Genomic DNA, 461,373 nt, shown 5'->3' with positions numbered 1-461,373 from the left:
GCCGCCGCCCACGACCAGCAGGTCGCAGTGCTCGGCGCCGGTCAGGGCGGGCTCCGGGTGAGGCCTGCCGGGGTCGTCCAGCCAGTACGGGACCGGCTGGGCGTCGGAAAGCGCCCTGGTCCACCGATTGCCACGGCTCATGGCGCTTGGGGCCATGATTTCAACTCCCTACGGTGCTTTCTCGCTCATGCCTTCTGCTTGGTGCGGCGATTGCCGACGACCATCGAGACCAGAACGAGCAGTACGGCGATGACGAACATGGCCGTACCGATGACATTGATCTGGACGGGCGTTCCGCGCTGCGCCGAGCCCCAGACGAACATGGGGAACGTGACGGTGGAGCCCGCGTTGAAATTGGTGATGATGAAGTCGTCGAAGGACAGCGCGAAGGCCAGCAGGGCGCCTGCGGCGATGCCGGGTGCCGCGAGCGGCAGGGTCACCCTGAGGAACGTCTGGAGCGGGCCGGCGTAGAGGTCCTGCGCGGCCTGCTCCAGCCTCGGGTCCATCGACATGACCCGGGCCTTGACGGCCGTCACGACGAAACTGAGGCAGAACATGATGTGCGCGATCAGGATCGTCCAGAATCCCAGCCGGACGCCCATGTTGAGGAACAGCGTGAGCAGCGAGGCGGCCATGACGACCTCGGGCATCGCCATCGGCATGAAGATCAGCGAGTTGATCGCGCCGCGCGCCCGGAAGCGGTAGCGGACCAGCGCGAAGGCGATCATCGTGCCGAGGGCGGTGGCGCCCAGCGTCGCCCACAGGGCGATCTGGAGGCTGAGGGTGAGCGCGTCGCACATCCCCGCGACACCGCAGGGATCGGTCCAGGCGTCGGTGGAGAACTCCTGCCAGGCGTAGTTGAAGCGGCCCTTCGGATTGTTGAAGGAGAAGACCGTCACGACGACGTTCGGCAGCAGCAGATAGCCGAGCGTGATGAGTCCCGCGATGACGACGAGGTGGCGCTTGAGCCAGTTGACGAAGGCCATTTAAACCAGATCCTCCGTGCCGGACTTGCGGATGTACAGCGACACCATGACGAGGATCGCGAACATCAGGATGAAGGAGAGCGCGGCCGCCGTCGGATAGTCGAGGATCCGCAGGAACTGCGTCTGGATGACATTGCCGATCATCCGGGTGTCGGTGGACCCGAGCAGGTCCGCGTTGACGTAGTCACCGGCGGCCGGGATGAAGGTGAGCAGCGTGCCGGAGACGACGCCCGGCATGGACAGCGGGAACGTGACCCGGCGGAAGGTGGTGGACGGCCGCGCGTACAGGTCGCCCGCCGCCTCGTGCAGCCGCGGGTCGATCCGCTCCAGCGACGTGTACAGCGGAAGGATCATGAACGGCAGGAAGTTGTACGTCAGACCGCACACCACCGCCAGCGGGGTGGCCAGCACACGGTCCCCGGCGGTAAGGCCGAGCCAGCTGGTCACGTCCAGGACGTGCAGCGAGTTCAGCGCGCCGACCACCGGGCCGCCGTCGGCGAGGATCGTCTTCCAGGCCAGGGTGCGGATCAGGAAGCTGGTGAAGAACGGCGCGATCACCAGGATCATGATCAGGTTGCGCCAGCGGCCCGCCCGGAAGGCGATCAGGTACGCCAGCGGGTAGCCGAGGAGCAGGCACAGGAGCGTGGCCGAGCCCGCGTACAGCACCGAGCGCAGGAACTGCGGGTAGTAGTCGGTCAGCGCGTTCCAGTACGTCGCGAAGTGCCAGGTGACCTCGTAGCCGTCCTCCAGAGAGCCCGTCTGCACGGACGTGGAGGCCTGGTAGACCATCGGCAGCGCGAAGAACACCACCAGCCAGGCCAGGCCGGGCAGCAGCAGGAGGTACGGCGTCCAGCGGCCCCGCCTGCGCGGGGGCTTGTTCTGCTCGGGGACCGGCGCCAGAGGCGGCGCCTCGGTGACCGTCGCCATCAGACCGCCTCTTCCTCGGTGCCCGCGTCGATGTTCTGGGCGGCGTCCAGCGCGAACGTGTGGGCGGGGCTCCAGTGCAGCACGACGTCGGCGCCGGGGACGAGCCGGGCGTCGCGGTCCACGTTCTGCACGTACACGGCGAGCTCGGGGCAGACCGGGCTGTCGACGACGTACTGCGTGGAGACACCGATGAACGACGCGTCGGCGATCCGGCCGGTCACGCGGTTGCGCCCGTCCGGGATCTCGCCCGCGTCGTCGGCGTGCGTGAGGGAGATCTTCTCCGGACGCACACCGACCAGCAGCTTGCCGCCGGTCTCGGTGGGCGCGGTGCAGCGCTCCGCGGGCAGCACCAGCTTGCCGCCGCCCGCCTTGAGCACCAGGTCGTCGCCGCTGCGGGCGTCCACCTCGGCCTCGATGAGGTTGGAGGTGCCCAGGAAGTTCGCGACGAACGTCGTCCGGGGGTTCTCGTACAGGTCGGCGGGGGCGCCGAGCTGCTCGACCCGGCCGGCGTTCATCACCGCGACCGCGTCGGCCATCGTCATGGCCTCCTCCTGGTCGTGGGTGACGTGCACGAAGGTGATGCCGACCTCGGTCTGGATGCGCTTGAGCTCCAGCTGCATCTGGCGGCGCAGCTTGAGGTCGAGGGCGCCCAGCGGCTCGTCGAGGAGCAGCACCTTGGGGTGGTTGATCAGCGCGCGGGCGACCGCGACCCGCTGCTGCTGGCCGCCGGAGAGCTGGTGCGGCCGCTTGCGTGCCTGCTCGCCGAGCTGGACCAGCTCCAGCATCTCCTCGACCGGCTTCTTCACGCTGCGGATGCCGCGCCGGCGCAGGCCGAAGGCGACGTTCTCGAAGATGTCGAGGTGCGGGAAGAGGGCGTAGGACTGGAACACGGTGTTGACCGGGCGCTTGTGCGGCGGCAGGTGCGTGACGTCCTGGTCGCCGAGGAAGACGGTGCCGCTGCTGGGTTCCTCCAGGCCCGCGATCATGCGCAGGGTGGTGGTCTTGCCGCAGCCGGAGGCGCCGAGCAGGGCGAAGAAGGAGCCCTGCGGGACGGTCAGGTCGAGCGGCTGCACGGCGGTGAAGGAGCCGTACGTCTTGCTGATGCCGGTGAGACGGACGTCGCCGGTGTTGTCGTTCCTGGTGGTCACGTCGGTCACGCCCCCGTCAGCTTGGCGAACTTCTGTTCGAATTCGGTCTCTTCGTCCGCGCTCAGCGAGCGGAACGCGCGGGACTTCGCGGCCATCGCCTCGTCGGGGATGATCAGCGGGTTGTCCGCCGCGTCCTCGTCGAGCTTCGCCAGCTCGTCCTTCACTCCGTCCACCGGGCAGACGTAGTTGATGTAGGCGGCGAGCTCGGCGGCCGGCTGCGGCTCGTAGTAGTAGTCGATGAGCCGCTCGGCGTTCTCCTTGTGCCGGGCCCTGTTGGGGATGAGCAGGTTGTCGGTCGACGTCATGTATCCGCTGTCGGGGATGATGAAGTCGATGTCGGGGCTGTCCGCCTTGAGCTGCACCACGTCGCCCGCCCAGGCGACGCACGCGGCGAAGTTGCCGCTGGTCAGGTCGGAGGTGTAGTCGTTGCCGGTGAAGCGGCGGATCTGGCCCTTGTCGACGGCCTTCTGCAGACGGGCGATGGCCGCGTCGTAGTCGTCCGCTGCGAAGGCGCCCGGGTCCTTGCCCATGTCGAGCATGGTCATGCCGACGGTGTCGCGCATCTCCGACAAGAAGCCGACGCGTCCCTTGAGCCTGGGGTTGTCGAGCAGGTCGGACACCGAGGTGACCTCGATGCCGTCCAGCGCCTTGCGGTTGAACGCGATGACGGTCGAGATGCCCTGCCACACGTAGGAGTAGGCGCGGCCCGGGTCCCAGTCGGGGGCCCGGAACTGGGCGGACAGGTTGGCGTACGCATGCGGCAGGTTGGACTGGTCGAGCTTCTGCACCCAGCCGAGGCGGATCAGGCGGGCCGCGAGCCAGTCGGTGAGCACGATGAGGTCGCGCCCGGTGTCCTGGCCGGCGGCGAGCTGGGGTTTGATCTTGCCGAAGAACTCGACGTTGTCGTTGATGTCCTCGCTGTACCTGACCTTGATGCCGGTCCGTTCGGTGAACGCGTCGAGCGTGGGGTGGCGCCGCTCGCTGTCGTCGACGTCCATGTACTCGGTCCAGTTGGAGAAGCTGACGCTCTTCTCCTTCGCCGAGCGGTCATCGGCGGACTCGCCGCCCTGCGTCCTGCCCGCCGGCGGGATGCCGCAGGCGCTCAGGGCGCCCAGACCGCCCACTGCGAACGCGCCGCCCGCGGAGGCGCGCAGCAGGGAACGGCGGGTCAGGGAGGCCCTGCCGTTGCGGAAGCTGCGCCGCATGGCGGCCACCTGGGCCGGGGAGAGGCGGTCGGGCTCGTAGTGCTCCATGCGCTTGCTGCCCTTTCGGGAGGTCGGTCGGCTGCTGGTCAGGCGGCCTGTGCGGCTATCGGTCCCCGAAGATCGTGCGGTGCCAGTCCTTCGCGGCGACCGCGGTGTTGTCGAACATGACGTGCTTGATCTGCGTGTACTCCTCGAACGAGTACGTCGACATGTCCTTGCCGAAGCCGGACTGCCGGTATCCGCCGTGCGGCATCTCGCTGATGATCGGAATGTGGTCGTTCACCCACACGCACCCCGCCTTGAGCTCGCGGGTGGCACGGTTCGCGCGGAACACGTCGCGGGTCCACGCGGACGCGGCCAGCCCGTAGGGCGTGTCGTTGGCGAGCGCGAGGCCCTCGTCGTCGGTGTCGAAGGGCAGGGCGACGAGGACCGGGCCGAAGATCTCCGACTGGACGATCTCGCTGTCCTGGGCGGCATCGGCGACCAGCGTCGGACGGTAGTAGGCGCCCTTGGCCAGTTCCCCGCCGGGCGGCCCGCCGCCGGTCACCACGCGCGCGGAGGCCCGGGCCCGGTCGACGAAGGCGGCGACCCGGTCGCGCTGCGCGTGGGAGACGAGCGGGCCGAGGTCGGTGCCGGGCGCGAAGGGATCGCCCAGCCGCACCGTCTCCATCAGGGCGGCGGTCCGCTCCACGAACGCGTCGTACAGCGGCCGCTGCACGTAGGCGCGCGTGGCGGCGGTGCAGTCCTGCCCGGTGTTGATGAGCGCGCCGGCGACGGCGCCGTTGGCCGCGGCCTCCAGGTCGGCGTCGTCGAACACCAGGAACGGGGCCTTTCCGCCCAGCTCCAGGTGGATCCGCTTGACCGTCTCGGTCGCCAGGGCCGCGACCCGCTTGCCGACCGGTGTGGAGCCGGTGAAGGACGTCATCGCCACGTCCGGGTGGCCCACCAGGTGCTCGCCGGCCACCTGGCCGGTGCCGGTGACGATGTTGACCACGCCGTCGGGCAGACCGGCCTCGGTGCAGGCCTGCGCGAACAGCAGCGAGGTCAGCGGGGTGAGCTCGGCGGGCTTCAGCACGATCGTGTTCCCCGCGGCGATCGCCGGAAGGATCTTCCAGGCGGCCATCTGCAGCGGGTAGTTCCACGGCGCGATCGAGCCCACCACGCCGATCGGCTCGCGGCGCACGTACGAGGTGTGGTCGCCGGAGTACTCCCCTGCCGACTGGCCCTGGAGGTGCCGGGCGGCGCCGGCGAAGAAGGCCGCGTTGTCGATCGTGCCCGGCACGTCGAACTCGCGGGTCAGCTTCAGCGGCTTGCCGCACTGGAGGGACTCGGCGCGGGCGAAGTCCTCGGCCCGCTCGGCGATCACCCGGGCCAGCCGGTGCAACGCGTCGGAGCGCTCACCCGGGGTGGCCCCGGCCCAGGCCGGGAAGGCCGCGCGGGCGGCGGCCACGGCGGCGTCCACGTCGGCGGGTCCGGCCAGCTCGAAGGTGAGGACCTCCTCGCCGGTGGCCGGGTCCGTCACCGTGTGGCTGCGGCCCGAGGTGCCTGTGGTGAGGCGGCCCGCGATGTACTGCGCCCCGGCCCGGAAGCGGTCCTGCGCGGGGAATCGTTCCGGGGTGGCGTTGCCCGGGTTGTGCATGTCGCTCTCCTCCGCCTTCGCCCCGCTGTCCACGGGGGCGGGTGGCGTAGCTCCAGCTCGATTTGAGTGCCGATCCTGACAGAGGGATGGCCCTCCAACAAGGGATTCCGTTGTTGCCTTTTGGTTACGCGACGGAATCTGTCGACCAGGTGTCGAGTCGTCGAGAGAAACCCGGGACGGACTGTCCGTGGTGTGTGCGACAGTCGCGTGCATGGGAGAGATCGATTCTCGGGATGCCCTGATCAGGGAGATCCGCGCGGGGGCGAGGATCAGGTATCTGCACTTCTGGGGCCACCGGCCCCGGCCCGACGGCCGTGTCGGCGCGAGCTGCCTGAGTCAGTGGTGGCCGTCGCCTTTCACAGTAGACGGCCGGGTGTATCCGACTGCCGAGCACTGGATGATGGCGGCCAAGGCGAGGCTCTTCGAGGACGCCGAGGCCGAGCGGCAGGTGCTCGCCGCGGGGCATCCCTCACTGGCGAAGAAGGCCGGACGGCTGGTGCGGGGGTTCAGCGAGGAGGTCTGGGCGCGCGAGCGGTTCCGGATCGTGGTCGAGGGCAGCGTGCACAAGTTCGCCGCACACCCCGCCCTGCGGGACTACCTGCTGGGCACGGCCGTCGTTCCCGTCGGCGCGGGTGGCAGGGTCCTGGTCGAGGCGAGCCCCATGGACCGGGTGTGGGGCATCGGCCTCACGGCGGACGACGAGCGGGCCTGCGACCCGCAGCGCTGGCGGGGTACGAACCTGCTCGGGTTCGCCCTGATGCAGGCGCGGCACCGCCTCCGTTCCGGAGCGTGAGACGCGGCGGGGCGGGGGCCGGGCCGCCCCGGACCGGCACCGTGATGTGACCGGCCGCCGCTGAGGAGAGTGGACTGCTGAGGAGAGTGGACTGCTGAGGAAGCGGGCTGCTGTGGCCCTCCCCGTTCCGCACCCTCGCCCCCGGACCCTGCGCGAGATCGCCGAGCGGACCGAGGCGTCCACCGGGCCGGGAGCCGAGATCGTCGGCGGCAGGCTCGTGGTGTCCCCTGCCCCGCGTGGACAGCACGCGGACACCATCCGCCGGCTGGCCGCGCAGTGCGCACCGCGACTGCGCGGAGGACGCGCCCCGCAAGAGATGTCGTCGGCGGACGTGCCGGACGCCCGGACGACGCGCCGCCCCGGATCCCGACGGTCCTGCCCGCGGAGCGGGACGGGGGCGACTCGTGGCTCCTCGACCCCGCGGACGCCGCCTCGGCCGCCGAGGCGATCTCGCAGTCGGAGAAGCGGGGGACGTCACCGGCAGGAACGGCAGGTGCCCCCACGCCGGGGTCGCCGTCCTGCTGGTTCTCGATCCCGTACCGGCCGGTGGGCGCTGCACTCGTACCCCGGGGACGGCGGGCACCGGAGAAGGCGGGCACCGGAGAAGGCGGGCACCCGGGAAGGCTCGGCGGTGGGTGCGGAGCGGCCGTCGGGCGTCCCGCTCCGCTGCCGTCATCGATCGACACCGGTGGGTGCCGCGCTACGGCTCCCGACCGCCTCTGCCCACGGGGCCCGGCCGGACCCGATGTGTCCTGCCGGCCGGCGCGGCACCGCCCCGCGCTCCCGCGGCAGCGTCCGGCCGGCGGGGCGACAGGGCGACAGGGCGACAGGGCGACAGGGCAAGGAGAGGTGGCGCAGGGGCGGCGGGCGAACGGGCGGGCCCCGATCCGCGCCGGGTGGCGGCACCGTGTCCCGGGCGGCCGCTCGGGCGGGTCGGGCCGCTACGGGCCCATGAACAGCAGCACGCCGAATCCCGCGCCGAGCACGATGCCGACCGAGCCGCAGATGATGCCGGCCAGCGCCTGGCCGGCGTTGGTGGCCTCACCGCGCCGGGCCCTGCCGCGGCCGATGGCGCCGAGAACCACCGCGAGGACCCCGACCAGCAGGCTGAGCGGTCCCAGGCAGAAGAGGACGTCCGAGATGATCCCGAGAACGAGTGCCGCCGTCCCCGCGCCGTTGGTGGGCGCGGCCGGATACGGGCCGGGCCAGCCGTGGTGGCCGGGGGCGGCCGGGTGGCCGTAGCCGGGCGCGCCGGCCGGGTACGCGTAGCCGGACGGGGCGCCGGGGTAGGCGTACGCCGGCTGTCCCGGCCCTCCGGGCGCGAGGTGCGGCGGCAGCGAACCGCCGGCGCCGGGCGGCGCGAACGGGTCGCCGGCAGGTGCCGAGGAGTACGGCGTCCCCGGCACACCGTGCCCACCGGAGGTTCCGGGCGGGGCGAAGGGGTAGGAGCCGCCCTGGACGCCGGGCGCCGGCGGCGCCGGGGCCCCAGGCGCCGCGAAGGGGTCCGCCCCGGCGGGGGCCGGGCCCTCGGGGACAGGCGGCGGGAATCCGCCCGGCACCGGGGCCGACGGACCGGTCCAGGGCGTGGACGGCGGGGTGTCGCCCGCGGCGGGAAGGGAGGCGGCCGTCTGCCCGTCGTGCACGGTCGGGTTCACCACGGGCAGCGCCCCGGACGCGATGGTGCGGCCCGGCCCGGGCGGGGCGTCGTCGGCGGGCGGCGCCCAGAGCCGGTCCGCGGAGCCGGCGGACGGTGACGACGGCTGCGCCTCGCACCGGGGCTCCGGCGGTACGCGTTCCCCCTTGCCCGGCGACGCCTGCGGAGCCGCATCGCCCTTGCCGAGCGGCACGCGCGCTCCGGACCCGCCCGGGGACGGGGGGACCGCCGTGTCCGGAGGAGGCGTCGCCCCGTGCGCGGACCGCTGCTCCGGCGCGGCGGGCGGCTCCCTGTCGTCGGACATGCGCGGGTTCCCCTCTGTCGGCTGCCCGGTCATGCTACGGCCCCGGTCGGCGCCCCGGCCGTCCGGCCTACGATGACCCCGAGTCACGATCAGCCGATCATCCGCGTTCCGAGCCCACCGGCGGGGACGCCGTTCCGGGGAGGAACCCTTGACCGACCGCCTCACCGCGCCCGTCGCCGCACCGGGCGCCCGCGACCTGCACGCCTTCATCGCCGGACTGCCCAAGGCCGAACTGCATGTGCACCACGTGGGCTCCGCCTCCCCCCGGATCGTCTCCGCGCTGGCCGCGCGCCACCCGGACTCCCGGGTGCCCACGGATCCCGAGGCCCTCGCCGACTACTTCACCTTCACGGACTTCGCCCACTTCATCGAGGTGTACCTGTCCGTCGTGGATCTGGTCCGCACCCCGGAGGACGTCCGGCTGCTGACGTACGAAGTGGGCCGCGAACTGGCGCGACAGCAGGTGCGCTACGCCGAGCTGACCATCACGCCGTACTCGTCCACCCGGCGCGGCATCGACGCACGGGCGTTCATGGACGCGATCGAGGACGCCCGCAAGGCCGCCGAGGCCGAGTTCGGGACGGTGCTGCGCTGGTGCTTCGACATCCCCGGCGAGGCCGGGCTGGAGGCTGCCGAGGAGACCGTGCGGCTGGCCACGGACGACCGGCTGCGCCCGGAGGGTCTGGTCTCCTTCGGCCTGGGCGGGCCCGAGATCGGCGTACCGCGGCCGCAGTTCAAGCCGTACTTCGACCGGGCCGTCGCGGCGGGCCTGCATTCCGTGCCGCACGCCGGAGAGACCACCGGCCCGGAGACGGTGTGGGACGCGCTGACCTGTCTTGGCGCCGAGCGGATCGGGCACGGCACCAGTGCCGCCCGCGACGAGAGGCTGCTGCTGCACCTCGCCGAGAACCGGATCGCGCTGGAGGTGTGCCCCACGTCCAACATCGCCACCCGGGCGGTCGCCTCCCTCGACGAGCACCCCATCAGGGAGTTCGTACGGGCCGGGGTGCTGGTGACGGTCAACTCCGACGATCCGCCGATGTTCGGCACCGACCTCGACAGCGAGTTCGCCGTCGTCGCCCGGCTGCTGGAGCTCGACGAGCACGGCGTGGCCGGGCTGGCGAAGAACGCCGTCGAGGCGTCCTTCCTCGACGCGGCGGGCAAGGCGCGGCTGGCCGCCGAGATCGACACGTACACCGCGGCATGGCTGGCGCCCTGACAGCGCATCACACTGGGCCCATGCAGAACGTGACCGCCGTCGCCCACCGCGGCGCCCCCTACCGCTTCCGCGAGAACACGCTCGAGTCGCTGCGCGCCGCGCTCGGCCTGGGCGCGGACGCGGTCGAGATCGACGTACGCCTGACCCGGGACCGGGTGCCGGTGCTGCTGCACGACGAGACGCTGAAGCGGCTGTGGGAGGTGGACCGGCCGCTGAGCGCACTGTCCGCCGAGGAGGTGCGCGGGCTGACGGACGGCGCGGTGCCGACGCTGGCGGAGGCACTGGCGGCGACCGAGGGGCACCGGGTGATGGTCGACCTGCCGGGCACGCGCGACGTGCGGACCGCGCGCCGGGTGGTCGACGAAGTCCGCGCGGTGGGGGCGGGCGAGCGGGTGTACTACTGCGCCGACGCGTACGCGATGCTCGCGGTGCGGGCCGCCGACCCGGCCGCCGAGATCGCCCTGACGTGGACGACGCAGGCGCCACCGCGGCCTGTGCTGCTGGCGGAGGTGCGGCCGCGCTGGCTCAACTACCGCTGGAGCCTGGTCACCCGGGAACTCACCGAGCGGGTGCACCACGACGGCTGCCTGCTGTCGGCGTGGACCCCGGACACCCGACGCAGCATGCGCCGGCTGATCGGCCTGGGCGTCGACTCGATCACGACCAACCGCGTCGACGTGCTGGACGGGCTGCGCGGGCATCCGTAGCCGGCGCGGCGGGCCGGTGCCGAGGGCGAGACCGTCGGAACCGGAGAGAGCCGACGGAGCCCACAAGGGCCGAGGGGGGCCGACGGGGGCCGACGGGTAGTCACCACTGCGGCAGGGCCGACCGTACCGGGATACGGGGCGCCGTGGCCCGGTCCGGAGCCGGGGTCGGGCGGGGGCCGGGGCGCGGGCGGCCTGGCTGGTGGACACGGGGACTGCGCCCGGGTGCGCAGACCGGAGGGACGACGGGCACTCGGCGGCGCCGGCGGCCGGCTGCGCCACGGGCCGGGGCGCGAGGCCGTCGGCCGGGCCCGGCCGCGCCGCACCCATGGACGGGCAACGGAACCGGCCCGGCCGGCCGGACACCCGGGACGAGCCGGCCGGGCAGCCGACGGAGGTGGCCGGAAGGCCGGACGCGGCGCAAGGCCTGACGCGGCGGAAGGCAGGCGGGCCGGCGAGCCGGGCGTCCGCGGCTCCGGAGCGGCCCGCCGGCCGCTCAGGCCACGGCGGGTGCCGCACGTCCCTCGTCGCCCGGAGCGGCCCGGTCCGCCGTGAGCCGCTCCAGGTGCTTGATCCTCCGGCGTACGGCGTACAGCGGGATCACGCCGAGGACGCCGAAGGACATGTCGATGACGCTCCACCAGAAGGGGATCTGGCGGATCGGCCCGCAGATCAGGGCGAGCGGGATGATCCCTGCGCAGGCGATCATCCCGAACTCCACGACCCACACGTTGCGGACGGGGTCCCGGAAGACCCCGTAGAAGGCGACGGCGATGACGAGGTGGGCGAAGGCGAGCCAGTCGGTGCCGTAGAGCAGGAAGGGATAGTCGGTGTCGGCGGTGTCCAGCCCGCGGCGCACCCGCTCGATCCAGTCCGTCAGCCCCGGCAGCCGGTCCTGTACGGGCAGCGCGTGCAACAGATCCTCGGTCCAGCGCAGTTCGTGGACCAGCGGGAAGGCCGTGGCGCCGCTGAGCACCAGGCAGACGACGAAGACGGCCAGCCAGACACGGATGCCCTTGAGCAGGGCTGCTCTGTCCTTCATGGCGCTCAGCGTACGCTTGAATTGAACGCGTTCAAAAATGAGTGGGGGACCCCGATCCGGCTCCCGTGCGGCCCAGTTGTCAGGCGGCTGCCCGGAAGCGGCGCAGCAGCAGGGAGTTGGCGACGACGAAGACGGAGGAGAACGCCATGGCCGCGCCGGCCAGCATCGGGTTGAGCAGCCCGGCCGCGGCGAGCGGCAGCGCGGCGACGTTGTAGGCGAAGGCCCAGAACAGGTTGGACCGGATGGTGCCGAGAGTGCGGCGGGCGAGCCGGATCGCGTCCGCCGCGACGCGCAGGTCGCCGCGGACGAGGGTGAGGTCGCCGGCCTCGATCGCGGCGTCGGTGCCGGTGCCCAGGGCCAGCCCGAGGTCGGCTCGGGCGAGCGCGGCCGCGTCGTTGACGCCGTCGCCGACCATCGCGACGGAGCGGCCCTCCGCCTGGAGGCGCTTGACGACGTCCACCTTGTCCTGCGGCAGAACCTCGGCGATCACGTGCTCGGGCGCGATGCCGACCTCCCCGGCGACCGCGCGGGCGACCGCGGCGTTGTCCCCGGTGAGGAGCATGGGGGTGAGACCCAGGGCACGCAGCCGCGCGACGGCCTCCCGGCTGGTGTCCTTGACGGCGTCGGCGACCTCCAGCACGGCGCGGGCCCGGCCGTCCCACGCGACGACGACGGCGGTGCGGCCCCCCGTCTCGGCGTCGGCACGGGCGCGCTCCAGTTCCGGCGGCAGCACGACGGCCGACTCCGTCAGGAGCTGTGCTCGGCCGACGAGGACGGTGCGGCCCTCGACGACCCCCCGCACGCCGAGGCCGGCGAGGTTGGTGAACTCCTCCGGCGCGGGAAGGGCACCGAGCCGTTCGAGCGCACCGGCGGCGACGGCGCGGGCGACGGGGTGCTCGGAGGCGTGCTCCAGCGCGCCCGCGAGGCGCAGGACGTCCTTCTCGTCGGCGTCCTGGGCGGTGCGCACGGCCAGCAGCGTCATCCGGCCGGTGGTGACGGTGCCGGTCTTGTCCAGGACCACGGTGTCGGCCCTGCGGGTGTTCTCCAGCACCTCCGGCCCCTTGATCAGGATGCCGAGCTGGGCACCCCGCCCGGTACCCACGAGCAGTGCGGTGGGGGTGGCCAGGCCCAGGGCGCACGGGCAGGCGATGATCAGTACGGCGACAGCGGCGGTGAACGCCGCGGTCGGGCCCGCTCCCGAGGCGAGCCAGAAGCCGAGGGTGGCGACCGCGAGCACGATCACGACCGGCACGAACACCGCCGAGATCCGGTCGGCCAGCCGCTGGGCGGCGGCCTTGCCGTTCTGCGCATCCTCCACCAGCCGGGCTATCCGGGCGAGCTGGGTGTCGGCGCCGACCCGGGTGGCCTCCACGACCAGCCGCCCGCCGGTGTTCAGCGTGGCCCCGGTGACGGCGTCCCCGGCCGCCACCTCGACCGGCACCGACTCACCGGTGAGCATCGAGGCGTCGACGGCGGAGGAGCCCTCGACCACGGTGCCGTCGGTGGCGACCTTCTCGCCGGGCCGCACCAGGAACCGGTCTCCGGCGCGCAGCTCACCCACCGGAACGAGATCCTCGCGGCCGTCGCGCAGGACGGTGACCTCCTTGGCCCCGAGTTCCATCAGCGCGCGCAGCGCGGCGCCCGCCCGGCGCTTCGAGCGGGCCTCGAAGTACCGGCCCGCCAGGATGAAGGCGGTCACTCCGGCGGCGGTCTCCAGATAGATGTTGCCCGAACCGTCGGTGCGGGAGACGGTCAGCTCGAAGGGGTGCGTCATACCGGGCATCCCGGCCGTGCCGAAGAACAGCGCCCACAGCGACCACAGGAACGCCGCCGCGGTCCCCAGCGAGATCAGCGTGTCCATGGTCGCGGCGCCGTGGCGGGCGTTGGTCCAGGCCGCCCGGTGGAACGGCCACGCCGCATAGGTCACCACAGGTGCCGCCAGGGTCAGGGACAGCCACTGCCAGTACGTGAACTGCAGGGCCGGCACCATGGCCATCGCGATCACGGGCACCGCCAGGGCCACGGCCGTCACGAGCCGCTGCCGCAACGTGTCCGGTTCGTCGGGCCCGCCGGGCCCCTCGGCGCCGTCGCGCCCGTCGGCAGCCCGTCCGCCGGTGGTTCCGGCCGAGACCGCCGGGCGCGGTTCCCGCGCGGTGTACCCGGTGGCCTCCACCGTCGCGATCAGCTCGGCCACGGTCACCGCACCGGTGTACGTCACCTGCGCCTTCTCGGTCGCGTAGTTGACCGCCGCGGTCACGCCGTCCATGCGGTTGAGCTTCTTCTCGACGCGCGCGGCGCACGAGGCGCAGGTCATGCCGCCGATGGCGAGCTCGACGCGGCCGGCGCCGGTGGCCTGGGGAGCCGTGGTGGACATGAGCCGTCCTCCTGGAAGGGTCCTTCGATTCATACCCCTGGGGGGTATCTCTCGCTGCCATGTATACCCCCCTAAGGTATGGGAGGCAAGCTCGTCCCCTCACCGCGGCCCCCGCCCTGACTCAGACGGCCGGGGCGCGAGAGACGCCGACAGGCTGTTCGCCCGTGCCGGCCCGAAGGAGAAGGTGCACGACCTCAGCGGGCGGCAGCCCCCGCGGCAGCCCGCGCGGCGGGGCGAGGCCGGGACCGCGTCCGGGCCGTCCCGCCCGCCGCTCCGCACCCCCGTCTGTGCGTCGTCCGCGACCATCCGCCCGGGGCGGGTGGGGCTCGGCGCTCGCGGACACCCCCGGCCTGCTGCCGACCCGGATCGGGGCGCAGCGGCTGCGGCGCGGTGCGGTCACCGGCGGCGGAGGGGCCGGCGGGGCGGCGACGGCGGCGGGGAGGGCGGCGGGGAGGGCGGCGGGGAGGGCGGGAGCACGGAGGCGCCGGGGACCACGCCAGAGGCACGGAGGGCGCCGGGGACGACGCCGGGGACGCGGAGGCCGGCGGGGCGGGGCGGCCGACGGGGCGGGGCGGCCGACGGGGCGGGGCGGCCGGCGGGCGTCACAGCCCGGCGATCACGTTCCAGCGCCCGCCGAGTTCCGCGCGCTCGTCGGAGGTGATGTCCCGTGCGATGGCCAGCCGGGCGCGCATGGCGGAGTCCGGGAAGATCAGCGGGTTCTCCGCCAGGGCCGCGGTCTCCTCGTCCTTGGCGGAGGCGAGCACGTCCTGGGCGGCTGGCACGGGACAGACGTAGTTCACCCAGGCGGCCAGTTCCGCGGCGACCTCGGGGTCGTAGTAGTAGTCGACGAGCCGCTCGGCGTTCGCCTTGTGCTCCGCGCGGTTGGGGATCATCAGCGACTCCGACCACAGCTCCGCCCCCTCCTCGGGGACGACGAACCGGATGTCCGGGTCGTCGGCCTGGAGCTGGATCACGTCGCCGGAGTAGGCCTGGCAGGCCAGGACGTCACCGCTGGCGAGGTCCTTGATGTAGTCGTTGCCGGTGAACCGGCGGATCTGGCCACGGCGCACCTGCCGCTCCACCGTGTCGCACATGCGGTGGAAGTCGTCGGAGGTCCAGCGCGTGATGTCCACCCCGTCGCCCTGCATCAGCAGCGCGAACGCCTCGTCCAGGCCGGACAGCAGCGTGACCCGGCCCCTGAGGTCGTCCGCCCACAGGTCGGAGACGCGCCGGATCTCACGTCCCAGTGCCCGCCGGTTGTAGGCGAGGCCGGTGATGCCGGACTGCCAGGGCACGCTGAACCTGCGCCCCGGGTCGAAGGCCGGTGAGAGCAGCTGCGGGTCGAGCCGGCGGCTGACGTTGGGCTGGCGGGAGCGGTCCATGCGCTGCACCCAGCCCAGCCGGACGAACCGGGCGCACATCCAGTCGCTGACGACGATCAGGTCGCGGCCCGTGGACTGGTGGTTCATCAGTGCGGGGCCGACCTTGCCGAAGAACTCGTCGTTGTCGTTGATCTCCTCGACGTAGTCGACGGAGATGCCGGTCTTCTGCCGGAAGGCGTCCAGGGTGGGTCTGCTGGTCTCGTCATCGTCGTCCGTGTCGATGTACAGCGGCCAGTTCGCCCAGGTCAGCCGGTGGTCTGTGGCCGACCTGTCGCGTACGGCACGGTCACCCGCGGCGACGTAGGCGGACGGCACGCCGCAGCCCGAGGCCCCGAGCAGGGTGCCGGCACCGAGAGCACGCAGCAGGGAACGGCGCGAGGGGGACGAGATCTTGGGGGACACGTCCGAAGGATGCCGGGTCCCGCCGAGCCGGAACAATCGACGTCCCGTCGAGCGCAGCCGGAAACACCCGACACCCTGTCGAGAGCCGGAAGCCGCGGGTGGCGTGCGGTGCACCGTCCGCGGGCCGCACCCTGACGCCCCGCCCTCCGGCTCCGCGCCTGCGGAACGCCCCGGACTCGGGCACCGTACGGCCGCGGGGGCCGGACCGGCGGGCGTCCCGGGACCGTACTCCCCGCTCCGGGACCGCACCGGCCGCCCCGGGCAGGCCGCCCGCTCCGGTACCCCTACGGCGGCACGGCGCCGGGCACCGCGGCGACGGGGCCGGTGCGGCACCGCGGCGACGGGGCGGTGCGGCACGCACCTCCGCGCGCCGCGGCACCGGGCGGTTCGCAGCGCGGGCAGCGCACGGCACGGCCCCGGACGAAGCTCACCTCGTCCGGGGCCGTGTGGTGCGGCGGGATGCCGCGGGATGCGGCGGAATGCCGCGGGGTGCCGCGGGGTGCTTACGCGTCCAGCGACGTCATCACGTGCTTGATGCGGGTGTAGTCGTCGAAGCCGTAGGCCGACAGGTCCTTGCCGTAGCCGGACTTCTTGAAACCGCCGTGCGGCATCTCGGCGACCAGCGGGATGTGGGTGTTGATCCAGACACAGCCGAAGTCGAGCTTCTTGGACATGCGCATGGCACGGCCATGGTCCTTGGTCCACACGGAGGACGCGAGGGCGTACTCCACGCCGTTGGCGTACGCGACGGCCTGGTCCTCGTCGGCGAAGGACTGGACGGTGATGACCGGGCCGAAGACCTCGTGCTGGACGATCTCGTCGTCCTGCCGCAGGCCGGAGACGACGGTCGGGGCGTAGAAGAAGCCCTTGTCGCCGACCCGGTGACCGCCCGCCTCGACCTTGGCGTGCGCGGGCAGCCGCTCGATGAAGCCGCTGACCTGCTTCAGCTGGTTGGGGTTGTTGAGCGGGCCGTACAGGACGTCCTCGTCGTCCGGCTGCCCCGTCTTCGTGTCGGCGGCGGCCTTGGCGAGAGCGGCGACGAACTCGTCGTGGATGGACTCCTGGACCAGGACGCGGGTGGCCGCGGTGCAGTCCTGGCCGGCGTTGAAGTAGCCCGCCGTCGCGATGTCCTCGACGGCCTTGGCGATGTCGGTGTCCTCGAAGACGACGACCGGAGCCTTGCCGCCCAGCTCCAGGTGGACCCGCTTGAGGTCCTTGGACGCCGACTCGGCGACGGACATGCCCGCGCGGACCGAGCCGGTGATGGAGGCCATCGCGGGGGTCGGGTGCTCGACCATGGCGCGGCCGGTGTCGCGGTCGCCGCAGATGACGTTGAAGACGCCCTTGGGCAGGATCGAACCGATGATGTCGGCCATCAGGACCGTGGAGGCGGGGGTGGTGTCCGACGGCTTCAGCACGACGGTGTTGCCCGCGGCGAGGGCCGGGGCGAACTTCCACACCGCCATCATCATCGGGTAGTTCCACGGCGCGACCTGCGCGCAGACGCCGACCGGCTCACGGCGCACGATGGAGGTCAGGCCCTCCATGTACTCGCCGGCGCTGCGCCCCTCGAGCATGCGGGCGGCGCCCGCGAAGAAGCGGATCTGGTCGACCATCGGCGGGATCTCCTCCGACCGGGTCAGGCCGGTCGGCTTGCCGGTGTTCTCGACCTCGGCCGCGATCAGTTCCTCGGCGCGCTCCTCGAACGCGTCCGCGATCTTCAGCAGGGCCTTCTGACGCTCGGCCGGGGTGGTGTCGCGCCAGGCCGGGAACGCCGCGGCGGCGGCCGCCATGGCGGCGTCGACGTCGGCCGGCCCGGACAGCGGTGCGGTGGCGTACGCCTCGCCGGTGGCGGGGTTCACCACATCGGTGGTCCGTCCGTCGGCGGCGTCCCGGAACTCTCCGTCGATGTAGTTGCGCAGACGACGCAGCTCGGTGGTCACTGACGGCCCTCCTGTCGGATGTCCATTCCTTGAGATGCCCACCCTAATCGCTCATCTCACGGTTTCAACACCCCCCACCCGTCGGTATCTGCGAAATCCGCACAGCTGGATCTCGTAAACAACGGATTTCATCGATCTGGCCTTGCGAAACTGTCGAGTCCTCGTGCAGAGTGAGCCCGTGGCCAGTCGAAGCGCAGACCAGAGGGACTCCCGCGAGCCCAGGAACGGCACCCCCCAGCTGGATGCCGTCTCCCTCGCCATCATCGAACAGCTCCAGGAGGACGGCCGTCGGCCCTACGCCGCCATCGGCAAGGCCGTGGGCCTCTCCGAGGCGGCCGTGCGCCAGCGCGTCCAGAAACTGCTCGATCAGGGCGTGATGCAGATCGTCGCCGTGACGGACCCGCTCACCGTGGGCTTCCGCCGGCAGGCGATGGTCGGCATCAACGTCGAGGGCGACGTCGAGGCGATCGCGGACGCGCTCACGGCCATGTCGGAAGTCGAGTACGTGGTGATGACCGCGGGCTCGTTCGACATCCTCGCCGAGATCGTCTGCGAGGACGACGACCACCTGCTGGACGTCATCAACAAACGCATCCGGGCCCTGTCCGGTGTGCGCTCCACCGAGAGCTTCGTCTACCTGAAGCTCAAGAAGCAGACCTACATGTGGGGAACCCGATAACCGTGAGGACCCGATAACCGTGAGCACCAAGGACCTCAGCCGTACCGCGTACGACCACCTGTGGATGCACTTCACCCGCATGTCGTCCTACGAGAACTCCCCCGTCCCGACCATCGTCCGCGGTGAGGGCACCTACATCTACGACGACAAGGGCAAGCGCTACCTCGACGGTCTCGCCGGCCTGTTCGTCGTCCAGGCCGGCCACGGCCGCACCGAACTCGCCGAGACGGCGTTCAAGCAGGCGCAGGAGCTCGCCTTCTTCCCGGTGTGGTCCTACGCCCACCCCAAGGCCGTCGAGCTCGCCGAGCGCCTCGCGGGCCACGCGCCGGGGGACCTGAACAAGGTCTTCTTCACCACCGGCGGCGGCGAGGCCGTGGAGACCGCGTGGAAGCTCGCCAAGCAGTACTTCAAGCTGGTCGGCAAGCCCACCAAGCACAAGGTCATCTCCCGCGCGGTCGCCTACCACGGCACCCCGCAGGGCGCCCTGTCCATCACCGGTCTGCCGGGGCTGAAGGCGCCGTTCGAGCCGCTCGTGCCGGGCGCGCACAAGGTGCCGAACACCAACATCTACCGCGCCCCGATCTTCGGCGACGACCCCGAGGCCTTCGGCCGCTGGGCCGCCGACCAGATCGAGCAGCAGATCCTCTTCGAGGGCCCGGACACCGTCGCCGCGGTCTTCCTGGAGCCCGTGCAGAACGCCGGCGGCTGCTTCCCGCCCCCGCCCGGCTACTTCCGGCGCGTGCGCGAGATCTGCGACCAGTACGACGTGCTGCTCGTCTCCGATGAGGTCATCTGCGCCTTCGGCCGCCTCGGCACCATGTTCGCCTGCGACAAGTTCGGCTACGTCCCGGACATGATCACCTGCGCCAAGGGCATGACCTCGGGCTACTCCCCCATCGGCGCCTGCATCGTCTCCGACCGCCTCGCCGAGCCGTTCTACAAGGGCGACAACACCTTCCTGCACGGCTACACCTTCGGCGGCCACCCCGTCTCCGCCGCGGTCGGCCTCGCCAACCTCGACCTCTTCGAGCGCGAGAACCTCAACCAGCACGTGCTCGACAACGAGGGCGCCTTCCTGTCCACGCTGCAGAAGCTGCACGACCTGCCGATCGTCGGCGACGTCCGGGGCAACGGCTTCTTCTACGGCATCGAACTCGTCAAGGACAAGGCCACGAAGGAGTCCTTCAACGACGAGGAGACCGAGCGCGTCCTGTACGGGTTCCTCTCCAAGGCCCTCTTCGACAACGGCCTGTACTGCCGCGCCGACGACCGCGGCGACCCGGTCATCCAGCTCGCCCCGCCGCTGATCTCCAACCAGGAGACCTTCGACGAGATCGAGCAGATCCTGCGCGCCACCCTGACGGAGGCGTGGACGAAGCTCTGATCGCCGGCAGGACGTTCGGCGGGAGCCTCGTGGGAAACTCCTGCCGACCTCCGCCGGACCTTCCGCCCGATCGTCTGCAAGAAGGATCAGATCCGGCCCCGGTGCCGCCCTTTCGAGTGAGAAAGGGCAGCCCGGGGCCGCGTGCTGTCCGGCCCCGCCCGGCCGCCTGCCTAGCGTGCCCAGTGACCGATCGGCCCCGCCTTCGTTCCCCCGCACGGGGGATGAGGCACGGGAACTACGGATCAGAACGAAGGTGTACGCCCATGGAGGCCCCGCCGGACAACGACGTGCTCTGGGCACGGTCCCTGCACTACCAGCACAGCGACGGCTCACCGGCCCTGAACGGCGTCTCGGTCGGCGTGCGCGAGGGCGAGATCCTGGCGGTCGGCGGGCCCCGCGGCAGCGGCAAGACGACCCTGCTGGCCTGTCTGTCCGGACTCGTGCCCGCCCGCCGCGGAGAGGTCTGGTTCAACAGCGTCCCCGTGCACACCATGGGCCCGCCGGCCCGCGAGCGGCTGCGCCGCGACCGCTTCGGCTGGATCGACCCGTCGCCGGTCCTGGTCCCCGAGCTGAACGTCTGGGAGAACGCGGCACTGCCGCTGATGCTGCGCGGCACCGGCCGGCGCCAGGCCAAGACGACCGCGCTGGAGTGGCTGGACCGGCTCGACGTCGGCGAGGCCGCACGGCGACGCCCGCACCAGCTCAGCCACGCCGAACGGCAGCGCGTCTGCATCGCCCGCGCCCTCGCCCCCGCTCCCTCGGTCCTGTTCGCCGACGAGCCCACGGCGCCGCTGCACCGCGCCGACCGCGCCCATGTCCTGCGCACCCTGACCACGGCGGCCCGCTCGCACGGCATCACCGTGGTTCTGGCCACCCACGACGCGGACACGGCGGCCCTGGCCGACCGCACCGTGACTTTGCTGGACGGGCGCCGGGTGCACACCGTGCACCTGCCCCCGATGGCGGAGGCGGAGGGCCGGGCCGCGTGCTCACTCTCCGCCTGACCCGCGGCGCCCGCCCCGCCGTCCAGTTCCGCCGCCTGCTGGTGGCGGCCGCCTCGGCGGGCACCGGCTTCCTGCTGCTGTGCGCCCTCGGCCACGCCCTCACCCACTCCGGCACCACGGCCGCCTCGGTGCTGCGCCTCGCCTGGTGCATGGCGCCGCTGTCCGCCACCGTGTACTTCGCCGTGGCCGTCGCCCGTACCGACCCCGGCACCCGTCCCCGTGCGGGGCTGGCCGCGATCGGGCTGGGACCGGCCCGCATGATGGCCGTCTCCGCGACGACGACAGCGCTGTCGACGCTCCTCGGTTCGATGCTGGCCCTGCTGTTCTTCCTCCACCTCCGCGGCGACCTCACCGGCATGCCCTTCGACGGCGACGCCGCCGACGCGCTGGCCGCCGGTCGGCCGCTGCCCCTGCCCGCCGCTCTCACCCTCCTGGCCCTCGTCCCGGTCGTCGCCTCGGCGGCGGTGGCGGCATCCCTCCGGCCCCGCGGGCCGCGCCGGTCCGACGCACCGCGTCTGCTCGGCCGCTTCGGCGCCCACGGCAGCGGGGCGAGGGAGACCTTCGGCTCCTACGCCCGCTTCGGTGCCCGCCGCCCCGCCGGCGCCCGCACCCCCGCCGTGTCCGGGGCCGGGGCCGGGCCCGCGCCGGACGACGCCGCAGCGGACGGCCCGGCCGCCCCGTCGGACGCCGGGCCGGCGCCGGACGGCACCCACGCCCCGGCCCCCTGGCAGCCGGACGCCGCGGCCGGACCCCGCACCGGCACCCAGCCCCGCCCCACCGCCCTGCCCTGGGGCATCGCCACCCTCGCGGCAGGTCTCACGGTGGAGGCCTACGCCCGCCGTACCGCGCCCGCCGACGGACTCCCCCTGCCCGGCGGCCTCACCGGCAACTCCGGCGGGGTCCTGCTGGGGTGGGCTCTGACCGCGATCGGCCTCGCCCTGGCCGGGCCCGGCCTCACCCACCTGTCCGGCCGCCTCCTGCAGTCCGTGCGCCCCGGTGCACTGCGCCTGCTCGCCGGACGCGGCCTGATGGAGGAGGCCACCCGCGTCGGCCGCCCCCTCGGGGTGCTGTGCGCCGTCGTCTCCGCCGTCTACGCGATGGGCACCCTGTACGACCCGGCCGGCAACGCCGTCGGCCCGCTCACCGTGCTCGGCACCGTCCTGGTGGCCGGCTGCGCTCTCGCCACTCTGGTCACCGCCGCGGTGGAGGCCCGTCAGACCCGCGCCGGTACCACCGCCGCCCTGGTCCGGCTGGGCGCACCCGCGACGACCCTGCGCACGGCGGCGGCCCTGCGCGCCGGGGCGCTGCTGGCCGTGTTCGGCCCGCTGACCCTGCTGGTCGCGGAGTTGGCGGCCCGGCCCCTCACCGGCTGAACGAACCGGACACAACTCGTCCCGGCAGGAGCGATGAGTTCTCGGCCGCCCTCCGGTCTACCTCCACGAACGGCACAACCTCGACGGGAGAGACCCCATGTACCAGCAGATGATCTTCGTGAACCTGCCCGTGAACGACCTGGACGCCGCCAAGAAGTTCTTCACCGAGCTGGGCTACTCGATCAACCCCCGGTTCAGCGACGAGAACGCCGCCTCCGTCGTGATCAGCGACACCATCGTGGCGATGCTGCTCACCAAGCCGTTCTACGCCACCTTCACCGACAAGGAGATCGCCGACGCCACCCGGACCAGCGAGGTGCTGATCGCGCTGAGCGCCGAGAGCCGCGAACAGGTCGACGCGCTCGTCGACAGGGCCGTGGCGGCCGGCGGCACCGCCTCGCCGAGGGTCCAGGACATGGGCTTCATGTACGGGCGCGCCTTCGACGACCTGGACGGCCACACCTGGGAGGTCATCTGGATGGACCCGGCGGCCGCCGAGGGCTGAGCCCGTCCGCCCGGCTCCCCCTGACGACGCCGGGGGCGTCCGACACCTGAACGCGGGAGACTCCGCAGCCGGGTGGGGACGCCCCCGGCGTCGGTGCCCGCCCTGTGAGCGCGGGAGGCACGGCAGGCGGACGCAGGACGCCTCCGGAGGGCGCCTGCCCCTGCGCTCCGGGGAGGGGCGACGCCGTGGCATGCGGGCGCGGGACACCGGAGCGGCCTCACGGCGGACCTCTCGGCAGCCGGGCGGCACGCCGAAGGGGTGCGCGGCGAGCCCGGCAGCGGCGCCGAGCGGATGCGCGGCCCCCGCGACGGGCGCACGGACGGATGGCGGACGCCCCCTAGCATGGGCGGGTGCAGACGATGCCCGCCCATGCGGCCCACCACAACGACCGCGAGATAGAGACCCTGGAGGAGTTCGACGCGACCGTCACCGCGCGCGGCAGTCTGGCCGGATTCCGCGTCCAGGCCGTCGATCTGACGGACCGCACGCGCGAACTGCTCACCACCGACACCGCAGGCGCCGTCTTCCTCGGCTGCCCGATGCGCGAGAACGCGGCAGGGAAGATACGCACCGACGGCGCGCTGGTCTTCCCGCCGATGCCCGACCTGCCCTTCAACCCCTACCGTGGCCTGCTGTACACGCCCGACGAGTTGTTCGCCTCCCTCGGCGACGGCTACGAGGCCACCCCCGACGCCCGGTGCTACGCCTGGTTCCAGCGGACGAAGGCGGACGGCGACATCCTCTCCTCCGTCCTTCGCGCCCTCCACGACGACTCCGTGTCGGACGCCCTCGAGGAACTCCTGCGCGGTGCCCGCGTGGTCGGCGTCATGGGCGGGCACGCGATGGCCCGCGGCACCGCGGAGTACGCCGGCGCGGCCCGTCTCGGCCGCGACCTGGCCCGGTCCGGCCTCGTCGTCGCCACCGGCGGAGGGCCCGGCGCGATGGAGGCGGCGAACCTCGGCGCGTATGCCGCCCCGCACCCGGACGGAATGCTGACGGAGGCCCTCGAACTGCTCACCAAGGCACCGGGTTTCACACCGTCGGTCACCGACTGGGCCTCGGTCGCCTTCGACGTGCGGGCCCGCTGGCCGAGGGGCGGCCCCTCCCTCGGCATCCCGACCTGGTTCTACGGCCACGAACCGCCCAACCCGTTCGCCGAGCACATCGCCAAGTACTTCGCCAACGCCACACGTGAGGACGGACTGCTGGCCCGTTCCAACGCGGGCGTGATCTTTCTGCCCGGCGCCGCCGGAACCGTCCAGGAGATCTTCGACAACGCGACCCCGAACTACTACGAGTCGCGCGGCGAACCGACTCCCATGGTGCTCGTGGACAAGGAGCACTGGACGGAGCGGCTGCCGGCCTGGCCACTGCTGCGGTCGCTCGCCCGTGACCGCTCGATGGACGCGCGGATCGCCCTGGTCGACCGGATCGATGAAGCGCCGGAGGCGTTGAAACGCCTGGCCGGTTAATAAGCAGGCAAAAGCAACCCGCTTGACGTGCACACGCATTGACAGTACTGATGAAGCGCTTATAAACCTGTGTTTCTCATGGGGGAGTTGAAGCGTCCCCTCCGCGGTGTGCGTTCCACTCCCCGGTAGACGACCCCCCTCAATAGCACATCGATTAAGGACAAACGTGTCCCTATCCCGCCGCAACGCACACCGTTCCGTGCGCGCCCTCGGTGTCGCCGCCGCCTCCGCAGCCCTCGCGCTCGGTGTCGCGGGCAACGCACTGGCCTGCAACATCACCGAGTTCTCCGCCGCCGCCACGTGTGACGGAGACAAGGGCGTCATCACCGTCACGGACAAGGACCCGGCCGGCGTTCCCGCCACCATCTCGGTCTACCTGGAGAACAACGGCGCCGACGAGCGCCTCGTGGGCACCCAGGAGGTGAAGGGGTCCCGCGAAGGAACCACCATCACCTTCGCCGAGGACTGGAAGCCGAACGCGGAGTACCGCATCCACGTCGTCGCCGACCGCTTCGTCGACGAGGACATCGAGCCGAACCTGGTGACCCCGTCCACGCCCTGCAAGACGGACGACACCCCCACCCCGACGGACACGCCGACCGACACGCCGTCGGAGACGCCGTCGGAGACTCCCTCCGAGAGCGCCCCGCCGTCGGAGTCGGCCACCCCGACCCCGTCCACCTCGGAGAGCGAGAGCGAGCCGCCGGCGAACAACGCACCCACCCCGGACGCCGGCAAGTCGAACCTGGCCGAGACCGGCGCGAACTCGAACACCGGCCTGATCGCCGGCGTCGCCGCCGCACTGGTCGTGGTCGGCGGCGGCGCGGTCTTCTTCGGCCTGCGCCGACGGAGCTCCAGCAACCGCTGACGCCTCGCGTCCGCGCACCGGCACACAGGGCGGGTCATCGCCGGGTCTCTCGAAGGTGGCCCGCCCCAGCCGGAACTCCGGCACTCCACGCTCCCGCGGTGCTTCCGGCGCGGAACCGCCCCATGGAAGCCGCCGGGAGAACGCGAGCAGCACCGAGGCGAGCGAAGCGCGCGGCGCGACCGTCACCTGGCTGCGCCCCGGACGGCCGTCGGACCGGACGGTCCGACGAACCACTCGGCTTTCAGCCCGGCAGGGCGTCGGTGGCGTGCGACTGGACCGAGCCTCCGGGCACCGGCGGCCGGGCCGGTCGTACCCGCCGCCTCCGCCGGACCGTGCCGGCCGTGCCTCGACCCCGCCCACCGCGTCCTCGGCGGCGGCCTCGCAGCGCAGCCGGGGAGCGGGACACCCCGCAGGCCCCGAGTGCTCCGCCGAGCCGGTCCGATCATCCCGGCGCCCGTTCGGGGCGCGGAGCGACGTGTTGGCCCCGAAGCGCGGACCGGACCTGCTCCCCGTCTCAGACCGCCTGCGGGACGGGCCCTCGACGCTCCGCACAGGAGCGCCTCCCCGAGCCGACGCCCGGGCGGACAACCCAGGCGTCCGGAGCCGACGCCGGGAGCCGCCCCTCCGAGCGGGCTCCCCCGATCGCCGCTCCTTCACCCCAGCACGACGACCTCCGCCTCGTCGAAGGCCACGGCCACCTCGTCCCCCACCGCGGGCGCCTGGCGCAACGCGCACGCCGCCTCCAGCGGGGGCCCGTCCGCCGGACGCAGTCGCACGGCGACGTGGGTGCCCTTGAAGGTGCGCGCGGTCACCTTGCAGCGCAGCCCCTCCGCCGCCGGGACCCACCGCACCCCGGCCGGCCGTACGAGCACCGCCCGTGTGCCCTGCGGCGAGCCTTCCGGCACCGGCAGCTTGCCCCACGGCGTGTCCGCGGCCTGCCCGGTCACCGTCGCCCGGACCACGTTGTCGAAGCCGAGGAAGCGCGCCACGAACTCGTCCACGGGCCGCTGCCACACCTCCAGCGGCGTACCGGACTGGGCGATGCGCCCGTCACGCATCACCACGACCCGGTCGGCGAGCGCGAACGCCTCGCCCTGGTCGTGCGTGACGGCCAGCACGGTCGTACCCAGTCGGCCGAACAGCTCGCGCAGTTCGACGACGAGCCGTTCCCGCAGCGACCGGTCGAGCTGGCCGAGCGGCTCGTCCAGCATCAGCAGCCGCGGACTGGGGGCGAGCGCTCGGGCCAGCGCCACCCGCTGCTGCTCGCCGCCGGACAGCGCGGCCACCGCCCGGCCGGCGGCTCCGGGAAGCCCGACGAGGTCGAGCAGTTCCCGTACGCGGGCGCGCTGCCGCTCCTTGGAGGCGCCGTGCATCCGCGGCCCGAAGGCCACGTTGCCGCCGACGTCCCGCTGCGGGAAGAGCTGATGGTCCTGGAACATCAGGCCCACGTCCCGCCGGTGCGCGGGCACGCCCGCCTGGTCACGGCCGTCGAGCAGCACGCGCCCGGCGTCGAGCGGCTGCAGTCCCGCCACGGAACGCAGCAGGGTCGACTTGCCGCTGCCGCTCGGCCCCAGCACGCACACGATCTCGTGCTCGGCGACCTCCAGGTCGACTCCGTCGAGCACCGGCCGCCCACCGAACCGCACCGTGGCGTCCCGGACACCCAGCAGCATCAGAACTCCCCCGTCCGGTCGGGGCCCCGCAGTCGCTCCAAGGTCAGCAGGGCCACCGCGCACACCACCATCAGAATCGTCGAAAGGGCCATGGCCTGGCCGTAGTTGAGGTCACCGGGCCGAGCCAGCAGTTTCGCCACGGCGACCGGCAGGGTCGGGTTGTCGGCCCGGGCGATGAACACGGTCGCCCCGAACTCACCGAGGGAGACGGCGAAGGCGAAGCCCGCGGCGACCAACAGCGCCCGCCGTACCATCGGCAGGTCCACCTCCCGCCACACCCGCCACGGCGACGCCCCGAGCACCGCTGCCGCCTCCCGCAGCCGGGCGTCCACGGCACGCAGCACCGGCAGCATGATCCGCACGACGAAGGGCACGCCCACCAGTGCCTGCGCCAACGGCACCAGCAACCAGGAGGAGCGCAGATCGAGCGGCGGCTCGTCGAGGGCGATCAGGAAACCGAAGCCGACGGTCACCGCCGACACGCCGAGCGGCAGCATCAGCAGGGCGTCGAAACCGCGCACCAGCCGCCCGGCGTCCCGCCGCGCCAGCGCGGCCGCGGCGGCGCCGCCGATCAGCAGGGCGACGGCCGTGGCGACGGCCGCGTACGAGAGCGAGGTGCCGATCGCGTCGATCGGTGGCACCAGGAAGGCGCCGCCGTCCGAGGACGTCAGCGCCCGGTAGTAGCCGAGGTCGGGGGCGGCGAGCGACCGCTGCACCAGCACGCCGAGCGGCAGCACCAGGAGCACGGCGACCGTTGCGAGGACTCCGGCGAGCAGGACCCACTGGCCGGCACCGCGAGGCCGACGCGCGGTCACTGCGGCGTCCACCAACCGCAGCGCCGTCTCGCGCCGCCGTACCGTCCAGGCGTGCACGGCGAGGATCGCACCGACCGCCGCGAACTGCACCAGGGTGAGCACGGCGGCGGTGGTCAGGTCGAAGATCTGCGTGGTCTGCCGGTAGATCTCGACCTCCAGTGTGGAGAAGGTCGGCCCGCCGAGGATCTGCACCACGCCGAACGAGGTGAACGTGAACAGGAAGACCATCAGGGCCGCGGCGGCGACGGCCGGCCCCAGCGCGGGCAGCGTGACCGTGCGCCACGCCGTCAGCCGTGAGGCGCCCAGCATCCGCGCCGCCTCCTCCTGCCGTGGATCGAGCTGTGCCCACAGCCCGCCGACGGTGCGGACGACGACGGCGTAGTTGAAGAAGACGTGGGCGAGCAGGATCGCCCACACCGTGGTGTCCAGCCGGACGCCCCAGAGGCCGTCGAGCAGTCCGCCGCGGCCCACGACGGCGAGGAACGCGGTACCGACGACGACGGTGGGCAGCACGAACGGCACCGTCACCACCGCCCGCAGCACCTGCTTGCCGGGGAAGGAGAAGCGGGCGAAGACGAAGGCCGCGGGCAGCGCGATCAGCAGGGTGAGCGCGGTGGAGGCGAGTGCCTGCCAGGTGGTGAACCACAGCACATGCCGGATGCCCGGGTCGGCGAGCACCTGGCCGAGCCGGCCGAACCGCCAGTCGCCGTCCACGTGCAGGCCGCGCTCGACGATCGCAGCGACCGGATAGGCGAAGAACAGCCCGAAGAACGCGACGGGCAGGGCCATGAGCCCCAGCCGCGCCGCGTTCCCGGTGCGCCGCGCAGGGGCTACTTCAGGACGAGCGAGGTCCATGACGCGACCCAGTCATCGCGGTGGTCGGCGATCTTCGCGGGCTCCATGGTCTGGGGGTCCTCCGCGGCGGGGCCGTACTCGGTGAACTCTGCGGGCACACTCGCGCCCTCGACGACCGGGTAGACGAACATGTTCAGCGGCATGTCCTCCTGGAACCGCTCCGAGATCAGGAAGTCGATCAGCGCCTTGCCGCCCTCGGGGTTCCGGGCGTTGTCGAGCAGGCCCGCGAACTCGATCTGGCGGAAGCACGTGCCCTGGGCGACCCCGGTGGGCGCGGTGTCCGGCTTGGGATCGGCGAAGATCACTTCGGCGGGCGGCGAGGAGGCGTAGGAGACCACGAGCGGCCGGTCGGCCTTCGCCGCGCGGCCGCCGGCCGAGCCGGAGAACTCCTCGTTGTACGCCTGCTCCCAGCCGTCGACCACCTTCACGCCGTTCGCCCTGAGCTTCTTCCAGTACGCCGCCCAGCCGTCGTCGCCGTAGCGGGCGGCGGTGCCGAGCAGGAAGCCGAGTCCGGGCGAGGACGTGGCGGCGTTCTCGGTGACAAGGAGGTTCTTGTACTCGGGCTTGACCAGGTCGTCCAGTGTGGCCGGCGGTGTGAGGTCGTGGTCCTCGAAGTACTGCTTGTCGTAGTTGACGCAGATGTCGCCGTAGTCGACGGGCGTGACCCGGTGCTGGTCGGCGTCGAGCTGGTAGCCGGCTCCCACCCTGTCCAGGCCCTGCGCCTCGTACGGCTGGAACAGGCCGTTGTCGAGGGCGCGGGACAGCAGGGTGTTGTCGACGCCGAAGAACACGTCGCCCTGCGGGTTGTCCTTGGTGAGGAGGGCCTTGTTGACGGCCTGGCCGGCGTCGCCGTCCTCCAGGACCTTGACCTGGTAGCCGGACTCCTTCTCGAAGGCGGCGAGGACATCGTCGGAGACGGCCCACGAGCTGTGGCTGACGAGGGTGACGGTCTTGGAGCCCCGGCCGGTGGACGCGGAGTCCGTGTCGGACGAACCGCACGCGGACAGGGTGATCAGGCCGAGGCCGACGGCCGCGGCGGCGAATGTCTTGGTGTGCACTGGATTCCTCCTGGGACGGTCCCAGAAGAGACGCGGCCCTGCCCGGGTCCTCTGGGGTCCCGGGCAGGGCGCAACAGCTTGAGTGGTGACCGAACTTCCTACCCAGAATGACCTGGGCGAGGTTCAGAGGGTCTGCGGCCCGGTTGCCGCACTCTCAGCGCTGTGGCGCTCCCCTGTCGGAATATGAAGATGTGAGGACGTGGTCGAACGCTGCCAGGTTACCGCTCGGTGGCGGCGAGCTGGCCACAGGCCCCGTCGATCTCCTGACCGCGGGTGTCGCGGATGGTCACCGGGACACCGTGGGCGGCGACGGCCTCCACGAACGCCTTCTCGTCCTCGGGCCGCGAGGCGGTCCACTTGGATCCGGGCGTCGGGTTCAGCGGGATCAGGTTGACGTGGACCGGCTTGCCGCGGAGCAGCCGGCCCAGGCGGTCCCCCCGCCAGGCCTGGTCGTTGATGTCGCGGATCAGCGCGTACTCGATCGACAGCCGCCGCCCGGACCTCTCCGTGTACGCGAACCCGGCGTCGAGCACCTCGCGCACCTTCCAGCGTGTGTTCACCGGGACGAGGGTGTCGCGCAGCTCGTCGTCCGGGGCGTGCAGGGAGATCGCGAGCCGACACTTGAAGCCTTCGTCGGCGAACCGGTGGATCGCCGGGACGAGCCCGACGGTGGACACCGTGATGCCGCGCTGGGACAGTCCGAGCCCGTCCGGCGCGGGATCGGTGAGCGCGCGGACGGCGCCGACGACCCGCTTGTAGTTGGCGAGGGGCTCGCCCATGCCCATGAAGACGATGTTGGAGAGCCGGGCGGGCCCGCCGGGCACGTCCCCGTCCCGCAGTGCACGCATCCCGTCGACGATCTGGTGGACGATCTCCGCCGTGGACAGGTTGCGGTCCAGTCCTGCCTGCCCGGTGGCGCAGAACGGACAGTTCATCCCGCAGCCGGCCTGAGAGCTGATGCACATGGTCACCCGGTCCGGGTAGCGCATCAGCACGGACTCGACGAGGGTGCCGTCGAACAGCCGCCACAGCGTCTTGCGGGTGGTGCCCTGGTCCGTCGACAGATGCCGTACGACGGTCATCAGGTCCGGGAACAGCGCCTCGCGCAGCTTCTCGCGGGAGCCCGCGGGGATGTCGGTCCACTCCTGCGGGTCGTGCGCGTACCGGGCGAAGTAGTGCTGCGAAAGCTGCTTGGCGCGGAACGGCTTCTCCCCGGCCTCGGCCACCGCGTCGCGGCGTTCGGCGGGCGTGAGGTCGGCGAGATGCCGCGGCGGCCTCTTGACCCCGCGCGGCGCGACGAAGGTGAGTTCTCCGGGGGCTGGGCGTGCCACGGTCGGACTGCTCCTCAGGACGGGCGGGACCTGGTTTCCCCCGCGCAGGAGCACGGGCGTACGGCGGGACGGTGCCGGAGCCAGGAGACCTCATGGGACAACCCCCGCGCGGGGCGGGGACGGCGGAAGGGCCCGCGGCCGGGCCGCGAGCCCTTCCAGAGTACCTGCTCCCCGTCAACCCCTGTGGGGCACGACAGACAGCTCACACGGGTACGGCTGAAGGAACGATCAGCCCGAGCCGACGAACAGCACCAGCAGCAGCCACACCACCGGCGCGGTGGGCAGCAGTGAGTCCAGGCGGTCCATGATGCCGCCGTGCCCCGGCAGCAGGGTGCCCATGTCCTTGATGCCGAGGTCCCGCTTGATCATGGACTCGCCCAGGTCGCCCAGCGTGGCGCTGGCCGCGACCGCGAGCCCGAGCAGCAGGCCCTGCCACCACCTGCCGTCGTCGACCAGGAACTCCATGCAGAGTGCGCCGGCGGCCATGGCGAACGAGACCGCTCCGAACAGCCCCTCGCGCGTCTTGCCGGGGCTGATGCGCGGGGCGAGCTTGTGCTTGCCGAACCGCCAGCCGACGGCGTACGCCCCGGTGTCGCTGACCACCGTCAGCAGCAGAAAGGTCAGCACCCGCCAGGGCCCGTCGTCGGCGGTCAGCATCAGGACGACGAACGTGGCCAGGAAAGGCACGTAGAACGCTGCGAAGACCCCCGCGGTGACGTCCTTCAGGTACCCCTCGGGGCGTTCCGTCATCCTCCAGACGAGAACGGCGAGCGAGGTGAGCGCCATCGCGACCCACGCGCCCTCGGCGCCCCGTGCGTACCCGGCGACGACCATGGCCGCGCCGCCCAGCGCGAGCGGGACGAGCGGTGCCCTGATGCCCTTGCGCTCCTGAAGCCTGCTGGTCAGCTCCCAGAGGCCGACGACCACGGCGACGGCGACGACACCGACGAACACGGCCTTGACGACGAACAGCGACGCCACGATCACCGCGCCGAGTCCGACGCCGACTCCTATGGCCGCGCCCAGGTCCCGGCCCGCGCTCTTCTTCTGCGGTGCGGGCGCCGGCTGCGGGGCGTCGGGCATGGGCTCCGGATTCTGCGGTGCGGCCCCGGTGGGCAGCACCTGCGGCAGGTCGTACGGCCGCGCTTGCGGCGTTTCGTCGCGGAACAGGGGGCCGCTCAGCCGAGCGGCCCCCCGGACGTCATCCTGGTCGTCGCCGTACTCGGGTGCGTCGGGATCGCTGGGCACGATGGGCATGGGGCGAGTGTGCTGCGCCTCAGGCGCATCGTACGCGGGACCCGCCGGGGCAGCCTCTCGGACATACCCCTGGCCAGGACCCTGATCGGACGGCCCCCAGTACCCGGCTCGTGGCGGCGCCCCCCAGGAAGAGTCGTTCATCAGACCTCGAGCAGCTCCGCTTCCTTGTGCTTCAGGAGCTCGTCCACCTGGGCGACGTACTTGGCGGTGGTGTCGTCGAGCTCCTTCTCCGCACGGCGGCCCTCGTCCTCACCGACCTCGCCGTCCTTGATCAGCTTGTCGATGGCGTCCTTGGCCTTGCGGCGCACGGAGCGGATGGACACCTTGGCGTCCTCGCCCTTGCCCTTGGCGACCTTGATGTACTCGCGGCGCCGTTCCTCGGTGAGCTCGGGGAACGTCACCCGGATGATGTTGCCGTCGTTGCTCGGGTTGACGCCCAGGTCGGAGTCGCGGATCGCCTGCTCGATGTTGCGCAGCGCGCTCTTGTCGAACGGGGTCACCACCGCCATGCGCGGTTCCGGCACGGAGAACGAGGCCAGCTGGTTGATCGGCGTCGGCGCGCCGTAGTAGTCAGCCACGATCTTGTTGAACATCGCCGGGTGCGCACGGCCGGTGCGGATCGCGGCGAAGTCCTCCTTGGCGACCACGACGGCCTTCTCCATCTTCTCCTCGGCCTCGAGGAGGGTCTCTTCGATCACCACTTGCTCCTGCGTGTCTTGAGTAAGGCCCGGCTGCGGGTCCCCTTCGGGTGGCGGCCGGCTGCGTCGCGTCTTCTTCCTGCACGGTTCCCGACCGGTAGGACATTGTCCATCCCCCGGCCGGGCTGCGGGTGCATCTCCGGTCAGGCCCGGCTGCCCTGGTCACCCACCAGCGTGCCGATCTTCTCACCCTTGACGGCGCGAGCGATATTGCCTTCGGCCAGAAGCTCGAAGACGAGGATCGGGAGCTTGTTGTCGCGGCACAGCGTGATGGCCGTGGCGTCCGCGACCTTCAGGTCGCGCGTGATGACCTCGCCGTAGCCGAGGGCGTCGAACTTCACGGCGTCCGGGTTGGCCTTGGGGTCGGAGTCGTAGACCCCGTCGACACCGTTCTTGCCCATCAGGAGCGCCTCGGCGTCGATCTCCAGGGCACGCTGCGCGGCAGTGGTGTCGGTGGAGAAGTAGGGCATGCCCATACCGGCGCCGAAGATGACCACGCGGCCCTTCTCCAGATGGCGCACGGCGCGCAGCGGAATGTACGGCTCGGCGACCTGGCCCATCGTGATGGCGGTCTGCACCCGGCTGTCGATGCCCTCCTTCTCCAGGAAGTCCTGGAGGGCGAGGCAGTTCATCACGGTGCCGAGCATGCCCATGTAGTCCGACCGGGCCCGGTCCATGCCGCGCTGCTGGAGCTCGGCGCCGCGGAAGAAGTTGCCGCCGCCGATGACGACGGCGATCTGGGCGCCGTCGCGCACGACGGCGGCGATCTCCCGGGCGATCTTGTGCACCACGTCGGGGTCCACGCCGAGGCCCCCGCCGCCGGAGAAGGCCTCTCCGGACAGCTTCAGCAGATACCGTCCGGGCACTTTGCCGTCGTCGCTCTTCTGGGCCTTGGTGGTCATGGACATCCCGCCTCTTTCACGTGGTGCACATACGAAGAAGGCCATTGCCGTTTGGGGTGCTTCCCATGCTCGGCAATGGCCTCCTCGTCAGATCTGCTGTCGTCCGTCACACGCGCGGGTGCCGGCGTCCGCGGACGACTGCGGTCGACCCTAGCGGTAGGCCGCCCCGGGTCGCGCGTGGGTCCCGGTAGGGACTCAGATGCCGACCTTGATGCGCGTGAAGCGCTTCAGGGTGACACCGGCCTCGTCCAGGACCTTCTGGACCGACTTCTTGTTGTCGAGCGCGTAGGGCTGGCCGAGCAGCGTCGCGTCCTTGAAGAAGCCGTTGACGCGACCCTCGACGATCTTGGCGATCGCGGCTTCGGGCTTGCCCTCGGCACGGGTGGTCTCCTCGGCGATGCGGCGCTCGGACTCGACGACCTCGGCCGGCACGTCCTCCTTGGAGAGGAACTTCGGCGCGAAGGCGGCGATGTGCTGGGCGATGCCCTTGGCGACGTCCGCGTTCGGCTTGTCGAGCTCGACCAGGACACCGATCTGCGGGGGCAGGTCGGGCATCGTGCGGTGCATGTAGGCCAGCACGAAGCCGTCGGCGTACTGCGCGAAGCGGTCCAGGACGATCTTCTCGCCCAGGTTGGCGTTGGCCTCGTCGACGAACGCCTGGACGGTCTTGCCGGCCTCGATCTCGGAGGCGAGCAGGGCCTCGAGGTCGGCCGGGGAGGTCTTGGCGACGTGTTCGGCGATCTGGCGGGCGACGGCCTGGAACCTGTCGCCCTTGGCGACGAAGTCCGTCTCGCACTTCAGCTCGACGAGGACGCCGGAGGAGTTGTCGTCGGCGATGATCGAGACCACGGCGCCGTTCTCGGCGGAGCGGCCCTCGCGCTTGGCGACGCCCTTCTGGCCCTTGATGCGCAGCGCCTCGACGGCCTTCTCGACGTTGCCGTCGGCCTCGTCCAGCGCCTTCTTGCAGTCCATCATGCCGGCGCCGGTGAGCTCACGAAGCTTCTTGACGTCGGCGGCGGTGTAGTTCGCCATGAGTCTGTGAGTCTTTCTCGAAGTCTGGAAGATCTCGAAGATCTACGGAGTCTGCGTTCCGGTGGTAGCCGGGTCCGGCGACGTTCCGCTGATCCACGGGTGAACGGCGGGGGCGGACTTCACCGCGCAAGCGGTGCTCGGTGCAGCACCGCCCCCGCCGTCACTGACGCTGACGGGTCAGGCCTGCTCGGCGTCCGCGGCGGGAGCCTCGGTGGCGGGAGCCTCGGCAGCCGGGGCGGCGTCCTTGGTCTCGACAGCCTCGCCAGCCTCGGCGGCGGGGGCGGTCTCGGCCTTCTTCTCGCCCTCCAGCAGGTCGCGCTCCCACTCGGCGAGCGGCTCACCCGCGGCCTTCTCACCCTTGTCGCCGGTGGCGACGCCGGAGCGGGCGATGAGGCCCTCGGCGACGGCGTCGGCGATCACACGGGTGAGCAGGGTGACGGAGCGGATGGCGTCGTCGTTGCCCGGGATCTTGTAGTCGACCTCGTCGGGGTCGCAGTTGGTGTCCAGGATGGCGACGACCGGGATGTTGAGCTTCCGGGCCTCGCCGACCGCGATGTGCTCCTTCTTGGTGTCCACGATCCAGACGGCGCTGGGCACCTTCTGCATCTCGCGGATACCGCCGAGGGTCTTCTCCAGCTTGGCCTTCTCGCGGGAGAGGACCAGGAGCTCCTTCTTAGTCAGACCGGAGGACGCGACGTCCTCGAAGTCGATCTGCTCCAGCTCCTTCAGGCGCTGCAGACGCTTGTACACGGTCGAGAAGTTGGTGAGCATGCCGCCCAGCCAGCGCTGGTTGACGTAGGGCATGCCGACGCGGGTGGCCTGCTCGGCGATGGCCTCCTGCGCCTGCTTCTTCGTACCGACGAACATGACCGTGCCGCCGTGGGCGACGGTCTCCTTGACGAACTCGTAGGCGCGGTCGATGTACGACAGCGACTGGAGCAGGTCGATGATGTAGATGCCGTTGCGCTCGGTGAAGATGAAGCGCTTCATCTTCGGGTTCCAGCGACGGGTCTGGTGACCGAAGTGGACGCCGCTCTCCAGCAGCTCCCGCATCGTGACGACGGCCATGGCCGTTCTCCTCGTGTTTCTCGGTTGTGCCGCGGGTGCCGGACGGCGCCCACGCCTGACGCTCCCGATGCGCCTGCCGCGAAGGACCGAGGGGCGCGTGACACCGGCGGTCTGACCGCCGACGTCGGGGCGTGCGAAGTCGACCCGGTGGCCCGGGTCGCCATTCAGAAGTGTACGGGACCGGAAAGGCACCGGGTGACGCCGTTGTCCACAAGCGGCCGCCGGTCCACAGGCCCCTGCGGCCCGGGAGGACCTGCGGGAGGGTCGCCGCATGCCTACGAAACGATTCGTTCGGCCTGCCCGGACCGTACTGGTGGGACTGGGACTGATGCTGCTGCTCGGCTCGGTCTTCACCACGCTGGGCGCAGCCGCCGAGACCGACCCGCCCGCTGCCGTCCCCGCCCCGCCCGACGAGGCCGGCCCGCCGTCCCCGGCCGCCCCCGGCCCGCCCCCCACGGCCCGCCCGCCCGCGCCGGCGGCCGCCGCGAGCGCGCCCACCGAAGCCGATCCGCCTCTCACCGCCCCCGGCGCGCCCCCCGAGGACGCGCCTCCCCCCACCGCCCCGGACACGCCCGCAGGCACCCGGCCGGCCCTCACCGCCCCGAGGGCGCCGGCCGGGGACGGACCGGCCCGGTCCGTCCGCCCACCTGCTGCGACAAGGCCCCCGGCCGCCCTGCCGACACCGTCCGGCGACCCTCCTCCCCGGCTCGCCCGGGTCTGGCCGGTGGGGCGGCGCCCCCCGGTACTGCGCGGCTGGGAACCCCCGGCGACTCCCTACGGTCCCGGGCACCGCGGTGTGGATCTCGCGGCGGCGCCGGGGGCACCGGTACGGGCGGTGGCGCCGGGCCGGGTGTTCTTCGCGGGACCGGTGGCGGGCCGCGGGGTGGTGTCGCTGGAGCTTACGGGCTCGGGAGATCCGCCCGTCCGCACGACGTACGAACCGGTCCGCGCGACGGTGCGCCGCGGCGACGTGGTCGCGGCGGGCGACGTGGTCGGGACGGTGGAGCCGGCGGGGTGGCACTGCGGGCAGCCGTGCGTGCACTGGGGTCTGCGGCGCGGACCCGTGTACCTCGATCCACTGAGCCTGCTCCCGGCGTGGCTGCTGCGGGCCGGGCCGTCGCGGCTGCTGCCGCTCGCATGGTCCAGGGGCCCCTCCGCCGCCGCCCGGGCAAGCGGGGCGGTCCCGGCGGCACCGGCCCCGGCGGGCGGCGGGCGGGTGGAGGCGTGCTGCCGTGCCGACCGGTCCGGGCTGGTGAGGACGGGCGTACGGTCACGCGGATACCGCCGACCGGGCAGCGGGCCGCAACGGGGCAGGCTCCTCGCGGCACGCCGGGGCACGTCACCGCGCCGGCTCCTCCGGGCAGGCCGGGCCCGGCCGAGGCTCCGCGGCGGCGCTGCCCGAGGACGGGGACCGGGCGGGACCGGCATGGCGGGGCTCAGCCCTGCACGCCCCGCAGAGCCATCGCGACGGCCGCGTCCACGATCACTCGGGGCTCCTCGGCGGCGCCCAGTTCCAGTCGGCGGACGGCCGCGTCGACCACTCCCTGGAGGAGCATGGCCGCAAGGCGGGGTTCCTCGTGACCGAGCTCGGCCAGCGCCGAGACGATCAGGGCGATGAGTCCCCCGTGCGCGGCCCGGATCTTCTCGCGGGCACCGGCGTCCAACTCGCGGGCCGAGATCGCCACGACGGCGCGATGCCGCCGGTCCCCCACCAGTTCCAGCTGGGCCCGCACATAGGCCTCGACCCTGTCCTGAGGCGTCGTACGGCGCTGCATCGCCGCGGAGACCTCGGCGGCCCATACGGGGAAGTCGACCTCGCACAGCTCCTCGACGACGGCGGCCCGCGAACGAAAGTACTCGTACACGGACGACCGCGCCAGTCCGGTGCGCTCGGCCAGGGCCGGGAAGGTCAGCGCCTCCGTCCCGCCTTCGGACAACAGGGACCGAGCCGCGTCCAGCAGGGCGGCTCTCTGCATCGACCGGTGCTCGGCCACGGAGGCCGCTCGAATCCTTGGCACGTCAACCACTGTACGGACGGAGCGCCCCTGGGCGGGAGCACCCCGACCGGGAGGCCGGTCAGCGGCCGAAGCCCGCCAGCTTCGCGCGCAGCTGCAGCACGGACTTGGTGTGGATCTGGCTGACTCTGCTCTCGGTCACGCCCAGCACGTTCCCGATCTCGGCGAGAGTGAGGCCCTCGTAGTAGTACAGCGTGACGACGGTCTTCTCCCGGTCGGGCAGCGTGTTGATCGCCCGGGCGAGGAAGCGGCGCAGTTCTCGGTCCTCGGCCACCTCGACCGGGTTGTCGGCGGCCGTGTCCTCCAGCGTGTCCATGAAGCTGAGCCCGTCACCGTCCTCCCCGCCGACGTGCAGCAGCTCCTCCAGGGCGACCACGTTGGCCAGTGACAACTGGCTGAACACGGCGTGCAGTTCGTCCACGGCGATGCCCAGTTCGGCAGCCACCTCGCCCTCCGAGGGAGTGCGCCGCAGCCGGGCTTCCAGGGTGGCGTAGGCCCGCTCGACGTTGCGTGCCTTCTGCCGCACGGAACGGGGGATCCAGTCCAGCGCCCGCAGCTCGTCGATCATCGCGCCGCGGATCCGGGTGATCGCGTACGTCTCGAACTTGATCTCCCGGCCGATGTCGAACTTCTCGATCGCGTCGATGAGCCCGAAGACACCGGAGGACACGAAGTCGGCCTGTTCGACGTTGGGTGGCAGGCCGACGCTCACCCGGCCGGCCACGTATTTCACGAGCGGCGAGTAGTGCAGGATGAGCTGCTCGCGCAGCCGCTCGTCTCCGGTCGCCTTGTAGGACCGCCACAGTTCGTCGAGCGTCGAGGGAGCGGGCGGCCGCACGCCGCCACCGTCGCGGGCGGCTGGGGGGATCGCCGCCCGGTCGGACCCGGAGGTGTGCTGGGGCATTCGTCGCCTTGAGCCGTTCTGCCGTGAAGCTTGCGATGCGGGACTGTCTGGGTGAGCTGTCACTCTGGTGGGGAGTTGGCGGGCTGTGTCGGGAACTTCGTGAGCGTAGCGTGACTGGGGTGTCGCGGTGTGCGAAGGAGCGGCCCGCCGGGGGTGCAGATACGTTCCGCTGGCCGCTCCGGCAGGGCCGGGCAGCCACGCCCCGACACCGTTGGAACACGTCAACTCGGCGTTCTCCCAAGGGGAGTACGACTTCCCCCGGACGGACGAACAGGCTCCGTCAGTTCGGCGGCCGACCGCCGCGAACGGAGATCACCGCCTGGCGTGTCAACTTCCAGCCGTCGCCGTGGCGTTCGACGTATCCGAGAGCCCTCAGTTCGTACAGTCTCGCGATCGCGTCGTCCTGCGTCGTCTGCGCGCCGCGGGCGATCTCACCGACGGGGGCGGGCCGGCCCGCGGGCAGGGCGGCAAGGACCCGCACCGCGGCCGGAGGCAGCAGGTCGCGGGGCAGCACGGGGCCGCGCCGCTCGGGCGCGAGCTGTCCCATGGCGCCGACCAGTTCGACGATCTCGGCAGCGTCGGTGACCAGCACCGCCTCCGCACGCAGGAGTTCGTGCACTCCCGCGGACAGCGCGCTGGTGGCCGGTCCGGGCACGGCCATGGTGTGCCTGCCGAGCCGCTGCGCGGCACGCGCGGTGACCAGCGAGCCGCTGCGACGGGCCGCCTCCACGACCACGGTCCCCCGGGTCAGTGCGGCGATGACCCGGTTGCGCAGGACGAACCGGCTCGGGGTCGGGTGCTCGCCGGGCGGCAACTCACCGATCACCAGGCCCTGTTCCGCGATCCGGTTGATCAACTCGGTGTGTCCGCGCGGATAGGGCCGGTCGACGCCGCAGGCCAGGACGGCGGCGGTGGCACCGCCCGCGCCGAGGGCGCCGCGATGTGCGGCGCCGTCGACTCCGTAGGCGCCGCCGGAGACGACGACCCAGCCGTGCTCGGCGAGACCGGCGGCCAGGTCGGCGGCCATGTGCGCGCCGTACGCGGTGCAGGCGCGGGCGCCGACCACCGCGACCGATCGGAGTGCCCACATCCGCAGGCTGGGCCGCCCCCGCACCCACAGCCCGAGAGGTCGGGCGTCCCCGAGGTCGTCCAGCTGCGCCGGCCACTCGGACGTGCCGGGGCACACGAACCTGGCCCCGGCGCGCGCTGCGGCCGCGAGGTCCCGCTCGGGGTCGGCGTCCCGTGCCCGCGCGAGCAGTCCGCTCCAGCGGCTCGCACCGACGCCCGGCAGGGCCGTCCCGCCGTCCGTGAGCCGTGCGGCCACCTCCGCCACGCCGAACTCCCGCACCCACCGCCCGGCCACCGCGTCCCCGGGCTCCATGACCCGGGTGAGCAGGACCCTGCCGAGCAGGTCGTCGCCCGATGCGCCGCTCATGCCGGTGCCCCGATGACCATCGGGACACCCCGCGGAACACCGGTGCGCAGTTGGAGCGCGAGCGCGACGTCCATCGCGTCGGGCCGGTCGTGACCGACGAGGTCCGCGACGGTCCAGGCGACCCGCAGCACGCGGTCGAGGCCACGCGCGGTCAGCGCGCCCCGTTCGAGCCCGCGCTCCGCCTCGTCCAGGGCGCCGGCCGCGGGGTGGAAGCGACTGCGCAGTTCGCGGCCTGGCACCTCGCCGTTGGTGTGCCAGGGGGTGTCGGCGAGCCGGGCGGCGGTCCGCTCACGGGCCTGCCGCACCCGGTCGGCGACCACGGCCGTGGACTCGCCCCGGGCATCACGGTGGGTGAGCTGGGCCCGGGTGACGCGGTCCACCTCGACCCGCAGGTCGACCCGGTCCAGCAGCGGCCCGGACAGCCGGGCCTGGTAGCGGCGGACCACCGCGGGCGGGCACTCGCACGGGTCGCCCGCCCCGGTGAACCGCCCGCAGGGACAGGGGTTGGCGGCGAGGACCATCAGGAACCTGGCAGGGAAGCGTACGACGCCCGAGCTGCGCGCGATGACCACATGGCCGGCCTCCAGGGGCTGGCGCAGCGCGTCCAGCGCCCGGCTGCCGAACTCCGGTGTCTCGTCCAGGAAGAGGACCCCACGATGGGAGAGCGACACGGCGCCCGGACGGGCGACGCCCTGGCCGCCGCCGACCAGCGCCTGCATGGTGGCCGAGTGGTGCGGGGCGCAGTAGGGGGCCGCGTCGATGAGCGGCTTGCCCGGCGGCAGCAGCCCGGCCACCGAGTGCACGGCGGTGACCTCAAGGGACTCCTGGCGGGTGAGGGGAGGCAGAACGCCCGGCAGCCGCTCGGCGAGCATGGTCTTGCCCGCTCCCGGCGGGCCCTCCAGGAAGAGGTGGTGGCCGCCGGCCGCGGCGACCTCCACGGCGGTGCGGGCCGAGAACTGGCCCACCACGTCGGCCAGGTCGTGGCCGGCCTCCTGGTGCGGCCCGCCCGCACCGGTGGCGGCGGCGGTGCCGGGGACCCGCAGTCCGGCGAGCAGCGGGCCGGCGCGGCCCTGCACGTCGGGATCCTCCTCGGGCACGGGCTCGTCGGCGAGAACGGCGATGAGCTGCCGCAGGCTGCGCACCCCGAGAACGGACACGCCGGGCACGAGGGAGGCCTCGGCGGCGGCGCACTCCGGCACGACGACCTGTTCGCAGCCCGCGTCGGCGGCGGCGAGCACGGCCGGGAGGATGCCCCTGACCGGGCGCACCCGTCCGTCCAGGCCGAGCTCGCCGATCATCACGATGTCGGCGAGCACACGGGGGTCGATGCGCTCGGCCGCGCCCAGCACCGCGCTGGCGACGGCCAGGTCGAAGCCGCTGCCGGCCTTCGGAACGGATGCCGGGCTCAGGCCCACGGTCAGCTTCTTCTGCGGCCACGCGGTCCCGGAGTTGACCACGGCGGCCCGTACCCGGTCGCGGCTCTCGGTGAGACTCTTGTCGGGCAGTCCGACGAGGGTGAACGCGGCCACGCCGGGCTCGAGGTCGGCCTGGACCTCGACGACCACGCCTTCGACGCCCACCAGGGCGACCGCGCAGGTGCGCGCGAATCCCATCAGGCCACCCCCCGCACGTGTTCCACGACGGGTGCGCCGCGCCGGGGCAGGAGCACGCCGACCACGTCGATGCGTACGCCGCCGGGCGGGGCTCCGCCATGGGCCTGGATCCAGCGTTCGGCCAGGTCGCGCAGGCGTGCGGCCTTGTCCGGGGTGACCGCCGCCATCGGGTGCTGGTACCGGCCGTCACGGCGGGTCTTGACCTCGCAGACGACCAGGACGTCCCCGTCCCGTCCGACGATGTCGATCTCGCCCGTCCTGCCGCAGCGCCAGTTGCGGGCCAGGACCGTCATACCGGTCTCGGACAGTCGCCGCGCGGCGACCGCCTCGCCGTACCGGCCGAGGGCGCTGCGCGCCTTCCCGGCACGCCACGCCCGCTGCGCGGCCGGCACTTCGCCCGCGCCCCGCGCCTCGCCCGCGCTCTGTACGATTCCCGCGCTTCGTGTGTTCCCGGCGCCCGGTGTGTTCCCCGTGCCTGGCATCTTCCCCGTGCCCGGCGTGTTCCCCAGGCCCGGCGTGCTTCCCGTGCCCGGCGTGTCTCCCGTGCCCGGCGTGTCTCCCGTGCTCATGTCGGCACCACCTCCGGCGCCAACGATCACGCGAGACCCACCCCAGAGTGGATCTTGGTGGACGAGCGCACGACTGTGGAGAACCGCGTCACCCGCTCGGGTGAGGAGTCATGCCCGTCGCCCCGGGCCGCGTCAGCTGCCCGGCAGCTCCAGATCGCTCTTGTTGAGCTCCTCGATGTTCACGTCCTTGAACGTGAGGACGCGCACCTGCTTGACGAACCGGGCCGGCCGGTACATGTCCCAGACCCAGGCATCCGCCATGGACACCTCGAAGAAGACCTCACCCTGGACCGAGTGCACCTGCATCTCGTAGTCGTTGGTCAGGTAGAAGCGCCGCTCCGTCTCGATCACGTACTTGAACAGACCGACGACGTCGCGGTACTCGCGATAGAGCTTGAGCTCCATCTCGGTCTCGTACTTCTCGAGGTCCTCGGCGCTCATGGCATGTTCCCCTTCAGCCGTGCGATCCACCCATTGTGCGCCAGTCCCGGGAACCTCTAGACGATTTCCGTGTCAAGGGTGACCGGGCGAGCCGGGGGACCGTCGTCGAGCAGCGTGCGCAGCAGCCCGGCGAGTCTGGTCGGATACACGGTCTCATGCGTCCGGGAGAGTTCCTCACAGGCCCACCACCGCGTACCGGCGACGCTGGCGCGTTCCAGCTCGGTCAGCGCTGTCGGGCGGGCCGCGGTCTGCGCCGTACGGGCCAGGTAGTACCACTCGTCCTGGTCCCAGCGGCGCCCGGCGAACGGGAAGGAGCACCTGCGCCGCCACAGCACCGGTCCGAGTTCGACCCGCGTGATCCCGGTCTCCTCGGCGAGTTCCCGCAGCGCGGCCTGCGCGCGTGTCTCGTCGCCCTCCACTCCTCCGCCCGGCGTGAACCACCAGTCGTCGGCCGGATCATCCGGTTCGTGGCCGTGCAGCAGCAGGACCCGGTCCCGCGGGTCGAGCAGCACCACCCGGGCGACCCGGCGCAGTCCGCCGTCGTAGGAGTCCCGCGGCTCGCTCCTCGTCTCAGCGGACACCGGCGCTCCCGGCGCGCCGGGAGCGGGCCGCACCCGCCCACCTGGCGACCGGCCCGTAGGCGGCGCCCGCCAGGACCAGCGCGGCCCCGCCGACGATCATGCCGACGAGCAGCCGGAACGGCCCTGGCCGGGACACCTCGGCGCCGAGGGCCTCGAAGCCGGACGGGCGAGGCAGGAGGCCGTCCATCGGCCAGACGACGGCATCGACCCGTCCGGTGACCGCGGAGCGGGCGACGGTACCGCCGGCGGCGTCCTGAAGGTGTGCGGTGGAGTCGAGCGATCCGGCGCGTTCGTCGCCGAGCAGGAACAGCCGCCCCTCGGGCACGGTCACGGTCGTGAACCCGATGCTCTCCGCCGGCTGTCCCTCGGGCAGATACGGTTCGTCGATCTGCTGGCCGTTGACCGTCAGCCGGCCCTGTGTGCAGCAGGCGACGGTGTCCCCGCCGACGGCGACGACGCGCTTGACCACGGGAACGTTGGCCCAGGTGGTGTCCTTGAAGACCACGACGTCGCCGCGGCGTACGTCGTCGCCGTCCACCCGCTGCGCCAGCACCCGGTCGCCCGCGTCGATGGTGGGGCTCATGGAACGGGTGGGCACCGTGTACGGCCGGTAGACCACGGCTCCCCAGCCGAAGCCGGCGAGGAACAGCACCATGCCCAGCGCCACCGCCAGCCCGGAGAGGATGTGCCCGGCCCGGCCCCGCACCCGGCCCGGGCCCGTGCCGCCGCGTCGCGAGGCCGTGTCTGTCGCGCTCTCACCCATGGGTCCGCACCCTACCCGGCGGTACGGAAGCGGTCAGCCCCCGGTGCGCGACCGGGATCGCGCATCGAAGGGCTGCACGTCCGACGCGCGCACCGGGCCGTCGCCGTGTGGCGGCGTCACCTGCGGCGGCGTCGCCACACGGCGACGGGCAGCACGCCTGCCACGGCCAGAGCCTGCGGGGCACCGGGCAGGGCCGGGCCCGCCGAGGCCTGACGGCCGACCTGGTCGAACGTGTCCGGCACCGGCAGGGTGCCCCAGCGGTTGACCGGCCAGGCCCGCACGACGGCCCGTCCGACGACCTTGTCGACCGGCACCATGCCGTGGTGGGCGTCCGCCTGGTTGTAGCGCGAGTCGCGGGAGTTCTGCCGGTGGTCGCCCATGACCCAGATGAAGCCCTCGGGGATCGTCACCTTGAAGCGGCCGCCCTGGTCGTCGTCGCTGCAGGGCGTGTTGCCCGGGTAGACGTAGGGCTCGTCCAGGGCCTGGCCGTTGACCTTCAGGGGGCCCGTTCCGGTGCATTCGAGGGTGTCGCCGCCGACGCCGACGACCCGCTTGATGAGGTCCTTCTCCTCGGCGGAGGGCATCAGGCCGATCCAGCTGAGGACCGTCTGGAGGGCGTTGGGGTCCGGAGTGGGCTCGCCGGCCAGCCAGTTGTCCGGGTCGTGGAACACCACGACCTCTCCGCGCTCGGGCTCGGAGCCGAACCAGGGGGTGAGCTTGTCGACGAGCACCCGGTCACCCTGCTGGAGGGTGTTCTGCATCGAGTCGGAGGGGATCGAGAAGGCCTGGACCAGGAAGGTCTTGATCAGCAGCGCGAGCACGAGCGCCACCACGATCAGGATCGGCAGCTCCTTCCAGAAGGACCGCTGCTTCTTCGCCGGTTCGGTGGGCTCGGGGCCCTCCTGCGTCTCGTCCGTCACTGCGCCGTCCTCGGTCGCACGGGCGTCACTCCCGGAGTCCGCGACGCCGTCCGCGGGCCGGCCGGTCGCTTCCTCGGGCCGTCCGCGGTGTTCCTCGCCGTCGTGTCCGGACCGTGAGCCCACCGCCACATCCCCCACGCCAACTCCTTACTCTGTGCCGCCGTCTGCGCCTGATCCGCTGCAGGCCCACCACTCCCATAACGAGCGGGAGTTCCGCAGGGCCCGGGAGCGGGGTCGCCACGTCCGGATCGTCGGAGGCAACCCTATGCGACGGCCGGGGGGCCGCGGTCGACCCGGGCTCCGCGTCGGGCACGGCGACGTAGGTGTCCGGCTCGTTCAGGGTGGTCCAGTGGTCGACGGGCCAGCCGATGACGACCGCGCGCCCCACCACCTCGTCGACGGACACCGTGCCGCCGTAGTCGGTGTCCTGGTGCGCCCGTGAGTCCGCTGAGTTGTCCCGGTGGTCGCCCATCACCCACAGGCGCCCCTGCGGCACCGTGATGTCGAACGTCGATTCGGAGGGTACGTTTCCGGGATGCAGGTAGTCGGTCTCGTTCAGCGGCATGCCGTTGACGGTGACGTGGCCCTGCGTGTCGCAGCAGACCACATGGTCGCCGCCGACCCCGACGACGCGCTTGATCAGGTCCTTCTCGTCGTCCGACGGCAGCAGGCCGATGAAGGTCAGTGCTTCCTTGACCTGCTTGACGACGATCGGGTCGTCCTTCTTCTGGTTGGGCTGTTCACTGTTGAGCCAGCCGCCGGGGTCCCGGAAGACGACGACGTCACCGCGCTCCGGCTCGGAGCCGAACCACGGGGTCAGTTTGTCGACCAGCACCCGGTCGCCGATCTGGATGGTCTGCTCCATGGAGCCGGACGGGATCACGAAGGCCTGGACGAGGAACGTCTTCAGCACGAGGGCTATCAGCACCGCCACACCGACCAGCAGCGGGATCTCCTTGACCGCGGAGCGCTGGCGGCGCCGCTTGACCCTGCGCTGGAGCTTGCGCCGCTCGGCCCGCGTGCGTCCGCTCGACGGGCGGGAGGTACGGCGCGTCCCGGTGGGCAGCAGTTCCTCGGCGGCCGTGCCGCCCGCTCCGCGCGACCTGCCCCGGTTACCCACGGCCACCGCCGGCGCCGCGCCCAGGACCACCCGAGCCGGCCGGACCATCGGCGTCGCGGGAACCGGCGGAGCCGGTGGCCGCGACGGACGCGGCCGGACCGCCGACGGCGACCGAGCCCGCCGGGCCGACGCCCGTACCCGTACCCGAACCCGAACCCGCTGCCGCGGCCACACCGCCGGCATCGCCCCGGTCGCCCGCCGGCACGCCCGCGTACGCCTCGGGCCGGTGCAGCAGGGCCGCGTGCCCGAGCGGCCAGACCACGGCCTCGGCCCGTCCGATCACCGCGCCGACGGGCACCATTCCGCCCCCTGGCGAGCCGAGGCGGTCACGGGAGTCGCTGGAGGCGCTGCGGTGGTCACCGAGGAGGAACAGGCGGCCGTCCGGGACGACCGCCTCGAAGGGCACCGAGGACGGGCTGTCACCGGGGTACAGGAAGGTCGACTCGTCGACCGGCCGGCCGTTCACCTCGATCCTGCCCTCCTTGTCGCAGCAGACCACGCGGTCTCCTCCCACGCCCACGACGCGCTTGACGTAGTCCGCGCCCCCGAAGTACCCCGTGCCGTCGAAGACGACGACGTCTCCCCGCTCCGGCTCCGCACCGAAACGGTACGCCAACTTATTTACGACGACGCGGTCCCCGACTCTCAGCCCCTGCTCCATGGACCCGCTGGGAATCTGGAACGGCTGCGCCACGAACAGGTTGACGAGCAGCAGGAACACCAGGCAGACCAGCAGGGTCAGGGTGTACGCGCCGCCGGGCAGCCACGGCGTGATCCGGGACACCAACGCGAAGCGCGACCGCCCCTTCCGCCCCGGTGTCGCGGGACGGGGGGAGCGGTCGCGCTCCGTCGGCTGTGCTTCGGTGTCCATCGGGGCCCGATGCTATCCGGCCCCGGAGCGAACTCCGACGCGAGATCAGTTCTCGCGCTTCTCCTTGATCTTCGCCGCCTTGCCGCGCAGGTCGCGCAGGTAGTACAGCTTGGCGCGGCGCACGTCACCGCGGGTGACGAGCTCGATCTTCTCCACGATCGGGGTGTGCACCGGGAAGGTGCGCTCGACGCCGACGGAGAAGGAGACCTTGCGGACCGTGAAGGTCTCGCGCACGCCGGAACCCTGGCGACGGATCACCACGCCCTTGAACTGCTGCACACGGGAGCGGTTGCCCTCGATGACGCGGACGTGGACGTTGACGGTGTCGCCCGGACGGAAGGCCGGGACGTCGCTGCGCAGCGACGCGGCGTCGACGGAGTCGAGCAGGTGAGACATTTCGTCTGCTTTCCTCGCTGATGCCACAGGTCATCAACGGTAACTAGGTGTTCTGACGGTAGCGCCGTGTACGTCGGAGCGGGCGTCGTGTCCCCCTGTGGCAGGGGCGCACGCCGGACGGCACACAACAGCGGCCTATTCTTCCACGTCCTGGACGCGCCGCCAAAATCGGCCGTACGGCTCGCCGTCGGGGTCGGGCGCCCAGCCGAGGATGGACAGCATCTCCCGGTCCTTCTTGTCGAAGGTCTTCGGGTCGCAGCGCTCGATCAGGTCGGGCCGGTGGGCCGTGGTGCGCCGCAGGGCCTCGTCGCGGCGCCAGCGGGCGATCTTCCCGTGGTGCCCGCTGAGCAGTACGTCGGGGATGTCGCGGCCGCGCCACCGGGGCGGCTTGGTGTAGACGGGGCCTTCCAGGAGGCTCGCCATCGCTCCGGGTGCGAAGGAGTCGTCCCGATGGGACTCGGCGTTGCCCAGCACGCCGGGCAGCAGCCGCGCCACGGCCTCCGTGATGACCAGGACGGCCGCCTCGCCGCCCGCGAGGACGTAGTCGCCGATGGACACCTCGTAGACGGGCATCCGGGTGGCGTACTCGTCGATCACGCGCCGGTCGATGCCCTCGTAGCGGGCCGGCGCGAAGACCAGCCAGGGCCGCTCGGAGAGCTCCACGGCCAGTTCCTGGGTGAAGGGGCGGCCGCTGGGCGTGGGCACGACGAGGGCGGGTGCCGCGGAGCCGGACTCGTAGCCGTCGGCGAGCACGGTGTCGAGGGCGTCGCCCCAGGGCTCGGTCTTCATGACCATGCCCGGGCCACCGCCGTAGGGTGTGTCGTCGACCGTGTTGTGCCGGTCGTAGGTCCAGGAGCGCAGGTCGTGCAGGCGCACGTCGAGACGGCCGCGCGCGCGTGCCTTCCCGACCAGGGAGACGTTCAGCGGCTCCAGGTACGCGGGGAAGATCGTGACGACGTCGAGCCGCATCAGGTGTCGTCCCGGCCGGAGGCGGTCTCGGCGCGGTCGTCGATCAGGCCGGGGGGCGGGTCGACGACGGCCCGCTGCTCCTCCAGGTCGATCTCGGTGACGATCTCCTGCACGAAGGGGATCATCACCTCGCTGCCGTCCTCCCGCTCGACGATGAGGAGGTCCTGGGAGGGCAGATGTGAGATCTCGGTGATACGGCCCACCGCGACGCCGTCCCGGGTCACCACGTCCAGGTCGATCAGCTGGTGGTCGTAGTACTCGTCCTCCTCCTCGGGCAACTCGTCCGGGTCGACCGCGGCGATGAGCAGGATGTTGCGCAGCGCCTCGGCGGCGGTGCGGTCGGTCACGCCCTCGAACCGCAGGAGGAGGCGGCCGCTGTGCACGCGGCCGGTGGCGATGGTGAGCGGCCCGGCGGAGGCCGGGTCGGTGGCCAGGACGGCGCCCGGCGCGAGCCGCAGCTCGGGCTCGTCGGTGCGTACCTCGACGGTGACCTCGCCCTTGATGCCGTGGGCGCGGCCGATCCGTGCGACTACCAGCTGCACGAGTAGAGATCTCCTGTCATACGACTGCGGGCCGGGGACGGCCCAGTGGCCCTCCCCGGCCCGAGCCGGTTGCGTTGAAGCGTCAGCGGACGTGGTCCACGTCGACGAGGTCGACGCGGACACCGCGGCCACCGATGGCGCCCACGACGGTGCGCAGAGCGCGTGCGGTGCGGCCGTTGCGGCCGATCACCTTGCCGAGGTCGTCCGGGTGGACCCGCACCTCGAGCACTCGCCCGCGACGCAGGTTGCGCGCGGCGACCTGCACATCGTCAGGGTTGTCGACGATGCCCTTCACGAGGTGCTCAAGCGCCTCTTCGAGCATGCTGCTCAGGCCTCGGTCGACTCAGACGCCGACGACTCGGTGGCCGCCTCGTCCTTCTTCTCGGCCTTCTTCTTCTGGGTGATGGCCTCACCCTTGCCCTCGTCGTCGCCGCCCAGGGCGTCGAACGACGGGCGGGTCTTCTTGGGCTCGGCGACGAGCAGCGGAGCCGGGGCGGGCTCGCCCTTGAACTTCTGCCAGTCGCCGGTCTTCTTCAGGATGGCGAGGACGGGCTCGGTCGGCTGCGCGCCGACACCCAGCCAGTACGCCACGCGCTCGGCGTCCACCTCGATGACCGACGGGTTGTAGGTCGGGTGGTACTTGCCGATCTCCTCGATCGCACGGCCGTCACGGCGAGTGCGGGAGTCGGCGACGACGATGCGGTAGTGAGGCGAACGGATCTTGCCCAGACGCTTCAGCTTGATCTTGACTGCCACGGGAGCGGGTTCTCCTGGATTTGACGTGGTGGGGCACAACGGGATGCCGCGTGGGGCTGCGGTACCCGAGTGGCCCGATGGACGCGTCAGCCGGAGGAGAGAGGGGTCCTGTACGACTGTCGAGTACAGCTAGCCATTGTGCCACACCCTGCACGCCCCGCTGACCGGGGCCCGGCTGCTCCTCTCCCCCGCCCCGGAGCAGCGCCACACCCGGACCCCGCTCCGCCCCGGAACAGCTCCGCGCCACCCGCCGGGCCGCGGGGACCGCACGGCCCGCGCACACGGGCGCGCGACCGCGCCGGCTCGGGAGCGGGCCTTCGGACGGACAGGCCCCGGCGCACACGGCGGTCCGGGACGCGGGTACACCGGCATCTGCACCGGCTTCTGCACCGGCTTCCAGGCATGCCGGCCCGCCGCGAGGATGCCCACACCCGGCCCCGTCCCGAGCGCATGAGCGCATGAGCGCATGCCAGGGTGCCGCGTGGGCTCCTGCCACACGCGGCACCCCGCATCACCCGCGGGACCGGCAGCCACGAGATGCCGGTACGCGATGTCAGGCCGCGCCCGCGACCTCGGGAATCCGGAACGGCTTTCCGCAGCCCCCGCAGACGATCGGCGCCTGGGCCAGGACCGACGGAACGACCCGGACGTTGCGTCCGCAGTCGCACACCGCCTTGACCCGGACACCGCCACCGGACGAGCCGTGCCGGGCGGCCGGACCGCGGAACGAACGGGCGCTGTCGGCCGAGGTCGCGGCCAGATGGGCTTTGAGCGCCCGTTGGAGGCGCTCGATCGTGGGCCGGTAGCGGCGCTTCGCCTCGGGGTTGAGCGAGACCAGTGAGAAGCCGCTGCTCGGGTGCGGCTCGTCGGGATGGTCCAGGCCCAGTTCCTCGGCGATCGCAAGGAATCTGCGGTTGTGGTACCGGCCGGCCCGCGAGGTGTCACGCACCCCGCGGGCCGCCGCGATGCCGTGCACGGCCTCGTGCAGCAACCGTTCGAAGGAGAGCTCGTGACCGCAAGCGGACGACGACTCCCCGATCAGGGACTCGGGCGCGGCAAGGTCCGGCAGCTCTGGGTGGTACCGCTGAATGTCGGCCCACGCCTGTGCCAGTTCCGCTGCGAGAACAGGTGGTGTCTGTGTCGTGCTCACGTAATGACAACGAGCCAGGCCCCCGCTGTGTTCCTATTCCGGGGCATCCCAAATAATTTGCACGTACCCGTCAGTTGCGGCTGATGCGCCGCGACGAGGATGGGTGCGCTGATCTGCGGAGAAGCCTCGCACCTCGTGGCAAGGCGGTGCGTAGTGACCCCCGAGCATCTCCTACGCACCCGCTACGCACACACGCGTAGCACGGTCGCGCCGGGCGGAGGGCCGGCGTCGGCGACGGCGCAAGACGCGTTTCGGCCGCCTCGCGGGCATCCCTCTCTGCGCCCGTGACGGCGGCGACGTTACCGGGTGCTCCCGCAGCCGCGTCCGCCGCTGCCGCCGACGGCCCGTCAGCAACCTCTGGAGAGCGGGTGGATCGGCCTCGCCGAGCGCCCACCGTACCGGTCCGCGTTGCCGGAATGTGAATTCTCGCCACATGGGCGACGGGCCCCGAAGCGGGGCCCCTGGACCCCTGGACGGCACAGCGAGCCGGGAGTTACCTGGCATACGGGGGGCGCGGGCACGGCACCGGGGGGCCAGGGACTCGGCACGGCATCACCTCTCAGCGGATTGGGGCGCTTTCCATGACACCTACGCTCGTGCGGCAGCACCGGCCTCACGCGGGACCTCATCCCCGCGTGGATCCGAGGGCACGCGCGCGTGACTGGTCGGAGATCCAGGAGCGGATGCTCGTGCCGCTCTACGAGGCCGTGTACGAGCGGCTCGACGTGGGCCCGGCGACCCGGCTGCTGGGCCTGGGCTGCGGGAGCGGGCTCGCCCTGCTGATGGCGGTCTCACGGGGTGCGGCGGTCACCGGCGCGGACGCCGCCGCGCCCGAACGGCTGGCGCTCGCCCGCGAACGGCTCCTCCCCGCAGACCGGGGCCCGCAGCCGCGCGGGGACGTCCGGATCGTTCCGGGCGCCCTGCCCCGCCCGGCCGCGCCGCAGTCCGCCCCGTACACCCTGGTGACCGCGTTCGAGCCGGTGGGCTGCGCGGACGGTGACGCGGAGGCGCTCGCGGAACTGCTCGCGGCGGCCGTGCCGCTCGCCGCACACCGCGCGGCGGTGGTGCTCACGGGCTGGGGCCCGCCGGAGCGCTGCGCCACGTCGGCGGTGCTGCGGACGGTCCTGGGCCCGGCCGGCCCGCCGCGCGGCGCGGGCGGCTGGCACCCCGCCCGGCGCGACGACCTGGAGGACGTGGCCCGGCACGCCGGACTGGACCCGGACGGCTCGGGCCGCGTCGCCTGTCCGTTCGGATACGCCGACCTCGGCAGTGCGGTGCGCGGTCTGCTGTCGACGGGCCTGCTCGACGAGGCCGTCGTCGACCGCGAGCAGGTCGACAAGGAGCTGGCCGAGGCGCTGCTCCCGTACCGGCGCGAGGACGGCACGGTGTGGATGCCCAACGTGTTCCGCTACCTGATCACCCGCGTCCCCTAGGACGGCTGGAAGCGACCGCTCCTACGCGGCGCGTCCCGGCGGGAGCCACCGCTCCCGCGACGCCGCGGGAGCCCGACGCCGCGGCGCCGCCGGCGGGCGTACGACGCCGCCGGTCAGGTGTCCGTCTCCTTCGTCAGCCGGGTGATCCCGGCGACCCGGTAGGCGTCCGCCTCGTCCAGCGTCTCCTGCTCCAGGAGGGCCTCGGCCAGGGCGTCGAGCCGGCCTCGGTGGTCGCGAAGCTTGTGGCAGGCCTCCTCGTAGCACGCGTCGACGATCCGGCGCATCTCGCCGTCGATGGCGTCGAGCGTCTGGGGAGCGGCCGCGAGACCGTACGCCTGCTGGGCGTCGCTCGGCAGCGCGGACAGGCGGCCCACGCGCTCGCTCATGCCCCAGCGGGCGACCATGCCGCGCGCGATACCGGTGACCTGCTCCAGGTCGTTCTCGGCGCCGGTGGTCACGACGCCGAACACGACGTGCTCCGCCGCCATGCCGCCGAGCGCGCCGATGATCCGCCCTCGCAGGTACTCCTCGGTGTAGGCGTACTTGTCCGACTCCGGGGTCGACAGCGTGACGCCGAGCGCCCTGCCGCGCGGCACGATGGTGACCTTGCGGACCGGGTCGGCGCCCGGCTGGAGCATGCCGAGCAGGGCGTGCCCGCTCTCGTGGTAGGCCGTCCGGCGGCGCTCCTCCAGCGGCATGACCAGCGCCCGCTCGGCGCCGAGCTGCACCTTCTCCAGCGCCTGCGACAGGTCGGACCGGGTCACCCGGTCCTGCTGGCGCTTGACGGCGATCAGGGCGGCCTCGTTGGCGAGGTTGGCCAGCTCCGCGCCGGTCATGCCGGGGGTGGTCCGGGCGACCTGGCCGAGGTCGACGTCGTCGGCGAGCGGGATCTCGCGGGTGTGGATCTCCAGGATCGCCCGGCGGCCGTCGCGGTCGGGCGGGGAGACGTTGACGACCCGGTCGAAGCGGCCGGGGCGGGTCAGGGCCGGGTCGAGGACGTCCGCACGGTTGGTGGCGGCGATGACCACCACGCCCTCGGAGCCGGTGAAGCCGTCCATCTCGGTGAGGATCTGGTTCAGCGTCTGCTCGCGCTCGTCGTGGCCGCCGACGCCCGCGCCGCCGCCGCGGGCCCGGCCGATGGTGTCGATCTCGTCGATGAAGATGATCGACGGGGCCACCTTCCGGGCCTCGGCGAACAGCTCCCTCACCCGGGAGGCGCCGACGCCGACGATCATCTCGATGAACCCCGAGGCCGACGCCGAGAAGAACGGCACCCCCGCCTCGCCCGCGACCGCTCGCGCCAGCAGCGTCTTACCGGTGCCGGGCGGTCCCGCCAGCAGCACGCCACGGGGCATCTTGGCGCCCATGCGGCGGTAGGAGTCCGGATTCCTCAGGAAGTCGACGACGTCGTTGAGCTCGCCCTCGACCTCGTCGATGCCGGCCACGTCGGCGAACGTGGTGCGCCGCTCCCCCGGTACCAGTTCGACGGGCTTGGGCGGTGTCTTCCGTCCGAAGACGCCGCCCGCGCCGCCCATGCCCTGGCTCATCCGCCGCGCGATGAAGACCCAGAGGAGGACCAGCAGCAGCATGGGCGCCAGGGAGATCAGCAGGTTGGCCAGAAAGCTGCGCTCCTGGACCACGGGCTCCGCGGTGACCGTGACCTTGTTCCTGGTGAGGTCCTCCCACAGCTGGTCGTCCGCGAAGGACGGGCGTTGTGTCTTGAACGTGGTGTAGGTGCCGTCCCCGCCGGGCTTGTCCCGCTTCTCCTTCAGCTCACCCTGGATCGCGTCGCCCTTGGAGTAGATCTTGCTGACGTTGCCCGCGTCGACCTGCCTGGTGAACTCCGTGTAGGAGACCGTCGGCTCGTCGCCGCCGTTGAAGAACGACAGGACGACGTTGGCGAGCAGATACACGACCAACGCCGTGACGACCAGCTTCCACCAGCCGGCCCGCGGCCCGCGCCCGCCCGGCGGCGGCTTCTGCGGCTCCTCGGGGGTGCCCTCGGTGCGCCACGGCTGGTCGGGGGCCTTGCGCGACGGCGCCGGGTTGGTCATACCGGGACGTTACGACAGGAAAGCCGCACCGGCATACGCGCGGGCGGCGCCGGAGGCACGCCCCGGCCCCCGTACCGTCCCGGGGCCGTTGCGCGTACGGCCCCCGAGGCGCGCGGCCCGCCCCAAGGGCGTCGGCCGCGCAGACAACGGCCGCGAGGGCGCCCTCCGGCGGAGAGCACCCTCGCGCGACGTACGGCGGCGACGGCCGCGACGCGGGCCCGGCGGGAGGAACCCGCGGGGGTCCCGACGCCCGGCAGGCGACCGGTACGGTCAGCCCATGAACTTCTTGAACTCGTCCGGCAGCTCGAAGTCCTGCCCCGCCTGCTGACCCGGCACGCCGAAGGCACCGCCCTGGGCGGCGGCCGCACGCCGGGCGGCCTCCTCCTGTTCCTGCTGCTTGCGCTTCATCGGGTTGCCGGAGCGCTGCTTGCCCTTGGCCTTCTTCGGCTGCTTCTTGCCGCGCCCGGGGCCGCCGCCCATGCCGGGCATGCCCGGCATCCCCGGCATCCCGCCGCCCTGAGCCATCCGGGACATCATCTTGCGGGCCTCGAAGAACCGCTCGACCAGGTTCTTCACCGCACTGACCTCGACGCCGGAACCACGGGCGATGCGCGCGCGGCGCGAGCCGTTGATGATCGTCGGCTCCTGGCGCTCGGCCGGGGTCATCGACTTGATGATGGCGGCCGTGCGGTCGACGTCGCGCTCGTCGATGTTGTTGATCTGGTCCTTGATCTGGCCCATGCCCGGGAGCATGCCGAGCAGCTTGGAGATGGAGCCCATCTTCCTGACCTGCTCCATCTGGGCCAGGAAGTCGTCCAGGGTGAAGTCCTGGCCCTTCTTCGACGCCAGCTTGGAGGCCATCTTGGCGGCCTCTTCCTGGCTGAACGTCTTCTCGGCCTGCTCGATGAGGGTGAGCAGGTCACCCATGTCGAGGATGCGGGAGGCCATCCGGTCCGGGTGGAAGGCGTCGAACTCGTCGAGCTTCTCGCCGTTCGACGCGAACATGATCGGCTTGCCGGTGACCTCGCGGATCGACAGGGCGGCACCACCGCGGGCGTCACCGTCGAGCTTGGAGAGGACCACGCCGTCGAAGCCGACACCGTCGCGGAAGGCCTCGGCGGTGTTGACCGCGTCCTGGCCGATCATCGCGTCGACGACGAAGAGGATCTCGTCGGGGCTGATGGCGTCACGGATGTCGGCGGCCTGCTGCATCATCTCCTGGTCGATGCCCAGGCGGCCTGCGGTGTCGACGACGACGATGTCGTGGACGCGGGACTTGGCGAAGCCGATCGAGTCCTTGGCGACCTTGACGGGGTCGCCGACGCCGTTGCCCGGTTCGGGTGCGTAGACCGCGACACCGGCGCGCTCGGCGACGACGCTGAGCTGGTTCACGGCGTTGGGCCGCTGGAGGTCGCAGGCGACGAGCAGCGGGGAGTGACCCTGCTCCTTCAGCCACCGGCCGAGCTTGCCCGCGAGCGTGGTCTTGCCGGCGCCCTGGAGGCCGGCCAGCATGATCACGGTGGGGGGCTGCTTGGCGAACCGCAGGCGCCGCGTCTCGCCGCCGAGGATGGTGACCAGTTCCTCGTTGACGATCTTGAGGACCTGCTGGGCGGGGTTGAGCGCGCGGGAGACCTCGGCCCCCAGCGCCCGCTCCTTGATGTTCTTGATGAAGGTGCGGACTACCGGCAGGGCCACGTCCGCTTCCAACAACGCGATACGGATCTCGCGTGCCGTGGCGTCGATGTCCGCCTCGCTGAGGCGCCCCTTGCCGCGGAGATTCTTGAACGTCGCGCTGAGGCGGTCGGAGAGGGTATCGAACACGGTGGCGTCGGTCCTCGGAGTCGGAGCGGTCAGGGTCGCCCTCCAGGGTATCTGGCCCGGCGGGACATTCGTCCCCGCCCGCCGCATCCGCCCGCCGCATCCACCGGCCGCATCCACCGGCCGCGCGGCCGGTCCGCGGGAACGGGTCCACGCGCGGGGCCGGCACACGGCGCCGTCCGAGGCCGCCCCGCACCGCCGCGCCAGGGGATAGCGCACGCACCCCGGGGCCGTACCGCACCGGCCCCGGGGTGCCCGTCCCCCGGCGCGGCCGGTCCGCGGGAACGGGTCCGCGGCGCGGTGGCCTCGCCCCCGGGTCCGGCCGCAGGCGCTCCCGCGGCCGCGCGGGGCCGGCACACGGCGCCGTCCGAGGCCGCCCCGCACCGCCGCGCCAGGGGATAGCGCACGCACCCCGGGGCCGTACCGCACCGGCCCCGCCCGCCCGCTCCCCGGGTGCCCTTCCCGTCCCGCACCGTCACGGGACCGGCGCGCGTCCGTGGGCGCGCCCACGGACGCGCGTGCACCCACGGAGCCCGCAGGACGCCACGGGTGAGCGTCGCCACACCTCGCCCGCGCCGCCGGGGCCCGTCGGGCCGCTCGGCGTCGGCGGCCCGCCCCCGCCCCTGCCGCGCCGCACCCCGCCCCGCCCCGCCACGCCACGCCACGCCACGCCACGCCACGGACAGCCGTACCGGCCGCAAGCCGCCCGGCAGAGGACGTACGCGGCAGCGGGGCCCGCGGCGCGTCCGCCTCACCCCCGCAGCGTCTCCTCCAGCTTCCGCGCCACGGCGGCGGCTTCCTCGGCCGGCAGCGGCGCTCCGTCGTCGCCGGTGACGTAGAAGGCGTCGACCGCGTTCGCGCCGAGGGTGGAGACGTGGGCGCTGCGGACCCGCACCGCCGCGTCCTCCAGGGCGCGTCCGATGCGGAAGAGGAGCCCGGGGGCGTCCTGGGCGCGCACCTCGATCACCGTGGCGTGGCGGGAGGCGGCCGGGTCGACGGCGACGCGCGGCGGCGGGGCGAGCAGCCCGCGGCGCCGGGGGTAGGCGGCGTCGCGCTCGGCGAGCCGCGCCGCGACGTCCAGGGTGCCGTCGAGGGCGCGGACGAGGTCGGCACGGAGCCGGGCGGCCTGCGGCAGGGAGCCGTACTCGGCGGCGACGCGCCAGTTCAGCACGAGGACCGAGCCCTCCACGCCGGAGGGCAGGTCCTGGGCGCACAGCTCGGCTGTGCGGACGGTCAGGCGGTGCATGGCGAGGACACCTGCCGCGGCGGGCAGCACGCCCGGCTGGTCGGGTACGGCGATCAGCAGTTCCACGCCGAGCGGCTCGCTCCCTCCCGGGGTCTCCTCGGCGGGCGGCTCGGTCTGCGCGCGCAACGCGAGCACGGGACCGCCGGTGCGGAAGGCCTCGACGGCGAGCCGTTCCTGTTCGGCGCTGGGTGCGGGCGGCTCGGGTTCGCCGGAGCCGTGTCCGGCGAGCACGGCCGCGACGCGCCGCACGAGGTCGGCGACGAGCGAGCCGCGCCAGGCGGACCAGGCGGCGGGGCCGGTGGCCAGGGCGTCGGCCTCGGTGAGGGCGTGCAGCAGCTCCAGGGTGCTCTGGGTGCCGACGGCCTCGGCGACGGCCTGGACGGTGGCCGGGTCGTCCAGGTCGCGCCGGGTGGCGGTCTCGACGAGCAGCAGGTGGTGGCGTACGAGGGTGGCGAGGACGGCGACGTCCGCGGCGTCGAAGCCGATCCGGGCGGCCACGTCGCGGGCGATGATCTCGCCGGCGACGGAGTGGTCGCCGGGCCAGCCCTTGCCGATGTCGTGCAGCAGTGCGCCGACGAGCAGCAGGTCGGGGCGGCTGACCCGGCGGGTGAACTCGGAGGCGCGGACCGCGGTCTCGATGAGGTGGCGGTCGACGGTCCACACGTGGACGGCGTTGCGCTGGGGGCGGCAGCGCACCCGCTCCCAGTCGGGCAGGATGCGGGTGATCAGCCCTTCGGCCTCCAGGGCTTCCCAGACCTCGACGGTGGGGCGCCCGGAGCCGAGCAGCGTCACCAGCTGCTCGCGCGCCTCGGCGGGCCAGGGCGCGGGCAGCGGCCGGACGGTGGCGGCGAGGCGCCGTACGGCGTGCAGGGAGAGCGGGAGCCCGGCCTGGGCGGCGGAGGCGGCCGCGCGCAGCGGGAGCACGGGGTCTCGTTCGGGGCGTGCGGCGCGGGCGAGCACGACCTCGCCGTCCTGCTCGACGACGCCCTCGGCGAGCGGCGACCGTTCGGGGGCGGGTTTGCCGCCGCCGAGCATGGCGCGCAGCCGGGGCCTAACGGACCGGGCGCGCAGCACGCGTCCGACCTCGCGCCAGGTGACGTCGCTGGCGTAGGAGATGACGCGGGCGGCCTCGTACACCTGGCGGAGGAGGGTGTCGGCGTCCAGGAGGCCGAGTTCCGCGGCGACCTGGTCCTGCTCCTGGAGGGCGAGGCGGTCGGTGGCCCGGCCGGTGGTGAGGTGGAGGGCGTCGCGCACGTCGAGGAGGCGGCGGCGGGCGGCGTCGAGGCCTTCGCGGGGGGCGTCGGCGAGCCAGGAGGCGGCGACGGCGCGCAGCACGGTGGCGTCGCGCAGCCCGCCCCGGGCCTCCTTGAGGTCGGGTTCCAGCAGGTACTGGAGCTCGCCCTGGCGGTCGGCGCGTTCGGCGCAGAGTTCCTGGAGCTCGGTCAGGCGGCGGGGGGCCTGGTTGCGCCAGTCGGCGAGGACGGTGGTGCGCAGCGCGGCGGTGAGACCGAGGTCGCCGGCGACGTGGCGGGCGTCGAGGAGGCCGAGCTGGACCTTGAGGTCCTCGCCCGCGGTGCGGCGGGCCTCGGCCGGGGTGCGCACGGAGTGGTCCAGGGCGAGACCGAGGTCCCAGACCGGGTACCAGATGCGGTCGGCGAGGGCGGCCACCGCGGCGCCGTCGGCGCCGTCGTGCAGCAGGAGCAGGTCGAGGTCGCTGCGGGGGGAGAGTTCGCCGCGGCCGTATCCGCCGACGGCGACGAGGGCGGTGCCGCGCAGTCCTGTGTCGCCCACGGCGCGGACCGCGGCGGTGAACAGGCCGGCCAGCCAGTCGTCGGTGAGCTCGGCGAGGGCGGTGCGGCGCGGCGGCCCGGTCCGCGTCCCCTCCGTGAGGAGACGCAGCCGGGCCGCCGCGTAGCCGCTGGGTCCCGAGTCCTCTTCTTTCGTGTGCACGTCGGTGCTCGTCACCCAGCGACTCCTGTTCTTCTGTGTCAGAGCGCGTCCGGGCCGCGCTCGCCGGTGCGGACCCGTACGGTCGTCTCGACCGGGACGGACCAGACCTTGCCGTCACCGATCTTGCCGGTGCGGGCGGCCTTGACGATGACGTCGATGAGCTGGTCCGCGTCGTCGTCCTCGGCCAGCACCTCGATGCGGATCTTGGGAACGAGGTCGACGGTGTACTCGGCGCCCCGGTAGACCTCGGTGTGGCCGCGCTGCCGACCGTAGCCGCTGGCTTCGGTGACGGTCAGGCCGTGTACGCCGAACGCCTGAAGGGCTTCCTTGATCTCGTCGAGCCGGTGGGGCTTGACGACGGCGGTGATGAGCTTCATGCGTCCACCTTCTTGCTTGCGGCCTCGGTGACGGGGGCGGCGGCGGTCCGGGAGGCTCCGCCGCCGGCACCGCTGAAGTCGTATGCGGTCTCGGCGTGTGCGGCCTGGTCGATGCCGCTGGTCTCGTCGTCCTCGGAGGCACGGAAGCCGATGGTCTTCTGCAGGGCGAAGGCGATGATCCAGGTGACCACGAAGGTGTAGCCCATCACCGAGAAGGCACCGATGGCCTGGGAGAGGAACTGGTCGACACCGCCGGCGCCGCCGATGGCGAGGAAGCCGACCATCAGGGTGCCGAGGACACCGCCGACGAGGTGGACGCCGACGACGTCGAGGGAGTCGTCGTAGCCGAGCTTGTACTTGAGGCTGACGGCCCAGGAGCAGACGGCGCCCGCGACGACGCCGATGAGGAGGGCGCCGAAGATGTTGACGTTGCCGCCGGAGGGGGTGATGGCGACGAGGCCGGCGACGGCACCGGAGCAGGCGCCGAGCGTGGTGAACGCTCCGTGGCGGATGCGCTCGTAGACGAGCCAGCCGAGCATGGCGGCGCCGGTGGCGACCTGCGTGTTGATGGCCATCTGGGCGGTGGTGCCGTCGACGCCCAGTTCGGAGCCGGCGTTGAAGCCGAACCAGCCGAACCACAGCAGCGCGGTGCCGAGCAGCACCAGCGGCATGTTGTGCGGGCGCATCGGGTCCTTCTTGAAGCCGACACGCTTGCCGACGACCAGGATCGCGGCGAGGGCGGCGATACCGGCGTTGATGTGGACCGCCGTACCGCCGGCGAAGTCGATCACGGCCGGGTCGAGCTGGGAGAGCCAGCCGCCGCCCCAGACCCAGTGGGCGACGGGGAAGTAGACCACGGTGACCCACAGGCCGATGAAGATCATCCAGGCGCCGAACTTGACGCGGTCGGCGAGGGCACCGCTTATCAGGGCCGCGGTGATCACGGCGAAGAGCATCTGGAACAGCGAGAAGGAGAACAACGAGATGTCGTTGCCGGTGAAGCTCTCCATGGTGCTGTCGGCGTCGACGCCCTTGAGGCCGATCATGTCCAGGTTGCCGATGAAGCCGCCCGAGTCACCGCTGAAGGCGAGGGAGTGGCCGTAGAGCACCCACAGGACGGTGACGATGCCCAGGGAGATGAAGGACATCATCAGCATGTTGAGGACGCTCTTGGCGCGGACCATGCCGCCGTAGAAGAGCGCGAGTCCGGGCGTCATCAACATGACGAGCGCTGCGCTGATCAGTACGAATCCGGTATCTGTGCCGTTCAAGCCGGTATCTCCTCGTCGTGGATACGGCCCCGTGCGGGCGAAGCCTGGGCGGGATGGAGGGGTGGGCCGGTTATGGGCAAGGAGATTGGCGCAGCGCGGTTTCGGTGGGCGCCCCTCGTTGTTTCGCGCCGGTGACGAAGGCGCCGGGTGTGTTACGCCTGGGTGAATCGGCGGATCTGGGCGCGCGGGATCGTTATCGTGGCGCAACCTTCGGTGGAGGAACACCGCCGGGGGAAAGAGACCGGCCGCGGTCGGCCTTCCGAATGACTGGCATGGGGGAGCCGAGTCGGGCAGTTCGGGAAGGCCGGCCGCGGCCGGGGTCGGGGGGCGGTGGCGTCGTCGCTCAGACGGCCTCTGCCGCGCTCTCGGGCAGTTCGACGGAGAGCCGGTCGGTGAGGTGGAGGACCTCGGCGAGGTCCCCGAAGTCGCGTACGGCGGCGTCGACCGTCTTTCGGATACGGGTGTTCACGCGCTCGGAACGCACCTTCTTGGCGATCTGCATGGCCTCCGCGGCCAGTACGGTGCTCTGCTCGGGCTCCCGCTGGAGGAGGTGCACGGTGGCCATGCCGATGAGGTTGAGCGCGTAGGACCGCTGGTGCTCGGCGTCCTCGGCGAACAGTTCCACGGCCCGCTGCATCAGGGGCTCGGCCAGGGAGGCGTAGGTGGGGCTGCGGCCCGCGACATAGGCGAGGTCGCGGAAGGAGTGGGAGTTCTCGCCGTGCAGCTCGGCCTCGGAGAAGAAGCGGATCCAGTCGGGGTCGGGCTCGTCCCACTCGTCGGCGTCGGAGAAGGTGTCCTCGGCCATCCGTACGGCCCGCTTGCACTTGCCGGGCTGCCCCATGTTGGCGTAGGCGCGGGCCTCCATCGCATACAGCATGGCCTGGGTGCGCGGGCTCGCGCAGTCGCGGCTGCCGTACTGGGCGAGGTGGATCAGTTCCAGGGCGTCGTCGGGGCGCCCGAGGTGGATCATCTGGCGGCTCATGCTGGACAGGACGTACGAGCCGAGCGGCCGGTCCCCGGCCTCCTTCGCGGCGTGCAGCGCGAGGACGAAGTACTTCTGCGCGGTGGGCTGGAGACCGATGTCGTACGACATCCAGCCGGCCAGTTCGGCGAGTTCGGCGGCGACCTTGAACAGCCGGCGGGTGGTGGCCTCGGGCTGCGACTCCTGGAGCAGGTCGGTGACCTCGTGGAGCTGGCCGACGACGGCCTTGCGGCGCAGTCCGCCGCCGCACTGGGCGTCCCACTGGCGGAACATCGCGGTGGTGGACTCCAGCAGGTCCAGTTCGGGCCGGGACAGCGCGCCGCGGGCCCGGGTGGCCGGTCCGCCGGAGTCCGCCCGGGGTGCGGGGCCCGGTGCGACGGGGACGAGCCAGCGCTGCATGGGCTCGATGAGGGCGGGGCCCGCGGAGAGGGTGAGCGACGTGCCCAGGAAGCCGCGCCGGGCCAGCATCAGGTCGCTGCGGGAGAACTCGCTGAGGAGGGCCACCGTCTGCGGGCCGGTCCAGGGCAGGTCGACGCCGGAGGCGGCGGGTGTCGGGCGGGCGGCACGCAGACCGAGGTCCTCGACGGAGACGACGCATCCGAACCGCTCGGAGAACAGCTCCGACAGGATGCGGGGGATCGGCTCGCGGGGGTTCTCGCCGTCGAGCCAGCGACGCACCCGGGAGGTGTCGGTGGAGATGTGGTTGGCACCCAACTGGCGTGCCCGACGGTTCACCTGACGTGCCAGCTCTCCCTTCGACCAGCCGCTGCGCACGAACCACGAACCGAGCAGATCGTTGGGGCGCTTCTCAGCGTTCGTCCCGCTTCCGCCGTTGCCGCCCACTGGAGCGCCCCCATCCCTGAAGACCGCGAAGACCGCTTGCCGCCGCCTTGCGTCAAGCCCTATCAGAATGCCCGTTGTCCGGGCCGCCCGTCCCCGGGTTCTCACCCTTCGAACGGGAAAGCGAGTTGCCTCCGGCATACCCACAAGCGCATGTGCCGCAAGTTCTCGTGCACTCAAAGTAATCCTACGATCACCCCTCCAGCCACGGCGATCCGTGAAACGCCACCATTCGCCACCCCTTCGTATGAACTCCCTTCGGCCTTCTCACGATTCACTTGACATGGGACAACCGGGAGTGAGTGGAGAGGTGCACAAAGGGGCGCGCGCCGCCAGGTGCACCACCCGGGGCGCACGAAGGCGCCGCTCGCAGTCGCGGCGTGCGCCGTTCGCCGATCGCCCGGCGGTCTCGTAACCACCGGCGCGTCGGACCCGTTGGAGGGGGCATGGGCTTCACGATCGGCAGTAGCCGGGGCATTCGCGACATCCGGTCCGGCTCGCGGCGCCGCACGCGCTCGTCGGACTGCACCGCCGTGGCCGAGTACACCGGCCTGTGGGGCTGGGACGTCGTGCCCGGCGCCCGCGCCGCCGGGGGCGTCTGCTCCTGCGGCCGGAGCGGCTGCCGCGCCCCCGGAGCGCACCCGCTGGACTTCGCGAGCGCCGTGCCGGCCGGGGCGACGCTGGACGCGGTCACCGAGGCGTGGTCGGAGTTCCCCGGGGCCGCGCTGATGCTGCCGGTCGGGCGGGCGTTCGACGTCGTCGAGGTCGCCGAGGCGACGGGCCGGCGGGCGCTGGTCCGGCTGGAGCGGATGGGCCTGCCGCTCGGCCCGGTCGCGGTGACACCCGAGGGCCGCGCCCACTTCTTCGTGGCACCGGGTGCCGCGGCCGAGCTGCCCGCGCTGCTGTACCGCATGGGCTGGGACGACCCGGGCCTGGACCTGCGCGCCCTCGGCCCCGGCTGCTTCATCACCGCCCCGCCCTCCGAGCGGGCCGGAATCGGCCCGGTGACCTGGCTGCGCGCTCCGTGCCCGGACTCGGCGACCCGTCCGCCGCAGGCACGGCTGCTGCTGGGGACGCTGGCCTACGTGGCCCACCGGTCGCGCGCCTGACGTACGGCGGACCGGGCGCGGGCGTCCCGACGCCCGCCGGACCGGCACGCGGCCCTGGCGGGGCGGTCACAGGCCCCTTGCAGGGCGGGCCGGTGGCTCCTGCCGGCCTCCCCCGCGGCCCCGCCACGGCGAAGCGCCCGCCCCGCTGCGGGGACGGGCGCTTGTCGCGCACAGGTCGGCGGGCGGGGCGTCACTCTCCGATGAGGGCGTCGACGAAGGCCTCCGGCTCGAAGGGGGCGAGATCGTCCGGCCCCTCGCCGAGACCGACGAGCTTGACCGGCACGCCCAGCTCGCGCTGCACGGCGATGACGATGCCGCCCTTGGCGGTGCCGTCGAGCTTGGTGAGGGCGATGCCGGTGATGTCCACGACCTCGGCGAAGACGCGGGCCTGCACCAGGCCGTTCTGGCCGGTCGTGGCGTCGAGCACGAGCAGCACCTCGTCGAGCGGGGCGTGCTTCTCCACGACGCGCTTGACCTTGCCGAGCTCGTCCATGAGGCCGGTCTTGGTGTGCAGGCGGCCGGCCGTGTCGATGAGGACCACGTCGACGCCCATCTCCCTGCCCTCCTTCACCGCGTCGAAGGCGACGGAGGCGGGGTCGCCGCCCTCCGGCCCGCGCACCGTGTAGGCGCCGACGCGCTCGCCCCAGGTCTGGAGCTGGTCGGCGGCAGCGGCCCGGAAGGTGTCGGCGGCACCGAGCACGACCGTGCGCCCGTCGGCGACCAGGACGCGGGCCAGCTTGCCGGTGGTGGTGGTCTTCCCGGTGCCGTTCACACCGACGACCATCACGATGCCGGGCCTGCGCTCCTCGGGCTCGGTGCGCACGCCGCGGTCGGCGTCGGTGCCGACCAGCTTCAGCAGCTCCTCGCGGAGCAGTCCGCGCAGCTCCGCCGGCGTACGGGTGCCGAGCACCTTGACGCGTTCACGCAGCCGCTCGACCAGTTCCTGGGTGGGCTGCACGCCGACGTCGGCGGTCAGCAGGGTGTCCTCGATCTCCTCCCACGTGTCCTCGTCGAGGTGCTCGCGCGACAGCAGCGCGAGCAGCCCCTTGCCGAGGGCGTTCTGGGAGCGCGACAGGCGGGCGCGCAGCCTGACCAGGCGTCCCGCGGTGGGCTCCGGGACCTCGATCTCGGTCGGCGGGAGCTCTTCGGCGACGGGGGGCTCCGCGACCGCGGACGGTGCGCCGCCGCCCGGCAGGTCCACCTCCTCGATGGTCCGGCGGGGTTCGTCCCGCGGCGTCTCGGCCTCGTCGCCGACGTGCGGCTCGGCCGGAGGGGCGGTGATGTCGGGCGCGGCGGGCGGCGGCGGGGGCAGCGGCTTCCGGCGCCGGCTGCCGATGACGAGCCCGCCGATCGCGCCGAGCACGACCACGGCGATGACTACAGCAAGGATGACGGTTTCCATAACCCGTCCAGTATCGGCCATGGGTCCGGCCGAACCCGGCTTGTACGTTCCTCCGACCCGCGGGCGCGGTGCGGGACGGACGCCCCGCAGGCCGGGACGGACCGCCACCTGGGGCGGGACGGAGCGCCCCGCGGGACGGGACGGAGCGCCCCGCGGGACGGGACGGAGCGCCACCCGGGGCGGGACGCACGCCCCCACGGGACGACGGGACGGCGTACGGTCCGGGCCGGCACCGCCGCGCGGGGCGCCGCGCAGCCCCGCGAGCGGGGGCGTGCGTCGCATCCCTGGCCATCTGACATGTCGTCAGCTACGGTCCGGGGGCGAGCCGCCCGGCGAAGGGACTGCCATGCCCGTCACGGTCGTACGCCTCAACCTGGTCGGTCCCGGCGCCGGCCCCGGTGCGCTCGCGGCCCGCTACCGCGCGGCCGTGGAGATGGCCTCGTACGCCGACGGCCACGGCGTCACCACCGTGCAGACGGAGGAGCACCACGGCGTCCCGGACAACTGGCTGCCCTCGCCGTTCGCCTTCGCGGGCGCGCTGCTGGGGGCGACGAGGCGTCTGGTGGTGACGGTGTCGGCGGCGATCGGCCCGCTGTACGACCCGCTGCGGCTGGCGGAGGACATCGCGGTGCTGGACCTGGTCGGCGGCGGCCGGCTGGCGACGGTCGCCGGGATCGGCTACCGGCCCGAGGAGTACGCGATGTTCGGCGTGGACTTCGCGCGACGCGGCGCGCTGCAGGACGAGCTGCTGCGGACTCTGCTGCGGGCCTGGACCGGGGAGGAGTTCGCGTACCGGGGCCGGAGCGTGCGCGTCACCCCGCGCCCCTTCACCCGGCCGCATCCGCTGCTGCTGGTCGGCGGCTCCTCGAAGCCGGCCGCCCGCCGGGCCGCGCGGCTGGGGCTGCCGTTCTTCCCGAGCGCGCACCTGCCGGAACTCCAGGCGTACTACAACGAGCGGCTGGCCGAGTACGGCACCGAGGGCTGGACGGTGATGCCGGCGGCCGAGACGCCGCTGCTCCACGTGTCGGAGGACCCGGACCGCACCTGGGCCGAGCACGGCGGACACTTCCTGCACGAGGCCCGCGCCTACGCGTCCTGGCAGCCGGACGGGGCCCGCTCGGCGGTGCGCTCGGCGGCGTCGACCGTCGCCGAGCTGCGCGCGGAGGGCGTCTACCGGGTACTCACGCCGGACGCGTGTGCGGCGCTGCGCCTGGACACCTATGTGCTGCATCCGCTGGTGGGCGGGATGCCGCTGGAGGAGGGGTGGCGGGGGCTGCGCCTGTTCTGCGAGCGCGTGCTGCCCCGGCTCGGCGGATGAGCCGGGGCAGCACGCGTCACGGTGACGAGGACGTCACGGTGACGGGGAGAGGGGCAGCGGGGACTTGGCCCTTCTCCCCGGGTCCGGGGGTCGCTCAGCCCATCTCCTCCAGGGCCTTGCCCTTGGTCTCCTTGACGAACCTCAGGACGAAGGGGATCGAGAGCGCGGCGAACGCCGTGTAGATCACGTAGGTCGCGGACAGGTTCCGGTCGGCCAGGGACGGGAAGCTCGCGGTGATCGCCCAGTTGGCCATCCACTGCGCGGCCGCGGCCACGCCCAGGGCGGCGGCGCGGATCCGGTTCGGGAACATCTCGCCGAGCATGACCCAGACCACCACACCCCAGGACAGGGCGAAGAAGAGGACGAAGACGTGCGCGGCGACCAGGGCGACCCAGCCCTGCGTGGCGGGCAGCCTGCCGTCGACCAGGTCGTAGGAGAAGGCCCAGGCCTCCAGCGCCAGGCCGATCGCCATACCGACGGAGCCGACGAGGGCGAGCGGCCTGCGGCCGAGGCGGTCCACGAAGATCATCGCGATCACGGTGCCGACGATGTTGATGATCGACGTCGTGAAGGAGTAGAAGAACGAGTCCGTCGGGTCCACGCCGACCGACTGCCACAGCGTCGAGGAGTAGTAGAACGCGACGTTGATGCCGACGAACTGCTGGAAGACCGAGAGTCCGATGCCGACCCAGACGATCGGCTTGAAGAAGAAGGAGCCGCCGAGCAGGTCCCTGAAGGCGGACCGGTGCTCGCTCTTCATGGCGTGCTCGATCTCCGCCACCCGGGCGTCGAGGTCGATGCCGCCCTCGACCTCGGCGAGGACCTCGCGGGCGCGTTCGCGCCGGCCGACGGAGAGCAGGAAGCGCGGGGACTCGGGGATGGCGAAGGAGAGCATGCCGTACAGGACGGCCGGGACCACCATGACGCCGAGCATGACCTGCCAGGCCTCCAGGCCCATCAGCTCGCCGCGCTGGTCGCCGCCGGCGGCGTTGAGCAGGCCCCAGTTCACCAGCTGGGAGACGGCGATGCCGACGACGATCGCGGCCTGCTGGAAGGAGCCGAGCCGGCCGCGGTACGCGGGCGGTGCGACCTCGGCGATGTAGGCCGGGCCGATCACGGAGGCCATGCCGATGGCGAAGCCGCCGACCACGCGCCACAGGGCGAGGTCCCACAGCGCGAACGGCAGCGCCGAGCCGACGGCACTCACGGTGAACAGGGCGGCGGCGATCTGCATGCAGCGGATCCGGCCGATGCGGTCGGCGATGCGCCCGGCGGTGGCGGCGCCGATCGCGCAGCCGACGAGGGCGATGGCGATGACCTGGGCCAGCGCGGCCGAGCCGATGTCGTAGCGGTCCCGGACGGCCTCCACGGCACCGTTGATCACGGAGCTGTCGTAGCCGAACAGGAAGCCGCCCATCGCGGCGGCGGCCGCGATGAAGACGACATGCCCGAGATGGTCGGGTTGGGTCCCGGAACCCTTCCTGGACGCCTGCGCTGTGCTGGTCACGATCAACTCCTCGGGCCGCCATCGGCACCGTCGCCGGGTGGGGTGCGCCTCGACAGGTGCGGGCTTCCCGTGGCACACGGACACACATCGCTCACACCTGAAGATGAAATCAACGTTGCAGAGACTATGCCTTCAAGTTTCGAAGTCAATAGGGGGTCACTGTGAAACTAGAGACAGAAACCCGTCCCAGCGGGGGACTCCGTGTTCACTTCTTGAAGAGAAGGGGTCGATCTCAGCGCGAGACGCCCCTCAGCGCAGACGCTGGGAGATGACCTTCGAGACACCGTCGCCCTGCATGGACACGCCGTACAGCGCGTCGGCGACCTCCATCGTGCGCTTCTGATGGGTGATCACGATCAGCTGGGAGGCCTCCTGCAGCTCCTGCATGATCCGGATCAGCCGCTGGAGGTTGGTGTCGTCCAGTGCGGCCTCGACCTCGTCCATCACGTAGAACGGGCTGGGGCGGGCCTTGAAGATCGACACCAGCAGCGCGACGGCCGTCAGCGAGCGCTCGCCGCCCGACAGCAGGCTCAGCCGCTTGACCTTCTTGCCCGGCGGACGCGCCTCGACGTCGACGCCCGTGCTGAGCATGTTGTCGGGATCGGTCAGCACCAGACGGCCCTCACCGCCCGGGAACAGCCGGCCGAACACCCCCTCGAACTCCCGCGCGGTGTCCCGGTAGGCCTCGGTGAAGACCTGCTCGACACGCTCGTCGACCTCCCTGACGACCTGGAGGAGATCGGCACGGGTCTTCTTGAGGTCCTCCAGCTGCTCGCTGAGGAACTTGTGGCGTTCCTCCAGCGCCGCGAACTCCTCCAGGGCCAGCGGATTCACCTTCCCCAGCTGCTGGTACGCCCGTTCGGCCGCCCTGAGCCGCCTCTCCTGCTCGGCCCGCGCGAACGGCCGGGGCCGGTTGCGCGGATCCTCCGGGTCCTCGGGCAGCACCTCGCCCTCCGCGGGCGGGGACGGCGGCACCGGCTGCTGCGGGCCGTACTCGGAGACCAGCCCCGCCGGCTCCACCCCCAGCTCCTCCAGCGCCCGGGTCTCCAGCTGCTCGATCCGCAGCCGCTTCTCCGCACCGAGCACCTCGCCGCGGTGCACCGAGTCGGTCAGCTTGTCCAGCTCGGCCTTCAGGTCGCGCCCGATGCCGCGGGCCGCGGCGAGCTCCTGCTCGCGCCGCGCCTTGGCGGTCTCGGCCGCGGCGCGCTCGCGCTCCGCGCGCTCCAGCGACACCTCGACGTGCTCCAGCAGAGTGCGGGCTCCCGCGGCGACCGCCTCGGCGACCGCCGCTTCGTGCCGCAGCCGTGCCCGTCGCCGCTCGGCCCGTGCACGCGCCTCACGCTCCGCGCGCGCGGCCCGGTCCAGGGAGTCCGCGCGGCCGGCCAGTGCCTTGACGCGCTCCTCGTGGGTACGGACCTGGAGGCGGGCCTCCATCTCGGTCTGGCGGGCGTTCGCCCCGTCGGCGGCCAGCCGGTCCCGGACCGAGGGATCGGGCTCGTCCGCGCCGTCCTCCCCGAGCAGCGCGCTCTCCTCGGCCACGGCCTGCCGCTCCGCCAGTTCCTCGACCTCCTGCAGGGCCCGTTCCAGAGCGTCCTCGGCCCGTGCGGCGGCGGCACTGCTGCGCTCGGCCTCGCCCGCCGCGCCCCGGGCCTGGCCGGCGAGCCGCCCGAGCTGCTGTGCGACGGCCGACTTCTCCCGGTCCCCGGCCCGGCGGCGCTCCCCCAGCTCCTCGACCAGTGCGGCGGCCTCCGCGCGCCGCTGCGCGGCGGTTCGCTGCTCCTCGGCGAGGCTCTCGCACCGGGTCGCCAGTTCCTCCAGCTCGGCGGCGGCCTCGTCGACCGACGCCTGCACCTCCAGCAGGCTCGGCGCCCCCGCCGAACCCCCATGGGCGAAGTGCGCCCCGAGCAGGTCGCCTTCGGCCGTCACCGCGGTCAGGCGGGGGTGGGCGTAGACCAGTTCCTCGGCCTCCTCCAGGGTGCCGACGACGACGATGCCGCGCAGCAGGCGGCGCACGGCGGGCATCAGTTCGGCCGGACCGCGGACGAAACGGTCGGCCGCCGGCGCCGGGAGCTCGGCCTCCTCCCGCGTGCCCTCGGATCCGCCCCGGCCGGCCCCGCCGCGGGCGCGCTCCGGTGCCGCAGGGCCGGACCCGGCGGCCGCGCCGTGTGGACCGGGGCCGCACGGCCCGCCCGGCGTCGTGGCGGCACCACCGGAACCGGGAACACCGGGGGCACCGGGAACACCGGGGGCACCGGGGGCACCGTCGGACTCGGCGGCGCCGTGGGCCCCGGCGGTGCCGTCGGACCCGGTGGCGGCCTCGCGGCCGGAGGCGTCCGGTCCGCCCGGCGGGTCCGGCTCGGGCGCTCCGGTGAGCAGCAGGGCCGCACGCCCCGCGTCCTGCTTGCGCAGCAGGCGGATCGCCTCGGCGGCGGAGGCGGGCGTGGTGACGGCGACGGCGTCGGCCGCGGCGCCCAGCGCGGCGGCCAGGGCACTCTCGTGGCCCGGCGTGATGGTGAGCAGTTCCGCGGCCGGGCCCAGCAGGCCGGTGAGCCGGTCCCGCGCCCCGAGCAGCGCGCCGGAACCGTCCTTGCGGCGCAGCCCGAGGGCGAGGGCTTCGTGGCGGGCCTGGGTGGCGGCGCGGCGGCGCTCGGCGGCGGTGGCCGCCTCCCGGGCGGCGGCCAGCGCGGCCTCGGCCCCGGCGAGCCGCCGCCTGGCGTCGTCGTGGCGCTCGGCGAGCCGGACGTCGCCCGCGTCGAGGCCGTCGACCTCGGCCTGGAGTGCCTCGTACTCCTCCTGCGCGGCGACGGCCCGCTCCTGGGCCTCGTCGCGGGCGAGGGCCAGCCGGTCGATCTCGGCCTGCGCGGAGGCGGCGCGCGAGCGGGCGGCGTTGACCTGTCCGGCGAGGCGGGCGCGGGCCTCGCGCCGGTCGGCGACGGCGCGGGCCGCGTCCTTCAGCCGTCGCTCCTCGGCCGCCAGCTCACGCTCCAGGTCGGCGCGGTGCGCGACGGTGTCGTCCAGAGCCCGCTGCGCCGCCTCCAGGGCGGCCTCCAGCTCGGCCTCCTGCTCCCGGACACGGGCGGCTTCGCGCTCCATGTCCTCGGGGTCACGACCGCGCCGTTCCTCGGGCGGGACGGAGGTGGCGCTCTTGACCCGGGCGTCGGCCAGCGAGACGGTGCCGCGCACCCGTTCGGCCAGCTGCGACAGCTCGTACCAGGTCTGCTGGGCGCGCTGCAGACGCGGGGAGAGCCGGCGGACCTCGTCCTCCAGCGCGGCCTCGCGCTGCACGGCGCGGCGCAGCTCCTGCTCGGCCGCCTCCTTGCGTTCCTTCAGCGCGGCCTCGTCGGCGACCTCGGCCCGGAGCGCCTCGCGCAGCCGGACCAGGTCGTCGGCGAGCAGGCGCAGCCGGGCGTCCCGCAGGTCCGCCTGGATGACCGCGGCCCGCCGGGCGACCGCCGCCTGCCGGCCGAGTGGCTTGAGCTGGCGGCGCAGTTCGTCCGTGAGGTCCTGCACCCGGGCGAGGTTGGCCCGCATCGCGTCCAGCTTGCGCAGGGCCTTCTCCTTGCGCTTGCGGTGCTTCAGCACACCCGCGGCCTCCTCGATGAAGGCGCGGCGTCCCGTCGGGTCGGCGTGCAGGACGGAGTCGAGCTGGCCCTGGCCGACGATGACGTGCATCTCACGGCCGATGCCGGAGTCGGAGAGCAGTTCCTGGATGTCGAGCAGGCGGCAGGTGTCGCCGTTGATCTGGTACTCGCTGCCGCCGTTGCGGAACATGATCCGCGTGATGGTGACCTCGGCGTACTCGATGGGCAGTGCCCCGTCGGAGTTGTCGATGGTCAGCGACACCTCGGCGCGGCCGAGTGGGGGACGCCCGGTGGTGCCGGCGAAGATGACGTCCTCCATCTTGCCGCCGCGCAGCGACTTCGCGCCCTGCTCCCCCATCACCCAGCTGAGGGCGTCCACGACGTTGGACTTGCCCGATCCGTTGGGGCCCACGACGCAGGTGATGCCCGGTTCGAACCGGAGCGTGGTCGCCGAGGCGAACGACTTGAAGCCGCGGAGGGTCAGGGCCTTGAGGTGCACGGCGCTGGACTCTACCTTCCGGGGCCCGCCCCCTCCATGAACGCGCGGTTTCGCGGGTGAACGCGAGGGGCACACCAGACGTTGAAGAGGGTGAAACACTGCACGGGGGAAACCAGGCCGCCCGGAGGAAGGGGCACCCGGGGGGCGTCCGAGGGGAGGCACCCCGAGGAAAGAAAGAAGGGACGCCGAAGCGTCCCTTGCAAACTCTGACAACTGAAGCGGTTGATACGGGCAGCCCAACCACTGCGTGTCATGTACTGCGATGCAGTGATCAGGTGAGCGCAGGCTCCGCCTGGTGTGCGTCGATGCTCTCCATGATCTCGTGGTGAGAAGCGGCAGCCGTCAGCGCGTCGTTCTCCGCCTGGATCCGTACGAGCTCCGATTCCAGGTCCTGTACACGCTGCTGGAGCCGTCGCATCTCGGCGAGGAGTCGCGGGTCGGAGCCGCCGACGTAACCGAGAAGCGCCTTTGCCATGATGGATGGGCCTCCACACTGAGTGACCGACCGAAGCGGTGTGGGTCGTGAGGGATTCGCACCCGCGGTGCTTGGCAGGCGCACGAGCGACACTGCCGTATTCCATGCCAAACAGCTAAGGTGCGCGGGGCTTTCAGCGTCTCACCAAAAAGTTTGACGGTCAACACGATCACGCCCCGTATCGAGGGGCGGCCCGGAGTCGACGGCCGGAAAGCCACGGCGTGGCGGGCCCTCCGGGGGCCGGGGCGTGGCGATCATCTTGGCGTGCGGAGTCCGCCGGGGCAAGGGGTTCTTGTCAATCACCAGGAGGTTCTCCCTCCCGAGGGCCCCGGACGGAATCCCCCACGGCGCCCGCCGGAACGCCGGGCCCCGCCCGTCACCGGATGGCGAAGCCGTCGTAGCCACCCCGGGGTGTGTCCCAGATCTCGGTCACCCCGTCCACACGTCCGGGCGTGTCGTCTCCCCGGAGCCAGTCGAGGAGCCCCTCGCAGCCGGCCCGCGCTCCCTCTGCGACCACCTGCACACGGCCGTCGTCCAGGTTGAGGGCGAAACCGCTCAGTCCGCCGATCTCCAACGCCTTGGCCCGCGTGAACCAGCGGAAACCCACACCTTGGACGCGTCCGCGCACCCAGGCGACCATTCGCACATCGTCGCTCATGACCGCAACCTAACCGGCCATTGTCCCGGTGGACACTTCCGCCCCCACCGCCATGCGGTACCGTCCCCACCCAACGCATCTCAGAGGAAACTCACTCGATCGAGTGAGCTGCGTTGGCCGTGGGGGACGAGTCGACCGCGCAATCTCAAGATCTTCAGGTGCCCGAGGGGCCCGAGGATCCTGACGGACCTCATGACCGAGGAAGGCCAGAACATGGGACGCCACCGCCGCTCCGCCGCCGGCCGCGCCACGCAGGGCCATGCCACCGGGAGCACCTCGCAGAGCGGTTCCGCCGCAGGCCGCACCCCGCGACAGTCCTCCGCAGGCGGTCACGGCGCGCCGGGCATCGCGCCCTATCTGAACCCCGAGGCGTATGCCGAGGTGTACGCGAGAAGCACGGCGTACCTCTACGCCACCGAAGCAATCGACGCAATCGACGCAATCGACGCAGCCTATGCGCCCGGTGCGGCCTTCCACGCGACGGACGCGACCGCGGCCGGCCCCGCCACCCCCGGGTGGGCGCCGCCGCGGTCCTCCGGGCACGGCGGCGCCGGCACCGCCGTCCTTCCGGTCCCGCCCTCCTCCGGCGAGGCTCTCGTCCCGCGACAGGCGGGCGGTCGCCGCGCCTCCACGCACCGGGGCTCCCGGAAGAAGGCCCCCGCGCCGGTGCGTTCCGGTCTGCTCGGGGTGTCCGCGGCGGTCGCACTCGGCGCGGTCGCGGTCACCACCGGCCTGGTGCCGGGCGTCGACACCTACCGGCTCGGCGGCAGCAGCCCCGACCAGGTGGAGTCCGCGCCCCGGCCCGGCAACCTGGAGACCCAGCAGGGCGGTACGTCCGGCCCCGCCGCCGGTGACCGGTCAGGGCAGCCCCCTGCGGCCCCGGGCGGCAGCCGCACGCCGGCCTCCGCCGGCCCGTCCGCGTCCGCCTCGCCGTCACCGGCCGGGACTCCGACCGCGACGGAGCCGGGACCGTCATCGGAGTCGGCGCCGGAGAGCGCTCCGGCCACCCCCTCCGAGGAGTCGGCCGCACCCGCGGCGCCGGCACCGGGCCCGTCCGGGACGCCCACGAGGACGCCGACCGCGCCGGCCCGCGAGGTGACGGTGTCCGCGGAGGCGGCCGCCGAGGCGGAGGTGCTGCGCCTGGTCAACGTGGAGCGGCGGAGCGCCGGCTGCACGCCGCTGGCCGCGAACAGCGCGCTGGCCGCGCTGGCCCGCGACTTCAGCGAGGACATGGCCGGGCGCGGCTTCTTCGACCACACCGACCCGGACGGCGCCAGCCCCTGGGACCGTGCCGACCTGAGCGGCGTCAGCGGCCTCGGCGGCGAGAACATAGCCCGCGGCCAGGCCGACGCCGCGGCCGTCATGGAAGCCTGGATGAACAGCCCCGGCCACCGGGCCAACATCCTGAACTGCGACTTCAAGACCCTGGGCGTAGGCGTCCACTACGCCGACGGCGGCCCGTGGTGGACCCAGGACTTCGGCTACTGAGGAACCCGCAGGTCAGCGACCTATGAGGTCCCCTGGGCCGTGTCGGGGCCGTCGTCCGCCACGGCGCCGCGCCCGTGGACCGCGTCCGCGGCGGCCCGAGTGCGGGTCGCGGTGGTCGGCATCTCAGGTGGGTGCAGGTCCGCAGGGTGAGGCCCGGATCACGGTGTCCGAGGTACTCGCTCGGGGCCTCGATGCTCTCCCCGGCGTCCAGCAGGACCGACGCGTAGAAGTGCCGCAGCGCGTGCCGTTGTCCCGCCCCGAAGACTCACCGGCAACCCGAAGGGCGGGGCGTCACTGCCGGTCGTTGAAGCGGTTGCGGTTGAGGGGAAGGCCCTCAGGGCTGTGGAAGATCAGCTCTTCCCGTGACGGCGGGCCGTCCAGGGTCCGCCAGGGCAAGGTCACCTCATCAAGCCCCGGCTGCGCTCCGCTCCGCCGGGCGAGCTCCCGGCTCCGCTGGGGCGCCGCTCCTGCCTCCGGCCCGCTCCGCCCGCGCTGCGCCGACGCGCGCCCACGTGTGGATAGGGTCGGTGGCCATGAGTCGATCACCGCACAGCGCGGCCCGCGGTCAAGACAATGCCTCCGGCGGGGGATCGGCCGGCACCGGGATGGAGGGGGCGCCGACTGCGGGCCCGTAGTGGCGTGCGCGGGGTGCTCCCATCCCGTCCACCGTCGCCCCAGGCAGAGCCGAGCAGACGCGGCCCATGGCATCCAGGTCGTTCGTGCGCTGGCGCGCTCCACCTGGACGCCTGAACCACGCTCGCCCCACGATGCGTGGGTCGGCGGCGGACGGGATGGGAGCCGTGGAGAGCGGTGGGTTGAGCAGGACGGAGTCGGCACGCAGCTTGATGGTGAATACGCCCGATGACCTGTCGTATCGTTCCTCGGCATCGTGTGAACAAGGGGAGGGGCCATGAGCAGAGCCATTGGGCGAAGGCACCTGGCAGTTATGGCTTTGGTGACCATCGGCATGACGGCTTGTGGCGGTCAGCGTGGTGGAGACGCCCCGACGACGAAGACGACTGCCAGCCGGGACTCGGCACAGAATGCGCGTGTGTTGTCTCAGCAGCAGCTTGAAGACGCCGTCGTGGACGCGCATGACCTTCCCGGGGTTCAGGTGGAAGAGATTGGGGCGGGCACGAGCGGCGTCGGCAGTGGCGTCATTCATGCCGCACGCCGTACCGACACCGACCCTTCCTTGTGCACGCCGGTCAGTGCTGCAGTCGACGGGGCCAGCGGTTACACCCCGGTCGGCAGCGTGCAGCGCATCGCAGGCAGGAAGGGCCACTCTGCGATCCTCACCCTGGTGTCGTACCGCTCAGCGGACGCCGCTCAGGCGATCAACGATCTTCGCACGGCCTTGAAGTCCTGCAAGGGGTACACAGCAGGCCCCATGAAGGCGACCTACGAAGACATCGAAGCCACCGACGGCCCACCGAAGGGCGACGACGGGATCGCCTTCCAGCTCAAGCTGGTCATCGAACCCGGTGCGGATGAGTTGAAGCTCCCCGTGAGCGTGATCGTCATACGCCAAGGTTCCACGCTGGCGATCTACAAGGCGACTTCCGACGGTCCCGCAACGTCGGCGAGCATCCCAAGCGATCTCGTCAGTGCCCAATCGAAGGCGCTGGACACCGTCGTCCAAGCCACTCCGTAGTCCTGCCCTGTCCGACAGCTAATCCGCAGGTCACAGCATTGGCCGCGCCGGAGGCCGCAGGCCGGCGAGGCACTGCCTCATTCTTCGGCTACTGACCCGGCCCCCGTCCCCGAGGGGTGCATCGGTCATCGGTGCCTTCGAGGGCCGGGGTGTCCGCGGGGTGGCGCTGTACGCTCGACGGCATGACGGTCCCGTCCCAGGACGTCCGCTACGACGTCTTCGCCAAGGCCTGCCCCTCGCGCCGCACGCTGGAGCATGTCACCGGCCGCTGGGGCGCGCTCACGCTGGGCGCGCTGTCGGAGGGCTCGCTGCGCTTCGGTGAGCTGCGCCGGAGGGTGGACGGGGTCAGCGAGAAGATGCTGGCCCAGACGCTGCACGCGCTGGAGCGCGACGGGCTGGTCCACCGTGCGGCCCAGCCGGTGGTCCCGCCCCGGGTGGACTACGCGCTGACTCCGCTGGGCCGGGAGGTCGCGTCGCGGCTGCTGGGGCTGATCCAGTGCGTGGAGGGGCGGATGGACGAGGTCGTGGCCGCCCGGGAGCGCTACGACGCCAGCCGCGGCGGCCGCTGACAGCGCGGGCAGAAGTAGCTGGACCGGTTCATCCACGGCCGTCGCCGCATCGGTGTGCCGCACCGCTTGCAGGGCAGCCCCTCACGGCCGTACGCGTCGAGCGAGCGGTCGAAGTAGCCGGACTCCCCGTTGACGTTGACGTAGAGGCTGTCGAAGCTGGTGCCGCCGACGGAGAGGGCGGCGTTCATCACGTCCCGGACGTGACCGAGGAGTCCGAGGGTGCGGGGGCGGGTGAGGCCCGCGGTCGGGCGGTCGTAGTGCAGGCGGGAGCGCCAGAGCGCCTCGTCGGCGTAGATGTTGCCGACGCCGCTGATCAGGGACTGGTCCAGCAGGGCCCGCTTGACGGTGGTCCGCTTGCGGCGCAGTGCCCGGTGGAAGGCCTCGTCGTCGAACAGCGGGTCGAGGGGGTCGCGGGCGATGTGGCCGATGACGTCGGGCAGGCCGTCCTCGGTGGTGTCGTGCAGCGAGAGCCCGCCGAAGGTGCGCTGGTCGACGAAGCGGAGTTCGGTGCCGAGGCCGTCGGCGAACCGGACGCGGATGCGCAGGTGCCTCTCGTCGGGCGCCTCGTGCGGCTGGACCAGGAGCTGGCCGCTCATACCGAGGTGGGCGAGGACCGCCTGGCCGGTGTCCTCCAGCGGCAGCCACAGGTACTTGCCGCGACGGCACGGTACGCCGACGCGGTGGCCCTTGAGACGGTGGGCGAAGTCGTCGGGACCGGCCGTGTGGCGGCGTACGGCGCGCGGGTGCAGCACCTCGGCGTCGGCCACGGCCCGGTGGGCGACCCAGCGTTCCAGGCCGCGGCGGACGACCTCGACCTCGGGCAACTCGGGCATGGCTCCCCCGGTGTCTCGCGGGTGGACGGGCCGAGCGCCCGCATCCCCGGGGAGTGCGGGCGCTCGGCGCGTGGTGTGTGGTTCAGGCGGAGGCCTTCGGAGCGTCGGCGCCGCCGTCGGCCGTCGCCCGGGCGGCGGCCTCGGCCCGCTCGTCGGCGTCGGCCCGGATGGCCCGCCAGGCGGACTCCGCGGCCTGCTGCTCCGCCTCCTTCTTGCTGCGGCCGGTGCCGGTGCCGTACGAGACGCCTCCGACGCGGGCAGCAGCAGTGAAGGTCTTCTCGTGGTCGGGGCCGGTCTCCGTGACCAGGTACTCGGGCACGCCGAGGCCTTCGGTCGCGGTGAGCTCCTGGAGGGAGGTCTTCCAGTCCAGGCCGGCTCCGAGGTTGGAGGACTTCTCGATCAGCGGGTCGAACAGGCGGTGCACCAGCTCCGCCGCCGAGTCCAGGCCCTGGTCGAGGTAGACCGCGCCGATCACCGCTTCGAGGGTGTCGGCGAGGATGGACGCCTTGTCCCGGCCACCCGTGCCCTCTTCACCGCGGCCGAGCCGGATGAAGGAGCCGAGGTCGAGCGTGCGTCCCACGTCCGCCAGCGCGCGCGAGTTGACCACCGCGGCCCGCAGTTTGGCCAGCTGGCCTTCAGGCAGGTCGGGGTGGGTGCGGTACAGCGTGTCCGTGACGACGAGGCCGAGCACGGAGTCCCCGAGGAACTCCAGCCGCTCGTTCGTCGGCAGACCGCCGTTCTCGTACGCGTAGGAACGGTGGGTCAGCGCTCGCACCAGAAGGGCGGACTCGACCTGGTAGCCGAGCCGCCCTTCCAGAAGCGTGTGGGACGAGGCCTGGTGGTCCGCTGCGTTCTTCTTCGGCGTGGACACAGTGCCTCTCACCAGCCGCTCAGACCGCGAGGACCTGGCGCTTGTTGTAGGTGCCGCAAGACGGGCACGCGATGTGCTGCTGCTTGGGCTCGTGGCAGCGCTCGCACGCGACCAGGGTGGGGACCGCAGCCTTCCACTGCGACCGGCGGTGGCGCGTGTTGCTGCGCGACATCTTCCGCTTCGGAACAGCCACGGCTACTTCTCCTGCTTCTCGTCGGCGCGTGCTGAGGGAAGCGCGCCGCCGCTCATCTCGTCCTTATCGCCGGCTTCGACTGAATCGGCGAATCCCTGCAGTGCCGCCCAACGGATGTCGACGGCGTCGTGGTGGTGGTCCGGGTCGTCCGCGAGGCGTGCTCCGCAGTCGGAGCACAGCCCCGGGCAGTCGTCCCGGCACACCGGCTGCATCGGCAGTGCGAGCACCACCGCATCGCGCAGCACGGTTTCGAGGTCGAACAGGCCGTCCTCGATGAAGAGGGTGTCCTCGTCCTCCTCGGCATCCGCGGCGGTGTCGTCGGCCGGGGCTTTCGCCCGGCCCCGCTCGTCGGCCTCGGGGTACGAGAACATCTCCTGGAACTCCGCTTCGACGTCGAGCTGAAGCGGCTCCAGACACCTTACGCACTCCCCCTGGGCCCGTGCACGGGCGGTGCCTGTGACGAGCACCCCTTCCATGACCGACTCCAGGCGGAGGTCGAGCTCCACCGGGGCGCCTTCCGGCACTCCGATGACTCCCCCGATCCCGAGGTCCTTGGGGGCGTCGATCGTGCGGGTCAGCCGCTGCAGCGCGCCAGGACGCCGCCCCAGCTCGTGCGTGTCGAACACGAGGGGGTTGCGGTGGTCGAGGCGGGCTTTGGAGGCCATTCCTGCTATCGATCTTCCAGCTCAGAGGGACGCCGCCCCTGATGTGTCCGGGCAGCGTGGATCGCGGACGTACGCGCGACCGAACAGCCAGGATACTGGACCTTTCGCTGTCGGCCCAATCCGGTGGTCGGGTCTACTGCCCCCGGCCCTGCTCGTACGCCCTGAGCTGTTCGGCGCTGATCATGCTGGTGTCGAAGAGGCTGGTCTCGTCGAGCGCGTAGCCCTGCTGGGGCTGCTGGGACTCGTAGCCCTGCTGAGGCTGCTGAGCCTGCTGAGGCTGCTGAGCCTGCTGGGGCTGCTGGTGCTCGTAGCCCTGCTGGGGCTCGTAGGCGGGCTGCTCGGAGCCGTAGGCCGGGTAGGCGGCGTACGGGTCGGCCTGGGCGGCCTGCTGGTAGCCGTACGGGTCCTGCTGCGGGTAGCCGGCGTAGGCGTCGCTCTGCTGCTGGTAGCCGTAGGCCGGCTGGGGCTGGGGCTCGTACCCGGGGCGTGCGGGCTGCCCGGCCGGGCCGTCCTGCTCGGCGAGGGCGGCGAGATCGGCGAGGTAGTCGGCGTCGCTGGAGTGCTGGAGGGTGCTGGTGTCGTCGGCGAGCGCGCCGAGGTCGTCGGTGGCGATCCGGCCGTGCAGCTTCTGCCGGCCACGGCCGACGGCCTGCAGGGTCTTGGCGAGGACCGCCTCGAAGGCGCCCAGTTTGGTGTCGACGTAGGCGTCGGCGTCGCGGCGCAGCGTCTCGGGGTCGTGGCTGCGCTCGGGGGCGTCGTCCTCCTCGGCGTCCGCCGCGTCCTCGGGGTGCGCGTAGCCGTGCTCCCCGGAGGCCGGCCCGGTGCCGAGGAGCTTCTCGCGCCCGCGGCCGACGGAGCCGAGCGTCTTGGTGAGGACGACCTCGAAGTTGGCCAGCTTGGAGTCGACGTAGTCGTCGGCCTCGGCGCGGATCTCGTCGGCCTCCTGGCGGGCCTCGGCGAGGATGCGGTCGGCCTCGGCCTGGGAGCGGCGGGCGATCTCCGTGTCGGAGACCAGGGAGCCGCGCTGGGCGTGGGCGTGCTCGATGATCCGCTCGGCCTCCTGGCGGGCCCGCTCGACCATCTGCTCGCGCCCGCCGATCAGTTCCTGGGCCTGGGCGAGGGAGTCGGGCAGCGCGGCCCGCACCTCGTCGAGCATCGAGAGCAGGTCGGCGCGGTTGACCACGCACGAGGCCGACATGGGCATCGACCGGGCACTGGAGACCGCGGCGACGATCTCGTCGAGCTTCTTCTGCACGTCCACCGTGTGCTCGCCACTCTCTACAGCTGTGTTGGAGACGGACGGGACGACTGTAGCCCCATCACGTGTCGCGCAGGCGCCTGTTCAGGGCCTCCAGGACGAGCGGGGGTACCAGGTGGGAGACGTCGCCGCCCCAGGTCGCGACCTCCTTGACCAGGGAGGAGGACAGGAAGCTGTAGGTGGGGTTGGTGGGCACGAACAGGGTCTCCACACCGGACAGCCCGTTGTTCATCTGCGCCATCTGGAGCTCGTAGTCGAAGTCGCTGACGGCCCGCAGACCCTTGACGATGGCGGGGATGTCGCGCTGCTTGCAGAAGTCCACGAGGAGACCGTGGAAGGCCTCGACCCGGACGTTCCCGTACTCGGCGGTGACCTGGCGGATCAGGTCGATCCGCTCCTCGATCTCGAACAGGCCCTTCTTGGCCTTGTTGATCATCACCGCGACGTACACCTCGTCATAGAGGCGGGAGGCACGGGAGATGATGTCGAGGTGTCCGTTGGTGATCGGGTCGAACGACCCGGGACAGACGGCGCGGCGCACTGGTGATCCCTCGCTCTCCGGTCCGGTCATCGTGCGTCTTCGCACGTAGAGGCGGCGCGACCGTACCAAAACGTGCCCTCGCCGTAGCGGCGGGCCCGTAGCGGCTCGAAGCCCTGCGGCCAACGGAATTCGCCCCCTCTGGTGCTGCGCTCCACGGTGACGAGCGCATCCGGCGTGAGCCAGCCCTCCGAGCGGAGTGTGAGGAGAATCTCCCGAAGATCGTCGTCCGTCACGGCGTACGGCGGGTCGAGGAAGACGATCTCGTACGGCTGCGGGGGCGGGGTTCTGACGACCTGTTCGGCCTTGCCGGACCTGACCTCGGCGCCGGGGAGGCCGAGGGCGCGGACGTTCTCCCGGACGACGCGGGCCGCCCGCGCGTCGGCCTCCACCAGGAGGGTGTGGCCCGCGCCGCGGGAGAGCGCCTCCAGGCCGACCGCGCCGGAGCCGGCGTACAGGTCGAGGACACGCTCGCCGTCGAGCGGGCCGCCGAGGAGGGACTGCCAGGTGGAGAAGAGACCCTCGCGTGCGCGGTCTGAGGTCGGGCGGGTGCCGGTGCCGGGCGGGACGGCCAGGCGGCGGCCGCCGGCCGCGCCGGCGATTACGCGGGTCATCTTCGGTCCTCGGTGGTGGATGGCTGTGGGTTCAGTGTGGCGGGTCGCGCGGCTCCCCGCGCCCGTGCGGCGCCTCGGCCGCGCCGCCGCGCCGCTGCGCCGCGGCCGGCGCCGGGCGGACCGGGACATCGGCGGGCTCGCCCGGGCGGTCCCGCGGCGGGGGCTCCGGGGTCGGGCCGGTGCGGCGCGCGGGCGCTCACCCCTTGTCCAGGTACTGCTCGCGCTCGGCGTCCAGCAGCGCCTCCAGCGCCGTCCGCAGCGCGGGCAGACCGGTCAGCTCCGGGTCGGCGGCGACCACCGCGGCGGCCTCCTCGCGCGCCTCGGCGATGATCTCCTCGTCCTCGATGACGGCGAGGACCCGCAGGGAGGATCGGGCCCCGGACTGCGCCTGGCCGAGGACGTCGCCCTCACGGCGCTGTTCGAGGTCGATACGGGAGAGCTCGAAGCCGTCGAGGGTGGCGGCGACCGCGGCGAGGCGGGCACGCGCCGGGGCGGCCTCGGGCATCTCGGTGACCAGCAGGCACAGGCCGGGCGCGGAGCCCCGGCCGACGCGGCCGCGCAGCTGGTGGAGCTGGGAGACGCCGAACCGGTCCGCGTCCATGATCACCATGGCGGTGGCGTTGGGGACGTTGACGCCGACCTCGATGACGGTCGTGGCGACGAGGACGTCGGTGTCGCCCGCGGCGAAGCGGCGCATCACCGCGTCCTTGTCGTCGGGGTGCATCCTGCCGTGCAGCACCTCCACCCGCAGGCCCTGCAGCGGGCCCGCGGCCAGTTGGCCGGCCACGTCGAGCACGGCCAGCGGCGGCCGCTTCGCGGCGTCCTCCCCGGCGGCGGGGCCCGCCTTGCCCGGGCCGCCGTCCGGCTCGTCGGCGTCGTCGCCGATGCGCGGGCAGACCACGTACGCCTGATGGCCGGCGGCCGCCTCCTCGCGCACCCGCTCCCAGGCGCGGGCGAGGAAGTGCGGCTTGTCGGCTGCGGGGACGACATGGCTGGCGATCGGGGAGCGTCCGGCCGGCAACTGGTCGAGGACCGAGGTGTCCAGGTCACCGAAGACGGTCATGGCGACCGTGCGCGGGATCGGCGTGGCCGTCATCACCAGAAGGTGCGGCGTCCGCCTCTCCCCCGGGGAGTCGCCCTTGCCGCGCAGGGCGTCGCGCTGCTCGACGCCGAAGCGGTGCTGCTCGTCGACGACGACCAGCCCCAGGTCGTGGAAGCGGACCCGGTCCTCGATCAGCGCGTGGGTGCCGATCACGATCCCGGCATCCCCGGACACCAGGTCCAGCAGGGCCTGCCGACGGGCGGCCGCCCCCATGGAGCCGGTCAGCAGGACCACCCGGGTGGCGTGCTCGGCACCGCCCAGCATCCCGCCCTCGGCCAGGTCGCCCATCATCTCGACGACGGACCGGTGATGCTGCTGGGCCAGCACCTCGGTGGGGGCGAGGAGAGCTGCCTGGCCGCCCGCGTCGACCACGGCGAGCATGGCGCGCAGCGCCACCATGGTGTTGTGCGTCACGGTGAAGTGGTCGGTGACGTAGGCGCGGTCCGGGTGGGCGACGCTGATGCACTGCACCGGCTTGCGCCCCACGTGCTCGACGGCTTCGATGCGGCGCCGGAGGCCGTCCGGTGCGGCCCGCGGGCGCAGGAGCCGGGCCTTGCCGGGCAGCCGGAACGGCGGGTGGCCGGGCGGCAGCTCCACACCGGTCACTCCGGCTCCGTCGGCCGTGGCCCGGACTCGGGCGCTGCCGCCCAGCGACCGCACCAGCCAGGCGACGTCCCCGGCCAGCCGGAGCGACGCCGACCGCAGCGAGACGCCGGTGCCGCCGAGGGCGCTGCCTGCGGTGTCGGCGGCGCCGTCAGCGGTGTCGGCGGCGCCGCCGGTGTGGACCGTGCCGCCGGTGTCCAGGAGCCCCTGGAGCAGTGCGTGCCGGTTCTTCACCGAGGTGTGCTTGTACCGCTCGGGCACGAACACGCCGTGGGCCGGCACGCCCCGCAGACCGAGATCGTGAAGGGCCTCACCGACGGGGTCCCGCTCCGCGGCCGCGGGCCGCGCCGCGCCCGGCACGGCGCCGTACCGCGGCCCGGCCGCCGGTGCCCCGCCGCCCGGGCGGGCGATGCCGGGCGCGACCGCCGCGACCGCCGCGCCCGCCTCGGCCTCTGCGACCGCCGCGGCCTCTACGGCCTCTACGGCCTCTACGGCCTCTACGGCCTCTACAGCCTCTACGGCCTCCCCGGCTGAAGACCACGCCGGCCCGTCGGGAAGCCGGCCGCCGGCCAGCAGGGCGCCGAGCGCATAGGGGTCCAGCGGCAGGGGCGGGGCGCCCCCCAGGTCGACGGGGACGGCGACGGGGACCGACCACTTCGGGGAGCCGTCGGGCGCGACGAGATCGCCCCGGATCTCCCTGGTGGTCATGACGCGGTCGGGGCCGTCGGGCCGCCCCGCCCGGCCCGCGCCGACGATCCAGAGGTGCTCGTCGTCGCACTCCACGGAGCTGCCGTCGGACAGCACCAGGCGCCAGACGTCCCGCTCGCCCTGGGGGAAGACGCCGTCGACGGGCGCGGTCCCCCCGCTCGGCACCACGACCTCGTCGCCGGGACCGATGTCCCCCATGCGCCGGAAGCCGGACGGCGTGAGCACCAGCGCGTCCAGGGGCTGGGCCTTGCCGGAGCCCACTTCGCCCTGGAGCAGGCGGTGCATGGGGTGCTCGGCGGCGAGGTCGCGGAAGATCTCCCCGGAGACCCGCTGCTGGCCCTCGGTGAGGGTGAACGGCAGGCGGTCGTCGAAGGCGGCCAGGAGGCCGTCCGGCTTCGCTCTGCGGGCGGCCGCCGGAAGCAGGGTGTCGGCGTGCCGGCGCCGGGCCAGGGCGACCTGCAGGACGAAGGCCTCGTCCCACTTCAGACGGGCTCGGGCGGCCTCCAGGTCGGCCCTCGTCCGGGGGCGGTGGATCTTGAGCAGGGCCTCCGGGAGGGAGACCAGCCCGCGGCCCTCGCGGAGGCTGTCGGGAAGCGGGTCGGCGGCCTCCAGGGCGCTGGGCAGGACGGTCTGGACGGCCTTGCCGATCTTCCAGGACTCCAGCTTGGCGGTGGCGGGGTAGAGCGGGATCAGGGCGCCGGCCCAGCTCTCCACCGTCTCCTCGCCCTCCTCGCCGTCGCCGCGCAGCAGCTCGTAGGCCGGGTGCGCGAGCTGGAGCCTGCGGTTGAAGACGGAGACCTTGCCCGCGAACATCGCGCGTGTGCCCGGGAGCAGCTCCTTGTGCGGTTTGTGCACACCGTTGCCGAAGAACACCAGCTGGAGGCGGCCGCTGCCGTCGGTGATCGTCACTTCCAGGCGCTGCCCCTTTCCGCGCGGGGCCCTCGCGGAGGCGAAGCTGTGCAGCCGGGCGTCGGCCACCTGGGCGACCACGGTGACGTGCTCGTCCATGGGGAGGTCGGCCAGGTGGGTCAGCTGGCCGCGCTCCTCGTACCGGCGCGGGTAGTGGTGCAGGAGGTCGCCGACGGTGTGCAGGCCGAGGTGCTCGGCCATCACCTTCGCGGTGGCGGGGCCGAGCACCTTCTTCAGTGGTTCGTCCAGTGCGGGCACGAGATCCATTGCACACCACGGCACCGACAACGCCGCACACGCCGCGGGAAACCTCTGGCCGGACGGCTCGTCACGGCTCGCGGGCGGCGGCCGCGCGGCCCCGCGCGGGGAGCGGCCCGAGCACTGCGTGCGTCCCCGGCGCGGCGGGCGGCCGCGGCCTGGCGGGCGGCCGCCGGCCGGGCCGGCCGACGGCTCCGCCGGGATGCGGCAGGCCCGTCGTGGCCGGGGGCGGCGTCACTCCACGCCGATGAGCAGCAGGGCGCCCTGCCGACCGCCCCGGTAGACCACCGTGTCGACGGCGAGGTAGGCCTCCCGCACCCGCGCGTCCAGGCGGTCGGCGATGTCGTCGGGCGCGCCGTCACCGAGGACCAGGGTGACCAGTTCGCCGCCGGCCGCGAGCATGCGGTCCAGGACGGCCCGAGCGGTGTCGGCCGTGTCGGAGCCGATCACCGCGACGTCGCCGTCGATCAGCCCGAGCACGTCCCCGGCCTGGCAGATCCCCGCGGTGGTCCAGGACTCGTGCTCGGCGACGGTGACCTCGGCGTAGCGGGTCGCGCCCGCCGCCGAGGTCATGGCCACGACGTCCTCGTCGAAGCGGCGGTCCGGCTCGTGCACGGCGAGCGCGGCGATGCCCTGCACCGCGGACCGCGTCGGGATGAGCGCCACCCTGATGCCCTCCGCCCGGGCCTGTTCGGCGGCCGCCGCGGCGGTGTGGCGCAGTTCGGCGTCGTTGGGCAGCAGGACCACCTCGCGCGCGTGGGCGCGCCGTACGGCCTGCACGAGCTCTCCGCTGGCGGGCGGCTCCCCGGGCCGGGCGAGCACGGTGGTGGCGCCGGCCTCGCCGTACAGTCCGGCCAGTCCCGCGCCGGGTACGACGGCGACGACGGCGCGCTCGGCACGCTCGCGGGGCGGGCGCTCCTCGCGCGTGGTGTGGACGTCGCCGAGCCCGAAGTGGGTGATGCGGATGCGGTAGGGCCGCCCGGCCTCCACGCCCGCCTCGACGGCGGCACCGGCGTCGTCGACGTGCACATGGACGTTCCACAGTCCGTCGCCGCCGACCACGACCAGTGAGTCCCCCAGCAGGTCCAGCCGCTGCCGCAGCCGCTCCACGGCCGCGTCGCCGGCCTCCAGCAGGTAGATCACCTCGAAGGCGGGCCCGTCGTCGGCCCCACCGCCGTCCGCGCAGGACGCGCCCTCGGCAGCCGGCCCGCCGAGGGCGGACGGCCCGCCCTCGGCGGGGGCGGCCGCGCCGCCGGGCACCACGCCTCGCGCGGACGGCGCGGCCTCGGTGGACAGCACGCTCGCGCCGGACGCCGCGCCCGCGGCGGGCGTCGTCGCCGGTCCGGCGCCGGGGGCCTGTCCGGTGAGCGTCTCCGTGAGCGCGCCGAGCACGGCCACGAGGCCGCGCCCGCCGGCGTCCACCACTCCGGCCCGCGCCAGGACCGCGAGCTGGGCCGGCGTCGCGGCGAGTGCGGCGCGGGCGCCCTCGTAGGCCGCGCGGGCCACCCGGCGGCAGTCACCCCCGGCCTCCCCGGCCGCGCTCTCGGCCGCGTCCGCGGCCGCGGAGGCGACGGTCAGCACGGTCCCCTCGACGGGGTGGGCGACGGCCCGGCGGGCGGAGTCGGCGGCGTGCCGCAGAGCCCGTCCGAGCCCCGGCCCGTCGGTCCGGGGTGCCGCATCGTCCTCGTCCTCGGCGAGCACCTGGGCCATGCCGCGCAGCAGCTGGGCCAGGATGGTGCCGGAGTTCCCGCGCGCCCCGATGAGCGCGCCGTGCGCCATCGCGTGCAGGGCGTCACCGAGCGAGGGGCTCGCCGGGTTCTCACGGCCGGCGGCGTGCCCGTCGAAGACGGCCTCGACCGCCGCGGCGGCGGACTCGACGGTCAGGTAGAGGTTCGTCCCGGTGTCCCCGTCCGCGACGGGGTACACGTTGATCGCGTCGATCTCCTCGCGCGCGTGCCCCAGCGCTCGCAGCGCCAGGCCGCACCAGGTGCGCACCGCGGGAGCATCGAGGAATGTCTGCGGCCCCTGCGCCACCTGCGCCTCCCTGGGATGCTGGACGTGGACGCAGCGTAGACCCCCGGCCGGTCCAGGCCTGCTGAGGGCTGCGGCCGGGCCCCTGAGCTGCCATGGTAGTTTCGTTGTACGGACGCAGTCGTTGTATGCTGCTCCGGTTGCCCGATCCACATCGGGCTCTCCCCCTGGCAACGCCACTCAGATCCCTGATCCTGATCCCGGCATGCCGGGATCAACCGTAAGTGCATCTGAAGTCTTTGGAGTGACCCGTGGCTGCCAACTGCGACGTCTGCGGCAAGGGGCCGGGCTTCGGCAACAACATCTCGCACTCGCACCGCCGTACGCCCCGCCGCTGGAACCCGAACATCCAGCGTGTGCGTACCGTGGTCGGCGGGACGCCGAAGCGCGTGAACGCCTGCACCTCGTGCATCAAGGCCGGCAAGGTCTCGCGCTGACGCTCAGCTGAGCGCGCGGCCACGCCGGTTCGCTGCACCGAGCCGGTCCACCTCCGGGTGGGCCGGCTTTCTGCCGTTCCCGGACGGCCGGCGACGGTGGCCGTTCCCCCGTATCCGGGCGGCCTCCGTCCCGGGTCCGTACGGCGGGTCCGTACGCCGTGTCCGTACGGCGGGTCCGTCGAGTCCGCACCGGCCTGCGCCGCCGTGCCCGGACGGTGGCTCCCACAGCCCCGTACGGCACGTGCCACCGTCTCAGCACGGCGCCGGGCCCACCGCTTCGCGCGGCGGCAGCCGCCGCGGTGCGGCGGACGCCGGCCGCGGCGGCGGCCGCCGTCGCCCGGCCGCACCGCCGCGCGGGGCGTCCGCCGCCGCCCCACGGCGCCCACCGCGTGCTCCGTACGTGGTCGGCGTGGCTCAGGCCCTGAAGCGCCAGCCGTGGTCCACCGGGCCGATACCGGAGCCGAGGGGGAATCCGGCGGCGATGGCACCCGTGACATAGGTCTTGGCCGCCGCGACCGCGTCCGGCACGTCCTGCCCCTTCGCCAGACCCGACGCGATCGCCGAGGCGAGCGTGCAGCCCGTGCCGTGGGTGTGCCGGTTGTCGTACCGGGGCGCCCGCAGCCAGTGCTCCGCCGAGCCGTCGGTGAGCAGGTCCACCGCCTGGTCCGCCGCCCGGTCCACCGCCCGCTCCGTGCCCGTCCGGCCGTCGCGGGCACGGCCGGGGCCCGTCGGCAGGTGCCCGCCCTTGATCAGGGCCCAGCGCGGCCCGAACTCCAGCACGGCCGCGGCGGCCCGGCGCAGATCGTCCTCCGACGTGACGCGCACGCCGGTGAGTTGGGCCACCTCGTCGAGGTTGGGGGTGGCCACGGTGGCCGCCGGCAGCAGCAGGGTGCGGACGGCGTCCAGTGCGGAGGCGGCCAGCAGCGGGTCGCCGTGCTTGGAGACGCCGACCGGGTCCACCACGGCCGGCGCGTCCGTCCCGGCGATCAACTCGGCGACGGCCTCGACCAGTCCGGCCGAGGCGAGCATGCCGGTCTTCACGGCCTGGACGCCGATGTCGTCGACGACGCTGCGGTACTGGGCCCGCACCGCCTCCACCGGCAGCTCCCAGGCTCCCTGCACGCCGAGCGAGTTCTGCGCGGTCACCGCGGTGAGCACGCTCATCCCGTGCACGCCGTGCGCGAGCATCGTCTTCAGGTCCGCCTGGACGCCGGCACCGCCGCCGGAGTCGGAGCCGGCCACCGTGAGCACGCGGGGGATCACGACTCGGCGTCCCCGAAGTGGTCCCAGCCGCCCTGGCGGGTCCACGGCGCCCCGTCGACGGTCACCTGCGGCAGCGCGGACGGGTTGAGCACCTCGCCGATGACCTTCCAGCGGGCGGGCAGCTTCACGTCCGGCGGGAACGTCGCCACGATCGCGTGGTCCTCTCCCCCGGTGAGCACCCACTGCATGGGGTCGACGCCGACGGCCTGGCCGATGTCGTTCATCTGGGTGGGGATGTCGATCGCGCCGGAACGGATGTCGATGCGGACCTTGCTGGCCTCGGCGATGTGCCCGAGGTCGGCGATCAGGCCGTCGCTCACGTCGCACATCGCGGTCGCGCCGAGCCCCGCCGCCGCCGGGCCCGCGTGGTACGGCGGTTCGGGGCGCCGGTGGGCCTCCACGAAGGCGCGCGGCGAACGGAAGCCGCGGGAGAGCACCGCGTAGCCGGCGGCGGACCAGCCGAGCCAGCCGGTGACCGCGACGAGGTCGCCGGGCTGGGCACCGGCCCGGGTGACGGGCTCCTGGTTGCGCAGGTCGCCCAGCGCGGTGATCGACACGGTGATCGTGTCTCCGCGCACGACGTCCCCGCCCACCACGGAGGCCCCCGCGACCTGGCACTCGTCGCGCAGGCCGTCCATCAGCTCGCTCGGCCAGGTGACCGCGAGTTCGGCGGGGACGACGAGGCCGAGCAGCAGGGCGGTCGGCACGGCGCCCATGGCGGCGATGTCCGCGAGGTTCTGGGCGGCCGCCTTGCGGCCCACGTCGTAGGCGGTGGACCAGTCGCGGCGGAAGTGGCGGCCCTCCAGGAGGATGTCGGTGCTGGCGACGACCCTGCGGTCGGGTGCGGCCACCACCGCCGCGTCGTCTCCGGGACCGACGCGGACCGCCGGGGTGGTGGTGAGTCGGGAGGTGAGCTCCCTGATGAGCCCGAACTCGCCGAGCTCGCCGACAGTGCCCTTCATCGGCCTATCGCCCCTTCTGTCCCTGTACAGGCCCGGTCGCGAGCCATCCGTGTCCTCGCTACGGTCGAGTCGACCGTCGTGTTCCGTCCCGCCCGCACTCCGGCGCGCCGCCTCGGGTACCCGCAGGTCTCCCCGCGACGAGCGGCGACGCGATACCGTGGCGTTCCTTTTCCCCACATGATCCTCGTGGCCGCCCTGGAGGTTCCGTGGTACAGGCGTACATCCTGATCCAGACGGAGGTCGGCAAGGCGTCGACCGTCGCCGAGACCATCAGCAAGATTCCTGGTGTCATCCAGGCCGAGGACGTGACGGGTCCGTACGACGTCATCGTGCGCGCCCAGTCCGACACCGTCGACGACCTGGGTCGCATGGTGGTCGCCAAAGTCCAGCAAGTGGACGGCATCACCCGCACCCTGACCTGCCCGGTCGTCCATCTGTAGCCCCCGTCTACCCTTGGCTGGTGCGCTCTTTCCGTCACCGGCCGATCGGTCTGCCGGCACTCGCCCTGCTGCTGGCCGCCGCGGGCTGCTCCCCGGGGGGCGGCAGCGCGTCCGCGGCGGTTCCCAGCCCGGACGCGAAGGCCGCCGGGCTGTGCCGGGACCTGGACGAGGTGCTGCCGGCCGAGGTGGGCGGCGAGCGCCGGGCCGATCCCGAGCCGGCGTCGGTGCTGACCGCGGGCTGGGGGGACGACCCGGCGATCATACTGCGGTGCGGGGTGCCGCGGCCCCCGAAGATGGTCTCCCCCGAGGTGGCCGAGGGACGTGACCCGGACGCGGTGCCGGGCGGGGTGGAGGGGGTCGACTGGCTGATGGAGAAGCGGGATGCGGGCGCGTACCGCTTCACCACCGCCAACCGGGAGGCCTACGTCGAGGTCACCGTGGCCCGCGGCGTGGACAGCGCGCCCGTCCTGGTCGACCTGGCACCCGCGGTGCGCGGGGCCGTCCCGGAGCGCACCGCCTACTGAGGGCGCTCCGGCCGGCGCGGCGCACCGGCGGGCGGCCCGGCGCGGGCCCCCCGGCCGGCGGGCGGTCCGGCTCCTCCCGGGCTCTTCGCGCCGGTCGGTACCGGCCCGCGGCCTGCCGGCGGTCCGGCCGGGGGCCCCGTGACCGACGGCTGGTTCAGCGCAGGCCCGTCGGCCGGCGCAGCGCGGCCTGGATCAGCCGGTCCACCAGTTCCGGGTACGCGACCCCGGACGCCTGCCACATCTGCGGGTACATCGAGATGGGCGTGAAGCCGGGCATCGTGTTGATCTCGTTGATGACGAACCCGCCGTCCGGGGTGAGGAAGAAGTCCGCACGGACCAGTCCCTCGCACGAGGCGGCCTCGAAGGCGTCCACCGCGAGGCGCCGCACCTCGGCGGTCTCCTCGGGGGTGAGGGGGGCGGGGACGACGCCGGGCGTGGAGTCGATGTACTTGGCGTCGAAGTCGTAGTACGCGTGGGCGTCCGGCGGGGGGATCTCGGCGGGCACCGACGCCCGGGGGCCGTCCTCGAACTCCAGGACGCCGCACTCGATCTCGCGGCCCCGTACGGCGGCCTCGACGAGGATCTTGGGGTCGTGGCGCTGTGCCTCGGCGATCGCCTCGTCCAGGCCGGAGAGGTCGTCGACCTTGGTGATGCCGATCGACGAGCCCGCCCGCGCGGGCTTCACGAACAGCGGCCAGCCGTGCTCGCCGGCGAAGTCGACGATCTTCTTGCGGGCGGCTGCCTCGTCCTGCGCCCACTCGCGGGGGCGGATCACGGTGTACGGGCCGACCGTGAGGCCGAAGGAGGTGAAGACGCGCTTCATGTACTCCTTGTCCTGGCCGACGGCGGAGGAGAGCACGCCCGAGCCGACGTAGGGGACGCCGGAGAGCTCCAGGAGGCCCTGGAGGGTGCCGTCCTCGCCGTAGGGGCCGTGCAGGACGGGGAAGACCACGTCGACGTCACCGAGGGCCTTGGGCACCGACCCGGGCTCGCTGTAGACGACTTCGCGGCTGGCGGGGTCGACGGGCAGCACGACGGCGCCCTCGCCGGACTCGGCCAGTTCGTCGACGCTCGGGGTGCGGCGGTCGGTGATCGCCATGCGCTCGGGTTCGTCGGCGGTCAGCGCCCACCGGCCGTCCCGGGTGATGCCGATCGGCAGGACCTCGTACCGGGTGCGGTCGATCGCCTTGAGGACGGCGCCGGCGGTGACCACGGAGATCCCGTGCTCGGAGCTGCGCCCGCCGAACACGACGGCCACCCGCGGCTTGCGGGGAGCCCGCTCGGGGGTCTGGGGGAGGTTCTCGGTGCTCATATCGCGTTGAGCGTACCCGCTGGTACCGCCTTCGTCAGTGCCGCCGGGCGGGCGGGCGCCCGGCGTCGCACGGACGGGTCGCCCGCCGCCGCACCGGCCCGTCGCGCGGACGGCCGCGAGGCGGCCGGTGCGCAGGGGTGCGGCCGGTGCGCAGGGGTGCGGCCGGTGCGGCGGCACGGCCCGGGACCGCCGCCTCACCGGGAACCGGCGCCCCGACGCGGCCGTGGGAACGCCCGCCCACCGCGCGGACGGTGCCGCGGGGCCGCGGCGGGTAGGCGCCACCAGGCGCGGCCGCGCCGCACGGCACGGTCGGCCGCGCGGGGCGGCCGGTGCCCCGTGCGGGCGACGCGTGGGCGTGCGGGCGAGGGGTGGGCGTGCGGGTGAGGGGTGGCCGCAGGGGCGACGGATGGCCGTGCGGCCGGTCCGGCACGGGCGGCGGGCGGCCTCCCCCCGCACGGCCGGCCGGGCCGGGCTCAGCGGCGCTCGGCCTTGGCGCTGCGCGACATGAGTTCCTTGAGGGCGACCACCGGCGGCTTGCCCTCGTGGACGATGCCGACGACCGTCTCGGTGATGGGCATGTCGACGCCGTGCCGGCGGGCCAGATCGAGCACGGACTCGCAGGACTTCACGCCCTCGGCGGTCTGCCGGGTCACCGCGATGGTCTCCTGGAGGGTCATGCCCTTGCCGAGGTTGGTGCCGAAGGTGTGGTTGCGGGACAGCGGCGAGGAGCAGGTGGCCACCAGGTCGCCCAGGCCGGCGAGCCCGGAGAAGGTGAGCGGGTCGGCGCCCATGGCGAGGCCCAGCCGGGTGGTCTCGGCGAGGCCGCGGGTGATCAGCGAGCCCTTGGCGTTGTCCCCGAGGCCCATGCCGTCGGCGATGCCCACGGCGAGCCCGATGACGTTCTTCACCGCACCGCCCAGCTCGCAGCCGACCACGTCGGTGTTGGTGTACGGGCGGAAGTAGGGGGTGTGGCAGGCGGCCTGGAGCCGCCGGGCGACGGCCTCGTCGGCGCACGCGACCACGGACGCGGCGGGCATCCGCGCGGCGATCTCCCGGGCCAGGTTGGGACCGGTGACGACGGCGATGCGCTCCGGGCCCACCTTGGTCACGTCGTCGACGACCTCGCTCATCCGCATCGTGGTGCCGAGTTCGACGCCCTTCATGAGGGAGACGAGCACCGTGCCGGGGGCCAGCAGCGGCGTCCACGCGGCGAGGTTCTGCCGCAGGGTCTGCGAGGGCACGGACAGCACGGTGAAGTCGGCGCCGGCGGCGGCCTCGGCGGGGTCCGTGGTGGCCCGCACGTGCGACGGGAGGTCCACACCCGGCAGGTAGTCCGGGTTGGTCCCGGTGGAGTTGATCGCCTCGACGACCTCGGGCCGCCGGGCCCACAGGGTGACCTCGCAGCCCGCGTCGGCGAGCACCGCGCCGAAGGCGGTGCCCCACGAACCGGCGCTGAGGACCGCCGCCTTGACCGGCGCTGCCGCCTCGCTCACGTGCCCTGCCCTTCCGCCTGCCGGTCCTGGTTCTGCGCCTGGGTGCGGCGCCGCTGCTCGATCCGCTCGCGCCGCGGGTCGTAGGGCGTGTCCGGTGCCTTCTCGCCGCGGATCTCCTCCAGCAGCCGGGTGATCGCGGACATGATCTCCTCGGTGGCCTCCTTGAGCAGGTCCGCGGTCATCTCCCGGTCGTAGAACCGGGAGAGGTCCACCGGCGGTCCGGCCAGCACGCGGTGCGTCTTGCGGGGCAGCAGCCGGGGCTTCTTGGCGTAGGGCGGCAGCAGTTCGTTGCAGCCCCACTGGGCCACGGGGAGCACCGGGCACTTCGTCTGCAGGGCGACCCGGGCGGCGCCCGTCTTGCCGGTCATGGGCCAGCCGTCGGGGTCGCGGGTGAGGGTGCCCTCGGGGTAGAAGGCGACGCACTCGCCGCGCTCCACCGCGTCGATGGCGGCACGGAAGGCGCTCAGGGCGTCGGTGCTCTCGCGGTAGACCGGGATCTGCCCGGTGCCGCGCATCGCGGCACCGACCAGCCCCTTCTTGAAAAGGCCGCTCTTCGCGAGGAATCGCGGCACCCGTCCCGTGTTGTACTGATAGTGGGCGTATCCGAGGGGGTCGACGTGCGAATTGTGGTTCACCACGGTGATGAATCCGCCCTCGGCCGGAATGTTCTCCATTCCACGCCAGTCCCGCTTGAGCAGAACCACCAGCGGCGGTTTGCAGATCACCGCGGCGAAGCGGTACCAGAAGCCGATTCTGCGGCGCGGCACGCGAGCACCTTCCTCTAGGGCCTGGGGGGCCGCACAAGTGTCGCCCCAGGTCGCCGGTCTGTCGAGAACACCGTACGCCCCGTCGGCCGGAGCACCGGATGGGCCGGGTGACAATGACCGGGACTAGAGAGGGACACACACGCGTGCAGTGGACGTTGGTCATTCCCCTGAAACCCCTGGCGCAGGCCAAGAGCCGGCTCTCGGACACCGCCGGGGACGGGGTGCGGCCGGGGCTCGCGCTCGCGTTCGCGCAGGACACGGTGGCGGCCGCGCTGGCGTGTACGGCGGTGCGGGGTGTGGCAGTCGTCACGGACGACCGTCTGGCGGCACGGGAGCTGGCCCTGCTGGGGGCGCGCATCGTGCCCGACGAGCCGCAGGGGGGCCTGAACGCCGCGCTGGCGCACGCGGGGACGGTCGTGCGCTCTTCGCGCCCCGAAAGCCCGCTGGCGGCCCTCAACGCGGATCTGCCGGCGCTTCGCCCGGTGGAATTGGAGCGGGTCCTGGACGCGGCGGCGGAATTCCCGCGCGCTTTCCTGGCGGACGCCGCGGGAATCGGTACGACGCTTCTCTCGGCGGTTCCGGGCCGGGATCTGCTTCCGGCGTTCGGCCCCGGTTCGCGGGCCCGGCACCGCGCCTCGGGCGCCGCGGAACTCGCGCCACGCGGGGTGGAGTCCGTACGTCAGGACGTGGACACGGGGGTCGACCTGCGGGCGGCTCTGGCCCTGGGGGTGGGTCCCCGGACGGCCGCGGCGGCCGCGCGGCTGCCGGCCCCCGGGCAGTAGGCTGCGGCCATGCAGGCGACCGCGTACACGTACGACGCCGAGACGCGCAGCGGACAGGTGCTGCTCGACGACGGCACCCCCGTCCCGTTCGGCACGGCCGCGTTCGACGCGGGCGGACTGCGGCTGCTGCGCCCGGGTCAGCGGGTACGGATCGAGACGGAGGGCGAGGGCGCGTCCCGCCGGATCACTCTGATCACCCTGATCACCCTGCAGACTCCCTGATTCCTTCGGGCCACCCCGGCGGCGACCGCCGGAGCCCCGGCCGCGCGCCGCCCTCGGGACCGGACGGCGCCCCGCTCGGCCCGGAGCAGCGCCGGGTCCGTGAGGTCGGAGCGGTTGCGGGCCTCCGCCCCGGGCACCCGCCGCTCTCCCCCTCGCGCGGCGCTACGCCGCGGCCGCGGAAGCCGGGGCGAGCCGGCCGGCCCTTCCGGCCGGAGCACCGGACGGGCTCTTCACGCGTCCCGCACCGTACGGGCCGCGGACACCGCTCCGTGCGGCGCCGTGCGACGCGCTCCGTGCGAGGTCCCGCCCGGGGCCCCCCGCGACGACCTGCGGCGCCCACGGAGCGCTGGGCACGGTGCCCGCCCGGCCTTCGGGACAGGAGCGGAACCGGCGGAGACCGGGCGACAGGGCGACAGGGCGACAGGGCGACAGGGCGACAGGGCGACAGGGCGCAGCAGACCGCACGCGGCATGCCGCAGGCCGCGCCTGCCGGGATCCCGCGGCATCGGAACCAGAGCCGGGGCTTCCTCCCCTGCGGCCGGCTCCCGGCGCGGTGAACACCCGGTTCACACGGCATGCACGAGGCCTTCCGCCGGAGGTCGCGCCCCCGGCGGTGCGGTGCCGGGGGCGGGGAGGGGCGGGAGCGGCCGGGAACGCCGCGGGCCGGGCTCCCGTGGGAGTCCGGCCCGGCGCGTGCGTGCCCTGTGCCGCCGCCTACTTGCGGGCGGTGGTCTTCTTGGCGGTGGTCTTGCGCGCGGTCGACTTCTTCGCGGGCGCCTTCTTGGCGGTGGCCTTCTTCGCCGGAGCCTTCTTGGCGGTGGCCTTCTTCGCCGTGGCGGTGGCCTTCTTGGCGGTGGTCTTCTTCGCCGCCGTCGCGGTCTTCTTGGCGGTGGTCTTCTTCGCCGGAGCCTTCTTCGCCACGGTCTTCTTGGCGGTCGTCTTCTTGGCGGCGGCCTTCTTCGCCGCGGCCTTCTTGGCGGTCGTCTTCTTGGCGGCGGCCTTCTTCACCGTCGCGGCGGCGCCGCCGGTGAGGCTGCCCTTGGGAGCCTTCTTCACGGCGACCTCGCCGCCACGCGGCAGCTTCTTCGAGCCGCTGACCAGGTCCTTGAAGCCCTGACCTGCGCGGAAGCGCGGGACGGAGGTCTTCTTGACCCGAACCCGCTCGCCCGTCTGGGGATTGCGGGCGTAGCGGGCGGGACGCTCGACCTTCTCGAACGACCCGAAGCCGGTGACCGAGACCCGGTCGCCGGCGACGACTGCGCGGACGATGGCGTCCAGGACCGCGTCGACAGCATCGGCGGCCTGCTGGCGGCCGCCCATCTTGTCGGCAATCGCTTCTACGAGCTGCGCCTTGTTCACGTCTTCCCCTTCGGAGACATCGCCAGAACGAAAGTGTTCAAGCTTTTTCGCACGTTAGGCAGATATATACCGCAAATCAAACACGAAACGGGCTTATCACCCTTGTGCCGCAACGGACTCGGCCGCACCTGGCGTGCTCAGCGGTTCTCTTCGGGCAGTCGACCCTCGTCGAGGTCCGCGGTGAACCGCTCCAGGCGCCTTGCCGCATCGGCGAGATCGTGCTTGGCCGCGGCCGTAATGACCAGCAGCTTCCGGGTCAGCGCCATCCGTACGCCCTCCGGGACTTGCAGTGCGCGCACTCTTGTGTGCGCTTCCTTGAGTTGGTCCGCGACCGCCGCATAGAGCTCAAGTTGGCCGTCGTGTTCCATGCACAGATTGTGCCATCTGGGGCGAGTTGTCGCCTGCCCGGGGGGCAACTCGTGCCCTGCCGGGCGGCTCGAACTCCTCGTGCGAGCGCGGTCCGACAGCTCGTGTACCCCGGCAATCAGGCCCGTAACCAGCGAAGTTGACCGGGCGGGCGGCGGTGCGCACGGCCGTACGGGTGTGAAAACAGCCGTACCCCCGATCGGGGTGATCGGGGGTACGGCGGGGGCTGCGGGTGGCCTGAATTCGACCCCGCGGAGGGGGTGCGCGTCAGACCTGGAGGGTGCGGGGCTTGTGGGCGGGGCGCTCCGCCTCGTACGCGGCGATGTCGCCCTCGTTCTGGAGGGTGAGGGAGATGTCGTCCAGACCGTTCAGCAGCCGCCAGCGGGAGTTCTCGTCCAGCTCGAAGGGGGCGGTGAGGTCTTGGGCGCGCACCTCGCGGTTCTCCAGGTCGACCGTGATCCCGACCGAGGGGTCGCGCTCGGTCAGCTCCCACAGCGCGTCCACGGTCGACTGCTCCAGAACCACCGTGAGCAGGCCGTTCTTGAGCGAGTTACCGCGGAAGATGTCGGCGAAGCGGGCCGAGATCACGGCCTTGAAGCCGTAGTTCTGCAGGGCCCAGACGGCGTGCTCGCGCGAGGAGCCGGTACCGAAGTCGGGTCCGGCGACCAGTACGGTCGCGCCCTGCCGCTCGGGCCGGTTGAGGACGAACTCGGGGTCCTTGCGCCAGGCCTCGAACAGTCCGTCCTCGAAGCCGTCCCGGGTCACCTTCTTGAGCCAGTGAGCAGGGATGATCTGGTCGGTGTCGACGTTGGAGCGGCGCAGCGGGACGGCCCGCCCGGTGTGCGTGGTGAATGCTTCCATGGCTGATCAGACTCCAGCGGGCGTACGAGCGTCGGACAGGTCGGCCGGGGCGGCCAGGTGGCCCAGGACCGCCGTGGCGGCCGCGACCTGCGGCGACACCAGGTGGGTGCGGCCGCCCTTGCCCTGCCGGCCCTCGAAGTTGCGGTTGGAGGTGGAGGCCGAGCGCTCGCCGGGGGCGAGCTGGTCGGGGTTCATACCCAGGCACATCGAGCAGCCCGCGTGCCGCCACTCGGCGCCGGCCTCCTTGAAGACGACGTCCAGTCCCTCGGAGACGGCCTGCAGCCCCACCCGCGCGGAGCCGGGGACGACCAGCATCCGTACGCCGTCGGCGACTTTGCGGCCGCGGAGGATATCGGCGGCGGCGCGCAGGTCCTCGATGCGGCCGTTGGTGCAGGAGCCTACGAAGACGGTGTCCACCTTGATGGAACGCAGCGGCTGGCCGGCGTCCAACCCCATGTACTCCAGGGCCTTTTCGGCGGCCAGTCGCTCCGAAGCGTCTTCGTACGAAGCCGGGTCGGGGACGGACGCCGAAAGCGGGGCGCCCTGCCCCGGGTTGGTGCCCCAGGTGACGAACGGGGACAGCTCGGCGGCCTCGATGACGACCTCGGCGTCGAACCGGGCGTCCTCGTCGGTGCGCAGCGTCTTCCAGTAGGCGACGGCGGCGTCCCAGTCGGCGCCCTCGGGGGCGTGCGGGCGGCCCTGGAGGTAGGCGAAGGTGGTCTCGTCGGGGGCGATCATGCCCGCGCGGGCGCCGGCCTCGATCGACATGTTGCAGATGGTCATGCGGGCCTCCATCGAGAGCTTCTCGATGGCCTCGCCGCGGTACTCCAGGACGTACCCCTGGCCACCGCCGGTGCCGATCCGGGCGATGATCGCGAGGATCAGATCCTTGGCGGTGACGCCCTCGGGCAGCTCCCCGTTGACCGTGATCGCCATGGTGCGGGGGCGGGCCATCGGCAGCGTCTGGGTGGCCAGCACATGCTCGACCTGCGAGGTGCCGATACCGAACGCCAGCGCGCCGAAGGCGCCGTGTGTGGAGGTGTGGGAGTCGCCGCAGACGACGGTGGTGCCGGGCTGGGTCAGGCCCAGCTGGGGTCCCACCACGTGGACGACGCCCTGCTCCACGTCGCCCAGCGGGTGCAGGCGGACACCGAACTCGGCGCAGTTCTTGCGCAGCGTCTCCAGCTGGGCGCGGGAGACCGGGTCCGCGATGGGCTTGTCGATGTCGAGGGTCGGGGTGTTGTGGTCCTCGGTGGCGATGGTCAGGTCGAGCCGGCGCACGCCGCGGCCGCTCTTGCGGAGGCCGTCGAAGGCCTGCGGGCTGGTCACCTCGTGCAGCAGGTGCAGATCGATGTAGAGGAGGTCGGGCTCGCCCTCGGCGCGCCGGACGACATGGTCGTCCCAGACCTTCTCCGCGAGTGTCCTACCCATCGCTTTCCCTCCGGCCGGCCTTGGTGCGCCGGCCCAACTAGAGATCCTGGGAGACGGCGCCCGCAGCCCTGAACCGGGCGCCCGCCGCCGGGCCCGGTCGGTCTGCGGGCCGCTGTGCGTCCCAGGGTCGCGCGTTCTCTGGAAAATTGAACTTGCGTTTCACAGAGTGAGACGCGAGTATCGTTGCATGGACAACAGTAGCGGCGTCGGCGTTCTGGACAAGGCGGCCATCGTCCTGAGCGCTCTGGAGTCCGGTCCGGCCACCCTCGCGGGTCTGGTCGCGGCCACCGGACTGGCACGACCCACGGCCCACCGCCTGGCCGTGGCTCTGGAACACCACCGCATGGTGGCACGCGACATGCAGGGACGATTCATCCTCGGCCCGCGCCTGGCGGAGCTGGCCGCGGCCGCGGGCGAGGACCGGCTGCTCGCCACGGCGGGTCCGGTGCTCACCCACCTCAGGGACGTCACGGGCGAGAGCGCGCAGCTCTACCGGCGCCAGGGCGACATGCGCATCTGCGTCGCCGCGGCGGAGCGGCTGTCCGGACTGCGGGACACCGTCCCGGTGGGCTCCACGCTCACGATGAAGGCGGGCTCCTCGGCGCAGATCCTCATGGCCTGGGAGGAGCCCGAGCGGCTGCACCGCGGACTGCAGGGCGCCCGGTTCACGGCGACGGCCCTGTCGGGCGTGCGGCGCCGCGGCTGGGCCCAGTCGATCGGCGAGCGCGAGCCGGGCGTCGCGTCGGTCTCCGCGCCCGTCCGGGGCCCTTCCAACCGCGTGGTGGCGGCGGTCTCCGTCTCCGGCCCGATCGAGCGGCTCACCCGCCACCCCGGACGGATGCACGCCCAGGCCGTCATCGACGCGGCGGCCCGCCTGTCGGAGGCTCTGCGCCGCTCGGGCTGAGCGGGCCCGCCCCGCCGGGGCCGACGACCCCATCCCGCCGTCGCGGGCGCAGCGGCCTCAACGCCGCGGCAGCTGCGCCCCGACGGCGGCGGACGTTCCCGGCCCCCTGCGGACGGCCGCTCGCCGCGGGGCCCGGCCTTGCGGACTCCCTGCCGGGGAGTCCCCGTCCCGGCCCTCGCGGGCTCCCCCTCGCGGACTCCCCGTCGCGGGTTCCCCTCGCGGGCCCCGGGGTGCTTCTCCCGCGCGCGGCGCCGACTCTCCCGGCCCGCCCCAGGGGGCTTCCGGCCCGGTGCAGGCCCCTCTGTCCGCGGACCGCCCTCCGGTCCGGTTCCGGCCCGCGGACAGCCCGTGTCGGGGACGGCCCCGTCGGGCGCGCCTCACGGCGTCGTCCGGGGACCGGAACCACCCTGGGACCGGTGGGCGAACCGGTCCGCGGCGTACCGACCGCGGGCCTCCAGCGGGATCTGCCCGTGCGCGGCCGCCAGCCCGAAGGGCGGCATGTCGCCGTAGACCGCCTCGTAGGAGCCCTCCGGCACGATGTACGCCTCGTGCCAGATCCCCACGTGGCCGCGCACCCTGCCGCCCCGCTCCATCGCGTTGACGCGGCCCCACACGGTGTGGTGGAACCCCTCTGGCGCGCTCGCGTAGGCGTAGAGCTTCTCCTTGGACTCCCAGTACTGGACCACGTAGTACGTCCGGGGCGAGGCGGTCAGCAGCACGCGGGAGAGCAGTCCGCGGGCCGGGTCCCGTCTCAGCTCCGCGAGCATCCTGAGCATCGCCGACGCGACGGGCAGCCACTGGTGCACCGCCCAGAACCGGTTGATCCGCATCCCGATGAGCAGGACCACCACGTCCCCCCGGGCGTCGGCGGTGGTACGCCGCGCCTTCCGGCCGCTTACCTTCTCCGTGTCAGCCATGCTTGGATAGTGCCGCTACCCAAAGAAAGGCGCAAGACATGCGGCTGGCCGAGCTGAGCGAGCGCAGCGGTGTGTCCACCGCGACGATCAAGTACTACCTGCGCGAGGGCCTGTTGCCGCCGGGCCGGCAGGTCAACGCGACGACGGCGGAGTACGACGGGGCGCACCTGCGCCGGCTGCGGCTGGTGCGGGCACTGATCCAGGTGGGCCGGGTGCCGGTGGCCGGAGCCCGTGAGGTGCTGCGGCACGTCGACGACGCGTCGCTGGGCCGCACGGTCCGCCTGGGCGCGGCCCTGTGGGAGCTGCCGCACGGCCCCGAGCCGGACGAGCGGGACCCCGCCACGGGTACGGCGCGCGGCGAGGTGGACCGGCTGCTGGGCGTGCTCGGCTGGGAGGCGGCCCGCGAGCTGGGGCCGCTCTCCCCCGTGCACCGCTCGCTGGTGGCGCTGGTGGCCGAGCTGATCCGGCTCGGCTACCCCTGCGACGCCGAACTCCTCGCGCCGTACGCGGCGTTGATGCACGAGGCGGCCAGGCGCGATCTGGACCGGGTGGAGTCGTACGCGTCGCAGACGGAGCAGGTGGAGGTGGCGGTGGCGTCGGCGGTGCTGTTCGAGCCGGTGCTGAGGGCGCTGCACCGGCTGGCGCAGGAGGAGGAGTCGGCGCGACGGTACGGGATCACCTGAACCGGACGGCGGGGCAGGACCGCGAAGACAGAAGACGACGGGGAGTCGTCCGGACCGCTGGGCGGGGCCGGACGGCAAGAGGCCCACCGCCGAAGCGGTGGGCCTCCGTCCCTGGTACCCCCGACCGGATTCGAACCGGCGCTACCGCCTTGAGAGGGCGGCGTGCTAGGCCGCTACACAACGGGGGCACGGACACTGCGTCTCCGCAGGTCCAAGCTGGTCTACCTGGACTCGAACCAAGACTAACTGAACCAGAATCAGTCGTGCTGCCAATTACACCATAGACCAATGTGGTTTAGACCAGTCAGTACCCCCGACCGGATTCGAACCGGCGCTACCGCCTTGAGAGGGCGGCGTGCTAGGCCGCTACACAACGGGGGCCCTGGCGATCCTGCATCGAGGTCGGCGGGAGCTACCCGGCCATCCTCGCGGGAAGGATCTGTACCCCCGACCGGATTCGAACCGGCGCTACTGCCTTGAGAGGGCAGCGTGCTAGGCCGCTACACAACGGGGGCGTTGCAGATAAGCTCTGCGAGCTGGCCTACCTGGACTCGAACCAAGACTAACTGAACCAGAATCAGTCGTGCTGCCAATTACACCATAGGCCACTGGAACTCAAGCCCCTGCGGGGCTCTTGTTCTAGCGTGCTCCTCGGGGCTCCGGCCTGCCGGCCCGCTCCCCTCGGCGCAGGAAGAACATTACCCGAAGGTGTCCGGGGCTCCAAAACGGGTATCCGCGCCGAGCACGGTCGGGAGTTCGGCGAGGCTGCTGATCCGGTGTCCGCCCCGGGGCCCGCCGTCGCCGGCCGGACCGCCGGGGCGGTCGATCCACACGGACAGCAGTCCCGCGTCGGCGGCGCCGCGCCCGTCGATCTCCGGGTGGTCGCCGACGTAGGCGACCTGGTGCGGAGGCAGTGACAGCGCTTCGCAGACCGCGAGGAACGCGCCGGCCTCGGGCTTGGAGACGCCCAGCTCCGCGGCGCACAGGATGGTCTCGAACCGGTCGTGGACCCCGAGCACCCGCAGCTTGCGGTCCTGCACGAGGAGGCTGGAATTGGACAGGACACCGTGCCGGTAGCGGGCGGCGAGGGCGTCCAGGGCCGGTACGGCGTCGGGGAACAGCGCCCAGGCGGACTCGTAGTGGGTCACGTAGCGCTCGAACCAGTCGTCCGCCTCGGCGTCCGTGAGCTCCTGGCCGAGGAAGACCCGCACCCGGTCGCGGCGCTGCCCCTGGAACGTCGTCTCCCCCGCCGCGAACCGCTCCCACTGCGTGTCGGTGATCCGCCGCCACCGGTCCAGCGCCGGGCCGGCACCCCCGTACGTCTCCAGCAGCCCCTCGGCGGCGAGGTGGGCGCGCATACCCTCGCGGTCCGCGCCGGAATAGTCGAACAGCGTGTCGTCCACGTCCCAGACCACGGCCCGGATGCCCATGCCCCGACCGTATCCCGGAAGCCCTCCGGCCGGGGCGGATACGGGCCAGGAGGCGCGGCCGGATCCCGCGCCCCCTGCCTCCGGCGCCCGGAGACCCGGCGCCCGGAGGTACGCAGCCCCGGGAGCGCGGATCCCCGGATCCCCGGATCCCCGGATCCCCGGATCCCCGGAGACGGAGACACCGGCGGCGGCACCCGCCGGGGGCGGCGGACGCGGGTACCGCCCCCCGCGTGCGCAGCCTCGCCTACACCTACGCCTGCGCCTGCGCCGCCAGCTTCGCCAGGGCCGCGTCGACGCGGGCGAGCGCGGCGTCCTTGCCGAGGACCTCCAGGGACTCGAAGAGCGGCAGGCCGACGGTGCGGCCGGTGACGGCGACCCGGACCGGGGCCTGCGCCTTGCCGAGCTTGAGGCCGTGAGCCTCGCCGGCCGCGAGGACCGCCTCCTTCAGCGACTCGGGCGAGGTCCAGTCCGCTGCCGCGAGCTTCTCGCGCGCGGTGCGCAGGAGCGCGTCGGCGCCCTCCTTCATCGCCTTCGCCCAGGACGCCTCGTCGAGGACCGGCTCCGGCAGGAACAGGAAGTCGACGTTGTCGGTGATCTCCGACAGGACCTTGAGCCGGGTCTGGGCGTGGGGGGCGATCGCCTGCCACTTCGCCTCGTCGAAGTCCTCCGGGGCCCAGGGGGCGAACGGGGCCTTCAGCCAGGGTGCGCAGCGCTCCGCGAAGTCCTTCGCGTCCAGCATGCGGATGTGGTCACCGTTGATCGACTCGCACTTCTTGAGGTCGAAGCGGGCCGGGTTGGGGTTGACGTCCGCGACGTCGAAGGCCGCGACCATCTCCTCGACGGAGAAGACGTCCCTGTCGGCCGAGAGCGACCAGCCGAGCAGGGACAGGTAGTTGAGGAGCCCTTCGGGCAGGAAGCCCTGCTCGCGGTAGAGGTTGAGGCTGGCCTGCGGGTCGCGCTTGGAGAGCTTCTTGTTGCCCTCGCCCATCACGTACGGCAGATGGCCGAACTCGGGGACGCTCCGGGCGACGCCCACCGCGATGAGCGCCTTGTACAGGGCGATCTGGCGGGGGGTGGAGGAGAGCAGGTCCTCGCCGCGCAGGACGTGGGTGATCTCCATCAGGGCGTCGTCGACGGGGTTGACCAGGGTGTAGAGGGGTGCGCCGTTGGCGCGGACGATGCCGTAGTCGGGGACGTTCTCCGGAGTGAAGGTCAGCTCTCCGCGGACCAGGTCGGTGAAGGTGATCGTCTCGTCGGGCATGCGGAAGCGGACGATGGGGGCGCGGCCCTCGGCCCGGTACTCCGCGACCTGCCCGGCGCTCAGCTCGCGGCAGTGGCCGTCGTAGCCGGACGGCCGGCCGGCGGCGCGGGCGGCCTCGCGGCGGGTGTCCAGCTCGTCCTGGGAGCAGTAGCAGTGGTAGGCGTGGCCGCCGTCCAGGAGCTTCTGGGCGACGTCCCGGTAGAGGTCCATGCGCTGGGACTGGCGGTAGGGCGCGTGGGGGCCGCCGGCCTCGGGGCCCTCGTCCCAGTCGAAGCCCAGCCAGCGCATCGCGTCGAGCAGCTGCCGGTAGGACTCCTCGGAGTCGCGGGCGGCGTCGGTGTCCTCGATGCGGAAGACCAGGGTGCCGCCGTGGTGCCGGGCGAACGCCCAGTTGAACAGGGCGGTGCGGACCAGGCCCACGTGCGGGTTACCGGTGGGTGACGGACAGAACCGTACTCGGACGGCGGAGGCGGGTGCGCTAGCCACGCTTGACAACCTTGTTGGTGAGAGTGCCGATGCCTTCGATGGTGACGGCGACCTCGTCGCCGACAGCCAGGGGGCCGACCCCTGCCGGGGTGCCCGTGAGGATGACGTCGCCGGGCAGCAGCGTCATGGCCTCGGTGATGTTGACGATCAGATCCTCGACGGAGTGGATCATCTCGCTGGTGCGGCCGAGCTGGCGCTGCAGGCCGTTGACCGTGAGCTGGATGGTGAGGTCGCCCGGGTCGAGGTCGGTCTCCACCCAGGGGCCGAGCGGGCAGGAGGTGTCGAAGCCCTTGGCCCGCGCCCACTGCTTCTCGCGGCGCTGGACGTCCCGGGCGGTGACGTCGTTCGCGCAGGTGTAGCCGAAGATCACGTCCTTGACCCGGTCGCGCGGGACCTCGCGGCACAGCCGTCCGATGACGACGGCGAGCTCGGCCTCGTGCTGGAGGTCCTCGGTGAAGGACGGGTACTGGACGGCGTCGCCGGGGCCGATCACCGAGGTGGCGGGCTTGAAGAAGGCGAACGGTGCGTCCGGCACCTCGTTGCCCAGCTCGCGGGCGTGCTCCGGGTAGTTGCGGCCGAAGGCCACGACCTTGTTGGGGAGCACCGGCGGCAGCAGCCGGACCTTGCTCAGCGGCACCTTCGTCCCGGAGAGCTCGAAGTCCGTGAACGGGATGCCCTTGATGATGTCGAGGACGAGCTCGTCCTGCTTGTCGCCCTCGACCGCGCCGAAGGCGACGTTCCCGTCGATGGAGAACCTGGCGATGCGCACGGGTGGTGTGGCCCCTTGACTGAAGCGGCTGGAGTCTGACGCCCCAGGCTAACGCGCCGGACGGTGGCCGCCGCGCCCCGTCCGCAGCGGCGTCGCCGGCCGGCCCGGGGGGTGCCCCGTAGAGGGCCGGCCGGTCCCGGCTGCCGCACGGCGGTGGCCGGCGGAGGCGGACGAGTGAGGCGCCGCGGGGCGGCGGGGGCGCCCGGGGACGAGCCGGACGTCTGGCGAGCGGCTGGCGAGCGGCCTCGGGAACGGCTGGGGAGCGGAGGAACAGGCCCCGGGGACGAGTGGGGTGTTCCGGAGCGGTGCGGGACGGCGGGGAACGCGCGAGGGCGCCGCGGACCACCGGAGATCCGCCGCGCCCTCGGTGCCGGGGCCGAACGCTTCGGGCCCCGCGTGCGTACTACTCTGCGGAGGCGCCGACCGCGACCGGCAGCTCCATCAGCACGGTCCGCCGGGGGTTGGCGGTCCGGTCCGGGAGGTCGGCGGAGTGCTCCGGCTGCACGGGGGCGCCGAGGTCGACGGCGTCCTCGAGGTGGGCCAGCGTCGTGCGCCGCGGGTTGGCGGTGGTGCGGAACATCGTCCTCGTCTCCACGGTTGCTTGTCAGATGGTTGCTTGTTGTAAAGCGCCAGGCTAAACATCCGATTCCCTGCGCAACGCGGGGAGACCCGGTGATCGCCGTGTGAGTTTCCTCACGAAGCGAGCCCCAAACCGGTCAATTCAGGCTTGCACCTGATGCCTACAAAACGGGCATCGCCCACCTGAAGCTGCCATTCCGCTCCTGATCATCGCGACTGGGACACGCGGCACGCCCCGTCGAATGGTTCCCTTATGTCCGATATCTGGGCTGCGTAGGTGCACGTCTCGTGATGTGACCCTTACGTCCTGTCACAGATGTCACAGCCTGACCAACGGGCCTTGTTGGAGATCCGGCACTGTGCTGGAATTCCACGGACCGCCGCGGGATCGAGCCGGCGCACGAAGGGCGCAGAACAGCGCTGAGTGGCGGCGAGAAGGGGGGAGCCGGCGCCGGTCCATCACGACCATCCGGGGACGTATTCAGGGCGTCCCCGACGATGCCGACACCGTTCTTCCGTTCACTCGGAAGAGCGCCTGGTCCAGAGGTTGCGACGCTAGTGCAGGGACGTTTCAAGAGGGATGGCAGCGCTTCGGCGGAGCCGGAGCCGCATGGCGGGACGGGCCCCAAGGCCGTCGGCTCCTCGCCCCAGCACGCCCAGAACCCGGGCCCCACCCCGCCCGACGCGGCCGACCGCGGCGCACGCCCCGGTGCGTCTCCGGCCCAGGGCGTACCCGCCCCGGCCGTGAAGCCGCCGCAGGGCCCCACCGGCCCCGGTCCGCGAATAGCGCTGCGCAACTGGCGCATCTCGACCCGTCTGGTGTCGCTGCTGGCGCTCCCGGTGGTCGCGGCGACGACCCTGGGCGCGCTGCGCATCAACCAGTCGATGGACGACATACAGCAGCTGGACAACATGCGGCTGCTGACGGACATGACCAAGCAGGCCACCGAGCTGGCCGCCGCCCTCCAGGAGGAGCGCGACAAGTCGGCCGGCCCGCTGGCGCACAACTCCTCCGCCAACGACCTGACGATCAAGGGCTACCGGACCAAGACGGACCGGGCCATGACGAACTTCGTCGACGCCTCGGAGAAGATCGACGCCGCCGCCAAGGACGGCAACCTCCAGGGCGTCCGCGACACCCTCGTCGGCCTGGTCGGTGAACTCGGCAACGTCGCCAAGATCCGCGCCAAGGCGTACCAGAGCGAGGACAACTCCACCCAGACGGTGGAGGCCTACCACCGCCTGATCACGCACCTGCTGGACCTCTCCCAGGACATGGCCGAGGCCACCAGCAACCCGGAGATGATCAAGCGGACGCGCGCGCTGTCGGCCTTCTCCTCCGCCAAGGAGTACGCGTCGATCCAGCGCGCCGTGCTGGCCGCCGCTCTCCCGGCGAACACCAAGACCAGCGGCGACCTCTCCGAGAACGACCGCCTCTACGCCCAGTCGGCGCTGGAGAGCGAGGACTCCGAACTCGCGAGCTTCCGCAGCATCTACGGCGACGAGAGCGCGGCCGAACTGCTCAAGCCGATCGAAGAGGGCAACGCGACCATCAAGGACGCCGACCTCTACGCGGGCCGCGCCTTCGACCGGCCCGACGGTCTGGGCGGTCTGCCCCGCCGCTCCTACCTGGACTGGGTGGACGACGCGTCCACCAAGATCCAGCAGATGCGCAACATCGAGACCTCGCTCCTGGACGACATGGAGCAGAAGGCCCGCGAGCTGCGCAGCGAGTCGGAGCGCGAGGCGATCATCTCCGGTGCGCTGATCCTGCTGGTGCTGGGCGTCTCCCTCGTGGGCGCCTTCGTCGTGGCCCGCTCCATGATCCGCTCACTGCGCAGGCTCCAGGAGACGGCCACCAAGGTCGCCCAGGACCGCCTGCCCGAGCTGGTCAAGCAGCTCTCCGAGTCCGACCCGCAGGACGTGGACACGTCCGTGGAGTCGGTCGGTGTGCACTCCCGGGACGAGATCGGCCAGGTGGCCGCGGCCTTCGACGACGTGCACCGCGAGGCGGTCCGCCTCGCCGCCGAGCAGGCCCTGCTGCGGGGCAACGTCAACGCGATGTTCACCAACCTCTCGCGCCGCTCCCAGGGTCTGATCCAGCGCCAGCTGTCGCTGATCTCCGAGCTGGAGTCCCGCGAGGCGGACCCGGACCAGCTGGCCTCGCTGTTCAAGCTGGACCACCTCGCCACGCGTATGCGCCGTAACGGTGAGAACCTGCTCGTCCTCGCGGGTGAGGAGCCCGGCCGCCGCTGGACCCGCCCGGTGCCGCTGGTCGACGTGCTCCGCGCCGCCGCCTCCGAGGTGGAGCAGTACGAGCGCATCGAACTGGCCGCCGTGCCGACCACCCAGGTCGCCGGCCGCGTCGTCAACGACCTCGTGCACCTGCTCGCCGAGCTGCTGGAGAACGCGACGTCGTTCTCCTCGCCGCAGACCAAGGTGAAGGTCACCGGTCACGCGCTGCCCGACGGCCGCGTGCTGATCGAGATCCACGACACCGGTATCGGTCTGTCCCCGGAGGACCTCGCCGCGATCAACGAGCGGCTCGCCTCGCCGCCCACCGTGGACGTCTCGGTCTCCCGCCGCATGGGCCTCTTCGTGGTCGGCCGGCTGTCGCAGCGCCACGGCATCCGCATCCAGCTGCGCCCGTCCGACTCCGGCGGCACCACCGCGCTCGTCATGCTCCCCGTCGACGTGGCCCAGGGCGGCAAGAAGCCGCAGGGCAAGCCCGGCCAGGGCGCTGGCGGCGGCCCGGCCGCGGCGCAGGCGGCCGCCGGCGCGGCCGCGGCCCGGCGCCAGAACGGCGCCCTCGGGGCCGGAGCGCCCGCCGCCGGCGGCGGTCTGCTCGGTGGCGGCCAGGGGCCGCGCGCCGCGCTGCCCGGCCGGGACGGCGCGTCCGCGGGTTCCCAGGGCGGCGCCCCGAACGGCCCCGGCGCGGGTGGTCCGGGCGGTGCACGCGGGCCTCAGGGTCCGGGCGGCTCCCAGGGGCCCGGCGGCCCGGCACAGGCCCCCGCCGGCCGTCCGGGCCGGCCCGCCGCGGCCGGAGCCTTCGGCCAGGTGCCCGGCGGCCAGAACCAGGCACCGGGCCAGGGGCAGGACGCCTTCGGCGGCTCCCGCGGACCGGTGCCCCCGCAGCGCGGCAACTCCGGCGCCGAGCAGGGCGGCTTCCGCGGCCGGCGGACCCAGCTGCCGCCGCGCGACGCGGCCCGGCCCGAACTGCCCGGCGGCCCGCAGCAGCCCCAGCAGCCCCAGCAGCCGTGGAACGACGACACGCGTTCGCATGCCTCGATGGACGCCCCGCGCGGCCACGAGGAACCGGACCTCACCGCGACGGGCCCGATGCCGCGCGTGGACGACCGTCACGGAGCGGACGCCACCGCGGAGATGCCGGCGCTCCCCCGGAACACCGACCAGTTCGCCCAGCCGGACCGGAACGGCTCCCGGGACACCGGCCAGTTCCCCCGCCCGGACGGTTACGGCAGGCCGCAGCAGCAGTCCTCGCCGCAGCAGCAGCGCTACGAGAGCAACGAGGGCAACGACGGCGCCGACGGCTACGACGGCTACGACGGTTCCTCCACCGGCCAGTTCCCGGCCCCGCAGCAGGGCTACGACGGCTACGACGGCGGCTCCACCGGCCAGTTCCCGGCCGCCGGCGGCTACGACAACGGCTCCACGGGCCGGTTCGAGCGGCAGCAGCCGGGCGGCGCGGGCTTCGGGTCCGCACGCCCCTCCGGTCAGCAGCGCCCGCAGGCGCAGCGGCCCGCCCGCCAGGAGCCGGAGGCGCTGCCGCCGGCCCCGACCCCCGGGGACGGCCGTACGCCGCTGTACGACACGCTGGAGACCAACTGGTTCCGTCAGGAGCGCCAGGCGGACGCGGCGCAGGCTCCGGCCTCGCCGCAGCAGCCCGAGGCCGCTCCCGCACCGCAGCGTCCCGACACCGGGGCCTGGCGCAGCTCACCGAACGACGACCTCGTCCGGCAGGCGGAGCGCGTCCGGCAGCCGGCCGCGGGCGGCATCACCACGTCCGGCCTTCCGCGCCGGGTTCCCCGGGCGAACCTCGTCCCGGGTACGGCTCAGCAGCAGGAGCACCAGACCGGTCCGCAGGTCTCGCGCGCCCCGGACGACGTGCGCGGCCGGCTGACCAATCTCCGCCGGGGCATCGCCCAGGGCCGGCAGGCCGGCAACGGCCAGACCGGCAGCTTTCCCAGCCCCACTCACCAGCAGGAGCGTTAGTTGAGCCAGATGAGCCAGGCGGCACAGAACCTCAACTGGTTGATCACCAACTTCGTGGACAACACCCCCGGGGTGTCGCACACGGTCGTGGTGTCGGCCGACGGCCTCCTTCTGGCCATGTCGGAGGGGTTCCCGCGTGACCGCGCCGACCAGCTCGCCGCCGTCGCGTCGGGGCTGACCTCGCTGACCGCCGGGGCCTCCCGGATCTTCGAGGGCGGCACCGTGGCCCAGACGGTCGTCGAGATGGAGCGGGGATTCCTCTTCCTCATGTCCATCTCCGACGGCTCGTCGCTCGCCGTGCTCGCGCACCCCGAGTGCGACATCGGCCTGGTCGGCTACGAGATGGCCCTGCTCGTCGACCGGGCGGGTGCGGTGCTCACGCCGGATCTGCGCGCCGAACTCCAGGGAAGTCTGCTGCACTAGACCCGACCGGATCCACCCGCCCCACCCCATCACCGTTCGGCCGACACGATCCCCCCACCGGCCCCGCACAGACGGCACGACCGACCGAGACTTGCTGTCCCGCCCGGAGGATTCATGACCCCGCCCACCGCCTCTCATGATCCGTACGCAGAAGATCCGTACGGGGACGAGGGCGACCAGCCGCTGGTCCGGCCGTACGCCATGACCGGCGGCCGGACCCGGCCGCGCTACCAGCTCGCCATCGAGGCGCTGATCAGCACCACGGCCGACCCGGCAGCGCTCATGGGGCTCCTTCCCGAGCACCAGCGCATCTGCCATCTGTGCCGTGAGGTGAAGTCGGTCGCGGAGGTCTCGGCCCTGCTGTCCATGCCGCTCGGTGTGGCCCGGATCCTCGTGGCCGACCTCGCCGAGGCCGGCCTGGTCGCCATTCACCAGCCGGGCGGCGACGAAGCCACCGGCGCTCCGGACGTGACACTGCTCGAAAGGGTGCTCAGTGGACTTCGCAAGCTCTAGCGCCGGGCCGGTCTCCGCCGGGCGGTCCACCACCTCCGCGAAGATCGTGGTGGCGGGCGGCTTCGGCGTGGGCAAGACCACGTTCGTCGGCGCCGTCTCGGAGATCAACCCGCTGCGCACCGAGGCCGTCATGACGTCCGCGTCCGCGGGCATCGACGACCTCACCCACACCGGGGACAAGACGACCACCACGGTCGCCATGGACTTCGGCCGCATCACCCTGGACCAGGACCTGATCCTGTACCTGTTCGGCACCCCCGGCCAGGACCGCTTCTGGTTCATGTGGGACGACCTGGTGCGCGGCGCGATCGGCGCGGTCGTCCTGGTCGACACCCGCCGCCTCGCCGACTGCTTCCCCGCCGTCGACTACTTCGAGAACAGCGGCCTGCCGTTCGTGGTGGCGCTGAACGGCTTCGACGGCCATCAGCCGTACAACCCGGAGGAGGTGCGCGAGGCGCTGCAGATCGGCCCCGACACCCCCATCATCACCACCGACGCCCGGCACCGCGCGGACGCCAAGTCCGCGCTGATCACGCTGGTCGAGCACGCCCTGATGGCCCGCCTGCGGTAGGCGGCAAATCGGCGGCGCCGCAGGGCAGTTGCCAGGAGCGTACGGAGCCGGCTGTGTCCTTTGACACGGCCGGCTCCGGTGTTCATAACGTTTCGGCAGAGGAATCGGGTGGTACCGCCACGCGTCGCGGTCGGCCCGTCTCGCTATGCGCACGAAAGCCCCGTCTTTTGCCGGAGGTCTCTCTGTATGACCGTTTTATCTGGCCCTTACAAGATCGGGATCCAGCCTGCTCCCATGTTTGGTGGACAACCGGTTGACGTGCTGGAATGCCTGAACTGCCCAGTAGTCAGGACCGTACTCCATGGTCGATGACGAACCGGGCTCTGAGAGACTGCGGCACAACGTTGGTGCCGACCGCCGAGAGGTTGTTGGTCGAGTGAGGCGAAGCAAGAACGGTCCCGAGCCGCCTGCCCGGGGCAACTTCACCCCGCCGCCGCGCGGTGCTGCACCCGCACCCGTGTCCGGTCCGGAGCCCGCGGCCGCACGCTCCGAGAGCGGCGGCCGGCTCTCCCCGCGCAACTGGCGTGTGCCGACCCGGCTGAACGCGATCCTGCTCATACCCGTGCTGGTCGGCCTCGTCATGGGCGGCTTCCAGGTGAAGAGCTCGATCGACACCTGGCAGGACGCCGAGGACGCCGAGAAGGTCGCCCTCCTGGTCCGGGCCGCCGACGAGTACAGCCGGGCCCTGCTCGACGAGCGCGACCTGAGCGCCCCCGACCTGCTGGCCGGCAAGGGCGAGACCGACGAGGTCGAGCGGCTGCGCGCCGCCACCGACGCGGCCAAGGGCACGTTCGACGAGGCGGCGCAGAACGTCCCCAGGACCGAGGCGCTCGAGCGCCGTATGCAGCTGTTCCGCTCCAACGAGAGCAAGCTGGACGGGCTGCGCAAGTCGGCCTACACCACCGCGATGGACCCGGTGAAGACCGAGGAGGGCTACGTCACCGTCCAGCACGGTCTGACGGAGTTCGCCAACGAGCTGACCCTGGGGTCCGGCAACGTCACGAGCTACGGCCGTACCGTCTACGCCGTCTCCCTCGCCAAGGCCGCGGCCTCGCTCCAGCGCTCGATCGGCATCCACCTGCTGGTCCGCCCCAGCGAGAAGGAGACCGTGGCCCAGCAGCAGCGGGTCTCCCTGGTCTCCTACCGCTACCTCGAGGGCATCGCGGTCAACGAGTTCGTCTCCGGCGCCACGGAGGCCGAGGTCGGCCGGCTCGACGAGGTCATGGCCGGACAGCGCAAGGCCGTCGGCGACAACGGCACCGCCGTGGACGCCGGCGAGGGCTCCTCCACGCAGGGCGGCGCCTACACCGCCATGCCCGCCGCCGACCGCATGGTCGAGGGCATCGCCTCGGGTCTGTTCACCACCGACCAGCTCGCCCAGAAGGGCGTGACCGTCAAGGCCTGGCTGGGTGCCTCCACGGCGAAGTACCAGGGCTACAACACGGTCGAGACCGAGCTCGTGGACAAGGCGGTGGAAGAGGCCCAGGCCGTCGCCGACGACGCCAAGCAGGACGCCTTCATCACCGGCGGCATCGTCGTGATCGCGCTGCTCGCCGCGTTCATCCTGGCCGGCATGGTCGCCCGCCAGATGAGCCGCTCGATGCGCCAGCTGCGCAACGCCGCCTTCGGTATCGCCGAGCAGCGCCTGCCGATGCTGGTCGACCAGCTCTCCCGGACCGATCCGGGCCGCGTCGACACCCGGGTGGCACCCATCCCGATCAAGTCGACCGACGAGATCGGCGAGGTCGCCCGCGCCTTCGACCAGGTGCACCGCGAGGCCGTCCGGCTCGCCGCCGAGCAGGCCCTGCTGCGGGGCAACATCAACGCGATCTTCACCAACCTCTCGCGCCGCAACCAGTCGCTGATCGAGGGCCAGCTGACCCTGATCACCGACCTGGAGAACAACGAGGCCGACCCGGACCAGCTGGAGAACCTCTTCCGGCTGGACCACCTGGCCACCCGCATGCGCCGCAACGGCGAGAACCTCCTGGTCCTCGCCGGCGAGGAGCCCGGCCGCCGCTGGGACCAGCCGGTCCCGCTGGTGGACGTGCTGCGCGCCGCCTCCTCGGAGGTGGAGCAGTACGAGCGCATCGAGCTGTCCGGCGTGCCCGAGGCCGAGATCCACGGCCGCGCGGTCACCGACCTCGTGCACCTGCTGGCCGAGCTGCTGGAGAACGCCACCACGTTCTCCTCCCCGCAGACCAAGGTCCGCGTCACCGCGACCCGTCTCCCCGACGGCCGCGTCATGATCGAGATCCACGACAAGGGCATCGGCCTGACCGCCGAGGACTTCGCGGACATCAACCACAAGCTGGCCAACCCGCCGACCGTGGACGCCGCGATCTCCCAGCGCATGGGCCTGTTCGTGGTCGGCCGGCTGTCCGACCGGCACGGTATCCGGGTCCAGCTGCGCCCCTCGGGCGAGCAGGCCGGCACCACCTCGCTGGTCATGCTGCCGGACGCGATCACGCACGGCGGCGGGGGCGGCGAACAGCCGCTGGACCGCGACGAGTTCACCGTCTCGCAGATCATCCCGGAGCAGCAGTTCCAGGGCGAGGACTTCGGCCACCAGCAGCCGATGCGCACGGCCGCCGAACTCGGCTTCGACGACAGCCGCTACATCGAGGTCCCGGACGACATCCGCGACCTGGACCCGGTGGGCCGTTCGCTGATGCGGGAGGAGCGCCGGGCGGCCCTGGAGGCGCAGACGCACGGACCGGACTCCGGCCCGGACGCCGCGGGGGCACCCGCCTACGACGAGTTCGCCGGTCCCTCCTACGGCAACGGCCAGGGCGGCTACCCGGACGAGTCCGAGGGCTACGCCCCGCAGGCGTCGTACGACGCACCCCAGCAGACGCCGTACGACGGACAGCAGCAGCCTGCGTACGACGACCAGTACTACGCGCCGAACGGCGGCCGGCAGCAGGGCGAGCCCTTCCCGTCTCCCGACGGCTACCCCGAGTCGGGCTATCCGGAGTCCCACCAGGAGGAGTCCGCGTCGCCCGCGACCGCTGCGACGGACGGCTACCCGGGATACGAGGAGCAGTCCTACCAGGCCGAGTGGCCGCAGCAGGACGACTACCGCAACGGCTACCCGGACCAGTACGCTCCGCAAGCGGAATCTGCTCAGCCCGCTGACGCAGGTGAGCGGGACGGCGTAGGCTTCGACCGTCCGGAACCGGCTTCCGACACCGGACACTCGCTCACCGACTCCGGGCTCCCGCGCCGCGGGTCCACCGGAGGCGGCGCCACCGGCGCCGGCTCCACCGGATTCAACGGATTCAGCGGTGGCGGCTCGAACAGCGCGCGGCCCGAGGGCCGTCAGGCTCCGGCGTCCGCGCCGGACACCAGCGGCAACGGCAGCGACGGCGGCAACGGCGGTGACGGCAGTGGCAGCGACTGGCGCTCGGCGAACGACGAGCGCTGGCAGCAGGCCGCGCAGCTGCGGAAGCCCAAGGCGGGCGGAGTGACCTCCTCCGGCCTGCCGCGGCGGGTACCCAAGGCCAATCTGGTCGAGGGCACCGCCACATCGACCCCGCAGGGCGGCCCACAGGTCTCCCGTGCCCCCGAGGACGTCCGGGGCAGGTTGAGCAACCTGCGCCGGGGCGTCCAGCGGGGACGCAGCGCAGGAAGTGAAACGAACGGCCAGGGCTTCGGTCCTGACAGCACCTACAACCAGGAGCGTTAGTGTGAGCCCGATGAGCCAGGCGGCACAGAACCTGAACTGGTTGATCACCAACTTCGTGGACAACACCCCCGGGGTGTCCCACACCGTGGTGGTCTCCGCCGACGGACTCCTTCTGGCGATGTCCGAAGGCTTCCCCCGCGACCGCGCCGACCAGCTCGCGGCCGTCGCGTCCGGTCTGACCTCGCTGACCGCCGGTGCCTCGCGCATCTTCGAGGGCGGCAGCGTGAACCAGACGGTTGTGGAGATGGAGCGGGGATTCCTCTTCATCATGTCCATCTCCGACGGTTCTTCGCTCGCGGTACTTGCCCACCCGGAAGCGGACATCGGCCTCATCGGCTACGAAATGGCCCTTCTGGTGGACCGGGCGGGTACGGTTCTGACGCCCGATCTGCGGGCGGAGCTCCAGGGCAGCCTTCTCAACTGACAGACGATCAGTACGTTTTCGCCTCCCGAGACCGTAAAGTTTCGGGACGCGGCTCCACAGGGATGGGTGCCCGGCACAGTCGGAGGAGGAGAAAGTGGCTACACCCCCAGGCGGTTCATCTGGCAGTTGGTCGTACGACCCTGCCCAGGGACACCAGGACGGTTCCCAGAACCGGTACAACTTCCCCTCCGCGCCGGGCCACCGGCAGCCGTACGCTCCGCAGGGCCCCGGGTCCTCGCCGTACGACCAGCGCCAGGCACCGCGCATCCAGCCCGTGCAGCCGCAGCGACGCGCCCCCGAGTCGGCGCCCGCCGGGGCGTCGAACAACCCCCTGGTGCGCCCGTACGCCATGACGGGCGGCCGCACCAGGCCTCGCTACCAGCTCGCCATCGAGGCGCTGGTGCACACCACCGCATCTCCGCACCAGATGCAGGGGCAGCTGCCCGAGCATCAGCGGATCTGCAACCTGTGCCGGGAGATCAAGTCCGTGGCCGAGATCTCGGCCCTGCTCACGATCCCTCTCGGCGTGGCCAGGATCCTCGTCGCCGACTTGGCGGAGGCGGGCCTGGTCGCCATCCATCAGCCCGGCGGCGCCGAGAACGCCGGCGGCCAGCCAGACGTGACACTGCTCGAAAGGGTGCTCAGTGGACTTCGCAAGCTCTAGCGGCGGGGCGATTTCTGGGAGTCGTTCCACCACCTCCGCGAAGATCGTGGTGGCGGGCGGCTTCGGCGTGGGCAAGACCACGTTCGTCGGCGCCGTCTCGGAGATCAACCCGCTGCGCACCGAGGCCGTCATGACGTCCGCGTCCGCGGGCATCGACGACCTCACCCACACCGGGGACAAGACGACCACCACGGTCGCCATGGACTTCGGCCGCATCACCCTGGACCAGGACCTGATCCTGTACCTGTTCGGCACCCCCGGCCAGGACCGCTTCTGGTTCATGTGGGACGACCTGGTGCGCGGCGCGATCGGCGCGATCGTCCTGGTCGACACCCGCCGCCTCGCCGACTGCTTCCCCGCCGTCGACTACTTCGAGAACAGCGGCCTGCCCTTCGTCATCGCCCTCAACGGCTTCGACGGCAACCAGCCGTACAACCCCGACGAGGTGCGCGAGGCGCTGCAGATCGGCCCCGACACCCCCATCATCACCACCGACGCCCGGCACCGCGCGGACGCCAAGTCCGCGCTGATCACGCTGGTCGAGCACGCCCTGATGGCCCGCCTGCGGTAGTCCCCGCAGCCCCGGTCCGTCCGCCCGCGGCCCCGTCCCTCCCGGTGAGGGACGGGGCCGCGGGCGTTGGCGTGCCGAGGCGTCCGCGGGGCCGCCCGGTCCGTCCTGCGTGCGGGGTGGGACCGCGGAGCGCGCGGCGCTGTGTGCGTGCGTGGTGCTGTGTGTGCGCGTGGTGCTGTGTGTGCGTGGTGCGTACGGGGCGGTGGGCGCGGTGGGTGGGCTGGCGCGTGGTGTGCGTCGGGTGCGTCGGGTGCGTTGTCCGCGCGTTGTCCGTGGTGCGCTTCGTGCGCGGTGCGCTTCGTGCGCGGTGCGCTTCGTGCGCGGTGCGCTTCGTGCGCGGTGCGTTTCGTACGCGGTGCGCTTCGTACGCGGTGCTTCGTACGCGGTGCGGGTGCTCGTCCGTGAGCGGGGGCCGCGTCGTGGCGGGAGGGCGCCGCTGGTGCGGGAACGGCGACGGCCCCGCTCTCCCGGTGCGGGAGGACGGGGCCGGACGGGCCGGGCGGGTCAGCGCCAGCTGTGCGGGGCGCGGAAGCCCGGCTCGCGCTCCAGGCGGCGCCAGCCGGCCCGGGCGCGGCCCTGGTGGGCCTGGGCGGAGCTCGGCTGGGCGGCGGCGCGGGCCAGCAGGATCGCCGTCAGGGCGGCGACCTCCTCGGGCTCGGCGTGGCCCTTCTCGACGCGGATGTCGGGCAGGTTCATGTCTCTCAGTCTCCGTGGATGAGGTTTCCGCGGCGGTACGGCGAAAGGTCCGCCGGGTTACTGCGGGGGGTTGCCGTGTTTGCGGGAGGGCAGGTCGGCGTGTTTGGTGCGGAGCATGGCCAGGGAGCGGATGAGGGTCTCGCGGGTTTCGGCGGGGTCGATGACGTCGTCGACGAGGCCGCGTTCGGCCGCGTAGTAGGGGTGCATGAGTTCGGCCTTGTACTCCTTGACCATGCGGGCGCGCATGGCGTCGGGGTCCTCGGCGTCGGCGATCTGGCGGCGGAAGATGACGTTGGCGGCGCCTTCGGCGCCCATCACGGCGATCTCGTTGGTGGGCCAGGCGTAGGTGAGGTCGGCGCCGATGGACTGGCTGTCCATGACGATGTAGGCGCCGCCGTAGGCCTTGCGCAGGATGAGGGAGATCCGCGGGACGGTGGCGTTGCAGTAGGCGTAGAGGAGTTTGGCGCCGTGGCGGATGATGCCGCCGTGTTCCTGGTCGACGCCGGGCAGGAAGCCGGGCACGTCGAGCAGGGTGAGGATCGGGATGTTGAAGGCGTCGCACATCTGCACGAAGCGGGCGGCCTTCTCGGAGGCCTCGATGTCGAGCACGCCGGCCAGGCTCTGCGGCTGGTTGGCGACGATGCCGACGACCTGGCCGTCCAGGCGGGCCAGCGCGCAGACGATGTTGCGGGCCCAGCGCTCGTGGACCTCCAGGTACTCGCCGTCGTCGACGATCTCCTCGATCACCTTCGTCATGTCGTACGGCCGGTTCCCGTCCGCCGGCACCAGGTCGAGCAGGACCTCGCTGCGGCGCTCCGGGGCGTCCGTGGACTCCACGCGCGGCGGGTTCTCGCGGTTGTTCTGGGGGAGGAGGGAGAGGAGGTAGCGGACCTCGGCGATGCAGGTCTCCTCGTCGTCGTAGGCGAAGTGGCACACCCCGCTGGTCTCGGCGTGCACGTCCGCACCGCCGAGCCCGTTCTGCGTGATCTCCTCGCCCGTGACCGCCTTGACCACGTCCGGACCGGTGATGAACATCTGCGAGGTCTCCCGCACCATGAACACGAAGTCCGTCAGCGCCGGACTGTAGGCGGCCCCGCCCGCACACGGACCCAGCATCACCGAGATCTGCGGGATCACCCCCGACGCCCTGGTGTTGCGCTGGAAGATGCCCCCGTAGCCGGCCAGGGCACTGACACCCTCCTGGATACGGGCACCGGCACCGTCGTTCAGCGACACCAGCGGCGCACCCGCCGCGATCGCCATGTCCATGATCTTATGGATCTTCGCCGCATGCGCCTCACCCAGCGCACCCCCGAAGATCCGGAAGTCGTGCGCGTACACGAAGACCGTCCGGCCCTCCACCGACCCCCAGCCGGTGACCACACCGTCCGTGTACGGCCTCTTCGTCTCCAGCCCGAACCCCTGCGCCCGGTGCCGGCGCAACTGCTCGACCTCCTGGAAGGACCCCGGATCCAGCAGCAGCCCGATCCGCTCCCGGGCGGTCAGCTTGCCCTTGGCGTGCTGCGCGGCCGTCGCCTTCCCACCCGGACCCGCCACCGCCTGCGCACGAATCCCGTGCAACTCGGCGACACGTCCGCGTGCGTCGGTGGGCTCACCCGTCGTCTCTTCCAAAACGGTCATGTAGCGACCATACGAAGTCCACCAAGGAATGCGGGCCGTCGACTCCGTACAGTCTCCGGACCGTTTTCCTAGTAGCACTGAACAGAACCCGGGGGGCATGCAGGCTTTCCGACTGCCCAGAGGGCGTCGACGCTGTAGAGGTTCCACAAAGTCGTTGCACCACGAGCGCAGGTCTTCACCGTAGGCCATTCGCGCGCCACCGATGACCACGGGGGACCGGACGGCGGCCCGCCCGATGATGAAGTTGAACTTTGAACGGAATAGGTCTACGGTCGTGGGTGTTGAGCTCGTTGAAAGTTCAACCGAATCGCCGCCGTGGCTCGCCCTCAGAGCCGCGGTCCGTCCCCCAAGGAGCAGATCATGGGCATCTTCGGCCGCAAGGACAGCACCGCCGGGACCATCGCCGCCTCCGGCGCCGTGAACCCGGACCTCGCCGCGCTGACCGGCGAGTACACCATCGACGCCGCGCACACCACGATCGGCTTCGTCGCCCGGCACGCGATGGTGACGAACGTGAAGGGCACGTTCCTCGACTTCTCCGGTTCGCTGACCCTGGACGGCTCCGACCCGGCCGCCTCCTCCGCCTCCATCGACGTCAAGATGGACAGCATCGACACCGGCAACGCGGACCGCGACGGCCACCTCAAGAGCGCCGACTTCTTCAAGACCGACGAGCACCCGACGATGACGTTCCGCTCCACCAAGGCCGAGCCCCTGGGCGGCGACGACTACCGCATCACCGGTGACCTGTCGATCCTGGGCGTCACCCGGCCGATCTCGATCGACCTGGAGTTCAACGGCGCCGCGACGGACCCGTTCGGCAACGAGCGCATCGGGTTCGAGGGCAGGGCCGAGATCCTGCGCTCCGAGTGGGGCCTGACCTGGAACGCCGCGCTGGAGACCGGCGGCGTCCTGGTCTCCGACAAGATCAAGCTCAACTTCGACGTCTCCGCGATCAGGAACGCCTGACGCCGCGCCGGGGCCGTACTGGCCCTCGGCTCCGTGAACCCGAGCGCGCCCGTCTTCCGCTGCCGCAGCCGGAGGCGGGCGCTCGGGCGCTCGCGACTTCTCGCGGCCCGGTGGCTTCGCCGCTTCGCCTGGTGGCGGCATCGCGTTCGCCTGATGGCGGCCTCGCAGCGCGGCTCGGCGTTCCGCTGCGTCGCGGAGGGGAGCACCCGGGGTGCCGGGTGTTCGCGGGCCTCGTGCCCCGCTGCGAGCGGCCCCTGCGGGCCGGACCGTGGTCCGGTGCCGGGTCTGAAGCCTCCGGGCCTGAAGCCCCGGGGTCAGAAGCCGCCGCCGAAGTCCCCTCCGCCGAAGCCTCCGCCGTCGAACCCGCCGCCGAAGCCCCCACCGAAGTCACCCGGGTCGAAGTCCGCGCCGGAGATGTCGCCGCCCGCGTACCCGCCCGCGCCGAAGTCCCCGTAGCCCGAGCCGTAGTCCGCGGCGTACGACGGTGTGGCCATGGCGCTGCCCAGCAGGGTGCCCACCAGCAGGCCGGGCAGGATGCCGCCGCCGAAGTAGCCACCGGCCCACGGTCCGTAGGCGGGCCCCGCCTCCCAGTAGGGGCGACGCCCGGAGACCGTGTCCACCTCGCGGACCATCGGCTCCGCGCCGTCGGCGAGCCGGGCCCGGTCGGCGGCGCAGACCGGGACCTCACGGGTCGCGCCCGCTGCCGGCGTCCACTCCACGTCCGCCACCGAGGGGCCGTGGCGCGGGTCGAAGAAGCAGGGCGGCCTCCGCTCGGGCAGCGGAGTGCCTTCCCGGCGGGCGGCCAGCCGGGCCAGAGCGAACCGGCCCTCCTCCAGGGCCTGGGTCACCGGGCGTACGTCCTCCGGCGCTTCCGCCCGGCCCATGAGGGCCTTGGCCTGTTCATAGGCGTCCAGGGCCTGCTCGTAGTCCGTGCGCATCGCGTCGTCGGCGCCCGGTTCGGCGGGATGGAAGTCCAGACGGTCGAGTTCCTCGCCGAAGGCGGTGATGTCCTCGTCGACCACCACCCGCAGCTTCTCCAGGGCCTCGCGCCGGGTCGCCTCGTGGCGGCGCCGGCTGCGGCGGGTCAGCGCGTAGGCTCCGGCCCCGCCCGCCACCAGCACCGTGCCCAGGGTGACCAGCGTGGCGGCCGAGACCCCGCCCGTGTCACCGGCACCGCTCCAGCTCGCCGGGGCGGAGCCGCCCATGTTGGCGACGGCCCGGTCGGTGAACTCGTTCAGCTGGACGGCCGGGTCCTCCTCGCCCTGGACGCTGGCGACGAGGTTCTGCACGGCGGTCCGGGACATCACCGAGGAGTCGGCGCGCGCGTCGAAACGGTCGCCGAGCCGGATGGCGTAGAGGCCGGTGATCCCGGTCGCCGTCCGCAGCTCGCTGAAGAGGTTCTCCGTGGGCTGGTCGGCCGGCAGCACCGCGACGAGGACCGGCTTGTCGGCTCCCTCGATCTTCTGGCGCAGGGCGTCCGCGTCGGAGTCCGGCAGCAGGTCCCCGGCCGAAGGGTCGACGTAGACCGGGCTCTGGCGCAGACCGTCGGCGATCTTCGACACATCCGTCGCCGCGCCCGCGGGTCCGGCGGCTGCCGCCAGCAGCGTCAGGACGGCTAGCACCAGTGCGACGAGCAGACCGGCAGGCCCTCGGGCCGATGATGCGACCTTCATATCATCGAAAGTACCCGAAGGGTGACAAGCCAGTCATGCCCCTCAGCAATCTCGCCTCTCTCGACAGTCTCGTCTCTCTCGACGGTCTCGTCTCTCTCGTCCCTCTGGCCTCTTTGGCCCCTTTCATCTCTCTGGTCTCTCTGGTCTCTCTGAGTCTCTTTGAACTCTCTCTTCCCTCCCTTCTCTCTCTTCTCTCCCATCCCTCCCGTCCTTGTCGCCCCTGTTGCCTTCGGCGGTCCTTTCTGCCCTGGTCGGTGGTCCCTTCTGCCCTGGTCGGTCCTGTCGCTCTCGCCGTCGGCTCCCGGCGGTCATCGCGCGGCCGTGGCCCCGGCGTCCTGCCTGTGCCGGGACCACGGTCGCTCGGGTCGTGCTCCGGGAGGGGTCAGCCGGCCCGGTAGGCGGTCGTCAGTTTCGCCACGGCCGCGCCGTAGCGTCCCGTCAGCGCCAGGTGCTCCGCCTCCGCGAACGGCTTCGCCGCCGCAGCCGTCATCCGGCCTTCCATCCTGTGCTGCACGATCAGCCGCGCCCTGGCGACCAGCGCACGGCCCGGCCCCTCGGCCCCGGCCCGTTCGGCCAGGTTCGCCGCCGCACCCAGCACCCTCAGCGTCACCGTGCCGCCACGCGGCACCCCGCTGAGCGTGGTCAGGCCCCAGCCGTAGGGGAACTGCGGGTCGTAGGAGCCGTCCCCGACGTTGATCGGCAGCTGCGCCTGCGACCTGGGCCAGGTCACGGGCAGTTGCCCGGTGAACGGGCGCCTCCCGTAGAGCACGTCCGCCACGCCCGCGCCCTCGGTGCCCGGCAGCCAGGACGCCACCAGCGCGTCGATCGCGCCCAGCCGGTCGGCGACCAGCTGCGGACGCCCCGACACCACCAGCACCGCGCACTTCATCGCCGCGCACACCCGGTCCACCGTCGCCCGGTCGGCCGCGGACAGCTCCAGGTCGTGGCCGTTGCCCACGTCGCCGACGCCCTCGGCGTACGGGGTCTCCCCGACGACGACCACGCCCACGTCGTGTCCGGCCGTCGGCACGGAGGCGTCCGCGGAGTACGTGACGTCACCACCCGCCGCACGCAGACCCTCCAGGATCGTCGTGCCGCGCGTGATGTCGCCGGAGGAGCCCTGCCAGGTGAGGGTCCAGCCGCCGGTCTGGTTGCCGATGTCGTCGGCGTTCGACCCGGCGACGTACACCTTCTGCCCGCGGTTCAGCGGCAGCAGGCCGCCGTCGTTCTTCAGCAGCACCTGCGACTTCGCCGCCGCCTCCCGGGCGACCGCCCGGTGCCTCGCCGAGCCGATGGCCGCCGCGCCGGAGGTGTCCGCGTACGGCTTCTCGAACAGCCCCAGGCGGAACTTCTGGGTCAGGATGCGGGAGACCGCGTCGTCGATCCGCGCCTGCGGCACACGGCCCGCCGTCACCTCGTCGATCAGCGTCGCGCGGAACGCCTTGTAGTCGTACGGCACCATGATCATGTCCAGGCCGGCGTTGACCGCGGTGCGCACGTCGGACGCGCGGTCACCGGGGATCTGGTCGATGCCGTTCCAGTCGCTGATCACGAATCCGTCGAAGCCCATACGGCCCTTGAGAACACCGTTGATCATGTCGGCCCGCGCATGCATCCGCACCGGGCCCCGGCCGTCACCGAGCACGTCGAGCGACGAGTACGACGGCATCACCGCGCCCACACCCCGCTCGACCGCGCCCCGGTACGGGGACAGGTGCACCGCCTCCAGTTCCTCGCGGGTGACCTCGGTGATCCCCTGGTCGATCGTGTACGTGCCCGTGGTGGAGGAGCCGAAGGTGGTGCCACCGTCCCCCACGAAGTGCTTCGCGGTGGCCAGCACCTTGTCGCCGCGGTCCAGGTCCTTGCCGCTGCGCCGGCCCTGGAGCCCCTGGATGATCGTCTCCATCGACTCGACCAGCGCGGGATCCTCGCCGAACGACTCGTAGGAGCGGCCCCAGCGCTCGTCGCGGGTCACGCACAGACAGGGCGCGAAGTCCCAGGGCACGCCGGTGGCCCGGACCTCGGCCGCGGTCACCTCTCCGGTCCTGCGGGTGAGTCTCGGATCCCGGGCTGCGCCCAGGCCGATGTTGTGGGGCATCACCGTGGCACCGGCCAGGTTGTTGTGGCCGTGCACCGCGTCCACCCCGTAGATCAGCGGGATCTGGAAGCGCGTCGCCTGCGCCCGCAGCTGGAACCCGTCGACCATCCTCGCCCACGCCTGCGCCGTGTTCGGGGTGGGCGTGGAGCCGCCGCCGGAGAGCAGCGAGCCGAGGCCCTGCGCCGCGACGTCGCCCGGCTGCGCCATCGCGCCGCGCTCCGCCTGGGTCATCTGGCCGGCCTTCTCCGCGAGGGACATCCGGGAGACCAGGTCGGCGACGCGCCTGTGCACCGGCAGCCCGGAGTCCAGGTACGGCAGCCCGTGCGCGTCGATCACCACCTGCGGGTCCTCCGCCGGGGCCGTCGCCCCGGTGACCGTCAGCCGGAGCGGGACCGTCTCCGCGTGCTCGGCGGTCCGGTCCTTCCGTGTCGGCACCGCGATCGTGCGGACCGCTCCGGCCGTACTGCCCGCCGGGAAGGTGACCGTGCCCCGCACCGCCGTGTAGTCCTCACCGGGCGTCGCCGTGCCTCCGGTGGTCTCGTAGCTGACCGTGACCGGCTCGTCGGTCGGGGCGTCGCCCGTCGTGCCGAGGCTGAGCCGCACCCTCGCCGTGGTGCCCTCCTCCACCGGCAGCACGGCGGCGGTCGTGACCGACACCCGCCTCGACTGGTCCGCCCTGCCGTAGAGTTCGACGGCGTCCAGGGCGAACTCGCCCCGGACACCGGCCGGGAGCGTGACGGCGTAGCCCCACATCTCCGTCAGGCCGAGCACCTGGTCGATGCCGCCGACCGGCTGGTAGTCCGTGCGATACGTGAACCGGGTGAAGGGCAGCTCGATCTGCTTCCAGCCGGAGAAGTCGTCCTCGAAGGACGTCGTCCACAGCTCGGACGCCTCGCCGTGGGCCCCGCCGTCCTTGAGCTCCACGGCGATGCGGCTGCCGCTGTCCCGGCCTTCCCACCACAGGCGGATGCCGCGGTGGGCCGACCAGTCGTGGGCCGGTTCGGCCGCGGCGAAGTCATGGGTGAAGCCGCCCCAGCCGCTGATGTCGTAGGTGCCGGCGAGGACCTTCCCGCCCTCGGGGGCGTCGGGGCGGTCCGCCAGCCGCAGGGCCGGATGGTCGTCGGCGTCGCTGCCCCAGGTGAAGATGCCGTCCGCGGGCTGCTCGGCGAACGGCACCTCGCCTTCGAAGCGGTCGACGGCCACCGGGGCGGGGTCGTCCGCGGCACGGGCCACCTGAGTGGCCACGGGCAGCAGACCGGTGAGCAGAGTGGCGCAGGCGAGCAGGGCGGTTCTTCGCATGGAACGATCCCTCGACTCTCGTCTGGGCGTGCCCGCGCTGCAGACACACCTGGCGCTGGGGGCTCTGGGCTCTGGGCTCTGGGCTCTGGGCTCTGGGCTCTGGGCTCTGGGCTCTGGGCTCTGGGCTCTGGGCTCTGGGCTCTGGGCTGCTGAGTGTCGGGCCGGCCGCTGTGCGGGGCCGGGGCCGGGGGGGAGAGAGCTTGGACATCAGGCCTTAGATCAGGGCGTGAGTTAACTCGGTGTCGCTGCCCTCGTCAAGACTTCACGTCAGAACCGGTACGTGCGCAACTCCTGTCCGGGTCTGGGGTGTTGTCACTTCGAGACATGAACGGGCACGCCCTTGACGTACCGCGCCGCCGTCATGTGCTCACCGGTCGTATGCCGCTCTCCCCTCCCCCGGATCCGAAGCGCGGCACACCAGGGAAGGTCCGTCCGGCTGCTGCCGGCCGGACTGCTGACCCCTGGGCCGACCCGCCGGGCTCGTACGGCCCGGGGCCCGGCGTGGACACCGCCGCCGGCCCGGGCCTCGACGTCACCGGCCGCTCCTCCGCGGACGGGGCGCGGGCACGGGTCCGCGCGTGCACCGGGGGTGCCGGCCAGAAGTGGGTGCTGCCGTGGTCGTGCGGGGAGACCGGCGTCGTCGTGGTGGCTGCGGTGAACGCGGCGGCTGTGGCCGGGGTCGTGGTGCCTGCGGCGGCCTGCCCGGGTTCGGTGGGGTGCGGTGGCGCCCCCCGTGGTGCTCTGGGTCGGGGCCGCGCCGGGGGGTGTCCGTCCTCGGTCCGGCGCGACGGGTGCCCTGTGCGGGGCCCGGGGTGTCCGCCGGACGCTGCGGGCGGGCACCCCCCGGCACGTCCCCTTCCCGCCGTGGGCGGCTCCCCCGCCGCCGGGCAGCCGGCCCTTCGTGTCGCGGTGGCTCCCGCCGCCGCCCTGGTGGCTCCCGCCGCCGGGCAGCCGGCCCCTTCGTCGTGCGGGGCCCGGGGTGTCCGCCGGACGCTGCGGGCGGGCACCCCCCGGCACGTCCCCTTCCCGCCGTGGGCGGCTCCCCCGCCGCCGGGCAGCCGGCCCCTTCGTGCCGTGGTGGTCGCCGCCGGCCGGGTCCGTCGTCGGTGGCTTCCCGTGTTCGGGGGCATCGCCGCGCCTCCCGTACGGAGCCGGGGTGGCGGCTACTCCGCAGGGCGGACGCCTGCGCGGAGGAGGCCGTAGGTGTAGGCGTCCTCCAGGGCCTGCCAGGACGCCGCGATGACGTTCTCCGCCACGCCCACCGTGGACCACTCCCCCGTGCCGTCGGACGTCGAGATGAGGACCCTGGTGGTGGACTGGGTGCCGTGGACGCCTTCCAGGATGCGGACCTTGTAGTCGACGAGGTCGAGGCGGGCGAGCTGGGGGTAGATCTTCTCCAGGGCCACCCGCAGGGCCCGGTCCAGGGCGTTGACGGGGCCGTTGCCCTCTGCCGTGGCCACGATGCGCTCGCCCTTGGCCCAGAGCTTGACCGTGGCCTCGTTGGCGTGGCTGCCGTCGGGGCGGTCCTCGGCGATGGCGCGCCAGGACTCGACCCGGAAGTAGCGCAGGGGGCTGCCCTGGACCTCGGTGCGCAGCAGGAGTTCGAAGCTGGCGTCGGCCGCCTCGTAGGTGTAGCCCTGCAGTTCGCGTTCCTTGACGCGCTCGACCACGCGGCCGACCAGTTCGCGGTCGTCGCCCAGGTCGACGCCCAGTTCCTTGCCCTTGAGCTCGACCGAGGCGCGGCCCGCCATGTCCGAGACCAGCATGCGCATGGTGTTGCCGACCTGCTCCGGGTCGATGTGCTGGTACAGGTCGGGGTCGACCTTGATGGCGGAGGCGTGCAGGCCCGCCTTGTGGGCGAACGCGGACAGGCCCACGTAGGGCTGGTGGGTGGAGGGGGTGAGGTTGACGACCTCGGCGATGGCGTGGGAGATCCTCGTCATCTCGCGCAGCCGGCCCTCCGGCAGGACCTTCTTGCCGTACTTGAGTTCCAGGGCGGCCACCACCGGGAACAGGTTGGCGTTGCCGACGCGCTCGCCGTAGCCGTTCGCCGTGCACTGCACGTGGGTCGCGCCCGCGTCGACGGCGGCGAGGGTGTTGGCCACCGCGCAGCCGGTGTCGTCCTGGGCGTGGATGCCGAGGCGCGCCCCGGTGTCGGCGAGCACGGTCGCCACCACGGCCTGGATCTGGGCGGGGAGCATCCCGCCGTTGGTGTCGCACAGCACGACGACGTCCGCGCCGGCCTCGGACGCGGCGCGGACCACCCGCTTCGCGTACTGCGGGTTGGCGCGGTAGCCGTCGAAGAAGTGCTCGCAGTCCACGAAGACCCTGCGGCCCCGCGAGCGCAGGTAGGAGACGGTGTCCCGGATCATCTCCAGGTTCTCCTCCAGCGTGGTGCGCAGGGCCAGTTCCACATGCCGGTCGTGGGACTTCGCGACGAGGGTGACGACCGGGGCCTCCGATGCCAGCAGGGCGTTGACCTGCGGGTCCTGTGAGGCCTTCGTGCCGGCTCGGCGAGTGGCGCCGAAGGCCACCAGCTGGGCGTGCCGGAAGTCGATCTCCTGCCGGGCGCGGGCGAAGAACTCGGTGTCACGCGGGTTGGCGCCCGGCCAGCCGCCCTCGATGAAGCCCACGCCGAACTCGTCCAGGTGCCGTGCGATGGCCAGCTTGTCGGCGACGGTGAGGTTGATGCCCTCCCGCTGGGCGCCGTCGCGCAGGGTGGTGTCGAAGACGTGGAACGAGTCGTCGAGCTCGCTGGTTTCCGTCTCGGTCATGGTCTCAAGGCTCCTGTTGTGGGTCTTCGGTCTTACCGGAATGACCGGCTCCACCGTCCCCATGGTCCCTCGCGCTCCCGTTCCCCGGCTGCGGGTGGGCCAGAAAAGCGAAAAACCCCTCGCGGGTGCGAGAGGTCTGCGCGCGGGTCGAGGACGACGGTGTCCGCTCGTACCTGGTCGTACGGAGCGGTCACTGCGGACCGGCGCGCCTGCTGCCAATCATCGTGGCGAACGAGAGCACGGGGGCAGTCTGGCACAGAGCGGGCGCCGTCGACCGGGGTGTCTCAGTATGCGAACCCCCGGCGCTCCTCAGATGAGCAGGGTGTCGGCGAGGTACTCCTCGACGTGGGCCAGGATCATGTCCCGGTCCGTGCCGCGCAGGCCGATGACCACATGGACGGCGAACCCGTCCAGCAGGGCGCGCAGCCGGGCGGCGAAGCGGTCGGCGTCGACGGCGCGGAACTCGCCCCGGGAGACGCCCTCGGCGACCAGGGCGACCAGGTCGCGGTGCCACACCCCTTCGATGGCGGCCTGGCGGTCCCGGGCGTCGTCGTCGGCGTTCTGCGAGCGGTTCCAGACCTCCAGCCAGAGCGTCCAGTGCGGGTCGCGGTGCCCGTCGGGGACGTACAGGTCGACATAGGCGTCCAGGCGCTCCCGCGCGGTGGCCGCGCGGGCGAGCAGACGGCGCCGCTCCTCGCCGAGCCTGCTCTCGCTCCACTCCAGGGTCTGCAGCAGCAGTTCGTCCTTGGAGCGGAAGTAGTACAGGAGGTGGCCGCTGCTCATGCCGACCTCGCGGCCGAGCGCCGCCATGGTCAGCTGCTCCAGACCGCGCTCGGCGATCATCTGCATGGCGGCGGCCAGGACCTCCTCACGGGGCGGTGCGTTCCTCCGCGCGCGAGCCGCACCGGCCATCCGTGACTCCCTCTAGCTCTTCGGCTGCTGTTGTGTGATGCAGTGGATGCCTCCCCCGCCCGCGAAGATCGTACGTGCGTCCACCGGGGTCACCGTCCGGTCGGGGAAGAGCCGGCGGAAGATGCCCGCCGCGACCTCGTCGTGGGGGTCGTCGAAGGCGCAGAGCACGACCCCGCCGTTGCAGAGATAGTGGTTGATGTAGGAGTAGTCGGCCCAGTCTCCCTCCTCGTCCCGCAGGACGGTGGGTGCGGGGACCTCGACGACCTCCAGGGGACGCCCCAGGGCGTCCCTCTCGCCGCGCAGGATCTCCAGGTAGGTCCGGGAGCGGGCGTGGTCCGGGTGCGCCGGGTCCTGCTGGCTGTGCACGAGCACGGTGCCCGGCCGGGCGAAGGCGGCGACGATGTCGACATGGCCCTGGGTGCCGTACCGGCCGTAGTCCCCGGCCAGGCCGTGCGGCAGCCAGATCGCCTTGCTCGTGCCGAGCCGGGCGTGGATCTCCGCCTCCACCTGCTCCCGGGTCCAGCCGGGGTTGCGGCCCGCGCCGAGCTGGACGGTGTCGGTGAGCAGCACCGTGCCCTCGCCGTCGACGTGCAGCGCGCCCCCTTCGTTGACCAGCGGGCTGCTCAGCACCGGCACCCCGGCGAGGTCCGCGACCTGGCCGGCGATCTTCGAGTCGTGCTCCCAGCGGGCCCACTCCTGGCCGCCCCAGCCGTTGAACACCCAGTCCACCGCGGCGAGCCGGCCCAGCTCGTCCGTCACGAACGTGGGGCCGATGTCCCGCATCCACGCGTCGTCCAGCTCCCGCTCGGCCAGGTCGACGTCCGGGCCGAGCAGCTCGCGGGCGGTGGCACCCTGGCCGGGACCGTGCACGACCGTCACCGGCTCGAAGCGGCGCACCGCGCGGGCCACGCGGGCCCAGGCGGTGCGGGCCTCGGCCAGTCCGGCGTCGTCGGTGAAGGTCTCGTTGGGGCCCGGCCAGGCCATCCAGGTGCGCTCGTGCGGGGCCCACTCGGGGGGCATGCGGTACGTCATCAGCGGTCCTCGGGACGTCGGGGGCGGTCGGGGGAGGCGGTGCCGCCCGGCGGTGCGGGGCGCGGCGCCCCCACGGCTGCGCAGCGCGGCGGCCGGTCACGTTCCGTGCGGGGCGGTCTCATGACGTGGGCGCCTCCTTGTGGTTCATCAATTAGAGCATCACTCTAAACATGAGATTCCCACGCCGGAAGCATTGACGGGTCGGCTGCGCGAACGTCACATTGAACGGCACTCAAACTGTTGTTGGTGACTGATCAAGGCTCAAGGGAGACCAGCCATGCCGGTGGAACAGCGCGGAGTCGACACCATCCCCGACGAGGAGCGCACCAGTGGTCCGCGCGACCTCGTCTCGATCCTCCTCGGATCGAACCTCTGCCTCGGAGTGATCGTCTTCGGCTGGCTGCCGCCGTCGTTCGGGCTCGGCTGGTGGGCGTCGGTCACCTCGATCGTGGCCGGAACCCTCGTCGGCACCGCCCTCACCGCACCGCTCGCCCTGATCTCGCTGCGCACCGCCACCAACCTGTCGACCTCCTCCGGCGCCCAGTTCGGCGTCCGCGGCCGACTGGTCGGCTCGGTCGTCGGCCTGCTGCTCGCCCTCGGCTACACCGCGCTGACGGTCTGGATCGGCGGCGACGTGACGCTCGGCGTCCTGGGCCGGATGACCGGCCTGCCCCAGGGGGACGCCGCCCACGCCCTGGTCTACGGGCTGCTGGCCGCGGCGACCGTCGCCGGCGCGGTCTACGGCTACCGGGTGCTGCTCGCCATGTCCCGCATCCTCGCGGTCGGCATGACGGCCCTGCTGGTCCTGGGTGTCATCGCCTACGCCCCGGACTTCACCACGAGCGCGCTGCCCGGGACCGGCGGCTACCTCCTCGGCGGGTTCTGGCCGACCTGGCTGCTGGCCGCGGTCGCCGCCGGCCTGTCCGGGCCGGTCGCCTTCATCACCCTGCTCGGCGACTACACCCGCTACATCTCCCCCGCCCGCCACTCCTCGCGCACCGTCCTGCGCGCCACCTGGCTCGGCCTCGTCCTCGGCCTGCTGGTGCCGCAGCTGTTCGGCACCTTCACCTCGTACGCCGCCCGCGCCGCACTCGACTACGCCGGGCCGCTCGCCGACGCCGCGCCCGGCTGGTACCTGCTGCCGCTGCTGCTCGCCGCCACCGCCGGCTCGGTCGGCAACGCCGGACTCATGCTCTACTCGATGGGCCTCGACCTCGACGCCATCCTGCCCCGGCTGTCCCGCGCCCGCGCCACCTGCGCGGTCGCCGTCGTGGCCACGCTCTGCGTCTTCGCCGGACACTTCGCCTGGGCCGCCCAGTCGGCGATGACGTCCTTCGTGCTGCTGCTCACCGCCATCGGCACCCCGTGGGCCGTCATCACCCTCATCGGCTTCGTGCGCTGCGGCGGCGTCTACGACGCGGACGCCCTCCAGGTCTTCAACCGCCGGGCGCGGGGCGGGCTCTACTGGTACCGGGGCGGCTGGAACATCGCCGCCACGGCGTCCTGGGCGCTGGGCGCCGTCACCGGTGTGCTGGCCGTGTCCCTCCCGTCGTACGAGGGCCCTCTCCTCGCCCTGACCGGCGGGGTGGACTGCAGCTTCCTCCTGTCCGGCCTGGTGGGAGGCCTGGCCTACGCCCTGTCGGCCCGGCGCCCCCGGACGGCACCCCCCGCAGTGGCCGCGGTCCGCGCCGCGCTGGAGGACGAGGCCGTCGTCTGAACGCCGGGGGCGCGGGGCACCGCGCGACAGGCCAGGACACACCCGCACGGCCGGGCCCACGGCGCCCCGGGCCGCACCACGGGCCCGACCACGCCCGGGGCGCAGGGAGCACCCGAGGGCACGCGGGACCGCCGGAGGGCAGGCCCACCGGGGCGGGGCTCACCGCGCAGGGCCCCGCCCGCGGGATGCCGCCGGCCGGCGTCCCGTGGGTCCTCAGCCCAGCGGGTGCATCCAGCCGTGCCGGTCCTCGGCCGTGCCGCGCTGGATGTCCAGCAGAGCCCGGCGCAGCCGCAGGGTCACCTCCCCCGGCTCACCCCCGCTCTGCAGCCACTGCGCACCCTCGGTCTTCACCGTGCCGACCGGCGTGATCACGGCGGCGGTGCCGCAGGCGAACACCTCGGTGAGGCTCCCGTTCTCGCTGTCGGTCCGCCACTGCTCCAGGGACACCCGGCCCTCCTCCGCCTCGTAGCCGAGGTCGCGGGCGACGGTGAGCAGGGAGTCGCGGGTGACGCCCTCCAGGATGGAACCGGTCAGCGAGGGCGTCACGATCCGGTCGCCGTAGACGAAGTACAGGTTCATGCCGCCGAGTTCCTCGACCCACGTGTGCTCGACCGCGTCGAGGTAGCAGACCTGGTCGCAGCCCTTGGCCGCGGCCTCGGCCTGCGCGAGCAGGGACGCCGCGTAGTTGCCGCCGGTCTTGGCGTCGCCCATGCCGCCCGGGACGGCGCGCACGCGGTCCTGGGAGACCCAGATCGAGACGGGCTTGACGCCGCCGGGGAAGTACGCGCCCGCCGGGGAGGCGATGACCAGGAAGAGGTACTCGTTGGCGGGCTTGACGCCCAGCCCGACCTCGGTCGCGATCATGAAGGGGCGCAGATAGAGGGACTCCTCCCCGCCGTGCGCGGGCACCCAGGCCCGGTCCTGGCGGACGAGGGCGTCACAGGCCTCGATGAAGGTCTCCACCGGCAGCTCGGGCATGCCGAGGCGGCGGGCGGAGGACCGGAACCGCTGCGCGTTCTTCTCGGGGCGGAAGGTGGCGACGGACCCGTCGGGGCGGCGGTAGGCCTTGAGCCCCTCGAAGATCTCCTGCGCGTAGTGCAGCACGGTGGTGGCCGGGTCGAGGGAGATCGGCGCGTACGGCACGAGCTGCCCGTCGTGCCAGCCGCGGCCTTCGGTCCACTTGATCGTCACCATGTGGTCGGTGAAGTGGCGGCCGAACCCGGGGTTGGCCAGGATCGCCTCGCGCTCCGCGGTGGACAGCGGATGGGCCGAGGGCTTCAGCTCGATCGTGGGCGTCGTCATGAGTGGTTGTCCTTCACCGGTTGTAGTGACGGGCCGCACTCACGCTCGTACCCCCGTTTCCGGTCGGTACTAGGACGTCCGAGCTTCACCTCATTCCGCGGCCCCGCGTTCGATTATCGCGCGTGGGGCCTCGGGGAGGAAAACGGCGTACGTGCGGCCCAGGGTTGATGGTGGCACCCGGCGGGGACATGCGAAAGCCGCCGGGTGCGGATGCGACCCGGCGGCTTCGAGGAGTGGTCGGGTCCCGCGTCAGCCGGCTACTCGCGCGGCGAGCGCGTCGCCGATCTCCGCGGTGCTGCGGGCCGGCTCGCCGACGCGGCCGGCCAGGTCGGCGGCGACGGCCTCCTCGATGCGGCCCGCCTCGGCGTCGAGGCCGAGGTGGCGCAGCAGGAGGGCGACGGAGAGCACCGTGGCGGTGGGGTCGGCCTTGCCCTGGCCGGCGATGTCCGGGGCGGAGCCGTGGACCGGCTCGAACATGGACGGGAACGCGCCGGAGGGGTTGATGTTCCCGGAGGCGGCCACGCCGATGCCGCCGGAGACGGCCGCCGCGAGGTCGGTGACGATGTCGCCGAAGAGGTTGTCGGTGACGATGACGTCGAACCGCTCCGGCTGCGTGACCAGGTAGATGGTCGCCGCGTCGACGTGCATGTACTCGGTGGTGACCTCGGGGAACTCCGCGGCGACCCGGTTGAACACGTCCGTCCACAGGTGGCCGGCGAAGGTCAGCACGTTGTTCTTGTGGATCAGCGCCAGCTTCTTGCGGGGGCGGGCCTGGGCCCGGGCGAACGCGTCGCGCACCACACGTTCCACACCGAAGGCGGTGTTCACCGACACCTCGGTGGCCACCTCGTGCTCGGTGCCCTTGCGGATGGTGCCGCCGTTGCCGGTGTACGGGCCCTCGGTGCCCTCGCGGACGACGACGAAGTCGATCTCCGGCTGGCCGGCGAGCGGGGTGGCGACACCGGGCAGCAGCCGGGACGGCCGCAGGTTGACGTGGTGGTCGAAGGCGAAGCGCAGCTTGAGCAGGAAGCCGCGCTCCAGGACGCCGGACGGCACCGACGGGTCGCCGATCGCCCCGAGCAGGATCGCGTCGTGCTGCTTGAGGGCGTCGAGGTCGGCGTCGGTGAGCGTCTCACCGGTGGCGTGGTAGCGCCGGGCGCCGAAGTCGTACTCCTTCGTCTCCAGCTTCACGTCCTCCGGGAGGACGGCGGCGAGGACCTTCAGGCCTTCGGCCACCACCTCCTGGCCGATGCCGTCACCGGGGATCACTGCGAGATCGATGCTGCGAGACATGGCGGCAATCTACCCCTCGTCCCATGCAATGACACGGACCGTCCGCGATATGGACAGCCGGCCGGCGGCCGGGCGGACGGCACCCGGGACCGCGGTCCGCCGTCGCCGCCGGCACCGTCTCCGGTCGGCGCGGACGGCGCCGTACGCCGCCCGGCCTCATCCCGTCGAGCCGAGTTCACCCCGATGTGGGCGCGCTGTCGCACATCGCTGGGAACTTCTCGGACATGGCCGCATCTTCCACGGAGAGGTCCGACGAGCCGTCGGTGCCCGACTTCGGCATACCCGAACCGCTGGCCGCGCGGATGAGCATGGCGGAGCAGCACGAGTACCTGCGCGCCCGCCTGTCGAGGCGCCGCACCCTGGTGACCGCGGGGGCGGTGGCGAGCGGGCTGCTCGCCGGGTGCACGGCCGCACCGCACCGCACCGGCCGGCCGGCGGCCGGCTCGCTGCGTCCGGCGGCGGCCACCTCGGCGGCCCCCGGCGCGGCCGTGGTCCCGTTCGGCCGGCATCTGTCGTTCGGCGCGGACCCTCGCACCCGGATGCGGGTCTCGTGGCAGGTACCCGTCGCGGTGAAGAACCCGTACCTGCGGCTCGGCGCCCGCCCCGACGCGCTCGGGCAGCGGATCGGGGCCGAGTTGCGCCCGCTGCACACGCCGGGCGTGGAGGGCGTACGGCCGGAGCTGGAGCAGTACTACGTGCACGCCGCGCTGGACGGGCTGCTGCCGGACACGACGTACTACTACGGGGTGGGGCACGAGGGCCGGGACCCGGCCGAGCCGGGCCGGGCCGGTGAGGTCGCCTCCTTCCGGACCGCCCCCGTGCGCGCCGCCTCGTTCGTCTTCACCGCCTTCGGCGACCAGGGGGTGGGAGACGCGGCCGCCGCCGTCTCCCGCCGGCTGCTGCGCGAGCGGCCCGCCTTCCACCTGCACGCCGGTGACATCTGCTACGCGGACGTCAACGGCCGCGGCTCGATGGCGGACGGCTACGACGCCGCGTTCTGGGACCGGTTCTTCCGGCAGAACGAGCCGGTCGCCCGGTCGGTGCCCTGGATGGTGACGACCGGCAACCACGACATGGAGGCCTGGTACTCCCCCGACGGCTACGGCGGCCAGCTCGCCCGCTTCTCGCTGCCCGACAGCGGCTTCGACCCGCGCGGGGCGCCCGGCGTGTACGCGTTCACCTACGGCAATGTGGGCGTGGTGGCGCTGGACGCCAACGACGTGTCCTACGAGATCCCCGCCAACTTCGGTTACACGGAGGGCCGGCAGACGGCCTGGCTGGCGCGCACCCTGCGGACGCTGCGGGCGGCGGACGGCATCGACTTCGTGGTGGTCTACTTCCACCACTGCGCCTACTCCACCTCGGCGCACGCCTCCGACGGCGGGGTGCGGGCGGCGTGGCTGCCGCTGTTCGCGCAGGCCCGGGTCGACCTGGTGATCAACGGGCACAACCACGTCTACGAGCGCACCGACGCCGTCAAGGACGGCGCGGTCGGCCGCCGGGTGCCGGTCGGCGGGTCCACGGACCCGGCCCGGGACGGCACGGTGTACGTCACCGCCGGCGGGGGCGGCCGCGCCACGTACGGCTTCGCGGCAGGCGCGCAGGACAGCTACGAGGGCCACGTGCGCGACGCCGAGTCCGTCGAGACGTACAGCTGGACCCGGTCGAGGCAGCCCAGGGCGGAGACGGTGGACTGGTCCCGGGTGCGCTACCAGGGCTTCTCCTACCTCTCCGTGGAGGCGGTGAGCGGTCCGGCGCCGCGGTTGAAGGTGTCGGCGCGGACGCACACGGGCCGGCGGATCGACCACTTCGAGGTGCGGCGCGGGCGCTGACGGCCCGCCGGGCCCGGCATGCCCTCCTGCCGCCCGCCGCGCGCCGGGCGGGCGCGGGGGTGGCGCGGTGCCCCAGCGACCGGAGGGGCTGCCGGGAGACCGGCCTCAGTGGCCGGTGGCGCCGCCGTTGTCGCGGCGGTCGAGGGCGCGCTGGAGAGCCGCGGCGGCCTGCTTGCGGTCGGTCTCGCTGGTGCGGGACGTGTGGCGGACGCGGCGGCGGACGGTCGGCTCGGCCATGGCAGATCGACTCCTTCGGGAAATCCGGAGTGCACACGAGGGGGGTGGTGAGAAGAGCGGGACTCCCCCGCTGCCGAGGGGTGCGGAAGGCGTCCCGGCGCGGAGTGGGGAGGAGGGGCCGCAGGGGTTGCCTGCACGGGGCCCGGCTCACGACCGTCATGCGCCTGATCCGGCGCGACGTTCGGCTTCTACAAAGCTACGGGAGGACCTCGCTTCTGTCTCCACAATTACTCGGACTTCCTACTATCTGAGACGGCGGGCCCCGGCCGCCCGGCCCGGCGCGCCGCACGTCCCGGCGGACCGCCGCCCCGGCGCAGCCTCTCCGCAGCCGGTCCGAGGCCGGTCCGAGGCCGGTCCGAGGCCGGTCCGAGGCCGGTCCGAGGCCGCCGGGCCGGGCCCGGCGCGGCCGGCCCCGCCCGGGGGCCGGTGCGCGCATCGCCCACACGGCTGATCCTCCGGTCGGGGCCGGGCACCGGGAGACCGGGAGGGGAACGGTGAAGGGCATGGACGACACGGAGATGGTGTTTCTCGAGGGCGGCCCGGACGATCTGCCCGAACGGGTGGTGCCCGTTCCGCAGCCGGGGCCCGATGTGAAGGTCGAGCTGCGGGGCGGGTACGAGCACTTCCGGCCGACCACACGCAGCGCCGCCACGCCGCGGGGCCGGCTGCCCGTCTACGAGTGGTGGGAGCGCACCGAGATGCCGGGCTGAGGGCGGGCCGGGCCGGCCGGGGTGCGGGGCCGGGTGTGACGCCGCCCCCGGTCCGGAGGGGGGATCCGGAGCGGGGGCGGGGTGAGGGGGCGGGCACGCCCTGCGGGTGCCGCGCGGGTGGGGGTCAGCCCATGTGCGGGTAGGCGTAGTCGGTCGGCGGGACCAGCGTCTCCTTGATGGCGCGGGTCAGGGTCCAGCGCATCAGGTTCTGCGGGGCGCCGGCCTTGTCGTTGGTGCCGGAGGCGCGGCCGCCGCCGAAGGGCTGCTGGCCGACGACGGCACCGGTCGACTTGTCGTTGATGTAGAAGTTGCCCGCGGCGTAGCGCAGCTTCTCCATCGTGTACGCGGCCGCGGCACGGTCGCCGGAGACGACCGAGCCGGTCAGGGCGTAGTCCGACACCGACTCCATCTGGGTCAGCATCTCGTCGTACTTGTCGTCCTCGTAGACGTGCACGGCGAGGATCGGACCGAAGTACTCGGTGGTGAACACCTCGTTCTCCGGGTCGGTGCACTCGATGACGGTCGGACGGACGAAGTAGCCGACCGAGTCGTCGTAGGAGCCGCCCGCGACGACCGTGCACGCCGGGTCGGACTCGGCGCGGTCGATGGCGGCCTTGTTCTTGGCGAAGGCACGCTCGTCGATGACGGCGCCGATGAAGTTCGACAGGTCGGTGACGTCGCCCATGGTGAGGTAGTCGACCTCGGCGGCGAACTCCTCCCTGAAGCCGTCGTTCCAGATCGACGCGGGGATGTACGCGCGGGAGGTGGCCGAGCACTTCTGGCCCTGGTACTCGAAGGCGCCGCGGGTCAGGGCGGTCTTGAGGATCGCGCGGTCGGCCGAGGGGTGGGCGACGACGAAGTCCTTGCCGCCGGTCTCGCCGACCAGGCGCGGGTAGGAGCGGTACTTCTCGATGTTGGCGCCGACCGTCTTCCACAGGTACTGGAAGGTCCGGGTGGAGCCGGTGAAGTGGATGCCGGCCAGGTCGCGGTGGTTGAGGGCGACCTCGGAGACGGCGACGCCGTCGCCGGTGACCAGGTTGATGACGCCCTTGGGCAGGCCCGCCTCCTCCAGCAGCCGCATCAGCAGCACGGCGGCGTGGGTCTGGGTCGGGGACGGCTTCCAGACGACCACGTTGCCCATCAGGGCCGGCGCGGTGGGCAGGTTGCCCGCGATGGCCGTGAAGTTGAACGGCGTGATCGCGTAGACGAAGCCCTCCAGCGGACGGTGGTCCAGGCGGTTCCACACGCCCGGGGAGTTCGCCGGGGGCTGCTCGGCGAGGATCTGGCGGGCGTAGGCCACGTTGAAGCGCCAGAAGTCGATGAGCTCGCAGGGGGTGTCGATCTCGGCCTGCTGGGCGGTCTTGGACTGGCCGAGCATGGTCGAGGCGGCCAGCGTCTCGCGCCAGGGGCCGGCCAGCAGCTCGGCCGCGCGCAGGATGATCGCGGCGCGGTCGTCGAAGGACATCGCGCGCCAGGCCGGGGCGGCCGCGAGGGCGGCGTCGACGGCGTCCTGCGCGTCCTGCCGGGTGGCGTTGCGGTACGTGCCGAGCACGGCCTTGTGGTTGTGCGGCTGGACGACCTGGAAGGCCTCGCCGCCGCCCATCCGCTGCTCACCGCCGATGGTGCAGGGCAGGTCGATCGGGGTGTCGGCCAGCTCCTTGAGCTTGGTCTCCAGGCGCGCGCGCTCGGGAGAGCCGGGCGCATAGCCGTGCACCGGCTCGTTGACGGGGGTGGGGACCTGGGTCACAGCGTCCATGAGATCCGTAACTCCTTGTACGTGAGCGGGTGTTCGGGCTCAGCCCTTGCTGACCATAGACCGGAGGAAGAACCGCAGGTTCGCCGGCTTCTCGGCGAGGCGGCGCATGAAGTAGCCGTACCAGTCGGTGCCGTAGGCCGTGTAGACGCGCATGCGGTGGCCCTCGGCGGCCAGGCGGAGGTGTTCGTCGCCGCGGATGCCGTAGAGCATCTGGAACTCGTACTCGTCGAGCTTCCGCCCGGCCTTGCGTGCGAGTTCCTGGCTGATGGAGATCAGGCGCGGGTCGTGGGACCCGACCATCGGGTAGCCCTCGCCCTCCATCAGGATCCGCAGGACGCGTACGTACGCCTTGTCGATCTCGTGCCGGCTCTGGTACGCGACCTCGGCGGGTTCCTTGTAGGCGCCCTTGACCAGGCGGACGCGGCTGCCGTTCGCGGCGAGGCGGCGGGCGTCGGCCTCGGTGCGGAAGAGGTAGGCCTGGATGACGCATCCGGTCTGCGGGAAGTCCTCGCGCAGCGCGTCGTGGATGGCGAACATCGAGTCCAGGGTGGTGTGGTCCTCGGCGTCCAGGGTGACGGTCGTGCCGATGGCGGCGGCCGCCTCGACGACGGGCCGGACGTTGCCGAGCGCCAGCTCGTGTCCGCCGGGCAGCGCCTGGCCGAACATCGACAGTTTCACGGACATCTCGACGCGCTCGCCGAGCTCCAGGCCCTTCAGGCGCTCGATGAGCCCCAGGTAGGCGTCCCGGGCGGCGGCGGCCTGCTCCGGGGTGGTGATGTCCTCGCCGACCACGTCCATGGTCAGTTCGAGGCCCCTGGCCGTGAGGCCCTCGACGATCGGGACGATGTCGTCGACGGTCTCGCCGGGGATGAACCGGTCCACCACCTGCTTGGTGACCGGGGCCGCCGAGATCAGGCGTCGCATCCGGTCGCTGCGCGACGCGGCGAGAATCACGGGACCCAGCACGGGGCACCTCCACAGAAACAGGTGAAACAGGCCGTCGTCCGACGACTCGGGTACGGCACGGAGAACCACCGTGAAACCTAAGGATCCCTCCGATCGTGGGCTATCGACAGCTGTCACGCATCCGTGCCGCAGATCTCAGACAGATGTATGAAACGGGCTCGGGCATGGGGCAGAATGCCCGGATGACACCGGATGCCGCACCGTTCAAGAGCACGGGTGACTACCAGGAGCTCGTCGACGAGATCTCCGAGCTGCTGGGCGCCCCCGCGACACTGGAGAACCGGGACTTCGAGCTGATCGCGTTCGGGGCCTACGACAGCGAGGACGACCTCGACCCGTCGGCCCTGGACCCGGTGCGCACCCGTTCGATCCTGACCCGGCGCTCCACGGCGGCGGTGCGGGAGTGGTTCGAGGGGTTCGGCATCACGCGGGCGTCCGGGCCGGTGCGCATCCCGCCGACCCCGGAGGCGGGGGTGCACCGGGGCCGCACCTGCCTGCCGGTGCGCCACCGGGGCGTGGTGCTGGGCTATGTGTGGCTGCTGGACACCGATCCGGGCCCCACCGACGCCCAGCTGGCCGCGGCCATGCAGGTGACCGCCCGGATCGGGGCGCTGCTCGCCGACGAGGCGCAGCACGGGGCGGACCTGACCCGGGAGTTCCGGGCGGTGCTCACCGCGGAACGGGGCTGGCAGCAGGACATGGCGGTGGCGGCCCTGCGGACCGCGCTGGGACCGCGCGGCGAGGGCCCGCACACGGTGCTCTGCGTGGCGCCGTGGCCGTCCGCCGACCCGGACGACGCGCCGTCCGCCCGCGCCGTACCGCATGCGACGGCGCGGTGCACCCTGCCGTGGGGCCCGGCCGCGCACTGCCTGGCCGTGCTGGTGCGGCTGCGCTCCACGGACGTCCACGCGCCGGCACTGGCGGCGGCCGCGCGGCTGCTGCCGGAGGGGTCCGGCGCGGCGGCGGGGCTGGGTGAGCCGCGCGGTGCCCTGTCGGGTCTGGCGGCGGCCTGGCTGGAGGCGTCCGCGGCGGCGCGCGCGGTCCTGGCGGAGCCCCGCCTCGGGCCGGTCGCCGAGTGGTCCGCCATCGGGCCCTACCGGCTGCTGACCGCGCTGCCCGCCGACTCCGCCCGCGACCCCGCGGTGGCGCCGCTGCTCTCGGGCGCGCACCGGGAGCTGGCCCGGACCGCCGAGACCTTCCTGGACAACTCCGGGCAGGCCGCCCGCACCGCCGCGGCGCTGGGCATCCACCGGCAGACCCTGTACTACCGGCTGTCCCGGGTCGAGCAGCTCACGGGCCTGGACCTGGACGACGGGGAGGACCGGCTGCTGTTGCACATGGTGCTCAAGGGGGCGCGGTTGTAGCGGGAAGCGGGCACTCGCGTAGCGCGCAGCGGGGGGAGGCGTCGGGTGCGGCGCCCGCCGCAGGGACCCACCAGGTACGGCGCGCAACGGGCGCAACGGGCAGGGACACGTCGCACACGGCGCGCAGCGGGCAGGGACACCCCGGAGACGACGCCCGCCGCAGAGACCCGCCAGGAACGGCGCGCAACGGGGGGACGCGTCGGGTGCGGCGCGTGTCGGCGGGGCACGGCGGCGGGGCGCGGCGGGGCACGGCGGCGGGGCGGCGGGGCACGGCGGCGGGGCGGCGGGGCGGCGGGGCGCGTACCGGTGGAGTGTCCGCGGCGGTCCGCCGCGCCCCGTCGCGGCGGGGCACGGCGCGGCCCTGGCCCTGCCCCGCCGCGCCCGGCGTCCGGCCCGGCCCTCGGGCCCGCTCCCGGAACGGCCGGACGCCGGCCGGTCCGGGAGGGGTTCCCGGACCGGCCGGCGTTCAGGTGTGTGTCGCGGGGTCCCGGGCCCGGCGCTCAGGCCAGGTTCACCGAACGGGCCGACGTCGCGCCGATCTCCTCGGACACCTCGGCCAGCACCGCGACCGGGACCGTGTCGTCCACGGTCAGCACGGCCAGCGCCTCACCGCCGACCGCCGCGCGGGCGACCTGCATGCCGGCGATGTTGATGCCCGCCTCGCCGAGGATGCGGCCGACGGTGCCGACGACGCCCGGCCGGTCCTCGTAGCGCAGGACGACCATGTGGTCGGCGAGGGCGAGGTCCACGTCGTACTCGCCGACGGCGACGATCTTCTGGAGGTGCTTCGGGCCGGCCAGCGTGCCCGAGACCGAGACCTCCTCGCCGGTGCCGAGGGTGCCGCGCACGGTGACGACGTTGCGGTGGTCGGGGGACTCCGAGCTGGTCGTCAGGCGGACCTCCACGCCGCGCTCCTGCGCGAACAGCGGGGCGTTGACGTAGGAGACGGTCTCGTCGACGACGTCCTCGAAGACGCCCTTGAGCGCGGACAGCTCCAGCACCTTCACGTCGTGCTGGGTGATCTCGCCGTACACCTCGACGTCGAGGCGGACCGCGACCTCGCCCGCCAGCGCGGTGAAGATGCGGCCGAGGCGCTCGGCGAGCGGCAGGCCCGGCTTGACGTCCTCGGCGATGACCCCGCCCTGCACGTTGACCGCGTCCGGCACCAGCTCGCCGGCGAGCGCGAGGCGCACCGAGCGGGCGACGGCGATGCCCGCCTTCTCCTGGGCCTCGTCGGTGGAGGCGCCGAGGTGCGGGGTGGCCACGACCTGGTCGAACTCGAACAGCGGCGAGTCGGTGCAGGGCTCCTTCGCGTACACGTCGAGGCCGGCGCCGGCGACCCGGCCCTCCTTGAGGGCGGCGTACAGCGCCTGCTCGTCGACGATGCCGCCGCGGGCGGCGTTGACGACGCGGACCCCGGGCTTGACCTTGCGCAGCGCCTCGTCGCCGATCAGACCGAGCGTCTCGGGCGTCTTGGGCAGGTGCACGGTGATGAAGTCGGAGACCTCGAGGAGCTCGTCGAGGGAGAGCACCTTGACGCCCATCTGCGCGGCGCGCGCGGGCTGGACGTAGGGGTCGTAGGCGACGACCTTCATGCCGAACGCGGACATCCGCTGGGCGACCAGTGCCCCGATGCGGCCGAGGCCGACCACGCCGAGGGTCTTCTCGGCGAGCTCCACGCCCGTGTACTTGCTGCGCTTCCACTCGCCGTTCTTCAGCGCGGCGTTGGCCTGCGGGATGTTGCGGGCGGTGGCGAGGATCAGACCGCAGGCGAGCTCGGCGGCGGTCACGATGTTGGAGGTCGGGGCGTTGACGACCATCACGCCGGCCTTCGTGGCGGCGGACACGTCCACGTTGTCCAGGCCGACGCCGGCTCGCGCGACGACCTTGAGCTTCTTCGCGGCGGCGATCGCCTCCGCGTCGACCTTGGTGGCCGAGCGGATCAGGATCGCGTCGACCTCGGCGATGGCCGGGAGCAACTCGGCGCGGTCGGCGCCGTTGCAGTGGCGGATCTCGAAGTCCGGACCAAGCGCGTCCACGGTCGCGGGCGACAGCTCTTCAGCGATGAGTACGACAGGTTTCGAGCTCACGTGAGTCCTCACAAGTCCAATGCGTGCGGACGGCCGTCCCGACGGCCGCAGGCGGAGGAGGGGGGAAGCGGCTCCGCGGGTATCCCCCGGGGTCGCTTGGCCGCGTGGAAGACGCACGACGCTGTGGGCCTGACGCGTATGTTGTGCAGCAGTCTAGTGGCGGCGCGTGGCACGCACTCCGCCTCTGCGGAAGGATCACCCGTCCGTGGCCGGACGGGCTGGACGACGGGGCCGGAGCGCCTGGCTCCGGCCCGTCGTCCTGAGGCTCAGGCCTCCTCGTCGACCCAGCTCATCAGCTTGCGCAGCTGCTTGCCGGTGGTCTCCAGCAGGTGCTCGGAGTCCTGGTTCTTGTACTCGTTGTACTTCTTCAGGCCGCCGTGGTACTCGTCCATCCAGTTGCGGGCGAAGGTGCCGTCCTGGATCTCCGCGAGGACCTGCTTCATCTCGGCCTTGGTGGCGTCGGTGATGACGCGCGGGCCGGTGACGTAGTCGCCCCACTCGGCGGTCTCGGAGACGGACCAGCGCATCTTCTCCAGGCCGCCCTCGTACATGAGGTCGACGATCAGCTTCAGCTCGTGCAGGCACTCGAAGTAGGCGATCTCCGGCTGGTAGCCCGCCTCGACGAGGGTCTCGAAACCGGCCTTGACCAGGGCGGAGGTGCCGCCGCACAGCACGGCCTGCTCACCGAAGAGGTCGGTCTCGGTCTCCTCGGTGAAGGTCGTCTTGATGACACCGGCCCGGGTGCCGCCGATGGCCTTGGCGTACGACAGGGCGAGCGGGAAGGCGCCGCCGGTGGCGTCCTGCTCGACGGCGGCGATCGCCGGGACGCCGCGGCCCTCCTCGTACTGGCGGCGGACCAGGTGACCGGGGCCCTTCGGGGCGACCAGGGCGACGTCCACGCCGGCCGGGGGCTTGATGAAGCCGAACCGGATGTTGAAGCCGTGCGCGAAGAACAGCGCGTCGCCGTCGTTGAGGTGCGGCGCGATGGACTCCTCGTAGACCTGGGCCTGGATCGGGTCCGGGATGAGGATCATGATGACGTCGGCCTCGGCGGCGGCCTCGGCGGGCGTCACCACGCGCAGGCCCTGCTCCTCGGCCTTGGCCTTGGACCTGGAGCCCTCGTGCAGGCCGACCCGCACGTCGACGCCGGAGTCGCGCAGCGACAGGGCGTGGGCGTGGCCCTGGGAGCCGTACCCGATGACCGCGACCTTGCGGCCCTGGATGATGGACAGGTCGGCGTCGGCGTCGTAGAACAGCTCGGCCACTTTGGGTTCTCTCCTTGAGTGCAGGTGTCGCGTCCCACCGTATGACGGGGGAGGGAGGGGAAGTCGCGGGGTCTCGGCATACGGGCGGCCGCGTGTCGGCGGCCGCCCGCGGCCGGGGTCAGGCGGAGCGGTCCAGTGCGCGCAGGGACCGGTCGGTGATCGAGCGGGAGCCGCGGCCGATGGCGATCGTGCCGGACTGCACCAGTTCCTTGACGCCGAAGGGCTCCAGCATCTTCAGCATGGCCTCCAGCTTGTCGCTGGAGCCGGTGGCCTCGATGGTGACGGCCTCCGGGGAGACGTCGACGGTCTTGGCGCGGAACAGCTGGACGATCTCGACGATCTGGGAGCGCGTCTCGTTGTCGGCGCGCACCTTCACCAGAACGAGTTCACGCTGGACGGCCTGGGCGGGCTCCAGCTCGACGATCTTCAGCACGTTGACGAGCTTGTTGAGCTGCTTGGTGACCTGCTCCAGCGGCAGGTCCTCGACGTTCACCACGATGGTGATGCGGGAGATGTCGGGGTGTTCGGTGATGCCGACGGCGAGGGAGTCGATGTTGAAGCCGCGACGGGAGAACAGGGCGGCGATCCTCGCCAGGATGCCCGGGGTGTTCTCCACCAGGACGGAGAGCGTGTGCTTGGACATGATCGGAACTCGGCTCTCTCTCAGTCGTCTTCGTTGTCGCCGAAGTCGGGGCGGACGTCCCGGGCGGCCATGATCTCGTCGTTGGAGGTGCCGGCGGCGACCATGGGCCACACCATGGCGTCCTCGTGGACGATGAAGTCGACGACGACCGGACGGTCGTTGACCGAGTTCGCCTCCTCGATCGCCTTGTCCAGGTCCTCCGGCGACTCGCAGCGGATGGCGTAGCAGCCCATGGCCTCCGACAGCTTCACGAAGTCGGGGACGCGGGTGCCGCGGGCCTCGGGGTTGACGTCGTCCGGGCCGGAGTGCAGGACCGTGTTGGAGTAGCGCTGGTTGTAGAACAGGGTCTGCCACTGGCGGACCATCCCGAGGGCGCCGTTGTTGATGACGGCGACCTTGATGGGGATGTTGTTCAGGGCGCAGGTGGTCAGTTCCTGGTTGGTCATCTGGAAGCAGCCGTCGCCGTCGATCGCCCAGACGGCTCGGTCGGGTGCGCCGGCCTTGGCTCCCATGGCGGCCGGGACGGCGTAGCCCATGGTTCCGGCGCCGCCGGAGTTCAGCCAGGTGGCGGGCTGCTCGTAGCGGATGAAGTGCGCGGCCCACATCTGGTGCTGGCCGACGCCCGCCGCGAAGATCGTTCCCTCCGGGGCGAGTCGACCGATGCGCTCGATGACCGCCTGCGGGGACAGGGAGCCGTCGTCGGGCTGGTCGTAGCCGAGCGGGTAGGTGTCGCGCCAGCGGCCGAGGTCCTTCCACCAGGCGCTGTAGTCGCCGCGGTGGCCCTCGCTGTGCTCCTTCTGCACGGCCTGGACCAGGTCGGCGATGACCTCGCGGGCGTCGCCCACGATCGGCACGTCGGCGGCGCGGTTCTTGCCGATCTCGGCCGGGTCGATGTCGGCGTGGACGATCTTGGCGTACGGGGCGAAGCTGTCCAGCTTGCCGGTGACGCGGTCGTCGAAGCGGGCTCCGAGGGCGACGATCAGGTCGGCCTTCTGCAGCGCGGTGACGGCGGTGACCGCACCGTGCATGCCCGGCATTCCCACGTGCAGCGGGTGGCTGTCGGGGAACGCGCCGAGCGCCATCAGGGTGGTGGTGACGGGCGCTCCGGTGAGTTCGGCGAGGACCTTCAGCTCGGCGGTGGCCTGCGCCTTGAGCACGCCGCCGCCGACGTAGAGGACGGGCCGCCGGGCGGAGGTGATCAGCTTGGCCGCCTCGCGGATCTGCTTGGCGTGCGGCTTGGTCACCGGACGGTATCCGGGCAGCTCCATGGCGGGCGGCCAGGAGAAGACGGTCCTCGCCTGGAGGGCGTCCTTGGAGATGTCGACCAGGACCGGGCCGGGGCGGCCGGTGGAGGCGATGTGGAAGGCCTGCGCGATCACCCGGGGGATGTCCTCGGCCCTGGTGACGAGGAAGTTGTGCTTGGTGATCGGCATGGTGATGCCGACGATGTCCGCCTCCTGGAAGGCGTCCGTGCCGATCGCCTTCGAGGCGACCTGACCGGTGATCGCGACCAGCGGGACGGAGTCCATGTGGGCGTCGGCGATCGGGGTGACCAGGTTGGTGGCGCCGGGGCCGCTGGTCGCCATGCAGACGCCGACCTTGCCGGTGGCCTGCGCGTAGCCGGTGGCCGCGTGGCCGGCGCCCTGCTCGTGGCGGACCAGGACGTGGCGGACGCGCCGGGAGTCCATCAGCGGGTCGTACGCCGGAAGGATCGCACCGCCGGGAATGCCGAATACCGTGTCGGCGCCGACCTCCTCGAGGGAGCGGATGAGGGACTGCGCACCCGTGACGTGCTCGGGCGCGGACTGCTGTCCTCCGGATCGGGGCCGCGGCTGCGGATGGCGGGCCCCGGTGGCCTGCTCGGTCATCGGCATTCTCTTCTCGATGCTGAGGGTTGGTGCGAGGGTTTTTCTCGGGTTTTGGTGCAGAGTGCGGCTGTTGTACGGCCTGTCCTGTGCAACAAAAAACCCCTCGTGCCGTAAGGCAAGCGAGGGGAGCGCGCCGGGTGGGTTCACTGGGAGTTCCGGGTCCGTCCGGACGTCACCAGCTTCAGCCGACGCGCTTTCCAAGTACGAGAATTCGGGTGCGCATGGCCTGACCTTCCCTCCGGCGCGCACCTGGTGTCAAGTGGGTGGGACGGGAGTCTCATTATGTGAGCGAAGGGGTGTCCCGCCTGAGAAAATCGTGGTCACGCCCTCATAGCCGCGCCCGCCCCCGCCGGCGAACGCGGGTTCCGCCGGGGCGTGCGGGACCGGATATTGGCCGGATGTGAGCGCTCGGCGCAGCCGGTACTCGTCCAGCGGTCCCGTGAAGGCCATGCCCTGCCCGTGGGTGCAGCCCATCGCGCGCAGGGCGACGGCCTGCTCCGGCAGGTCGACCCCGTCGGCCACGGACTCCAGTCCCAGGTCGCCGGCGATCCGCAGCAGCCCACCGGTGATCTTGTGCAGCCGGGCGGACTCGACGACGCCGTCGACGAGGTGCCGGTCGAGCTTCAGAATGTCGACCGGCAGCCTCCGCAGGGCGGTGATGGCCGCGAAGCCGCCCGCGAAGCCGTCGAGCGCGATCCGCACGCCGAGCCGTCTGAGCGCGGCCAGACGGCGCTCCAGTTCGTCCAGGGGGAGCGCGGGACCGGGGTCGGACAGTTCGATCACGAGCGCGCCGGAGGGCAGCCCGTGCCGGGTCAGCAGCGCCTCGACGGAGCCGGGCGGCAGCGAACGGTCCAGCAGCCGGCGCGCGCTGGTGCGCACCACCACGGGTACCGAGCGCCCGCCCGCGGCGCGCTCGGCGGCCTGTTCGACGGCCTCGTGGAGCACCCAGCGGCCGAGCTCGGCGGTCTTCTCGCTGTCCTCGGCGACCCGCAGGAACTCGGCCGGAGTGAAGAGCACGCCCTGCGAGGACCGCCAGCGCGCCTGGGCGGCGACCGAGCTGATCCTGCCGTCCGCGAGGCACACCACCGGCTGGTGCAGCAGGGTGAACTCACCGTCGTGCAGCGCGGCCCGCAGCCGGGTCGCCAGTTCCGCCCTGCGGACGACGTCCTGCTGCATCTGCGGCTTGTACAGCTCCACCCGGCCCTTGCCGGCCGACTTGGCCCGGTACATGGCGAGGTCGGCGTTGCGCAGGAGTTCGCCCGCGCCGAGACCGGGCTCGGCGAAGGAGACACCGATGGAGGCGGCGACCCGGACATCGTTGCCGTCGATGGGGTACGGCTGGGACAGGGTCATCCGGAGCCGGTCGGCGAGTTCCAGGATGTGCCGTTCGCGGGCGGTGCGGTCGCGGCCGCCGTCCCCGACGATCAGGGCGGCGAACTCGTCTCCGCCGAGCCGGGCCGCGGTGTCGGACTGCCGGACCGACTCGTGGAGTCTGCGTGCGGCCTGGACGAGCAGCGCGTCCCCGGCCTGGTGGCCGATGGTGTCGTTGACGGCCTTGAAGCCGTCGAGGTCGATGAAGAGCACCGCCGTGCCGCGGTCGGTGGAACGGCGGCCGGACAGGGCCTGCTGCACGCGCCGGGTGAACAGGGCGCGGTTGGGCAGGTCGGTGAGCGGGTCGTGCTCGGCGTTGTGCTGGAGCTGCGCCTGGAGGCGGACGCGTTCGGTCACGTCCCGGCTGTTGAAGATGAGGCCGCCGTGGTGGCGGTTGACGGTGGACTCCACGTTGAGCCAGCCGCCGTCGCCGGACCGGAAGCGGCACTCGATGCGGGTGGTGGGTTCGTCGGGCGGGCGGGCGGCGAGGAAGCGGCGCACCTCGTGCACCACGCAGCCCAGGTCCTCGGGGTGGATCAGTTCGGCGAGTTCGGTGCCGACCAGTTCCTCCGGCGGGCGTCCGTAGACCCCGGCGGCGGCCGGGGAGACGTAGCGCAGCACACCGCTGGGCGCGGCGATCATGATGACGTCGCTGGAGCCCTGCACCAGGGAGCGGAAGTGGTTCTCGGCCTGCGCCAGTTCCTGGGTGAGGGTGATGTTGTCGAGCAGCATGATGCCCTGCCGGACGACCAGCGCGAGCACGACGGTGCCGGCGGTGAGCAGCACGAAACGGTCCACCCGGCGGCCGTTGAGCACGTTGTACAGGATGCCGAGCGTGCACACGGCGGCGGCCAGGTAGGGGGTGAGGGCCGCCAGCGATCCGGTGATCGGGCGGGCGGCGGCGTACCGGACGGGGGCGTGGTGCGCCCGGTTGAGGTGCTGGGCGGCGCCGCGCTGTCCGGGCCGGTGCTCGTGCACCACCCGGGTGTGCGGCTCCGCCTCCGGGTGCCCGGCGCGGGGCGCGGCCCAGGGGGCGTAGGCGAGCAGCAGGGAACCCGCGAACCAGCCGGCGTCCAGCAGTTGCCCGGAGTGGTAGGTGTTGTGCAGCAGCGGTGAGGTGAACAGCGCGTCGCACATGACGGTCAGGGCGAGGGCGCCGATCGCGGTGTTGATCGCGGAGCGGTGGGTGCCGGAGCGCCGGAAGTGCAGCGCGAGCACCATGCTCACCAGCGCGATGTCGAGCAGCGGGTAGGCCAGCGACAGCGCGGCGTGCGGTACGCCGGCGGCGTCGGTGCGGGCGGTCTGGGCGAGCGCGAGGCTCCAGGACAGGGTGAGCAGGGAGCCCGCGATCAGCCAGGCGTCCAGCCCCAGGCAGACCCAGCCCGCTCTGGTCACCGGCCGCTTGGCGAGGACGAGGAGTCCTACGACGGCGGGTGGGGCGAAGCACAGGAAGAACAGGTCGGCATAGCTGGGGCTCGGCACGGGACGGTCCAGCACCACCTCGTACCAGCCCCAGACCAGGTTCCCCAGGGCCGCCATCGCCGAGGAGAGCGCGAACAGCAGCCAGGCGGGCCGGAAGCAGACCCGGCGGTTGCGGGCGTAGACGAAGCAGGAGGCGGCCGCCGCGGCCGCGGCGGCGCTCAGCCCGAAGTCGCCCATGATCAGGGCGGCTTGGTCGGAACCCCAGCCCAGCGCGGAGCCGACGGCGTATCCCGCGCAGGCCAGGGCCAGGCCGAGCTGACGGGCCGGGCGTGTGCCGCCGCCGGCCGGCGGCCCGCCGGGCGCTCCCGGTCCCGGAGCGGCCCGGCCGGTGCGCATGGCAGGCCCGGCGTGCACGGCACGCCCGGCGTGCACGGCGGAGCCGGTGCGCGGCGTGGCATCCGCACCGTCGGCGGTGCCGGGGGGAGCGGCGGCATCCGCACGGCCGGTGGCGTCGGAGCGGGCGGCGGGCCCGGTGCGGGCGGCGGCCTCCGGGTGCGCGGCGGGCCCGGTGCGGGCGGCGGCCTCCGGGTGCGCGGCCGCCCCGGCGGACGCGTCCGGCGCGCCGGGTTCCACGGCTCCCGTGCGCGTGGCCGGTTCCGCGCCGACGGCGGCGTCGGTGACCTCGGTGCGCGCGGCCGGTACGGCGAGGCCTGCGGGCTCGCCGACCTCGGTGCGCGCGGCCGGAATGGCCGGCCCGGCGGGCTCGGTGCGCCCGGCGGGCTCGCCGGGCGCCGTGGACGGGTGGGCTCGCCGTGCCCCGTCCGGCGCGGTCGTGGGGGGCGGCGAGTTCACCGGTCGCTCCCGGTCCGTGCCGTGCCCTGCGGACAGCGGCGGGACGGACGGGTCCGCCTCCTGCGGCCGCCGGGGCCGACGAGCGTGAGGTGCAGGGTGTGTCCGGTGCGGCAGCCGCGCCGGTGTGCGGCTGGGCGCCGGAACCGCCGTCGGCGGCCTCGCCGCGTCGGATCGTTCGTCCATAGGCCGTGCATCGCCCGTCGCCCCCCTCGCAGTCCGAAGTGTCCGTCCCCCGCGCCGATCGGTGTGCGGCGCAGCCCCTGTCGGGACGATACACCAGTATCGTCACTCAGGGACATAGCTTCTCTACGCTCCGTGACGATAAACGTCAATGCGGGTACCGACCGCGTCCAGGGGACCGCGGAGGGTACGCGCGGCGGGCTACCCGGTGGTCGCGCCCGTCGTGAGGATCACGTTCGCGAGCGGCTCCCGGTTCACGAACCGGCGCAGCTGGTCCGCGACGAGCCGCTTGGCACGCGGCAGGAACGCCGAGGTGGGGCCGCCCACATGGGGGCTGATGAGCACGCCCGGCGCCTGCCACAGCGGGTGTTGCGCGGGCAGCGGTTCGGGGTCGACGACGTCCAGCGCCGCGGTGATCCGGCCGCTCTCCAGTTCGGCGAGGAGCGCGGCGGTGTCGACGACGCCGCCGCGGGCGACGTTGACCAGCAGGGCTCCGTCCTTCATCCGGGCCAGGAAGTCCTTGTCGGCCAGGCCCCGGGTGCTGCCGGTGAGGGGCGTGGAGAGCACGACGACGTCGGCGTCCGGGAGCAGCGAGGGCAGTTCGGTGAACGGGTGCACCGGACCGCGCTCCGTGGTGCGCGCGGAGCGCGCGACGCGCACCACCCGCGCGGGCTCGAACCCGGTGAGCCGGTCCTCGATCGCTGAGCCGATCGAGCCGTACCCCACGATGAGCACGTTCCGGTCGGCCAGCGAGGGCCGGAATCCGCCCCGCCATTCCCCGCGGTCCTGGGCGCGGACGAAGTCGGGGATGCCGCGCAGGGAGCTGAGGATGAGCGCGAGGGCGAGCTCGGACGTACTGGCCTCGTGCACTCCGCGCGCGTTGCACAGGCGTACGCCGGGGCGCAGGTCCTTCAGGCCGGGTTCGACGTGGTCGATGCCGGCCGACAGCGTCTGGACCACCTCCACCGACGTCATGGCGGGCAGCGGGCGGACGCCGAGGCCCACGGGCTTCATGTAGGGCACGACGTAGAAGACGCAGTCGGCCGGGTCGGCGGGGAAGTCCTCGCCGCCGTCCCAGAAGCGGTAGTCCGGACCTTCGGGAAGGCCGTCGATCCGGTCCGGCGGGATGGGCAGCCACACGTCAGCAGTCATGGTCAGGAGGCTATGCCAGGGACGGCCGGGTGCAGAGGTTAGGTTGGGGAGCCGAGAGAGGGAGGGTTGCGGCCAGGTGGAGCGCAGGACGATCGGCGCGGGGTCACTTCCGGTGGGGGCCGTAGGGCTCGGGTGCATGCCCATGAGCTGGGCGTACAGCACGTCGCGGCAGCGCGGCGAGGAGTCGCTGAGGGCGGTGCACGGGGCCCTGGACGCGGGTTCGACCCTGCTGGACACGGCCGACATGTACGGGCCGTTCACCAACGAGCTGCTGCTGGGGCGGGTGTTGAAGGAGCGCCGGGCCGACGCGTTCGTGTCGACCAAGGTCGGTCTGCTGGCCGGGGAGCAGCACGTCGTCGCCAACGGCCGCCCCGGGTACGTGAGACGGGCCTGCGACGCGTCCCTGCGCCGGCTGCAGACGGATGTGATCGACCTCTACCAGCTGCACCGCGCCGACCCCGAGGTGCCGGTGGAGGAGACCTGGGGCGCGATGGCGGAGCTGGTGCGGGCCGGCAAGGTCCGGGCGCTGGGGCTGTGCGCGGTCGGGGTGCACGGCGGCCGCCGCTCCGGTGCCCGGCTGTACGACGCGACGGTCCGGCAGCTGGAGCGGGTCCAGCAGGTCTTCCCGGTGAGCGCGGTCGAGGCGGAGCTGTCGGTGTGGTCGCCGGAGGCGCTGCGGACGCTGCTGCCGTGGTGCGCGGCGCGCGGCGTCGGCTTCCTGGCGGCGATGCCGCTGGGCAACGGGTTCCTCACCGGCACCCTCACGCCCGGGGAGGGCTTCGAACCGGACGACATGCGGGCCAGGCATCCCCGGTTCACCGCCGAGATGATGGCCGCGAACCAGCCGATCGTCGCCGGTCTGCGGCGGGTGGCCGGCCGGCACGGCGGCACGGTCACGGCCGCCCAGGTCGCCCTGGCGTGGGTGCTGTCCCAGGGGCCGCACGTGGTGCCGGTGCCGGGGGCCAAGCGCGCGCGGTGGGTGACGGAGAACGCCGCCGCGGCCGGGCTGCGGCTCACTCCGCAGGACCTGGCGGAGCTGGCGGGGCTGCCGCCGGCGCGGGGCTCCTGGGACTGACGGGGCGGGACGGGCCGGTTCGGGGGCTCGTTCCGGCCGGTCGCGCGACGGTCCGGCCGGCTGGAAACGCGCGGTCCGGCGTGCCGGGAACGGGGCTCGTGACCGGGCGGGGAGGGGCGCGGGGCGGGCGGCGGCGCGCCACCTGGGCCGGCCTGGATGGCACCCCCGCGAGGTTGCGGCCGGGGCTGGGGCCTTGGACCGGAGCCCGGACGGCTCGCGCGGCCGGGTCCCCGACGGGCTTCGGGCGAGGGCCGGACGGCGAGAGCCGGTGGCGGGGGCCGCCGGGTGGCGGGGGCCGGGCAGGCGCGGAAGGATTCAGAAGTGCCCGGGGGAACGGTGCGCGGGGAGCGGCAACGGTGGGCGGGAACGGGTGAGCGGGAACGGTGAGCGGGGAACGGTGAACGTACGGGACGCGGGCGGTGTAAGAGAAGGGGAGGCCACTGCGTCGAAGGGACCATGATCGTGCAACGTCGAGTGGTGAACGCCGTGCTGGCGGCGACCGCGCTCCTGGCGGCGGCCGGCTGCTCCGCCGACGGGGGCGGGGACGAGCCGGGGCGCGGCCCGGACGCCGCGGTGTCCTCCGGCTCCCCCTCGCCCGGGACCGGCGCGGACGGGACCCCGCCGCCCGCCAGGGGCTCGGTGAAGGTGGTCCGCACCGTCGCCGAGGGCCTGGACTCGCCGTGGGGCCTGGCCCCGCTGCCGGACGGCGGGCTGCTGGTCTCCTCACGCGACGAGGGCACGATCGTCCGCGTCGACGACCGGACGGGCCGCACCACCGAGCTGGGCGAGGTCGCCGGGGTGGCCCCGGAGGGCGAGGGCGGCCTGCTCGGGATCGCACTCTCCCCCGACTTCGCCTCGGACCACATGGTCTACGCCTACTTCACCTCCGCGTCCGACAACCGGATCGTCCGCATGCTGTACGACCGGGACCGGCCGGCCGGACAGCAACTGGGCGCGCCCGACACGGTGTTCCGGGGTATACCCAAGGGTGTCGTCCACAACGGCGGCCGGCTGGCCTTCGGCCCGGACAGGATGCTGTACGTGGGGACGGGCGAGACCGGCGACCGGGGACTGGCCCAGGACAGGGAGTCGCCGGGCGGCAAGATCCTGCGGCTGACGCCCGAGGGGGAGCCTGCCCCCGGCAACCCCTTCCCGGACTCCCCGGTCTACTCCTACGGCCACCGCAATGTGCAGGGCCTCGCCTGGGACACCCGGCAGCGGCTGTTCGCCTCGGAGTTCGGCCAGAACACCTGGGACGAGCTCAACGCGATCCGGCCGGGCGGAAACTACGGCTGGCCGGAGGTCGAGGGCCGGCCCGAGGGCGGCGAGGGCGGTGACTTCACCGGTCCGCTGGCCCAGTGGCGCACGGACGAGGCCTCCCCCAGCGGCCTCGCCTACGCCCGGGGCTCCCTGTGGATGGCGGGCCTGCGCGGCGAACGCCTGTGGCGCATCCCGCTCGACGGCACCCGGGCGTCCGCCGACCCGCAGCCGTTCCTGGTGGGCGAGTACGGGCGGCTTCGTACGGTCGTCTCCGCGGGCGGCGGGACGTTGTGGCTGGTGACCAGCGAGACCGACGGCCGGGGCTCGCCCGAGAAGGGCGACGACCGCATCCTGGAGCTGGAGGTCACCTGAGCGCTCCGCCGGAAGCGCCGCGGCACCGCGCCAGGACGCCGCTGGGCCGCGGCACCGCCGTGGCCGGACGGGCGCTCCCCCACGCCCCTTCGGGGCGCTGCCGAACCGCGGCGGACCCCGTCCGGCCTTCCTGTCCCGGTCACGGCGCCGGTGCCGCGGCAGGCTGCGTCCGCCCGTCGGGGAGCGGCGTCGGGTACGTGCTCCCGGCGGGCCGGCCGGAAGCCCTCGTACGGGACGGCGCATTCCAGGGCTCCAGGACGGTGCGGCGCGCGTGCGTGCCGGGCACCGCGACGGGGCGAGCGTCGCCTTCCGCGGCGCTAGGGCGTGTTTCGAGAGTCCCGCCTGCCTGGCGGCGTCTGGCACGCACGCTCGCCGCGTTGTCGGGCTCGCCCCGATACATCCAGTATCGGGGCGACCCTCCGCCTTGCGATCGCACGCACCAGACGCCGCCAGACCTGCCCTTCGGGCAGACGACGCTACTTTCGAAACACGCCCTAGCGAGGGTCGTCCCGGGCGGGCCCGTCCGCCGGGTCCCCTCCCCCGCGCGGGGCGGGGTCCTGGGAGCCGGACGCCTGCGCCTCGGGGGCGGCCGGGGCGGGGGCCCGTATGACGGCCTTGCCGGAGGTGAGGTCGATGGGACCGCGCCCGGGGTCGTTGTCCCCCACGTCCTCACGCGTCAGCTCCAGCCGCTTCTGCTCGTCCCGGGTGTGCTTGCGGCCCGGGGCGAAGAGTTCCTCGAACGGGTTGAACATCGCTTTCCCTCCCGCGCGGTCGGCCGGCCCCCTGCGGGCATTTCGGCCGTCTCTCTCATCGTCGCGCCGGAGCGGCACCTTCCGCGCCCGGGGCGAACAGTCCCAGCCGATGCGCCACCGCGGCCGCCTCGCCGCGGCCCGCGACGCCGAGCTTGCCCAGGATGTTGGACACGTGCACGCTCGCCGTCTTCGGGGAGATGAACAGTTCCTCGGCGATCTGGCGGTTGGTGCGGCCGTCCGAGACCAGGCGCAGCACGTCCCGCTCGCGGCCGGTCAGACCGAGGGCCTCGACCGGGTCGCCCGGCTCCGTGGCGGTCCTGGCCCGGGGCGCGGCGCGTTCCAGGCCGAGCCGGGCGCGCTGGGCGAGGCGGGTGACCCTCCCGGTCAGCGGGGCGGCGCCGAGGTTCCGGGCGGCGGCGAGCGCGAGGCGCAGCAGGTCGGCGGCGCGGTCCCGGTCGTCGTCGCCGGGCGCGCCGCCGGTGCGGGTGGCGTGTGGGGTCCGGGTACCGGTGGCGAGGAGGGTCTCGGCGAGACGGAGCCGGGTCCGGGCGAGGTCGTAGGGGCGTTCGAGCTGCTCGAAGGCGGCGACGACACCGGACCAGTCGTCCGGGTCGGCGAGCCCCCGGGCGAGCCGGAGTTCGGCGCGCAGCCACGCGTCGTGGGCCTGCCAGTTGGGGGTGCCGGTGGGGAGCTGCCCGGCGGCGCACGCGATGCGGTCCAGTGTCTCCTCCCGGCCCTCGCGCGGGCCCGGGCCGTCGGTCTCGGCGCCGGCCGCCACGAGCAGCAGGGGCCAGGCGTGACGCTGGAGGCCGGGCGGGAACCCGGTGTCGAGGATGCGGCGCAGTTCGGCGCGGGCGTCGGCCGGCCGGCCCTCCGCCACGGCGAGGCCCAGGGTGAGCGCGGCCAGCGGGAGCCACTGCTGCGGCATGGGGGTGTGCGGGCCGAAGTGCCGCTGAGCGGAGCGGAGATGCCGGTGGGCGTCGGCGAGGCCGCCGCGGCCGAGGGCGATCTGGCCGAGGATCAGCGCGGCCAGGCCCTGCGGCTTGACGCTGCTGCCGCGTTCGAGTGTGGTCGCGGCGGCCTCCGTCGCCTCGTCCCAGCGGCCGAGGGCGTACAGCGCCTCGGCGAGGTTCGCCCACACCCAGGCCTCGGAGTGCAGCAGTCCGAACTTGCGGGTGAAGGCGGCCCCTTCGCGCAGGATCGGCACGGCCTCCCGGGAGCGGCCGACCGCGTCGAGTTCGGTGGGCAGGTTGACGTAGGCGCGGCCCGCGACATGTGCGGCACCCTCGCGCAGGGCGAGTTCCTTGATCTCGGTCAGCTCCGCGAGCCCGGCCGCGGTGTCCCCGGCGTCCACCGTGAGGACACCCAGGGTGAGCCGGGCGTTGAGCTCGATCTCACGGGCGCCCACCATACGGGCGTACTCCACGGCGCGTTCCGCGGCGGCGAGGGCGTCGGGGCCCGGCTTGTAGAGCATCGACCAGTTCGCGACGCCGGCCAGGATCTCGGCGTGCACCTCGGACGGCGGCAGGCCGCGCACCAGCTCCTGGGCCGTGGCCAGTTCGTCCCAGCCGTCGCCGCGGGCCCGTGCCTGGACGAGGCGGGAGCGCTGGACCCAGAACCAGGCGGCGCGCAGCGGGTCGGGCTCGTCGTCGAGCAGCCGCAGCGCCCGCTTGGTGATCTTCAGGGCGCGTTCGCGTTCGCCGCAGAAGCGTCCCGCGAGGGCGGCCTCGGCCATCAGGTCGAGGAAGCCCAGCGGAGCCGTGGCCGGGTCGCAGCCGCAGTAGGCGTCGGAGTAGTCGGCCAGGCGCAGCGCGGCGCGGGTGTCCTCGGGTGCCGTGTCCCACAGCTCCATGGCGCGTTCCAGCAGCCGCAGTTGTTCCGCGTAGGCGTGCCGGCGGCGGGCGGAGGCGGAGGCGGCGAGGACGGCGGGCAGGGCCTTGGCGGCGTCGTGCGCCTGGTACCAGTAGCTGGCCAGACGGGTCACCCGCTCGGCGGCCGGGACGAGGTTCGGCTCGGCCTCCAGGGCTTCGGCGTAGCGGCGGTTGAGGCGGGAGCGTTCGCCGGGCAGCAGGTCGTCGCCGACGGCCTCACGGACCAGGGAGTGGCGGAAGCGGTAGCCGTCGCCGTCGTGGGTGGGGGTGAGGATGCTGGCGTGCACGGCCGCGCGCAGGGCTTCGATCAGGTCGTCCTCGCCGAGCCGGGCGACGGCTGCGAGCAGCCGGTGCTCGACGGTGGAGCCGCCCTCGGCGACGACCCGGACGACCCGCTGGGCACGGTCGGGCAGCCGCTCGACGCGGACCAGCAGCAGGTCGCGCAGGGAGTCGGTGAGGCCGGTGGCACAGCCCTCGTGGGCGGCGACGGCGAGTTCCTCCACGAAGAAGGCGTTGCCGTCGGAGCGCTCGAAGATCGCGTCGACCTGGGCGGGGGCGGGTTCGGCCGCGAGGATGCCGGCGAGCTGGCAGCCGACCTCCGCGTGGCTGAACCGGCCGAGTTCGAGGCGGCGTACGGTGCGCAGCCGGTCGAGTTCGGCGAGCAGCGGGCGCAGCGGGTGGCGGCGGTGGATGTCGTCGGAGCGGTAGGTGGCCAGGACGACGATGCGGCCGGTGCGCAGGGTGCGGAAGAGATAGGCGAGCAGGTGGCGGGTGGAGGCGTCCGCCCAGTGCAGGTCCTCCAGGGCGAGAACGACGGTCCGGTCGGCGGCGGCGCGTTCCAGCAGGCGGGCGGTGAGTTCGAAGAGGCGGGCCATGCCCTCCTCGTCGTGCCGGCCGGCACCCGTGTCCCCGCCCAGCTCGGGCAGCAGGCGCGCCAGTTCGTCCTCCTGGCCGGCCGCGGCGGCGGCCAGTTCGTCCGGCAGCGCGCCGCGCAGGGCGCGCAGGGCGCTGGAGAACGGCGCGAAGGGCAGCCCGTCGGCGCCGATCTCGACACAGCCGCCGACGGCGACGACGGCCCCGGCGCGGGCGGCCGCACCGGTGAACTCCTCCACGAGGCGGGTCTTGCCGACGCCCGCCTCGCCGCCGACGAGGAACGCCTGCGGCTCGCCCGCGCGGGCGCGGACGAGCGCACGGTGCAGCGTGTCCAGTTCTTCGGTGCGGCCTACGAACACGGGACTGACGGACCTGGTCTCCACGCGTGCGAGCATCGCACGGACGGGCGAGCCCGCGGGAGGCGTTTCCCCCGGTTCCGCGATCTCGGCCGGTCGCCGCGCCGTGGTCACGCGGGACGGGCGGGGCGCCACCGCCCGGACCGGCTGCTGTGCGGCTCGGCGGCGGCGGGCCGGACGCCCGCCGCGGCCTGCTCGACGGCGGCCGCGCGACGGCGGCGGAGGGCCTCGCGGGCCAGCCGCTCCCGGTCGGCCCGGCGGATCAGCTCGGCGGAGCGGAGCTGAAGGATCTCGTACGTGTGCATGTCTGCTCCCCGGTGACGGCCCTCGGGGCCGGTGACGGGCCGGGCGGGCACGGACTCCGCCACTGCGGAGCGCCGGCTCCTCGGCATCGCTCTCTGCGATGCCTCCACTGTCGTCGCCCAGGGGGGTGCGCCACATCGGGAGAGTTCCGCATCTCCGCGGGCCGCGGGGGGCCTTAGACGCGTATGCCGGGGCCCGGTGTACGGGTAAGGGCCTTACCCGGACACCGGGCCCCGGACAGGACACCGGGCCCCGGCCGCGGGCTGCGGTTCCGTGTCAGCCGGTGGCGGGCAGGCCGAGCAGCACGTCGGTGTACTTCAGGACGGCCAGCAGCAGCCCGGTCACGCCGAGAGCGACGCCGGCCCACGCCACCGACCTGATCCAGGGCGCCTGCGGCGGTCCGGGCTCGCCGAACGCGGGCCGGGCCAGCACCGCGACGCCGGTGACGAGCGCGGCGAGCGCGAACAGGCCGGCCCACAGGGCGGTGGCGTGCCAGGCGTCGCCGTAGCCCTGCTCGACCATCTCGGCCACGCTGGAGGACGAGGACGTCCGCAGCTGCCCGATGAGCGACTGGCGGGCGGAGGCGACGGTGCCGATCCAGCCGCCGGTGAGCGAGACCAGTCCGAGCGCCGCCGCCACGACGGCCCCGGCGCCCTGACCGACCCCGGAGGGACCGGCCGTGCGGGACGCCGCCCCGTCGGAGGCCCCGGACGGGGCGACCGGACCGGACAGGTCGGACGCATCGGACGTGTCGGACGCTCCGGACGGGTCGGACAGGTCGGACGCATCGGACGCGTCGGACAGGTCGGCGGCATCAGCACCCCCGGAGGCCGGCGCGGCCCCGGCGGCCCCGACGGTGCCGTCAGCTTCAGCAGCCCCGGCGGCCCCGGTGGTGCCGTCAGTCTCCGCGGCCCCGGGCACCGCACCGGCCTCGGCCGCACCTGACGGCCCGCCGCTCCCGGCAGCCCCGGCGTCCCCGACTCCCCCGGTACTCCCGGCGCCCCCGACGTCACCGGCACCCCCGGTACTCCCGACGTCACCGGTACGACCGGTGCCCCTGGTGTCCCCTGCCTCCGTGGTGTCCCCGGTCTCGTCCACAGTCCTCGTTCCCATGCCCGGCACCGTACGGACGGAGTCTGAGAAGCCCCTTAACGGGGCATCCCGTCGGAGATCACCCCGTGTCGCCCGGCACCGTCCCAGGCGCCGCGCGTCACCCGGGGGCGGGCCCGTCCTGCGCGCGTGCGGCCCGCCACTCGGGGGCGAGGACCGACCAGACCTCCAGGTCGTGCCGTACGCCGTGGTGGAGGTGGCTCTCGCGGCGGACGCCCTCGCGGGTCATGCCCAGCCGACGGGCCACGTTGAGGCTGGGCGTGTTGCCGGCGGCGGCGACCCATTCGACACGGTGGACGCCGCGGGCCTCGACGACGTGGTCGATGAGCACCCTCATCGCGCGCGTGACCAGGCCGCGCCCGGCCGCGGCGGGCTCCAGCCAGCAGCCGACCTCGCAGTTGCCCTGCTCGGCGTCGAAGTTGAGGGTGAGCACCCCGCCGACGAGCCTGCCGTCCAGCCACAGGCCGTGCAGGGAGGCGGTGTCGGCCGCGCGCCAGTCGGCGTACCGCTGGAGCGTCTCGCGGGCGGAGGGCACGTCCGTGGCCCGCGACCCGAACGGCACGAACCGGTTGATGTACTCACGGCCGCGGTCCAGGTGGGCGAGGAACTCCTCGGCGTGCCAGGGCTCCAGGGGGCGCAGTTCGGCCCCGTCGTCACCCAGCGATATCGCGTACATCCCGCTCCCGCTCCTTCTCGAACTCGCGTGCAACATCCGCGAGCTTCTCATGCGCGGCGCGGCATTCGGGCGGTTCGATGCTGATCCGCGGCAGCCGGCGGTCCACGCGGCGCGGCAGCCACCAGTTGGCGCCTCCGAGCAGATGCATCAGGGCGGGCACCAGCAGCGTGCGCAGGACGAAGGCGTCGAGGGCGACGGCGGCGGCGAGCGCGATGCCGAACATCGCGATCACGCGGTCGCCGCTGAGCACGAAGGCGAGGAAGACCGAGATCATGATGACGGCCGCGGAGTTGATCACCCGGCTGGTCTCGGCGAGGCCCACCCGGACGGCGCGCCGGTTGTCGCCGGTCTCCAGCCACTCCTCGTACATCCGGCTGACCAGGAAGACCTGGTAGTCCATGGAGAGCCCGAACAGCACCGAGACCATGATCACGGGCAGGAAGGGTTCGATGGGGCCCGCCCGGCCGAGGCCGAGCAGTTCACCGCCCCAGCCCCACTGGAAGATCGCGACGACGACGCCGAAGGCGGCGGCGACGGCGGCGACGTTCATGGCGGCGGCCTTGAGCGGGATGCCGATGGACCGGAACGCCAGCAGGAGCAGCACGCAGCCCAGGCCGATCACGACGCCGACGAACAGCGGGAGCTTGCCGACGATCACATCCGCGAAGTCGTCGTAGCCGGCCGTGACGCCGCCGACGGACAGGTCCAGGGAGGTGCCGGACTCGGCGCGCGGCAGCACGTCGGTGCGCAGCCGCTCGACGAGATCGCTGGTCCGCCCGGACTGCGGAGAGGACTCCGGTACGACGGTGAGGTACGCGGTGTCACCGCCGCTGTTGTAGGTGACCGGGGTCACACCGGCGACTCCCCCGGTGTCGCGCAGGGTGCTGTCGAGGTTGTCCAGGGCGAGCCGGTCCTCGGCGCCGTGCACCTCGCTGACCAGGGTGAGCGGGCCGTTGACGCCGGGGCCGAAGCCGTCGGCGAGCAGGTCGTAGGCCTGCCGGGTGGTCGAGGACTGGGGGTTGTTGCCCTGGTCGGAGGTGCCCAGGCGGAGCGAGAGGGCGGGGAGCGCGAGCAGGGCCATCACGACGAGGGCGAGCGCGCCGAGCTTCTTGGGGTGCCGTTCGACGAAGGCGGACCAGCGGGCGGCGAGGCCGGTGGGCACCTCGGGCTCGGGCCCGTGCTCGACCAGGCGGCGCCGCTCGCGGCGGCTGAGCGCCCGCAGCCCGATGAAGGACAGCAGCGCCGGCAGCAGGGTCACGGAGGCCGCGACGGTGAGGACGACGGTGAGCGAGGCGGCGACGGCGACGCCGTTGAGGAAGTTCAGCCGCAGGATGAGCATGCCGAGGAGGGCTATGCAGACGGTCGCACCCGCGAACACCACGGCGCGCCCGGTGGTGGCGACGGCGTTGGTGGCGGCCTCGGTGACGCTCAGCCCACGCTTCAGGCCTCGTCGGTGCCGGGTGACGATGAACAGGGCGTAGTCGATGCCGACACCGAGTCCGATCAGCATGCCCAGCATGGGTGCGAAGTCGGCCACGGTCATCGCGTGCCCGAGCAGCTCGATGCCGAAGTAGGCGGTGCCCACACCCACCAGGGCGGTGGCGATGGGCAGCAGGGAGGCCGCGAGGGAGCCGAAGGCGAGGAACAGCACGACGGCGGCCACGACGACGCCGACGATCTCGGCCAGGTGCCCGCCGGAGGACTCGGTGAGCGCGATGGCGTTGCCGCCGAGCTCGACCTGGAGCCCGTCGGCCTCGGCGGCCTTCGCGGTGTCCACCACGGCGGTGACCTGACCGGCGTCCAGCTTCTCCGCCGGGTTCTGGAAGGCGACGGTGGCGTAGGCGGTGCTGCCGTCGGCGCTGATCCGGTCCGCGCCGTGTCCGTCGTAGGGGCCGGTGACGGAGGCCACGCCGGGCAGTTCGGCGATCTCGTCCAGGGTCCGCGTCATGGTCTGCTCGACGTCGGTGGAGCGGACGCCGCCGGAGTCGGCGTGCCAGACCACGGTGTCGCTGTCACCGCCGAGGCCGGGGAAGCCCTCCCGGAGCAGCTGGGTGGCACGGCCGGACTCGGTGCCGGGGACCTCGTAGTTGTTGGAGTACGCCGAGCCGGCGGCCGTGGCCGCCGCGGTCACGCCGCCGAAGGCGAGGAGCCACAGCAGGACGGCGACAAGGCGGTGCCGGACACACCAGCGTGCAAGAGCTGCCAAGAACCTGCTCCCTGAATCGACCGTCTGTGAGCCTTTGACCTGGATCAGTCCTCTATGGACCGAACAGCCCGCAAAGAGCGCATGAGCAATGCCCCGTCACTCTTACAGGCCGAAATGATCGTTTGGTGGGTTCGTGGGCTTATTCACAGGTGTGGGAGAGACGTCGCAGGACACCCGGAACGACTCCGCCGCCGGAGCCGCCGCCCGGGACCGTCGCCCGGGCTGCCGCCCCTGGACCGTCGCCGGTGCCGCCCCTGGACCGTCGCCCGGGTGGGGCCCGGGCTGTCGCCGGGGCTGCCGCCCGGACCGCCGCCGGGACCGTCCGGCCGTCCCGGCCGCCCTCCGGCGTGCCCCCGCCCGCGCCACGCTCGCCCGCGCCCCCGCCCGTCGTCGGACGTCTCGCGCCCCTCCGGACCCGGTGCGCGCCTCGGCGCCCCTTCACGCCCCCTTCGCGCACCCCTCCGGGCGACCGGAGACGCGCCGCACGTGCGCGCCACGAGATCCGCGCGCCCCGGCGCCGGACGACGCCGCACACCGGCACGCCGCACGGGCCCCGCGCCGTCGCCGCCGGGCCGGGCGGCCCTCGCCGCACCCGCTCCGCGGGGACGCCGCACGGGCGCCCCGGGGACGCCGCGCCGCACGGAGGCGCACACCGCGAGAAGGCCCCGAGGACATCGGTCCCCGGAGCCTTCTCGCGGTGTGCGGGCCGGTCTCAGCCCTCGCTGACGCCCAGCTTCTGAAGGATCAGCTCCTTGACGCGGGCGGCGTCGGCCTGGCCCCGGGTCGCCTTCATGACGGCGCCGACCAGCGCGCCGGCCGCGGCGACCTTGCCGCCGCGGATCTTGTCCGCGATGCCGGGGTTGCCGGCGATGGCCTCGTCGACGGCCGTGCCCAGCGCCGAGTCGTCCGAGACGACCTTCAGGCCGCGCCGGTCGACGACCTCGTCCGGGGTGCCCTCGCCCGCGAGGACGCCCTCGATGACCTGGCGGGCCAGCTTGTCGTTCAGGTCACCGGAGGACACCAGCGCGGTGACCCGGGCGACCTGGGCCGGCGTGATGGCCAGCTCGTCCAGGCCGGTGCCCGCCTCGTTGGCGCTGCGCGCCAGCTCGCCCATCCACCACTTGCGGGCGGCGGCGGCGTCGGCACCGGCCTCGATCGTGGCGACGATCGGGTCCAGGGCGCCGGCGTTGAGGATCGCCTGCATGTCGGTGGCCGAGACGCCCCACTCGGCCAGCAGCCGGGTACGGCGGGCCAGCGGCAGCTCGGGCAGGGCCTCGCGGAGTTCCTCGACCCACGCGCGGGGCGGGGCGACCGGGACGAGGTCGGGCTCCGGGAAGTACCGGTAGTCCTCGGCCTCCTCCTTCACCCGGCCGGAGGTGGTGGACCCGGTGTCCTCGTGGAAGTGGCGGGTCTCCTGAATGATGGTGCCGCCGGAGGAGAGCACGGCCGCGTGCCGCTGGATCTCGAAGCGGGCCGCGCGCTCCACGGACCGCAGCGAGTTGACGTTCTTCGTCTCGGACCGGGTGCCGAACGTCTCGCTGCCCCGGGGCATCAGCGACAGGTTGACGTCGCAGCGCATCTGGCCCATCTCCATGCGGGCCTCGGACACACCGAGCGCACGGATGAGTTCGCGCAGCTCACGGACGTAGGCCTTGGCGACCTCCGGGGCGCGCTCGCCCGCCCCGGTGATCGGCTTGGTGACGATCTCGATGAGCGGGATGCCGGCACGGTTGTAGTCCAGCAGCGAGTGGGACGCGCCGTGGATGCGGCCGGTGGCGCCGCCGACGTGCGTCGACTTGCCGGTGTCCTCCTCCATGTGGGCGCGCTCGATCTCCACGCGGAAGACCTCGCCGTCCTCCAGCGCCACGTCGAGGTAGCCGTCGAAGGCGATCGGCTCGTCGTACTGGGAGGTCTGGAAGTTCTTCGGCATGTCCGGATAGAAGTAGTTCTTCCGGGCGAAGCGGCACCACTCGGCGATGTCGCAGTTCAGCGCGAGCCCGATCTTGATCGCGGACTCGACGCCGGTCGCGTTGACGACCGGCAGCGCGCCGGGCAGGCCGAGGCAGACCGGGCAGGTCTGGGTGTTGGGTTCGGCACCGAGCGCGGTGGAGCAGCCGCAGAACATCTTGGTGGCGGTGCCGAGTTCGACATGGACCTCAAGGCCCATGACGGGGTCGTACGACGCCAGCGCGTCCTCGTACGACACCAGGTCGGTCGTGGTGGTCACGGTGAAACTTCCCTCTCAGCCCAGCAGGACGTCGTCGTCGCCCAGCCGCTTCAGCTCGCGGTAGAGGATGGCGAGGCCGGTGGCGATCGCGGCACCGGACACGGCGGCGTCGATCAGCCGCAGCATGTCGCTCTCCGCGCGCGCCTTCCTGACCTGCTTGGCGACGGTGACCGCGCCGAACGCGGTGGTGGCCATGGACAGATACAGACCGGACTTGGACTTCTTGAAGCCCTTGGCCTTGGACAGTGCACTCACAGCGACGGAGCCTCCTCCAGGAGCGGGTGCCCCCACCTTTCCACGAACGCGGCCTCGACGGCGGCTCCCACCTTGTACAGGCGGTCGTCCTGCATCGCGGGGGCGATGATCTGCAGGCCGACGGGGAGGTTGTCCTCCGGGGCGAGGCCGCAGGGCAGCGACATGGCCGCGTTGCCCGCGAGGTTGGTCGGGATGGTGCACAGGTCGGCGAGGTACATCGCCATCGGGTCGTCGGCGCGCTCGCCGATCGCGAAGGCGGTGGTCGGCGTCGTCGGCGAGACGATCACGTCGACCTGCTCGAAGGCCTTCTCGAAGTCGCGCGTGATGAGCGTGCGGACCTTCTGGGCGCTGCCGTAGTAGGCGTCGTAGTAGCCGCTGGACAGGGCGTACGTGCCGAGCATGATCCGGCGCTTGACCTCCGGGCCGAAGCCCTCCTCGCGGGTGAGGGAGGTGACCTCCTCCGCCGAGTGCGTGCCGTCGTCGCCGGTGCGCAGGCCGTAGCGCAGGCCGTCGAAGCGGGCCAGGTTGGAGGAGCACTCGGACGGCGCGATGAGGTAGTACGCCGACAGGGCGAGGTCGAAGGACGGGCAGTCCAGCTCGACGATCTCGGCGCCCAGCTCCCGCAGCAGCCCGACGGACTCGTCGAAGCGCTGGATGACGCCGGCCTGGTAGCCCTCGCCGCGGAACTGCTTGACCACGCCGACGCGCATGCCCGCGACGCCGCCGTTGCGGGCGGCCTCGACGACGGGCGGGACCGGGGCGTCGACGGACGTGGAGTCCATCGGGTCGTGTCCGGCGATCACCTCGTGCAGCAGTGCCGCGTCCAGGACCGTACGGGCGCAGGGGCCGCCCTGGTCGAGGGAGGAGGAGAAGGCGACCATGCCGTAGCGGGAGACCGCGCCGTACGTCGGCTTCACGCCGACCGTGCCGGTGACGGCGGCGGGCTGGCGGATCGAGCCGCCGGTGTCGGTGCCGATGGCCAGCGGCGCCTGGTACGCGGCGAGGGCGGCGCTGGAGCCGCCGCCGGAGCCGCCGGGGATGCGGGTGAGGTCCCAGGGGTTGCCGGTGGGGCCGTAGGCGCTGTTCTCGGTGGAGGACCCCATGGCGAACTCGTCCATGTTGGTCTTTCCGAGGATGACCACGTCGGCGTCCTTCAGGCGCCGGGTGAGCGTGGCGTCGTACGGCGGGATCCAGCCTTCGAGGATCTTGGAGCCGACGGTCGTCGGAATGCCCTCGGTGGTGAAGATGTCCTTCAGCGCGAGCGGCACACCGGCCAGCGGACCGAGCTTCTCGCCGCGCTCGCGCTTGGCGTCGACGGCGCGGGCCTGCGCGAGGGCGCCCTCGCGGTCGACGTGCAGGAAGGCGTGCACCTTCTCGTCGACGGCCTCGATACGGGCCAGGTGGGCCTCGGTGACCTCGACGGCGGTGAGCTCGCCGGAGGCGATCCGCCCGGCGATCTCGGCCGCGGTGAGCTTGATGATGTCCGTCATGGGATCAGTCCTCCCCCAGGATCTGCGGCACCTTGAAACGCTGCTGCTCCTGGGCCGGGGCGCCGGAGAGCGCCTGCTCGGGGGTGAGCGACGGACGCACCTGGTCCGGGCGCATGACATTGGTCAGCGGGAGCGGGTGCGAGGTCGGCGGTACGTCTTGGTCGGCGACCTCGCTGACGCGGGCGACCGCGCCGATGATGTCGTCCAGCTGGCCGGCGAAGTGATCGAGCTCTTCGGGCTTCAGCTCCAGACGCGCCAGCCGGGCGAGGTGGGCGACCTCCTCGCGCGTGATGCCAGGCATGCAGCGTTCCTCTGGGGTGAGTGTGGGTGGGCCTTGAGGACCTCATCCTATGGGGCGGCCGCCCGTGCCACGGAAACGGTTTGCCCCGGACCGGGACCGGTACCGTTCCGGGAACCGCCCGGGAACCGCCCGGGAGCCGCGCGGACCGGCCCGGCGCGGCGCGGGCGGCGCTCCCGGCGGACCGGTCGGCGAGTGCCGGGACGTCAACCCGTGCCCGTCCGCGTCACTCCGCGGCCGGGGGGAGGCACCGGCCCGGCGTGGGGGCGGCCGGGCTGTTCCGGCGGCCTACTCGGCGGCCGGGAGGGCGGCCCGGGGCCGCTGCCAGCCCCGGGCGCCGCGGGCGCGCAGCCAGGCCGTGGTCTCGTCGGGCGGCATCGCGGCGGCGACCAGCCAGCCCTGTACGGCGTCGCAGCGCAGGTCCCGCAGGCGTTCCCAGGTCTCGTCGTCCTCGACCCCCTCGGCGACGACGAGCAGGCCCAGCGAGTGGGCGAGGTCGACGGTGCAGCGGACGATCTCGGCGTCCTCGGTGTCGACGGCGAGGCGGGCGACGAAGGAACGGTCGATCTTGAGTTCGCTGACCGGCAGCCGGCGCAGGTGCACCAGGGAGGAGTAGCCGGTGCCGAAGTCGTCGAGGGACATCTTCACGCCGTGCCCGGTCAGCCCGGCGAGGGTGTCGGCGGCGCGCTGCGGGTCCTCCAGCAGGACGTGCTCGGTGATCTCCAGCTGGAGGGCGCCCGCGGGCACCCCGTGCCGGGCCAGACGGGCGGCGACGGACCCGGCGAAGCCGGGGGTGTGCACGTCGCGGGGGGAGACGTTGACGGCGACGGGCACGAACAGGCCCTGGGCGCGCCAGGCGGCGACCTGGCCGAGCGCGGTCTCCAGCACGTACTCGGTGAGGTGGGGCATGAGTCCGGAGGACTCGGCGATGGCGATGAACTCGTCCGGCGGCACCTTGCCCCGCTCCGGGTGCACCCAGCGCACCAGGGCCTCCAGACCGGCCACCTGTCCGTCGAAGCGGACCTTGGGCTGGTAGTGCAGCTGCACCTCGTGCGCGTCCAGGGCGCGGCGCAGGTCGGCCAGCAGGCCGAGGCGGTCGGGGGTGTTGGAGTCGCGCTTGGACTCGTACACCTCGACGCCGGTGCGGTCCCGTTTGGCCTGGTACATCGCCACGTCGGCGCGGCGCAGCAGGCCCTCGGCGTCGAGGGCGTGGTCGGGGAAGACGGCCACTCCGGCGCTGGCCTCCAGGACGAGGGTGAGGCCGTCGAGGTCGAGCGGGGAGCTGAGGGCGGCGACGATGCCGCGGGCGACACGGGTCGCGGACGTGGTGGAGTCGGCGACGGGCAGTAAGACGGCGAACTCGTCGCCGCCGAGCCGGGCCGCCTCGGCGCCTCTGGGGAGGGCGAGCCGCAGCCGGTCGGCGGTCTGCAGCAGCAGCCGGTCGCCGGCGAGGTGGCCGAGGGTGTCGTTGACCGAGCGGAAGCGGTCGAGGTCGATCAGCATCAGGGCGGCGCGGGCGCCGATGCGGTCGGCGTCGTCCAGGGCGGTCCAGATGCGCTCCAGCAGCCACTGCCGGTTGGGCAGCCCGGTCAGCGGGTCGCGCAGCTGCTCCTCGGCGCGGGCGCGGGCCATCCACAGGGTGGAGTCGAGGGCGATGAGGGGGATCGCGAACAGCGGCAGCAGCACCGGCTTGGCGAGGGCGACCACGCAGACCAGCGGGGCTATGCCGAGCAGCGCGACGGCGACCAGGCCCTGCCGGACGAGGGCGGTGCGGACGACGGTGGGCAGCCCGGCGGAGCGGGGCGCGTGCAGGTACCAGAGCAGGGTGCGGGAGACGGCGAGGTAGGCCACGGCGGCCAGCACCACGGCCGGGGCGGTGCCGAGGTTCCAGGTGCCGGGGTTCCAGGGGCTCTCCACGGACGGTACCCGGCCGAAGAACGCCAGCACGAGGGCGCCGGCGCCGATGCCGAGGATGTCCACGGCGCCGTGCTGCACGGCCTGCCGCCAGCGGTGCCGGCGGGCCGCGCCGACCAGGACGACGACGGTGAGGCTGACCAGGCCGGCCGGCACCCAGCCGTACAGCAGCAGGACGGCGAGGGTGAGGGCGGCGCCGGAGCCGGTGCCGCCCCACCAGCGGGCGCGGCCGAGCATCACCAGGTGGCCGACGATGAGCCCGGTGAGCAGGGCCAGCGCCCAGCCGGACGGGCCGGGCGGGAACAGGGCGTGGCTGCCGGTGAAGGCGCGGTAGAACCCGGCGCCGAGGACGAACCCGGCGGCCGCGACGACCGCCGCGGGCAGCGCGGGCCAGGCCGGATGCCGTTCGGCGCCCTCGCCGGGCTGCCCGGGCAGCCCGGCGAGGGCGGGGAGGCCGGCGGCGGTCGCGGGCAGGGGCTGCCCGGTGGTGAGGGGGCCCGGGTGCACCGTGCCGCTCCCGGGCGGCCCGCCGTGCGCGCCGCCGTCCGCGGGCCGGACGCCCTGCGGGCCGGGTGCGAAGAGGCCGGTGCCGAGCGGACCGGGGCGGAGCGGGTCACCGCGGCGGGGTTCCGCGCGGGAGTCCGCGTGACGCTGGTCCGCACGGTGCTGCTCCGCACGGTGCTGCTCCGCACGGTGTTGCTCCGCGCGGTGTTGCTCCGTGCCCTGCTGGTCCGCGCGGTACTGGTCCGCGCGGTGCTGTGGGTCCGTGCCGCACCGGCCGGCGGCGCGGACCACGGCGCCGGGGCGGCAGCGGGATGCCAGGGATGCCCGGCCCGCGCGCCAGACGCCGGCGAGCCGGCGCAGCCGTGAGCCCGAGGCGGCGCTCTCGGTCGGTTCCATTCCGTCCCTCTCACAGCCGGCGGTGCTCACGCCCCGCGGCCCGATGGCCCCACGTCCCGCGGGCGGCACCGGGTCGGAAAACCCCTTCCCGCTGCTGTACGGGCGCAGGGGAATGCACCGACCGCGGCCGGGCCCGGCAGGTGCACCCCTCAACAGTAGGCCGCCGAAGGCTTCCTCGGGCAGCGGTCGTCGACGGTTGCCCGAATGCGCCCGGGCCACCCGTATGCATCTGATATGCGCCGATCGGGTGGCCTTCAACCGCTACTCCTCGGTCGGAAGCGCGGCTTCCGCGGCGGCCTGGGGGCCTTGTGCGAGCAGGATGCCGAAGCCGTCCTCGTTCAGCACCGGAACCTTCAGCTGCATCGCCTTGTCGTATTTGGATCCCGGGTTGTCACCCACCACGACGAACGAGGTCTTCTTCGACACCGAACCGGTCACCTTGGCACCTCTGCTCTGCAGGGCCTCCTTGGCGCCGTCGCGGGTGAAGCGTTCCAGGGTGCCGGTCACGACGACGGTGAGGCCCTCCAGCGGGCGGGGCCCCTCGTCCTCGCCGGTGCCCTCGTCCTCCATCCGCACGCCGGCGGCCTTCCACTTGCGCAGGATCTCCTGGTGCCAGTCCTCGGCGAACCACTCCTTGACGGCCTCGGCCACGATGTCGCCCACGCCGTCGACGGCGGTGAGCTCCTCCTCGGTGGCCGCCTCGATGCGGTCGACGGAGCGGAAGGCGCGCGCGAGGGCCTCGGCGGCGACCGGCCCGACGTGCCGGATGGACAGGCCGGTGAGCACCCGTGCCAGCGGCCGCTCCTTGGCCGCGGCGATGTTCTCCAGCATGGCGACCGCGTTCTTGCGTGCCTCGCCCTGCTGGTTGGCGAAGACGGTGGCGGTCTTCTCCTCGCCGGTCTTCGGGTCGCGCTTGGGCAGTCCGCTGTCCTGGTCGAGGACGTAGGCCCGGATGGGCAGCAGCTGCTCGACGGTGAGGTCGAACAGGTCGCCCTCGTCCTTCAGCGGCGGCTCGGCCGGCTCCAGCGGCCGGGTCAGGGCGGCCGCCGCGACATAGCCGAAGTGCTCGATGTCCAGGCACTTGCGGCCGGCCAGGTAGAACAGCCGCTCGCGCAGCTGGGCGGGGCAGCTGCGGGCGTTGGGGCAGCGCAGGTCGACGTCGCCCTCCTTCATGGCCCGCAGCGCGGTGCCGCACTCCGGGCACTGCGCGGGCATCACGAACTCCCGCTCGGTGCCGTCGCGCAGGTCGACGACCGGGCCGAGGATCTCCGGGATGACGTCCCCGGCCTTGCGCAGCACCACGGTGTCGCCGATGAGCACGCCCTTGGCCTTGACCACGTCCTGGTTGTGCAGGGTCGCGAACTCGACCTCGGAGCCGGCCACGGTGACCGGTTCGACCTGCGCGTAGGGCGTGACCCGGCCGGTGCGGCCGACACCGACGCGGATGTCGACGAGCCGGGTGTTGACCTCCTCCGGCGGGTACTTGAAGGCGATCGCCCAGCGGGGCGCGCGGGAGGTCGAGCCGAGCCGGCCCTGCAGGGGGATCTCGTCGAGCTTCACGACGACGCCGTCGATCTCGTGCTCCACCGAGTGGCGGTTCTCGCCGTAGTACGCGATGAACCGCCGCACCCCGTCGAGGTCGTCGACCACCCTGTTGTGCGCGGAGGTGGGCAGGCCCCAGCCCTTGAGCAGGGCGTAGACCTCGGACAGGCGGGCGGGGCCTTCGAAGCCCTCCAGGGCGCCGATGCCGTGGACCACCATGTGCAGCGGGCGGGTGGCGGTGACCCTGGGGTCCTTCTGGCGCAGCGAACCGGCGGCCGCGTTGCGCGGGTTGGCGAACGGCTTGTCGCCGGCCTCGATCAGGCGGGCGTTGAGCGCGGCGAACTCCCTCATCGGGAAGTAGACCTCGCCGCGGATCTCCACCAGGTCCGGGACGCGGTCGCCGTGCAGCCGGTCCGGGATCTCGCCGATGGTGCGGACGTTGGGCGTGATGTCCTCGCCGGTCCGGCCGTCGCCGCGGGTCGCCGCGCGGGTGAGCCGGCCGTGCTCGTAGGTGAGGTTGACGGCGAGACCGTCGACCTTCAGCTCGCACAGGAAGTGGTGGTCGCTGGTGGCGACGTCCTTGTGGACGCGCTCGGCCCAGGCGGCCAGGCCCGGGTCGTCGAAGGCGTTGTCGAGGGAGAGCATGCGCTGGGCGTGCTCCACGGAGGTGAACTCCGTCTCGTAGGCCCCGGCGACCTTCTGGGTCGGCGAGTCGGGCGTGCGCAGTGCGGGGTTCTCCTCCTCCAGCGCCTCCAGGGCGCGCAGCAGCCTGTCGAACTCCGCGTCGCTGACGACGGGCGCGTCCTTCACGTAGTACCGGAAGCGGTGCTCCTCGATCTGCTCAGCGAGCTGCGCGTGCTGCTCCCGCGCCGCCGCGGGCACCGTCGTCTCCGCCTGACTGTCGCCGGCCACCGTGTCGTCCTCCCGTTACTCAGGGTTGTCCGCGAGGGATCTCGCCGCCCGGACGCAGTGGGCGAGGGCCCGGCGGGCGTACTCGGGGGAGGCACCCGCCAGGCCGCAGGCCGGGGTGAGGGTGACCGCCTCCGCGAGGAGTCCTGGTCGCAGCCCCAGCCTGCGCCACAGCGTCCTGACCCCCATGACGCTACCGGCAGGGTCTGACAACGGGCCGCCGGTGGCCGGCACGACACCGGCGAAGAGGCGGGTGCCCGCCTCCACGGCCTCTCCGATCACCTCGTCGTCACGCTCGGTGAGCAGGGAGAAGTCGAACGAGACGGCGGCCGCGCCCGCCCGGCGCAGCAGTGCGAACGGCACGTCGGGCGCACACGAGTGGACGACGGCCGGACCCTGCTCGTGCGCCCCGAGGACCTCCCGCAGCGCGGCTTCGGCATCCTGCCGGTCCACGGCACGGTGGGTGCGGTAGCCGCTGGCGGTCCGCACCTGCCCGCGCAGCACGGCGGTCAGGGACGGCTCGTCGAGCTGGAGCACGAGCCGCGCGCCCGGCACCCGCCGGCGGACCTCGGCCAGGTGCAGGCGCAGACCCTCCGCGAGGGAGCCGGCGAGGTCGCGGCAGGCGCCGGGGTCCGAGAGCGCGGCCTCGCCGTTCCTGAGCTCCAGGTTCGCGGCCAGCGTCCAGGGGCCGACCGCCTGCACCTTGAGCAGGCCGGTGTGGTCCTGGGTGAACTCCTCCAGCGCGTCGAGGTCCTCGCCGAGCCAGGAGCGGGCCCGCCTGGTGTCCCGGCCCGGCCGGTCGCCGATGCGCCAGCCGCTGGGCTCCACGCGCGCGTACATCTCCACGAGCATCCCCGCGGTCCGGCCGATCATGTCCGCGCCGGGTCCGCGGGCGGGGAGTTCGGCGAGGAAGGGGAAGTCCTCGAAGGAGCCGGTGGCGGTCCTGGCGGCCTCCCGGGCGTCCCCTCCGGGCAGGGAGCCGACGCCGGTCGCGGGCGCGAAGCTGAAGTGTTCCATCACACGTCGAAGCCTATGCAGGCGCGGGTGCGGGCCGCGCGGGCGGTCCGCACCGCGGCGCCGCACCCCGCGCCGGCGGCCGCGCCCGTCCCCCGGCCACGGCCGCGCTCCCCTGCATCCGCACATCGGCGCCCGGCCCGAGCGCCGGGGGTGCCGGGAGTGCCGGTGCTCCGCGCCCCGGACGCCGCCCGGGTACGCCCCGCTCCGCGGCTGGGGGGCTCCGCGCCCGTGCCGCCCGCCGGTGTACGACCCCGCCCCGCCGCCCGTACCGCGGCCCCGCGGGCGCCGGTCCCGGCAGGCGGCACGGCCGCCGGTCCCGGCAGGCGGCCGCCCCGCTCAGCGGCCCGGCCGGACCGTCAGGTCGTTGACCTCCGCGTCGCGCGGCAGGTCGAGGGCCATGAGGATCGTCGTGGCGACGGACTCGGGGTCGATCCACCGTGCGGCGTCGTACTCCTTGCCCTCCTGCTGGTGCACCTTGGCCTGCATGGGGCCGGCGGTGCGGCCGGGGTAGACGGAGGTGACGCGGACACCGTTCGCGTGCTCCTCGTGGCGCAGGGAGTCGGCGAGGGCCTTCAGCCCGTGCTTGGAGGCGGCGTAGGCCGACCAGTCGGCGTGCGCGTTCAGACCGGCGCCGGAGTTGACGAACAGCACGTGACCGCGGGCGGTGCGCAGCTGGGGCAGGAAGTGACGGGTCAGCTCGGCCGGCGAGACGAGGTTGACGTTGAGCTGGTGGCGCCAGGACTTCGGGGTGAGGTCGCCGACCGGGCCGAGGTCGACGACACCCGCGATGTGCAGCAGGGAGTCGACCCGGTCGGGCAGCGTCTGGTGGGAGAAGGCCCAGCTGAGCCGGTCGGGGTCGGCGAGGTCGCCCACCAGGGTCGTCGCGCCGGGGAACGCGGCCGCCAGCTCCTTGGCGCGGCCGGCGTCGCGCGCGTGGAGCACGAGCGCGTCCCCGCGCGCGTGCAGGCGGCGGGCGACGGCCGCGCCGATGCCGGAACCGGCCCCGGTGATCACATGAGTAGCCATGGCCGCCATGCTCGCACCACCGGGCGCCACGCCGGACCGCCGGGCGGGCGGGTGCGTCGGCCGGCTCCCCGGCCGACGCGGTCCGGCGGGCCCGCCCGGTTCACGGGCGGGACAGCGCCGCCGGGCGGGTGGTGGCGGCGATGGTGGCGGAGCCGACCACACGCGTGCCGTCGTAGAGGACGATCGCCTGGCCCGGGGCGACACCGCGGACCGGCTCGGTGAAGGTCACCCGCAGTTCCCCGCCGGTGAGTTCGGCGGTGACCTCGGTCTCGCCGCCGTGGGCGCGCAGCTGGGCGGTGTAGGTGCCGGGACCGGTGGGTGCGGCGCCGCACCAGCGGGGCTTCACGGCGGTGAGGCCGTCCACGTCGAGGGAGGCGGCCGGGCCGACGGTGACCGTGTTGTCGACGGGGGAGATGTCGAGGACGTAGCGCGGCTTGCCGTCGGGGGCCGGGGTGCCGATGCGCAGACCCTTGCGCTGGCCGATGGTGAAGCCGTACGCGCCCTCGTGGGTGCCGAGCCTGCGGCCGTCCTCGTCGACGATGTCGCCCTCCGTCCTGCCGAGGCGGCGGGCGAGGAAGCCCTGGGTGTCGCCGTCGGCGATGAAGCAGATGTCGTGCGAGTCGGGCTTCCTCGCGACGGCGAGCCCGCGGCGCTCGGCCTCGGCGCGGATCTCGTCCTTGGTGGTCACCGTGTCGCCGAGCGGGAACAGCGCGTGCGCGAGCTGCCGGTCGTCCAGGACGCCGAGCACGTAGGACTGGTCCTTGGCGAGGTCGGAGGCGCGGTGCAGCTCGCGGGTGCCGTCGCCGGTGACGACGACCTTGGCGTAGTGGCCGGTGCACACGGCGTCGAAGCCGAGGGCGAGTGCCTTGTCCAGCAGGGCCGCGAACTTGATCTTCTCGTTGCAGCGCAGGCACGGGTTGGGGGTACGGCCCGCCTCGTACTCGGCGACGAAGTCCTCGACCACGTCCTCGCGGAAGCGGTCGGCGAGGTCCCAGACGTAGAAGGGGATGCCGATGACGTCGGCGGCCCGGCGGGCGTCGCGGGAGTCCTCGACGGTGCAGCAGCCGCGCGCGCCCGTGCGGAAGGACTGCGGGTTCGCGGAGAGGGCGAGGTGGACGCCGGTCACGTCGTGGCCCGCCTCGGCCGCGCGGGCGGCGGCGACGGCGGAGTCGACGCCGCCGGACATGGCGGCGAGGACGCGGAGGGGGCGGGTGCGCTGCGGGGTGTCAGTCATAGCCCCTCCAGGGTACGGGGGCGCGGGAACCGGGGCCCGCGGATATCCGTTGTGGGACACATGGGACGGACTGCGGGGGACGCTTCGGGGGCCGGCGCCGGTGACTCGGGCCGGCGGATCGGGCGGCGGGCGGTGCTCGCCGGGGGGCTGGTCGCCGCGGCGGGCGCCGCGGTGCTCGCCCGCGACGGCCTGCACCTGCCGTGGTGGCGGGTGCAGGGCGTGCGCGGGCCGCGTACGGAGGGGGAGGTCGACTTCGCGGGCGCCCGCTGGACGCCGGCGTCCCCGGCCAACTTCCGCTGGGCGGACCGGCCGGACGACTACGGCATCGACCTGGTGGTCGTGCATGTCACCCAGGGCAGTTTCGCGAGCGCGGTGCGGGTGTTCCAGGACCCCTGGCACGGCGCCGCCGCGCACTACGTGGTCCGGGACGACGGCCATGTCACGCAGATGATCCGCGAGCTGGACGTGGCGTTCCATGCGGGCAACCGGGAGTACAACGAGCGCAGTGTGGGCATCGAGCACGCCGGTTTCGTGGAGGACCCGGCGTCGTTCACGGACGCGATGTACGCGTCGTCGGCGCGGCTCACCGCACGCATATGCGCGCGCTACGGCATACCCGTCGACCGGGACCACATCATCGGGCATGTGGAGGTGCCGGGCACGGACCACACCGATCCGGGTCCGCACTGGGACTGGGACCGCTACCTGGGACTCGTCCGGCGCGCCCGTACCGCCCCGTCCCCGTCGGCCCCGGCGGGGACGGCCACCGCCGCCCCCGAGCGGTCCGGCCCGGCCTCCGCCGCGGCCGCCGGCTGACCGGGCCGGGCCGGCCGGTTCACGTCAGCCCGGCCGCGCGCGCCCGCTCGACGACGGGGCCGATGGCGCCGGCGAGGGCGTCGACGTCGGCGGCGGTGGAGGTGTGGCCGAGGGAGAAGCGCAGGGTGCCGCGGGCCAGGTCCGGGTCGGTGCCGGTGGCGAGCAGGACGTGGCTGGGCTGGGCGACTCCGGCGGTGCAGGCGGAGCCGGTGGAGCACTCGATGCCCTGCGCGTCCAGCAGCAGGAGCAGCGAGTCGCCCTCGCAGCCGGGAAAGGTGAAGTGGGCGTTGGCGGGCAGGCGTCCGGCGGGGTCGGGGTCGCCGCCGAGGACGGCGTCGGGCACGGCGGCGCGGACGGCGGCGACGAGGTCGTCGCGCAGGGCGCCGATCTCGTGGGCGAACCGGTCGCGGTGTTCGGCGGCGAGACGGCCGGCGACCGCGAAGGAGGCGATGGCGGGCACGTCGAGGGTGCCGGAGCGGACGTGGCGTTCCTGCCCGCCGCCGTGCAGCACGGGCACGGGGCTGTACTCGCGGCCGAGGAGCAGCGCGCCGATGCCGTACGGCCCGCCGATCTTGTGGCCGGAGACGGTCATGGCGGCGAGGCCGGAGGCGGCGAAGTCGACCGGCAGCTGACCGAAGGCCTGGACGGCGTCGGCGTGCAGCGGGATGCCGTACTCGGCTGCCACGTCGGCCAGTTCGCGGACCGGCATCACGGTGCCGATCTCGTTGTTGGCCCACATGACGGTGGCGAACGCGACGTCGTCCGGGCCGGCGGCGATGGCCTCGCGCAGGGCGTCGGGGTGGACGCGGCCGTGCGCGTCGACCGGGAGGTACTCGACGCGGGCGCCCTCGTGGTCGCCGAGCCAGTGCACGGCGTCGAGGACGGCGTGGTGCTCGACGGGGCTGGCCAGCACCCGGGTGCGGGCCGGGTCGGCGGCGCGGCGCGCCCAGTACAGGCCCTTCACCGCGAGGTTGTCGGCCTCGGTGCCGCCCGAGGTGAAGACGACCTCGCTGGGGCGGGCACCCAGGGCCTCCGCGAGGGTCTCGCGGGCTTCCTCGACGGTGCGGCGGGCCCGGCGGCCGGAGGCGTGGAGCGAGGAGGCGTTCCCGGTCACGCCCAGGTGGGCGGTCAGGGCCTCCGCCGCCTCCGGGAGCATCGGGGTGGTCGCGGCGTGGTCGAGGTAAGCCATGGTGACGCCGATTCTACGGGGCGCCCCCGGCGGCACCGCGTGCGGTGCCGCCGGGACCGGCCGTGCGGGCGCCTCGGCGGGTGCGGGACGCTCCCGGCCTCCCGGGGGGTGGTCAGAAGCTCCAGGACACGGTGTGGTCGGCGTGCACGATCAGGGCCAGCACCACCAGGTCGGCGACGCCGAGGCCGAGGCCGAGCAGGGCCCGGCCGGGCCGGCGGGTGCCGCGCCACAGGGCGACGGCGGCCAGGGTGATGGCGATCGGGCCGAGGAACAGGTTGAGGACGAGCAGGCCCGTCAGCCCGAGGACGAAGGACGCGACGGCCATGCCGTCGGTGTCGCGGACGGTGGTCCGGCCGGCGGCCGGTGCGGTCAGTTGCATGGTGGGCTCCCGGCGGTTCAGCGGGTGGGCGTGTGCCGGCGGCGGGCGTGCCGCTCGCGCAGGGCGAAGACGCCGAGCCAGGCGGCGATGGCGGTGGCCGCGACGAGGGTGACGGAGAGCGGTGCGTGGGCGACGGTGCCCAGCACGACACCGAGCAGCAGGAGCGCGGCGACGAGGAACAACATGGGATCGAATCCCCCTCCGGAACGCTTCGGGGGCAGGGCCCGCGAAGCTTCGGTGAACGGTTGTAGTTACAGTTGTTCACTGACTACCGAGTCTAACCCACCGACCGACTTCCCAATTCCAGAGAACAGTTGTTAACTGCATGGCATGAGTCACACCCTCGGCATCCGCCAGGCCCAGAAGCAGAAGACCCGTCAGGCCCTGCTGGACGCAGCGCTGGAGCTGCTGGAGGAGCAGAGCCTGAGCAGCCTGGGACTGCGGGAGGTCACCCGGGCGGTGGGCGTCGCGCCGACCGCCTTCTACCGGCACTTCCGCTCCACCGCCGACCTCGGTGTGGCCCTGGTCGAGGAGGCGCTGGGCAGCCTCCACCCGATGATCCGCACGACGGTCGCCGCGAACGGGGACAGCGAGCAGCGCATCACCCGCGCGGTGGAGTTGATCGCCGGGCATGTGGAGGCGCACCCCGCGCACGTACGGTTCATCGCGCGGGAGCGGCACGGCGGCGTGCAGCCGGTACGGGACGCGATCCGCGAGCAACTCGTCCGCTTCGCCCGGGAGGTGAAGGCCGAACTCGCCGGGGATCCGGAGTCCGCGGGCTGGAACGACGACGACCTGCTGATGCTGGCCGGTCTCTACGTCGACCAGATGCTCGGCACGGCCTCACTCTTCCTGGAGGCCCGCGGGGAAGCGGAACGCGCCCGGGTGGCCCGGGTGGCAACCCGCCGGCTCCGCCTGATCACCAAGGGCCGCACGCACTGGCTCGACTGACCGCCGCAAGCACGCGGACCCCGCCCGCCCGGGGAACACGGCGCACCGCGCCCCCCCGGGGCGCGGGGAACCGCGCGACCGGCCACCGCCGCACCGCACCCCGGCCCACGACCGGACGAACCTCCGGCAAGGACGAATACCCCGCAAAGGGCGCGGCGCGCTGCGCAGGCCCAGGCACGCGGGGAACCGCGCGACCGGCCACCGCCGCACCGCGCCCGAACCTGACGGCGCAGCCCACGCCCTCTCCGGCGGAGCGCCTGCTCAGCCCCGCAGCACCCGGGCCAGCTGCCGCGACTGAGCCACCAGCCGCCCCGCGCTGTCCCAGACCTCGGCGTCCTCCTCCAGGAAGCCCCCCGCGTGGTTCCGGGTCGCGATCGACACCCGCACCGGCCCGGGAGCAGGCCGGCACCGCACATGAACGGTGAGTTCCACCGTGGGCACCCACCCCTGCACGCCGAGGTCGAACGCCGTCGGCGGCAACGCGTCCACCGAGAGCAGCAGCGCGAGCGGGTCGATGTCCCGGCCGTCGGCCAGCCCGAACCAGGCCCGCATCTCCCCCTTGCCGGAGGGCTGCCCGAGCGCCCACCCGATCGTGGCCGGGTCCAGCTTGAGCATCAGCCGGTCGGCGATGGGCTGGTCGTCGGAGCCGGGCGCCGGCCCGTCCGCGGGTCCGAGGCACTGCGCCATGGGCGGGAACTCCGGCGGCGTCGCGGTGGTGCGCACCTCGTCGGGGAGGGCGTCCAGGTCGCCGTAGGAGGCGAGGACGCGGATCCGCTCGACCTCGTGGCCGTCGTCGTCGCGCTGGAGGAGCGAGGCCTGTCCGGTCGACAGCGTGCGGCCGGTGCGGACCGTCTCGGTGCGCACCACGGCCGGGCCGGGCCGGGAGGCGCTCAGATAGTGGGCCGAGACGGTGAAGGGGTCGCCGTGCGGCAGGGTGTCCGCGAGTGCGCGGCCCAGAACCGCCAGCAGGTAGCCCCCGTTGACGGCGCCGAAGATCGTCCAGCCGGGCGAGAGGAAGGTGTCGTACACACCCGGCTCCCGCTGCGTGGTCGCGGTGTCTCGGTCGAACTCGCTGTCGCCGATGGTCGCCTGGATTGCCTGAGCCATGCGAGTACCGTACAACAGCAAACTACTAAGCGGTAGCTTTTTCGATAGGGGCCGCAGACGGCCGGACCGGCGCCGGCCGGTGCCGCGGCCCTAGGTGTATCGCCCCGGGAGGTTGTGGACGGGTGATGGAGGTCTCGGCTGGGACTGCTTGAACGGGTGAGGGCCTTCCGGGTTCGGTGTGGATTGCGACGTCTACACCGACCAGAAAGGCCCTCGTGCCCCACCGTAATGCACCCCTGACCGAGACCGGACGCCTGCGCCTGGCCCGCTGTGTGGTCGAGGACGGCTGGCCGCTGCGGCGGGCCGCCGAGCGGTTCCAGGTCTCGCCCACCACCGCCCAGCGGTGGGCCGCCCGCTACCGGGCCCTGGGCGAGGCCGGAATGGCCGACCACTCCTCCCGCCCGCACCACAGCCCCCGGCGGACGCCGACCCGCACCGAACGCCGGATCATCAAGATCCGGCTCCTGCGCCGGTGGGGACCGGCCCGCATCGCGCACCTGCTGGACCTGGTGCCCTCCACCGTCCACCGGGTCCTGACCCGCTACGGCCTGGCCCGCCTCACGCACCTGGACCGGGCCACCGGCCGGAACATACGCCGCTACGAACGCGAACGTCCCGGCGAACTGGTGCACGTGGACATCAAGAAGCCCGGCAACATCCCCGACGGCGGCGGCCACAAGACCCTGGGCCGCCAGGCCGGCCGCAAGAACCGCCGGAACGCCGGCTACAGCTACATCCACACCGCCGTCGACGACCACTCCCGCCTCGCCTACAGCGAGATCCTCACCGACGAGAAGAAAGAAACCGCCACCGCCTTCTGGACCCGGGCCCACGCCTACTTCACCGGCGTCGGGATCACCGTCGAGCGCGTCCTGACCGACAACGGCTCCTGCTACAAGTCCCACGCCTGGCGCGACACGCTGACAGCGGCCGGGATCACCCACAAACGAACCCGGCCCTACCGGCCCCAGACCAACGGCAAGGTCGAACGCCTCAACCGCACCCTGCTCGACGAATGGGCCTACGCCCGCCCCTACCGCTCAGAACAGGAACGACGCGACGCCTTCCCCCAGTGGCTGCACACCTACAATCACCACCGCGGACACACCGCGCTGAAGGGCAAACCACCCGCCAGCCGCGTCCCCAACCTCACAGGGCAATACACCTAGGGCGTGTTTCGAAAGTAGCGTCGTCTGCCCGAAGGGCAGGCCTGGCGGCGTCTGGTGCGTGCGATCGCAAGGCGGAGGGTCGCCCCGATACTGGATGTATCGGGGCGAGCCCGACAACGCGGCGAGCGTGCGTGCCAGACGCCGCCAGGCAGGCGGGACTTTCGAAACACGCCCTAGATCTCGTCGGCCTCGGCCTCCCGCACCGTGGACCTCCGGTTCCACGCCCTCGGCGCCCTCCAGTTGAACCGCATCGCCAGCAGTCGCACCGCGAACGCGGTCACCGCGGCCAGCGCGGAGGTGAAGGGCGACAGCGCGTCGAACCGGATGCAGAGCACCACGATGCCCGCGCCGACCATCGCCGGCACCGCGTAGAGGTCGCGGTCCCAGCGCAGCAGGGAGGGCACCTCGTTGGCGAGCACGTCGCGCAGCACGCCGCCGCCGACCGCGGTGGCCAGGCCGAGGGCCGCGGAGGAGGTGAGGTTGAGCCCGTACTCGAACGCCTTGGTCGTGCCGGTGACGGCGAACAGGCCGAGCCCGGCCGCGTCGAAGACGTTGACCCCGGCCTGGATGCGCTCCACCTCGGGGTGCAGGAAGAACACGAGGAGGGCGGCCAGCAGGGGCGTGATGAAGTAGCCGAGGTCGGTGAACGCCGCCGGGGGCACGGCGCCGATGACCAGGTCGCGGAAGAGCCCGCCGCCGAGCGCGGTGACCTCGGCGAGCACGGCGATGCCGAAGACGTCGAAGTTCTTGCGCACGGCCAGCAGCGCGCCCGAGATGGCGAACACGAAGATGCCGATCAGATCCAGCGTGTGCTGGACGGACGGGCTGAAGATTTGCTCAAGCACCCTTACATTTTTACCTACGAACCAGCCCCTGCCTTGCAATGCAAGGCAGGGGCGCGCTCCGGGTTACTGCTCCTCGGCCTTCGCCGCACCCTTGTCGGCGCTGCCGGCCTCCCCGGCGCCGGTCCCGGAAGCGCCGGTCTCCGGCTCCGCCTCGGCCGCCGTCGACTCCGGCACCGAGACAGCGTCCGGCTCCGACACCGACACCGGCTCCGGCTCCGGCTCCGGCTCCGACACCAGCCTCGCCGCCTCCTCCGCGGCGCCCAGCAGGACGGTGTCCTGCGGCTGCTGGTCCTCGAAGTCCTCCGGGTGGTGGCAGGCCACGCGCTGGCCGGGCCGCAGCTCCAGCAGCGGTGGCTCGGTCGTGCGGCAGACCTCGGTGGCCTTCCAGCACCGGGTGTGGAAGCGGCAGCCGCTGGGCGGCGAGATCGGCGAGGGGACGTCGCCCCTGAGCAGGATGCGCTCGCTCCCGGCGCTCCTGCGCTTGGGGTCCGGGATCGGCACCGCCGACATCAGCGCCTTGGTGTACGGGTGCATCGGCGCCGTGTACAGCAGGTCGCGGTCGGCCAGCTCCACGATCTTGCCGAGGTACATCACCGCGATCCGGTCCGAGACGTGCCGGACCACCGACAGGTCGTGCGCGATGATCACGTAGGTCAGGCCCAGCTCCTGCTGGAGGTCGTCCAGCAGGTTGACGACCTGCGCCTGGATCGACACGTCCAGCGCGGACACCGGCTCGTCCGCGACGACCAGCTTCGGGTTCAGGGCGAGGGCGCGGGCGATGCCGATGCGCTGGCGCTGGCCGCCGGAGAACTCGTGCGGGTAGCGGTTGTAGTGCTCCGGGCTCAGCCCCACCAGCTCCAGCAGCCGCTGGACCTCCTTCTTCACCCCGCCCTCGGGCTCGACCCGCTGGAGCCGGAAGGGCGCCGAGACGATGGAGCCGATGGTGTGCCGGGGGTTCAGGGAGCCGTAGGGGTCCTGGAAGATCATCTGGATGTCCCGGCGCAGCGGGCGCATCCCGGCGGTGCTCAGGCGGGTGATGTCCTTGCCGTCGAAGCGGATGGTGCCGCCGGTCGGGTCCTGGAGCCGGGTGATGACCCGCCCCATCGTGGACTTGCCGCAGCCCGACTCGCCGACCACGCCGAGGGTCTCGCCGCGGCGCACCTCGAAGTCGATCCCGTCGACGGCCCTGACCGAGGCGACCTGCCGCTTCAGCAGACCCTTGCGGATCGGGAAGTGCTTGGTGAGCCCCTCGACCCGCAGCAGCACCTCGCGCTCGCCCAGGGCCTGCCGCCGCTCCCCGGGAGCCTTCTGCTGTGCCGGGACCGTGACGGCGTCCGTCTTCTTCGTCTCACTCACAGCTTCGGCGCAATCTCTTCGGTCCAGATCCGGGTGCGGTCCTCGGGCGAGAGGTGGCAGGCGGACCAGTGGCCGCCCTCGACCGGCCGCAGCTCCGGGCGGACGGTGCGGGTGGCGTTGTCCTTGGGCACGTCCGCGTACGGGCAGCGGGGGTGGAACGCGCAGCCGGAGGGCACGTTGATGAGGCTCGGCGGCTGCCCCTTGACCGGGACGAGCCGGTCGGTGGTCTCCCGGTCGATCCGGGGCATCGAGCCGAGCAGCCCCCAGGTGTAGGGGTGCTGCGGCCGCTCGAAGACGTCCTCGACGGAGCCGCGTTCCACGCACCGGCCGCCGTACATCACGAGGACGTCGTCGGCGATCTCGGCGACGACGCCGAGGTCGTGGGTGATGATGACGACCGCGGAGCCGAACTCCTTCTGCAGGTCGCGGATGAGGTCGAGGATCTGCGCCTGGACGGTGACGTCGAGGGCGGTGGTCGGCTCGTCCGCGATGAGCAGCTCGGGGTTGTTGACCAGCGCCATGGCGATCATCGCGCGCTGGCGCATACCGCCGGAGAACTCGTGCGGGTAGGCGGCGACGCGCTTGTGCGGTTCGGGGATGCCGACCCGGTCGAGCATCTCCACCGCGCGCAGCCGGGCGGCCTTGCGGCTGACGCCGTGGTGGACGCGGTAGGCCTCCACGATCTGGCTGCCGACCGTGTAGTACGGGTGCATCGCGGACAGCGGGTCCTGGAAGATCATCGCCATCTCGCGGCCCCGCAGCCGGCGCACCTCGTCGGGGTCGGCGGAGACCAGCTCCTTGCCGTCCAGCCAGATCTCGCCGGACATCCGGACGTTCTTGCCGCGGGAGCCGAGCCGGTGCAGCCCCATGACCGCCAGGGAGGTGACCGACTTCCCGGAGCCGGACTCGCCGACGATGCTGAGGGTTCTGCCCTTCTCCAGCTGGAAGCTGAGCCCGTCGACGGACTTGACCAGGCCGTCGTCGGTGGGGAAGTGCACCCTGAGGTCGCGCACGTCGAGGAAGGCGGTCGTCTCCGGCGCGGCGGGGGCGGGCTCGCCCACGGCGGCGCCGGTCTTGGAGAGTTCGGTCACGAGAGCCTCACCCGCGGGTCGGCGGCCGCGTACAGCAGGTCCACCAGGAAGTTTGCGAACACGACGAAGGTTGCGGCGAGCAGGGTGACCCCGAGGATCGGGGGCAGGTCGTTGTCCTGGATGGACTTGACCGCGTACTCGCCGATGCCGTGCAGGGAGAACACCGTCTCGGTGATGACGGCACCGCCGAGGAGCAGGCCGAGGTCCATGCCGAACACCGTGATGATCGGGGTCAGGACGGCGCGCAGGCCGTGCTTGACGACGACGTTGCGCTCGCGCAGGCCCTTGGCGCGGGCGGTGCGGATGTAGTCCTCGCTCATCGTCTCCAGCATGCCGGAGCGGGTCAGCCGCGCGTAGATGGCGGAGTAGAGCAGGGCGAGCGAGCACCAGGCGGGGAACAGGGTGTTGGCCCACTGGGACGGGTTCTCGGTGAACGGCACGTAGGTGCGGCCGAAGATGGGCCACTGGTAGGTGAACAGCAGCAGCGCCAGCTGGCCCGTGAAGAACATCGGCAGGGAGACGCCGGAGAGGGCGACGCCCATGAAGAGGCGGTCGAGGACCGAGCCGGGCTTGAGCGCGGAGATGACACCGGCGGTGACACCGGACACCAGCCACAGCACCGCGGCACCGGCGGCCAGCGACAGCGTCACCGGCAGGCGGGAGGTGAGCTGCGGCCAGACCTCCACGTGGGTCTTGAAGGAGTAGCCGAAGCACGGCGCGTCGCAGTGCACGGTGGTGGGGCCGAGGTCATAGGTGGCGCCGGCCACGATCCCCTTGATGAAGTGCCAGAACTGGGCGTAGACGGGCTGGTCCAGTCCCAGGTTGTGCTTGACCGCGGCGATGTCGGCGGGCGACGGGTTCTTCCCGATGTACTGCTGGGCGAGCTGGTCGGCGGTCTGGCCGGCGAGCCGCGGCAGCAGGAAGAAGATGCCGAAGGTGACCGCGGCGACGACGAGCAGCAGGATCACCGCTGCGATCGTCCGGCGGATGATGTACGAGATCACGGGGACCGGCGCTGGTGCCCGCGGGCCTCTCGGCCCGCGGGCACCAATGCCTTCACCTGCCTTCCGGGGCTACTTCTTGGTCGTACCGATGTTGAGGTAGTCGTACTGACCGCTCCAGGCCGCGTTGGAGACCAGGTTGGTGAAGTTCGCCGGGCGGTACAGCAGGACCTTGAAGTAGGTCAGCGGGACGAGGGCCGCCTCCTCCATCGTCTTGTTGTCGATCTCGCCGTACAGGGCGTCGCGCTGCGCCTTGTCCTCGGTGGCGATCGCCGTCTCCAGCTTGGAGTTGATCTCGTCGTTGTCCAGCTGGGACAGGTTGGTGTTGCCGGACTCGCCGATCGCGTCGCCGTGCAGGATCTGCTGCAGGAAGCCGTAGCCGGACGGCCAGTCGGCACCCCACTGCATCATCATCAGGCCGATGTTCTGCTTCTCGTCGAACTTCGGCACACCCACGGAGTCGGTGAAGTACTTGCCCGACGGGTACTGCTTGAGGGTGGCGTCGATGCCGGCCTTCTTCAGCGAGCTGATGATGGCGGTGGCGGCGTCGATCTCCTGCGGGCGGTCGCTGCGCGCGGAGATGTTGGTGGAGATGGACGTCTTGCCGCAGGCCTTCAGCTGCTCCTTGGCCTTGGCGGCGTCGCCCTTGCCGCCGTCGGTGGCGTACAGGTCGGACTTGGCGTAGCCCGGGATGTCCGGCGGCAGGACGGTGGTGGCGATGTCGCCGCGGATCGGGCCGCCCTCGGCGGTCTGCACGGAGACCTTGTCGATGGCGTACTGGACGGCCTTGCGGCAGGCGACGTTGTCGAACGGCGCGAGCTTGGTGTTGATCGCCATGTAGACGAGGCGGCCGCCGTAGGTGTTGTCGGTGTTGGCCTTCAGGGAGGGGTCGTTGACGACCTTCGCCTGGGTGGCGGCCTGGACACCGGTGCCGCCGAGGTCGATGGCCCGGCCGGCCATGACGTCCTGGTCGATGGTCTCGGCGTTGACCTTGAGCTTGACGACGATCTGGTCGGGGTACTGCTTGCGCAGCGGGTCGGTCTTCGGGTCCCAGTTCTCGTTGCGGACGAGGACGACCTGCTTGCCCTCCTCGTAGCTCTGGAACTTGTAGGAGCCGGAGGACACGATCTTCTTGACGTAGTCGACGCCGGTGTCCTTCGCCTTCGGCACGGGGGCCGTCTGCGGGGTGGCGACGAGGTAGTCGAACTCCTGGAACGCGCGGTTCAGGTGGAAGACGATCGTGGAGTCGTCGGGCGTCTCGATGGACGCCAGGCCCTTGTCGCTCTTGTCCTTGTAGGGGCCCTTGTACTTGTCGCCGCCCTCCAGGAACTGCTGGAAGTAGTTGGGGCCGAGCGAGAGCACGTCGCGGGCGAAGTTGGAGCGCTCGACGGCGTACTTGACGTCCTTCGAGGTGATCGGCGTGCCGTCCTCGTACTTCAGGCCGGCGCGCAGCTTGTACGTCCAGGTCTTGCCGCCGTCGCTGGGCTCGCCGGCGCTCTCGGCGAGGTCCGGGACGAGTTCGTTGCCCTTCTCGCCCGGACCGGGCTTGAAGGTCATCAGCGGGCGGGCGTAGAGCCGGCTGAAGTTGTACATGTACGCGTAGTACGTGTTGCCCGGGTCGAAGGAGTCCGGCACGTCCGAGTACTCGTAGGTGACCGTGCCGCCCTCCTGCGTGGAGGCGTTGACGACGGCCTTGGTCGCGGCGTTGGCGCCAGCGGACTTGCCCGATTCGTCGTCCTTGTTGTCATCGGCCTTGCTGCAGCCTGAAAGGACCAGGCTGACACTGCCGATAGCCGCGAGCGCGGCAAGCGCTGACCTTCGCATGATGGTCTGCTTCCCCTCCATTGTCGGAAACTTGTTGAGCTCTCGGCGCGGCGGCATGTCAGCGGCTGCGCGGGTCGAGGGCGTCACGGAGACCGTCACCGAGCAGGTTGAACGCCAGGACGGTGACGAAGATGGCGAGGCCGGGCACGATCATGAACTGCGGATCGACCTGGTAGAAGTTGACGGCCTCCTTCAGCATCCCGCCCCATGAGGCCTGCGGGGGCTGGATGCCGACGCCGAGGAAGCTCAGGCTCGCCTCGAACAGGATGTTGGTCGGGATGAGCAGCGTCGAGTAGACGATGATCGGGCCGACCAGGTTCGGCAGCAGTTCCCGGAACAGGATGTACGGACCCCTGGCGCCCATGCCGCGGGAGGCGTCGACGAACTCACGCTCCCGCAGGGCCAGGGTCTGACCGCGCACGATCCGTCCCAGGTACGGCCAGTTGAAGAACCCGATGATGAAGATCAGCACGCTGATGTGGAGCGGCAGTCCCTCGAGACCGAAGGCACCGCCCTGCAGCGTCGCGGAGATGGCGATGGCGAACAGCAGCAGCGGGAAGGCGAGGAAGGTGTCCATCAGCCGGCTGATGACCGTGTCCACCCGTCCGCCGTAGTAGCCGGCCATCACACCGAGGATGGTGCCGATGGTGTTCGACAGCAGCGTGGCACCGAAGGCGACGACCAGGGAGACCCAGGACCCCTCCAGGATGCGGGTCGCGATGTCGCGCCCGAACTTCGGCTCCACACCGAGCGGGTGGTCCCAGCTCATGCCGCCCATGCCGCCCGTGGGCAGCGAGGTGTTCGGGTCGATCAGGTCCTGGTTGAACGCGTTCGGGTCGAGACCGAAGAGGCTCTGGATCGGACGCGAGAGGACCGCGAGGGTGATCAGGGCGATCACGACGATCCCGCCGGCCACCGCGACGCGGTCCTTCTTGAAGCGGGACCAGGCGATCTGCCCCAGGGAACGCCCCTCGATCCGCCCCTTGTCGACACCGGCGAGCACAGTCTCCGGCTGCGCCTCGGCCGCCGACCCGGTGGTCCCGATCGGTGCGGTCACGGTGACCTGACCTCTCTCGCCGGTGGTGACCGGCCTTGTGTCCGCCGCTGTGGGCGGCTCGTTCGCTTGTCTGCACAAAGGTGGGCACGGTCGATGCCGGCACCTGTCCAACTCATCCCTTGTCGGCACCTATTGAGCACTCGGTCAAAGGATCGATCGGCGTCTTGAGAGGTGAGTCTTCAACGCACTCTTGATCACGCGCCAGGCCTGTCCGCGAAAGGATGCGCAACCGTGACACCCATCGGGGAATTCCGCTATCCGAACCCCTGATGCCGCGTTACGGTGAGCGACGCCCTGCCCGGTGGATGCGCCGGGCACGCCGACAGCACGTCATGCCGACCGCTGAGCTGCGGCGTTGCCGGTGGGAGCGGGCTCGGGCGGAGAAGACGGAGCCGGCGGAGGGGCTCCGGCGGGCCGCGCCCCGGAGCGACGGCCTCCGCGGAGGCGGCCTCTCCGGAGGGGCCGGGCCCGCAGAGGCGGCCTCCGCGGAGGGGCGGGCTCGGACGGCGTGGGCTCGGGGGCGCGGGCTCGGACGGCGTGGGCTCGGGGGCGCGGGCTCGGACGGCGTGGGCTCGGGGGCGCGGGCCGCGCCGGAGCACCGTGGCTCAGAACCCGCCGTGCACCGGCGGGTAGCCGTACCCGGCCGCGGGGGCGGGCGCGGCGTGCGCCTCGCGGTCGTAGAACGGCCGGGCCCCGGTCCGCATCCACATCGCGACCGGGCAGTACTCGTCGGACATGGCCACCGTGGACACCGGCAGCCCGTCGGGGACGGCGCCCACGGACTGCTGCATCATCGCGCGCACCGAGTCCACGGCGGGCGGGGAGGTGTCGTACAGGTCCAGCCCGATGGCGAGGTAGGGGGCACCGAGCGCGGGCTGCACCCAGGCGCGGCGCAGGGTGCGCACGGCGGGGGTGCGGTGGGCGTTCTGTGCGAGCAGCGCGTAGAACTGGGGGATCTCGACGGCGGGTTCGGTCAGCCGCAGCGGGCCGGCCGGCTGCCGGTCGAGTCCGGTGGCGATGCGGCGCAGGTCGAGCCAGGGCACCCCGACACCGCCGCCGGGGGCGTGCGGGTTGAGCCAGAGGCCGTAGTGCTCGGGGTAGAGGGTGCGGGCGACGTCGAGGGCGTCGACGACCTCGTAGCTGCGGTTCCAGCCGCTGGCCGACAGCTCCTGCGCGGAGGTCACACAGGGGGCGTAGGAGTGGCCGTCCACGTGCATGTCGCCGTACTGGGCGTCCGGGGAACCGGCCTGGCCGCGCCACAGCAGCATCCAGATCTGGCCGGAGGCGGGGGTCGCGAGGGCACGCAGGAACTCCTCGTAGGCGTCGTAACGCCCCGGGGTCACCTGGCGCAGCGTGTGCTCGACCGTGCCGGTCGCGGCGGTGCCGCTCGCGCTCACTTGTGTTTCCGCCCCTTCTTCCTCGACCGGGTCATGAAACCAGGTTATGTCGTTCGGGGGGAGGATCGGGGAGGGCTCGGGAGGGATCTGTGACGCGGCCGCAACGACGGCGCTGCAGCCCGTCGCCCCCGCCGCACCGGACCCGCCGGTTCCCCGCCGCCCCGCCGGTCACGTCCTGTCGCCCCCGTCCCGTCCACCGGTCACGGCCCGCCCCCTCGGTCCCGCCGCCCCGCGGTCCCCTCGCTCCCGCCCGCCGCGCCGCCCCGGCGGGCCGTGTCACGCCCCGGGGCGGCGGCGCACCGCCCCTGCTTCCGGTTCTGCTCCCGGCCCCGGCTCGGTCCGGTCCTGTTTCCGGTCCCGGCTCACTTCTGGAAGAACGGGCGCACCTCGGTGCTCATCCACTCCCCCACCGGGTCCTGCGCCACGTCCAGCAGGACCAGGTTGACCGGCCAGGGCACGGGGACCTCGGCCAGGGCACGGCCGAGGGCCTCGCTGGGGGCGGTGAGCGGCTCCTCGTCCAGTCGGGCCAGCTCCACGCCGACGAACAGCACGGGCTCGGCCGTCTCGATCGCGGCCAGGCAGCGCCGGGCCGAGCGGACCACGCCGGTGGCGTCGAACGCGGCGGCGGCCGCGGTGAGGAAGTCGACGGGGTCCTGCTGCCAGTCGGGCTCGAAGAGGCGGACCCGGCCGCCGCCGGCGGTACCGTCCAGCGGGGTGTGCCCGGCCCGGCACAGCTCCGCGACGGCGGGCGGCGGCAGCGGGACACCGACCACGCCGCCGGGGTTGAGCACGACACCCGCGTGCGGGGGCAGTCCGCGGGCGAACTCCACGGCAGGGGCGACGGCGTACGCCATGGCGGGCCCGGCGCCGAGCCGGAACTGCTCCTCGGAGCTGAAGACGGGCACGTACGCCTGGCCGTCGAGCTCCAGGGTGGGCAGGTCCAGCGAGGTGCTGTCCGGGCCTCCGCCGGCCGGCAGGGGCACCCAGACGAAGCTGCGGGCGAGCACCTCGACGATGCGCGGGCCCGCCGACGGGACGCCGAGGGAGGCGGAGAGCACCTCCTCCAGTTCGTTGCCGGGCCATCCTCCGTGCGGATGGGGGTGTGCCTGCGCCGGGAAGTCCATCTGCCGCCTACCGCCTGCCGTGGTGCTGCCATGGTGCTGCCGTGGTCCTGCCGTGGTCCTGCTGAAGTCCTGCTGTGGCTGAAAAGGCTAACGCGTGCCGGTCGCGGCCCGTTCGGGCCGCCCGGCCCGCCGGAGCCGGACGCCGGAGGGGGCCGGACGGCGGAAGCGGGGCCGGACGCCGGAGGGGGCCGGACGCCGCGGGACCGGACGGTGAAGGCGGGACCGGACGACGAAGGCGGAGCAGCCCGGCGGCGGGCATCCGCCCGGGGAAGCGGAGGCATCCGCCCGGGGAAGCGGAGGCATCCGCCCGGGGAAGTGGAGGCGGCCGCGCGGGAAGGCGGACGGAGCCGCCCGCCGGCAGGCGGCCGCCCGACAGGGCGCGGACGCCCGGTCCGCCGGACCGCCCCGCCGCTCAGCCGCCCCGCCGCCCCGCCGCTCAGCCGCCCCGCCGCCCCGCCGCTCAGCTGCTCAGCCGGTGAACCCGATCCGGCGCAGTGCGTCGGCGGCGTCGCGGTCGAGGAGGACCGCCGAACCGCAGCCGGCCGGGAGTTCACCGGACTCCACGCGGCGCAGCAGCCGGGCGAAGGCGCCGCGGTGGCGCCGGAAGGCGTAGCGGGAGACGCCCCGGCCGCGGGCCCGCTGCCCGGCCAGGGCGTGGCCGGGTGCGACGTCGAGGAGCAGCAGGTGGAGGGTGCCGCCGCGGCGGCGGGCGGCGCGGGACAGCCAGCCGCGCACCCACGACTGGGTGCCGCAGTCGTGCACGACGACGCCCCGTCCCTCGCCGAGGGCGCGGCGCAGGGCGGCGTAGTGGGCGAGGCGGACCAGGGGGCGGTAGAGGGCGTAGGGCAGGAGGCGGGGGGCGCGGGCGTCGAAGCGGTCGCGGGTGTCCTGGGAGTCGATGCGCGACCCGGGCACGGCGCGGCGCATCAGGGTGGACTTGCCGCTGCCGGGCAGCCCGGTGACGACGACGAGGTCGTGCGGGCCGAACAGCAGGGCGTGCGGGCTGCGGCCGGCCCGCTCGCGCAGGTCGCGGACGACGGGGGCGGGCCGCGCGGGGCAGGCGTCGCGGGGCGGGGCGAGGCGCTGGGCGGGCAGCGCGAGGGCCGGGCTCGTGGCGTACGGCGTGGTCCTGTTCACCGTGTTCGTCCTCCCCTGGGGCGGGTCGCGGGACCCTTGCCCATCGAGTGTAAAGAGACGGTAATGCGGCGGCCTAGGGATTTCGTGTGCGTACTGCCACAGGCCGGTTACAGATGCGGCCCTGCCGTACCGGGCGGATGCGTGCAATGATGGGCGCGCCTAACTGCATACCGGCCGTTTGAATCCGCGCGGGAGAGTCCCCAGCCTGGCTGGGGCGCCGAAGGAGCAAGTCCCTCCCTTGAATCTCTCAGGCCCCGTTACCGCGCGGGCGAGGCACATCTGAAAAGCGGGCCGCTGCCGGCAGTGGTCCCACCCAAGGTGCAAGCCGTGATCCCTCCGTCCGCCGCCGCACGCGTGTGTACGGACGGTCATGGCGAACCTCTCAGGTTCCGATGACAGATGGGGAGGAACGACCTCGCCTGTCATGTTCTTGGGTTCTTGGGAGACGACCGACCGATGAGCAGTACTGAACTCCGCCACACGGCGCTCGATGCCCTGCATCGTTCGCTGGGCGCGACGATGACCGACTTCGCCGGCTGGGACATGCCGCTGCGCTACGGCTCCGAGCGCGACGAGCACGTGGCCGTGCGCACCAGGGCCGGCCTGTTCGACCTCTCGCACATGGGCGAGATCACCGTGACCGGCCCGCAGGCGGCCGCTCTGCTGGACTTCGCCCTGGTCGGCAACATCGGCGGGGTGGGTGTGGGCCGGGCCCGCTACACCATGATCTGCCGGGCCGACGGCGGCATCCTGGACGACCTGATCGTGTACCGGCTGGGCGAGAGCGAGTACATGGTCGTCGCCAACGCCTCCAACGCCCAGGTGGTGCTGGACGCGCTGGCCGAGCGCGCGGCCGGCTTCGACGCCGAGGTCCGCGACGACCGCGACGCGTACGCACTGCTCGCCGTACAGGGCCCGGAGTCTCCCGGCATCCTGAAGTCGCTGACGGACGCCGACCTGGACAACCTCAAGTACTACGCCGGCCTGCCCGGCACGGTCGCGGGTGTGCCGGCGCTGATCGCGCGCACCGGCTACACGGGGGAGGACGGCTTCGAGCTGTTCGTGCGGCCGGAGCACGCCGTCGAGCTGTGGCAGGCACTGACGAAGGCCGGCGAGGGCGTCGGGCTGATCCCCTGCGGCCTGTCCTGCCGGGACACGCTGCGCCTGGAGGCGGGCATGCCGCTGTACGGGCACGAGCTGACCACGTCGCTGACCCCGTTCGACGCCGGGCTCGGGCGGGTGGTGAAGTTCGAGAAGGAGGGCGACTTCGTCGGCCGCGAGGCGCTGACCGGGGCCGCCGAGCGCGCCGCGGCGAACCCGCCGCGGGTGCTGGTCGGCCTCGTCGCCGAGGGCCGCCGGGTACCGCGCGCCGGATATCCGGTGGTCGCGGACGGCCGGGTGATCGGTGAGGTCACCTCCGGCGCCCCCTCCCCCACCCTGGGCAAGCCGATCGCCATGGCGTACGTCGACGCGGCGCACGCGGCGCCGGGCACCGAGGGTGTCGGTGTGGACATCCGGGGCAGCCACGAGCCGTACGAGGTCGTGGCGCTGCCCTTCTACAAGCGTCGCAAGTGACACCGTCGTAGCGCCGCAGAGCCGGCGTCGGGCACGTTCACGCCGCTCACGCAGGTCTCTCTGCGGTCCCCCCTGCCCCGGCAGGCGGTCCCCCCTGCATCAGCACCACCTCGCGTACAGGAGAATCCAGGCCATGAGCAACCCCCAGCAGCTGCGCTACAGCAAGGAGCACGAGTGGCTGTCGGCCGCCGAGGACGGCGTGTCGACGGTCGGCATCACGGAGCACGCCGCGAACGCGCTCGGTGACGTCGTCTACGTCCAGCTCCCCGAGGTCGGTGACACGGTGACCGCGGGCGAGTCCTGCGGCGAGCTGGAGTCGACCAAGTCGGTCAGCGAGCTGTACTCCCCGGTCACCGGCGAGATCACCGAGGTCAACCAGGACGTGGTGGACGACCCGTCGCTGGTGAACACGGCCCCGTTCGAGGGCGGCTGGCTGTACAGGGTGCGCGTGGAGGGCGAGCAGGACGAGCTGCTGTCCGCCGACGAGTACACCGCCTACACCGCCGGCTGAGGAGACCCATGTCCGTCCTGAACACCCCCCTGCACGAGCTCGACCCGGAGATCGCCGCGGCGGTCGACGCCGAGCTGGTCCGTCAGCAGTCCACGCTGGAGATGATCGCCTCGGAGAACTTCGCTCCGCTGGCGGTCATGGAGGCGCAGGGCTCGGTCCTGACCAACAAGTACGCCGAGGGCTACCCGGGCCGCCGCTACTACGGCGGCTGTGAGCACGTCGACGTCTCCGAGCAGATCGCGATCGACCGGGTCAAGGAGCTGTTCGGCGCCGAGTACGCCAACGTGCAGCCGCACTCCGGCGCCTCCGCGAACCAGGCCGCGCTGTTCGCGATGGCCCAGCCCGGCGACACGATCCTCGGTCTGGACCTGGCGCACGGCGGCCACCTGACGCACGGCATGCGGCTGAACTTCTCCGGCAAGCAGTTCAACGTGGTGGCGTACCACGTGGACGTGGAGACCGGCCTGGTCGACATGGCGGAGGTGGAGCGCCTCGCCAAGGAGCACCGCCCCAAGGTGATCATCGCCGGCTGGTCGGCGTACCCGCGTCAGCTGGACTTCGCGGAGTTCCGCCGGATCGCCGACGAGGTCGAGGCGTACCTGTGGGTCGACATGGCGCACTTCGCCGGCCTGGTGGCGGCGGGGCTGCACCCGAACCCGGTCGAGCACGCCGACATCGTCACCTCCACCACGCACAAGACGCTCGGCGGGCCGCGCGGCGGCATCATCCTGGCCAGGCAGGCGTTCGCCAAGAAGCTGAACTCGTCCGTCTTCCCGGGCTTCCAGGGCGGCCCCCTGGAGCACGTGATCGCGGCGAAGGCGGTCTCCTTCAAGGTGGCGGCGTCCGAGGACTTCGCCGAGCGGCAGCGTCGTACCGTGGAGGGTGCGCGCCTCCTCGCCGAGCGGCTGACCGCTCCGGACGCCCGGGAGGCGGGGATCAACGTCCTGTCCGGCGGTACGGACGTGCACCTGATCCTCGTCGACCTGCGCGAGTCGGAGCTGGACGGCCAGCAGGCCGAGGACCGCCTGCACGAGGTCGGCATCACGGTCAACCGCAACGCGGTCCCCGACGACCCGCGGCCGCCGATGGTGACCTCCGGTCTGCGGATCGGTACGCCCGCGCTCGCGACCCGCGGCTTCACGGCCGAGGACTTCGCCGAGGTCGCGGACGTGATCGCCGAGACGCTCAAGGCTCCGTCGCCCTTCGAGGAGGCGGACGTGGCTCCGCTCAGGGCCCGGGTGGCGGCGCTCGCCGGCAAGCACCCGCTGTACCCCGGCCTGAACAAGTAAGTCCCCGGCGGGGCACCCGGCGGATCCCGGGTGCCCCCGCCATCCCTTTGGAGGAGTGACCGTGGCCATCTCGGTCTTCGACCTGTTCTCGATCGGCATCGGCCCGTCCAGCTCCCACACGGTCGGCCCGATGCGTGCCGCGCGCATGTTCGCGCGCCGCCTGCGCAACGAGGAGCTGCTGCCGGCCGTCGCGTCGGTGCGCTGCGAGCTGTACGGCTCGCTGGGTGCGACCGGCCACGGCCACGGCACCCCGAAGGCGGTGCTGCTGGGGCTGGAGGGCGACTCGCCGCGCACGGTGGACGTGGAGAACGCCGACGAGCGGGTCGAGACGATCAGGGCGCAGGGCCGGATACGGCTCCTCGGCGAGCACGAGATCCCCTTCGCCTTCGACGACGACCTGGTCCTGCACCGCCGCAAGGCACTCCCCTACCACGCCAACGGCATGACGCTGTGGGCGCACGACGCGAGCGGCGCGGAGCTGCTCTCCAAGACGTACTACTCGGTCGGCGGCGGCTTCGTCGTGGACGAGGACGCCGTCGGCGCCGACCGCATCAAGCTCGACGACACGGTCCTGAAGTACCCCTTCCGCACGGGCGACGAGCTGCTGCGCCTGACCCGCGAGACCGGCCTGTCGATCTCCGCGCTGATGCTGGAGAACGAGCGGGCCTGGCGCACCGAGGAGGAGATCCGGGCCGGACTCCTCGACATCTGGCAGGTCATGCGGGCGTGCGTGTCGCGCGGCATGTCCCGCGAGGGCATCCTGCCGGGCGGCCTGAAGGTGCGGCGGCGGGCCGCGACGACCGCGCGCAAGCTGCGCTCCGAGGGCGACCCGCAGGCCCTCGCCATGGAGTGGATCACCCTCTACGCGATGGCGGTGAACGAGGAGAACGCGGCCGGCGGCCGGGTCGTCACCGCCCCCACCAACGGCGCGGCCGGCATCATCCCCGCAGTGCTGCACTACTACATCAACTTCGTGCCCGGCGCCGACGAGGACGGCGTGGTCCGCTTCCTCCTCGCCGCGGGCGCGATCGGCATGCTGTTCAAGGAGAACGCCTCCATCTCCGGCGCCGAGGTCGGCTGCCAGGGCGAGGTCGGCTCCGCCTGCTCGATGGCCGCGGGCGCCCTCGCCGAGGTACTCGGCGGCAGCCCCGAGCAGGTGGAGAACGCGGCCGAGATCGGCATGGAGCACAACCTCGGCCTCACCTGCGACCCGGTCGGCGGCCTGGTGCAGATCCCCTGCATCGAGCGCAACGGCATGGCCGCGGTCAAGGCCGTCACCGCCGCCCGCATGGCGATGCGCGGCGACGGCTCCCACAAGGTGTCCCTGGACAAGGTCATCAAGACGATGAAGGACACCGGCGCCGACATGTCCGTCAAATACAAGGAGACCGCCCGCGGCGGCCTCGCGGTGAACATCATCGAGTGCTAGGCGAATGGGCCCTGACCAGCGCGTTCGTGTCTCTCGGCGCTGTCGGGGCCTTCCCTGTCTGCCCGGCGGAAAACCCCTGGATTCTCCCTGGAAGGGACGCGGAAGTCCCTGAAGGGCCCCTGGAATGCGCCTGCCGTGCCTGCACCTCGACGAGGTCTGCCCGCGCCGGAAGCTGACCACGTTGCCTGATGGTGCGGCGAACGGCTCCCGCACGTGTCGGCGGCTTGTGCAGGTCACGCCCCGGGCAGAGAGCTCGCATGGAAGCCGCGCTGGCGGCTCAGCCGAGGTAGGGATAGGTGCCGGCGAGGTAGTCCCCGATTTGCCGGCGCATGCTGGGGTGGATGTCGTAGCGGTCCAGGTCGGCCGGCTGGACGAAGCGAACGCCGTCGGCCTCGTCGTTGATCGTGGGCGCTCCGCCGACGGGACGGCCGATGTAGGTGTTCTCGTACTGCTGGCGGATCTCGCCGTCGGTGTAGGCGACGATGTGGTTCGGGTTGGTGTAGACGCCGAGGAAGCCGGTGATCTCCGCGATCATGCCGGTCTCCTCCAGGCACTCGCGTACGGCGCACTCGGCTGCGGTCTCGCCGATGTCCTGGGCTCCGCCGGGGAGGGCCCACTGGCCGGTGTCGCGGCGGCGCTGGAGGAGGATGGCGCCGGTCTCGTCGACGACGAGAAGGTTGCTGGCCGGGATGAGGGTGTTCGCCTTCGGGGCGGTGGGGTCGTTGTAGTACTCAGTCCTGCCCATGGTCGGCGGTCCTCTCCTGGTCGGGTGCCCATGGCCGCGCGGCGGCCCAGACGGCGTCGAAGCTCTGAGCGTAGTTGTCGAACCACCCTGTGCCGTCTGCCCTCTTGAGGTGGAGGAGGGGGTTGGCGCTGGCGGGTTGTCCCCAGATGTGGGGGTTGACGAGCAGGTTGTCGTCGTAGCGGAACATGGACGTGTAGAGGGCGGTGTCATGGAGCCGTACGGCGCACCCGGCCTCGCCCGGCAGCGGACGGTAGTACGTCAGTGAGGCGCGGATCTTGGCGGCGAGGGTGTCGCCGATTCCCTCCTCGCGGCCCCGGATGGCGACTGCCTGCCCGTCCGGATCGCCGAAGCACAGGCGCACCCGCACTCCCTCGGCGGCACGTTCGGAGAGCATCTTGGCGACGTGAGGGTTGGACTGGGCGAAGAAGGTGCCGGAGAAGACGAGGACGCCGGTCTCGTGCCGAGCCTCTCGCAGCAGCGCGAGCCAGACGTCCCGGGGCACGCTGGCCCGGTTCTGGTAGGTGCCGACCAGTTCCGTGCCTAACCCGTCCCGCGGCCCGCCGGGGCGCTTGGACGGCTCGGGCCACAGGAAGGTCTCTTCCACGCGCAGGTGTCGCGCGACGCGGAAGCGGTGCCGGGCATGGGGAATCCGCCCGCCCAGCCACCGGCTCACCGTCTTGGGATCTACCTCGCAGATTTGGGCCAGCGAGTCGGGCGAGACGCCGCGCTGGCCGAGCACAGTGCGCAGTCGGTCGTTCACAGCAGATATCGAATCGGCGCACCGCGTGATCGCGCAAGGACGTTTGGGGACTCGGTGGCTGAAGCGGAACCTCGCCGACTTCCTACTCTGGCGGCATGGAGCTCTTCGTCCTGTGGGACATCGACCACACCCTCATCGAGAACGCGGGGGTGAGCAAGGAGATCTACGCCGCTGCCTTCTCGGCACTCTCGGGACGCGAGCCCACGGAGGCGGCGCGTACTGAGGGTCGTACGGATCGGCTGATCATGCGCAACATGTTCGTCCGCGAAGGGCTGCCCGTACCTGCCTGGCACTTCATCGAGACGGCGCTCGCGCAGGCGGGGGAAGCGCGCCTGGAGGAGTTGCGCAGGCGCGGGACTGCCCTGCCCGGTGTCCATGAGGCGCTGAAGGCCGCCTCCGCTCAAGGCGGTTGGGTCTCCTCCGTTCTCACCGGCAACATCGCCGCCAACGCTCGTGTGAAGGTGTCCGCGTTCGGCCTCGAATCGCTGCTGGATCTACCGGTGGGCGCCTACGGAGCGGACGCTGAGCTCCGTCCCCATCTGGTCGCTGTCGCCCGCGAGCGCGCGCAGCGGCTGCATGGTGTTCCGGCTGACGTCTCCACCGTCCTCGTGGGGGACACTCCGCGCGACGTGGAAGCGGCTCTGACCACGGGCTCCGGGATCCTCGCCGTCGCCTCCGGCATCCACACTCCGGAGGAACTGACCGCCGCCGGCGCTGCCGACGTCCTGCCCGACCTGTCGGACACGAAGCGCGTCCTCAGCATCCTGGAGTCCTTCGAAGGCCGCTGAAAACGTCCCAGGACGTCCTCGGACCGTCCCTGAACGCGGTGCCGAGGTCCCCGGGCAGAAGGCCACTATCGGGTTCCCAACAGGCAGTCAGCCGAAGGAGCCGATGTGATCGGGGAAGTCACCGGGATCAGGAAGATCCGAATGCTGTACCTGCAGCTGCTCTACCGCTGCAACTTCACGTGCCTGCACTGCTTCCACGGCGAGCGGCTCCAGTACGCCGACGCCTTCACCGCCGAGGAAGCCGCAAGCCTCCTCACTCTGATGCGGGACGAGTACGGTACGGAGACCGTGACCCTGCTCGGCGGGGAGCCGTTCGTCCACCGGGACCTCGCGCAGGTCGTCCGCCACGCGAAGGAGGAGCTGGGCCAGCGCGTCGGGATCTGCACCAACGGGTACCGGATCGAGCGCCGCCTGACCGAGATCGCTCCGTACTTGGACCTGCTCAGGGTCTCGTTGGAGGGCGTCGGATCGACCAACGACGGCATCCGCAGGCAGGGCAGTTACCAGAGCGCCCTGAACTCGCTCAGTCTGGCGCGGGACCTCGGCGTATCGACGGGCGCGACCATGACCGTCACCTCGCGGAACATCGATGAGGTCCTCCCTCTCGTAAGAGTCTTGGCGCAGCTCGGGGTCCGGCAACTCAAGCTCCACCACCTGCGGCCGGTCGGCAACGCCGCCGACCACCCCGAGCTGCTGGTCACCGCTCCCTCCGCCTACGGCCGGCTGCGCGAAGAGCTCGCCGCGGCCGACCTGCCCCTGGAGGTGATCGTCGACGAGGACCTCTCCGAACACGGCGCCCCGCAGGCGTGCGCACCGTCCGACGGTCCTCGCGAGATCGACCGCATCGAGGCCGACCCGCGCGGTGCGCTGACCATGTCCTGCAAGGCCGTGGGCAAGGACTCGCACGCCTTCTGGTACGAGAAGGCGGCAGGACGCATCGTCCACAAGCCCTCCTCTGCCGACGAGCTCACTCTCGCGGTGCCGGACGTGGTGTACGGCCGTGCCTGATCACCCGCGCTTCGAGAGCCTGGAGGGATTACGCGGCACCGGTAAGTCAACCCTGGCGCCGATGCTCGCCGCCGCTCGGCAAGCCGTCCTCGTCGCCACCGTCCCGCCCCTCTACCAGCCGCTCAGACGTGCGGTGGACGAGCGGACGAACGTCGAGGCGCGGATGTGCCTGTACCTTTCCGCTCTGTTCACCGCGGCCGAAGAGATCCAGCACCATCTCGACGCCGGCGTCCCGGTCGTTGTCGAGAGCTACTTCGCCCGGTGCCTCGCCACCCATCGGGCCCTGGGCGCCCGGCTCGGCATCACCCTGCCGAGCTGGCTGCCGAAACCCGTCACGTACCACCTCGTCTGCGACGACGACGAACGACAGCGTCGCCTCGGTGGGCGGAACAAGCCGGCATCGCGGTGGGACGCACTGGTCGAGACCGTCCCGGACCGGGTGACGGACGCCTATGCCTCGTTCCCGATGCACCGTGTCGACACCACCGGGCGCAGCCCTGACGAGGTCCTCCGCGTGATCACGGACACCGATACGCAAGGAGCGCACTCCCATGCAGACACAGAGCCTGTGGGAGCACACCCTCACCTTTTTCCCGCAGTTCCTCGCCACGTTGCGGGAACGCGTCGCCCATGACGCCACCGTCGCGGTTGTCGGCGCGAGCGACGGCAAGTTCGTCCTGCCCCTCGCCGCCGCCGGCTACCACGTCGTCGCCATCGAACGCGACGCGGTCGCCCTCCACGGGGGCGACGTCCACCTCCCGGGTGACAGCCAGGCACACGCGTTGGGCCTGATCGATCGACTGAAGCTCGAAGAACTCCACGAACGCGTAGAGCTCGTTGAGGACGACTTCCTCGACGGCGAACCCCTGGGCCTGCAGTGCGAGGCGGTCTGGACGAGCTGCTCGTGGCACTACAGTGCCAACCACCACCGCCCGCTCGTCGAGTTCGTCGACCGCATGCAGCGCCTGGTCCGCCCGGGCGGTGTGTTCGGCGCGGAGTTCATGATGCCCGTCGAAAGACGCCACCACATGATCGAGCACTACACCTCTCCCGAGCGCCTTCGCCACCACTTCCTCGGCGACTGGGAGGTCCTGCTCACCCTGCGCACCAACGAGTTCACCGAGCGGCCCCACGTCGGTCAACTGCACGACCACACCCACCGCATGGGCCTGCTCATGGCGGCCCGGACGTCCCCCCTCACCGACCACTTCTGAGAGAAGGACCCATGAAGCACGAGTACGAGGCGAAGTTCCTGGCCGTCGACGCCGCCGGCCTCCAGGCCAAGCTGACTGCCCTCGGCGCCGTTCAAGCGTTCCCCCGCACCCTCCTCACCCGCAAGATCTTCGAGAACGACTCCCTGGACGGCGGGGCCTGGATTCGGCTGCGTGACGAGGGCACCCGCTCGACGCTCACGCTCAAGCAGGTCACCGACGCCACGACGATCGACGGCACCAAGGAGATCGAGACCGAGGTCACCGACGTGCACGCCATGGCCGACATCCTGCGCCGGGTCGGCCTCACCGAGGTGCGCTACCAGGAGAACTACCGCGAGGAGTGGCGCCTGGGCGAGGTCGCCTTCGACTTCGACACCTGGCCCGACCTTCCCACCTTCCTGGAGATCGAGGGACCCGACGAGGCGTCGGTGCGGCAGGCCGCCGCGCTGCTGGACCTCGACTACTCCGAGGCCCGCTTCGGCAGCGTCGACGAGATCTACAAGAGCGAGGCCGGCCGCGACATCCTCGCCGAACCCACCCTCCTGTTCTCCGACGCCGAGAAGCAGGAGGACACTTCTCCTACGACCCAGGGCCGTTGATCGCGGAGGCGGACGAGCAATGCTGACGGAAGTCGCCTTACAGCACAGGGTGATCCCCGGGATCGCCGAGTTCGCCCGCGGAGGACTGCCTGCACCGGCGGCCACCGACGACGGCAACGAATGGGTCGACGGATTCTGCTGGCTCTACTGCGGGCAGCGGTGGACGCGCGTCCTGTGGATCGGCCCCGCCAGAGTCGCCGGCGCCCAGGCGCCGATGTACGCGTGCGCTGCCTGCGGCGCCGACGACCCCAGCCAGCGGCAGGCCATGTCCGAGGGAGCGTGGCCGGCACTCGGTCACAACGCCCATGGCGAGAAGGCCAGCGGCATTGAGGCGTCCCGCACGGCCGACGCCCCACCGGACTGAGCCACCACCCTGCCGAGCTTCCGGCGCCGTGACCCGGCCGAGCTCCATGCCGGGTCCCAACCGGCGGGACTCACGGAGTGGGATGCCGAGAGGCCGGGCTCCGGGGGAGCACGGCCTCTCGGGTGGTGACGTGGCGCCTACCAGTAGGCGCGCGTGACCTGGTCAGGCAGTCGCCCCTGCCGCTCCCTCTCCTGGAAGATCACCGATGCCGCCATCAGGAAAGCGTGGCGGAGTTTCTGGTCCGGGTCGGGGTTTTCCACATTCCCGACGTTTTTGTCGAGGAGCATGTCGCCCAGGGTTGTTCCCTCCGCTGTGCAGGGGCGGGCGACTGATTCCTCCGGGTCGATCATGATGTTCCCGGCGGCCCCTTCTGCGGTTTCCCAGGCGTAGACGGATCCCGCTTCGAGAGAAGCGATCTTCCTACACGTCAGTGATGCTGTCACGGGGATTTCCACCAGTTCGCTCGCGCCACGGATTCGATCATCGGAATCCTATACCGTCCGCTGCGGGCGCATGTTCGTCCCAGGTGTGGCCAGCGTCCAGGGTCGCCTGGTGGGCGCGGCGATAGTTCTGGTCGCCGTGCTGACGCATCCAGTTCGACTCGTACAGTTCATGCGCAAGCAAATCGAAATCGCTGGGGTGCGGATTTCCGTTCTGGAGGCGTTCCCAGGCCCTGGCGATACGCGGATTGGCATCGAATCGCAGCATTCCCGCGTCGAGCTGATGCGATTCGACGAACAGGTGGTTGTAGATCTGATTGATGTCGGCCGCGGAATAGCCGTGCGACGCTGCGGTCTGCGCCACCCGGTCGAGCTGGGCGTCGGCGCGGATCGCGTGATAGGCGTGGTCCGCCCATTCCAGCTCGAAGTCCATCTCGCTGCGCGGCCGGCGGAAGGCCGAACCGCCGGACTGCAGCTCCCGCTCCGTGGCCACCGCGGCCCGCCGCCACCCCGTCAGCCCGCCGACCCCGGTGAGGACCAGCTGCTGGGCGAGTTCGTCGGCGGTCTCCGCGTACAGATCGGCGAGCGCGTCGCAGCCCTGCTGCCGGAGCATGTACTCGGCTCGGTAGAGCCGGTAGGCGGGTCGGACGGGAAGGTACTTGTCGATGAACGCGCCCGCGCCGCCGTTCTCGCCGGTGAACGCGTCCTGAAGGTCCCCGAGGAAGACGAACGGCGACTTGGCGACGTCGACGAAGGCGTCCCCGAAGATGCCGAGCGCCTCGCCGAAGCTGTCGACCCGGTCGTTGTTGGGGTCGTCGGGGGTCAGACCGCTGGGGTCGGTGAGTACGCTGGGCACGTTGTCGGCGTAGGCGTACGCGGAGACGTACGGCGTCGACAGGTCCCGGGCGGCCGGATCGGATCGTGTGAAGCGGCCGGTGGCGGTGTCGTACTGGCGGGCGTGCAGGTCGAGATGGCCGGTGCTGGTCTCGTACCGGGCACCGGTGTACGACGGGGTACTCGCGGGCGCGCCGCTGGTAGTGGTGTTCAGGACGCGGGTGCCGAACGAGTCGTAGGCCCAGCGCTGGTAGAGGGTCCCGGTGCTGCCGGCGACGTCGACCGGGGAGCCCTGGGTGTCATGGTGGTAGTAGAAGAGCGCCCCTGCGCCGGTCTTGGTGGCGGTGGGCTGGCCGAGCGGGTCGTAGCGGTAGGACTGCTTGATGGCCCAGGCGCTGTCGTACTCGGTGGCCAGGATCGGCAGCGGCGCGTTGGGGTCCCACTGGGTGCGGTGGGTGACCACGCCGTCCTTGAGGGTGGCGACCTGGTTGCCGCTCGCGTCGTGGTCGTAGGTGTAGGCGGTGCCCCCGACCGTGGCGGCGGAGATCTGCCCCGCCAGGTCGTAGGTGTAGGTGTCGGCGCCCGCCTTGGTCCGGTTGCCCGCGGCGTCGTGGCCGTAGGCGGTGGTCGTGGTGCCGGTGGTGGTCGAGGTGAGCTGGTCGGCCGCGTCGTAGGCGTAGCCCGTCGAGGTGGTGCCCAGGGTGGAGGTCAGCCGGTTGCCGACCTTGTCGTAGGTGTAGGACGTGGTGCGGCCGGCGCCGCAGCCGGTGACCCAGGGCTGCGGCGCGCAGCCGGAGGCGAGCCGGCCGGCCGCGTCATAGGTGAGGTCGTAGCCGCCGGTGCCGACGCCGGCCCGGGTGACGTCGACGCGCGAGGGCAGGCCCGCCGCGGACAGTGTCAGCGCCGTCCTGGTGACAGTGGCGCCCGCCTTGGTGGTGGTCACCGCGGTGACCCGGCCCGCCCGGTCGTACGTGCGGTCCTCGGTCTCGGTGTTGGGCAGGGCCGACGTGGTCAGGTTGCCCGCCGGGTCCCAGGTGTACGTGGTGGTCTTGCCGTCGGCCGCCATCGTCGCGGTGCGGCCGTCGGCGTCGTACGTGTACGTGATCGTGCTGCCGTCGGAGTACGTGCGGGTCAGCATCTGCCCGGCGGCGTCATAGGTGTAGGCGAAGCCGCGCGTCTTGGTCAGGTTGCCGACCGCGTCGTAGACGAAGTCCTCGGAGATCTTGGAGTTCGCGCGGGCGGTCAGCTGCCCGGCGTCGTCGTAGCCGAAGGTCGCGTCGGGGGTGGCATCCGAGTAGTCGATCTCGGTGAGCAGACCGCGCGGGTCGTAGGTGTACCCGGTGGTGCCGCGTGGCGTGGTCTTCCCGGTGACGTTGCCCTCCGCGTCGTACGCGTAGGTCGTCTTCCGTTCCAGCGGGTCGGTGACCGAGGTGAGGCGGTGCACCGCGTCGTAGCCGTACGCGGTGACGTGGCCGTTCGCGTCGGTGCGCTCGGTGAGGTTGCCGAGCTTGTCGTAACCGTAGGCGGTCACCGCGTCGTCGGGGGCGGTGACCCTGGTCAGCCGGTCCAGGTCGTCGTAGCCGTAGGAGGTGGTGCGCCCGTCGGCGTCCTTGCGCTCGACGACCCTGCCGAGGGGGTCGTAGGCGGTGCTGGTCACCCCGCCGAGCGGGTCGGTGACCTGGGTGGGATTGCCCGCCGGGTCGTATCCGTACGTCGTCGTGTACTGGGCGGGGTCGGCGCCGGTGGCATTGCCGCGCGGGTCGACCGCGGTGGCCCGGCGGCCGTCGCCGTCGTAGGTCCAGCTCGACGTGTGGCCGAGGGGGGAGGTTCGGCTGAGCAGATTGCCGTCGGCGTCGTAGGCGTAGGTCGTGGTCCTGCCCAGCTGGTCGGTGCTGCTGCTGAGGCGGTTGTTCTTGTCGTAGCCGGCGGTGGTCGTCCTGCCCGCGGCGTCGGTGGTCCTGGTGACGTTGTCGTCGGCGTCGTAGGTGTAGCCGGTGGTGTGGCCCAGCGGGTCGGTGACCACGAGCGGCCGGTTGATCGCGTCGTAGGTCGTCTTCGTCGTCGCGCCGGTGGGACCGGTGGTCTCGGTGAGGTTGCCGGCCGCGTCGTACACGTAGGACGTGGTGTAGGCGGCCGGGTCGGCACCGGAGACGTTCCCGCGCGCCGAGACACTGCTGAGCAGCCGGCCCGCCTTGTCGTACGTGTAGGTGGTCCGGCCGCCGGCCGCGTCGGTCTCGGAGGCGAGCCGTCCGCTCGCGTCGTAGGTGCGGGTGAGGGACCTGCCTGCCGGGTCGGTGGTCCGGGTCAGGTTTCCTGCGTCGTCGTAGCCGAGCGTGGCGGCGTCGCCCGCCGGGTTGCGCACCGACGTCAACTGCTCGGCGCCGTTGTACTCGTAGGTCGTTGTACGGCCCAGGGCGTCCGTGGCCGAGCGGAGCAGACCGCGGCCGTCATAGGTGTACTTCGTGGTGTAGGCGGCCGGGTCGGCGCCGGAGACGTTCCCGCGCGGGTCCGTCCTGGTCAGGACGCGGCCTGCCTTGTCGTACGTGAACGTCGTCTTCCTGCCCAGCGGCGTGGTGACCGACGTCCGGTTGCCCGCGGTGTCGTACCCGTAGGCGGTGACCTTGCCGCGCGGGCTCGTCACGGTCTCCAGTGAGCCGAGCGCGGTGTACGTGTAGACGGTCTTGCCGCCCGTCGGGTCCGTCGTCGACGTCAGCCGGTTCGCGGTGTACGCGTACGTCGTCCTGTTGCCGCGGCCGTCGGTGTGGCTGGTGAGGTTGCCCGCGGTGTCGTAGCCCCAGCTCTCCTGGTAGCCGAGTGCGGCCGGTGCGGTGCGGGTGAGCATCCGCCCCGCGGTGTCGTACGTCATCTCCGTGGTGTTGCCGCGCTGGTCGGTGATGGCGACGGGGCGAAGCCGACGGTCGTAGTCGTAGGTGATGCGCTTGCCGTACGGGTCGATCGTCTCCATCAGGACGTTGCCGGCGTAGACGTCGGTCCACACGCCGCCGTCGGGCGCGGTGGTGTGCGACTCGCTCTTGCCGTCCCAGGTGAACGTGGTGGTCCTGCCGTTCGGGTCGGTCTGGGACTTGATACGGCCCGCGCTGTCGTAGACGTTGCTGACCTCGCCGCCCGCCGGGTCGGTGTAGGACGACAGCCGCTTGTCCGTGTCGTACGTGTACGAGGACGTCCTGCCGGCCGGGTCGGTGACCGAGGTCAGCAGGCCGTCGGTGTAGCTGTACGAGACCGATGTGCCGTCCGGCAGGCCCACCTTGGACAGCAGTCCGTCGGCGTCGGGTGTGAAGGAGGTGGTGCGGCCGGCGGCGTCCTTGACGGAGGCGAGCTTGCCCGACGCGTACGTCAGGCTCAGGCCCTTGCCCGCCGCGCCGGCCACGGAGGTCAGCAGTCCGGCGCTGTCGAAGGTCCGCACCGTGTGGTCCGGGGTGGTGACCGTGTACGTACTCGTCCCCTTGACCAGCTTGGCCGTCGTGCCTGCCGGGGCGGTGTACGTGCCGTCGCTCGCCTGTGTGAACACGAACGACGCCCCGTCGCCCGTCCGGTACGTCGCCTTCCCCGTCGCGAGGGTCAGCCGCGCGTCGAACGGCGTCGCCCAGCCGCGCCCCAGCAGACCGGTGGCGGTCGAGTCCGACCGATAGGTGCGCTCCAGGGTCAGCGGCACACCGGGGCCGGTCAGAGAGGCGTCGGTGAGCTGCTCGTAGAACATGCCGGTCGCCGTGTTGACCGGGTCGGCGCGGTGGGCCTGGGCGTAACAGGTGCAGATGCCCGCCGCCGCGCCGGGGATGCCGGGCGTGTAGAAGGCCTCCACCAGCGGGGAGACGGTGCCGCCCGGGCTCGAGCCGTCGGCGTTGTTCAGGAAGACCCAGGCGTAGTACTTCCTGCCGTCCTCCAGGATTTCGCCCGGTTCACTGCCGGCCCACCAGAAGCACTGGTCGGTGGGGTAGGAGTTGCTCGACCACCAGTCGTAGCACCAGGCACCGGTGTCCGGGGTGTCCCCGCTGGGGTCGTCGGTGGACTTCTTGATCTCCTGCTGAACGACGGGGGAGCCCGCCTCGTCCAGGACGTACAGCCACATCCCGCTGTATGTCGATCCCCGCCGCGGCAGCTTCACCTGCCCGCCGATCGACAGCATGCCGGGGTACGCGGTCGCCCAGGCCGACACCCAGGCCGGGTTCTCGGGCGCGGCGGCGAGGCGCTGCGCGGTTGTGCCCTGCTCGGCGGCGGGACCGCGCTCGATGCGCTCCGTGTCCGGCCGGCTGTGGGCGGTGCCCTTGGCTGTCCGCTCCGGCGCGTTCATGTAGCCCCGCATGGGCGACAGTTCGTGCCGGTCCTTCGCGACCTGCTTGCGGCGCTCGGCCAGCGTCATCGCCCCTGGCGGATCGGGCAGGTCCTCGGCCGTACGCGCTTCGACCTGGGCGACACCCGCCGCGGCACTGCCCGGCCGGTCCCAGGGCGCCGCCCAGGACGGGGCGGCAGCCGCTGTCACGAGGAGAACGAAGGCCACGAAGGCCGTGACAACTCTTCGCGCTTGTGCGCGCATGGCGAATCACCTGTGAGGCAGCAGTGAGCAGAGACTCGGTGATGTTGATCCACAAAGCGTCCGCAGTAACGCGCGGTACGAAGTACGGCTGGATCGCGTCGGCGAGGCTGAAGTGGTGAGAGGGGAAGCGCCCTGGTCACGGGCGGCGGGCGAAGGCTGGGCGGGTGCTCAGGTTGGCTTGGGCGCGGCGATGCGGGCGAACCGGGACAGCGGAACGCGCCGTCGCCGGTGGAGGACGGGGCGGAGGCCGACCCTCGAACGGCCACGGCGGCCTCGGTCGCGAGGCCGCCGCGGATGGCGGCGAGAGGCCGGCCCGGGTCCCGGTGCGGGCGACCACCCCACCCCGGTCAGGGCCCTGCTGGTCCCGGACGAACCGCGAAGTCGCCCACTGACGACGATCTTGAAACGACGTGCAGACAGGCACCGACTGCCGGCGCGCCTCGAACGAGGGCGACGGGCAGGACAAGGCCGCCTGGCTCAGGGTGAAGCGCGCCGAGGAGCAGACCGCGTCGAAAGCCTGGTCCGAGCAGTACCGGATGCCTCCGCCGGAGGGGACCGAGCGGGCGGTTCCCCGGGGGCGTGCGCTGCCGTCACCAGACCCCGAGGACCAGCTCATGTTGTGCCGCCCGGGCATCCGCGTCGTGAGAGTCTGACGCTGCGGTGCGGGGCGGAGAGCCGGCGACGACGGAAGGGACCGGTGTCAGGGGCATGGAGAGCTTGCGGAGGATTCTCGACGCGGCCGCGCGGGGCGACTTCCCGCCGTGCGACGGGGGCACCACGGTGGTGCCGCAGCCGTCACCGCGGGACGCCGGTGTCATCGCGTTCACCGGGCACTCGGTCGTGTTCACCGACGAGGACCCGCGCTGGGTGGCCGGGACGCTGCGCGCGCTGGACTGCGACCCGCTCGCCGCGGCGATGAACCCGCGTTTCCTGACGGCGCTGCTGGAGCGCACGGACCGCGTCACGGAGTGCGTCGACGCGCTGCTGGCGGGCTCCCCGCTGCCCGGCGAACCGTCGCTGCCGCTGAAGGAGATCGGCGATCCGGGGCACCCGCGGGTCGCCTACGCCCGCACGCGCCGCGACGACGTACGCGTGTGGGAGGCGGAGGGCGGGGTGCTGGTGACGGGCCGGGGGGTGGCCGGGCGGCTGGAGGTGTCCGTCGAGGTCGACGAGGACGCCCGCCACCGGGGGGTGGGGCGTGAACTCGTCCTCGCCGCCCGGCAGCTGGCCGACGAGACGGTGTGGGCTCAGGTCGCGCCGGGGAACGCCCGCAGTGTGCGGGCGTTCCAGGCAGCCGGCTACCGGCCGGTGGGCTCGGAGGCGCTGCTGCGCGCACGGCCCGGAGCCGCTGCCCCGGCTTCGGGGGCGGGGACGGCCGTACGGCAGGAGGGTCAGCGGAAGATGCCCGTGTGGCCGAGGGAGTAGCGGCCGGGCTGGGGGTACACCGCCAGGCCGTGCGGTCCGCTGCCCACCTTGATGCGGGCGAGCTGTTCGCCGGTGCGGGTGTCGATGGCGTACACCTCGGCGTCGTAGCGCCCCGACAGCCACAGGACCTTGCCGTCGGCGGAGACACCGCCCATGTCGGGGCTGCCGCCGTCGGGCAGGTGCCACTTCTTGGTCAGCTTGTTCTGGGTGAAGTCGAACACCGAGACGGTGCCCTCGCCCCGGTTGGACACGTACATCTCGCGGGAGTCGCGGCCGACGTACAGGCCGTGGCAGCCCTTGCCGGTGGGCAGCAGGGTCGGTTCGGTGAACTTGTCGCCGTCCAGCACCCACATGCCGTGGGCCATCATGTCCGCGATGTAGAACCGCTTGCCGTCCGGGGAGATCTTCACGTCCTGGGGCATGGCCCCCTCGAAGGGGAGCTTCTGCTGCGCGACGACCTTCATCTTCTCGGTGTCGACCTTCAGCAGTTCGCCGCTGAACTCGCAGGAGACGATGAAGTAGCGGCCGTCCAGGGAGAAGTCCGCGTGGTTGACGCCGTAGCAGGTGACCGGTTCGGTCTTGACCCGCTCCATGGTGTGCGGGTCGCGGAAGACCAGCTCCCGGTCGAGGGAGGCCATCACGACGGCGTGTTTGCCGTTCGGCGTGAAGTACAGGTTGTACGGGTCGTGGACCTCGACCGGCTTGCCGGCCTTCCCCGTCTTCGGGTCGATCGGGGTGAGCGTGTGGCCGCGGTTGTTGTTGACCCAGAGGGTCTTCATGTCCCAGGAGGGCACGACGTGCTGCGGCTGCCGCCCCACGGGGATCGTCTCGATGATCTCGTACGTCTTCGGGTCGATCACCGAGACGGTGTCCGACTCGGTGTTCGGCACGTAGACCCGGGACGGGAAGTCCTTCACGACCGGGGAGAGCCGGTTCGGCCGGTCCGCCGCGTACACGTCCTTCGGGTCGAGCACGGGCGGCATCCCCGGCAGACCGTTGATCTGAGGCTTCTTGGGCGGCGCGGGAACGGCCGCGGTCTGGGTCGCGCGGCTGCGGTCCGCGTCGTCGCGGCTCTCGGTGCCGCACGCGGCGACGGCGGCGAGTCCGAGGAGGCAGGTCGCGGTGAGGGCGCGGCGGGTGCGGAGAGCACCGGGGGCGCGGAGGGTCCGGGGGGTGCTGGGGGTCCGGGGGGTGCGGGGGGCGGGGTGCGGGCGGTTTGGGCGCATCAGCTGAGCAGCTCCGTGGTGGTGACGGCGTGCAGGGCGCGGCGGTCGAGTTCTTCGAGGACGGCAGGGAGGGCGGCGACGGTGTCGGCGTAGCCGAAGTGCAGGCTCACCACGGAGCCCGGACGGATCGCGCCGAGGACGGTGCGGACGACGGCGGGGCCGCCCGGACCGGTGTAGTCGAGCGAGTCGACGTCGTACGACAGCACGTGCGGGTAGCCCGTGCGGCGGGCCAGGGCCTCCACCCGGGGCGAGGCGCGGGCCGTCCGGGAGGGCCGGAACCACGCCCCGATCGAGCCGGTGAGCCTGCGCAGGCGCGCGGCGCACGCGCTGATCTCGGCGAGGGCCTCGGCCTCCGGCAGCGCGTTGATGTCCAGGTGGCGCTGGGTGTGGTTGCCGAGTTCGTGTCCGCCGTCCAGGACGCGGCGGGCCAGCTCGGGGTGCTCGTCCAGCCAGCTGCCGACGGCGAGGACGGTGAGGCGGGCTCCGTGCCGCTCCGCTTCCGTGAGCAGGGCCCGGGCGGTGGCCGGGTCGCCGCTGCCGTGGAAGGTGAGGGCTACGCGGGGGTGGGTGCGGGGGCCGTGGGTGATCTGGGAGGGCTGGGTGGGGTAGCGGCGTGGGCCGGGGGCCGGGGCGGGGTGCGACGGGTGAGCGGGGCTCTGGGAGGGGGTGGAGGGCTTGGCGGGTGGGGTGGGGGTTCCCGGGGTGCTGGTGGTGGAGCAGGAGGTGGCCAGGGCGCCGCCGGCGAGGAGGGCTGCGGTGCGGAGGGTTGCGCGGCGGTCGGTGGGGGTGGTCACGGGGACCATTTAACGGAGGGGTGGGGGGAAATCCGGGGATTAGCCCGTTCGACGGTCTGGCCCCCTGGAGGTGGGGAGTGGGTACGGGGTGGGGTTCGCGCGATTCCCCGCGCCCCCGAAAGGCCGGAACCGCCCGTGCAAGCATGCGGATGTGGGGTGGGGTTCGCGCAGTTCCCGCGCCCCCGAGGAGCCGGGAGCGCCCGTGGGATCGTGCGGGCGCGGGGTGGGGTTCGCGCAGTTCCCGCGCCCCCGAGGGGCCGGGAGCGCCCGTGGGATCGTGCAAGTACGGGGTGGGGCTCGCGCAGTTCCCGCGCCCCCGAGGGGCCGGGAGCGCCCGTGGGATCGTGCGGGCGCGGGGGTCAGCGGTCTGTGAGTCTTATTTCGAACCAGGTGGTCTTGCCGCGGGGTAAGAGGTCGACTCCCCAGCGGTCGGAGAGCTTGTCGACGAGGAAGAGGCCTCGTCCGCTGGTGTCCAGCTCCTGGACCGGCATCAGGCAGGGCAGTCCACGGGAGGGGTCGCGCACCTCGATGCGGATCCAGCCGCGGCGCCGGAGCATGCGGAGCCCGAAGGCCCTGGCCCCGGTGTGCCGTACGGCGTTGCCCACCAGCTCCGACACGAGCAGCACCGCGTCCTCGGTGATCCTGTGGTTGAGTCCCCAGTGCCGCAGCACCACGACCTGGGTCAGACGGCGGGCGGTGGCGGCCGACTCGGGAAGGGAGGTGAGAAGCACTTCCTTCTCGGTCGGGTTGCCGTGCAACCCGAGCGCTCTGAGCGCTCGTTCGTCCTCCACCGCCGGCGACCAGCGCGCCGCCGTCGCACGGCCGTGTCCCCGCGGCTGCTCGATGCCCTCCAGCCCCGCCATGCCCCCATCATGGACGGCCGGCACGCCCCGCGGGGCCGTTCCAGCGGAATACGCCCCCCGGTACCGCCCGCCGCCGGGGTTCCGGACGGCATATGCCTTGGGCACTTCAGGGCCCGTCTCGGCTCGTCCGACCTGCGAAGACGGCTCATCGAACGGCACGGGACGGGCTCCCCCGACGCAACAGGCTTAAGGGTCCTTTAAGGCTGTCATAAACCGTCCCATCGGGGGACCCGGATCAGACATTCCGTCAATTGCAAGGGGCCGAACCGGATTCACTCCGCCGTCAGAGGAACTTCGCCTTCCCCGGACCCTCCTCCACGAAGCTGCGCATTCCCCGCTCGCGGTCCTCGGTCGCGAACAGACCCGCGAACCAGTTCCGTTCCACGGCCAGCCCCGTGTCGATGTCGGACTCCAGGCCCACGTCCACCGACTCCTTCGCCGCGCGCAGCGCGAGCGCCGGTCCCTGGGCCAGCTTCGCCGCCCAGGCGTGCGCCTCGGTGTAGACGTCGGCCTGCGGCACCACCCGGTCCACGAGCCCCAGCGTCAGGGCCTCGTCGGCCCTGATCATGCGCCCGGTGAAGATGAGGTCCTTCGCCCGGGACGGGCCGATCAGACGGGACAGCCGCTGGGTGCCGCCCGCGCCCGGGATCAGGCCGAGCAGGATCTCCGGCTGGCCGAGCTTGGCGTTGTCGGCGGCGATGCGGTAGTCGGCGCACAGCGCCAGTTCGCAGCCGCCGCCGAGCGCGTACCCGGTGACGGCGGCGACGACCGGCTTGGGGATGCGCGCCACCGCGGTGAAGGAGTCCTGGAGGGCACGGGACCGTTTGACCATCGCGGCGTGGTCCATGGCCTGCATCTCCTTGATGTCCGCACCCGCGGCGAACACCTTCTCGCCGCCGTACAGGACGACCGCGCGCACGTCGTCGCGGCCCGCGGCCTCCTCGGCGAGCTCCTTCAGCCGGTCCTGTGTGGCCACGTCCAGCGCGTTCATCGGCGGGCGGTCGAGGCGCAGCGTACCGACGCCCTCGGCAACTTCGAGATTCACGGTCATGGGAGGCAGGTTAACGAAGACTAACGGCCGGGGATCCGGTGCGCTCGGTCACATCGCTCACGACGGGACCGGATCGGTCCCCGACGGGCGGGCACCCTCCGGTTCGATGCGGCGGACCCGGCCCCGTGCCCGGGTCCGGGCACGGGGCCGGGCGACGGGGCCGGGCGACGGGGCCGGGCGACGGGGCACGGGCACCCTTCACGGACCGCGGTCCTACCGTGTCCACTCCGCCCACGACATGTTCCAGCCGTTGAGGCCGTTGGACGGGTCGACCACCGGGTCGGTGGAGTTCTTCACCTCGACCACGTCGCCGACGATCGACTGGGAGAAGAACCAGGCGGCTTCGACGTCCTTGTCCCAGCCGCCGCGCACATCGCGCAGGCCGATGCACCCGTGGCTGGCGTTGTAGTTGCCGAAGGCGCCGCCGCCCCAGTAGTTGCCGTGCACGAAGGTGCCGGAGGTGGTCAGGCGCATGGCGTGCGGCACGTCCTTGATGTCGTACTCGCCGTCGTAGCCGACCGTGTCGCCGTTCATCCGGGTCACGGTGAACTTCTCGCTGATGACCATCCTGCCGTTCCAGGTGGCGTACCCGGGCTTGCCGGTGGTCACGGGGAGGGTCTTGTAGAGCTTGCCGTCCCGCATGACCTTCATGGTGTGCCGGGCGGCGTCGACGACCGACACCTGGGCGCGGCCGATGGTGAAGGACACGGTCTTGGACTGCTCGCCGTAGACGCCGTCGCGGCCCTCGACGCCGTCGAGGTTCAGCTCGACGGTGACCCTGGTGCCCGGCTGCCAGTACTTCTCGGGCCGGAAGTCGAGCCGGTCGTTGCCGAACCAGTGGCCCTGGACGTCGACGGCCGGTTCGGTGCGGATCCTGACGGCGTTCTCGACGTCCTCGGGGTGGGTGATGCCCCGGGTGAAGCGGATCGAGAACGGCATGCCGACGCCGACGGTGGAGCCGTCCTCGGGGGTGAACGTGCCGATGAAGGTGTCGGCCGGGGTCAGTGTGGTGAAACCGGAGTCCTCGGCCGCCTCGCGCCCCTCGGAGTCCTCGGCGACCGCGTGCACCCGGTACTCGGTCGCGGCGGACAGATGCGTGCCCGGTGTCCAGGCGGTGCCGTCGGCGGAGATCGCGCCCTCGACGCGCCGGCCGCTGCCGTCCTCGACGACGACCTCGGTCAGCCTGCCGCCCGAGGCGCCGACCTTGAGCTCCCCGCTGGTGTCGACGTCCGTGGCGCCGCTCTCGGGCGCGATGGTGACGACGGCCCGCGACTGCCCGGTCGCGGCGGCCGCCGCGTTGCGTCCCTTGCCGCCGCCGGGCGCCTCGTCCTTCGGGGGCGCGGCTCCCCCGCCGCTGCAGGCGGTCACGGCCAGCAGCAACACCCCGGCGCACACGGCGCCCGGCGTTCGCCCCCGGGTGTGAACCGACGCCCCCCGTATCGGTCGCACCTTCACGTCGTACTCCCCTCCCCCTGGGCCCGAGCGGGCCCGCGTCCGCGTGTCCCGTGCACACGTCGGCGCATATTAACCAGCGGGTCAGGAGCATCCGGGTCGCGTGATGGTCACCGTTCGGTCCCAAACGGCCCGGTGCCGGCGGCTCGTCCGGCGGGGAGGAGGGGGAAGCCCCCTGGAAAGCGGGAGCCGGAGCGGGAGCCGGAGCGGCAGCGGAAGCGAAAGCGGGAGCCGGAGCGGCAGCGGGAGCCGGAACCGGAGCGGCAGCCGGAACCGGAGCGGGAGCCGGAGCGGCAGCGGGAGCCGGAACCGGAGCGGCAGCCGGAACCGGAGCGGGAGCCGGAGCGGCCGGGCAGGCACCGGGGCCGGGGGAGCGGCCGGGGTGGATCAGGTACGGGGACGGCCGGGACGGACCGGTACCGAGACGGCCGCGACGGACCCGGTACCGAGACGGCCGGGGCGGATTCCGTACGGGGACGGTCCGGGCGGCCTCCCCGGGCGCCCCCCGCCGTGCCCCGGCCCGGCCCCGCGACCGCCCCGTGTCTCAGCCGCCCACCGCGCTGCCCGCCTTCCACTCGCGCCATCCCATGTTCCAGCCACCGAGGCCGTTGTCGGGGGCGACCTTCTTGTCCTTGCTGCGGACGACCTCGACGACGTCCCCGACGAGGCTGCGGTCGAAGAACCAGCCCGCCGGGGTCTCCCCGCCGCCGCCCTGCACGTCGCGCAGCCCGACGCAGCCGTGACTGACGTTGGTGCTGCCGAAGACGGAGTCGTCCGCCCAGTAGTTGCCGTGCAGGAAGGTGCCGGACTCGGTCAGCCGCATGGCGTGCGGCACGTCGGGGATGTCGTACTCGCCCTTGCCGTCCTTCTTCGTGAAGCCGACCGTGGCGCCGTTCATCCGGGTCACCTCGAACATCTCGGTGATCACCATCTTGCCGTTGTACGTGGTGGTCTTCGGGGCGCCCGCGGTGATCGGCACGGTCGCCAGCAGCGCGCCGTCGCGCCGCACCTCCATGGTGTGGCGGGCCGCGTCCACGACCGAGACCTGGCTGCGGCCGACGGTGAAGCCGAGGGTCTTGTGCTGGAGTCCGTAGACGCCGGGCGCGCCCTCCACGTCGCGCAGCCGCAGTTCCACGGTGACCTCGGTGCCGGGTTTCCAGTACTGCTCGGGCCGGAAGTCGAGCCGGGCGGTGCCGAACCAGTGCGGGCGGATCTCCACCGGCGGGCTCGCGGTCACCCGCACGGCCCGCTCCACCGCGGCCCGGTCGGTGATCTCCCGGTTGAACTCCACGGAGACGATCATTCCGGTGCCGACCGTGGCCCGGTCCTCGGGGCTGACGTACCCGATGAACCGCTCCTCGGGGACGTGGGTGGTGAAGGTGGTGTGCCGGGCGGAGCGGCGGCCGTGGCCGTCCAGGGCGACCACGTCGACGCTGTACCTGGCGGCCAGCGCGAGCCGGGCGGCGGCCGGCCGCCAGCTCAGCCCGTCCGCGGAGATCCGGCCGGGCACCTCCGACTCCTGCGCGTCCTGCGACACCACCACCTTCACCGACTCCAGCCGCCCGTCCGGCACCCGCACCGACAGCGGCGCGTCGGGCCGTACGGCCGTACTGCCGTCCCGCGGGGTGACGCGGATGGCGTCCTCGGGGGCCCGGGGCTTGCCGAACATGCCGTCCAGCCCGCCGCCGCCCGTGCAGCCGGCCGCCCCGGCCAGCAGTCCCGCCCATGTCAGTACGGCGGCCAGTGCGGCCCCCGCGCGCCGTGCGCGCCCTTGTGCATGCCTCACATGGGTGCCCAACGACGCGCCCCGCCCCGGGGAAACGTGAGTGCGACCCGAGCGGTGGGCAGAACAGGGGAAAGGGACGACACGAGCCGAGGCGAGGGCGTGGGCCGGCGCGCCCTTTTCCGTGTCGCGCCACGAGCCGCGGGAGGCCGACAGGTGTCGAGCGCAGCCGAGCAGGAGACGGTGGCCGTCCAGGACGGGCGGGCGGCGGCCGTCGTCGAGGGGGCCCCCGCCAGGCGCGGGTCCCCGGTCCCCGCCGTGCCCGTGTGGCCGGGGTCGTCCACCCCGCTGGGCGCCCGGTTCCGGGCCGGTCCCGGCCGGGTGGCGGGCACCAACTTCGCGTTGTGGGCCGGCGGCGCCGAGGCCGTCGAGCTGTGCCTGTTCGACGAGGAGGGCCGGGAGACCCGGGCCCGGCTGACGGAGCTGACGCACGAGATCTGGCACGGCTTCGTGCCGGGAGTGCTGCCCGGCCAGCGCTACGGCTACCGGGTGCACGGCCGCTGGGACCCCTGGACCGGCGCCCGCTGGAACCCGGCCAAGCTGCTCCTCGACCCGTACGCCCGCGCGGTGGACGGCGACTTCGGGCCCGGCGGGCTGGCGCCCGAACTGTACGGGCACGTCCGCGACTGGCCGCAGCAGCACGTCGCCGACACCGTCCGCGACGACCGCGACTCCGCCGCGTACGTCCCCAAGGGCGTCGTCGTCCATGATGACGACGACTGGGCGGACGACCGCCGGCCGAAGACCCCGTGGGCGGACTCGGTGATCTACGAGCTGCACGTGCGCGGCTTCACCCGGCTGCACCCCGGCGTGCCGCCCGAGCTGCGCGGCACCTACGCCGGGCTGGCGCACCCGGCGGCGGTCGAGCACCTGACCCGTCTCGGCGTCACGGCGGTGGAGCTGCTGCCCGTGCACCAGTTCGCCCACGAGGACCATCTGCTGCGCCGGGGCCTGCGCAACTACTGGGGCTACAACTCCGTCGGCTACTTCGCCCCGCACGCCGCCTACGCCGCCTCCGGCACCGCCGGGCAGCAGGTCGGCGAGTTCAAGCGGATGGTGCGGGCACTGCACGCGGCCGGCATCGAGGTCATCCTGGACGTGGTGTACAACCACACCGCCGAGGCGGGCGAGCTGGGTCCGACGCTGTCGCTGAAGGGCATCGACAACCGCGGCTACTACCGGCTGCAGCAGGACGCCCGCCGGTACGCCGACTACACCGGCTGCGGCAACACCCTGCACGTGGTCCAGCCGCAGGTGCTGCGGCTCGTCACCGACTCCCTGCGCTACTGGGTGACGGAGATGGGGGTGGACGGCTTCCGCTTCGACCTGGCGGCCGCGCTGGCCCGCTCGATGCACGACGTCGACATGCTGTCCCCGTTCCTCGCGGTGATCGCGCAGGACCCGGTGCTGCGGCGGGTGAAGCTGATCGCCGAGCCGTGGGACGTCGGCTCCGGCGGCTACCGGGTCGGCGGGTTCCCGCCGCTGTGGACGGAGTGGAACGACCGCTACCGCGACGCCGTACGGGACTTCTGGCGGGGCGCGCTGCCCGACGTGCGCGATCTCGGCTACCGGCTCTCCGGGTCCAGCGACCTGTACGCCTGGGGCGGCCGCCGCCCCTACGCCTCGGTCAACTTCGTCACCGCGCACGACGGTTTCACGCTGCGGGACCTCGTGTCGTACGAGCGCAAGCACAACGAGGCCAACGGCGAGGACAACCGGGACGGCACCGACGACAACCGCTCCGTCAACTGCGGCGCCGAGGGCGACACCGACGACGAGGAGGTGCGCGCGCTGCGGCGGCGTCAGCTGCGGAACCTGCTGTCCACGCTGCTGCTGTCCACGGGCGTGCCGATGCTGGTCGCAGGGGACGAGCTGGGGCGCACCCAGCACGGCAACAACAACGCCTACTGCCAGGACAACGAGACCGGCTGGGTGGACTGGTCGCTGCTCGCGGACCCCGGCTGGAAGGCGCTGTACGAGCTGACGTGCCGGCTGATCGCACTGCGCCACCGCCATCCGGTGCTGCGCCGGCGGGCGTTCTTCTCGGGGCGGCCGCACTCGGCGGACGGGCTGCGGGACCTGGCCTGGTTCACCGGCCGGGGCACCGAGATGACGGAGGGGGACTGGTACGCGCCCGCGGCCACGCTGGCCATGTACCTGTCCGGCCGGGACATCCCGGGCCGCGACGAGCGGGGCGTGCCGGTCCTCGACGACAGCTTCCTCGCGGTCCTGCACGCCGGCGACCGCCCGGCGCCGTTCGTGCTGCCGGGCCCGCCGTGGGCGGAGCACTACGAACTCGTCGTCGACACCTCCCGGGAGGAGCAGGACGCGGCCCCCGGGGTGATGCACCGGGCGGGTGAGCCGGTCACCGTCCCCGCGCGGTCGGTGCTGCTGCTGAAGGCGCGCTGACCGCCCCGGAGGGGATGCCCCGGGCGGGGCCGGCCCCGCCCCCGAACCGACACCGGGCGGACGCGGAGCGGAAACCGAGCGGGCCCCGAACAGGCGGGGAGCAGGCGGGGAGCAGGCACCGGACCGGGGCCCGGAGGACGGGCCCGGGGGACGGGGCGGGAGAACGGCGCCGGAGAACGGGGCACAGGCCGGGTCGTGGGCCGGGTCGTGGGCCGGGTCGTGGGCCGGGTCGTGGGCCGGGTCGTGGGCCGGGTCGTGGGCCGGGTCGTGGGCCGGGTCGTAGGACCGACGGCCGAGGGCGGCCGGGCCGAAACTCGGTAGGCAGTGTCAGTGGTGAACCGTAGGCTCGCTGCTGATGTCCACGACACGTGCAACCTCCCAGGACCGCTCCACCGTCCGCAGCCTGCTGCGTCTGTGGCCGTACGTCCGGCCCGTCCGCGTCCGGCTGTTCACGGCCGCGTTCGTCGCGGTGACCGCCTCCTGCGTGGGACTCGTCATCCCGCTGGTGCTGAAGTGGGTGGTGGACGGGCCCGTCGCCGGCCGCGACCCGGCGGGCGTGTGGCTGGGCGCGCTGTACCTGCTGCTGCTCGGGATCGCCGAGGCCCTGCTGTTCGGCTTCCGGCGGTGGCTGGTGGCGAGGCCGCTGTCGGGGGTGGAGGCGGCGATGCGGGCCGACCTCTACCGGCATCTCCAGCGCCTGCCGGTGTCCTTCCACGACCGGTGGGCCTCGGGCCAGCTGCTGTCGCGCGGCACCACCGACCTGATGCTGCTGCGCATGTTCCTCGCGTTCCCGCTGACCTTCCTCCTGGTCAACGGGGTGACGATCCTGGTCGGCGTGATCATCATGCTGGCCCAGGACCTCGTCCTCGGCCTGGTCATCCTGATCCCGACCGTGCCCGTGATCGTCACCTGCGTCGTCTTCGAGAAGCGCTACGCCCTGGTGGCCCGGCGCGCCCAGGACCAGGTCGGCGACCTGACCACGGTGGTGGAGGAGAGCGTCCTCGGCGTCCGCATCGTCAAGGGCTTCGGCCGGCACCGCAGCCAGGCCCGCGCCTTCCGCGACCTGTCCCGCACCCTGCGCGGCACCGAACTGCACAAGGCCCGGCTGCTGGCGACGATCTGGGCGGTCATCGTCACCCTGCCGGAGCTGGCCATCGGCGCCGCGCTGGTGCTGGGCACCGTACGGGTCGCGGACGGCGGGCTGTCCGCGGGCACGCTGGTGGCGTTCCTGTCCACGGCGCTGGCCCTGCGCTGGCCCGTCGACTCCATCGGCTTCCTGCTCGCGATGAGCCAGGAGGCGGCGACCGCCACCGAACGGTACTTCGAGGTGATGGACGCTCGGCCGGAGGACGCCGGCGGAACCGCGACCGCGCCCCCCGCCGGGACCCGGGGCACGCGCTCCGCCGGGCGCCCCCCTTCCGGGCACCGGGCCGGGCACCCGGCCGGGCCCGCCGGGAACGACGGACTCCGCTTCCACGGGGTGACGTTCCGCTACCCCGACGCCCCCGCCGGGGCGCCGCCCGTCCTGGACCGGGTGGACCTGCACATCAGACCCGGCGAGTCGATGGCCCTGGTCGGCGCCACCGGCAGCGGCAAGACCACGCTCACCGCCCTCGTCCCCCGCCTGCACGAGCTCACCGGCGGCCGGATCACCGTCGACGGCGTGGACATCACCGCCCTGCCCCGGCAGGAGTTGCGCGCGCTGATCTCGGTCGCGTTCGAGGAGCCCACCCTGTTCTCGGCGAGCGTCGGCGAGAACGTGCTGATGGGCGCGGGCGAGGACGCCGGGCACGAGGACCTCGCGCGGGCCCTCGGCATCGCCCAGGCGGACTTCGCGCACGCCCTCCCCCAGGGCACCGACACCCAGGTCGGCGAGCAGGGGCTGAGCCTCTCCGGGGGGCAGCGGCAGCGGCTCGCCCTGGCACGGGCGGTGGTCGGCCGGCCGCGCTACCTGGTCCTGGACGACCCCCTGTCGGCGCTGGACGTGCACACGGAGGCCGCGGTGGAGGCCGCGCTGCGCCGGGTCCTCACCGACACCACGGCCCTGATCGTCGCCCACCGGCCGTCCACGGTACTGCTCGCCGACCGGGTCGCCCTGCTCTCCGGCGGGCGGGTCACCGCCGTCGGCACCCACCACGAACTGCTGCGCGGCAACGCCGAGTACGCGCACCTGATGTCCGGAGCGGACGAGGAGGCCCAGGTATGACGGTGACCGCCGCCGGCACCGGGACGCGGGAGCCCGCCGAGGAGGACCCCGGCCGGCCCGGCGGCCCCGGCGGTTCCGGCGACCCCGGCGGCCCCGGCGACCCCTTCGACAGCGACACCCTGCCCGCCCCGCCGGGTGCGGTCGGCGCCCTGCTGCGTTCGCTGCTCGTGCCCCTGAAGGGCAGGGTCGCGCTGACGGTGCTGCTCCTGCTGCTCCAGCAGGCCGCGGTCCAGGCGGGCCCGCTGCTGGTGGCGTACGCCATCGACGAGGCCGTGCCCGCCTTCCGCGCGGACGACCGGGGTCCGCTGGTCGTGGTGGCGGTGGGCGGTGCGCTGAGCGCGCTGGCCTCGGGCGTGCTGCAGTACGCGTTCATCGTCGCCTCCGCGCGGGTCAGCCAGGACGTGCTGCTGGACCTGCGCGGCCGGATCTTCCGTCACGCGCAGGCGCTCAGCGTCGACTTCCACGAGCGGTACACCTCGGGCCGGCTGATCTCCCGCTCCACCACGGACGTGGAGTCGCTGCGCGAGCTGCTGGACGAGGGCCTGCAGGAACTCGTGACGGTGGTGCTGTCGTTCGTCTACATCTCCGCGCTGCTGCTCTGGCTGGACCTGGGGCTGGGCGCGGTCGCGGTGGCGTCGTTCGGGCCGCTGTACGCGCTGGTGCGGCTGTACCAGCGGCGGGCGGCCCGGGTGTACGAGGAGCGTTCGACCGCGATCGCGCGGCTGATCGTGAAGTTCGTGGAGACGATGAACGGCATCCGCCCGGTGCGCGCCTTCCGCCGCGAGGCGGTCAACGACGCGGGCTTCCGGGTGCTGAACGGGCACCACGAGCGCACCAACGGGGACGCGCTGCTGGAGATGGCCCGCTATGTGGTCGGCTCCCGGCTGGTGGCGAACACGGCCGTGGCCCTGATCGTGCTGTGGGGTGCCTGGCGGGTGGCCGACGGCTCGCTGGCGCTCGGGGTGCTGGCGGCCTCGGTGCTGTACCTGCGACGGCTGTACGACCCGATCGACCGGCTCGGCATGTTCCTCAACTCCTACCAGTCGGCGGCCGCCTCGCTGACGAAGATCGCCGGGCTGCTGGCGCAGACGCCGACGGTGCCGGAGCCGGCCGAGCCCCGGGAGCTGCCCGCGCGGCGGAGCGGCCTGCCCGGCCGCGAGGTGGTGTTCGACGGGGTCCGGTTCGCCTACCGCACCGGCGGCGAGGTGCTGCCCCGCTTCGACCTGACCCTGCCGGCCGGACAGACCGTCGCCGTGGTCGGTTCGACCGGCGCGGGCAAGTCGACGCTGGCGAAGCTGCTCGCCCGGTTCTACGACCCGACCGACGGGCGGGTCCTGCTGGACGGCGTGGACCTGCGCGACCTGGCCGTGCCCGAACTGCGGCGCGGGGTGGTGATGGTGACCCAGGAGGCGTTCCTGTTCTCCGGCACGGTCGCCGAGAACATCGCGATCGGCCGCCCGGACGCGACCCGCGAGGAGATCGAGCGGGCGGCGAAGGCGATCGGCGCGCACGACTTCATCGGCTCCCTGCCCGACGGCTACGACACCGACGTCCGCAAGCGCGGCGGCCGGATCTCCGCGGGCCAGCGCCAGCTGGTGTCCTTCGCACGGGCGCTGCTGGCCGACCCGGCGGTACTGATCCTGGACGAGGCCACCAGCTCACTGGACATCCCCGGGGAGCGGGCGGTGCAGCGCGCGATGGCGACGGTGCTGAAGGGCCGTACGGCGGTGGTGATCGCACACCGGCTGTCCACGGTGGAGATCGCCGACCGGGTGCTGGTGATGGACGGCGGCCGGATCGTGGAGGACGGTACGCCCGCCGAGCTCGTCGCCGGCACCGGCCGGTTCGCCGCACTGCACCGCGCGTGGCGCGACAGTCTCGTATGACACGGCCGTCACGACGGCCCGGAGCGCGACGGCCCGGTACGACGGGACGGGCGGGGGCCGGACCGGCCGGGCGGACGTCCGCGGCCCGGCCGGCCGGGCGGATGTCCGCTGCCGGACCGGCCGCGGTGGCGTCCGGGGTGGGACCACGGCGGGTGCCGGTCGACGCCCACGCGGACCCGGGTGAGCCCGACCGCCGCAGCGCGGCCCGCTACCTGTGGTGGCTGGTGGCCTGCCAGCCCGGCCGTTCGGTGGCCGGGGCGGTGCTCGCCAGCGTGTGGATGGTGGGGCTGGCCGCGACGCCGTACCTGATGGCGCGGGCGGTCGACGAGGGCCTGGCGGCCGGCGACCGCGGGGCGCTCGCCGGATGGTGCGCGGCCCTGGTCGGGGTGGGCGCGGTGAACGCCTGGCTCGGGATGCTGCGGCACCGCACCATGACCCGGATGCGGATGGACGCCCACTTCCGCACCGTGAAGGTCCTCGTCGACCACGCGGTGCGGCTCGGTGCCGCGCTGTCGCGGCGGACCGGGGCCGGCGAGGTGGTCACCATCGGCGTGGGCGACGTACAGACCGTCGCCACGTCGCTGACGGCGGTGGGGCCGGGGCTCGGGGCGCTGGTCGCCGTCGCCGCGGTGGCGGCCCTGCTGCTGTCGGTGTCCGGGCCGCTGGCCGTGGTGGTGCTGCTCGGGGTGCCGGTGCTGGCGCTGCTGGTGGGACCGCTGATGCGGCGTCTGCAGGGCCGGGAGTCCGGCTACCGCGAGCGGCAGGGCGCGCTGACCGCCCGGATCGCCGACCTCGCGGGCGGCCTGCGGGTGCTGGGCGGCCTCGGTGGCAAGGACCTGTTCGCGGCCGCCTTCCGGCGCGACTCGGCGCGGCTGCGGGAGCAGGGCTACCGGGTGGGTGCGGTGACCAGCTGGCTGGAGGGGCTCGGGGCGGGTCTGCCGGTGCTGTTCCTGGCGGTGGTGACGTGGCTCGGGGCGCGGCTGGCGGTGCGCGGCGAGATCTCGGTGGGCGACCTGGTGTCCGTCTACGGCTATGTGGCGGCCCTGATGTGGCCGGTGGCGTTCCTGGTGGAGTGCGGCGGGCAGATCAGCCGTGCCCTGGTGGCCGCGGACCGGGTGGCGGGATTCCTGCGCCTGGAGCCGGACGCCCCGTCGGGCACGGCCGTCGCCCCCGCGGGGCCGTCCGTGCTGGCCGACCCCGCGTCGGGCGTGACCGTGCGGCCCGGCGGTCTCACGGCCCTGGCGTCGGCCCACCCGGCCGATGCCGCCGGTGTCCTCGAACGCCTGGGCCGCTACACGCCGTCGTCGGTCACCTGGGGCGGCGTGCCGCTGGCCGAGGTGCCCCTGCCGGCGGTCCGCTCGCGCATCCTGCTCGCCGACCCCGAGGCGGACCTCTTCACCGGGCCGCTCGCCGACGTGCTCGGCGCGCAGCGGCCGCCGGGGCGGCCGGGGCGCGGTACGTCGCCGCGGGCCGCGGGCCCCGGCGCCCCGGACATGGCGGGGGGCACGGCGAGGGGGGCGTGGGCGGCGTCGCGCCGCGGCACGGGAGTCCCGCGCGGAGCCGGAGCCGCGCCGCGCGAGGCCGCAGGCCCGTGGCACGGCGCCGCGGGTGCGCCGCGCGGCAGGGCGGGCGCGGGCGGGCCGGACGGGTCCGCGCGGGCGCCCGTGCCCGGTCCGCGGGACGCGGCGGACCGGTGGACGACGGAGGCCGACGTGGACCGGGCGCTGTACGCGGCCGCCGCGGACGACGTCGTGCACGCCCTGCCCGACGGCCTCGGCTCGCTGATCGACCCGCAGGGCCGCAACCTCTCCGGCGGCCAGCGCCAGCGGGTGCGCCTGGCGCGTGCCCTGCTGGCCGATCCGGAGGTGCTGCTGGCCGCGGAGCCCACCTCGGCGCTGGACGCGCACACCGAGGAGCGGGTCGCCGAGCGGCTGAGGGACGCCCGCCGGGGCCGTACCACCGTGGTGACGAGTACGTCGCCGCTGGTGCTCGGCCGGGCCGACACCGTGCACTACCTGGCCGACGGCAGGGTCGTGGCCACCGGGACGCACACCGAACTGCTGGAGGGCGAGCCGGGGTACCGGGCGCTGGTGGCGAGGAGCGACGAGGAGGCCGTGGGATGAGCGCAGGGCAGCTTCCGGTGGCCGGGCCGGCCGAGGTGCGCCGGGCTGCGCTGCGGCTGGTCCGGGCGGACGGGCGGGCCTTCGCCGCCGTGCTGGCCCTGAACGCGGCGGCGGCCGCGGCCGGGACCGCGGGGCCCTGGCTGGTGGGGCGGATCGTGGACGAGGTGCGGGGCGGCGCGGGAGTGGCGGTCGTGGACCGGCTGGCGCTCGGCATCCTGCTGTGCGCGCTGGCCCAGCTGCTGCTGGCGCGCTGGGCCCGCCTCGTGGGGCACCGGTTCGGGGAGCGGACCCTGGCCCGGGTGCGGGAGGAGTTCGTGGACCGGGCCCTGGCCCTGCCGGTGTCGGCGGTGGAGCGGGCCGGCACCGGGGACCTCACCGCGCGCGGCACCGCCGATGTCGCCGCGGTCGGCACGACGCTCCGCGACGTGGGTCCGGACCTGCTGGTCAGCACCGTGCAGGCGGTGTTCGTGCTCGGCGCGCTGTTCGCCGTCGACCCGGTGCTCGGCGCGGCGGGGCTGCTGTGCCTGGTGCCGGTGCACGGGGTGCTGCGCTGGTATCTGCGGCGGGCGCGGGACGGCTACCTGGCGGAGGGCGCGGCCGTTTCGCGGGTCGCGGAGATCCTCGGCGCGACGGCGTCCGGGGCGCGCACGGTGGAGGCGTTCGGGCTGGGCGCGCGGCGGACGGCGGCGAGCCGGGAGGCGCTGGAGGAGCTGCGGCGGGCCCGCGAGCGGACCCTGTTCCTGCGCTCGGTGTTCTTCCCGGCGGTGGAGGTGACGTACGTGCTGCCGGTGGCGGGCGTGCTGCTGCTGGGCGGGGTGCTGCACGCGCGGGGCGCGGTGAGCCTGGGTGCGGTCGTGGCGGCGGCGCTGTACCTGTACCGGTTCGCCGATCCGCTGGACCAGATCCTGATGCGGATGGAGCAACTTCAGGCCAGCGGCGCCTCGTTCGCACGGGTCGAGGGACTGGCCGCCGGGGCGCCGGGGGCGTTGGGGCCCGAGCCGCCGGAACCGGCGCACGACCGGATCGACGTGACCGGGGTGCGCTTCTGGTACGACCACGGCGGCGAGGTCCTGTGCGGGGTGGACCTGAGCGTGCGCCCCGGGGAGCGGCTGGCGGTGGTGGGTCCGTCCGGGGCGGGCAAGACGACCTTGTGCCGGCTGCTGGCGGGGGTCGACGCACCGGGCGAGGGCGCGGTCACGGTGGGCGGGGTGCCGGTGGCCTCGCTCGGCCCGGAGCGCCTGCGCCGGCAGGTCGTGCTGGTCACCCAGGAGCACCATGTGTTCCTCGGCACCGTCCGGGACAACCTGCGCCTGGCTGATCCGGGCGCCGGGGACGAGGAGTTGTGGCAGGCGCTGGCCGTGGTCGGGGCCGACGGATGGGTGCGCGCCCTGCCGGACGGCCTGGACACGGAGGTGGGAGCCGGAGCAGGCGCGGGTCCGGGCGCCGGGGGCGTCCGGGTGGACGGGGCCCGGGCGCAGCAACTGGCCCTGGCCCGGGTGGTTCTCGCCGATCCGCACACGCTGGTCCTCGACGAGGCGACGGCCCTGCTGGACCCGGCGACGGCCCGGCACGCCGAGCGGGCGCTGGCGGCGGTGCTGCGGGGGCGCACGGTCATCGCGATCGCGCACCGGCTGCACACCGCGCACGACGCCGACCGGGTGGCGGTGATGGAGGACGGGCGGATCGCCGAACTGGGCACGCATGAGGAGTTGCTGACCGCGGACGGGCCCTATGCGCGGCTCTGGCGGACCTGGCACGACGAGGGATCCCTTCCCCGGCGGGGCGCCGTCGGGGCGCCTGCTCCCGATTGATCCGGATATCGGACGGCCATTCCCGGCCAGCGGACGATTTCCAGCCAACCTTTTGACGCGCTCCTGACAGGAGCCTGGGTCTCCTGCCACTCTTCCCAAGGTCACCCCACAGCAACCCCACGTCCAGACGGACTCCCGCTGTGGGTGATGAGGCAGCTCTGACGCACGTGGTATCCGCACCGCACCGTTCTGCCCGGTCGGCCCACCCGCCGCCCGGTCTCCCCCGGCCGCGCGACCCGCGGCCCGCAGAAGGAGTCAGTGTTGAGCAGCAGTTCCGCCCACAGACGCACCTCCCACACCCGTAAGGCCGCGGCCGTCGCCCTCGTCGGCGTCTCCGCGCTCCTGGCCGCCGCCGTCCAGGTGGGCGCGGCCGCCGCGGCACCCCAGGCCGCCCCGGCTCTCGGCAAGGTCGACCCGGGCGCCCTTCCGGCCAAGCTCAGCGCCTCGCAGCGGGCCGAGCTGATGCGGGAGGCCGACTCCGGCCGGGCGGACACCGCCCGCGCACTCGGCCTCGGCGCCAAGGAGAAGCTGGTCGTCCGCGACGTGGTCCAGGACCGCGACGGCACGGTCCACACCCGCTACGAGCGCACCTACGGCGGTCTCCCCGTCCTCGGCGGCGACATGATCGTCTCCACCGCGAAGGACGGCACCCGCGAGGGCGTCGTGAAGGCGACGCGGGCCGCCATCAAGGTCGCCTCGGTCACCCCGTCGGTCACCTCGGGCCACGCCGAGAAGCAGGCGCTGAGCGCCGCCAAGGCCGAGCGCGCCAAGAGCCCGGACGTCAACAAGGCGCCGCGCAAGGTGATCTGGGCCGCGACCGGCAAGCCGGCCCTCGCCTACGAGACGGTCGTCGGCGGCTTCCAGCACGACGGCACCCCGCAGGAGCTGCACGTCGTCACCGACGCCACCTCCGGGGCCAAGCTGTTCGAGTGGGAGGCCGTCGAGACCGGCACCGGCAACACCGTCTACAGCGGCACCGTCCCGCTGACCACGACCCAGTCGGGGTCGACGTACAACCTCACCGACGGCGCGCGCGGCGGCCACAAGACGTACAACCTCAACCACGGTTCGTCCGGCACCGGCACGCTGTTCTCCGGCTCCGACGACGTCTGGGGCAACGGCAGCCCGTCGAACCTGGAGTCGGCCGGCGCCGACGCCCACTACGGCGCGGCGATGACCTGGGACTACTACAAGAACGTGCACGGCCGCAACGGCATCCGCGGTGACGGCGTCGGCGCGTACTCCCGGGTCCACTACGGCAACAACTACGTCAACGCCTTCTGGTCGGACAGCTGCTTCTGCATGACCTACGGCGACGGCTCGGGCAACTCCAAGCCGCTCACCTCCCTCGACGTGGCCGGCCACGAGATGACCCACGGTCTGACCGCAGCCACCGCGAAGCTGGTCTACAGCGGCGAGTCCGGTGGTCTGAACGAGGCCACGTCCGACATCCTCGGCACGTCGGTCGAGTTCTACGCCAACAACTCCAGCGACGTCGGTGACTACCTCATCGGCGAGAAGATCGACATCAACGGCAACGGCACGCCGCTGCGCTACATGGACAAGCCGAGCAAGGACGGCGCGTCGAAGGACAACTGGTACTCCGGTATCGGCAACATCGACGTGCACTACTCCTCCGGCCCCGCGAACCACTTCTTCTACCTGCTCAGCGAGGGCAGCGGCACCAAGGTCATCAACGGTGTCACCTACAACTCGCCCACCGCGGACGGCCTTCCGGTGACCGGCATCGGCCGCGCCAAGGCGGAGCAGATCTGGTTCAAGGCGCTCACCACCAAGTTCAGCTCGAACACCAACTACGCGGGCGCCCGCACCGGCACCCTGGCCGTGGCCGGTGAGCTGTACGGCACCACCAGCACCGAGTACAAGGCGGTGCAGGACGCGTGGGCGGCCGTCGCGGTCGGCTCGCGTTCCGGTGGCGGCGGTGGCGGCACGTCGTTCGAGAACACCAGCGACGTGTCCATCCCGGACTACGGCTCGGCGGTCACCTCGTCGATCACCGTCTCCGGCGTCAGCGGCAACGCGCCCTCCAACCTCCAGGTCGGCGTGGACATCATCCACACCTGGCGCGGTGACCTGGTCATCGACCTGGTCGCCCCCGACGGCTCGACGTACCGGCTGAAGGACTTCAGCGCCTGGGACTCGGCCGACAACGTCCAGGAGACCTACACGGTCAACGCCTCCAGCGAGGTCGCCAACGGCACCTGGAAGCTGCGGGTCCAGGACCAGGCGCGGTACGACACCGGCTACATCAACAGCTGGAGCCTGACCTTCCCGTAGGCCCGTAGGCCCGCAGGCCCGTAGGCCCGTGAGCTCATGAGCCCGTGAGCGCACGAGCACGCGAGCCCGTGAGCCCGTGAGCCCGTACGAGGGGAGCGCGCCGATCCGGCGAGCACTCCCCGCGTCCGCCCCGGTGGCCGGTCCACCGGGGCGGACGCGTGTGCCCCGCCGGCCGGGACGTGGCACGGACGCCCCGGCCCGGCCGGCGCCCGGGTCACCGCATCAGCACTCCCGCCGCCTCCACCAGTTCCTCCGACGGCAGGGCCACCAGCCCCAGTTCGGCGCCGGAGGCGAGCAGCGGGTGTGTGGGCAGCACCCGCACCGTGTAGCCGAAGGGCCCGGTCCGGTTGAGTGCGAGGGGGCCCTCGTAGGACCAGCGGCCCTCCAGGTCGGGGCCGCCGCCGACCGGCTTCAGGGCCGTCGACGAGGCGTCGGTCAGACTGTCCCCGCCGTCCACCCGGCCCGACACCGCCTGCACCTCCACGTCGTCCGGAGCGAGCTCGCCGAGGCGCACCCGGACCCGGAGGGTGAGGGTGGAGCCCAGTTCGGCGGTGTCCGTCGACGCGGACGTCTCCACGTGGTCCACCGCGACGGCCGGCCAGGCCTGGCGCACCCGGCGCTTCCACCCGGCCAGGTCGCTCGCCGAACCGGCGTCCATCGCGCGGTGGGCGTGCGCGGCCGGCAGGTACAGCCGCTCCACGTACTCCCGCACCATGCGGCCGGCCAGCACCTTCGGCCCGAGCAGGGTGAGGGTCTGGCGGACCATCTCGATCCACCGCTCCGGCAGCCCGGCCCGGCCGCGCTCGTAGAAGCGCGGGGTGATGCGCTGCTCCAGCAGGTCGTACAGGGCGGCCGCCTCGATGTCGTCCCGGCGGTCGGGGGCGGTGGCGGCGCCGTCCGCGGTGGGGATCGCCCAGCCGAAGTCGGGCTGGAACCACTCGTCCCACCAGCCGTCCAGGACGGACAGGTTGAGGCAGCCGTTGAGGGCGGCCTTCATCCCGCTCGTGCCGCACGCCTCCAGCGGGCGCAGCGGGTTGTTCAGCCAGATGTCGCAGCCGGGGTAGAGCTTCTGCGCCATCGCCATGCCGTAGTCGGGCAGGAAGACGATGCGGTGGCGGACCTTCGGGTCGTCGGCGAACCGCACCAGCTCCTGGATCAGCCGCTTGCCGCCCTCGTCCGCCGGGTGGGCCTTGCCCGCGACGACGATCTGCACCGGCCGCTCGGGGTGCAGCAGCAGCTCCGTGAGCCGCTCCTGGTCGCGCAGCATCAGCGTCAGCCGCTTGTACGAGGGGACGCGCCGGGCGAAGCCGATGGTGAGCACGTCCGGGTCGAGGACCTGGTCGATCCAGGAGAGCTCCGCGGTGCCCGCGCCGCGCTGCCGCCAGGAGGCGCGCAGCCGGGCCCGCACCTCGGTGACGAGCTGCTCGCGCAGGCTGCGGCGCAGCTCCCAGACGTCCTGGTCGGGAATGTCCGCGACGGCGTCCCAGCGCTCGGAGCCGCCCACCGTGAGGGCGTCCTCGGTGCGCTGCGCGCCGGCCCGCCGGGCACCGAGCCGCAGCACCTCGGGGGCGACCCAGGTGGGGGCGTGCACACCGTTGGTGACGGAGGTGATGGGCACCTCGTCGGCGTCGAAGCCGGGCCACAGGCCGGAGAACATCTCCCGGCTGACGTTGCCGTGCAGTAGGGAGACCCCGTTGGCGCGCTGCGCGAGGCGCAGGCCCATCACGGCCATGTTGAACAGGGCGGGCTCACCGCCCGGATAGGTCTCCATACCGAGCCGCAGCACGCGCTCGACGTCGATGCGCGGGAGTTCGGCGTCGGGCCCGAAGTGGCGGGCGACCAGCGTGCGGTCGAAGCGGTCGATGCCGGCGGGGACGGGGGTGTGGGTGGTGAAGACGGTGCCGGCCCGTGCCGCCTCCAGGGCGGAGTCGAAGTCGAGGCCCCGGTCGCACAGCTCGGCGATACGCTCCAGCCCGAGGAACCCGGCGTGCCCCTCGTTGGTGTGGAACACCTCCGGTTCGGGGTGACCGGTCAGCCGGCAGTACGTGCGCACCGCCCGGACCCCTCCTATGCCGAGCAGCATCTCCTGCAGCAGCCGGTGCTCGCTGCCGCCGCCGTAGAGCCGGTCGGTGACGCCGCGTCCGGCCGTGTCGTTCTCCTCGACGTCCGAGTCCAACAGCAGCAGCGGGACCCGGCCGACCTGGGCGAGCCAGATCCGGGCGTGCAGCGCCCGCCCGCCGGGCAGGGCGAGGGAGAGCCGCGCGGGTGTCCCGTCGGACTCCTCCAGGAGGGCCAGCGGCAGCTCGTTGGGGTCGAGGACGGGATAGTGCTCCTGCTGCCAGCCGTCCCGGGACAGGGTCTGCCGGAAGTAGCCGTGCCGGTACAGCAGGCCGACCCCGATCAGCGGCACGCCCAGGTCGCTGGCGGACTTCAGGTGGTCGCCGGCCAGGATGCCGAGGCCGCCCGAGTACTGGGGCAGGGCGGCCGTGATGCCGAACTCGGGCGAGAAGTAGGCGACGGCGGCCGGCAGCCCGGCGGGCTGCGCCTGGTACCAGCGGTCGCCGTGGACGTAGTCGGCGAGTTCGTCGACGGCCGCGGTCAGGCGGCGCAGGAAGCGGCGGTCCCCGGCCAGTTCGGCGAGCCGCTGCGGCGGCACCCCGCCCAGCAGCCGTACGGGGTCGCCGTCCGACGCGGCCCACCGCTCGGGGTCCACCGACTGGAACAGGTCACGGGTCTCGGCGTGCCAGGACCAGCGCAGATTGCGCGCCAGCTCGCTCAGGGGGCGGAGGGGTTCGGGGAGAACGGGTCGGACGGTGAATCGACGGATCGCCTTCACATTCCACCTCGGCGCGATAGCGGATGGGACGGCACGGTGGTGTGCGTCCCAACGTCCCTCATGACGTTACCGGCGCCGGTGCCGACCTCGCTGGACCTCCCGCCGACGACCTCTTCCGCCGGTTGGGCCGGATCTGCACCCCGGCTGTCCCGGCACCCCCGCGACCGGCCCTGACACCGCCTCCGGCCGGGCCGCCCGCCCGCGGCCGTCCTCTCCGGCCCGCGGCCCGAGCTCTCCGGTGCGGCCGGACGGGCCCAAGGGACGGAGGCGGGGTCCGGGGCGCGGGAAGGGGCCGGGGAAGGGAGACGGGAGACGGGAGAGGGGAGACGGGAGACGGAGGAAGGGAGACTGGGGAAGGGGGCAGGGGGAAGAGGGAAGGGCCGAGCGGCGGAATCCGGCCGGATCGGGGGCGGCCGGGCGCCGGACCGGGGGCGGATCCGCGCCGCGGCCCGGCCGGGGGCCGCGGGGACGGCCGGGCGGCGCGGCGCCACCTGGGACGGCACGGGGCTGCACGGGGCGGCACGGGGCGGCACCGGGCGGCCCACCGGGGGCGGCCCGTGCACGGTCGCGGGGTGCCGCCGACACCCCGCATGACCTGTTCGCCTACGGCGTGTCGATCAGATCCGAGCGGTGCAGCGACGAGACTGTGCCCGTGACTCTCACCGGTACGTCCATGGCCGTTCCGCGCGCGGCCGGATCCGCGGCGGTGCTCCTTTCCGGACATCCGCTGGCCTCACCCGTACGGGCCGCGAACCGCGCGCCCGGAGCGACGGCATCCGGCAGGATGTCCGGAAGGGGACCGGGCCCGCGGAACGCACTGCGGTGCCATCGGCGCCGGTGACGGAGGTGTGGCAGGACCGGCCCCGTTCACCCGGAACGGGGCCGGTCTTGTGCCATGACGAACGCATGAGTAGTTAACACAGTGCCGGATTGCCCACCCGAATAGGGTGGGAAGGCTCCTGCGGTACGCCTCACCGGTTCCGTCGCAGGAACACCAGCAGGTACACCAGCAGGACCACTCCCCCAGCCATCCGCCCACCCACGTTGACGCGGACAGGAGCGGTGATGCCCGCCAAGCACCACACGTCGGCAGTACCGACGCCCAGTACCGAACCGACCCCCGGACGATCGTCGCCCGCGCGCAGACAGACCGCGCGGCCGCCCGCCGCGGGCCGGCCCGCGGCCCGCAAGACCCCCTCGGCCGCGGCCGGTACGACCGGTACGGCCGTCGGGCGCATCCCCGTCCTCGACGTGCGGCCGGTGGTGCAGCACGGCCGCCGGCCCGCCAAGGCGGTCACCGGCGAGGAGTTCGAGGTCTCGGCGACCGTGTTCCGGGAGGGCCATGACGCCGTGGCGGCGAACGTGGTGCTGACCGACCCGAAGGGCCGGCCGGGCCCGTTCACCCGGATGCGTGAACTGGCGCCCGGCACCGACCGCTTCGGCGCCACGGTCAGCGCGGACCGGCCCGGCCACTGGACCTACCACGTGGAGGCGTGGGGCGACCCGGTCGCCACCTGGCGGCACCACGCGGGGATCAAGATCCCGGCGGGGATCGACACCCGGCTGGTCCTGGAGGAGGGCGCGCGGCTGCACGAGCGGGCCGCCGCGGCCGCCCCGAGAAACGGCGGGTTCCGCAAGGTCCTGCTGGCCGTCGCGAAGACGCTGCGCGACGACCGGCTGCCGGTGGCGTCGCGGCTGGCGGCGGCGCTGACGCCGGAGGTGGACCGGGTGCTGGCGGCGCATCCGCTGCGGGACCTGGTCACCGCCTCACCGGCGATGCCGCTGCTGGTGGAACGCGAACGCGCCCTGTACGGCTCCTGGTACGAGTTCTTCCCCCGCTCCGAAGGCACCCCCGAACAGCCCCACGGCACCTTCCGCACCGCCGAACGCCGCCTGGCCGCCATCGCCGCCATGGGCTTCGACGTCGTCTACCTCCCCCCCGTCCACCCCATCGGCACCACCCACCGCAAGGGCCGCAACAACACCCTCACCCCCGCCCCCGACGACGTCGGCGTGCCCTGGGCGATCGGCTCCCCCGAAGGCGGCCACGACGCCGTCCACCCCGCACTGGGCACCGAGGACGACTTCGCCCGCTTCGTCGCCCGCGCCGCGGAACTCGGCCTGGAGACGGCCCTCGACCTCGCCCTGCAGTGCTCCCCCGACCACCCCTGGGTCGGCAAACACCCCGAGTGGTTCCACCACCGCCCCGACGGCTCCATCGCCCACGCCGAGAACCCCCCCAAGAAGTACCAGGACATCTACCCCCTGGCCTTCGACACCGACTTCGACGGACTGCTCGCCGAGACCCTGCGCGTCCTGCGCCACTGGATGCGCCTGGGCGTGCGGATCTTCCGCGTCGACAACCCCCACACCAAACCGCTCGTCTTCTGGGAACGGCTCCTCGCCGACATCGGCCGCACCGACCCCGACGTGATCTTCCTGGCCGAGGCCTTCACCCGCCCCGCCATGATGCACGCCCTCGCCCAGGCCGGCTTCCAGCAGTCCTACACCTACTTCACCTGGCGCAACACCAGACAGGAACTCACCGAGTACCTCACCGAGCTGACCGGCGAGGCCGCCTCCTACATGCGCCCGAACCTGTTCGTGAACACCCCCGACATCCTGCACGCCTACCTCCAGCACGGCGGCCGCCCCGCCTTCGAGGTCCGCGCCGTGCTCGCCGCGACCCTCTCCCCCGCCTGGGGCGTCTACTCCGGCTACGAACTGTGCGAGAACACCCCCCTGCGCGAGGGCAGCGAGGAGTACCTCGACTCCGAGAAGTACCAACTGCGCCCCCGCGACTGGGACACCGCCGAACGCGAGGGCCGCACCATCACCCCGCTGATCACCCGCCTCAACGCCCTGCGCCGCAAGCACCCCGCCCTGCGACGCCTGCGCAACCTGCACTTCCACCACGCCGACCAGGACGCGGTGATCGCCTACTCGAAGCGGAGCGGGTCGAACACGGTTCTGGTGGTCGCCAACCTCGACCCGCACCACACCCAGGAGGCCACGGTCTCGTTGGACATGCCGCAACTCGGCCTGGACTGGCACGAGTCCGTGCCGGTGTGCGACGAGCTCACCGGCGACACCTATCACTGGGGCAGGGCCAACTACGTGCGCCTGGGACCCGGCGCGGCACATGTGCTGCACGTCGGCCGGGCGGCCGGGGACGACTCCCCGGAGCAGCACGGCGGAGCCCTGCGACCGTCCAACCCGCAGATCGGAGGGTCACCCATAAAATGATCGTCAACGAGCCTGTCCCGGACACCTTCGAGGACACTCCCGCCAAGGACCGGGACCCGCAGTGGTTCAAGCGGGCGGTCTTCTACGAAGTCCTGGTGCGCTCCTTCCAGGACAGCAACGGCGACGGTGTCGGCGACCTGAAGGGCCTGACCGCCAAGCTCGACTACCTGCAGTGGCTGGGCGTCGACTGCCTCTGGCTGCCGCCGTTCTTCCGGTCCCCGCTCCGCGACGGCGGCTACGACGTCTCCGACTACACCGCCGTACTGCCCGAGTTCGGCGACCTCGCCGACTTCGTCGAGTTCGTCGACGCCGCCCACCAGCGCGGCATGCGCGTCATCATCGACTTCGTCATGAACCACACCAGCGACCAGCACCCGTGGTTCCAGGAGTCCCGCAAGGACCCCGACGGCCCCTACGGCGACTACTACATGTGGGCCGACGACGACAAGCAGTACGACGACGCCCGGATCATCTTCGTCGACACCGAGGCCTCCAACTGGACCTTCGACCCGGTACGCAAGCAGTACTTCTTCCACCGGTTCTTCTCCCACCAGCCCGACCTCAACTACGAGAACCCGGTGGTGCAGGAGGAGGTGCTGTCGGCACTGAAGTTCTGGCTGGACCTCGGCATCGACGGCTTCCGCCTGGACGCGGTGCCCTACCTCTACGCCGAGGAGGGCACCAACTGCGAAAACCTTCCGGCAACGCACGCCTTCCTCAAACGGGTCCGCCGGGAGATCGACGCCCACTACCCGGACACGGTGCTGCTGGCGGAGGCCAACCAGTGGCCGGAGGACGTCGTCGACTACTTCGGCGAGTTCCGCGGCGGCGGCGACGAGTGCCACATGGCCTTCCACTTCCCGGTCATGCCGCGCATCTTCATGGCGGTGCGCCGCGAGTCCCGCTATCCGGTCTCCGAGATCCTCGCCAAGACGCCCGCCATCCCCTCGGGCTGCCAGTGGGGCATCTTCCTGCGCAACCACGACGAGCTGACCCTGGAGATGGTCACCGACGAGGAGCGCGACTACATGTACGCCGAGTACGCCAAGGACCCGCGCATGCGGGCCAACATCGGCATCCGCCGCCGCCTCGCACCCCTGCTGGACAACGACCGCAACCAGATCGAGCTGTTCACCGCCCTGCTGCTGTCCCTGCCCGGCTCACCGATCCTCTACTACGGCGACGAGATCGGCATGGGCGACAACATCTGGCTCGGCGACCGCGACGCCGTCCGCACCCCCATGCAGTGGACACCCGACCGCAACGCCGGCTTCTCCACCGCCGACCCCGGCCGCCTGTTCCTGCCGACCATCATGGACCCGGTCTACGGCTACCAGGTCACCAACGTCGAGGCGTCCATGTCGTCGCCCTCCTCGCTGCTGCACTGGACCCGCCGCATGATCGAGATCCGCAAGCAGAACCCCGCCTTCGGCCTCGGCAGCTACACCGAACTGCAGTCCTCGAACCCGGCCGTACTGGCCTTCCTGCGCGAGCACGGCGACGACCTGGTGCTGTGCGTCCACAACTTCTCCCGCTTCCCCCAGCCGACCGAGCTGGACCTGCGGAGCTTCTCCGGGCGACACCCGGTGGAGCTGATCGGCGGGGTGCGCTTCCCCGCCATCGGCGAACTGCCGTACCTGCTCACCCTGGCGGGCCACGGCTTCTACTGGTTCCGGCTGCGCAAGGACGCGGGGCCGGGACCGGCCGGACACCCCCTGGTGCCGTGACCGGCGGGGCCCGCCGCCGCATCCGCCGCGCCGCACGGCGCGAGGCGGACGACGGGCCCGGAACCCCTGAGCGGGGCGGTTTCCCCCGTCCCGCCCGGGGCACGCATCAGTAACACCCCGCCCATCGCGTGAGCCGAGGGGGCCGGACCTCCCCTTGAGGCGCAGCGCACCTGGGGAAAGGACGCACGCCATGTCGGAAGCCGTCACCCGCCCCGTTCTCTCCGCCGCCGGGCTGCTCGCGTCGCTCGACCCCCTGTTGCGCGGCTGGCTGCCCCGGCAACGCTGGTTCGCGGGCAAGGGGCGTCCGGTCGCCGGGTTCTCCCCGGTGGCGGTCACCGGGCTGCTGCCCGCCGGCGGCCCGCTGGACCTGTATCACCTGCTCGTACGCGTCGACCAGCCGTCGCCGTCGGGCGGCCCGGCCGGGCCGGGCGACTGCTACCAGTTACTGGTGGGCGTGCGCGACGCGCTGCCGCCACGGCTGGCACCCGCGCTGATCGGCCATGTCCGCGGCGGCCCGCTCGCCGGGCGCACCGTCTACGACGCCCTGTACGACCGGCGCCCCGCCGAGATCCTCCTGGAGGCGCTGCGCACCCGCGCCCGGATCGGCGCCCTGCGGTTCGAGGGGCCCGAGGACGAGGGGCCCGAGGACGGTGGGCCCGAGGACGGTGCGGACGCGTCCCGGGGCCCGGGACGGCCGCAGGCGCCGACGGTGCCCGGTGTGCAACGGGGCCTCCGGGGCCCCGGGAGCCCGGAGGGGTTCGGGTACCCCGGCGGACCGGCGGACGTCCCCGCAGACGGTCCCGGCGCGGTGATCCGGCCCGGACTCGTCCCGCGGCTGGTCACCGCCGAGCAGTCCAACTCCTCGGTCGTCTATGGAGATACGTTCATTCTGAAGGTGCTGCGGCGGGTCGTGCCCGGTGTCAACCCCGACCTGGAACTGCCGCTGGCCCTGGCCCGGGAGGGCTGCGACCGGGTGCCCGCGCCGACGGCGTGGATACGGGCGCAGCCGGCCGACGCCCCGTACGTCCTCGGCGTACTGCAGCCGTATGTGCAGGGTGCGGAGGACGGCTGGGAGCTGGCGCTGGACCGGCTGGCCAAGGGCGAGGACTTCACCGCCGAGGCGCGCGCGCTGGGCCGGGCCACCGCCGAGGTGCACACGGCCCTGGCCCGCGCGCTGCCGACCGTCACCCTCGGCCGCGCCCAGCTGGAGCCGCTGATCGCCGGGATGCGGGAGCGGCTTCAGGCGGCGGCGCAGGCGGTGCCCGCACTGCGCCCGCACGCACCCGCACTGCACACCGCCTTCGACGCGCTGGCCGCGCTCGCCGCGCAGGGCCGTACCTGGACCGCCCAGCGTGTCCACGGCGACCTGCACCTCGGTCAGTGCCTGCGGACGCCGTCCGGCGCGTGGTCGCTGATCGACTTCGAGGGCGAGCCCGCACGGCCGCTGGCCGAACGGCGCATGCCCCAGCCGGCCGTGCGCGACGTCGCGGGAATGCTGCGCTCCTTCGACTACGCCGCGCACTCCGCCGGTTCGCCCGCGCCGGGCTGGGCGGGGGCCTGCCGGGACGCCTTCTGCACCGGGTACGCGGAGGCGTCCGGGGCCGATCCACGGTGCGAACCGGTGCTTTTGCGTGCCTATGAGACGGACAAGGCGGTTTACGAAGTGGTCTACGAGGCCCGGCATCGCCCCGACTGGCTCGCGGTCCCGCTGTCGGCGGTCCGCCGTCTCGCCTCACCCCACCCGTCCTGACCTCACCCCACACCCCCGATTCGCTCCCAGGAGGCTCAGCTCGTGACCCCCAGCTCCCCGTCCAGCGGCCCGCAGCAGAACGACACGGCCGCCGGGGCGGCCGAGGAGAAGATCCCGGCGCAGCAGGCCGCCCCCGCGCACCCGCCGGCCCCGGCGGCCCAGACGGCCCGGACGGAGGAGGCCGCGCCGGGCAGGACGGCGGCTCCGGCCGGGAAGGCGGCGGACGGACAGCCGGCGGACGGGCGGGCCGCGCCGAGGAAGGCCGCGGCGGCGAAGGAGGCCGCACCCGCCACGCCCGGCAGGACGACGACCGGGAGGACGACAACGGGGAAGACGACAACGGGGAAGACGACAACGGGGAAGACGACAACGGGGAGGACCACAGCGGGGAAGACGACAGCCGGACGGACCACGGCCGAGGGGACCGCCGCGAAGAAGGCCACGGCGGCGCCCCGGCAGACGGCGGCCGGACGGGGAACGGCGAAGAAGGCGGCAGCGGAGCAGCCGGGGGCGAAGAAGGCCGCGGCGAAGCGGACCACGGCCAAGAACTCCGCCGCCAAGAACCCCACGGCCAAGAACTCCGCCGCCAAGAACTCCGCGGCCAAGAACCCCACGACCAAGAAGTCCGCCGCCAAGGACTCCACGGCCAGGAAGGCGACTGCGCCGCGGAAGGCGCCGGCTGCGAGGAAGTCCCCCGCCCGGACCACGGCGACGTCCGCGGCGGCCGGGACGACGGCCGGCACCACCTCCGGGGCGGCCTCGGGAACGACCGCCGCGGCGGACTCCGCACCCACCTCCGGAGCCGCCTGCGAAACCGCCTCCGAAGCGAGGACGACCGCCGCCGGGACCCCCGCGAAGGCCACCGCGTGCACCACCGTGCCGGCGGCCCCGGTCACTCCCCCGGAGGCCACCCGCGCCGTCGCCCCCGCACCCGCACCGCCCCTCGACCCCGCGGACCGCGAGCGGCTGCTCTCCGGCACCCACCACGACCCTCACGCGCTCCTCGGCGTGCACCGGCACCCGGACGGTGTCGTCTTCCGCGCCCTGCGGCCGTACGCCCTCGGCGTCACCGTCGTCACCGCCGACGGCGTGCGGGCCGCCCTGCACGACGACGGGGACGGCCTCTTCTCCGGACTGCTGCCGCTGACGGAGGTGCCCGGCTACCGGCTTCAGGTGGCCTACGAGGGGACGGTCCGGGAGGCCGAGGACGCGTACCGCTTCCTGCCGGCGCTCGGGGAGCTGGATCTGCACCTGATCCGGGAGGGCCGGCACGAGCAGCTGTGGAAGGCGCTGGGCGCCGAGCCGATGACGCACGACGGGGTGACGGGCACCCGCTTCTCGGTGTGGGCGCCCAACGCACGGGGTGTGCGGGTGGCGGGCTCCTTCAACCACTGGGACGGCACCGGCCACCCGATGCGCTCGCTGGGCGGCTCGGGGGTGTGGGAGCTGTTCCTGCCGGAGGTCGGCGAGGGCGACCTGTACAAGTTCGAGATCACCCGGCCGGACGGTTCGCGCTCGCTGCGCGCGGACCCGCTGGCCCGCCGGACGGAGGCGCCGCCCGACACGGCGTCGGTCGTGCACGTCCCGCGCCACGAGTGGGGCGACGCCGAGTGGCTGGCCCGCCGGGGCGCGGTGCCGGTGCACGAGGCACCGTTCTCGGTGTACGAGGTGCATCTGCCGTCCTGGCGGCCGGGGCTGACCTACCGTCAGCTCGCCGAGCAGCTCCCGGCGTACGTGCGGGACCTCGGTTTCACGCACGTGGAGCTGATGCCGGTCGCCGAGCACCCCTTCGGCGGCTCCTGGGGCTACCAGGTCACCGGCTTCTACGCGCCGACGGCCCGGCTCGGCACACCGGACGACTTCCGCCACCTGGTGGACCGGCTGCACCAGGCGGGGATCGGCGTGCTGATGGACTGGGTGCCGGCGCACTTCCCGCGCGACGACTGGGCCCTCGCCGAGTTCGACGGCCGCCCGCTGTACGAGCACGAGGACCCGCGGCGCTCGGCGCACCCCGACTGGGGCACGCTGGAGTTCGACTACGGCCGCACCGAGGTGCGCAACTTCCTGGTGGCGAACGCCGTCTACTGGTGCGAGGAGTTCCACATCGACGGCCTGCGGGTGGACGCGGTCGCCTCGATGCTCTACCTGGACTACTCGCGGGAGCCGGGCCAGTGGGTGCCGAACGAGCACGGCGGCCGGGAGAACCCGGACGCGGTGGCGTTCCTGCAGGAGATGAACGCGACGGTGTACCGCAGGGCGCCGGGCGTGGTCACGATCGCCGAGGAGTCCACGGCCTGGGACGGCGTCACCCGGGCCACCCACCACCAGGGCCCGAGCGGGTTCGGCGGTCTGGGGTTCGGGCTGAAGTGGAACATGGGCTGGATGCACGACTCGCTGCAGTACATGCAGCACGAGCCGGTGCACCGCAAGTACCACCACCACGAGATGACCTTCTCGATGATCTACGCCTACAGCGAGAACTACGTGCTGCCGGTCTCCCACGACGAGGTCGTGCACGGCAAACGGGCGCTGGTCTCCAAGATGCCCGGCGACTGGTGGCAGCAGCGCGCCGACCACCGCGCCTACCTCGCCTTCATGTGGGCCCACCCCGGCAAACAACTCCTCTTCATGGGACAGGAGTTCGCCCAGGGCGCGGAGTGGTCGGAGCCGGACGGCCCGGACTGGTGGCTGCTCGACCCCGCCTACGGCGCCGAACCCGACCACCGCGGCGTGCGCGACCTCGTCCGCGACCTCAACACCGTCTACCGCTCGGTGCCCGCGCTGTGGCAGCGCGACACCGACCCGGCCGGCTTCCAGTGGATCACCGCCGACGCCGCCGACGACAACGTCTTCGCGTTCCTGCGGCTGGACGCCGCCGGCACCCCGCTGCTGTCGGTCAGCAACTTCTCCCCCGTCGTCCGCCACGACTACCCCCTCGGCGTCCCCGCCGGCGTCCCCGCCTGGCAGGAGGTCCTCAACACCGACGCCGCCCGCTACGGCGGCTCCGGCGTCACCACGGCACCCGGCCCCGTCACACCCGGGCCCCGCCCCGCACACGGCCGCCCGGCCGGCATCCGGCTGACCCTCCCCCCGCTGGCCACCGTCTGGCTCCGCCCGGCCTGAGCGCCGCGGCCGCGGCCGGAGGCCCCGGACGCGAGGCCTTCCGGCCGGACCCGCCCCCGGATCGGGGCGCCGGGCCCTGCCGGGGCGGGGCGGGTCGGCACCGGCTGTTGCCCTGACGTCGGCGTCAGGGCTTACGTTCGTGGCATGCGCATCGGCGAGCTGGCCGCGCGGGCCGGGACGACGGCCCGGACGCTGCGGTACTACGAGTCGCGCGGGCTGCTGCCCGCGCGACGCGGCGACAACGGACACCGGACGTACGACGAGGGCGACCTGAAGCTGCTCCGGCAGATCCGGACGCTCCGGGACTTCGGGTTCGACCTGGAGGAGACACGCCCGTTCGTGGAGTGTCTGCGGGCCGGTCATCCGGAGGGTGACGCCTGTCCGGCGTCCCTCGCGGTGTACCGCAGGAAGCTGGACGAGCTGGACGCGCTCATCGAGGAGCTGCGGGCCGTGCGGGCGGAGATCGGTGTACGGCTGGCCGGTGCCGGAGGGCAGGAACCGCAGTGCGAACTGGGAGGGCAGGAACGGTGATCGGTACAGCGGATGTGACCGTGGTGACGGACGGGGACTTCGCGGCGGAGGTGATCGAGTCGAAGCTGCCGGTGCTGGTGGAGTTCACCGCCGACTGGTGCGGGCCGTGCCGGCAGATGGGGCCGGTGCTCGGCGCGCTGGCGGACGAGCTGGGGGACCGGCTGAAGATCGTGCAGCTGGACGTGGACACCAACCCGGAGACGACGCGGGCGTACCGCGTGCTGTCGATGCCGACGTTCGTGGTGTTCCGCGAGGGGGAGCCGGTGCGGTCGATGGTGGGCGCCCGCGCCAAGCGGCGGCTGCTGGAGGAACTCGGCGACGTGCTCTGAGACTCGCGCCGCGCCGCACCCGGCGAAGGACGTTGCGAGGGACATCGCCAGGGACGTCGCCAGGGACACCGGCGAGCACATGAGAAATCCCCCGGGCAATTGCGCCCGGGGGATTTCTCTGCGTATATTCAGGAGTTCGCGACTTCACATGAATGGAGTCGCAATGAAGTTCGTTAGGCACAGTATATCGGCGCGGGAGTGGAATTGTCAAACAGCGTGGCGAACGGCTCGGAAAACAACGGCGAAATGCGCGCTGAGCAGGAATTCATCGACGGCCTGTACGCGCGTGTCGACGAGCTGCGGCGCGAGGCGGAGGGGTCCGTCGAGGACGCCCTGCGGCAGGGCGACAAGCCGATGCAGGCGCGTCTGGAGCGGGACATCCTGGTCGCGGAGCGGTCGGGTCTGCTGGCCGCGCTGAACGCGGTGGACGGCTCCCTGTGCTTCGGCCGGATCGACCTCACCGGCGGCACCGGCCATCACATCGGGCGGATCGGCCTGCGCCGCGACGACGCCGAGCGCACGCCGGTCCTGATCGACTGGCGTGCCGACGTGGCCCGGCCGTTCTACCTGGCCACCGGGCACACTCCGATGGGACTGCGCCGGCGCCGCCACATCTCCACCGACGGCCGCCGGGTCACCGCCCTGCACGACGAGTTCCTCGACGTGACCGACCGGGAGCGGACCGGCCACGAGGACCCCGCCGGGGACGCGGTACTGCTGGCTGCGCTGAACTCCGCCCGCACCGGCCGGATGAGCGACATCGTGCAGACCATCCAGGCGGAGCAGGACGAGATCATCCGCGCTCCGCACCGCGGGGTGCTGGTGGTAGAGGGCGGGCCGGGCACCGGCAAGACCGCGGTGGCCCTGCACCGGGCCGCGTACCTGCTCTACGAGCACCGCGAGCTGCTCGCCCGCCGGGCCGTGCTGATCGTCGGCCCCAACCCGGCGTTCCTCGGCTACATCGGCGAGGTGCTGCCCTCGCTCGGTGAGACCGGGGTGCTCCTGGCCACGGTCGGCGAGCTGTTCCCGGGGGTGCGGGCGACGGCGGCCGACACCCGGGCCGCGGCCGCGGTGAAGGGGCGCGCGGACATGGCGGACGTCCTCGCCGACGTCGTACGCGACTGGCAGTCCCTGCCGGACCCGGTGATCGCGGTGGCGCACGACCGCGAGGTGCTGATGCTCGACGACGGCCTGGTGCGGGTGGCCCGCGAGAAGACGCGCGCGGCGATGCTGCCGCACAACGCGGCCCGCGAGCACTTCGAGGGCCACATCCTGAACACGCTCACCGAGCTGTACGCGGAGCGGGTCGGCACCGACCCCTACGACGGGTCGAGTCTGCTCGACGCGAGCGACCTCACCCAGATCCGCGACGAACTCGCCGAGAACCCCGAGGTCTGGGCGGCCGTCGACCAGCTGTGGCCGCGGCTGACCCCGCAGCGCCTGGTCGCCGACTTCCTCGCGGACCCCACGGGACACGTCGGCGACGAGGACGCGGAGGCGATCCGGCGCCCGGTCACCCGGGCATGGAGCACGGCGGACGTGCCGCTGCTGGACGAGGCCGCCGAGCTCCTGGGCGAGGACGACCGCGTGGTGCGGGCGCGGGCGGACCGGGAGCGGGCGACGCAGGTGGCCTACGCGCAGGGCGTGCTGGACGTGTCCTACGCGTCCCGGACGTACGAGTTCGAGGACCGCGACGACGACGACAGCGAGGTTCTCTCGGCCCACGACATCATCGACGCCGAGCGGTTCGCCGAACGGCAGGAGGAGGACGACCACCGCAGCGCCGCCGAGCGCGCGGCGGCCGACCGGACGTGGGCGTTCGGGCACATCGTCGTCGACGAGGCGCAGGAGCTGTCCCCGATGGCCTGGCGCATGCTGATGCGGCGCAGCCCGACGCGTTCGATGACCCTGGTGGGCGACCCGGCGCAGACGGCGGAGGCGGCGGCCGCCGGGTCCTGGCAGGACATCCTCGGCCCCTACGTCGAGGACCGCTGGCAGCACACCCGGCTGGGCGTCAACTACCGCACCCCGGCGGAGATCATGGAGCTGGCGGCCGCGGTCGTCCGCGCCGAGCACCCGGACTTCGAGCCGCCTCGCTCGGTACGGTCCACCGGCGTCCGGCCGTGGATCCGCGCGACCGACGACCTGCCGGGCTCGGTGGCCGGGGCCGTGGCGGACCTGACTCCCGCCGAGGGCCGCCTGGCCGTGATCGCCCCGCGCCATCTGCACCGCCGCCTGGCCGCCCGTCTGGACGGCGTCACGGCCGGCACCGAACCCGACCTGACCCGCAACGTGGTCCTCCTGGACCCCCGCCAGTCGAAGGGCCTGGAGTTCGACTCGGTCCTGGTCGTGGAGCCCGCCCTCTGCACCACCAGCGACCTCTACGTGGCCCTCACCCGAGCCACCCAGCACCTGGGCATCCTCCACACCACCCGCCTCCCCGACCCCCTCCGTCCCTTCACCCCCTGAGCCCCCGGCCGGCCCCGGACTCCCCGCACCCCACCCCCAGGGGCGCGGGGACCCGCGCGACCCACCACAACGGCCCCGCACAAGCCCCCCAGGGGCGCGGGGAACCGCGCGACCCACCACAACGAACCCGCACAAGACACCCCAGGGGCGCGGGGAACCGCGCGACCAGCCACAACGGCGCCGCACCACCCCACGAACCACACCACCAAAGGGGCGCGGGGAACCGCGCGACCAGCCACGACGGCGCCGCACAGCCCCACCGGCACGGTGACCGCAACCCGGCGGGGCGGCCCGGCACCACCCGAACACCGCCCCTCCCGCGAGGACCCCTCACCCCCGAGTGGCCACGCCCTCCAGCGAAGGCACCTCCCCCTCCCGCGAGGGCCTCTCACCCTCCCGCGAGGCCCCCGCTCCGGCGGAGCTCCCTCCACCCGCCCCCCGCCGGCCAGGCAACAGCACGGCCACCAGCAGCGTCCCCACCCCGAGAACGACCGCCCCGACCAGGCTGGTGTGCGCCACGGCCTCGGCGAAGGACGCCCCGACGGCGTCCGCCATCTGCCGCGCCCCCTCGGCAAGCTGCTCCGCCTGCCCCTTCAGCTGAGCCGCCTGCTGCGGATCCGCGGCCTGACCGGCCTGACCGGCCAGCGCCCGGGCCTGTTCCCCGATGCCCCGCGCCACCGCGTACCCCGCTCCCACGGAGTCCTGCGCGGAGGCGAGCGCGTCCGCGGGCAGCGCGCTGCCGCGGGTCGCGTCACCGAGGTGGTCGGAGTACGAGGTGGCCAGCAGCGAGCCGAGGATCGCGATGCCCAGCGACCCGCCCAGCTCCAGGGACGTGTCGTTCACCGCGCCGCCGACGCCCAGCTCGGACTCGGGGAAGGCCCCCATGATCGCGTCGGTGCAGGGCGAGAGCGCCAGACCGATGGCGAGGCCCAGCACGACCAGGGGCGCGACGAGGTCGCCGTAGGCGGAGCCGGCGTCCACGCGGGTGAGCAGCGCGAGCGCGGCGGTGCCGCCGACCATGCCCGCGGTGACGGTGAGCTTCATGCCGACGCGCGGGGTGAGGTAGCCGGTCAGCGCCGAGCCGACGAAGACCGCGCCGGCCAGCGGCAGCATGCGCAGACCGGTGTCCAGGGCGTTGTAGCCGAGCACGAACTGGAGGTGCTGGGTGAGGTAGTAGAAGGCGCCGAAGACGGCGAGGAAGAACAGGGCGACGGCAAGGTTGGAGCCGGCGAAGCGGCGGTGCGCGAACCGGCGCACGTCCAGGACGGGGCGCGGGTGGCGCAGCTCCCACAGCACGAAGGCGACCAGCCCACCACCGGCCGCGACGGCCGCACCGATCGCCTTGGGGCCCCAGCCGAAGTGCGGACCCTCGATGATCATGTAGACGAGCGCGGCGATCCAGAGCACCGACAGCAGGCCGCCGACGTAGTCGATCCGGTCGTGGTGCGCGGCCCGGGAGGGCGGGACCAGCGCGAACGCGGCGACCAGGGCGACCGCCGCCACCGGCACGTTGATCAGGAACGTGGACGCCCAGCCGTGCCGCTCCAGCAGGGCCCCGGCGACCAGCGGGCCGGCCGCGATGGCGAGGCCGGCGGTGGCGGTCCACAGGGTGATGGCCTTGGCGCGTTCGGCGCGCGGGAAGGTCGCGGCGAGCAGCGAGAGGGTCGCGGGCATGATCAGCGCGGCTCCGACGCCCATGACCGCGCGGGCCGCGATGACCGTGGCGGCACTGTCGGCGAGGGAGCCGAAGACGGCGCCGCCGCCGAAGACGACGAGCCCGAGGGCGAGGGCGCCCCGGCGGCTGTACTTGTCGCCGATCGCGCCGAGCAGGAGCATCAGCGCGGCATAGGGGACGGTGTAGCCGTCGATGACCCATTGGAGGTCGGCGCTGGACAGGCCCAGGTCCTGGGTCATGTCGGGGGCGGCGACGGTGAGGGCGGTGTTCGCCATCACGATGATCAGCAGGCTCAGGCAGAGCACCAGCAGGGCCCACCAGCGTCGGCGGTAGGGGCCCTCCATCCGTTCGACCGGTTCCTTCAGGACGAGTGGCATGGCGGGAGTGGCCTTCCTCGGGTGGTACGCCGCCGGCACGCGGCGGGCGGCATCGCGACTTGCACAGACATGTGCAATTGCTCAACACTGTGCAATGTACGACCACTGCACAGCGCTGTGCAAATTGGAGGGTGTGCAGAATGGCTCCCATGACCACGGGCACCACCAGCCGCGCCGACGCCAACCGGCGCCGCATCCTCGACGTCGCCTTCGCGGAGCTGCTGCGCGACCCCGACGCGTCCATGGACCAGATCGCCCGCGCCGCGGGGGTCGTACGACGGACCGTGTACGGCCACTTCCCCAGCCGGGAGGCGCTGATCTCCACGCTGCTCGACGAGGCGGTCGAGACGGTGGACGCGGTCCGGGGCACGGCCCACGCGGGCGTGACGGACCCCGTGGAGGTGGTGGCCCGGACGACCCTCGCGGTCTGGGAGATCGCCGACCGCTACCGTCTGCTGTTCGCGCTGGCCCAGCACACGGTCACCCTGCAGGGCATCCGCGAGCGCCTCGCCCACGTCCGTCAGAGCTGCGTGGCCGACCTCCAGCAGGGCCTGGACGAGGGCGCGTTCGTCTCCCCGCTGCCGGCTCCCGCGCTCGCCTACGTGTACGAGCAGACGATCTTCGCGCTCATGGAGGCCGTGAACGACGGCCTGCTCGGCCCGCACGAGGCCGGCCGCGCGGCCGCCGTCACCGTACTGACCGCCGCGGGCGTCCCCGCCGCCCGCGCGGACGCCCTCGTGTCCGAACTGGCCGGCTGAGGCCACACTCCACGCACCCGCCTGCCGCGCCGAGCGCCGCGCACCACTCTCCGCTCCGCCCGCCCCGGGCCGCACACCGCAGAACCGGGACACCGGACGCCCGGCCCCGGTTCAGGCGGGGCCGGACGTCCGGCGGGTGCGGGGGTACTCGCGTACCGGGACTCGGCGCGTACCCGGGTACGGCGGAGCCGGTCGGCTCCGTCTGCGGCCGGTGCGGGGGCGCGGCGCGCACCGGCGCGCACCGGCGCGCACCGGCGAGAGAGGCGTGGGGCGGCTCAGGCCGCGCCCGGCTGCTCAGGCCGTGGCCGACAGCTCAGCCCCGGCCGGCTGCTCAGGCCGTGGCCGGCTGCTCCCGTTGCCCGGGCAGTTCCGCGGGGCTCTGCGGGGCCTTCTCGTCCAGCAGGGTCGTCTCGTCGAACGGCAGCCGGCCGGCCAGCACCTCGGCGGCGCGCTCCCGGTCGATCTCCTTGGTCCAGGTGCCGACCAGCACCGTGGCGACCGCGTTGCCCGCGAAGTTGGTCAGGGCGCGGGCCTCGCTCATGAAGCGGTCGATGCCGACGACGAGGCCGATGCCGTCCACCAGGGCCGGCTTGTGCGACTGGAGGCCGCCGGCCAGCGTGGCGAGGCCGGCGCCGGTGACACCGGCCGCGCCCTTGGACGCGACCAGCAGGAACAGCAGCAGCGGGATCTGCTCCCCGACCGACATCGGCGTGCCCATGGCGTCGGCGATGAACAGCGAGGCCATGGTCATGTAGATCATGGTGCCGTCGAGGTTGAACGAGTAGCCGGTCGGGACGGTGATGCCGACCACGGGCCGGCTGACGCCGAGGTGCTCCATCTTGGCGATCAGCCGCGGCAGCGCGGACTCCGACGAGGACGTCGACAGGATGAGCAGGAACTCCCGGCCCAGGTACCGGAACAGGGTGAGGACGTTCAGCCCGGCGACGATCCGCAGCAGCGCGCCGAGCACCACGAACACGAACAGGAAGCAGGTCACGTAGAAGCCGAGCATCAGCACGGCGAGGCTCTTGAGCGCGTCCAGTCCGGCCGAGCCGGTGACGGCGGCGATGGCGCCGAACGCGCCCACGGGGGCGGCCCACATCACCATGGCCAGGATGCGGAACACCAGCCGCTGCAGGTGCTCGATCCCGCGCAGCACGGGCCGCCCGGCGCCGCCCATGGCCTGCAGCGCGAACCCGGTCAGCAGCGCGACCAGCAGGGTCTGGAGCACCTCGCCCTCGGTGAACGCGGAGACCAGGGTGGCCGGGATGACCCCGAGCAGGAACGCGGTGGTGTCCTTGGCCTCGGCGGAGACCTGCGCCTGCCCGGTCTCCTTGACCGCGTCGGTGACCGCGAGGCCGGTGCCCGGCTCCAGGACGTTGCCGACGATCAGGCCGATGGCGAGCGCCACCAGCGACATCGCGAGGAAGTAGCCGAGGGCGATCCCGCCGACCGCGCCGACCTTGGCGGCCTTGCGGACCGATCCGATGCCCAGCACGATCGTGCAGAAGATGATCGGCGAGATCATCATCTTGATCAGGCTCACGAACCCGGTGCCGAGCGGTTTGAGCTCGACCGCGAAGTCGGGGGCGAGCAGCCCCACCGCGATCCCCAGGGCGACCGCGAGGATCACCGCGATGTAGAGGTAGTGGGTGCGGTCCCGTCTCACTGCGGGTGCCGTTTCGGGGGTGTCGGGGGTACTGGCGGCCACGGCTGCCCTCCTTGACGTCGTCGTCGGCATCACCGGCGTGCGGCTCACGTCCGGGGTGTGGGGGTGCCGCGACTATCTCCCGGACTGTGAGGCGGGTCACCCTTGTGTTCATTGAGTTCGCGGAGCCGCACGGAGGCCGCGGAAGGCCGTGCGGTGGCGAGGACTCGCACGGGGGCCGCGGGGTTCACGCCTCGGTTTCGTGTGGGGCCGGCGGGTGGGCCCCGCGGCGGGTGCGAGGCACACTGACGGGATGCGTCCCCGCCTCCCCAGACCCCGGAGCCTGGCCGGGCAGCTCTTCGCCGTGCAGGCCGTGCTGCTCGCGGTCGTCGTCGCCGGATACGCGCTGTTCAGCTACCTCAGCGACCGGGACCAGGCCGAGGAGGCGGCCGGCCGGCAGGCCATGGCGGTGGCCCGTACGGTGGCCGACGCGCCCTCGGTGCGGGCGGCGATCCGCACCGCCGACCCCAGTGCGCGGCTCCAGCCGTACGCGCTGGCGGTGACGCGCGACGCCGACGTCGACTTCGTCACGATCATGGACCCGGACGGTGTGCGCTGGACCCATCCGGACCCGCGGCGGATAGGCGGCCGGTTCCTCGGCCACACCGCGGCCGCACGGGAGGGCCGCTCCCTGACCGAGACCTACACCGGCACCCTCGGCCCGTCCGTGCGGGCCGTCACCCCGGTCGTCGACGGCGGCCGGGTGGTCGGCCTGGTCAGCGCGGGCATCAAGGTCGAGGCGATCAGCCGGCGGGTCTCGGACCAGCTGACCGCCCTGCTGGGCGTGGCGGCCGGGGCGCTGGCGCTGGGCGCGGTCGGCAGCTACGTCGTCAACGCCCGGCTGCGCCGGCACACCCACGGGATGAACGCCGCCGAGCTCAGCCGGATGCACGACTACCACCACGCCGCGCTGCACGCGGTGCGCGAGGGCCTGCTGATGCTGGACGGGCAGTTCCGGGTGGCGCTGATCAACGACGGGGGGCGTGAGCTGCTCGGGGTGTCCGAGGAGGCGATCGGCCGGTCGGTGGCGGAACTCGGACTGCCCACGTCCCTGACCGGGGCGCTGCTCGCGTCCGAGCCGCGCGTGGACGAGGTGCACCTGACGGCGGACCGGGTGCTGGTCGTCAACACCTCCCCGGTGTCGGGCGGCGAGCGGCGCGGCACGGTGGTGACGCTGCGGGACGTCACCGAGCTGCAGGCGCTGACCGGCGAGCTGGACTCGGTGCGCGGCTTCACCGAGGCGCTGCGCTCGCAGGCGCACGAGGCGGCCAACCGGCTGCACACCGTCGTGTCGCTGATCGAGCTGGGCCGGGCGCAGGAGGCCGTGGAGTTCGCCACCGCCGAGCTGGAACTCGCCCAGGCGCTGACCGACCAGGTCGTCGCGGCCGTCGGCGAGCCGGTGCTGGCCGCCCTGCTGCTGGGCAAGACCGCGCAGGCCAACGAGCGCGGCGTCGAGCTGGTGGTGGCACGGCACGGCGGTCTGGCGGACGGTCCGCTGCCGGAGGCGCTGCCCGCGCGGGACCTGGTGACGATCCTGGGGAACCTGATCGACAACGCGGTGGACGCCGCCCAGGGCAGTGCCGGAGCACGGGTCACGGTGGCGGTGCACACGGAAGGCTCCTCGGCGTGGGTGCTGCGGGTCACGGACACCGGCGAGGGCGTGGACGCCGCGCACTGCGAACTCCTCTTCCAGCGCGGCTACTCCACCAAGCCGGCCGGGCCGGGCGGCCGGGGCCTCGGGCTCGCGCTGGTCCGGCAGGCCGTGCACCGCCACGAGGGGACCCTGACCGTCACCGGGGCGGCGGGCGGCGGGGCGTCGTTCGAGGTACGGCTGCCGCTGCGGACGGCGGCGGTGTCCGGGGGCCGGGCATGAGCGCGGCCGGCGCCGGAGGCCGGAGGCCGGGCACGGACGCGGACGGAACCGGTGGGCCCGGGCGGCCGGGCACGGGCGGGACGGAGCCCGTGCGCGTCCTGGTGGTCGAGGACGACCCGGTGGCCGCCGACGCGCACATGCTGTACGTCGGCCGGGTGCCGGGGTTCGTCGCGGTGGGCAAGGCGCACACGGGCGCGGAGGCCCGGCGGGCGCTGGAGCGCACCCCGGTCGACCTGCTCCTGCTGGACCTGCACCTGCCCGACGTGCACGGGCTGCACCTGGCGCGCTCGCTACGGGCGGCCGGGTACCACGCGGACGTCGTCGCGGTGACCTCGGCGCGGGATCTGGCCGTGGTGCGGGAGGGGGTGTCGCTGGGGGTCGTGCAGTACGTGCTCAAGCCGTTCACCTTCGCGACCCTGCGCGACCGGCTGGTCCGCTACGCCGAGTTCCGCGGCGCCGCCGGAGAGGCCAGCGGCCAGGACGAGGTCGACCGCGCCCTCGCCGCCCTGCGCGCCCCCGCACCCGCCGCGCTGCCGAAGGGGCTGAGCGCGCCGACCCTGGAGCGGGTGACGGCCGCTCTGCGCGAGGCCGGGCAGGGGCTGACGGCCGCGCGCGTCGCCGAGGCGGTGGGCATCTCCCGGATCACCGCCCGCCGCTATCTGGAGCACCTGGTGGAGGCGGGACGCGCCGAACGGAGCCCCCTGTACGGGCAGGTGGGGCGGCCGGAGCTGGTCTATCGGTGGGTTCGGGGGGTGGGGAGGGGGATCGGTCGTGGGTGAGGACGAGGGCAGCGGCTTTGGCGCGGGCTTTCGTGGCTTCGTCCGGGGCGTCGGCGCGGGAGTAGGCGTCGGCGGCCCGGAGGTAGTCTGCGCGTGCCTCGGGCCAGCGGTCGGCGCCGCTGTGGACGAGGCCCGTGTTGCCGAGGACCTGAGCCTCGCGGTAGTGATCGTCGAACTCCCGGTAGATCGCGAGAGCCCTGGCGAACGCCTCGGCCATCTCTCCCGGCCGGCCGGCCCCCCAAAGAGCGAGGCCGAGGTTGTTCCACGCGCTGGCTTCGCGGTGGCGGTCGCCCACCGCCCGGTACAGATCACGGGCACGGGTATGGAGGTCGACCGCCTCCTCCATCCGACCGGCTCCCCAGAGGGCGACGCCGAGGCCGGTCCATGCGGTGGCCTCGCGATGGCGGTCTCCCTGCACCTTGAACAGGTCACGGGCATGGGAATGGGCATCGACCGCATCCCCCGCCCGGCCCGCCTCTCGCAGGGCGACGCCGAGGCAGTCCCACGCGGTGGCCTCGCCGCGATGGTCCTCCTGCGCCTTGAACAGGTCACGGGCACGGGTATGGACATCGACCGCCTCCTCCACCCGGCCCGCGTTCCGCAGGCTCAGGCCGAGGTTGTTCCACATGTCCGCCTCGGCCGGCCCGACTGGTGAAGTGACGGTGTTCCGACCCTGCGCTATTCCCAATGCCCCGCACGGATTGAGGGAACCCACAGGGCCCCGCGCACCCGGCACCGCGTGCACGCCAGGAGACACTGCAGCGGGGTTCATATCAGTCCTGTGACGTCCCACAACGCAAGCTGCGACCCCACCCCTTGGTCGAGTAGTCGAGTCGCCGCTCAGCCGGTGCGCACAGGGGTTGCCCGCTGAAACCGGGCGCAACGTGCTGGCGACACCGCGCGAACCGCCACCTCACTCGAATAGCCGACATATGCGGAAATGATGCACCTTTCCCGCTACGCTCCTGAGTACGTCTCGACAAAGCAGCCATGCGGAAGGAAACCGGCGATGGTGGATCAGAGCAACAAACGGCAGGGTGACGTCGAGGTCAACCTCACCAAGGACGGGGCGCGGATGTCCTTCACGCTGGACGTGGACGCCGTCAATAGGTGTCTCGAGAAGGACGGCACACTCACCATCCGCTTCGAAGAATGCGGTTCAACGAGGCTGACCGACCTGCCCAACTGTATGGTCACCGAGAACTGAGGTCGACGGGAAGCACGCCGTGACGGCACCTTTTTCCCCGGTCGGGCCGACGAAACTCGGCCTTGCCTATAGCAGTTACGTAGAACCGTTCCTGGCAGACCACCCTGGAAAGGTCGACTACGTCGAAGTTCCCTTCGAGCTTGTCCATTACGACCGCAGGCCGCTCGGACTTCCCGAGGATATGCCACTGCTCCTCCACTGCGCCTCGCTGTCCCTCGCTGGGGATGTGCCACCCACAGCAGAGATCGTGGACTCGGTCGCGGCGTGGGTGAACAAGACTGGTGTTCCCTGGCTGAGCGAGCACATGGCGTTTGTCACCTCCGGGTCATCCGCGAGCTTTGACGGGTCAGCAGCGCCGTCGTACGACGTCGGCTATTCCGTTAATCCGCCGTTGAACGCGGAAACCGCACAACGGGTGATCAGCGCCGTAGACAGATACCGGCATCGGTTCGGCGTACCGCTGCTTCTGGAAAACCCGCCGATCTACTTCGCGCCGCCCGGCACCACGATGACGCCTAAGGAGTTCGCCAACCTGGTATGTGCTAACTGTCCGGCACGGTTGCTCGTTGATGTGGCCCACTTTTACCTCAGCTGCCGCAACCTCGGGCTCGATCCGGTGAGCGAACTGCTGGGGCTTCCGCTCGACCGGATCGATCAGCTCCATATCTCCGGAGTGAGCCAGCGGGACGGCGCCTGGTGGGACGACCACACTGTGCGCGCCCTCGACGAGGTCCACGACCTACTCTCGCTGGTGCTGTGCAGCACCCCAGTCGCGGCGATCACTCTCGAGTACAACTGGTCAGGCAACTTCCCGATCTCGGCCCTGCTCGGCGAGATCGAGCGGGTACGCGGCAGCCTGACCGCGGCCGGGGTGACCGCATGACGACAGCAGCGGTTCAGTTGTTCCTGGCGCGATGTGTCGTCGATCCGCCGTTCCTTGAGCTGGCCCACAACGATCTCCAGGGCGCTCTGTCCGGGTTGGACCTCACCAGCCAGGAGCGGCAGGAGTTCCTGAACCTGGACCTGAATCGGGTGCGCACCTTCGCGGGCTTCGTCACCAAGGTGCAGAACAACACGCTGTGGCAGATGTTTCCGTACACCCGGCTGTTGGTGGACCACTACGGTCTCGACCTCGAACTGTTCTCCGCCTACCAGGCCCAGCATCAGTGCGACCGGGCTAACCAGGTCGACCGCACCGACCGCACGCGGCACTTCGCCGCATTCTTCCCCGGTTGGCTGGCCTCGATCGGCGCCACGCGCTACCGCGGCCTACTCGACCTGTTCCAACACGAGCACTTCCGGTTCGAACAACAGGTCGGACTGCAGGCCGCGGTGCCGGACCAGGGACGTCCCGTCGACCTGGCCCTCCTCGACCGGGACGCGCGCAATCTAGACCTCCTAGTGCCTCAGATCCGGGGTCTGCTGCTCATCGAGTCCTTTCACTACGACCCAGCCCACATCATCCAGGCCCTGGAGACGGATCGGCAGGCACTGGCCGATCTGACGCCGCTGCCACGCCTGCTTGCCTACTGGGGCGACCGAGACTCGCTGCAGCTCCGCATCTTCGAGGTCGATGTGCACCTGCGCGACCTGCTCTGCGGTGTCGACGGCGGGCACACTCTTGGGCAGCTGCTTCCCGCTGGCGCCCCACTGCGGTCGGCCCTGCGAACTGTCGTACGCCGGATGACCGAGGTCGGTGTGCTCACCTTCCACGAAGGGGGCTAACGGCTATGCGGATCGTCTTCTGCGACAACGTGCTCATCGACCAGGCCCGTCCCGACGCACCGTTCGACCTGCAGCCACATCTCGGGCTCCTGTCGCTGTCAGCCGTGGCCCGCAAGCACGGGCACACCGCGACGGTATTCGATCCGAGTCTGGCGCTGCACCGCCGGCAGCTTCGCCTCGACGAGACGTTCTACCGCGAACTCGCGTGGGCGCTGCTCGATGAGGAGCCCGAGGCGCTCGGCCTCACGACGCTGGGCTGCAACCTCATCTGCACCGCAAAGGTCGCCGGTCATGTCAAGCGGCAACGGCCCCATCTGCCGATCCTGCTGGGCGGTCCGCACGCCACGATCCTGCATCGCGAGCTGCTGCGGCAATTCGATGCCTTCGACCTCGTTGTACGCGGCGAAGCCGAGGCGGTGCTGCCCGCCCTGCTCAACCGCTCCTGCGCTGAAGACCTGTCGGGTACATCCGGGCTGAGCTACCGGGTGGGCGACGAGGTCGTGTCAACCGCGGACACCCCGCAGTTCGGAGACCTCGACGCGCTGCCCTTTCCGGCCTACGATCTCTACCCCATCGCAGAGCTCGGCCTGCGCTCGCTGCGGGTGGAGGCCGGGCGCGGATGCCCGTTCAGCTGCACCTTCTGCTCGACCGCGTCGTTCTTCGGCCGCCGCTACCGACTGAAGTCGTCCGAGCGGCTGGTGTGTGAGCTCGACCGCCTACACCACACTTACGGGATCAGTGACTTCGCGCTCACCCACGACATGTTCACGGCCAACAAGCACAAGGTGCGCCAATTCTGCGAGACCGTGGCCGACCGTGGCTACACCTGGTCCTGCTCGGCCCGCATGGATTGCGTCGACAGCGACCTGCTGGCCACCATGTACGACTCCGGCTGCCGTGCGATCTACTACGGCGTCGAGACGGGCTCCGCTCGGATGCAGAAGATCAGCCGCAAGCATCTCGATCTCGGCTTGGTCCACCCGACCCTCGACCTCACCAACGATCTAGGCATGAAATCGACCGTTTCCCTGATCACGGGGTATCCCGAGGAGACGAGCGAGGATCAGGATGCCACTCTCGACCTGCTCGGCGAGTGCATGAGGCGCTCACCAGACCTGGTCAACCTGCAACTGCATCTGTTGACTCCCGAGCCCGGCACTGCGCTGCACAACGTGTACGGCGCGAACCTCGCCTACGACGGCCACATCAGCGACTTCAACTTCCCCACGCTCGAACCCGATGACAGCCGGCTGATGAGCGACCACCCGCAGCTGTTCATGAACCACCACTACTACCCGACCGCCCTGCCCCGGTCCCAACACCTGTTCGTCGACCGGGCCTTCCCGCTGCTGTACGCCCTGGGACACTCGTTGCTGCACCGTATGCTCCACGACTTTGACGGGCGGCTGAGCTCGCTGGTCCGTGAGCTGCACGCGTTCGCCGAGGCCGCGTCGGCACCCCTTCCCGACGGCCCACTGCTCATCGACTTCGTACGCCACACGTGGGGAGCGGCGCACCCGATCTGCTCCGCGGTCCGCTTCCTTGTGATGGGTGAAGGGCTGCGCGCAAAGACGATGACCAAGCCTGTAGACGAGGCCGACAGGGCAATCCCGTCGTGCCGGCTCAGCCCGTCGGCCGGGCTGCTGCGCGACATGCACGACGTGCCGTCGCTGCTGGCCGGCCTGCAGGCGGATCAGGCGGCGTCAGCCGTCGCTTCCACTGTGCCGGACCGCAACCTTCTGCTGTTCGTCGACGCGGCGCAGCCGGATCGCGTCCGGTCGTTCGTCGTCGACGGCATTGCCCTCGAATTCGTGGCCTGGCTTGCCGCGCCCCGATCCGGCGGGGAGCTGTCGCGCTGGGTCTCTCGCCACGACGACCAGCACGGGAGCCTGCGATCGTTCGCCAGCGACTTGTCCCGCCTCGGCGTACTACTCGACACGACAGAGCCCCCGCGGGCCTCGCAACCTGATAGGAGCCCGGTGTGAATCCATTCGTGCAGCCTCGGCCCAAGGCGTCGGTACTCGATGTGATTGAAGGCTATTACCTGGCCAGCACCCTCAACCACCTGCACCGGGTCGGGCTGCTCGAGCAGTTGCGCGGCGGATGCACAGTGGAGCGACTCGGCTTCCGTTTCGGCTACACGCCGGACCTGCTCGCGGCGCTGCTGGAGTTCCTGGTGCAGCGCACCGACCTCCTCACCCGCTCCGGTGACGAGTACAGGCTTGCGGAGACCTTCGCTGACGAGTACTTCCTGGGCTTCCAGTTGGACAAGTTCATCGGCGGCTACGGTCCGGCCATCACCAGCCTCGAGGAGAGCCTTAGCCGGGAAGACCGCGGCTGCTCGCTGGTGAATCGGGTCGTGGAGTCCGAGGCGTATGGCCGTTTCGGTCCACCTCCCAACCCCGTCGTGCTCGCCATCATGCAGACCCTGACCTCTCGGGCGATGCTCGACATCGGGTGCGGGCCAGCAACCACGCTCACAGCCCTGGCGGAACGTGATGTTGCATTCCGGGGCTGGGGCGTGGATGTGGTCGAGTCGATGTGCGACGCGGCGCGTGCCCGCGTCAGCCGGTTCGGCTTCGAAGACCGAATCAAGATCATTAACGGCGACGGCCGCGACCTCGCCGCGGTGCTGCCAGCCGACCTGCGAGAGCAAGTGGAGGTCGTCCACTGCAAGTCGGTAGTCAACGAGTTCTTCGGTGACGGGGACAGCGGGGCCGTGACCTTTCTGCGCAGCCTCAGCACGCTGTTCCCCGAGCGACTGCTGCTCAACGTGGACTACTACGGCAAGCTCGGCCGTGTTGACGTCATCCCGTCGCAGTATCGGCACACAGTGGTCCACGACGTTATTCAGGCACTCACTGGCCAGGGCGTTCCGCCTGAGCGCAAGGAGGAGTGGCTGCCGATCTACGAAGCCGCAGGAGTGCAGCTGGAACATGCCTTCGAGGGCGACGACTCCGGCATCGAGTGGTTCGTCCACGCCGTGCGGCTCTGACACCGAACAGCTCTCAATTGGTCCCGAGTCTCTTAGGTGGCCTGTACGGCTTCGAGGTATTCCGCCCAACTGTTCTGGGCGAGTCGGGCCCAGCCGTGGGCGGTGCTGGGGTGGATGCCGAAGAGGTCGCTGATCACGATGGGCGGCATGTCTGCCACGGCTTCGAGCATGGCGGTGTTCCGGGCGGTGATCACTGAGACGTCGTGTTGCCTCAGTAACCCGTGGAGATGGCTCTCACTGATCGGTCTGCCGGGGAAGTGCCCGGGGAACAGGTAGGCCGGGCCGCTCGTCTGCGGGGGCTTGAGCATGCAGCGGCCCATCGGGCGCGCCTCGATCTGCCGCTCGATGAGACGGGCCAACTTGGGTGGGAGTAGGACGGGGTTGCGGTCGATGGTGAGGTATGAGCTCTCTCCCTCGCGGTGGAACCGGTCGCAGGTCAGCTGGGCGGCGCGGGGGATCGTGAGAGCGTAGAGCCCGACCAGCACGCCGGTGATCCGAACTTCGAGCGGGATCGTCTCGTCGTTGAGACACCGCTTCAGCTGTGTTTGGTATTCGTGCTCACCCATGAATCGGGACGGCAGGACGGACTTCCTGGTCGCAAGTGTGATGCCGCTGATGAGCCGCCGGGCGGTGGCCCAGCGGATGAAAGCGCCGATCTGCCTGTGGAGCGTCGGTCGAGCAGCCAGCCAGAGGTCGAACACCGCCTGGTCGATAGTGTCGAGTTCGACTTGGTGGTCGTCGAGCCAGGTCAGGAACTCAATGGCGGCACGGATGTCCGCTCGGTCAGTTCCGGCGGCGCCGATCGTGTACCGGTCTCGGGCCGATCGGCGCCGCGCGTCGCGGATCACGCTCCATTCAGCGAAGGGGCGAATGATCCGGGATTGGTGCGGCGGCAGGTGCTGCAGTGTCTGGGCGAACCAGACCTCCAAGCGAGCGAGGTTCTCCGGTCGGGCCGGCAGGACGCCGGTGGCCCGCAGGAGCCCGCGCAGGTAGCGGATCGTTCCGTCCTGGGGCAGGACATCCAGCGAGGCGTGGGTGATCGTTCTGTTCTGGTCCACGAGCTCGGCAAGGATCCGCGCGCCGGAGTTGGGCCTCCTCAACCAGTGGATCACCGAGATCGGATGGTCCGCGGCAATGAGCGCGTCCGCGAGGGGCTGAAGTTCCGGGGTGATGGACCCGTCCTCCTGGCTGAGCAGGTCTCGGACTCGGTCACCGGCGATGCAACGGCCGCAGGTCCCATCGGTGTAGATGTCGCCAGCGGTGCCACAGCGGTTGCAAGCGAAGGTGATGTCCGTGCCGCAGCAGGGTCCGCAGAGGCCGGCACCGTCTTCGGCGCGGCCGACGAGGACCTGGGGCTGTCGGCATCGGGAGCATGGTGCCGCATCACGCCGCCGCTGTAGGTAACAGGGGTTGCAGACCGGGCCCAGTGGCCAGAGGGCTTGTACTGTTCGGCGCTCCCCGCAGCCACCGCATTCCCTGAGGGGGCGCGGTCCGCAGGACATGCAGTGGAAGGCGCCCGCCCGCTCAATGACGTGACGGCCCGGGCGTTGGCGGCCACAGACGACACAGTCGCCGGCCGGTCCCCGGTAGCAGCCTGAGCAAAGATCCGGCTTCCCGTCGTGGGCCCGACGTTCGATGGGCCTGACCCTGCCGCAACGGCCGCATGGCCGGGCCGGGGACTTGTAGCAGTTCTTGCAGACCGGTCCGTCTTCGGTGTTCGCCTGGACCGGCCGCACGGCTTGGCATCGTACGCAGGGGCGCTCGGGCCGCGGGGCGCATGCTTGGCAAAGGACCCGGCCTTCGCTGGTGCGGAGGTTGGGGAGCCTGAGTTGGCCGCAGTCGGCGCACTCGACCTTGGAACGGTCATCCTGGTCGTAGCAGCGGCGGCAGATCGACCCCTCTTGTGCCTTCTTCCAGATGACGCCGTCGAGGCCACAGCGGGCGCATTGCCGCAGTGTGGTCTCGCGGGCGCAATAGACGCAGCAGCGGCCCTGGGCCATGGTTCGGCTGACATCACGGCCGGGGATGCCGCAGATCGCGCAGGCCAGCTGGGTGACTGCGCCGCCATGGCCGTCGGCGTCCAGCTGGCGCAGTAGTCGGACCAGGCCGTACGGGCAGTGCGGCGAGGGGGCCGTGAGTGCGTCGGTGTGCTCGGCGAAGTGCCGGTCGAGTTCCCTAGCCGGTGCCGGCCCCCATACCTTCGCGCGTTGGAGGATGTCCTCGGCCGACTGCGCGGTCAGGGCAGGTATGCGTTCGCGGATGCGGTCGACGAGGCGGGCCCTGGCGTCGGCGAGTTCGAGCCGGGCTCTCTGCTTGTAGTTCACGGCTTTCCGGGGCGGCGGACGACGGCGCGGCGTGGGGTGATCGGCGTCGGGTCGCTGTCACCGCCTGCGGTCTTGCGGAGCTGGGTGTTGACGACCTCGGGCTTGATCAGGTCATTGGGCGTGCACTGGAGGATGTCGCAGAGTGCGACGAGGGTGTCCATGCTCATCCTCTGGGGTGGCTGGGTCACCAGCCGGTAGACCTGCTCGCGCGAGAGGACGATCCCGCGCTCGGCCAGCAGCGGCACCAGGTCCGAGGTCTGGAACATCTCCTGCTCGGCCATCAGCTTCCGGAGCTGCCACTGGTAGCCCATCTTCTTGATCACGTCATCACGTCCCAGTCGTCGCCCAGCCGGTTCTTCAAGGAAGCCTCCAACAGTGTGTTGCGGTACTCGTTCGAGACGCCCATATAGATCGCCGTGGTGGCGGCGTGAGAGTGGCCAACTTGCTCTTGAACGAAGCGTGCAGGATAGCCAAATTCGGTCAAATGGGTGATGTAGCTGTGGCGGAGGCAGTGCAGGTCGAGATCCTCGTCGAGGCCCGCCGCCTCGCGGGCGACAACGAAGGCCTCGTTGATCGACCGGGGTGACAGCCGCCCGACCCGCTCTGTGACCCAGAGGGCGGGGTGGCGCCCAGGCGAGAACTGCGGCCGTATCTCGGTCACCCACTGGTCCAGGACGTCAACGCACCAGTCCATCTCCGGGACGGTTAGCACCGTTCGCCGCTTGGGCGGCGCCCCCTTCGAGGACTTACCGAAGCGGACCATCGCGCTGCCGAAGTTGCCGAACTGGGGCGCCTTGCGACTACGGCGCAAGTCGACCAGGTCGAGCCGAGAGGATTCGGTGCGACGGGTTCCGTAGGCGTAGACCGTCTTGAGCAGGGCCGCGTCACGCAGAGCACAGAGAGCACCCTTGCGGCCCTGTCCGCGGATCTTGCCGGGTCGGGCATCGGCGGCGTCGAACAGGGCCTGGATCTCGTCGTAGTCCAGTGGCCGACGCCGCGGGTCTCCCTCGTACTCGACGGTATGCAGGACCGAGTTGCCCTCGTGGAAGACTTGTTGGGGCACCTCGCCGAACCGCTCCGAGCAAGTCTGGAGCCAGCCGTACCGAACGTCGAGCAGGTACTCCAGGAACAGCCCGATCGTCACCTCGTACGTACGTGCGGTCGACATCTGGATCGGCGTACTGCCGCTCCGCAGGTGCGAGATGAAGGCTTCGCCGTCCGCCGGCGTCCACTGCCATGGGTAAAGGCCGGTGAACTCCTCCAGCCGCTCAATTAGCCGTATCCGTCGATCGATCGTCGTGGCCCGCAGAAACCGTGCTGCCTGCTGCCTCGCCCAGCCCTCCTTCATCGCGTCGAACACCGCTGGAGCGGGGTCGAGATGGATGACGTTACGGGCCAGGACGAGGTGCGCTGAACCAGGTGCATGCGTACTCACCAGGCTGTTGTATCAGATGCATCATTGATGCCTTCACATGCTAGCCTGCAGGCCAGGTGATAGATCAGCGACTGAGGCGACCTCGGCCGCACCGGCTCCGACCAGGGCAAACAGCGTTCTGACTACAGTGCACAATGTTGCATCTGATGCAATTCATCCTGTTTGTCCCCGGTCCGGCGGGCCGCGTCCCGCGCGGCCTCCCCCACGGCGATCCCGTCGTCGAAGTACCGCCGCCAGTCCAGATACACCCCCAGACACTCCGCCACCCTCACCGCCGCCCCCGCACACCGCTCCTCGCGCCCCCACCCCACCGCCACCACCAGACCCGCCCGCTCCCCGTCGAACCACGCCAACGCGGCCCCACGGTCCCCGAACAGCTCGGGCTCCGGCCTCCCCGGGAACCACCGCAGCCGGTCATCCGCCGCGTCCGCCCACCGCGCGTAGAACTCCAGCACCCGCTCCCGCGCCGCACCCCCCTCCTCCCGCAACCCGGCATCCCTCTCCACCACGCCCGCCCCGAACACCCGCACCAGGTCGTGCAGCCGCCACCACCCACGCCCGGCGCCCCGCTCCACCAGGTGTGCCCGCGCCAGTGCCCTCAGCTCCCGCAGCGGAGGCGCCTCGGCGCCGGCCAGGGCGGCGGCGACCCCCTCGCTCACCTCCGGTCCCGGCGCGAGGGCGAGGAGGCGCAGCAACCGGGCCTGGTCGGGCGGAAGCCGGCGGTAGGAGAGGTCGAAGGCGGCGCGGACGCTGCGCTCGCCGTCGTCGAGATGGTCCAGGCGGTCGCGGGACTCGGAGAGTTCCCCGACGAGTTCGGTCACCGGCTGCCCCGGGTCCTCGGCCAGCAGTGCACCGGCGATCTGGAGGGCCAGCGGCAGATGCCCGCAGAGGACGGCGAGCCGTTCGGCGGCGTCCGGGTCGTCGGCGATCCGCGGATCGTGCGGGTCGGCGGTCCGCAGGGCACGGTCGAGGAGTTCGTGCGCCTCCGGCGGCGTGAGCTGGTCCAGCGGAACCAGACGAGCGCCCAGTTGGGGGAGCCGGTCGCGGGACGTGACCAGCACCCGGTGCCGGGGATGGCCGGGCAGCAGGGGCCGGACCTGGTCCGGTGAGGAGGCGTTGTCGGCGAGGACCAGCACGGCCCCCCGTTCCCCGGCCCGTGCGGCGAGGGCCGAGCGGTAGAGCGCGGCGCGTTCGTCGGCGGTGGCGGGGATGTGCTCCGGCGGCGTACCGAGGGCGCGGAGCAGGGCCTGGAGGGCACGGTCGGCGGGGACGGGCTCCGGGTCGTAGCCGTGCAGGTCGATGAAGAGGACCCCGCCGGGGAAGCAGCCCCGGTCGCGGGCGAGGTGCGCGGTCTCCACGGCCAGGGCGGTCTTGCCGATGCCGCCGAGTCCGGACACGGCGGTGACCAGCACGGCGGGCGACCGCGGAGCCGCCCCGTCGTCCGCCCCCAGCGCACTCAGCAGGGCCTCCCGCTCCCCCGCCCGTCCGGTGAACCCGGCAGCCCTCGGCGGCAGCCCCGCCAGCGCCTCGGGTACGGCGGCCCCGCCCTGCCGGATCACGACCTGGACGCCGATGACCTCGCGCAGGAAGACCCCGCCGCGGAAGTCGGTGTGGTCACCCCGGTACCAGGCCGCCGAACTGCCGGGCGCCAGCCGCTCCATGGCGGTCGCCACCGCCCCCGCGGCCCGGGGGTCACCGGCCAGCAGGTCCGCCACCCGGTCGCCCCAGGCCCGTACGCCCTCCCCCGGCTCCGCGCCGCTCGCCGCGTCGGCGAGCACCTGAGCGGACTCGTCCCCTTCACGCCCCAGCAGCCGGGCCAGTTCCCCGAGCGCCCGACGCCCGGCGTCGCCGCCCGCGCCCTCTGCCAGGGCCGCCAGTAGAGCCGCGTTCATACGGACCAACGGTACGGCGTCAGGACGGGGTCAGTGCCGGTCCGGCCGGCCGGGTGTAGAGCACGATCTGCACCCCGAGGCCGCAGACGGCCAGCGCCTCCGCCACCGACAGCCCGAGCATCAGGCCCCGGCTGTCCCCGCTCGCCCAGAACACCACGAGCGCGGCGAGCGGCACCGCGCAGAACGCGACCAGGTCCACCACGCACTGGATCGCCTTGCGGGACCGGCGCCGCGTGTCGCGCCGGTGGAACGCCTCCCAGCCGAAGGTGGAGAAGTCGGTGTCCGACGCCGCGAGCTGGGCGAGCCGGGGACCCAGCTCGTCGCGCACGTACAGTCCGATCGCCGAGATCTTCTCGTCGTTGACGAGGTACGTCCACCCCAGCACGACGCACACCGGCGGCAGCGCCAGCAGCATCGCGGGCTCCCCGGCCTGTGCCGCCGCGGCGACGACGGCGGCCACCACGGCGAGGGTCACGTACAGCAGGTTGTCCCGGAACCCGATCCGCGTCTTCTGCTCGTCCTTGACCGTCTGGTACTCGGCGAGCAGCAAGTGCCCCACCGTGACGCCCCGTTCCGACACGTGAACTCCCCTCCCCGGTGCCGCCCACGGTAGCCGCAGCACACCCTTTCGATCACCGGCGGCCCCGGTGCCGGAGTGATTCTCCTGCCGCGGCCGTCCCGCCCGCCGTGATGCCTGACGCCGCGTTGCATGAGCCCCGGTGCTGTGGGCAACGCCCGCCTCCTCGGCCCCACTTGGCGGTACCGTGGACAGGTGCCGGCAACCGATCCCACCACCACCGCACTGATCCTCACGGCGCTGTCGGTGGAGTACGCAGCCGTGCGCCCCCTCGTCCCGGAGCGGGAGGAGCTGGTTCACGCCGACGGAACCCGCGTCGAGGCCGGCCGCCTGCCCGGCACCGGCTGGCGTGTCGCCCTGGCCGAGCTGGGTGAGGGCACGAGGACCGCCGCCGCGCTGACCACCAGGCTCATCGACTGGCTGGAGCCGGGGGCCGTCCTGTTCGTCGGCGTCGCCGGGAGCCTGAAGGACGACATCGGCATCGGGGACGTCGTCGTCGGCACCAAGGTGTACGGCATCCACGGCGGCAAGCAGACCCCGGGGGGCTTCCGGGTCCGGCCCGAGGCCTGGCCGGTCTCGAACGCCCTGCTCGGCGCGGCGCGTTCGGCGGCACGGGACATGCCCGAGGTGCGGGCGCACTTCAAGCCGATCGCGTCCGGGGACGTGGTCCTGGCCGACGCCGGGTCGGCGATCGCCCGGCACCTGCGCGAGCACTACGACGACGCCGCCGCGATCGAGATGGAGGGCGTGGGCGCGGTCCAGGCGGCCCACCTCAACGGTCAGGTGCACGCGCTGGTCGTCCGGGGCATCAGCGACCGCGCCGACGCGGCCAAGCACGACGCCGACGCGGCGGGGTCGCAGGAGCGGGCGTCCACGCGGGCGGCGTCGGTCGCGGTGGCGGTCCTGCGCAAGCACCGGCCGCGCGGCAGCTCGGACTCCGAGGAGGGGCCCCATAGCGGCGGCGTCACGTACGGGGGCGACCACATCGACTTCCGGGGCGGCACCTTCCACGGACCCGTCACCGGCAAGCGGACCGGGCAGCAGCAGTAGAGGCACCGTCCACGGCCCGGTCCCGGTCGCAACGACGACCCTCCCACCCCGTCCGCCCGGTTTCACCGGCCGCTCGGCCGAGCTGGACCGCCTCCTGCCTCTCCTCGCGCCCGCCGCCACGGGCACGCCGCTCCTGATCTCCGCCGTCACCGGCATGGGCGGCATCGGGAAGACCGCACTCGCGGTGGAGGCGGCGCATCGGGCCCGCGCGGAAGACTGGTTCCCCGGTGGGTCCCTCTTCGTCGACCTGCGCGGCTACGACGACGACCCGGTGACGGCGGACCAGGGGGTCCTGGCCCTCCTCGACGCGATGGGAGTACGCGGGGCGGACCTGCCGCCGACGACGGCCCGGCAGCACGACGCCTACCGCGCCCTGCTCGACCGGCGGGACCGCACGCTGCTGATCCTGGACAACGCCTCCGACCCGTCCCAGTTCCTGCCCCTGCTGCCGGGCACGGACCGGCACCGGGTCCTCGTCACCTCCCGGGACCGCCCGGACGCCCTCCCCGTACGCCTCATCGACTTGGACGAACTCGCTCCGGAGGAGTCGACCGCGCTCGTCACCCGCGCCCTGCACGACTCCGACGAACGCGACCGGCGCCCGGCCCGGGAGCCCGAAGCACTGCGCGAACTCACCGCCCTCTGCGGCCACCTGCCCCTCGCCCTCCAGATCGCCGCGGCGATGCTCCGCAGACGCAGAGGCCGGGGAATCGCCTCGCTGGTGGCCGAGATCACGGACGTCGGGGACGCGGTGGCCGTCCTGGACCGGGGCGGCAGGGGCACCGACCTGTACGGGCGGTCGCTCGTCCTGCGGCCGGTACTGGAGACCTCGTACCGCCGACTCGCGCCCGACCGAGCGCGGTTGCTGCGCCTGCTGGCCCTCGCGCCCACCTCCGAGACCGGCACCGAGGCGGTGGCCGCCCTGACCGGCCTCGACGCGCCGGTCGTCCTGCCACTGCTCGACGATCTCGCCGCCACGCATCTGGTCACGCCGGTGGCGGCGGACGCCTCGGTGCGGTGGCGGCTGCACGACCTGGTGGGGATGTTCGGGGTGAGTGTGGTGGAAGGCGACACCGTGCTGCGGGAGGAGGGGCAGGAGGCTCGGCAGCGGCTGCTGGAGTTCTACTGGCGGCGGACATGGGCCGCCGGCCGGCGGTTGGGATGGCTTCCGGGGAGAGCGGAGCCGGGGTCGTTCGCGGACCGTGGAGCCGCTCTCGCGTGGTTCGAGGGGGAACGCGCGGCTCTGGTGGCTGCGGTGCAGTGGGGACGTGAGGAGCGGCTCGCGGAGGCGGCGTTCGGACTGACGGGCTGCCTGGGGGCGCATCTGACGCGGCAGCGGTTGTTCGACGACCTGGTCGCTGTGGGGGAGGCCGCATGGGAGGCGGCCGGCCGGGTCGGGCACCCTCACCTCAAGGCCGACGCGTCGAGCAACCTCGGCGTCGCCCTGCGGGCGGCGGGCCAGTGGGAGGAGGCGGTCAATGCCCTCACCCGCGCCCGCGACCTGTACCGGGCGGAAGGGAACCGCAACGGCGAGGCCCACGCCTGGAGTGCCCTCGGCGTCACTCTGTGGAGGGCGGGCCGGCTGGAGCAGGCGGCCGACGTCCTCACCCGCGCCCGCGACCTGCACCAGAGGGAGGGAGACCGCAGCGGCGAGGCCAGCGCCTGGACCTGCCTCGGCCTCGTCCTGGGGGACGCCGGCCGGCTGGAGGAGGCCGCCCACGTCCTCACCCGTGCCCGCGACCTGCACCAGAGGGAAGGAGACCGCAGCGGCGAGGCCGACGCATGGGGCAACCTCGGCATCGTCCTGCGAGCGGCGGGCCGGAGGGAGGAGGCGGCAGCGGCAGCCTCCACAGCCCTCGTGCTCTACCAGGAGGACGAGAACTCCTACGGCGAGGCCCACGCCCTCTGCAACCTGGGCATCGCCGCCGGCGACGCCGGCCGACCGGCCGAGGCCCGCGCCCACTATCTCCGGGCCGCCGACGCCTTCACCCGCGCCAACGCCCCCGCCGAGGCCGCGGACGCCCGCGCCCAGGCCGCCGCCCTCCCCGCATAGCCGCCCTCACCCCACCCCCGCGTATCCCCGGGCCCCCCGCGCCGGCACCACCGCCCACATCCGCGTCCCGCCGCCGGGCTCACGGGCCTCGCCCACGCCCCACCGCCCCTCGCACGCCCGCACCACACACGCCAGCACCCGCAGCGCCGCACGCCTGCGGGCCTCGCAGTGCGCGGCGAGGCGGGGGTGACTGTGCCGGGGGTGGCCGTCGTAGAGGGTCACCCGCACGGCGCCCTCCCGGTAGCGCAGCGAGACGTACACCTCACCCGAGATCCCGCCTCCGAACCGGCAGGCGCACGCGGCCAGTTCGCCGACCACCTGCACGACCGCGTCCGTCGTCCCGGCCAGCCCGTGCGTCTGGAGGACGGTCCGGGTCACCGCTCGGGCGACGCCCGGACTGCTGAGGCCGGCGGGCAGGGTGAAGCTGTACCGGAGCGTGTCGGGGGAGGGGTGCGCACCGACCGCCTCGTCCCTCAGTTCGGAACAGACGGTGACGCCACCGGCTACTGACGCATGCATGAGCAACTCCCTTGTTGACTGCGTACCTTCGACGATCTGCCGACGCCCGACCCGTGGTGGCCTGTCTCCCTGGCACGAGCACACCCCTCCCAGGGAGGGAGCACGCGGGCATGCTCGCGCGATGCACTTCCAACGGCGTCGGACCGTAAGTGACTCGCTACCGAATGTAGGGGATGAAGGGGAACCTGTGCCACCCACTCTCACGCATTGCCGACCCCACGTTGGACCGATGCGGTCACACGGTGCAGACTGACCCCGACCGACGAGGGAGAAAGGGCACCGATGCCGACACGGCCCGCACCGACGGAACGTCAGAAGCGCCTGGGCGCCGAGTTGCGCAGGATGCGCCTCGCCGCCGGCCGTACTACGGAGTACGCAGCCGGACTGCTGGGGCTGGACCGCACGAAGCTGTCGAACATGGAATCCGGCGTACGGGCCACGTCACCCGAGCGCATTCGGACGCTCGCCAGCAACTACGAGTGCGCGGACAAGCGATACGTCGAAGCCCTGGTCGCCATGTCCGACGTGCGCCAGCGGGGATGGTGGCAGCAGTACCGCGGCACATTGCCTCAAGGACTGTTGGATGTAGCCGAGTTGGAGTGGTTCGCAGCCCGACTGCGCAGCTATCAGACCGTGCACGTGCCCGGACTGCTGCAACTCGGCGAGTACGCCCGAGCCATCTTCGCCGCCGCGCTACCCCCGCTACGCAACTCGGAGATAGAACTTCGCGTCGTGCAGCGCCTACGACGCCAGCAGGCACTCGACCGCCCAGACCCCGTCGAGTACATCGCGTACGTTCACGAGTGGGCACTGCGGATGCACTTCGGCGGGCGTCGCGCAATGCGCGAGCAATTGCATCACATCTGCGAAGCCTCCGAGCGCGACAACGTCGAAGTGCGCGTACTACCGGTCGAGGTCGGCGCCTTCCCCGGCGCGGGGCACGCGGTTCTCTACGCCGACGGTCCAGTTCCCCGGCTCGACACCGTGCAACTGGACTCCGCCCATGGCGGCGAGTTCACTCACTCCGAGGCCCAGCTCGACAAGTACCGAGCCCACATGGACTGGTGGCAGGCTCACACCCTGAACCCTGGTGACTCACGCGACCTCATCCAGTCGATCGCCCGCCAGCTCTGACCAGAGAGGACCACCATGCCGGACATCAACTGGGAAGACCCCTTCTGCGCCGAGGGAAACAACTGCTTCCGCATAGGCACAGACCCCGACGGCAACGCCTACATCGCCGTCGCCGGCCACGAAGACCACTACCTCACCGACACCCGCGAAGCCCTCCGCACCCTCATCCACGACATCAAAGCCGGCAAAGCCGACCACCTCCTCTGAGGAACGCGGGGAACTGTCAAGGGGCGACCCTTGAGTAACACCCCGTACCGGCAAGTCCGTACGTTCCTACAATGTGTGATTGTGTCCGAACGGACTGTAGTGATCACGGGAGTGGCGCCCCTAGCTTGTCGACCCGTGCACCGATCCATCGCTCAGCCGAACCACCCGGGCCCCCCGTTCAACGCGCCGGCCGCCCGCAGACTCCGGGCCGCTCTCGGGATGGGGCCCGAGCACGTCGCCTACGGACTGCGCTCCTCGTACGGCCTGCCCCACGTCACCCCCGACCTGGTGGTCGCCTGGGAGCGCGGGACGCTCGCCCCGTCCGGTCCGGAGCTGACCGCCCTGGCCGGGGTGCTGTGGTGCTCGCCCGGCGACCTGATCGGGCGGGCCCGGACGCTGCGCGAGCACCGGACAGCCAGGGGCATGGCACCCGAGGACGTCGCCCGCGCGGTGGGCCACGACCTGGAGGCGTATCTGCGGATGGAGGAGTCCGGCGGCTGGCGCGGCTCGGAGCGTCAGCTGGCCGCGCTCGCGGAGGTGCTGGAACTCCAGCCGCCCGACCTGGTGGCGGTCACCGGCCGCGAGGGGAAGCTGGCCGAGCTGCTGCGCAGCGCCGTCGCCACGCGCTGGCAGGCGTACGTCCGCCCGGTCGGCCGGATCGTCCCGGTGGAACGCGGCGTCCTGGAGCGGGCGCTGCAGGCCCTCCACCAGGACTACCAGGGGCAGATGGTGGCCTCCCTCAGCTGGGGCGGCGGCAACGCGGCCGACGACTCACGGCACGCCGGCCGCGACTTCCTCGACCGGATCGTGGACCGGTTCTGGAGCGCGGTCGAGGCCGGCGGGCCGTACTGACCGGAGGACGGTACCGGCCTCCGGAGGACCGGGCCGACAGGACCGAGAGCCGTCCCGCGCTCTCCGGCGGGACGGCTCTGCGGGCGTCCGGCTCCGAGCCTGACCGGTCCGGTGCCGCGGCACTAGGGCGTGTTTCGAAAGTAGCGTCGTCTGCCCGAAGGGCAGGCCTGGCGGCGTCTGGTGCGTGCGATCGCAAGGCGGAGGGTCGCCCCGATACTGGATGTATCGGGGCGAGCCCGACAACGCGGCGAGCGTGCGTGCCAGACGCCGCCAGGCAGGCCGGACTTTCGAAACACGCCCTAGTCGCAGTCGCCGCAGGAGCAGGGCGGCTCGTACAGCGCGCGTCGGAGGCCGTCGTCACCGCGGCGCGCCAGGAGATGATCCGGGAGGTGCTCCTGCGTCTGCCACCACTCCAGGGTGAAGCGGAGCGACTCCTCCCCGTCGACCAGGTACGGGCCGTCCGGGCGCAGCGGCTCGTAGTAGTACTGTCCGCCCTTCCGGGCGAGCACCGTGTCCGGGGCGGGCTCGGCGGGCACGCCGCCCGCATCGGGGTAGACGGGGTGGTAGACGCGGTGGACGTCCGCAGCGGTGATGTCCCGTACGGGGAGGAAGACATCCGGCCAGCAGGCGGGGTCGTCCTCGTCGCCGACATCCTCCGGCTCCCGGGCGGGACCCTCGCTCAGCAGGTGCACCCTCCACGGGTACACCCCGGTCTCACGGCCGATCCTCGCCAGCGGCACGCCCGCGTCGGCCGCGTGCACCGCCAGCCTCTGCCGGTCGGTCAGACCGCCGCGCCCGTGGTCGGTCGAGTACGCGGCCTGGGCGGCCCTGGTCAGCCAGTGGTCGGGGTGGCATCCCTCCGGCACGGGGTCGCCGAGGTGGTCCGCGCAGCGGCTTCCGGGGCCGGCGGGCGCCTTGTTGGAGCAGAAGGAGTGTCCGCACAGCTCGAAGATCTGCTGGGTGCCCGTCTCGGGGTCGAAGAGGGTGCAGGCGCGCAGGACCCGCTCGGGCTCGCCGCCCACCGCGGTGAAGAACCGGATGCGCTCGCCCCGCCGGGCCTTCTCGACCCTAAACGTCCTCACCTCCCAGGCGGACAGGACGTGCCCGGCCATGGCGACGGCCAGCGCCGGGAACGGCCGGAAGGGCACGGAGGTGGAGTCGTCGAGGGTGGGGATCTCGGTGAACGGGCGGCGGGTGTCGTAGTCGTCCAGGTGACGCAGCGCGTGGGCGAGGAACTCCGCTGCGTCGACCTGTGTGCCGTCCGTGTCGGGCACGTGTCCTCCGTGGGCCGGATCGGGCAGTGAGCCTGGGGCTCCGAGGGAGCCTAGGCGAAACCCGGCCGGCGGCCCACTCGTTTTCGACGCCTCGGCCGGCCTGCCCTGGAAGCCCGCAACGTCACCGGCACCGGTCCTGGTGCCGCGGCAGGCGGCGTCCGCCCCGTCGCGGCGCTGGAAGGCACTGGGGCGTGTTGCGAAAGTCCCGCCTGCCTGGCGGCGTCTGGCACGCACGCTCGCCGGGTTGTCGGGCTCGCCCCGATACATCCAGTATCGGGGCGACCCTCCGCCTTGCGATCGCACGCACCAGACGCCGCCAGGCCTGCCCTTCGGGCAGACGACGCTACTTTCGCAACACGCCCTAGAAGACCGACTCCGCCTCGTCCATGCGGGCCTTCGGGACCGTCTTGAGCGCGGTGACCGCCTCGGCGAGCGGCACCATCTCCACGTCCGTGCCGCGCAGCGCGGTCATCCTGCCGAAGTCGCCCCGGTGCGCGGCCTCCACCGCGTGCCAGCCGAAGCGCGTGGCGAGGACCCGGTCGTACGCGGTGGGCGTGCCGCCGCGCTGGACGTGGCCGAGGATGACCGGCCGGGCCTCCGTACCGAGGCGTCGCTCCAGTTCGAGCGCGAGGGCGGTGCCGATGCCCTGGAAGCGTTCGTGGCCGAACTGGTCGATGGCCCCCTTGCCGTAGTCCATGGTGCCGTCGGCGGGGTGCGCGCCCTCGGCGACGCAGACGACGGCGAACTTCTTGCCGCGGGCGAACCGCTCCTCGACCATCTTCACCAGGTCGGCGGGGTGGAAGGGCCGCTCGGGCAGGCAGATGCCGTGCGCGCCGGCCGCCATGCCGGACTCCAGGGCGATCCAGCCCGCGTGCCGGCCCATCACCTCGACGACCATCACGCGCTGGTGGGACTCGGCCGTGGTCTTGAGGCGGTCCATGGCCTCGGTGGCGACGCCGACGGCCGTGTCGAAGCCGAAGGTGCGGTCGGTGGAGGAGATGTCGTTGTCGATGGTCTTCGGCACGCCGACCACCGGCACGCCCGCGTCCGACAGCATCCGCGCCGCGGTCAGCGTGCCCTCGCCGCCGATCGGGATCAGCGCGTCGAAGCCGCTCTTCTCGATGAGCTCCTTGGCGTTGTCGCAGGCCGCGCGGAAGCGGTCGCGCTCCAGCCGGGAGGAGCCGAGGATGGTGCCGCCGCGGGCCAGGATGCCGCTGACGGCGTTGAGGTCGAGGGCGCGGTAGCGGCCGTCGAGCAGGCCGGCGTAGCCGTCCTCGAAGCCGATGACCTCGTCGCCGTAGTTCGTGACCGCTCGGTGCACGACCGACCGGATCACGGCGTTCAGGCCGGGGCAGTCGCCGCCTGCGGTGAGAACTCCGATACGCATCGTGCTGTGTCTCCTGCTCGCTGTGAATGCCGGTGAGCCGTTTCCGATTCTTCCATGCCGCCCGGGGCGGCGTCGCCGCCGCCACCTGGCGGGCGCCTTATCCCTGGAGGGAGGTACTGTCAAGAGGGTTCCGCTCACCCTGGTGGGCGATTTTTGTGACCGCTGCCGGACGCCCCGCCGCGGGGCTGATGCGGCGGCCCGGACACCCCGGGAGCCCCCACCCCGAGCCGACCCGGCCCGACCCGACCCGACCCGACCCGACGAGACCTCACCACGAAACGGAGAGCACGCGTGACGCGCAGCGTGTACGTGACCGGTATCGACCGCGGCGACGGCCGCCAGGTCGTGGAGCTGGGCGTGATGGAGCTGCTGACCCGGCAGGTCGACCGGGTGGGGGTGTTCCGTCCGCTCGTCCACGACCGCCCGGACCGGCTCTACGAGCTGCTGCGGGCCCGCTACCGGCTGGCGCAGGACCCGGCCACGGTCTACGGGATGGACTACCACGAGGCGTCCGCGCTGCAGGCCGAGCTCGGCACCGACGAGCTGGTCTCGGTCCTGGTCGACCGCTTCCACGCGGTCGCCCGGGACTACGACGTCGTGCTCGTCCTCGGCACCGACTTCGCCGGCACCCAGCTCCCCGACGAGCTCGCGCTCAACGCCCGCCTCGCCAACGAGTTCGGCGCCTCGGTGATCCCGGTGGTGGGCGGCCGCGGCCAGCCCGCCGACTCGGTGCGCGCCGAGACCCGCAACGCCTACCGCGCCTACGACACCCTGGGCTGCGACGTGCTCGCCATGGTCACCAACCGGGTGGCCCGCGAGGACCGCGACCTGATAGCCGACCGGCTCTCCTCCCGGCTGCCGGTGCCCTGCTACGTGGTGCCCGACGAGCCGGCCCTGTCCGCGCCGACCGTCGCCCAGGTCTCCCAGGCACTCGGCGCGAAGGTGCTGCTCGGCGACGACTCGGGGCTCGCCCGCGACGCCCTCGGCTTCGTGTTCGGCGGGGCGATGCTGCCGAACTTCCTCGGCGCGCTGACCCCCGGCTGCATGGTGGTGACCCCCGGCGACCGGGCCGACCTGCTGGTCGGCACGCTCGCCGCGCACAGCGCGGGCACCCCGCCGATCGCGGGCGTGGTGCTCACCCTCGACGAGGTGCCGGGCGAGGAGGTCCTGACCCTCGCCGCCCGGCTGGCCCCCGGCACCCCCGTGCTGTCGGTGCCCGGCCTCAGCTTCCCCACCGCCGAGCAGTTGTTCTCCCTGGAGGGCAAGCTGAACGCGGCCACCCCGCGCAAGGCGGAGGTCGCGCTCGGCCTGTTCGAGCGGTACGTCGACACCGGCGACCTGCTGCGGCGGGTGTCCGCCCCCAGCAGCGACCGGATCACCCCGATGATGTTCGAGCACCAGCTGCTCGAACAGGCCCGCTCCGATCTGCGCCGCGTGGTGCTGCCGGAGGGCACCGAGGAGCGGGTGCTGCACGCCGCGGAGGTCCTGCTGCGCCGGGGCGTGTGCGAGCTGACCCTGCTCGGCCCGGTGGACCGGATCCGCAAGAAGGCGGCCGACCTCGGCATCGACCTCGGTCACGCGCAGCTGATCGACCCGGCGACCAGCGAGCTGCGGGACGGCTTCGCCCAGCGCTACGCCCGGCTGCGCGCCCACAAGGGTGTGACGGTGGAGCTGGCGTACGACGTGGTCTCGGACGTCAACTACTTCGGCACCCTGATGGTCGAGGAGGGCCTGGCCGACGGCATGGTGTCGGGCTCGGTGCACTCCACGGCCGCGACCATCCGTCCCGCGTTCGAGATCATCAAGACCAAGCCGGACACGGCGATCGTGTCGTCGGTGTTCTTCATGTGTTTGGCCGACCGGGTCCTCGTGTACGGCGACTGCGCGGTCAACCCCGACCCGGACGCCGAGCAGCTCGCCGACATCGCCGTCCAGTCGGCCGCGACGGCGGCGCGGTTCGGGGTGGAGCCGCGGATCGCGATGCTGTCGTACTCGACGGGCACGTCCGGCTCGGGCGTCGACGTCGACAAGGTCCGCGAGGCGACCGCCCTGGTCCGCGAGCGCCGGCCGGACCTCAAGGCCGAGGGGCCGATCCAGTACGACGCGGCCGTGGAGCCGACCGTGGCGGCGACCAAGCTGCCCGGGTCCGAGGTGGCCGGCCAGGCCACGGTGCTGATCTTCCCGGACCTCAACACCGGCAACAACACCTACAAGGCCGTGCAGCGCTCGGCCGGCGCCATCGCCGTCGGGCCGGTCCTGCAGGGACTGCGCAAGCCCGTCAACGACCTGTCCCGCGGCGCGCTCGTGCAGGACATCGTCAACACCGTCGCCATCACCGCCGTCCAGGCCCAGTCCGACGGCCGCACCTCCGAGCAGAAGGCACCCCGGCTGTGAGCCCCACCCGCGTCCTCGTCCTCAACTCCGGCTCCTCGTCGGTGAAGTACCAGCTGCTCGACATGCGTGACGGCAGCCTGCTCGCGGCCGGACTCGTCGAGCGGATCGGCGAGGAGACCACCCGGCTCAGGCACACGCCGGCGGGCGGCGGAACCCGGGAGTGGAGCGGACCGGCCGCCGACCACGGCGCCGCGCTGAAGGCGGTGGCGGCGGAGCTGGCCAAGGACGGGCTGGGGCTGGACTCCCCCGAACTGGCCGCCGTCGGGCACCGCGTGGTGCACGGCGGCCGGCGCTTCACCCGGCCGACCGTCGTCGACGACACGGTGCTCGCCGAGATCGAGCGGCTGATCCCGCTCGCCCCGCTGCACAACCCGGCGAACCTGACCGGCATCCGCACCGCGCGGGCCCTGCGCCCGGACCTGCCGCAGGTCGCCGTCTTCGACACCGCGTTCCACACGACGATGCCGGAGTCCGCCGCGCGCTACGCCATCGACGCGGACACCGCCGACGCCCACCGCATCCGCCGCTACGGCTTCCACGGCACCTCGCACGCCTACGTGTCCCGGGCGACCGCCCGGCTGCTGGGCAGGGCGCCGGAGGACGTCAACGTGATCGTGCTGCACCTGGGCAACGGGGCGTCGGCGTCCGCGGTCCGGGGCGGCCGCTGCGTGGACACCTCGATGGGGCTGACCCCGCTGGAGGGGCTCGTGATGGGCACGCGTTCGGGTGATGTGGACCCGGCCGTCATCTTCCATCTGATGCGCGTCGGCCGAATGTCCGCCGACGACATCGACATTCTTCTGAACAAGAAGAGCGGGCTGATCGGCCTGTGCGGGGACAACGACATGCGGGAGATCCGCCGGCGGATCGACGCGGGCGACGAACGGGCGCGGCTCGCCTTCGACGTCTACATCCACCGGCTGAAGAAGTACATCGGCGCCTATTGCGCCGTGCTCGGCCGGGTGGACGCGGTGGCGTTCACCGCGGGCGTCGGCGAGAACGCGGCCGAGGTGCGCGAGGCGGCCCTGGCGGGCCTGGAGGAACTGGGCCTGGCGGTCGACAGCGAGCTCAACGCGGTGCGCGGCGACGAGCCGCGGCTGATTTCCCCCGAGTACGCTCGCGTCGCGGTCGCCGTGGTGCCGACGGACGAGGAACTGGAGATCGCGACACAGACCTACGCGCTGGTCCGGAAGAACGACTGAGCCGAGCCCACCTGAGCGAAAGCACACTCATTTGTATCTTCCGCCAGACGGAATATTCCGGAGCGAAACAAACCGATAGGATCGCCTCATGCGCCGTTCGAAAATCGTCTGTACTCTCGGCCCCGCGGTCGACTCCCACGAACAGCTCGTGTCGCTGATCGAGGCCGGGATGAACGTGGCCCGCTTCAACTTCAGCCACGGCACGCACGCCGAGCACCAGGGCCGGTACGACCGGCTCCGGGCCGCCGCCAAGGAGACCGGCCGGGCCATCGGTGTGCTCGCCGACCTCCAGGGCCCGAAGATCCGGCTGGAGACCTTCGCCGAGGGCCCGGTCGAGCTGGTGCGCGGTGACGAGTTCACCATCACCACCGAGGACGTCGCCGGCGACAAGACGGTCTGCGGCACGACCTACAAGGGCCTGCCCGGTGACGTCTCGCGCGGCGACCAGGTGCTGATCAACGACGGCAACGTCGAGCTGAAGGTCCTGGACGTCGAGGGACCGCGGGTGCGGACGATCGTCATCGAGGGCGGGGTCATCTCCGACCACAAGGGCATCAACCTGCCCGGCGCGGCCGTGAACGTGCCCGCGCTCAGCGAGAAGGACGTCGAGGACCTGCGGTTCGCGCTGCGGATGGGCTGCGACCTGGTCGCGCTGTCCTTCGTCCGGGACGCCAAGGACGTCGCCGACGTGCACCGGGTGATGGACGAGGAGGGCCGCCGGGTCCCGGTCGTCGCCAAGGTGGAGAAGCCGCAGGCGGTGCAGAACATGGAGGACGTCGTGATGGCGTTCGACGGCGTCATGGTCGCCCGCGGCGACCTGGCCGTCGAGTACCCCCTCGAACGGGTCCCCATGGTGCAGAAGCGCCTCATCGAACTGTGCCGGCGCAACGCCAAGCCGGTGATCGTGGCGACCCAGATGATGGAGTCGATGATCACCAACTCCCGGCCGACCCGCGCCGAGGCCTCCGACGTGGCCAACGCGATCCTGGACGGCGCCGACGCGGTGATGCTCTCCGCCGAGTCCAGTGTGGGCGCGTACCCGATCGAGACCGTCAAGACGATGTCGAAGATCGTCACCGCGGCGGAGGAGGAGCTGCTGGCCAAGGGCCTGCAGCCGCTGGTGCCCGGCAAGAAGCCGCGCACCCAGGGCGGCTCGGTGGCCCGCGCCGCCTGCGAGATCGCCGACTTCCTCGGCGGCAAGGGCCTGGTGGCCTTCACCAAGTCCGGTGACACCGCCCGCCGGCTCTCCCGCTACCGCGCCGCACAGCCGATCATCGCGTTCACCACGGACGACGCCACCCGCAACCAGCTCGCGCTGAGCTGGGGCGTGGAGCCGCACGTCGTGCCGTTCGTGAACAGCACCGACGAGATGGTCGAGCTGGTGGACCAGGAGATGGTCAGGCTCGGCCGGTTCGCCCAGCACGACACCGTGATCATCACCGCCGGCTCGCCGCCCGGGGTGCCGGGCACCACGAACATGGTCCGCGTCCACCACCTCGGCGGCGGCGAACGCGACTGAACGCGGCTGACGGCCTCCCTCGCCGCCGGGACCGGGGATCGCGGGGAGGGCCACCGGCCGAGCGGACGACCGGATGAACGGCTGAACGGCTGAACGCACCGAGGGCGCCCCCTGTCTCACGGCAGGGGGCGCCCTCGGTGTGGTGCGGCTCCCGGAGCGGCCGGTGGAGCGGGGCGCGGTGCCCGCTCAGTCGGTGATGTACTGCTGAAGTCCGGGGACGTGCAGGTCGCCGCCGAACTGGCCGGCCTGGGTGACCTCGACGTCGGTGAAGTAGATCAGCGGGATGTTCAGCGGCGGCGGACTGTCCGGGCTGAAGGTGACCGGGATCAGGCCGAACAGCTTGCCCGAGATCTTCTCCGTGTACATGATCGTCTTGCCGTTGCGGATGGTGGAGGTGGACCCCCGCGCGGCCTGGACGTGGTACGTCCTGCCGCCGTCCTCGTCCTTCACCAGCTGGTGCAGATCACCGATGTCGGTACCGTTGTTGATGATGTACTTCAGCACCCGCTTGACGGTGCCGTTGGCGGTCCGCACCTCGACTATGCCCTCGTAGTCGGCGCCCTTCAGGAGCAGGGAGCTGGCCTCCAGGCGCCAGGGCCGGTCCGGCAGCCGGGGCGTGTTCGCGTACTCGCCGTCGGCGTCGGTGGCCGCCGGGCAGTCCTCGGCGGCGACGGACTCGGAGGGCGAGGGCTCGGCGGTGGCCGTGGCGGTCGCCTCGGGGGCCTCGGTCGCCTCAGGTGCCTCGGTGGGCGTGTTCGTGGCTTCCGGGGCTGCCTTCGCGGCCGGCTGCTCCGCGGCCTTGCCGCCTCCGCTGTTCTGGCCGCTTCCGGTGTCCTGGCCGGTGCCGGTGTCCTCGGTGGCGTCCTTCGCCGGGGTGGCCGGCTCCGGGTCGTCCGGGACGGCCGCCTGCACGGCCTCGCCGGGCGACGGCTCCTCGGCGGCGGCCGGCTCCTGGCCGAGACCGCCCGTGAACAGGTCTTCGAGGGCCTTGCCGATGCCCAGCGGGTCGAGCGGGTTGCTGCGCTCGGTGGCCGGCTCCGAGGGCTCCGCACTCGGGCTCTGCGCGTCCGCGCCGGGGTCGCCGGGCTGCTGTGCGGCGGCGCCGGGCGCCTCGGTGGGCGTGGCGGCGGGGACCGGTGCGTCCGTGCCGCCGCCGGACCCGGATCCAGCTCCGGAGCCGGAGTCCTCGGCACCCGAGCCGGAGCCCGGGCCGTTCGTGTCGTCGTCGGCCGGGCCGGCGGGGGCCGTCCCGGCCGGGGCGGCGGACGGGGTCTCGGAGGGCTCGGCGCTCCGGTCGGCCTCGTCCGTGCCGTCCTGGGTGACTTCCAGTGCCTCGACACAGGCCCGGTACTCCTCGGCCGTCAGCCGCTTGGGGTCCTGTCCGTCGGCCTGGGCGAGGGGGCTGAGACCGACGCCCATGAGGACGGCGGTCGGCATCGCGGCCATCGCGATGACCCGGCCCCCAGGCAGGTGCAGTCGGGTCAGGAGCGGCTTCTTGGGGGCCGCATGGCGGGGACCGGTACGGATCCGCGGCGTGGCCGCGAAGTCCTCCGGGCCCAGCGGCTCAGCCGGCACGGTGCCTCCCGTTGTCGTGGTCGGGCGCGACGCCCTCGCTGTGTTCCCGCGGAATCGGCACGGCTCCCGGGGCCTGTCCGGTGGCGTCCGGACCGGTCCGCTGCTGCGCCGGGACACCGGCCTCGGTGTGCCCGCCCGGCGGCGGCCCGGCGGGGGGAGCGGCCTCCGCCGGAACCGGCGCGGCCGGATCCGGCGTCGCGGCCGCGTCGCCGGCCTCGGAGACCTCGGCGGCCTCAGAGGCCTCGGCGGCTTCGGGGGCTTCCTCGCCGGGCGCCCAGGAGAGGGCGAGCGCGCCGCCCAGCAGGGCGAGCAGGAAACCGATCAGGAAGCCGCCGATGTTGGACACCACCAGCGACACCAGGGCCAGCACGATCGAGGCGACGCCTGCGAAGATGCGGGTGACCTGCTGGAACCACATGGTGAGTCCGAGGGTGACCAGAAGGACACCGATGATCAGGGAGCCCGCGCCGGCCGTCGTCGCCATGGCGATCGAGATGTGGCCCAGCTTGAGGGTGGCGTAGGGGAAGTAGGCGATCGGCACACCGCCGAGCAGGGTGAACAGACCCGCCCAGAAAGGCCGGTCGCCCCGCCAGGCGCGGAACCGCAGACGCGTCCGGGCGAAGCCCCCGACGCTCTGGACCGGAGTCTCGGCACTCATGGAAAACAGCTCCCTGGATCCGGGGGGAAGTACGTGGCGGCGATGCCGCCGTGGGGAGTTCGAGGTCGGCGCGCGAAGAGCGGTGCCCGGTGTTCCCGCACCGGACGCCGGATTCCGGTCCGGGCGGGGGAACGGCTGCTCCCCCGCCCGGCGGTCAGCTCAGGTACCCGGGGGTACCCGCGCGACGGAGGCTCAGAAGCACTCCATCTTGGAGTCGGTGCCGAGCCGCAGGCTCAGACCGCTCAGCTTGAAGGTGCCGGCGGTGGTGGCCCACGCCACCTGCTTGGCGTCGTCCAGGACGGCCGAGTCCGCCTGCTGGGCGAAGCCGCCCGGCAGCACACCCTTGTCCGTGACGGCCGGACCCTTGCTCTGGTCCTTGATGGCCACACCGATGTCGATGCCCTTGAACGTGGCATCGGCGTCGAGCTGGGCGATGTCGAGGTAGAGGTTGTCCGCCTCGACCGGCTTGGCGCCCTTGCCGGCCTCCAGACGCATGTAGACGGTGCCCAGGAGCGGGATGTCCGTCTTCAGCGACTGGCACATGTTGTTGATCTCGGCGTGCTTGAACGTCGAGATCGCGACCGGACGCTTGGTGGTCTTGGAACCGGAGACGTCGGTGTAGCCCTCGTCGATTCCGCCGTACTGGGCGAATCCGGTGCCCTCCAGGTGGCCCGCGCGCACCTTGAAACTCTGGCCGGAGACGGTGAACGACGTGGCGAGCGCGCCCTGCGCCAGCCCGACACCCACCGCGGCGGCCGCGGCGACGCTGGGCACCATGACCACAGCGAACCGCTTCCATCTGGTCCCGCCACGAGGCTTGGAACCCATGATTTCCTCCTTCTCGGACGTACATCTCCGGCCCTGACTGCCCCTATGACGGCGGCTCAGCCGGGCAGGGATGGGAGAAGTGCTACGTCCTCGGGAAGGAGAGCGCCCGCGCTCAGCGGCGCGAACTGCGCCTGCATCACCGGCGATCACCCCCGAGCGACAACCACTGGTCGCGCCTGACACGCATCACGCACAACCTTGCCGGACAGGCTTCACCGGAAGGCGAAGACCCCCCTGTCCTCAAGAGCCGGCATCACTGCCGCCGGCCCTGCCCGGTGGGGACCCAGGAGCTCCCGCGACCCGACCGGCTGTCGGGGCTGGGGGAATTGGACCGAGCGTCGCCGATCGTGGTGCATTCTCGCCGCCGACACAAGGGGGTTCGTTACTCGCTAGTAACGGCCGGATAACCGGAGGCCGACCGGCGGGCCCCGGTCGGCGACGGAGGGTGTCAGAGAGCGGCTGGACGAAACAGTTGATTACCGGACGGAAGCCGACAGATGGACGAGGTGAACTTACTGGCAGTAACAGCGGCCGCGATTGCCAAGATTTGGCAAAGCGCGGCCGCCTTCCAGCCTCCTCGGAGGCTCCCGGCACCCCGGCCGCACGGCCGCGAGCTCCGGGCTCCGTCCTCCTCGGGCCCGGTACGTCCGGTCAGAACAGGGCGCGGGCCAGCGCCCGGCGGGCCGCGGTCACCCGCGGGTCGTCGGCGCCCACCACCTCGAACAGCTCCAGCAGACGCAGGCGTACGGCGTCCCGGTCCTCGCCCGCGGTGCGCCGCACGGTCTCGATGAGCCGTCCGAAGGCGTCCTCCACATGACCGCCGACGAGGTCCAGGTCGGCTGCGGTGATCTGGGCGTGCGCGTCGGCCGGCTTCTCGGCCGCCTCCTGCCGCACGGTCTGCGGGTCGAGGCCCTGCACCCGCTGGAGCAACTCGGCCTGCGCCAGGCCCAGTTTCGCCTCGGGGTGGGCCGGGTCGTCGGCGAGGACGTTGCGGTAGGCCTGCGCGGCGCCGCCCAGGTCACCGGCGTCCAGTGCCTGCGCGGCGGCGTTGAGCAGGGCGTCGTAGGGTCCGACGGGCGCCTCGGCGGGCTCGGCGCCGCCCGGCTCGGCGTCCGGGTCGACGGTGAGGCCGGTCAGGCCGAAGCGCTGCTCGGCGACCTCGACCAGCTGGTCGAGGGTCTGCCGGATCTGCTCCTCGCCGGCGGCCCCCTGGAAGAGCGGCAGCGCCTGCCCCGCGACGACCGCGAACACCGCCGGGATCCCCTGGATCCCGAACTGCTGCATCAGCATCTGGTTGGCGTCGACGTCGATCTTCGCGAGGAGGATGCGCCCGTTGTACTCGACCGCCAGCCGCTCCAGGACCGGGCTCAGCTGCTTGCAGGGCTGACACCACTCGGCCCAGAAGTCGATGACGACCGGGACCTCGGCGGAGCGCTGGAGGACTTCCTGTTCGAAGCCCGCCTCATCGACGTCGATGACGAGATCGGCCGGGGACACGGCCCCGACTCCGCCCTGCCGGGCCGCTTCGGCGCGCGTCTGCTCGGCCTTGGCCTTGGCCTCCTGGGCCGCCTTGACCGCGGCGAGGTCGACGACGCCGCTCATGGACATGTTCCGTGGCTGCATGCGTCTATCCTCCCCCGTACTCGCGCGTCAGCGAAAACGTCGCGAAAGCCCGCTCCGGCCACTCCCCCGGCACCGGCGCCGGGTCCCCACCCGCGCCGTGCGGTTGCCGCCCGTGCACGTCCAGCACGGGCCGCGGTCAGCTTTCGCTACGAGTCGTAGCGTAATGGCGGCGAGGCTCTCCGCGGGGGCCGCCGCGGGGTGATCTGCCTCACGGCCGCGGGTGCGGAACGCCGGTTTATGGTCAGGGGATGCAGAGCCGCACCCCCGCCCTCCGAGGCCGTCCGCGCAGCGCCGCCGCCGATACGGCGATCCTCGCGGCGACCCGGGCGGCACTGGTGGAGCTGGGCTGGTCGAAGCTGACCCTGGGGGACGTGGCGACGCGGGCGGGAGTCGCCAAGACGACGCTGTACCGGCGGTGGGCCGGCAAGAACGAGCTGGTCGTGGATGCGGTGGCGGAGCTCTTCGACGAGCTGCGGCTGCCGGACCGGGGCTCGCTGGCCGCGGACATCGAGGGCGTGGTCCTCCAGTTCGCGGCGATCCTCGCCCGCCCCGAGGCGAAGAGCGGGCTCATGGCGGTGGTCGCGGAGTCCACGCGGGACGACGCGCTGCGGGAGCGGATCCGGGCGTCCATCGTGGAGCGGCAGAAGTGCCTGGTCACGGAGGGGCGTCAGCGGGCGCAGGCGCGGGGGGAACTGGCCGCGGAGGAGGACGCGGCCGAGGCCGCGCGTACGGCCGACCTCATCTTCGACATGGTCGCGGGGGCGGTGGTGCATCGCACGCTGGTGAGTGCGGAGCCTGCGGATGCGGAGTGGGTGCGGGCGCTCACGCGGGTGCTGCTGCAGGGGTTGGCCGGTGCGGCGCAGGAGGGGGCCGGCTGAGGGTGCCTGGTGCGGGCCGGCCCCGCCTGTGCGCGCAGTTCCCCGCGCCCCTTGGAACTCCCAGCGGCGTGACAAGTTCTTCAGTCGGCGCCAGCAGATGATGCCGCAGGCCAGGCTGAGGAAGGCTTCGTGGATGTCGTCGCGGATCTCCCAGCGGATGCGTAACCGGCGGAACCAGTGCAGCAGTGCAGCAGTGCGAAGCTCTGCTCGACCACCCATCGGTACACGCCCAGCCCTGATCCGTGTTCGGTGCCACGCCGCGCGATGACCGGCGTGATTCCGACGGCCCGGACCTGCTTGCGGTACTTGTCATGGCCGTAGCCGCGGTCGGCGTAAATGGTGTCCGGCCGCCACGAAGAAGGCCGTCGCTTTCTCAGCATCTCGATCGTCTGCTGCTGTTCGCGGACCTCCTTGCGCAGCCGCTTGAGCTCCTCACGCTCGGCACTGGTCAGCTCACCGGACTCGCCGGTTGCCCCGGTCGGCCTTGGCCTTGCGGTACCAGCCGCGCAGGGACTCGGAACTGATGCCGAGTTCCCGGGCGACGGCGGTGACCGTCTTGCCCGGGGAATCGACGAGCGCGATGGCGTCCCGCTTGAACTCCTCGGTGTACCGCTTCGTGTACTTGCTTCCCACCTGGTGCTACTTCCTCTGGAACCTCAAGATCCCAGTCTCCAGGTGTCCACGATCAAGGGGCAGCTTCACGGAGGGCACCAGCAGAGGCTGCGGCTAAGCAGGCGGAGACAAGGGGTCTGCGTATCAAGAGGATTTCTCCATAGTCGTGTCGTAGTGGTGCAATCTGGTCCCGTCAGGGCCATACACGTTCAGCACGTATCCCTGAGCGAGGCTGACGCCCTGCCCGGTGAGGAAGGATGCCAACGTCTTGTCGAAGTCGTCGAAACCGGGCCCGTAGCCGGAGCGTTTACGGGTCCACACCGTCAGCTCCGGCACGCCTTGACGGTTCTCGTACTTGAGGCCGTACACATCCCGCTGACCGCCGGCATCCCGGTAGCGGGCTGCCAGGTCACTGTCGGCGCTGGCTGGGGATGCGCTGATGGTCGGCGGGCCATCGGCATCGCTCCTCGACGACTCTGCGCAGCCGGACAACAGAGCGACCGCGGTCAACAGGAGTGCGGGAAGGGTTCGTTTCATCGCGCCAGTGTGGCAGCCACGACCATCTACGCTTGCTCGTGGGCAAGCCGATCGGCAGCCCGGCGACGCTTCGGCTGGAACGGGTCGACACCGGCCCCAGCACCCTCGCCGGGAGTAGCGGTCCATCCCCGGATCTTGCCCACCACCTTGGCCAGCCGCTGATCATGCGGCTTGACGTCGATGTAGAACAGGGCCTCATCCGGTTTCCGGTCGTCGCCGCCCCACCGAACGACCCCTTCGCAGTCGGCGACAATGTCCCGGACGATCACAAGCTGGTTCGGGAAGAACCCTCCGCGCTGCCCGGAGGGGTAGAAGCCGGGCCGGATCTGCACCGCCGTACCCGACGCCAGGTTCGACTCCGCGAGCCCCTTGCGTACTGTGCTGGGGTGGCGCCAGCCGACCACGTCACCACGGCGGAGTTCGTCTATCTCGTAGTGGAAACGCCGGACGACGTGGATGAGGACGGTTTCTATGTCTCCAAGGCGCACCTGGACACCGCCGAGGAGAGTGCCGGGAAGGGCGCGGGTCCAGATGGTGCCGCCATCGTCGGCGACCTTCTCCATCTCCCACCCGTTCTTGGACGGCTTGCCCGTGTACACGCGCTCCTGTTCGGCCTTGTGACGGCGCAGGGCGTCCGAGATGTCGACGGGCTCGGGAGTCGGCGAGCCGACGGCGGCAAACGCCTGATGAGAGCCGGCCAACGTGACCGCAGCGGTACCGGCTGCGAGCACGGTGGCATGCTTCAGGGCAGCACGACGCGATATGGACATGTGAGTGGAGGGCTTTCTGTCAGGGCCGAGGGATCTCGGCGTACAGAGACGGGTCGATGGTGAAGACGACTGCCGGCATGATGAGTGCCATGAACGCGATGAGCGCGTACCAGACCCGGTAGACGTTGACGGCCTGGGTGACCAGGTAGTTGGCGAAGGCGCACATCAGCAAGTACGGGACGGTGAAGAAGATGATCGCGGCGACAGCGGGCCCCATGCCGTCATCGGTGTCCGTCGGCGACGGCTGAGGCGCCCATCCGTACTCGGGAAGCACCCATACCTCAAGGAGCCGCCAGGGCAGGTCCACGATGCTGTTGCCGAGATAGCCGAGGACCAGGTTGACGGCGCCGGCCAGGACGACGGTGACCGCTGCACGCCTCTGCGGGCTACGCGCCACGGCCAGGAACGCTTCCTCGCTCCGTCCCGGACTGCTCACAAGCTGTCGCCTCGGGAGATGGCGTTGTACTTCTCGAACGTCGCGTACACCTTGAGTCTCTTCTGTGCCTCGGTCTCGGCGTTCGCGTTCTCACCCTGGTAGTACTTGAGGTACTTGAACAGGTCGTCGTACGACGACGTCAGACTCGGGCGCGCAACGCCGTACTTGACGGCATGGTAGCGATGCACATACCCGACCTGCCGGATGTTGAACTCCGGGTCTTCGTTCAGCTTCTGCCAGATCGCCCACACGTCGCTGTCGCTGTCGGGATCACGTGTCGCACCACCGAGGACGCCATCCTTGATGGCCTGGTTGCGGGCATTGATGGCGGTGACAGCGAAGATCTGCCCGGGGCCGGTACTGGCATCCCGCTTGATGAACTTGTCCGCGACCGGAGGAACTGTCTGCAACGCCCTTATAAGGGTGATGACGCCGGGCGTCCCTGGATTCCAGCGGTTCCCCGCGCCCCTGAGGGGGGTTGGTGTCGGGCGGCGTGAGGGGGGGTGGGCCCCGTGGCCCCGGTGTGGGGTGGGGGGCTGCGGGGCCGGGGGCGGGGCCTGGAGGGGTCAGAAGCCGGCTGGTTCCGTGTAGGTGCCCCATTCCTCTCGCAGGGTGTCGCAGATCTCGCCGAGGGTCGCTTCGGCGCGGACCGCGTCGAGCATGGGGGCGATCATGTTGGAGCCGTCGCGGGCGGCGGTGAGCATCGCGGCGAGGGACGCCCGGACCGCCTCGTCGTCGCGGCCGGAGCGGCGGTCGCCGAGGATGCGGACCTGCTCCCGCTCGACCTCGTGGCTGACCCGGAGGATCTCCAGGTCGCCGGTGACCGAACCGGTGTGGACGTTGACGCCGACCACCCGCTTCTCGCCCTTCTCCAGGGACTGCTGGTAGCGGAAGGCGGACTCGGCGATCTCGCCGGTGAACCAGCCGTCCTCGATGCCGCGCAGGATGCCGGAGGTGACGGGGCCGATGGGGTGCTGCCCGTCGGGGTGGGCGCGCAGGCCGCGCTCCTTGATCTGGTCGAAGATCTTCTCCGCGTCGGCCTCGATCCGGTCGGTGAGCTGCTCGACGTACCAGGAGCCGCCCAGCGGGTCGGCGACGTTGGCGACGCCGGTCTCCTCCATCAGCACCTGCTGGGTGCGCAGCGCGATCTCGGCGGCCTGCTCGCTGGGCAGCGCGAGGGTCTCGTCGAGGGCGTTGGTGTGCAGGGAGTTCGTCCCGCCGAGGACCGCGGCGAGGGCCTCGACGGCGGTGCGGACCACGTTGTTGTAGGGCTGCTGCGCGGTCAGCGAGACGCCCGCGGTCTGGGTGTGGAAGCGCAGCCACTGGGCCTTGGCGGTCCGGGCGCCGTAGACGTCCCGCATCCAGCGCGCCCAGATGCGGCGGGCCGCGCGGAACTTGGCGATCTCCTCGAAGAAGTCGACGTGCGCGTCGAAGAAGAAGGACAGGCCGGGCGCGAACACGTCGACGTCCAGGCCGCGGCTCAGCCCCAGCTCGACGTAGCCGAAGCCGTCGGCGAGGGTGTACGCCAGCTCCTGCGCGGCCGTCGCGCCCGCCTCGCGGATGTGGTAGCCGGAGACCGACAGCGGCTTGTACGCCGGGATGTGTGCGGCGCAGTGCTCCATCAGGTCGCCGATCAGGCGCAGATGGGGCTCGGGCTGGAAGAGCCACTCCTTCTGCGCGATGTACTCCTTGAAGATGTCCGTCTGGAGCGTGCCGTTGAGGACGGCCGGGTCCACGCCCTGCCGCTCGGCGGCGACCAGGTACATGCAGAAGACGGGCACGGCGGGCCCGCTGATCGTCATCGAGGTCGTCACGTCGCCCAGCGGGATGTCCCGGAACAGGACCTCCATGTCGGCGGCGGAGTCGATCGCGACCCCGCAGTGGCCGACCTCGCCGAGTGAGCGGCGGTCGTCGGAGTCGCGGCCCATCAGGGTCGGCATGTCGAACGCGACCGAGAGCCCGCCGCCGCCGTTGGCGAGGATCATCTTGTAGCGCTCGTTGGTCTGCTCGGCGTTGCCGAACCCGGCGAACTGCCGGATGGTCCAGGCCCTGCCCCGGTAGCCGGTCGGATGCAGGCCGCGGGTGAAGGGGTACTCGCCGGGCCAGCCGATCCGCTCGAAGCCCTCGTACGTGTCCCCCGGCCGTGGCCCGTACACCGGGTCCACGGGGTCCCCGGAGAGCGTGGTGAAGTCGGCCTCGCGGGTGCGTGAGGCGTCGTACCGGGCCTGCCAGCGACGGCGGCCCTCCTCGATGGCGTCAGCGTCCATACCCTCGAATTTACTAGGACGTCCTAGTAAATGTCGACGGGCAACCGCCGCGAGATCCTCGCGGCGGTACCGGCTACGCCTTGGCGGGGGCGGGCTGCGCGCCGCTGACCAGCGGAAGCGTCTCGCGGGCGATCCTGCGCTCGACGAAGAACGCGGCGAACGGGATCGTCCCGGACAGCAGCACCCACAGCAGCTTGCCGAACGGCCACTTCGCCTTGGAGCCCAGATCGAAGGCGAAGACCAGGTAGATGATGTAGAGCACGCCGTGGACCTGGGAGACCGCCAGGGTCACGTCCTCACCCATGTCGAACCCGTACTTGAACACCATGCAGGTGCACAGCACGAGCAGCATGACGGCGGTCACGTACGCCATGACGCGGTAGCGGGTCAGCACGCTGGATTTCATGCCGTCGAGCGTAACCGCAGGTTCCGGGCGATCTTCGCGCGGGTCCGGGCGCGCCCGGACGGCGGAGCCCCGGGACCGCACCCGCGGGCGGGGGCAGGGCGGGGGCTACGCCCCGTCGAAGTCCCCGGCGGCGATCCGCAGCGGCCTGAGCAGGGCGAAGATCTCCCCGCACTCCTCGCCGTCGTACGCGCTCAGCCCGAAGTCCATGGCCATCAGGTCGCGGGTGGCGGCGTCGACCACCTCGCGGCCCTTGCCGGTGATGGAGGCGAGGGTGCCGCGGCCGTCGTTGGGGTTGGGCCGCTTGTCCACCAGCCCCGACCTGACCAGGCGGTCGACCGTGTTGGTCACGGAGGTGGGGTGCACCATCAGCCGCTCGCCGATCTTGGACATCGGCAGCTCGCCGGCCTGGGAGAAGGTGAGCAGCACCAGCGCCTCGTACCGCGCGAACGTCAGCCCGTACGGTTTGACCACCGCGTCCACCTCGGCGAGCAGGATCTGGTGCGCCCGCATGATCGAGGTGATCGCGGCCATCGAGGGCACCCGGCCCCAGCGCTGCTTCCAGAGCTCGTCCGCGCGGGCGATGGGATCGAAGGGGAGACTGAGCGGCTTCGGCACGGCACCAGACCTTACCGGCCGGTCATTATGCGGTCAGCCCCGTCTCGCCTTTCGGGCGCGGGGCCGCCGCCCCGCGACGGCGGGGCCGGGGCCGGACGCGCCCCCTGCCCACCGCCGCGCCCACCGCCGCGTCGGGCGCCGGACCGGGTGCGGGGCGCTCCGGACACCCCGGACGCCCCGGACACCCCGGACGCTCCGGACACCCCGGACGCTCCGGATGCTCCGGACGGACGCTCCGGACACCTCGGACGCTCCTGGCCGCACCCCGCCCGCCACCCGACATCTTCCGTTACGTGAAAAATGTCCTGATTGTGCCACGATAGGTGACTGACCGTCACCTCCGCTCAGGGAGCAGCATGTCCCGGCCGACCCACACCGTCCCGGCGCTGGCCGCCCTCGCCGCCCTCGCTCTCACCGCGGGGTGCTCCGCGGCGCCCGGCATCGACCAGGCCTCCGTGGCCGGGGCCGCCTCGCGCGCCTCGAACGCGCGGGTCGGCTCGCCGTTCTGGGTCGACCCGGACAGCCCCGCCGCCCGGCAGATCGCGGCGTGGCGGCGGGAGGGCCGCACCCGGGACGCCGACCTGCTGCAGCGGATCGCCGGCCGGCCGGCCGCGCTGTGGCCGGCCGGGGAGACCGACCCCGCGCCGGTCGTGCGGCGGGCCGCCGCCGCGGCCCGCCGCACGGGGCAGACCGTGCTGCTGGTGGCGTACAACATCCCGCACCGGGACTGCGGGCAGCACTCGGCGGGCGGCGCCGCGGACGCGGACGCCTACCGCGACTGGATCGAACGGTTCGCAAGCGCCCTCGGCGACGCCGAGGCGCTGGTGGTGCTGGAGCCGGACGCCGTCGCCCACATCGTGGACGGCTGCACCCCCGGCGCCGAGCACGCCGAGCGCGAGCAGCTGCTGAGCGACGCCGTCGCCCGGCTCAAGCGGCAGCCCGGCACCAGGGTGTACCTCGACGCCGGCAACCCGTCCTGGATCCGGGACTCCTCGAAGCTGGTGCAGCCGCTGCGACGGGCCGGTGTCGACGGCGCCGACGGGTTCGCCCTCAACGTCTCCAACTTCCAGACGGACGACGCCACGAAGGCGTACGGCCTGCGGCTCTCCCGGCAGCTCGGCGGCAAGCACTTCGTGATCGACTCCAGCCGCAACGGCAACGGCCCGCTGGACGGCGTCTGGTGCAACCCGCCGGGCCGGGCGCTGGGCACGCCGCCCACCACGGACACCGGGGAGCGGTCCCTGGACGCCTACCTCTGGGTCAAGCGGCCCGGCGAGTCGGACGGGGCCTGCGAGGGCGGGCCGGACGCCGGCCGGTGGTGGCCGCGGTACGCCCTGGAGCTGGCCCGCAACTCCAGGGCCTGACCTTCGCCCAGGGGGCCGGCCGTTCGCGGGGCCCCGGCCGGACGGCCCCGGGCCGGACGGCCCCGGGCCGGACGGCCCCGGTCCGGCCGTTCGTCCGCCCTCCGGCCGTTCATCCGCGCTCCGGCCGTTCATCCGCGCTCCGGCCTTCGTCCGCCTTCTCTGCCTTCGTCCGCGCTCCGGTCGTCCTCCCGGCGTCCTCCCGGCGCCCTCCCGGCCCTGCCGCCGGAGGGCGGCGCCGCGTCCGGCTCAGCCGACCTTGATCCACTTCGCCTCGGACGGCGCGCCGTCGGCGTCCGTGGCGAACAGCATGTACCAGCCGGGCGGCACGAGCGCCGGGTCGTCCGGCACCTCGAAGGTCACCGCCCGGTCCGACCGCGTCACCTCCAGCGCGATGGAGCGCTGCTCCACGTCCGTGGTGTGGGTGACCGCGCTGGGCCGCATCAGGCGGGCGGCGGCGACACGCTCGGGGTGCTCGGTGCGGAAGGTGGCCCGGCGCGCGGCGTCGAGCTGCCGGGGCCCCTCCCCGAGCACCGGCCGGTCGGCGCCGGCCCGGTGCAGGGCGGGCGGCGTGAAGACCTCCATGCGCTGCTCGAAGTGGCCCAGCTTGGTGTTCTGCTCATCGTCGAAGAGCGGGTCGGAGCCGAAGGTGGCGACCCGGCCGTCGGGCAGCAGCAGCGCCTCGGAGTGGTAGTTGCGGCCCACCGTCGGGTCCGCGGCCGCGCGGAAGGCGTTCGCCCCCGGGTCGTAGAACTGCGCCTTGAGGATGTTGCTGGCGCTGCGGCCGCGGTAGTCCTCGGATCCGTTGGTGGTGAACACCGTGTCGTCCGGCATGATGACGCTGTTCAGGTAGCGCGTGCCCTGCGGCAGGTCGGGTCCGTCCCGGAAGACCGGGTTGTCCTTCCTGAGGTCGACGACCGCGGTGCGCGCGGTCGCCTTCCTGGACTCGCCGACCCCGCCGCCGCCCAGGATCATCACCTTCTGGTCCTGCGCCGGAGGCAGCAGCACGGAGGCGGCCGTCTCGGTCTGGTCCGGGTCGCGCAGTCCGGGCACCCTGGTGAAGGTGTTGGTGTCCAGGTCCCACAGGCCCGGCTCGCGGCCCTGGTCGGCGGGGCCGTACCCGGCGTTGGCCGCCGGGTAGAAGAGTTTGCCGCCCTTGGTGAGGAACAGCGCCGGGTAGGTCGGGAAGTACCGCTTGGGGCCGGGGGACCACTTCCTGGTGGCGGGGTCGTAGATCTCGTTGTCGCCCGGGTCGATCACGCCGACGTCGTCCAGCCCGGACACGGCGAGGACACGGCCGTCGTCGAGGCCCACCAGGGTGGGGTACCAGCGGGCCTTGTCCATCGGGGCGACCGGGACGTACTTCTCGGCGACCGGGTCGAACTCGTAGGCCGCGCGGATGCCCTGGAAGTCCTGCTTGTCCAGGGTGATCTTCTCGGAGAGGCCGTAGGTGTTGTCGGCGTCCCTGCCCTTCAGGCCGACGATCTCGTACTGGGCCTGGGTGCCGGTGACGGACTGCGGGCCCTTCTTGACGGCCTCGACGAACACCCGTGCCTCGCCGGCGGTGACCGTGGTCTTCCAGGGCTCCATGACGCCGCGCCGGTCGTAGGTGATCTCGAAGGTGCGCTCGGCCCTGGGGACGGTGACGTCGAAGCGGCTGACGTACTCGACGCCCGCCGGGGAGCGGAAACGGGTGCCCTTCCCGAGGTGCACGGCCTTGTCGGGGTTCTCGTTCTTCACCCGCATGCCGCCGCCCGCCCGCTGCACCTCCCCGTCGAGCAGTTCGTAGCGGGCGGTGCCGCCCGCCACCAGGAGCCGGCCGTCGGGGAGCTGGGCGTGGCCGGAGCAGAAGAAGTCGTCCGGGGTGGGGACCTTCTTGAAGGTGCCGGCCTTCGGGTCCCACAGCACGGTGTCGAACTCGCCCTTGTCGAACTTCTTCTGCTCGTTGCCCGACCCGGCCACGATCAGCACCTTGCCGGTGTGCAGCAGGGCCGCGTGGATGGCGTTGGTGCGGTACTGCCCGGGGATGGCGACCTGGCTCCAGGAGCCGTAGCGCGCCTGGTAGCCGGGCTGGGCGATCTTGTAGGCGTGGTAGCGGTCGCCCGCGAAGTCCAGCGCGGCGGGGGCGTTCAGGCCGGCCAGGAGGGCGATGCCGCCGATGCCCAGCACGGTCTTCTTGGTCCTCTGCGAGGGCTGGTAGGCCATGGCCTAGTTGCCTCCTGTGCTCGTGCCGGAGACCCGGGTGGTGGCTCCGCTGCCGGCCAGCGCGGGGCGGCTGGCGTCGGGGCCGTCGGGGAGCAGGGGCGCCGCCGTGCGGGCGTGCGCCGGGCGCCTGCGCCGCTCGCGGAGCCGGGTCGACAGCCATACGGTCACGGGGGCGAGGGAGATCACCGTGGCGAGGACCGCCCAGGTGCGCATCGCGACATGGGTGTGGCCGAGGACGACGGACGCGGTGAGGGCGCTGACCAGGACCGCCGCCCACATCAGGTGGATGCGGAAGGTCAGCAGCCGGTCCGCGCTGGCGTCGCCGCCCTTGGGGGTGATGACGAAGCGGCTCGGGCGGCGCAGCAGCGCCTCGGCGAGGGACTTGAGGTAGATCGGCGCGGACAGCGCGGACATCGCCATGCCGGCCAGGCCCCCGGAGCCCTCGGGTTCGTGCGGGGAGACGTTGTGGCGCCGGTTCCACAGGTAGAGGCCGACCTGGAGGGCGGCGGCGTCGCTGTACAGCATCAGCCACACCGAGGCGGCGACCTGGGTGCCGGAGGCGCCGAACCAGAGGAACAGCACGCAGCTGAGGGCGCCCAGGAACCAGTTGACGGCCGTCATCGGGTAGTACACGAGCATCAGCGTGTACGAGAGGAGACGGCCGGGCGGCATCGTGAACGGCGCCTTCCAGTACTGCTTGAGGAGGGTGTCGTAGGTGCCTCTGGACCAGCGCATCTGCTGGGTGAAGAAGTCCGTCCAGGAGGCCGGGCCCTCCCCCACCGCGAGCACGTCGGGGGTGTAGACCGAGCGCCAGTGCCGGCCGGTGCGGGGGTTGCGGCGGCGGTGCAGTTCGAAGCCGGTCGCCATGTCCTCGGTGACGCTGTCCTGGAGGCCGCCGATCTGGAGGAGGGCGGCGATGCGGACCACGTTGTTGGTGCCGACGAACATCGGGGAGCGGTAGCGGTTGCCGGCGCGCTGGATGAGCGCGTGGAAGAGGAACTGCTGCGACTCGGCGGCCTTGGTGACCGGGTTGTGGTAGTTGCCGTACACCTGGGGGCCGACGACGAAGGCCACGTCGGGGTCGCGGAAGTAGCCCATCATCCGCTCCAGGAAGGCGGGCAGCGGGACGTGGTCGGTGTCGACGGAGGCGAAGAAGTCGTACTCGGTGCCGTGGCGGGCGAGCCAGGCGTTGTAGTTGCCGTGCTTGGTGCGGGCCTTGTGGGCGCCCTTCGCGCGGTTCCACTCCTCGACGCCGTGCCGGGTGAAGTGGCGGACGCCGAGTTCCGTGCACAGGGCCCTGGCCGCGGCGTCGTCGCCCTCGTCGAGGAGCCAGACGTCGAGGGGCCCGGTGTGGTGGATCCGCAGGGCGCCCTCCAGGGTCGCGCGGACCATGGCGAGGGGTTCCTTGCCGGGGACGTACGTCGTCAGGAAGGCGACGCGGGTGCCCTGCTCGGGGACGACCGGCACGGGGTCGCGGGCGACCATGGTCGCGTGGGCGACGGAGGCGACGTTCACGACCATGAAGAGCTCGATCAGTCCGATCGCCACGAGCATGGTGGCGTCGAGCCAGACCATCCACGGCTCGCCGCCCTCGCGCTCCACCCAGTGGGTGGGCCACACCAGGTAGACGAGGAGGATCCCGGTGAGGACCGGGGCGAGGCTCATCAGGGCGACGGCTCGTATTCGGCGGGGCTCGCGGGCGAGGAGCGAGGTGTACCGCACCCGGCAGGAGGGGCCGGCCGGCTCCGTGAGCGGTCCGGCCAGTCTGCTGTGGGTGTCGTAGTCGTATCCCTCCGGCCGCACAACGCCCTCCAGTCATTGCGGATTCATATCCACACGAAACTGGACATAGAGGCATGTGTCGAACCAGGCGCGTCCAGCCGGGTGCCGCGTGCGGGCGCACCCGCCCGGGTGCGCCCGGGGACGCGCGTCAGCCGGCCAGGTGCCGCTCGACCGTCTCCACCTTGGAGGTCAGGCCGTCCGTCACGCCGGGGCGGATGTCGGCCTTGAGGACGAGGGAGACCCGGGGCGCCCGCGCCTCCACGGCGGCGACGGCACGCCGCACCACGTCCATGACCTGGTCCCATTCGCCCTCGACGGAGGTGAACATGGCGTCGGTGCGGTGCGGCAGGCCCGACTCGCGCACGACCCGCACGGCGTCGGCGACGTACTCCCCCACGTCCTCGCCCACCCCCAGCGGTGTCACCGAGAAAGCGACGATCATGCGCTGACGACGCCTTCCGTGCGGGCGCGCGCGGCGACGAGGGCGTCCTCGGACTCACGGCGCAGCCTGCGGTCGGCGAAGAAGCCGCCCGTGGGCAGGACGGACAGGGCGAGGTACAGGGCGGCGGTGCCCAGCGGCCAGCGGGCGCGGTTCCAGGCGTCGGCCCAGAACAGCACGTACAGCACGAACAGGAGGCCGTGGACGGCCCCCATGACCGGCACCGCGTTGAAGTCCGTGGTGCGCTTGAGCACCGAGCAGACGAGCAGCAGCAGGAAGGACACGGCCTCGGGGGTCGAGACCAGGCGGAGCCGGCGCAGGGCGGAGGCGGTCTTGATGTCCACGGGTCACCTTCGGAGGGGAGAGTCGTCGATCGTTTGTGAACGCATGCACAAACGTTCTGCCATTGTGGCAAAGCCTCCCGCGGTCCCGACGCCGGGGGCACCCCCGAAGGGTCCCGGGGTGCGGGCCTCGGGGTCCGCTCCGGGTTCCGCTCCGCCCCAGGACTCTGGCCGGTGATGTCGCCCGGCGGCTACCTTCACTCCGTGGCGATGTTCCGACTGCAGGGAAGCAAGGTGCTCGCCGTCGACATGACCGGGGATGCCGTGAAGGCGAAGAACGGCTCGATGGTCGCGTACGACGGGCAGATGGCCTTCAAGAAGCTGAGCGGCGGCGGGGAGGGGCTGCGGGGCATGGTGACCCGCAGGCTCACCGGCGAGCAGATGACGGTGATGGAGGTGAGGGGGCAGGGGACCTGCTGGTTCGCCGACCGGGCCTCCGAGATCAACCTGGTGAGCCTCCAGGGCGACAGGCTCCACGTGGAGAGCAGCAACCTGCTCGCCACCGACGCGGGGCTGCGCACCGGCACGACCTTCACGGGGCTGCGCGGCGCCTCGCAGGGCAACGGGCTGTTCACCACCACCGTCGAGGGGCACGGACAGGCGGCCATCACCTCCGACGGGCCCGCCGTCCTGCTGCGGGTGAGCCCGCAGTACCCGCTGAGCGTCGACCCGGGGGCGTACGTGGCGCACCAGGGCGACCTGCGGCAGTCCTTCCAGTCCGGCGTGAGCTTCCGCACCCTGCTAGGGGAGGGCGGCGGCGAGGCCTTCCAGATCCGCTTCGAGGGGGACGGCCTGGTGTACGTGCAGCCGAGCGAGCGCAACACGATCGCGGGGGACGTGTGATGGCGTTCCGGGAGATCAATTCCAAGATGGTGGAGGCCACCGTCGCACCGGGGCAGCGGCTGTTCAGTCAGCGCGGGGCGATGCTCGCCTACCGGGGCGAGGTGTCCTTCACCCCGAGCGTGACCGGCGGCCGGGGCGGGGTCATGTCGATGATCGGCCGCCGGGTGGCGGGCGAGGACACCCCGCTGATGTCCGTGGAGGGCAGCGGCACGGTGCTGTTCGGGCACGGCGGCCACCATGTGCAGGTGATCCGGCTGAGCGGCGACACGCTGTACGTGGAGGCGGACCGGCTGCTGGCCTTCGAGGGCACCCTGGAGCAGTCGACCGTGTTCCTCGGCGCGCAGGGCGGCGTGATGGGCATGGTGCGCGGGCAGGTCAGCGGGCAGGGGCTGTTCACCACGGCCCTGCGCGGGCACGGCGCGGTCGCGGTCATGGCCCACGGCGGCGTCTTCGAGGTGCCGATCACCCCGCAGCGCCCGGTGCACGTCGACCCCCAGGCCTACGTGGCCCACCACGGCGACGTCCGCAACAAGCTGTCGACCGCGCTCGGCTGGCGCGACATGGTGGGGCGCGGCTCCGGCGAGGCGTTCCAGCTGGAGCTCAGCGGCAGCGGCTCGGTGTTCGTCCAGGCCTCGGAGGAGAAGCTGTGACCGCCCACCCCGGCGCGGGGCCCGCCGCGTACGACCCGATGACACTGCCCGTCGACGACAACGTCAACGCGTACACCTTCTGCGTGGAGCTCAGGGGCTCCCAGTGGTTCCTGCAGAAGGGGAAGATGATCGCCTACTACGGTTCGATCGCGTTCGAGGGCATCGGGCACGGGCGTTTGGACCGCCTTGTCCGCACCTCGTTTCATTCGCCTCTGCACGCCTCGGACTGGGTCGTGGCGGAGGGCTCGGGCAGGATGCTGCTCGCCGACCGGGCCTTCGACGTCAATGCGTACGACCTCGACGACGGCAATCTGACCATTCGCTCCGGCAACCTGCTCGCTTTTCAGCCAAGTCTGTCGCTGAAACAATCGATCGTGCCGGGTTTTCTCACGCTGATCGGAACGGGGAAGTTCGTCGCCGCGTCGAACGGCCCGGTGGTGTTCATGGAGCCGCCGATCCGCGTGGACCCGCAGGCGCTCGTCGGCTGGGCGGACTGCCCGTCGCCCTGTCACCACTACGACCACGGCTACATGACCGGCGTGATGGGCGGTCTACGTGCACTGACGGGCCTGGGCGGGGCCTCCGGGGAGGAGCACCAGTTCGACTTCGTCGGGGCCGGGACGGTCCTGCTGCAGTCCACCGAGAAGCTGATGCCCGAGCGGGCGACGGGGACGGTTCCGCACCAGCAGGGGGTGCCGGGCGGCGGTCCGCACGGTGGCCAAGGGGTACCGCGCCTTCCCGGACAGCTCGGAGACCTCCAGCGTCGCTTCGGGCTGTGAGCGGTAGTCTGCGGAGTGTGACATCGAACGCGCGTGCACGCCGTCACACCACCCCCCGATTAGTACGCCTTTCAACTTCTTAGGTAGACTTCATTCATGGAGACCGAAACGGCCACCCGCTGGCTGAGTGACGCGGAGCAGTGCGCCTGGCGCACCCACCTGGAGGTCAACAGGCTGTTGACCTACCAGCTCGAGAAGGATCTGCAGCCGTTCGGACTGACGATGAACGACTACGAGATCCTGGTGAACCTCTCCGAGTCGGAGGACCTGCGGATGCGGATGAGCGACCTGGCCTCCGCCACCCTGCAGTCCAAGAGCCGTCTCTCGCACCAGATCACGCGCATGGAGAACGCGAACCTGGTGCGCCGGGAGAACTGCGAGTCCGACCGGCGCGGGCTGTACGCGGTGCTCACCGAGCACGGCATGGAGACGATGCGGCGGGTCGCCCCGCACCACGTGGCCTCCGTGCGCCGGCACTTCATCGACCTGCTCTCCCCCGACGCGCTCGGCGACCTCGACAACTCGCTGCGGCCGATCGCCGAGCACCTGCGAGGCCAGCGCGGCCGCCCCTGAGGGCGGTCCGGCCGTTCAGGGGCCGTCGGCGGAGCACCCCACAGGCGCGCCGGCCGGAGTCCGCCGCGGACTCCGGGCCCGGGGAGGGTCTCCGCCGGCCGCGCGAGAACGGACCGGCGCGCCGGACCGTCGCCCGGGCGGCACGGACGGACCCGCGGACGGGCCAGGCCGACCGGACCGGCGGCCGGCCCCGGGTGAGGGGCCGCCGGACCGGCCCGGCGGCGAAGGCATCTCGCCCCGCTCCACCGCTCCCCGGGTTCCTGCCCGGCCCCGCCACGACGGCGCGGGCACCGCACCCAGGTGTCCCGGCGCCGTCGCCGCCCCTCTCGGCCGGCCGGGCCGGCCGGCCCGCACCCCCGCGCCGGGCCCCGCCCGCCCGGTCAGCCCCGGGTCAGACCCGCCACCAGTTCGTCCGCCGCCCGGTACGGGTCCAGCTCACCGGCCGTGATCCGCTGCGCCAGGCTGCTCAGCCGCCGGTCGCCGTGCAGGTCGCCGATCCGCTCCCGCAGCGCGGTCACCGCGATCGTCTCCACCTCCCGGGAGGCACGGGCCAGCCGCCGCTCGGCGAGCACGCCCCGCTCCTCCATCCACGCCCGGTGCTTGTCCAGGGCCTCCACGACCTCCTCGACGCCCTCGCCGCGCGCCGCGACCGTCTTCACGATCGGCGGCCGCCAGTCGCCGGGCGCACGGGACTCGCCGAGGCCGAGCATGTGGTTCAGCTCGCGGGCCGTGGCGTCGGCGCCGTCCCGGTCCGCCTTGTTCACCACGTACACGTCACCGATCTCCAGGATGCCCGCCTTGGCGGCCTGGATGCCGTCGCCCATGCCCGGCGCGAGCAGCACCACGCTGGTGTCGGCCTGCGAGGCGATCTCCACCTCGGACTGGCCGACGCCGACCGTCTCCACGAGGATCACGTCGCAGCCGGCCGCGTCCAGCACCCGGATCGCCTGGGGCGCCGACCAGGCCAGGCCGCCGAGGTGGCCGCGGGTCGCCATGGAGCGGATGTAGACGCCCGGGTCGGAGGCGTGCTCCGACATCCGGACCCGGTCGCCGAGCAGGGCCCCGCCGGAGAACGGCGAGGACGGGTCGACCGCCAGCACCCCGACCCGCCGGCCCCGCTTGCGGTACGCCGTCACCAGCGCGGACGTCGAGGTGGACTTGCCCACGCCCGGGGAGCCGGTCAGCCCCACCACGTACGCGCTGCCGGTGAGCGGGGCCAGCGCCGCCATGACCTCCCTGAGCTGCGGGGACGCCCCCTCCACCAGGGAGATCAGCCGGGCCACGGCCCGCGGCCGGCCCTCCCTGGCCTGGGCCACCAGTGCGGAGACGTCCTGCATTCACTGCTCCCGTTCTCGTCGAGGGGGTGGGCGGCCGGGCGGTCCGGGCCCCTGGGGCGGGCCGGCGGCCTCAGTCCTGCGGCACCCGCACGATCAGCGCGTCGCCCTGGCCGCCGCCGCCGCACAGCGCGGCCGCGCCGACCCCGCCGCCGCGCCGCTTCAGCTCCAGCGCCAGGTGCAGCACCAGACGGGCGCCGGACATGCCGATGGGGTGGCCGAGCGCGATGGCGCCGCCGTTGACGTTCACCTTGTCGGCGGGGACACCGAGGTCCTTCATCGACTGCACCGCGACCGCCGCGAACGCCTCGTTGATCTCGACCAGGTCGAGGTCGGCGGCCTGGAGGCCGTCCTTCTTCAAAGCGTGCAGGATCGCGTGGGACGGCTGGGACTGCAGGGAGTTGTCCGGGCCGGCCACGTTGCCGTGGGCGCCGATCTCGGCGATCCAGTCCAGCCCCAGCTCCTGCGCCCTGGCCTTGCTCATCACGACCACGGCGGCGGCGCCGTCGGAGATCTGCGAGGCGGACCCGGCGGTGATCGTGCCGTCCCTGGTGAAGGCCGGGCGCAGCCTGCCCAGCGACTCGGCGGTGGTCTCGGGGCGGATGCCCTCGTCCTTGCTGAAGACGACCGGCTCGCCCTTGCGCTGCGGGATCTCGACGGGCGTGATCTCGGCCTCGAACACGCCGTTCTTCTGCGCGGCGGCGGCCCGCTGGTGGGACAGGGCGGCGAACTCGTCCTGCTCGGCGCGGCCGATGCCCAGGCGGGTGTTGTGCTTCTCGGTGGACTCGCCCATGGGGATGTTCTCCCACGGGTCGGTCAGGCCGTCGTGGGCCATCGCGTCGAGCATCTCCACGGCGCCGTACTTGTAGCCCTCACGGGACTTCGGCAGCAGGTGGGGCGCGTTGGTCATGGACTCCTGGCCGCCCGCGACCACGATGTCGAACTCGCCGGCCCGGATGAGCTGGTCGGCCAGCGCGATCGCGTCGAGTCCGGACAGGCACACCTTGTTGATGGTGAGGGCCGGCACGCTCATCGGGATGCCGGCCTTGACGGCGGCCTGGCGCGCCGGGATCTGCCCTGTCCCGGCCTGGAGCACCTGGCCCATGATCACGTACTGCACCTGGTCACCGCCGATCCCCGCCCGGTCCAGCGCGGCCTTGATGGCGACGCCGCCCAGATCGGCCCCCGAGAAGGACTTCAGCGAGCCGAGCAGCCGGCCCATCGGGGTGCGGGCGCCCGCGACGATGACGGAGGTGGCGCTGTTCGTTCCGGTCATGAGGTGCGATCCCCTTCCAGCTGCACGAGCTGAGGAGTGAACGAGGGTTTACTCGAATGTACTGACGCCGTACGGCACCCGTCATCGGGCCACCGGTGTGATCGCGCGCACGTTGCGTAACCACCTCCGGAGCGCTCCACTGATTCCATGCTGACGCGAATCGACCACATCGGGATCGCCTGCTTCGACCTCGACCGGACGGTCGAGTTCTACCGGGCCACCTACGGCTTCGAGGTCTTCCACTCCGAGGTCAACGAGGAGCAGGGCGTGCGCGAGGCCATGCTCAAGATCAACGATACGTCGGACGGCGGTTCGACCTACCTCCAGCTGCTGGAGCCGACCCGGGAGGACTCCACCGTCGCCAAGTGGCTCGCCAAGAACGGCGAGGGCGTCCACCACATCGCCTTCGGCACCGCGGACGTCGACGGGGACGCCGCCGGAATCCGCGGCAAGGGCGTCCGCGTGCTCTACGACGAGCCCCGGCGCGGCTCCATGGGATCGAGGATCACCTTCCTGCATCCCAAGGACTGCCACGGCGTCCTCACCGAACTGGTCACTTCCGCGGACGTTGAGTCGCCTGAGCACTGACCCTCGTACATAAGGGCCGGTAGGGTTGGGTGCGGTCGCCCGGCTGTCCCGGGCGGCCGCAGGCCGGGGTCCGGGTTTCGGGGGACGAGCGCCGGGCAGCAGCCCATGCTCCGTTCGATGATCTGACACCATTCCCCCGGGGGCCCCGTCCGGCGGATGGACGGAGCTCTGTGGACAGACTTGCGACCAGGGGACGGATGGGACCGCGCAGTGCGGGGCTACGAGAGCCAGGAGCGAGAGCCGGCGGCTGACGTCGACCACCTCTCTCGGTTCGAGGCCGAGATGAAGCGGCTGAAGACCGAGCGGGAAAAGGCGATCCAGCACGCCGAGGACCTCGGCTACCAGGTCGAGGTGCTGCGGGCCAAGCTGCACGAGGCGCGCCGCACCCTGATGACCAGGCCCGCCTACGACGGTGGCGACCTCGGCTACCAGGCCGAGCAGCTGCTGCGCAACGCGCAGGTGCAGGCCGACCAGCTGCGCGCCGACGCCGAGCGCGAGCTCAGCCAGGTGCGCGCGCAGACCCAGCGGATCCTGCAGGAGCACGCCGAGCAGGCGGCCCGGCTCCAGGCCGAACTGCACCAGGAGGCGGTGACCCGCCGCCAGCAGCTCGACCAGGAGCTCGCGGAACGCCGGCAGACCGTCGAGTCCCACGTCAACGAGAACGTCGCCTGGGCCGAACAGCTGCGTGCCCGCACCGAGACCCAGGCCCGCCGCCTGCTGGAGGAGTCCCGCGCGGAGGCCGAGCAGGCACTGGCCGCCGCCCGCGCGGAGGCCGAGCGGCTGACCGGCGAGGCCGGCCGGCGGCTCCAGGCCGAGGCCGAGGCGGGCCGCGCGGAGGCCGAGCAGATCCTGCGCCGGGCCCGCGCCGACGCCGAGCGGCTGCTGAACGCGGCCTCCGCCCAGGCCCAGGAGGCCACCGACCACGCCGAGCGGCTCCGCTCCACCACGGCGAACGAGTCCGACACCGCCCGCCGGCAGGCCGCCGAACTCGGCCGGGCCGCCGAGCAGCGCATCACCGAGGCCGAGGAGGCCCTGCGCAAGGCGCAGAGCGAGGCCGAGAAGCTGGTCGCCGAGGCCAAGGAGGCCGCCGCCAAGGCGCTGGCGGGCGCCGAGGCCGCCAACGACACCCGCACCCGCACCGCCAAGGAGCAGGTCGCCCGGCTGGTCGGCGAGGCCACCAAAGAGGCCGAGAGCGTCCGAGCCGAGGCCGAGCAGGCACTGGCCGACGCCCGCACCGAGGCCGAGAAGGTCGTGGCGGAGGCCGCCGAGAAGGCCCGCACCATCACCGCCGAGGAGAGCGCGACCCAGCTGTCGAAGGCGGCCAAGACCGCCGAGGACGTGCTGAACAGGGCGGCGGAAGAGGCCAAGCAGACCACCAGGGCCGCCGCCGAGGAGGCCGAGCGGATCCGCCGTGAGGCGGAGGCCGAGGCCGACCGGCTGCGCGCCGAGGCGCACGACATCGCCGAGCAGCTCAAGGGCGCCGCCAAGGACGACACCGAGGAGTACCGCGCCAAGACCGTCGAACTGCAGGAGGAGGCGCGCCGGCTGCGCGGCGAGGCCGAGCAGCTGCGCGCGGCCGCGGTCGACGAGGGCGAGAAGATCCGCGCGGAGGCCCGGCGCGAGGCCGTGGCGCAGATCGAGGAGGCGGCCCGCTCCGCCGAGGAACTGCTCGCCAAGGCCAAGGCCGACGCCGACGAGCTGCGCAGCGGCGCGACCGCGGACAGCGAGAAGGTCCGCACCGAGGCGATCGAGCGGGCGACGGCGCTGCGCCGGCAGGCCGAGGAGACCCTGGAGCGCGCCCGCGCGGAGGCCGAGCGGCACCGCGAGGAGGCCGCGGAGCAGGCCGAGGGCGTCCGGACGGACGCCGAGCGGGCCGCCCGGGAGCTGCGCGAGGAGACCGAGCGGGCGGTCGCCGCCCGGGAGGCGGAGGCCGACGAGGAGCTGACCCGCCGGCACAGCGAGGCCGAGCAGCGCCTCGCCGCCGCCGAGGAGGCGCTGGCCGACGCCCGCGAGCAGGCCGGGCGGATCCGCCGCGAGGCGGCCGAGGAGACCGAGCGGCTGCGCACCGAGGCCGCCGAGCGGATCCGCGTACTGCGGGAGCAGGCGGAGGACGAGGCGGATCGGCTGCGCACCGAGGCCGCCGCCGACGCCTCGGCCGCCCGCGCCGAGGGCGAGTCCGTCGCGGTACGGCTGCGCACCGAGGCCGCCGCCGAGGCGGAGCGGCTGCGGGCGGAGGCCCAGGAGAGCGCCGACCGGGTGCGCGCCGAGGCGCAGGCCGCCGCCGAGCGGCTCGGCACGGAGGCGTCGGAGACGCTGGCCGCCGCGCAGGAGGAGGCCTCCCGGCGCCGCCGGGAGGCGGAGGAACTGCTGGGTTCCGCCCGGCAGGAGGCCGACCAGGAGCGGCAGCGGGCCCGCGAGCAGAGCGAGGAGCTGCTGGCCAGCGCCCGCACCCGGGTCGAGGAGGCCGAGACCGAGGCGACCCGGCTGGTCGAGGAGGCCGACCGGCGCGCCACCGAGATGGTGTCGGCCGCCGAGCAGCACGCGCAGCAGGTCCGCGAGTCGGTGTCGGGCCTGCACGAGCAGGCCCAGGAGGAGATCGCCGGGCTGCGCTCGGCCGCCGAGCACGCCGCGGACCGCACCCGCAGGGAGGCCCAGGAGGAGGCGGACCGGGTCCGCGCCGACGCCTACGCCGAGCGGGAGCGGGCCGGTGAGGACGCCGGCCGGCTGCGCCGCGAGGCGGCCGAGGAGGCGGAGGCCGCGAAGGCGCTCGCCGAGCACACCATGACCGAGGCGCTCGCCGAGGCCGAGCGGGTCCGCTCCGACGCCGCCGAGCACGCCCAGCGGGTACGCACCGAGGCGTCGGACACCATCGCCCAGGCCGACCAGGACGCCTCGCGCACCCGGGCCGACGCCCGCGACGACGCCAACCGCATCCGCTCGGACGCGGCGGCGCAGGCGGACACCCTGATCACCGAGGCCCGCAGTGAGGCCGAGCGGCTGACCGGCGAGACGGTCGCCGAGGCGGAGCGGCTGACCGGGCAGGCGCGGGCCGCCGCCGAACGGCTCGCGGCCGAGTCCGCCGCCGAGGCGGACCGGGTGCGGACCGAGGCGCTGACCGAGGCGGAGCGGCTGACCACGGAGACCGCCGCCGAGAGCGAGCGGGTGCGGACCGAGGCGCAGACCGCGGCCGAACGCCTGCTCGCGGAGGCCACCGACGAGGCGGAGCGGCTGCGCGCCGAGGCCGCGGAGACGGTCGGCTCGGCACGGCAGCAGGCCGACCGGATGCGCGCGGAGGCGGAACGGCTGCGGGCGGAGACGGCCGAGGAGGCCGAGCGGGTCACGTCGGCGGCGCGCGAGGAGGCCGAGCGCACCCTGGACGAAGCGCGCCGGGACGCCAACAAGCGGCGCTCGGAGGCGGCCGAACAGGTCGACACCCTCATCACGGAGACCACGGCCGAGGCCGACAAGCTCCTCACCGAGGCCCAGCAGCAGGCGCTGCAGGCGACCGCGGACGCCGAGTCGCAGGCCGACACGATGGTCGGCGCGGCCCGCTCGGAGGCGGAGCGCATCGTGTCCGAGGCGACGGTCGAGGGCAACTCGCTGGTCGAGAAGGCCCGTACGGACGCCGACGAGCTGCTGGTCGGGGCACGCCGGGACGCCACGGCGATAAGAGAGCGCGCGGAGGAGCTGCGCGACCGCATCACCGGCGAGATCGAGGAGCTGCACGACCGGGCCCGCCGGGAGGCCGCGGAGACCATGAAGTCGACCGGCGACCGCTGCGACGCGCTGATCAAGGCCGCGGAGGAGCAGCTGGAGAAGGCCCGTGCCAAGGCCAAGGAGCTGGTGTCGGAGGCCAACTCCGAGGCGAGCAAGGTGCGCATCGCGGCGGTGAAGAAGGCCGAGGGCCTGCTGAAGGAGGCCGAGCAGAAGAAGGCCTCGCTGGTGAAGGAGGCCGAGGAGCTCAGGGTGGAGGCGGTCCGCGAGGCCCGGCGCACGGTCGAGGAGGGCAAGCGGGAGCTGGAGGTCCTGGTGCGCCGGCGCGAGGACATCAACGCCGAGATCTCCCGTGTCCAGGACGTCCTGGAGGCGTTGGAGTCCTTCGAGGCTCCCGGCGCGGCCAAGGACGCGGGCGTCAAGGCGGGCGCCACGGTGGGTGCCCCTCGTTCGGGTGGCAAGTCCTCGGAGGGCTAGGGCGTGTTCCGGCGGTGGCGTCGTCCGCCCGGAGGGCGGGGCCCGCGGCGTCCGGTGCGGCGAGCGGGGCCCGGCCACGCCCTCGGGGCGGTGGGCGAGCGTGCCGGTACGCCGCGATGGCGCGGAGATCCGTCAGAAGTCCTCCGGGGTGCCGCGTTCCGGGGTGTTCCAGGGGGTTTGTCCGGGACGTACCGTGAGCGCGGGCCGGGGTGTGGCAAGCGATCCGGCGGTCAGCCACTCAAAAGAGGTGTCATTCTCCAGATCAAACACGCATCCGCTCGATGACACGCCGTTCCGACCCCTAGGATTCCAACTATCACCTCACCGGTCTCATTCGACAGGAACCCCATGAGCGACACTTCCCCCTACGGCTTCGAGCTTGTGCGGCGTGGGTACGACCGCGCTCAGGTGGACGAACGTATCTCCAAGCTCGTCTCCGACCGTGACAGCGCTCTCGCCCGCATCACCGCTCTGGAAAAGCGCATCGAGGAGCTCCACCTCGAAACGCAGAACGCCCAGGCCCAGGTGAACGACGCCGAGCCGTCGTACGCCGGTCTCGGCGCGCGGGTCGAGAAGATCCTGCGCCTCGCCGAGGAAGAGGCCAAGGACCTGCGTGAGGAGGCCCGCCGCGCCGCCGAGCAGCACCGTGAGCTCGCCGAGTCGGCCGCCCAGCAGGTCCGCAACGACGCCGAGTCGTTCGCCTCGGAGCGCAAGGCCAAGGCCGAGGACGAGGGCGTCCGGATCGTCGAGAAGGCTCAGGGCGAGGCGTCCCAGCTGCGCGCCGAGGCGCAGAAGGACGCGCAGTCCAAGCGCGAGGAGGCGGACGCGCTCTTCGAGGAGACCCGCGCCAAGGCCGCGCAGGCCGCCGCCGACTTCGAGACCAACCTGGCCAAGCGCCGCGAGCAGTCCGAGCGCGACCTGGCCTCCCGCCAGGCCAAGGCCGAGAAGCGCCTCGCGGAGATCGAGCACCGCGCGGAGCAGCTCCGCCTGGAGGCGGAGAAGCTGCGCACGGACGCCGAGCGCCGCGCCCGCCAGACGGTGGAGACCGCCCAGCGCCAGGCCGAGGACATCGTGGCCGACGCCAATGCCAAGGCCGACCGCATCCGTTCGGAGTCCGAGCGCGAGCTGGCCGCCCTCACCAACCGCCGCGACTCGATCAACGCGCAGCTGACGAACGTCCGCGAGATGCTCGCCACGCTGACCGGTGCCGCGGTGGCCGCGGCCGGCACCCCGGCCGAGGACGAGCCGATCTCCCGCGGCGTCCCCGCGCAGCAGTCCCGGTAAGCGTCCGGCGACGACCCGCCGAACACCTGACGAGCCCTCTGTCACTCCGGTGGCGGAGGGCTTTGTCACGTTCTAGCGTGGCCGCATGATCGAGCTCGAAGGACTGACCAAGCGGTACGGCGAGAAGGTGGCGGTCGACGATCTCACCTGCACCGTCCGGCCGGGCATCGTCACGGGCTTCCTCGGCCCGAACGGCGCCGGCAAGTCCACCACCATGCGGATGATGCTCGGGCTCGACCGGCCCACGGCCGGCAGTGTGCGCATCGACGGCATGCGCTACGACCAGCTGCGGGACCCCCTGACGTACATCGGGGCACTGCTGGACGCCAAGGCCGTGCACGGCGGGCGCAGCGCCTTCAACCATCTGCTGTGCCTGGCGCAGAGCAACGGCATCCCGCGCCGCCGGGTGGACGAGGTGCTGGACACGGTCGGGCTGACCTCGGTGGCGCGCAAGAAGGCCAAGGGGTTCTCGCTGGGCATGGGGCAGCGGCTGGGCATCGCGGCCGCGCTGCTGGGCGACCCGCGGATCCTGATGTTCGACGAGCCGGTCAACGGCCTCGACCCCGAGGGCATCCACTGGATCCGCACCCTGATGAAGGCGCTCGCCGCGGAGGGCCGCACGGTGTTCGTCTCCTCGCACCTGATGAGCGAGATGGCGCTGACCGCCGACCACCTCATCGTGATCGGGCAGGGCCGGCTGCTCGCCGACACCTCCATGGCCGACTTCATCGCCCGCAACTCACGGGCGTACGTCCGGGTCCGCTCCCCGCAGCGGGAGCGGCTGCTCGACGTGCTGCAGCAGGCCGGGATCACGGCCGTGGAGACCGGCGACGCGCTGGAGATCGAGGGCGGCAAGCCCGAGCGGGTGGGTGAGCTGGCCGCGCAGCACCAGATCGTGCTGCACGAGCTGAGTCCCCAGCAGGCTTCGTTGGAGGAGGCGTTCATGCAGCTGACGGCCGAGACCGTCGAGTACCACGCGCACAGCGGCCGGCCGGTTCAGCCGCAGCGGCAGCAGGCGTGGGGCGCCGACTGGAAGAGGGGCTGACCATGGCGTCCGCACAGGTCCTCAGGTCCGAGTGGACCAAGATCCGGTCGGTGGCGTCCACGATGTGGACGCTGTCGCTGGCGGTGGTGGTCACCATCGCGCTCGGCATCCTGATCTCGGCGCTGGCGAAGAACGACTTCGACAACCTCAGCGCCCGCGACCAGGTCGCCTTCGACCCGACCTTCATCAGCTTCGCGGGCATGAGCCTCGGCCAGCTGGCGATGATCGTGTTCGGGGTGCTGGTGGTGTCCAACGAGTACAGCAGCGGCATGATCCGGGTCTCGCTGTCCGCCGTGCCGCGGCGCGGGACCTTTCTGTTCAGCAAGGTCGCGGTGGCCACGGCGCTCGCGCTCGCGGTCGGCATGGCGACCAGCTTCGCCACCTTCTTCCTCGGCCAGTCCGTACTGGGCTCGCTCAGGGCCTCCCTCGGCGACCAGGGGGTGCTGCGCGCGGTCATCGGTGGCGGGCTGTACATGACGCTGATCGCGGTGTTCTCCATGGGCGTCGCCGCGATGCTGCGCTCCCCCATGCTCTCCCTCGGCATCCTGATGCCGTTCTTCTTCCTGATCTCCAACATCCTCGGGAACGTCAGCGCCACCGAGAAGATCGGCCGCTACCTCCCGGACCAGGCCGGCAGCCGGATCATGCAGGTGGTCCGGCCGCTCGACGACGACACCCCCTACGGCCCCTGGGGCGGGCTGGCGATCATGGCGCTCTGGGTGGCCGCGGCCCTGGCCGGCGGGTACCTCGTGCTGAAGCGGCGGGACGCCTGAGCGGAAGCGGCGAACGGGAACCGGGCCGGGACCCGGAAACGGGGCCCGGGGCAAGCCGGGACCCGGGGCAAGCCGAGACCCGGGGCAAGCCGAGACCCGGGGCAAGCCGAGACCCGGGGCAAGCCGAGACCCGGGGCAGGCCGGGGCCCGGGGGCGGGGCAGAACGGCCGGAAGATGCGGTGGGACGGGAGGGGACAGGGGCCGGGCCCGCACGGAGGCCGCCCACCGGGGCACGCCGCTTTTTACTCCCGCTTGAAGGGAACCGTCAGCGCCTCGATATCCTCCTAACCCTTACGGGGGCGTGTGCCCCGCTGTCCTGAGTTTTTCGACGGGTACCGTCCGATGGGAACCGGAGCATGATCGAGGCAGTCGGCCTGACCAAGCGCTACGGCGACAAGACCGCTGTGCACAACCTTTCCTTCCAGGTGCGGCCGGGGGCCGTCACCGGCTTCCTCGGGCCCAACGGCTCGGGCAAGTCCACCACGATGAGGATGATCCTCGGGCTGGACAACCCGACCTCCGGGCAGGTGACGATCGGCGGCTACCCGTACCGCAAACTGCCGAACGCTCCCCGGCAGGTCGGTGCGCTGCTCGACGCGAAGGCCGTGCACGGCGGCCGCTCGGCGCGCAACCACCTGCTCAGCCTCGCCCAGCTGTCCGGCATCCCGGCCCGACGCGTCGACGAGGTGCTCGGCGTGGTCGGCCTCAGGGAGGTGGCCTCCCGCCGGTCCAAGGGCTTCTCCCTCGGCATGGGCCAGCGGCTCGGCATCGCCGCCGCGCTGCTCGGCGACCCCCAGGTGCTGCTCTTCGACGAGCCGGTCAACGGCCTCGACCCCGAGGGCATCCTGTGGGTGCGCAACCTGATGAAGGCGCTCGCCGCGGAGGGCCGTACGGTCTTCGTCTCGTCGCACCTGATGAGCGAGATGGCGCTGACCGCCGACCACCTCATCGTGATCGGGCGCGGCCAGCTGCTCGCCGACATGAGCGTGCCGGACTTCATCGCGGCGAACTCCGCCGGCTTCGCCCGGGTGCGCACCCCGGACACCGAGCCCCAGCTGCGCGAGAAACTCGGCTCGGCGCTGACCGAGGCGGGCGCCCACGTGCTGCCCGAGCAGGACGGCGCGCTGCGGGTGACCGGGCTGGCGCTGCCGCGGATCAGCGACATCGCGCACGACGCCGACGTACGGCTGTGGGAGCTGTCCCCGCACCAGGCCTCACTGGAGGAGGCCTACATGCGGATGACGCAGGGCGCGGTGGACTACCGCTCCACCATCGACCAGCGGGCCGGCCTGCAGCAGCCCCTGCCGCCCGGCGCGCAGCCCCCGATGCCGGTCCCGGGGCAGGGCCAGCCCGGCTGGTACGCCCCGCCGCCGCCCCAGCAGGGCGGGCAGCCCCAGGCGATGCCGCCCGGCGCCAACCCCTACCTCCAGGCGGGTGCGGGCACGCCGCAGGCGCCGGGAGCGCAGCCCGCACCGGGCCAGGGCGCGCCGGGTGCCGCCGCACCGCAGCCGCCCGCGTCCGCCCCGTCCGCCGCCCCGTCGCCCGCCCCGTCGCCCGCCCCGAACAAGCCCGAGGACGTCCGATGAGCACGCCCCAGCCCCCGACGGCCCAGACCGCGCCCCACGGGCAGCAGGCGGCCGGTGGGCCGCAGGCCGCCTACACCTCGCCCATCCCGGTGGTGCGCACCCACCTCGGGCATGCGCTCGCCTCCGAGTGGACGAAGATCAGGTCGGTCCGCTCCACGATGTGGACGCTCGGCGTGTTCGTCGTCCTGGTGGTCGGCATCGGTCTGCTGGTCGGCCTGCTGGTGTCCCGCACCTCCGAGGCCGACCTGGGCGACGAGAGCCCGCTCGGCCTCGGCTTCTTCGGACTGCTGCTCGGCTCCATGTGTGTGATCACGCTGGGTGTGCTGACCACGGCCTCCGAGTACGGCACCGGCATGATCCGTACCACGATGACCGCCTGCCCCACCCGGGGCCGGGTGCTCGCGGCGAAGTCGATCGTGTTCTTCTCCCTGGCGTTCACGGTGACGCTGGTGTCCGCGGGCCTCGTCGCCCTGGCCCAGGTCGGCATGCTGGGCGAGGCCCGCGAGCCCACCGGGGCGGAGTGGTTCAGAGGCACCGTGGGCATCTCGCTCTACCTGGCGCTGCTCGGCCTGCTGTCGCTGCTGGTCGGCTCGGTCATCCGGCACTCGGCCGGCGCCATCACCATCATGATCGCCACGGTGCTCGCGCCGCTGGTGATCGCGCTGTTCATGTTCGCGTCGTCGCTCGCGGACGTGCGCCAGGCGCTGTTCGAGTACTCGATCCCCAACCAGCTGAGCGTCTTCTACTCCAACTCGCTGTCCGAGTCCGGCCCGTCGGGCTGGGACCCGCTGTGGATCATGCTGGCCGCGGTCGCCGTGGTCTTCGCGGGCGCCTACGCGCTGCTGGAGCGGCGGGACGTGTGACCCGCCCGGCCCGTCGGGCCGGTCCGTCCGGCGTCCGCGCCATGCCGGTGGCCGGCCGCCGGGCCGCCTCCTGCCGCGCGGCCCCGCGCTTCAGAACCGGGGCGCGTTCCGGGACCGCTGCACCCGTGTGGTGCGGCGGTCCCGTGCGTTCCAGCACGCCTTGTGCCAGTGCCGCCGGTCGTCGACGCCCGCGTGCGCGGGCCAGGCCACCACGTGCGGGACGCCGGAGGGGATGAGCTGGTCGCACCCGGGGCAGCGGTAGGACTTGCCCTCGGCTCCGGCCCCCGCCACATGCCGCACCGTCCAGTCCTCGCCGTGCCAGTCCGCCGAGGACTCCCAGCCTCCGTAGCGGCCCGGCCGGTCCTCCTCGGCGCTGCGGCCGGGCGGGAATCCGCCACCCTTGGGTCGGTTGCGACGCGGGGACACAGAACACCTCACGGGGCTATACAGGAAGCACGGTCCAACTCCAGCGTACGCGGCGGCGGGCCGGGCACCCGGCCCGGCGAGAAGCCCGCGTCTCCCCCGCCGGAGCGGCTCATTCCGCAGACAATCCGCAAATTCATCCGTAAGGCCGTGTCCTCGGCACGTGTCAGACGGTTATGCCGGGTGGGGGAGCTCCGTGTCGGAGCCAAGGAAGCAGGAAATAGCGATGCGCGTTGGAACTTTCGTGCTGGCCGCCCAGTTCCCGGGACAGGGCCAGGGGGAGGCACTGCACCGGGCGGTCCGCTCGGCGGAGGTGACCGAGGAGGCGGGGCTGGACGCGGTCTGGCTCGCGGAGCACCACTTCGTGCCGTACGGCACCTGCCCGTCCGCCGTCACCCTGGCCGCCCTGCTGCTCGGGCGGACCCGCCGGATCCGGGTGGGCACCGCGGTCTCGGTGCTGCCCACCGTCCACCCGGTGGCACTGGGCGAACAGGCGGCGCTGCTGCACCTGACGAGCGGCGGCCGGTTCACTCTGGGAGTGGGGCGGGGCGGGCCGTGGGTGGACCTGGAGGTGTTCGGCGCGGGCCTGGCCGCGTACGAGGAGGGGTTTCCCGAATCACTCGATCTGCTGGTGCGCTGGCTGCGCGAACCCGCCGTGTCCGCCGCCGGGGAGCGCTTCGCCTTCCGTGAGGTCCCGGTCGTGCCGCGCCCGTCGGAGGCCCTGACCGACGCCGCAGGACCGGAGGTGCTGGTCGCCTGCACCTCCCCGGCCGGCGTACGGACGGCCGCCGAGCGCGGGCTGCCGATGCTGCTCGGCATGCACGTGGGGGACGAGGAGAAGGCCGAGATGGTCGCCCTGTGGCAGCGGTCCGCGCGGGCCGCCGGCCGGTCCGCCGAGGAGATCCGGGACGCGGCCCATGTGTCGGCCGGTGTCTGCGAGATCGCCGACCGGCGCACGGACGCCGCGGAGTCCCTGCTGAAGGCGATGCCGGGCTGGCTGAGGCAGGGACTCGACGCGCACATCACGGTGGACGGGCGCGAGCGCCGGATGCGCGACCCGCTGGCGTACACCGAACTGCTCTGCGGGCTGCACCCGGTGGGCCCCCCGCGGCTGTGCGCGGACCGGCTCGCCGCGACCGCCGAACGCACCGGGGTCTCCCGCTTCGCCCTCCTCGTCGAGGGCTCGGGCGACCTGGCGGCCACGGAGGAGAACGTACGGCGGCTCGGTGCGGAGGTGCTCCCGCAGCTGCGCTGAACCGCCGCGCCCCACTGACTGCTTGCCGCCCCGGCACGCACTGCACCTCCCCGGTACGGAGCGGCAAGCGGGTCATGGAACGCCTCAGCAGTCCCGCAGCTCCGGGGACTGGTTCAGCAGCTGACTGCGGACCGAGGTGAACCGGACCAGCGTCTCCTCGGCCGAGCCGTCCGCCGGGAACACCGCCACCCGGTGGCAGTTCTGGAAGGCCAGCCGCACCCCGAAGTGCCGTTGCAGCGCACCGCGTATGGCGTCACTCGCCAGCGCGCGCAGCAGCTGACCGCGCGCCTGCTCGTCCGGCGGGGGCGTCTGGTTGTCGGCGAACGGTCCGCCGTCGACCTTCAGCTGGGCCACCAGGGAGCTGATCATCTCCCACGCGTAGGGCAGGGAGGTCCGGACGCAGTCGACGAATGCTGCTTCGTCGACCTCGCCTCGCTCGGCCTGTTCGAGTAGGGCCGGTGAGACGTCGAGCGACATGGGTTCTCCTCTCGCACCCCCGGACAAGCAGGGGTTGCCGGACGGGTAAGGGAGTTCGCGAATTCCGGCACGCTGCGTACACACCTCGCAACCTCCCGTTCAATACGGTAGGCAACGGCGGGTGACCGCACCAGGAGAATGCACACATAGGGAACCCCGGGTGTGCCCACAATCGGCCACGACCGAACAGGAGTCTTCCGGATCAAAAGGGGCGGGGCACGAAAGGCCCATCGGGGACTGCGGGACGCGAATCGCGTCGGGGGCGGACCGTCGAGTAGCGTTGCGGACCATGCGTCTCGTCATCGCCCGGTGTTCCGTCGACTACGCCGGCCGGCTCACCGCCCACCTGCCCTCGGCGCCCCGTCTGATCCTGGTCAAGGCCGACGGCAGCGTCTCGATCCACGCCGACGACCGGGCCTACAAGCCCCTCAACTGGATGTCGCCGCCCTGCACCCTGAAGGAGGGTGCGGGTGACGAGGACGGGGTGTGGACGGTCGTCAACAAGACGGGCGAGAAACTGATCATCACGATGGAGGAGATCCTCCACGACTCCTCGCACGAGCTCGGTGTGGACCCCGGACTGATCAAGGACGGCGTGGAAGCGCACCTCCAGGAGCTGCTCGCCGACCGCATCGAGACGCTGGGCGAGGGCTACACCCTCATCCGGCGCGAGTACATGACGGCCATCGGGCCGGTGGACATCCTGTGCCGGGACGCCGAGGGCGGGACCGTCGCCGTGGAGATCAAGCGCCGCGGCGAGATCGACGGGGTGGAGCAGCTCACCCGCTACCTGGAGCTGCTGAACCGGGACCCGCATCTGGCCCCGGTGCGGGGGGTGTTCGCCGCCCAGGAGATCAAGCCGCAGGCGCGGGTCCTCGCCACCGACCGCGGCATCGACTGCCAGGTCCTCGACTACGACGCGCTGCGCGGCATCGAGGACGACAAGCTGCGGCTGTTCTGAGCGGGGCGCTCCGCCCGCCGCTCCCCCCGGGTGTCCAGGGCCGGGGCTCCCCCGCGGAGCCCCGGCCCTGACGTGTGACGGCCGGCCTCAGATGAGGTCCGGCGTCCCGCTCCGGGTGGCGCCGCCCGTGCCGGCCGGGCCCCCGGTACCGGTCCCGCTCTCCGACGCGGTCACCGGGGCCGGGGGGCTGCCGCCGGCCGACTCGGAGGTGTCCGGGCTCCCCGTGGAGGTCCCGGTCCCGGTCGGCTCCGGCGAGCCGGTCGGTGACGCCGTGGGGGTGGGTGTCGGGTCCGTCGTGGACGGCGTCGGCGTCGGGGTCGGCGTGGGGCTGCCGGTGGGCCGGTGGGACGGCGAGCCCGACGGGGTCGGCGTGGGGGTGCCGGTGGTCGGCCGGGAGCCGGCCGGGACCGCCGGGGTGCCGCCGCCGGGCGCGGGCGCGGCGGGCGCCGGGGCGGCGGACGGGCCGGCCGAGCCGGTGCCGGTGGGACGGCTGGTCGCCTTCCCGGTGTCGGTGCCGGCCGCCGGGGCGGCCTCGTCGTCCGGGTCGCCGTGGTCGTCATCGTCGTCGTGGTAGCCGGGGCCGGCGTCCTGACCGGCCGTCGGGGTGACGCCCACCCGGGTCGACGGGTCGCCGTCACCCTGGTCGGAGGTCGCGCCGAGGGTCACCACGGTGCCCAGCACCACGACGAGCAGGGCGCCCGCCCCGGCCGCGGCCAGGTTGCGCCGGGCCAGTCGGCGCAGTCCGCTCCCGGTGGTCCCGCCGTACCCGGGCCCGGCAGGGTCCTCCGGGCCGGCCGGCGGCAGCGCCGGGCGGGGGACGGGGGCCGCGAGGGCGGCGGGGGACGGCTTGTCGAAGCTGAGGCCGGACGGCTCCCCGGCGGGCGGGAGGGCCGGCAGGCCCGGTGTGGTGCCGCAGCGGTCGTCCACCAGGGCGAGCGCGCGGCGGCCCGAGACGGTGCCGTGCTTGTCGGCGACGGCCCCGCGCAGCCCGATCGACGCCTCCAGTTCGGCGCGGGCCCGGTCGAACTGGCCGCCGCACAGCGCGAGGACGCCGAGTTCGTGGTGGAAGTAGGCCTGTTCCGGGACGTCGCCGGCCAGCCGGGCGGCTTCGGCGCCGGAACGCAGCGCCCGCTCCCACGCGCTCCAGTCCCGCCCGGCGGCGAACGCGGGCGCCGCCGCGCGGGCCAGCCGCACGGCCGGGCTCTCCTCGCCCTCGGGCGGCACCGTGGTGGCGGGCACCAGCGCGCTCAGCGCGGCGAGTACGGCGTCGGCCTCGGCGCACACCCGGTCGGGGGTGACGGAGGCGTGTCCGGCCCACCAGGTGTAGTGCAGGACCGCGTCGAGGGCGCGGGCCCCGGCCTCGTCGGCGTAGCCGGCGGCCTCCAACTGCTCGGACACCTGGGCGGCGAGCCGGTAGCGGCCGCCGACCGGCGAGACCAGCGCGCAGCCGAGGAGTTCACCGAGGGCGGCGTCGGCGTGCGTGTCGCCCACCAGGGCGGGCAGGTGCGCCTGGTGGGGGACCTCCCCGCCGAGGGCGACGGCGAAGCGCAGGGTGGCGCGGGCGGAGGAGCTGAGCCGGGAGGCGAGGAGCGCGGCGGGCGCGGCTCCCTCGGCCAGCGAGGGCAGGGGTATCTCCTCCCCGGCCGGCTCCTCGGGGTCGAGGGGGGCGTCCTCGACGGGCACGTCGGGCTCGAAGACGCCGTACTCGTCGAGCGCGTCGGCGCCGGCCCGCAGCCGGTCTCGCTGCCGCAGCAGGGCGCCGGCCTGGACGAAGCGCAGCGGCAGGCCCTCCGACTCGAACCACAGGTCGCCCGCCCAGTTGGCCTCCTCGTCGCTGAGCGTGCGGCCGACGGCGTGCTCCAGCAGCTTCAGGCTCCCGGCGCGGTCGAGGCCGGACAGCACGACCTCCTCGACGGCGCCGTCCGCGGACGGTGCGGGCACCTCGGGGCCGGCGGCGTACAGGACGGCGCACTCGGGGGTGGCGGCGAGGAAGGCGTCGAGGGCGGTACCGCCGAACTCCAGGTCGTCGATGATCACGACGGCGCCGATCCCGGCGACGCGGGCGAGCAGGTCGTCGTGGTCCAGGCGCTGTCCGGGCGCGCGGTACACGGCGTGGAAGAGGTCGTGGAGCAGGTCGTCGGCGGTGCGGTGGAAGCCGCTGAGCCGGACCACACCGTCGGGGGCGAGTCCGGCGCAGTCCCGGGCGACGAGGTCGAGCAGCCGGCTGCGGCCGGACCCGGCGGGGCCGGTCAGCCGCACGGAGCGGCCCTGGGCGACCAGCCGGGCCAGCCGCTCCCGCTCGTCCCGGCGTCCGGTCAGCGGCAGTTCGGGGCCCGGCGGGCCGGGCGGCGCGGGCGGGCCGGCGGCACGGGACGGCTCCGCGCGCTCGACGGGGGTGAGCTTCTCGGGAAGGCCGGCGCTCCGGGTGGGCGGGCACTGCTCGATCTCGCTGCCGTCGACGGGGTTGACGGTGAGCAGGTAGCCGCCGCAGACGAGTTCGGTGGTACGGGCCTGCGCGGGCGCGTGGTGGCCGAGTTCGGGCGTGAGCGCGTCCCTGGGCGGGCGCTGGCGCGCCGGCTGTCCCGGTCCGCTGTCCGCTCCGCCCGGGCGGGCGGTGCCTGCGTCGCCGTGGCCATGGTCCTCGGGTCCCCGGGTGGTCGGGTCCATAGGTTCGAGCCCCCAAAAGCGTGGTGTGGCGGTAGCCCCTCCCGGCCTTGCTGCACGCTGCGCTGTCGCTTCTGGTCCGGTACCCGCCGGTGGGTGTCGGCGGCGGGCAGTCGAACCGTAAACCGTCGGTCGGCGTCTGCGACAGACCGGGGTGCCGCCCAGCCCGAGACGTCACGGTCTCGTGATGATCGGGCGCTCCGGGCGCTCCGGGCGCTCCGGGCGGTTCGGGCGGTTCGACGCCCGGCGTCCGGATGTCCGGGGGGTCCGGGGTCTGGGGGGCCGGTCGTGCCGGGCTCACACGCGGGGCAGTGACTCCACGCCGGGGCCGCCCTCGATGGCGAGGATCCGGTGCAGGCGGGTGGCCACGAGGAGGCGCTGGAGCTGAGGCGGCACGGCGCGCAGCACCAGACGGCGGCCGCAGCGGCCGGCCCGCCGGTGGGCCCCCATGATCACGCCGAGGCCGGTGGCGTCCCAGGAGTCCAGCTCCGACAGGTTCAGGATCAGGTCGCCGGCTCCGTCGTCGACCGCCGAGTGCAGGACCGTACGGGCGTCCGCGGCGCTGCGGACGTCCAGGCGGCCCCCGACGACCACCTCGGTGTGGTCGCCCCTGATGTACATAAGTGCTCCCGTGGATGCGTCTCGTGCTCCGCGATGGATGGCTGCCGCCCGGCTGCGGCCGGCTGCCGGACGGCCGGGGAAGAGCGGTGGTGCGAGGTGGTGCGGATACGGCTGGTGCGGGTACTGCCGGTGCTGCGGTGCGGGGTGGTGCAGGGCGGTGGTGCGGTCCGGCGCGGGCCGGGCCCGTGCCGGGTGGTCCGGACGGGATGGTCCGGACGGGGTGGCACGGACGGGATGGCCCGTGCCGGGTGGCAATGACGACGTTGCACCGTCTGACGGTGCCGGACCGTCAGAGGTTGCCGTCCGTGAGCGAACCGATACCGAATTCACCCCGGGGCGTGACACCGGCCGGGGGTGTGCGGTTTCCGTGTCCGCCGTGTCCGCCGTGTCCTTCGTGTCCGCCGTGGGCGCGGTACCGGTGCGGCACCGGTGGGGTGCCGGTGGGGTGCCGGTGGGGTGCCGGTGGGGTGCCGCGAACGGCACCGCCGGCCCGGTGCTCCCGGCCCGTGCCCGCGGCTCAGTACTGGTAGAAGCCCTGCCCGCTCTTGCGGCCGATGTCACCGGCGTCCACCATCCGGCGCATCAGCTCCGGCGGGGCGAACTTCTCGTCCTGGGTCTCGGTGTAGATGTTGCCGGCCGCGTGCAGCAGGATGTCGACACCGGTGAGGTCGGCGGTGGCCAGCGGGCCCATGGCGTGACCGAAGCCGAGCTTGCAGGCGAGGTCGATGTCCTCGGCGGTGGCCACCCCGGACTCGTAGAGCCTGGTGGCCTCCACGACGAGCGCGGAGATCAGACGGGTCGTCACGAACCCGGCCACGTCGCGGTTGACGACGATGCAGGTCTTGCCGACCGACTCGGCGAACTCCCGTGCGGTGGCGAGCGCCTCGTCGCCGGTCTTGTAGCCGCGCACCAGCTCCACCAGCTGCATCATCGGCACCGGGGAGAAGAAGTGCACGCCGACGACGCGCTCCGGGCGCTCGGTGACGGCCGCGATCTTGGTGATCGGGATGGCGGAGGTGTTGGAGGCGAGCACGGCCTCCGGGCGCACGATCTTGTCGAGGGCGCGGAAGATGTCGTGCTTGACGTCGAGTTTCTCGAACACGGCCTCGACGACGACGTCGGCGTCCGCCGCCGCGTCCAGGTCGGTGGTCGCGGTGATCCGGGCCAGCGCGGCCTCGGCGTCGGCCGCGTCGAGCTTGCCCTTGCCCACGAACTTGTCGTACGACGCCTTGATGCCGTCCGTGCCGCGCCGGAGGGCCTCGTCGGTGACGTCGCGCAGGACGACGTCCCAGCCCGCCTGCGCGGAGACCTGGGCGATGCCGGAACCCATGAGACCGGCTCCGATGACGGCGAGCTTCCGTGCCACTCCGACTCCCCTTGTCTGCCTGCGCGCTCTACGCGCTGTCATGTGTGCGTTCCTGTGTGCTCTCGGCGGACACTAGCGGTCGCGGGGGTGGCACGGCGCGCTTAGTAACGCGTTTCACGTCTCACGGGGTGAGACACCGGTCACGTCAACTCCCTTGGCCGCCGGGGCCCGGGGCGCGGCGGGCCGCGACGGGGTGACGGCGCCCCGGCCGGGGCTCACCGGCGCGGCGGCGTAAGGGCCCGTCGCGAGCCGGTGACGGCGTCCGGCGGCGGCACCGCGCGGGCCGGGTGAAGTACCTGATCCCCGTGGAGGTGCGGCGCCCCGAGGAGACGCGGCGGAACCGCGCTCCGGCCACGCCGGCGGAGCGGTCGGACGACGCCGGCCACGGCACCGCAGGCGCAGCGCTTAGGCTGGCTCCATGGTCAATCTGACGCGCATCTACACCAGGACCGGTGACCAGGGCACGACCGCCCTCGGCGACATGAGCCGGGTCGCCAAGACCGACCTGCGCATCGCGGCGTACGCCGACGCGAACGAGGCGAACGCGGTGATCGGCACGGCGATCGCGCTCGGCGGTCTGGACGAGGCGATCGTCGCGGTGCTCTCCCGGGTGCAGAACGACCTGTTCGACGTCGGCGCGGACCTGTCGACGCCGGTGGCGGAGAACCCCGAGTTCCCGCCGCTGCGGGTGGAGCAGTTCTACATCGACCGGCTGGAGGAGGACTGCGACCGCTTCAACGAGCCGCTGGAGAAGCTGCGTTCCTTCATCCTGCCGGGCGGCACTGCGGGTGCCGCCCTGCTGCACCAGGCCTGCACGGTCGTGCGCCGCGCCGAGCGGTCCACGTGGGCGGCGCTGGAGGTGCACGGCGAGGTCATGAACCCGCTCACCGCGACCTATCTGAACCGGCTGTCGGACCTGCTGTTCATCCTGGCCCGGACCGCCAACGCGGCCGTGGGGGACGTGCTGTGGGTGCCCGGCGGCGAGCGCTGACCGGAGCGGCGGGGGCGGCGCCCTCCCCGGCCGGCCCTCCGGAAGCGGCCGGGGCTCCGGAAGCGGCCGGACCCCGGGAGCGGCCGGGCATCCGACCGGCCCGGCACCTGACCGGCCCGGTCGGCGGCCCGGCCGTCAGCCCTTCTCACGCTTCGGGAACAGCGTGTAGCTCGCCGCGATGACCAGGTTGACGCCGATCAGCCCCAGCATGAGCCGCTGCCAGTCGCGCAGCGAGGCGACGTCCCCGTCGCCGCCGACGTACCAGGCGGCGGCCTGGAGCAGTCCGGCGGCGACCGCCGCGGCGGCGATCCAGCGGCCGGCGACCTTCCACTCGTGGACCGCACGGGCCGTGCCGTACCGCGGCGGGCGACGCGGCGGCGGCCTGTCCGCGAAGCGGTGGGCGAAGCGGGCGTCGGCCCACCGGACGGCCGAGCGGCCGAGGCCGGCGGTGAAGCCCACGTAGACGGCGGCCAGGCCGTGCCTCCAGCCGGGTTCGGCGCCGTTCTTCAGGTCCACCGCGGCGACGGCGAGCAGCACCAGCTCCAGCAACGGCTCGCACAGCAGCAGCGCGAGTCCGAGGCGCGGCCTGCGCAGCACGTAGCGCAGGGTCAGTCCCCCGGTCAGCAGCAGCCAGAAGGCCACCTCGCAGGCGGCGATCAGCGCGACGATCACGGCTCGCTCCTCTCGGTCTCCTCCGAGCCTGCCGCCGGGCCGGGCGGATCGCGTCGTCGTCACCGACGAGATCCGCACTACATCGAAGGATGCAGTCGGGACCCTTCTCGGGGTGCACGCCCCGGCCCCGGAGCCGGTGTTGGATGAGGGCATGCCGTCCGTGCCCCGCCGCCCCCGCCCCTTCGACGTGTGTGTCGCGCTGGGCGGGCTGCTCGGCGGACTGCTGCTGTGGGGCGTCGGACTGGGTCTGCGGGCCGCCGACGCCCCGGTCGTGGTGTGGCCGGGGCGCTGGCCGGTCCTGGTGCCGCTGGCGGTGATGGCGGGCTGCGAGCTGGCGCGGCGGGCCGCGCCGCGGCAGGCGCTGCCGACCGCGACCGCGGCGGTGGTGGGAGACCTGCTGACGCAGGGCAACCTCGTCACCGTCGTGATGTTCACGGACGTGATGTACGCGGCGGTGCTGTACGGCCCGGCCGCCCCGGCCCGGCGCATCCCGCGGGTGACCGGACTGCTGTCGGTGGCCGGGATGGTGGTGCCGTACGCGCTGTGGCGGGTGCCGGAGGCGCTGCTGATCGGGGCGGGCGTCGGGTTCGTCGCCTTCACGCCCGCGGCCACCGGGCTGATCGTGCGCAACCACCGCGACGCGGCGGTCGCGGCCCGGCTCGCAGCGGAGCGGACGGCCCTGCTCGCCGAGATGGACCGAGTGCAGGCGGTGACCGCCGAACGCACCCGGATGGCGAGGGAGTTGCACGACCTGGTCGCCAACCACCTCTCCGCGATCGCCATCCACTCCACGGCCGCGCTCTCCCTCGACGACCGCGCCACGACCCGTCAGGCGCTGGGGGTGATCCGGGAGAACAGCGTCGCGGGCCTGGCCGAGATGCGCCGGCTGATCGGGATCCTGCGCGACGGCGGCGACGACGCCGAACCGGCCGCGACCCCCACCCTGGACGGCCTCGGTGCGCTCGTCGGCTCCGCCCGCGCCAACGGCCTCGACGTCCGCCTCGACGGCGAGGTGCCGGCCGGCCTGCCGGCGCCGGTGGAGCTCGCCGCGTACCGCATCGTGCAGGAGTCGCTGACCAACGCCCTCAAGCACGCGGGTCCCGGCCGCGTGTCGGTGCTGCTGCGGCACGCGGACGGGGTCCTGACGGTCCGGGTCACCAGTCCGTACGACGGCCGCGGCGGGCCGCGCGCCCCCGGCTCGGGCGCCGGTCTGACCGGCATGCGGGAGCGGGCCGCACTGCTGCGCGGCACCCTGCGGGCGGGTCCGGGCCACGGCTCCCACACCCCCAAAGGCCCCGGCACCGCCGACACCGCCGACACCGCCGACAGCGCCGGCAGCGCCGACGGCGGGGTCTGGGCCGTCCACGCGACACTTCCCACCGCCGAAGGAGAATCCGCATGATCCGCGTCCTCGTCGCCGAGGACCAGTCCGCCGTCCGCTCCGGGCTGGTGCTCATCCTGCGCAGCGCGCCCGACATCGAGGTGGTGGGCGAGGCCGCCGACGGCGAGCAGGCGGTGGCGCTGGCCCGGGAGCTGCGCCCCGACCTGGTGCTGATGGACGTTCAGATGCCGCGCCTGGACGGGGTGTCGGCGACCCGCGCGGTCGTCGGGGAGCAGCTCGCCGACGTGCTGGTGCTGACCACGTTCGACCTGGACGCCTACGTCTTCGGGGCGCTGCGGGCCGGGGCGGCGGGGTTTCTGCTGAAGAACGCCGAGGCGCGGGAGCTGCTGGAGGCGGTGCGCACGGTGGCGCGTGGGGAGGGGGTGGTCGCCCCGGCGGTGACCCGGCGGCTGATCGCCGAGTTCGCGGCCCGGCCGGCGCGCCGGCCGAGGACCGATCCGGAGCTGCTCGACACCCTGACGCGGCGCGAGCGGGAGGTTCTGGCGCTGCTCGGGGAGGGGCTGTCGAACGCGGACGTCGCCCGGCGTCTGGACATGGCCGAGGCGACGGTGAAGACGCACGTCAGCCGCCTGCTGGGGAAGCTGGAGCTGCGCAGCCGGGTGCAAGCGGCGGTTCTGGCGCGGGAATTGGGGCTGTAGAGGCCGTCTCGGTCAGAGTGGTCCAGACCTATTGACCTCTGGTCCAGACCTTTCCTATCCTCGCGGCACTGCGGGTGTGAAGGCTCAGTCACGCCCACAAAAAAATCTCCCCATAAAGGAGGCGCAGCATGCGCTTCAGGCACAGAGCGGCGGCAGCGGCCGCCACCCTGGCACTTCCGCTGGCCGGTCTCGTCGGCCTGGCCGGTCCGGCCGAGGCCGCGACGAGTGCGACGGCCACCTACACCAAGACCCAGGACTGGGGCAGCGGCTTCGGCGCCGGCTGGACGATCAAGAACACCGGCACCACCACCCTCAGCTCCTGGACCGTCGAATGGGACTACCCCTCCGGCACCAAGGTCACCTCCGCCTGGGACGCCACGGTCACCAACTCCGGTGACCACTGGACCGCCAAGAACGTCGGCTGGAACGGGACCCTCGCCCCCGGGGCCTCCGTCTCCTTCGGTTTCAACGGCTCCGGCTCGGGCTCCCCGTCGGGCTGCAAGCTCAACGGCGGCTCCTGCGACGGCACCTCGCTGCCCGGCGACGCGGCCCCCTCCGCGCCCGGCACCCCGACCGCCTCCGACGTCACCGACACCTCGGTGAAGCTCAGCTGGAGCGCGGCCACCGACGACAAGGGCATCAAGAACTACGACGTCCTGCGCGACGGCGCCAAGGTCGCCACCGTGACCGCCACGTCGTACACCGACAGCGGCCTCACCAAGGGCACCGACTACACCTACACGGTCCAGGCGCGCGACACCGCCGACCAGACCGGCCCGGTCAGCGGCTCCGTCGCGGTCCGCACCACCGGCGGTGGCGGCACCCCGGATCCCGGGGCGCACGTCAAGCTCGGCTACTTCACCAACTGGGGCGTCTACGGGCGCAACTACCACGTCAAGAACCTGGTGACCTCCGGCTCCGCCGAGAAGATCACGCACATCAACTACGCGTTCGGCAACGTCCAGGGCGGCAAGTGCACCATCGGTGACGCCTACGCCGACTACGACAAGGCCTACACCGCCGACCAGTCCGTCGACGGCGTCGCCGACACCTGGGACCAGCCGCTGCGCGGCAACTTCAACCAGCTGCGCAAGCTGAAGGCCAAGTACCCGCACATCAAGGTGCTGTGGTCGTTCGGCGGCTGGACCTGGTCCGGCGGCTTCCCCGACGCGGTGAAGAACCCGGCCGCGTTCGCCAAGTCCTGCCACGACCTGGTCGAGGACCCCCGGTGGGCCGACGTCTTCGACGGCATCGACCTGGACTGGGAGTACCCCAACGCCTGCGGCCTGAGCTGTGACACGACCAGCGGCGCCAACGCCTTCAGCGCCATGATGAAGGCCATGCGGGCCGAGTTCGGCAGCAGCGCCCTGGTCACCGCGGCGGTCACCGCCGACGGCTCCGGCGGCGGCAAGATCGACGCCGCCGACTACGGCACCGCCGCACAGTACATCGACTGGTACAACGTGATGACGTACGACTTCTTCGGCGCCTGGGAGAAGACCGGCCCGACCGCTCCGCACTCGCCGCTGACCTCGTACGCCGGCATCCCGAAGCAGGGCTTCACCTCTGCCGACGCGATCGCGAAGTACAAGGCCAAGGGTGTGCCGGCCACGAAGCTGCTGCTCGGCATCGGCTTCTACGGCCGCGGCTGGACCGGCGTCACCCAGTCCGCTCCGGGCGGCACCGCGACCGGCGCGGCCACCGGCACCTACGAGTCCGGCATCGAGGACTACAAGGTGCTGAAGAACAGCTGCCCGGCCACCGGCACCGTCGCCGGCACCGCGTACGCCCACTGCGGCACCAACTGGTGGTCGTACGACACCCCCGCCACCATCAACGCGAAGATGGCATGGGCCAAGACCCAGGGCCTGGGCGGCGCCTTCTTCTGGGAGTTCAGCGGCGACACCGGCAACGGCGAACTGGTCGGCGCGATCAGCAACGGCCTGAAGTGATCTGACCCCGACCGCCCGGCCCGCTCAGGCGCCCGGGCGGCGGGCCCCCGGACCCGTCCGGGGAATCCCCCTCCAGCGGGTGGACGCGGCGGCTACGCCACGTTCACCCGCTGTCCCGGTGGGGCCGCCTCCAGCCAGGCGAGGAAACCGGTCAGCGCGTCCTCGCTCATCGCGAGCTCCAGGCGGATGCCGCGGTGCAGACAGGCCAGGATCACCGCGTCGGACAGCAGCGCCAGCTCCTCCTCGCCCTCCGGGGCACGGCGGCCGGCCACCTCGATCGCGGAACGCTCCAGGACCCGGCGCGGGCGCAGGGCGTAGGAGAACACCCGGAACCACTCCACGCGGTCGCCGTTGTAGCGGGCGATCCCGTACGCCCAGCCCTTCCCGCTGACGTCGCCCTCCAAGACCTCCCAGCGCAGGCTGCAGTCGAAGGTGCCCCCGGAACGCTGGATCAGCCTGCGGCGCAGACCGAACGCGAACAGCCCCAGCACCACGAGCGCGACGACGACTCCGCTCACAGTCAGAGCGAGGACCATCGGCACCGACCTCCTCGTCTCCTAGGTAACGGAACGTAAAAAACACCCAGATCTGCCTCAGCCGCGGCCGGGTCCGGATCCCTCCGGTCCCAGCCGCGGCTGAGGTACATCATCGCGTGGCTCCCCCAGTGGCTGGAGGATCTGGGGGTGCCCCCAGTGCGCCGGTGCGTCAGCGCGCCGTCGCCGCCCGCAGGCGGACCTCGGCGCGCCGCTCGGCGGAGGCGTCCTGGCCCGACTTCGCGCGCTCCAGGGCCCGCTCCGCGCGCTGGACGTCGATCTCGTCCGACAGCTCGGCGATCTCGGCCAGCAGCGACAGCTTGTCGTCCGCGAAGGAGATGAAACCGCCGTGCACCGCGGCGATCACCGTTCCGCCTTCACTCGTACGGATGGTCACCGGGCCCGACTCCAGCACACCGAGCAGCGGCTGGTGACCGGGCATGACGCCGATGTCGCCGGACGTGGTGCGCGCGACGACCAGGGTGGCCTCGCCGGACCAGACCTCTCGGTCGGCCGCGACCAGCGCGACGTGCAGCTCAGCAGCCAAGGGTGGCTCCTCGGGTCACCACCCGGCGGGTGTGCCGGGTGTGGGTTACAAGTCTAGTGGGCGTGCCGGAGGGGGCGGGACGCACCCGCCCCCTCCGGTGTGAGCCACGGGGCTCACTCGGAGCACGGGGCTCAGGAGACGCCCAGCTCCTTGGCGTTCTTGCGCAGGTCCTCAAGGCCACCGCACATGAAGAACGCCTGCTCCGGGAAGTGGTCGTACTCACCGTCGCAGATCGCGTTGAACGCGGCGATCGACTCGTCCAGCGGCACGTCCGAACCGTCCACGCCGGTGAACTGCTTGGCCACGTGGGTGTTCTGGGACAGGAAGCGCTCCACGCGACGGGCCCGGTGGACGACGAGCTTGTCCTCCTCGCCGAGCTCGTCGATGCCGAGGATCGCGATGATGTCCTGCAGGTCCTTGTACTTCTGCAGGATGTTCTTCACGCGCATGGCCGCGTTGTAGTGGTCCCGCGCGATGTAGCGCGGGTCCAGGATCCGGGACGTGGAGTCCAGCGGGTCCACGGCCGGGTAGATGCCCTTCTCGGAGATCGGACGGGAGAGCACCGTCGTCGCGTCGAGGTGGGCGAAGGTGGTGGCCGGGGCCGGGTCGGTCAGGTCGTCCGCGGGGACGTAGATCGCCTGCATGGAGGTGATCGAGTGACCGCGGGTCGAGGTGATGCGCTCCTGGAGGAGGCCCATCTCGTCGGCCAGGTTCGGCTGGTAGCCCACCGCGGAGGGCATGCGGCCGAGCAGGGTCGACACCTCGGAGCCGGCCTGGGTGAAGCGGAAGATGTTGTCGATGAAGAACAGCACGTCCTGCTTCTGCACATCGCGGAAGTACTCCGCCATGGTCAGACCGGCCAGGGCCACCCGCAGACGGGTGCCCGGGGGCTCGTCCATCTGGCCGAAGACCAGCGCGGTCTTGTCGATGACGCCGGAGTCCGACATCTCCTCGATGAGGTCGTTGCCCTCACGGGTGCGCTCACCGACGCCGGCGAACACCGACACACCGTCGTGGTTGTTGGCGACGCGGTAGATCATCTCCTGGATGAGCACCGTCTTGCCGACGCCGGCGCCGCCGAACAGACCGATCTTTCCACCCTTGACGTACGGGGTGAGGAGGTCGATGACCTTGACGCCGGTCTCGAACATCTCGGTCTTCGACTCGAGCTCGTCGAAGTTCGGGGCCTTGCGGTGGATGGACCAGCGCTCGCCGTCGTAGGCCTCGTCGACGTTCAGCACCTCACCGAGGGTGTTGAACACCTTGCCCTTGGTGAAGTCGCCGACCGGGACGGTGATGCCGTCGCCGGTGTCGACGACCGGGGCCTGGCGGACCAGGCCGTCGGTGGGCTGCATGGAGATGGTGCGGACCAGGCCGTCACCCAGGTGCTGGGCGACCTCCAGGGTCAGCGTCTTCTTCTCGCCGGCGTTGGCCGGGTCGGCCACCTCGACGTGAAGGGCGTTGTAGATGTCCGGCATCGCGTCGACGGGGAACTCCACGTCGACGACCGGGCCGATGACCCGCGCGACGCGGCCGGTGGCCACGCCAGACGCCGTGGCCGTCTGAGCAGTGGTGGTCATTAGTTGTCACTCCCCGCGGTCGCGTCGGCCAGGGCGCTCGCGCCACCGACGATCTCGCTGATTTCCTGGGTGATTTCGGCCTGGCGGGCCGCGTTGGCAAGACGGGAGAGCGTGTTGATCAGCTCGCCCGCGTTGTCGGTGGCCGACTTCATCGCGCGCCGGGTGGCGGCGTGCTTGGAAGCGGCCGACTGGAGCAGCGCGTTGTAGATCCGGCTCTCGACGTACCGCGGCAGCAGGGCGTCGAGGACGTCCTCCGCCGACGGCTCGAAGTCGTACAGCGGAAGGATCTCGCCCCCGGGGGCGGCCTCCTTCGCGACCTCTTCGAGGCTGAGCGGCAGCATCCGGCTGTCGACGGCCGTCTGCGTCATCATCGACACGAACTCGGTGTAGACGATGTGGAGCTCGTCCACGCCGCCGTCCGCCGTGCTGGTCTCGATGGCCTCGATCAGCGACGCCGCGACCTTCTTGGCGTCCGCGTACGAGGGCTCGTCGGTGAAGCCGGACCACGACTCCGCGACCTTGCGCTCGCGGAAGTTGTAGTGGGCCACGCCGCGCCGGCCGACGATGTAGGTGTCGACCTCCTTGCCCTCGCGCCGCAGGCGCTCGGTCAGCTGCTCCGCCGCCTTGATGGCGTTGGAGTTGAACGCACCGGCCAGACCCCGGTCGCTGGTCAGCAGCAGCACTGCGGACCGGGTGACCGTCTCGGCCTGGGTGGTGAGCGGGTGCTTGGTGTTCGACCCGGTGCCGACCGCCGTGACCGCGCGGGTCAGTTCCTGCGCGTACGGCGTGGAGGCCGCCACCTTGCGCTGCGCCTTGACGACGCGCGAGGCGGCGATCATCTCCATCGCCTTGGTGATCTTCTTGGTCGCGGTGACGGATCGGATGCGACGCTTGTAGACCCGGAGCTGGGCTCCCATGAGTCAGGTCCCTTCCTTACGTCACTTGGCGGCGGCCGCGGCGTCCTCGCCGAGAAGCTTGCCGTCCGAGGTCTCGAACTGCTTCTTGAACGCGGCGATCGCGTCGGCGACTGCGGTGAGGGTGTCGTCCGACATCTTGCCGCCCTCCTTGATGGAGGTCATGAGGCCCTGCTCCTGGTGGTGCAGGTACTCCAGCAGCTCCCGCTCGAAGCGGCGGATGTCGGCGACGGGGACGTCGTCCATCTTGCCGGTGGTGCCGGCCCACACCGAAACGACCTGGTCCTCGGTCGGCATCGGCTCGTACTGGGCCTGCTTCAGCAGCTCGACCATGCGCTGACCGCGCTCCAGCTGCGACTTGGACGCGGCGTCCAGGTCGGAACCGAAGGCGGCGAACGCCTCCAGCTCGCGGAACTGGGCGAGGTCCACGCGGAGGCGGCCGGAGACCTGCTTCATCGCCTTGTGCTGGGCGGAGCCGCCGACGCGGGAGACGGAGATACCGACGTTCAGGGCCGGGCGCTGACCGGCGTTGAACAGGTCGGACTCCAGGAAGCACTGGCCGTCGGTGATGGAGATGACGTTGGTCGGGATGAACGCCGAGACGTCGTTGGCCTTGGTCTCGACGATCGGCAGACCGGTCATCGAGCCGGCTCCCATGTCGTCGGAGAGCTTGGCGCAGCGCTCCAGCAGACGGGAGTGCAGGTAGAAGACGTCACCCGGGTAGGCCTCGCGGCCCGGCGGGCGGCGCAGCAGCAGCGACACGGCGCGGTAGGCGTCGGCCTGCTTCGACAGGTCGTCGAAGATGATGAGGACGTGCTTGCCCTCGTACATCCACTGCTGGCCGATGGCGGAGCCGGTGTAGGGCGCCAGGTACTTGAAGCCGGCCGGGTCGGACGCCGGGGCGGCGACGATGGTCGTGTACTCCAGTGCGCCGTTCTCCTCCAGCGCGCGGCGCACCGACGCGATGGTGGAGCCCTTCTGGCCGACGGCGACGTAGATGCAGCGGACCTGCTTCTTCGGGTCGCCGGAGCGCCAGTTGTCGCGCTGGTTGATGATCGTGTCGACGGCCAGGGCGGTCTTGCCGGTCTGGCGGTCGCCGATGATCAGCTGACGCTGGCCGCGGCCGACCGGGGTCATGGCGTCGACGGCCTTGTAGCCGGTCTCCATCGGCTCGTGCACCGACTTGCGCTGCATGACCGTGGGGGCCTGCAGTTCGAGGGCGCGGCGGCCCTCGGTCTCGATCTCACCGAGGCCGTCGATCGGGTTGCCGAGCGGGTCGACGACACGGCCGAGGTAGCCCTCGCCCACCGCGACGGAGAGGACCTCACCGGTGCGGGTGACCGGCTGACCCTCCTCGATGCCGCTGAACTCACCGAGGACGATGGCACCGATCTCGCGCTCCTCGAGGTTGAGGGCGAGGCCGAGGGTGCCGTCCTCGAACTTCAGCAGTTCGTTGGCCATGGCCGAGGGGAGGCCCTCGACCTTCGCGATGCCGTCGCCGGCAAGGGTGACCGTACCGACCTCCTCGCGCGAGGCCGCGTCCGGCTTGTACGACTGGACAAAGTTCTCCAGCGCGTCCCGGATCTCCTCCGGCCGGATCGTGAGCTCCGCCATCTGGGTTCCCTGCTCTCCTTGTTGGGCCCGAAGTTTCACTTTGGGGGGATGGGGACTCCCCCCTGAACGAGGTGAATCCTCTGCACGGCCCAACCAGGGCCGTAAGTACGTTCTGCGTTTTCAGTTGCCGCGTCGCCTGCGCCGGCGACGGCGTCAGCTCGCCAGTCGGCGGGCCGCCTCGTCGATGCGGTCCGCGACGGAGCCGTTGATGACCTCGTCGCCGACCTGGACCCGGATCCCGCCGAGGACCGCGGGGTCCACGTCGAGGTTCAGGTGCATCCGGCGCCCGTAGAGCTTCGCCAGGGCGGCGCCGAGGCGCTCCTTCTGGCCGTCGCTCAGCGGCACCGCCGAGGTGACGACGGCGACCATGCGGTCCCGGCGCTCGGCGGCGAGCTTGGACAGGGACTCCAGTCCCGACTCCAGGCTACGTCCCCGCGGCACGGTGACCAGACGCGTCACCAGACGCTCGGTGGTGGCCTTCGCCCGGCCGCCGAGCAGGCTGCGCAGCAGCTCGCCCTTGGCGGCGGCGGTGGCCTTGCGGTCGGTCAGCGCGGCGCGCAGCTCGGTGCTGGAGGAGACGATCCGGCCGAACCGGAACAGCTCGTCCTCGACGTCGTCCAGCGTGCCGTTCCGCTGCGCGGCGGTGAGGTCGGCGGTGTCCGCCAGCTCCTCCAGCGCGTCCACCAGGTCGCGGGACTGCGACCAGCGGGAGCGCACCATGCCGGCCAGCAGGTCCACGGCCTCGCCGCCGACCTGTCCGCCGAGCAGGCGCTGGGCCAGCTCGGCCTTGGCCTCGCCGGACTGCGCCGGGTCGGTGAGGACCCGACGCAGGCTGACCTCGCGGTCGAGCAGCGCGGTGACGGCGGCGAGCTCGTCGGCGAGCCGCGCCGCGTCCACGGACGTGGAGTCCGTCAGCGCGTCGAGGCGCTCGCGTGCGGCTGCCAGGGCCTCGCGGCTCGCTCCGTGCGCTGTCATCGAGCCGCCTCGGCCTTCTCCTCGAGCTCGTCGAGGAAACGGTCGATCACGCGGCTCTGCCGGGCGTGGTCCTCCAGGGACTCGCCGACGAGCTTGCCGGCCAGGTCGGTGGCGAGCTTGCCGACGTCCTGGCGCAGCGCGGACGAGGCGGCCTTGCGGTCGGCCTCGATCTGCGCGTGACCGGCGGCGACGATCTCCTCGCGCTGCCGCTGACCCTCCGCACGCATCTCGGCGATGAGCGAGGCACCCTGCTCCTGCGCCTCCTGGCGCAGACGCGCGGCCTCGTGCCGGGCCTCGGCGAGCTGGGCCTTGTACTGCTCAAGGACGCTCGCGGCCTCGGTCTGCGCGGCCTCGGCCTTCTCGATACCGCCTTCGATCGCCTCGCGGCGCTCCTCCAGAACCTTGTTGATGTTCGGAAGCAGCTTCTTCCAGAAGAAGAAGAACACGATGGCGAAGGCGATGGTGCCGACGAGCAGCTCGGGGCCCGGAGGAATGAGCGGGTTCTGCTCCTCCTCGGCCGCCAGCTGTACCAGGTTGGCGATCACATCAGTGCCTTTCGTCGAAACGTGTCGGGTAAGGGGGCTTACTTACCGAACACGAACGGCATAACGATGCCGATGAGGGCGAGCGCCTCACAGAAGGCGAAGCCCAGGATCTGGTTGGCGCGGATCAGGCCGGCCGCCTCGGGCTGGCGGGCGAGGGCCTGGGTGCCGTTGCCGAAGATGATGCCGACGCCGACGCCGGGGCCGATCGCGGCCAGACCGTAGCCGATGGAGCCGAGCGAACCGGTGACGGCGGCGAGGGTCTCAGTGGCAGCCATGCTGATTCTTCCTTCTCTTTACGGACCGGTGGGAGTTGGCCACCGGACGATCAGGGGGTGGGTGGTGCGGGACTCAGTGGTGCTCGGCGAGAGCGCCCTGAATGTACGAGCAGGCGAGGAGCACGAAGACGTACGCCTGCACCGCCTGCACGAAGAGCTCGAAGAGGATCATGACGATGGTCATGACGAAGGAGACGCCGGCCGCCGGGATCATCGCGCCGTTCAGCAGGTACCAGGAGGCGACGGTGAACATCACCAGCATCAGGTGGCCGGCGAACATGTTGGCGAAGAGCCGGACCGCGTGCGTGAAGGGCCGCACGATCAGGTTCGAGAAGAACTCGATGACCATGACGAGCGGGAGCACGGCGCCGAGCGACTTGTCGTAGCCGGTGACGTTCTTGAAGAAGCCGACGAACCCGTGGCGCTTGAAGGTCAGCGAGACCCAGGTGATGTAGACGACGGCCGCCAGCACCATCGGGTAGGCGATGATCGACGACACCGGGAACTGGGCCAGCGGGATCACGGACCAGACGTTCATGATCCACACGAAGAAGAACAGCGAGACCATGAGGGGGACGTACTTCTCGCCCTCGCGCTTGCCGAGCGTCTCGTAGACGATGCCGCGGCGGACGAAGTCGTAGCCGGCCTCGCCGGCCATCTGCAGCTTGCCGGGCACGACCTTGGCCTTGCCGAAGGCGGCCCAGAAGAAGCCGACGACCAGGACCGTGGTGATGAGCGCGAGCAGCATCACCTTGTTGAACTCGAACCCGCCGGCGGTGAAGATCGGCTGGAAGAGGAACGAGTGCAGGCCCGGAGCCGGGAAGCCACAGCCGTTGTCGGACAGGATGCGGCAATCCCACTCAAAGGCGAGCTGGGTCATGTCAGCACTCACCGCGGGCTCCTTCGGCGTGACGCATGGGTTCGGCAACCTCGTTGTGTCGGCGCGGCGCGCAGCCGCGAGTCGGCACCGGACTGGTGATACGGATGTGAGGGCGGCTGAGGGGCTTCGAGCCTCGCGATGGTGCAGGCGTCAGCTCACAAGCCCGCGCCCGCGATGCCGCAGTTGGCACCGGACGATAGCAGGAGTTCTCACAGCTCTTTATCCCGCCCCTACCCCTCACGACGAAGGCCCCGTCTTGCTGGGCCTGTCGCTGTTCTCGGAGTCCGGGTCGACGTAGAAGAGCTTGGCCTTCATGTGCGCACGCGCCTGCGCCGCCATCCACACGACGGTCGCGACGACCAGCGAGACCGCGAACGCCCTCGGGCTGAAGGCGGACGTGTCCCTGAAGAGCGCGACGAACATCAGAAGCAGCAGGAGCTGTGCGACATAGAGCATCAGCCCCATGGCCTGGAACAGTTGCGGGAGCGTTTTTGCCGTCCACTGCAGGACGTAGAGGCCGATGCCCATGAAGGCGATGGCCAGCAGCGTGCCGACGGCGGCTCCCAGAGCGCCCTTGCCTCCGGCCACCGCCGCACTGATGGCGACCGCGACCACACCGGCAGCGGCCGTGGGTACGGCGCACTGCAGAAGGTTCCGGACGTCATTGGACGGCATGGCGGCAACTCCGCTTTCACAGGGGGCAGGGGTGTCGTCATGGACGAGCGTAGTCCCGGACCGAGAAGGCTCCTCAGGTCCGAAAGGGCCCTCATGGCCGGGCCCTTCGGTGCTGTCCGGGGTTCTCGTGAACCGTATCACAAACTATTTGATGAGGTCTTTACCTGAGGGGTGTGCCCGCAGTCACACATGAGGGTGAAGCCGCGCGTCTGTGCAGGTACCGCGCCGACTTGTCTGATATTGGGGAGGTTCGCTCCCCCATGAGTTGGCAATGCTCTAGTCAGATTCTTACCTTCGCGTCAGCGCGACGTTTCCGCTTTGCCCCGATCCAGGACCGGCGGACGCGCGCTCAGCGCGGTGGCTCCGTTGACCGTGGGGGCGCCGGCGGCGACCGGGGTGCGCGGCTCGTCCGCGGACGGCTCAAGAGCCTCCCCCGCAAGCGCTGTGATCGGTTCCGCTTCCGGCCGGCGGCGGCGGTAGCGCGGCGGCACGAAGTGCTCGGCCCAGGCGGGCGTACGGGGGCTGAAGCGCGGCAGCAGCAGGAGCACCAGGCCGAGCGCGCTGAGCACCACGACCCCCAGGACGATCCACATGGACGCGGAGTTCACCGAGTAGGCCAGCGCACCGAAGGCGATCAGCGCGGACCAGAAGTACATGATGAGCACGGCCCTGCTGTGCGAGTGGCCGATCTCCAGCAGCCGGTGGTGCAGGTGGCCCCGGTCGGCGGCGAACGGGGACTGGCCGCGCCAGGTCCGGCGCACGATCGCCAGGATCAGGTCCGCGGCGGGGATCGCGATGATGGTCAGCGGCAGCAGCAGCGGGATGTAGACCGGCACCGTCTGGTGCACCGCCGCCTTCTCCGAGCCCGCGAACAGCTTCAGCGCGTCCGGGTCGACCTGCCCCGTGACGGAGATCGCACCCGCGGCGAGCACCAGGCCGATCAGCATCGACCCCGAGTCGCCCATGAAGATCCGCGCCGGGTGCATGTTGTGCGGCAGGAACCCCAGGCACATACCCATCAGGATCGCCGCGAACAGGGTGGCCGGTGCCGCCGCCTCGATGCCGTACGACACCCACACCCGGTACGCGTAGAGGAAGAAGGCCGCCGACGCGATGCACACCATGCCCGCCGCGAGGCCGTCGAGGCCGTCGACGAAGTTCACCGCGTTGATGGTGATGACCACCAGCGCGACGGTGAGCAGGGTGCCCTGCCACTGGGTCAGCGCCACGTTGCCGACGCCCGGGATGGGCAGCCACAGGATCGTCAGACCCTGCATCACCATGACGCCCGCGGCGATCATCTGCCCGCCCAGCTTGATCAGCGCGTCGATCTCGAACTTGTCGTCCAGCACGCCGATCAGCCAGATCAGCGCGGCGCCCGAGAGCAGCGCCCGCGGCTCGTTCGACGTCTCGAAGACCTCGCTGAGGTTGGCCAGATGGCCGGCCACCAGCAGGCCCGCGCACAGACCGGAGAACATCGCGATACCGCCGAGCCGCGGAGTGGGTTCCCGGTGCACGTCGCGCGCCCGGATCTCCGGCATCGCCCCGGCCACGATCGCGAACTTCCGTACCGGCCCTGTCAGCAGATACGTCACCGCGGCCGTGACGCAGAGCGTCAGCAGGTATTCACGCACGGGCTTCCCCACAGGTCTCGCTGGCCATCACAGCCCCACACCCTAGCGACGCTCGCATACACGACGCATATGTGTGGGGACATCCGGGTAGCGACGATGGTTGCACGCGGGCCGCGGGCCGGTGCGCACCCCCGTCCCGGCGCGCGCCGCCGCAGGGCGGGTCCGGCCGGGTCCGGCCGGACCCGCCCTCCGGCGGCGCGGCGTGCACCGGCGTGGTCCGGCGCCCGCCGGCGCCTGCGGGTACGGCCGCCCCGGTCAGGGTTCGCCGCGACGGGCCCTCCCCCGGTCCGAGCCCGGGTACGGGTCCGGGTACGGCGGGAAGGCCGCCGTCAGCTCCCGTACCGCCTCGCGCGCGGTGCGGCTGTCGGCCTCCTGCCGCAGCACCGCGGCGAGCAGCGCGGCGATGCGGGCCATCTCCTCCTGCCCCATGCCCTGGGTGGTGACCGCGGCCGTGCCCAGGCGCAGGCCGCGCCCGTCCCCGTGGGGCAGCACACAGCAGTCCAGGACCATCCCGGCGGCGGCGAGCCGGCCGCGTGCGGTGCGTCCGTCGACGCCCAGCGGCGCCGGGTCGGCGGTGATCAGATGGGTGTCGGTGCCGCCCGTGGTGACGGCCAGCCCCTCCGCGGCGAGCCCGGCGGCCAGCACGCGCGCGTTGGCGACCACCTGATGGGCGTACACCGTGAACGCCGGAGCGGCCGCCTCGCCGAAGGCGACCGCCTTGGCGGCGACGGCGTTCATCTGGGCGCCGCCCTGGGTGAACGGGAACACCGCGCGGTCCACCCGCTCGGCCAGGTCCGCGCCGCACAGCAGCATCCCGCCGCGCGGCCCGCGCAGCACCTTGTGCGTGGTCGCGCACACGACGTCCGCGTACGGCACCGGGCTGGGCGCCGCTCCCCCGGCGACCAGGCCGATGGGGTGGGCGGCGTCGGCGATGAGCAGGGCACCGGTCTCGTCGGCGATCGCCCGGAAGAGGGGGTAGTCGATGTGCCGCGGATACGCGATCGAGCCGCACACGATCGCCTTGGGGCGGTGGGAGCGGGCCAGGGCGCGCACCTGCTCGTAGTCGATCAGCCCGGTCTCCGCGTCGACGCCGTAACCGACGAAGTCGAACCAGCGGCCGGAGAAGTTCGCGGGCGAGCCGTGGGTGAGGTGGCCGCCGTGGGCCAGGCCGAGGGCCAGCACGGTGTCACCCGGCCGCAGCAGCGCCGCGTACGCCGCGAGGACGGCCGAGGAACCGGAGTGCGGCTGGACGTTGGCGTGCGCGGCGCCGAACAGCACCCGCGCCCGGTCGACGGCGATCCGCTCGGCGGCGTCCACCAGTTCGCAGCCGCCGTGGTGGCGGGCACCGGGGTAGCCCTCGGCGTACTTGTTGGCCAGCGGTGAGCCGAGCGCGGCGAGCACCGCGGGCGAGCAGAAGTTCTCGGCGGCGATCAGCTGGAGGGTCGTGGCCTGCCGGGCGGACTCCCCCGCGACGACGTCGGCGAGTTCGGGGTCCTGGTGCCGCAGGATGCCGGCCTCCGGGAGGACAGGGGTGAGCGCCATGGTGAGCTCCCGGGCGTCGGCGGGGGACGTGGCTGGGGCGTAGCTCCAATGTAGGCCGGGCGGGAGAGGCCCGCCCGGCAGGAGCACCGCGCGGGCGAGGCGGACGGCACCCGCGCGGCACCGCCTCCGCCGGGCCGTCGGCGGCGACCGGCGGGGAGCCCCGGAGGGGAAGGTCCGGACGGAGGCCCGGAGGGGCGGGCCGGGAGAGGCGGGCCGGGAGGGGCGGGCCGGGAGGGGCGGGCCGGGAGGCGGCCCGGAAGGGCCGGCCGGGGGTCCGGACGGGACACGCCGACCGGGGCACGCCGACCGGGGCCGCCGCAGCCGTGCGGGAACCGGCCGCAGGGACCGCCGCAGCCGCACGGCAGCGCCCGTCAGCGCCCGTCAGCGCCCGTCAGCGCCCGTGGGCGCCCGTCGGGCCCGTCTGGGTTCGCTACATCCGCGTGGGGACGCCCGTCAGGGCCGTGACGACCGGTTCCAGGGCCTGGTGTATCTCGTCGCCGATCGAGCGGAAGAACGTCAGGGGCGCCCCGTACGGGTCGTACACCTCGTCCGCGTCGGCCGTCGGCGCGAGCAGCCAGCCGCGCAGCGCGGCGGCGGCCCGGACGAGGGCGCGGGCGCGCTGCACGACCCCGTCCTCCAGCGGCGGCAGGGTCGTCGGGTCTATGGCGTTCACCAGGCGGGTGAACTCCTTGAGCGTGAAGGTGCGCAGTCCGGCCGAGTGCCCCATGGAGATGACCTGGGAGCGGTGGTCGCGGGTGGCGGTCAGCACCAGGTCGGCCATGATGACGTGCTCGTCGAGCAGCTCGCGGCCGGTGAAGCCGGAGGCGTCCGCCCCGAAGTCGGCCAGCACCGCCTCGGCGTTGGCCTCCATGGGCGCCCCTTCGTGGCCCCAGGTGCCCGCGCTCTCGACGATCAGGCCGCCGCCGAGCACGCCGAGCCGCTGGCTGACGTAGTGACGCGTCAGCCGCTCGGTGATGGGCGACCGGCAGACGTTGCCGGTGCTGACGTGGAGGATGCGGAAGCTGTCCCGGGGGAAGCCGAAGGTGGTCGTCTCCTCCCCGGTGCCGCCTATGCCGCGCCCCGCGTCCGGGGGTGTCAATTGGCCACCTCAAGGTCGGGTACGACCTTGCGCAGCTCCTCCGGGGAGAGCGCGCCCTCGCGCAGCAGGACGGGGACGGAGCCGCTGACGTCGACGATGGAGGACGGCACGATGCCGGGCGTGGGGCCCCCGTCGAGGTAGACGGAGACCGAGTCGCCGAGCATCCGCTCGGCGGCGTCGCAGTCCTCCGGCGCCGGGTGGCCGGTCAGGTTCGCCGAGGACACGGCCATCGGGCCGACCTCGGTGAGCAGCTCGATGGCGACCGGGTGCAGCGGCATGCGCACCGCGACCGTGCCGCGGGTGTCGCCGAGGTCCCACTGGAGGGACGGCTGGTGCCGGGCGACGAGGGTGAGCGCGCCCGGCCAGAACGCGTCGACGAGTTCCCAGGCCGCCTCGGAGAAGTCGGTGACCAGGCCGTGCAGGGTGTTCGGGGAGCCGATGAGGACGGGCGTGGGCATGTTGCGCCCGCGGCCCTTGGCGGTGAGCAGGTCGCCGACGGCCTCCGAGGAGAACGCGTCGGCGCCGATGCCGTACACCGTGTCGGTGGGCAGGACCACCAGCTCGCCACGGCGGACGGCGGACGCGGCCTCACGCAGACCGGTCACGCGGTCGGTCGCGTCGTTGGTGTCGTATCGCCGGGCCATGTCTAGCGGTCCTCCTCGGGCACGTACTGCCGGGCTGAAGTCGGATGGGTGCTCACGGCATCGCCTTGCGGGCGGTGGCGAACCGTGGGCGGTTGTTGAGGTCGGGGTGGTCGGCCGCGTCCGCCCAGCCCCGCTCCTCGGTGAAGATCCACGGCACCTGGCCGCCCTGGGTGTCGGCGTGCTCGATCACGACCACGCCGCCGGGCCGCAGCAGCCGGTGCGCGGTGCGCTCGATGCCGCGGATCAGGTCCAGGCCGTCCTCGCCGGAGAACAGCGCCATCTGCGGGTCGTAGTCGCGGGCTTCGGGGGCGACGTACTCCCACTCGGTGAGGGGGATGTACGGCGGGTTGGAGACCACCAGGTCGACCTGTCCGTCGAGGTCGGGGAACGCGTCGAGGGCGTTGCCCTGGCGCAGGTCGACGCGGGAGCCGGCCATGTTCCGGCGGGTCCACACCAGAGCCTCCTCGGACAGCTCCACGGCGTGCACCCGGGACCTGGGCACCTCCTGGGCGAGGGCGAGCGCGATGGCGCCGGAGCCGGTGCACAGGTCGACGATGCACGGCTCGACCACGTCCATCGCCCGGACGGCGTCTATGGCCCAGCCGACCACGGACTCCGTCTCCGGCCGGGGCACGAACACGCCGGGCCCGACCTGGAGTTCCAGGTAGCGGAAGAAGGCCCGGCCGGTGATGTGCTGGAGCGGCTCGCGGGCCTCGCGGCGGGCGACGACCTCCCAGTAGCGGGCGTCGAAGTCGGCGTCCTGCACGGAGTGGAGCTCGCCGCGCCGGACACCGTGCACGAACGCGGCGAGCTCCTCCGCGTCGGTGCGCGGCGAGGGCACGCCGGCGTCGGCCAGCCGCTGGGTGGCCTGGGCCACCTCCGCGAGCAGCAGACCGCGGGGGGTTGGGGGTCGCCCCCCGAATGATTGCCGCACGCTCGTCCTCCGTGAAGTGGTACTCGTCCGTCCCGCTGTCTGTCAGGCGGCCGCGAGGTCTGTCAGGCGGCCGCGAGCTTCGCCGCCGAGTCCGCGTCGACACAGGCCTGGATCACCGCGTCGAGGTCGCCGTCCAGGACCTGGTCCAGGTTGTAGGCCTTGAAGCCGACGCGGTGGTCCGAGATGCGGTTCTCCGGGAAGTTGTACGTACGGATCTTCTCGGAGCGGTCGACGGTGCGGACCTGGCTGCGGCGGGCGTCGGCGGCCTCCCTCTCCGCCTCCTCCTGCGCCATGGCGAGCAGCCTGGAGCGCAGGATACGCAGGGCCTGCTCCTTGTTCTGCAGCTGGCTCTTCTCGTTCTGGCAGGAGGCGACGACTCCGGTGGGCAGGTGCGTGATCCGCACCGCGGAGTCGGTGGTGTTGACGGACTGCCCGCCGGGGCCAGAGGAGCGGTAGACGTCGATGCGCAGGTCGTTCGGGTTGATCTCGACGTCGACCTCCTCGGCCTCGGGCGTGACGAGCACGCCGGCGGCGGAGGTGTGGATGCGGCCCTGCGACTCGGTGGCCGGCACGCGCTGCACACGGTGCACGCCGCCCTCGTACTTCAGCCGGGCCCACACGCCCTGGCCGGGCTCCTGCTGCCCGCGTACCTTCACCGCGACCTGGACGTCCTTGTACCCGCCCAGTTCGGACTCGGTGGCGTCGATGATCTCGGTCTTCCAGCCGACGCGCTCGGCGTAGCGCAGGTACATGCGCAGCAGGTCGCCCGCGAACAGGGCGGACTCGTCGCCGCCCGCGCCCGCCTTGATCTCCAGGATGACGTCCTTGTCGTCGCTGGGGTCGCGCGGCACCAGCAGCAGGCGCAGCTTCTCGGTGAGGTCCTCGCGCTGCTCGGTGAGGTCCCTGACCTCGGCGGCGAAGTCGGGGTCGTCGGCGGAGAGCTCGCGCGCGGTCTCGATGTCGTCGCCGAGCTGCTTCCAGGAGCGGAACGCGGCCACGATGGGGGTGAGTTCGGCGTAGCGCTTGTTGAGCTTGCGCGCGTTGGCCTGGTCGGCGTGGACGGCGGGGTCCGCGAGCTTCTTCTCCAGGTCGGCGTGCTCGGTGACCAGGTCCTCGACGGCCTCGAACATCTTGGGCTCCAGTGGGGGTACGGGGGTGAAGGGCGGGCGACCAAAAACGCCGGTCCCGGGCACACCCGGGAGGGGTGTGGCCGTGGACCGGCGCAATGGGGCTCGCTACTTCTTGGAGCCGGCGGCCTTGCCGAAGCGGGCCTCGAAGCGGGCCACGCGGCCACCGGTGTCGAGGATCTTCTGCTTGCCCGTGTAGAACGGGTGGCACTCGGAGCAGACCTCGGCCCGGACGGTGCCGGACTCGATGGTGCTGCGGGTGGTGAACGACGCGCCGCAGGTGCAGCTGACCTGCGTCTCGACGTACGCGGGGTGGATGTCGCGCTTCAAGGTGTCTCCTAGGTTCAGGGAGGGCACCGGGTCGCCTGCCGCGGGGTGCGGGGCGTGAACCGGGGCCGACGTACCAGTCTGCCAGGACTGGCGCCATCTCCCAAAACCGGGTCCCGCCGTGATCTATTCCCGCCCGGCCGTCCGGGTCCGCGGCAGCCCGTGAGCCTGGCGGGGGCGGGCCGGGAAGCGTGCGGGGGAGGGGCAGCAGGCGGGACGGGGACCTACCGCGGGAGGGGTCGGGGGCGTACCGCGGGACGCCCCCGGGGCGGGTCCCGGGGTGCGGGCCGGGTCACGTCACACGCACACGCCACGGGGCCGCGCCGGGCGGTCGCAGGACATGCCCGGATCCCGTCACGGGGCGTGCCCGCCCCCGTCACGGGGCACACCCGGCCCCGTCACGGGGCGTCGCCGACGACGTCCTTCGCCTGGCCGGTGGCGGTTCCCTCGGTCGCCGACTCGGGGATCGGCCGGTCGGCCCTCAGCGCCTTCCAGACCAGGTCGGCCCTGGCCTCGTCCAGGAGGACCCGGTTGAGGTCGGCGGGGTCGTACTGGACCGGCATGGTCACCATGGTCATGGCGTCGGGGGTGATGCCCTTGAGGCCGCCCGCCCAGGAGAGCAGACTGTTGACCGAGCCGAGGTCGGAGTCGGTGGTGACGGCCTTGGTGGCGGTGTCGGCGAGGTCGTAGAGCTTCCTGGGGTTGGTGAGTACGCCCACGTCCTTGACCTGCGCGACCAGCGCCTTGACGAAGGCCTGCTGGAGCTGGATGCGGCCGAGGTCGGAGCCGTCGCCGACGCCGTGCCGGGTGCGGACCAGGCCGAGGGCCTGCTCTCCGGTGAGCTGGTGGGTGCCGGCCTTGAGGTCGAGGTGGCTGTCGGGGTCGGAGATGTCCTGGGTGGTGGTGACCTCGACGCCGCCCAGTTCGTCGATGAGCTTCTGGAAGCCGCTGAAGTCGACCTCCAGGTAGTGGTCCATGCGCAGGTCGGTGATCGACTCGACGGTCTTCACGGCGCAGGCCGCGCCGCCGACGGAGTACGCCGAATTGAACATCACGCCGCTCGCCGCGTCGTGGGTGACACCGTCCGCGTCGGTGCACTCCGGCCGGTCGACGAGGGTGTCGCGGGGGACGGACACCACACTGGCCTTCCGGTGGCCCTCGTACACGTGCACGATCATCGCCGTGTCGGAGCGGGCGCCGCCCTCGTCGGCGCCGCCGCCGAGCGCCCGGTTGCCGCCGGAGCGCGAGTCGGAGCCGAGCACCAGGATGTTCTCGGAGCCGTTGTCGGCCCTGGTGGGCCGGTCGGTGCCGAGCGCCTGGTTGATGTCGACGCTGCTGATGTTGCCGTTGAGCTTGAAGTAGACGTAGCCGGCCCCGGCACCGCCGAGCACCACGACCCCGGCCGCGGTCCAGGCCGCGATCTTCAGGCCCTTGTTCCCGCCGCGGGGCTTGCGGCGGCGGCCCTTGCCGCTGTGACGCGGACCGCTCCATCCGGTTCCGCCCGGTATGCCGGGTCCCGGCGTCCTGTCGGCTGGCATGTGCTCCTCGGCTCTCGTCCGGTCGGTGACCCTGGGGTCGACGGACAGGCCAGGCCATATCGACCTGCACCGCACCATCGTCGCGCTGATGGGTCAGACAGGGAAACGCTGCGGAGGGTTGCACGGCGCGCTGTGGCCGCCCTGTGCACCGGCCGGCCGTCAGGCGCCGCCGCCGGCTGCGGGGACGCCTGCCGACCAGCGGGTTCAGCCGAGCAGGTCGTACTGCTGGAAGTCGGGTGCGGCGGCGACGCGTGTGTCGAAGATCTCGGCGGAGGCCTTGCCGGTGCCCTTGTAGAGGTAGAGCGTGCCGTCGGGGGCGCGGGCGAGGAGGTCGGCCCGGCTGTCGCCGTTGACGTCGCCGACGGCGACGAAGGCGTCGTAGTCCTTCCAGGTGCGCACCCTGACCCGCGGACCGAAGGCGCCGGGGCCGGACCTGCCGGTGCCCGGGTGCAGATAGACGGCGTGGTCGGCGCGGTCCCGGGTGATCAGGTCGGGCAGGCCGTCGTCGGTGAAGTCGCCGTGGCCGAGCACCGTGTCGTAGGCGTCCCAGCCGGCGGACACCCGCACGGGGCCGGCGAGGGTGCCGTCGCCCCGGCCGGGGTGGATCCACAGCACGCCGCCGGAGTCGACCGACACCAGGTCCGGCAGGTCGTCACCGGTGACGTCGCCGGGGGCGGCGAGGTGGCTGCGGGTGCCCCAGTCGCCGGTGACCGGCGTGGTCCGCCAGACGTGGTCGGCGGGGACGAACCGGGCCCGGAACAGCACGCCGTCGCCGGTGCGCCGCCACACCAGGTCCTGGAAGCCGTCCCGGTCGAGGTCGGTCTGCACGAGGAGGTCAGCGGCCCGCCAGTCGCCCGTCTCGTCGCGGGGGTCGAACGAGCTGCCCTTGGAGGCCTTGAAGTAGGCGGTGCCGTCCTCGGCGCGGCGCACGAACAGGTCGGCGCGGTGGTCGCGGCTGAGGTTGGCGTCGTCCACCCGCGCCCGGACGGTGCCGAGGTGGTCCCGGAGCCGGGTGAACGCGGCGGGGCAGGACTGCCGCCCGCCGCGCGCGACGCCGATGACACGGCCTCCGGCGACGAGCGGGGCACCGGCGTCGGCGGTGCACGTCCCGCCCCCGGAGCCGCCTCCGGAGCCGCCCCCGGAGTCGTCTCCGGAGCCGGCCCCGGAGCCGGCCGCGCAGACCTGGTCCGCGGCTGCGGAACCGGCGTCGCAGCCGTCCTCGGGGCGCAGGGTGAGCGTGGCGGCCCGGGCGGAGCCGGCCGGGTCCCAGCCGTGCAGTCCGGCCACGGCGCCGGGCCGGTAGGCGCCGGTGTCGGCAGCCGCGGTCATCCGCACCGGCTCGGCGGCGACGGGCGCGTCCAGGGTGAGGACCGCGAGGTCGCCGCCGGGGGTGTCCGGGCTGTACGCGGGGTCGTAGTACTGCCGCAGCGGCAGCGAGACGGTGCCGCCGTGGAGGCCGACGGCGCCCGCGTCGCGGGCGGTGCCGCGGTGGCCGCCGGCTGCGGGGGCGGTGCCCCCGCCCGCGGTGGCGAGCCGGCCGGCGCCGGTGACCACGGCACCGTACGCGTACCAGTTGTGGTTCTTGACGCAGCCCGCGCTGGTGAGGATCTTCGTCGGCGCCACGAGGGCCCCGGTGCAGAAGTCGTCCACGTCGTCGCCGGTGGCGGGCGTGCCACGGTCGTCGTGGTACCAGAGCTGGGCCAGCCAGGGGGCAGAGCCGCCGGACGGGGCACCGCCGGGGGAAGCCTGCGTGCCGCCGGTGGCGTCCGTGCCCGCGGGGTCCGCCGCGCTCGCGGCACCGTCCCCGGGCGTCCTCGCCGAGGCGGGGCCGGCACCGCCCGCCAGGGCACCCGCCACCCGCGCCTGGAGTTCGCCCTCGGCCAGCGTGGTGTGCCCGGGCGGGGCCACGTCCGGTTCGGGCAGCACGGGCGCGGCCCCGGCGGCCTGCACCAGCAGCGCGGCGGTGACGGCCGCGGCGATGCCGGCGGCGGCCACGGGCAGGACGATCCGCATCCGGCGGCGTCTGCGGTCACGACCCTCGGGTGTGGACACAACCACGCGAGTCCCCCTGGGGGTGAAGAACGTTGGCGGTACAGGGCACGCGATCCTACACGCTCCCCGGGCGACGGCCGGAGGGCCGTCCGGGCAGGCGAAAGGGCCGCCCGGGGGGGGCGGCCCTTTCGCGGTGCCGGTGCCGGCAGGCGGCGGACGCTCAGTCGCCGTTGCCGGGGGTCGGCGTCGTCTTCTGGATCTGCATGAGGAACTCGACGTTCGACTTCGTCTGCTTCATCTTGTCCAGCAGCAGCTCGATCGCCTGCTGCTGGTCGAGGGCGTGCAGCACGCGACGCAGCTTCCAGACGACCGCCAGCTCCTCGTTCCCGAGGAGGATCTCCTCCTTACGGGTGCCGGAGGCGTCCACGTCGACGGCCGGGAAGATGCGCTTGTCGGCGAGCTTCCGGTCGAGCTTGAGCTCCATGTTGCCGGTGCCCTTGAACTCCTCGAAGATCACCTCGTCCATGCGGGACCCGGTGTCCACCAGGGCGGTGGCGAGGATGGTCAGCGAGCCGCCGTCCTCGATGTTGCGGGCCGCACCGAAGAACCGCTTCGGCGGGTACAGGGCGGTCGAGTCGACACCACCGGACAGGATGCGGCCGGAGGCCGGGGCGGCCAGGTTGTAGGCACGGCCCAGACGCGTGATCGAGTCGAGCAGCACGACCACGTCGTGGCCCAGCTCCACCAGACGCTTGGCGCGCTCGATGGCGAGCTCGGCGACCGTGGTGTGGTCCTCGGCCGGGCGGTCGAAGGTCGAGGAGATGACCTCGCCCTTGACCGACCGCTGCATGTCGGTGACCTCTTCCGGACGCTCGTCGACCAGGACGACCATCAGGTGGCACTCGGGGTTGTTGTGGGTGATCGCGTTGGCGATCGCCTGCATGATCATGGTCTTGCCGGTCTTCGGCGGGGCCACGATCAGACCGCGCTGGCCCTTGCCGATCGGCGACACCAGGTCGATGATCCGCGTGGTCAGCACGCCCGGGTCGGTCTCCAGCCGGAGACGGTCCTGCGGGTACAGCGGGGTCAGCTTGTTGAACTCCGGACGGCCGCGGCCGTGTTCGGGCGCCATGCCGTTGACGGAGTCCAGGCGGACCAGCGCGTTGAACTTCTCGCGGCGCTCGCCCTCCTTGGGCTGGCGGACCGCACCGGTGATGTGGTCGCCCTTGCGCAGGCCGTTCTTGCGGACCTGGGCGAGGGAGACGTACACGTCGTTCGGGCCGGGCAGGTAGCCGGAGGTGCGGATGAACGCGTAGTTGTCGAGGATGTCCAGGATGCCCGCGACCGGGATCAGGACGTCGTCCTCGGCGATCTGCGGCTCCTGCACGTCGTCGCGGCCGCGGCGGCCGCGGCGGTCGCGGTAGCGGCCGCGACGGCCCCGGCGGCCGCCCGCCTCGTCGTCGTAGCCGTCGTCCTGGGCGCGGTCCTGGCGGCCGCCGCCCTGCTGCTGGCGCTGCTGACCGCCCTGGCCCTGCTGCTGGTCGTCGCCCTTGCCGCGGCGGTCGCGGTCGCGGCCGCGCTCACGGCGGTCGCGGCGGCGGCCCTCGCCGCCGTCGGCGTCCCCGCGGGCGTCGCCCTGCTGGGCGGGGGCGTCGGCCTTCGCCTCGGCCCTGGCCTCGGTCCGGGTGTCTCCCTTGGCCTCGGCGGTGACCGTCTCGGGGCTGCCGGCCTCGGCGGTGGCCCGGCGGCGACGGCGCTCGGCGGGCGCGTCGTCCCCGGCGTCGCGGCTGCGGCCCGCGGGCTGGCCGGGAATCTCGATCTGCTGCTGGGCCGCGGCCTTCTCGGCGGGGGCCTCGGTCTTGGCAGCCGTCTTCTTCTCGGCCTTGTCGGCCTTGTCGGCCTTGTCGGCCTGCTCGGGCTTGCCGGCCGTCTGGGCCTTCTCGGCGTCGTCGCCGGTGCGCGTACGGGAGGTGGTGCGGCGCTTGGGCTTGGTCTCGGCGGGCGCGTCGGCCTTGGCCGGGGCGGAGCCTCCGGCGGCCTGCGCCTCCTTGATGACCTCGATCAGCTGGCTCTTGCGCATCCGCGCGGTGCCCCTGATGCCGAGGCCGGAGGCGACCTGCTGGAGCTCGGCCAGCACCATGCCCTCGAGGCCGGTACCGCGGCGCCGCCGGGAGCCGGCACCGGCGGCAGGCGCGGAGGCGTCCGTGGCGGGCGCGGCAGCGGTCTCCTCGACACGTGCGCCCATCAGATCGGTGGTGTCGCTCACGAAGGGTCCTTCCCTGGAGCGGACGTCGGCCTGTCTGGCTCGGCGACCGGTTGTGCTGTCCGGCTGCGGTCCCTGCTAGCTGGACCGTGCCGGGGCGGTAATCCGCCGGAAGGGCGGATGAGATATCTGGTGATGGCGCTCCCCCGAGCCGTGGCACCCAGTGTCACGTGGCGTGGTTGCACCGATTCCGGAGCTCCCCCAGCGGGGGTACCCCCGCCGTCGGACCGCTCAGTGCCCGCATACGGCGTACGGCCCGCGTATGACGTACGGAACACAGTGCGGCTTGGGGGGCTCCCGGAAGAATGTCTGTCCCTGACGGGGACACGAGGCACCTCGCCATGGTGGGGTCGGGTGCAGACTTGAGGTTAACACTACCGGATCCAACAAACATTCCCCCTCTCCAAATCCGGCAATCGCGTGCCCTACTCCCCGCCGGCCGGGGCGAGCGGCAGCACGCTCGCCCCCTGAAGGTCCAGGCCGAGCCGGTTCGCGGCCCATTCGGGGCCGGCCAGGGCCTCGACCTTGTCGGCGGTGTCGGCGTCGGCGAGGGCCATCACCGTGGGCCCGGCGCCGGAGATGACGGCGGGCACGCCGTCGGCCCGCAGCCGCTCCACCAGGGCGGCGCTCTCCGGCATGGCGGGCGCGCGGTACTCCTGGTGCAGGCGGTCCTCGGTGGCGGGCAGCAGCAGTCCGGGGCGCCGGGTGAGGGCCTCGACGAGCAGGGCGGCGCGGCCGGCGTTGGCGGCGGCGTCGACGTGCGGGACGGTGCGCGGCAGCAGGCCGCGGGCGGTCTCGGTGAGGACGGGCTTCCCGGGCACGAAAACCACCGGAACGATGGAACGCTCGGGCTCCATCCTGATGGCGCGGGCGGCGCCGCTCTCCATCCACGCGACGGTGAAACCGCCGAGCAGGCACGGAGCCACGTTGTCGGGGTGGCCTTCGATCTCGGTGGCCAGTTCCAGCAGGGCGGCGTCGTCCAGCCTGGACTCGCCGCCTATGGTCACGGCGCGGGCGGCGACGATGCCGGCGCAGATGGCGGCCGAGGAGGAGCCGAGGCCGCGGCCGTGCGGGATGCGGTTGGCGCACACGATCTCCAGGCCGCGCGGCTGCCCGCCGAGCGCCTCGAACGCGGTGCGCATGGACCGTACGAGCAGGTGGTTCTCGTCGCGCGGGAGCGTCTCGCCGCCCTCACCGGCGATGTCGACGTGCAGACCGGAGTCGGCGACCCGGACGACCACGTCGTCGTACAGGCCCAGCGCGAGGCCGAGGGCGTCGAAGCCCGGGCCGAGGTTGGCGCTGGTGGCGGGGACGCGCACCCGGACGGCGGCGGCGCGGAAGGCGGGACCGGCCATCGCTCGATGACTCTCCTTGAGCTGCGGACTGTCCTGTCGGGGACACTCGATGAGACTTCGATGAGACTTCGATGAGACTTGGTTGACGCTCGTTGACACTCGATGGGCGTACGAGGAAGCCCCGCGGGCCGCCCGGAAGCGTGGCGCCGCGCGCAACGCTCAGGCATATGCGGCAGGCGGGTTCACTACAGCCTATCGAAGGAAGGTTCTGTGGCGACATAGGGCGCACGGGAGGCGCACGATGCGTGTCGCGAGCCCCTTGTGCACCGGTCGCGGGCGGGCCCTCGCTCGCCCGGGACCGCCCCGCCGCGGCGCGGAGGGGCGCCCGGACCTCGGAAGTCCCGTACGGTGCGGGAGTTCCGGGCGGTCCGGGCGGTCCCTCCGGCGGCGGTCCGTCCGTTCCGGGCTGCCGGTGCGGGCGGCGGGTCCGGGTGCGCGACCGGTGCGCCGGGGTGCGCGACGGCCGTGCACGCGAGGTGCGCGACGGGCGTGCGACGGCGCGGGGCGCGGGGGCGCCGGTCAGGCGAGGCCCAGCCGTTCGGCCGCGGTGGCCGCGTCGACGGGGACGGTGACCGGCTGCGGGGCGCCCGCGACGGCCCAGTCGGGGTCCTTCAGGCCGTTGCCGGTGACCGTGCAGACGATGCGCTGGCCGGGGTCGACCAGCCCCTGGCCGGCGGCCTTGAGCAGACCGGCCACGGACGCCGCCGAGGCCGGCTCCACGAAGACGCCCTCCTGCGCGGCCAACAGCCGGTAGGCGCGCAGGATCTCACGGTCCGTCACCTCTTCGATGAGGCCGCCCGACTCGTCCCGCGCGGCGAGCGCGTACTGCCAGGAGGCCGGGTTGCCGATGCGGATGGCGGTGGCGATGGTGGACGGGTCCTTGACCACCTCGCCGCGCACGATCGGGGCGCTGCCGGAGGCCTGGAAGCCCCACATGCGGGGCGTGAGGGAGGCGATGCCGTCGGCGGCGTACTCCCGGTACCCCCGCCAGTAGGCGGTGATGTTGCCCGCGTTGCCGACCGGCAGGACGTGGATGTCGGGCGCGTCGCCGAGCATGTCCACGATCTCGAAGGCGGCCGTCTTCTGCCCCTCGATACGGACCGGGTTGACCGAATTGACCAGCGCGACGGGGTAGTTCTCGCTGAGGTCGCGGGCGAGGGTGAGGCAGTCGTCGAAGTTGCCGTCGACCTGGAGGATCTTCGCGCCGTGCACCAGCGCCTGACCCATCTTGCCGAGCGCGATCTTGCCCTGCGGGACCAGCACGGCGGAGACCATGCCGGCCCGCACGCCGTACGCGGCGGCGCTCGCCGAGGTGTTGCCGGTGGAGGCGCAGATGACGGCCTTCGCGCCCTCCTCCTTGGCCTTGGAGATGGCCATGGTCATCCCGCGGTCCTTGAAGGAGCCGGTGGGGTTGGCGCCCTCCACCTTCAGATGGACCTCGCAGCCCGTGCGCTCGGAGAGCACCTGGGCGGGGACGAGCGGGGTGCCGCCCTCACGGAGCGTCACGACCGGCGTGGTGTCGGACACCGGCAGCCGGTCCCGGTACTCCTCGATGATGCCGCGCCACTGGTGGGTCATTGCTCGTTACTCTCCTTCAACCCGCATGATGCTGGCGACACCGCGCACGGTGTCGAGCTTGCGCAGCGCCGCGACGGTGCCGCCGAGGGCGGCGTCGGAGGCGCGGTGGGTGACGACGACGAGGGAGGCCTCGCCGCCCTGCCCGGCGGCGGCCGCGTCGCCACCGCCCTGGGTCCTGCTCTGCTGGCGCACCGTGTCGATGGACACCCCGTGCTCGGCGAACACGGTGGCGACCTGGGCGAGGACGCCCGGCTTGTCGGCGACGTCCAGGCTGATGTGGTAGCGCGTGACGACCTCGCCCATGGGCGAGACGGGCAGCGCGGCGTACGCCGACTCGCCGGGCCCCGTCGCCCCGCTGAGCCGGTTGCGGCACACGGCGACGAGGTCGCCGAGCACCGCGGAGGCGGTGGGCGCGCCGCCCGCGCCGGGCCCGTAGAACATCAGCCGGCCGGCCGCGTCGGACTCGACGAAGACGGCGTTGTAGGCGCCGCGCACGGAGGCGAGCGGGTGGGTGAGCGGGATCATCGCGGGGTGCACCCGCGCGGTGACCGACCGGCCGTCGCCGGCCCGCTCGCAGATGGCGAGCAGTTTGATGGTGCAGCCCATCGCCTTGGCGGAGGCGAAGTCGGCCGCGGTGACCTCGGTCATGCCCTCGCGGTGGACGTCGTCGAGGCGTACCCGGGTGTGGAAGGCGATGCCGGCCAGGATGGCGGCCTTGGCGGCGGCGTCGAAGCCCTCCACGTCGGCGGTCGGGTCGGCCTCGGCGTACCCCAGGGCGGTGGCCTCGTCCAGGGCCTCCTGGTATCCGGCGCCGGTGGAGTCCATCTTGTCGAGGATGAAGTTGGTGGTGCCGTTGACGATGCCGAGCACCCGGTTGACCTTGTCGCCGGCGAGCGACTCGCGCAGCGGGCGGATCAGCGGGATGGCGCCGGCCACCGCGGCCTCGTAGTACAGGTCCCTGCCCTGCTCCCCGGCGGCGGCGTGCAGGGCCGCGCCGTCCTGGGCGAGCAGGGCCTTGTTCGCGGAGACGACGGACGCGCCGTGCTCGAAGGCCGTGGTGATCAGGGTGCGGGCGGGCTCGATGCCGCCGATGACCTCGACGACGACGTCGAGGTCGCCGCGTTTGACCAGGGCGGTGGCGTCCGTGGTGACGAGGTCCCGGGGGATGCCCTCGCGGACCTTGTCGGGGCGGCGCACCGCGACGCCGGCGAGTTCGACGGGCGCCCCGATGCGGGCGGCGAGGTCGTCGGCGTGCGTCGTCATGATGCGCGCCACCTCTGAGCCGACCACTCCACAGCCCAGCAGCGCCACCTTCAGCGGACGCGTACGCATCATCCGACCTCGTTTCCTTCTCACCGTCTAGGTTGGTCCAGTCTCACTCACCGGACCGGACTTTCCGCCCATGGTCCGGATCGTGAGACATCTGTTTCGTGGGTGGAGGGGCGGCGGACAGGAGATCTTCCGCCGCCCGGGGCGCCCGGCGGTGCCGGCGTCCGACTGCGCGGGGCCCCCGGTCACACCCGGACACACCCGGTCACACCCGGCCGCACCCGGGCCGTGCAGGGCCGCGTGCGGCCTCATCCGACGTCGAGCCGCAGGAGGTCCTCCTCGGTCTCGCGCCGGACGATGACCCGGGCCGCACCGTCCCTGACCGCCACGACCGGCGGCTTGAGCAGGTGGTTGTAGTTGCTGGCCATGGAACGGCAGTAGGCGCCGGTCGCGGGGACGGCGATGAGGTCACCGGGTGCCAGGTCGGCGGGCAGGAACGCGTCGCGCACGACGATGTCACCGCTCTCGCAGTGCTTGCCGACGACCCGGGACAGCATGGGCGCGGCGTCGGAGGTCCGGGACACCAGGGCGACGCTGTACTGGGCGTCGTAGAGGGCCGTGCGGATGTTGTCGGACATGCCGCCGTCGACGGAGACGTAGGTGCGCAGGCCGTCGAGCGGCTTGACGGTGCCGACCTCGTAGAGGGTGAAGGCGGTGGGTCCGGCGACGGCGCGGCCCGGCTCGACGGAGATGCGCGGGGTGCGCAGCTTCGCGGCCTCGCACTCGCGGGTGACGATGTCGGTGAGCGTCTTGGCGATCTCGTGCGGCTCGCGCGGGTCGTCGTCGCCGGTGTAGGCGATGCCGAGGCCGCCGCCGAGGTCGATCTCGGGCAGTTCGACGCTGTGCTCGTCCCGGATGTCCTTCAGCAGGCCGACCACCCGGTGTGCGGCGACCTCGAAGCCGGACAGGTCGAAGATCTGCGAGCCGATGTGCGAGTGGATGCCGATGAGCTCCAGCCCGTCGAGCCTGAGGGCCCGCCGTACGGCCTCGGCGGCCTGGCCCCCGGCGAGCGGGATGCCGAACTTCTGGTCCTCGTGTGCGGTGGCGATGAACTCGTGGGTGTGGGCCTCGACACCGACGGTGATGCGGATCTGGACGCGCTGCCGGGTGCCGAGTTCCTGGGCGATGTGGGCGACGCGTGCGATCTCCTGGAAGGAGTCGAGCACGATCCGGCCGACCCCGGCCTCGACGGCTCGGCGGATCTCGGCGGGGGACTTGTTGTTGCCGTGGAAGGCGATGCGGTCGGCGGGCATGCCCCCGGACAGCGCGGTGGCGAGCTCGCCGCCGGAGCACACGTCGAGGTTGAGGCCCTCCTCGTGCAGCCAGCGCACCACGGCCCGGGACAGGAAGGCCTTGCCCGCGTAGAAGACGTCGGCGTCGGGCCCGAACGCGGTGCGCCAGGCGCGGGCGCGGGCGCGGAAGTCGGTCTCGTCGAGGATGTAGGCGGGGGTGCCGAACTCCTCGGCGAGGGTCTTGACGTCGATGCCGCCGACCCGCAGGACGCCGTCCTCGTCACGGGTGACGGTCTGCGCCCAGACCTTCGCGTCGAGGGCGTTGAGGTCCGCGGGCGGGGCGGAGTAGTGGCCCTCGGGAAGGACGTCGGCGTGACGGGGCCCGGCGGGGTGGGCGGAGCGGCTCATCGTGGCTGCCTCTTTCAGAGGTGGTCGGGTGCGTCGATGCCGAGCAGGGTCAGGCCGCCCGCCAGCACCGTCCCGGCGGCTTCGGCGAGGGCGAGCCGGGCGCGGTGGGCGGCCGAGGGTTTCTCCTCGCCGCGGGGCAGCACCCCGGGGAGCAGGACGACTGTGGCGTCGGCGACGGCGACGAGATGCCGGGCCAGCCGGTCCGGCGCGTGGCGCGCGGCGGCCGCGGCGAGCACGCGGGGGTGGTCGGCGAGCAGGGCCTCCAGCCGGCCGGGCCCGGCGGCGTCCGCAGTGGCCAGGGCTGCCGGAGTGGGCGGAGCGGCCGGACCGGGCGGAGTCAGCGGAGCGGCCGAAGTGGCCGAAGCGGCCGGGTCGAGGGCGCCGGGTTCGGCGTGGAAGCCGAGGTCGGCGGCGTTGCGGGCGGCGGCCCGGGTGCGGGCGTGCGCGTAGCGGACCCGGAAGAGCGGGTTGCTCTCGCGCTGCACGAGGTGGTCGGCGGTGATCCGGGGCCGGTCGTGCGGGGCGGGGTGCAGCAGGGCCCAGCGGGCGGCGTCGGGCCCGAGCGGGACGGGGTCCTCGGGCGCGGGCACCGGCCGCAGGGTGGCGGGCTCGCCGTGCTCGACGTGGACGCGGCCGCCCTGCGAGGCGACGATCCGGGCCACCGCGTCGGCGACGGTCTCGGCGCGCACCTCATGCGGCACCCGTACCGTCACGGCCTGTCCGGCGAGGGCGTCGCAGTGCCCGTACCGCGGCCCCTCGCGCAGCACCCGGGCGACCAGCTCGGGGCCGGCCTGCGCGTCGAGGCTGATGTTGAGGAACCCGGGTCCGGTGATGGCGACGTCGGCGACGCCCTCGGCCCGGCGGAGGTGGGGCAGCAGCACCTCGGCGACGTGGCGGGGCGGGCGCCCGGCGGGGCGGGCGAGCTGGAGGGCCACGTTGGTGGCCCAGTCCCCGCGCCCTCCGGCCCCCGGCGGCGCGACGACGGCCCTCTCGGGCACGGCCACGCTCAGCTCTCCCCGGTCCACGGCACGACGGACCGCGTGCAGGACGGTGCGGGAGAGCTCGGCGGGGGTCACGGGACAAGCGTATGGGAGGAGGGGGGTGGCAGTGCGAGCCGGTTACCGCGATGGTCCGCGATACGGACGCGGCCTGCGCGCCCGCCCGGCGCGCCCTCCCGTAAGGACCCGACCGGCCGGCCCCTCACACCCCGCCCGCCAGCGCCCCGGCACACCCTGCCCGTCAGGCGCCCTCGGCTCACACCCTGCCCGTCAGGCGCCCTCGGCTCACACCCTGCCCGTCAGCGCCCTCGTCCCCTCCCCCGGGACAGCCCGCGCCTCGCCCCTCGCGCCCCGGGGCCGCTCACGCCGGTGACCGCTCACGCCGGTGGCCGCTCACGCCGGTGGCCGCTCACGCCGGTGTCTGCGGGCAGCCGCCGAGCGGACCTCCGCACGCGGCGGCGTGCGCACCCCCCGGGCCCTCCGGCCGGCCCGGCCCCTCCCCCGCACCCGCCCGCTGCCGCTCCAGCAACTGCCGCACGACCCGGACCAGTTCCGACGGCTCGAACGGCTTGGCGAGGAACGCGTCGACCCCGACCCCGGCCCCGCTCTCCACCTCGTACGGGGTGCAGGCGCTGACGATGGCGAGGGGAAGGTCGCGGGTCCGCGGGTCGGCCCGCAGTCGTGCGGCGGTCCGCAGTCCGTCGAGCCGCGGCATCACGACGTCCAGCGTGACGACGTCGGGGCGCACCTGATGAACGACATCCAGACACTCGACACCGTCGGCCGCGGTCACGACCTCGATGCCCTCCAGTTCGAGGTTGACCCTGATCAGCTGCCGGATGACCTTGTTGTCGTCCACAACAAGCACCCGGCCCGAGGCGCCTGGCACAACTTGAGAGTAGGTCTACACCGGCCACCGCGTCCGGCTTTTCCCGACTTCCGCCCCTGGAGGCGCCCCCGCGTCCCCAGAACCCGTTCATGACCACCCCCACGGAGCTGGTAGTGTTCTACCCGTCGCCGCGAGCGACACGCCCCCGTAGCTCAGGGGATAGAGCAACGGCCTCCGGAGCCGTGTGCGCAGGTTCGAATCCTGCCGGGGGCACTCGCCAGTCAGCTAGCAAGAATCACGCTCTGACCAGTGCGGATGCCGACATGAGAGAGCGGGAGTCAGTCTCACTGACTCCCGCTCTTTCTCGTTGTCTCTCACTGTCCGCGCACCATCTGCGATACACGCGACACACCTCTCAGACTGTTGCGGGGGCTTCGAAAGATCCTGCGTGGCAGTCTGGCCGGAGACGGGGCGGCGGAGGGTAGGACTCAATTTCGCGATAGCGCTCCCACTTGCCCCCGGTACCGGGAAAGATGCTTTCCCCAAGAGCGCCATCCTGCTCCGCATGCAGTCCCGCCGTGATCAGCCTCGCCAGGAGTTCGGCCGCTTCGGGACGAACGGTCCCGAGCTGCACCAGTCCGTCTCCGGAGACGTTCACGTCAGCTGTCAGACCGGGGAAGTCGGAGTCCAGTCCGAACAGCACGAGCTGATCGGCCAAGGTGCCGGCACCTCGTCGTGCGCGCGCCCAGCCGCGGACGTAGGGCACGCCGGGAACCAAGTCCTCCGCTCGCCTGGCCACCACTCCTCGCCGGTCGGTCATGGTCTCAGTTCCTTCCCTTGCGCTCTTCGCTGGTGGCCGGTGCGTGATCGTGCTCGCCCTCGTCGCCGTCACCAGCGCGACGGAATCCGCTGGCCAGTGCCAGGCGCAGCAGTTCCGCGAGGCGCTCGGCCGTGTCGGGAGACACACGCCCCAACTCGACGGGACCGTGCCCGAAGGCGTTCAAGTCCGCGCGAAGGCAGGGGAACTCCTTCTCCAGCCCGGCTCGCACCAGGGCATCTCGCAGTGCGGTTGTCGCGTTTCGTGCCGCGTACCGTCCCTCGCTGTCGAGAGGCGACCACGCCGCAGCGTCGCGCCCATCGGTCGGCTCGTGCGGCATCAGCGATCCCTCTCCTCGGGAAGGGCAGCGACCGCCGCGTACGGGGTCGGGTACTGCTCGTCGAAGCGGTCGATCCTCGCCAGAAGCTCCGCGGAGGCCACCAGCGCCGTCGCGAGGGCGACGGGACGCAGCGGATTGGCCTCCGGTCGGCATGTCGGCGCGCGAAGCCACTGGTAGCGGTCGTCGAACATCGGGATGGGGCCGGGTACGACCACGGCGGAGCCCTGGTCGAGGTACCGGAACGGCGGAGGAGCCGAGGTTTCGCGTTCGAGGTAGTACGTGAAGGTCTCGCGGCTCGCGGAGCCGAGGAAGAACCCGACTCGTTGCGCCTTGCGGTCGCTGACCGTCGGCCCGAACGGCATGCCGCTGCGCAGGAGCCGGTCGTACATCTCCAGCCCAAGGCGCTGGTCCACGCTCAGGACGTCGAAGAGGCGGCCGGTCGGCAACAGGGCGGGCATCCGGGGGTCGTCCGCCCAAACCTGCCGGCACTCCGCCGGGTTGTCCGCCGCCGCCGACAGCCATTCCATGCCCCGCCTGGTCATCCTCTGCACGTCGTCTCACCCTCAGTCGGACTACCGCGCGGCCCCGATGCCGCCGTAGGTCCCAGACTCGGGGCTCGATGCCTGACCAGGGCAGATGACGAGGGGTGACGGGGGATGACGCGTCCACGCACGTCACGTCATCCCCCGTCGCCCACCTCCCAGCAGTCGATCTCCGACTACTGCCTGCAAGGGACCATGACCAGCGCGTACATTCGGTCAGACAAGGGGAGTTGCCGCACCGGCGCATGCGCACGGGAGTGAAGGGGCACCACGCGATGAAGCCGACCGGTGTCCGCTTACGTGAGGCCCGCACCGGCCGGGGCTGGAGCCAGCCGCGGCTTGTGAGGGAGTTGCGCCAAGCCGCCGCCCAGCGTGGGCATCAACTCCCCTCGGACGCCAGTGTGAAGCGCCGCATCGCAAGTTGGGAGAACGGCCACAGCACACCCGACGGCTTCTACGGCCCGCTGCTCTGCGATGCCTTCTCCGCGAGTGCGGCGGAACTCGGGCTGAACCACGGGGAGGCGAAGGACACGCGGGTACTGGACGCCGCGTATCCCGCCAGCCCGGATGACGCCGTTCGTACGGTCAGTCAGCTGTGGCAGGCGGACCTCAACCAGTACGACCCGCTGCTCACGGCGGAGCCGTCCGAGCCGGCCTGGAGTGAAGCGTCTCTCCGGTGGTTGGTCGCGCCTGAGCCGGGCATTCCCCGCCCACGGTCCGCCGGAATGCGAGTCGGTCCCGGTGACGTGGCGGCGGTGAAGACCACGGCGGACATGTTCGCCCGACTCGACGACCAGTTCGGCGGAGAGCATGCGCGGCACTCGGTCATCCAGTACCTCAGCAACGACGTAGCCCCGCTTCTCCGAAGCCGGTACACCGAGCAGGTAGGCCGGGCTCTGTTCTCCACCGTGGCGGAAGCCACGCTCCTCGCGGGCTGGATGTCCTACGACGCCTGCCGCCACGGGCTCGCCCAGCGGTATTTCCTCCAGGCCCTCCGCCTTGCCCAGGATGCCAACAACCGCCGGCTTGCCGGCAGCATCCTGTCGGCGATGAGTCACCAGGCGACCTTCCTCGGTCGGTACACCCAGGCCGCCACGCTCGCCCGTGCGGCGCTCATGGGCATTTCACCGGTAGCCACCCCGACGTTGCGCGCTCAGTTCCACTCGATGGAGGCCCGCGCTCTTGCGCGCACTGGAGAGGCCGCCGCGTGTGAAGCCGCCCTGAGTGCCGCCACGAAGGCGCTGGAGAGCCGGAGCCTCGCCGACGAGCCGGAATGGATCACCTACTTCGACGAAGCCGAACTTGCCGCCGAGGCCGCCCACTGCTTCCGCGACGTCAACAGCGCCCGGCAGGCAGTCGCCTACGCCGAAAGCGCCATGAGCGGCACCCACGTCCGGAGTGATTTCTTCGCGACCATCGTCCTCGCCGACGCCCACCTACGCGCCGGAGACGTCGAGGAGGCGTGCCGGGTGGCGCTCGACGCTCTGGACCTGGGTGAGCAACTCAAGTCGGCGCGATGCGTCAGTTACCTCGCCGAGTTCCGGCAGAGCCTGGTAGTGGCTGCTGACAGTGCAGACGTGCGCACGTTCACCGAGCAGGTCGGAGAGCACAGGCTGTGGGTGGCTTCGGGCGATCTGATCGGGGCCTGAGCGGCAGGACGTCACACGCTCAGAACGGGCCCCACTCGTCCCGGCCCTCCCCCGTGCGAAGGGACCGTACTCGCCGAGCGAATTCGGCGGCGGACCGCTCACTCGTCGTGACCTGGCGGCCGAGCCAGGCGACCATCATCAACTCACGTAGGTCAGCGAGCGTTTCGTAGCCCGGCCAGTTCATCAGGTCGAAGCCGTAGCGGTGCACGAATTCGGCGTACTCCGCCTTCGTGTGCCAGCCGTACCGGTCGTAGAAGATCGCCGTCTGGATCAGGTCCCATTCGCGCGGCGCGAGGGTGAAGCCGTCCAGGTCGATGAGCACAGCGTGTCCGCCCCGGTGGCGGAGGATGTTCCCGATGCTGGCGTCACCGTGGATCATGCCGAAGGGCAGGACGAAGTCCAGCCGGTCGTAGTCCTTGGCGAGGGTTGCCGCTCGATCCTCCAGGAAGGCCCGGTCCTCCGCCGAGACGCCGTCCAGACCGTCGAGGGATGCCGCCACCCTGGCCAGCGGATCGAAGTACGGCAGGCCGAGGGACTCAGGTTCCTCAAGCCAGTGCAAGCGGCGGAGGAGGTCGGCCAGCTCGCCGACCGTCGCGTACTCCTCGTTCTCCTGGACGCTCTCCCAGAAGGTGACCACCAGGTGGCCGATGACGAGCGGTTGTGCGACCGATGCCGGGACGCGCATGGACGGGAAGTTCTGCGTCTCAAGCCACCGGGCCACGTTCACGGCCCGTTCCATCTCGGCGAGCGCCGACGGATCACGTGCGATGCGCACGATGACGGGTAAGGACGTCAGGCGATAGACCGCGTTCGATCCCAGTCGCAGCAGTTCGGCGCCGCCGGAGTCGAGTCCCGCCCTCGCGCAGGCCTCCCGTAGGACGGGCCCAAGGCCCGCCGCCGTGAACTCCGTGCCGACGCCGTCCGGTGTCCCGCTGCTGCCCGAGATCATGCTTCGACCATACGGACCGGACCGACCACCCGACAGGCCGCCTGCGCAATAGGGGCGTAATGATCTCGGTCGGCGCAGCCTCTGTCACCGCCCCGGGCACAGGTCAGAGCCCATGTGGCTCCTCGGTCTCACCCGGCCTCCGAAGCCGTGTGCGCAGGTTCGAATCCTGCCGGGGCACTCGACGAGGATCAGCAGAGATCACGCGCTGGCCAGGGCGGATGCCGACAGAAGAGGGCGGGAGTTCCGTCTCACCGACGCCCGCCCTCTCTCGTCGCCTCTCAGCGTTCGCGACACACCTCCGACACAGGCCGGCACCGGCGAGACTGCGTGGGTCGGCCACGCCCCGCTCGCTCCCGTACGGCCGCCGTCGCCGCGCCGACCGCGCCGTCACCCGCAGCTCCCGCGCGACCGCCTCCGTCCAGGACGGCGTCCACGAGTCCCGGGACGGCGGCACATCCTTCACAGCACGGTTGTCGGTGGCCTCGACCGCGGGCCGGTGATCCCAGCAGTGTCCGGCTCTGTCACTGCCCGCCCCGGTGAGCCAGTTGCCGCCTCCGTGGCCCGCGTGCTGTACGGTGCCTGCCCAGAACAGGGCCGGGGAGACCGCGGAGACCGAGAGGGAGGCGCACAGGTGCCTGGGCGAGTGGTGAGGCGCTGGCGGGCGCTGCTCGCGGTATGCGCCGTCGCCGCCGTCGCTCTGGGGCACGGGTTCGCAGGTGCGGCCACGCATCTGCCGCACCATCCCGACCACGCCTTGGTGGCCCACGCCGTCTCCGCCGCCGTCTGGGCGCCGCAGGCGGGTGGCGCCGAGCCGCACCACGGCGGGCACGACGGCACCGCGTGCGAGATCATCTCCGGGGGCGGGGCCTCACACCTTCACCTGGTCGCGAACGGCCCCGCCGCTTCGCCGGAGGATGAGCCCCTCGCCGTCCTGTCCCACGGCGCCGCCGTGCAGGCCCGGGCTCCTCCGAAACCCTCGCTGGCCGCTCTGTCGGTGCTGCGGATCTAGAAGAGCCGCCGCGTGCCGCCGCCCCCGGCGGGACACGAGGACAACTTCTGGATTCTTTCGCGCAGCACGAATGGAGAGCCATACATGGGAGCAAGGAGCAAGAGCCGAACAGGCATCATGGCGGACATGGGAGCGGGGCGCATTCTCGCTGCCTTCGCCTCCCTGGGTGCCGCCGCGATCCACTTCGCGACGGCACCGGACCACTACGCCGAGTGGTGGGCCGCAGGCGTGTTCTTCTACGCCGTCGGTGCCTTCCAGGCCGGCTGGGCCCTGGCTGCCCTGCGGACCTCCGGCGCGGTCGTCATGCTGCTCGGCCTCGTCGCCAACACGACGGTGATCGCGACATGGGCGGTCAGCCGGACCGTGGGGATGCCGGTCGGTCCCGGCGCGGGGGTGCCCGAGGAGGTGACCCGGGTGGGTGTCACAGCCGCCTCCTTCCAGGCGGTGGTCTGCCTGGTGGTGCTGGCGCAGGTGCGACGGCGTCCCGCCCGCGGCTTCGCCTCCTCCCTCCGAGCGGTGGCCCTGGTGGGCGCCGCCGGCGCGCTGGTGACGGGCCTGACGATGCCCGCGGTGGAGGGCGCCCTGAGCCACAGCCACAGCGGGGCGGAGGGACCGGCGTCGCACAGCCACGACGAGGACGACACCCGCCAGGGCGAGGACCCCGGACCGGGAGGAACCGGCTCCGGAACGGGCGCGGGGGACGGGACGGAGGCCGGCGCGGAGGAGACCACGACACTCTCCGGGGACGAGTCGCCCACCTCACAACCGGCCGAGGATCCCGCAGACGGGCACGGTCACGACGACGAGCCGCACGGACACTGACGGCGCCCGGAGCCGGAGGGCCCCGTCGTCCGCCCCTCCGGCTCCGGGGTGCCCGGCCACGGCCGACCGGCGGTCGTGGCCCGCCTCCCGGCGCCACCGACGGGGCGCAGGCGCGACGAGGGAGAAGCCGCATCCAGGCGCTCTCGCCGCTCCGGCCGTTCGGCCGGTCAGTCGTCGCTCAGCGCGACGAAGTCGCCGTGCCAGCTGTGATACCAGACCTGGCCGGTGGCGGAGTTGACCGACAGCATGCCGGTGATCTTCTTCCCTTCGAGGATGTGCAGGGTGTAGTAGCCGGGGAACGCCTCCGCCTCGCCTGGGGTCCGGCCCGGACGGTGATCGGCGAGCCACTCGCCGGCGATCTTCTCGGCCTCCGAGGCGGAGACGGCGTGTCCGGTGCTGCCGTCGCGGTGCACGGGCATGCCGTAGTCGGTGTTCCACATCATCGCCGGCCCGTACTCCAGCCAGACGGCGCCGTTGCCCGGGTCGATGAGTACCTCGGTGGCCGCCGCGCCGGCCGAGGTGTTCAGCTCGGCATAGAAATTGCGGGTGAACTGCATGACCTCGCCCACGCGCAGGCCGAGGCGGTCGGCGAACTCCTGGGCCCGGGCCTTCGCCGCGGCGAGGGAGGTCACGTTCTGCCCGTCGCCGGTCAGCCCACAGAGGTAGCCGCCCGTCATTCCCGGGCCCATCCGGGTGCCACGGTCGTCCCGGTCGCCCATCATGCCCCAGCCGTTGCGGTCGGAGGGCCCGTAGGCGTCGCAACCCGGCGAGGACGGCGCAGGACCCCCGTGCGCGGCGCGGGAGACGTTCGTGGCGGCCCCGCCGATCGCCGCGCCGTCCTGCGTGGCCACCCACACACCGGTGCCCACACCGGTCACCGCGACGGCTGCCACAGCCGCCACCGCGGCGCGCTTCCTGGTTCGAATCATCGCTACCCACCCGGCATCGCCTTGGTCAGCCGAACACTCTCCTGGTCCACTCGTTCTGTTTCGTGAGTCCGTCACGCTCCCGCGGGGTCCGTCCATGTGACCCCGGCCAGACGCCGCGCCGACCGCCGGGGCCTTCGCGAGGGCCCGCACCGCCCGGAACACCCTCCCGCTCCCACTGTGCCGCGGGCTCGCCCGCCGGCCGACGGCTCCTGCTCCGGCCGGCCACGGCAGTCCGGGCTTCCTGCATCCACAGGGCGGGCGTGCGGCCGGGGTTCAGGGTTTGGCCAGAGGGTCGGTACGCAGCGTGTTCAGGCGGCCGCGGTATTCCTCCTCGTCGATCTCCCCGCGGGCCAGCCTCTCGCGGAGGATGTCCTCGGGCGTGGGCGCAGCAGGGGTACGGGTGTGCTCGTAGGGGCGGTTGAGGGCGCGGAACAGCAGCACGGCCGCTGTGATGATCAGAGCCCAGAAAAGGATCATGCCGAGCGACATCACGAACCAGCCCCACCCACTGACATCGTGGTCGTACCAGAACATCATCGCCACTCACCCGCTTCGGTGGCCGGATCCGCGGAAGCACCCGGAGGTTCCCTGCCTGCACCTGCATCGTCCCTCTTGCCGCCGCGGCCGGTCCTGGGCCGGATGGGCCAGGCCGTGTGGGCCCAGTGCCCCTACCGGGTTGGGGTAGAGCCGCTGCAGGCTGGGCGGCGGACCGACAAGGGAGGCGAGCAGCTCATGGGTGTCCTCGACGTCGTCGTCGCCCTCGTCTGTGGCGTACTGATCGCCGCGCTGGGCCGGTTCTTCTTCGGCCCGCGCCGCGTCGGTGCGGCACGGACCGAGGGGGGTGTGCAGCGGGTGGAGGTGACGGTGCGGGGCGGCTACCGCCCCGACGTGATCAAGGTCCGGCAGGGCGTGCCGGTGGAGCTGGTCTTCGACCGGCAGGAGGCCGGCGAGTGCACCTCCCGGGTGGTCTTTCCCGACCTCGGGGTCGGTGCCGGGCTGCCCGCTCAGTCCCGCACCGTGGTGCGGCTGAAGCCGGACCGGCCGGGCTCCTTCGGGTTCGCCTGCGGCATGAACATGATCCATGGAACGCTGCTGGTCGAACCCGTGGAAGGGGCGGCACCGCCGGGCCCGGACGGTCACGGCACCGACGCCGTGACCGCTCCCGCCGCCGCCGACATCGGCTCCGGAGCTCAGCGGTCGGCTGCCGAGGAGGAGGCGGCGGACGCCGTCGAGCGGCAGACGGAGATCACGGACCTGAGCCACAGGGTGCTGGTGGGCGCGGTGCTCACGGCTCCGGTGCTGTTTGCCGTGATGGCGCATGAACTCCTGGGCGCCGACTGGGTGCCGGGCTGGATGCTGAACCGCTGGCTGCAACTGGCGCTGATCACCCCGGTGATGTTCTACACCGGGCGGCCGATCCATTCCACGGGCTGGCTGACCCTGCGGCACCGAGCCGCGGACATGAACAGCCTGGTCACGCTCGGCACGAGCGCCGCCTACGGCTACAGCCTGCTGGTGACTCTCCTTCCGGGGCTGCTGCCCCAGGACCTGCGGGAGGTCTACTTCGAGGCGGTCGGCGTCATCCTGACGCTGATCCTGCTCGGGAGGCTGCTGGAGGCCCGCGCCAAGGCCGGCACCGGTGAGGCCATCCGGGCTCTGCTCGGTCTGCAGGCCCGCACCGCCCGCGTCGTACGCGGCGGGAGCGAGACGGAGATCCCCATCGAGGACGTCGTGGTCGGGGACGAGATCGTCATCCGGCCGGGAGAGAAGGTCCCCGTCGACGCCGAGGTCCTCTCCGGCTCCTCGCCGGTGGACGAATCGATGGTCACCGGTGAGCCGATGCCGGTCACCAAACACGCCGGGGACACGGTCGTCGGCGCCACCGTCAACGGCACCGGCTCGCTGCGGGCGCGGGCGGCCAAGGTCGGCGCCGACACGATGCTGGCGCAGATCATCCGTCTGGTGCAGCAGGCCCAGGCGTCCAAGGCGCCCATCCAACGGCTCGCCGACGCCGTCTCCGCGTACTTCGTGCCCGCGGTCATCGCCACCGCCATCGGAACCTTCGCCCTCTGGTTCGTCCTCGGCCCGTCCCCGGCTCTCACGCCGGCCCTGGTCTCGGCGGTCGCCGTGCTGATCATCGCCTGTCCCTGCGCGCTCGGGCTGGCCACGCCGCTGTCCGTCATGGTCGGCACCGGCAAGGGCGCCCAGGCCGGCATCCTCATCCGCTCCGCGCAGGCGCTGGAGACGGCACAGAAGCTGGACACCGTGGTGCTGGACAAGACCGGGACCGTCACCGAGGGCAAGCCCGTCCTGACCGACGTCCGCCCCGTCGCCGGAGTCGACGAGACGGAGCTGCTGCGCCTGGTCGCGGCGGCCGAGGCCGACAGCGAGCACCCCCTCGCACAGGCGATCGTCACCGGTGCCCGCCAGGGCGGCCGGTCGTGGCCGGCCGCGACCGGCTTCGGCTCGGTCACCGGCAAGGGCGTCCGGGCCACCGTGAACGGCCGTTCGGTCCTGGTCGGCACCGCACGGTTCCTCGGCGACGCCGGCGTCGACACCACCGCGCTCACCCCCGTGGCCGCGAGGTTCTCGGCCGAAGGCAAGACCCCCGTCCTTGCCGCGATCGACGCCCGGCCCTCCGGCGTGCTGGCCGTGGCCGACACCGTCAAGGGCGACTCCGCCGCAGCGATCAGCGCTCTCCGGCGCCTGGGCATCGACGTCGTCATGCTCACCGGCGACAACGCCCGCACCGCCGGCGCGATCGCCGTCCAGGTAGGCATCACGCGGGTACTCGCCGACGTACTCCCACAGCACAAGGCCGACGAGATCGGCCGCCTTCAGGACGAGGGCCGCACGGTGGGCATGGTCGGCGACGGCATCAACGACGCCCCCGCCCTGGCGGCGGCCGACGTCGGTCTGGCCATCGGCACCGGTACCGACGTCGCCATCGAAGCCGCCGACATCACCCTGATCTCCGGCTCCCTCAGCGGCGTCGTCACCGCCACCCGGCTGTCACGGGCCACGATGCGCAACATCCGGCAGAACCTGTTCTTCGCCCTGGTCTACAACGCCGTCGGTGTCCCCCTCGCCGCCGGCGCCCTCTATCCGCTGTGGGGCATCCGCCTCAGCCCCGTCATCGCCGCCGCGGCCATGGCGCTCAGCTCCCTGTCGGTCGTCGCCAACGCCTCCCGGCTGCGCCGCTGGCGCCCCAAGCCACTGCCCGAAGCCCGGCCCGGCACCGTCCGTCCCCGTATCGGATCCGCCACGGACCGAACGGCGCGCGGAGCGGCATCCGCAGGCGCCCCGCCGCACCCCCACGACTCGGTCCTCTCCGGCCACTCGTACCCCGAACACGGCGGTGAGTCCGTCGTGGACCCGGTGTGCGGTATGCACCTCGACAAGGCGACCGCCCCCGAGGAGCGGAACACCGACACCGGGACCCGCTACTTCTGCTCCGCCCGCTGCGCCGCCGCATTCGACGCGGCCCCCGCGGGCTGGGACGAGGCAGAGTGAGGCGGCCTCCCGCTTCGAGGGGATCGCGTCTCGGCACAGGTGGCTTGTCTCGTTCCTGCGGACTTCCCGTGCACGGAGAGTCGCAGGGCAGCGGGGACAGGGCGAGGGGGCGACGGCCTCACTCCCCGCCTGTCGGTGTCGAACGTCATCATGGGCGGCATGACCAACCCGAACCTGGCCACCGGCAGCATCTGGCGGCTCCACCACGGCGACCAGGAGATAGCCCGGCTGGCCGTGACCGGCTGCGACATGCCCTGGACACACGCCGATGTCGAGACACTGCCTGGTTTTGAAGAGTTCCGTCCTCTCTTCGACGAGCAGGAGCGGGCTGTCGACGAGGAGGACTGGGAACGGGCCGACGCCTGCTACACCCGGATCCGCAGTGCGCTCACCCTGACGTTTCCCGACGGCGGCCCGGTCGCCGAGTTCATGTTGCACATCCACGACGACGGCACCGCCGGCTGGCGCTGGCACGACGAGCCCTTCGACGCGGTGAACCCGTGACGACTTCGGTTCGCTGCTTCTGGGACGAGGAAGCCGTCTGGTTCTACTCCGAGTCCTTGGCCTGGATCGGGCACCGATTCCGTGCGAACAGGAGCGGGCCGCGGTGCCGGCTGTCCCCCTTGGCTGCGCATGGTGCCGAGGGCCGGCCGCGCTCCGTGCGCCCGGAGCGCGGCAGTCGATCAGACGGGACGTTTGATCATGTTGACGACGCCGACCGCCAGGACCGTGCCAAGGATCCAGCCGGTGACGATGAAACCGACGGAGAGCCACAGGGCGGTGCTGTGGGGGACAAAGAGGTCGCGCTGCTTCAGGCTCACGACAGGGAGCAACAGGTCCATGGCGTAGAGCCAGGGCTGGAACGGCGCCTGGCCGTTGTCGGACCTGGGCTCGATGTCGTCGCGGAAGATGCTGAAGAGGATCCCGCCGATCACTTCGAGGGCGCCGAGCCAGATCAGGATGCGCAGTGGTGAGTATCCGTATCGGACGGTGATCCGGAGGATGAAGCCCTTGGACTTCTCCCACCGGCTGGCTCGACGGGCCATCTCCTTGGCTACGAGGACTTCCTCGGCGTACTCGTCGCGCCCTTCCGACCGGTAGACCTGCGCGAGCTGGTTGTAGATCTGGGGCGCGTACGGTCTCTGGCCCAGCCACTTGATCCGTTTGTGGACGTCCTGCTTCGAAGGCTCGCCAGGGTGGTACAGCGACTCGTAGACGAACCGCCGAAGGCGGACGTCCGCGGGCCAGGTGAAGTCCACGTCGAGCAGCTCACCGACGCAGGCCCGCCGGAGATCGATGCCACCGGTCACCGAGGTGTCCTTGTCGAAGGTCAGGCTGCGTTTGACCTGAATCCCCAGGGCCCGGATGGCGACGAGCTTCGCGTTGTCGAATCGGCCGCCGGTGCAATTGAGGCTTCCACCGATCACCGTATGGGTGAGGGTGACCTGACCACGCGCGGAGAAGTGCTCCGCGACGTTGTGGCCGTCGAAGTACTGGGAACTCAGTTTGACGTCCTGACCGACTCTGAGGCCTTCGCCGAAAATGGCACTGTCCGTCTCGTGCTTGAACTGTCCGCCTTCGCAGGAGAGATCCCCGCCGATCGTGGCTCCGGCGAGCATGACCTGCCCATCCGCGAGGAAGCCGTTGCGCAGGTTCACGTGCTGCTTGATCTCAGCGCGGGCCAGGTCCAGCGCGATCTTCCCGGTGTGGATGAAGTGACCTCCGGAGCAGTCCAAGCTGCCCTTGATGGTGGATCCGGTCAGGTCCAGAAGGCCGTTGATCACACACTTCTCGAGCTCGAAGCGGCCGTCGACGACGCTGCCCTGGAGGTCCACGTCGTTGTCGGCGACGAGTCCCTTCCACAGCACGTGTTCCTTGACGGTGAGCCGGGTCGCTCGCAGTGCGTAGTCCCCGGGACCGTTGCCGTGGCTGAACGTGCTCCCGAGAGCGCTGAACTGGCCATGGATCTCGGCCCCGATCATCTGGGAGGTGCCCTCGGCGCGGAAGGAGTCGTTGCACCGCAGGTCCTGGTCCACTCGGACACCATCGGCGACCAGTGCCTGGCCTCCCGGATTGGAGATCTGCGTGCCATCGAGGATCAGATCACCGCCGATGCGCGCTCCGACGAGGTACACCTTGCCGAGCACCCGGGAACGAGCCAGGTTCAGATCGTTCTCGGTGCGGAGCTGAGACCCACTCAGCTGAGTGAAGCGACAGTCTCTGAGGTAGATCGCCGAAGCCTGCGCCTGCTCCAGGTTGACGACGTCGAAGTCGCAGTCCGTGAGTTCCAGCGAGCAGAGGAGTGTGGCCGCCTCGAGGTCCAGCGGGCCGGTGATGCGGGCTCCGGTGAGACGGAGCCTGTGCGGCTTCCTCGGCAGGCCCGTGCCCATGACCAGCTGCCGGATCAGGCTCGCGGGCACTTCCTCGCCCGCCTGGGCGCTCACCTCGTCACCGGTCACGACGGAGTCCCACAGGCGGGCTTCGATTCCGGTGGCGCCGCGGCGCTTGTATGTCTTGGGCGTCAACGGGAGACTCCGATTCAGGAACATCCATGCCCCTGTCACCGGACGGCGAAGAGGGCTGTGTGCACATGCCCGAGGCGCTCGACGGCAAGAGCGCCTACCGGATCAGAGTTCCCAGCGGGGCATCGCCGGTGAGCACGATCCGGTCATCCCGTCCTGGGCGTTGGACCGTGGCGCTCTGGTCCGCGTCCGCACAGCAGCTGGAGTCGCTGCCTGCTGTGTGCTGCCGTCGACTGGTGGGACATGAAGACACCGTTGACCGTGCAGGGTTCACCGCGTGGGCGGGCGAGGCAGCGAGAGGCGGGGCGGCCGTCGGCAGCCGGGGAAGGGATGCGCACCGCGAGCTTGAGCACATGAGGGGGATAGCCCCGAAGAAGCTCCGGGACGCCCGCCGTCGGTCCGGTCCACCCGTTGCGCGGACAACTGTTCACCCAGGTGTTGGCACGTCGTCGCGGAGGCGACGGACAGCGACGCCCCGCCCCCGGGCGCGTGCCCCATCAGTGTCCCCTCAGGGCGGTGAACAGCGGTCACCACGGGCACGGACCCGGCCTCGCCACGGGAGCTGCACGTCACAGACCTGGGCCTTCGTCGTTGTCCGGGCTTCTTTGCCCCTGCCGTGCCCGCCGCGTGCCGAAACCCGGAAGGGCGCCCCGGCCGGAAGCCTGCTCGCGCGCCACTTGCAGCGGCCGTGTGCCGAGGAGTCACCCGAATGCCCATGCCGGCTGCGGACCCACTCCAGCCACGCCGACCTTGATGACATGACGCCCAGCGGACCGCAGGTCATCGTGCACGCACCCGACAGCCGGGGGCTGCGCGAGGTCACCGTCGCGGGGAAGAGCGTGGGGCGGGCGTGGTCGCCCCGGGACCTCCGCCGGGTGTTGCGGCGGGCAGGGGTGCCCGCGGACATCGACCTCGGCAATCCCGGGCAGGTCCGATGGCGCGCCGATCCGGACCTGTGGCCGGACCGGCCCTGGCGGAGGCGCGTCCGAGCCGGTCTGATGATGCTCGGGCTCCTGGTGTCCGCCGCCGTGCTCTTCCGGGTGGGGCTGACGGACACCCTCAGAGCACTGACCTTCGGCGGGCGGGTCATGGGCGTGGTGTTCCTGGCCGGCGCGCTGGTGGAGGCGGTCGCGGCGGCGGCCGTCCTTGACCACTGGGGCAAGCGGACCACCCGGTTTGCGGGGCAGTGCGTCCTGCTCGGCGTCGTCATCGTGGCCGTGACCGGTCTGATGTTCCTGATCCTGCAGTGGGAGGGCGGCTACCGTGCGGGGCTGTTCTGGCTATGGGTCTCCCTGGTGGCCTGGTCCGGCTGGGCGCTGTGGGAAGTGAGCCGGCACAAGGCCTGGCGGGGGATTCCGCACCCGAAGAGTTTCGCGACCGGAGTTGCCCTCTCGGCTCTCATCGGTTCCGCGAGCGTGGCCTACTCTGCCATGTACACCCCTTACGTCGCCCCGCCAGAGGTCCCCTTCATGGTCTCCTTCGGGAAGCCGACCCTGAACGCCGCCGGCACCAGCCTCTACGTACCGGCGCACCTCACGTTCCGCAACGAGGGGTCCATCAGCATCTTCGTCGTCGGGACGCAGTGGTCGGCCGTCCTCTGGCCGAGCACCTTCCGTGAGAAGGGCACCGGACTGACCAGGTGGCGGGACGAACTGGGCAACGGCTGGGACACCCACAGTCACGAGGATTTCGACGCCCCGGCCCATTTGCTGGCGGCGGGACAGATCACTTCGGCCGGCAGCCGTCTCGATCCCGGTGACGACTTCTCGAAGCAGGCCGTCATCGAAGTGCCGGTCACGGACACCGGTCAGGGACGCGTCGAGCTGGACGCGACGGTCTCGTTCATCCGGGCCGATCGCTGCAAGCTCGCCAACAGCTATCCGCAGTCGGTCGAGTACTCCTGGGACGTGGACTCCGCCGATCGGAAGCACGTCTGGGACGCCCCGGGGTGGCTCGCGGACCCGGGCGACGACTTCTTTCGCTACCGCTCCAGGATCTACCGCAGCAGCGCGATCATGAACATGACCCAGGCTCCCGACTGGGCGGCCATGTGGTGGGTGATCCCGAAGTGGCGTGAGGGACAGCCCTTCGCACCCGGAGACACCATCCCCTACATGCAGGTCCACATCGCCCGCGACCCCGACAGCCGGGAAGTGCTCAGCGAGGACGAGCAGGAACCGTACGGCATGAAGACCAGGTCGACGGCGGTCGACCAGCCGATCGCCCTGCTCCGTCGGGCCGCCGAGCAGCCGTAGCCGTAGCCGGTACCGGCGCAGTGCGACGAGGGCGCCGCGGCTGCCAGGACGGCCCTGCCGCAGCGCAGCGCCGGGTGCGGGGCGTCGACGAACGCGGCATGCACGGCGTCGCGGCACGTTGCCCTTCCGGCGACGGCGGCGCAGGCTGGAGAGGAGGGGCCTCAGGTCGTGAGGTGACACCATGAGCCGCCTCGTCCGTGCGGGAGTCCTGCCGCTGCTGGTGGCCGCCGTGGCAGCCGTCGGCGGCTGCGCGGACGACGAGTCGACGCCCACGCGGAGCCCTGCCACGGTGACCAGGACCGTCACGGAGTCGGAAACCCCACCGCCGAAGTCCCCGCCGACGACGCCCGGGTCGACGACGCCGACGCCCGCGTCCCCCCGGCCGACGACTTCGCCGACGGTCGCCGACGCGTCGTCCGTCGTCCGCGAGTACTTCGCCGCCATCAACGCTCACGACTACCGACGAGCCTGGGACCTCGGGGGCAAGAACCTCTCGGACTCCTACTCGGACTTCGCCGGCGGGTTCGCCACCACCGCCCACGACACGGTTCGCATCCTCCGCGCGGACGACGACACCGTCTCGGTCAGGCTGGAGGCCACGCAGACCGACGGCTCGGTACGGCTCTTCGAAGGCACCTACACGGTTCACCACGGCACGATCGTCGCCGCCGACGTACGCGAGGTGAGCGCGCCGGAACCGCCACCCGGCGAGGTCTCCCCCTACTACGAGAACTGCGACGAGGCCCGAGCCGCCGGCGCCGTGAACATCCATGAGGGTGAGCCCGGCTACGCACCCCATCTGGACCGGGACCGCAACGGAGTGGCCTGCGAGACGTAGTGCACCCCCACCCGAGGGGTCCGTATGCGGCGATCCGGTGCGCTGCCCCGCCTCGGTCGTGCCGGCACGACCGGTGCCGCCGCGGTGGGCGAGTGCCGTGGCCGGGGCGAGGCCGGGGCGAGGCCGGGGCGAGGGCTGCGGCGCGGACGTCGTCCGGCGCGGTACGGCCCTCATCCGGTGGGCGCGGCCCGCTGCGGGCCGAACAGGTCGCACGTGACCCAGTCCGGTTGCTGCTCGGGAGAGTTCCGTGCGGCGGCCAGGTACGTCGACGCGTTCGGGCAGCCCTCGGCCGGCCTCTCCTCGATCTCGACGAACTGCTCGAAGCCGGTCCGGGTGGCCTCGACCACCACGTCCGCGCCGGGAACCGCGTTCACGCAGGTGGCGCGGGTCCCGTCGAGCTTCGGCGCGGGCAGGCCGAGCGCTGCCACAACGGCCCGTTGGGGCAGCGGTGGTGCGCGGCGACGTCTTCGCGTCGCTGCGTGCTCGGCACCGGGGCTTCGCCGAGGAGGGACTGTTCGTCATGAGGGAGGTGGGGCCGCTCGGCCGGCACCGGCCCCGGCCCCGGCCGCTCCGTGACGGCCGGCGCGCCAGGCGTGCTCGGCCAGCAGCACGGTGGAGGCGGTGGCGAGGCAGACCGCCCACTGGGCGGCGCTGAGCGGCACGGTGCCGAAGACCTCCCGGGCCACGGGTACGTGCACGGCGACGGCCTGGAGGGCCAGCACCGCGGCCAGGCAGATCCACAGCGTGCGGTTGCGCAGTTGGTGGCGGCCCAGGACCGGGCCGTCCTCGCCGCGCGCGGCCAGGGCGTTGCACAGCTGGAAGAGCACGAACGTGGTGAAGGCCATGGTGGCGGCGCTCGCGGGGTCGGTGAGCCGGCGGGCGCCGGCGAAGACGGCGAGGGTGCCTGCCGCCATGACCGCGCCGGAGCGGGTGACGGCGGTCAGGCGGCGGGCGTTCAGGATGCGTTCGCCGGGCGGGCGGGGCGGACGCCGCATCGCGTCGTCCTGCGGGGGGTCGACGCCCAGGGCCATGGCGGGCGGCCCGTCCATGATGATGTTGACCCACAGCAGCTGGATCGCGGACAGGGGCGCGGGCAGCCCGGCGAGCACGGTGGCGAGCAGGGTGAGGATGGCGCCGATGTTGGTGGACAGCTGGAAACGGACGAAGGTGACGATGTTGTCGTAGACGGAGCGGCCCTCGCGCACCGCGCGGACGATGGTGGAGAAGTCGTCGTCGGTCAGGACCATGTCGGCGGCCTCTTTGGCCACGTCGGTGCCGGTGATGCCCATCGCCACGCCGATGTGGGCGGCGCGCAGGGCCGCGGCGTCGTTGACGCCGTCTCCGGTCATGGCCACGATGTGGCCCTTCCCGGAGAGCGCGCGGACGACGGTCACCTTGTGTTCGGGGGCGACGCGGGCGAAGACGCCGACGTCCTCGATGCGGTCCGCGAGCTCCCGCTCGCTCATCCGGGCCAGTTCGGCGCCGGAGACGACGTCTCCTGTGATGCCGAGTTCGCGGGCGACGGCGGTCGCGGTGTCGGCGTGATCGCCGGTGATCATCTTGACGGTGACGCCGGCGGCCCGGGCCAGGGCCACGGCGTCCCGGGCCTGGGGACGCGGCGGGTCGGCCATCCCCGCGATCGCGGTCAGGGTCAGTCCCGCCGCCTCACGGGGGTTCGGCAGGCCGGTGGTGGCGGTGGCCGCCCCGAGGACCCGCAGGCCCTGACCGCCCATCCGCCGGGCGGCGTCGGCGACCTCACTGCGGCGACCGGCGTCGAGGGGGACCCGGCCCTGCTCGGTCAGGACGTGGGTACAGCGTTCGAGCAGGACGTCGACGGCGCCCTTGGCGTGGACGCGGACGCGGCCGTCCGGGCCGGCGTGGAAGGTGGCCATGTACTTGGCGGCCGGGTCGAAGGGGATCTCACCGGTACGCGGCGTGCGGTCGCGGAGTCCGGCGTCGACACCGGCCTTGGCGGCGAGTACGGCCAGGGCGGCCTCGGTGGGGTCTCCGACGACGCCGTCCGGGGTGATGCGGGCGTCGTTGCACAGCGCGAACGGCAGCACGGCCTCGCGCAGGGCGGACCGGGACGCGTCGGGCACACCCGGGTCGGGCACACCCAGGTCGGGCACACCCGGGTCGGGCCCGGACACGTCGGACCCGGACACGTCGGACCCGGACACGTCGGACCCGGACACGTCGGACCCGGACACCTCGTCCGCACCCGCGTCGTACGCCCGCGCCGCACACGGGGCCGCACCGCGCGGGTCCCGGGCGTGCAGCTGCCGGGCGTGCTGCTGCCGGGCGGGGCGGACCGTGCCCGTGGTGTCGTATCCCTCTCCGGTCACCTCGTAGACGCGCCCGGCGGCCCACAGGGCGCGGGCGGTCATCTCGTTCAGGGTCAGCGTGCCGGTCTTGTCGCTGCACACCACGGTCGCCGAGCCGAGTGCCTCGACGGCGGCCAGGCGTTTGACGATGGCGCCGCGGCGGGCCATGCGATGGACGCCCAGGGCCAGGGTGAGCGCGAGAACGGCCGGCAGCCCCTCGGGAATCGCGGCCACGGCCAGGGCCACCGCACGCAGCGCGAGGTCGGCGAGCGCCTCGCCGCGCAGCAGGGCCACGAGTGCGTAGGCGGCCACCGCGGCGCCGCTGACCAGGGCCAGGCGTCGGCCCAGGCTGTCCATCTGGACCTGTAGCGGACCGGGGGGCTCCGCGCCGGTGCGCAGTGCCTCGGCGATGGCGCCGACCTCGGTCCGCATGCCGGTGGCCGTGACGATCAGCTCGGCGCGGCCGCGGGTCAGCGCGGTGTTCATGAAGAGCATGCCGGTGCGCTCGGCGACGGGTACGGGCCCGGCACCGTGCGCCGCGGTCGGCGCGGTCGTCTTGGCGACCGGCTGGGACTCGCCGGTCAGCGCGGCCTCGGCGGCCTCGACCGACTCGGCGACCGCGAGACGGCCGTCGGCGGGGACACGGTCGCCGGCTTCCAGCAGGACGATGTCCCCGGGCACCAGGGTGCCGGCCGGAACCGTCTTCACCCGGCCGTCGCGGCGTACCCGCGCGGTGGGGACGAGCATCCGGCGCAGCGCCTCCAGGCTGCGCTCCGCCCGGCGTTCCTGCAGGTAGCCGATGGTGGCGTTGACGAGCAGGACGACGGTGACGACGAGGGCGTCCCTGACCTCGCCGATGACGCCGGCGAGGACGGCCGCGGCGAGCAGGATGCCGGTCAGCCAGCTGCGGAACTGGTCCAGCAGGCGCAGCCACTGCGGCCGGCGGGCCGGTTCGGCCAGTTCGTTGGCGCCCCAGGCCTCGGCCCGCTGCTCGGCGTCCGCCGTGGTCAGGCCCGTGGCCGGGACCACGGCCAGCAGGCCCGCCACGTCGGCGGCGTCGCGGCGGTAGGCGTCGTGCTGCGGTGGCGTGGGTACCGGCAGGCCGCGGTGCGCGGCCGTGGTCTGCTCGGCCACGGTCACTCCGTGCCGCGGACGACGGCGACCGGGCAGTGGGCGTGGTGCAGCAGGGCCTGGCTGACCGAGCCGAGCAGCAGGCCGGTGAAGCCGCCCCGGCCCCGGGCCCCGGTCACCACCAGCTGGGCGGACCTGCTCGCCTCGATCAGCGCCTCCCGCGTCCCGCCGTGCACCAGGCGGTGCTCCACCACCACACCCGGGTACTGCTCCCGGCGGCCGGCGAGCGCCTCGGACAGCAGGCGCTCCTCCTCCCCGGCAAGGGCGCCCGGCGGGTTCGCGTACGGCATCGACGGGTCCTGCGGCGCGGGCATCGGCGCGTTCCACGCGGTCCACGCGTGCAGCGCCACCAGCGGCGTCTTGCGCAGCTCGGCCTCGGCGAAGGCGAAGTCCACGGCCGGCCCGCCCGCCGCCGAGCCGTCGACGCCCAGCACGACGGGGCCCTCCGTACTCGGCTGCTCCCGCACGACCAGCACCGGACACCGGCCGTGTGCCGCCAGATGTACGGCCGTCGATCCGACCAGCAGCCCGACGAACCCGCCCATACCGCGGGACCCGACCACCACCAGCTCGGCCGTGCGCGACTCCGCCTCCAGGACCGTCAGCGGCTCGCCGGGCACCACGGCATGGCTGACCTCGACCTCCGGTGCCGCGGCGCGGGCGCGCTCGACCGCCTCGGCCACCAGGCCGTCGGCCAGGTTCCGGAGACCGCCCTCGGCCGGGCCCAGCGGTGACGGGTCCAGGGACACGTGCATCGCGGGCCAGACGAACGCGTGCACCACCCGCAGTCCCGCCCCGCGCGAGCGGGCCTCCCGCGCCGCGGTCTCGACCGCGGCGAGACTCGACGCCGAGCCGTCCGCACCGACTGCCACCACACCGCTCATCGTGTCTCCCGCATCCCGTACGCCAGTGTTCTCACCCGCCAGACTCCCCCGGCCGCTCCCGGTGTGCATGGGCCTGATGGCGCCCCGGCCGGGGGCCGACCGGCACTCCTGGACGCCCTCGGCGTGCGGGGGGCCGGCTTGCGGCCGCCCGTGCCGGTCCCGCCCCGGGGGGTGCCGTCGCCGGCCCGGTCCGGGAGGCAGCAGGGCGGGCCGGGAGGCAGGAGGGCGGGCGGGCCGGGAGGGCGGGCCGGCCGGGAGGGAGAGCCGGCCGGGAGGGAGAGCGGACCGGGAGGGAGAGCGGGCCGAGAGGGAGAGCGGGCCGAGAGGGAGAGCGGGCCGAGAGGGAGAGCGGGCCGAGAGGGAGAGCGGGCCGAGAGGGCGGATCGGCCGGGGGCTCGGGGCCGGTCGGCCCTGCCGCGTCGCGTCGGCGCGCGGGAGGCTGAAGAGGCGTCGAGGAGCCGGCTGCCCGGGGGGGTGCCGCGGGACGGCACCGGCCGCACCGGTCGCACCGGTCGCACCGGTCGCACCGGTCGCACCGGCCGGCCGTACCCGGGCGTTCCGGCCCGCGACGCCCGCCACCGGAGCGCACCGCCCGGCAGGGGTAGGGGACGGCCCGCGGTGGCCGTGCACGGGAAAGAGCGGTGGCCCTCCACAGACAACCAGGGAGACCGGTGCCCTTCCCGGACACCGGCGGAGAAGGGAACTGCCGTGAAGACATCCAAGGTCGGCGAGGTGATGACCCCGGACGTCGTCCAGGCGTGCCGGGAGACGCCGTTCAAGGACGTGGCACAGCTGCTGGCCCGGCACCGGATCAGCGGCCTGCCCGTGGTGGACTCCGACGACAAGGTCCTGGGGGTGATCTCCGAGACCGACCTGGTCCGCCGGCAGGCCGCGCAGGCCCGGCGGGACGAGGGGGGCCGCTTCCGGTTGCCGGCGCTGCGCCGGAAGGCCCGTGTCGCCGCGGCCAAGGCCCGTGCCCTGACCGCCGGGCAGCTGATGTCGACGCCCGCGATCACGGTGCACCCGGAGCAGCGCGTCGCGGACGCCGCTCGGGTGATGGAGCGTCACCACATCGAACGGCTGCCCGTGGTGGACGAGGAGGACCGCCTCATCGGCATCGCCACACGCCGCGACCTGCTGCGGGTCTTCCTGCGCACCGACGAGGAGATCCGCCAGGAGATCATCGACGAGGTCCTGACCAGCGCCATGTGTCTGCCGCCCCACACCGTCGTCGTCTCGGTCCATGACGGGACGGCCACGCTGGAGGGGCGCCTGGAACGCCGCTCCGACATCCCGGTCGCCATCCAGCTGACCTGGCGGGTGGACGGCGTGGTGGGTGTGATGAACAGCCTCACGTTCCGCGTCGACGACACGCATCCGCCCCAGAAGCACCCCTCGCGCCGGATCGCCCACCGCTGGCTTCCCGAGCGGTGACCCCCCGCCGCCGGGCGTGCTCCGGCGGCGCACCCGCGGGAGGGCCGCCGCGACGGCTCCGGCGTTCCCGTCACCGGCCCACGCCGGCACCACCGCCCCGAGCCCCGAGCAGCCCCGGGCCACCCCGGCCGGGCCCGCGCCGTCAGGGCCGACCGGCCCCGGTGATCCGGCCCGGTCGGGCCCCGGCCGGGCCCTTTGCCGCCTGGGCGACGGCTCCCGCCCGGGAGACGGTGGTGGTGGGAGCGGCACCGGTCCCCCGCGGTGCCGCTCCCCTTCCGGCACGCAGCCGGTCCGCCCGGCCACCACCTCGACGACGGAGGCACAACCCCCATGACCCGACAGGACGCCCGAACCCGCCCCGCCGGCCCGGTCGGTGAGCCGTCCGAGACCGCCATCGCCGTGGACCGGCTGGTCACGAACGGACTCAAGGCGCTCGCCGACTACGAGGACCTGACACAGGAGCAGATCGACCTCGTCGTCAAGAAGGCGTCGGTCGCCGCGCTGGACCAGCACACCACGCTCGCCCGGCTCGCGGTCGAGGAGACCGGCCGCGGCGTCTTCGAGGACAAGGCGGCCAAGAACATGTTCGCGTGCGAGCACGTCACGCACAGCATGGGCCGGATGAAGACCGTGGGGGTCATCGCCCGCGACGACATCGAGGACATGGTCGAGATCGCGGAACCGGTCGGAGTGGTGTGTGCGGTCACCCCGGTCACCAACCCGACCTCCACCACGGTCTTCAAGGCGCTCATGGCCCTCAAGACCCGCAACCCGGTCGTGTTCGCCTTCCATCCCGCCGCCCAGCGCTGCAGCGCCGAGGCGGCCCGGGTCGTGCGGGACGCGGCCGTCGCCGCGGGCGCTCCCGAGCACTGCATCCAGTGGATCGAGAGCCCGTCCGTCGAGGCGACGGGCACGCTCATGCGCCACCCGGGCGTCTCGCTGATCCTCGCCACCGGAGGCAACGCCATGGTCAAGGCCGCCTACTCGGCGGGCAAACCCGCCCTCGGCGTCGGCGCCGGCAACGTCCCCGCGTACGTCCACAAGAGCGCCAGGCTGCGCCGCGCCGTCAACGACCTGGTGCTGTCCAAGTCGTTCGACAACGGCATGATCTGTGCCTCCGAGCAGGCCGTCATACTCGACGACGAGATCTACGACGCGGCGCTGACGGAGTTCCGTACACTGCACGCCCACCTGGCGACCGCCGAGGAGAAGGCGAAGCTGGAGGCGTTCCTCTTCCCGGCCGGCCGGGACGCCGCCCCGGGCGGCGGCTGCGAGCCGAAGGTCAACGCGGCCGCGGTGGGGCGGAGTCCGGCGTGGATCGCCGGACAGGCCGGGTTCAGCGTGCCCGACGACACGTCCCTCATCCTGGTCGAGGCCGAACGCGTCGGCCCGGACGAGCCGCTGACCCGCGAGAAGCTGTGCCCAGTCCTCGCCGTGCTGCGGGCCGGCTCCGAGCAGCAGGGGTTCGACCTGGCCGCCGACATGGTCGCCTTCCACGGCCAGGGCCACAGCGCCGTCGTCCACACCGAGGACCGCGAACTCGCCGAGGCGTACGGCAGGCGCATGAAGACCGTACGGATCATCGTGAACGCGCCCTCCTCGCAGGGCGCCATCGGCGGCATCTACAACAGCCTGCTGCCGTCCCTGACCCTGGGCTGCGGCTCCTGGGGGAGCACGTCGGTGTCCAACAACGTCTCCGCCGCCCAGCTCCTGAACGTCAAGCGGGTCTCCGCCCGCCGCAACAACCTCCAGTGGTTCAAGGTCCCGCCGAAGATCTACTTCGAGGCGCAGTCCCTCCGCTACCTGCAGTCCATGCCGGACGTCCACCGCGTCACGGTCGTCACCGACGCGACCATGACCCGCCTCGGCTTCGTCGACCGGGTCAGCCGCGTCCTGCAGCACCGTCCGGAGCCCGTGACGCTGCAGATCATCGACACCGTCGAACCGGAACCCAGCATCGACTCCGTGCGCCACGGTGCCGCACTCATGCGGGAGTTCCGCCCGGACACGATCATCGCGCTGGGCGGCGGCTCGCCCATGGACGCCGCGAAGGTGATGTGGCTGCTGTACGAGCACCCCGACGTCGACTTCGCCGACATGCGGCACAAGTTCTCCGACATCCGCAAGCGCGCCTTCCGCTTCCCCGCGCCGGGTGCGCTGGCCCGCCTGGTCTGCGTGCCCACCACCTCGGGCACCGGCGCCGAGGTCACCCCCTTCGCCGTCATCTCCGACCCGGCCACCGGCAAGAAGTACCCCCTCGCCGACTACGCGCTCACCCCGAGCGTGGCCATCGTCGACCCCCTGCTGACCACCGCTCTGCCGCCGGCCCTGGCCGCCGACAGCGGTTTCGACGCCCTCACGCACGCCATCGAGGCGTATGTGTCCGTGTACGCCAACGACTTCACCGACGGCCTCGCGCTGCACGCGATCCGCCTGATCTCCGAGCACCTCGAAGCGGCGGTGCACGACCGCGCGGACTCGGCGGTGGCCCGGGAGAAGATGCACAACGCCGGCACCATCGCGGGCATGGCCTTCGGCAACGCGTTCCTCGGCATCGTCCACGCCATGTCCCACACCCTCGGCGCCACCTTCCACATCGCGCACGGCCGCACCAACGCGGTCCTGCTGCCGCACGTCATCCGCTACAACGGCACCGTCCCCGGCAAGCTCACGGGCTGGCCCAAGTACGAGCACTACCGCGCCCCCGAACGCTTCCAGGACATCGCCCGCGCCCTCGGCCTGCCCGCGGCCACCCCGCAGACCGGCGTGGAGTCGCTCGCCCGCGCCGTCGAGCGGCTGCGCGACGCCGTGGGCATCGAGCCGTCGTTCCAGGCCCTCGGTGTCGACGAGCGCGCCTTCCTCGACGCGCTGCCCCAGCAGGCCCTCAACGCCTACGAGGACCAGTGCGCCCCCGCCAACCCGCGGATGCCCATGCTCGACGACATGCAGCAGCTCATGCGGGCGGCGTACCACGGCCCGGCCGGAACACCCGGCGAGTAGGCGCCCACCGCGGCCCGCCGGCCTGCCGGAGGCAGTCCACCGACGTGGGCCCCACCCCGCGGCACCCGGGCGGGGCCCACGACCAGGTGCCGGTCCCGGCGCCGGGACCGACGGACGGCCCCGGGGCCAGAGCCCGCGCCGGACTCCGGGCCACAGGCGTTCGCCCGGGAGATGCCGAGACGGTGCCGGCCCGGTGTCCCGCGGCGAAGGGGGAAGACTTTTCCACCAGCTAGGCGCGCCGCCCCTTTCGGGCTCTGCGCAGGATGTCACCCACGTATGTCGCGCTTCCCACCGCAAAGAGAGAGGCAAGGATCGATTCCCCCTGCACGACCAGCCACAGAGTGAAACCGGCCAGCAGGATCGCCATCAAGGCTTCACCTATGGTTCGGATATCGCCGCGTCTGAGATTTCTCAACCCGCCTCCTTTCGTGAGGAAATATCTCAGCATTTGACCGCCCACGCATTCCACGTAGCGAGCGTGGTCCCCTTAACCGCGCCAGCATATATCTTGGTGCACTTTCCGCGGGCCGCAGCGTAAGCCGACACGGCGGAAATGTACCAGGCTACCGTCCGAACAGCCGCGATAACGTGAACGTATCTCTTCGGCAGATAGTCCTTGACGATAGAAAGGAAGGTGCCAACTACTCCTGAGCCTATCGCCATGTCCCTTGTCTCGCGCTTACTGAACTTTACGGAGATGTAGTAGACCGGGGAATACCACGGACTCCACCACGACACCCTAAAGGCGCCAGTAAGGTCCGTGCAGCCAGTGGGATCTGCTGCACAGTACTCGTAGGCGGTGGCGTTGCCGTTCGGGATGGGGTCGGCTGAGAGGAACCGACCGGTGGTCGGGTCATAGAGGCGTACGCCCATGAGCATCGCACCACTGGGCGTTTCGCTGGAGCGTTGCTTGCCGCCGAGCCAGCCGTAGCGGGTGGGGTCGGTGCCCGGCAGCAGGTTGCCGTACTCGTCGTAGGTGTTGACCACGGGGGTGGTGCTGTCGACCAGCGGAATCTGTGTGGCGACGTCGCCGTGCAGATTGGTCAGTTGCAGGACGACGTCTCCAGTGACACTGGTTGCAGCGATCAAGTCGCCTGTCAGGTCCTTGACGCTGCGGCTAATGCTGCCGTTGTTCCCTACGGTCCAGTCCGGGCTGTCGCTGCCGCTGCCGTAGTGGTTGGTCAGCGTGGCAGATTCGCTCCAGGTGCCGCTTTCTGCTTGTTCCTCCGTAGTCCAGGAGGCGAGGCGTCCGGCAGCATCCAGATTCCAGGTCGTGCGCTTCGCGTTCACCGTGCTTTGGCGAACCATGTCGTTGGCGTAGTAGCCGTACTGGGCACCACTGGCCTGGGCGGTGGTGCGGCCGAAAGCGTCGTAGGTGATGCCAGTGCCGATCAGCCGGTCGGCACTGTCATAGCCGTAGTTGACGGTCTTCGTTTCGGGTGCGCCTCCATCGACGTCATCGACCGTGGTGGTGAGAGTGGTGCGGTTGGTGTTGTCGTCGAAGGTGTACGCGCGGTGGGTGGTGACGCCCGCTTGCGAGTCATCGACACGGGTGAGACGGCCGGCAGCGTCATAGGTGTGCTTCTGGTAGCTGCCGCCTCCTGTGTAGATGGTGCGGTTGGCGATCTGACCATGGATGTCTCGGCTGGTGGATTCACCTTGGACAGTCCATCCGGATTCCCAGTGCCAGTAGCGGGAGGTTTCGGAACCTGCGGGATCGAGGTTGAACTCGACGCCCATGTTCCAGGGTAGCTGCTGCTTGTAGAGACGTCCGTCGGAATCGTAGGAGCCGGTGACGTCGCCAATGCTCCCCATCACGGAGTCATGGATCCGCGTGGGCATACCACCGAGGTCATCGTAGTCGTAGGTCACTGTTGACGGCACCGAGTCGGTTACTCGGACCTTGCGGTCGCGGTTGTCGTACTCGGTTCGGGTGGCGTTGCCGGTTCCGTCGTCGTAGGTGATCTCACGGCCGAGCAGGTCGATCGTGTGGCGGATGGTGGAGATGCCGTCAGAAGTTGTCGCTACGTCACCGCTAGCGGGATCGTACGTGGTGGTCTGGGTCGCTATCGCCGTGCCGACGCCGCCGGTGATCTGGATCTCCTTCGCACGCCCTGCACCGTCGTAGACGTGGGCCGTCGTGCGGGTTATGCCGTTGGCTGTCTCAGTGATCTTGGCTGGGTTGCCCCATCGGTCGTACTCGATGGCGCTGGCCGGCAGTTCATCAGGGTTGGAACCGCCTCCGGTGATCTTGGCGGCCGGGCCCGTTGAACAGACAAGGTCAGCCCATTCTGGACGTCCCTCGCAGGCGCCGGTCCCGGTTCCGGACCAGTAACGCGTCACCGTCGTGCCGGCGTCCGATCCGTTGGACTTCGGGGTCGTCGTCTTGACGATGCGGCCCTGGGCGTCGTAGCTCATGGCGGAGGTGAGCTTCAGCCCGGCAGGGTCCACCACCACGGAAGTCGGCAATCCCTTGGCCCAATCGTAGGCGGTGTCCGTACTGCGGGTGTCGCTGTCGGTCGGATAGCCGTCGATCGCGGCTCCGACGGCAACGCTCGTGACCTGGTTAGACACCGTGGCGGAGCCATCGGTGGGTCGGCCTTCGTCGTATCGATCGATGGTGTGTGCCCGGGCCGCGACCTGGGTTCCAGCCGGAAGGTCCGGGCTGTCCGTGTCGCCCCTGAGCGACTTGGTCAAGGTGACGAGGTGCAAAGGACCGTACTCCTCCAGCTTTCGCGTGCCGTCGGCGGAGTAAAACGAGACGGTGCCGAGTTGGCGGGCGCGTTCGGCTGGGGAGGCGGCGAGGATGCCGAGTTCGCTCTGCGTGGTGACCTGGTAGTTGGCGCTGCCCAGGGCCAGCTCACGGTTGGTGGCCAGCAGTTCGAAGATGGTGTTGCCGAACCGGTCGTACTGGGCCACGGTCAGGTGCCTGCCGGGGAGGCCGGTGTTGACCGCGCGTCCCGAGGCATTGGTGTAGGTGATGGTGGCCTTGTCGTAGTCAGTTGCTCCGAGATCACCTCCGGCGTGGGAAGAAGGGACCTGGTCGGAAGGGAAGACGGCGGTGGCGTCTGTCGGCGCATCCGTTTGGCTCCACTTGACGGCCTCACCCGGGGAAATCAGATTAGGTGCCTTGTCACCGGAGAGCGGGACGTCGTAGACGAGTGAGGTGACCGCCTTGTTGCCGTCCTGCTCGTCCTTGCTGCCGGCCTTCAGCGTGGGACGGGAGACCGCCAGCACCATCCCGTCCCCGGCCACCGCGTTGGAACCGGCCTTGCCGTACTCGAATGTCCACGGCAGTTCGCCGGGCGGGGACAAGGTGAGCACGCGGCCGGCGCTGTCGTAGGTGTACGTGGTCTTGAGCGCCGGGGAGATTCGCGGATCCCACTGCTCGCGCAGGCGGCCCTGGCTGTCGTAGGCATACTGGGAGACGGCCGTCGCAGTGGAAGTTGATGCCCCGGGGGTCGTGGCCCACAAGCGCAGCCCTGTGACCTGTCCCGCCACATTGCCGAGCGAACCACCGCTCGCTGTGGTCGTGGTGGCGTACTGGTATTCCAGTATCCGGCAGCCCTTGGTAGTCGGGGTGCCAGCGCACGTGGCTGCGGACACCGCCGAGGAGGGTGCGATCACGTACTTAGGACGGGCCAGGGCCTTGCCGTCCACGCTGATCTTCTCCGAGATCACGGTCGTGGTCGATTCCTCCGTGGGCAGGAAGGACCGTGACAGCTGCCAAGCCGTAGCGGTCGAGTCCACCTTGGTGAACACCGAAGTGGCGCCCTTCGTGTCCTTCAGTGTGAAGGGTCCTGTCAACGCTCCGGTCAGGGTCAGGCCCTCCGCGCCTGTCTCGGGCTTCCAACCGCCGCCCGTTGTTGCGGTGAAACCGACTTCCGTACCTTCCACGTCAACCACCGCTAGTGAGGTGGCCGAGGTCATGCGCACGGACGCCCACTCGCTCTGGGAGAGCTGGGCCAGGGTGCCCCCGGTCCACTGAGGACCGTAAATGGCCACCTGCCCATCCTGCTGGGAGCCGTGGGCAGGGCGGCGGGAGGAGAAGGAACGCGTGGCAGCCAGGTCGAAGCCGGAGGCGTCGACGGCCGACAGGCCGAAGTCACCGGTCAGGGTGTTCACGCTGCCCGGTCCGACGTCTTCGCTGGGTGCCTCGCCGGCGTTGCGGTCCACCGTGATGGTGGTGGCCGGGGAGGCGTCCGCGGTCGATCCGTCGGTGAAGACCGCGCGGACGTCCACCGGGCCGTCTTCGCTGAGGGTGTTGGTGACGTTCCAGGTCAGCGATCCAGCGCACCTTCGGTGCGCGCCGGGGGCGTGGTAAATGTCGTGGCGTGCGCCGAGGTGCTTCCTGTCTGCCCTGACGGGGGTTGATGCCGGTCCGGGACGCTGGTGGGGTTCGTTCCGGCCGAAGCCGATTGCTCTGTGATGCCGGTGAGCTCGCAGGTCAGCGTGGCGCTGAGGGCCGTCCACGGGAACCGTGGAGTGTTGCTGCGAAGCACGGGCGTCAGAATTCCTGTTCCACCCTGGCCCTCCCGGAACGGCGTACCGCTTGGCCGTTCGGTGAGGGAGGGAGCGGGGCCGTGGACGTGCTGCACGAACGCTGCGCCGGTGTGGACATCAGCAAGAAGGACGCCAAGGCGTGTGTCCGCAGCCCGAGTACGAAACGGCGAGGCTCTTTCACCAACGAGACCACGACCTGGGGCTCGACCACGAACGCCGTGCTCGCCCTGCGGGATCATCTGGTCGCTGCCGAGGTCACCCTCGTCGTGATCGAAGCGACCTCGGACTACTGGAAGCCGTTCTACTACCTGCTGGCCGAGGACCTGAACGTGATCCTGGTCAACGCCCGGCAGGTCAAGAACCTGCCCGGCCGCAAGACGGACGTTTCCGACGCCGCCTGGCTGGCTCAGCTCGGCGCACACGGCCTGGTCCGCCCCTCGTTCGTGCCACCCGCACCGGTGCGCGAACTGCGGGACCTGACCCGGGCCCGCACCCAGATGACCCGCGAACGCGGGCAGATCGTCCAGCGGCTGGAGAAGCTGCTGGAGGACACCGGCATCAAACTCGCCGCGGTCGCCTCCGACATCATGGGCGTCTCCGGCCGGGCCATGCTGGAGGCCCTCATCGGCGGGGAACGCGACCCGCAGACGCTGGCAGACCTGGCCAAACGCAAGCTCCGCAACAAGATCCCCGAACTCACCGAGGCCCTGACCGGCCGCTTCCGCGACCACCACGCCTTCCTCACCCGGCTGCACCTGGACCACTACGACCAGCTCACCGACGCCATCGGACAGCTCGATGAGCGGATCGAGGAGGCGATGGCCCCCTTTCGTCCCGCCCTCGACCTGCTCGACACCATCCCCGGCATCAACCAGGCCGTCGCCGAAGTGATCATCGCGGAGACCGGCGGCGACATGGCCCGGTTCACCTCCGCCAGGCACCTCGCGTCCTGGGCCGGGGTCTGCCCCGGCCACCACGAGTCCGCCGGCCGCACCAAGAACACCAAGGTCCGCCCCGGCAACCCGTACCTCAAAGGAGCCCTCGGCCTGGCCGCCTTCGGCGCGGTGAGGACCAAGGACACCTACCTCCAGGCCCGCTACAAGCGGCTGACCGCCCGCCGCGGCCCGATGAAGGCCCTGGTCGCCGTCGAGCACTCGATCATTACCGCGATCTGGCACATGCTCACCGACAACGTCCCCTACCGCGAGCTCGGCGGCACCTACTTCGCCCAACGTGACCCCGAACGCGCCACCCGCCGCGCGATCACCGCGCTCAACCAGCTCGGCTACACCGTCACCCTCAACCCGATCGAGGACGCAGCCTGACGCCCAGGGCCCGGACACCCGGCGACCACCACGGCCACCGGGCACTCAGATCTGCCTCACGCCACCCTGACCTCCACCTATTTACGCGTCAGAGCCTCGGCGTTGCCTCCCGTGACCGTCACCGGCCAGGCGGTCGGCGTCGAGCCGTCGGACTTGCGGCGCACGTCTGCGGCCGGGATGTCCTTCCAGGTGTCCGTCTCACCGCGGCGGTACTGGTAGCGCACCCCGGTGTCGCCCGTCTTGCCCTGGCCGGTCAGCTCGGTTCGGCGGGCTGGACGGTCCCCGTCGCCGGGGGTGAGCAGCGCCGCGCCGGAACCGGCGTAGAAGGTATAGGTCGTGTCCGCCGAGACGTTCCCGGCCGCGTCCTTGGTGCGCGCGCTCAGAACGTGCCGGCCCGCGCGGAAGTCCGGCTCGCGGGTGACGGGGGTTCCGGTGGTGGCGGCCGACTGCCAGATGCCGGAGTCCAGCTTCCACTGGACCTCCTTCACATCGCTGGTCGGCGGAGTGAAGGTGAACGTGCCGGTGAAGTCGCCGTTGCCGTCCGGCGTTCCGGACCACTGGCCGGCCGGGTAGTCGGTGGAGGAAACCGTCGTCGTCGACGGTGCGGTGGTGTCGACGGTGAGCGTGCGGAAGGCGGACCATGCACTGTTCGCCGATCCGTCCGAGGACCGCGCGCGCCATTTGTAGCTGCCCGCCGGCAGGGTGGAGGGCTTCCAGGACGCCTGGGCACCGGAGGCCACACTCGCGCTGGAGCCGGAACGCAGCGCGGCGGATCCGGTGGACGCCCAGACCTCGAAGTCGAGCTTCACCTGGGATCCGTCGCCGTCCAGGGCCTTCGCCGCGAGGGTCGGCGTGGTGACGTTCGTGGCGGCCGCAGCCACCGGGGCCACCAGGGTCGGAACGTCCGGGACCGCGTTGTAGGTCACCGACAGGTAGGGCGTGTTCGACGCGGCGTTGCCCGAGTTGAACCGCTTCCACCCGTACGGGTCGGTCTCGTCGGAAGCGCGCAGGCCCAGATGGTTGGTGGGGTTGCCGTTGCCGGCCCACGTCTTGACCAGCGAGGTCGCGTCGATGTTGACCCAGCCGTCGTTGCAGGAGCTGGAGTAGCCCTTGGTCTGCGTACTCGTGGCGTACTTCGTGCCCCAGCCGGGCTGGCTGGTCCAGCGGGTGCTCGTCGAGGCGGCCCCCGTGCTGTACAGGTCCCAGCCCTTGGCCGTGCACGACCAGGAGTGGTACTCGAACAGGTTCAGCTTCGCCGCGGTGATCTGCTTCCCGGTGATGTTCTTCATCGGGAACGACAGGAAGGAGCGGGCCACCTGACCGGAGCCGTTGTTGCCGATCTTCAGCTCGGTGGCGGCGGACTGGTCGGTGGTGTAACCCTGCTGGACGAACGTGTCGAAACTCGCGCCGACGTTGATGGTCGGGTCGATGGTGACGGGGAACCGGGTCTCCTCGTCCGCCATGAACTCGGCGTCCGGAGTCAGCGTGATCGCGACCGTGTCACCGCTCTGGGCGATCTTCACCCCGACCCTCGCGAGGTGCGTGTGCTCACCGGAGCTCTGGTCCGTTCGGGCGTCCCACATCACCGGAGAGGGCAGGACCCCCGCGGTCCTGCCCTTGGCGTCGGTGAAGGTGATCGACCCGTCGGCGTGCGCCTTCGCCGTCAGACCCTCGACCTTCATGCTGTAGGTGACCTGGCCGCCGGCGTCGACGGCGGAACGATCCTTCAGCTCCAGGAACTGCTCGTAGCCGGTACGCGTCGACTCTACGAGCAGGTCGGTCGCAGGCAACGCGTCCTTGTACCGGGCGACCGTTCCCTCGGCCCCCTCGATGGTGGGTGACGGCAGCCCGCCGGACCAGCCGAGCTGCATCTGCCGACCCGCTCGGTCCTCGACCGTCACCAGCGGCACCACCCCTCCCGCGCCCTTCGCGTCGGCGGCCCTCAGCCGCTTCGGAGCGGCGTGCCTGCCCGCGATCCTCAGCCCGTGCGGGTGCCTCTTCGCCATGAGCGATCCGTCGGCGGCACGCGTCAACGACACATCGACGTCCTGCCAGTTGCCGTGCTCGTCCCGGAACCGGATCGGGCCCGCATAGGCCTCTTCCGTGACCGTGCCGTCGGGGTTGACGTACACGGTCGAGGTCTCCGTCCGGGCATCGGTGACCTCGATGCGGCGGTTCTGGATCTGCGCCTTGAGGCGGGCCGCCGCCTCGGTGGCGGCGGTGTCGGGCCCGAGTTGCCTGGGTTCGCCGGACGTCTTCGGGCCCTTGGCGTCGCGTGCCAGTGCGACGGCCTCACCCGTGGACGCCACGACGACCGCGGCCTCCACCGACATCAGCAGTGTCAGCGCCAAGGCCAGCGGCCTCAGCCGCCCCGTGGACGGGAGCTGCCGGAACGGCTGTTCAGGGTCGGCGGCTCTGAGCCGCCTGTCTCTGTGTACGAGAAATGACATGTGAAGTCCTCACTGACGCGGTCACACCCCGCGCCAGCCGGAGATCTTTACATGAGCATGCGGCTGGAACATGGCCTCTCCGCGGCGCCCAACCCTTCAACTCACGCTCCACATAAGCCTGTTCGCCCCGTAAGCCCCAGTTACCATGGTTCAGACATTGCCGTTTTTGTCATAACAAGAGAAGGACACATGGGCCGAATTGCTCATCAAATTTGCTTTCTGCGGCTTGGAGAAAGCTTTGCGTGGGCGGTCAGCCACTCCTGCTCCGTTTCGGCCACGAGGAACGTCTTTGCGCCACGCTCGCTCATGGGCGGTCGCCTTCGGGTTCCCCGTCTCTCGCCCCCGGGACGGGCCCGGCGGTCACAGGGCTCGCAGGCCGTGCTCCCGGAACTGCTCGCGGACCCGCTCCACCAGGTCCGGGTCCGGCGTGGGCGTGTCGCGCAGCGGGAAGGGGACTCCCAGCGCGTCGTACTTGTGGGCGCCGAGCTTGTGGAAGGGCAGGACGTCCACCCTGTCGACGTTGCCCAGCCCGGAGAGGAACGCGCCGAGCCCGTCGACGGCGGCCGGGTCGTCGGTCCAGCCGGGCACGAGGACGTACCGGATCCACACGGGGACACCGAGCCGGTCCAGGCGGGTGGCGAAGTTGAGGGTGGGGGCGAGTTCGCCGCCGGTCAGCCGCCGGTAGGTGCGCACGTCGAAGGACTTGACGTCCAGCAGGACCAGGTCGGTGTCGGCGAGCAGTTGGTCGCTCGCGCGGGCGCCGAGGAAGCCGGAGGTGTCCAGGGCCGTGTGCAGGCCGAGTTCCTTGCAGCGGCAGAGGACGGCGGCGGTGAAGGCGGGCTGCAGCAGGGCCTCGCCGCCGGTGAGGGTCACTCCCCCGCCGGCGGTGGTGAGGAACGGCCGGCACTTCTCGATCTCGGCCATCACCTCGTCGGCGGTGGCCGGCCGGCCGTCCCGCATGTGCCAGGTGTCCGGGTTGGCGCAGTACAGGCAGCGCAGCGGGCAGCCGGAGAGGAACAGCACGAACCGGGTCCCGGGACCGTCCACCCCGGTGGACAGGTCCCAGGAGTGGACCCGGCCCGTCACCGGCTCCGCCGTGGTGCTCACAGCGATCCGTGGAAGGTGCGGCTGATCACGTCGAGCTGCTGCTCGCGTGTCAGGCGGACGAAGTTCACCGCGTACCCGGAGACCCGGATCGTCAGCTCCGGGTACTTCTCCGGGTGCTCCATGGCGTCCTGGAGCGTCGCCCGGTCCAGGACGTTGACGTTCATGTGGAACCCGCCGGAGGTCATGTAGGCGTCGAGGATGCCGGCCAGGTGCCCGGCGCGCTCGGCCGGGTCGTGGCCGAGGCCCTCGGGTGTGATCGTCGTGGTCAGCGAGATGCCGTCGCGGGCCTGGTCGTACGGCAGCTTGGCCACGGAGAGGGCCGAGGCGGCCACCCCGTGCCGGTCGCGGCCGTTCATGGGGTTCGCGCCCGGCGCGAAGGGCGTTCCGGCACGCCTGCCGTCGGGCGTGTTGCCGGTGTGCTTGCCGTAGACGACGTTGGAGGTGATGGTCAGCACGGACTGGGTGTGCTCGGCGTCCCGGTACGTGGGGTGCCTGCGCACCTTCGCCATGAACGACTCCACCAGGCCGGCCGCGAGGGCGTCGGCGCGGTCGTCGTTGTTGCCGTACGCCGGGTACTCGCCCTCGATCTCGTAGTCGACGGCCAGGCCGGTCGCGTCCCGGACGACCCTGACGCGGGCGTGCCTGACGGCCGAGAGGCTGTCCGCCGCCACCGACAGGCCGGCGATGCCGCAGGCCATGAAGCGGTGCACGGGGTGGTCGTGCAGGGCCATCTCGATGCGCTCGTAGGCGTACTTGTCGTGCATGCAGTGGATGACGTTGAGCGCGTCGACGTACGTGGCGGCCAGCCAGTCCAGCATGCGGTCGTACGCCGCCGACAGCTCCTCGTACTCCAGGTACTCGCCGGTCAGCGCGGGCGCCTCGGGGGCGATCTGCTCGCCGGTGATCTCGTCCCGCCCGCCGTTGACCGCGTACAGCAGCGCCTTGGCCAGGTTGACGCGGGCGCCGAAGAACTGCATCTGCCGGCCGACCGCCATCGCGGAGACGCAGCAGGCGATCGCGGTGTCGTCGCCGGTGCGCGGGCGCATCAGGTCGTCGGACTCGTACTGGATGGCGCTGGTGTCGATGGAGACCTGGGCGCAGAACCGCTTGAAGCCCTCGGGCAGCCCGGGCGACCACAGGACGGTGAGGTTGGGCTCGGGGGCGGGCCCGAGGTTGTAGAGGGTCTGCAGGAAGCGGAAGGAGGTGCGGGTGACCAGGGGGCGGCCGTCCTCGCCGATGCCGCCGATGGACTCCGTCACCCAGGTCGGGTCGCCGGAGAACAGGGCGTCGTACTCCGGGGTGCGCAGGAAGCGCACGATCCGCAGCTTGATCACGAAGTCGTCGATCAGCTCCTGGGCGCGGGTCTCGTCGATGATCCCCTCGTCCAGGTCCCGCTGGAGGTAGACGTCCAGGAAGGTGGAGGTGCGGCCGAGCGACATCGCGGCGCCGTTCTGCTCCTTGACCGCCGCCAGGAAGCCGAGGTAGAGCCACTGCACGGCCTCGTGGGCGGTGGTCGCCGGGCCGGTCACGTCGCAGCCGTACGCGGCGGCCATCCGCGCGAGTTCGCCCAGTGCCCGGATCTGCTCGCTGAGTTCCTCCCGGTCGCGGATGACGTCCTGGGTGGAGGGCCGCGCGTCCAGCAGGGCCCGTTCGGCGCGCTTGGCCTCGATCAGCCGGTCCGTGCCGTACAGCGCGACGCGCCGGTAGTCGCCGATGATCCGGCCGCGGCCGTAGGCGTCCGGGAGCCCGGTGATGATCCCGGCCCTGCGGGCGGCGCGCATCTCGGGGGTGTAGGCGTCGAAGACGCCGTCGTTGTGGGTCTTGCGGTAGGTGCCGAAGACCCGCGTGACGAAGGGGTCGGGCTCGTAGCCGTACGCCTTCAGGCCGTTCTCGACCATCCGCAGGCCGCCGTTGGGCATGATCGCCCGCTTGAGGGGCTGGTCGGTCTGCAGGCCGACGATCAGTTCGCGGTCGCGGTCGATGTAGCCCGGCCGGTGCGAGGTGATGGTGGACGGCAGGCCGGTGTCGACGTCGAGGACGCCCCGGCGGCGCTCCTCGGGGAACAGCCCGGCGACCTTGCCCCAGACGGCGAGCGTGCGCCCGGTCGGGCCGGCCAGGAACGCGGGACCGCCCTCGTAGGGTGTGTAGTTGGCCTGGATGAAGTCGCGTACGTCGACCCGGTCCCGCCAGTGCGTACCGGCGAAGCCCCGCCATGGCCCGGTCGCCGCCGTCTCGGTCGCCGCCCGGGGTGGTGCCGTCTCGGTCGCCGCCCGGGGTGCTGCCGTCTCGGTTGCCGTCATCGCCGGTCTCTCCCTCACTCTGCCGTGGAAGTCCTTCGCTTCGATGCTCGTCGCTCGTGACGCCGCCGGTGAGGGCCTCTCGGCGCACCCCGGGCGCGCCACCCGTCCCTCCCGTGCCGGGCCGTAGGTCCCTGGCGGGCGGGGCCCGCCGCCGTCCCCGGTCACCGGGGCGAGCCCCTGAGGCGCCGTCAGCCGCCGGTGCCGCCGTGCGCCCGGCGCGGTACGACGGCCACCGGGCAGGCGGAGTGGTGCAGTGCCGCGTGGGCGGTCCGCCCGAGCTGGAGCCCGAGGCGTCCCTCGCGGCGCCGGGCGCCGACCACCAGCAGGTCGGCCCGGTGCGAGGCGTCGATCAGGACCTGTCGGGCGTGGCCCTCGGCGGTCCGCCGGCGCACGTCGACGCCGGCCGGAAGGTCCTGCAGCGCCGCCTCCAGTTCCCCGGCCGCCCGCCGCTCGTGCAGCAGGGCGGGCTCGCCGGACGGCGGCAGGTCGCCGGTGTCCTCGTGCGCGGGGCGGCGCCACGCCCGTACGGCGTCCAGGCCGACCCCGCGCCGCCGTGCCTCCTCGGCGGCGAACCCCACCGCCGCGGACTCCTTCGCGTCCTCGCCGACGCCCACGACGACCCGTCCGTGGACCGGCGGCGTCGCCTGGTTGTCGTGGCTGCCGCGCAGCACGATCACCGGGCAGTCGGCGTGGGCGGCGACGGTCAGGCCGACGGAGCCGAGCAGCATCTCGGCGATGCCGCTGCGTCCGCGGCTGCCCACGACCAGCGCGGAGGCCGTGCGGGCCTCGCGGACCAGGGCGTACTCGGGCTCGTCGAACACCACGTCGGCGGTGACCCGCAGTTCGGGGTGCCGGGCGCGGGCCCGCTCGGCGGCGGCGCCCGCCACGTCCTGCGGCAGGGGGAGTCCGGTCGTCCTGCCGAGGTCCCGGGCGAGCGCGGCACCCTCGTACCGCTCCCACAGGCAGGCGTACACCACCCGCAGCGGCACGCCTCGCAGCGCGGCCTCGTCGGCGGCCCAGTCGGCGGCGCGCAGGCTGGGCTCGGAACCGTCGACACCCACGACCAGGGCCCTGCCGAGAGCCGGCTCGTCGCTTGCGTTCATGATCTCCGCTCCTTCCGAGAGCGCTGTCAGTCGTGTGCGACGACGGCCACGGGGGCGGCGGCGTGGTGCAGTACCGCGTCGGTGACGGGGCCGATGTGGATGCCGAACGGGCTGCGGCGGACCCGGCGTCCGACGACCACCAGGGACGCGTCCCGGGAGGCCGTGACGAGGAGGTCCGCAGCGCTGCCGGGCCGGGACTCCTCGACGACCCCGACGTCCGGGTACTTCTGCCGCCAGGGCTGGAGCACCGCGGTGAGGGCGGCGGCCTCCTGGCGGCCGAGTTCGGCGTCGAGTCCGGGGTCGGCGGGCAGGCCGTAGGCGGGGTAGGGCGGCAGGGTCCAGCCGTGCACGACCCGCAGGGCGGTGCCGCGGCGGGCGGCCGCCTCGAAGGCGAAGGCGATCACCGTGTCGTCGGGGTGGACGGTGTCGAGGCCGAGCACGACGGGCCGGTACGGGGTGGCGGCGGAGGGACCGCCGGCCGGGTCCCGCCGGTGCTCGTCCACGGCCTGCTCCCCGGCCCGCACCAGGACGACGGGGGTGTCGGTGTGCGCGATCACGGCCGCGCCCACGGACCCGACGAGGAACCCTCTGAGCCCGCTCAGCCCGCGCGAGCCGAGGACCAGCAGTTCGGTGTCCTTCGACGCCTGAGGCAGCGCGTCCATCGGCCTGCCGGGTATCGCCTCGATCTCCACCCGCACGCCGGGGTGGCTGAGGCTCCGGGCCGTCTCGCGCGGAATCCGTTCGCTCCAGTCCCGCAGCTTCTCTTCGTCCAGCAGCGGGGCCTGCGCCTGCGTCAGGATCTCCGGAACGGGCTCCCACACGTGCACCAGCCGCAGCGGCAGACCGCGCAGCTTCGCCTCCCGGGCCGCCCAATCGGCGGCTGCGCGGCTCGCTGCTGAGCCGTCGAGGCCCACGGTGACGTTGCGGGACATGCTGTCCACCTCCTGTGTCGGGGTTGCGATGCCAGGGTGGTGGCGGGGGAGGCCGCGGGTGCAGGTACCGCAGGTCCCCGGTCCGGGGCCGACAGGCCCCATCGGTCACCGGAGCCCGGCTCGTGGGCCCTTCGGCCCGCACAGGTGACCAACGGCCCACAGACGGCCGCCACCGGCGCGGGAAACGCTGACGGCCGCGCGGTTCCCGGCCGGCGGGCGAGCACGAGGAGTGGTCTGATGGCGAAGGCGTATCTGGTGGGCGGCGGCGTCGCGGCGCTCGCCGCGGCCGCGTTCCTGATCCGCGACGGCGGGTTCGACGGAGCGGACATCCACCTCTTCGAGGAGCAGCACAAGGCCGGCGGCAGCCTGGACGCGGGCGGTTCGCCCGACGTCGGCTACACCCTGCGCGGCGGGCGGATGTTCGAGGCCGAGTACCGCTGCACGTACGACCTGCTGTCCGGCATACCGACCCTCGACGATCCCTCGGTCTCGGTGACCGAGGAGATCCTGGCCGGGCACGAGGACCTCGCCTGGGACGACGCCGCACGCCTCGTCGACGGCGACGGAAGGATCGTCGACACGCACTCGATGGGCCTGACCGAGCGCGACCGCCTGCAGCTGGTCCGCTGCCTGGCGACCCCCGAGGGACTCCTGGACGGCAAGCGCCTCACGGACTGCTTCGGCGAGCACTTCTTCACCACGAACTTCTGGCACCTGTGGTGCACCACGTTCGCCTTCCAGCCGTGGCACAGCGCCATCGAGTTCCGCCGCTATCTCAGGCGCTTCGTCCACCTGCTGCCCGAGTTCGCGACCCTGTCGGGCGTCCACCGCACCCGCTACAACCCGTACGACTCCCTCGTGCTGCCGCTGACCGCCTGGCTGCGGGACCGCGGTGTCACCCTCCACACCGGCTGCCGCGTCACCGGCCTCGGGCTCGCGCCGGGCCACCGCAGCACGCGGGTCGAGCGCATCCACCTGTCCTACGGCGGCCCGGAGGAGCGGATCGAGGTGGCTCCCGAGGACCTGGTCCTGGTCACCAACGGCTCGATGACCGACGCCTGCAGCCTCGGCTCGCACACCTCCGCCCCGCCGCCGCGCCCTCACCGCTCGGACGCCTGGCTGCTCTGGCACCGGCTCGCCCGCGGGCGCGACGACTTCGGCACCCCGGCCGTCTTCGACAAGAACGTCAAGGAGTCCGGCTGGGTGTCGTTCACCGTCACCGCGAAGGATCCCGCCTTCCTCGACGCCCTGGCGGAGTTCAGCGGCCGCGAGACCGGCCGAGGCGGCCTGATGACCTTCACCGGCTCCCCCTGGCTGCTCACCATCACCGCCCCGCGCCAGCCCGTCTACCGTGACCAGCCCGAGGGCGTCTTCGTGTGGTGGGGCTACGGTCTGCACCCGGACCGTGCCGGCGACGGCACGGCCCGGCCCATGGCGACGTGCTCCGGCCGGGAGATCCTCGAAGAGGTCCTGCACCACCTGCCGTTCGACGACGCCGTGGCGGCCCGGGTCCGGGAGACCTCCACCGTCGTGCCCTGCCTGATGCCGTACATCACCAGCCCGTTCCTCGCCCGGCGCCGCGACGACCGCCCCCGGGTCGTGCCCGAGGGATCGGTCAACCTCGCCTTCATCGGCCAGTTCGCCGAGGTGCCGGACGACGTCGTGTTCACCGTCGAGTACTCGGTGCGCACCGCCTGGGCGGCGGTGGCCGGCCTTCTGAAGCTCGACAAGCACCCGCCCGCCGTCCACAAGGGCCTCCACGACCCCCATGTCCTGGCCGCCGCGCTGGAGACCGTGCACCGCCGGCCGCCCGGAGTGTGACCGGCCGGCGCGGTCCCGGGCCCCGGCGCGGCCGGGGCCCGGGGGCCCCGCGCAACGGTGGTGCCGTCGCGCGGGAAGGCAGGCCTGCGGCCGGCCGCAGGCCGTCCGTTCCGGTCAGCCCCGGCTGCTGTGCAGCACCTCGGCGTGCCGCATGTCGTGAACCTCGCCGATGAGGCCGAAGAACCCGGCCGCGTCCGGGTCTCCGGGCATCTCCTCCGCCGCGCGGGCGGCCGCCTCCGGCGAGGCCCGGAGGACAGGGCGGGGGAACAGGGCCCGTCGCACGTCCGGCGGCACCCCGGCGGGCACCCCGGCCGGCACCCGGCCCCCAGCCGCACGGCCCGCAGCCCGCGAGCCCGCAGCCCGCGAGCCCGCAGCCCTGCCGCGGCACCGCGCCGCCGGAAGTGACCGCCCCGCACCGCCCGCACCTCAGGGGAAGAGGCGCAGGGCCGCCCGGGCGGCCCGTTCGAACGGCTCCGCGCTGCCGCTCGCCCGGCACAGCACCTGAGCCCCTTCGAGCAGGGCCACCAGCAGCGTGGACTTCTCCTCGGCGTCGGCCTCGGCGAGCCCAGCCCGCCGCAGGGCCCCGCCGAGCGCCTCCCCCCACGAGGCGAAGACGGCGGCAGCCGCCCGGCACAGTTCGCCGTCCTCCTCACCGGCGGGGACGGTGACGGCGGCCACGGCACACCCGGACCCCCGGGCCGCGGCCTGGACGACCGGCCGCGCGAACTCCACGAAGGCCCCGGCGACGTCCCGGGGCGCGGCCGCGGAGAGCCCGGCGAGCCGGTCCCGCACCTCGTGACCGTGCCGCGTGGCGGCCTCCACGGCCAGCTGGCTCTTGCCGCCGGGGAAGTGGTGGTAGATGGCGCCCCTGGCCGCCCCGCTGCGTTCGAGCACGTCCGTGAAGGACATGCCCTGCAGACCCCGTTGCCGCAACGCCTCGACGGCGGCGTCCACCATCCGGTTCCGGGTCTCCCTGGCCATCGCGCCCCAGCCCTCCGCTCGCACCCACTTGACTAGGACGCCCATCCTATTCCAGGATTCCCTCACTAGGACGTACGTACTAGCTAGTCGAAGGCGCCATCGATGCCGATGACGCACTGATCGAGGAGGTACACCCATGCCCATCACGGTGATCGCATCCGCCGGCGCGCTCACGGAGACCGGCGAGCGGGAGATCGTGCCGCAGCTCACCGAAGCCCTCATCGACGTGAGCGGACTGACCGGCAACACCTTCTTCACGCCGATGGTCGCCGGCGTTCTGAACCTGCTCGACCCGCAGCACGTGTACGCGGGCGGAAGCCACCGGGCCCTGGTCCTGATCGAGCTGAAACTGCCCGACATCGGCCTGCCGTCGATCGAGGCCCGCACCGCCTTCATCGAGCGGGCCACGGACATCGCCCGCGCCCTGATGACTCCGGGGCACGACGCCGACGCCGTACGCGTCAACATCGTCAACGCCCCGGCGGGAGGCTGGGGCATGGGTGGTCGCGCCTACACCGGTGAGCGCCTGGCCGCCGCCATCGCCGAGGCGTCCTCCGGCACCCCGGCCACCGCCTGACCGCGCCTGACCGCCCGTCGGCCCGCCCGTCGGCCCGCCCGACGTGCGGGCCGGCGCGGGCGACCCGGCCGGCGGCGGCTCCCCCGCGCCCGCCGTGGACAGCACGTACGCTGCGGGTACGGGCTGTCTGCCGGCGGGAGCGTCATGGCCACCGTTGATCCGCGTGCGCAGGGCCGCGAGGCGTACGAGCGGCTGGCGTGGCGGGACGCCTACGAGCTCCTGTCGGCCGCCGACCGGCAGGAGCCGCTGGCGGCCGACGATCTCGACCGGATGGCGCGGGCGGCGTATCTGACCGGCGCCGTCGAGGAGGCGACCGGGTGCTGGGAGCGGGCCCATCACGCCTTCCTCGCCCGCGGGGACGCGGCGGCGGCCGCGCGGTGCGCGTTCTGGATCGGCCTCACCCTCGTCCTGCGCGGCGAGCACGCGCGCGGAGGCGGCTGGTTCGCACGGGCGGAACACCTCCTCGCGGACGTCCTGCCGGACTGCGCGGAGCAGGGGTATCTGCGCCTGCCCGGGGCGCTGCGGGCGCTGGACGGCGGCGAGGCCGAGGACGCGCGCCGCTCGTTCGAGGAGATCACCGGGATCGCCGACCGGTTCGACGACGCCGATCTGAGGGCGTTCGGCAGGCTCGGGCAGGGCCAGGCCCTGATCGCACAGGGCCGGGCGGCCGAGGGCGTGGCGGTGCTGGACGAGACGATGGTGGCGGTGACCACGGGAGAGGTGTCACCGGTCACCGCCGGAATCGTCTACTGCGCGGTGATCCTCGCCTGTCGCGGCATCTTCGACCTCGGCCGGGTACGGGAGTGGACGGCGGCGCTGAGCCGTTGGTGCGCCGTGCAGCAGGGCCTCAAGCCGTACCGGGGCCAGTGTCTGGTGCACCGTTCGGAGATCATGCAGCTGCGCGGCGAGTGGTCCGATGCCATGGACGAGGCGCGGCAGGCGTGCGAGCACCTGTCCGGCCCGCCCGGCGACCCGGTGCTGGGCATGGCGCTCTACCAGCGCGCCGAGCTGTTCCGGCTGCGCGGTGAGTTCGCGCGGGCCGAGAGCTGCTACCGCGAGGCCGTCGCCCGGGGACACCCGGCGCAGCCGGGCCTGGCGCTGCTCCGGCTGGCACAGGGCCGCCTCGACGATGCGGTCGCCGCCGTCCACCGGGCCCTCGTGGAGGCGAAGGGGGCGGAGGAGCGGCCCGGGGTGCTGGTCGGCTGTGTGGAGATCGGGCTTGCCGCCGGAGACGTCGAGGACGCGTCGACGGCGGTGGACGAACTCGGCAGGATCGCCGCCGGTTTCGACTCGCCGTACCTGCGGGCGCTGGTCGCGTACGCGCACGGGTCGGTGCTCCTGGCCGCCGGTGAGCCGGATTCCGCGTGCGTCGCCCTGCGCCGGGCGTGGGTCGCCTGGAACGAGGTCGGCGCTCCCTACGAGACGGCGCGGGTGCGGCTGCAGATGGCCCGGGCGTACCGGCTGATGGGCGACCACGACTCGGCCGAGATGGAGCTGGAGGCGGCCCGACGGGTCTTCGAGCTCCTGGGCGCGGTGCCGGCACTGGAGCAGACGCTGCAGCTCATGGACCGGGCGGGCCGGGGCGCGTCCCCGAGTCCGGGAGGGCTGACCGCCCGGGAGACCGAGGTGCTCCGTCTGGTGGCGACCGGCGCGTCGAACCGGGAGATCGCGGACAGCCTCGTCATCAGCGACCGGACGGTCGCGCGGCACGTGTCCAACATGTTCGCCAAGCTGGGCGTCTCCTCGCGGGCCGCCGCCACCGCGTACGCCTACGAGCACGGCCTCGTGTAGGGCCGGAGTCCGCACCCGCGGTCTACAGGGAAATACCCACACGGCGTGCACCGGGCAGTTGGGGCGTGCGACCGATGCGGACGCGGCGGCCGGACCCGGATCCTGGCCCGGTAGGCACCTCGTGGGTGCCGCCGATCCCGTCCGGCGGCCTCGCGCGCACGCCCACCGCCCTGATCCACGGCCGGCACGGCCTCCGGGTGCGGCTGCCGACGGCGCGGGAGGCGGGCGCGCGGTGCGGCCGGCCGGTGCACGTGACCGAGGAGTGCCGGGACGCCCCGCCGTGGAGCGGCCGGAGGCGTTCCTGAGCGCCCCACGCACCACGCACCACGCACCGCGCACCTGGCACCGCGCCCCACGCATCGCGCACCGCGCACCGCGCACCGCGCACCTGGCACCGCGCACGTGGCACTACGCCCCACGCACCGCGCCGGGGCACCGGGAGGAAGAACCGGGCGGCCGGGCGGCCGGACAGGCCGGGCGGCCCGGAACAGACAGGAGGAACCGTCATGAGCACCAGGATGTTCGAGGTCGCCGGGGTCCGGGACGAGCCCGTCGGCCTGCCCTCCGCTCGGATCGAGCAGCTCGGCACCCGGCTCCGGGGGTCCCTGCTCACCGCCGGCGACGAGGGCTGGGACGCGGCCGTCACGGTGTGGAACGCCATGGTCACCGCGAAGCCGGCCCTGGTCGTCCGGCCGGTCTCGGCCCAGGACGTGTCCACGGTCGTCCGGTTCGCCGCGGAGCACGGCCTCCTGCTGGGCGTCAAGGGCGGGGGCCACAACATCGCGGGCACGGCGCTCGCCGACGGCGGGCTGACCCTGGACATGTCCCGTATGCGCGAGGTCACCGTGGACCCGTCCGCCCACCTGGCACACGTCGGTCCGGGATGCCTGCTCCAGGACGTCGACCGGGCGACCCAGCAGTACGGTCTGGCGACGGTGCTCGGCTTCGTGTCCGAGACCGGCGTCGCCGGCCTGACGCTCGGCGGCGGATTCGGCTACCTGACGCGCCGGTTCGGCTGGGCGGCCGACAACCTGGAGGAGGTGGAGATCGTCACGGCGGACGGCCGGATCAGGACCGCGAGCCGGGCGGAGAACCCCGACCTGTTCTGGGCGCTCCGGGGCGGTGGCGGCAACTTCGGCGTCGTCACCCGCTTCACCTTCCGCCTGCACGAGGTCGGCCCCGCCGTCACCGGTGGACTCGTCGCCTGGGGTGCCGACCGTGCGGACGAGGTGCTCGCGACGTACCGGGAGCTCACCGCGTCCGCTCCCCGGGAACTGACGGCCGTGGCGGTGATCCGGCTCGCGCCGCCGGCTCCGTTCGTCCCGGACGAGTGGCATCTCCAGCCCGTCGTCGGGCTGCTCGTGTGCCACACCGGCACCGCCGCCGGGGCCGAGGCCGACCTCGCTCCGCTGCGGGCCCTCGGAGAGCCGGAGTTCGGCCACATCGGGCCGCAGCCGTACGTGGCCCAGCAGTCGATGCTCGACGCGCTGGAGCCCAAGGGGCTCAACCAGTACTGGAAGGCGGAGTTCCTCCCCGGCCTGCCGGGCGCCTACCTTCCCGCGTTCCGGGACGCCGCCCTCGACGTCGCCTCCCCGCTGTCGTTCTCCGTCGTCTTCCACCTGGGCGGTGCGCTGAACGAGTGGGACGACGGCGGTGCGGTCGGAAACCGGGACGCCCGGTTCATCAGCGGCTTCTCCGGAGTGTGGCCGCCGCAGACCGACGGGGACCGCATCGTGAGCGCGGTCCGCAGGGGCTGGCAGCGCATCCGGCCGTTCTCGACCGGCGGGAACTACGTCAACTTCCAGCTGGCCGAGGACGACGACGCCAGAACCGCCGCCGCGTACCGGGACGCCTACGAACGCCTCCGGGAGATCAAGACGCGGTACGACCCCGACAACCTCCTCCGCGTGAACCGCAACATCCGGCCGGGCCGGTGAGGCGGGCGGCCCGTCCGGGGTCCGCACGGCCCGCGCACCGCGCCGGGATCACCGGACGGGGTCGGGGCGGGGGGCCGGGTGGTTGGTGACACCGGTCCAGCGTTCGTACGGGGCCTGCTTGTCGGCGCGGAGCAGGACGGCCAGCGGCGGGGAGCCCCAGACGACGGCCGCGCTGAGCACCACCGCGTAGGGCAGGAGCGGTCCTGCCGGGCCGGGGAGCCGGAGGGTGTCGGTGTGGTGGGCGACGGCCAGCCAGAGGAGGGCGAGAGGCGCCTGCCGGATCCAGGCGCGTGCGGTGGTCCGCAGGAGCCCCGGCCTGCTGCCGTCGGGGCGTGCGAGGCGCAGGAGCACGGCGCGTTTGCCCGGCGTGGTGGCGAAGGCCACGGGCAGCAGCCAGAACCACAGGAGGCCGAGGGCGGCGCCTGCCGGGAGGGCGTGGCGGCGGCCGGTCGGCCAGTCGGTGACGAGGGCCAGGAGGCCGGTGGCCAGGGTCCAGACGACGAGCCAGCCGGCGAGGTCGGTGAGGAACGCCAGTGCGCGGCGGGTGAGGGTGACGCGGTGGCCGTAGCGACTGCGTTCGCCGTCGGGGTCGTTGGCCGGCAGCACACGGGAGAGGGGGCCGGCGAGGAACCAGCCGGCGACGGCGCCCGCGGTGTTGAGGGCCAGGTCGTCGATGTTGAACTGCCGGTAGGGGCAGGCGTAGACGAACCAGAGCCCGGTGTACTGGGTGGTCTCGAAGAACAGCGAGGTGGCGAGTGCCAGGGCCGCTGTGGGGAGCATCCGCTGCCGGAAGTGGTAGCGCAGGTAGACACCCAGGGGCAGCAGGAGGACGGCGTTGAGGAGGGTCGTCCAGGTGGACGGCAGCGCGAGCAGGGCCGCCGCGGACCGGTCGCCGCCGGCCGCGGAGGCGATGCGGGCCCGGAAGGCGAACGGCTGGAGCTGCGGGCTCTCGGCGTAGTGGACGGTGGCGCAGTGGGCGTCGGTGTCCGCCGGCAGCGGCATCACGGTCTGCAGGAGCGCGGCGAGCAGGTAGAAGGCGAAGCTGTAGAACACCAGGACGGGCCAGCCGCCGGCGCGGCCGCGGCTGCGGTAGCCGTGGATCGCGGCGGGAACCATGATCAGGGCGGTGACGAGGGGGAACAGCGTGAGGGCGGCTTCGACGGGGAGCAGGTAGGTCCGGAACACGGCGGGGCTCTCTGCGGCGGGGGGCCGCGATCACGGGAGTCGGGAGGACCGGGAGAGGCCGGGCCGGCCGGCGCCGCACGGCGCGAGCGGCTTCTCCCCCTGCGCAGGTTAGACGAACGGGCGCGCCCCGCAGGACCATTGGGGCCGCCGGCCGGCGAGGGCGTCGGCGCCCCGCCGCGCTGCCGCACCCCCGGGTACGTACGTCGTCGGTATGCGGGCGGCGCCCGGCACGCGGGCGAGACCCGGCGGGCAGGCGAGGACCCGGCAGGACGACAACGCCCGGCACCCAGGCGAGGCCGGCGGGAAGGCGGCGCCCTGCGGGCAGGCAGCGCCCGGCACGAAGACAACGCCCGGCACCCAGGCGAGACCGGCAGGAAGGCGGCGCCCTGCGGGCAGGCAGCGCCCGGCACCCGGGTGAGGCCCTCACGCGGGCGGGACCCGATACGCGGGCGGCGCCCGGCACCGGGTGGGGCCCGGCACCCGGGTGGGGCCCGGTACGCGGGGGAGGTTCCGCCCTGCGGCGTGCCGCGTTCGCGAGGCCTCCCGCGGCCTCCCGCGGCGGAGCGGCCCGCACGGGGCCGCCGTGCCGCGGGGCGCGGGCCGGTCCGGCTCAGGCCGACCGTTTCCGGGGCGTCGCCTTCCTGGCAGCGGACTTCTTCGCGGCGGAGGCCCCGCTCCCCGCGGCCGTCGCGCCCTTCGAGGCCGAGGTGCTCCCGGCCGCGGCCTTCCCCGTGCCGCGGGCCGGCTTCGCCGACGGCTTCTTCGCCGCGGCGGACGTCGGCTTCTTCGCCGACGCGGACTTCTTCGCCGAGGCGGCCGCCGGCCTCGCGGCCGCCTTCTTCGCCGACGCCGTCGACTTCTTGCCCGCGGGCTCCTTCGGACTGGTGCGGGAGGCGCGGCGGTGCGGGAGGCGGGTGACGTCGGCGGGTTCCTCCCCGCGGGACTCCTGGGCGGCGCGGACGCTGTTCTCCAGGGCTGCCATCAGGTCGAGGACCGTGCCGCCGGGGGCCGGCCCGGGGGACTCCGGGAGTGCCTCGCCGGCGGCCTTCGCGGCGACGACCTCCTCCACGGCCTCGCGGTACTCGTCGTGCAGGTCCTCCAGGTCGACCTCGCCGAGGGTGTCCATCAGCGCGTCCGCCAGGTCCAGTTCCCTGTCCCGGACCGTGACCGAGGCGTCGGGCGCCACCCCCTCGGGCGCGCGCACCTCGTCCGGCCACAGCAGGCCGTGCATGGCGATCGCGTCGCCGACCACGCGCAGCATGCCGAGGCGCTCGCGGCCGCGCAGGGCGTACTTCGCGATCGCCACCTTGTTGCTGCGCTTGAGGGCCTCGCGCAGGAGCGTGTACGGCTTCGCGGCGGGGGCGCCGGCGGCGGCGAGGTAGTAGGCGGCGTCCATCTGGAGCGGGTCGATGCGGTCGGCCGGGACGAAGGCCACGATCTCGATGGTGCGGGCCGTCGGGATCGGCAGGTGGGCTAGGTCGTCCTCGCTGATCGGGATGATCGTGCCGTCCGCGTCCTCGTACCCCTTGCCGATCTCCGCGGAGGCGACTTCGCGGTCCTCCAGATCGCAGAACTTGCGGTACCGGATGCGGCCGCCGTCCTCGGTGTGGATCTGGCGGAAGGAGATCGTGTGGCTCTCCGTCGCGTTGACCAGCTTGATGGGGATGCTGACCAGGCCGAAGGAGATCGCGCCGTTCCATATCGATCGCACGTGCCGCACCCTTCCCCGCGTCCACCCAGGCGATATCGCCCGATTTCATGTGATTCTCATGGTATGACGCCGATCACCGAGGTGGAGGGGCGGCGGCTCGCGCTCAGCAATCTGGACAAGGTGCTGTATCCGGCGACCGGGTTCACCAAGGGCGAGGTGCTGCACTACTACGCCACGACCGCCGACGTCCTCCTGCCGCATCTGCGGGACCGGGCGGTCTCCTTCCTGCGCTACCCGGACGGGCCCGGCGGGCAGCTGTTCTTCACCAAGAACGTCCCCGCCGGTACCCCCGACTGGGTCACCACCGCCGAGGTGCCCCGGTCGGAGGGGCCGGCCCGGATGGTGCTCGTGCAGGATCTGCCGTCGCTGATGTGGGCGGCCAACCTGGTCACCGAGTTCCACACCCACCAGTGGCTGGTCGGCGCGCCCGACGAGGCCGACCGGCTCGTCCTCGACCTCGACCCCGGCCCGCCCGCCACGATCGCCGACTGCTGCGAGGTCGCCCTGTGGCTGCGCGAGCGCCTGGCCGCCGACGGCATCGAGGCCCACGCGAAGACCTCCGGAGCCAAGGGGCTCCACCTGCTGGCCGGGGTGCGCGGGGCCTCCAGCGCGCAGGTGTCGGACTATGCGAAGGCCCTCGCGGTGGAGGCCGAGCGGGCCCTGCCCCGGCTGGCGCTGCACCGGATGACGCGGAGCCTGCGGCCGGGCAAGGTGTTCGTCGACTGGAGCCAGAACGCCGCTCGCAAGACCACCGCCGCGCCCTACACCCTGCGGGCCCGGCCCGAGCCCCTCGTGTCCGCACCCGTGACCTGGGACGAGGTCGAACGGTGCACGGCGGCGGAACAGCTCGCCTTCGGCGCGCCCGGCCTCGCCGCCCGGCTGCGCGCGTACGGTGACCTGCTCGCACCCCTCCTCGACCCGGAGCGTTCCGCCCCGCTGCCCCACTGACGCCCCGCCGCACGGGAGCACACGCCCCAGGGCGTGTTTCGAAAGTCCCGCCTGCCTGGCGGCGTCTGGCACGCACGCTCGCCGCGTTGTCGGGCTCGCCCCGATACGTCCAGTATCGGGGCGACCCTCCGCCTTGCGATCGCACGCACCAGACGCCGCCAGACCTGCCCTTCGGGCAGACGACGCTACTTTCGAAACACACCCTAGGAGAGCTGGTGCCGCCAGGTGTGCCGGTCCCGGGCCATCGCGTGCAGGGCCTCCACGTCGGCCTGCTTCAGGACGCCGCCGAGCCGCGCCAGCACGCCGACGTCGGTGTCGGGCAGGACGCGGACGCCGCGGGGCGGGGCGGTGACGGCGAGGCGTGCGGTGGGGCCGGCCAGCGCCAGCACCGGGCGGACCTCGGCGGTCAGCGCGCGGGAGGCGCGGTCGGCGGCGGCGCGGACGTGGCGCAGCAGCGGGGCGGGCCCGGCCCGGCCGGCCGTCACCTGCGGGTCGTCGATCAGCACGCGCAGCTTGCGGGCGTACACGGCGTGCACGGCGAACAGGCCGCCCGGACCGATCACCAGATGGTGCACCCGGTCCCCGCCGGGCAGCGGCACGGAGTGCAGGGTGTGCCAGCCGGCGCCCTCCAGCCGGTCCAGGGCGCCGCCGACCGCCTGCTCGGCCAGCAGCGCCCGGCGCCGCGGGTCGGCGCGCAGCCGGTGGGCCGGGCCCGGGGCGCGGTCCAGGGCGACCAGCAAAGCCTCACCGGGCCGGTTCGGGGCGAGGTCGTCGTCCGGATGGAGGGCGAGCCGGACCAGCTCCGCGGGGGTCGGCGGCGGGGGCGGGCCCACCGTGACGGGCTCGGTGAGGAAGGGGGCCAGCACGTCCAGGACGTCGGCCCGCCGGTCCTCTCCGATCAGGTTCACCCGGCCGCTGTCCCGGTCGTACCAGGCGACGTTCCTGCCGTCCGCGAGACACACGTAGAGCCGCTCGCGGCCGAGTCGTGAGATCGGTACGACCCGTAGTCGGCTCATGCGCCACCACCCCCTCGACCATGGGAACAGCCGGGGTGCTCCGGGGGCAAGAACCCGGTTACCGTGGGAAGGAGTTGGGCAGATCCCGTGGTTGGGGAGGCGCCGTTGCACACCCGCAGGAAGCATCCGGACGTACCCGCTCCGCAGCGTCCGTGGGACGAGGTGGTGCCCGGCCTGTGGATGGGCGGGCACGAGGCCCGGGGCCGCTCGGGCCGGCTGGAGACGGTCGTGGTGCGCGACGAGTTCGACCTGGTGCAGACCCTGCTGCGGCTGCCGGGGCACGGCCCGGACACCGGCGTCGAGCACCAGGTGTGGCCCATCCCGGACGGGCCGCTGGACGGCACCCAGCTCGCGGGCGTGATCCGGCTGGCCGAGGCCGCGCAGGACGCCGTGGAGGCGGGCCGCCGGGTGCTGGTGCGCTGCTTCCACGGCTACAACCGCTCCGGGCTGGTCGTGGCGCACGCGCTGGTCGGGCGCGGGAGGTCCGCCGAGGAGGCCATCCGGCTGATCCGGGACCGCCGCTCGCCCTGGGCGCTGCACAACGAGCTGTTCGAGGAGTACCTGCGGGCGGGGCTGCCGACGGCCCGGCTGCTGGAGGAGCTGACGGAGTGACCTCCGCTCCCCCTGAGGCTGACGGAGTGACCTCCGCTCCCCCTGAGGGGGACGCGGGCCCGTCGCGCCGTCGGAGGCTGTGGTGCCGGACGGTTCCCGCCTCGCCGCGCGGCCCGCGGACGAGTCCCGGTCCTGCTCGCGCTCCACGGGCCGGCCCGCCCGGTCCGGCCGCCCCGGCGACGTCGTCCGCCGCGCGACGTCCCGGGCGAGGACGGCCCGGGGATGCGCCGCACCACCGCCCTGAAGGGCGGTGAAGGCGCACGAACCCGGTAGCCCCGGCCCGCCCCGGGACCGCCGCTCCTGCGGGGCGCGGGCCGCGCCGTGGGTGCCTGCCCGGGCGGGCACGGAGTGCGGGGCGGCCGTTCGACGGTTAATAAGGTGTACGGGGCCTGCCTGTCGCCGTCCCGATCCGCTGGAGTCCCGTGCCGCCCCTTCGTCGCCCTTCGCGGGCCCTTCTCGCCGCCGCGGCCGTCGCCGCGCTCGCGGCGGTCACCGCCTGCGGCGACGCGGGCGGGCTGCGTGCCGCCGGGGCGACGCCGACCGCGACCGGCCCGGCGCGGCTCTGGCCCGGCCTGCCGCCCGCCTCCTCGCCCGCCTTCGACTTCGACGAGGCGGAGACCGAGGTGATCAAGGGTGTGCCGGCCGGGCACGGCATCCGGGAGGTCGACCCGGTCGCGGTCGTCCAGGCGGAGATCGACGCCGACCCGAAGCAGTACGCGGGCGACGAGGCCGCCTACCGGGTGACCGCCCGGCGGATGGCCGACTGCGCGGACGGTCCGGGCCGCGGCCGCTGCCCGGTGCTGCGGCCCTACTACCGGGACCTGACCGGGGACGGGCGCGACGAGCTGACCCTGGGCTTCCGGCAGCTGCCCGGCACCCTGACCGCCGTACGCGTGTACACGGTGGACCGGGGCCGACTCGTCCGGGTCATGCACTACGAGGACGCGCTGAGCAGTGTGGAGCTGGCCGGCCACTCGGTGATCGTGCGCTCGCCGTCGGAGGTCGCGGGGTACGAGTACCGGCTGGAGTGGACCTGGGACCCCGACCAGAAGGCGATGCTGCTCACCCAGGACGAGATGCTGCGGACCGGGGAGCGGAGCACCGCCCCGGCCCCCTCCCGGACGGCGGCACCCTCCGCGTCCACCGCACCGGCCCCGGCCCCGCCCGCGGCCTCGGTCACGGCTCCGGACTCGGCTTCGGCTTCGGCTTCGGCTTCGGTCACGGCTTCGGCGGGTGCGTCATGAGGTTCGCCCCGCCCGGCACGCTCGCCGTGAAGGCGGCCGTGTTCATCACGGTGATGTGCTGCGCGCTGGCCGCGCTGCTCGGCGTGCTGGTGCACGTCTCGGTGACCAACCAGACCGTCGGCCAGGCCCGCTCGCTGGCGCTGAACCGGCTGGAGCAGGCGACGGAGGCGTACCGGACCGGGGACACGCCGCTGCCCGGCACGGGCGTGGACCCCGTGGGGCTGCCCACGCGGCTGCGGTCCCTGGCCGCGGACGGCCGGCGCGGCACCATGGTCGCCGACCACCTCGGCCGCCCCACCATGTGGGCGGCCGGTCCGGTGACGGGCGGGCGGGCGCTGGCCGTCCGGGTCGACTACTCGCAGCAGGCCCGCACGATCGACGGCCTGGACCGGGCGATCCTGTGGTCCTCGGCGCTGGCGATCGGGGCGACGCTGCTGGTCGGCGCGCTCGCCGTGCAGCGGGTGACCCGCCGGCTGCACGCGACCGCGCTGGTGGCCCGCCGGATCAGCGGAGGCGACCTGGACGCGCGGGTGAACGACCGGCGCTCGAAGGACCCCCGGCGCCCGCAGGACGAGGTCGCGGCGGTGGCGGCCGCGCTGGACTCCATGGCGTCGAGCCTCCAGGGCAAGCTGCTGGCGGAGCGGCGGTTCACCGCGGACGTGGCGCACGAGCTGCGCACCCCGCTGACCGGCCTGCACGCGGCGGCCGAGCTGCTGCCGCCGGGCCGCCCGACGGAGCTCGTGCGCGACCGGGTCTCGGCCCTGCGCACGCTCACCGAGGACCTGCTGGAGATCTCCCGGCTGGACACCGGGCGTGAGCGGCTGGAGCTGGAGACGGTGGAGCTGGGCGCGCTCGCCGGCCGGGTGGTGCGGGCCGCGGGCGGGCCCGCACGGACGCGGGTCCGCGTCGTACGGGACGTGTGGGTGGACACCGACCGGCGGCGGCTGGAGCGCGTGCTGGGCAACCTCGTGGCCAACGCGCACCGGCACGGGCGCGGGCCGGTGGAGCTGACCGTGGACGGACCGTCGGTGACGGTCCGGGACCACGGGGAGGGGTATCCGGCGTATCTGGTGGAGCACGGGCCGCAGCGGTTCCGCACCGAGGGCGGCTCCCGGGGCCACGGGCTGGGGCTGACGATCGCCCTCGGGCAGGCGGAGGTCCTGGGCGCGCGGCTGTCCTTCTCCAACGCCCCGGACGGCGGCGCCGTCGCCACGCTGAGGCTCCACCAGGAGGGCTGAGGGCAGCCGCCCCGGCGGGGGCGCCCGGGCGCGGACGGACAGACGGCCCGGCGGACACGGGCAGGAACGGACGGACAGACGCCCGGGCGGGCACGGGCAGGTGCCTGCCGGTGCCGGCAGACGCGGGCAGGCACGGGCGAGTGCGGGCGGGTGCCTGCCGGTGCCGGCAGACGCGGGCAGGCACGGGCGGGAGCGCTACGGGCGGGAGCGCTACGGGCGACCGGCCCGGGCTCCGGATGGCCCAGCGTGACGGGCAGCGGTCCGGCCCGGCTCCTAACGTGGCGGTTAGTCAGCTTTCGTTCCCCCTCTCCAGGAGGTTCGCATGTCCCTGCGCTCCCGCTTCGTCATATCCTTGACCGCCGCCGCCCTCGCGGCCGGAGCCGCCGCCACTCCCGCCCTCGCCAACGACGACCGGGGCGGCCGCGGCGGCTACGGCGACCACCGCGAGGACCACCGCGAGGACCACCGCGGGGATCACCGCGACGACCGCCGGGACGACCGGCGCGACGACCGGCGCGACGACCGGCGCGACGACTACCGCGACGACCGGCGCGAACACCACCCGAAGCTGTACAAGGGCCGGGTGACCGCGAGCACGCTGCTGCTGCGCAGCGCACCGAACCGCGGCGGCCAGGTCATCCGGACGGCCCACAAGGGCCAGATCGTGTGGATCTACTGCAAGACGGTGGGCGAGAACATCCAGGGCAACCCGCTCTGGTACCTCCTCCCGGACGGCACCTGGGCCTGGGGCTCGGCACGCTACATCGACAACATCGGGCCCGCGCCGCGCTGGTGCTGACCGGCACGCCGACACCCGGAAGGCCACAAGGCTCGCAAGGAGTCTGCTTTGGGTAAGTTCCGGACATGACGACGGCCGGAACCGGAACCACCGCGACCGCGGCGGACACGCCCGCTCCGGCGGTGCGCCCGTCCCGGCGCCGGGGCGTCGAACTCGCCCTCATCGTCCTCGCCGTCCTGCTGTCGGTGTACGGCTACTGCGCCGTCGGCCTGGCCAGGACCGGCACCGTCCCGCCCGGCGCCGCCGGCTACGGCGCCGGGCTGGGCGTACTCGCGCTGCTGGCCCATCTGGTGGTGCGGCTGCGCGCACCGTGCGCGGATCCCCTGCTGCTGCCGATCGCGGTGCTCCTCAACGGTCTGGGCCTGGTACTGATCTACCGGCTGGACCTGCAGACGCCGGGCGACCCGGCCGCGCTCACCCAACTCGTCTGGTCCACGCTCGGGGTGGCGCTGTTCACCGCCGTCGTCGCGGCCCTGGCCGACCACCGGGTGCTCCAGCGGTACGCGTACGTCTGCGTGACCGCGGCCCTGGGGCTGCTGGTGCTGCCGATCCTGTTCCCCGCCGTGAACGGCGCCCGCATCTGGATCCGGATCGCCGGGTTCTCCATCCAGCCGGGCGAGTTCGCGAAGGTGCTGCTGGCGGTGTTCTTCGCGGCGTATCTGGCCGCCAACCGCGGTGCGCTGGCGTACGCCGGGCGCCGTGTGTGGTGCCTGCAACTGCCGACCGGGCGGGTGCTCGGGCCGATCGTCACCATCTGGCTGGTGAGCGTCGGGGTGCTGGTGCTGGAGCGGGACCTGGGCACGTCGCTGCTGTTCTTCGGGCTGTTCGTGGTGATGCTCTACGTCGCCACCGGCCGCCTCGGCTGGATCGCGGTGGGCCTGCTGCTGGCGTCGCTGGGGGCGGTGGCGGTGGGCTGGCTGGAACCGCATGTGCACAGCAGGATCGAGGACTGGCTCAACCCGTTCGCGTCGATCGAGGCGGGCGACGGCCCCAACCAGCTGTCGCAGTCGCTGTTCGCGTTCGCCGCGGGCGGGATGCTGGGCACCGGTCTCGGTCTCGGCCACTCCGTCCTCATCGGCTTCGCGGCGAGGTCCGACTTCATCCTGGCGACGGCCGGGGAGGAACTGGGCCTGGCCGGACTGTCCGCGATCTTCCTGCTCTACGGGCTGCTGGTCGAACGCGGCTACCGGGCCGGGCTGGCGCTGCGCGACCCCTTCGGGCAGCTGCTCGCGGTCGGGCTCGCCTCGATCGTGGCGCTCCAGGTGTTCGTGATCGCGGGAGGGGTGACCGGCCTGATCCCGCTGACCGGCATGGCCATGCCGTTCCTGGCGCAGGGCGGGTCCTCGGTGGTCACCAACTGGGCGATCACGGCCCTGCTGATCCGGCTCAGCGACTCGGCCCGAAGGCGGCACGACCACGACGGGGCGGGCGCGCGGTGACCCGGCACATCCGGCACGCGGGCGTCCTGTGCGCGCTGCTGCTGCTGGCGCTGCTGGTCAACGCCGCCCGGCTGCAGGTCGTCCAGGCCGGCCGCTACGACGACAGCCCGGCCAACCGGCGCGAGGTGATCGCACGCTACGGCAAGCCACGCGGCGACATCCTGGTCGGCGGGCGCCCGGTGACCGGCTCGCTGGACACCCGCGAGCAGCTCCGCCACGAACGCACCTACGACAACGGCCCGCTGTACGCGCCGGTGACCGGCTACGCCTCCCAGAAGTACGGTACGAGCCTGCTGGAGCGTACCGAGGACGCGGTGCTGTCGGGTGACGACCCGATGCTGACGCCGCTGCCGCTGTTCAACGACCTGACGCGGGCCCGCAGTCCCGGCGGGCACGTGGTGACGACCCTCGACGCGGCCGCGCAGCGGGCCGCGTACGAGGGGCTCGGCGGGCGCACCGGAGCGGTGGCGGCGATCGAGCCCTCGTCCGGGCGGATCCTGGCCCTGGTGTCGTCGCCCTCCTACGACCCGGCGGTGCTGTCGGGCAACGGGCCTGCCGTGACGGACGCGTGGACGCGACTGAACGGGGACCCGGAGCAGCCGATGCTGAACCGGGCGGTGGCGCAGACGTATCCGCCGGGGTCGACGTTCAAGGTGGTGACCGCGGCGGCGGCGCTGGACGCCGGGGTGGTCACGGACCTCGACGCGGCGACCGACTCCCCCGCCCCGTACACCCTGCCCGGTACGACGACCTCGCTGACGAACGAGTCCGACGGCTGCGCGGACGCTCCGCTGCGGGCGGCGTTCGAGTGGTCCTGCAACACGGTGTTCGCCAAGCTGGGGGTGGCGGTGGGGGTCGAACGGATGGCGGCGACGGCCGAGGCGTTCGGCTTCAACGACGCCGCCCTGCGGGTCCCGTTCCCGGTCGCGCCGAGCACCTTCGACACCCGTGTGGACCGGGCGCAGCTCGCGCTGTCGTCGATCGGCCAGTACAACACGAGGGCCACGCCGCTGCAGATGGCGATGGTGGCCTCGGCGGTGGCGAACGGCGGCCGGCTGCGGACGCCGTACCTGGTGGAGCGCACGACGACGGCCCGCGGCACGACGGTGTCCGCCACCGGACCTCGGCCGGTGCGCCAGGCCATGCAGCCGGCGACCGCGACGCGACTGAGGGAGCTGATGCGGGACGTGGTGGAGGAGGGCACCGGCACCAACGCGGCGATCCCCGGCGCGATCGTGGGCGGCAAGACCGGCACCGCCCAGCACGGAGTGGGCAACTCCGGCACGCCGTACGCCTGGTTCGTGTCCTGGGCGCAGGGCGGGCGGGACCTGGAGCCGAAGGTGGCGGTCGCGGTGGTGGTGGAGGACGGGTCGGTGGCGCGCGAGCACATCACCGGGGGCGGGATGGCGGCGCCGATCGCGCGGGCGGTCATGGAGGCGGTGCTGCGCTCCGGGGCGGGCGGGCCGGGCCGGTGAGCGGCGGCGGCCGGCCGCCGGAGCCGCCCCGCCCCGCCCCGGCGTGCCCACGTGCTGAGACGGGGGGTGGGAGACGGGCGGGTGCCGACCTATCGTTCGGTCCATGACGACCGCAGACTCCTTCGAACTCGCCCAGGTCAACCTCGCCCGCCTCAAGTTCCCGCTGGACTCGCCCGAGTTGAAGGACTTCGTCGACAACCTCGACCCGGTGAACGCCGACGCCGAGGCGGCGCAGGGTTTCGTGTGGCGGCTGACGTCCGCGGCGGACGACGCGGCGGACGGCCAGACCGGCGACGCGACCGGCGACGCGACCGGCAACGCGACGGACATCGAGGTCTTCGGCGACTCCTGGCTGATCGTCAACATGTCGGTGTGGCGGGACACCGACGCCCTGACGGCGTACATGTACCAGGGGCGGCACCGGGAGATGCTGGCGCGCCGCCGCGAGTGGTTCGAGCGGGTCCAGGAGGCCATGACGGCGCTGTGGTGGGTCCCGTCCGGTCACCGCCCGACGGTCGCCGAGGCCGAGGCCCGCATCCTCCACCTGCGGACCAACGGCCCCACTCCGTACGCCTTCACGCTGCGGACCTCGTTCCCGGCACAGGGGGCCGCGCCGGTCCTGGGGGACGTGCCGGAGGGTCTCGGCTGCTCCTCGTAGCCGCGTCCCGCCGCACTGCGCAGCACTGCGCAGCCCCGCGCGCGGCGCGGTCCCACGCGGCGCCACCCCGTCAGGCGCCGCCTCCGCCCCGCTGCGCCAAGGCGCCCCGTCGTGAGGCGGGGCGTCACCGCGTGAGGCGGCGGCCCTCCTCGATCGCCTCGTCCACCTCCGCGACGCGCTCCCGCTCCTCGGCGGCGAAGCGCCGGGCGTCCAGTTCCTCCGCGGCCTCCTCGTCCTGGGTCATCAGCAGCTCCAGGTCGGTGTCGCCCATCTCCAGGACGCCCATGTCGACATAGGCCCGCTGGAGGCGTTCCCCCCACAGGCCGATGTCCTTGACGCAGGGGACGATGCGGGAGAAGAGCAGCTTGCGGAACAGGGCGAGGAACTCGGACTGCGCGCTGAGCTCCTCGGCCTCCGCCCGGGGGATGCCGAAGTTCTCCAGCACCTCCACGCCGCGCAGCCGGTCGCGCATCAGATAGCAGCCCTCGATGACGAACTCCTCGCGTTCGCGCAGTTCGGCGTCGGTGAGCTGCTTGTAGTAGTCGCGCAGGGCCATGCGGCCGAAGGCCACGTGGCGGGCCTCGTCCTGCATGACGTAGGCGAGGATCTGCCGGGGCAGCGGCTTGTCCGTGGTGTCGCGGATCATGCCGAAGGCGGCCAGGGCCAGCCCCTCGATGAGCACCTGCATGCCGAGGTAGGGCATGTCCCAGCGGCTGTCGCGCAGGGTGTCGCCGAGGAGTGCCTGGAGGTTGTCGTTGATCGGGTAGAGCATGCCGATCTTGTCGTGCAGGAACCGGCCGTAGATCTCGGCGTGCCGGGCCTCGTCCATGGTCTGGGTCGCCGAGTAGAACTTCGCGTCCATGTCGGGCGCCGACTCCACGATCCGCGCGGCGCAGATCATCGCGCCCTGCTCGCCGTGCAGGAACTGGCTGAACTGCCAGGTCGCGTAGTGCCGGCGCAGCTCGCCCTTGTCCCGCTCGGTGAGTTTCGGCCAGTACCTCGTGCCGTACAGGCTCATCGCCTCGTCCGGCGTGCCCAGCGGGTCGTACGGGTCGACCTCCAGGTCCCAGTCGATGCGCTTCTGCCCGTCCCACTGCTTGTCCTTGCCCTTCTGGTAGAGGGCGAGCAGGCGTTCCCGGCCGCCGTCGTACTCCCAGCCGAAGCGCGCGGCGCCGCTCGCGGGCACCTGCCAGTGCCGTTCTCCGGGGTCGTTGGTGTAGCGGTCAAACGTCGACATGTCTCGCAGATTTGCATGCAGGGGACAGCGAGGCAACGCGTTCTCGGACACAAATCCGCGCGGGGAGTTGGTGCGCGAGGGATTGACGACCTTACTGACAGGCAGTCTCATAAGAGTAGTGACCGGCGGGTAGCCCGCCACGCCCCCGTACGACGAGGTGGATCAGCCATGACGACCGTGACGGAAGCCGACGCGCTGGACGGGCTGCGCGACGCGCTCGGTCTGCTCAAGGACCGCGAACAGGTGGCCGAGCGGCTGCTCGCCTCCTCCGCCAAGCACTCCTTCGACCCGGACCGGGAACTGGACTGGGACGCGCCCTTCGAGGAGGGCAAGTGGTTCTGGCCGCCGGAGCTGGTGTCGCTGTACGACACCCCCCTGTGGCAGCGGATGAGCGAGGAGCAGCGCATCCTGCTCTCCCAGCACGAGGCCGCCGCACTGGCCTCGCTGGGCATCTGGTTCGAGATCATCCTGATGCAGCTGCTGTGCCGCCACATCTACGACAAGTCCGCGACGAGCGCGCATGTGCGGTACGCCCTCACCGAGATCGAGGACGAGTGCCGGCACTCCAAGATGTTCGCCCGGCTGATCAGCCGCGGCGAGACGCCCTGGTACCCGGTCAGCCGCGTCCACCAGAACCTGGGCCGCCTGTTCAAGACGGTCTCCACGACGCCCGGGTCCTTCACGGCGACGCTCCTCGGCGAGGAGGTCCTGGACTGGATGCAGCGGCTGACGTTCCCCGACGAGCGGGTCCAGCCGCTGGTCCGCGGCGTCACCCGCATCCACGTCGTGGAGGAGGCCCGGCACGTGCGGTACGCCCGTGAGGAGCTGCGCCGCCAGATGGTCACCGCCCCGCGGTGGTCGCAGGAGTTCACCCGGGTGACCTCCGGCGAGTTCGCCCGGGTGTTCTCCGTGGCCTTCGTGAACCCGGACGTCTACACCAACGTGGGACTCGACCGGCGCGAGGCCATGGCCCAGGTGAAGGCCAGCGGGCACCGGCGCGAGGTGATGCAGAACGGCGCCCGGCGGCTCACCGACTTCCTGGACGACATCGGCGTCCTGCGCGGCGTCGGCCGCCGCCTGTGGAGGGCCTCGGGGCTGCTGGCCTGAACCCCGCCCGGCCCGGGCCCGGGCGGCGGCCGGTCCGTACCCGACGGGCACCTGATCCGTACCTGACCGGTACGTGATCGGCTCCCGTGCCACTCCTGATCCGCGCCCGGCCCCCACCGGAGCACCGTCGGAACACCCCCGGGACACCCCCGGGACACCCCCGGAACACCCCCGGAGCAGGCCGCGGCGGGACCGGACCGGGCGGGACCGGCCTCCGGCTGCCGTCCCGGTCCGGGCGCCACAGGGCCGGGACCGCCCCCGCTCCGCGCGAGCGGGAGCGGTCCCCGGGGCCCGGCCACGCCCCCGCGGCCGGGCCCCACCTCAGGGGCCCACCTCAGGGCCCCACCTCAGGGGCCCACCTCAGGGGCCCACCTCAGGGGCCCACCTCAGGGGCCTCGGCCGAGGGCCCCGCCACGGGCCTCGTCCTCGGCGCGTGGATCGGCGCACTCCCGCACTCCCTGCCCGCACCCCGGCGACTACGCTGCACCCATGACCCCCTCCGCGCCCGCCTACCGCCGCCTCAGCGTCGAGGAGCGCCGCAGCCAGCTTCTGGAGGCGGCCCTCTCCCTCTTCGCTCACCGGGCGCCCGAGGACGTCTCCCTGGACGACGTGGCGGAGGCCGCGGGCGTCTCCCGCCCGCTGGTGTACCGCTACTTCCCCGGCGGCAAGCAGCAGCTGTACGAGGCCGCGCTGGGCTCCGCGGCCGAGGAGCTCCAGCACTGCTTCGACGAGCCCCGGGTGGGTCCGCTGCTGCCTCGCCTCGGCCGGGCCCTGGACCGCTACCTCGCCTTCGTGGACCAGCACGACGCCGGGTTCAGCGCGCTGCTCCAGGGCGGCAGCGTGGTGGAGACCTCCCGGACCACCGCCATCGTCGACGGCGTGCGGCGCAACGCGGCCCGGCACATCCTCAGCCACCTCGGCGCCGCCGCCCCCGGGCCGCGGCTGCGGATGACGGTGCGGACCTGGATCACGGCCGTGGAGGCGGCCTCCCTGATCTGGCTCGACGAGGACAAGCAGCCGCCGGTCGAGGAGCTGCGGGACTGGCTGGTCGAGCAGTTCGTGGCGATGCTCGCGGTGACCGCCCGGCGGGACGCCCAGACCGAGGAGATCGTGACCGCGCTCGCCGCGGCACATGGCTGACACTGGTGGGGTGAAGAGCGAAGACACCCCGTTCGAGGGCGGGCCGATGGACGGCCGGGTGCTGCCGGTGCTGCTCGGCATGACCGGCCACCCGCCCAAGACCTACCGCATCCCCGTGCCCGACCCGGCCGGGGGAGAGCCGACCGTGCTGGTCTACCGGCGCGTGCCGCGGCGCGGCGGCCGCCACGTGGGCCTGCGCGACCGCTGGAAGTACACCTACGACCCGCAGGGCGACCGGGGCGGCGCCCGGCGGCGGCTGCCCTGGTCGAAGCCACCCGCCACGCCGGGCGACACCCCGGACGACACCCACGGGTGACGGCGTTGCGCCACCCCGCCCACGCCTGACGCGCGCGCCCCGAGGAGCCCGCCCCATGCTCGCGGTGCGGAGCGGGACCGCTCCTCGCGGACCGGAGGTGATGGCGTGTCAGGAAGGCTTCTGCGACTGGTCTGTACGGCGGCGGTGGCGGCCCAGGCCGTCCTCTCGGCGGCGGCCCCGGCCCCGGCCGCCCCAGCACCGGCCGCCGCCCCGGCACCGGACGCCCCCGCGGCGGCCGCACCGGACCCGCGGCCGGCCGGCGCACGGGCATCCGGCGCACCGACGTCCCCCGCACGGACGCGGGACGGGCGGATGCCGGACGGGCGGGCGCGGGACGGGCAGACGCGGGACGGGCAGACGCGGGACGGGCAGACGCGGGACGGGCGGGCGCCCGCACCGCTGCCGTCCGGTCCGGCCGGCCCCGGCTCGCGGGAGGCCCCGACGGCGTCCGGCGCCGGGGCGGCCCGGTCCGATGCCCCCGGCCGGGACGCCGGCGGCACGGCGGCCGCCCCCGCCCGGGACCGTTCGGTCGCCGCACTGCTGACGGACCTTCAGCGGCTCTACCACGAGGCCGAGCGGGCCACCGAGGCCTACAACGCCGCCGACGAGCAGCTCGGGCGGCAGCGCGCCGAGGTCGCCCGGCTCGATGCCGAACTCGCCCGCACCCGCCTGTCCCTGCACGACAGCAGGGGCGCCGCCGGACGACTGGCCCGCCAGCAGTACCAGTCCAGCTCGGCCATCTCACCGTACGTCCGGCTGCTGCTGGCCCGTGATCCGCAGCACGCGCTCGACCAGGGCCGTGTCATCGGCCGGCTCGCCCGGGGCCGCGCCGAGACCGTCGGCCGCCTCACCGGCACCGAACGCCGGGCCGAGCGGCTGGCCCGCGAGGCGCGCAGGGCCCTGGACCGCCGGCTCTCCCTGGCGGGCGAGCGCAGGAAGCGCCACGAGGAGGTGGACCGCCGGCTGGCGGAGGTCGAGCGGCTGCTGGCGTCGCTCACGGCGCGGCAGCTGTCCGCCGTGGCCGCGGCCGAGAAGGACGGCATCGACCGGGCCCAGCGCGAGGTGATGGCCGCGCCGGGCGCCCCCGCCGCCTCGCCGGAGTCCACCCCGGCGGGCGACCGGGCCCTGCGCTACGCCGTGCAGCAGGTCGGCAAGCCCTACGCCTGGGGCGCAGAGGGCCCGCGCAGCTACGACTGCTCGGGCCTGACCTCGCAGGCCTGGGCCGCCGCGGGCACGCCCATCCCGCGCACCAGCCAGGAGCAGTGGGCCCGCCTCCCGCACGTCCCGCTGGCCGGGCTGCGCCCCGGCGACCTGGTGGTCTACCACCCCGAGGCCACACATGTCGCCCTCTACCTGGGCGAGGGCATGATCGTGCACGCGCCGCGGACCGGGGAGTCGGTGACCGTGGCCCCGATCGCGTCCCTGCCGATCCTCGGCGCGGTCCGCCCCGGGGCCGGCCCCGGCAGCAGTCCCGGGGCCGGATCCGAGGCGGGTCCCGGGGTGCCCGGCCCGTCGTCCGGCTGAGGGGACCGCGGCTCAGGGGGCGAGGGAGCCCAGATAGGCCTCCGCCTTCTCCGGGTCGAAGAAGAAGTTCTCGAAGTCCGCCGGGTCGTCGAAGCCGTTGGCGATGCGCTGGGCCACGGCGGGGAGCGGGCCGCCCGCCCCGATGAGGTTCAGCACGTGCTCCGGCGGCGGCGCGAGCATCGCGTTGGTCCACTTCACGACGTGCTGGGCGGTGGCCCAGTACCGGTCGAACGTCGCCTGCATCCAGGCCGCGTCGAACTCCTGGTCCCCGTGTTCGAGGATCGCGTCGAGGTAGGCGGCCGCGCACTTGGACGCGGAGTTGGAGCCCTGGCCGGTGATCGGGTCGTTCGCGACGACCACGTCGGCGACCCCGAGCACCAGTCCACCGCCGGGCAGCCGCCCGATCGGGTTGCGCACGGTCGGCGCGTAGCGCCCGGCGAGGGTGCCGCCGGCGTCGGTCAGTTCGACCCCGGTCGCGCGCGCGTACTCCCAGGGCAGGAACCTCTCCATCAGCTCCAGGGTCAGCGAGAGGTGCTCCCTGGGGTCCTTGACGCCCTGGAAGACGTCCACCGGGCCGCCGGGCACGCCCTCCCAGAACAGGATGTCGGCCCGTCCGGAGGTGGTGAGGGTGGGCATCACGAACAGTTCGCCCACGCCGGGGACGAGGTTGCAGCGCACCGCGTCGAAGTCGGGGTGTTCCGGGCGCGGTCCGAGCCCGTGCACGTAGGCGACCGCGAGGGCCCGCTGCGGCTCGGCGTACGGGGAGCGCGAGGCGTCCCGGCCGAACATCCCGACCAGTTCGCCCTTGCCCGCGGAGACCAGGACGAGGTCGTAGGCGCGGGCGAAGTAGTCCAGGTCGGAGACGGCCGCGCCGTGGATGACGAGCTGGCCGCCGCGCTGGGCGAAGGCGTCCATCCAGCCGGCCATCTTCAGCCGCTGGTCCACGGACTGGGCGTAGCCGTCGAGCCGGCCGACCCAGTCCACCGCGCGCTGCGCCTCGGGGCCGGCGACGGACACGCCGAGACCCTCGATCCTCGGAGCCTGGGACTCCCAGAAGTTCAGCTTCAGGTCGCGCTCGTGCTGGAGCGCCGTGTGGAACATGCACTGGGTCGACATGACCCGGCCGGAGCGGATCTCGTCCGCGGTCCGGTTGGACATCAGGGTGACCTCGTACCCGTGCGACTGGAGGCCGAGGGCGAGCTGGAGACCGGACTGGCCGGCTCCGACGACGAGTATCTTCCGCATGCGGGTGCTGCTCCTAGGAGAGGGACTTCTCGGGGGGCCGAAGGCGGTTGTCCGGGCCTGCCGTCCGGGGGCTGCCCTCCGGGCTGCCCGGGAAGGGGTCCGCAGGCCGCCCGGGAGGCCGCTCCCGGGGTGCTCCGGGGTGCTCCGGGCTGCCCGCCCGGGGCTGCTCGGGGCTGCTCGGGGCTACTCGGGCGTTTCGTCGAGGGCGTGGCCCACCAGGGCCAGAAGGGTCTCGATCGCCGAGACCCTGCGCCGGGCGTCCATGATCATCACGGGGACGTGCGCGGGGACGGTGAGCGCCTCCCGGACGTCCTCCGGTTCGAACCGCTCGGTGCCGTCGAAGTGGTTGACGGCGACGACGTAGGGCATGCCGCAGCTCTCGAAGTAGTCGAGAACGGGGAAGCAGTCCTTCAGCCGGCGCGTGTCGGCCAGCACGACGGCGCCGATCGCGCCGCGCACCAGGTCGTCCCACATGAACCAGAACCGCTGCTGGCCGGGCGTGCCGAACAGGTAGAGCACCAGGTCGTCGTCGAGGGTGATGCGGCCGAAGTCCATCGCCACGGTGGTGGTGAGCTTGCCCGGGGTGGCGGTGAGGTCGTCGGTGTCCTCGCTCGCCTCGGTCATCAGCGCCTCCGTCTGCAGGGGCGTGATCTCCGAGACGGCGGAGACGAGGGTGGTCTTGCCGACGCCGAAGCCGCCGGCCACCACTATCTTCGTGGCGATGGGCGCACGGGTGCGGTCCGTCTGCCAGGCCTTCAGGTCCTCGTCGGCTTCGACGAGCGGGGTGACGCCCAAGGAGGAGGCGGCGTCAGAGACGACGGAGTCCACTCAGCACCCTTTCGAGCAGTGCCCGGTCCGGCCGGCCGGTGCCGTGGCCGGTGCCGGTGCCGTACACGCGGATCTTTCCCTGGTCCGCCAGGTCGCTCAGCAGCACGCGGACGACACCGAGCGGCATCTTCAGCAGCGCGGCGATCTCGGCCACCGTGCGCATCCGGCGGCACAGTTCGACGATGGCGCGCATCTCCGGCATGACCCGGCTGCTCGGGGCGGGGCCGCCGCCCAGCACGGGGGCGGCGCTCCCGGCCAGCTCCCGGCGCTCCTGGGGCCCTTCCAGGGCGGCCGTGCTGGCGACGAACGTCTCCACCAGGAGCACATGGCCGAAGCGGGTGCGGCCGCCGGTGAGCGAGTAGGGGCGGACCCGGGCCGGTTTGCGGTCGCCGCCGCGCACCGGGAGGCGTTTGCGCGCGGCGTCGGTCATCGGTCGCTCCCCGCGGTCTCGGTCTCCAGGGACCGGCGCAGTTCGCTGCGGAGTTCGGGGGTCAGCACATGGCCGGCCCGGCCGACGAAGAGCGCCATGTGGTACGCCACCACGCTCATGTCGCAGTCCGCGGAGCCGTGCACACCGAGCAGGGAGCCGTCGCTGATGGACATCACGAACAGGCTGCCCTCCTCCATCGCGACCATGGTGTGCCGGACGCCGCCGAACTCCAGCAGGCGGGCGGCGCCCACGGTCAGGCTGCCGATCCCGGAGACGACGGTGGCCAGGTCGGCGGAGGAGCCGCGAGGGCCGGCCGGCCGGCCCTCGGACGCCTCGCGGGCGGCCTCGATCCTCCCCGGGTCGGAGGAGAGGAGCAGCAGGCCGTCGGAGGAGACCACGGCGACGGAGAGGAGGCCGGGCACCTCCTCGACCAGGTTGGTCAGCAGCCAGTGCAGATTGCGTGCCTCACTGCTCAGACCGAAGGTACTGGGCGCGGTCAACTGCTTGCCTCCTCGGCTGTGCCCCCCGTGGATTCATCGGCTGGTGCATGTGCTTCTCGTGCGGGTCCTGCGGCAGGCGTGCGGGTGCGCGCGGTGTGCTCGGCGAGCTCCGCCGCCACCTCGCGGTGGCCGGCCTCCGCCCCCCGGCGGAAGCCGCCCAGCCTGCGGCGCAGTGCCTCGGCGTCCACGGACGCCTCGCGCCGGCGCGGGGCCTGGGCCGGAGCGGTGATCTTCGGGGTGCGCTTGGGGAGGCCCTTGTCGGTGAGCCGCTCGTCCTGGTCGTCGGACGGCGGGCCGACGGGCACCGGGCGGTCGGACGGCGGGCCGGCGGGCACCGGGCCGTCGGGCACCGGATGGCCGGACGCCGCGCCGTCGGGCACCCGGCCGTGCTCGGCGGGCTCCTGCGGCGCCGGGTCCGGGAGCAGCAGCTCCATGGTCGTCTCGGAGAGGGTCTCGGACCGGGGGGCGGACTCAACGGAGTCCCGCGGCGGCGGCACCTGGACGAAGCCCTGCGTGTACGGCGGTACGGCGGACCCGGAGACGGCCCCGCCGGGTGCCGCGGCGGCCGGTGCGGCAGCATCGGATGAGGCAGCACCGGATGAGGCAGTCCCGGGAACGCCGGCACCGGGCAGGCCGGGCTCCCCCGCGCCCTGCCCCGGTACGGCGGGTCCGGACCGGGCGGCCGCCTCGTGTGCGGCCTGCTCCGGTGCGCCCGGCTCCCGCACGGCCTGCTCCCGCACGGCCTGCTGCGGTACGCCCGACTCCCGTGCGGCCTGCTCCGGTGCGCCCGACTCCCGTACGGCCTGCTCCGGTGCGCCCGACTCCCGTACGGCCTGCTCCGCGGCGCGGACCAGCGGGTCGGTGCCGTCGGCCGGACGGCCCGGCAGGAGGTTGGAGTTGGCCTCGGCGTCGGCGCCCGGCAGCGAGAAGGAGAGACTGCCGCCGGACGCGGGGTCGCCGGCCGGGACGGCGGCCTGGGGCGCGGCGGCGAGCAGTGCCGTCGGGACGACGACCACGGCGGCGATCCCGCCCTGCTTCTGCTCGCGCAGCTGCACCCGTGCGCCGTGCCGGTGGGCGAGGCGGGCGACGACGTACAGGCCGAGGCCCAGACCGTCCTCGCCCTCCTGGTCGTAGGGGGTGTCCGGGTCGAAGTCGGCGAGGCGGGAGTTGAGCCGGGTCAGGCGCTCGCCGGCCATGCCGATGCCCTCGTCCTGGACGGAGAGCATCACCTCGCCGTTCTCCAGCAGCCAGGCGGAGACCTCGACGGGCAGGTCGGGCGGGGAGAACGAGGTGGCGTTCTCCATGAGTTCGGCCAGCAGGTGGCTGAGGTCGTCCGCGGCGAAGCCCGCCACGTGCGCGTGCGGGGGCAGCGCGGCGATGCGGACACGTTCGTAGCGCTCGATCTCGCTGACCGCGGCGCGGACCACGTCGACGAGCGGGACGGGGTGCGCGCTCTGCTGGACGTGCTCGGTGCCGGCGAGGACGAGAAGGTTCTCGCTGTGCCGCCGCATGACGGTGGCGAAGTGGTCCAGCTTGAACAGGGTGGCGAGCCGTTCGGGGTCCTGCTCGCGCTCCTCCAGCCCTTCGATGACGGAGAGTTGCCGCTCGACGAGGCCGAGGGTGCGCAGGGCGAGACTGACGAAGGTGGAGCCGATGCTGGTGCGCAGCCGCTCCAGTTCCGCCGCGGAACCCGCCAGCTCGGTGCGCAGTTCCTCGCGGGCGTCGGCCATCCTCTGCCGCTCGCCGACGAGGTGCCGGCGGTCGGCCTCCAGGGTGGCGAGGCGCTCGTGCAGCGCCACGGCCTGCGCGTGCAGGGTGTTGACGGAGCGGACGACCTGGGCGAACTCGTCGTTGCGGCCGGTGAACCTCACCGGCTCCTCGGCGGCCGGCTCCGCCGCCTCGGCGAGGCGCTGGGAGCCCAGGCGGAGCACCGCGAGGGGGCGGGTGAGGGTGCGGGCCAGCGCGGTGGCGACACCGACGGTGAGCAGCACCAGGGCGCCCAGGACCGCGAAGCGGATCTCCAGTGCGGTGACGTCGTCGTCGCGGAGCTGGGCGAGGTCGCGGACGCGCTGGTTGTAGAGGGCGGACTCCACGCCGCGCATGGTCTCGATCCGGGCGGACAGGGCGGCGTCCAGCTTCTCGCGGCTGGTGCCGAGTTCGTCCTCGGTGAGGGTGGGCGCGTCGGTGAGGGCGGCGAGGTACTTCTCGGCGGCGTTCACCTCGGGGCCGGTGACGGTGGAGTCGTAGGAGGTGCGGGCCTTGCCGGTGCCGGTGTCGCGGAAGTCGGCGAGGGCGGCGTCCGAGCGGAGCCGGGCCTGCTGGGCGGCGGCGGTCAGGGCGTCGCGCTGCTCGGCGTCGGCGTCGGAGGTCTCGGTCGTCTCGACGGGCAGGCCGGTGAAGGGGTCGGTCACGGTCCGCGTGGTGCGCGGCACGTCGAGCGCGGCGAGCAGCAGGCCGCGCGTGGAGGCGGCCTGCTGGACGGCGGCGTCGAGTTCGGCGAGGCCGTAGGCGCCGGAGCCGGCCCGGGGCGGAAGCTGCTCGGCGAGGTCCTCGGCGAGGCGGTGCAGCTCGGCGATGGCGGCGGAGTACGTCTCGTGCGTTTCGAGAGCACTGCTCTTGCCGGTGAGCGCCGCTCTGCGCAGCCCCGCTATGCCGTCGAGGTCCTCCCGCAGGGCGACCGGGGTGCCGGGGTCGGCGCGCAGTTCCTCGACCTGGCGGTCGACCCGGGCGCCGCGCTCCTGCGAGGGCGCCTTGTCCCCCGGGCGTCCGGCGGCGACGAAGGAGGTGACCTCGTCGCGTTCGTCGGCGAGCGAGTGGGCGAGGGTGAGTGCTTCCCTGGTCTGCTCGGCCAGGGTCACCAGGTCCTGGGTGTCCTTCAGCTGCGTCGAGGCGGCGAGCACGGAGGGGGCACCCGCCGCGGCGACCGCGGCCGCGACGACGGCCACGGCGACGATCAGCCGGTTGCGTACATGGGTGGGCCGCCCCTTGCCGACCGGGCTGCCGGGCTGCTGCTGCGGGCCCTCGTCGGGAGCCGTCTGCCTGCCTGTGCGCCGAGGCCGCGTCTTCTGCACCGGTGCTCGCATTCCTGTACTCGTGTACTCATGGGCCCGGGTGACGCTCCGTCCATCGGTGCAACTGGTGCGCACACACCGGGTTACGGCTACCAGACCCTCCCAGTGCCGGTGGGCAGTGGTCGCGCATCACCAGACCCGCCACCCGAAGGAGTGAACATCGGGAGGGAGTTGGCGGGCAAGTTCCCCCGGCCGGTCCGACAGGGGTGCGCGGCGGGCCGGTTGGACGTGGACGGCGGGCTTTGGCAGGATTCGCCGCCACGGGTCGTCGGAGTGCGATAATCCGGTCCAAACCCGGCGCCCGGCCCGCGCCGGTGCGCCGGCCCCGGTGTGCATGGGGGCCTTCGGCGAAGGACGTGAAGGGGTCGTGCAGACTGGCCGGATGCGAACGGAAGTTGTCTCGGAACCCGGCGACCCGGCCCGCCCCAACGAGGACTTCGCCGGCGTCGGCACACCCGTCTGCGGCAAGGGCGGTTCGGTGGTGGTGCTGGACGGGGTGACGCCGCCGAAGGGCGACACCGGGTGTCTGCATTCCGTCCCCTGGTACGTGGCGCGGCTGGGTGGCGCGCTGACCGAACTGACCGTTTCCCGCACGGATGTTCCGCTCACCGGGGTGCTCGCGCGGGCCATCGCCCGTACCGCCGGGGCCCATGCGCAAACCTGTGACCTTTCTCACCCCCGCACACCTCAGGCCACGGTGGTCCTGGCCCGCTGGGACGCGAGGACGCTGGAGTATCTGGTGCTCTCGGACTCGGCGCTGCTGCTGGAGTCGCCCGACGGCGCGGTCACCCCGGTGCTGGACGACCGGCTCGACCGCCTGCCGCGCGGACTGCTGGTCTCGGACGAGGTCGCCGACGCCAGGGCCCGCAACAAGGAGGGCGGATTCTTCACGGCGGCCGCCGACCCCGCGGTGGCCTCACGCGCTGTGACGGGCAGCGTGCCGCTCGCCGGGGTCCGGGCCCTGGCCGCGCTGACGGACGGGGCGGCCCGCTGGGCGGAGACGTTTCGCGAGGGCGACTGGGCGGACCTGCTCGGCCGCCTGCGCAAGGACGGCGCACGGGCCCTGGTGGAGCGGGTGCGCGAGCTGGAGGGGGCGGACGCGGAGCGGCGGGCCTTTCTGGGCCGCAGCAAGACCCACGACGACGCGACGGTGGTGTTCGCGGACCTGTGAGCCCCGGCCCGCTCCGGCACCGCGCGGAGGCGGTCGCCTACCGCTCCATGCCGCGGTTGAGCTGCTGGAGCAGCCGGGCGAGTTCGGCGACCTCGTGGCGGTCCCAGTGGGCGAGCTTGCTGACGTAGCGGGCGCGGCGGGCGTCGCGGACGCGGCCGACGCGGGAGCGGCCCTCGCCGGTGAGGTGGACGAGCCAGGCGCGGCCGTCGAGGGGGTCGGGTTCGCGGGCGACGAGGCCCAGCTCCTCCAGGGCCCGCAGCTGCCGGGACATGGTGGCCTTGCCGACGCCGACGTAGGCGGCGAGGTCGGTGGCGCGCTGGGCTCCGCTCTCGTCGAGGCGCACGAGCAGGCCGTACGCGGAGGACTCCAGGTCGGGGTGGACCTCGCGGGCCATCTCGCCCTGGTTGGCGCGGGCCCGGCGCAGGAACACCGTCAGCTCGCGCTCCAGGGCCAGGAACTCCTGGTCCACACCACGGGGCGACGTGTCGGATTCGCCCGGCTGTGCGCCGCCGTTCGCGTGCTCGTGCACGTCAGCACCCCTGCTTCGGTTCCGCGGTCCTGAAGGTTTCCGCCACGGCGGGACATCGCCGCGGCTCGCTCAGTATTTCGCAGGGCCGGGCCGGCCGCGTCATGCGCAGGGCCGTCCCCGGGCGGGGGCTGCGTGCGGCGCTTGTGCGCACCGCCGCTCACCGCCTGCCGGAGGCCTGCGGCCCCGGCCGGTTCCACGGGGTGCCGCGGCCGGGTGCGGCGAGGGGCCGGGCCGCACCCGGCCGCGGCGAGGGCCCGGGTCTCCCTCACGGAACCCGGGCCCTCGCCCTGCTCCCGCGGGCGTCCGTCACGCCGCCGCGGGAACCTCGGGCGTCGCGTGGCCGGCGGCCGGGGCGAGCGCCAGCTCCAGGACCTGACGGACGTCGGTCACGGCGTGCACGTCGAGCCTGTCGAGCACCTCGGCCGGGACGTCGTCGAGGTCGGCCTCGTTGCGCTTGGGGATGACGACGGTGGTCACACCCGCGCGGTGGGCGGCGAGGAGCTTCTGCTTCACTCCGCCGATGGGCAGCACCCGGCCGGTGAGGGAGACCTCGCCGGTCATCGCCACGTCGGTGCGGACCAGTCGGCCGGACAGCAGCGAGGCGAGGGCCGTGGTCATGGTGATGCCCGCGCTCGGGCCGTCCTTGGGGACCGCGCCCGCAGGGAAGTGGATGTGCACGCCGCGGTCCTTGAGGTCACCGACGGGCAGTTCCAGTTCGGCGCCGTGGGAGCGGAGGAAGGACAGGGCGATCTGCGCCGACTCCTTCATGACGTCGCCGAGCTGGCCGGTCAGGGTGAGCCCGGACGCGCCCGTCTCCGGGTCGGCCAGGGAGGCCTCGACGAACAGCACGTCCCCGCCCGCGCCGGTGACGGCGAGCCCGGTGGCCACGCCGGGCACGGCGGTGCGGCGCTCGGCCGGGTCCTGGGCGGACTCGGGCACGTGGTGGGGACGCCCGATCAGGGCGCGCAGGTCCTCGTCCCGGACGGTGCAGGGCAGCTCCCGCTCGCCCAGCTCGTGCTGTGCGGCGATCTTGCGGAGCAGGCGGGCCACGGACCGCTCCAGGTTGCGCACGCCCGCCTCGCGCGTGTACTCGCCGGCCAGCCTGCGCAGCGCGCTCTCGTCGAGCGTGACCTCGCCCTCGCCGAGACCGGCCCGCTCCAGCTGGCGCGGCAGGAGGTGGTCGCGGGCGATGACGACCTTCTCGTCCTCGGTGTAGCCGTCGAGGCGGACCAGCTCCATCCGGTCCAGCAGGGCCTCGGGGATGGCTTCCAGGACATTGGCCGTGGCCAGGAAGACGACGTCGGACAGGTCCAGTTCCACCTCCAGGTAGTGGTCCCGGAACGTGTGGTTCTGGGCGGGGTCGAGCACCTCCAGCAGGGCCGCGGCGGGATCGCCGCGGAAGTCGGACCCGACCTTGTCGATCTCGTCGAGCAGGACGACCGGGTTCATCGAGCCGGCCTCCTTGACGGCACGTACGATCCGGCCCGGCAGCGCGCCGACGTAGGTGCGCCGGTGGCCGCGGATCTCGGCCTCGTCGCGCACGCCGCCGAGGGCGACGCGGACGAACCTGCGGCCCATGGCGCGGGCGACGGACTCGCCGAGCGAGGTCTTGCCGACACCGGGCGGCCCGACGAGGGCGAGCACGGCACCGCCGCGCCGCCCGCCGACGACGCCCAGGCCCCGGTCCGTACGCCGCTTGCGCACGGCCAGGTACTCGGTGATGCGCTCCTTCACGTCGTCCAGGCCGGCGTGCTCGGCGTCGAGGACGGCCTGGGCACCGCGGATGTCGTAGGCGTCCTCGGTGCGGACGTTCCACGGCAGTTCCAGGACCGTGTCGAGCCAGGTGCGGATCCAGGCCCCCTCGGGCGACTGGTCGCTGGACCGCTCCAGCTTGTCGACCTCCTTCAGGGCCGCCTCGCGGACCTTCCCGGGCAGGTCGGCGGCCTCGACGCGGGCACGGTAGTCGTCGGACTCCTCGGCGGGGTCGGTACCGCTCTCCCCGTTCAGCTCGCGCAGTTCCTTGCGGACGGCCTCCAGCTGGCGGCGCAGCAGGAACTCGCGCTGCTGCTTGTCGACGCCCTCCTGGACGTCCTTGGCGATGGTCTCGGCGACCTCCTGCTCGGCGAGGTGGTCGCGGAGCTGGCGGGCGGCCAGCCTCAGCCGGGCGACCGGGTCGGCGGTCTCCAGCAGTTCGAGTTTCTGCTCGGTGGTGAGGAAGGGCGAGTATCCGGAGTTGTCGGCCAGCGCGGCGACGTCGTCGATGGCCTGCACACGGTCGACGACCTGCCAGGCACCCCGCTTCTTCAGCCAGGCCGTGGCCAGCGCCTTGTACTCGGTGACGAGCTCGGCGACACCGCCGGGCAGCGGTTCGGGCACCTCCTCGGCGACACGGGTCCCCTCGACCCAGAGCGCCCGGCCGGGCCCGGTCGTACCGGCGCCGATCCTCACCCGGGCGCGGCCGCGGATGAGCGCGCCCGGGTCGCCGTCGGCGAGGCGGCCGACCTGCTCCACGGTGCCGAGCACACCGGTGCCCGCGTACGTGCCGTCGATCCGCGGCACGAGCAGCACCCGGGGCTTGCCGGACTCGCTGCGGGCGGCGGCCTGGGCGGCCTCCACCGCGGCCCGTACGTCCGTGTCGTTGAGGTCCAGCGGTACCACCATCCCGGGCAGCACGACCTCGTCGTCGAGCGGCAGCACAGGCAGAGCGGACGGTGTGAACGCCGTGGACTCAGCAGCCATGATCTCCCCTTCGGCAGTCAAGTTGAGCTACACCGACTCAATGCAGAGCTTCCCCGCAATGTTCCCCGGAGCCCGTTCGCTCTCAGCGATCACCGTGCGGCCACCCGACCGGGAGGTCCTCCACGGCCCGACGGCCGGGACCACCGCCCGGACGGACGGGGAGCCCGCCACGGCGGCGAGGGGACGTGCCGGGGCCCGCAGCAGCCGGCGACACCCCCTCCCGCGCCCCGGCCCACCCCACCGCCGGCCCGAGGACGGACACCCCCGGACACCCCGGGCGGCCCCGCCCCACGAGAAGCGCGGGGGCCGCGGCACACCCGCACCCACCCGCCGCCGGCAGGCCGCCACAGGGGCGCGCGGAACCGCGCACCGCCGCAGGGCGCGCGGAACCGCGCGAGGACCGCAGCGCACCCGCGCCCACCCACCGAGGCCGGTCCCCCACGCAGGCACGAGCGCCGTGCCGGCACACCGCCCCGCAGGCCCCCCGAAAGGGGGCGCGGCCAACCGCGCGGACCTCCCGGCACACCCGCACCCGGCCGCCCGCCGGGACCACCACCGCGGCGCGGGGCTGCCCGGATCCCCCGCCCCGCCACCCCACCCGGGTGAACTCCAGTTCCCCGCACCCCGGTTGTTCACCCCCGCCGCCCGGCAAATCAGGCAGCCGTTCCGTCAGGAAGCTGCCACGATGGCCCGATGCCCCCGACCCACGACGCCTTCCACGCCCCACCCGGCTCCGGAGCCGGCCCCGGCCCCGAGCCGGAGCCCCAGGTGCTCGACCGCCGCGAGGGCCCCCACGGCGAGACCGTCCTGCGCCGCCACGGGAGTTTGCTCCAGATCATCGTCAACGGCTGCTTCCTGATGGACACCTCCGACGGCCGCTCGGAGCGCCGTCTCGTGGACGCCGCGCTGGCCGCCCTCACCCCCCGCCCGGCACCGCACGTGCTGCTGGGCGGCCTGGGCGTGGGCTTCTCGCTCGCACACGCCGCGGCGAACCCCCGCTGGGGCCGCATCACCGTGGTCGAGCGGGAGCGCGCCGTCATCGACTGGCACCGCCGGGGCCCCCTCGCGTCCGTGTCCGAGCAGGCCCTGCGGGACCCGCGCACCGAGGTGGTCGAGGCGGACCTGGTCACGCACCTGCGCGAGACGTCCGCGCGGTACGACGCGCTCTGCCTGGACGTCGACAACGGCCCCGGCTGGACGGTGACGGAGGGCAACGCGACCCTGTACTCGATCACCGGACTGACAGGCTGCGCACGGGTGTTGACGCCGGACGGCGTACTGGCCGTCTGGTCGGCCCGGCCTTCGGGGGCTTTCGAGGAAACCTTGCGGAATGCCGGATTCCGGCATGTGCGTACCGAAGAGATCCCGGTTGCCCGGGGCGTTCCGGACGTCGTCCACCTCGGCGTCCGGCCTGGATAGCAAAGCCTTGGTGACTCCCCGTACGCTGCAACCCTGACGCCGATCATTCAAGCGTCAATCGCAGACATGGGATCACCCCACGGATTCCGGAAAGCACACTTCAGGGGCGGGCGATGGAGCAGACACACACCTCGCACAACAACGGCACGGCCACGGCCTCGCAGGGCGCTCAGCGCAGAGTGCTGGTGGTCGAGGACGACGCGACGATCGTCGACGCCATCGCGGCCCGCCTGCGCGCGGAGGGGTTCCTCGTGCAAACCGCGGGCGACGGACCGTCCGCGGTCGACACGGCGGAGGCCTGGCAGCCGGACCTGCTGATCCTCGACATCATGCTGCCGGGCTTCGACGGCCTGGAGGTCTGCCGCCGGGTCCAGGCGCAGCGCCCGGTGCCGGTGCTGATGCTCACGGCACGTGACGACGAGACGGACATGCTGGTCGGGCTGGGCGTCGGCGCGGACGACTACATGACGAAGCCGTTCTCGATGCGGGAGCTGGCGGCGCGGGTGCACGTGCTGCTGCGCCGGGTGGAGCGGGCGACGCTGGCCGCGGCGACCCCGAGGAGCGGCATTCTGCGGCTGGGCGAGCTGGAGATCGACCACGCCCAGCGCAGGGTGCGGGTGCGCGGTGACGACGTGCATCTGACGCCGACGGAGTTCGACCTGCTGGTGTGCCTGGCGAACACGCCGCGGGCGGTGCTGTCGCGGGAGCAGCTGCTGGCGGAGGTGTGGGACTGGGCGGACGCGTCGGGGACGCGGACGGTGGACAGCCACATCAAGGCGCTGCGGCGGAAGATCGGCGCCGAGCGGATCCGTACGGTCCACGGTGTGGGCTACGCGCTGGAGACGCCGGCGTCGTGAGCGGGGGGCGGCCGGCCGCGCGGAGAGGCCCCGGGGACCCCTGGGGCGGCGTACGCCCGTTCTCGATCAAGACGAAGCTGGGCGCGCTGGTCGTCATCTCGGTGCTGATCACGACGGGGCTGTCGGTGATCGCGGTGCACACGAAGACGGAGCTGCGCTTCATCACGGTCTTCTCGATGATCGCGACCTTGCTGATCACGCAGTTCGTGGCGCACTCGCTGACGGCCCCGCTGGACGAGATGAACCTGGTCGCGCGGTCGATCTCGTACGGCGACTACACCCGCCGGGTGCGGGAGAACCGGCGGGACGAGCTGGGCGACCTGGCGCAGACCATCAATGTGATGGCCGACGAGCTGGAGACCCAGGACCGGCAGCGCAAGGAGCTGGTGGCGAACGTCTCGCACGAGCTGCGGACGCCGATCGCGGGCCTGCGGGCGGTGCTGGAGAACATCGTCGACGGGGTCACGCAGGCGGACCCGGAGACGATGCGGACGGCGCTGCGCCAGACGGAGCGGCTGGGCCGGCTGGTGGAGACGCTGCTGGACCTGTCGCGCCTGGACAACGGTGTGGTGCCGCTGAAGACGCGGCGTTTCGAGGTGTGGCCGTACCTGTCGGGGGTGCTGAAGGAGGCCGGCATGGTGGCCTCCGCGCGCGGGGGCGTGGCCTCGGGGTCGGGCAGCCACTCGCGCACGGACGTGCATCTGCATCTGGACGTGTCGCCGCCGGAGCTGACCGCGCACGCGGATCCGGAGCGGATCCACCAGGTGGTGGCGAACCTGATCGACAACGCGGTCAAGCACAGCCCGCCGCACGGACGGGTGACGGTCAGGGCGCGGCGGGGAGCGTATCCGGAGTCGCTGGAGCTGGAGGTGCTGGACGAGGGTCCGGGCATCCCGAGGTCGGAGTGGCACCGGGTCTTCGAGCGGTTCAACCGGGGCGCGGTGCGCCGGCCGCACGGTCCGGGCAGCGACGGCGGTACGGGGCTGGGGCTGGCGATCGCGCGCTGGGCGGTGGATCTGCACGGCGGCCGGATCGGAGTGGCCGAATCCGATCGGGGTTGCCGGATCCTGGTCATGCTTCCGGGGATCCCGAGCGCGGGAAGTTGACGTAGGGTTCGAACCGGAGTCCCAAGATCCACGCGCGTCCCCGCTGACGGACACGTGTGATCAGGCACAGGTCCGCGCCGGTCAGGCGACGGACCTGCATCGACGCATCTCCAGCCGACCGGAACCACGCTTGTTTCCCGCCATTCACGGCACCGAAACACCGTCTCCGATGTGACTTACGCGACGATGGACGGGGCTGGCCTGACCTTCCCGCTCCGGGAGGCGTAGCCTTTATTCCCGCTGTCCATCACCTTGTGAAGCGGAAGAGGGCGGTTGCCGCCGTGTCGCCACAGTCCCCCAGTAACTCATCGAGCTCCTCCACCCTCCGGGCGGGAACCGACCACGCGGGCAAGAACCCCGCGGCCGCGTTCGGTCCCAACGAGTGGCTCGTCGACGAGATCTATCAGCAGTACCTCCAGGACCCGAACTCGGTCGACCGCGCCTGGTGGGACTTCTTCGCCGACTACAAGCCCGGGGGCGCCGCGTCCCAGGCTCCGGCGGGTACCGCGGCCGCGGGGGCCGCGGAGACCGCTCCGGCTCCTGCCGCCGCCCAGGCACCCGCCGCCGCGCCCGCCGCGGCCCCGGCGAAGCCCGCGGGCGCCGCCGCGGCGCCCGCAGCCCCGGCCAGGCCCGCCGCGGCCCCGGCGAAGGCGGCCCCGGCGAAGCCGGCCGCCGCACAGCCCGCCGCCGCCCCGGCGGCCGGAGCCCCGGCCGGTCCGGAGTTCGTGACGCTGCGCGGCCCGTCCGGCGCCGTCGCCAAGAACATGGACGCCTCGCTGGAGATGCCGACCGCCACCTCGGTGCGCGCCGTCCCGGTGAAGCTGCTGTTCGACAACCGCATCGTGATCAACAACCATCTGAAGCGGGCCCGCGGCGGGAAGATCTCCTTCACGCACATCATCGGGTACGCGATGGTGCAGGCGATCAAGGCGATGCCCTCGATGAACTGGTCGTACCAGCTCAAGGACGGCAAGCCCACCCTGGTCAAGCCGGAGCACGTCAACCTCGGCCTCGCCATCGACCTGGTCAAGCCCAACGGCGACCGCCAGCTGGTCGTCGCGGCGATCAAGAAGGCCGAGACGCTGAACTTCTTCGAGTTCTGGCAGGCCTACGAGGACATCGTCCGTCGCGCCCGTGACAACAAGCTCACCATGGACGACTTCACCGGGGTCACGGTCTCCCTGACCAACCCCGGCGGCCTCGGCACCGTCCACTCGGTCCCGCGTCTGATGCCCGGCCAGTCCGTGATCATGGGCGTCGGTTCCATGGACTACCCGGCCGAGTTCCAGGGCACGTCCCAGGACACGCTGAACAAGCTCGGCGTCTCCAAGGTCATGACGCTGACGTCGACGTACGACCACCGGGTGATCCAGGGGGCCGCGTCCGGCGAGTTCCTGCGCCAGGTGGCGAACCTGCTGCTGGGCCAGAGCGGCTTCTTCGACGACATCTTCGAGGCGCTGCGCATCCCGTACGAGCCGGTCCGCTGGCTGCGGGACATCGACGCCTCGCACGACGACGACGTCACCAAGGCCGCCCGGGTCTTCGAGCTGATCCACTCCTACCGGGTGCGCGGCCACGTCATGGCCGACACGGACCCGCTGGAGTACCGCCAGCGCAAGCACCCCGACCTGGACATCACCGAGCACGGGCTCACCCTGTGGGACCTGGAGCGCGAGTTCGCCGTCGGCGGCTTCTCCGGGAAGTCCCTGATGAAGCTGCGCGACATCCTGGGCGTGCTGCGCGACTCGTACTGCCGCACCATCGGCATCGAGTTCATGCACATCCAGGACCCCAAGCAGCGCAAGTGGATCCAGGACCGCGTGGAGCGCCCGCACGCCAAGCCCGAGCGCGAGGAGCAGCTGCGCATCCTGCGCCGGCTGAACGCGGCGGAAGCCTTCGAGACGTTCCTGCAGACGAAGTACGTCGGCCAGAAGCGCTTCTCCCTGGAGGGCGGCGAGTCCGTCATCCCGCTGCTGGACGCGGTGCTGGACTCGGCGGCCGAGTCGCGCCTCGACGAGGTCGTCATCGGCATGGCCCACCGCGGCCGGCTGAACGTGCTGGCGAACATCGTCGGCAAGTCGTACGCGCAGATCTTCCGCGAGTTCGAGGGCAACCTCGACCCGAAGTCGATGCACGGCTCCGGCGACGTGAAGTACCACCTGGGCGCCGAGGGCACCTTCACCGGCCTGGACGGCGAGCAGATCAAGGTCTCCCTGGTCGCGAACCCCTCGCACCTGGAGGCGGTGGACCCGGTCCTGGAGGGCGTCGCCCGCGCCAAGCAGGACATCATCAACAAGGGCGGCACGGACTTCACGGTCCTGCCGATCGCGCTGCACGGCGACGCGGCCTTCGCGGGCCAGGGCGTGGTGGCCGAGACCCTGAACATGTCGCAGCTGCGCGGCTACCGCACCGGCGGCACGGTCCACATCGTCATCAACAACCAGGTCGGCTTCACGGCCGCGCCCGAGTCGTCCCGCTCGTCGATGTACGCGACGGACGTGGCGCGGATGATCGAGGCCCCGATCTTCCACGTGAACGGCGACGACCCGGAGGCCGTGGTCCGCGTCGCGCGGCTGGCCTTCGAGTTCCGCCAGGCGTTCAACAAGGACGTGGTGATCGACCTCATCTGCTACCGCCGCCGCGGTCACAACGAGTCCGACAACCCGGCCTTCACCCAGCCGCTGATGTACGACCTGATCGACAAGAAGCGCTCGGTGCGCAAGCTGTACACCGAGTCCCTCATCGGTCGCGGCGACATCACGCTGGAGGAGGCCGAGCAGGCGCTGCAGGACTACCAGGGCCAGCTGGAGAAGGTCTTCACCGAGGTCCGCGAGGTCACCTCGCAGCCGGCCTCCGGCGAGGGCCACGCCCCGCAGGACGGCTTCCCGGCGACGGTGCCGACCGCGGTGTCCGCGGAGGTCGTCAAGCGGATCGCCGAGTCGCAGGTCACGGTGCCCGACCACATCACGGTCCACCCGCGGCTGCTGCCCCAGCTGCAGCGCCGGGCGTCCATGGTCGAGGACGGCACCATCGACTGGGGCATGGGCGAGACGCTGGCCTTCGGCTCGCTGCTGCTGGAGGGCGTGCCGGTCCGTCTGGCGGGCCAGGACTCGCAGCGCGGCACGTTCGGCCAGCGCCACGCGGTCATCATCGACCGCAGCACCGGCGAGGAGTACACGCCGCTGCAGTACCTCTCCGAGGACCAGGCGCGGCTGAACGTCTACAACTCGCTGCTGTCCGAGTACGCGGCCATGGGCTTCGAGTACGGCTACTCGCTGGCCCGCCCGGACGCGCTCGTACTGTGGGAGGCGCAGTTCGGCGACTTCGTCAACGGCGCGCAGACGGTCGTGGACGAGTTCATCTCCTCGGCCGAGCAGAAGTGGGGCCAGACCAGCGGTGTCACGCTGCTGCTGCCGCACGGCTACGAGGGCCAGGGCCCGGACCACTCGTCCGCCCGCCCGGAGCGCTTCCTCCAGCTGTGCGCGCAGAACAACATGACGGTCGCCATGCCGACCCTGCCGTCGAACTACTTCCACCTCCTGCGCTGGCAGGTGCACAACCCGCACCACAGGCCGCTGGTGGTGTTCACGCCGAAGTCGATGCTGCGCCTGAAGGCGGCCGCGTCGAAGGCGGAGGAGTTCACGAGCGGGCACTTCCGCCCGGTCATCGGCGACGCCTCGGCGGACCCGGCGGCCGTGCGCAAGGTCGTCTTCTGCGCGGGCAAGGTCTACTACGACCTGGAGGCCGAGCGGGTCAAGCGCGGCGCCACGGACACCGCGATCATCCGCATCGAGCGCCTGTACCCGCTGCCGGGTGCCGAGCTCCAGGAGGAGATCAAGAAGTACCCGGGCGCCGAGAAGTACCTGTGGGTCCAGGAGGAGCCGGCGAACCAGGGCGCCTGGCCGTTCATCGCCCTGAACCTCATCGACCACCTGGACCTGGCGGTCGGCGCGGACGTCCCGCACGGCGAGCGCCTGCGCCGCATCTCCCGCCCGCACGGCTCGTCCCCGGCCGTGGGCTCCGCGAAGCGGCACCAGGCCGAGCAGGAGCAGCTGGTGCGTGAGGTGTTCGAGGCCTGAGGCCCCGGCGCCCCGGAAGGGCCCGGCCGCGAGTGACCCTCGCGACCGGGCCCTTCCGGCACCCGCGGTCCGTGCCGCCCGGCCCGCATAACCTTGAGACGTACGACCCCCGCGGCCCCAGGCCCAGCCCCAGGAGAACACCCGTGTACTTCACCGACCGAGGCATCGAAGAGCTGGAGAAGCGGCGCGGCGAGGAAGAGGTCACCTTCGAGTGGCTCGCCGAGCAGCTGCGGACCTTCGTCGATCTCAACCCGGACTTCGAGGTGCCGGTCGAACGGCTGGCGACCTGGCTGGCCCGGCTGGACGACGAGGACGACGAGTAGGCGGCGGGCCCCTCCGCGGATCCCGGAACCGTCGCAGATCCGCGGGCCGCCGCAGGCCCGGGCCGCCGCAGGCCCGGGCCGCCGCAGGCCCGGGCCGCCGCAGGCCGCCGCAGGGCCGGGCCGCCGCAGGCCCGGAAGCCGTCCGGTGGCCGGTTGCCGTCGGATCCCGCGGTCGCCCCCGACCCCGGCTCCGCCACGGGTCCCGGGGACGCCACGCGTCACGAGAGCCACGCGTCACGAGAGCCACGCGTCCTGCGGCAGGCCGGGCTCTCGGGCCGGCCCGGGGCAGGGCCGCCGGACCTCACGTGGGCGGCGCCGGGCCATGACCGGAACGGACCCGGACCGGGACCGGAAACGGACCGGGACCGGGACCGGGACCGGAGACGGACCGGGACCGGAGACGGACCGGGACCGGAGACGGACCGGGAGCGGAGACGGACCATGGTCGGCCCCGGCGCCGGGTCTCGCACCGGCATCGTTCCCCGGCCCCACCCGGCGCCCGGCCCGGCCCGGCCCGGCCCGGTACGTCCGTCGGCGAGGCGGTGTCCCGGGCGGGGCCGTCCGCGGGGCCGTCCGCGGGGCCGTCCCTGGCCCCGCCTCCGCCCCGGCCGGCCGCTCAGTCCTGCGGGACCGTGCCGGCGCGGGCCAGGCCGAGGCCTCCGTGGGCCAGCAGGAGCGCCCCGGCGGCGATCCAGCCGCCGCTGCGGCGCCTGAGGCCCCACAGCGCGACCGGCACCCCGGCGGCGATCTGGGCGAGGGCCAGGCCCCGCAGGACCGGTCCGGGGACCCTCGGGGCGCGGGGCCCGGGCGGACGGGAGACGGGCAAGGGAGGAGGCCCGGGCGGACCGCTCCCGACGGCGGCCGGCTCCGGGCGGGCGGCCTCACGCCACCCCGGCCACTCGACCTCCCGCACCCCGGGCTCGGCGCGGACCGCGGCACGCAGCCCTTCCACGGGTTCCCCCGGGGCGAGACCGGCGGGCAGGGACACGCCCAAGCGGGTGAGGACCGCGAGGAGGCCCCGTAGCCGGGCACGGGCGTCGGACTCCCGGTCCGGCTCGGTCAGCCGGTCGAGGGCCGCCATGTCCAGCACGGGGTCGAGGCCGAGCCGGGCCGCGAAGGTGCGCATGGCCTCGTCCTCGCCGGCGGGGGTGCCGTCGGCGAGCCAGACGTAGCCCACACCACGGCGGAAGCCGGACCCGAGGGCGTAGCCGCCGCGGTCGGCGTCCCACCACAGGGCGAGCACCGGCCGGGACGTGGCGACGGCGAGGGCCGTGGCCCACCCGGTGACCATGCGGTCGACCGGCTCCGCGCCGTCCTGCCACGGCCTGCCCCCGGGCACGAGCACGCTCCAGCCGTCGCCGGCCCGGGCGAGCAGCACCGGTTCGCGCAGCAACGGGGCGGCGGGGGCCACGGAGTCGGGGTCCGCCCGGCAGAGCAGCAGGGCGCCCGGGGCGCGGGCTGCGGAAGCGTGCGGACCAGGGCGGGACTCATCCGTCGACATGCTCACACGCTAGGACAGAACACCCGTGACCAGCTCTCCGTCCGCCCCCGCCCCCGCCTCCACCGCCGCTCTGCCCTCGCTGCGCCCCATCTCACCCATCTCACCCGGATCGCCGGATCGCCGGATCGCCGGATCGCCGGATCGCCGGATCGCCGGAAAGAGTGTCTTGACTTTGGCCGACCACGATATATCGTGAATGACAAGAGACGCGATATGACGTGTCATGCGACAGCGACCGCTCCGGCGCGGAGACGGTCGACCGGTCGAGGAGGTCTGCACCATGTCCGAGTGGTCCGTCGCCGAGCCCACGAAGCTCACCTTCGACGAGCCCGTCCGCGAGCTTCAGGTACGCATCGTCAACGGCGCGGTCAACGTGGTGGGCGGGGACGAGGGTTCCGCCCGGCTGGAGGTGACCGACGTGGACGGGCCTCCCCTGCGGGTGACACACCGCGACGGGATCCTGACCGTGGCGTACGAGGATCTGCCCTGGAAGGGCTTCCTGAAGTGGCTCGACCGCAAGGGCTGGCGGCGCAGCGCGGTCGTCTCCCTGGCCGTGCCCGCGGGCACCCGCGTCGAGGTCGGCGCGGTCACCGCCGCCGCCGTGGTCTCCGGGCTGGGCGGCCGCACCGAGATCAGAGGCGTCTCCGGCGACACCACGCTGGTCGGCCTCGCCGGCCCGGTCCGCGCGGACACCGTCTCCGGCAGCCTGGAGGCCCAGGCCCTCTCCGGCGACCTGCGTTTCCACTCCGTCTCCGGTGACCTGACCGTCGTCGAGGCGGGCTCCTCGGTCAGGGCCGACTCCGTCAGCGGGGCGATGGTCGTCGACCTGGACCCAGGAAGCCACCCCACCGACATCAGCCTGACCAGCGTCTCCGGCGAGATCGCCATCCGGCTGCCGCATCCGGCGGACGCCGAGGTGGAGGCCAACACCGCGAGCGGCACCGTCTCCAACGCCTTCGAGGACCTCCGGGTGAGCGGCCAGTGGGGCGCCAAGCGCATCACGGGCCGCCTCGGCGCGGGCAACGGCAGCCTGAAGGCCACCACGGTCTCCGGCTCGATCGCCCTGCTGCGCCGCCCCGCGGCCGAGGACACGCCGTGGGAACCGCCGTCCCGGCCCACGGCGCCGACCGCCCCGGGGGACAATGCGGGGTCCGGCCGGACCGGACCTTCCACCTCCGGCCAGGGCGACGGCTCGACCGACAAGAAGGTGCTCTGACATGCCCCCCGTCTTCGCCCACGGCCGCCTGCGCCTGTACCTGCTGAAGCTGCTGGACGAGGCGCCCCGCCACGGCTACGAGGTCATCCGGCTCCTGGAGGAGCGCTTCCAGGGGCTGTACGCCCCGTCGGCGGGCACCGTGTACCCGCGGCTGGCCAAGCTGGAGAGCGAGGGGCTGGTCACCCACACCACCGAGGGCGGCCGCAAGGTGTACGCCATCACCGACGAGGGCCGCGCCGAACTGGCCGACCGCAGCGGCGAACTGGCCGATCTGGAGCTGGAGATCCGCGAGTCGGTCGCCGAACTGGCCGCGGAGATCCGGGCCGATGTGCGCGGGGCGGCGGGCGACCTGCGCCGCGAGATGCGGGCCGCCGCGAGCGAGAGCAGACAGGGGACCGAGCAGGAGGCGTGGCGCTCCGCGAAGGAGGAGATGCGCCGGGTCAAGCAGGAGTGGAAGGAGCAGGCCCGCCGCGCCAAGGACGAGAGCCGCCGCGCCCGCGAGGAGGCCCAGCGCGCCCGCCGCCAGGCCAAGGAGGCCCAGGACCGGGCCCGCGCCCAGGCGCAGGAGGAGATGCAGCGGATCGCCCGCCGGGTCCAGGAGCAGGTGCAGGATCACTTCGCCCGCGGCGACTGGCCCACCGGCGTCCGCGAGGGCCTGACGGAACTGGCCCGCGAGTTCGGTGAGTTCGGCCGGGACCGGCCCCTCGGCCGAGGCGGGCGGCCCGCGGACCGCCCCGACTACTCCGACACCCCCGCGGAGTTCCCCGCCGAGTACGAGCCCGGCTGGGCCCACGAGTCCCCCACCGGCGACCCCGCCCGGGACCTGGACCGGCTGCTGGACCGCTTCCGGGACGACATCCGCGACGCGGCCCGCGACCACGGCGTCAGCCCGGAGCAACTCGACGGCACCCGTCGCCACCTGGCCGCGACAGCCGCCCGCATCGGCGCTCTGCTGCGCACCCCGGAGCACTGACGGCAGCGCCCGGCGGCAGCCCCTGGCGGCAGCCCCTGGCGGCAGCATTCCCGGAGAGCGTGGGGCGCGGCGGGGCGTGCGGGCCGGCGCCTGCCGGGCCCGCCCGCACGCCCCGGCGGTCCGGAGCAGCTCAGGAACCGGTCAGGGGCCGGTCAGGAGCCGGTCAGCACGATCTTGCCGAACAGCTCACCGGAGGCCATCTTCTCGAAGCCCTCCCGGGCCCGGTCCATCGGCAGCACCTCGTCGATGACGGGCCGCACCCCGGTGGTCGCGCAGAAGGCCAGCAGATCCTCCAGCTCCTCCTTGGTGCCCATGGTCGAGCCGACGACCTTGAGCTCCAGGAAGAAGATCCGGGTGAGTTCGGCGTGCGAGGGCCGGTCGCCGCTGGTGGCGCCGGAGATCACGATGGTGCCGCCGGGGCGCAGCGACTTCACCGAGTGGGACCAGGTGGCCGCGCCCACCGTCTCGATCACGGCGTCCACCCGCTGCGGCAGCCGCTCCCCCGGCGCCACCGCCTCCACGGCGCCCAGTTCCAGCGCGCGCTTGCGCTTGGCCTCGTCCCGGCTGGTGGCGAACACCCGCAGTCCCGCCGCCCTGCCGAGCACGATCGCGGCCGTGGCGACACCGCCGCCGGCGCCCTGCACCAGGACGGAGTCCCCGGGCCGTACGCCCGCGTTGGTGAAGAGCATCCGGTAGGCCGTCAGCCACGCCGTGGGCAGACAGGCGGCCTCGGCGAAGGACAGCTCCCTGGGCTTGGGCAGCACGTTCCAGACCGGCACCGCCACCTGCTCGGCGAAGGTGCCCTGGTAGCGCTCGGTGAGGATGGAACGAGGCTCCCCCGGGTCCACGCCGTACCCGGTCTGCCCGATGACCGAGTGCAGGACGACCTCGTTGCCGTCCGCGTCGACGCCGGCCGCGTCGCACCCGAGGATCATCGGCAGCCGGTCCTCGGCGAGGCCCACGCCGCGCAGGGACCACAGGTCGTGATGGTTCAGGGAAGCGGCTCTGACGTCGACGGTCGTCCAGCCGGACCGTGCCTCGGGGGCCGGACGCTCCCCTGTTTCCAGGCCGCTCAGCGGCTCGTCGCGATCGATTCTGGCGGCGTAGACAGCGAACATGCCGCCGACGATAGGGGCCGGGCGCCTCCGGCGGAACGCCGGAGGCCTGTGACACACGCCCTCTTGCCCGAGGGCCCGGCGGAGGGGCGGCCCCCGGCGCAGCACGGCGGCCGCCCGCACGGACGCGGACGGCCCCGCCCCCGAAGGGGCGGGGCCGTGGCCCACCGGGTTCACCCGTCACCGCGGAGCCGGCCGGTCAGCGGCGGGCGACGCCCTCCGCGCGGGCCGCGGCGGCGACCGCCGCCGTGACGGCCGGAGCCACCCGCTCGTCGAACGGCGAGGGGATGACGTAGTCGGCCGCGAGGTCGTCCCCGACGACCGACGCCAGCGCCTCGGCCGCCGCGAGCTTCATGCCCTCGGTGATCCGGGAGGCCCGCACCTGGAGCGCGCCGGCGAAGACGCCGGGGAACGCCAGCACGTTGTTGATCTGGTTCGGGAAGTCCGACCGGCCGGTCGCCACGACCGCCGCGTACTTGTGCGCGACCTCGGGGTGGACCTCCGGGTTCGGGTTCGCCATGGCGAAGACGAAGGCGCCCTCGGCCATGGCGGCGACCGCCTCCTCGGGGACCGTACCGCCGGAGACGCCGATGAAGACGTCGGCGCCGGCCAGCGCGGCCTCCAGCGGGCCGGTCAGCGCGGCCTTGTTGGTGATCTCGGCCAGCTCCCGCTTGACCGGCGTCAGGTCCGCGCGGTCGGCGGACACGACGCCCTTGCGGTCGGTCACCGCGACATCGCCGATGCCCGCCTCCAGCAGCATCTTGGCGATGGCCACACCGGCCGCGCCGGCCCCCGAGATGACGGCCCGCAGGTCGCCCAGCGCGCGCCCGCTCAGCCGGGCGGCGTTGCGCAGCGCGGCCAGCGTGACGATCGCCGTGCCGTGCTGGTCGTCGTGGAAGACCGGGACGTCGAGCCGCTCCTGCAGCCGGCGCTCGATCTCGAAGCACCGCGGCGCCGAGATGTCCTCCAGGTTGACGCCGCCGAAGGACGGGCCGAGCCGCACCACGGTCTCGACGATCTCGTCCACGTCGGTGCAGGCCAGGGCGATGGGAACGGCATCCACCCCACCGAACTGCTTGAACAGGATGGCCTTGCCCTCCATGACCGGGAGGGAGGCCTCGGGGCCGATGTCCCCGAGCCCGAGGACGGCCGTGCCGTCGGTCACGACGGCGACCACGGACGACTTCCACGTGTAGTCGTTGACGAGGTCCGGCTGCTCGGCGATCGCGGTGCACACTTTCGCGACGCCGGGCGTGTACGCCAGGGACAGGTCGTCCTTGTCGCGGACCGGCACGGTGGCCTGCACTGCCATCTTGCCGCCGCGGTGCAGCGCGAACGCCGGGTCGAGGTCGAAGGCTTCGAGGGACTCGCCCCCGCCCTCCCGGCCCGTACCGGCCCGACTGTCGCTGCGAGGATTGACGATCTCCGCTGCCACTTCTCTTTACCCCTTAAGTATTCAAGGTTGAGGGTTTGACCACCCCCGGTAAGGGGATGGGCGGGCACCGCGTACGCCCTCGCGGATCGATGCATCGGGCAGGTACGCGACGGGCGCGCCGCACACGCGCCCTGGGCCCCGGATGAGGGGTGTAAAGAACCTTCTTACCGGACGGACGGTGCCGAGGACGAGTCCATAACGCGAAGGTCACATGCCAGTGACATGACTCATGCCTGAATATCGGGACAAGCCCTGGACAAACCCTCGACAACCGCTCAAGCAGTCACACGGGGCGGCGGCCGAGCCGTCCCACCAGGGGCGGAACCGCAGATCTTCCGGCCGGAACCGAGGATTCCCGGAGAAGATCCAGCCGCGATGTACCGGCCTGGGACGGTTCGAGGGTGTCCCGTTATCCGATTTTGACATTGCTGTCCCCCTGAATACCTCAGTCCGAATGGCAAGATGCCGTAACCACACGAGGTCGCGACACCCGAAGGTGCGTCTTCTCGTCGACTCATCGGCAACTCCACCCATCCGCCGGAGGAACCCACCATGACCGCAGGCACCACCCGTCGTACGACCGCCGCGCGCTCCCGTCTGGCAGCGGTCGGCTCGATCGCGGTCGCAGGCGCACTGCTTCTCACCGGCTGCGGTGACCAGACCAAGACCAGCGGCTCCGACGACGGCGACTCCGCCTCGAAGAACTCCGCTCCGCTGGCCGACAAGCTGCCCCAGGCGATCCGCGACAAGGGCGTCGTCCGCGTCGGTTCGGACATCGCCTACGCGCCGGTGGAGTTCCGGGACGACTCCGGCAAGACGGCCGGTATCGACCCGGACATCGCCGAGGCCCTGGGCAAGCAGCTCGGCGTGAAGTTCGAGTTCCAGAACGGCACGTTCGACACCCTCATCGCCGGTCTCGCGGCCAAGCGCTACGACATCGCGATGTCGGCCATGACCGACACCAAGAACCGCCAGGAAGGCATAGACGGCGACACCGGCAAGAAGGTCGGCGCCGGCGTCGACTTCGTCGACTACTTCACCGCGGGCGTCTCCCTGTACACCAACGCCGGCGACACGAAGGGCATCGAGACCTGGGACGACCTGTGCGGCAAGACCATGGCCGTGCAGCGCAACACCTTCTCCCACGACCTCGCCAAGGACCAGGCCGCGAAGTGCAAGAAGGACGGTAAGGGCACCCTCAAGATCGAGGACTTCGGCACCAACCCCGAGGCCGAGACCCGGATGCGCGCCAAGGGCGCCGACGTCGTCTCCGCCGACTTCCCGATCGCCGCGTACTCCGTGAAGAACGCGGGCGGCGGCAAGTACTTCGAGATCGTCGGCGAGCAGGTCGAGGCCGGCCCGTACGGCATCGCCGTGGCCAAGGACAACACCGAGCTCCGCGACGCGCTGCAGGCCGCGATGCAGGCGATCATCGACAGCGGTGAGTACCTGAAGATCGTCGAGAAGTGGGGTGTCGCGGACGGCGCGGTCACCGAGTCCAAGGTCAACGGTGGTTCCTGAACCACCACCGCTCGACTCGGCTCTGAAAGGCACCACCCGTGACCACTGACGTCAACAAGACGGACGGTCCCGGCGCGACGCCGCCCGCCGGGCCGGAGGCCATCAAGGCCATTCCGGTCCGGCACCCCGGGCGGTACGTGTCCGCGGTCCTCGCGCTGGCTGTGCTGGGCGCGATCATCTACGCCTTCGGGCAAGGAAAGATCAACTGGGGCGCGATCCCCGACTACTTCTTCGACGACCGCATCATCCACGGTGTCTGGCAGACCCTGCTGATCACCCTGCTCTCCATGGTGATCGGTATCGCGGGCGGCATCCTGCTCGCCGTGATGCGCCTGTCGAAGAACCCGGTGACCTCGTCGATCGCCTGGTTCTACATCTGGTTCTTCCGCGGCACCCCGGTTCTGGTCCAGCTCTTCGTCTGGTTCAACCTGGGCCTGGTCTTCGAGTACATCAACCTGGGTCCGGTCTACAAGGACTACTGGTCGTCCTTCATGACGCCGCTGCTGACGGCGCTGCTCGGCCTGGGTCTGAACGAGGCGGCCTACATGGCCGAGATCTGCCGCGCCGGCCTGCTCTCGGTCGACGAGGGCCAGACCGAGGCGGCACACGCCCTCGGCATGAGCCACACGAAGACCCTGTACCGGATCGTCATCCCCCAGGCGATGCGGGTGATCGTGCCCCCGACGGGCAACGAGGTCATCAACATGCTGAAGACGACCTCACTGCTGTCGGCGGTCCAGTTCTACGACTTGTTCAAGGAAGCCCAGGACATCGGCCAGAACGCGGGGTCGACGGTGGAGATGTACTTCCTCGCCGCCGCCTGGTACCTGATCATGACGTCGATCCTGAGCGTCGGGCAGTACTACATCGAGCGGCACTACGCCCGCGGCTCGACCCGCACGCTGCCCCCGACTCCGCTCCAGCGCTTCAAGGCCGCCGTCCTGCCCGCGCGCCGCCCGAAGGGGGTCACGGCATGACCGACAACCTCAGCAAGGCGGACGCGCCCGTGCAGCAGCCCGGCACGCCCATGGTGAAGGCCGAGGGCGTCCACAAGAGCTACGGGCACATCGAGGTCCTCAAGGGCATCGACCTGGAGGTCAAGCAGGGCGAGGTGTTCTGCCTGATCGGCCCCTCCGGCTCCGGCAAGAGCACGTTCCTGCGCTGCATCAACCACCTGGAGAAGATCAACGCCGGACGCCTCTACGTCGACGGCGAGCTGGTCGGCTACCGCCAGAAGGGCGACAAGCTGTACGAGCTCAAGGACGGCGAGGTCGCGCTCCAGCGCCGGGACATCGGCATGGTGTTCCAGCGGTTCAACCTGTTCCCGCACATGACGGCACTGGAGAACGTCATGGAGGCCCCGGTCCAGGTCAAGGGCGTCAGCCGCGGCCAGGCCCGGGAGCGGGCGACCCAGCTGCTGGAGCGGGTCGGCCTGGGCGACAAGGCGGGGAACTACCCCTCGCAGCTCTCCGGCGGTCAGCAGCAGCGCGTGGCCATCGCGCGAGCCCTCGCCATGGACCCGAAGCTGATGCTGTTCGACGAGCCGACGTCGGCCCTGGACCCGGAGCTGGTCGGTGACGTCCTCGACGTCATGCGCGACCTCGCCGAATCCGGCATGACGATGGTCGTGGTCACCCACGAGATGGGCTTCGCCCGCGAGGTGGGCGACAACCTGGTGTTCATGGACGGCGGCGTGGTGGTCGAGTCGGGCAACCCGCGCGACGTCCTCACCGACCCGCAGCACGAGCGGACCAAGGCGTTCCTGTCCAAGGTGCTGTGACCGGCCGGACTCCGCATACGCCGACGGGGCAGGGAACCTCTCCCTGCCCCGTCGGCGTTCCCGCGTCCCGTCGGCGTTCCGGCGTCCCGTCGGCGTTTCCCGCGTCCCGCGCGGGCCGGTCCGGCGCCGCCCGTGCGCCTTCCCCGGCCGCGCCGGCCGAGGGGCTACTTCAGGGCCAGGAGCAGGGTGTCCGACGGGGAGCACCAGACGGGGCGGGCCTCGGTGAAGCCCTGAGCCCGCAGGGTGCGGGCGTGCCAGGCGGCGGACGGGGTGTCGCCGTCGGCGTGGTCGCCGTAGATCTCGAAGCGGCGGGCGGTCGGCCCCGCCAGGGCCGGGTCCTCGGCGGCGAGCCGCCACCACCGGGCCCAGTCGAGGGCGCCCCGGTCCCTGGCCTGATCCATGCGGGTGTGCCGCAGGGTGCGCTCCGCGGCGTTGATCCGGGGGGTGGTGTCGTCGATCATGTGGTCGGCGTTGAGGAAGACGCCGCCGTCGCGAAGGAGTCCGGCGAGCCGGCCGTAGAGTCCGGTCAGGGGCTCGCTGTGGATCCAGTGCAGGGCGGCGGCCGTCAGCACCGCGTCGTAGGAGTCGTACGGGAGGGCGGACGTCCAGTCGGGGTCCAGGAGGTCGGCGGTGACGAGGGTGACCCGGTCGTCGTCCGCGAAGGTGCCCCCGGCGATGGCGAGCAGGGCCGGGTCGAGGTCGACGCCGGTGCTGGTGGCGTCGGGGAAGCGGGCGAGGAGGCGGGCGGTGATGCTGCCGGTGCCGCAGGCCAGGTCCAGGACCCGCGGCGCGGGACCGACGAGAGCCTCCACCATGTCCAGCATGACGCGGAAGCGCTCCTCCCGGTCGGGCATGTACCACTCCTGCTGCCGGTCCCAGCTCTGCTGCCAGGCCTGCCAGTCGGTACCCGCCGCCGCCGTGCCGGTGTCCTTCATCGATACGCTCCGTCCCTGCATGTCCGCCCTGCCCCGACCCGCCCTGTAATACCCTGTAGACACGATCAGCCGTTACCCGACCGCACGTCACGACGATAGAACGCGCCCGTAAGGACTACAAGTGGAACTGGCCTATTACTCGGACTACGCCGTGCGCCTGGTGAACACCGAGGAGCCGGCCCGGGGCACGGACGAGCTGACCTCCGTCGAGGCGGTCCGCGAGCTGTTCGGCGCCAACCGGACCGCGGCCCGGCGGGCCACCGAGTCGGACGTGACGCGGTTCCGCTCGGTCCGGGCCCGGCTGCGCGGTGTGTTCGAGGCCGCGGACCGGGGCGACGAGACCCTCGCGGTGGACCTGCTGAACTCGCTGCTGCTGGAGTTCCCGGTCAGCCCGCAGATCTCCGGCCACGACCACCGGGACGAGGACGGCCGCCCGTTGTGGCACATGCATCTGGCCGACCACCCGTCCAACGCGACCGCGGGCTACGCGGCCATCGCCTCGATGGGGCTGGCCTTCCACCTCACCGAGTACGGCGTGGACCGGCTGGGCCTGTGCGAGGCGGCACCGTGCCGCAACGCCTACCTCGACACCTCCACCAACCGCTCCCGGCGCTACTGCTCCGACCGCTGCGCCACCCGCGCGAACGTGGCCGCCTACCGGGCCCGCAAGCGCCAGGAGGCCGGCCTCGCGGACAGCACCGGCCGGGCCGCGGACAGCGCCCAGCGCAGGCCGGAGAGCACCCCGCGCCGACCGGTGCCGCGCGGCCGGTAGCGGAACCGCGCCCGGCCGAGCACCAGTTCCTCCGGCACCACGCCGTAGTCGGTGCTGTCGCCGCCGGCCCGGGCGTTGTCGCCCAGCACCCACCAGCCGCCCTCACGGCGCTCCGCCGCCCGCTTGACCACCAGCAGGTCCTGCTGGAACGGATGGCGCAGGACGACCACGTCCCCAGCCCGGACCCGGGCACCGTAGTGCACCACGAGCCGGTCGCCCTGGTACAGCGTGGGCACCATGGACGGGCCGGTCACCTCGGCCAGCCCGAAGGGCAGCAGCCCGCTCCTGCGCTCGGTGTCCTGCGACAGATCCGGCATCACCCGGCACCTCCCCGGCTCTTCCTCCACCAGTCTCAGTCTGACCCCGGACTTTTGACCTAAGCCCCAGGGGGCACGCGAAAACGGATCCCCCAGGGAGTAATGTCCCACCTGAGAAGACGATCACGAGGAAGGAACGCTCCATGCTTTCCCGCCTGTTTGCCCCCACGGTCAGGGTCAGCGCACACTGCGACCTGCCCTGCGGTGTGTACGACCCGGCCCAGGCCCGCATCGAGGCCCAGTCGGTGAAGGCCGTCCAGGAGAAGATGGCCGCGAACGACGACCCGCACTTCCAGGCGCGCGCCGTCGTCATCAAGGAGCAGCGTGCCGAGCTCGCCAAGCACCACGTCTCGGTGCTGTGGAGCGACTACTTCAAGCCTCCGCACTTCGAGAAGTACCCGGAGCTGCACCAGCTGGTCAACGACACGCTGAAGGCGCTGTCCGCCGCCAAGGGGTCCACCGACCCGGCGACCGGCCAGAAGGCCCTGGACCTGATCGACCAGGTCGCGCAGATCTTCCAGGAGACCAAGCAGGCCTGACGGGGTGGACCACCCCGGCGAGGAGGGGCCCGCGGCGGCGGGCCGCCCGTCCCCGCCGCGTCCCCTTTGCGTTCCCGGCACTTGCGGTGCGGCGCGGGCCCGTGCCGCACCGGCGCGGTGAGGCCCGGTCCGGTTCCGTCTCCGGTTCCGGCGCCGGTTCCGTCTCCGGTTCCGGCGCGGTCCGCCCCGCGCCGTACGCGTGCGGTGAAGTCCGTGCCATCCTGGCACGGTGAACAGGGACGACCTGGTCCGGCTGCGCAGGGCCCGGGACCGCATGGACCGCGAGTACGCGGAGCCGCTGGACGTCACGGCGCTGGCGGCGACCGCGCTGATGTCACCCGGGCACTTCCAGCGCAGCTTCCGCGAGGCCTACGGCGAGACCCCGTACGGATATCTGATGACGCGGCGCGTGGAGCGGGCCAAGGCGCTGCTGCGGCGCGGGGACCTGACCGTCACCGAGGTCTGCCTGGCGGTCGGCTGCACCTCGCTGGGCTCCTTCAGCGCCCGCTTCACACAGCTGGTGGGGGAGACGCCGAGCGCCTACCGGGCGCGCGGGCACGAGGAGAGCGCGGTGATCCCGCCGTGCGTGGCCCGCAGGTACACCCGCCCGCGCCACGCCTCCCGCGGCGGACGGCCGTAGCCGGGGCCGGCCGGGGCGGCGAGGTGCCGTACCGGGCGGCGCGCGTCGGTGAAGCCGTCCGGTCGCGGCGCTAGCGTGAGGGCATGGACCTCAGACTCAGGCAGTGCTTCATCGCCGTCGACGACCACGACAAGGCGCTCGTCTTCTACCGGGACGTGCTCGGGCTCGTGGTCAGGAACGACGTGGAGTACGAAGGCATGCGATGGCTGACGCTGAGCTCACCGGCCCAGCCGGACGTCGAGATCGTGCTGGAGCCGCCGGCCGCGGACCCGGACGCCTCCCCGGCCGACCGGGAGGCGATGGCGGTGCTGCTCGCCAAGGGGCTGCTGCGCGGGGTCAACTTCACCACCGCCGACTGCGACGCCCTGTTCGCACGGGTCCGCGAGGCCGGCGCCGACGTCGTCCAGGAGCCCGCCGACCAGCCGTACGGGGTGCGCGACTGCGCCTTCCGCGACCCGGCCGGCAACATGCTGCGCTTCATGGAGCGGCCCGCACCGTGAGCATCCCCCGGTGACCTGCGGGCCCGGCACCCGCGAACACCGGCACGACCACCGGTCCGCCGGGCGTGCCGGTCCGCCGGGCGTGCCGGTCCGCCGGGCGTGCCGGCCGGCCGCCGGCCCCGCCGGACCGTGCCGCGCGACCCGGCCGGCGGCCTGTACCGCCTGAGGGGCCGGGACCCGGACACCGGCGGACCGCCACGGCCTCAGGGCACCTCGGGGTAGGCGTGGGAGACGGCCGGTCCGTCCGGCACGACGGGGCACGGCGGGACGCCCGCACGCCGGTCGGCCCACGACTGCGACGGGCCGGGGCGGTCCCGCTCCCACCGGGCCCGGCCCGGCCCGGCGGCGTCCTGGAGCCACAGGGTGCGCAGGGCGCCGACCGTGACGGCGGGCAGCCGTCCGCCGGCCACCCGGCGCCGTCACCGCCCGGCGCGGCCGGTCACGACCACGGCTCCACGGCCACCACGGCGTCCACCGGCACGGGGCCGTACACGTGCGGGAACTCCTCCGCGCCGGGCTCGGGCGCCTCGTACCTCAACGGCACGCCGAGCCGTGCCGGGTCGATCACCAGGACGACCAACTCGTCGGGTCCCTCGTACGAGCCGTACAGGAGGGCGGCGATCCGCGGGAGCTGGGCGCGGGTCGAGCAGTGGATGAAGCCCTCCTCGCGCAGGGTGCGGCCGCGGGTGGAGACCTCGTAGCTTCCGCGCTCGCGGGCCGCGTCCCACAGGGAGCGCTCGGTGAGGTGCACGACGAACGGCGACTCGGACATACCCGCACACTAGGGCGTGTTTCGAAAGTCCCGCCTGCCTGGCGGCGTCTGGCACGCACGCTCGCCGCGTTGTCGGGCTCGCCCCGATACATCCAGTATCGGGGCGACCCTCCGCCTTGCGATCGCACGCACCAGACGCCGCCAGACCTGCCCTTCGGGCAGACGACGCTACTTTCGAAACACGCCCTAGGTAGCTGGTGTTAAGCGGGGCTTCCTGGGCGTGCGGTGTCGTCACTGGGGCGTCAGGGGCGTGTCGCCGGGGCGGTGCTCCGGGCGGCCCGTGGCCTGGTCTTGAGGCTGTTGAGGGTTTGGTGCGTCCGGGTGCGGTCGTTCGTGTGTGCCCTGGGCCTTGCTGGCCGGTCAGCCGGTGGCGATGGCCCAGTTTCCAGCGGCTGTGGACATGATTCCGAGCACGCCGAGCCGCGCGATGTTGGCGGCGGCGGCCAGCAGGGAGAAGTCGGCGGCGACCTTGGCCCGCCCCCGCACCCGGGCCCGGCGTCCGCCGTGTCGCCGCCGCATGAGGTGGGCGATCTTGCGTTCGACCTTGGGCCGGGTGGCCCGGTAGGTAGCCAGCCAGGCCGGGTCGGCGCTGCGTGCCCGGCCGCGTGCCAGGTGTTCCTCGTGCGGGCCGATGGTGATGACGCGTCCGTCCCTGGCGGTCGTGCACTGGGCCGCGAGCGGGCAGGCGGCGCAGGCGGCCTTGAAGCAGGCCGCCCCACGGCCGTCGGACTTCGGGCGGATGGGGACGGTCACCTGGTTCGGGCAGGTGACCTGCCCCGCCCCCAGGTCGACGGTGAAGGCGTCCTTGGAGAACCGTCCGCCGGGCGCGTTGGCGGCCTGCACTTTGACCATCACCTCGACGCCGGCCCCGTCCAGCTCGGCCAGCAGCGGTCCGGTCCCGTAGGCGGCGTCGCCGTAGACCTCGGCCCGCTCACCCGCGGCCCCTTCGTTCGGGGCGGGCGCGTTCAGGACGTCGGCCAGCAGCTCGGCGGCGGGCTCGGCGTCGCCGGCGTTGCCCGCAGTGACTGCGGTTGCGGTGATGACCTCGCTGTCGGGGTCTTCGGCCACGTGCCCCTTGTAGCCGTCGAAGGACCGGTTGACGGTTTTGTGCCCGTGCCGGGCCTCGGGATCGACCGTGGAGATGACCCGGTCCGTGGCCACCTTCCGGGCAATCCGGAACACTCCGTCACCGTCCTGGTCCAGGTCCTGGCCGAGCACGGTGGCCAGCAGGCGCGCGGCCTGGTCCGCCTCCGGCTCCAGCACCCGGCCCTCCAGCACGGCCAAGAGCGCGTACCCGTCCCGGGCCCGCGAATCGATCAGCGCCTCCCGCTCACCGGCGTCCGTCCAGTCGATGACCGGCTTGGCCGTGTCGGTGTAGGCATCGCCGCTGGTCAGTTGCGCCCGCAGCTCGGCCCGCAGCCCGTGATCGGCCGCCCGCAGCAGGCCGCGGACGGCCGAGCGGATCAGCGTGATGGTGTCCTGCGTGGCCACGGCGTCATAGACCGGAGCCGAGTCCAGCACCCGCCGACGACCCACCAGCCCGGCCTGGGCGGCCACGTCCACCGTCCGCTCGAAGATCCGGTCCGGGCGGGCGGACGCGGCCAGCCGCGCGCGCATGTCCACCAAGACGGTGTGCACGAACCCGGGATGATCGAAGTCCAGCCCGCCGGCGGCGTACTTCCAGCGGACATCGAATGCGAACCGCTCGACCGCTTCACGGTCGGACAAGCCTTCCAGGCGCTGCAGGACCATCACGACCGCCACGATCACCGGCGGCACCGACCTGCGGCCGTCCTCGGCGAACAGATCGGCGAACATCTCATCGGGGAACAACGCCCGGCACTCGCGGTGCAGCACCGCGTAGATCGAGTTCGGCGCCAGCCGACCCTCGCAGAAACCCGCCGTGGAGGAGAGCAACCCCGGCTGCATCGGGGTCCGGCCCACTGCCATCGCTCAACCTCTCCCCACACCCAGCGACCAACACCAAGCAGCCTGGCACACGTTGAAGAACCGACGCGAGCTCACACGATTAACACCAGTCACCTAGGGCGTGCCGGTGGCGGGGCCGCGCGGAGGGTCGTGGTGCCTGGGCGGAGCCGTGTGCCCGGGCTGGTCCGCCCCGGGGTGCGCCGGGCAGTCCGGATTGCGACACGGGCCGGGCTCCCACCGGGGGACCCAGGCGCCCAGTGTCTTGTGGCGCCGGACGACCAGGTCGACGGGCTGTCCGCAGACGGGACAGCCGGGCGCTGCACTGTCCATGCCTCCAGGGTAGGACGCCCGGCGTCACCACGCCCGCGCCCGCACCGTGCGCAGGCCGGACCCTGCCCGCGGCCGGGCACCACACGGCCGGACCGGGCGCGGCCGCGGCGCAGGCGCGTCCAGCCCCACGGCCGCGTACGTCCCCGGCCGGGACGCGTACCCCCGGCCGGGAGGACGCACGGCCGGACCGGCCGGGCGGCGGCGGGCCCGGCACCACCGCCCGGCCGGGTGCCGCGGGCCGCGGTGGCGCGGGGGCCCTCAGCCGCGGGGCTCGCGCCACATGGGCCACATCCGCGGGCCGTCGGGCAGGTGCAGCGGACTGCCGGTGAGCACGAACCCGAGCCGCTCGTACAGGCCCCGGCTGCGGGCGCTGCTCGCCTCCAGATAGGCGGGCAGGCCTTCGCGGTCGCAGCGGTCCAGGGCCTGCTCCACGAGCGCCGTGCCGAGTCCGCGGCCCTGCTGGGCGGGATCGACGCCGATCATCCACAGGTAGGCGTGCGCCCGTCCGGCAGGGTGGATGCCTGCGGTCAGCCGGCCGATCAGCTCGATGCGGTCGTTGGCCGGGTCGACCGCCTCGCGCAGCCGGACGAACCCGTCCCGGCCGTCCTCGCCGTCCTCGCCGTCCTCGCCGTCCTCGGCACTCTCCTCCTCGTGGGGCCGGCCGGGCATGTCCAGCCACAGCGCGCAGGCCGCGCCGCCCTCGACCAGGTCGACCCGTCCGTCCGCCAGCACGATGTCGGTGAAGGCGGCCATCAGCCGCTGATGCGTGCTGCGGCGGTACTCCGTGCCCGGGAACACCCAGCCGCTGACCGGGTCGTCCTGGAAGGCCGCGTCCAGCAGGCCCACGACCGCGTCCCGGTCCTGCTGCCGCGCCACCCGAATCGCCACACCCATCCGCGCCACCTCTCAACCGGCCCTGACCGTCGACACGTTGAGCCTATCCGCGCGGCCCCCGCGGCACTCGGCCGCTCCCCCGTGGCCGAGCCCCCGCGGTTGCCCTCAGGCGGTGCGCCGGGTGACGAACTCGGCCAGGGACAGCAGGCCTTCGGCCGTCTCCGGGTCGGGAACCGCACGGGCCAGTGCGGACACCGCCCGGGACATCCGCTCGGCGGCCTGCGCCTGCGCCCAGTCGCGTCCCCCGGCCCGCTCCACCGCCGCGGCCGTGCGCTCCAGGTCGCCCTGGTCGTAGGGGACTGCGTACAGGGCGGCCAGCTCGGCCGCGGCCGGTGTGCCGGAGGTGAGCGCGGCGACCACCGGCAGCGACTTCTTGCGCGCGGCGAGGTCCGCGCCGGCCGGCTTTCCGGTGTGCCCGGGGTCGCCCCAGATCCCGATGACGTCGTCGATGAGCTGGAAGGCGAGCCCGGCCTCCCGGCCGAACGCGTCGAGCGCCTCGACGTTCTCCGGTGCCGTCCCCGCGTACAGACCGCCGAGCGCGCAGGCGCAGCCCAGCAGTGCCCCCGTCTTGGCCTCGGCCATGGCGAGCACCTCGCCGAGGGAGACGTCGGCGGGCGGGCGCCGCTCCAGGGCGGTGTCGGCCCGCTGCCCCTCGCAGAGTTCGACGACACAGGCCGCGAGCCGGTCGGCCGCGGCGGCGGACGACGGGTGCGGGTCCCGCGCGAGCAGCCGCAGGGCCAGGGCGTGCATGGCGTCCCCGGCGAGGATCGCGTCGGCGTCGCCGAACACGGTCCACGCGGTCGGCCGGTGCCGGCGGGTGGTGTCCCGGTCCATCACGTCGTCGTGCAGGAGCGTGAAGTTGTGGACCAGTTCCACGGCCGCCGCGGCCTGCACCGCGGCCGCTCTCGCCGGGGCCCCGCCGAGGGCGGTGGCGGCGGTGAGGACCAGCGCGGGCCGGACGGCCTTGCCGGGGTTGCCTGCGGCGGGGCTTCCGTCGGCGTGCTCCCAGCCGAAGTGATAGCGCCCGACACGGCGCATCGCGCCCGGCAGCGACCGGAGTGCGGAGCGCAGCGCGGGGTCGACGTCCGCGCGGGCACGCTCCAGGATCGTCCGGGCCTCGTGCGGGCCGGACGGCCCGGCCGCCTCCCCCTCCGAGGCCGCGTCACCCTCCGAGGCCGCCCCGCCCTCCGCGGCCGGAGCGACCCGCTCGGGGCGGGCCGTGCGGCGGGCGCGGCGGGTGCGGCCGGGAACGCCACCGCCGGCCGCGTCCGCCGTACCGGGCGTGTCGTTCCCGCCCGTCCCCTGCGGCGCCTCACCGGGCGCATCCGCGGCGCCGGGCGCACGGCCCGCCCCGGGAGGGGCCCCCGCGGCGCCGGGCGCGCCGGCCGGCTCGGGCTCGCCGGGTGCGCCGGCCCCTTCGGGGGGCACGCTCCCGTCGCCCTCGGCGCGGGTCGCGACGGGATCTCGCCGCTCCCCGCCGCGCCGCGGCCCGCCGAGGTGCTGTCTGGTCTGCGTCATGGACTCGGTCATGCGGTCCCCCTGTCGTCCCCCGGCGGGCGGGGCCGCCGGGGGCGGGCCCGCCCGGAGGGGCGGGCCCGCGGCGCGGGTGGCGTCACCGCCAGCGGCCGATCTCGACGTTCTCCAGGACGCCGAGGGCGTCCGGGACGAGGACGGCCGCCGAGTAGTAGGCCGTCACCAGGTACTTGATGACGGCCTGTTCGTTGATGCCCATGAACCGCACGGACAGGCTCGGCTCGATCTCGTCCGGGATGCCGGACTGGCGCAGGCCGATCACGCCCTGGTCCTGCTCGCCGGTGCGCATGGCGATGATCGAGGTGGTGCGGGCCTCGGTGACCGGGATCTTGTTGCACGGGTAGAGCGGCACCCCGCGCCAGGTGGGGATGCGGTTTCCGCCGATGTCCAGGGTCTCCGGGACCAGTCCGCGCTTGTTGAGCTCACGGCCGAACGCGGCGATCGCCCGCGGATGGGCGAGGAACAGCTTCGTCCCGCGCCGCCTGCTGAGCAGCTCGTCCATGTCGTCCGGGCTGGGGACGCCGTCGTGCGGCTGGATCCGCTGGTCGTACTCGCAGTTGTTCAGGAGGCCGAACTCGGTGTTGTTGACCAGCTCGTGCTCCTGGCGCTCCTTGAGCGCCTCCACGGTGAGCCGCAGCTGCTGCTCGGTCTGGTTCATCGGCTGGTTGTACAGGTCGGCCACGCGGGAGTGGATGCGCAGCACGGTCTGGGCGATGCTCAGCTCGTACTCGCGGGGCCTGGCCTCGTAGTCGACGAACGTGTGCGGGATGTCCGGCTCGCCGGAGTGGCCGGCGGCGAGGTCGACGGCCTTCTCGCCGTACTTGTTGGTGGTCTGGTCCGGGAGAGCGCGCTGCGCCCGGAGGTGCTCGCGCAGGCTCTCCGCGCGCTCGGCGACCTGCTCGATGTCCTGCCGGGCGAGGACCAGCACGGTGCAGGGGGTGACCGCGCGGACGGTGTGCTCCCAGATGGCGTCCTCGTGCAGCACCGCCGCGTCGCCGAAGTAGGAGCCGTCGGCGAGGACGCCGAGGACCGCGTCGTCACCGTAGGGGCCCTCGCCGATCCGCTCGGCGCGGCCGTGCGCCAGCAGGTGGACCTCGTCGGTCGGACTGCCGAAGGAGGCGATCACCTCGCCCGCCGCGAACTCCCGCTGCCGGCACCGCTGGGCGAGCTCCCCCAGGACCTCGACGTCCTCGTACGTGCGCAGCGCCGGCAGCTCGCCCAGTTCGGCCGGGATGACCTCGACCCGGTCGCCGGTCTTCACAAAGGTGACACGCCCGTCGCCGACGGCGTAGGTGAGCCGCCGGTTCACCCGGTACGTGCCGCCCTGGACGTCCACCCACGGCAGGTTGCGCAGCAGCCAGCGGGAGCTGATCTCCTGCATCTGCGGGACGGACTTGGTGGTGGTGGCCAGGTTCCGCGCGGCTGCGGTGCCGAGACTCTGCTGCGGCCTGTCCTGCTCTGTGCGGACCTCTTCGCCTACCGACATAAAGTGACTGCCCTTCAGGTCATGCCCCGGCCGCGTTCGGCCCGGGGCACCCGATCTCCGCAGGGAGCGTTTCATCACCAAGCGTGCCGGTGCTATTACACGAAAGAGCGGGAATGGATCACATCATCACTGGGCATACTTGATGCCTGCAGTCACTTGCTTCGCACCACTGCCCCTCCACCCCCCGCCCACCGGGTCACGCTCCCGGCACACTCCGGGCGCACTCCGGGCGCACCGCTCTCCGGCTCCCCGGCGGGACGGCGCGTCCGGCCGTGGCCGACAATGGGGCCGTGACCGGCTCCGACGACTTCGCCGCCCCGCGCCCGCGGCTGCCCTCGCCGCTGCGCGAGGCCGCCGACGCGCGGTTCGCGGCGCACGGTGTGCGGCTGCTGCTCAAGCGGGACGACCTCATCCACCCGGAGCTGACCGGCAACAAGTGGCGCAAGCTCGCGCCGAACCTGCGGGCCGCGGCCGGCCGCACGGTGCTCACCTTCGGCGGCGCCTACTCCAACCACCTGCGGGCCACCGCTGCGGCGGGCCGGCTGCTGGGTCTCGACACGGTCGGCGTGGTGCGCGGCGAGGAACTGGCCGGCCGGCCGCTCAACCCGTCCCTGGCCCGGTGCGCGGCCGACGGGATGCGGCTGCACTTCGTCGACCGGGCGGCCTACCGGCACAAGGACGACCCGGGGACCCGCACGGCGATCCTGCGCGCGGCGCGGGCCCAGGACGCGTACGTCGTCCCGGAGGGCGGCAGCAACCCGGCCGCGGTGCGCGGCTGCGCGGCCCTCGGCGAGGAGCTGCGCGGCCACGCGGACGTGGTCGCCGTCGCCTGCGGCACGGGCGGCACCCTCGCCGGGCTGGCCGCGGGCCTGGGCACCGGCCCGCGGGCGCTGGGCGTGCCGGTGCTCAGGGGCGGGTTCCTGGCGGCGGAGATACGGTCCCTGCAGCAGCGGGCGTTCGGCGGGCCGCGCGGCGACTGGTGGCTCGACGACCGCTTCCACTGCGGCGGCTACGCCCGGACGACGCCCGCGCTGCACGCCTTCGCGGACGACTTCGAGGACCGGCACGGGCTGCCGGTGGAGCGCCTGTACGTCGCCAAGCTGCTGCGGGGGCTGCTGACCCTGGCCGAGGAGGGGGCCTTCCCGCGCGGGACGACCGTGGCGGCGGTGGTCACCGGCCGTCCCTTCCCGTGAGCGGCGGCGCCGTTCAGGCGGCCTCCCGGTAGGCCGCGGCCTCCTCCAGGTCGAGCCGGCGCAGCAGGGTGCGGAGCATCTCGTCGTCGATGTGGCGCAGGTCGCGCAGCCGGACGAAGACCTCGCGCTCGGCGGCGATCATCTCGCGGGAGAGCCTGCGGTAGGTGTCGTCGGCGGTCTCGCCGGTGAGCGCGTTGGGCTGGCCGAGGCGTTCCCAGACGGCGTTGCGGCGCCGCTCCAGGACCGTGCGGAGCCGGTCGGCGAGCGGCCCCGGCAGGGCGTTGCGCTCGTCGGCGAGCAGTTCGTCCAGGCGTCGCTCGGCGGCTCGGGAGGCCTGGGCCTGCGCGTTGGCCTCGGTGAGGGTCTCCGCCTGCGGGTCGCGTCCGGGCAGGTGCAGCACGCGGATCAGCGGCGGGAGGGAGAGTCCCTGGACGACGAGGGTGCCGATGACGGTGGTGAAGGTGAGGAACAGGATCAGGTTGCGGCCCGGGAAGGGTTCGCCGCCCTCGTGCAGGGTGACCGGGACGGAGAACGCGATGGCCAGGGAGACCACGCCGCGCATGCCCGCCCAGGAGATGACGAACGCGCCCTTCCAGGTGGGGTTCTCCTCCCGCTCGCGGATGCGGGCCGACAGCAGCCGGGGCAGGAAGGTCGCGGGGTACACCCACACGAAGCGGGCCACGACCACCGCGAGGAAGACCGCGACCGCGTACCAGGCCGCCTCCGGGCCCTCGTAGGCACCCAGTTCCCGCAGCACCACGGGCAGCTGCAGGCCGATCAGCGCGAACACCGAGGACTCCAGCACGAAGGCGACCATCTTCCAGACGGCCTCCTCCTGGAGGCGGGTGGCGAAGTCGACCTCCCAGGCGCGGTGGCCGAGGTAGAGCGCGACGACCACGACGGCGAGGACGCCGGAGGCCTCCACCTGCTCGGCGACGCCGTAGGCGACGAAGGGGATCAGCAGCGAGAGGGTGTTCTGCAGCAGCGCCTCCCTCAGGTGGGTGCGCAGCCAGTGCAGCGGCACCATCAGCAGCAGCCCGATGCCGACGCCGCCGATCGCGGCGACGAGGAACTCGCCGATGCCTCCGGCCCAGGTCAGGCCCTCCCCCACGGCGGCCGCGACGGCCACCCGGTAGGCGGTGATCGCGGTGGCGTCGTTCACCAGGGACTCGCCCTGGAGGATGGTGGTGACCCGGGACGGCAGCCCCACCCGGCGGGCGATCGCGGTGGCGGCGACCGCGTCGGGCGGCGCCACCACGGCGCCCAGCACCAGCGCCGCGGTCAGCGGCAGGTCGGGGATGACCAGGTAGGCGGCCCAGCCCACCACGACGGTCGCGAACAGCACGTAGCCCACCGAGAGCAGCGCCACGGGCCGCACCTGGGCGCGCAGGTCGAGGTAGGAGCTGTCGACGGCGGCGGTGTACAGCAGGGGCGGCAGCAGCAGCGGCAGCACGACATGCGGGTCGAGGTGGTAGTCGGGCGCGCCGGGGACGTACGACAGCGCCAGGCCCGCGGCGACCAGCAGCAGGGGGGCCGGGACGGGGACGCGGCGGCCGATGCCCGCCACCGCCGCGCTTCCCGCCACGAGCAACAGCAGCGGCATCACGTCCATGGTTCCCACCCTCGCCTTTCCGCGCGGCTGCGCGCGGACCCGTCGTAACCTGGCCATCATGAAACAGTGCACGCACGCCGACGCGCTGCCGCACCCGGCGCCGGGACCCCTGACGGACTCCTGTCCGGAGTGCCTGTCGGCCGGCACCCACCCCGTGCAGTTGCGGCTGTGTCTCACCTGCGGCCACGTGGGCTGCTGCGACTCCTCCCGGGGCCGGCACGCGACCGGGCACCACGAGGTGTCGGGACACCCGGTGATGCGCACCTTCGAGCCGGGGGAGGACTGGCGGTGGTGCTTCGTGGACCACGTACTCGTGTGACCCGGGGGGCCTGTCGGGTGACCCTGGACCCGGACGGTTCGACGCTCTGACGTCTGGGTACGTCAACCCGGCGCGTGCTCTTCCCATTTGGGCCCGCGGAACCCCTAGACACGGAGCGTATTCAGAGGTTTACTGTGAGTGACGCCAGGGGGTTGGGGTCCCGGGGACAGCACGGCCACGAGCGCGATAGCGTCACGTCAGTACCACACATCGCGTTACCCCGGGGGGCGACTCCCGGCTCCGAACAGCTTGTACCACCTTGGAGGTGAGGGTGTCCCAGATCGCAGGCGAGCCCGCTACCCAGGACTTCGTGGAAGTCCGGCTGCCGGCCGCGGGTGCCTACCTGTCGGTGCTGCGGACGGCCACGGCCGGTCTGGCGGCCCGATTGGACTTCACCCTGGACGAGATCGAGGACCTGCGCATCGCCGTCGACGAGGCCTGCGCGATCCTGCTCCAGCAGGCTGTGCCGGGCTCGGTGCTCAGCTGTGTCTTCCGGCTCGTCGACGACTCGCTGGAGGTCACCGTCTCCGCGCCGACCACGGACGGCCACGCCCCTTCGCGGGACACCTTCGCCTGGACCGTCCTGTCCGCCCTGGCGGGCAAGGTCTCCTCCGCGGTGGACGAGGACAGGACCGTTTCGATCAGCCTCTACAAACAGCGCGGCGCGGGACCCGGGCCGGCGTGAGGGACGGGGACGGGCCGGTGCGGGACGAAGAGCGCGGCACACGGGAGCTGCGGGCCGGGGACGGGACCGGGGCCACCGCCCCCCACCCGGCCGGGGCCGGCGGCCTGCCACAGGCCGCTCCGGACGGCCCGCGGCGGACGGCCGACGGCATCGACGGCATTCCCGAGCAGGCCCGGCCGCATCCGGAGGACCCCGCCGCGACCGGTGCGGGGCCGGGCGGCCGGCGGCCGGACACCGGGGCTGCCGGGGCTGCCGGGTCCGGC

The 461,373-nt window shown here is 72.6% G+C and carries 376 protein-coding genes, 6 tRNA genes, 4 pseudogenes and 2 riboswitches (2 of these 388 only partly in view); of the genes and pseudogenes, 149 read left to right on the top strand and 237 right to left on the bottom strand.

Annotated features, from left to right (window positions below; genetic code table 11):
• The 6 genes in view from AC5K6T_RS28135 to AC5K6T_RS28110 are tightly spaced (at most 55 nt apart) and all read right to left on the bottom strand, a layout consistent with a single transcriptional unit that may run on beyond the window.
• A protein-coding gene (locus AC5K6T_RS28135) for an NAD(P)/FAD-dependent oxidoreductase (RefSeq protein WP_493213385.1) crosses the window boundary here: on the bottom strand, nt 1-156 show its 5' portion. Its footprint begins 1,272 nt before the window's first position; only the first 156 of its 1,428 coding nucleotides appear in the window; it begins with the start codon at nt 154-156; the stop codon falls past the left edge of the window.
• A gap of 29 nt (nt 157-185) precedes the next feature.
• Nucleotides 186-986 carry an ABC transporter permease gene (locus tag AC5K6T_RS28130; RefSeq protein ID WP_493213384.1) on the bottom strand — a complete coding sequence of 267 codons (801 nt, stop codon included), beginning with the start codon at nt 984-986 and terminating at the stop codon, nt 186-188.
• Nucleotides 987-1,913, bottom strand: a complete 927-nt coding sequence (locus AC5K6T_RS28125) for an ABC transporter permease (protein ID WP_493213382.1) — start codon at nt 1,911-1,913, stop codon at nt 987-989.
• Complete coding sequence (locus tag AC5K6T_RS28120; protein WP_493213506.1) at nt 1,913-3,061, bottom strand: ABC transporter ATP-binding protein; 1,149 nt, start codon at nt 3,059-3,061, stop codon at nt 1,913-1,915. The genes AC5K6T_RS28125 and AC5K6T_RS28120 overlap by 1 nt, the downstream gene beginning before the upstream one ends.
• A gap of 5 nt (nt 3,062-3,066) precedes the next feature.
• Nucleotides 3,067-4,314, bottom strand: a complete 1,248-nt coding sequence (locus AC5K6T_RS28115) for a polyamine ABC transporter substrate-binding protein (protein ID WP_493213380.1) — start codon at nt 4,312-4,314, stop codon at nt 3,067-3,069.
• Nucleotides 4,315-4,369: 55 nt separating this feature from the next.
• Nucleotides 4,370-5,905, bottom strand: coding sequence for a gamma-aminobutyraldehyde dehydrogenase (locus tag AC5K6T_RS28110; protein ID WP_493213378.1), 1,536 nt, complete (start codon nt 5,903-5,905; stop codon nt 4,370-4,372).
• Between the two features lie 211 nt (nt 5,906-6,116).
• Between AC5K6T_RS28110 and ybiA the strand changes: the two genes are divergently transcribed.
• Complete coding sequence (gene ybiA, locus AC5K6T_RS28105; RefSeq protein WP_493213376.1) at nt 6,117-6,698, top strand: riboflavin biosynthesis intermediates N-glycosidase; 582 nt, start codon at nt 6,117-6,119, stop codon at nt 6,696-6,698.
• 941 nt (nt 6,699-7,639) lie between these two features.
• On the opposite strand, the gene AC5K6T_RS28100 is transcribed toward ybiA, so the two are convergent.
• Complete coding sequence (locus AC5K6T_RS28100) at nt 7,640-8,656, bottom strand: DUF4190 domain-containing protein (RefSeq protein WP_493213375.1); 1,017 nt, start codon at nt 8,654-8,656, stop codon at nt 7,640-7,642.
• Between the two features lie 148 nt (nt 8,657-8,804).
• Between AC5K6T_RS28100 and AC5K6T_RS28095 the strand changes: the two genes are divergently transcribed.
• Both AC5K6T_RS28095 and AC5K6T_RS28090 read left to right on the top strand, forming a co-directional pair.
• Nucleotides 8,805-9,875 carry an adenosine deaminase gene (locus AC5K6T_RS28095; protein WP_493213373.1) on the top strand — a complete coding sequence of 357 codons (1,071 nt, stop codon included), beginning with the start codon at nt 8,805-8,807 and terminating at the stop codon, nt 9,873-9,875.
• A 20-nt stretch (nt 9,876-9,895) separates the two neighbouring features.
• On the top strand, nt 9,896-10,582 hold the full coding sequence (locus tag AC5K6T_RS28090) for a glycerophosphodiester phosphodiesterase (protein WP_493213372.1): 687 nt from the start codon (nt 9,896-9,898) through the stop codon (nt 10,580-10,582).
• 493 nt (nt 10,583-11,075) lie between these two features.
• On the opposite strand, the gene AC5K6T_RS28085 is transcribed toward AC5K6T_RS28090, so the two are convergent.
• The 4 genes from AC5K6T_RS28085 to AC5K6T_RS28070 form a co-directional block, all read right to left on the bottom strand.
• The gene (locus tag AC5K6T_RS28085; protein ID WP_493213370.1) at nt 11,076-11,621 is read right to left on the bottom strand and encodes a hypothetical protein; all 546 of its coding nucleotides are present in this window, start codon (nt 11,619-11,621) and stop codon (nt 11,076-11,078) included.
• A gap of 79 nt (nt 11,622-11,700) precedes the next feature.
• Nucleotides 11,701-13,995, bottom strand: a complete 2,295-nt coding sequence (locus AC5K6T_RS28080; RefSeq protein ID WP_493213369.1) for a heavy metal translocating P-type ATPase — start codon at nt 13,993-13,995, stop codon at nt 11,701-11,703.
• A gap of 602 nt (nt 13,996-14,597) precedes the next feature.
• Nucleotides 14,598-15,779, bottom strand: coding sequence for a polyamine ABC transporter substrate-binding protein (locus tag AC5K6T_RS28075; protein ID WP_493213367.1), 1,182 nt, complete (start codon nt 15,777-15,779; stop codon nt 14,598-14,600).
• 503 nt (nt 15,780-16,282) lie between these two features.
• Nucleotides 16,283-17,722, bottom strand: coding sequence for a gamma-aminobutyraldehyde dehydrogenase (locus AC5K6T_RS28070; protein ID WP_493213366.1), 1,440 nt, complete (start codon nt 17,720-17,722; stop codon nt 16,283-16,285).
• A gap of 163 nt (nt 17,723-17,885) precedes the next feature.
• Here AC5K6T_RS28070 and AC5K6T_RS28065 point away from each other — a divergent pair, with 163 nt between their 5' ends.
• The 7 genes from AC5K6T_RS28065 to AC5K6T_RS28035 all read left to right on the top strand — a co-directional run bounded on the left by AC5K6T_RS28065 (nt 17,886) and on the right by AC5K6T_RS28035 (nt 25,007).
• On the top strand, nt 17,886-18,401 hold the full coding sequence (locus tag AC5K6T_RS28065) for an Lrp/AsnC family transcriptional regulator (protein WP_493213365.1): 516 nt from the start codon (nt 17,886-17,888) through the stop codon (nt 18,399-18,401).
• Between the two features lie 19 nt (nt 18,402-18,420).
• Nucleotides 18,421-19,785 (top strand): aspartate aminotransferase family protein, encoded by a 1,365-nt coding sequence (locus AC5K6T_RS28060; protein WP_493213364.1) that lies wholly within the window; start codon nt 18,421-18,423, stop codon nt 19,783-19,785.
• Nucleotides 19,786-20,048: 263 nt separating this feature from the next.
• Nucleotides 20,049-20,789 carry an ABC transporter ATP-binding protein gene (locus AC5K6T_RS28055; RefSeq protein WP_493213362.1) on the top strand — a complete coding sequence of 247 codons (741 nt, stop codon included), beginning with the start codon at nt 20,049-20,051 and terminating at the stop codon, nt 20,787-20,789.
• On the top strand, nt 20,771-22,162 hold the full coding sequence (locus tag AC5K6T_RS28050; RefSeq protein WP_493213360.1) for a hypothetical protein: 1,392 nt from the start codon (nt 20,771-20,773) through the stop codon (nt 22,160-22,162). The genes AC5K6T_RS28055 and AC5K6T_RS28050 overlap by 19 nt, the downstream gene beginning before the upstream one ends.
• A gap of 97 nt (nt 22,163-22,259) precedes the next feature.
• Nucleotides 22,260-22,667 (top strand): VOC family protein, encoded by a 408-nt coding sequence (locus AC5K6T_RS28045; RefSeq protein ID WP_493213359.1) that lies wholly within the window; start codon nt 22,260-22,262, stop codon nt 22,665-22,667.
• 350 nt (nt 22,668-23,017) lie between these two features.
• Nucleotides 23,018-24,139 (top strand): LOG family protein, encoded by a 1,122-nt coding sequence (locus AC5K6T_RS28040; RefSeq protein ID WP_493213357.1) that lies wholly within the window; start codon nt 23,018-23,020, stop codon nt 24,137-24,139.
• Between the two features lie 166 nt (nt 24,140-24,305).
• Complete coding sequence (locus AC5K6T_RS28035) at nt 24,306-25,007, top strand: LAETG motif-containing sortase-dependent surface protein (RefSeq protein WP_493213355.1); 702 nt, start codon at nt 24,306-24,308, stop codon at nt 25,005-25,007.
• 653 nt (nt 25,008-25,660) lie between these two features.
• On the opposite strand, the gene AC5K6T_RS28030 is transcribed toward AC5K6T_RS28035, so the two are convergent.
• From AC5K6T_RS28030 to rpsB, 9 genes are all read right to left on the bottom strand, one after another.
• Entirely contained in the window at nt 25,661-26,680 is a 1,020-nt protein-coding gene (locus tag AC5K6T_RS28030; RefSeq protein WP_493213353.1) for an ABC transporter ATP-binding protein, read from the bottom strand.
• On the bottom strand, nt 26,680-28,350 hold the full coding sequence (locus AC5K6T_RS28025) for an ABC transporter permease (protein ID WP_493213352.1): 1,671 nt from the start codon (nt 28,348-28,350) through the stop codon (nt 26,680-26,682). The genes AC5K6T_RS28030 and AC5K6T_RS28025 overlap by 1 nt, the downstream gene beginning before the upstream one ends.
• Complete coding sequence (locus AC5K6T_RS28020) at nt 28,326-29,408, bottom strand: thiamine ABC transporter substrate-binding protein (RefSeq protein ID WP_493213350.1); 1,083 nt, start codon at nt 29,406-29,408, stop codon at nt 28,326-28,328. Before AC5K6T_RS28020 ends, AC5K6T_RS28025 begins: the two co-directional genes overlap by 25 nt.
• 218 nt (nt 29,409-29,626) lie before the next feature.
• Nucleotides 29,627-30,739, bottom strand: a complete 1,113-nt coding sequence (gene rlmN, locus AC5K6T_RS28015; protein WP_493213348.1) for a dual-specificity RNA methyltransferase RlmN — start codon at nt 30,737-30,739, stop codon at nt 29,627-29,629.
• A gap of 228 nt (nt 30,740-30,967) precedes the next feature.
• Nucleotides 30,968-32,137, bottom strand: coding sequence for a phosphatidate cytidylyltransferase (locus tag AC5K6T_RS28010; protein WP_493213346.1), 1,170 nt, complete (start codon nt 32,135-32,137; stop codon nt 30,968-30,970).
• Nucleotides 32,137-32,694 (bottom strand): ribosome recycling factor, encoded by a 558-nt coding sequence (gene frr, locus AC5K6T_RS28005; protein ID WP_356692525.1) that lies wholly within the window; start codon nt 32,692-32,694, stop codon nt 32,137-32,139. Before frr ends, AC5K6T_RS28010 begins: the two co-directional genes overlap by 1 nt.
• Before the next feature lie 143 nt (nt 32,695-32,837).
• Nucleotides 32,838-33,596: a UMP kinase gene (gene pyrH / locus AC5K6T_RS28000; protein WP_493213505.1), complete on the bottom strand. Its 759-nt coding sequence runs from the start codon at nt 33,594-33,596 to the stop codon at nt 32,838-32,840.
• 195 nt (nt 33,597-33,791) lie between these two features.
• Nucleotides 33,792-34,628: a translation elongation factor Ts gene (gene tsf / locus AC5K6T_RS27995; RefSeq protein ID WP_493213344.1), complete on the bottom strand. Its 837-nt coding sequence runs from the start codon at nt 34,626-34,628 to the stop codon at nt 33,792-33,794.
• Nucleotides 34,629-34,805: 177 nt separating this feature from the next.
• Complete coding sequence (gene rpsB, locus AC5K6T_RS27990; protein ID WP_493213342.1) at nt 34,806-35,696, bottom strand: 30S ribosomal protein S2; 891 nt, start codon at nt 35,694-35,696, stop codon at nt 34,806-34,808.
• Between the two features lie 673 nt (nt 35,697-36,369).
• Here rpsB and AC5K6T_RS27985 point away from each other — a divergent pair.
• A pseudogene (locus AC5K6T_RS27985) lies at nt 36,370-36,831 on the top strand (murein hydrolase activator EnvC family protein); the annotation flags it as partial.
• 301 nt (nt 36,832-37,132) lie between these two features.
• Here AC5K6T_RS27985 and AC5K6T_RS27980 read toward each other — a convergent pair.
• The 17 genes and pseudogenes from AC5K6T_RS27980 to AC5K6T_RS27900 form a co-directional block, all read right to left on the bottom strand.
• A complete protein-coding gene (locus tag AC5K6T_RS27980; protein WP_493213503.1) occupies nt 37,133-37,690 on the bottom strand; it encodes a TetR/AcrR family transcriptional regulator in 558 nt (185 codons plus the stop codon).
• 82 nt (nt 37,691-37,772) lie between these two features.
• Entirely contained in the window at nt 37,773-38,615 is an 843-nt protein-coding gene (gene whiG / locus AC5K6T_RS27975) for an RNA polymerase sigma factor WhiG (protein ID WP_493213340.1), read from the bottom strand.
• A 280-nt stretch (nt 38,616-38,895) separates the two neighbouring features.
• Entirely contained in the window at nt 38,896-40,050 is a 1,155-nt protein-coding gene (gene dprA, locus AC5K6T_RS27970) for a DNA-processing protein DprA (protein WP_493213338.1), read from the bottom strand.
• Nucleotides 40,047-41,663, bottom strand: coding sequence for a YifB family Mg chelatase-like AAA ATPase (locus tag AC5K6T_RS27965; RefSeq protein ID WP_493213337.1), 1,617 nt, complete (start codon nt 41,661-41,663; stop codon nt 40,047-40,049). Before AC5K6T_RS27965 ends, dprA begins: the two co-directional genes overlap by 4 nt.
• Entirely contained in the window at nt 41,663-42,055 is a 393-nt protein-coding gene (locus AC5K6T_RS27960; RefSeq protein WP_493213335.1) for a YraN family protein, read from the bottom strand. The genes AC5K6T_RS27965 and AC5K6T_RS27960 overlap by 1 nt, the downstream gene beginning before the upstream one ends.
• 309 nt (nt 42,056-42,364) lie before the next feature.
• On the bottom strand, nt 42,365-42,673 hold the full coding sequence (locus AC5K6T_RS27955; RefSeq protein WP_005311352.1) for a DUF2469 domain-containing protein: 309 nt from the start codon (nt 42,671-42,673) through the stop codon (nt 42,365-42,367).
• Between the two features lie 56 nt (nt 42,674-42,729).
• Nucleotides 42,730-43,254: an NUDIX hydrolase gene (locus tag AC5K6T_RS27950; RefSeq protein WP_493213329.1), complete on the bottom strand. Its 525-nt coding sequence runs from the start codon at nt 43,252-43,254 to the stop codon at nt 42,730-42,732.
• Entirely contained in the window at nt 43,244-44,017 is a 774-nt protein-coding gene (lepB, locus tag AC5K6T_RS27945; protein ID WP_493213327.1) for a signal peptidase I, read from the bottom strand. The genes AC5K6T_RS27950 and lepB (AC5K6T_RS27945) overlap by 11 nt, the downstream gene beginning before the upstream one ends.
• 116 nt (nt 44,018-44,133) lie before the next feature.
• Complete coding sequence (gene lepB, locus AC5K6T_RS27940) at nt 44,134-45,075, bottom strand: signal peptidase I (RefSeq protein WP_493213326.1); 942 nt, start codon at nt 45,073-45,075, stop codon at nt 44,134-44,136.
• A complete protein-coding gene (gene lepB / locus AC5K6T_RS27935) occupies nt 44,963-46,057 on the bottom strand; it encodes a signal peptidase I (RefSeq protein ID WP_493213501.1) in 1,095 nt (364 codons plus the stop codon). The genes lepB (AC5K6T_RS27940) and lepB (AC5K6T_RS27935) overlap by 113 nt, the downstream gene beginning before the upstream one ends.
• 178 nt (nt 46,058-46,235) lie before the next feature.
• Nucleotides 46,236-46,928, bottom strand: a pseudogene (gene lepB, locus AC5K6T_RS27930) (signal peptidase I); the annotation flags it as partial.
• 45 nt (nt 46,929-46,973) lie between these two features.
• A complete protein-coding gene (rplS, locus tag AC5K6T_RS27925) occupies nt 46,974-47,324 on the bottom strand; it encodes a 50S ribosomal protein L19 (protein ID WP_393480362.1) in 351 nt (116 codons plus the stop codon).
• 135 nt (nt 47,325-47,459) lie between these two features.
• Nucleotides 47,460-48,293 (bottom strand): tRNA (guanosine(37)-N1)-methyltransferase TrmD, encoded by an 834-nt coding sequence (trmD, locus tag AC5K6T_RS27920; RefSeq protein ID WP_493213324.1) that lies wholly within the window; start codon nt 48,291-48,293, stop codon nt 47,460-47,462.
• Nucleotides 48,293-48,835: a ribosome maturation factor RimM gene (gene rimM / locus AC5K6T_RS27915; RefSeq protein ID WP_493213322.1), complete on the bottom strand. Its 543-nt coding sequence runs from the start codon at nt 48,833-48,835 to the stop codon at nt 48,293-48,295. The genes trmD and rimM overlap by 1 nt, the downstream gene beginning before the upstream one ends.
• 82 nt (nt 48,836-48,917) lie before the next feature.
• On the bottom strand, nt 48,918-49,157 hold the full coding sequence (locus tag AC5K6T_RS27910; RefSeq protein ID WP_493213320.1) for an RNA-binding protein: 240 nt from the start codon (nt 49,155-49,157) through the stop codon (nt 48,918-48,920).
• 5 nt (nt 49,158-49,162) lie between these two features.
• A complete protein-coding gene (gene rpsP, locus AC5K6T_RS27905) occupies nt 49,163-49,591 on the bottom strand; it encodes a 30S ribosomal protein S16 (protein ID WP_493213319.1) in 429 nt (142 codons plus the stop codon).
• A 553-nt stretch (nt 49,592-50,144) separates the two neighbouring features.
• Nucleotides 50,145-50,741: a hypothetical protein gene (locus AC5K6T_RS27900; RefSeq protein ID WP_493213317.1), complete on the bottom strand. Its 597-nt coding sequence runs from the start codon at nt 50,739-50,741 to the stop codon at nt 50,145-50,147.
• Between the two features lie 581 nt (nt 50,742-51,322).
• On the opposite strand from AC5K6T_RS27900, the gene AC5K6T_RS27895 reads away from it, so the two are divergent.
• On the top strand, nt 51,323-52,174 hold the full coding sequence (locus AC5K6T_RS27895; protein ID WP_493213315.1) for an SAM-dependent methyltransferase: 852 nt from the start codon (nt 51,323-51,325) through the stop codon (nt 52,172-52,174).
• Nucleotides 52,175-52,287: 113 nt separating this feature from the next.
• Here the strand turns inward: AC5K6T_RS27895 and ftsH are convergent, their stop codons facing one another.
• The 6 genes from ftsH to nsdA form a co-directional block, all read right to left on the bottom strand.
• Nucleotides 52,288-54,228: an ATP-dependent zinc metalloprotease FtsH gene (ftsH, locus tag AC5K6T_RS27890; protein WP_493213313.1), complete on the bottom strand. Its 1,941-nt coding sequence runs from the start codon at nt 54,226-54,228 to the stop codon at nt 52,288-52,290.
• A gap of 270 nt (nt 54,229-54,498) precedes the next feature.
• The gene (gene ffh, locus AC5K6T_RS27885) at nt 54,499-56,049 is read right to left on the bottom strand and encodes a signal recognition particle protein (protein ID WP_493213311.1); all 1,551 of its coding nucleotides are present in this window, start codon (nt 56,047-56,049) and stop codon (nt 54,499-54,501) included.
• Nucleotides 56,050-56,797: 748 nt separating this feature from the next.
• Nucleotides 56,798-59,257, bottom strand: a complete 2,460-nt coding sequence (locus AC5K6T_RS27880; RefSeq protein ID WP_493213309.1) for a [protein-PII] uridylyltransferase — start codon at nt 59,255-59,257, stop codon at nt 56,798-56,800.
• 23 nt (nt 59,258-59,280) lie between these two features.
• Nucleotides 59,281-59,619 (bottom strand): P-II family nitrogen regulator, encoded by a 339-nt coding sequence (locus AC5K6T_RS27875; protein WP_493213308.1) that lies wholly within the window; start codon nt 59,617-59,619, stop codon nt 59,281-59,283.
• The gene (locus AC5K6T_RS27870) at nt 59,616-60,890 is read right to left on the bottom strand and encodes an ammonium transporter (protein WP_493213306.1); all 1,275 of its coding nucleotides are present in this window, start codon (nt 60,888-60,890) and stop codon (nt 59,616-59,618) included. Before AC5K6T_RS27870 ends, AC5K6T_RS27875 begins: the two co-directional genes overlap by 4 nt.
• Before the next feature lie 343 nt (nt 60,891-61,233).
• On the bottom strand, nt 61,234-62,715 hold the full coding sequence (nsdA, locus tag AC5K6T_RS27865) for a transcriptional repressor NsdA (protein ID WP_493213304.1): 1,482 nt from the start codon (nt 62,713-62,715) through the stop codon (nt 61,234-61,236).
• 443 nt (nt 62,716-63,158) lie between these two features.
• On the opposite strand from nsdA, the gene AC5K6T_RS27860 reads away from it, so the two are divergent.
• Nucleotides 63,159-63,821, top strand: a complete 663-nt coding sequence (locus AC5K6T_RS27860) for a bifunctional DNA primase/polymerase (RefSeq protein ID WP_493213303.1) — start codon at nt 63,159-63,161, stop codon at nt 63,819-63,821.
• 190 nt (nt 63,822-64,011) lie between these two features.
• Here the strand turns inward: AC5K6T_RS27860 and ftsY are convergent, their stop codons facing one another.
• A complete protein-coding gene (ftsY, locus tag AC5K6T_RS27855) occupies nt 64,012-65,223 on the bottom strand; it encodes a signal recognition particle-docking protein FtsY (RefSeq protein ID WP_493213301.1) in 1,212 nt (403 codons plus the stop codon).
• 346 nt (nt 65,224-65,569) lie between these two features.
• Here ftsY and AC5K6T_RS27850 point away from each other — a divergent pair, with 346 nt between their 5' ends.
• Nucleotides 65,570-66,541 (top strand): LLM class flavin-dependent oxidoreductase, encoded by a 972-nt coding sequence (locus AC5K6T_RS27850; protein WP_493213300.1) that lies wholly within the window; start codon nt 65,570-65,572, stop codon nt 66,539-66,541.
• Nucleotides 66,542-66,635: 94 nt separating this feature from the next.
• Here AC5K6T_RS27850 and AC5K6T_RS27845 read toward each other — a convergent pair whose 3' ends face one another.
• The 4 genes from AC5K6T_RS27845 to AC5K6T_RS27830 form a co-directional block, all read right to left on the bottom strand.
• Nucleotides 66,636-68,048, bottom strand: a complete 1,413-nt coding sequence (locus AC5K6T_RS27845; RefSeq protein ID WP_493213298.1) for a sugar porter family MFS transporter — start codon at nt 68,046-68,048, stop codon at nt 66,636-66,638.
• A 249-nt stretch (nt 68,049-68,297) separates the two neighbouring features.
• A complete protein-coding gene (locus AC5K6T_RS27840; protein ID WP_493213297.1) occupies nt 68,298-72,128 on the bottom strand; it encodes a collagen-like protein in 3,831 nt (1,276 codons plus the stop codon).
• Nucleotides 72,129-72,399: 271 nt separating this feature from the next.
• Nucleotides 72,400-72,603, bottom strand: coding sequence for a hypothetical protein (locus AC5K6T_RS27835; RefSeq protein WP_351837238.1), 204 nt, complete (start codon nt 72,601-72,603; stop codon nt 72,400-72,402).
• A 376-nt stretch (nt 72,604-72,979) separates the two neighbouring features.
• Nucleotides 72,980-73,261, bottom strand: a complete 282-nt coding sequence (locus tag AC5K6T_RS27830) for an acylphosphatase (protein ID WP_493213295.1) — start codon at nt 73,259-73,261, stop codon at nt 72,980-72,982.
• A gap of 192 nt (nt 73,262-73,453) precedes the next feature.
• Between AC5K6T_RS27830 and AC5K6T_RS27825 the strand changes: the two genes are divergently transcribed.
• The 3 genes from AC5K6T_RS27825 (at nt 73,454) to AC5K6T_RS27815 (ending at nt 76,972) form a co-directional block, all read left to right on the top strand.
• On the top strand, nt 73,454-74,749 hold the full coding sequence (locus AC5K6T_RS27825) for a CAP domain-containing protein (RefSeq protein ID WP_493213294.1): 1,296 nt from the start codon (nt 73,454-73,456) through the stop codon (nt 74,747-74,749).
• Nucleotides 74,750-75,800: 1,051 nt separating this feature from the next.
• Complete coding sequence (locus AC5K6T_RS27820; protein ID WP_493213292.1) at nt 75,801-76,403, top strand: hypothetical protein; 603 nt, start codon at nt 75,801-75,803, stop codon at nt 76,401-76,403.
• Between the two features lie 182 nt (nt 76,404-76,585).
• Nucleotides 76,586-76,972 carry a winged helix-turn-helix transcriptional regulator gene (locus tag AC5K6T_RS27815; RefSeq protein ID WP_493213290.1) on the top strand — a complete coding sequence of 129 codons (387 nt, stop codon included), beginning with the start codon at nt 76,586-76,588 and terminating at the stop codon, nt 76,970-76,972.
• Here AC5K6T_RS27815 and mutM read toward each other — a convergent pair.
• The 9 genes from mutM to AC5K6T_RS27770 form a co-directional block, all read right to left on the bottom strand.
• Nucleotides 76,945-77,805, bottom strand: a complete 861-nt coding sequence (gene mutM / locus AC5K6T_RS27810) for a bifunctional DNA-formamidopyrimidine glycosylase/DNA-(apurinic or apyrimidinic site) lyase (protein WP_493213289.1) — start codon at nt 77,803-77,805, stop codon at nt 76,945-76,947. The genes AC5K6T_RS27815 and mutM overlap by 28 nt on opposite strands.
• Nucleotides 77,806-77,887: 82 nt before the next feature.
• On the bottom strand, nt 77,888-78,676 hold the full coding sequence (gene rnc / locus AC5K6T_RS27805) for a ribonuclease III (RefSeq protein ID WP_493213288.1): 789 nt from the start codon (nt 78,674-78,676) through the stop codon (nt 77,888-77,890).
• Between the two features lie 19 nt (nt 78,677-78,695).
• Complete coding sequence (gene rpmF, locus AC5K6T_RS27800; RefSeq protein WP_099201005.1) at nt 78,696-78,869, bottom strand: 50S ribosomal protein L32; 174 nt, start codon at nt 78,867-78,869, stop codon at nt 78,696-78,698.
• A gap of 2 nt (nt 78,870-78,871) precedes the next feature.
• Nucleotides 78,872-79,534 (bottom strand): YceD family protein, encoded by a 663-nt coding sequence (locus tag AC5K6T_RS27795; RefSeq protein ID WP_493213285.1) that lies wholly within the window; start codon nt 79,532-79,534, stop codon nt 78,872-78,874.
• A 133-nt stretch (nt 79,535-79,667) separates the two neighbouring features.
• Nucleotides 79,668-80,795: a F0F1 ATP synthase subunit B gene (locus AC5K6T_RS27790; protein ID WP_493213283.1), complete on the bottom strand. Its 1,128-nt coding sequence runs from the start codon at nt 80,793-80,795 to the stop codon at nt 79,668-79,670.
• Between the two features lie 58 nt (nt 80,796-80,853).
• The gene (gene coaD / locus AC5K6T_RS27785) at nt 80,854-81,333 is read right to left on the bottom strand and encodes a pantetheine-phosphate adenylyltransferase (RefSeq protein ID WP_493213499.1); all 480 of its coding nucleotides are present in this window, start codon (nt 81,331-81,333) and stop codon (nt 80,854-80,856) included.
• A gap of 26 nt (nt 81,334-81,359) precedes the next feature.
• Nucleotides 81,360-82,073 (bottom strand): 16S rRNA (guanine(966)-N(2))-methyltransferase RsmD, encoded by a 714-nt coding sequence (gene rsmD / locus AC5K6T_RS27780; RefSeq protein WP_493213281.1) that lies wholly within the window; start codon nt 82,071-82,073, stop codon nt 81,360-81,362.
• Between the two features lie 67 nt (nt 82,074-82,140).
• Entirely contained in the window at nt 82,141-85,533 is a 3,393-nt protein-coding gene (locus AC5K6T_RS27775) for a helicase-related protein (protein WP_493213279.1), read from the bottom strand.
• A gap of 225 nt (nt 85,534-85,758) precedes the next feature.
• Nucleotides 85,759-87,558 carry a DAK2 domain-containing protein gene (locus AC5K6T_RS27770; RefSeq protein ID WP_493213278.1) on the bottom strand — a complete coding sequence of 600 codons (1,800 nt, stop codon included), beginning with the start codon at nt 87,556-87,558 and terminating at the stop codon, nt 85,759-85,761.
• A gap of 248 nt (nt 87,559-87,806) precedes the next feature.
• Here AC5K6T_RS27770 and rpmB point away from each other — a divergent pair, with 248 nt between their 5' ends.
• Complete coding sequence (gene rpmB, locus AC5K6T_RS27765; RefSeq protein ID WP_004924906.1) at nt 87,807-87,992, top strand: 50S ribosomal protein L28; 186 nt, start codon at nt 87,807-87,809, stop codon at nt 87,990-87,992.
• Nucleotides 87,993-88,406: 414 nt separating this feature from the next.
• Here the strand turns inward: rpmB and thiD are convergent, their stop codons facing one another.
• Nucleotides 88,407-89,255, bottom strand: a complete 849-nt coding sequence (gene thiD, locus AC5K6T_RS27760; protein ID WP_493213275.1) for a bifunctional hydroxymethylpyrimidine kinase/phosphomethylpyrimidine kinase — start codon at nt 89,253-89,255, stop codon at nt 88,407-88,409.
• Nucleotides 89,252-90,217, bottom strand: coding sequence for a thiamine-phosphate kinase (locus AC5K6T_RS27755; protein ID WP_493213274.1), 966 nt, complete (start codon nt 90,215-90,217; stop codon nt 89,252-89,254). Before AC5K6T_RS27755 ends, thiD begins: the two co-directional genes overlap by 4 nt.
• A 206-nt stretch (nt 90,218-90,423) precedes the next feature.
• On the opposite strand from AC5K6T_RS27755, the gene AC5K6T_RS27750 reads away from it, so the two are divergent.
• Entirely contained in the window at nt 90,424-90,657 is a 234-nt protein-coding gene (locus AC5K6T_RS27750; RefSeq protein WP_053137604.1) for an Lrp/AsnC family transcriptional regulator, read from the top strand.
• 20 nt (nt 90,658-90,677) lie between these two features.
• Nucleotides 90,678-91,181, top strand: a complete 504-nt coding sequence (locus tag AC5K6T_RS27745; RefSeq protein WP_493213272.1) for a DUF3515 domain-containing protein — start codon at nt 90,678-90,680, stop codon at nt 91,179-91,181.
• 154 nt (nt 91,182-91,335) lie between these two features.
• Here the strand turns inward: AC5K6T_RS27745 and AC5K6T_RS27740 are convergent, their stop codons facing one another.
• The 3 genes from AC5K6T_RS27740 to AC5K6T_RS27730 form a co-directional block, all read right to left on the bottom strand.
• Nucleotides 91,336-92,493 (bottom strand): D-alanine--D-alanine ligase family protein, encoded by a 1,158-nt coding sequence (locus AC5K6T_RS27740; RefSeq protein WP_493213271.1) that lies wholly within the window; start codon nt 92,491-92,493, stop codon nt 91,336-91,338.
• A 473-nt stretch (nt 92,494-92,966) separates the two neighbouring features.
• A complete protein-coding gene (locus tag AC5K6T_RS27735) occupies nt 92,967-93,986 on the bottom strand; it encodes an NAD(P)H-dependent glycerol-3-phosphate dehydrogenase (RefSeq protein WP_493213269.1) in 1,020 nt (339 codons plus the stop codon).
• Nucleotides 93,983-94,753 (bottom strand): lysophospholipid acyltransferase family protein, encoded by a 771-nt coding sequence (locus tag AC5K6T_RS27730; RefSeq protein WP_493213267.1) that lies wholly within the window; start codon nt 94,751-94,753, stop codon nt 93,983-93,985. Before AC5K6T_RS27730 ends, AC5K6T_RS27735 begins: the two co-directional genes overlap by 4 nt.
• A gap of 143 nt (nt 94,754-94,896) precedes the next feature.
• Here AC5K6T_RS27730 and cofC point away from each other — a divergent pair, with 143 nt between their 5' ends.
• Together cofC and AC5K6T_RS27720 are read left to right on the top strand one after the other, a co-directional pair.
• Nucleotides 94,897-95,535: a 2-phospho-L-lactate guanylyltransferase gene (gene cofC / locus AC5K6T_RS27725; RefSeq protein WP_493213265.1), complete on the top strand. Its 639-nt coding sequence runs from the start codon at nt 94,897-94,899 to the stop codon at nt 95,533-95,535.
• Between the two features lie 9 nt (nt 95,536-95,544).
• Nucleotides 95,545-95,757, top strand: coding sequence for a hypothetical protein (locus tag AC5K6T_RS27720; RefSeq protein ID WP_493213264.1), 213 nt, complete (start codon nt 95,545-95,547; stop codon nt 95,755-95,757).
• A gap of 714 nt (nt 95,758-96,471) precedes the next feature.
• On the opposite strand, the gene AC5K6T_RS27715 is transcribed toward AC5K6T_RS27720, so the two are convergent.
• The 4 genes from AC5K6T_RS27715 to leuC all read right to left on the bottom strand — a co-directional run bounded on the left by AC5K6T_RS27715 (nt 96,472) and on the right by leuC (nt 99,774).
• On the bottom strand, nt 96,472-97,116 hold the full coding sequence (locus tag AC5K6T_RS27715; RefSeq protein ID WP_493213262.1) for an HU family DNA-binding protein: 645 nt from the start codon (nt 97,114-97,116) through the stop codon (nt 96,472-96,474).
• Between the two features lie 137 nt (nt 97,117-97,253).
• Nucleotides 97,254-97,484, bottom strand: coding sequence for an SCO5555 family protein (locus AC5K6T_RS27710; RefSeq protein ID WP_493213260.1), 231 nt, complete (start codon nt 97,482-97,484; stop codon nt 97,254-97,256).
• Between the two features lie 265 nt (nt 97,485-97,749).
• Nucleotides 97,750-98,343, bottom strand: coding sequence for a 3-isopropylmalate dehydratase small subunit (gene leuD, locus AC5K6T_RS27705; RefSeq protein ID WP_493213258.1), 594 nt, complete (start codon nt 98,341-98,343; stop codon nt 97,750-97,752).
• Nucleotides 98,344-98,349: 6 nt separating this feature from the next.
• Entirely contained in the window at nt 98,350-99,774 is a 1,425-nt protein-coding gene (gene leuC, locus AC5K6T_RS27700; RefSeq protein ID WP_493213256.1) for a 3-isopropylmalate dehydratase large subunit, read from the bottom strand.
• A 187-nt stretch (nt 99,775-99,961) separates the two neighbouring features.
• Here leuC and ndgR point away from each other — a divergent pair, with 187 nt between their 5' ends.
• The gene (ndgR, locus tag AC5K6T_RS27695) at nt 99,962-100,678 is read left to right on the top strand and encodes an IclR family transcriptional regulator NdgR (RefSeq protein ID WP_493213254.1); all 717 of its coding nucleotides are present in this window, start codon (nt 99,962-99,964) and stop codon (nt 100,676-100,678) included.
• 377 nt (nt 100,679-101,055) lie between these two features.
• Here ndgR and AC5K6T_RS27690 read toward each other — a convergent pair whose 3' ends face one another.
• The gene (locus AC5K6T_RS27690; protein WP_493213252.1) at nt 101,056-101,595 is read right to left on the bottom strand and encodes a DUF4188 domain-containing protein; all 540 of its coding nucleotides are present in this window, start codon (nt 101,593-101,595) and stop codon (nt 101,056-101,058) included.
• A 38-nt stretch (nt 101,596-101,633) separates the two neighbouring features.
• On the opposite strand from AC5K6T_RS27690, the gene AC5K6T_RS27685 reads away from it, so the two are divergent.
• The gene (locus AC5K6T_RS27685; RefSeq protein WP_493213250.1) at nt 101,634-102,278 is read left to right on the top strand and encodes a MerR family transcriptional regulator; all 645 of its coding nucleotides are present in this window, start codon (nt 101,634-101,636) and stop codon (nt 102,276-102,278) included.
• A 112-nt stretch (nt 102,279-102,390) separates the two neighbouring features.
• Here AC5K6T_RS27685 and AC5K6T_RS27680 read toward each other — a convergent pair.
• The 9 genes from AC5K6T_RS27680 to AC5K6T_RS27640 all read right to left on the bottom strand — a co-directional run bounded on the left by AC5K6T_RS27680 (nt 102,391) and on the right by AC5K6T_RS27640 (nt 106,819).
• Nucleotides 102,391-102,466: transfer RNA gene (locus AC5K6T_RS27680), tRNA-Glu, on the bottom strand.
• A 28-nt stretch (nt 102,467-102,494) separates the two neighbouring features.
• A tRNA-Gln gene (locus AC5K6T_RS27675) sits at nt 102,495-102,566 on the bottom strand.
• Nucleotides 102,567-102,586: 20 nt separating this feature from the next.
• Nucleotides 102,587-102,659, bottom strand: a tRNA-Glu gene (locus tag AC5K6T_RS27670).
• Between the two features lie 61 nt (nt 102,660-102,720).
• Nucleotides 102,721-102,793 (bottom strand) — tRNA-Glu (locus AC5K6T_RS27665).
• Between the two features lie 21 nt (nt 102,794-102,814).
• Nucleotides 102,815-102,886 (bottom strand) — tRNA-Gln (locus AC5K6T_RS27660).
• Nucleotides 102,887-102,976: 90 nt separating this feature from the next.
• The gene (locus AC5K6T_RS27655) at nt 102,977-103,708 is read right to left on the bottom strand and encodes an HAD family hydrolase (protein ID WP_493213248.1); all 732 of its coding nucleotides are present in this window, start codon (nt 103,706-103,708) and stop codon (nt 102,977-102,979) included.
• A 250-nt stretch (nt 103,709-103,958) separates the two neighbouring features.
• A complete protein-coding gene (gene gltX, locus AC5K6T_RS27650; RefSeq protein ID WP_493213246.1) occupies nt 103,959-105,455 on the bottom strand; it encodes a glutamate--tRNA ligase in 1,497 nt (498 codons plus the stop codon).
• The gene (locus AC5K6T_RS27645) at nt 105,448-106,224 is read right to left on the bottom strand and encodes a fumarylacetoacetate hydrolase family protein (RefSeq protein WP_493213245.1); all 777 of its coding nucleotides are present in this window, start codon (nt 106,222-106,224) and stop codon (nt 105,448-105,450) included. The genes gltX and AC5K6T_RS27645 overlap by 8 nt, the downstream gene beginning before the upstream one ends.
• A gap of 403 nt (nt 106,225-106,627) precedes the next feature.
• Nucleotides 106,628-106,819, bottom strand: coding sequence for a hypothetical protein (locus AC5K6T_RS27640; protein WP_493213243.1), 192 nt, complete (start codon nt 106,817-106,819; stop codon nt 106,628-106,630).
• Between the two features lie 542 nt (nt 106,820-107,361).
• Between AC5K6T_RS27640 and AC5K6T_RS27635 the strand changes: the two genes are divergently transcribed.
• The 8 genes from AC5K6T_RS27635 (at nt 107,362) to AC5K6T_RS27600 (ending at nt 117,890) form a co-directional block, all read left to right on the top strand.
• On the top strand, nt 107,362-111,036 hold the full coding sequence (locus AC5K6T_RS27635; protein WP_493213242.1) for a sensor histidine kinase: 3,675 nt from the start codon (nt 107,362-107,364) through the stop codon (nt 111,034-111,036).
• Between the two features lie 9 nt (nt 111,037-111,045).
• Entirely contained in the window at nt 111,046-111,459 is a 414-nt protein-coding gene (locus AC5K6T_RS27630; RefSeq protein WP_037654657.1) for a roadblock/LC7 domain-containing protein, read from the top strand.
• Nucleotides 111,460-111,573: 114 nt separating this feature from the next.
• Nucleotides 111,574-111,972 (top strand): DUF742 domain-containing protein, encoded by a 399-nt coding sequence (locus AC5K6T_RS27625; protein ID WP_493213241.1) that lies wholly within the window; start codon nt 111,574-111,576, stop codon nt 111,970-111,972.
• A complete protein-coding gene (locus AC5K6T_RS27620) occupies nt 111,953-112,543 on the top strand; it encodes a GTP-binding protein (RefSeq protein WP_493213239.1) in 591 nt (196 codons plus the stop codon). The genes AC5K6T_RS27625 and AC5K6T_RS27620 overlap by 20 nt, the downstream gene beginning before the upstream one ends.
• A gap of 376 nt (nt 112,544-112,919) precedes the next feature.
• Nucleotides 112,920-116,231, top strand: coding sequence for a sensor histidine kinase (locus AC5K6T_RS27615; protein ID WP_493213237.1), 3,312 nt, complete (start codon nt 112,920-112,922; stop codon nt 116,229-116,231).
• A 10-nt stretch (nt 116,232-116,241) separates the two neighbouring features.
• Complete coding sequence (locus AC5K6T_RS27610; protein WP_004983065.1) at nt 116,242-116,655, top strand: roadblock/LC7 domain-containing protein; 414 nt, start codon at nt 116,242-116,244, stop codon at nt 116,653-116,655.
• A 94-nt stretch (nt 116,656-116,749) separates the two neighbouring features.
• Nucleotides 116,750-117,319, top strand: coding sequence for a DUF742 domain-containing protein (locus AC5K6T_RS27605; RefSeq protein WP_493213234.1), 570 nt, complete (start codon nt 116,750-116,752; stop codon nt 117,317-117,319).
• On the top strand, nt 117,300-117,890 hold the full coding sequence (locus AC5K6T_RS27600) for a GTP-binding protein (RefSeq protein ID WP_493213232.1): 591 nt from the start codon (nt 117,300-117,302) through the stop codon (nt 117,888-117,890). The genes AC5K6T_RS27605 and AC5K6T_RS27600 overlap by 20 nt, the downstream gene beginning before the upstream one ends.
• Nucleotides 117,891-118,394: 504 nt before the next feature.
• Here the strand turns inward: AC5K6T_RS27600 and AC5K6T_RS27595 are convergent.
• Entirely contained in the window at nt 118,395-118,586 is a 192-nt protein-coding gene (locus tag AC5K6T_RS27595; protein ID WP_493213230.1) for an acyl-CoA carboxylase subunit epsilon, read from the bottom strand.
• Nucleotides 118,587-118,643: 57 nt separating this feature from the next.
• Nucleotides 118,644-120,227, bottom strand: a complete 1,584-nt coding sequence (locus AC5K6T_RS27590; protein ID WP_493213228.1) for an acyl-CoA carboxylase subunit beta — start codon at nt 120,225-120,227, stop codon at nt 118,644-118,646.
• 360 nt (nt 120,228-120,587) lie between these two features.
• On the opposite strand from AC5K6T_RS27590, the gene AC5K6T_RS27585 reads away from it, so the two are divergent.
• On the top strand, nt 120,588-121,196 hold the full coding sequence (locus AC5K6T_RS27585) for a YceI family protein (RefSeq protein ID WP_493213227.1): 609 nt from the start codon (nt 120,588-120,590) through the stop codon (nt 121,194-121,196).
• 314 nt (nt 121,197-121,510) lie between these two features.
• Here the strand turns inward: AC5K6T_RS27585 and AC5K6T_RS27580 are convergent, their stop codons facing one another.
• The 6 genes from AC5K6T_RS27580 to AC5K6T_RS27555 all read right to left on the bottom strand — a co-directional run bounded on the left by AC5K6T_RS27580 (nt 121,511) and on the right by AC5K6T_RS27555 (nt 130,984).
• Nucleotides 121,511-122,869: a hypothetical protein gene (locus AC5K6T_RS27580; protein ID WP_493213226.1), complete on the bottom strand. Its 1,359-nt coding sequence runs from the start codon at nt 122,867-122,869 to the stop codon at nt 121,511-121,513.
• On the bottom strand, nt 122,866-123,069 hold the full coding sequence (locus AC5K6T_RS27575; RefSeq protein WP_493213224.1) for a hypothetical protein: 204 nt from the start codon (nt 123,067-123,069) through the stop codon (nt 122,866-122,868). Before AC5K6T_RS27575 ends, AC5K6T_RS27580 begins: the two co-directional genes overlap by 4 nt.
• A gap of 182 nt (nt 123,070-123,251) precedes the next feature.
• Nucleotides 123,252-126,266 (bottom strand): glycoside hydrolase family 3 protein, encoded by a 3,015-nt coding sequence (locus AC5K6T_RS27570; protein ID WP_493213223.1) that lies wholly within the window; start codon nt 126,264-126,266, stop codon nt 123,252-123,254.
• A gap of 1,163 nt (nt 126,267-127,429) precedes the next feature.
• The gene (cimA, locus tag AC5K6T_RS27565; RefSeq protein ID WP_493213221.1) at nt 127,430-129,040 is read right to left on the bottom strand and encodes a citramalate synthase; all 1,611 of its coding nucleotides are present in this window, start codon (nt 129,038-129,040) and stop codon (nt 127,430-127,432) included.
• A 309-nt stretch (nt 129,041-129,349) separates the two neighbouring features.
• The gene (locus AC5K6T_RS27560; RefSeq protein ID WP_493213219.1) at nt 129,350-129,952 is read right to left on the bottom strand and encodes a TetR/AcrR family transcriptional regulator; all 603 of its coding nucleotides are present in this window, start codon (nt 129,950-129,952) and stop codon (nt 129,350-129,352) included.
• A 12-nt stretch (nt 129,953-129,964) separates the two neighbouring features.
• Nucleotides 129,965-130,984, bottom strand: coding sequence for an agmatine deiminase family protein (locus tag AC5K6T_RS27555; protein ID WP_493213217.1), 1,020 nt, complete (start codon nt 130,982-130,984; stop codon nt 129,965-129,967).
• Between the two features lie 277 nt (nt 130,985-131,261).
• On the opposite strand from AC5K6T_RS27555, the gene AC5K6T_RS27550 reads away from it, so the two are divergent.
• Nucleotides 131,262-132,701, top strand: coding sequence for a cytosine permease (locus tag AC5K6T_RS27550; RefSeq protein ID WP_493213216.1), 1,440 nt, complete (start codon nt 131,262-131,264; stop codon nt 132,699-132,701).
• Between the two features lie 213 nt (nt 132,702-132,914).
• On the opposite strand, the gene AC5K6T_RS27545 is transcribed toward AC5K6T_RS27550, so the two are convergent.
• Together AC5K6T_RS27545 and AC5K6T_RS27540 are read right to left on the bottom strand one after the other, a co-directional pair.
• A complete protein-coding gene (locus tag AC5K6T_RS27545) occupies nt 132,915-134,003 on the bottom strand; it encodes a branched-chain amino acid aminotransferase (RefSeq protein ID WP_493213214.1) in 1,089 nt (362 codons plus the stop codon).
• Nucleotides 134,004-134,252: 249 nt separating this feature from the next.
• On the bottom strand, nt 134,253-135,296 hold the full coding sequence (locus AC5K6T_RS27540; protein ID WP_493213213.1) for a 3-isopropylmalate dehydrogenase: 1,044 nt from the start codon (nt 135,294-135,296) through the stop codon (nt 134,253-134,255).
• A gap of 224 nt (nt 135,297-135,520) precedes the next feature.
• Between AC5K6T_RS27540 and AC5K6T_RS27535 the strand changes: the two genes are divergently transcribed.
• On the top strand, nt 135,521-137,128 hold the full coding sequence (locus AC5K6T_RS27535; RefSeq protein WP_493213212.1) for a purple acid phosphatase family protein: 1,608 nt from the start codon (nt 135,521-135,523) through the stop codon (nt 137,126-137,128).
• A gap of 105 nt (nt 137,129-137,233) precedes the next feature.
• Here the strand turns inward: AC5K6T_RS27535 and AC5K6T_RS27530 are convergent, their stop codons facing one another.
• Nucleotides 137,234-137,365, bottom strand: a complete 132-nt coding sequence (locus AC5K6T_RS27530; RefSeq protein ID WP_493213210.1) for a hypothetical protein — start codon at nt 137,363-137,365, stop codon at nt 137,234-137,236.
• Nucleotides 137,366-137,868: 503 nt separating this feature from the next.
• Here AC5K6T_RS27530 and AC5K6T_RS27525 point away from each other — a divergent pair.
• On the top strand, nt 137,869-138,075 hold the full coding sequence (locus AC5K6T_RS27525) for a DUF5988 family protein (protein WP_493213209.1): 207 nt from the start codon (nt 137,869-137,871) through the stop codon (nt 138,073-138,075).
• A gap of 124 nt (nt 138,076-138,199) precedes the next feature.
• Here AC5K6T_RS27525 and pruA read toward each other — a convergent pair whose 3' ends face one another.
• Nucleotides 138,200-139,831, bottom strand: a complete 1,632-nt coding sequence (pruA, locus tag AC5K6T_RS27520; protein ID WP_493213208.1) for an L-glutamate gamma-semialdehyde dehydrogenase — start codon at nt 139,829-139,831, stop codon at nt 138,200-138,202.
• A 39-nt stretch (nt 139,832-139,870) separates the two neighbouring features.
• Nucleotides 139,871-140,797, bottom strand: coding sequence for a proline dehydrogenase family protein (locus AC5K6T_RS27515; RefSeq protein ID WP_493213207.1), 927 nt, complete (start codon nt 140,795-140,797; stop codon nt 139,871-139,873).
• 164 nt (nt 140,798-140,961) lie between these two features.
• Here AC5K6T_RS27515 and AC5K6T_RS27510 point away from each other — a divergent pair, with 164 nt between their 5' ends.
• Nucleotides 140,962-142,161, top strand: a complete 1,200-nt coding sequence (locus AC5K6T_RS27510) for a PucR family transcriptional regulator (protein ID WP_493213206.1) — start codon at nt 140,962-140,964, stop codon at nt 142,159-142,161.
• 500 nt (nt 142,162-142,661) lie between these two features.
• Here the strand turns inward: AC5K6T_RS27510 and serA are convergent, their stop codons facing one another.
• The 6 genes from serA to AC5K6T_RS27480 all read right to left on the bottom strand — a co-directional run bounded on the left by serA (nt 142,662) and on the right by AC5K6T_RS27480 (nt 153,004).
• Nucleotides 142,662-144,251, bottom strand: a complete 1,590-nt coding sequence (gene serA, locus AC5K6T_RS27505) for a phosphoglycerate dehydrogenase (protein ID WP_493213205.1) — start codon at nt 144,249-144,251, stop codon at nt 142,662-142,664.
• Nucleotides 144,252-144,517: 266 nt separating this feature from the next.
• Complete coding sequence (gene ilvC, locus AC5K6T_RS27500; RefSeq protein ID WP_493213203.1) at nt 144,518-145,516, bottom strand: ketol-acid reductoisomerase; 999 nt, start codon at nt 145,514-145,516, stop codon at nt 144,518-144,520.
• Nucleotides 145,517-145,634: 118 nt separating this feature from the next.
• Nucleotides 145,635-146,159 carry an acetolactate synthase small subunit gene (ilvN, locus tag AC5K6T_RS27495; protein WP_493213202.1) on the bottom strand — a complete coding sequence of 175 codons (525 nt, stop codon included), beginning with the start codon at nt 146,157-146,159 and terminating at the stop codon, nt 145,635-145,637.
• Nucleotides 146,160-146,179: 20 nt separating this feature from the next.
• Nucleotides 146,180-148,027, bottom strand: coding sequence for an acetolactate synthase large subunit (locus AC5K6T_RS27490; RefSeq protein ID WP_493213200.1), 1,848 nt, complete (start codon nt 148,025-148,027; stop codon nt 146,180-146,182).
• Nucleotides 148,028-148,282: 255 nt separating this feature from the next.
• Nucleotides 148,283-151,216, bottom strand: coding sequence for a putative bifunctional diguanylate cyclase/phosphodiesterase (locus tag AC5K6T_RS27485; RefSeq protein ID WP_493213496.1), 2,934 nt, complete (start codon nt 151,214-151,216; stop codon nt 148,283-148,285).
• 837 nt (nt 151,217-152,053) lie between these two features.
• Nucleotides 152,054-153,004: a 2-hydroxyacid dehydrogenase gene (locus AC5K6T_RS27480; RefSeq protein ID WP_493213198.1), complete on the bottom strand. Its 951-nt coding sequence runs from the start codon at nt 153,002-153,004 to the stop codon at nt 152,054-152,056.
• A gap of 76 nt (nt 153,005-153,080) precedes the next feature.
• On the opposite strand from AC5K6T_RS27480, the gene AC5K6T_RS27475 reads away from it, so the two are divergent.
• Both AC5K6T_RS27475 and AC5K6T_RS27470 read left to right on the top strand, forming a co-directional pair.
• The gene (locus tag AC5K6T_RS27475) at nt 153,081-154,079 is read left to right on the top strand and encodes an aldo/keto reductase (RefSeq protein ID WP_493213196.1); all 999 of its coding nucleotides are present in this window, start codon (nt 153,081-153,083) and stop codon (nt 154,077-154,079) included.
• Between the two features lie 456 nt (nt 154,080-154,535).
• Nucleotides 154,536-155,711 carry a PQQ-dependent sugar dehydrogenase gene (locus AC5K6T_RS27470; RefSeq protein ID WP_493213194.1) on the top strand — a complete coding sequence of 392 codons (1,176 nt, stop codon included), beginning with the start codon at nt 154,536-154,538 and terminating at the stop codon, nt 155,709-155,711.
• 494 nt (nt 155,712-156,205) lie between these two features.
• On the opposite strand, the gene AC5K6T_RS27465 is transcribed toward AC5K6T_RS27470, so the two are convergent.
• The 11 genes from AC5K6T_RS27465 to AC5K6T_RS27415 form a co-directional block, all read right to left on the bottom strand.
• Nucleotides 156,206-156,463: a DUF6191 domain-containing protein gene (locus AC5K6T_RS27465; RefSeq protein WP_493213192.1), complete on the bottom strand. Its 258-nt coding sequence runs from the start codon at nt 156,461-156,463 to the stop codon at nt 156,206-156,208.
• Between the two features lie 55 nt (nt 156,464-156,518).
• The gene (locus AC5K6T_RS27460) at nt 156,519-159,602 is read right to left on the bottom strand and encodes a helix-turn-helix transcriptional regulator (protein ID WP_493213190.1); all 3,084 of its coding nucleotides are present in this window, start codon (nt 159,600-159,602) and stop codon (nt 156,519-156,521) included.
• A gap of 71 nt (nt 159,603-159,673) precedes the next feature.
• Nucleotides 159,674-159,868 carry a hypothetical protein gene (locus AC5K6T_RS27455; protein WP_493213189.1) on the bottom strand — a complete coding sequence of 65 codons (195 nt, stop codon included), beginning with the start codon at nt 159,866-159,868 and terminating at the stop codon, nt 159,674-159,676.
• Between the two features lie 274 nt (nt 159,869-160,142).
• On the bottom strand, nt 160,143-160,787 hold the full coding sequence (locus AC5K6T_RS27450; RefSeq protein ID WP_493213494.1) for a hypothetical protein: 645 nt from the start codon (nt 160,785-160,787) through the stop codon (nt 160,143-160,145).
• A gap of 289 nt (nt 160,788-161,076) precedes the next feature.
• The gene (locus AC5K6T_RS27445) at nt 161,077-161,652 is read right to left on the bottom strand and encodes a GNAT family N-acetyltransferase (protein WP_493213188.1); all 576 of its coding nucleotides are present in this window, start codon (nt 161,650-161,652) and stop codon (nt 161,077-161,079) included.
• Nucleotides 161,630-163,858, bottom strand: coding sequence for an MMPL family transporter (locus AC5K6T_RS27440; RefSeq protein WP_493213186.1), 2,229 nt, complete (start codon nt 163,856-163,858; stop codon nt 161,630-161,632). Before AC5K6T_RS27440 ends, AC5K6T_RS27445 begins: the two co-directional genes overlap by 23 nt.
• A gap of 712 nt (nt 163,859-164,570) precedes the next feature.
• Nucleotides 164,571-166,085 carry an Asp-tRNA(Asn)/Glu-tRNA(Gln) amidotransferase subunit GatB gene (gene gatB / locus AC5K6T_RS27435; protein WP_493213184.1) on the bottom strand — a complete coding sequence of 505 codons (1,515 nt, stop codon included), beginning with the start codon at nt 166,083-166,085 and terminating at the stop codon, nt 164,571-164,573.
• A gap of 15 nt (nt 166,086-166,100) precedes the next feature.
• The gene (locus tag AC5K6T_RS27430) at nt 166,101-166,340 is read right to left on the bottom strand and encodes a hypothetical protein (protein ID WP_493213182.1); all 240 of its coding nucleotides are present in this window, start codon (nt 166,338-166,340) and stop codon (nt 166,101-166,103) included.
• The gene (gatA, locus tag AC5K6T_RS27425) at nt 166,337-167,830 is read right to left on the bottom strand and encodes an Asp-tRNA(Asn)/Glu-tRNA(Gln) amidotransferase subunit GatA (RefSeq protein WP_493213180.1); all 1,494 of its coding nucleotides are present in this window, start codon (nt 167,828-167,830) and stop codon (nt 166,337-166,339) included. The genes AC5K6T_RS27430 and gatA overlap by 4 nt, the downstream gene beginning before the upstream one ends.
• A gap of 4 nt (nt 167,831-167,834) precedes the next feature.
• Complete coding sequence (gatC, locus tag AC5K6T_RS27420) at nt 167,835-168,131, bottom strand: Asp-tRNA(Asn)/Glu-tRNA(Gln) amidotransferase subunit GatC (RefSeq protein WP_493213178.1); 297 nt, start codon at nt 168,129-168,131, stop codon at nt 167,835-167,837.
• Nucleotides 168,132-168,416: 285 nt separating this feature from the next.
• Nucleotides 168,417-170,549, bottom strand: coding sequence for a putative bifunctional diguanylate cyclase/phosphodiesterase (locus AC5K6T_RS27415; protein WP_493213176.1), 2,133 nt, complete (start codon nt 170,547-170,549; stop codon nt 168,417-168,419).
• Here AC5K6T_RS27415 and AC5K6T_RS27410 point away from each other — a divergent pair.
• Entirely contained in the window at nt 170,544-170,912 is a 369-nt protein-coding gene (locus AC5K6T_RS27410) for a hypothetical protein (protein ID WP_493213174.1), read from the top strand. The two genes, AC5K6T_RS27415 and AC5K6T_RS27410, sit on opposite strands and share 6 nt — an antisense overlap.
• A 291-nt stretch (nt 170,913-171,203) precedes the next feature.
• Here the strand turns inward: AC5K6T_RS27410 and ligA are convergent, their stop codons facing one another.
• The 4 genes from ligA to mnmA all read right to left on the bottom strand — a co-directional run bounded on the left by ligA (nt 171,204) and on the right by mnmA (nt 176,670).
• On the bottom strand, nt 171,204-173,396 hold the full coding sequence (gene ligA, locus AC5K6T_RS27405) for an NAD-dependent DNA ligase LigA (RefSeq protein WP_493213172.1): 2,193 nt from the start codon (nt 173,394-173,396) through the stop codon (nt 171,204-171,206).
• Between the two features lie 15 nt (nt 173,397-173,411).
• Nucleotides 173,412-174,410, bottom strand: a complete 999-nt coding sequence (locus AC5K6T_RS27400) for a methionine synthase (RefSeq protein WP_493213492.1) — start codon at nt 174,408-174,410, stop codon at nt 173,412-173,414.
• A gap of 336 nt (nt 174,411-174,746) precedes the next feature.
• The gene (locus AC5K6T_RS27395; protein ID WP_493213170.1) at nt 174,747-175,445 is read right to left on the bottom strand and encodes an SDR family oxidoreductase; all 699 of its coding nucleotides are present in this window, start codon (nt 175,443-175,445) and stop codon (nt 174,747-174,749) included.
• Between the two features lie 91 nt (nt 175,446-175,536).
• On the bottom strand, nt 175,537-176,670 hold the full coding sequence (mnmA, locus tag AC5K6T_RS27390; RefSeq protein WP_493213168.1) for a tRNA 2-thiouridine(34) synthase MnmA: 1,134 nt from the start codon (nt 176,668-176,670) through the stop codon (nt 175,537-175,539).
• 60 nt (nt 176,671-176,730) lie between these two features.
• Between mnmA and AC5K6T_RS27385 the strand changes: the two genes are divergently transcribed.
• Nucleotides 176,731-177,486: an N-acetylmuramoyl-L-alanine amidase gene (locus AC5K6T_RS27385; RefSeq protein ID WP_493213167.1), complete on the top strand. Its 756-nt coding sequence runs from the start codon at nt 176,731-176,733 to the stop codon at nt 177,484-177,486.
• Between the two features lie 19 nt (nt 177,487-177,505).
• Here the strand turns inward: AC5K6T_RS27385 and AC5K6T_RS27380 are convergent, their stop codons facing one another.
• The 3 genes from AC5K6T_RS27380 to AC5K6T_RS27370 form a co-directional block, all read right to left on the bottom strand.
• Nucleotides 177,506-178,675, bottom strand: a complete 1,170-nt coding sequence (locus AC5K6T_RS27380) for a cysteine desulfurase family protein (RefSeq protein WP_493213165.1) — start codon at nt 178,673-178,675, stop codon at nt 177,506-177,508.
• 112 nt (nt 178,676-178,787) lie between these two features.
• Nucleotides 178,788-179,054 (bottom strand): DUF4190 domain-containing protein, encoded by a 267-nt coding sequence (locus AC5K6T_RS27375; protein ID WP_493213163.1) that lies wholly within the window; start codon nt 179,052-179,054, stop codon nt 178,788-178,790.
• A gap of 17 nt (nt 179,055-179,071) precedes the next feature.
• A complete protein-coding gene (locus AC5K6T_RS27370) occupies nt 179,072-179,239 on the bottom strand; it encodes a hypothetical protein (RefSeq protein WP_493213161.1) in 168 nt (55 codons plus the stop codon).
• A 145-nt stretch (nt 179,240-179,384) separates the two neighbouring features.
• Between AC5K6T_RS27370 and AC5K6T_RS27365 the strand changes: the two genes are divergently transcribed.
• Nucleotides 179,385-180,005 carry a TetR family transcriptional regulator gene (locus AC5K6T_RS27365; RefSeq protein WP_493213159.1) on the top strand — a complete coding sequence of 207 codons (621 nt, stop codon included), beginning with the start codon at nt 179,385-179,387 and terminating at the stop codon, nt 180,003-180,005.
• 261 nt (nt 180,006-180,266) lie between these two features.
• On the opposite strand, the gene AC5K6T_RS27360 is transcribed toward AC5K6T_RS27365, so the two are convergent.
• Complete coding sequence (locus tag AC5K6T_RS27360) at nt 180,267-181,112, bottom strand: thioesterase family protein (RefSeq protein ID WP_493213157.1); 846 nt, start codon at nt 181,110-181,112, stop codon at nt 180,267-180,269.
• A 215-nt stretch (nt 181,113-181,327) separates the two neighbouring features.
• Here AC5K6T_RS27360 and AC5K6T_RS27355 point away from each other — a divergent pair, with 215 nt between their 5' ends.
• Nucleotides 181,328-182,281, top strand: a complete 954-nt coding sequence (locus AC5K6T_RS27355; protein ID WP_493213156.1) for an IS481 family transposase — start codon at nt 181,328-181,330, stop codon at nt 182,279-182,281.
• Between the two features lie 173 nt (nt 182,282-182,454).
• Here the strand turns inward: AC5K6T_RS27355 and AC5K6T_RS27350 are convergent, their stop codons facing one another.
• The 9 genes from AC5K6T_RS27350 to AC5K6T_RS27310 form a co-directional block, all read right to left on the bottom strand.
• Nucleotides 182,455-183,126 carry a trimeric intracellular cation channel family protein gene (locus AC5K6T_RS27350; protein WP_493213154.1) on the bottom strand — a complete coding sequence of 224 codons (672 nt, stop codon included), beginning with the start codon at nt 183,124-183,126 and terminating at the stop codon, nt 182,455-182,457.
• A gap of 63 nt (nt 183,127-183,189) precedes the next feature.
• A complete protein-coding gene (locus AC5K6T_RS27345; protein WP_493213152.1) occupies nt 183,190-184,482 on the bottom strand; it encodes an ABC transporter ATP-binding protein in 1,293 nt (430 codons plus the stop codon).
• Nucleotides 184,479-185,573, bottom strand: coding sequence for an ABC transporter ATP-binding protein (locus AC5K6T_RS27340; protein ID WP_493213151.1), 1,095 nt, complete (start codon nt 185,571-185,573; stop codon nt 184,479-184,481). The genes AC5K6T_RS27345 and AC5K6T_RS27340 overlap by 4 nt, the downstream gene beginning before the upstream one ends.
• Nucleotides 185,570-186,577: an ABC transporter permease gene (locus AC5K6T_RS27335; protein ID WP_493213150.1), complete on the bottom strand. Its 1,008-nt coding sequence runs from the start codon at nt 186,575-186,577 to the stop codon at nt 185,570-185,572. Before AC5K6T_RS27335 ends, AC5K6T_RS27340 begins: the two co-directional genes overlap by 4 nt.
• Nucleotides 186,578-186,646: 69 nt before the next feature.
• Complete coding sequence (locus AC5K6T_RS27330) at nt 186,647-188,398, bottom strand: ABC transporter substrate-binding protein (RefSeq protein ID WP_493213149.1); 1,752 nt, start codon at nt 188,396-188,398, stop codon at nt 186,647-186,649.
• Nucleotides 188,399-188,456: 58 nt separating this feature from the next.
• Nucleotides 188,457-189,455, bottom strand: coding sequence for an ABC transporter permease (locus tag AC5K6T_RS27325; protein WP_493213148.1), 999 nt, complete (start codon nt 189,453-189,455; stop codon nt 188,457-188,459).
• Nucleotides 189,456-190,060: 605 nt separating this feature from the next.
• On the bottom strand, nt 190,061-190,852 hold the full coding sequence (locus tag AC5K6T_RS27320) for an enhanced serine sensitivity protein SseB C-terminal domain-containing protein (protein ID WP_493213146.1): 792 nt from the start codon (nt 190,850-190,852) through the stop codon (nt 190,061-190,063).
• 362 nt (nt 190,853-191,214) lie between these two features.
• The gene (locus AC5K6T_RS27315; RefSeq protein WP_493213144.1) at nt 191,215-191,976 is read right to left on the bottom strand and encodes an enhanced serine sensitivity protein SseB C-terminal domain-containing protein; all 762 of its coding nucleotides are present in this window, start codon (nt 191,974-191,976) and stop codon (nt 191,215-191,217) included.
• 468 nt (nt 191,977-192,444) lie between these two features.
• Nucleotides 192,445-193,113 (bottom strand): AAA family ATPase, encoded by a 669-nt coding sequence (locus AC5K6T_RS27310; protein ID WP_493213143.1) that lies wholly within the window; start codon nt 193,111-193,113, stop codon nt 192,445-192,447.
• Nucleotides 193,114-193,292: 179 nt separating this feature from the next.
• Nucleotides 193,293-193,386: riboswitch (glycine riboswitch) on the top strand.
• Nucleotides 193,387-193,522: riboswitch (glycine riboswitch) on the top strand.
• Nucleotides 193,523-193,569: 47 nt separating this feature from the next.
• Between AC5K6T_RS27310 and gcvT the strand changes: the two genes are divergently transcribed.
• From gcvT to AC5K6T_RS27290, 4 genes are all read left to right on the top strand, one after another.
• Nucleotides 193,570-194,688 (top strand): glycine cleavage system aminomethyltransferase GcvT, encoded by a 1,119-nt coding sequence (gene gcvT / locus AC5K6T_RS27305; RefSeq protein ID WP_493213141.1) that lies wholly within the window; start codon nt 193,570-193,572, stop codon nt 194,686-194,688.
• Nucleotides 194,689-194,821: 133 nt separating this feature from the next.
• Nucleotides 194,822-195,199, top strand: a complete 378-nt coding sequence (gene gcvH, locus AC5K6T_RS27300) for a glycine cleavage system protein GcvH (RefSeq protein ID WP_493213139.1) — start codon at nt 194,822-194,824, stop codon at nt 195,197-195,199.
• A gap of 8 nt (nt 195,200-195,207) precedes the next feature.
• Nucleotides 195,208-196,488, top strand: a complete 1,281-nt coding sequence (gene glyA / locus AC5K6T_RS27295; protein WP_493213138.1) for a serine hydroxymethyltransferase — start codon at nt 195,208-195,210, stop codon at nt 196,486-196,488.
• A 61-nt stretch (nt 196,489-196,549) separates the two neighbouring features.
• Nucleotides 196,550-197,917 carry an L-serine ammonia-lyase gene (locus AC5K6T_RS27290; RefSeq protein WP_493213136.1) on the top strand — a complete coding sequence of 456 codons (1,368 nt, stop codon included), beginning with the start codon at nt 196,550-196,552 and terminating at the stop codon, nt 197,915-197,917.
• 277 nt (nt 197,918-198,194) lie between these two features.
• Here the strand turns inward: AC5K6T_RS27290 and AC5K6T_RS27285 are convergent, their stop codons facing one another.
• Complete coding sequence (locus AC5K6T_RS27285) at nt 198,195-198,662, bottom strand: NUDIX hydrolase (protein WP_493213134.1); 468 nt, start codon at nt 198,660-198,662, stop codon at nt 198,195-198,197.
• Nucleotides 198,649-199,422 (bottom strand): helix-turn-helix domain-containing protein, encoded by a 774-nt coding sequence (locus AC5K6T_RS27280; RefSeq protein WP_493213132.1) that lies wholly within the window; start codon nt 199,420-199,422, stop codon nt 198,649-198,651. Before AC5K6T_RS27280 ends, AC5K6T_RS27285 begins: the two co-directional genes overlap by 14 nt.
• 95 nt (nt 199,423-199,517) lie before the next feature.
• Between AC5K6T_RS27280 and AC5K6T_RS27275 the strand changes: the two genes are divergently transcribed.
• The 6 genes from AC5K6T_RS27275 to AC5K6T_RS27250 all read left to right on the top strand — a co-directional run bounded on the left by AC5K6T_RS27275 (nt 199,518) and on the right by AC5K6T_RS27250 (nt 203,395).
• Nucleotides 199,518-200,210, top strand: coding sequence for an HAD family hydrolase (locus tag AC5K6T_RS27275; protein ID WP_493213131.1), 693 nt, complete (start codon nt 199,518-199,520; stop codon nt 200,208-200,210).
• A 105-nt stretch (nt 200,211-200,315) separates the two neighbouring features.
• Entirely contained in the window at nt 200,316-201,218 is a 903-nt protein-coding gene (locus AC5K6T_RS27270) for a radical SAM protein (protein WP_493213129.1), read from the top strand.
• Entirely contained in the window at nt 201,211-201,852 is a 642-nt protein-coding gene (locus AC5K6T_RS27265) for a P-loop nucleotide/nucleoside kinase family protein (RefSeq protein ID WP_493213127.1), read from the top strand. Before AC5K6T_RS27270 ends, AC5K6T_RS27265 begins: the two co-directional genes overlap by 8 nt.
• Nucleotides 201,770-202,432: a class I SAM-dependent methyltransferase gene (locus tag AC5K6T_RS27260; RefSeq protein ID WP_493213125.1), complete on the top strand. Its 663-nt coding sequence runs from the start codon at nt 201,770-201,772 to the stop codon at nt 202,430-202,432. Before AC5K6T_RS27265 ends, AC5K6T_RS27260 begins: the two co-directional genes overlap by 83 nt.
• Before the next feature lie 11 nt (nt 202,433-202,443).
• Nucleotides 202,444-203,031 (top strand): class IV adenylate cyclase, encoded by a 588-nt coding sequence (locus tag AC5K6T_RS27255; RefSeq protein WP_493213123.1) that lies wholly within the window; start codon nt 202,444-202,446, stop codon nt 203,029-203,031.
• A gap of 19 nt (nt 203,032-203,050) precedes the next feature.
• Nucleotides 203,051-203,395, top strand: coding sequence for a hypothetical protein (locus AC5K6T_RS27250; protein ID WP_493213121.1), 345 nt, complete (start codon nt 203,051-203,053; stop codon nt 203,393-203,395).
• A 137-nt stretch (nt 203,396-203,532) separates the two neighbouring features.
• Here the strand turns inward: AC5K6T_RS27250 and AC5K6T_RS27245 are convergent, their stop codons facing one another.
• Entirely contained in the window at nt 203,533-203,838 is a 306-nt protein-coding gene (locus AC5K6T_RS27245; protein ID WP_493213120.1) for a hypothetical protein, read from the bottom strand.
• Nucleotides 203,839-203,875: 37 nt separating this feature from the next.
• The gene (locus tag AC5K6T_RS27240) at nt 203,876-209,047 is read right to left on the bottom strand and encodes a DUF6531 domain-containing protein (RefSeq protein ID WP_493213491.1); all 5,172 of its coding nucleotides are present in this window, start codon (nt 209,045-209,047) and stop codon (nt 203,876-203,878) included.
• A gap of 584 nt (nt 209,048-209,631) precedes the next feature.
• Between AC5K6T_RS27240 and AC5K6T_RS27235 the strand changes: the two genes are divergently transcribed.
• The gene (locus AC5K6T_RS27235; protein WP_493213118.1) at nt 209,632-209,874 is read left to right on the top strand and encodes a hypothetical protein; all 243 of its coding nucleotides are present in this window, start codon (nt 209,632-209,634) and stop codon (nt 209,872-209,874) included.
• 55 nt (nt 209,875-209,929) lie between these two features.
• Complete coding sequence (locus AC5K6T_RS27230; RefSeq protein WP_493213116.1) at nt 209,930-210,646, top strand: GNAT family N-acetyltransferase; 717 nt, start codon at nt 209,930-209,932, stop codon at nt 210,644-210,646.
• On the opposite strand, the gene AC5K6T_RS27225 is transcribed toward AC5K6T_RS27230, so the two are convergent.
• From AC5K6T_RS27225 to AC5K6T_RS27200, 6 genes are all read right to left on the bottom strand, one after another.
• The gene (locus AC5K6T_RS27225; protein WP_493213114.1) at nt 210,613-211,872 is read right to left on the bottom strand and encodes a YncE family protein; all 1,260 of its coding nucleotides are present in this window, start codon (nt 211,870-211,872) and stop codon (nt 210,613-210,615) included. The two genes, AC5K6T_RS27230 and AC5K6T_RS27225, sit on opposite strands and share 34 nt — an antisense overlap.
• Nucleotides 211,872-212,675, bottom strand: a complete 804-nt coding sequence (locus AC5K6T_RS27220) for a polysaccharide deacetylase family protein (RefSeq protein WP_493213112.1) — start codon at nt 212,673-212,675, stop codon at nt 211,872-211,874. The genes AC5K6T_RS27225 and AC5K6T_RS27220 overlap by 1 nt, the downstream gene beginning before the upstream one ends.
• Nucleotides 212,676-213,025: 350 nt before the next feature.
• Nucleotides 213,026-213,634, bottom strand: coding sequence for an ATP-binding protein (locus tag AC5K6T_RS27215; RefSeq protein WP_493213111.1), 609 nt, complete (start codon nt 213,632-213,634; stop codon nt 213,026-213,028).
• Between the two features lie 178 nt (nt 213,635-213,812).
• Nucleotides 213,813-214,580 carry an enoyl-CoA hydratase/isomerase family protein gene (locus AC5K6T_RS27210; protein ID WP_493213109.1) on the bottom strand — a complete coding sequence of 256 codons (768 nt, stop codon included), beginning with the start codon at nt 214,578-214,580 and terminating at the stop codon, nt 213,813-213,815.
• Between the two features lie 213 nt (nt 214,581-214,793).
• Nucleotides 214,794-216,035, bottom strand: a complete 1,242-nt coding sequence (locus AC5K6T_RS27205; RefSeq protein WP_493213107.1) for a L,D-transpeptidase — start codon at nt 216,033-216,035, stop codon at nt 214,794-214,796.
• A gap of 541 nt (nt 216,036-216,576) precedes the next feature.
• Nucleotides 216,577-217,818 carry a L,D-transpeptidase gene (locus AC5K6T_RS27200; protein WP_493213105.1) on the bottom strand — a complete coding sequence of 414 codons (1,242 nt, stop codon included), beginning with the start codon at nt 217,816-217,818 and terminating at the stop codon, nt 216,577-216,579.
• 153 nt (nt 217,819-217,971) lie between these two features.
• On the opposite strand from AC5K6T_RS27200, the gene glgX reads away from it, so the two are divergent.
• The 6 genes from glgX (at nt 217,972) to AC5K6T_RS27170 (ending at nt 230,548) form a co-directional block, all read left to right on the top strand.
• A complete protein-coding gene (glgX, locus tag AC5K6T_RS27195; protein ID WP_493213103.1) occupies nt 217,972-220,224 on the top strand; it encodes a glycogen debranching protein GlgX in 2,253 nt (750 codons plus the stop codon).
• A 355-nt stretch (nt 220,225-220,579) separates the two neighbouring features.
• Nucleotides 220,580-222,430, top strand: coding sequence for an ABC transporter ATP-binding protein (locus AC5K6T_RS27190; protein WP_493213101.1), 1,851 nt, complete (start codon nt 220,580-220,582; stop codon nt 222,428-222,430).
• Entirely contained in the window at nt 222,427-224,316 is a 1,890-nt protein-coding gene (locus tag AC5K6T_RS27185) for an ABC transporter ATP-binding protein (RefSeq protein ID WP_493213099.1), read from the top strand. Before AC5K6T_RS27190 ends, AC5K6T_RS27185 begins: the two co-directional genes overlap by 4 nt.
• Nucleotides 224,317-224,468: 152 nt before the next feature.
• Nucleotides 224,469-226,439: an ABC transporter transmembrane domain-containing protein gene (locus tag AC5K6T_RS27180; protein ID WP_493213098.1), complete on the top strand. Its 1,971-nt coding sequence runs from the start codon at nt 224,469-224,471 to the stop codon at nt 226,437-226,439.
• Nucleotides 226,436-228,250, top strand: coding sequence for an ABC transporter ATP-binding protein (locus AC5K6T_RS27175; RefSeq protein ID WP_493213096.1), 1,815 nt, complete (start codon nt 226,436-226,438; stop codon nt 228,248-228,250). Before AC5K6T_RS27180 ends, AC5K6T_RS27175 begins: the two co-directional genes overlap by 4 nt.
• 261 nt (nt 228,251-228,511) lie before the next feature.
• A complete protein-coding gene (locus AC5K6T_RS27170; protein ID WP_493213095.1) occupies nt 228,512-230,548 on the top strand; it encodes a M4 family metallopeptidase in 2,037 nt (678 codons plus the stop codon).
• Between the two features lie 214 nt (nt 230,549-230,762).
• Here the strand turns inward: AC5K6T_RS27170 and AC5K6T_RS27165 are convergent, their stop codons facing one another.
• Nucleotides 230,763-233,384, bottom strand: coding sequence for a glycosyltransferase family 1 protein (locus AC5K6T_RS27165; protein WP_493213093.1), 2,622 nt, complete (start codon nt 233,382-233,384; stop codon nt 230,763-230,765).
• A gap of 1,065 nt (nt 233,385-234,449) precedes the next feature.
• On the opposite strand from AC5K6T_RS27165, the gene AC5K6T_RS27160 reads away from it, so the two are divergent.
• From AC5K6T_RS27160 to AC5K6T_RS27130, 7 genes are all read left to right on the top strand, one after another.
• Nucleotides 234,450-236,630, top strand: coding sequence for an alpha-1,4-glucan--maltose-1-phosphate maltosyltransferase (locus AC5K6T_RS27160; RefSeq protein WP_493213091.1), 2,181 nt, complete (start codon nt 234,450-234,452; stop codon nt 236,628-236,630).
• Complete coding sequence (gene treS, locus AC5K6T_RS27155; RefSeq protein ID WP_493213089.1) at nt 236,627-238,357, top strand: maltose alpha-D-glucosyltransferase; 1,731 nt, start codon at nt 236,627-236,629, stop codon at nt 238,355-238,357. Before AC5K6T_RS27160 ends, treS begins: the two co-directional genes overlap by 4 nt.
• A 190-nt stretch (nt 238,358-238,547) precedes the next feature.
• Nucleotides 238,548-240,107, top strand: coding sequence for a maltokinase N-terminal cap-like domain-containing protein (locus AC5K6T_RS27150; protein WP_493213087.1), 1,560 nt, complete (start codon nt 238,548-238,550; stop codon nt 240,105-240,107).
• A 42-nt stretch (nt 240,108-240,149) separates the two neighbouring features.
• Nucleotides 240,150-243,230: a 1,4-alpha-glucan branching enzyme gene (gene glgB, locus AC5K6T_RS27145; protein WP_493213085.1), complete on the top strand. Its 3,081-nt coding sequence runs from the start codon at nt 240,150-240,152 to the stop codon at nt 243,228-243,230.
• Nucleotides 243,231-243,374: 144 nt separating this feature from the next.
• Nucleotides 243,375-243,761: a MerR family transcriptional regulator gene (locus AC5K6T_RS27140; RefSeq protein WP_493213083.1), complete on the top strand. Its 387-nt coding sequence runs from the start codon at nt 243,375-243,377 to the stop codon at nt 243,759-243,761.
• A gap of 14 nt (nt 243,762-243,775) precedes the next feature.
• On the top strand, nt 243,776-244,090 hold the full coding sequence (locus AC5K6T_RS27135; protein ID WP_493213489.1) for a thioredoxin family protein: 315 nt from the start codon (nt 243,776-243,778) through the stop codon (nt 244,088-244,090).
• Between the two features lie 246 nt (nt 244,091-244,336).
• Complete coding sequence (locus AC5K6T_RS27130; RefSeq protein ID WP_493213081.1) at nt 244,337-246,559, top strand: HelD family protein; 2,223 nt, start codon at nt 244,337-244,339, stop codon at nt 246,557-246,559.
• 330 nt (nt 246,560-246,889) lie between these two features.
• On the opposite strand, the gene AC5K6T_RS27125 is transcribed toward AC5K6T_RS27130, so the two are convergent.
• Entirely contained in the window at nt 246,890-248,611 is a 1,722-nt protein-coding gene (locus AC5K6T_RS27125; protein WP_493213079.1) for an MFS transporter, read from the bottom strand.
• 140 nt (nt 248,612-248,751) lie between these two features.
• On the opposite strand from AC5K6T_RS27125, the gene AC5K6T_RS27120 reads away from it, so the two are divergent.
• Nucleotides 248,752-249,369 (top strand): TetR/AcrR family transcriptional regulator, encoded by a 618-nt coding sequence (locus AC5K6T_RS27120; protein ID WP_493213077.1) that lies wholly within the window; start codon nt 248,752-248,754, stop codon nt 249,367-249,369.
• Nucleotides 249,370-249,700: 331 nt separating this feature from the next.
• Here AC5K6T_RS27120 and AC5K6T_RS27115 read toward each other — a convergent pair whose 3' ends face one another.
• A complete protein-coding gene (locus AC5K6T_RS27115; protein WP_493213487.1) occupies nt 249,701-251,110 on the bottom strand; it encodes a cation:dicarboxylate symporter family transporter in 1,410 nt (469 codons plus the stop codon).
• 220 nt (nt 251,111-251,330) lie between these two features.
• Here AC5K6T_RS27115 and AC5K6T_RS27110 point away from each other — a divergent pair, with 220 nt between their 5' ends.
• Together AC5K6T_RS27110 and AC5K6T_RS27105 are read left to right on the top strand one after the other, a co-directional pair.
• Nucleotides 251,331-252,950, top strand: a complete 1,620-nt coding sequence (locus AC5K6T_RS27110) for a sensor histidine kinase (RefSeq protein ID WP_493213075.1) — start codon at nt 251,331-251,333, stop codon at nt 252,948-252,950.
• 137 nt (nt 252,951-253,087) lie between these two features.
• Complete coding sequence (locus AC5K6T_RS27105; protein ID WP_493213485.1) at nt 253,088-253,729, top strand: response regulator; 642 nt, start codon at nt 253,088-253,090, stop codon at nt 253,727-253,729.
• Between the two features lie 121 nt (nt 253,730-253,850).
• On the opposite strand, the pseudogene AC5K6T_RS27100 reads toward AC5K6T_RS27105, so the two are convergent.
• Nucleotides 253,851-254,357, bottom strand: a pseudogene (locus AC5K6T_RS27100) (tetratricopeptide repeat protein); the annotation flags it as partial.
• 381 nt (nt 254,358-254,738) lie between these two features.
• On the opposite strand from AC5K6T_RS27100, the gene AC5K6T_RS27095 reads away from it, so the two are divergent.
• Genes AC5K6T_RS27095 through AC5K6T_RS27075 form a run of 5 tightly spaced genes read left to right on the top strand, consistent with a single transcriptional unit; the run spans nt 254,739 to nt 259,656 of the window.
• On the top strand, nt 254,739-254,936 hold the full coding sequence (locus tag AC5K6T_RS27095; RefSeq protein ID WP_493213073.1) for a hypothetical protein: 198 nt from the start codon (nt 254,739-254,741) through the stop codon (nt 254,934-254,936).
• 19 nt (nt 254,937-254,955) lie between these two features.
• Nucleotides 254,956-255,819 (top strand): multinuclear nonheme iron-dependent oxidase, encoded by an 864-nt coding sequence (locus tag AC5K6T_RS27090; RefSeq protein WP_493213071.1) that lies wholly within the window; start codon nt 254,956-254,958, stop codon nt 255,817-255,819.
• Nucleotides 255,816-256,661, top strand: a complete 846-nt coding sequence (locus AC5K6T_RS27085) for a hypothetical protein (protein WP_493213069.1) — start codon at nt 255,816-255,818, stop codon at nt 256,659-256,661. The genes AC5K6T_RS27090 and AC5K6T_RS27085 overlap by 4 nt, the downstream gene beginning before the upstream one ends.
• A gap of 5 nt (nt 256,662-256,666) precedes the next feature.
• Entirely contained in the window at nt 256,667-258,646 is a 1,980-nt protein-coding gene (locus AC5K6T_RS27080; protein ID WP_493213067.1) for a B12-binding domain-containing radical SAM protein, read from the top strand.
• The gene (locus tag AC5K6T_RS27075; protein ID WP_493213065.1) at nt 258,643-259,656 is read left to right on the top strand and encodes an SAM-dependent methyltransferase; all 1,014 of its coding nucleotides are present in this window, start codon (nt 258,643-258,645) and stop codon (nt 259,654-259,656) included. The genes AC5K6T_RS27080 and AC5K6T_RS27075 overlap by 4 nt, the downstream gene beginning before the upstream one ends.
• A gap of 32 nt (nt 259,657-259,688) precedes the next feature.
• Here the strand turns inward: AC5K6T_RS27075 and AC5K6T_RS27070 are convergent, their stop codons facing one another.
• The 5 genes from AC5K6T_RS27070 to AC5K6T_RS27050 all read right to left on the bottom strand — a co-directional run bounded on the left by AC5K6T_RS27070 (nt 259,689) and on the right by AC5K6T_RS27050 (nt 265,887).
• Entirely contained in the window at nt 259,689-261,980 is a 2,292-nt protein-coding gene (locus tag AC5K6T_RS27070) for an XRE family transcriptional regulator (RefSeq protein ID WP_493213063.1), read from the bottom strand.
• Nucleotides 261,977-262,303, bottom strand: coding sequence for a helix-turn-helix domain-containing protein (locus AC5K6T_RS27065; protein ID WP_469586711.1), 327 nt, complete (start codon nt 262,301-262,303; stop codon nt 261,977-261,979). The genes AC5K6T_RS27070 and AC5K6T_RS27065 overlap by 4 nt, the downstream gene beginning before the upstream one ends.
• Nucleotides 262,300-263,328: a tyrosine-type recombinase/integrase gene (locus AC5K6T_RS27060; RefSeq protein WP_493213483.1), complete on the bottom strand. Its 1,029-nt coding sequence runs from the start codon at nt 263,326-263,328 to the stop codon at nt 262,300-262,302. The genes AC5K6T_RS27065 and AC5K6T_RS27060 overlap by 4 nt, the downstream gene beginning before the upstream one ends.
• A gap of 209 nt (nt 263,329-263,537) precedes the next feature.
• Complete coding sequence (locus AC5K6T_RS27055; RefSeq protein WP_493213061.1) at nt 263,538-265,307, bottom strand: regulator; 1,770 nt, start codon at nt 265,305-265,307, stop codon at nt 263,538-263,540.
• A 19-nt stretch (nt 265,308-265,326) separates the two neighbouring features.
• Nucleotides 265,327-265,887 (bottom strand): hypothetical protein, encoded by a 561-nt coding sequence (locus tag AC5K6T_RS27050; protein ID WP_493213059.1) that lies wholly within the window; start codon nt 265,885-265,887, stop codon nt 265,327-265,329.
• A gap of 192 nt (nt 265,888-266,079) precedes the next feature.
• Between AC5K6T_RS27050 and AC5K6T_RS27045 the strand changes: the two genes are divergently transcribed.
• The gene (locus tag AC5K6T_RS27045) at nt 266,080-266,934 is read left to right on the top strand and encodes a 5'-methylthioadenosine/S-adenosylhomocysteine nucleosidase (RefSeq protein ID WP_493213057.1); all 855 of its coding nucleotides are present in this window, start codon (nt 266,080-266,082) and stop codon (nt 266,932-266,934) included.
• Nucleotides 266,935-267,088: 154 nt separating this feature from the next.
• Nucleotides 267,089-268,987 carry a tetratricopeptide repeat protein gene (locus tag AC5K6T_RS27040; RefSeq protein ID WP_493213055.1) on the top strand — a complete coding sequence of 633 codons (1,899 nt, stop codon included), beginning with the start codon at nt 267,089-267,091 and terminating at the stop codon, nt 268,985-268,987.
• 6 nt (nt 268,988-268,993) lie between these two features.
• Here AC5K6T_RS27040 and AC5K6T_RS27035 read toward each other — a convergent pair whose 3' ends face one another.
• Entirely contained in the window at nt 268,994-269,506 is a 513-nt protein-coding gene (locus AC5K6T_RS27035; RefSeq protein WP_493213053.1) for an ATP-binding protein, read from the bottom strand.
• Between the two features lie 282 nt (nt 269,507-269,788).
• Between AC5K6T_RS27035 and AC5K6T_RS27030 the strand changes: the two genes are divergently transcribed.
• The 3 genes from AC5K6T_RS27030 (at nt 269,789) to AC5K6T_RS27020 (ending at nt 271,699) form a co-directional block, all read left to right on the top strand.
• Nucleotides 269,789-270,640 carry a helix-turn-helix domain-containing protein gene (locus AC5K6T_RS27030; protein ID WP_493213052.1) on the top strand — a complete coding sequence of 284 codons (852 nt, stop codon included), beginning with the start codon at nt 269,789-269,791 and terminating at the stop codon, nt 270,638-270,640.
• 15 nt (nt 270,641-270,655) lie between these two features.
• Nucleotides 270,656-270,847, top strand: coding sequence for a hypothetical protein (locus AC5K6T_RS27025; protein ID WP_493213050.1), 192 nt, complete (start codon nt 270,656-270,658; stop codon nt 270,845-270,847).
• A gap of 135 nt (nt 270,848-270,982) precedes the next feature.
• On the top strand, nt 270,983-271,699 hold the full coding sequence (locus AC5K6T_RS27020; protein WP_493213048.1) for a helix-turn-helix domain-containing protein: 717 nt from the start codon (nt 270,983-270,985) through the stop codon (nt 271,697-271,699).
• A gap of 299 nt (nt 271,700-271,998) precedes the next feature.
• Here the strand turns inward: AC5K6T_RS27020 and AC5K6T_RS27015 are convergent, their stop codons facing one another.
• Nucleotides 271,999-272,973: a hypothetical protein gene (locus AC5K6T_RS27015; protein ID WP_493213046.1), complete on the bottom strand. Its 975-nt coding sequence runs from the start codon at nt 272,971-272,973 to the stop codon at nt 271,999-272,001.
• Between the two features lie 361 nt (nt 272,974-273,334).
• Nucleotides 273,335-274,360, bottom strand: a complete 1,026-nt coding sequence (locus AC5K6T_RS27010) for an ATP-dependent 6-phosphofructokinase (protein WP_493213045.1) — start codon at nt 274,358-274,360, stop codon at nt 273,335-273,337.
• Nucleotides 274,361-274,651: 291 nt separating this feature from the next.
• Between AC5K6T_RS27010 and pta the strand changes: the two genes are divergently transcribed.
• The 3 genes from pta to pyk all read left to right on the top strand — a co-directional run bounded on the left by pta (nt 274,652) and on the right by pyk (nt 279,475).
• Nucleotides 274,652-276,754, top strand: a complete 2,103-nt coding sequence (gene pta / locus AC5K6T_RS27005) for a phosphate acetyltransferase (RefSeq protein ID WP_493213043.1) — start codon at nt 274,652-274,654, stop codon at nt 276,752-276,754.
• Nucleotides 276,751-277,956 carry an acetate kinase gene (locus AC5K6T_RS27000; protein WP_493213042.1) on the top strand — a complete coding sequence of 402 codons (1,206 nt, stop codon included), beginning with the start codon at nt 276,751-276,753 and terminating at the stop codon, nt 277,954-277,956. The genes pta and AC5K6T_RS27000 overlap by 4 nt, the downstream gene beginning before the upstream one ends.
• Nucleotides 277,957-278,044: 88 nt before the next feature.
• Entirely contained in the window at nt 278,045-279,475 is a 1,431-nt protein-coding gene (gene pyk / locus AC5K6T_RS26995) for a pyruvate kinase (RefSeq protein ID WP_493213040.1), read from the top strand.
• A gap of 186 nt (nt 279,476-279,661) precedes the next feature.
• On the opposite strand, the gene AC5K6T_RS26990 is transcribed toward pyk, so the two are convergent.
• The 4 genes from AC5K6T_RS26990 to AC5K6T_RS26975 form a co-directional block, all read right to left on the bottom strand.
• Nucleotides 279,662-281,050: a hypothetical protein gene (locus tag AC5K6T_RS26990; protein ID WP_493213038.1), complete on the bottom strand. Its 1,389-nt coding sequence runs from the start codon at nt 281,048-281,050 to the stop codon at nt 279,662-279,664.
• Nucleotides 281,040-281,708 (bottom strand): DUF6114 domain-containing protein, encoded by a 669-nt coding sequence (locus AC5K6T_RS26985; RefSeq protein WP_493213036.1) that lies wholly within the window; start codon nt 281,706-281,708, stop codon nt 281,040-281,042. The genes AC5K6T_RS26990 and AC5K6T_RS26985 overlap by 11 nt, the downstream gene beginning before the upstream one ends.
• 192 nt (nt 281,709-281,900) lie before the next feature.
• Nucleotides 281,901-282,536, bottom strand: a complete 636-nt coding sequence (locus AC5K6T_RS26980) for a DUF6230 family protein (protein ID WP_493213035.1) — start codon at nt 282,534-282,536, stop codon at nt 281,901-281,903.
• Between the two features lie 651 nt (nt 282,537-283,187).
• Nucleotides 283,188-284,159, bottom strand: a complete 972-nt coding sequence (locus AC5K6T_RS26975) for a tetratricopeptide repeat protein (protein ID WP_493213033.1) — start codon at nt 284,157-284,159, stop codon at nt 283,188-283,190.
• 248 nt (nt 284,160-284,407) lie between these two features.
• Between AC5K6T_RS26975 and AC5K6T_RS26970 the strand changes: the two genes are divergently transcribed.
• The gene (locus tag AC5K6T_RS26970; protein WP_493213031.1) at nt 284,408-285,037 is read left to right on the top strand and encodes a TetR/AcrR family transcriptional regulator; all 630 of its coding nucleotides are present in this window, start codon (nt 284,408-284,410) and stop codon (nt 285,035-285,037) included.
• 78 nt (nt 285,038-285,115) lie between these two features.
• Here the strand turns inward: AC5K6T_RS26970 and AC5K6T_RS26965 are convergent.
• The 9 genes and pseudogenes from AC5K6T_RS26965 to AC5K6T_RS26925 form a co-directional block, all read right to left on the bottom strand.
• Nucleotides 285,116-285,387: pseudogene (locus tag AC5K6T_RS26965) on the bottom strand (IS5/IS1182 family transposase); the annotation flags it as partial.
• Nucleotides 285,388-285,490: 103 nt separating this feature from the next.
• On the bottom strand, nt 285,491-285,670 hold the full coding sequence (locus AC5K6T_RS26960) for a transposase (protein WP_493213029.1): 180 nt from the start codon (nt 285,668-285,670) through the stop codon (nt 285,491-285,493).
• Between the two features lie 123 nt (nt 285,671-285,793).
• Complete coding sequence (locus AC5K6T_RS26955) at nt 285,794-286,186, bottom strand: hypothetical protein (RefSeq protein WP_493213028.1); 393 nt, start codon at nt 286,184-286,186, stop codon at nt 285,794-285,796.
• Between the two features lie 26 nt (nt 286,187-286,212).
• On the bottom strand, nt 286,213-286,956 hold the full coding sequence (locus tag AC5K6T_RS26950; protein WP_493213026.1) for a hypothetical protein: 744 nt from the start codon (nt 286,954-286,956) through the stop codon (nt 286,213-286,215).
• A gap of 19 nt (nt 286,957-286,975) precedes the next feature.
• A complete protein-coding gene (locus AC5K6T_RS26945) occupies nt 286,976-287,353 on the bottom strand; it encodes a hypothetical protein (protein WP_493213024.1) in 378 nt (125 codons plus the stop codon).
• A gap of 35 nt (nt 287,354-287,388) precedes the next feature.
• On the bottom strand, nt 287,389-287,802 hold the full coding sequence (locus AC5K6T_RS26940) for a hypothetical protein (protein WP_493213022.1): 414 nt from the start codon (nt 287,800-287,802) through the stop codon (nt 287,389-287,391).
• A gap of 156 nt (nt 287,803-287,958) precedes the next feature.
• Nucleotides 287,959-289,659 (bottom strand): coenzyme B12-dependent isobutyryl-CoA mutase large subunit, encoded by a 1,701-nt coding sequence (icmA, locus tag AC5K6T_RS26935; RefSeq protein ID WP_493213020.1) that lies wholly within the window; start codon nt 289,657-289,659, stop codon nt 287,959-287,961.
• A 73-nt stretch (nt 289,660-289,732) separates the two neighbouring features.
• Nucleotides 289,733-290,065 carry a DUF3817 domain-containing protein gene (locus AC5K6T_RS26930; protein WP_493213019.1) on the bottom strand — a complete coding sequence of 111 codons (333 nt, stop codon included), beginning with the start codon at nt 290,063-290,065 and terminating at the stop codon, nt 289,733-289,735.
• A 105-nt stretch (nt 290,066-290,170) separates the two neighbouring features.
• Nucleotides 290,171-290,680 carry a MarR family winged helix-turn-helix transcriptional regulator gene (locus tag AC5K6T_RS26925; RefSeq protein WP_493213017.1) on the bottom strand — a complete coding sequence of 170 codons (510 nt, stop codon included), beginning with the start codon at nt 290,678-290,680 and terminating at the stop codon, nt 290,171-290,173.
• Between the two features lie 356 nt (nt 290,681-291,036).
• On the opposite strand from AC5K6T_RS26925, the gene AC5K6T_RS26920 reads away from it, so the two are divergent.
• On the top strand, nt 291,037-292,044 hold the full coding sequence (locus tag AC5K6T_RS26920; protein WP_493213015.1) for a glycoside hydrolase family 6 protein: 1,008 nt from the start codon (nt 291,037-291,039) through the stop codon (nt 292,042-292,044).
• A 246-nt stretch (nt 292,045-292,290) separates the two neighbouring features.
• On the opposite strand, the gene glxA is transcribed toward AC5K6T_RS26920, so the two are convergent.
• The 4 genes from glxA to AC5K6T_RS26900 all read right to left on the bottom strand — a co-directional run bounded on the left by glxA (nt 292,291) and on the right by AC5K6T_RS26900 (nt 296,811).
• A complete protein-coding gene (glxA, locus tag AC5K6T_RS26915) occupies nt 292,291-294,246 on the bottom strand; it encodes a radical copper oxidase GlxA (RefSeq protein ID WP_493213013.1) in 1,956 nt (651 codons plus the stop codon).
• 3 nt (nt 294,247-294,249) lie between these two features.
• The gene (locus AC5K6T_RS26910; RefSeq protein WP_493213011.1) at nt 294,250-296,049 is read right to left on the bottom strand and encodes a glycosyltransferase family 2 protein; all 1,800 of its coding nucleotides are present in this window, start codon (nt 296,047-296,049) and stop codon (nt 294,250-294,252) included.
• 127 nt (nt 296,050-296,176) lie between these two features.
• Nucleotides 296,177-296,470: an MTH1187 family thiamine-binding protein gene (locus AC5K6T_RS26905; RefSeq protein WP_361298920.1), complete on the bottom strand. Its 294-nt coding sequence runs from the start codon at nt 296,468-296,470 to the stop codon at nt 296,177-296,179.
• Complete coding sequence (locus AC5K6T_RS26900) at nt 296,467-296,811, bottom strand: DUF3817 domain-containing protein (RefSeq protein WP_493213008.1); 345 nt, start codon at nt 296,809-296,811, stop codon at nt 296,467-296,469. Before AC5K6T_RS26900 ends, AC5K6T_RS26905 begins: the two co-directional genes overlap by 4 nt.
• Nucleotides 296,812-297,018: 207 nt before the next feature.
• Between AC5K6T_RS26900 and AC5K6T_RS26895 the strand changes: the two genes are divergently transcribed.
• The 4 genes from AC5K6T_RS26895 to AC5K6T_RS26880 all read left to right on the top strand — a co-directional run bounded on the left by AC5K6T_RS26895 (nt 297,019) and on the right by AC5K6T_RS26880 (nt 299,653).
• Nucleotides 297,019-297,651 carry an AIM24 family protein gene (locus AC5K6T_RS26895; RefSeq protein ID WP_493213481.1) on the top strand — a complete coding sequence of 211 codons (633 nt, stop codon included), beginning with the start codon at nt 297,019-297,021 and terminating at the stop codon, nt 297,649-297,651.
• Nucleotides 297,651-298,301: an AIM24 family protein gene (locus tag AC5K6T_RS26890; protein WP_493213006.1), complete on the top strand. Its 651-nt coding sequence runs from the start codon at nt 297,651-297,653 to the stop codon at nt 298,299-298,301. The genes AC5K6T_RS26895 and AC5K6T_RS26890 overlap by 1 nt, the downstream gene beginning before the upstream one ends.
• Nucleotides 298,298-299,080 (top strand): AIM24 family protein, encoded by a 783-nt coding sequence (locus AC5K6T_RS26885; RefSeq protein WP_493213004.1) that lies wholly within the window; start codon nt 298,298-298,300, stop codon nt 299,078-299,080. Before AC5K6T_RS26890 ends, AC5K6T_RS26885 begins: the two co-directional genes overlap by 4 nt.
• A gap of 96 nt (nt 299,081-299,176) precedes the next feature.
• Nucleotides 299,177-299,653: a MarR family winged helix-turn-helix transcriptional regulator gene (locus AC5K6T_RS26880; protein WP_493213003.1), complete on the top strand. Its 477-nt coding sequence runs from the start codon at nt 299,177-299,179 to the stop codon at nt 299,651-299,653.
• A 380-nt stretch (nt 299,654-300,033) separates the two neighbouring features.
• On the opposite strand, the gene meaB is transcribed toward AC5K6T_RS26880, so the two are convergent.
• Entirely contained in the window at nt 300,034-300,990 is a 957-nt protein-coding gene (gene meaB, locus AC5K6T_RS26875) for a methylmalonyl Co-A mutase-associated GTPase MeaB (RefSeq protein ID WP_493213001.1), read from the bottom strand.
• Nucleotides 300,991-301,060: 70 nt separating this feature from the next.
• A complete protein-coding gene (locus tag AC5K6T_RS26870; RefSeq protein ID WP_493212999.1) occupies nt 301,061-302,263 on the bottom strand; it encodes an acetyl-CoA C-acetyltransferase in 1,203 nt (400 codons plus the stop codon).
• Between the two features lie 147 nt (nt 302,264-302,410).
• Here AC5K6T_RS26870 and mce point away from each other — a divergent pair, with 147 nt between their 5' ends.
• The 7 genes from mce (at nt 302,411) to AC5K6T_RS26835 (ending at nt 312,593) form a co-directional block, all read left to right on the top strand.
• Nucleotides 302,411-302,851 (top strand): methylmalonyl-CoA epimerase, encoded by a 441-nt coding sequence (gene mce / locus AC5K6T_RS26865; protein ID WP_493212998.1) that lies wholly within the window; start codon nt 302,411-302,413, stop codon nt 302,849-302,851.
• Nucleotides 302,852-303,061: 210 nt separating this feature from the next.
• On the top strand, nt 303,062-307,042 hold the full coding sequence (scy, locus tag AC5K6T_RS26860) for a polarized growth protein Scy (protein ID WP_493212996.1): 3,981 nt from the start codon (nt 303,062-303,064) through the stop codon (nt 307,040-307,042).
• A 348-nt stretch (nt 307,043-307,390) separates the two neighbouring features.
• Complete coding sequence (locus AC5K6T_RS26855; protein WP_493212995.1) at nt 307,391-308,326, top strand: cellulose-binding protein; 936 nt, start codon at nt 307,391-307,393, stop codon at nt 308,324-308,326.
• Between the two features lie 85 nt (nt 308,327-308,411).
• Nucleotides 308,412-309,371 carry an ABC transporter ATP-binding protein gene (locus AC5K6T_RS26850; RefSeq protein ID WP_493212993.1) on the top strand — a complete coding sequence of 320 codons (960 nt, stop codon included), beginning with the start codon at nt 308,412-308,414 and terminating at the stop codon, nt 309,369-309,371.
• 2 nt (nt 309,372-309,373) lie between these two features.
• Nucleotides 309,374-310,144, top strand: a complete 771-nt coding sequence (locus AC5K6T_RS26845) for an ABC transporter permease (RefSeq protein WP_493212992.1) — start codon at nt 309,374-309,376, stop codon at nt 310,142-310,144.
• Nucleotides 310,145-310,500: 356 nt separating this feature from the next.
• Nucleotides 310,501-311,730 (top strand): ABC transporter ATP-binding protein, encoded by a 1,230-nt coding sequence (locus tag AC5K6T_RS26840; RefSeq protein WP_493212991.1) that lies wholly within the window; start codon nt 310,501-310,503, stop codon nt 311,728-311,730.
• Nucleotides 311,727-312,593, top strand: a complete 867-nt coding sequence (locus AC5K6T_RS26835; protein ID WP_493212989.1) for an ABC transporter permease — start codon at nt 311,727-311,729, stop codon at nt 312,591-312,593. Before AC5K6T_RS26840 ends, AC5K6T_RS26835 begins: the two co-directional genes overlap by 4 nt.
• A gap of 90 nt (nt 312,594-312,683) precedes the next feature.
• Here AC5K6T_RS26835 and AC5K6T_RS26830 read toward each other — a convergent pair whose 3' ends face one another.
• On the bottom strand, nt 312,684-313,019 hold the full coding sequence (locus AC5K6T_RS26830; protein ID WP_493212987.1) for an Rv1322 family protein: 336 nt from the start codon (nt 313,017-313,019) through the stop codon (nt 312,684-312,686).
• Between the two features lie 223 nt (nt 313,020-313,242).
• Between AC5K6T_RS26830 and AC5K6T_RS26825 the strand changes: the two genes are divergently transcribed.
• Complete coding sequence (locus AC5K6T_RS26825; protein ID WP_493212986.1) at nt 313,243-314,271, top strand: LLM class flavin-dependent oxidoreductase; 1,029 nt, start codon at nt 313,243-313,245, stop codon at nt 314,269-314,271.
• Nucleotides 314,272-314,355: 84 nt separating this feature from the next.
• Here the strand turns inward: AC5K6T_RS26825 and AC5K6T_RS26820 are convergent, their stop codons facing one another.
• On the bottom strand, nt 314,356-314,748 hold the full coding sequence (locus AC5K6T_RS26820; RefSeq protein WP_493212984.1) for an SCO5389 family protein: 393 nt from the start codon (nt 314,746-314,748) through the stop codon (nt 314,356-314,358).
• A 289-nt stretch (nt 314,749-315,037) separates the two neighbouring features.
• Here AC5K6T_RS26820 and nucS point away from each other — a divergent pair, with 289 nt between their 5' ends.
• On the top strand, nt 315,038-315,709 hold the full coding sequence (nucS, locus tag AC5K6T_RS26815; RefSeq protein ID WP_493212982.1) for an endonuclease NucS: 672 nt from the start codon (nt 315,038-315,040) through the stop codon (nt 315,707-315,709).
• A gap of 87 nt (nt 315,710-315,796) precedes the next feature.
• On the opposite strand, the gene AC5K6T_RS26810 is transcribed toward nucS, so the two are convergent.
• The 3 genes from AC5K6T_RS26810 to AC5K6T_RS26800 all read right to left on the bottom strand — a co-directional run bounded on the left by AC5K6T_RS26810 (nt 315,797) and on the right by AC5K6T_RS26800 (nt 320,360).
• Nucleotides 315,797-318,376 (bottom strand): ATP-binding protein, encoded by a 2,580-nt coding sequence (locus tag AC5K6T_RS26810; RefSeq protein WP_493212980.1) that lies wholly within the window; start codon nt 318,374-318,376, stop codon nt 315,797-315,799.
• A gap of 294 nt (nt 318,377-318,670) precedes the next feature.
• Entirely contained in the window at nt 318,671-318,994 is a 324-nt protein-coding gene (locus AC5K6T_RS26805; RefSeq protein ID WP_493212978.1) for an STAS domain-containing protein, read from the bottom strand.
• A 517-nt stretch (nt 318,995-319,511) separates the two neighbouring features.
• A complete protein-coding gene (locus AC5K6T_RS26800) occupies nt 319,512-320,360 on the bottom strand; it encodes a 3-hydroxyacyl-CoA dehydrogenase family protein (RefSeq protein ID WP_493212976.1) in 849 nt (282 codons plus the stop codon).
• Nucleotides 320,361-320,778: 418 nt separating this feature from the next.
• Here AC5K6T_RS26800 and AC5K6T_RS26795 point away from each other — a divergent pair, with 418 nt between their 5' ends.
• Entirely contained in the window at nt 320,779-321,351 is a 573-nt protein-coding gene (locus tag AC5K6T_RS26795) for a cob(I)yrinic acid a,c-diamide adenosyltransferase (protein ID WP_493212974.1), read from the top strand.
• Nucleotides 321,352-321,486: 135 nt separating this feature from the next.
• Here AC5K6T_RS26795 and AC5K6T_RS26790 read toward each other — a convergent pair whose 3' ends face one another.
• A complete protein-coding gene (locus AC5K6T_RS26790) occupies nt 321,487-322,023 on the bottom strand; it encodes a hypothetical protein (protein WP_493212972.1) in 537 nt (178 codons plus the stop codon).
• A 151-nt stretch (nt 322,024-322,174) separates the two neighbouring features.
• On the opposite strand from AC5K6T_RS26790, the gene AC5K6T_RS26785 reads away from it, so the two are divergent.
• From AC5K6T_RS26785 to AC5K6T_RS26775, 3 genes are all read left to right on the top strand, one after another.
• Nucleotides 322,175-323,425, top strand: coding sequence for a sensor histidine kinase (locus tag AC5K6T_RS26785; RefSeq protein ID WP_493212970.1), 1,251 nt, complete (start codon nt 322,175-322,177; stop codon nt 323,423-323,425).
• On the top strand, nt 323,422-324,063 hold the full coding sequence (locus AC5K6T_RS26780; RefSeq protein WP_493212968.1) for a response regulator: 642 nt from the start codon (nt 323,422-323,424) through the stop codon (nt 324,061-324,063). The genes AC5K6T_RS26785 and AC5K6T_RS26780 overlap by 4 nt, the downstream gene beginning before the upstream one ends.
• A gap of 128 nt (nt 324,064-324,191) precedes the next feature.
• Complete coding sequence (locus AC5K6T_RS26775) at nt 324,192-326,015, top strand: glycosyl hydrolase family 18 protein (RefSeq protein ID WP_493212966.1); 1,824 nt, start codon at nt 324,192-324,194, stop codon at nt 326,013-326,015.
• Nucleotides 326,016-326,107: 92 nt separating this feature from the next.
• Here AC5K6T_RS26775 and AC5K6T_RS26770 read toward each other — a convergent pair whose 3' ends face one another.
• The 26 genes from AC5K6T_RS26770 to AC5K6T_RS26645 all read right to left on the bottom strand — a co-directional run bounded on the left by AC5K6T_RS26770 (nt 326,108) and on the right by AC5K6T_RS26645 (nt 355,442).
• The gene (locus AC5K6T_RS26770; RefSeq protein ID WP_493212964.1) at nt 326,108-326,551 is read right to left on the bottom strand and encodes a DUF2550 domain-containing protein; all 444 of its coding nucleotides are present in this window, start codon (nt 326,549-326,551) and stop codon (nt 326,108-326,110) included.
• A gap of 169 nt (nt 326,552-326,720) precedes the next feature.
• Nucleotides 326,721-327,095, bottom strand: coding sequence for a F0F1 ATP synthase subunit epsilon (locus AC5K6T_RS26765; protein WP_493212962.1), 375 nt, complete (start codon nt 327,093-327,095; stop codon nt 326,721-326,723).
• Nucleotides 327,096-327,226: 131 nt separating this feature from the next.
• The gene (gene atpD / locus AC5K6T_RS26760) at nt 327,227-328,675 is read right to left on the bottom strand and encodes a F0F1 ATP synthase subunit beta (RefSeq protein WP_493212960.1); all 1,449 of its coding nucleotides are present in this window, start codon (nt 328,673-328,675) and stop codon (nt 327,227-327,229) included.
• The gene (locus AC5K6T_RS26755; RefSeq protein ID WP_493212958.1) at nt 328,675-329,592 is read right to left on the bottom strand and encodes a F0F1 ATP synthase subunit gamma; all 918 of its coding nucleotides are present in this window, start codon (nt 329,590-329,592) and stop codon (nt 328,675-328,677) included. The genes atpD and AC5K6T_RS26755 overlap by 1 nt, the downstream gene beginning before the upstream one ends.
• Before the next feature lie 21 nt (nt 329,593-329,613).
• On the bottom strand, nt 329,614-331,203 hold the full coding sequence (atpA, locus tag AC5K6T_RS26750) for a F0F1 ATP synthase subunit alpha (RefSeq protein ID WP_493212956.1): 1,590 nt from the start codon (nt 331,201-331,203) through the stop codon (nt 329,614-329,616).
• Nucleotides 331,204-331,356: 153 nt separating this feature from the next.
• On the bottom strand, nt 331,357-332,178 hold the full coding sequence (locus AC5K6T_RS26745; protein ID WP_493212955.1) for a F0F1 ATP synthase subunit delta: 822 nt from the start codon (nt 332,176-332,178) through the stop codon (nt 331,357-331,359).
• Complete coding sequence (locus AC5K6T_RS26740) at nt 332,175-332,723, bottom strand: F0F1 ATP synthase subunit B (protein WP_493212953.1); 549 nt, start codon at nt 332,721-332,723, stop codon at nt 332,175-332,177. Before AC5K6T_RS26740 ends, AC5K6T_RS26745 begins: the two co-directional genes overlap by 4 nt.
• Before the next feature lie 38 nt (nt 332,724-332,761).
• Nucleotides 332,762-332,998: an ATP synthase subunit c family protein gene (locus tag AC5K6T_RS26735; protein ID WP_285510094.1), complete on the bottom strand. Its 237-nt coding sequence runs from the start codon at nt 332,996-332,998 to the stop codon at nt 332,762-332,764.
• Nucleotides 332,999-333,071: 73 nt separating this feature from the next.
• A complete protein-coding gene (atpB, locus tag AC5K6T_RS26730; RefSeq protein ID WP_493212951.1) occupies nt 333,072-333,890 on the bottom strand; it encodes a F0F1 ATP synthase subunit A in 819 nt (272 codons plus the stop codon).
• A gap of 225 nt (nt 333,891-334,115) precedes the next feature.
• Nucleotides 334,116-334,553 (bottom strand): Cg1360 family ATP-synthase-associated protein, encoded by a 438-nt coding sequence (locus AC5K6T_RS26725; RefSeq protein ID WP_493212950.1) that lies wholly within the window; start codon nt 334,551-334,553, stop codon nt 334,116-334,118.
• Between the two features lie 299 nt (nt 334,554-334,852).
• The gene (locus tag AC5K6T_RS26720; protein ID WP_493212948.1) at nt 334,853-336,187 is read right to left on the bottom strand and encodes an MraY family glycosyltransferase; all 1,335 of its coding nucleotides are present in this window, start codon (nt 336,185-336,187) and stop codon (nt 334,853-334,855) included.
• Between the two features lie 255 nt (nt 336,188-336,442).
• Nucleotides 336,443-337,729, bottom strand: coding sequence for a serine hydroxymethyltransferase (gene glyA, locus AC5K6T_RS26715; protein WP_493212947.1), 1,287 nt, complete (start codon nt 337,727-337,729; stop codon nt 336,443-336,445).
• Nucleotides 337,730-338,159: 430 nt separating this feature from the next.
• A complete protein-coding gene (locus tag AC5K6T_RS26710) occupies nt 338,160-338,828 on the bottom strand; it encodes an arsenate reductase/protein-tyrosine-phosphatase family protein (RefSeq protein WP_493212946.1) in 669 nt (222 codons plus the stop codon).
• Entirely contained in the window at nt 338,825-339,472 is a 648-nt protein-coding gene (locus AC5K6T_RS26705; RefSeq protein WP_493212944.1) for an L-threonylcarbamoyladenylate synthase, read from the bottom strand. The genes AC5K6T_RS26710 and AC5K6T_RS26705 overlap by 4 nt, the downstream gene beginning before the upstream one ends.
• A gap of 52 nt (nt 339,473-339,524) precedes the next feature.
• The gene (gene prmC, locus AC5K6T_RS26700; protein WP_493213479.1) at nt 339,525-340,364 is read right to left on the bottom strand and encodes a peptide chain release factor N(5)-glutamine methyltransferase; all 840 of its coding nucleotides are present in this window, start codon (nt 340,362-340,364) and stop codon (nt 339,525-339,527) included.
• Between the two features lie 104 nt (nt 340,365-340,468).
• Nucleotides 340,469-341,536 (bottom strand): peptide chain release factor 1, encoded by a 1,068-nt coding sequence (gene prfA / locus AC5K6T_RS26695; protein WP_493212942.1) that lies wholly within the window; start codon nt 341,534-341,536, stop codon nt 340,469-340,471.
• Nucleotides 341,537-341,641: 105 nt separating this feature from the next.
• The gene (gene rpmE / locus AC5K6T_RS26690) at nt 341,642-341,863 is read right to left on the bottom strand and encodes a 50S ribosomal protein L31 (protein WP_007499053.1); all 222 of its coding nucleotides are present in this window, start codon (nt 341,861-341,863) and stop codon (nt 341,642-341,644) included.
• Between the two features lie 395 nt (nt 341,864-342,258).
• Nucleotides 342,259-343,398, bottom strand: a complete 1,140-nt coding sequence (locus tag AC5K6T_RS26685; protein WP_493212940.1) for an LCP family protein — start codon at nt 343,396-343,398, stop codon at nt 342,259-342,261.
• Between the two features lie 204 nt (nt 343,399-343,602).
• The gene (locus AC5K6T_RS26680) at nt 343,603-345,450 is read right to left on the bottom strand and encodes an FG-GAP-like repeat-containing protein (RefSeq protein WP_493212938.1); all 1,848 of its coding nucleotides are present in this window, start codon (nt 345,448-345,450) and stop codon (nt 343,603-343,605) included.
• A 160-nt stretch (nt 345,451-345,610) separates the two neighbouring features.
• The gene (gene rho, locus AC5K6T_RS26675; protein ID WP_493212936.1) at nt 345,611-347,656 is read right to left on the bottom strand and encodes a transcription termination factor Rho; all 2,046 of its coding nucleotides are present in this window, start codon (nt 347,654-347,656) and stop codon (nt 345,611-345,613) included.
• Nucleotides 347,657-348,078: 422 nt separating this feature from the next.
• Nucleotides 348,079-349,008, bottom strand: coding sequence for a homoserine kinase (gene thrB / locus AC5K6T_RS26670; RefSeq protein WP_493212934.1), 930 nt, complete (start codon nt 349,006-349,008; stop codon nt 348,079-348,081).
• Nucleotides 349,009-349,527: 519 nt separating this feature from the next.
• Nucleotides 349,528-350,586 (bottom strand): threonine synthase, encoded by a 1,059-nt coding sequence (gene thrC / locus AC5K6T_RS26665; protein ID WP_493212932.1) that lies wholly within the window; start codon nt 350,584-350,586, stop codon nt 349,528-349,530.
• Nucleotides 350,587-350,592: 6 nt separating this feature from the next.
• Nucleotides 350,593-351,918 carry a homoserine dehydrogenase gene (locus AC5K6T_RS26660; protein WP_493213477.1) on the bottom strand — a complete coding sequence of 442 codons (1,326 nt, stop codon included), beginning with the start codon at nt 351,916-351,918 and terminating at the stop codon, nt 350,593-350,595.
• 245 nt (nt 351,919-352,163) lie between these two features.
• The gene (lysA, locus tag AC5K6T_RS26655) at nt 352,164-353,555 is read right to left on the bottom strand and encodes a diaminopimelate decarboxylase (protein ID WP_493212930.1); all 1,392 of its coding nucleotides are present in this window, start codon (nt 353,553-353,555) and stop codon (nt 352,164-352,166) included.
• Nucleotides 353,556-353,569: 14 nt separating this feature from the next.
• A complete protein-coding gene (nrtL, locus tag AC5K6T_RS26650; protein ID WP_493212929.1) occupies nt 353,570-354,631 on the bottom strand; it encodes an ArgS-related anticodon-binding protein NrtL in 1,062 nt (353 codons plus the stop codon).
• Between the two features lie 331 nt (nt 354,632-354,962).
• Nucleotides 354,963-355,442, bottom strand: a complete 480-nt coding sequence (locus AC5K6T_RS26645; protein ID WP_493212927.1) for a response regulator — start codon at nt 355,440-355,442, stop codon at nt 354,963-354,965.
• 141 nt (nt 355,443-355,583) lie between these two features.
• On the opposite strand from AC5K6T_RS26645, the gene AC5K6T_RS26640 reads away from it, so the two are divergent.
• Nucleotides 355,584-355,655, top strand: a tRNA-Arg gene (locus tag AC5K6T_RS26640).
• Nucleotides 355,656-355,797: 142 nt separating this feature from the next.
• Here AC5K6T_RS26640 and AC5K6T_RS26635 read toward each other — a convergent pair.
• Genes AC5K6T_RS26635 through AC5K6T_RS26625 form a run of 3 tightly spaced genes read right to left on the bottom strand, consistent with a single transcriptional unit; the run spans nt 355,798 to nt 357,090 of the window.
• A complete protein-coding gene (locus AC5K6T_RS26635) occupies nt 355,798-356,202 on the bottom strand; it encodes a hypothetical protein (protein ID WP_493212925.1) in 405 nt (134 codons plus the stop codon).
• 4 nt (nt 356,203-356,206) lie between these two features.
• A complete protein-coding gene (locus AC5K6T_RS26630; protein ID WP_493212924.1) occupies nt 356,207-356,539 on the bottom strand; it encodes a hypothetical protein in 333 nt (110 codons plus the stop codon).
• Nucleotides 356,539-357,090, bottom strand: a complete 552-nt coding sequence (locus AC5K6T_RS26625; RefSeq protein WP_493212922.1) for a bifunctional DNA primase/polymerase — start codon at nt 357,088-357,090, stop codon at nt 356,539-356,541. Before AC5K6T_RS26625 ends, AC5K6T_RS26630 begins: the two co-directional genes overlap by 1 nt.
• Nucleotides 357,091-357,326: 236 nt before the next feature.
• Here AC5K6T_RS26625 and AC5K6T_RS26620 point away from each other — a divergent pair, with 236 nt between their 5' ends.
• Nucleotides 357,327-358,730 (top strand): NsdA family TPR-like regulatory protein, encoded by a 1,404-nt coding sequence (locus AC5K6T_RS26620; protein ID WP_493212921.1) that lies wholly within the window; start codon nt 357,327-357,329, stop codon nt 358,728-358,730.
• Nucleotides 358,731-358,749: 19 nt separating this feature from the next.
• Here AC5K6T_RS26620 and AC5K6T_RS26615 read toward each other — a convergent pair whose 3' ends face one another.
• Nucleotides 358,750-359,679, bottom strand: coding sequence for a phosphotransferase (locus AC5K6T_RS26615; protein ID WP_493212920.1), 930 nt, complete (start codon nt 359,677-359,679; stop codon nt 358,750-358,752).
• Nucleotides 359,680-360,310: 631 nt separating this feature from the next.
• Here AC5K6T_RS26615 and AC5K6T_RS26610 point away from each other — a divergent pair.
• Together AC5K6T_RS26610 and AC5K6T_RS26605 are read left to right on the top strand one after the other, a co-directional pair.
• Nucleotides 360,311-360,688 (top strand): hypothetical protein, encoded by a 378-nt coding sequence (locus tag AC5K6T_RS26610; RefSeq protein WP_493212918.1) that lies wholly within the window; start codon nt 360,311-360,313, stop codon nt 360,686-360,688.
• Nucleotides 360,689-360,772: 84 nt separating this feature from the next.
• Entirely contained in the window at nt 360,773-361,510 is a 738-nt protein-coding gene (locus AC5K6T_RS26605) for a hypothetical protein (RefSeq protein WP_493212916.1), read from the top strand.
• A 167-nt stretch (nt 361,511-361,677) separates the two neighbouring features.
• On the opposite strand, the gene AC5K6T_RS26600 is transcribed toward AC5K6T_RS26605, so the two are convergent.
• Both AC5K6T_RS26600 and AC5K6T_RS26595 read right to left on the bottom strand, forming a co-directional pair.
• Nucleotides 361,678-362,439, bottom strand: coding sequence for a hypothetical protein (locus AC5K6T_RS26600; protein WP_493212914.1), 762 nt, complete (start codon nt 362,437-362,439; stop codon nt 361,678-361,680).
• 273 nt (nt 362,440-362,712) lie between these two features.
• Nucleotides 362,713-362,976, bottom strand: a complete 264-nt coding sequence (locus AC5K6T_RS26595; protein WP_493213475.1) for an SHOCT domain-containing protein — start codon at nt 362,974-362,976, stop codon at nt 362,713-362,715.
• Nucleotides 362,977-363,171: 195 nt separating this feature from the next.
• Here AC5K6T_RS26595 and AC5K6T_RS26590 point away from each other — a divergent pair, with 195 nt between their 5' ends.
• Nucleotides 363,172-365,952: a heavy metal translocating P-type ATPase gene (locus AC5K6T_RS26590; RefSeq protein ID WP_493212913.1), complete on the top strand. Its 2,781-nt coding sequence runs from the start codon at nt 363,172-363,174 to the stop codon at nt 365,950-365,952.
• A 159-nt stretch (nt 365,953-366,111) separates the two neighbouring features.
• Entirely contained in the window at nt 366,112-366,456 is a 345-nt protein-coding gene (locus tag AC5K6T_RS26585; protein ID WP_493212912.1) for a hypothetical protein, read from the top strand.
• Between the two features lie 179 nt (nt 366,457-366,635).
• Here AC5K6T_RS26585 and AC5K6T_RS26580 read toward each other — a convergent pair whose 3' ends face one another.
• A complete protein-coding gene (locus tag AC5K6T_RS26580; protein ID WP_493212910.1) occupies nt 366,636-368,477 on the bottom strand; it encodes a hypothetical protein in 1,842 nt (613 codons plus the stop codon).
• Nucleotides 368,478-369,232: 755 nt separating this feature from the next.
• Here AC5K6T_RS26580 and AC5K6T_RS26575 point away from each other — a divergent pair.
• Nucleotides 369,233-370,729 (top strand): hypothetical protein, encoded by a 1,497-nt coding sequence (locus tag AC5K6T_RS26575; protein ID WP_493212909.1) that lies wholly within the window; start codon nt 369,233-369,235, stop codon nt 370,727-370,729.
• 181 nt (nt 370,730-370,910) lie between these two features.
• Nucleotides 370,911-371,567 carry an excalibur calcium-binding domain-containing protein gene (locus AC5K6T_RS26570; protein WP_493212907.1) on the top strand — a complete coding sequence of 219 codons (657 nt, stop codon included), beginning with the start codon at nt 370,911-370,913 and terminating at the stop codon, nt 371,565-371,567.
• 170 nt (nt 371,568-371,737) lie between these two features.
• Here AC5K6T_RS26570 and AC5K6T_RS26565 read toward each other — a convergent pair whose 3' ends face one another.
• From AC5K6T_RS26565 to AC5K6T_RS26555, 3 genes are all read right to left on the bottom strand, one after another.
• Nucleotides 371,738-371,995 (bottom strand): hypothetical protein, encoded by a 258-nt coding sequence (locus AC5K6T_RS26565; RefSeq protein WP_493213514.1) that lies wholly within the window; start codon nt 371,993-371,995, stop codon nt 371,738-371,740.
• A 90-nt stretch (nt 371,996-372,085) separates the two neighbouring features.
• Complete coding sequence (locus tag AC5K6T_RS26560; protein WP_493212906.1) at nt 372,086-375,025, bottom strand: cation-translocating P-type ATPase; 2,940 nt, start codon at nt 375,023-375,025, stop codon at nt 372,086-372,088.
• A 2-nt stretch (nt 375,026-375,027) separates the two neighbouring features.
• Nucleotides 375,028-375,906 (bottom strand): universal stress protein, encoded by an 879-nt coding sequence (locus tag AC5K6T_RS26555; protein ID WP_493212905.1) that lies wholly within the window; start codon nt 375,904-375,906, stop codon nt 375,028-375,030.
• Between the two features lie 708 nt (nt 375,907-376,614).
• On the opposite strand from AC5K6T_RS26555, the gene AC5K6T_RS26550 reads away from it, so the two are divergent.
• Both AC5K6T_RS26550 and adhE read left to right on the top strand, forming a co-directional pair.
• Complete coding sequence (locus tag AC5K6T_RS26550; protein WP_493212903.1) at nt 376,615-377,340, top strand: CBS domain-containing protein; 726 nt, start codon at nt 376,615-376,617, stop codon at nt 377,338-377,340.
• Between the two features lie 330 nt (nt 377,341-377,670).
• Nucleotides 377,671-380,340, top strand: a complete 2,670-nt coding sequence (adhE, locus tag AC5K6T_RS26545) for a bifunctional acetaldehyde-CoA/alcohol dehydrogenase (protein WP_493212901.1) — start codon at nt 377,671-377,673, stop codon at nt 380,338-380,340.
• Between the two features lie 441 nt (nt 380,341-380,781).
• On the opposite strand, the gene AC5K6T_RS26540 is transcribed toward adhE, so the two are convergent.
• A complete protein-coding gene (locus AC5K6T_RS26540) occupies nt 380,782-384,582 on the bottom strand; it encodes an RHS repeat protein (protein ID WP_493212899.1) in 3,801 nt (1,266 codons plus the stop codon).
• A gap of 341 nt (nt 384,583-384,923) precedes the next feature.
• On the opposite strand from AC5K6T_RS26540, the gene AC5K6T_RS26535 reads away from it, so the two are divergent.
• A complete protein-coding gene (locus tag AC5K6T_RS26535) occupies nt 384,924-386,168 on the top strand; it encodes an IS110 family RNA-guided transposase (protein ID WP_493208129.1) in 1,245 nt (414 codons plus the stop codon).
• Nucleotides 386,169-386,245: 77 nt separating this feature from the next.
• On the opposite strand, the gene AC5K6T_RS26530 is transcribed toward AC5K6T_RS26535, so the two are convergent.
• From AC5K6T_RS26530 to AC5K6T_RS26510, 5 genes are all read right to left on the bottom strand, one after another.
• Nucleotides 386,246-388,519: a DNRLRE domain-containing protein gene (locus tag AC5K6T_RS26530; RefSeq protein WP_493212897.1), complete on the bottom strand. Its 2,274-nt coding sequence runs from the start codon at nt 388,517-388,519 to the stop codon at nt 386,246-386,248.
• Between the two features lie 459 nt (nt 388,520-388,978).
• Nucleotides 388,979-389,725 (bottom strand): pyruvate formate-lyase-activating protein, encoded by a 747-nt coding sequence (pflA, locus tag AC5K6T_RS26525; protein ID WP_493212895.1) that lies wholly within the window; start codon nt 389,723-389,725, stop codon nt 388,979-388,981.
• Nucleotides 389,722-392,025 (bottom strand): formate C-acetyltransferase, encoded by a 2,304-nt coding sequence (pflB, locus tag AC5K6T_RS26520; RefSeq protein WP_493212894.1) that lies wholly within the window; start codon nt 392,023-392,025, stop codon nt 389,722-389,724. The genes pflA and pflB overlap by 4 nt, the downstream gene beginning before the upstream one ends.
• A 188-nt stretch (nt 392,026-392,213) precedes the next feature.
• Nucleotides 392,214-393,128, bottom strand: a complete 915-nt coding sequence (locus AC5K6T_RS26515) for a universal stress protein (RefSeq protein ID WP_493212893.1) — start codon at nt 393,126-393,128, stop codon at nt 392,214-392,216.
• Nucleotides 393,129-393,154: 26 nt separating this feature from the next.
• The gene (locus AC5K6T_RS26510) at nt 393,155-394,060 is read right to left on the bottom strand and encodes a universal stress protein (RefSeq protein ID WP_493212892.1); all 906 of its coding nucleotides are present in this window, start codon (nt 394,058-394,060) and stop codon (nt 393,155-393,157) included.
• A 237-nt stretch (nt 394,061-394,297) separates the two neighbouring features.
• Between AC5K6T_RS26510 and AC5K6T_RS26505 the strand changes: the two genes are divergently transcribed.
• Nucleotides 394,298-395,881, top strand: a complete 1,584-nt coding sequence (locus tag AC5K6T_RS26505) for an oleate hydratase (protein WP_493212890.1) — start codon at nt 394,298-394,300, stop codon at nt 395,879-395,881.
• Nucleotides 395,882-396,307: 426 nt separating this feature from the next.
• Here the strand turns inward: AC5K6T_RS26505 and AC5K6T_RS26500 are convergent, their stop codons facing one another.
• Nucleotides 396,308-396,907: a TetR/AcrR family transcriptional regulator gene (locus tag AC5K6T_RS26500; protein WP_493212888.1), complete on the bottom strand. Its 600-nt coding sequence runs from the start codon at nt 396,905-396,907 to the stop codon at nt 396,308-396,310.
• A gap of 91 nt (nt 396,908-396,998) precedes the next feature.
• On the opposite strand from AC5K6T_RS26500, the gene AC5K6T_RS26495 reads away from it, so the two are divergent.
• From AC5K6T_RS26495 to AC5K6T_RS26485, 3 genes are all read left to right on the top strand, one after another.
• Nucleotides 396,999-397,439, top strand: coding sequence for a hypothetical protein (locus tag AC5K6T_RS26495; protein WP_493212886.1), 441 nt, complete (start codon nt 396,999-397,001; stop codon nt 397,437-397,439).
• A 144-nt stretch (nt 397,440-397,583) separates the two neighbouring features.
• Nucleotides 397,584-399,230 (top strand): LuxR C-terminal-related transcriptional regulator, encoded by a 1,647-nt coding sequence (locus tag AC5K6T_RS26490; protein WP_493212885.1) that lies wholly within the window; start codon nt 397,584-397,586, stop codon nt 399,228-399,230.
• Nucleotides 399,231-399,736: 506 nt separating this feature from the next.
• On the top strand, nt 399,737-401,167 hold the full coding sequence (locus tag AC5K6T_RS26485) for an FAD-binding oxidoreductase (RefSeq protein ID WP_493212883.1): 1,431 nt from the start codon (nt 399,737-399,739) through the stop codon (nt 401,165-401,167).
• 48 nt (nt 401,168-401,215) lie between these two features.
• Here the strand turns inward: AC5K6T_RS26485 and AC5K6T_RS26480 are convergent, their stop codons facing one another.
• Nucleotides 401,216-402,352, bottom strand: a complete 1,137-nt coding sequence (locus tag AC5K6T_RS26480) for a VanZ family protein (RefSeq protein WP_493212882.1) — start codon at nt 402,350-402,352, stop codon at nt 401,216-401,218.
• Nucleotides 402,353-402,962: 610 nt separating this feature from the next.
• Entirely contained in the window at nt 402,963-404,063 is a 1,101-nt protein-coding gene (gene ku / locus AC5K6T_RS26475) for a non-homologous end joining protein Ku (RefSeq protein ID WP_493212880.1), read from the bottom strand.
• Nucleotides 404,064-404,126: 63 nt separating this feature from the next.
• Here ku and ligD point away from each other — a divergent pair, with 63 nt between their 5' ends.
• Nucleotides 404,127-405,011 (top strand): non-homologous end-joining DNA ligase, encoded by an 885-nt coding sequence (ligD, locus tag AC5K6T_RS26470; RefSeq protein ID WP_493212878.1) that lies wholly within the window; start codon nt 404,127-404,129, stop codon nt 405,009-405,011.
• Between the two features lie 203 nt (nt 405,012-405,214).
• Here ligD and AC5K6T_RS26465 read toward each other — a convergent pair whose 3' ends face one another.
• Nucleotides 405,215-406,027: a nuclease-related domain-containing protein gene (locus AC5K6T_RS26465; RefSeq protein WP_493212877.1), complete on the bottom strand. Its 813-nt coding sequence runs from the start codon at nt 406,025-406,027 to the stop codon at nt 405,215-405,217.
• A gap of 105 nt (nt 406,028-406,132) precedes the next feature.
• Between AC5K6T_RS26465 and AC5K6T_RS26460 the strand changes: the two genes are divergently transcribed.
• The 7 genes from AC5K6T_RS26460 to AC5K6T_RS26430 all read left to right on the top strand — a co-directional run bounded on the left by AC5K6T_RS26460 (nt 406,133) and on the right by AC5K6T_RS26430 (nt 413,492).
• A complete protein-coding gene (locus AC5K6T_RS26460; RefSeq protein WP_493212875.1) occupies nt 406,133-406,639 on the top strand; it encodes a protein-tyrosine phosphatase family protein in 507 nt (168 codons plus the stop codon).
• Between the two features lie 422 nt (nt 406,640-407,061).
• Nucleotides 407,062-407,883, top strand: a complete 822-nt coding sequence (locus AC5K6T_RS26455; protein ID WP_493212874.1) for a hypothetical protein — start codon at nt 407,062-407,064, stop codon at nt 407,881-407,883.
• Nucleotides 407,880-409,121 carry an ATP-binding protein gene (locus AC5K6T_RS26450; protein WP_493212872.1) on the top strand — a complete coding sequence of 414 codons (1,242 nt, stop codon included), beginning with the start codon at nt 407,880-407,882 and terminating at the stop codon, nt 409,119-409,121. Before AC5K6T_RS26455 ends, AC5K6T_RS26450 begins: the two co-directional genes overlap by 4 nt.
• A gap of 322 nt (nt 409,122-409,443) precedes the next feature.
• Nucleotides 409,444-409,920 (top strand): SH3 domain-containing protein, encoded by a 477-nt coding sequence (locus AC5K6T_RS26445; RefSeq protein ID WP_493212870.1) that lies wholly within the window; start codon nt 409,444-409,446, stop codon nt 409,918-409,920.
• Between the two features lie 65 nt (nt 409,921-409,985).
• Nucleotides 409,986-411,359: an FtsW/RodA/SpoVE family cell cycle protein gene (locus AC5K6T_RS26440; protein WP_493212869.1), complete on the top strand. Its 1,374-nt coding sequence runs from the start codon at nt 409,986-409,988 to the stop codon at nt 411,357-411,359.
• Entirely contained in the window at nt 411,356-412,834 is a 1,479-nt protein-coding gene (locus AC5K6T_RS26435; RefSeq protein ID WP_493212867.1) for a peptidoglycan D,D-transpeptidase FtsI family protein, read from the top strand. Before AC5K6T_RS26440 ends, AC5K6T_RS26435 begins: the two co-directional genes overlap by 4 nt.
• A gap of 103 nt (nt 412,835-412,937) precedes the next feature.
• Nucleotides 412,938-413,492 (top strand): DUF3291 domain-containing protein, encoded by a 555-nt coding sequence (locus AC5K6T_RS26430; protein WP_493212865.1) that lies wholly within the window; start codon nt 412,938-412,940, stop codon nt 413,490-413,492.
• A 124-nt stretch (nt 413,493-413,616) separates the two neighbouring features.
• Here AC5K6T_RS26430 and AC5K6T_RS26425 read toward each other — a convergent pair whose 3' ends face one another.
• Entirely contained in the window at nt 413,617-414,729 is a 1,113-nt protein-coding gene (locus tag AC5K6T_RS26425) for a ferritin-like domain-containing protein (RefSeq protein WP_493212864.1), read from the bottom strand.
• A 168-nt stretch (nt 414,730-414,897) separates the two neighbouring features.
• Between AC5K6T_RS26425 and AC5K6T_RS26420 the strand changes: the two genes are divergently transcribed.
• The 4 genes from AC5K6T_RS26420 to AC5K6T_RS26405 all read left to right on the top strand — a co-directional run bounded on the left by AC5K6T_RS26420 (nt 414,898) and on the right by AC5K6T_RS26405 (nt 418,816).
• Nucleotides 414,898-415,836, top strand: coding sequence for an AurF N-oxygenase family protein (locus AC5K6T_RS26420; protein ID WP_493212862.1), 939 nt, complete (start codon nt 414,898-414,900; stop codon nt 415,834-415,836).
• A gap of 489 nt (nt 415,837-416,325) precedes the next feature.
• The gene (locus tag AC5K6T_RS26415) at nt 416,326-416,976 is read left to right on the top strand and encodes a TetR/AcrR family transcriptional regulator (protein WP_493212860.1); all 651 of its coding nucleotides are present in this window, start codon (nt 416,326-416,328) and stop codon (nt 416,974-416,976) included.
• Nucleotides 416,977-416,986: 10 nt separating this feature from the next.
• Nucleotides 416,987-417,292, top strand: coding sequence for a DUF8847 domain-containing protein (locus tag AC5K6T_RS26410; RefSeq protein WP_493212858.1), 306 nt, complete (start codon nt 416,987-416,989; stop codon nt 417,290-417,292).
• A gap of 312 nt (nt 417,293-417,604) precedes the next feature.
• Entirely contained in the window at nt 417,605-418,816 is a 1,212-nt protein-coding gene (locus tag AC5K6T_RS26405; protein ID WP_493212856.1) for a C40 family peptidase, read from the top strand.
• Between the two features lie 12 nt (nt 418,817-418,828).
• On the opposite strand, the gene AC5K6T_RS26400 is transcribed toward AC5K6T_RS26405, so the two are convergent.
• The 5 genes from AC5K6T_RS26400 to AC5K6T_RS26380 form a co-directional block, all read right to left on the bottom strand.
• Nucleotides 418,829-420,061 carry a styrene monooxygenase/indole monooxygenase family protein gene (locus AC5K6T_RS26400; RefSeq protein ID WP_493212854.1) on the bottom strand — a complete coding sequence of 411 codons (1,233 nt, stop codon included), beginning with the start codon at nt 420,059-420,061 and terminating at the stop codon, nt 418,829-418,831.
• A 183-nt stretch (nt 420,062-420,244) separates the two neighbouring features.
• Nucleotides 420,245-420,889, bottom strand: a complete 645-nt coding sequence (locus tag AC5K6T_RS26395; RefSeq protein ID WP_493212852.1) for a GTP-binding protein — start codon at nt 420,887-420,889, stop codon at nt 420,245-420,247.
• Nucleotides 420,870-421,319, bottom strand: a complete 450-nt coding sequence (locus AC5K6T_RS26390; protein ID WP_493212850.1) for a DUF742 domain-containing protein — start codon at nt 421,317-421,319, stop codon at nt 420,870-420,872. Before AC5K6T_RS26390 ends, AC5K6T_RS26395 begins: the two co-directional genes overlap by 20 nt.
• Entirely contained in the window at nt 421,316-421,819 is a 504-nt protein-coding gene (locus tag AC5K6T_RS26385) for a roadblock/LC7 domain-containing protein (protein WP_493212848.1), read from the bottom strand. The genes AC5K6T_RS26390 and AC5K6T_RS26385 overlap by 4 nt, the downstream gene beginning before the upstream one ends.
• A complete protein-coding gene (locus AC5K6T_RS26380; RefSeq protein ID WP_493212847.1) occupies nt 421,816-424,890 on the bottom strand; it encodes a sensor histidine kinase in 3,075 nt (1,024 codons plus the stop codon). Before AC5K6T_RS26380 ends, AC5K6T_RS26385 begins: the two co-directional genes overlap by 4 nt.
• 382 nt (nt 424,891-425,272) lie before the next feature.
• Between AC5K6T_RS26380 and AC5K6T_RS26375 the strand changes: the two genes are divergently transcribed.
• A complete protein-coding gene (locus AC5K6T_RS26375) occupies nt 425,273-426,061 on the top strand; it encodes a hypothetical protein (protein WP_493212845.1) in 789 nt (262 codons plus the stop codon).
• Nucleotides 426,062-426,098: 37 nt separating this feature from the next.
• Here the strand turns inward: AC5K6T_RS26375 and AC5K6T_RS26370 are convergent, their stop codons facing one another.
• Both AC5K6T_RS26370 and lon read right to left on the bottom strand, forming a co-directional pair.
• Complete coding sequence (locus tag AC5K6T_RS26370; protein WP_493212843.1) at nt 426,099-426,590, bottom strand: MarR family winged helix-turn-helix transcriptional regulator; 492 nt, start codon at nt 426,588-426,590, stop codon at nt 426,099-426,101.
• Between the two features lie 306 nt (nt 426,591-426,896).
• Nucleotides 426,897-429,329, bottom strand: a complete 2,433-nt coding sequence (lon, locus tag AC5K6T_RS26365; RefSeq protein WP_493212842.1) for an endopeptidase La — start codon at nt 429,327-429,329, stop codon at nt 426,897-426,899.
• 693 nt (nt 429,330-430,022) lie between these two features.
• Here lon and AC5K6T_RS26360 point away from each other — a divergent pair.
• The 5 genes from AC5K6T_RS26360 to AC5K6T_RS26340 all read left to right on the top strand — a co-directional run bounded on the left by AC5K6T_RS26360 (nt 430,023) and on the right by AC5K6T_RS26340 (nt 437,113).
• Entirely contained in the window at nt 430,023-430,748 is a 726-nt protein-coding gene (locus AC5K6T_RS26360) for a spermine/spermidine synthase domain-containing protein (RefSeq protein WP_493212841.1), read from the top strand.
• Nucleotides 430,749-430,861: 113 nt separating this feature from the next.
• Nucleotides 430,862-431,605, top strand: a complete 744-nt coding sequence (locus AC5K6T_RS26355; protein WP_493212839.1) for a response regulator transcription factor — start codon at nt 430,862-430,864, stop codon at nt 431,603-431,605.
• On the top strand, nt 431,602-432,711 hold the full coding sequence (locus tag AC5K6T_RS26350) for a HAMP domain-containing sensor histidine kinase (protein WP_493212838.1): 1,110 nt from the start codon (nt 431,602-431,604) through the stop codon (nt 432,709-432,711). The genes AC5K6T_RS26355 and AC5K6T_RS26350 overlap by 4 nt, the downstream gene beginning before the upstream one ends.
• A gap of 281 nt (nt 432,712-432,992) precedes the next feature.
• A complete protein-coding gene (locus AC5K6T_RS26345) occupies nt 432,993-436,790 on the top strand; it encodes a multifunctional oxoglutarate decarboxylase/oxoglutarate dehydrogenase thiamine pyrophosphate-binding subunit/dihydrolipoyllysine-residue succinyltransferase subunit (protein ID WP_493212836.1) in 3,798 nt (1,265 codons plus the stop codon).
• A gap of 143 nt (nt 436,791-436,933) precedes the next feature.
• Nucleotides 436,934-437,113, top strand: a complete 180-nt coding sequence (locus AC5K6T_RS26340) for a DUF6104 family protein (protein ID WP_003992906.1) — start codon at nt 436,934-436,936, stop codon at nt 437,111-437,113.
• Nucleotides 437,114-437,729: 616 nt separating this feature from the next.
• Here the strand turns inward: AC5K6T_RS26340 and AC5K6T_RS26335 are convergent.
• A complete protein-coding gene (locus AC5K6T_RS26335; protein ID WP_493212834.1) occupies nt 437,730-438,614 on the bottom strand; it encodes a hypothetical protein in 885 nt (294 codons plus the stop codon).
• A 280-nt stretch (nt 438,615-438,894) separates the two neighbouring features.
• Between AC5K6T_RS26335 and AC5K6T_RS26330 the strand changes: the two genes are divergently transcribed.
• Nucleotides 438,895-439,830 (top strand): DUF4097 family beta strand repeat-containing protein, encoded by a 936-nt coding sequence (locus AC5K6T_RS26330; protein WP_493212832.1) that lies wholly within the window; start codon nt 438,895-438,897, stop codon nt 439,828-439,830.
• A 1-nt stretch (nt 439,831) separates the two neighbouring features.
• Nucleotides 439,832-440,803 carry a PadR family transcriptional regulator gene (locus tag AC5K6T_RS26325; protein WP_493212831.1) on the top strand — a complete coding sequence of 324 codons (972 nt, stop codon included), beginning with the start codon at nt 439,832-439,834 and terminating at the stop codon, nt 440,801-440,803.
• Between the two features lie 152 nt (nt 440,804-440,955).
• Here the strand turns inward: AC5K6T_RS26325 and AC5K6T_RS26320 are convergent, their stop codons facing one another.
• Together AC5K6T_RS26320 and AC5K6T_RS26315 are read right to left on the bottom strand one after the other, a co-directional pair.
• Nucleotides 440,956-441,921, bottom strand: coding sequence for a zinc-binding dehydrogenase (locus AC5K6T_RS26320; RefSeq protein ID WP_493212829.1), 966 nt, complete (start codon nt 441,919-441,921; stop codon nt 440,956-440,958).
• 196 nt (nt 441,922-442,117) lie between these two features.
• Nucleotides 442,118-443,353 carry an NAD(P)-dependent malic enzyme gene (locus AC5K6T_RS26315; RefSeq protein WP_493212827.1) on the bottom strand — a complete coding sequence of 412 codons (1,236 nt, stop codon included), beginning with the start codon at nt 443,351-443,353 and terminating at the stop codon, nt 442,118-442,120.
• Between the two features lie 552 nt (nt 443,354-443,905).
• On the opposite strand from AC5K6T_RS26315, the gene AC5K6T_RS26310 reads away from it, so the two are divergent.
• From AC5K6T_RS26310 to AC5K6T_RS26300, 3 genes are read left to right on the top strand one after another with little or no spacing between them, the layout of a single operon-like run.
• On the top strand, nt 443,906-444,874 hold the full coding sequence (locus tag AC5K6T_RS26310) for an ABC transporter substrate-binding protein (RefSeq protein WP_493212825.1): 969 nt from the start codon (nt 443,906-443,908) through the stop codon (nt 444,872-444,874).
• Nucleotides 444,875-444,912: 38 nt separating this feature from the next.
• Nucleotides 444,913-445,851 (top strand): amino acid ABC transporter permease, encoded by a 939-nt coding sequence (locus AC5K6T_RS26305; protein ID WP_493212823.1) that lies wholly within the window; start codon nt 444,913-444,915, stop codon nt 445,849-445,851.
• Complete coding sequence (locus AC5K6T_RS26300) at nt 445,848-446,654, top strand: amino acid ABC transporter ATP-binding protein (protein WP_493212821.1); 807 nt, start codon at nt 445,848-445,850, stop codon at nt 446,652-446,654. Before AC5K6T_RS26305 ends, AC5K6T_RS26300 begins: the two co-directional genes overlap by 4 nt.
• Nucleotides 446,655-446,818: 164 nt before the next feature.
• Here the strand turns inward: AC5K6T_RS26300 and AC5K6T_RS26295 are convergent, their stop codons facing one another.
• Entirely contained in the window at nt 446,819-447,589 is a 771-nt protein-coding gene (locus AC5K6T_RS26295) for a class I SAM-dependent methyltransferase (protein ID WP_493212820.1), read from the bottom strand.
• 121 nt (nt 447,590-447,710) lie between these two features.
• Between AC5K6T_RS26295 and AC5K6T_RS26290 the strand changes: the two genes are divergently transcribed.
• Nucleotides 447,711-448,361 carry a CGNR zinc finger domain-containing protein gene (locus tag AC5K6T_RS26290; RefSeq protein ID WP_493212818.1) on the top strand — a complete coding sequence of 217 codons (651 nt, stop codon included), beginning with the start codon at nt 447,711-447,713 and terminating at the stop codon, nt 448,359-448,361.
• On the opposite strand, the gene sodX is transcribed toward AC5K6T_RS26290, so the two are convergent.
• The gene (gene sodX, locus AC5K6T_RS26285) at nt 448,244-448,678 is read right to left on the bottom strand and encodes a nickel-type superoxide dismutase maturation protease (RefSeq protein ID WP_493212816.1); all 435 of its coding nucleotides are present in this window, start codon (nt 448,676-448,678) and stop codon (nt 448,244-448,246) included. The genes AC5K6T_RS26290 and sodX overlap by 118 nt on opposite strands.
• Before the next feature lie 143 nt (nt 448,679-448,821).
• Here sodX and sodN point away from each other — a divergent pair, with 143 nt between their 5' ends.
• The 3 genes from sodN (at nt 448,822) to AC5K6T_RS26270 (ending at nt 450,357) form a co-directional block, all read left to right on the top strand.
• Nucleotides 448,822-449,217 (top strand): superoxide dismutase, Ni, encoded by a 396-nt coding sequence (gene sodN / locus AC5K6T_RS26280; RefSeq protein ID WP_493212814.1) that lies wholly within the window; start codon nt 448,822-448,824, stop codon nt 449,215-449,217.
• A gap of 229 nt (nt 449,218-449,446) precedes the next feature.
• A complete protein-coding gene (locus AC5K6T_RS26275; RefSeq protein ID WP_493212813.1) occupies nt 449,447-449,857 on the top strand; it encodes a helix-turn-helix transcriptional regulator in 411 nt (136 codons plus the stop codon).
• Nucleotides 449,858-449,940: 83 nt separating this feature from the next.
• Nucleotides 449,941-450,357 carry a VOC family protein gene (locus AC5K6T_RS26270; RefSeq protein WP_493212811.1) on the top strand — a complete coding sequence of 139 codons (417 nt, stop codon included), beginning with the start codon at nt 449,941-449,943 and terminating at the stop codon, nt 450,355-450,357.
• A 203-nt stretch (nt 450,358-450,560) separates the two neighbouring features.
• On the opposite strand, the gene AC5K6T_RS26265 is transcribed toward AC5K6T_RS26270, so the two are convergent.
• From AC5K6T_RS26265 to AC5K6T_RS26235, 7 genes are all read right to left on the bottom strand, one after another.
• Nucleotides 450,561-450,767 (bottom strand): hypothetical protein, encoded by a 207-nt coding sequence (locus AC5K6T_RS26265; protein ID WP_493212809.1) that lies wholly within the window; start codon nt 450,765-450,767, stop codon nt 450,561-450,563.
• A gap of 29 nt (nt 450,768-450,796) precedes the next feature.
• Nucleotides 450,797-451,129 (bottom strand): DUF952 domain-containing protein, encoded by a 333-nt coding sequence (locus AC5K6T_RS26260; RefSeq protein WP_493212808.1) that lies wholly within the window; start codon nt 451,127-451,129, stop codon nt 450,797-450,799.
• 360 nt (nt 451,130-451,489) lie between these two features.
• Entirely contained in the window at nt 451,490-453,079 is a 1,590-nt protein-coding gene (locus tag AC5K6T_RS26255; protein WP_493204997.1) for an IS1182 family transposase, read from the bottom strand.
• Between the two features lie 93 nt (nt 453,080-453,172).
• On the bottom strand, nt 453,173-453,388 hold the full coding sequence (locus tag AC5K6T_RS26250) for a hypothetical protein (RefSeq protein ID WP_493212806.1): 216 nt from the start codon (nt 453,386-453,388) through the stop codon (nt 453,173-453,175).
• A 258-nt stretch (nt 453,389-453,646) separates the two neighbouring features.
• On the bottom strand, nt 453,647-454,282 hold the full coding sequence (locus AC5K6T_RS26245; protein WP_493212805.1) for a GNAT family N-acetyltransferase: 636 nt from the start codon (nt 454,280-454,282) through the stop codon (nt 453,647-453,649).
• A gap of 105 nt (nt 454,283-454,387) precedes the next feature.
• A complete protein-coding gene (locus AC5K6T_RS26240) occupies nt 454,388-455,812 on the bottom strand; it encodes a family 2 encapsulin nanocompartment cargo protein polyprenyl transferase (protein ID WP_493212804.1) in 1,425 nt (474 codons plus the stop codon).
• A gap of 82 nt (nt 455,813-455,894) precedes the next feature.
• Nucleotides 455,895-457,301 (bottom strand): family 2B encapsulin nanocompartment shell protein, encoded by a 1,407-nt coding sequence (locus AC5K6T_RS26235; protein WP_493212803.1) that lies wholly within the window; start codon nt 457,299-457,301, stop codon nt 455,895-455,897.
• Nucleotides 457,302-457,591: 290 nt separating this feature from the next.
• Between AC5K6T_RS26235 and AC5K6T_RS26230 the strand changes: the two genes are divergently transcribed.
• Nucleotides 457,592-458,494, top strand: coding sequence for a 1-aminocyclopropane-1-carboxylate deaminase/D-cysteine desulfhydrase (locus AC5K6T_RS26230; RefSeq protein ID WP_493212801.1), 903 nt, complete (start codon nt 457,592-457,594; stop codon nt 458,492-458,494).
• Between the two features lie 13 nt (nt 458,495-458,507).
• Here AC5K6T_RS26230 and AC5K6T_RS26225 read toward each other — a convergent pair whose 3' ends face one another.
• The gene (locus AC5K6T_RS26225; RefSeq protein ID WP_493212799.1) at nt 458,508-460,106 is read right to left on the bottom strand and encodes a Na+/H+ antiporter; all 1,599 of its coding nucleotides are present in this window, start codon (nt 460,104-460,106) and stop codon (nt 458,508-458,510) included.
• Between the two features lie 58 nt (nt 460,107-460,164).
• On the opposite strand from AC5K6T_RS26225, the gene AC5K6T_RS26220 reads away from it, so the two are divergent.
• The 3 genes from AC5K6T_RS26220 to AC5K6T_RS26210 all read left to right on the top strand — a co-directional run.
• Nucleotides 460,165-460,425, top strand: coding sequence for a UBP-type zinc finger domain-containing protein (locus AC5K6T_RS26220; RefSeq protein WP_493212797.1), 261 nt, complete (start codon nt 460,165-460,167; stop codon nt 460,423-460,425).
• A gap of 271 nt (nt 460,426-460,696) precedes the next feature.
• Complete coding sequence (locus tag AC5K6T_RS26215) at nt 460,697-461,110, top strand: ATP-binding protein (RefSeq protein ID WP_006136266.1); 414 nt, start codon at nt 460,697-460,699, stop codon at nt 461,108-461,110.
• Nucleotides 461,111-461,127: 17 nt separating this feature from the next.
• A protein-coding gene (locus AC5K6T_RS26210; RefSeq protein WP_493212795.1) for an RNA polymerase sigma factor SigF crosses the window boundary here: on the top strand, nt 461,128-461,373 show its 5' end (the start). It continues 909 nt past the right edge of the window; only the first 246 of its 1,155 coding nucleotides appear in the window; the start codon lies at nt 461,128-461,130; its stop codon lies beyond the right edge, outside the window.

It is taken from the genome of Streptomyces sp. B8-7, from assembly GCF_058833805.1.
Note: the sequence above shows the minus strand (reverse complement) of the source record. Positions and strands in the feature narration are given on the sequence as shown.

Excerpts from the sequence above, each read along its gene's own strand:
- AC5K6T_RS26465 (WP_493212877.1), bottom strand. The coding sequence starts at position 406,027 with ATGAGCCGACTACGGGTCGTACCGATCTCACGACTCGGCCGCGAGCGG.
- AC5K6T_RS27105 (WP_493213485.1), top strand. The coding sequence starts at position 253,088 with ATGCTGTACGTCGGCCGGGTGCCGGGGTTCGTCGCGGTGGGCAAGGCG.
- AC5K6T_RS27825 (WP_493213294.1), top strand. The coding sequence starts at position 73,454 with ATGACCGAGGAAGGCCAGAACATGGGACGCCACCGCCGCTCCGCCGCC.
- AC5K6T_RS26235 (WP_493212803.1), bottom strand. The coding sequence starts at position 457,301 with ATGTCGGTAGGCGAAGAGGTCCGCACAGAGCAGGACAGGCCGCAGCAG.
- AC5K6T_RS27815 (WP_493213290.1), top strand. The coding sequence starts at position 76,586 with ATGACGGTCCCGTCCCAGGACGTCCGCTACGACGTCTTCGCCAAGGCC.
- sodX (WP_493212816.1), bottom strand. The coding sequence starts at position 448,678 with ATGCCGGATCTGTCGCAGGACACCGAGCGCAGGAGCGGGCTGCTGCCC.
- sodN (WP_493212814.1), top strand. The coding sequence starts at position 448,822 with ATGCTTTCCCGCCTGTTTGCCCCCACGGTCAGGGTCAGCGCACACTGC.
- dprA (WP_493213338.1), bottom strand. The coding sequence starts at position 40,050 with ATGAGCGGCGCATCGGGCGACGACCTGCTCGGCAGGGTCCTGCTCACC.
- AC5K6T_RS27240 (WP_493213491.1), bottom strand. The coding sequence starts at position 209,047 with ATGACGCTGGCCGAGCGCCGCAAGCAGGTCGCGAAGGACCGGCACGAA.
- leuD (WP_493213258.1), bottom strand. The coding sequence starts at position 98,343 with ATGGAAGCATTCACCACGCACACCGGGCGGGCCGTCCCGCTGCGCCGC.
- AC5K6T_RS26890 (WP_493213006.1), top strand. The coding sequence starts at position 297,651 with ATGGCGTTCCGGGAGATCAATTCCAAGATGGTGGAGGCCACCGTCGCA.
- AC5K6T_RS27910 (WP_493213320.1), bottom strand. The coding sequence starts at position 49,157 with ATGCTCGAAGAGGCGCTTGAGCACCTCGTGAAGGGCATCGTCGACAAC.
- AC5K6T_RS27875 (WP_493213308.1), bottom strand. The coding sequence starts at position 59,619 with ATGAAGCTCATCACCGCCGTCGTCAAGCCCCACCGGCTCGACGAGATC.
- AC5K6T_RS26895 (WP_493213481.1), top strand. The coding sequence starts at position 297,019 with ATGTTCCGACTGCAGGGAAGCAAGGTGCTCGCCGTCGACATGACCGGG.
- rplS (WP_393480362.1), bottom strand. The coding sequence starts at position 47,324 with ATGTCTCACCTGCTCGACTCCGTCGACGCCGCGTCGCTGCGCAGCGAC.
- glyA (WP_493213138.1), top strand. The coding sequence starts at position 195,208 with ATGTCCGTCCTGAACACCCCCCTGCACGAGCTCGACCCGGAGATCGCC.
- AC5K6T_RS28030 (WP_493213353.1), bottom strand. The coding sequence starts at position 26,680 with ATGCTGCTGGGTGTCCGGGACGCCACGGTGCGGTTCGGTGGGCGGCCG.
- tsf (WP_493213344.1), bottom strand. The coding sequence starts at position 34,628 with ATGGCGAACTACACCGCCGCCGACGTCAAGAAGCTTCGTGAGCTCACC.
- AC5K6T_RS26770 (WP_493212964.1), bottom strand. The coding sequence starts at position 326,551 with ATGGTCCTCGCTCTGACTGTGAGCGGAGTCGTCGTCGCGCTCGTGGTG.
- AC5K6T_RS26630 (WP_493212924.1), bottom strand. The coding sequence starts at position 356,539 with ATGCCGCACGAGCCGACCGATGGGCGCGACGCTGCGGCGTGGTCGCCT.
- AC5K6T_RS26440 (WP_493212869.1), top strand. The coding sequence starts at position 409,986 with ATGACGACGGCCGGAACCGGAACCACCGCGACCGCGGCGGACACGCCC.
- gcvH (WP_493213139.1), top strand. The coding sequence starts at position 194,822 with ATGAGCAACCCCCAGCAGCTGCGCTACAGCAAGGAGCACGAGTGGCTG.
- AC5K6T_RS26660 (WP_493213477.1), bottom strand. The coding sequence starts at position 351,918 with ATGCGTACGCGTCCGCTGAAGGTGGCGCTGCTGGGCTGTGGAGTGGTC.
- AC5K6T_RS27445 (WP_493213188.1), bottom strand. The coding sequence starts at position 161,652 with ATGTACGCGATATCGCTGGGTGACGACGGGGCCGAACTGCGCCCCCTG.
- AC5K6T_RS26485 (WP_493212883.1), top strand. The coding sequence starts at position 399,737 with ATGAGCACCAGGATGTTCGAGGTCGCCGGGGTCCGGGACGAGCCCGTC.
- AC5K6T_RS27185 (WP_493213099.1), top strand. The coding sequence starts at position 222,427 with ATGACGGTGACCGCCGCCGGCACCGGGACGCGGGAGCCCGCCGAGGAG.
- AC5K6T_RS26785 (WP_493212970.1), top strand. The coding sequence starts at position 322,175 with ATGCCGTCCGTGCCCCGCCGCCCCCGCCCCTTCGACGTGTGTGTCGCG.
- AC5K6T_RS26270 (WP_493212811.1), top strand. The coding sequence starts at position 449,941 with ATGGACCTCAGACTCAGGCAGTGCTTCATCGCCGTCGACGACCACGAC.
- AC5K6T_RS27315 (WP_493213144.1), bottom strand. The coding sequence starts at position 191,976 with ATGGACTTCCCGGCGCAGGCACACCCCCATCCGCACGGAGGATGGCCC.
- AC5K6T_RS26600 (WP_493212914.1), bottom strand. The coding sequence starts at position 362,439 with ATGATTCGAACCAGGAAGCGCGCCGCGGTGGCGGCTGTGGCAGCCGTC.
- AC5K6T_RS27550 (WP_493213216.1), top strand. The coding sequence starts at position 131,262 with ATGCCGGTGGAACAGCGCGGAGTCGACACCATCCCCGACGAGGAGCGC.
- AC5K6T_RS27365 (WP_493213159.1), top strand. The coding sequence starts at position 179,385 with ATGAGTCACACCCTCGGCATCCGCCAGGCCCAGAAGCAGAAGACCCGT.
- AC5K6T_RS27395 (WP_493213170.1), bottom strand. The coding sequence starts at position 175,445 with ATGGCGGCCATGGCTACTCATGTGATCACCGGGGCCGGTTCCGGCATC.
- AC5K6T_RS27060 (WP_493213483.1), bottom strand. The coding sequence starts at position 263,328 with ATGAAGGAGGGCTGGGCGAGGCAGCAGGCAGCACGGTTTCTGCGGGCC.
- AC5K6T_RS26555 (WP_493212905.1), bottom strand. The coding sequence starts at position 375,906 with ATGAGCGGTGTGGTGGCAGTCGGTGCGGACGGCTCGGCGTCGAGTCTC.
- AC5K6T_RS27510 (WP_493213206.1), top strand. The coding sequence starts at position 140,962 with ATGGGGCAGAATGCCCGGATGACACCGGATGCCGCACCGTTCAAGAGC.
- AC5K6T_RS27225 (WP_493213114.1), bottom strand. The coding sequence starts at position 211,872 with ATGCGCCCAAACCGCCCGCACCCCGCCCCCCGCACCCCCCGGACCCCC.
- AC5K6T_RS28110 (WP_493213378.1), bottom strand. The coding sequence starts at position 5,905 with ATGCACAACCCGGGCAACGCCACCCCGGAACGATTCCCCGCGCAGGAC.
- pflB (WP_493212894.1), bottom strand. The coding sequence starts at position 392,025 with ATGACGGCAACCGAGACGGCAGCACCCCGGGCGGCGACCGAGACGGCA.
- AC5K6T_RS27485 (WP_493213496.1), bottom strand. The coding sequence starts at position 151,216 with ATGCGCACCGGCCGGGCCGCTCCGGGACCGGGAGCGCCCGGCGGGCCG.
- ftsY (WP_493213301.1), bottom strand. The coding sequence starts at position 65,223 with ATGGAAACCGTCATCCTTGCTGTAGTCATCGCCGTGGTCGTGCTCGGC.
- AC5K6T_RS27655 (WP_493213248.1), bottom strand. The coding sequence starts at position 103,708 with ATGGGCATCCGGGCCGTGGTCTGGGACGTGGACGACACGCTGTTCGAC.
- AC5K6T_RS26400 (WP_493212854.1), bottom strand. The coding sequence starts at position 420,061 with ATGCGGAAGATACTCGTCGTCGGAGCCGGCCAGTCCGGTCTCCAGCTC.
- AC5K6T_RS27260 (WP_493213125.1), top strand. The coding sequence starts at position 201,770 with ATGCAGACACAGAGCCTGTGGGAGCACACCCTCACCTTTTTCCCGCAG.
- AC5K6T_RS27275 (WP_493213131.1), top strand. The coding sequence starts at position 199,518 with ATGGAGCTCTTCGTCCTGTGGGACATCGACCACACCCTCATCGAGAAC.
- mnmA (WP_493213168.1), bottom strand. The coding sequence starts at position 176,670 with ATGACTGACACCCCGCAGCGCACCCGCCCCCTCCGCGTCCTCGCCGCC.
- AC5K6T_RS27795 (WP_493213285.1), bottom strand. The coding sequence starts at position 79,534 with ATGGCCTCCAAAGCCCGCCTCGACCACCGCAACCCCCTCGTGTTCGAC.
- glxA (WP_493213013.1), bottom strand. The coding sequence starts at position 294,246 with ATGGCCTACCAGCCCTCGCAGAGGACCAAGAAGACCGTGCTGGGCATC.
- AC5K6T_RS27250 (WP_493213121.1), top strand. The coding sequence starts at position 203,051 with ATGCTGACGGAAGTCGCCTTACAGCACAGGGTGATCCCCGGGATCGCC.
- AC5K6T_RS27125 (WP_493213079.1), bottom strand. The coding sequence starts at position 248,611 with ATGCCACTCGTCCTGAAGGAACCGGTCGAACGGATGGAGGGCCCCTAC.
- AC5K6T_RS26320 (WP_493212829.1), bottom strand. The coding sequence starts at position 441,921 with ATGTTCGCTGTCTACGCCGCCAGAATCGATCGCGACGAGCCGCTGAGC.
- AC5K6T_RS26495 (WP_493212886.1), top strand. The coding sequence starts at position 396,999 with ATGCCCATCACGGTGATCGCATCCGCCGGCGCGCTCACGGAGACCGGC.
- AC5K6T_RS27190 (WP_493213101.1), top strand. The coding sequence starts at position 220,580 with ATGTCCACGACACGTGCAACCTCCCAGGACCGCTCCACCGTCCGCAGC.
- icmA (WP_493213020.1), bottom strand. The coding sequence starts at position 289,659 with ATGGACGCTGACGCCATCGAGGAGGGCCGCCGTCGCTGGCAGGCCCGG.
- AC5K6T_RS26855 (WP_493212995.1), top strand. The coding sequence starts at position 307,391 with ATGAGCGACACTTCCCCCTACGGCTTCGAGCTTGTGCGGCGTGGGTAC.
- atpA (WP_493212956.1), bottom strand. The coding sequence starts at position 331,203 with ATGGCGGAGCTCACGATCCGGCCGGAGGAGATCCGGGACGCGCTGGAG.
- treS (WP_493213089.1), top strand. The coding sequence starts at position 236,627 with ATGATCGTCAACGAGCCTGTCCCGGACACCTTCGAGGACACTCCCGCC.
- AC5K6T_RS27830 (WP_493213295.1), bottom strand. The coding sequence starts at position 73,261 with ATGAGCGACGATGTGCGAATGGTCGCCTGGGTGCGCGGACGCGTCCAA.
- AC5K6T_RS27085 (WP_493213069.1), top strand. The coding sequence starts at position 255,816 with ATGACGACAGCAGCGGTTCAGTTGTTCCTGGCGCGATGTGTCGTCGAT.
- AC5K6T_RS27860 (WP_493213303.1), top strand. The coding sequence starts at position 63,159 with ATGGGCTTCACGATCGGCAGTAGCCGGGGCATTCGCGACATCCGGTCC.
- AC5K6T_RS26260 (WP_493212808.1), bottom strand. The coding sequence starts at position 451,129 with ATGTCCGAGTCGCCGTTCGTCGTGCACCTCACCGAGCGCTCCCTGTGG.
- AC5K6T_RS27555 (WP_493213217.1), bottom strand. The coding sequence starts at position 130,984 with ATGACGTACCGCATGCCCCCCGAGTGGGCCCCGCACGAGCGCACCTGG.
- AC5K6T_RS27115 (WP_493213487.1), bottom strand. The coding sequence starts at position 251,110 with ATGCCGACGACGACGTCAAGGAGGGCAGCCGTGGCCGCCAGTACCCCC.
- AC5K6T_RS27220 (WP_493213112.1), bottom strand. The coding sequence starts at position 212,675 with ATGGTCCCCGTGACCACCCCCACCGACCGCCGCGCAACCCTCCGCACC.
- adhE (WP_493212901.1), top strand. The coding sequence starts at position 377,671 with ATGACCCGACAGGACGCCCGAACCCGCCCCGCCGGCCCGGTCGGTGAG.
- AC5K6T_RS26425 (WP_493212864.1), bottom strand. The coding sequence starts at position 414,729 with ATGTCGACGTTTGACCGCTACACCAACGACCCCGGAGAACGGCACTGG.
- AC5K6T_RS26920 (WP_493213015.1), top strand. The coding sequence starts at position 291,037 with ATGTCCCGGCCGACCCACACCGTCCCGGCGCTGGCCGCCCTCGCCGCC.
- thrC (WP_493212932.1), bottom strand. The coding sequence starts at position 350,586 with ATGACCCACCAGTGGCGCGGCATCATCGAGGAGTACCGGGACCGGCTG.
- AC5K6T_RS27040 (WP_493213055.1), top strand. The coding sequence starts at position 267,089 with ATGGGCGGCATCGGGAAGACCGCACTCGCGGTGGAGGCGGCGCATCGG.
- AC5K6T_RS27580 (WP_493213226.1), bottom strand. The coding sequence starts at position 122,869 with ATGAAGGTCGCATCATCGGCCCGAGGGCCTGCCGGTCTGCTCGTCGCA.
- AC5K6T_RS26375 (WP_493212845.1), top strand. The coding sequence starts at position 425,273 with ATGCGAACGGAAGTTGTCTCGGAACCCGGCGACCCGGCCCGCCCCAAC.
- AC5K6T_RS28045 (WP_493213359.1), top strand. The coding sequence starts at position 22,260 with ATGTACCAGCAGATGATCTTCGTGAACCTGCCCGTGAACGACCTGGAC.
- AC5K6T_RS26450 (WP_493212872.1), top strand. The coding sequence starts at position 407,880 with ATGAGGTTCGCCCCGCCCGGCACGCTCGCCGTGAAGGCGGCCGTGTTC.
- AC5K6T_RS26310 (WP_493212825.1), top strand. The coding sequence starts at position 443,906 with ATGACCGCAGGCACCACCCGTCGTACGACCGCCGCGCGCTCCCGTCTG.
- AC5K6T_RS26685 (WP_493212940.1), bottom strand. The coding sequence starts at position 343,398 with ATGCCAGCCGACAGGACGCCGGGACCCGGCATACCGGGCGGAACCGGA.
- AC5K6T_RS26635 (WP_493212925.1), bottom strand. The coding sequence starts at position 356,202 with ATGACCGACCGGCGAGGAGTGGTGGCCAGGCGAGCGGAGGACTTGGTT.
- AC5K6T_RS27685 (WP_493213250.1), top strand. The coding sequence starts at position 101,634 with ATGCGGCTGGCCGAGCTGAGCGAGCGCAGCGGTGTGTCCACCGCGACG.
- AC5K6T_RS26250 (WP_493212806.1), bottom strand. The coding sequence starts at position 453,388 with ATGGACAGTGCAGCGCCCGGCTGTCCCGTCTGCGGACAGCCCGTCGAC.
- AC5K6T_RS28085 (WP_493213370.1), bottom strand. The coding sequence starts at position 11,621 with ATGAAGGACAGAGCAGCCCTGCTCAAGGGCATCCGTGTCTGGCTGGCC.
- trmD (WP_493213324.1), bottom strand. The coding sequence starts at position 48,293 with ATGCGGCTCGACGTCGTCACGATCTTCCCCGCGTACCTGGAGCCGCTG.
- AC5K6T_RS27710 (WP_493213260.1), bottom strand. The coding sequence starts at position 97,484 with ATGGAACACGACGGCCAACTTGAGCTCTATGCGGCGGTCGCGGACCAA.
- AC5K6T_RS26575 (WP_493212909.1), top strand. The coding sequence starts at position 369,233 with ATGACGCCCAGCGGACCGCAGGTCATCGTGCACGCACCCGACAGCCGG.
- AC5K6T_RS26245 (WP_493212805.1), bottom strand. The coding sequence starts at position 454,282 with ATGGGTGTGGCGATTCGGGTGGCGCGGCAGCAGGACCGGGACGCGGTC.
- glyA (WP_493212947.1), bottom strand. The coding sequence starts at position 337,729 with ATGGCGCTCACCCCTGTCCTCCCGGAGGCCGGCATCCTGCGGCACCAG.
- AC5K6T_RS26810 (WP_493212980.1), bottom strand. The coding sequence starts at position 318,376 with ATGGACCCGACCACCCGGGGACCCGAGGACCATGGCCACGGCGACGCA.
- AC5K6T_RS27835 (WP_351837238.1), bottom strand. The coding sequence starts at position 72,603 with ATGGCAAAGGCGCTTCTCGGTTACGTCGGCGGCTCCGACCCGCGACTC.
- AC5K6T_RS26970 (WP_493213031.1), top strand. The coding sequence starts at position 284,408 with ATGCAGAGCCGCACCCCCGCCCTCCGAGGCCGTCCGCGCAGCGCCGCC.
- AC5K6T_RS28115 (WP_493213380.1), bottom strand. The coding sequence starts at position 4,314 with ATGGAGCACTACGAGCCCGACCGCCTCTCCCCGGCCCAGGTGGCCGCC.
- AC5K6T_RS27375 (WP_493213163.1), bottom strand. The coding sequence starts at position 179,054 with ATGCAACTGACCGCACCGGCCGCCGGCCGGACCACCGTCCGCGACACC.
- AC5K6T_RS26745 (WP_493212955.1), bottom strand. The coding sequence starts at position 332,178 with ATGACAGCGCACGGAGCGAGCCGCGAGGCCCTGGCAGCCGCACGCGAG.
- AC5K6T_RS26755 (WP_493212958.1), bottom strand. The coding sequence starts at position 329,592 with ATGGGAGCCCAGCTCCGGGTCTACAAGCGTCGCATCCGATCCGTCACC.
- AC5K6T_RS27740 (WP_493213271.1), bottom strand. The coding sequence starts at position 92,493 with ATGAGCACCGAGAACCTCCCCCAGACCCCCGAGCGGGCTCCCCGCAAG.
- AC5K6T_RS26295 (WP_493212820.1), bottom strand. The coding sequence starts at position 447,589 with ATGAAGGACACCGGCACGGCGGCGGCGGGTACCGACTGGCAGGCCTGG.
- AC5K6T_RS26510 (WP_493212892.1), bottom strand. The coding sequence starts at position 394,060 with ATGTCCCGCAACGTCACCGTGGGCCTCGACGGCTCAGCAGCGAGCCGC.
- AC5K6T_RS26515 (WP_493212893.1), bottom strand. The coding sequence starts at position 393,128 with ATGAACGCAAGCGACGAGCCGGCTCTCGGCAGGGCCCTGGTCGTGGGT.
- AC5K6T_RS27230 (WP_493213116.1), top strand. The coding sequence starts at position 209,930 with ATGGAGAGCTTGCGGAGGATTCTCGACGCGGCCGCGCGGGGCGACTTC.
- ndgR (WP_493213254.1), top strand. The coding sequence starts at position 99,962 with ATGGACAACAGTAGCGGCGTCGGCGTTCTGGACAAGGCGGCCATCGTC.
- AC5K6T_RS28010 (WP_493213346.1), bottom strand. The coding sequence starts at position 32,137 with ATGAACGACTCTTCCTGGGGGGCGCCGCCACGAGCCGGGTACTGGGGG.
- AC5K6T_RS26605 (WP_493212916.1), top strand. The coding sequence starts at position 360,773 with ATGGGAGCAAGGAGCAAGAGCCGAACAGGCATCATGGCGGACATGGGA.
- AC5K6T_RS27465 (WP_493213192.1), bottom strand. The coding sequence starts at position 156,463 with ATGTTCAACCCGTTCGAGGAACTCTTCGCCCCGGGCCGCAAGCACACC.
- AC5K6T_RS27850 (WP_493213300.1), top strand. The coding sequence starts at position 65,570 with ATGCCCGTCACGGTCGTACGCCTCAACCTGGTCGGTCCCGGCGCCGGC.
- AC5K6T_RS26725 (WP_493212950.1), bottom strand. The coding sequence starts at position 334,553 with ATGCCGTCCAATGACGTCCGGAACCTTCTGCAGTGCGCCGTACCCACG.
- AC5K6T_RS26735 (WP_285510094.1), bottom strand. The coding sequence starts at position 332,998 with ATGGCTGCCACTGAGACCCTCGCCGCCGTCACCGGTTCGCTCGGCTCC.
- AC5K6T_RS27130 (WP_493213081.1), top strand. The coding sequence starts at position 244,337 with ATGCGCGCTGAGCAGGAATTCATCGACGGCCTGTACGCGCGTGTCGAC.
- AC5K6T_RS26500 (WP_493212888.1), bottom strand. The coding sequence starts at position 396,907 with ATGGGCGTCCTAGTCAAGTGGGTGCGAGCGGAGGGCTGGGGCGCGATG.
- AC5K6T_RS27380 (WP_493213165.1), bottom strand. The coding sequence starts at position 178,675 with ATGGCTTACCTCGACCACGCCGCGACCACCCCGATGCTCCCGGAGGCG.
- AC5K6T_RS26355 (WP_493212839.1), top strand. The coding sequence starts at position 430,862 with ATGGAGCAGACACACACCTCGCACAACAACGGCACGGCCACGGCCTCG.
- AC5K6T_RS26360 (WP_493212841.1), top strand. The coding sequence starts at position 430,023 with ATGCCCCCGACCCACGACGCCTTCCACGCCCCACCCGGCTCCGGAGCC.
- AC5K6T_RS26985 (WP_493213036.1), bottom strand. The coding sequence starts at position 281,708 with ATGAGTGCCGAGACTCCGGTCCAGAGCGTCGGGGGCTTCGCCCGGACG.
- AC5K6T_RS27360 (WP_493213157.1), bottom strand. The coding sequence starts at position 181,112 with ATGGCTCAGGCAATCCAGGCGACCATCGGCGACAGCGAGTTCGACCGA.
- nucS (WP_493212982.1), top strand. The coding sequence starts at position 315,038 with ATGCGTCTCGTCATCGCCCGGTGTTCCGTCGACTACGCCGGCCGGCTC.
- AC5K6T_RS28125 (WP_493213382.1), bottom strand. The coding sequence starts at position 1,913 with ATGGCGACGGTCACCGAGGCGCCGCCTCTGGCGCCGGTCCCCGAGCAG.
- AC5K6T_RS27385 (WP_493213167.1), top strand. The coding sequence starts at position 176,731 with ATGGGACGGACTGCGGGGGACGCTTCGGGGGCCGGCGCCGGTGACTCG.
- AC5K6T_RS26430 (WP_493212865.1), top strand. The coding sequence starts at position 412,938 with ATGACGACCGCAGACTCCTTCGAACTCGCCCAGGTCAACCTCGCCCGC.
- gatA (WP_493213180.1), bottom strand. The coding sequence starts at position 167,830 with ATGACGGACATCATCAAGCTCACCGCGGCCGAGATCGCCGGGCGGATC.
- AC5K6T_RS26415 (WP_493212860.1), top strand. The coding sequence starts at position 416,326 with ATGACCCCCTCCGCGCCCGCCTACCGCCGCCTCAGCGTCGAGGAGCGC.
- AC5K6T_RS27400 (WP_493213492.1), bottom strand. The coding sequence starts at position 174,410 with ATGGAACACTTCAGCTTCGCGCCCGCGACCGGCGTCGGCTCCCTGCCC.
- AC5K6T_RS27560 (WP_493213219.1), bottom strand. The coding sequence starts at position 129,952 with ATGGCCGGTGCGGCTCGCGCGCGGAGGAACGCACCGCCCCGTGAGGAG.
- AC5K6T_RS28080 (WP_493213369.1), bottom strand. The coding sequence starts at position 13,995 with ATGTCCACCACGGCTCCCCAGGCCACCGGCGCCGGCCGCGTCGAGCTC.
- gcvT (WP_493213141.1), top strand. The coding sequence starts at position 193,570 with ATGAGCAGTACTGAACTCCGCCACACGGCGCTCGATGCCCTGCATCGT.
- AC5K6T_RS27755 (WP_493213274.1), bottom strand. The coding sequence starts at position 90,217 with ATGAAGGGCACTGTCGGCGAGCTCGGCGAGTTCGGGCTCATCAGGGAG.
- AC5K6T_RS27575 (WP_493213224.1), bottom strand. The coding sequence starts at position 123,069 with ATGGGAGAGAAGAGAGAGAAGGGAGGGAAGAGAGAGTTCAAAGAGACT.
- AC5K6T_RS27370 (WP_493213161.1), bottom strand. The coding sequence starts at position 179,239 with ATGTTGTTCCTCGTCGCCGCGCTCCTGCTGCTCGGTGTCGTGCTGGGC.
- AC5K6T_RS26845 (WP_493212992.1), top strand. The coding sequence starts at position 309,374 with ATGGCGTCCGCACAGGTCCTCAGGTCCGAGTGGACCAAGATCCGGTCG.
- AC5K6T_RS27035 (WP_493213053.1), bottom strand. The coding sequence starts at position 269,506 with ATGCATGCGTCAGTAGCCGGTGGCGTCACCGTCTGTTCCGAACTGAGG.
- AC5K6T_RS26840 (WP_493212991.1), top strand. The coding sequence starts at position 310,501 with ATGATCGAGGCAGTCGGCCTGACCAAGCGCTACGGCGACAAGACCGCT.
- AC5K6T_RS26620 (WP_493212921.1), top strand. The coding sequence starts at position 357,327 with ATGCGCACGGGAGTGAAGGGGCACCACGCGATGAAGCCGACCGGTGTC.
- AC5K6T_RS26585 (WP_493212912.1), top strand. The coding sequence starts at position 366,112 with ATGACCAACCCGAACCTGGCCACCGGCAGCATCTGGCGGCTCCACCAC.
- AC5K6T_RS27720 (WP_493213264.1), top strand. The coding sequence starts at position 95,545 with ATGCAGGCGACCGCGTACACGTACGACGCCGAGACGCGCAGCGGACAG.
- AC5K6T_RS27010 (WP_493213045.1), bottom strand. The coding sequence starts at position 274,360 with ATGCGTATCGGAGTTCTCACCGCAGGCGGCGACTGCCCCGGCCTGAAC.
- AC5K6T_RS27110 (WP_493213075.1), top strand. The coding sequence starts at position 251,331 with ATGCGTCCCCGCCTCCCCAGACCCCGGAGCCTGGCCGGGCAGCTCTTC.
- AC5K6T_RS27610 (WP_004983065.1), top strand. The coding sequence starts at position 116,242 with ATGAGCCAGGCGGCACAGAACCTGAACTGGTTGATCACCAACTTCGTG.
- AC5K6T_RS26795 (WP_493212974.1), top strand. The coding sequence starts at position 320,779 with ATGGTCAATCTGACGCGCATCTACACCAGGACCGGTGACCAGGGCACG.
- AC5K6T_RS27570 (WP_493213223.1), bottom strand. The coding sequence starts at position 126,266 with ATGCGAAGAACCGCCCTGCTCGCCTGCGCCACTCTGCTCACCGGTCTG.
- AC5K6T_RS26220 (WP_493212797.1), top strand. The coding sequence starts at position 460,165 with ATGAAACAGTGCACGCACGCCGACGCGCTGCCGCACCCGGCGCCGGGA.
- AC5K6T_RS26240 (WP_493212804.1), bottom strand. The coding sequence starts at position 455,812 with ATGACCGAGTCCATGACGCAGACCAGACAGCACCTCGGCGGGCCGCGG.
- AC5K6T_RS26955 (WP_493213028.1), bottom strand. The coding sequence starts at position 286,186 with ATGAAACGAACCCTTCCCGCACTCCTGTTGACCGCGGTCGCTCTGTTG.
- AC5K6T_RS27630 (WP_037654657.1), top strand. The coding sequence starts at position 111,046 with ATGAGCCAGGCGGCACAGAACCTCAACTGGTTGATCACCAACTTCGTG.
- gatC (WP_493213178.1), bottom strand. The coding sequence starts at position 168,131 with ATGCCTGGCATCACGCGCGAGGAGGTCGCCCACCTCGCCCGGCTGGCG.
- AC5K6T_RS27540 (WP_493213213.1), bottom strand. The coding sequence starts at position 135,296 with ATGTCTCGCAGCATCGATCTCGCAGTGATCCCCGGTGACGGCATCGGC.
- AC5K6T_RS26780 (WP_493212968.1), top strand. The coding sequence starts at position 323,422 with ATGATCCGCGTCCTCGTCGCCGAGGACCAGTCCGCCGTCCGCTCCGGG.
- AC5K6T_RS26445 (WP_493212870.1), top strand. The coding sequence starts at position 409,444 with ATGTCCCTGCGCTCCCGCTTCGTCATATCCTTGACCGCCGCCGCCCTC.
- AC5K6T_RS27775 (WP_493213279.1), bottom strand. The coding sequence starts at position 85,533 with ATGGATCTCGTGCCCGCACTGGACGAACCACTGAAGAAGGTGCTCGGC.
- AC5K6T_RS26390 (WP_493212850.1), bottom strand. The coding sequence starts at position 421,319 with ATGACCGACGCCGCGCGCAAACGCCTCCCGGTGCGCGGCGGCGACCGC.
- AC5K6T_RS26505 (WP_493212890.1), top strand. The coding sequence starts at position 394,298 with ATGGCGAAGGCGTATCTGGTGGGCGGCGGCGTCGCGGCGCTCGCCGCG.
- AC5K6T_RS26405 (WP_493212856.1), top strand. The coding sequence starts at position 417,605 with ATGCCGGACGGGCGGGCGCGGGACGGGCAGACGCGGGACGGGCAGACG.
- AC5K6T_RS27460 (WP_493213190.1), bottom strand. The coding sequence starts at position 159,602 with ATGCTCGCACGCGTGGAGACCAGGTCCGTCAGTCCCGTGTTCGTAGGC.
- AC5K6T_RS27590 (WP_493213228.1), bottom strand. The coding sequence starts at position 120,227 with ATGACCGTTTTGGAAGAGACGACGGGTGAGCCCACCGACGCACGCGGA.
- prfA (WP_493212942.1), bottom strand. The coding sequence starts at position 341,536 with ATGTTCGAGGCCGTCGAGGACCTGGTCACCGAGCACGCCGACCTGGAG.
- lepB (WP_493213327.1), bottom strand. The coding sequence starts at position 44,017 with ATGGGTGAGAGCGCGACAGACACGGCCTCGCGACGCGGCGGCACGGGC.
- AC5K6T_RS27150 (WP_493213087.1), top strand. The coding sequence starts at position 238,548 with ATGTCGGAAGCCGTCACCCGCCCCGTTCTCTCCGCCGCCGGGCTGCTC.
- AC5K6T_RS27330 (WP_493213149.1), bottom strand. The coding sequence starts at position 188,398 with ATGCGAAGGTCAGCGCTTGCCGCGCTCGCGGCTATCGGCAGTGTCAGC.
- leuC (WP_493213256.1), bottom strand. The coding sequence starts at position 99,774 with ATGGGTAGGACACTCGCGGAGAAGGTCTGGGACGACCATGTCGTCCGG.
- AC5K6T_RS26930 (WP_493213019.1), bottom strand. The coding sequence starts at position 290,065 with ATGAAATCCAGCGTGCTGACCCGCTACCGCGTCATGGCGTACGTGACC.
- AC5K6T_RS28130 (WP_493213384.1), bottom strand. The coding sequence starts at position 986 with ATGGCCTTCGTCAACTGGCTCAAGCGCCACCTCGTCGTCATCGCGGGA.
- AC5K6T_RS28025 (WP_493213352.1), bottom strand. The coding sequence starts at position 28,350 with ATGGACCTCGCTCGTCCTGAAGTAGCCCCTGCGCGGCGCACCGGGAAC.
- AC5K6T_RS27210 (WP_493213109.1), bottom strand. The coding sequence starts at position 214,580 with ATGACCGTGAATCTCGAAGTTGCCGAGGGCGTCGGTACGCTGCGCCTC.
- AC5K6T_RS28100 (WP_493213375.1), bottom strand. The coding sequence starts at position 8,656 with ATGTCCGACGACAGGGAGCCGCCCGCCGCGCCGGAGCAGCGGTCCGCG.
- AC5K6T_RS26420 (WP_493212862.1), top strand. The coding sequence starts at position 414,898 with ATGACGACCGTGACGGAAGCCGACGCGCTGGACGGGCTGCGCGACGCG.
- rpsB (WP_493213342.1), bottom strand. The coding sequence starts at position 35,696 with ATGGCCGTCGTCACGATGCGGGAGCTGCTGGAGAGCGGCGTCCACTTC.
- AC5K6T_RS27525 (WP_493213209.1), top strand. The coding sequence starts at position 137,869 with ATGGACGACACGGAGATGGTGTTTCTCGAGGGCGGCCCGGACGATCTG.
- AC5K6T_RS27140 (WP_493213083.1), top strand. The coding sequence starts at position 243,375 with ATGCGCATCGGCGAGCTGGCCGCGCGGGCCGGGACGACGGCCCGGACG.
- AC5K6T_RS27625 (WP_493213241.1), top strand. The coding sequence starts at position 111,574 with ATGACCCCGCCCACCGCCTCTCATGATCCGTACGCAGAAGATCCGTAC.
- AC5K6T_RS26595 (WP_493213475.1), bottom strand. The coding sequence starts at position 362,976 with ATGATGTTCTGGTACGACCACGATGTCAGTGGGTGGGGCTGGTTCGTG.
- whiG (WP_493213340.1), bottom strand. The coding sequence starts at position 38,615 with ATGCCCCAGCACACCTCCGGGTCCGACCGGGCGGCGATCCCCCCAGCC.
- AC5K6T_RS26880 (WP_493213003.1), top strand. The coding sequence starts at position 299,177 with ATGGAGACCGAAACGGCCACCCGCTGGCTGAGTGACGCGGAGCAGTGC.
- pruA (WP_493213208.1), bottom strand. The coding sequence starts at position 139,831 with ATGGACGCTGTGACCCAGGTCCCCACCCCCGTCAACGAGCCGGTGCAC.
- pyrH (WP_493213505.1), bottom strand. The coding sequence starts at position 33,596 with ATGACCACCAAGGCCCAGAAGAGCGACGACGGCAAAGTGCCCGGACGG.
- AC5K6T_RS26335 (WP_493212834.1), bottom strand. The coding sequence starts at position 438,614 with ATGTCGACGGATGAGTCCCGCCCTGGTCCGCACGCTTCCGCAGCCCGC.
- AC5K6T_RS26975 (WP_493213033.1), bottom strand. The coding sequence starts at position 284,159 with ATGCAGCCACGGAACATGTCCATGAGCGGCGTCGTCGACCTCGCCGCG.
- AC5K6T_RS26615 (WP_493212920.1), bottom strand. The coding sequence starts at position 359,679 with ATGATCTCGGGCAGCAGCGGGACACCGGACGGCGTCGGCACGGAGTTC.
- ilvN (WP_493213202.1), bottom strand. The coding sequence starts at position 146,159 with ATGTCCAAGCACACGCTCTCCGTCCTGGTGGAGAACACCCCGGGCATC.
- thrB (WP_493212934.1), bottom strand. The coding sequence starts at position 349,008 with ATGGCCGGTCCCGCCTTCCGCGCCGCCGCCGTCCGGGTGCGCGTCCCC.
- AC5K6T_RS27095 (WP_493213073.1), top strand. The coding sequence starts at position 254,739 with ATGGTGGATCAGAGCAACAAACGGCAGGGTGACGTCGAGGTCAACCTC.
- AC5K6T_RS27895 (WP_493213315.1), top strand. The coding sequence starts at position 51,323 with ATGACACCTACGCTCGTGCGGCAGCACCGGCCTCACGCGGGACCTCAT.
- AC5K6T_RS27285 (WP_493213134.1), bottom strand. The coding sequence starts at position 198,662 with ATGGGCAGGACTGAGTACTACAACGACCCCACCGCCCCGAAGGCGAAC.
- AC5K6T_RS26300 (WP_493212821.1), top strand. The coding sequence starts at position 445,848 with ATGACCGACAACCTCAGCAAGGCGGACGCGCCCGTGCAGCAGCCCGGC.
- AC5K6T_RS26835 (WP_493212989.1), top strand. The coding sequence starts at position 311,727 with ATGAGCACGCCCCAGCCCCCGACGGCCCAGACCGCGCCCCACGGGCAG.
- AC5K6T_RS26590 (WP_493212913.1), top strand. The coding sequence starts at position 363,172 with ATGGGTGTCCTCGACGTCGTCGTCGCCCTCGTCTGTGGCGTACTGATC.
- AC5K6T_RS26775 (WP_493212966.1), top strand. The coding sequence starts at position 324,192 with ATGCGCTTCAGGCACAGAGCGGCGGCAGCGGCCGCCACCCTGGCACTT.
- AC5K6T_RS26850 (WP_493212993.1), top strand. The coding sequence starts at position 308,412 with ATGATCGAGCTCGAAGGACTGACCAAGCGGTACGGCGAGAAGGTGGCG.
- AC5K6T_RS28090 (WP_493213372.1), top strand. The coding sequence starts at position 9,896 with ATGCAGAACGTGACCGCCGTCGCCCACCGCGGCGCCCCCTACCGCTTC.
- atpD (WP_493212960.1), bottom strand. The coding sequence starts at position 328,675 with ATGACCACCACTGCTCAGACGGCCACGGCGTCTGGCGTGGCCACCGGC.
- AC5K6T_RS28055 (WP_493213362.1), top strand. The coding sequence starts at position 20,049 with ATGGAGGCCCCGCCGGACAACGACGTGCTCTGGGCACGGTCCCTGCAC.
- AC5K6T_RS27255 (WP_493213123.1), top strand. The coding sequence starts at position 202,444 with ATGAAGCACGAGTACGAGGCGAAGTTCCTGGCCGTCGACGCCGCCGGC.
- ybiA (WP_493213376.1), top strand. The coding sequence starts at position 6,117 with ATGGGAGAGATCGATTCTCGGGATGCCCTGATCAGGGAGATCCGCGCG.
- ftsH (WP_493213313.1), bottom strand. The coding sequence starts at position 54,228 with ATGACCAACCCGGCGCCGTCGCGCAAGGCCCCCGACCAGCCGTGGCGC.
- rsmD (WP_493213281.1), bottom strand. The coding sequence starts at position 82,073 with ATGTCCCGGTCCGCCCGGCGCCGGCCGCGGCGCAGCGGCGCGGCGGCG.
- mce (WP_493212998.1), top strand. The coding sequence starts at position 302,411 with ATGCTGACGCGAATCGACCACATCGGGATCGCCTGCTTCGACCTCGAC.
- AC5K6T_RS26805 (WP_493212978.1), bottom strand. The coding sequence starts at position 318,994 with ATGTACATCAGGGGCGACCACACCGAGGTGGTCGTCGGGGGCCGCCTG.
- AC5K6T_RS27030 (WP_493213052.1), top strand. The coding sequence starts at position 269,789 with ATGCCGACACGGCCCGCACCGACGGAACGTCAGAAGCGCCTGGGCGCC.
- AC5K6T_RS26225 (WP_493212799.1), bottom strand. The coding sequence starts at position 460,106 with ATGGACGTGATGCCGCTGCTGTTGCTCGTGGCGGGAAGCGCGGCGGTG.
- AC5K6T_RS26490 (WP_493212885.1), top strand. The coding sequence starts at position 397,584 with ATGGCCACCGTTGATCCGCGTGCGCAGGGCCGCGAGGCGTACGAGCGG.
- AC5K6T_RS26705 (WP_493212944.1), bottom strand. The coding sequence starts at position 339,472 with ATGGCCCGGCGATACGACACCAACGACGCGACCGACCGCGTGACCGGT.
- AC5K6T_RS26325 (WP_493212831.1), top strand. The coding sequence starts at position 439,832 with ATGCCCCCCGTCTTCGCCCACGGCCGCCTGCGCCTGTACCTGCTGAAG.
- AC5K6T_RS27535 (WP_493213212.1), top strand. The coding sequence starts at position 135,521 with ATGGCCGCATCTTCCACGGAGAGGTCCGACGAGCCGTCGGTGCCCGAC.
- AC5K6T_RS27690 (WP_493213252.1), bottom strand. The coding sequence starts at position 101,595 with ATGGCTGACACGGAGAAGGTAAGCGGCCGGAAGGCGCGGCGTACCACC.
- AC5K6T_RS27055 (WP_493213061.1), bottom strand. The coding sequence starts at position 265,307 with ATGAACGCGGCTCTACTGGCGGCCCTGGCAGAGGGCGCGGGCGGCGAC.
- AC5K6T_RS27160 (WP_493213091.1), top strand. The coding sequence starts at position 234,450 with ATGCCCGCCAAGCACCACACGTCGGCAGTACCGACGCCCAGTACCGAA.
- AC5K6T_RS27025 (WP_493213050.1), top strand. The coding sequence starts at position 270,656 with ATGCCGGACATCAACTGGGAAGACCCCTTCTGCGCCGAGGGAAACAAC.
- AC5K6T_RS27965 (WP_493213337.1), bottom strand. The coding sequence starts at position 41,663 with ATGGGATTCGCGCGCACCTGCGCGGTCGCCCTGGTGGGCGTCGAAGGC.
- AC5K6T_RS27490 (WP_493213200.1), bottom strand. The coding sequence starts at position 148,027 with ATGACCGAGCAGGCCACCGGGGCCCGCCATCCGCAGCCGCGGCCCCGA.
- lon (WP_493212842.1), bottom strand. The coding sequence starts at position 429,329 with ATGGCTGCTGAGTCCACGGCGTTCACACCGTCCGCTCTGCCTGTGCTG.
- AC5K6T_RS26330 (WP_493212832.1), top strand. The coding sequence starts at position 438,895 with ATGTCCGAGTGGTCCGTCGCCGAGCCCACGAAGCTCACCTTCGACGAG.
- AC5K6T_RS27955 (WP_005311352.1), bottom strand. The coding sequence starts at position 42,673 with ATGAGCGCCGAGGACCTCGAGAAGTACGAGACCGAGATGGAGCTCAAG.
- AC5K6T_RS26980 (WP_493213035.1), bottom strand. The coding sequence starts at position 282,536 with ATGGGTTCCAAGCCTCGTGGCGGGACCAGATGGAAGCGGTTCGCTGTG.
- AC5K6T_RS26950 (WP_493213026.1), bottom strand. The coding sequence starts at position 286,956 with ATGTCCATATCGCGTCGTGCTGCCCTGAAGCATGCCACCGTGCTCGCA.
- AC5K6T_RS26255 (WP_493204997.1), bottom strand. The coding sequence starts at position 453,079 with ATGGCAGTGGGCCGGACCCCGATGCAGCCGGGGTTGCTCTCCTCCACG.
- AC5K6T_RS27530 (WP_493213210.1), bottom strand. The coding sequence starts at position 137,365 with ATGGCCGAGCCGACCGTCCGCCGCCGCGTCCGCCACACGTCCCGCACC.
- AC5K6T_RS27545 (WP_493213214.1), bottom strand. The coding sequence starts at position 134,003 with ATGACGACGCCCACGATCGAGCTGAAGCCCTCGGCCCATCCGCTGTCC.
- pyk (WP_493213040.1), top strand. The coding sequence starts at position 278,045 with ATGCGCCGTTCGAAAATCGTCTGTACTCTCGGCCCCGCGGTCGACTCC.
- mutM (WP_493213289.1), bottom strand. The coding sequence starts at position 77,805 with ATGCCCGAGTTGCCCGAGGTCGAGGTCGTCCGCCGCGGCCTGGAACGC.
- AC5K6T_RS27175 (WP_493213096.1), top strand. The coding sequence starts at position 226,436 with ATGAGCGCAGGGCAGCTTCCGGTGGCCGGGCCGGCCGAGGTGCGCCGG.
- AC5K6T_RS27585 (WP_493213227.1), top strand. The coding sequence starts at position 120,588 with ATGGGCATCTTCGGCCGCAAGGACAGCACCGCCGGGACCATCGCCGCC.
- cimA (WP_493213221.1), bottom strand. The coding sequence starts at position 129,040 with ATGACCGAGACGGAAACCAGCGAGCTCGACGACTCGTTCCACGTCTTC.
- lysA (WP_493212930.1), bottom strand. The coding sequence starts at position 353,555 with ATGAGCCGCTCCGCCCACCCCGCCGGGCCCCGTCACGCCGACGTCCTT.
- AC5K6T_RS26825 (WP_493212986.1), top strand. The coding sequence starts at position 313,243 with ATGCGCGTTGGAACTTTCGTGCTGGCCGCCCAGTTCCCGGGACAGGGC.
- ligD (WP_493212878.1), top strand. The coding sequence starts at position 404,127 with ATGACGCCGATCACCGAGGTGGAGGGGCGGCGGCTCGCGCTCAGCAAT.
- AC5K6T_RS26820 (WP_493212984.1), bottom strand. The coding sequence starts at position 314,748 with ATGTCGCTCGACGTCTCACCGGCCCTACTCGAACAGGCCGAGCGAGGC.
- AC5K6T_RS27595 (WP_493213230.1), bottom strand. The coding sequence starts at position 118,586 with ATGAACCTGCCCGACATCCGCGTCGAGAAGGGCCACGCCGAGCCCGAG.
- meaB (WP_493213001.1), bottom strand. The coding sequence starts at position 300,990 with ATGCAGGACGTCTCCGCACTGGTGGCCCAGGCCAGGGAGGGCCGGCCG.
- AC5K6T_RS27120 (WP_493213077.1), top strand. The coding sequence starts at position 248,752 with ATGGCTCCCATGACCACGGGCACCACCAGCCGCGCCGACGCCAACCGG.
- AC5K6T_RS26870 (WP_493212999.1), bottom strand. The coding sequence starts at position 302,263 with ATGACCGGAACGAACAGCGCCACCTCCGTCATCGTCGCGGGCGCCCGC.
- AC5K6T_RS27480 (WP_493213198.1), bottom strand. The coding sequence starts at position 153,004 with ATGACTGCTGACGTGTGGCTGCCCATCCCGCCGGACCGGATCGACGGC.
- AC5K6T_RS27080 (WP_493213067.1), top strand. The coding sequence starts at position 256,667 with ATGCGGATCGTCTTCTGCGACAACGTGCTCATCGACCAGGCCCGTCCC.
- AC5K6T_RS27470 (WP_493213194.1), top strand. The coding sequence starts at position 154,536 with ATGATCGTGCAACGTCGAGTGGTGAACGCCGTGCTGGCGGCGACCGCG.
- AC5K6T_RS27455 (WP_493213189.1), bottom strand. The coding sequence starts at position 159,868 with ATGCACACGTACGAGATCCTTCAGCTCCGCTCCGCCGAGCTGATCCGC.
- AC5K6T_RS26905 (WP_361298920.1), bottom strand. The coding sequence starts at position 296,470 with ATGATCGTCGCTTTCTCGGTGACACCGCTGGGGGTGGGCGAGGACGTG.
- AC5K6T_RS26570 (WP_493212907.1), top strand. The coding sequence starts at position 370,911 with ATGAGCCGCCTCGTCCGTGCGGGAGTCCTGCCGCTGCTGGTGGCCGCC.